This window comes from Desmospora activa DSM 45169 (assembly GCF_003046315.1).
Lineage (GTDB): Bacteria > Bacillota > Bacilli > Thermoactinomycetales > DSM-45169 > Desmospora > Desmospora activa.
Genome location: NZ_PZZP01000001.1, coordinates 403,700 through 865,072, shown reverse-complemented (window position 1 = coordinate 865,072; position 461,373 = coordinate 403,700). Strand labels below are relative to the sequence as shown.

The following is a 461,373-nucleotide window of genomic DNA, read 5'->3' as shown; positions in this document are numbered from 1 at the left end:
GTAGTGGCACTCCATTGATCCTACAGCTGGTGGAAAAATCGGGATTGGAACTGGAAGAATGGCTTTCACGTCTGTTTGCCACTCTCTTACCACCGCTTTTACATTATTTGTACCAGTATGGGGTCGTCTTTTCTCCCCATGGACAAAACACGATATTGGTATTGAAAGATTTCGCTCCTCATCGTCTGGCCGTCAAAGATTTTGTCGACGATGTCAATGTCAGCGATCAACCCTTGCCGGAGCTAGCTGATTTATCGCCCGATTTAAAAGCGGTGCTGCGGAGCGAACCGCCGGAAGGTTTGTGCCAATTTATCTTTACCGGGCTATTTGTCTGCCATTTCCGCTATCTGTCCGATTTATTGGAAACACATACCCACTATCCGGAAACCGCCTTCTGGTCTCAGGTTCGGGCAACCATCCTTCACTATCAACAGCGCTTTCCACAACTACAGGAACGCTTTACCTTGTTTGATCTCTTACGGCCACAGTTTACGAAACTCTGCTTAAATCGTAACCGCATGCTGGATTACGGATACGCCGATGACAGCGACCGACCCCATGCCTCGGAATATGGAAAAGTAACCAACCCGTTGGCCGAACCGGCGGGAGTCAAATTCTAGCGTAACCGATTTTTACAAAACGAAAGGTGGCGGTCGGACGCTAAAACGAAAATAGTACAGTCCCACCGTCCAACGATGGGAAGTATTCCAAGCAGTCCCCTCTAAGCACCAGTATCTCTATTTGCTATTGCCCGTATTGGTTGATGCGGGCTTTTTTCACAACCCCTGATCACCTGCTTAAAGGAGTTACTCAGATGGATCGCTCCATTCAACCGCCACTGTCGCCACCCTTGTGGTCCCGTACGTTCTCGTTAATCTGCCTAACCAATTTTCTCCTCTTTGCCAACTTTCAGCTCCTCCTCTCTCCCTTGCCTCTGTTTGCCCACGAGAAATCCGTGGAACCTTTTCCACGGATTTAACTTGAAATCATAGATGTTGCGGATAAAGATCGTACATATTTACCTCATAGTTGAGTTGCTTCAAGTAATTGAAAAGCTGAGCCCGATGGTGAAAAAGATGGGTAACGGTTTCCATCAGCCAGCTCGCTTGTGTCATGCCTTTATCCAGATAAAACGGCTTCGTTTCTTTGCTTAAAAATTGATCATCCGATAGCGCAGTCATATATGCTTTAAAAGCATGGTATCCCTCGTTCATCGCCGTCACCATTTGATCCGGTGATTCTAGCTCATATTTCCGCTCGATTTCAGCAACTTCTTCTTGGCTTTTTTCTTGCATAATAGTTAGGTCGGTCTCGGGAATGGATATCAGGTGCCACACCAATTCTTTTACACTGCGCATATTGTCAGTGGGACGGTAATCCCAATCCTCCGCTTTCACTTTTTGCAGCAGATTGCCCGTCGACTGAATACCAACTTTCATTTCGTGCAGAAGCACGTTGCGCAATGTGTTTACAGCATCCATATGCTTCATCCTTTCTTGTTTGGGTCATATTCAATGTAACATTGAACCATGACAGATTCTGTCATGGTTCAAGAAATAAACGATACGATTCGATCGGTATCATTGATTAGCGATACAAACGTGCCATCGCTGATATTTTTCGTCTAATATGCAGAATCGCTTCAGAAGGTTCCTTTATAGTCGCGTCTGTGCCGAAGCCCCATAATAAATCGGCAAAATAAGTGATTTCCGTTTTCGGAATTTGCGTATTGATCCATCCCGTTCCATCATCGCGTATTCGGATCATCCGCCTTAAGTCCAGATCCGATTTTGCACGGCGGACCCCTTCCAGCGTCAAATCCACTTTGAAAAGAACCGGATTTATCACATCCCGCTCCGACCATTTGATCCAATCACGAATGGAACGATAGGGTAAATCCCGTTTCTTTTCTGATGACACCCGTTTTGCAAATTGAATACGGTCGGCTCGAAACAGGCGAAAGGATTCCCGTTTTAAACAATAGGCTGGGCAGTACCAAAAGCCGTTATAGCTGTACAGACCGATCGGTTGGATCGTTCTCTCGGAAATCCCCTCAGAACCGTCATAATGAATCAGGGTCGCCCCTTGCTCAATGGCCGTCTCCAAAATCACATTTAAATAATCGGATGATTGAACACGACTCGGGTTCCAGAAAACAACGCGTTCTTTCATCCTGTCAATACGCTTTTGGATATCTTCCGGCAAGTGCTGGTAAAACTTTTTTAAAGCCATGTCCGTTTCCGCTTGAAAAGGCAACGCACCAAAAAATTGCAGCGAATGGTAAGCCAAAAACATGGCAACCGCTTCTGACTCCTTAAAAAAGATGGGCGGCAACATGCGGTCATGTAACAAATAGTAACCGCCGTTGGCGCCCACCTCCGAATATAAAGGCACCCCTAGTGCACTCAGTTCGTCTAAATCACGAAGAATCGTCCGGTAAGAGACACCAAATTCTTGCGCTAACTCTCGCGCAGTAAACTTTTGTTTGGCGTTAATCGTCATCATCAGCTCAAACAAGCGTTGCGTCTTTGCCATACGAACACTCCGACTTCTTTTTTTGCTATTATAGCATTTTCTTTCCATACATCGAAAATCGTCCCTATGTACAAAGGGTCCGGGATATAGGTATCCCGGACCCTACTTCATTCACGCAAATCCCAGCCACTTTTTCATCTTGGCCATGATCTTCTTTTCTTTATCCAATACCAAGAGTGGAACCACTTCTCCCTGAATACGGCGGGTAATATTGCGATAAGCCTTGGCTGCTAAGCTCTTGTTATGTAAAACAATCGGCTCTCCCCGATTGCCGCTGCGAATGATTTCTTCATCATCAGGTACAACGCCGAGAAGATCGATCGATAGCACCGATACCACTTCATCGACGTCCATCATCCCGCCTTCTTTTACCATTTGGGTGCGCAGACGGTTGATAAGCAGCTTGGGACTGCCCACTTTCTCCTTCTCCAACAGCCCAATTACTCGGTCTGCATCGCGGATAGCCGCATTCTCCGGCGTTGTCACCACAATGGCGCGGTCCGCACCAGACACCGCATTTTTAAATCCCATCTCAATCCCGGCAGGACAATCGATAATCACATAATCGAAGGTTTCCTTGAGTTCCGCTGTTAACCAACGCAGCTGTCGTGCGTCCAAAGCGGTTTTATCTTTGGTCTGGGCAGCAGGCAGTAAATACAATTCTTCACAACGTTTATCCTTGATCAGGGCTTGTTTCACCCCGCACTTTTTTTCCACCACATCAATGAGATCGTATACGATCCGGTTCTCCAGACCCATCAAAACATCCAGATTTCGCAGTCCGATATCGGTGTCCACCAGACACACTTTTTTACCGGCCAAGGCCAACCCGGTTCCAATGTTGGCCGATGTCGTTGATTTGCCGACACCGCCCTTGCCGGAAGTGATTACAATGGATTCCCCCACTCTCTGCCCTCCTCCCCCAGGGTCGATCCTTAACCGCTTCGATTCATGAATCGACTCTCTTTCCATTCCAGATCAGGGCGAATCCGATTAAGATGATGCATGCGGTCGACGGCGATTTGACCGTTGAGCAAATAAGCGAAGTTCATCCCCTCAGTCTCTCCCTCATCCCATTCATCCGGCGGTCGGGAGACCACATTGGCGATCCGTAGTTGGGTCGGCTTCAGGACGGAAGCAGCAATAATCGCCTGCTCATCCCCCTCTCCGCCGGCATGGGCCAATCCCCGGAGGGAACCGAGCACATAGATGCTTCCCGTTGAGCGAACACACCCTCCCGGATTAATATCTCCCAACAGTAGTAAATCGCCTCGATGCTCCAGCACTTGCCCGGAACGCACCGTTCCTGTCAGCAGTTGGATTCCTTGGTTCTCTTCAATAAGGTAAGGCTTACCATCCACAGTTTCAATCGAAGAGATGATCAGATTTTTGCGGATCGCAAACAGCTGTCGGATCTCCCTTTCCTCATCTCGAGTGATTTGGCGGCTGCCCAACTTAATGTGTACATGTGTATCCGGCCCATCCCAGATTCTAGCGGAATTCTCCAATTTATATTTTAATTCGCTTAATATCTCGGAAAAGGGACGTGATTCATTCAACAGGAAAAGAAGCCCGTTTTTCGTTCCTTTGATGGTTACTCTCGGCTTCATCACTTTCCCCATGGTTCCTCACCCCGTCTCAAATATGATTTCAACACCAACCCGCCAATTCCTTCCCCACGACGGACGGCCCGTGCATTCAATCAAACAGCACGGATCGGGGGTGATAGCGATGATAAATCCATTGGATGCTCTTATAAATGGGAAAAGCGACTACCATATTTAACAACGCTGACGGCAGGATGTGATAAAGAAAGGCTTCTTCCCATCCGATCCGTGTAAGGTCGAATAAACGGAACCAGGCGTAACTGATCAATAAGTGAAACAACTGGCCCACTCCTGTAGCCAACAAGGCTACAGTCGGACCGGACAGAAATTGCCGCGAAGTTTGACCGATAAGATAGCCGACTGCTGCCGTACTAAAGGCATAGATGCCAATCGCTTGACCATAGACCAAATCTTGAAGCAAACCAAAGCTAAAACCATACACAAGCCCTTCCCGTCGACCGCGATACAATGAAAGGATAATAATACCGCTTACGACCAGCTGCGGAATCCAAACAAGTTGACTTCCCCACGCTTGCGGCACCAACATCTGAAAAACAGTTCCTTCCAACAAAAAAAGAAAGGAGAGGAGACCGATGAGGAACCAAATTACCATCATTCAATCCCCTCCATCTTCTGTTTGCTGCTCATCTGACGTTTTTTGGTGTTCCCACAGTTGGATTTTTTGGGGATCCCGAACCACCATCACAAAATCGAGTTGTTCAAAGCGAGCCGCAGGTTTAATGGATACCATTTGGTCTACCCCAAAATCACCGGCGGAGACTTGATCCACCGTACCCACCAACAATCCGCCGGAATAAATATCAGACATCTCCGATGTTATCACCAGTTGTCCCTTCTCCAGCTTTTTTTGCGAAGAGATCTTTTTCATGAGCAATCGCTGTTTCTTTGCATCATATCCTTCGATTAAGCCAAAGGCCGCTTCATCTCCCGTTTGGATATGTGCGGCGATTCCAGGACCGCTGTCCGAATCGGTCAACAGCTCAACATCAGCCATATGTTTGGTGACCACCTGGACCCGTCCAATCAACCCTTCATGGGTAATAACCGGCATATCTTTCTCCACTCCGTCGGCGGTCCCCCGGTTGATCACCACTCGGTTGTTCCAACGGTTGGGACTGCGGGAAACCACTTTAGCTGTGATCAAATCCACATCGGTGTCATCGATATAATCGGCAACTTCCTTTAGCTCTTTATTCTCCTGTTGTAGGTGTTCTATTTCCGCCTGTAGTTGCAGTTCACTTTCGCTCGGCTGATCTTGTGCTTCGGAAGCTTGATTCCACCAATCGCTCATGGCAAAAGTAGGTTTGCTGATCAACCCCTGGAGCCAAGCGACCGATGTTTTGACCACTGCTTCCGGCCATGTTACCTGATCACGCTCGCCACGGGTAATTCCAGCTGCAACGGTCAGCAAAATCACGGCCAATAAAAATAGAAATAGGCGCCGGTTGGCAAACAATCGGAAAAACATAGGCGCTCACCTTCTCACAGCCGTCGTCCGGAAGGTTTGGACGAGCCCATGCCAGAGGTAAACAGATGGATGTTTTCCAAAGCTTGTCCCGTTCCGATCGCCACACAGTCCAGCGCGTTTTCCGCTACCACCACCGGCATTTGCGTCTCCTCAGATAAACACTGATCCAGGTTGCGCAGCAACGCCCCGCCCCCAGTTAAGACAATCCCCCGATCCATGATATCAGCGGCCAATTCAGGAGGCGTTTGTTCCAATGTAAGCTTGACCGAATCGATAATAGCGCTTACCGTATCCGATAATGCTTCAGCAATCTCTTTTGAGGTGATCTGGATGGTTTTAGGCAGTCCGGAGATTAGATCGCGTCCGCGAATATCACGGGTGATCTCTTCGTTATCCGACATGGCCGACCCAACCTCCAACTTCAGGTTTTCCGCCGTCCGCTCTCCGATCATCAAGTTATACTGGCGCTTAATATATTTGATAATGGCGACATCCATTTCATCTCCGGCCACACGCAACGATTTAGCAGTAACGATCCCACCCAGTGAGATGACGGCCACTTCCGTCGTCCCGCCACCGATATCCACCACCATACTGCCCGTCGGTTCCCACACCGGTAAACCGGCACCGATCGCGGCCGCAAACGGCTCTTCAATCGTGTGCGCTTCTTTTGCTCCCGCTTGACGGGTCGCTTCTTCCACCGCCCGCTTCTCTACAGCCGTTACGCCGTATGGAACACAAACCATCACATTGGGGCGGCGTGGAATATACACCCGTTGCGTCTGTGCTTTCTTAATAAAATATTCCAACATCGTCGCCGTCGTATTGTAATCGGCGATCACTCCATCCTTCATCGGTCGACGAGCCACGATATTGCTTGGTGTCCGACCAATCATCCTTTTCGCTTCTTCGCCGACCGCCATGATATCTTGACTGCTGGTCTCCAGGGCGACGACGGAAGGCTCCCGGACTACGATGCCGTGACCTTTGAGATATACCAGAGTGTTGGCGGTACCCAAATCGATACCCATATCCCGGGTAAATCCTCCAAAACGTTGGAAAATGGTCTGTGTTTCCCCATCGCTGCTCCCTTTGCTTCCAAACCAAAGTCGCATCTCCCGCTCAGCCCTTCTGCTTATAAAGTAGTGATCCAGTGCCCCTTCGTTGAGGAGCACAAGTCATTCGTATTTAAACAGGCAACATCCCTTTTTCTTTCATACTATAAAATCGGTTGTCTCCGATAATGATATGATCCAATAGTTCAATTCCCAATAACTGACCCGCTTCATACAGGCGTTCTGTCACATGAACGTCTTCGCGGCTAGGTGTGGGATCGCCGCTGGGATGGTTGTGAATACAGATGACACCAGCGGAGCTTTTTTTGATCGCCTCCCGAAATACTTCCCTGGGGTGGACGACCGATGCATTTAAGGTACCGACATAGATACACTTTTTATCAATCACCACATTTTTGGTGTTTAAAAACAGACAAACAAAATGTTCCTGGGAAAGATACCGCATTTCATCCATACAAGCTTCCGCAGCATCCCGCGGCGATCGAATCGCAACCCGTTCTCCAGGCACGGCGCGAAAAACTCTTCGTCCCAGTTCAATACCCGCCAACAGTTGAACCGCTTTGGCCGGTCCTATCCCTCGAATTTGCGTCAATTCGCGTAAATCCGCCTGTGCCAATCCTTTTAGTCCATCCATTTGGGATAAGATCCGACTGGCCAGATGGAGCGCAGACTCAGCAGAAGTGCCTGTCCGCAACAAAATCGCCACCAATTCCGCATTGGCTAAAGACGGGGGCCCTACTTGCAGCATACGCTCCCGCGGTCGTTCCTCTTCCGGCACATCGCGGATCAACAAAGATTCTCGTTCCAATTCCACTGCCTCCTTATGTTATTCCGGTTCATAAGGAGGCTCTCGTTGATCACACTGTGGGGTCAGACCTTACGCTCCGGAGAAAATGACCGGGTCATCATCGGGTAATCCAGCTGTTTGAGCATGTCGTACAATAACGGAAGAGATAAACCTACCACATTGGTGTAGCAACCGTCGATCCAATCCACCCAGATGGAGCCGATGCCCTGAAGGCCGTATGCCCCAGCTTTATCCAATGGTTCCCGGGTGGAGACATACCAACGGATTTCGTCGGTGGTCATATTGCGCACCATCACTTCGGTCACCCGATGGTCGATCAGTCGACGTGAAACTTTTCCCCCATCCATCTCCACCAGAGCGATACCCGTATAAACTTGATGCGCCCGCCCCTGTAAGCGTTCCAACATACGGCAGGCATCTTCTTCATCGACCGGTTTTCCCAAAATCTTTCCCTCTAATGAGACGACGGTATCTGATCCAATCACCACGGCTTGATGCCGGGTATGAGCCACCGCCAACGCTTTTTTGGCAGCAAGGATCTCCACCAATTCCCCTGGGGAGGGATTACCGGGTACATCTTCCGTCACCCAACTGGGATGGACGGAAAAAGGAACGCCCAAGGAACGAAGGAGTTCCCTTCGTCGCGGAGACCCGGAAGCGAGTACCAATTCCGGCTGCATGGGGGCCCCGACCTCCTATCCGTTTGCACATTGAAAAAGAGAAATCTTTCCTTAAACTCATTCACAGTCGGGAAGATCATTCATTCATGATCGGTAATTAGTGTAAAAAACAGACCCTGTGAGAAGTTCAGCGAACTCCACGGGGCCACCGTCCACCTTGCCGGACTATGGGGGGTGGACATCGCTCGATATATCTCAAGTTTAGCAAAATCGACATGCCGGAACAAGAAACAATCCAGGTTTCTATCGGACAGCAGCCACAAATTTTTCGTAAGCAAGGGCATATCGAATTAATCCTTCCTGAATTTGCCATAACATGGACTCTTCCGGGCTGTTTACATTGGCCTGCCCACTCTGTACGACCTGATCCAGAGACTGCATCATTTGGATAAACGGATCACGCGCTTTTTGCGGAAGATCGTTCTCCATTCCTTTTGCCAGCGATGAAACCTTTTTTGAGGATTGTTCCACGTCTTTCCACACCGGTTGTAATGAACGCTCACCGCCGGCGAGACCTTGACTGGTCCGCTTTGCCACCAAGGCATAGATCCGATGGCCTTCCTTCACCACGGGGGCAATACTCTCTTCCATCACTTCCTTATTTTTTTCAGACAATGACAGTGTCGTCTCTTTCACCTGATGCTCTTTCAGGATGACGGTCTGCCCATTTTCCTTATAAAAAGAAGCCAGCGCTGCAGCGTCGTCTTTTTCCGTTCCGATTCCCAGCAACAATCGATGGGGGGAATCGGCGGACATGACTGCAGCCCAGCCTTCACTTCGCAGTTGGTGCACGGCCTGTTCGCCTCCTGCTTTTTCCTGATACGTCCCGCCTTGCACCATGATCCCCGACAGTGCAGGAAGCTTAAGGGTAGCGGTTTTTTGTTCCTCTTTTTCCGCTGTCTTCTGTTGGGATGGTTCCGCTTCATTGGGTGTAGTGGGGAGGTGAGAGTCGATACTGCGGGTAGAAATATCCGATTCGCTCGAAAAAAACAGAGAGAGTACCAGAAAACCCATCAATGTCCCCAACAACACCGCCCCTACAATAGACAGGATCACCGATCGCACCGTTTTTTTATCGGGTAATCCTTTATACGAATAAGGTTTTCCCCACTCCACACTCTCTTCCCTTTCCATTCCCCACACCCATGGAGCATCAGATTCATCGGGTGGATTCTTATCTTCTAAGGTAGTCGGAACCGCCAGCTTGTCCGCGTCTAGCTTCTTTTTGGCGCCTGTCACTTCTTCACCCTTCACTTCTCTTGACACCGTATCCGCTTGTTGATCCCCGATCTGCACGGTAGGAGAGCGTCCCCCCTGATGAAAGCGAATCGTAATCCGTTTCTTCTCCATATGATCGTCTCCTTCTCTCAATTCATCCATAGTTCATCTATATGGGTTGCTAGTTTGATATAGAACTGAAAGTCAGAGCGATCGCATGGAGAAAAGATCCTTTTTCATCATCTTCCCAATAGTGAGAGATACCAACTCGCCAACACTTCCCCTGACCAAAAAGCGATAAAAAAGCCAAGGGCTAAATGTGGGCCGAAGGGAATCGGCGTTTTTCCCGTCACCTGTCGCCTCCCCCATAGCCACAATGCCGTCAAGCCGCCACTGACAATCGCCAAGGCCAAACCGACACCCAATCCGGGCCACCCTAAGGCAAAACCGGCAGCACCTGCCATTTTTACATCTCCACCACCCATGCCCCCACCACTTAACAAAGAAATCAGTCCCAACAGAATGAATCCGGCGATGGCAGCCATCAACAACGACAGCAATTCCTCACCGCGAATCCCTTGTACACACAAAAAAACAACAGCCCCAACCCCATTTAAGCGATCAGGGATCACCCCTCTCATCCAATCGGTCCACACCACCAGTAACAAAAAGAAGAGAAAGGTGAGTCCCAATAACCACTCCCCCGGCTCTGTCGCCCACCAAACCATCGCAACCGCCCCTGAGGAGACACCGATTTTCCCCACCATTTCCCCCTGGCGACGTTCCTGCGAGGTGAGCACCGATTCCCGCAAAAACCACCCTCCAACCAACGGCAACCAGCGCCCCATCCACCATCCAGCTACAGCCGTCGCCACCGTGATCCCCATCCACAAAAACCATTCACCTCCATCTATCCCTTCAACTACCATTATACTGATTTTGGAGAGTGGATGGATCAGACTTATGATCCGTATTTTTTTTCATATCGACCCAGCACCGCCAAGGGCCAGACATAACGATAACTGTGATAATGAAAATAAACGTGCCCCGCCAAACCAGCTCCAGTGGGATAAGTGGTATGCTCCCCCTTTTCTTCCACCATTTCTACCAAACGTTGAACCCCAGCGCGAATGGGGGCGATGGGTCGGTCATGGTAGGCGATCAATGCGTCCAACGCCCATGCTGTTTGCGATGGCGTGCTCCATTGTAGTGGAATATATCTTCCTTCCTGATCGCTGCGACAAGATTCTCCCCATCCTCCATCCGATTGTTGCACCGTTATCAACCACTTGACTCCCTTGGATACCGCCGGATGGGTGACAGGGCAACCGACAGCGGCCATTCCGGTTAATGCGGCCCAAGTTCCGTAGAGATAGGTAATTCCCCAACGGCCAAACCAACACCCCTCCGGCCGCTGTTCCCGCTCCAAAAACCGAATCGCTTGCTCAACCGCTGGCTGCCCCACTCTCCATCCGCGAAACCGACCAAAAAAAGCGAGGGTCCGCCCGGTTAGATCAGGAGTGGAGGGATCGGTTGCCCCCGGTTGCAGATCTGACGGCAACAATAGGCGCGGCCAACGTTTATCCGTATTCTTTTCAAATGCAGGCCAACCACCATCCCGGTTTTGCATACTGGCCAACCAGCGTGCTCCCCGTTCCCATGGTCCTTTACTCGTGGGGTCCACAGTAAGACTGGCAGCCAACACGCGCAAGCTGGCGGAAGTATCGTCAACATCAGGGTTGATCGTATTGATATCGGAAAAGCCCCATCCCCCTGCGGGAATGCCCGGATTTTTTATCGCCCAGTCACCCAAGCGCTGCTGTTGCCGCGACAACAGATATTTTCGCCCGCGAGTCATCGCCGCATCGTCCGGAGACAGACCCGCTTCGCCCATCGCATCCATCAGTAGAGCCGTATCCCATACTACCGATGTCGTCTCTTGCATATGAATCCCCTCAGGGACCGTAATGGCAAACGGCCGCAATCCCCGTATCGCCTGAACGATCCAGGGGTGGGAAGGAGACAAACCCAACCCCAACCAGGCAAACACCATCAAAACGGTACCAGTTAAAAAACTGTACAAGGTTCCGTCCACTTCGGTACGGTTTCGCATAAAGGTAACTGCCTTGGCCAATGCCAACCGATTCCCCGCGCTGCCAGAAAGCTCCGGCGGCAGGGCTTTATAAATTTGTCGCCGCAATGTTTGTACCTGTTCCGTAGCGGTTGTCGGCTCCCCCCACCCGCTCAACTCATGCAGTCCTCGGGGAAGGCGACGAACCACGCGCAGATGAGAAGTAACCATGATCGGGGCCAAGTGACAACGGGCAAAGCCGACCAGATCAAAGAAATTGATGGGAAACCACCACGGCAGCAACATAAATTTTAAAGGTAGCCGTGGGATGTGACGCCAATCCAACAACCCCACCAAACTTAACATCACCTTGGTCAGTGAACCTGCTTTTCCGATCCCTCCCTGGGAACGGACAATTTCCCGCGCCCGCTGCACCAACGGCCCCTGCGGTGACTCCTCTCCAGTCGCCATCAGCGCTACCGCCGCTTCCACCGTGGCAGTAAGATTGGGTAACGGCTCATCGACGTATACGCGCCACCCTCCATCTCCATCGATATGGGAGCGAATTCGCTCCACCAGTCCCGCGCGCAGCCTTTCCTCCCGCCAACCCAACACTTCCATCAATAGCAAGGTATACGAATCCGTCATCGGTGCAGTCGTCTCAAAGGGAAACACCCAACCTCCGTCCTGACGCTGTTTGGGTAGTACCTCATCCAACAACCGTTCCCGTGCCGCCTGCACAGCGCCCATCCCCCACTGATCCATGGCCTTCCCTCCTCATCAACACCATATGGGCGGACACTCGCAAGCAGAAGCAAAAAATAGCCACCCGCCAACCTGGACAGTGGCCCTCACCTGGGCTAAGATGACAAGGACGGCACGAAAACCGGAACGGAAGCGAGGGAATGTTTTTGCTGAAGGTGCAAGATTTGACGGGTGGTTATGCCCCCCACCAACCTGTGATCTTTGATATCGACTTCACTGTGAAGCCCGGCGAGATGGTCGGACTGATCGGTTTAAACGGTGCAGGCAAAAGCACCACCATTAAACATATTCTCGGATATCTGCGCCCCCACTCGGGCGCTATCACCTTCCAGGGCAAGAGCATGGCAGAGAACCCGATGGGTTTTCGGCGAGAAATCGCATATATCGCGGAAACACCTTATCTCTATCCTGAACTTACTTTGGAGGAACATCTGGAGCTAACGGCAATGGCCTACCACTTGGATTCCGAATGGCGCCAACGCATGGAGGCGCTGTTGGAAGAGTTTCAGATGGCCAAGCGACGCCAGTGGTATCCCAGCACCTTCTCCAAAGGGATGCGGCAAAAAGTAATGATCCTGTGTGCTCTCCTGGTACGCCCTTCCCTCTTGATCGTGGATGAACCCTTTGTGGGACTGGACCCCTTGGCGATTCATTCGCTGTTGGAACAATTGACAACTCTAAAGCGGGAAGGAACGGCTATCCTTTTGTCTACCCATGTGTTGGCGACAGCAGAAAAACACGCACAACGATTTGTATTGCTAAAGGAGGGGCGGATCGCCCTCAACGGCACTCTGGAGGCGATGCGAACACAAGCCGGGCTTCCCCATGCCAGCTTGGACGAGTTATTTGTGCACACGGTCAAAGGGGAACGCGCATGAAGGATTTCAATCAACTGTTTCAACATCGCCGCAAAGCGGCCTATCAAAAAGGGAGCCGCTACGCCATCGCCATTGCACGCACACTTAACCTTTTTCCGGCGCTGTTCGCCATTCTGCTTCTCGTTTTATACCGCAAACTGCTGCAAGAATGGCTTCCCCCCGACTTTCCGGTAGCATGGGTGTTAGCAGCCATTTTGACCGCGGTGCTGTCCTTTATCCGCTTTCGCACCTATTTTCAGCCAGCTGATCCATTCTTCCTGGCTCCAGATCCCTCCACTGTCAGTCGGTATATGCAGCGGGCATTTACCTACAATGCAATCATCCAGTGTCTGATTGTGCTGGCATGGATGATCGTGTTATCACCCCTGTTTATTCAACGATTGGGAGATGGAGTCGCCTGGGTGATGGCAGTCGTCGTGTTGCTCACATTTAAAGTGTTTAACCTGTGGCTGCGTTTCCATGAATTGCTTGCAGAACGGCCCCATTGGACCGATTCTGTAATCCGGTGGGGAACCAATGCTTTCATCACTATCTGGCTGTTCCATGGCCAATTTTTTGGTCTCCCGTTGCTGGTCACCCTTGTGTGGATCGGACTTCTAATCGCCTATCAGCGACGGCGTCAACCGCCGCGGGGCTACTTTTCATGGCAGCGACTGGTAGCGGAGGAGTCGGCCACTGTTGCCCGCTATTATCGTCTCGCCAGCCAATTTATCGATGTTCCGCAGGTGGGAAATGAGGTCCGGATCCGCCGGGGATGGCAGTGGCTCAACCGCTTTCCTGCCCGACGCCGGGAAAATACCTACTTCTATCTCTATCAGCGAACCTTTCTACGCTACCGCGAACCATTTGGTGTCACGCTCCGACTCACCATTATGACTGGAATCGCCTTGGTGTTGACGGAATCGCTCCCCCTGTTGGCAGTCTGCCTTTATTTCCTGGGGTTGTGGATGACAGCTGTTCAACTCCCCTGGATCCGGCGTATTCACCGCTTCCAGCCCTGGTTTCGGTTATATCCCTTGCCTGAACAGCAAAAAACCGGGGACTTATCCCGGCTGGTGTGGGGGATTCTCTTAGTGGAGAGTACCGTGACACTGCTGCTGCCCGCAGCAACTTGGACCGATCCCTTCCCCCTGTTACTACTGCTGCTAGTCGGCGGTTGGATCTTCGCCACCGTCTTCGCCTTGTGGCGCATCCCCCGCCAAAACCGAAGGCGCAAAGTGGTTCCCACCTCACGCTAAGGTGCCATCCGTTAATTTCTCTCTCAACGATAAAAACCAGCTTCTCCCCAATGGAGAACTGGTTTTTATCGATTAAAGCGATGGAACTGCTGTTAGTGATTGATGGAGTGAAGTTCGGCCATTTAAATGACATAAAAATTCAGGACGAGATTTCCCGAATATCCTTTACCATTTGATCGATATCCGGATCCATCCCATCATATCGTTCATATACCTTCCCCTCGGGGTTGACAAGAAAGAAGGAAACCGGATGATTGATTTGAAGCGGTTTGTCCTCTTCATCTTGCACCCGTTTGATATCCCCTTTAAAGCCTTCCCGGGCGAAAGATTCAATCGTCTCCTGATCATAACCGCTTAAAAAACGCCAGTTGTCAAGGCTGAGATCATAGTTCCCGGCAAATTTTTTCAGCATCTCCGGCTGATCATGCTCAGGATCAACACTAAAGGAGATAATCTCCACATCTACTCCCTGTTCCTTCAGTTCCTGCTGCACGTTGGTCATATTAGCCGTCATCGGTGGGCAGACATCAGGGCACCGGGTAAAAATAAAGTCCGCTAGCCATACCTTCCCTTTTAGGTCTTCCAGCGTAACTTCTGTTCCATTCTGATCCACCGCCGCAAATGGCGGCACTTCCCAATTGAGCGGCTCTGCTTGTTCCGTTTGCTGTTCGTCCTGTGGCTGTCCCTGCTCGTTTGTGCCCGTGCAAGCGGCCATAAAAACAGTCAAAATCAACAGAAGCACCACTACTTCTATCCGTCTGTCCATCCATTTAACCATGTTTGTCATCCCCAAATAAGGAATTCGAAATCACCTTCGTCTCTCAGTGTAAACCAACCACCCCTCCGATGAAACGTCTACACAGAGGCTGTCACAAAAGGTTGCGGTTTTAACTTGTTCCATCAAAAAAAGCCGTTCCCCGGACAATACCGGGTGAACGGCTTTTTTTGAGCGATCATACCGCTTTTGCACGTTTAGGAGCTTTTTTCTCCTTTTTTAAGGAGACGAAGAGGGAAACTCCCATGCCGATTAATACAAAGGTGAAGGGAAAAGCAGCGATAATAGCAGCTGTCTGTAAACCAGACAAACCACCGGAAATCAGTAGAACTGCCGCTGCCGCAGACTGAATGAAGCCCCAGGTCAGCTTAACGGAATTGGGCGGATTAAGACTGCCGTTGGTAGTCTGCATCCCCAATACAAAAGTGGCGGAATCTGCCGATGTGATGAAGAATGTGCTGATCAAGAGAATCGCCAATAGGGAAAGGATCGTTCCCAGCGGCAAGGTTTCAAACAAGCTGAACAACGCTACTTCTGTTCCCAGGTTGCCCATGGTTTCAACAAGACCGGCATTGTCAAACATATCTGCGTGCAATCCGGCCCCACCCATAGCGGAAAACCAGATTGCGCTAAACAGTGTGGGTACCGCCAATACACCGAGAATAAATTCCCGGATGGTACGACCACGGGAAACCCGTGCAATAAACGTTCCCACAAACGGCGACCAGGAGATCCACCACGCCCAATAAAAGATGGTCCAGTCCTGAGTCCAAGCAGCTCGTTGGGTGTTTTCAAAAGGAGTGATCTGCAAGCTCATCTGTACCAGTTGCTGCAAATACCCTCCCAGTGTTGTGGTAAAAAGGTTAGCCATAAATAAGGTAGGACCCGTAATGATCAAAAATAGCAACAGCGCGACAGCCAAAACAATGTTTATGTTGCTGAGATACATAATGCCTTTATTTAAGCCCGACCATGCAGAGATCATGAACAATACCGTCACGATCGCGATAATCACCAACTGCGTGGATACCGTGTTTTCAATCGGAGCAAACAGGAAAGAGGCACCTGCAGCAATTTGGGCTGCGCCGAGGCCAAGGGAGGTTGCCACTCCAAACACCGTAGCAAATACGGCCAGGACATCGATCGTCTTTCCAATCGGACCGTTTACCCGTTCGCCTAGAAGGGGGTAAAAAGTAGAACTGATCAATCCGGGGGCATCCTTACGGAACTTAAAATATGCCAAAGCCAACGCGATTAATGTATAAATAGCCCAAGGATGGAATCCCCAATGGAATAAGGTATAGCGCAGTGAATTGACCGCATCCTGCTGTGTCCCCCCTTCACCAGTGGGAGGGCTGGCAAAATGACTCAACGGCTCCGCCACTCCCCAAAACACCAGACCGATTCCCATACCAGCACTAAACAACATGGCAAACCAGGTGATAAAAGGATACTCCGGCTCCTCATCGTCCTTACCCAATTTAATGTTCCCAAAACGAGTAAACACCAGAGTGACGATAAAAACCAATATACCCGTAGCTGCCAACAAGTAAAACCAGCCGAATTTGGTTTGTAAGAAGCCTTGAACAGCGCTTGCACTCTTCTCCAACTGATCCGGCATCAACGCTCCCCAAATCAAAAACAACAACGCAATGATGACTGAGCTTCCAAATACGCTTTTTGATACTTTCACAAAAACCCACCTTTATTAGAAATTGATATACAACGTTTTTTAATTCCCTGTTCATGATAAACCAAACATCCCACAACAATTTCGTATGATTAGGATGGATGGAGAAAACTTCCTTTATACTGTAAGTCTTAAAAAAAGGGGAGAGCCCATCTGGTGGATGGGCTATTCCCATTAAGTTAAGTTGGCTTTCTTCCTGCGCTTCTGCAAAGCAGGCACCAGATTATGTGCCACTCGCCAGATATCCCCGGCCCCCATCGTAATCACCAGATCACCAGGACGAGCCTGCTCCAACAGCCACTCCTCCACCTCCTCCTTCGTATCGCGGAATTGGGCATAGGGGTTGCTGTTTTGTCTCACCATTTCCACCAACCGTTCCGAAGAAACCCCATCAATCGGAGGCTCCCCCGGTGGGGAATAAATACTGCTGATAACCAGTTGATCCGCTTCAGCAAAAGCGTGGCTAAATTCCTCCATCAACAGATGAGTACGGGAATACCGCTGTGGTTGGAAGACAGCCAAAATGCGCCGATTCATCGCTTTTAGGCCGTTTAAGGTAGCGCGGATCTCAGTGGGGTGATGGGCGTAATCATCCACCACTAAAATATCATCCTCTTCCCCGATCACTTGAAAACGTCGCTTCGCTCCACGAAAGCGCACCATTCCTTCCGCAATCGCGGAAAAGGGCATACCCGCTTCTAAACAGACAGCCGTCGTCGCCAAAGCGTTTGCTACGTTGTGACGTCCGGGTACATGGATCGTCATCTCCCCCAGCTCTTTTCCATAGGCATGTACGGTAAACGTAAGTGTATTTAGATGTTGCCGAATATCCGTCGCCGTCACATCAGCAGGACAGTCCAATGCATATGTGACCACGCGAGCATTGCAATCACTGGCAATTTCCCGTACATAAGCATCGTCCCAGCCCAAAACCGCCACGCCGTCCGTTTTCACCTGATGAAGAAATTGACGGTAAGCTTGTTTTAAATTCTCAAAATCCCCTTCATAATTTTCCAAGTGATCCGGCTCAATATTGGTGACAACAGCGATATGAGGGAAATATTCCAGGAAGGTGCCATCGCTCTCATCCGCCTCAGCCACAACCCAGTCGCTGGACCCCGCTTTCGCATTACTGCCTAAGCTGACCACTTCTCCGCCGATGATATAAGACGGATCAACCGCTCCTTCTTCCATTGTCTGAGCGATCATGGATGAAGTGGTGGTTTTCCCGTGGGCACCGGCAACAGCTACCCCTTTTTTATCATTCAACAGCAACGCTAACATCTGGGAACGGTGGTATACCGGAATTCCTTGTTCCCGTGCCGCTTTCCGCTCCACATTATGTTCAGGAATGCTGGAGGAGTACACCACACGATCAGCGTGATTCACAAGGGCACCATCATGCCCCAGATAAATCTCTGCCCCTTTTTCCACTAACGCCTCTGTCAGTTTGTTGGAGGAGACATCTGATCCCGTCACACGGTACCCCATCTCCAACAACACCCGCGCGATGGCACTCATGCCGTATCCACCAATTCCAATAAAATGAATATGTTCGTTCTTCTGAATCAATCCGTTCACCTGCTTTCAAAAACAATAAAATGGCTGCTATCGGGTCTTGCCTTTAAGTAAATAACCGTCGCACTTCCGACACCAAGAATAGACTGCCGGTTACCAAAATCAGATCACCTTTTCCCGCCTTCACTTGCAGCGTCTCCAATGCCTGATCGGGATAAGGTACCTGTGTGGGTACAATGTCTGGACGCACCTGTTCCACCAGCCTACCCAACCGGTTGCCGGACATGGCGCGGGGATGATCCACCTGTGTGACGGTCACGGTATCCGCCAGGGAAAGAAGCGGATAAAGAATACCGGTGGCGTCTTTATCCTCCAACACGGCGACCAACAGATGGAGTCGTTCATATGTATATGGAGCGAGGGCTTGTGCCAACGCTGTTGCCGCTCCCGGATTGTGCGCGCAATCCAGTAATACCCGTGGATGGTGGCTCACTGTTTCTAAGCGACCGGGCCAGTTTGTCGCCGCCAACCCTTCCCGGATATCGGTATCGGTCATCACCGACGCATAATATTGGCGCAACAACTCCAGTGTCATCAAGGCGGTTGCCCCGTTTTGTACCTGATGTTTTCCACAGAGCGGCGTCATCAACCCCTTCAGCTCCCGAAACGGACCTGTAAAATCAAATGTTTCACCGCTGTCCCGACTCCCCCTTGGGATTCCATGGAAATCTTGTCCCGCCAAGTAAAGACGGCTTTGCTTTTCTGTGGCCGTATCGATGATCACTCGACGTGCTTCAACCTCATCAACGGCAGTCACAACCGGTGTACCCGCCTTGATAATGCCCGCCTTTTCCGCAGCAATCTGGCCAATCGTCTCTCCCAAAAATTCCTGGTGATCTTTTGCCACTGTCGTAATCACCGATACCAATGGATGCACTACATTCGTGGAATCATAACGGCCTCCCATTCCTGTCTCCAATACGACAAACCAAGGAACGGCCTCTTTGGCAAAATAATGGATCGCCACCAAGGTCCAAAACTCAAACGGTGTCGGACGACCCACCCCCGCCTCTTCCATCTCGTCGATCAACGGAACAAGCGTGTTGGCCCAGTGTACAAACGATGCTTCCGCTATCGGCTCCCCGTCCATCTGAATCCGTTCGCTCCAATGATGAAGGTATGGGGAAATAAACATCCCGGTCGGATAGCCGGCCCGCTGTAATACCGAAGCGATCATCGCCGCTGTGGAGCCTTTGCCGTTGGTGCCAGCCACATGAATCACTTTTAACCGACGTTCCGGATGACCCGTTCGTTCCAATATCCATTCCATACGGGATAAACCCGGATGGATTCCGGGAGAGCAGCCCGTTTCCATCCATTGCAGCACGTCTGCTGCCGTTTTAAACAACGTTGCGTCAGCCATCTTGTTCGTTCCTTTCTTTTAACCATCAAGCAAACGCCTCTTTTATCATAACAAAAAAAGAGGGAACAGACAGGAATCCCTGTCTGCTTCCATCATTCACTTTTTTGAAGCTCCGCCAGTCGTGCCGCTACTTTTTCCCGTTTTTCCCGATATTCTTCTCCTTTTTTCCGCTCTTCTTCTACGATATGGGCGGGTGCTTTCTCGACGAATTTAGCATTGGCCAGTTTTCCTTCCACCCGTTTCACTTCTTTGTCCCACTTGTTCCATTCCGCTTTCAGCCTGGTAATCGTCTGTTCGACATCGATCAAGCCTTCCAAAGGCAGAAACAGTTCCGCTCCGGTTACAACAGCGGACATGGCCCGAGCCGGCCGTTTGAGATCGGGGGAAGCTTCCATCCGCCCGACACCGCTAAGACGATGAATGGCCGCTTCGTTGCGACGGAAAATGGCGAGAATCGCTTCCTCCCCTTTTACCAGTAAGTCCACTTCCTTTTTCGGCGGGACCTCCATTTCTGCGCGGATATTGCGAATTAGACGGATCGCTTCGATGAGAAGCTCCATCTCCTTTACGGCTTCCGGCGCTTCATAGGCGGCATCCGGTTGTGGCCAGGCGGCAACGGTGATACTTTCTCCTTTAGTGGGGAGATGTTGCCAAATCTCCTCCGTGATAAAAGGCATAAAGGGATGCAACAGCCGCAGGGATTGATCCAACACATACACCAGCACTGCCCGAGTAACCCGCTTTGCCTCCGCATCATCACCATAGAGAGGAAGTTTTGCCCATTCGATGTACCAATCACATAAATCATCCCAGATAAAACGGTATAACGTTTGACCCGCTTCACCCAAATCGTAACGATTGAGATGACGGGTCACTTCAGCCGCTGTTTGGTTGAGTCGATGCAAAATCCAGCGATCCGCCGTGGAAAACGGTCCCTTTAACGCCAATTCCTCCGCCTTAACACCCTCCAGATGCATCAGGGCAAAGCGGGAAGCGTTCCAAATCTTATTGGCAAAGTTACGGGCCGTCTCCACCCGCTCCCAGCGGAAACGTTGGTCGTTGCCTGCTGTAAAGCCTGTCATCAGCATAAAGCGCATGGCATCGGTTCCATATTTATCGATCACTTCCATCGGATCGACGCCGTTACCCAGGGATTTGGACATTTTCCGCCCCTCGGCATCCCGTACCAACCCGGTGATCAATACATCTTGATACGGCTTCTCATCGATAAACTCCAAGGCGGTAAAAATCATACGAGCCACCCAGAAATAAATGATATCGTAGCCGGTGACCAACACATCCGTCGGGTAATACCGCTTCAGATCCGCTGTATCATCCGGCCAGCCCAAGGTGGAAAAAGGCCATAGGGCAGAGCTAAACCAGGTATCCAGCACATCTTCGTCCTGGGCAAGACGGCTGCTTCCACATTGTGAACATGTGGTGGGATCGTGGCGATCGACAGTGACGGCGCCACAGTCGTCGCAATACCAAGCGGGAATGCGATGTCCCCACCACAGCTGTCGCGAAATACACCAATCGCGAATGTTTTCGATCCAGTGCAGATACGTTTTTTCAAATCGATCCGGGACAAAGCGGACCCCTTCTCCGGAACGGGTATCCGTAATTGCCCGCTCCGCCAATGGCTTCATCTTGACAAACCATTGCGTCGACAGATACGGTTCTACCACGGCACCGGTACGCTCGCTGTGGCCGACGGAGTGAACGTGGGTCTCCACCTCAACCAAGGTACCTGCTTCCTGCAGATCTTTTACGATCCGTTTGCGACACTCAAATCGATCCAATCCTTGATAGGGACCTGCTTGTTCATTCATGGTCCCCGTTTCATCCATCACCAGGATCTGCGGCAGCTGATGACGCTCCCCAATCTCAAAGTCGTTGGGATCGTGCGCCGGCGTAATCTTAACGGCTCCACTGCCAAACTCCGGATCCACATGTTCATCCGCCACAATCGGAATCTCCCGTCCTATGATGGGTAACACCACTTTTTTACCCACCAGGTGACGATAACGTTCATCTTGCGGATGAACCGCCACGGCCGTATCCCCCAACATCGTCTCCGGCCGGGTGGTCGCCACACGAATATGGCCGCTTCCGTCTTTAAGGGGATACTCCATATGATAAAGTTTGCCATCTACTTCTTTGTAGATCACTTCAATATCGGAGAGAGCGGTGCGCGCTTGTGGATCCCAGTTGATAATATACTTGCCGCGGTAAATCAAGCCTTTCTCATACAGGCGTACAAACACTTCCCGCACCGCCTGGGATAGCCCCTCATCCAGGGTAAACCGCTCCCGGGAATAGTCAACCGATACACCGATATTCCGCCATTGCTGATGAATAACGGAAGCGTAGTGCTCTTTCCACTCCCACACTTGTTGCAAAAACTTCTCCCGCCCCAGCTCATGCCGGTTCAACCCTTCTTCGCGCAAACGGGCTTCCACCTTGGATTGGGTGGCGATACCGGCATGATCCATTCCCGGCAGCCACAAGGCATCATAACCCGCCATCCGTTTCCAGCGGATCAGTACATCTTGCAGGGTGTTGTTTAAGGCGTGGCCCATATGCAGATTGCCGGTTACATTGGGCGGCGGAATGACAATCGTATACGGTTTTTTCTGCGGATCCTTCCCTGCTTGAAAAAAGCCACCCTCTAACCAATAACTGTACCATTTCTTCTCCGCCTCCTGCGGATTGTACGCAGAAGGCATCTTTGTCGGTTCCGTTGCCATGGACATCCTCCTTCAGCAAATAAAAAAAGCCCTCGTCCGAAAAGGACGGAAGACTCCGCGGTACCACCTTTATTCATCATGGGGCCGTATATAAGCCCGCCGATGCACTCAATCCCGTAACGACGGGCCCGGTCCGCCCTACTCCCGTTTCAGGCGGACAGCTCCAGGGTGACCTTCAACGAAACCGCCGGAAGACCTTGCAGCCGAGGGCCTTCTCTCTACAACAAGCGGGTATTCGTCTACTCTCCCTGTCATCGCTCTTTTGCACAAATCAATTTTGCTTTCTATTGTACCCCGCTGCGCCGTTGACGTCAAATATCCCAGCAAAAAAGGAGCGAACACGAATGCCCACTCCCTCCAATCCATGTATAAGTTCAGGTATCCTACATGCCAAAGGCTTTGCGAACGCTATCCCACATCAATTGCGGATCAGCCAAAAAAGCCAGTAATAAGACCGTACTCAGCAAAAGGAAGCTGAGGATCAATATCATCAATAAACCACGATACATACTTCGGACAGTCGATTTTACCACAGTCAAAAACCATCCCCCCATCTGGCGTTCTCCATCTGTCTCATGACTATTGTGCGATTTTTGTCGCCTCTTGTCCACCCCTTTTCCTCCTTTACCACTCGCCTAAGGACGAAATAGGCTGAAAGACCGAATCAATGGCAAGAAGAACCAAGCAATGGTATCGAGCATATAATTTGGTTAAAGGAAACATTTTTTGCATCGGGAAATTAGAGGTGGGGAACATGGATTTGATTGTTGCGCTGTGCTGGTCCGCTCTCTTGTTTGCTCCTGTCAAAATCATGGGAATGTGGCTTAAACAGCGGCAATAATGGTAACACAAAAAACGTCCCTTCCTCGATAGAGGTGGGACGTTCTCTCCGATTGAGAATAACCGCTTTCGTTTTAATGGGAATGACTTTTAGCCGCTCGCACTCCGGCCAACGCTTTTGTCTTCTTTTTTGTAACCGCTTTTTTTGTCCAGTTTTTTCGCACCCAATCTTGGAACAGCTGTAGCCGATCCACTTCTTCCTCCAATGACCGGACCAATGTCCCTTCGTCATTGCGCCAGCCGCGATAATACTGCTCAATCAAGCGCAACGGCCGTTCGGGAAAGGATAGGTGCAAGGATAAAAGGCGTTTTTCCTTTCCATTGAGAGGAAATTCGTCTTCGTATTCCGCCAACAGTGCAAAGGGATCCATCACCTCATCCCCATCCATGGGGATAAAACGGCGCAAAAAGTTGGCCACATCCACAACGGGACTATCCACTCCCGCATGATCCCAATCAATCCAGCGCCATTCTTTGTCATCCACAACCAGATTGCGGGGATGGACCTGACCGTGCGCCCAGGTGTAACGGGGAGCTTCACCGTTCTCTGCTTGAATGTATTTTTCCATCCCTTGTACGGAAAACGACAACGCTTTATTGACAAAGGGAAGATGGGTTAAAAATGCTTTATCAAAGGGCGATGGAAATTCCCGCTCCCTAGCGACAGATGCCCATTCTTCCAACCGCTCCGTAAAAGATCGCCGCCGTTTGACCTCCGCTAAGCTTAAACGGCGTCGTTCTTCCTTTTTACCGGCAGCCAACGGCAAGGAGAGACGATGAAACTGTGCTAAGCTGCGAATCACATCGGCTGCCGGCACCTCGTCTCCCTTTTTCGCCGCTTCACCATACCATGTTTGCGCAATCCAATAGCCGACATCCGTCTCCACCCCTGGCTCCCCGTCCATCGTTTTTATAAAAGGAAGCAGGTAAAGATAATTTTTCGCGGATACCTCTTGTAAGATCCTTTGGATTCGTTTCATCTCTTCATTGCGCAATGATGTCTTCTTCAGTGCAAATATGTCGTCCCCATCATGTACCTTGATCACGCCCCGTACCATCCCCACCTGGCGGGGAGACCAACCGAACCGCCGCATCACTTCTTGTATAACAGGTCCGTCGCGCTGGGCATCTAATTTCACCGTTCCATCCCCTTCCTGAAAAATGGACTACCGCCACGTCTAAAACGCGGCGGTTTTTTATCATTTGGACGGAATATAAACAACTTGGCCTTCTTCCAACACTTCGGACTCTAAGCGATTAAGGTGGACAATCTTGCTGGCCGGGATCTTATATCGATCCGACAGGGAATCGATGGAATCATTTTTGTGGACGATCACCATACGCAGCTTGACAAAACGGTCTTGTTCTTCGTTTAGTATCCATTGGGCCCATTCAAGATTGGAATTCTTATTCTTCTCCTCCTCTTGTGCGTCCTCGGTGCCGTAATCATCCGTGTAATCATCCGATTCAGCGGAAGGCTCCTCCTGCTGCGGTGTATGATCCTCCGTCTCTTCAAACATCCGCTCAATTCCAAAGCGAGTTCGCTCGTCGATTTCCAATTGCTGTAGGTCAAACTCACCAACTTGAGGCATCCGCAACGGTCGAGGAAAGGGAAGAACCTCCTGCCGATCCTGTTTCGGTTGGAAGGGATGAAAGTGGACAGGAGGAGCGTCTGCATCCCCTTCTTCCTCCCCGATCTTTTCCACCTGCCCGTCAGCTTCTTCCGGAGCTGGCTCCACTTTCTTCTCTTCTTGCGTTTCGGTGTCATCCTGTTCATGAAAAGATTCCGGTTCAGCCGGAACATCTTCTTCTTGATTGCTCAGTTCTGCCTCTTCCGGTGATTCTTCTTCAAGTCGGGCCACATGAACAAACTCATACTCATCCTGCTCTCCCTTGTAGTCCCCGATGGAGTCTTGATCCCATTGGATTTCTCCCTCCGAGGGAACGGTAAATGTGGCTACCTGTGAGGGAACCGTTTCAAGCGGTTCCTCCTCCACTTTCTCCTCTGTCTCCTGAATAAATCCGTCGATGGTCAACAACGCCTCAATCTGCAATTCAAAGGGCGACAACACTTTGTAGTCAAACGATTCAATTTCAGAAGCGATATTTTCTAAATCGACCCGCTCCGTGGGAAGGGTAATCTCCACCGGAATCACATAAGCAATCTCTGCCGGTTGGGTGTCTCTTTGCTCCTCTTGTGGCTCCTCACTTCCATTCGGGTGAGTGTCAAACTCTTGTTCAGGCTGATACGTACCGTTGAGACGAAGGTAACCCTGGATTTTCAGATGAGTTTCTTGATCTTCGATTTCGACATCCGGGTAGAGGTCCAGTTCCAGGAGGGTGCCGATCCCCGGTTGTTGGGGATGGAGCCGAACCTTTTCCGATATGTCGAAGCGGAGCTGGTTAACCTTGCTCCCCGCCAAAACAATCCCCCCTCAGGACAAGATTGACGAAGAAACCGATGAACTTCCTCCTGGCCCCGCCTCCCACCCGGGAAGGGAGACGGGTGGACGAAAGCCACAGGTTTACGACTGTACTGTAACTATATGCGGGCGCTGGACGGATATACCCTGTCCGGTGAAGGGGGTTATAAATCCTGTAGTAACAGAGAACCGATGGTTGGGTAGACGAGAGAAGGTGCCTACAAAAAAGCCCGTCCTTCAAGGACGGGTCGCTTTTTTATGATGCTATCCTCACAGTTGGGCCAAGGCGTGGCGATTCGCTTCCAAAGTGCGCTCAATATCATCTTCGCTATGAGCGGTGGAGACAAACATTCCTTCAAATTGGGACGGGGGCAAGGAGATCCCTTGATCGAGCATATGGCGGAAATAAGCAGCAAAACGGCGTTGATCCGACTGCTTTGCCTGCTCATAGCTGCTCACTTTCTCTCCGGTGAAAAAGAGGCAGACCATGGAACCTACCCGGTTGATATGGTAGGGAATTCCCGCTGCTTCCGCATTCTCCCGTAAGCCTTGTTCCAGTCGAGAGGCCCGCACCTCCAGGAGTTCATACTTAGCTTGATCCATTTGTGTCAGCGTCATCACACCCGCCGCCATCGCCAATGGATTTCCCGACAACGTTCCCGCCTGATAGACAGGGCCGGAAGGAGCTACCAACTCCATAATCTCCCGTCGGCCGCCATAGGCGCCCACAGGCAACCCGCCACCGATCACTTTCCCCATCGTCGTCAAGTCCGGTTGGATCTGGTATAAACCTTGGGCCGAATAGTAGCCCACCCGGAAGCCAGTCATCACTTCATCAAAGATGAGAAGTGATCCATAGTGTTCCGTCAGACGTCGCAATCCCTCCAGAAAATCGGGAACAGGCGGAACGACACCCATATTGCCTGCTACCGGCTCCACAATCACCGCCGCGATATCGTGACCAAACTTTTGAAAAGCAACGCGAGCACTATCCAGATCATTATAAGGGACAGTCAAGGTATGTTGGCCAGTGTTTTCCGGAACACCAGGACTGTCCGGTAGGCCCAACGTCGCCACACCGGAGCCTGCTTTAATCAACAGACTATCAGAATGTCCATGGTAACAACCTTCAAATTTAAGGATTTTATTCCGTTTGGTATATGCCCGTGCCAACCGCAGCGCACTCATGGTTGCCTCGGTACCGGAATTCACCATGCGCACCACTTCCACCGCAGGCATACGCTCCGTCACCAACAAAGCCAATTCCGTTTCCAGCTGTGTTGGTGCTCCAAAGCTGGTTCCCTTGACGGCGGTTTCCCGCACGGCCTCCACTACGTCGGGATGTGCGTGACCCAAAATCAACGGACCCCAGGAACAAACATAGTCGATATATTCGTTGCCATCCACATCATAAACGCGGGAGCCGTTTCCCCTTTCGATGTAGAGCGGGGTCATCTCCACACTCTTAAATGCGCGCACCGGGCTATTTACCCCACCTGGAATCACTTGTTTCGCTTCGGCAAACAGGCTGGCGGATCGATCATGGTTCCGTGCCACCAAATCTTCCTCCTTCTCAAGCGAATGTAATATCTTCCTTGTAATGTTAGAGAGCTTCTACTCCCTCCAACATCCCGCGACCATTCATGCGGGCTTTTGACCGTGGACCCACTGCCACCACTTGAATCAGGACCTCGCCCCTCAATACTTTTCCTCCCGGTGTCTCCATCGTTAGGATCAATTCAGGACTTCCGTAGTAAAAACAGTCATCTAAGCGATCCGCCGACTCCGCATTCAACCCTTCCACCATCACATACCAACTTTTTAGGTTATACGGGCCCGGCATATCCAAAATCAGTTCCGCCTCTTCAAATTCAATCGTAAACCGCTGCTGCTCAGACTCAGCCAACATCCCTTTCAGTGTATAGTTCTCGGACACCTGGGTTCCTCCCCGATTCCTTGATCCTGCGATTGATACCCACCTTTCGCATCACAATGACGCTACTTCTTTTATTCTACTCGTTTAACCAGCGAACCGCATCCTTAGCGTGATAGGTGAGGATCAGATCAGCTCCAGCGCGTTTCATCCCAGTCAGCAGCTCTAGTACCACGCCTTTTTCGTCGACCCAACCTTTTTCCGCCGCCGCTTTCACCATGGCGTATTCGCCGCTCACATTGTACGCCGCCAGAGGAACATCAAACCGTTCTTTCAATCGCTGCAAAATATCCAAATAAGCCATGCCCGGTTTCACCATTAACATATCCGCCCCCTCATCCAGATCGGAAGCTGCTTCCAACAACGCCTCCCGTCCATTGGCGGGGTCCATCTGATAAGTGCGCCGATCCCCAAATTGCGGCGATGAATGGGCAGCATCGCGAAACGGCCCGTAAAAGGCGGAAGCGTATTTCACCGCATAGGACAAAATGGGGGTATTTTCTTTACCGGCTTCATCCAAAGCTGTACGGATAGTGGTAACAAATCCGTCCATCATATTGGAAGGTGCGATCATATCCGCCCCCGCTTCCGCTTGAGAGACCGCGGTTCGGGCCAGAATAGCAAGGGATTCATCATTGTGAATCTCTCCCCGTTCCACCACTCCGCAATGACCATGATCGGTATATTGACACAAACAGGTATCCGCCATTACATACAAGGAAGGGTGCCTTTCTTTCACTTGACGGATGGCGCGCTGCACAATCCCGTCCTCGGCGTAAGCGGCACTGCCGCAGGCATCCTTGACTTCCGGAACGCCGAATAAAATAATAGAGGAGATCCCCAGCGCTACTACTTGATCCACCTCTTCCTGCAACCGATCCAGCGAAAAGTGAAAGACACCCGGCATGGAAGGGACTTCCTGGCGAATTCCACTTCCTTCAACCACAAAAATGGGATAAATAAAATCCTGAGGTGCGAGATGGTGTTCCCGTACCATGCGACGGATCGCTTCATTCTGGCGCAGTCGGCGATGGCGAGCAAAGGACTTCATCGTGATTCCTCCTTTGTTTTTTTGGGCAGACGAGTAATCGCCTCAATCAGACCGTCGATTGTATACGGTTCCGCGATCACATCAACTTTTAGGTCCATCTTCCTTGCTGTTTCAGCGGTGATGGGACCGATACAGGCGATATGGGTTTGGTGAATGTATTGGTTTAAATCGATGGTTTCGCCCTGTAGTGCCTGGATAAATGCGCGCACGGTAGAGGAGCTGGTAAAGGTGATCACATCGATTGGCCCTTCCTCCAGCACACGCACAAAATCACCGGCCACCCGTTTACTTGGCCGGGTATCATACGCCGGGGCATCGATCACGTCACACCCCAGCTCTCGTAACTTCTGCGCCAGCAATGGCCGGGCGATGTTGGCACGAGGCAGTAGGATTTGATCTCCCGGTTTCACTTGAGAGCGCAACACTTCTATCAGTGCTTCCGCCCGATACTCCTGCGGAAGGTAGTCCACCGGTACTCCTTTTTCCTCCACTGCTGCAGCCGTTTTTGGACCGACTGCCGCCACGCGCACATGCTCCATCTGCCGGGTATCCACTTGCAACTCCGACAACCGTCGCCAAAAAGCATGGACGCCATTGACGCTGGTAAATACCACCCAGTCAATTTGTTTCAAACGGTTTATAGCGGTATCCAGGATTTCCGGATGGGTGGGAGGCTGGATCTCAATCACGGGAAACTCTACGGCCTCCCCGCCCAATACTCCGATTTTATCGGAGAGGGTAGCCGCCTGCTCTTGTGCGCGTGTAACAAGGATACGGCACCCTTTCAGCGGTAGTCCTTGCTGAGTAGAATCTCCGCTCATGGCTGAATCCCTTTTCGTATCTCCTGCAACAGCGTTTCCGCCCCTTCCGCCTGTAAACGACGGGCCAACGCTCCCCCCACTTGGACTGGATCATTCCCACTTTCTTCCCCGCTTATCACCGGGGCTCCCGAAGGATGGGCCACCATCCCACGCAAGCGAATACCTTCCTCAGTGGTAACAGCATATCCGGCAATCGGCAGATGGCAGCCGCCGTCAAAGGCATGGAGAAACGACCGCTCCGCTGTCACCGTTCGTTCCGTCTCGGCATCATGGATGGTCTCCAACCATTGTAACACCTCATGATCATCCGCCCTGCATTGCACTGCCAACGCCCCTTGTCCCACTGCAGGCAACATCGTTTCCGCTTCCAGGATCTCTGTCACTTTTTCTTCCCATCCCATACGCAGGATGCCAGCGTACGCCAACACAATCGCGGCAAACTGTCCCTCCATCAACTTGCGATAACGGGTGTTCAGGTTTCCCCGCACCGGCTCCACGACCAGATCGGGGCGCTCAGCCAATATCTGCGATTGTCGGCGCAGGCTGCTAGTCCCCACCTTCGCCCCTGTCGGCAATTGTTCCAGGCGGAGCCCTTCACGCGACAGCAGACAATCCCGTGGATCTTCCCGCAGGGTGACCGCTCCCATCACTAGCCCAGTGGGCATTTCACCCGGCATATCTTTCATGCTGTGTACAGCCAGATCGATTCGTTTATCCATCAACGCTTGTTCGATCTCTTTGACGAACAGCCCTTTTCCTCCCACTTTGGATAGGGTGACATGCAGAATCTGATCCCCTTTGGTCACGATTCGCTCCTGCTTCATCTCCCAATCCTGCGGCAAACGCTTTCGCAATCGGTCCATCACCCACTCTGTCTGGGTGACTGCCAACTCACTCCTTCTCGTTCCTACCACGATCGTACGCATCGCTTTTCCTCCTCTGAAAGAAAAGCCGCTTGTAACTCCAGACAAACGGCTAGAATTGCTATCGGCTCATCTCGGTCCCCTCTACAACCAGCGGTGAAAGGAAAGGCCGGTGTTCGACAAGAGATAGTTTACGACAATGGTCAAAAAAGCAAAGGTATTCCACCAAGCGAGTCTGCTCCCGCTCCAACACTTTCGCAGCCGCTGGTACAGTGAGGTGGAGTACGCCCCTAACACCAATAGCGACCCAGCCACTTTGAGATCCAGTAGATGGGACATTTCCATGGTCTCCCGAGCCCACACCATTCCCAAAATGAGCGCCATCATCAACAGCGGCACACCCGCCATATTGGAACGATGAGAAAAAAGCTGCAACCTCCCCAAACTGGGCAGACGGCGCAACGTCTGGTTCCAGCGTTTCTGTTTCAGCAACCGATTTCCCACCAAATACAGAACGGCAAACACGGTCGACAGCGAAAAAAAGGCGTAGGCTAAAAAGGCAAGGGTGACATGGATATATACCAACTCCGACAACAGCACCTCTGCCACTGGTGATTGGGCTTCTGGTGAAGCAAAAAAATGAATCGCTAAAATCGCAAATCCAACCAGATTAGCGGCAAACACAAAAAAATGAATACGGGCAACCCAATCAATAATCAAAGTGGCCGTCACCAACGCCCACGAATAAAAAAGAAGAGAATCCATCCCTGTCAAGAGAGGGAACTGCTCAAACGCTTTCCATGCCAAAAACGCCGTTTGACAAAACCAAACGGCCACCAGAAACGCAAGCGCCAACCGGCGATTTCGTCGGTTGGGCTGCAACAGATCACTAAAGGCGAACAGCAGGCTGAGCGCATAGATGTAAATAATCAAATCATAGTACCAATGCTGGGCAAACACATCGGTCTCCCCCTTGCATTATGAACGGACGGATACCTGATTGGCGAAAAGGGGTTGCTGAAAAGCATTCTCCGAGTTTTCCGCCTTGATCACCTGTTCCCGTTCCAATTCCTGTTTCCGCCGTTCCTCCAGCTGTTCTTCCAGCGCAAACAGATGGACAAACAGTTCCAATGCCTCATCTCGCTCAGAAGTAGCTGCCAATTCTTTGATCCGAACCAGTGGATCCCGCAAGAGTTGATTGACGATGCTTTTGGTATGTTTGTTCAACACCCGCTTTTCCCGCTCGGTCAAGTCAGGCAACTTTCGTTCGATGCTTTTCATCGTTTCTCCTTGGATCAGTAACGCTTTCTCTCGCAATGCAGTAATCACCGGAACAACACCCAAGGTGTGAATCCATTCCTGAAATAGACCGCATTCCTCTGCGATCATCGCTTTCGCTTTTTCCGCCTCCTGCTGGCGTAGCTGCATGTTGGTGCTTACTATCTCCTGCAGATCATCGATATCAAAGAGAAAAACATTATCCATGCCATGGATGTCGGGGTCAATATCCCTAGGTACAGCGATATCGATCAAAAACAGCGGCAGTGACCGTTTACCCACCGCCTCCTCCATCGTTTTGCGCTCGATGATGGCGGAAGGCGCTCCGGTGGAACTAACCACGATATCCGCTTCCCGAATCGATTCCACCAAGCGGGAGAAAGGGCGTGCTTCGCCGTAAAAGCGTTTTGCCACTTCTTCCGCTTTTTCCAGGGTTCGGTTTAGCACGATCACCTTTTTCGCTCCGGCATCATACAAATGCTTCGCCGTCAATTCGCCGGTCTCACCAGCACCCAGCAGTAAAACCGTCTTATCTGTGAAGGTGCTGAACATCTTTTTTCCCAGTTCCACCGCCGCATAGCTGACGGAAACCGCATTTTGACCGATCTCGGTCTCCGCTTGCACCCGTTTGCCTAAGGTGACCGCCTGCTTAAACAGCTGGTTAAACAACGTGCCCGTTACTCCCGTTTCCTGCGCGGCGAGAAAGGCTTGTTTCACCTGCCCCAGAATCTGCGTTTCCCCCAGTACCATCGAATCCAATCCACAGGCGACCGTAAAGAGGTGCTGGATGGCATCTTCGCCTTCCTTAATATACAGGTGGGGTTCAAACTGGTCCCGTGTCAGCCCGAATTCACCTTCTAAAAAGGCCTTGGTATAATAGCGGCCCGTATGCAACTGATCGCTGACGACATAACACTCCAACCGGTTGCATGTACTGACGATCACACACTCCATGATGCCCTTCTGCTGTTGTAACCGCTGGAGAGCATCCGGCAAGCGTTCGGTCGACACAACCATCCGTTCCCGTAATTCCACTGGAGCTGTTTTATGATTAAAACCTAGTGTGATGATGTGCATAGTTCCATCCACTCCGATCCTGCTCGGCATCCCCAAATTTTGTTACATCGGTTGCTCGGCTTCATCTGTGAAACGAGCATCCCCATCGTTTCATTCCGATCCTTTCATGCTTCATGTCCCATTATATCATAGGGGATTTAAATATGAAAAAAGGAGGCTGTGAACAGTTTTTGAAGTGAAGGCATAGGATAGATCAGCCCAAAAAGGTAAGGGGAGAGAACCCTGATGTCCAATCCTCGTTTTGGCGGATGGCTGTTGGTTCTAGCAAGCCTTGTTTTATTGCTGGTCGCTTGCGGAAATCCCTCCGCCGACTCCGATTTTACCACCCTTCGCGTAGTAGAAGTAACCCACTCCTTGTTTTATGCTCCCCAATATGTGGCGATCCAACAAGGTTTTTTTGAAGAGGAAGGGATTCACCTGGAGCTGACTGACGGTGCAGGCGGTGATAAAACCATGGCCATGCTCTTAGCGGGTGAAGCGGATTTCGTCTTAGTCGGAGCGGAGACGGGCATTTATGTGACAGCGCGGGGGGCACAGGACGGAGTAGTCGGATTTGCACAATTGACGCAGACAGACGGTACATTTTTGGTATCTCGTCAACCGCTGGATTCCTTTAATTGGAACGACTTAAAAGGAAAAACACTGTTGGGGCAACGCAAAGGTGGAATGCCGCAAATGGTGAGCGAATATGTACAGCGGCAAAACGGCCTCAATCCCAGACAAGACCTTACCCTAATTCAAAATGTAGACTTCAACAACCTCGGCAGCGCCTTTGCAGCGGGGACCGGTGACTTTGTGCAACTGTTTGAGCCGGTTGCTTCCAAAATGGAGCAGGAAGGAAAAGGATATGTCGTCGCCTCCTTTGGCGAGGAAAGCGGTCGACTGCCTTATACCATATATCTGTCCAAACAGCGGACCATCGAAAAAGATCCCCAACTGGCGGAAGGATTTGTGCGGGCTTTATACCGAGGACAGCAGTGGGTGGATAGCCACACCCCTGAAGAGATCGCCGATCAAGTGCAGCCCTTCTTTCCCGACACCGACCGTACCGTCATTATCCAAGTGCTAAAGCGATATCAGCAGCAAGGAGCATGGGCGACAGATCCCATCATCGATAAAGAGGAATATGAACATTTGCTGGATGTAATGGAGGAGGGGGGCGAACTTCCCGCCCGCGTTCCCTTCGATGATGTGATTGATACCGATATCGCGGAAAAAGCGGTCAATTCCAAACCTTAAAGCGCCCATTTGTTTTGCTTGGAAGGAGGCATTCCATGAACCCCCCCGCCGTCCGGTTAATCGATGTCACAAAACATTATTGGAGCAAAGAAGAGGAGACGATCGCTTTATCACCGCTCTCTTTCTATGTAAGTCCCGGTGAATTTGTCAGCCTCGTCGGCGCCAGCGGCTGCGGAAAAAGCACCGTACTCTCCCTTGTGGCAGGACTACTGCAACCAACTGCAGGAGAGGTACAAATCTTTGGGCAGCGGGTGAGTCACCCTTCACCCCGTGTCGGCTATATGTTGCAACGGGATTGTCTCCTCGATTGGCGCACGGTAAAAAAGAACATTACACTTGGGTTGGAACTATCCGGTCGGTTTAATCACCATACGGAAAATCACGCTCGCTATCTCTTAACCGAATTGGGATTGGGTCACACTCTTCATCAGTATCCCGCTCAGTTGTCGGGAGGGATGCGGCAGCGCGTCGCACTGGTACGTACGCTTGCTCTTCAGCCTGATATTTTACTGTTGGATGAACCTTTTTCCGCCCTCGATATCCAAAACAAACTCCACCTGGAGGAGTTGTTGGTGCAAGCGTTAAAAGGCCGTGGCATGACCACCCTCTTGGTTACCCATGACCTGGAGGAAGCACTTGCCTTGTCCGATCGCATCCTGGTCTTAACCGGAAGCCCGGGAAGATTGAAGCGAACAGTGGAAATCCCAGAAGCCATCCGAAAGTTGGATCCCCTTCGCGCCCGTGATCATACTGCGTTCCGCCCACTCTTCAACGACTTGTGGAAGGAGTTGGAGAAATCGTGAAGACCCATCCTCATCGTTGGCTTTCCCGTGGCGCACAGTCAGACGCCCATGCCGCTTACTTAAAAAAGATCCGCAGCCAAGAGATCGCCGTCACCGTCACCCGCCTCGCCATTCTGCTCGCATTTGTGGTCGGTTGGGAATGGGGGGCCAACGCTGGGTGGCTGGATCCTTTTCTCTTTAGCAGCCCCAGTCGCATCAGTGAAACCTTTATCCAGATGACGATACAGGCGGGACTGTTGACCGATATCGGCATCACCCTATCGGAAACGGTGCTCGGTTTTATTCTGGGCACAGCAGCGGGTACCGCCTTAGCTACCCTGATCTGGTACTCCCCTTTTTTGTCGCGGGTGTTGGACCCCTATCTCGTCGTATTAAACAGCATGCCTAAAGTGGCACTGGGACCGCTGTTCATCGTTACCATCGGCTCCGGATTTGGCTCCATTTTGGCGATGGCCGTCGCCATCACCATTATTATTACCACACTGGTGATGTACTCCAGCTTTCAAAGTGTAGGATCGGAATATCGGCAATTGGCCCGTTCCTTTGGTGCCACCCGTCGGCAAATATTTACCCGCATTATCTTTCCGGCGTCCATTCCCGACTTGATCGCAGCCCTTAAAGTAAATGTCGGTCTGGCATGGGTGGGCGTGATTGTAGGAGAGTTTTTAGTAGCAAAAGCGGGGTTGGGATACCTTATCATCTATGGCTTCCAAGTTTTTAACCTCACACTGGTGATGATGAGCCTGGTGGTTGTCGCCCTGACTGCCACCGCTATGTATAAAGCCGTTTCCCACTTGGAGAAACGGCTCCTGCGACACCGGCAGCTGGATTGATGATTAATCCAATAAGACCAGTTCGTGTTGAATGGCGTAAATGATCGCCTGGGAACGGCTTTTTACCCGCAATTTCTTCAAAATGTTACTGACGTGGATCTTGACGGTTTTATCGCTGATAAAGAGTTGCTCTGCAATCTCTTTGTTGGAGAGACCCTTTACCATCAATTGTAATACATCCAACTCCCGCGGTGTCAGTGTATCGTCGCCTGAGCCGCGGTCCGTTTTTTTCTCACCGCTGATATTATCCAGTAGCTTTCGTGCCATCACCGGGTGCAGAATCGATTCTCCCTTGGCCGCCGACCGGATCGCCTCAATCACGTCCGATGATGGAGCGTCTTTTAACAAGTATCCGGTTGCTCCAGCCCGAATCGATTCATATAAATATTCATCCCGATCAAACATCGTCAATACCAGAACCGCCACTTTCTGGTTGTTGGCCCGAATCCGGCGAATCGCTTCCACACCACTCATTCCAGGCATGTTAATATCCATCAGGATCACCTGTGGATCTAGCTCTTCCAACATCTCCAAAGCTTGCGCCCCGCTGTTCGCCTGCCCAACAACCTCCATATCCTGCTCTAAGCTGATGATATTGGACAACCCATCACGCAACACCGCGTGATCATCCACCAAAAGTACTTGAATGGGCATGAACAGCAGCCTCCTCCTCTTCTCCAATCGGGATGGTTAACACCACACTCGTCCCTTTCCCTTCTTCACTGTCAAAATGAAGAGCCGCTCCCAGCTGTTGCGCTCGCTCGTTCATTCCGACAATACCATATCGTTTTTGCGCTTCCGCTTTATACACCGCTTTCGCCAAAGAAAAGCCAACACCGTTATCTTCCACCGTCAATCGCACTTCCTCATCTCCGTAAATAAGCGTCACGCACACCTTATTGGCTTGGGCGTGTTTAGCGGCATTACTGAGTGCCTCATGACACACCATATAAATCGCTTCTTCCAACTCGGGTTCTAGTGGCATCTGTTTTCCACGATGTTCAAAAATGCCCCGCACATCCGTCTCATGCTCAAATGCTTCCACCCGCCGGGTCAAAGCGGGAATCAAGCCGATCTGTGCAGCGGGCGAAGGCCGAAGAGCCGTAATCGAATAGCGCACTTCTTTTAAACCGTGTCGCAACTTTTCTTCGCTTTCCTCCAACCATGCTTTCACTTGCTCCGGCTGAGTATCAAATGCTTTAAGGGAGGATTCCACCTTCATCAAAACACCGGCAAACGATTGCGCGATTCCATCATGGATCTCTCTGGCGAGGCGGTTGCGCTCCTCGGCAACCACACGCCGCTCCCGCTCATCGATGAGTCGGGCGTTTTTGATGGCGACAACCGTCTGGCTGGCCAGTACCTGCAAAAAATGAAGATCCACTTCCTCAAAACCGTTTTCCTCATTTTTGCCCAAGGTGATCACACCCAGCACTTCTCCATCCATCTCCAACGGAACGGCCAACATGGATCGAACCTCTTCATTGTCTTCTAAGTCCGTATGGCAACGAGGATCTGTCTGGGCATAATGGACCAAGGCCGGAAGACCGTGAGAAGCGACCCAACCGTTTAAGCCGCGGTTTAAGGGGTGGGACTGCCGCTTTAACGGCTCAGGCACATCCCCGGCAGTGACAACCGGGTACAGACGGCCATCCCGGAGCAGATAGCCGATTCCATAGTGATAATGAATCACCGTTGACAAGGGATGCAGGGTTTGTCGCAACACCTTTTTTAGGTTGAGATCTTTATTGATATGAGTCGTCAATAAAAATAGCAGCTTTAATTTCCGCTCTTTGCGGATCAAACGAGCGATTACATGGGATAAAACAGCAAATGCCGCCAAAGGTGCAAAGAAAAAGAGGAAGGCCCATGGATCGGTATCCCGTCCCTGGTGCAACATGGCATAGTAGGCAAGGCAATAAAACAGCGAGAGCAGCGCCGCTCCCAACTCCAAGCGCCAATTGTTGCGCCACATCAAGGCTTTGCGCGGACGTGGACGTAAATATTCAATCCCGTCACGGATGCCTTTCCCCACTCCTTCATACAGCAGCACAACCACTATCAGGGTAAGCGCAGGCCACGCCACTCCCCCGGAAGCCATCCAATCGTCGCCCAATCTCTCCAGAAAGAGCTGGACAGCAAACAATCCCAAAATAATATACCCGGTTCGAAACGCCGCCCGAATCAATGAATGTTTCATCACCCAAGTGACGGACAGCACGATCACCGTATAAAGAATACCGGCAACGCCAGTTGAATACATCGTACTGATCGCAAACAAAAAAGGAAAATGCACCGTCACCCGACCTTCGTGGCCGGGCAATGGAAAAAACTCTGTAATCAAGAGTAGTGCCGTCAACGTCAACAGGTGAAAAACACTCCAATGCGAATCGCCCTGGTTTAGAAACGAAACCACGGCCCAGGACCAGGCGGCGAGTACCACCAACCAACGCGACACCCGTTCCAATCCAAACTTCCGTTTCATCACCAACCCGCCATTCTTTTACATGGTTATCATTGATGCAAAGCCGGAAAATCTTTATGTATGAAATGGCCTCCCATCAACATTTTCGCTATTTCCCCTTAAACCTCCTCTTTTAGCCACCATTGATAGAATCGAAGCACTTTATTCACCCCCTTGCATGGATTATACACTGAAGCAAGAATGTTCGTTATGATTGAAGTGGGGAAATTTAACCTACACATTCGCTCTATTAATTTTACCATGATCGAACGCCTGATTGTTTTTTATCCTAGGGCCTTTCTTCATTTTTTTAATCCATTCTCCTGGTTTCGCACCGGATTGGACGCATACGGTTGGTCTGATATGGATCGCCACAAAATAAATATGGTTACAAACGATTGGTATCGAAGGGGTTGGGGTTATGGCTACGATTAAAAATGAAGCGCAAATTGAAGCGATGGCTCAAGCCGGAAAATTGTTGGCCGCTTGCCATCGCGAAATCACGAAACGCATCGCTCCAGGCGTTTCAACACTGGAAATCGATTCGTTTGTAGAGACATACTTGAAACGTTATGATGCTACCCCTGAACAGAAAGGGTATATGGGATACCCTTTTGCTACGTGTGCCTCCGTCAATAATGTCATCTGTCATGGGTTTCCGACAGAGACCCCGTTGGCGGAAGGAGATATCGTCACTATCGACATGGTTGTCAACTTAGACGGTTGGTTGGCGGATTCAGCCTGGACTTATGCTGTGGGAACCCTTTCCCCCAAAGCGCAAAATTTGATCAAAACCACTCGCGCTGCACTAGACGTCGGTATTCAACAGGCAATACCGGGAAATCGAGTCGGCCATATCTCCCACGCCATTCAGACACTGGCGGAGAGAGAGGGTTTTTCTGTTGTTCGCCAATTTATTGGCCACGGCATCGGTCAACGGATGCATGAAGAGCCTCCTGTTCCCCATTTTGGTTCACGGTCGAGCGGTGAGGTGTTAAAAGCCGGAATGGTACTAACGATTGAACCAATGTTAACCACCGGTTCCTGGAAGGCCGTGATCGATGCAGACGGCTGGACAGCCCGCACCGTTGACGGCAGTCTGGCAGCCCAGTATGAACATACAATCGCCATCACCGAAAAGGGCCCTCGCATCCTAACCGATCAAGGAGAATAAGCAGAAAAAAAGCCCGGGATACGGGCTCTTACAAACAGTTACTCCTCTTCAAACTGTGTCTGGGTTTTCTTTTTATCCCGATAACGCTCCAGTGCCAGATTGATCAGTCGTTCTACCAATTGTGCATAGGAGAGACCGGAATGCTTCCACAGGTTGGCGTACATGCTATAAGGCGTAAAACCGGGCATGGTGTTGATTTCATTGATCAACACTTGTCCGTCGCTATTTTTGACAAAGAAGTCGACCCGGGCCAACCCGGTACAATCGATCGATCGATAGACCCGTAGAGCCAGCTGACGAATCGTTTCCGCTTTCTCCGGCGAAAGTTCTGCCGGGATGCGCATCACCGATTTGCCGTCCACATACTTGGCGCGATAATCATAAAAATCATTGGAAGAGATGATTTCTCCCGGAACTGACACTTCCGGCTCATCATTGCCTAGTACTGCCACTTCCACTTCACGGGCATCGATAAATTCTTCCACGATCACTTTTCGATCATACTTTGCCGCCAACAGAAGGGCCTTTTTCAATTCGTCTTCGTTACTCGCCTTGGAAATCCCGACACTGGAACCGAGGTTGGCCGGTTTGATAAAGGTAGGGTAACCGAAGTGGCGCTCAATTTCCGCAACCACCCCCGCTAAATCCTTCTCTAAGCGCTGACGCAGAAAAAAAGTGAAATCCCCTTGGGGTAATCCTTCCTGTGCAAACACTTTTTTCATCATCACTTTATCCATGCCGACGGCGGAAGCCATCACGCCCGCACCGACATAAGGAATATCGGCCATTTCCAGCAATCCCTGTACGGTGCCGTCTTCCCCATATGTGCCGTGCAGCACGGGAAATACCACATCCACCTCGTCAAAACGGAGGGCAGGCAAATTTTTAGCAGTTGCTTCCGGCAGGGAACGCTCCGTTGGGATATTCTCTTTTAAGGATTGCAACCGCTTTGGCTCCACCTTTCCCTCCAAGGCGGGCAACGCGTTTTCCCCCGCTTGCCAACGGCCATCCTGGTTAATTAAGACCGGAACCACTTCAAACCGTTCCGGAGTCATCGCCTCAATCACAGAAGTAGCCGATTGCAGTGAGACATCGTGTTCTCCGGATTTTCCGCCGAAGAGCACGGCCACACGTATTTTTTCGTCCATCCTCCCCCAACCTTTCTCACGGAATCAACTGTGGTATGTACCCTATTCCAACCGGATCGGAACGGTTCGTCGTCTTACACAGTTTTTCTTTTTCTGACGCAATCACCGATGGCACTCCAGACCTCTTCTTTTCCTTGCCCTGTCTGGGCGGAGAAAAGAATGAGAGAATCCTCCGGCAGCAGAGACAAACCTTCTTTCACCTGTTTACGGTGTTTGGGCCAATGTCCTTTGGAGATTTTATCCGCTTTGGTGGCGACGACAATGACAGGGATGTTGTGGTGCTTCAGCCACTTGTACATCTCTTGGTCATCACGGGTGGGCGGATGGCGCAGATCGATCAATTGTATCACACCGACTAATTGGCGCCGTTGTGTCAAATAGGTTTCCACCATCCGTCCCCACGCCGCTTTTACTGCTTTGGAAACACGAGCAAAACCATAGCCGGGCATATCGGCAAAATGTAGTTGTTCATTGATACGATAAAAATTGATGGTTTGTGTCTTACCCGGCTTGGAACTGGTTCGGGCTAAGTTTTTTCGGTTGATTAAGCGGTTGATTAAGGAGGATTTACCCACATTGGAACGCCCGGCCAGAGCGATCTCCGGCAGGGCGTCATCAGGGTATTGTTCCGGGCGAACAGCGCTAATTACAATTTCAGCTTGGGTTACTTTCATCGGAATCCCTCACCAATGCTAACTTCAATACCTCATCCATATGACTGACCGGGGTAATTTTAAGGGATTCCTTTACACTGGCAGGAATCTCCTCGATATCTTTTTGATTCTCCTCCGGAATCAAAATATGCGTCAATCCGGCACGATGGGCGCTTAACGCTTTTTCCTTCAGTCCACCAATCGGAAGCACACGACCGCGGAGTGTCACTTCACCCGTCATACCGACTTGTCGGGAAACGGGGATTTCCGTTAGGGCCGATACCATCGCTGTCGCCATGGTGATCCCGGCGGAGGGTCCATCTTTGGGGATCGCCCCTTCCGGCACATGGATATGGATATCGTTTTTTTCATGAAAATCCGGATCGATATTAAAACTATTTGTTCGGGAACGGATATAGCTGAAAGCGGCTTGAGCCGACTCTTTCATTACATCTCCCAGTTTTCCTGTGAGAGTAAGCTTTCCTTTCCCCGGCAGCACCGACACTTCAACCGTCAAGGTATCCCCGCCCGCAGCCGTCCATGCCAGTCCGGTAGCAGCCCCCACTTGATCCGTCTCCTCCGCCTTGCCGTAGCGAAATTTCTCCGGCCCCAGAAATTGTGGCAGATTATTGGCGGTAACCACTACTTTTTTCTTTTCATTGGAGACCAATTGTTTTGCCGCTTTACGCGAGAGATTCCCCACCGCCCGCTCCAGATTACGAACGCCTGCTTCCCGCGTATAATGACGTATCACTTTCTGGATGGCATCAGTATTGATCTGTAATTTTTCCTTGCTCAACCCATGTTCTTTCATTTGTTTGGGAATCAGATATTCCTTGGCGATTTTCTCTTTTTCAATCTCGGTATAGCCGGAGATATTAATCAGTTCCATCCGATCCAACAACGGACGCGGAATTTGATGAGCCGCATTGGCCGTGGTAATAAACATCACTTTGCTCAAATCATAGGGTAGCTCAATATAGTGATCGCTAAAAGTAGCATTCTGCTCCGGGTCCAACACTTCCAGCAAAGCGGAAGCGGGATCGCCCCGGAAATCCATCGCCATCTTATCGATTTCATCCATCAGAAATACCGGGTTGGACATTCCAGCCGTCTTGATTCCCTGAATAATACGGCCGGGCATCGCACCGACATAGGTGCGGCGATGACCGCGAATCTCCGCTTCATCACGCACACCACCTAAGGATACGCGTACAAATTTGCGTCCCAAAGCACGAGCGATCGACCTTCCCATCGACGTTTTCCCTACTCCAGGCGGCCCTACTAAACAGAGTATGGGCCCTTTAAGCTTGTTTACCATTTTTTGAACGGCTAGATATTCCAATACCCGTTCTTTCGTCTTTTCTAGGCCGTAATGGTCTTCATCCAAGATGGCTTCAGCGGCAGCCAGATCCAGCACATCCTCAGTCTCTTTATTCCATGGCAAATCCAGCAACCATTCTACATAAGTACGGATCACACCACCCTCGGCGGAAGAGGTTGGCACTTTCTCCAGCCGCTGTAGCTCTTTTTCCACTTTCTCCTTAACCGTATCGGGCGCAGACAACTCCTCTAACTTTTTGCGGAGTTCTTCCACTTCCCCCATCCGGCCTTCTTTTTCACCCAGCTCCCGTTGGATCGCCTTCATCTGTTCACGCAGATAATACTCTTTCTGCGTTTTTTCCATCTGTTTTTTTACCCGCTGCGAGATCTTTCGTTCCAGCTCCAACACTTCCCGTTCATCGTTTAGGATGGATAGAAGTGTCTCTAGGCGTTCGCGGATATCGATGGTTTCCAAAATTCGCTGCTTGTCTTCGATCTTCAACGGTAGATGAGAAGCGATCACATCCGCTAATCGACCAGGTTCATCAATATCGGAAACCGCCGACAAGGTTTCTGGGGAAACCTTTTTCGACAGGCGCAAGTATTGCTCAAAATGATCCAAAACTGAGCGCATCAACGCCTCCACGTTGACATCGTCTACATCTTCCTGCAATATTTCGCTAACGCGCACTTGATAAAAGGAATCCGTCTCCCGAAATTCCAACAGACGTGCCCGGTGTAAGCCTTCCACCAACACCCGGATCGTACCGTTGGGCAACTTCAGCATTTGTCTGACGCGGGCAATCGTGCCCATCTGATAAATATCCTCTGGTGTCGGATCCTCCACCTGGACCTCATGCTGCGTTGCAAGGAGAATTAAATCATCATCTACCATTGCTTGCTCCAACGCTTTAACGGAGCGATCGCGACCGACGTCCAAGTGCAACACCATATTGGGATACACCAGCAAGCCGCGAAGTGGCAGCAACGGCAGCATGCGCTCCTCCTCTTTAACGGCCATGTATGCACCTCCGATGCCGTGTCCAGTCTGTAATTACATAGATTAAGCTTTGTACGATTTTATCTTATTCAACCTCTTTTGTCCATGACAGCCTATCCACCATAGAACGGGCGGCTGGAACGACCTTGTCTATGCTTATCCCACAGGGGCACCTGTAGCCGTCAACACCCCTGTTGCCGGAAGGGAAGCCTCCTCTACGCTTTCTTTTTCCCAACAGGCCAATTGTAACACTTCTTCCACCGTGTTTACGGGAATCACTTGTATTCCTTCCCAGTTTTTAAACAAGGCTTGCATATTTTCAGCCGGGATTAAAACACGATTGGCACCCGCTTGCTTGGCCGCCTCCACCTTGGCAACAATACCACCCACCGGCTTTACTTTGCCATGGATCGACATTTCCCCGGTCATCGCCAGTTTATGATCGACCGGAATGCCTTTGATGGCCGAATAGATCGCCGTCGCCATCGTTACACCCGCCGAAGGGCCGTCAAGGGGGACTCCTCCAGGGAAATTTACATGTAGGTGATACCTATAGGGATCGATATCCGTTCGCCGTAGAACCGTCAACACATTTTCAACTGAGCTACGGGCCATACTTTTGCGGCGTAGGGTACGCTGACGCCCTCCCAACTCCTCTTCGTCCACCATCCCAGTCAGGCGAATGCTCCCTTCTACTCCGGCGGGCGTCGGCAGAGCAGTTACTTCGATTTCCAAAAGTGTTCCCATATTGGGGCCGAACACGGCCAATCCATTAACCAGACCCGGCTGTGAACGATCAGGAATTTTTTTGTCTGGACGAGGCGTCAACTGACTGCTGTGTACTACCCATTCTACATCGACCGCTTTAATTTCATCCCGTTCTTCTGTCAAAGCGATCCCCCCTGCTGTTTGCACGATATTGACCGCTTCCCGCCCATTGGTCGCATATTTTTGGATGACCTGAATCGCCGCCTCCTCCATTGCAAACTGCATTCGATCACTCGCCTGTCGGGCGATGCGAGCGATTTCCCCTGCTAACAAGGGGCGGAAAAAAATCTCCATACAGCGTGAGCGAATCGCTGGCGGAATCTCCTCCGGTGTACGGGTGGTCGCGCCGACGAGACGAAAATCCGCCGGTAACCCATTCTGGAAAATGTCGTGAATATGGCTGGGGGTATTGGTATCTTCCGAACTGTAGTACGCACTTTCAAAAAAGACTTTGCGATCTTCCAACACTTTTAGCAGCTTGTTCATCTGAATCGGATGGAGTTCCCCGATTTCATCGATAAATAACATACCGCCGTGGGCTTTGGTAACCGCACCCGGTTTCGGTTGCGGAATACCCGCCATCCCCATGGCTCCCGCTCCTTGATAGATGGGATCGTGCACCGACCCGATCAGCGGATCGGCAATCCCCCGTTCATCAAAGCGGGCAGTGGTGGCATCCAACTCCACAAACTTAGACTGCGGATTAAAAGGAGATTGTGGGTTTTTCTTCGCCTCCTCCAACACTACCCGTGCCGCTGCCGTTTTTCCCACTCCCGGTGGGCCGTAGATAAGGATATGTTGCGGGTTGGGGCCACATAATGCCGCTTTGAGTGCGCGCAACCCTTCGGTCTGACCGACGATTTCAGCAAAAGTGGTGGGGCGCGTCTTTTCCGATAAGGGTTCTGTCAGGGAAATGCTGCGCAGCTTGCGCAATTTGTCCATTTCCTTGCGCGACTCCCGATCCACCGCCGTTCGATTGGACTGTTGATTTTTTAGCAGGTTCCAGAAATAGAGGCCGATAACGATCGAAAAGAAAACTTGAAGCATCATAATTAAAACTGTCCAGTTCATCTGCGATTCCTCCCCATCTGCCCTTTGGCCGGATCTATGGATGTTGGCTTTAGTATGACCGTCGCCACAGAGGGGTAATCGCGTAATGTTGGAACACCATTATATGGCTGTATCATGGGGAGGGGGATTTTTGAGTCTGCGTACTCTTGCTGCTTGCATAGAAGTTAGAACTGTCCGCTTCAGCTGCCGAGGGAGGAGCGGGCAAAATTCGCTGTCGCTCAAACAGGTTGCCCGCTTTTTTCCCCACCCTCGACGGCTTCCGCTGGGTGACACAGCAAAGGTACTTCGCTTTTTAAACCCCTTTATCAATCAGATAAACAACCTTGTTACAACGCTTATCCCGCTAAAAAGACGCTGCAAAGCGCTTGCAGCGTCTGGCTGATCAAGAGGATTATTTGCTGATCAAGATGTAGCCCCTAAGGTTTGATTCGTTTCTTCCGCTGCGGAAGACAAAGGTGGTGCTTCCTTCTCTTCTGCTCCTTCTTCCACATAGCGATCAAAGGTGGCAGTCGTCATCCGCAGTTGAACCGGAAGCTCTTCTCCCACTTCCGGCAGTGCGGCCCCTGCAGGAAAGAAAAGGACGCTTGTCTGCATATGAGGCGGCTCGGCAAACCAGGTTCGTTTTCCTTGGAAGGTAAAGGGGCTCAAATGGCGATTTAGGATATGCAACAGCCAAAAGGCGGTCAATTTTAACATATCCTTTAATCCGCGAACGCTGACCGGAGCTTCCAGACCTACTCCATTAGCGGAACCGCCTGCTACATAGACGAGACTTCCGTTTTTTCGGGCTTTGCGTTGCTTATAACCAAAACGCTCCCCCCGTGAAATCGGTTGGATATCCAAGACGGTGGCGCGTACATCCACAAAGGATTTATCCTTTAACCATAAATCCGTTCCCAACCGCATCACCCAGTCAACCTGAGGATACTTTTCCCGCAGCCGCAAGTATTGAGCGGATGACAGATGGCTGACAAAAAAGGATCGCTTTTCCTCTGTAGGGATGTGTTTAAGCCAACTTTCCAACTGGGTCTCTTTGGCGGCAGCGCTCATCCCATCCTTGGGAAAATGGATGGCATATCCCTCGATACGAATGGAAAGGCCCGCCTCCTGCCCGATCGTTTCCAGCTGCTCAAGCGTGTCCGCCTCTTGCAACGGAAAACCATATCGCTTCATCGTTGATTGTAACTTGATCACCACACGCACTTCCGGGTGATGATCCCGCCAGATGTTGGGTTTGGTATCAATCAATCGCTGAAATGATTGCACTAAATGATCCAAATGGCGGCGACTACCGATCGTATAAATCCGTTCCGATCGCAGATCATCTGCTTCTAATTCCGTCAACACCGGAGTGAGAATAAGCACCTGATCAAAGCTTCCTTCTCCCTCCAATTGGCGTGCTTCTTCCACCGTTCCCACCGCAATGGAGCGTTTACCTGCACGCTGGGCAGCGCCGACTAAAAACTCGTTGCCAAACCCGTATCCGTTCCCTTTGATCACCGGTATAAATCGTGGAAAACGACTCTCCGTTTCCGCCAAATGGCGCAGCCAGTCATTACGGTTTAAATATAACGTGAGACTCATTGGTACACCCCTCAGCGCTTCTTCATATACATGTCAAATGCCCAGTGCAATAGCGGTTGCAGAGGATAGTCCCATTCACCGATCAATTCACAGGCTTCACCACCGAAGCCCAATTTAAACCGCAACAAACCATAAAGATGATCCGATTCATCCAGTGTGTCACTAATTCCACGGAAGTCGTACGTATGGGCACCCATCGCGTGGGCATCTTGGATCATCTTCCATTGGATCGCATGGTTCGGCATCTTTTCCCGCTTTTCATTGCCGCTGGCTCCATATAAATACCATGTATGACCATTGGTGTGGATAAAGATAGTAGAAGCCAACAGTTGCCCCTCGTGTCGGGCCATATACAGGCGAAAGCGGTTAGGATCTTCTTTTGAGAGAGCTTGGTACATCCGATGGAAATAAGGGTATCCACGAACGGAAAAGCGATCCCGCTCCGCCGTCACTTTTAACAGCTCGTAAAATTCCTTCAATTCCTCTTCTGTACCAACCGTTACCTCTACCCCTTGCTTTTCCGATTTACGTACATTACGGCGCCAGTTGGTGTGAAAACCGGCAAAAATCTCATCCAACGAGCGGTCTGTTAAAGGCAGGCGAAATACATATTGCGGCTGGATAGCGGAGAAGCCTCCTTCTCCCTCTTTTCCTTTCCAACCCATGTCTTTTAATTCCTGCAACACGTATTCGGTATGGCCGTCCACTTCATCCGGACCAAGATCCTTTAATCGCTTCCCCTTCAGCTCGTGCTCCCGAATCTCCTTTAGATATTGACGGATTGTAGGGGTTTTCCATTTTGCCCGCACCACCGGCGGTTCCATCTTTACGGAAAAAGCGTTCCGCTCCCGCAAATACTCAAACAAGGGTTCAAACCATTCTTTTAAGTTTTTGCTTTTCCAGTCAATTACCGGGCCACGGGGTATGTATGCCAAATATTTATTGATACCTGGCAACTTCCGGTATAGAACCAATGCACAACCGACTAGTTTGCCTTCATCATTAAACCAACCGAGACAATCATTTTCCCATTCCGACTTCACTTTTGCCCATGAGGGATACTGCATGAAGTTGCCCAAGGGCTGCTTTTCAATAAAAGATAAGTAGTCCTGATGTGAAACTGCTTTGACGTACATCATGCAAACCACAACTCCAGTTCCTGATTTCTTCTGGGGTGCGAAATCAATAAAAAAACCCTTTCTGGGTTATGATCGTTCCCATAGTATTCTAACATAAAACCGAAAGCCTGCGTAGAAAATGGGAGCGATAATAAAGGAAAACCGCGCCCCAATGGACGCGGTCAATTTATTCTTACGCACTTTCCTCTTTCTTGTTGACTCTGCGGCCTTCTCGTGTGGTTAAGCGGGGAGCCACCTTATTTTCCACTGTGGCCTTGGTTACCACACACTTGGTCACATCGTCCCGGGACGGAAGGTCGTACATTACATCGAGCATAATTGACTCAATAATCGCTCGCAATCCCCGTGCCCCGGTGTTCCGTTTAATCGCTTCATCCGCGATCGCTTTAAGCGCATCCTCTTCAAAGATGAGCTCCACATTATCGATCTCCAACAACTTCTGATACTGTTTGACCAGTGCGTTCTTCGGTTCGGTCAAAATCCGTACCAACGCTTCCTGATCCAACGGTTCCAATGTAGAGATGATGGGCAAACGACCCACGAACTCCGGAATTAAACCAAAGCGAAGGAGATCTTCCGGGAGTACCATTTTTAGATATTCACCCTGTTTCAGATCAGCGGTGTTGCTGTCGGAGCTAAAGCCGATCACTTTTTTGCCGATGCGTCGTTTAATGATGGGCTCTAATCCATCAAAGGCACCGCCGCACACAAACAGGATATTGCTGGTATCGATTTGGATAAATTCCTGATGGGGGTGCTTGCGTCCACCTTGGGGCGGAACACTGGCAACCGTTCCTTCCAGGATTTTTAAGAGCGCCTGTTGAACCCCTTCACCGGATACATCACGGGTGATGGAAGGGTTCTCCGATTTGCGCGCCACCTTATCGATTTCATCAATGTAGATAATACCCCGCTCTGCCTTCTCTACATCATAATCCGCAGCCTGAATCAGCTTTAAGAGGATGTTTTCCACATCTTCTCCCACATAGCCAGCTTCAGTGAGTGATGTAGCGTCAGCGATGGCAAAAGGCACGTTTAAAATTCTAGCCATGGTCTGTGCCAGCAGCGTTTTCCCGCTCCCCGTGGGACCGATCATAATGATGTTGGATTTTTGCAACTCCACATCATCCGATTTTTGGGAGGAGTTAATCCGCTTGTAATGGTTATATACCGCCACTGCAAGCGATTTTTTAGCAAAATCCTGTCCAATCACATATTGGTCAAGGATTTCGTTGATCTCTTGGGGTTTCGGGAGATTGGCCAGATCGATATCCTCTTCGCCGCCCAGCTCTTCTTCCACGATTTCGTTGCACAGCTCAATACACTCATCGCAGATATAAACCCCGGGACCGGCCACCAGCTTGCGCACTTGATCCTGAGATTTTCCGCAGAAAGAGCACTTGAGCTGTCCTTTTTCCTCGTTAAACTTGAACATGCGTATCACCCCTCTCAAAGGTCTTAACGGGTGATCACCTGATCCACCAAACCGTACTCTTTGGCTTCCTGTGCACCCATGAAATAATCGCGATCCGTATCGCGTTCGATTTTTTTCAGAGGCTGACCCGTTCGTTCCGCCAAAATGTGGTTGATCCGTTTTCGCGTATGGAGGATCCAGTCAGCGTGAATCTGAATATCAGCGGCCTGGCCGCGCACCCCGCCCAAGGGTTGGTGAATCATCACTTCGCAGTTTGGAAGTGCGAACCGTTTCCCCTTGGTGCCAGCCGCAAGCAGGAATGCACCCATACTCGCAGCCAATCCCACACAAATGGTGGACACATCTGCTTTTATGTACTGGATGGTGTCATAAATCGCCATCCCCGCCGTAATCGAACCGCCAGGGGAGTTTATGTACAGGTGAACATCTTTGCCGGGATCATCCGCAGCCAAAAACAACAGCTGGGCGACGACAACATTGGACACCTCATCATTGATCGGACTGCCGATAAAAATAATACGGTCTTTAAGCAAGCGGGAGTAGAGGTCATATGCCCGTTCGCCCCGGTTGGTCTGCTCGACGACCATCGGCACCAAATTCATGGCTTTCCCTCCTTTCCTCCTCTGTATTTTTAAAAACAAGGCACGCGTGAAAACGTGCCTCGTTTTTCCGTCCTATTCTCATTATGCCGCATTTTTACTGTTGGATACAAGTAGGTCGACCGTTTTTCGGATCTTCAAATCTTCTTTGACCGATCCCAAACCACCCTGGGCTGTCAGCAGTCGCTTCACTTCTTCCAACTCGCGGTTCATCTGTTCCGCCAGTTTTTTCAATTCGGCTTCTACTTCCTCGTCGTTCACCTGAATTGACTCCTGCTCGGCGATCGCTTCCAGTACGAGGTTGGCCCGCACTTTCTTCTCTGCATCTTCCTTAAACTGTTCCCGAATGGCAGCGATATCCTGGCCGGTGAATTGAGCATATTGCTCCAGGTTGATTCCCTGCATCGACAGTTGCTGTTCAAAGTGACGCAGCATATGATCGATCTCATGCTCAACCATGACGGGAGGCACTTCGATCTCCGCATTTTGAGCCGCTTGTTCCACCAGGGTATTACGCTTATGATTTTCTTCTTCTTGCTGCTTTTGCTCTTTCAGTTTATTCTCGATATCCGCCTTCAATTCATCCAAGGTATCAAACTCGCTGACATCCTGCGCAAATTCATCGTCTAATTCCGGAAGCTGCATCCGCTTGATCTCGTGCAGCTTTACCTTGAAGACGGCTTCTTTGCCCGCCAGCTCTTCAGCGTGGTACTCTTCGGGGAACGTCACCTTGATCTCTTTTTCTTCCCCTTGTTTCATCCCGACCAACTGTTCCTCAAAGCCGGGGATAAATTGACCCGAGCCCACTTCCAGATTGTACTGTTCCGCTTTGCCGCCTTCAAAGGGCTCTCCGTCGACAAAACCTTCAAAATCGATAATGGCGCGGTCTTTCTCTTCCACTTCACCGTCTTCTACAACGATGAGCTCTCCTTGCCGTTCCTGCATCTGTTTCAGCTCAACATCCACATCTTCCGGCTTCACGGAGAAATCCTCTTCCGGGATTTCCAACCCTTTGTATTCCCCTAACGCCACTTCGGGCTTAACGGTTACAGTCGCTTTAAAGATAAACGGTTTCCCTTTTTCCAGTTGATCGATATCGATCTCCGGCTGATCCACGGGTTCGATTTTGGTCTCTTCGACGGCGGATTGATACGCTTTCGGCAGTAGAATATCCAGTGCATCCTGGTATAAAGCTTCCACACCAAAGCGTTTTTCAAAAATCGAACGCGGCACTTTACCCTTGCGGAAACCAGGGATATTCACTTTTGTGACCACTTTGCGGAATGCTTGGCCCAAAGCTTCCTCCAGCTGTCCCTCATCCACTTCAACCGTCAGAACTCCGCGGTTTTTTTCTGTTTTTTCCCAACTTGCCTTCATCGATCAGTTCCCTCCTGACACCGTACATTCAGCTTAAAAACTCTTTTATTCCGTACGATTACAACCACTTCATTATAACATATGAAAGCCGCTTTGCAAGGGAACGGCCTGGAAACAAAAAGAAAAGCCCAGTATATTCCGGGCGTTAAAAAAACACAAAACTCCGTCCCTGATTCGCTGGCATCCCAGGAGGGATTCGAACCCCCGACCGACGGCTTAGAAGGCCGTTGCTCTATCCAGCTGAGCTACTGGGACTCAGTGGGAGTGATGCGTAATACTCATTATATCATGATGGCAGATGTGGTCAAGGGTTCGATGGATTAATCTTCAACTTCAACACTTCTAAACCTGATGGCAAGAAACCTCCGCCATTTAACGTTAGTGTAAGCGGGGGAGGTTCATTGCAGCATATTCATCCGTGTCATTTCTGTGCCGGCTTCAGTGAAAACGTTCCACCTCGCTCTGTGACGACTTCGCCAGAAGGAGTAAAATAACGGATCGAAACACGACTCTCATCCACATCCTCCAACACCGTATAGGTGGGAACGGCAAATCCGCGCGGTTGGGTGATGCTGCCAGGGTTGATCAGCAGAATGTTCCCAGATTGCTCACACAGCGGATAATGAGAATGGCCAAAACAGGCGATCGTTGCCCCCACCTTCTCCGCTCGATAGCGAAGAGACAGCAGGGATGAATTCACATGATGGCGATGGCCGTGTACCACAAAAAAACGCCACGCTCCACCGTCCCATTGTTGTTCTTCCGGAACCGGCTCCCAATCGCAGTTGCCGCGAACCACTGTCAGGGAAACGGCAGGCAAGCGACTCTGATCCGTACAAAAATCACCGCAATGAATGACATGATCCGCCTCCTCCCGCTTGACGATCCGGTTGAGAAGGGCTTCTTCCCCGTGGGAATCGCTGACGATCAGGATGCGCAAGGTGTTCACTCCTTTATTGATGGAACCGATACCGTTCATTTAAATATGCGATCAATTGTTTAACCGCCTTCGCCCGATGGCTGATACGGTTTTTTTCCTCCGGAACCAGCTCCGCCATCGTTTTTGCGTAATCCGGCAGTTGAAACAAGGGATCATAACCAAAGCCATTGTCTCCCTTCGGTACTTGCCCAATTAAACCGGTACACTCTCCGCGCACGGTATCAGTCGGTTTTCCCGGTACCGCCAATGCCAGCACACAGACAAACGACGCTTGCCTCTCGCCAGCGGGCACATCGGCCAACGCTGCGAGCAGTTTGGCGTTGTTCTCTGCATCTGTCGCTCTTTCACCGGCATAACGGGCGGAATGTACACCGGGCGCTCCATTGAGGGCAGCCACCGTCAGACCGGAATCGTCCGCCGCCACCGGTCGTTGCAAATGGTTGGCGATCGTTTCCGCTTTTTTGGCTGCATTTCCGGCAAAGGTGTCCCTGTCCTCCACAATTTCTGGTAACCCGGTAAAAGCAGACAACCCCACCACCCGGATGCCCAGTATGGGTTCGATCATCGCGTTTAGTTCCGTCACTTTATGTTCGTTGCCGGTGGCAAAGACTAACTCATTCCACCGCCAAGTTTCCTTTTTTGTTGACTCCATGCTCCTGTCCTCCGATCAAAGCAGCCGCTTCCCCTAACAACTCCCGTTGTTTCTCCACCAGTTGAATCGTTCCTTCCTTGGCTAGGGCCAACAACTGTGTCAACTCATCAGCAGAGAAGGGCGATTCTTCCCCGGTACCCTGTACTTCTACATATTTACCGGTGCCGGTCATCACCACGTTCATATCCACCTGTGCTTTGGAATCCTCTTGATAACACAGATCGAGACAAGGGACGCCATCTACGATGCCTACACTGGTAGCGGCCAAAAAATCGGTAATCGGCAGGCGAGAAAGGGACTTATTCTGTACCAATCCCCACAACGCTTGAACCGCGGCCACATAAGCCCCTGTAATCGAGGCGGTTCGTGTCCCCCCGTCAGCCTGTATCACATCGCAATCCAGCCATAGCGTGCGTTCGCCTAACCGTTCCAGTGAAATGACAGAGCGTAAGGATCGGCCGATAAGCCGTTGGATCTCCATCGTGCGTCCGCCCACTTTTCCTTTGCTGGATTCTCGAATGGTCCGGGTTTGGGTAGCACGAGGCAACATAGAATACTCAGCGGTGACCCATCCTTTTCCCGACCCGCGCAAAAACGGTGGCACCCGTTCCTCCACCGAAGCGGTACAGATCACTTTAGTCTCACCGATACACATATAGACGGACCCTTCCGCATGTTTAATGAAGTTGGGGATCATCTCCACTTCCCTGAGTTCGTTCGCTTTTCGTCCGTCCACTCTCAACGGCGATCCCTCCAAGCCAATGGTTTTCTCATTATAACACAGCCTTCCCGGTAAACGAAGCAACCAGCCAAAAAAGAAAAAGAGGTCGATTTCACCTCTTTCGATCCTTTATTCCATTATTGAGCCAGAGGAGTATCCCAGCCGATACTCACTGATATATAACCTACTGTTGAAACAAGCACTTTATCACAGTCCGCTCGGATTGATGCGATCAGGTCGTGTTACCGGCTTGTCAAAGCCCTCAGCGTCAACATCAGATTCTCCCTCTACCGTAATTTTCACTTTTTTAGCGGCAGTATTTTCAGTTAGGGAGAGAATAATCGTTTGCAGAGCATCCTTAGAAGCTTCCTGTTCATCGCTGTATTGCAGCAGTTCTTTGCCAAAGTCAGCAACTGCCGTATCCCCTTCTACCTTTACACTGTTTACTCGGGTAGTTTCCGCCAATGCCGTCACCAGTTCTGAACCGTGCTGAGGCCCTTTCACCAACTCTTGCAACGCCGCTTCCGCCGTGTTACCCTTCCGCTTGATCATACGGGTAACCGGAACATAATAAACATCGTTATTCTCGGTCTGACCCAGAAAATACAGAGTAACGGGCATACTGGAGCTGGCGTCCACTCCTTGGGATAGCTCCAAATTGATACCACCGTTGCGGGTTAAACCCACTGCCGGATTTTTCCCTTTTGGCATCGCTTGCAACGGGCGGCCATCCACGCGGATATCAACACGTTGAACCGAGTCAAAACCGGTCAAGCTCCAGGTAACCGCACTTAAAATCTTCTCTTCCAAGGCGGCATCATAAGACAAAAATTCCTTGGAAAAATCAATGGTGGCCGTTCCTTTGCGGATATCCAGCCCATTAATCTTCGTTCCTTCCGGTAAGATACCACTAAAGCCTTTGGGAAGCATGGACGAAGCTGGACCATCTTTCACCATATACTGAAGGGCTTCCTTTGCAATGCCTTCCACCTTGGGAATATTGAGAGAATAAGGAACCACATACCCTGTATCGGTGAGAAAATAGAGTTCCATCTCCCCTTCTTCTTTGGCAGCCGACTCCTCTTCTTTCGATTTCGACTTCTGCTCTTTTTCCTCATCGCCGGATGATTGCGGCGGCGGATCGATTGGGGCTGATTCTTTTTCCGGGCCAAACAGGCAAGCCGTCAGTACCAATGGCACCAACGCCAAAACCAAGGCCCCACGCAACAAGGATTTCCGCATATTCTTCCCTCCTGGGACAAAGTCTAGTACATGTATACGAGCCCCTGGGAAAAATATCACCTTGTTTTGCAGCGAGTGATAAAATCTCATAGAAAAACCCCGCGAAAGCGGGGGTTGATTAATGACAGAGTGGGCCCGGGTCCCGATTTCCATCTTCCTTTTATCAGTGGTTTGTCAACGAATCAGGGAAGCGGGCAGGGATGGCGTCTTCTCCTGCTCCACCTGGACCGATCGACCCAGCCAGTCCTCAGCGATCATTTGGAATGAGGCCGGTTCACCGCTGGTAAAGAAGTAAGAATCATGCTGATTGTTTTCCACTAACAACCGTTTATGATACAGGATCGTACTTAGTTCGCGAGCCGTCTCCTCGGCAGAACTGATGAGCGTAACCTCTTCTCCCATTTCACGGGCAATTAGAGGCGCAATCAAAGGATAATGCGTACAGCCGAGAATCAGGGTGTCCAGCCCTTGTCCCTTCAATGGCGCCAATGCGTGACGCACAATCTCCCGGGACAATTCGGTATCTCCACCTCCGCTCTCCACCAGAGGAACCAAGGTGGGACACGCATGGCTAACTACCGTCAGGGTAGGGTCAATCTGCTTTAATGCTCTTTCATAAGCACCGCTCTGCACGGTTCCCTGTGTGCCGATCACACCGATCCGTCCACCTTGGGACACCTTGATCGCGGCACGGGCACCGGGTGTGATTACTCCCAGCACAGGAATCGCAAACTGCTCTCGAATCTCCTGCAGCGCGACAGCGGTAGCGGTATTGCAGGCGATAACCAGTGCTTTTAACGGATAGCGGGATAAAAAATGGACAATTTCTGTGGTGAACATTCGAACTTCACGAGGGGGTCGCGGTCCATACGGGCAACGCATTGTATCCCCAAAATAGACGACGCCCTCTTTCGGCAACTGTCGGAACATTTCCTTGACGACGGTTAATCCTCCGACGCCAGAGTCCAGGATGCCGATCACTCCTTGCGTTTCACCCTGTTGATCCATCGTTGTCAACATCCTCCAGTCTCATCCTAGCTGCATCTCTATCACATCTTATGAAAAGTTCAGCCTGCCCGTTTCCCTTTTTAGGACGGGCTATCTCCCATCTATAACGACCATTTTAACAGAGTAAGAAACGTTGCGAAACTGAGTAAAGGAAAAACTCCCCGCGAAACAACAGGGAGTCACTTTTTCATTTCCTCATGGAGAAGAGAGAGATGTTTTCCCATCTCTTTTACCTCTTCCTCCGAAAAATGGGATAAAACTTCCGACAAATAAGCTTGTCTCGCTTTCATCACATCTCGAATAATGGAAGATCCTCGCTCCAACAGATGAATCCGAACCACTCGACGATCCCGTTCATCGCGCACCCGTTCCACTAAATCATTTTTTTCCATGCGATCAACTAAATCCGTCATTGTGCTGCACGCCAGAAACATCTTTTGGCTCAATTCCCCGATCGTCATATCCCCTTCATCATTTAACCACAGCAACGCCGTAAACTGCGGCGGAGTGATCGGAAACTCATTGAGGATGTCCCGCCCTTTTCGTTTCACGATTACACTGATCTCTCGGACCAAGCGCTCAATTTCCGCTACCGTTTCCTCCGATAAATTTGAGTTGGTTTCCATTCATTTAAACTCCTTCATTCTCTACTGTGTGGTCAAATTCATGATTGCCCACAGTTTCATCATTCAATCTCATTTCCACAGGAACAAAAGGTTCAGAAAAATAAATCATAGCAAGTTTCCTGTTATCATCGTACCGAAAGGAGAAAGCGGTGACAAGTCTGTCACCAAAATATCAAAAAAAGCACCTGGTATTTAAGCTATTATCCAAAAAAACTCATTTCAACCAATGGGCAAACATCGACAAAATCCCTGCCGCTATCAAGGGTCCTACCGGCACACCACGAAAAAAAGCGACACCGACGATGGTTCCGATCAGTAATCCCGTTACAATCGTCGGTTGATTCGTTAATATCCCGGCCCCTCTTCCCCCCAGATAAGCGACAAATATGCCGACAACAATAGCAGCCAGCCCGGATACGCTTTTTATGGTATCAACCAGGTTGGTCCACGGAATTTTCCCCAAGGCGATCGGAGCAAGGACACCCATCGTTAAAATGGCCACTCCGATTTTCAATCCATACTGTTGGGTCCATTCCAACAGCTGATCACTCGGCCACAAACGGAGGAGTAACAACCCCAGACCCGCAATCCATACCGTCGCATTTTTAGAGAGGGCACCCAACGCCACAACTACAATCAACATCAGATATACATCCATTTCATCCATCACTCTTTCCGTATACATGCAAGTACAGATCAATGCAAGAATAATACCATTCTAATATATGATTAGGATTTCATCACCCATCACCACTCATGCGGCATAGAGAAGCCCTTATCCCACCCGCTTTATCACTTTAATATCGTTTTGCCTTCTTCCCTGAAAAGCATTTATAATTTAAAAAATGCTAAGAGCCTGACGCAAAGAAAGGAATGGAAACGTAAGTTATGATCAAACTTCAACAAATTACCTATCATCGGCAAAACCGAAGGATTTTGGATTCGATCGATTGGGAAGTGCATCAAGGAGAACACTGGGCGCTCATCGGTCCCAACGGGGCTGGAAAAACGACATTATTAAATATTCTCAACGGGTATATATGGCCGTCCTCCGGTACTGTTGAGGTACTCGGTAAAACCTTTGGACAGACGGACCTGAGGCAATTGCGAAAATCGATCGGATGGGTCAGCTCCTCCTTAGCGGAGCAGTATGGGCGAAATCACGGCCGCTTAACCGCAAGCCAAGTTGTATTGAGTGGAAAGCACGCCTCGATCGGCCTTTATGATTCCCCATCGTCGGAAGACACACAACAGGCAGAACAACTGTTAGAAACCTTCGGTTGCCAATCCCTCGCTCACGCCCACTTTCACACCTTATCCCAAGGGGAAAAGCAACGTGTCATTCTGGCACGGGCCTGGATAGCCCATCCAAAGCTTTTGATTTTGGACGAGCCCTGTTCTGGCCTAGATTTTCCTGCACGAGAGCATCTACTCCATGCCATCGGCACCTTTGGCAACCAGGCGAATGGTCCGACAATCCTCTATGTCTCCCACCATGTAGAGGAAATCTTGCCGTTTATTTCGCACGCTCTATTGTTACAACAGGGTCAAATACTGGCAAGCGGGCCAAAACAACAGATTTTAACCAGTCACAACCTCAGTCAACTGTTTCAGATGAAAGTGGAGACCGAATGGCAACAAGGCAGACCATGGATCCGTCCTGCTTAAAGTTAGGCGCCATTGCCTATACGAGATCATTCCATCCCTTTTACAAAAGAAAGCGATTCCTTTTTGACTGGAATCGCTTTGTTAATTGGTTAAAAGAAATCCGGAAAATAAGCCGTTCTCACCGGAACGAGCCGTTCCCACTGTCGGATCTGCTCTTCATCGCCTGTCAAGCGACCGATTTCATATAAGGTGGAGGGACGTCGGTCACCGAGCAACATCGCCGACAGTGTTTGAATATCGCATTGGACCGCGGCAGGGGTATGGCGACGGGACTGTTCCAACACTCTGACATCCACCTGTCCCGTTTGATCCAATCGCAGCTCAAAGGTACCGTGATTCCAGGTTGCAATGGTATCTTTTACATGCAATACAAGTGGTTCCATTTTCCCCTCTACCTGAAACGGAAACTGCTCTAAAAACGCTTGTACATCGACGATCCTCCCCATAAAGTAAGGGATCACTTCCTGTTCAATCCGTGGATCCGGTAGTAAAAAAGGTAAATGGTCATCAGGAGGAGCGATGACGGTCACCTGATCGATCATGGAATCGTGGTTGGCGATCAATTGCCATAACCCGCGTCTACCTCCCTCATCCAGGTAAACCATCTCATTGATTTGCATTACTCTTTTCTTGACGCTGTAGATCATATACCCCCGTGGATTTCCTGCTTGATCAAAGTAAACCGCAATCGTTGACCCTTTCTTCTGGAGCGGCGATCGGTGCAACCACCAATCATCGCTTCTTTTGAGCGGGCCGTTGTATTGCGGGGCATATTCCTCGTAAATTTGTTTCAATAGGGGGAGATCGTCGCTCGTTCTGCGCTCGACCCTTCCCGAGACCAGATCAAAACGGGGTAGCTGCTCCCGTTTTAACGTGTACTTTTTTTGATCAATTAGATGTTCCCAACCGTATTTGCGATAGTATGAAAAAGAAAAAGGGTACAAAAATGAGACCGACTGGCCCGCTTCCTTCATCCCCTTTAAACCGTGGGTGAGTAACTGTTTAACCATACCTTGGCGCCGGTGTTCCGGCCATGTAGCGACACTGGCTACTCCACCCATGGCAAAAGTACGACCATGAATATAGACTTCCAGCGGCCATATCTTCATTTTGGCCGCCAAGCGGCCATCCTGAAAATACCCCCATGTCAGTTCGGCATCTTCCCGCTTTTTTTGCTCCTCTAATTCTTCTTCAACCAAATTGTATTGAAAAGCAAATTGTGACAAGGAAAAGATTTCATCGATGTCTGCTGATGTTAGCCGTCGAATCATTCGGACATCCTCCTGCCTTTTTCCTATAATATAAACCCATTATAGCGATCAGACCCCCATCAGTAATAGGCCTACCACCAAATTCATTCAAATAGTCAACCACCTGTATCAGCTAGATTTACAACATCATATGATATGGCGAGCAACTGGAAAGAGGTGAATAGAATGAGTGGATGTTATGGCGGTGGCTATGGCTTCGGACTGCGTCGGCTTCTAATTTTCCTGTTGGTGATTGCTACAATCTTTGCCTTGGTTAGTTTTGGTTGGTCTTGATCCCTAAAAGCACCCTGATGATTTAAGGGTGCTTTTCTTCTCACAAGCATTAAATAGAACAATTGGAAACACCCTCTCAACGTACAGTTGGAGAGGGTGTTTTGCGTGAGATTTCATCGGTTCGATCCGGGCAACTTAAAACCCAGGCAAAGGAACCCCATACCGTCCGGTAGCAGGGTTCATCAGGGATCGGCTTAGATTTTGATGGGTCAATCAGTGTCGCCGTTCAAATTAGAATAAGATAGCCCTAGATGGTAAGCTTGATTTAGCAACTCTTCCCGATGTTCTTGTTTTTCGGCTAACGTCTCATATAATATTTCCACCTTCGAATTTTCAATTCCCGCATAATTGGCAAATCCTACGTTAAGGTTGCGCCGCATCATTTTGTCGTATTCTCTTTTCTCAAAATGCTCCAATGAAGCTGCTGCAAGGCCTAGCCACAATATTTGTTTATGATGAAGTTGGTTTGAACCGTAGGCAAAACCATAGTTCCAAACGCGGTCCAGGTATCCCTTTAGCATCGCTGGCATACTGTACCACCAAATTGGAAAAATGTAAGCCAACCCCTCATGCCGTTTCATTCGTTCAATTTCCGTCTCTACCTCGGGAGAATAACGTTTATTTTCATTAGACCAATCAGGCTCATCTTCTTCCCAAAGAACAGGGTTAAAACCGCTACGATGCAGATCTAAAATCTCGGTTTCATGTCCGGCGTCTTTAAGGCCTTGTTCAAAACGATGGGCGATTGCAAACGTAAAAGAATTGGTTCGTGGATGGGATACTACGGTTAATATCTTCATTTTTTACACCTCGACTCTTTATTTACCATTCTCTTCACTAGAAGAAATCTGAACGCCGAACTGTTTAAAACGTGTGATCGCTGCATCTACCACCAAGTTGGATCTCATTTGCTTTCCTCCACTTTGTTTTTTATTAGCAAATGACTTAATGAGATTATGTATCATATAATCGGATTAGAAAAGTACGCACTTTTTTGTTATATTGATACCAAAAAGTATGATAGGAACTAAAAAGTGCTTTAGATACAAATGAGAAACAAACGATATATAGGAGGAACTTCTCACCATGAAGCCAGATTCGACTCGTCGTTATATTATCCCAGCGGAAGCAACATTGAATGTCATCGGCGGCAAGTGGAAGACACTGATTCTATGCCATTTATACTATGGGCCTAAAAGAACGAGCGAACTTAAAAAACTAACGCCGGAAATCACACAAAAAATGTTAACTCAGCAGCTTAGAGAATTGGAGAAGGATCGAGTGATTACAAGAACGGTTTTCAACCAGGTACCGCCAAAAGTGGTCTATGAATTGAGTGAATTAGGAGAGTCGCTCAAACCGGTAATCGATGAAATGTGCGAATGGGGGGAACGATATATCAAAGGGACGTTATAAAAACGCTAATATTTCGGGGGATGCTGCAATAATCGGTCTTCATCAATTACTGTACCCAAGCAAAGGAACCCTACACCGTCCGGTGGCAGGGTTCATCAGGGGTGGGCCTAGATTTTGAGATCGCCTAATCGAACGAGTTCCACGACCGCTTGAGACCGTCCCTTTACGTTCAGCTTTTGCATCACGTTCCTCATGTGTACCTATTACAAACATTAATAAACAGATGTGATACCTATAAAAGGCTATACAGAAGCGACAAGTTGTTCAGAGGAATCTTTCGTCTACCAAAAATAACGCTCCTGTCGTGGGAGCGTTATTCTTATCTGTAGATATCTCCACGGTTCCCACTGGTGAGAATAATGACTTGTTTCTGGTCGTGATTTAATGAAAACAAGGCTCTGTATGTACCAATACGCAGCCGAAAGGTTAGTTGCTCTCCTTTAAGCTTTTTAACATCGCCCGCAGGCGGGATCTTTCTAAGGCCCTCCAAAGCTTCAAGAATACCCTCTCGAACAGGCCTTGGTATCTTTTTGTTCTCTAGTGCTTAGTCCATTCCTTCCCGATTAAGAAAACGGCCAAAACCAGGGATAGTAGGCCTATCAACTCAAATTCATTCATATGCAAGTAACTTTCCTCTTTGTGAGAGTATATCATTCAAACAAATAAACAATATGGTATATTTAAATGGCTTAATAACGTGAAAAGGAGGAATTTTATTGCCTGTTTGGAAATGTGTATCTTTCGCTGAAAATCCGAGTTTATATGATCGTCTTGATGAAATTGCAGATGGCACTACTTTTCCGCTTTTTTTAATTGAGGGAGACCAAACCAATGCATTGTATTGGACAGAAGAGAAATTATTTACGGTATTTGCCTCTTATCAATTTGTCCTCTTTCACGATGAACAAATAGTAGCATCAGGAAATGCCGTCCCGATTTTTTGGGATGGTACCAAAGAAGGATTGCCAGATGGGTTTGACGGTGCGCTAAGACGAGCTTTTAAAGCAGATAAAATACCAAATACATTATGTGCGGTCTCTGTAATTGTCGCCCCTTCCTTCCGGGGGAAGGGAATCAGTTCAATCGTCCTGGAACATATGCGCGAAAATGCAATCAAACATGGGCATGACAAACTGATCGTCCCTGTTCGTCCGACTAAAAAACATCTATATCCGCTAATCTCAATGGAAGACTACATCAAGTGGACCCAACCGGACGGCTCCCCGTTTGATCCTTGGATTCGAACACATTGGCGGTTAGGGGCTAAAATCTTACAGGTTGCTCCTGCCTCAATGGTTGCACAAGGACCGTTGAAACAGTGGGAGGATTGGACTGATTTAAAATTTCCTCAGTCGGGCAATTATACATTGCCAGGAGCACTACAACCGATTCAAGTTGAGATAGAAAAAGACGTTGTCACTTACGAAGATCCTAACGTATGGATGCAGCATCATCTGAGGGGGAACCAATAAAATGGGGAAATTTGAATCCAGTAACATGCTTTTTAATGATTACGCAAGGGAACCTGTACCGTTGGCGGACAGGAAAAGTTGGCTTCCCTTGGCGCTTGTTTGGATAGCTGTGGGTGTTGATCTGTCCGCAGTTGTATTAGGCGCCTCACTGATTGCCGGACTATCGCTGCAAAATAGCATCATTGTCATTTCCGCCGGATCTTTAATCGTTGCGCTTATCGGATTGATCTGTTCCTATGTCGGCTCAAAAAGCGGATTGTCAACCGCGATGATCAATCGATTTACATTTGGCGAAAAAGGATCTTACCTCGTTATGATTGTGACTAGTATCGCCATGTTTGGCTGGTTTGGTGTAACTGCCGGATTCTTTGGAGAATCAGCGCAATACACCATCCAAAGTGTAACAGGCTTAGACATCAGCCCAAAAATTTTAGCTCTAATTGGCGGTTTATTGATGACATTAACCGCTGCGATCGGATACAAGGCAGTTGAAAAGTTGAGTATGTTTGCAGTTCCCCTTATGTTAGGAATGCTACTCTCCATGTTTTTCAAAATGTATTCTGATTCGGAAAACACAAGTGCTTTGCTTAACACTCCTCCGGAAGGTGAACTGATCAGTTTAGGGACTGCAATTTCGTTGGTTGTAGGGGCTTTTATTGTTGGTTGTGTAAATTCTCCTGATATAGCGCGTTGGGCGAAAAGTTCCAAACATGCCATGCTCTCTGGTTTTTTTGGCTTTTTAATTGGTAATAGCCTGATGATGTTTGTGGCGGCATTTCTCTCGAAACTAACGGGAACAGAAGATGTCATTCAGATTATGCTGTCCATTGGCTGGGGCGGTTTAGCGGTGATTATTCTCATCTTAGCCCAGTGGACGACCAATGATAACAACATGTATTCATTGGGCTTAAACCTTTCTGTTATGTTTAAATGGGCGCCAAAACCTGTATTAACTACAATTGCCGGGGTGTTTGGTACTGCTTTTGCTGTGATGGGTGTATATGAAAACTTCATTGATTTTCTGATCATCCTTAGTCCATTCGCTTCACCAATTGCAGGAATATATGTGATAGAGTATTTCTTTTTGAATCGGAATCGCTTTAACATGGCGTTTCTGACGCATCAAAAAGTAAAATCTTTCTACTGGCATGCTCTGATTGTATGGGGGATTGCAACAACGATTGCTTTTTCAACAACACCCACCATGGATGGAGGATGGGGATTGTTTACGATTACTCATATCCCTACATTGGACGGGATATTATCCGCTGCTATTCTCCATCTCATTGTCGGAAAGTGGATTGTAGGTCGTAATAAACCCTCGGTAAGCGCAGCAGCCTGAACAACATCCTTGCAGACATAAAAAAACCGGTTGGGAGTTAACCCTACCCGGTTTTTTTGTGTTTTTTCACTTTCGATAGTTCCCCTCTTATCACTACTTAGATGATGTATTATTCAAAAGGATCTACCCAAGTTTTTTTCTGTAAATGGTAATACTCTGAGGTATACGTTTGGCCACCAGCTTCCTCCCAACAAATTTCAAACCACTCTTGACACTCCCCATGCCTGAAGGCAGGGGATTCTTGGGAGCTCCCGTCTACTGACAGGATCATATCCAAGCTTAAACGGTCTGCCCGACCGCAAGTACTCGAAGTCCTTCTTGCAAGATGTTTTTGGATGCATTGATGTCTCGGTCATGGTGAGATCCGCATGTAGGGCATGTCCATGCCCGAAGGTTGAGGTTCTTTACATTCTTGTTTCGGTAGCCACAGGAAGAGCAAAGCTGACTGGAAGGGAACTGTTTCCCCACTTTCACCACGTTTCTTCCATGCCAGGCTGCCTTGTAGGTCAGCATAGCGACAAACTCCGACCATGAGGCATCCGTGATCGATTTGGCTAACTTGTGGTTTTTCACCATATGCTTCACTTGAAGGTCTTCGATACAGATCGTTTGGTTTTCACGAATCAGCTTCGAAGACAGCTTATGTAAGAAGTCATGGCGAGCATTCACGATCTTTTCGTGAAGGCGAGCCACTTTTATCCGTGCTCGGTGCCAATTGGAACCCCCTTTGATTCGTCGGCTCATGATCCGTTGTGCTTTCGCTAACTTCTTTTCATACCGCCGGAAAAATCGAGACGGTTTTACCTTCGTTCCATCAGTCAAGATCGCAAAGTCTTTCAACCCTAAGTCTACGCCTACGGCTTTCTCTTTCGCTACGGGTACATACGGGCACTGATGGATCTCGCACAGCACAGATACAAAGTACTTCCCAGTGGGATTGCGCCGGATGGTAGCGGAAAGAATACGGCCTTCTACTTCACGAGATTTAGCAAACTTCACCCAACCTAACTTGGGAATCTTCATCCGATTGGCAACGATTTCGATGGTAGGTTTCCCCTTTTTCGGATGGTTGCACTGACTCGTGTAAGACTGGACACGATTTCGTTTACTTTTGAATCGAGGACGATCATTCTGTTTTCTGAAGAAGCGAGAGAAAGAATCCGCAAGGTGTTTCAGCGCATTCTGGAGTGAAGTAGAATCCACTTCACGCAGCCAATCACGTTCTTTTTTTAGCTGGGTCAGTTGAGTAGAGCAACTCGCATAGGTAAGACCTTTTCCTGTGCTTTCATAGGATTCATTCCATTTCGCCAGAAAGTGATTAAACGTGAAACGACTACAACCAATCGATTTATTAATGAGAATCGCTTGTTCCTTCGTCGGATACAAACGAAACTGAAACGCCTTGTGCATTTGTTTTTCACCTCCCTTGTTGGGTCTCAATATACTGCTTGACCACTTCCAATGTGACCGTTCCCACGGTTGCAACAAAATAGGCGTTTGTCCAAAGCGAGGGGATTCGTGATTTCAAATGCGGAAATTCCTGTCTAAGGACTCGCGATGTGTACCCTTTGAGATGCTTAACTGCCTTGTGTATGCCAAATTGAGGGTCACATTGGATGAGTAAATGCACATGATCGGGCATGATTTCCATACTGGAAATCGTAACTTCCAGCTCTCTTGCTTTTTCTACGAACAGCTCTTTCAGCCGATCACTTACAGGCGAAACCAGCACTTTTCGTCGATACTTGGGACAAAAAACAACATGATACTTGCAGTCGTACACGACATTTCGATTACTTTGAACGGCTCTCAAATTCATCACCTATTGCCAATTTTACAACGAATATTATATAGATTCAATATATCTAATTAAACAGGTGCAAAAAAAGAGAGCAAAAAGAGGGTCAGGCTTGCGAGAGGGGTAAAAAAACACCCCTCCCTCGCCTGACGCTCGCTCTCATCCCCATAGCTAAAGCTAGGGTTTTCTCGCTCGCAAAGATATAAAGAAGTTCTTCGGCTTTCCTCCAGCCCTCTCCGCTTTTGGCTTCAGGATCATCTTTGCCGCAAAAAATAATCTTCTCAAAGTAGTCAAGATTACTACCAATTAACTTGCCGTATGCATTCTCGAATACTTGAGATGCAGTCATCTTTTCCATCGGAAACACCTGTATTGAATAAGTGTTCGCAGTAGGCCCATAATGGACTTCAAAGTCAATCTGGTCAGTATCTGAATGAAAGGGATATGAAAAGAGAGCGATCAGCTTTTCAATTGTTTGCTGGGTTTGACTTTGGTAGTACCGTTTTATTTTAACGGTGTCAACTGTTGCATCCACAGTAACCTCACCTTTCGTTCGTTTTGTTACTAATTCTGAATAAACCGTATCAATTTTTCTAACTCATCTCGCCGATTCTTGGCGTTTTCTCTTCCTCGTTCATTCCCCTTCTGAAGATATTCCTTCTCATATTGCTCCAGTTTTGCGATTCGCTCCATAATTTCTTCAACGATCTCTTTTGTATCACGCATTTGCACATCCCCCTTATTCAAATCTTTAGTTGGTTAATTGTGTCTAAAATATATTTAAAAGCGTATTTTCCCCAAATTGATACCGTGATCCCTACTAATTATTTCTGGTCGTATTCAACAATCACAATATTTCAATATACCCTACTATTCCATGCACAAGTAGGGGGAGATCTAGGTTTAAAGCGGGCAAAGTGAGAATCGATATGGAGACAAGCAAAGGAACCCTACACCGTCCGGTGGCAGGGTTCATCAGGGGTGGGCCTAGATTTTGAGATCGCCTAATCGAACGAGTTCCACGACCGCTTGAGACCGTCCCTTTACGTTCAGCTTTTGCATCACGTTTGAGATATGATTGCGGACGGTTTTCTCGCTGATAAAGAGTTGCTGGGCGATTTCCTTGGTCGTCTTGTCCTGAACCAACAGCTCGAATACTTCCCTTTCCCTGTTTGTCAGCAAGGGCTTTCCTTTGTGATTGCTGTTCAAATGTGTCACCCCTCCTTGCTCGGGCTCTTAGAACACGAGGGTAAGGGACTCAGTCAAGGTATTGTATGAACGGGCATCTACCAGAGTGCTGACCCCTTGCAAAAATAGGCTGTCACGGCTTTGCGGTCGGTTTGGTGAAAGCACTACATCCTATGCGGGCGGTATGGTATGCGTTCTGGGCGGTTTTGCGATCCTGCCCCTTTGCAACGGCTTTTTTATTGTTATATTCCCGTTTCACTTAAAGCTTGCGGTTTCACACGCCCTACGATGTGTATCAACTCAACCAGCGCAGATCGGAAGTTAATACCCCCGGAATCCGTATGACAAACATCAATGCCGCCACCTGGACGGTGACGGCATGTATATTAGCGAAGGTATCATGAAATGTTCACTGTCCATGTTGTTGTTCTGATCTCCCATTTCCATATGGTTGAGCAGGTTATTTTAGTACAGCGGTCCCTAGAATAGAGAAATCTAGTCGATCAAGGCCCGAAAATCTGATTAAACAGAGTTTACAATTGGCTTATTCAAGTGAAGTTTCCTTTGTATTTTGGTTGTGATTGTAACGATGGATCGCAAATAAGAGGCCGTCAGGACTCAACATACCCGTATATTTTCCTGCAATCGGATGATCCTGAATATCGATGACCACACGGACACCTAGGTTTTGCGCTTTTGCAATTATTTCCTCAACGTCTTTAACTGTAAAATGGACCATCCATTGCGTGTTCATTCCTTCCCACTGAGAAGACATCCTCGTGATTCCACCCACAGCCTGCCCCCTGCAATGGAATAAGATGTATGGTTCTCTTACTTCCTGTTCCCAACCCAAGAGCTCGGTATAAAACTCCGCGGACGCCATCGGATCTGTTGTCAAGAGTTCAAACCATCCAGGGGCTCCAATTTGCCCCTGATCTGTATTCACTCCGAGAAATGAACGTGCTTCCCATAAAGATAACACCCCACCCAAAGGGTCCTCAATCGTTGCCATTCGACCAGACCCCGGCACATCAAATGGTTCCAGGATGATTTTGCCGCCCAAGCCAGAAACTCTTGCTGCCGTCATATCAACACTTTCAACGGCAACATAGAAACTAATATGGGGTAAAGTCCCAGGGGGGAAAACGGGAGACTTCAGATTGGTTAAACCTCCGACTTCATGTTTCCCAATCTGAATTTTTGTATAAACCCTTTCGGCTATGACCTCACTTTGGAAGTCCCACCCTAACAGTTTGTGAAAAAATCGCTTTGTCACTTCGATATCAGAAGTTTTCACATCAAGCCAACAAAATTGCCCCAATTCGCGATAAAGAATCATCATTTCCTCCCTAGATAATTCAATCAATTCATTAATTGACCTTTAAAAGATTAACGCATATTCGTTGTATGAGCAAATTTCCCACCCTAAATCTGATGCCAATCGGGTGAACTGTGATTGCGTCGATCTTCTGCCATGTTAACAGCCCATCAGTTGTGCTACATCCCTGTATCCCTTGAAGCTTCAGGCTCCACCCTTCCTACGATAATATCGGTCACTGCACGCTCCTCTGCCGATTGCGTCACCATGAAAGAACCGCTTACACAGATGAGCACGTTTAACAACAGCCCCAAGATCCCTCCATGAACCCCATACACCGTCTCATAACCGGTAAAAGTAAGCATCCCGGCCAACAAGGCTCCCGCCAACATCCCCCAAAATACAGGCCCTGCGGCAAGTCGCCTCCAATAGAGTCCCAACAGAAAGGCAGGAGCTACTTGGATCAGAATTTCAAATTTAAGTACAAAGATCTCATATAAAGTGGCAGGTGGATACCAGGCGATCATAAGTAGTACCGCTACCGCGATCATGCCCCATACCTTTCCCACCAAAATCTTTTTTCGATCCGAGGCGTCAGGACGGATAAAGCGGGCATAGATGTCCTTGGAGACCATGGAGGACAAACTGAGCAAAACCGAGTCAGCGGTGGAAATAATCGCAGCGATAATCCCCCCAAACAGAAGAACCATCATCCAATAATAAAAAGGGTGAATCCCCGCCACTTCATTTACCAACAACCCCACCAACTGCTCGCTACCCGCCTTGTCCAATCCGGGAAAGAGCGGGATGGCCAAAATTCCGATCAGAAAGACCAGACCTGTCGTGATCAGCGGCATCCACGCCATCCGCGCAAAAGATAATTTTAGTGAGCGTTCACTTTCCGCCGCATAGATTCGCTGAATGGCATGAGGATAAACGGCTGCACCGAAGCCGACGAGCAACAGCATACTAAACCAGTTAATCGATGTCTCCAGCGGTGGAACCGCCACTTTTTCCGGTTGCTGCTCCATGATCTGTTGAGTGGCTGTGGTAATGTTTCCACCCACGAGCACCAACGCCCCTGTCAGTAAAACGAAAATGCCTACCATCAACGCAATTCCCTGCATCACATCGGTGTAGGCTACCGCCCGCATCCCTCCGAGCCATTCATACAGCAGCATCACCACGATAAAGGCAACCACAGCCCATTGGTAGGGAATCGTTCCGCCAGTAAGACCCGATACTCCTTGACCGATGGCAACCAACTGTTCCAACAAGTAGTTGCACAGCGCCCATAACATCAGAATAATGCTTAAGATCGTCACCCGATTCGAACGAAAGCGATCAGCAATCCAATCCGCCGGTGTCAAAAACTTGCGACGACGAGATAAGGTATACAGCCGTGGGGCAAAGAGGAGATAAACCCCGATAATAATAGTCATAAATGTGATCGATTGTAACCACGAAAAGCCTGTCCGATAAGCAGCCGGTATATACCCGATCACATTGTTGCCGCTGTATTGAGTGGCAAACAGCGTAAAAAACAAAGCGACCAAACCTAACTTTTTTCCCGCTAAAAAGTATTCGGATAAACTTTCATGAAGCTTCGCCCTACCTCGACCAGCTAACCAACCGGTAAGCAACATGATCATCGCATAAACGGATAGAATGATAATTCCGTCAATTCCACCAAAAGCAAGTCTTTCCATTTCAGACCTCCTCCTTCTGTTCTTCCTCTTCTAATTTCCACTGTGTCAGACAGATCCAACTAAGATATGCGCTCAACAAGACCGTAAACGTTAACGATACCCACACCCATAACGGAAATCCCCCAATCACCACCCCAATGGTGCCGACAGGAAAGTAAAAGGGTACACTCCCCAAGAGAATCACCAGCATCACAAACCAGATCCATTTTTTGCGAATCGGTTCCTTCATCGTTCAGGCTCCCTTCCTTGTAAATGAATCGGGATCATTTTAACCCTTGATATTGACGTTCCAACCTTAACTTCAACGGGTTACCCGCTTCTTCCTCAGCCCGGCCGACCTATTCCACTCCCTTCCGCGTTGTAACGATACCAACACCTCTGGACAAAAAGCGCGAATCCAGGGAGGGGCGTCTGCTCTCACCGTAAACACCCCACACGCTTGCCGCATGTCTAACTTCTGCACACCCCATTCATGCTCACTCAACTGAACTCGCGGGTAACCCACATCGTGAAATACCCACACCGTATCACCATACTGAAGGCACTCCTGAATACAGCGATAACGGGGATAATTCGCAGAGGAACGGAGTAGATGGACAGGCTCAAACCCGAGAAGTTCTTCCAACTGACGGGCATCCCGCTGTCGAGAAGGTGATTGGCGCCATTGTTTTTCTGAGGGGGACAAAACCGGTGCTTGTTTGACGAGATGTACCAAGGGGATACCGTGAAAAAACATGGAATTCTCCTCCTTCATCCAGCTTTTTTAAACAGCTTACCCGCCCCTGTTGTTTCCATCCACCCTTTCTTAAAACATTTTTTCAATTGGTATACACATCCATGAAAAACACAAAATAGAAATGGATTTCCATCTCTTCGGTTGGAGGTGAATGACATGCCACGAAACAGAAACCGTCTGATCGCTCCCCAAGCCCGTGCCGCACTGGATCAGATGAAAGCGGAGATTTCGCAGGAGTTTGGTGTTCAATTGGGACCTGATACCACTTCCCGCGCCAACGGCTCTGTCGGTGGTGAAATCACGAAACGCTTGGTTGCCATGGCAGAACAACAAATGATCGGTCACTGGGAACCCCAGCGGTAACATTTTAACCCTAATCGCTAGATGCTCCTCCCCACCGGGACGGAGCGTCTCTCTTTTTCTTCAGGCCGAGTTGGGAATGAGTCAAGCCGTTACACACATAGAGTGGAAGCACAAGCGAAGGCTTCACCATCCCGCTAATGGATTGTGGCAGCCGTCAAGGGAGGGAGTTCCGACGAAAACACCGCTATCCCGACCAGCTACACGTTCACGAGTGCAAAAAGTTCCGATTCACCTTGCAACCTTGGAACAGTTGTGGCCTCCTTTGCACTCCGAGATTTTGGCATGGAAGGAATTAGAGCAAGATGAATGGTATCCCCAGCTATCCTCTCTTCAGATTTCCACCCTCGTAACGGAAGCCATCCGCTTTGGTCAAAAAGCAGCCCAATCCCTTCGTTATAAAGGCACACTTGAACCCTGGATAAACCGGATTATCCGCTCCAACGTTAAAATTCAATTGCTACGAAGGCGTACCGATGATTCTGACTCATGGGTGCGGGCACAGTACCGACACAAACCGCCGGTGATTGAAATCCATCACTCTTCCCTGGATCAATTGGATCAGTTTTTTCGACGTTCCGGCTTTCAGATCTCCCAAGACGATCTGATCGCCCTCCACCTTTTGCATGAATGGTTTCATCACCTGGAATCGACACAATTGGGTCGGACAGACGATGCGCTTCCCAAAGCCGTCAAAAAAAAGTGGGGACCTTTCTATCGCAAGAGCCGTATCACGCGTTTACGGGAGATTGCCGCCCACGCCTTCACCCAGGAAGTGATGGGATTGCCCTGGTCTCCCCTGTGGTTGGATCACTTGTTGTTGTTGACGGGGAAGGGGTGGGGACCCGACCGTATCCGCACCACTTTTCACCACTGGAAAACGGGCTGGGAAGAGCTTACGTCTACCGCCAAAGCTTCCCAGGATGAGGATGAAACACCGTCATAACATCCCTTGAACCAACATCCCCCTAGTGTTGACTAGGGGGATGTACACTTGATGACAAAGTCTTATCACTCCTAGAAAGTAGACACTTTCCGATGCGCAACAACCTCGACACCGACAGTCCGCGTGTGTTCACAGGCTTCAATCGCCTTGCGGTCACAAATGATTCCTATATTGCCTTGGTTGGGGCCGGAAGGTAGCACAGACAGCCAACATATGCAGGAGGAACAGCTAGTGACCCAGCGCCGCACTTCTACGTTAAAAACCGAATCCCGTCACGGTCAACTCACCTATCACCGCCGACTCGTTTCTCGCTCCTCGTTTGCTTCCTCTTCTTCCCCGACAAACTGCTCGATAAAATATTGGGGGTTTAACTTCTCACCGGTGGCCGTTTCAATTAGCTTTGTCCAGGGCTGCCGATTGCCGGGACGGAAAATCCGTTCCGTTAAAAAGTTCCCCGCCTTTGCATTATTCACCAACGGATGGGCATGGTCAGGAAATTCTTGTTGCAATCGATGCAAAATCTGAGAGGCCATCAATTCACCCAGCAAATAGTTTTGATAATAAACCGGTGCTGTGCCAAGATGGATCTTCGCCGCCCAATCCGGCGCCTTTCGCGATTCCGGACGAGGGATAAATTGAAACTGTTCAACAAACTCCCACCAACGGGTATCCAGATCCTGCTCCGGATCTCGGTACAGTTCCCGTTCAAAATAGATCATCACCAAGCACCAACGCACAAACACCAACATATCGAGACGGCTCTGCTGAGCCAGCGCTGCCGCTACTTGCTCCAGCTCTTCCTCCGGCACACCCACCGCCTGTTTTAGCCACTCCGGCTCCTTTACCAGTCGCCCCATCAGCATAGCAATCGCCTCAGTGGTAGAAGTGTGAGCAGGACGTCGTAACAGATAGGGAAGCTGGGGATCGTGTTCTTGATCGTAAACGCCATGTCCCAGTTCGTGTAGAAGTGTCCCCATCCAATACGCATCCGGGCGCAAATTACACAGAATACGCGTATCCCCTTCCCGGTCGATATCGATGCAAAAAGCGTGCTGCGACTTCCCCTCACGCTCATAGAGATCGCTGCGCTCCAAAATGGCGGTAATCGCCAATCCCATCTCGGTAAATGTTTTCTCCGCCAACTCCTCCAGCTTCCGCCCTTCAAAAAAAGGGTCCAGCTTCACATCATAGACTGGTGGCGCCTCCTGAAAAAAGGGATCGCTATAATGCCAGGGCCTTAATCCCTCTGGACGAACGTTATCATAGGGTTCAGCCACTTTTTTATCCATTTCCTTTTTTAATTCGGAAAACGGACCATCGGTACGCTTCTTTAGATCCTCCAACAGCGAGAATAAAAACGTTTCGTCAATCTCATTCAGCGTCAACGACATCGCATAAAAATCACGATAACCTAAGTGTTGGGCTGCCCGATTCCGCAAGCGGGCCAACTGGCGCACCTTATCCGCCACCACCGTCCCAATCTGCTTGCTGGCTTTCCAGGCATCTTTCCGCTTATAGGTGTCTCGCTCCGAGCGCAAGATTTCCTTCAATTCATTTTCCGACAGCTTCTGGCCGCGATACTCGGCGCGGAAGTTAACAAAATCGCTCTCGATTTCCGTTTCCAATCGGGCCCACTCTTCCACCTCCGCTTCTTCCATCTGATAGGCTTCCGCTTCATTGCGCAACAGCTCCAACTGCCGCCGCAGCAGCGGATCCGCTTCCGTTTCTGTTTGCAGCTCCTTTAAGCGGGCATAATGCTCATGATCGGCAAACCATGCCATCCATTCCTGCAACAATCGGGCGTAACGCTCTTCCTCTTCTTTTTTTCCCGTGGTAGCCGCCGCCCAATAAGCCTCACCCATCGCTCGCTCCAACGACTGGATGTCGGGAATATGCTCATCCAAAAATGTTTGTTCCTTTGTCATCCCGTGTTCCTCCTGTTCAACCCGACTTTTCTGAAAAGACTCTCCTTCAACATACCCCAATCCCTCCCCTGACACAATCCCTTAAACGCATGTTCATCACACAGATGGAGAGCATAAAAACAGGAGGTGTCTCCCATGGAAAACCCCTACTTGTGTCCCAGTTGCGGAACCAACCGTAGTCGTTTTAATCTGATTGAACAGGTGGTTCAGCCGGTGAAAAAAGATCCCGAAACCGGCGATATCCTGGAAAATGTGCAACCGACCGATCCTTTTCAAGCGGCATACCACGGCGAACGCTACCGCGTACAATGCGGAGTCTGCGGTGTGATTGAAGCGGAAGAGCGTTTTATTAAAACGGCACAAGCACAAGCGCACGGCCCCTATCATGAAAGCGGAAACAACTGATCATTCCTTCTAAAGCGCCTGTCATTGAGATCACGTGATCTCACAGGCGCTTTTGCTCGTTTTTTCAACCTGAGGATCATCCGCCAATACGTTATAATGGAGGAGAAACAATGGGGAAACCCCTGTGCAAAGGAGTATGAGGGATGCAGGAATTAAAAAATAGTTTACTTACCTTGATCACCGATACGTCGACCAATCTTCCTCCGGATGTGCGTGCCGCTATCCGGAAAGCGACAGCAAAAGAAAACGCGGGCACTCGATCGGCTCTCGCCCTTTCCACCATCAATGACAATATCCGCATGGCGGAGGAAAACGTTTCTCCCATCTGTCAGGATACGGGCATGCCCACCTTTATCATCCATGTTCCAGTGGGCGTCAACCAGATGACCATCTCTCAAGCAATCCGGGAAGCAATCGTGGAGGCGACCCAAACCGGGAAACTACGCCCCAACGCGGTCGATTCGCTCACAGGAGAAAACAGCGGTGACAACCTGGGCGAAGGGGTACCCGTCATTCATTATGAACAATGGAATCGGGACGATATTGATGTTCGCTTGATTTTAAAAGGGGGCGGCTGTGAAAACAAAAACATCCAATACAGCCTGCCCTGCGAGTTGGAAGGACTGGGCCGGGCCGGACGCGACCTGGATGGCATCCGCAAATGTATCTTGCACAGTGTCTACCAAGCTCAGGGGCAGGGATGTAGTGCCGGCTTTATCGGCGTCGGTATCGGCGGCGACCGGACCACCGGATATGAACTGGCCAAAAAACAATTATTCCGGCAGGCAAACGATACCAATCCCAACCCGGAACTGGCCCAACTGGAAGCGTATATCCTGGATAAGGCGAATGAGCTTTCCATCGGAACGATGGGCTTCGGCGGCAATACAACCTTGCTCGGGTGTAAAATCGGAACGATGCACCGTATCCCCGCCAGCTTCTTTGTCTCTGTCGCCTATAACTGCTGGGCCTTTCGCCGCCAAGGGGTAACCCTCGATCCCAAGACAGGAGCGATTACCTCCTGGCTGTATAAAGATAAACCACAACGGGTGGAAGTAAAAGAGCCGGAAACAGGAACACAGGAACAAGCACCCGCTACTCGTGAAGTGAGGCTAACCCCTCCCATCAGCGAAGAAGCGATTCGAGATTTAAAAGTGGGAGATGTCGTCATCCTCGACGGTCTGATCCACACCGGTCGCGATGCACTACACAAATACCTGATGGATCACGATGCCCCGGTTGACTTACAGGGAGGCGTCATCTATCACTGTGGCCCCGTGATGTTAAAAGATGAAAACGGCAATTGGACGGTAAAAGCCGCCGGCCCCACCACCAGTATTCGCGAGGAGCCCTACCAGGCGGACATTATCGGCAAATTCGGCATCCGCGCGGTCATCGGCAAAGGTGGAATGGGCGCACGCACCTTGGCTGGACTACAGGAACACGGTGCCGTCTATCTTAATGCCATCGGTGGTGCGGCCCAGTACTACGCGGATTGCATCACAGCGGTCAACGGTGTTGACTTGCTCCAATTTGGTGTTCCAGAAGCGATGTGGCATTTAACCGTCAAAAACTTTGCCGCCATCGTCACCATGGACGCCCACGGCAATAGTTTACACCGTGATGTGGAGATGACCGCACTGGAAAAGCTGTCCCAGTTCAAAGAGCCGGTTTTTAAATAAAAGGACTATGGACTATCCTTTGTCCCGCATCTTCAGGAGGAGGCGGAAGGTTTCGCCTCCTCCTTTTTGTCTATTTGTAAGAATATGATTCACAGCCAACAGATTTCACGATAGAATGAGGATTGTGAAAGACCGGAATGAGGTGAAAGAGTGTCATGGAGGAGCAACCAAAAGGATCAGAGAAGCAAGAAAAAACACCGGAAGAGCTGCAAAAAGAACTAGCGGAACAAAAACAGACACAAGGGGAAGAACCGCCACAGACGCCGCAAGAACCAGAGGAAGAAATAAAGATCCCCGATCAGAAACGAAAAAACAGAAAATGGTGGTGGATCGGTGGTGCTGTCGCTATTCTGTGTATAGCGGTTGGGGGCACCATTTTTGCCCTTGATGCCATGTCCGGATCAACTCCACAACGCGTAATGCAACAATACTTCAATCATTGGGAAAAAGAGCAATATGATCAGATGTATGCGCTCACCAGTGAAGAAACAAAACAATCGGTCGACAAAAAATCATTTATTAAACGACACGAGGATTTCGCCAAAACACTGAAGCAAGAATCCGCTTCGTTCACCATGAAGACTCCCGCCGATGAGAAGGCGGAAACCATCGATTTTAGTGGCATCTATAAAACCAAGGATATCGGTGAGATCTCGTTTGAAAACAAGGGTACTTTGGTTTCCGATGAAGAGGGATGGCGCTTACAATGGTCCCCTTCCTTGATCCACCCCGATTTGGAGGAAGGTGGACAGGTAAAGGTGATCCAAACGCCTCCAGGCCGGCGGGGTGAAATCAAGGACCGCAAGGGTGACCCTTTGGCCGCCAATCGAGAGCGTGTAGCTATCGGGTATATCCCCAGTCAGGTCAAAGACCGTGATCAAACGATACAAGCGCTTAACGACGCTTTTGCTCTTGATCCGGAAAAGCTGACGAAAGAAATGGTCGAAGCCGAAAAAGAGGATCCCTTTCAGTTTGTCACTGTAAAAACAGTAGAAGGCACTGAATTGAAGCAGGTGAAAGAATGGGAGCAACTGCCTGGCATTTCCGTGCGGGACAACTCGCTTCGCCATTATCCACAAAAGGATTTAACCGCTCATGTGACGGGTTACATCCGACCGATCACCGATGAACAACTGGAAAAACGGAAAAAAGACGGCTATGAAAAAGGGGATTGGATTGGGCAATCAGGACTGGAGCTTTATTTGGAAGAGCGGTTGCGGGGAGAGCCCGGCTGGCGCACGGTAATCGTCGATGCTGACTCCAAAGAGAAAACCGTTTTCAGCCAAAAAGAGAGTACAGATGGAGAGGATATTCAAGTCACCATCGATTTAAGCACCCAGCGACAGTTGTACCGCGGCATTCAGCAGGATAAAGGCGGTGGTGTGGCACTGGATCCGGCGACCGGGGAAGTATTGGCCATGGTGAGCGCCCCTTCCTACGATCCTAATAAGTTTATTCAAGGGATGTCCCAAGCGGAGTGGCAATATTTGAGCGGCCCTGACCAGCCTTTGGCCAATCGCGCAAAAATCCCCTACTCCCCTGGCTCAACCATGAAGTCCATCACTTCTGCCATCGCATTGGAAACCGGAGCCATCACCCCTGACACCAGCTATAATACCGATGAAGGTAAGTGGCAAAAAAATACCACCTGGGGCGGATATTTTGTCACACGGGTGGATAACCCTGGCGGTGGAGTCGACTTAGCAAAGGGAATGGCTTGGTCCGACAATATCTACTTTGCCCGGGTCGGCTTGGAAATCGGAGAACAGCGGATGATCGAGTTTCTAAAGAAATTTGGGTTTGATGAGGAAATGGATATTCCGCTGGGCGTCTCTCCCTCGCAATACTCCAACGATAAAAAGCTGGAAAACGAAATCCTGTTGGCAGATACTGCATATGGACAAGGGCAGCTATTGATCAGCCCCCTCCATCTGGCGACGATGTATACCACCTTCGCCAATGAAGGCAGTATGGTTAAACCGCAAATCATCATGGAAGACGGCAAAGTGACACCCGAGATGTGGAAGGAAAATATCGTCTCAGTAGAGACCGCCAATAAGGTAAAAGACTTATTGGAAGGCGTCGTTACACAAGAGAAGGGCTCTGCCCGCGACTTAAGGACCGACGGGGTATGGTTAGGAGCTAAAACGGGAACCGCAGAACTAAAAGCCAGCAAAGACGATGAAAACCAACGCCAACTCGGTTGGCTCGCCTGGATGGCCGGTAAAGAATCGCCCGATAAACAACCGGATATCGTCGTCGCCATGATGGTAGACGAGGTTCAAGATCGAGGTGGCAGCCATTATATATTCCCGGCTGTGAAACAGATGTTAAAAGAGCGGTATTAAACAACAAGACGCCTAATCGACACCGTTACTGCATCATAACCGTTGCACACAAAAGCCCCGGCATTGACACCGGGGCTTTAAACGTTGTAAAACTAAAGGCAACTCCCAATTAGTCACTTATAGCGTAGCAGTTGTCCATCGGAGCTGGCTTCGCCACTAAACATTCAGCCGTTACAGTTGATCGATTTCTTCTAAAAATAGCGCCATCTCTTCATTGACTTCTTGTGGATTATCCAAATTGGTAGCATGGTGAGCATGGCTAATTATTTTTAGCCTTGAATCAGGGATGTTCTCGGCCATATATTTTTGTTGCCTTCTGATCATGGTGTCGTGTTCCCCTTGTAGGAGGAGTGTTGGACACTTTACTTTTTCCAAATCATCCTTACTTTCCATACGTGTTACCGCATCCCAAAGTCGAATCCAATTGTTATGCGGGATAGATTGAAACGCTTCCTCTATATAGATTTTATTCTCTTTATTGTATGTGGACAACACTTTCGCTTGGATTTTACCCGCCAGTTTCATCGGCATCAATCGGTTTGACCATCGATTAACGGGAACAAAGATCTTTTCATACCAGTTAAATGCGTTCGTAAAAGGGGTACCGATCAAAACCAACCCATCAACCCGTTGCGGGTATCGCACTGCTGTTTGCAACGAAATATGACCACCCATCGATAACCCGCATAAAACCGCTCGTTCAATCTTAAGGGTATCCAACAGGTGAATTAAGTCGCGGCTGAAATCCTCTGGATCCACTTTTCCACTCGGCAGGTTCGAACCACCGTGTCCACGAACATCCCAAACAATCGTCTGATAATATGGAGAGAAATATTCCACTTGCCGCTGCCATTGTTTATGATTCCAGGAAGCACCGTGGGTAAAGACGATCGGCCTTCCGGAACCTTGCACTTCATAATATAGTGTAACCTCATCCCGCTGGTATTCCGGCATTGTCCAACACCACCTCTCAGAGCTTCGACAAGGAATTTGGTTTTTCAAACGCTTTCCCGTGCAAACGCTCATCATGTCCAGACCGAAATAACCCCTTATTCCTCGGCAAGCCGTACAGATGCAAACACAACCTCAAAACAATCGTCAATCCATTCATCCGGTGTTCGCTCGCTCTGCTTTAACCACAACATAAGAGACCCCCCGATCGCCGCCTGCAATACACGACTGACTAACGCCGTATCACACGCTTTTATCTCCTGTCCCCGGATAGCGCTTTGGAGTAATTGCTGCACCCCGTCATCAATTACTTGCAAACGAAGGCATGACCGTTGCAGCAGATCCGGATCGGATACGCCCTCAATATAAAGGGAAGTAATATTGGCCAAACTTACAGGGTCGCCTACAGTTTTCATCGATTGCAAAAATACATTTTTCAAAGCCTCCAGAGAAGACCCTGATGTCGATTGCGCTTCGGCAAAGGTTTGTTTCGTCATCTCAATCACATGATCGCTATAAGCGAGAAGAAGGCCCTTTTTCGATCCGAATCGCTTAGACAGAGCAGCAGGAGAGAGTTCGATCTCTTGGGCAATATGAGCAAGCGTTAGGTTTGCATACCCTTTCTTACTCAAGGCTTGATAAACCCCTTTAAAAATCCGTTCATCCGAAAATTGACGCGGTTTGCTCATATCAACCTCCATAAGTAAATGGTTGTTCACTTACTTATGAATATAATAGAAGACCCCTACAAAAAGCAAGCAGTGTTTGCCATCATGTGCAAACACCGCTTGCTTGATTCTCTCTTTTAATTTCATTCTTTAGCCGCTTACCGCTGAAGCCATTTTCGGAACAGATGCTTGGTACCTTCGCGGTTCATACGGGCAATGGCGGTGGTTAGCGGAACGCCTTTGGGGCACGCTTGTACGCAGTTTTGCGAGTTGCCGCATTCCTGCAGTCCACCGTCTTCATAAAGAGCATCGACGCGCTCATGTTTATTCATCTCGCCGGTGGGATGAGAGTTAAACAGATCCACCTGACCCACAGCAAAAGGTCCAAAGAAATTGGAACGATCGTTTACATTGGGGCAGGCTTGTAAGCACACACCACAAGTCATGCACTTGGACAGCTCATACCGCCACTGCCGGTCCACTTCCGGCATACGGGGACCCGCGCCTAGATCGTGAGTGCCATCAATAGGAATCCAGGCTTTCAACCGCTTCAACGTATCAAACATGCGGCTGCGGTCCACCACCATATCCCGCAATACCGGGAAGGTGTTCATCGGTTGAATATAGATCGGTTGCTCCAGATCATCGATTAGGGTGGAACAAGCTTGGCGCGGGGTACCGTTGATCACCATCGAACAGGCGCCACATACTTCTTCCAAACAGTTGGCTTCCCAGGATACCGGGGAGATTTTTTCTCCCTTGCAGTTGACCGGGTTACGCTGAATCTCCATCAAAGAGGAGTTTACCGTCATATTGGGACGATACTCCAGCTCAAATTCTTCCGTGTAAGGCTCGGAATCCGGTGAATCCTGCCGAGTGATGATAAAGCGCACCGTTTTTTTGTCCGTTTGCGCTTCTGTTTCTGGTCGGGTTTGGGTCGCGGTTTCACTCATGATTTCTCCGCCCCCTTCTGCTCAGCTTGTTTCGCCACATCATAGCGGCGCGGACGCGGTTTGATCAGAGAGGTATCCACCTCATCATAAGAGAGATCCGGTCCGTCAGGCGTATGTTTGGCAATGGTGGTTTTGAGAAACTCCTCATCGTTGCGCTCGGGGAAGTCCGGTTTATAGTGGGCACCACGGCTTTCATTCCGGTTGAGCGCTCCTAAGGTGATCACCCGCGCCAACTCCAGCATGTTCCACAACTGCCGTACAAAGGACGCGGATTGGTTACTGTAGCGGGCGGTGTCCCCTACATTGATCCGTTGATAGCGTTCCATCAGTTCCTGGATCTTTTCATCCGTTTTTTGCAGGCGGTCGTTGTAACGAACCACGGTTACATTGTCCGTCATCCATTCACCCAACTCTTTATGCAGCAGATACGGATTTTCATCCCCATCCATTTTGAGGATGTTTTCATATTGTTCCTCTTCTTTGCCACGATGACTCTCAAACAAGCTGGAAGAAAGATCAGCGGCGGATTTATCCAATCCACGGATATATTCGAGGGCGTTGGGACCCGCTACCATCCCACCGTAGATGCAGGACAAGAGGGAGTTAGCACCGAGACGGTTGGCGCCATGGTACTGATATTCCACTTCACCGGCGGCAAACAGGCCGGGAATATTGCTCATCTGGTTAAAGTCCACCCATAAACCACCCATGGAGTAGTGGACTGCCGGGAAGATCTTCATCGGCACCTTGCGTGGGTCTTCGCCCATAAATTTCTCATAGATCTCAATGATGCCGCCCAGCTTAATATCCAGTTCCTTGGGATCTTTATGGGATAAGTCCAAGTAAACCATATTCTCTCCGTTGATCCCCAGTTTATCATCCACACATACCTTAAAGATGGCACGGGTGGCAATATCCCGAGGTACCAAGTTTCCATAGGCCGGATACATTTCCTCCAGGAAGTACCAGGGTTTGCCGTCTTTATAAGTCCAGACGCGTCCTCCTTCACCCCGAGCGGATTCCGACATCAAGCGCAGTTTATCGTCTCCGGGGATGGCAGTCGGATGCACCTGGATAAACTCACCGTTGGCGTAATGCGCTCCTTGCTGGTAGGCGGCGCTGGCGGCTGTTCCGGTGTTGATCATGGAATTGGTCGATTTGCCGAAGATGATTCCCGGTCCACCGGTGGCCAAAATAACGGCATCCGCCGGGAAGGATTGAATTTCCATGCTGCGACGATCCTGGGCTACAATCCCACGACAGCGGCCTTCTTCATCCAAGATGAGGGATGTAAATTCCCATTGCTCATACTTAGTAACATTGCCCGCTGCTTCCCACCGGCGTACTTGCTCATCCAAGGCGTACAGCAGCTGTTGTCCGGTGGTTGCCCCGGCAAAGGCGGTGCGATGGTGCTTTGTTCCGCCAAAGCGTCGGAAATCCAATAACCCCTCCGGTGTCCGGTTAAAGGGAACCCCCATCCGGTCCATCAGGTAGATAATCCCCGGTGCCGCTTCAGTCATCGCTTTTACCGGCGGCTGGTTGGCGAGGAAGTCTCCGCCGTAAACGGTATCATCAAAGTGTTCCCAGGGAGAATCCCCTTCCCCTTTGGTATTGACGGCACCGTTGATACCACCTTGGGCGCAAACGGAATGGGAACGACGGACAGGAACGATGGAAAAGAGATCGACGTCAGCTCCCGCCTCGGCCACTTTGATTGCGGCCATCAAGCCCGCGAGGCCGCCGCCCACGATTACAACTTTTTCTTTCATATCGGCAGTGCCCCTTTCTTAGCGTTGAGCCAACTCATTGGTAAACGAAGGATCAGCAAAGGATAAAATCGCAGCCACTCCCAAATAGGTAACGATCACAAACACCCCGGCCCATACATAGGAAGAGATGCGTTGGGAACGCGGCCCGACAGTAACTCCCCAAGTGACGAGGAAAGACCACATGCCGTTGCTAAAATGGAAGACAGCGGCCACCACACCGATCACATACAAAACCACATTAACATTACTGGCCAAAATATCGGCGGTGTGCACGGTTAAATCTTGTGCCGACATATCGGCCAATGCCACTTGCACACGCGTCTGCCAAACGTGTAAGGTAACAAAAATAAGCGTAATGACACCGGTTACACGTTGCAACATAAACATGATGTTACGAAACGTACTGTAGCTCTTTAGATTATTTTGAGCCGTAAACGCGATGTACAAACCGTAAACACCATGATACAGCAACGGCAAGAAGATAAAGAAAATCTCCAACAACGGCAAAAATGGAATGCTCCATAGCCACTCCACTTTCTCCTGATACACATCAGCACCTTGGGTCGCATAGTGGTTCGTCCATAGGTGCTCAAGCAAAAAAAAGCCAACCGGGATTACACCCAGTAAAGAGTGAAGCCGCCGGTTGAAAAAACTACGGTGCTTACTCATCACTTGCCCCCCATTTACCCCTAATAAAATCGATGAAATCCTTAAATACGTAAAACTTCTTTGCTCATAGCATTACCGGCAGAGCGCCGGTAACCAACAAAAACTATTCAATAGGCAAGAAGTTTTAACGCATTTGCCACATTTATTGTACTCCCAAGCTTCCTAGAGCGTCAAGGTAAGGGATTCTCACATATTGGAAAGGTATACCTCTACACAAGATAAAATGGGCTTTTATTCATTTTGATATCCACCAAATCGTCACATTTTTAAACGGTGGGTACCGTATCCGAGAGAAAAGCCTGAATGGGAGGAGCCAATTTATCAAACTGGACCAAAAAAGCATCATGGCCGTAATCCGAAGGAAAGGTAAACAGGTAGCTCTCCTTTCCCTCCGCAATCAGCCAACGGTGCAATTCTCGCTGTTGATACGCCGGAAACAGTTGGTCATCTTCGATTCCAATTACCAAGACCGCCGCTTGCACCCGAGCTAAAGCCCGTCGGGCTCCTTCCCGTCCCCGTCCGATATCATGGGTATCCATTGCCTTCAACAATGTCAGATAACTATTAGCGTCAAAGCGGTCCACCAGCTTATTTCCTTGATAGCGAAGATAACTCTCCACTTGAAACAGGCTCTCCTGGTTCAATAACGGTCCACTTCGCTGCAAATTTCGACCGAAACGGTGCTCAAACAACCGCGGAGTGCGATAAGTGACCATCCCCACCATCCGCGCAACCGCCAACCCCCGGATCGGTCCTGAGTCCGGATAGTAATCTCCTCCTGCAAAAGCAGGATCTGACCGAATGGCCTGACGGGCAATCTCGTTAAAGGCGATTGCCATAGCATTTAGCGATGGTGCTGTCGCAATCGGAATCAGCCGCCGCGACATTTCGGGATATAGTATCCCCCACTCCAACACCATCATGCCTCCCATTGATCCGCCAACAATCGCCTGCAAGTGATCCACCTTCATTTGTGCTAAAACTTGTCGTTGTAACCGCACCATATCCCGAATCGTCACCAATGGAAAGGAAGATCCATAGGGACGACCGCTCTGTGGACAGATAGAGGCGGGACCGGTCGTGCCGTTGCATCCCCCCAACACATTCATCGTAATCATGGCGAAGCGGTCGGTATCGAGCGGTTTTCCCCTTCCCACCAGTTCATCCCACCAACCTGGATCCCTTTCATCCCCGACAGCATGAGCATCTCCTGTCAAGGCGTGACAAATTAGAATCACATTATCCTGTCCCGGCTTCCAAGCTCCTGCGATTTCTACCGCCACTTCCACTGCCGTCAACTCTTTTCCGCACTCCAGCAAAAACCGATCAACGCGCACCTGTCGCCGTTCCACGCCCTTTTCCGCTGTTTTCATTTACAATCCTCCTCGACCATTCCGCGCGCTGAGTATTATCAAGCAAAAAGCCCGGCACCTTCCCAAATGGAAGAGGCCGGGCTGCGCATACACACATGTCCCGCCCCTCTTCCCATCTTCCTGGACATATGTCCAGCAGGAGTTGGCACCTTTCCCTGATAGGGTGGTTGCCGCAGTGTCATCGGGCCAGTCCCTCAACCGCTCTGGATAAGAAGAAGGTTTATGATTTTCCTTATGATAAGATGGTTTTAACTTTACTGTCAAGCCGTATTACCCACGTGCCCGAATTTGTACCTGGGGTGTTTGACTCACAGGTGTGGCCTGAGGGTGTTCCAACCAACACGCTACCTGATGATCTTCCGAAACAGAGTACACCTCCGGCATTTCATCATGGCAAATATGCATCGCATGTGGACAACGATCGGCAAAAGGGCAACCCAGGGGAGGATCAAACAGATCCGGCGGTGAACCGGGAATCGGGGTCAACTCCTCCTCCCGTTTCCAATCTAGCCGCGGCATAGAGGCCATCAACCCCCAAGTGTAGGGGTGACGGGAGTGATGAAAGATCTCTTCCACTCTGCCGGACTCCACCACTTTTCCGCCGTACATCACCGCCACCTGTTGCGCCATTTCCGCTACAACCCCTAGATCATGGGTGATCAAAATGATGGCAGTCTCCGTTTTCTCCTGAAGCTCCTTCATCAGCTCTAGAATCTGCGCTTGGATCGTTACATCGAGGGCAGTCGTCGGTTCATCGGCGATTAAAACCTTTGGATTGCAGGAGAGGGCGATGGCGATCATCGCCCGCTGCCTCATCCCCCCGCTAAATTCGTGCGGAAATTGATTCACCCGCTTCTCCGGCGTAGGAATGCCTACCAGTCGCAGCATTTCCACCGCTTTTTGCCGTGCATCTTCCCGGGTGAGCTGTTGATGCCACATCAGCCCCTCCATTATTTGCTTCCCTACTGTCATGGTCGGGTTTAACGAGGTCATCGGGTCCTGAAATACCATTCCGATCTCCGAGCCACGAATCCGAAACATCTCCCACTCCGACACCCGTGCGAGATCACGCCCGGCAAAGAGAATCTCACCTTCCTCCATCTGCCCAGGGGGAGAGGGAATCAAGCGGAGAATCGCTTGTGCGGTCACACTTTTTCCACTGCCCGACTCTCCTACGATGGCCAATGCTTCTCCTTTGCCTACTTTTAGATTGACTCCACGAACGGCGTGCACAGGACCGGCATGGGTATGAAAGGTGACCTTTAAATTTTTAATCTCCAATATAGATTCCATCGCCTACCACTCCTTCGGGCAAAGCCCCTTCTAATGCGTTGTCCTTTAGGGCTACCTCTCCTTCGGGCAAAGCCCCTTCTAATACGTAGTCCTTTAGGGCTACCTCTCCTTTGGGTAAATGCCCTATTTCCCTATTTTCGCATTTTGGGGTCCAACGCATCGCGCAAACCGTCTCCCAGGGCGTTAAAAGCCAGCAGCGTCAAGCTAAGCATAAAGGCCGGGAAAAAGAGACGCCACCATTCATCGGACAAAATCACCACCAAGGCATCGTTGATCATGGTGCCCCAGCTGGCGATCGGCGCTTGCACCCCTAGACCTAAGAAGCTGAGAAATGCTTCCGCAAAGATGGCGCTGGGAACCGTAAAGGTGAGCATGACAATGATCGGTCCCATCGCATTTGGGATCAAATGCTTTTGCATCAGCCTGCGAGTATCGGCCCCTAGGGTGCGGGCAGCTAATACAAATTCCTGTTGTTTTAACTGCAACACCTGCCCTCTGACAAGACGGGCCATATTGAGCCAACCGGTGGCGGTTAAGGCGATGATGATCGTCAACAAGCCGGGCTCCAACACCACCAGCAGCAGGATCACCACCAGTAAGTAAGGCAATCCCCACAATACATCCACAATCCGCATCATAATCTCATCCACCCGACCGCCCTTGTATCCTGCGATTCCGCCATAAAGAACACCAATGACCAAATCGATAAGTGCGGCAACCACGCCGATCGTCAGGGAAATACGGGCGCCGTACCAAGTGCGGACAAACAGATCCCGCCCCAGTTCATCAGTACCAAACCAGTTTTCCTGAGAGGGGGATTCGTTTTTGTGGTCCAATCGATTGCCATAATACGTATGGTCGCTGATCAGCGGTCCCAGAATCGCCAACAGAAATAAGGCTAGAATCGTATAAAGCCCGATCATCGCCAGCCAATTTTGACGAAGCCTGCGCCAGGCATCTTGCCAGTAGTGGGCGCTAGGACGCTTGATCACCTCCGCCTGTTGCGTCTTTGGTGCTCGTTCAAAACGATGTGCCGGGATCGACATGATTAGGCCACCTCCTTAGAACCCAGTTTGATTCTGGGATCTACCAGGCCATAAGCCAAGTCGACCAAAAAGTTCATCAGTACCAAAAAGGCGGAGTAAAAAATCGTCGTACCCATAATCATCGGGTAATCTCGATTGGAAATACTTTCGACAAAATAGGCGCCAATGCCGGGAATGGAAAAGATCTGCTCAATGATAAAGCTGCCGGTTAAAATGGTAGCGGTCATAGGACCGAGGATGGTCAACACTGGAATGATGGCATTGCGCAATGTGTGACGAGTGATTACCCGCCACGGAGGTAGACCTTTGGAGCGGGCCGTTCGTATGTAATCTTGACTGATCACATCCAACATACTGGAACGCATCAGCCTTGTAACCAGAGCTAACGGACTAAAAGCGAGGGCCATCGCCGGCAAGATGGTCTGGTCAAACTCCCCCCAACCTGCCAGGGGTAAAAGATCCCACTCCAGTCCCAAGAATTTTTGCATAATCGGGGCAAGGACGAAGTTGGGAATGGAAATTCCCAATACGGCCAACACCATCAACGTGTAATCTGGAAGCCGGTTTTGCCGTAAAGCCGCCACAGTCCCCATCACAATCCCAGCAAAAGTAGCTAGAATCAACGCCTGAGCACCCAATTGAGCCGAGGCCGGAAAACCATCCGCCAATAGATCGTTGACGGAGCGACCCAGATTATTGATGGACATCCCAAGGTCCAGTTTAGCCAGATTACCCATATAGATCAGATACTGGACAGGTTTGGGTTGGTCTAACCCGTATTGCGCCTGTAAATTGGCCAACGTTTGCTCCGGCAGATTTCGATCGGATGTAAAGGGGTCCCCAGGAATCGCATGCATCAACCAAAAGGTAAGTGTAGAGATCAACCATAAAGAGAGAAGCATCAACAGTATTCGTTTTCCGATATAACGCCACATTTTTACGGGACACCTCCTGACGGCAAGCGCGCATGATTGATCTGTCGATACGGACTTTTCGGACATCAATGATGACTGATAATCAATCATATGACGCCCTAACATATTTATTTTCTATTTAGTAAGGTTGCTTTCCTGCTCTTGTCCCCAACATTGACCACTTCCCATGCGTAAACACAGAGGATTTCTTGGGAATTTCAAGTAACCCGGAGAAGTTGACCAAGCGAACCCCGTGAGCCCCATGGTTCAAAAAGAGTTAGTTGCCATGTCTCAGGCTGGAATGACTGCAAAGAATATAAAAAAGCTCCTGTTTTCAAACAGGAGCCGTAAAGCTTTTTTAGGAGGGTACCGCGGTTAAGGCTTCTTCCACGTCGAGACCAAATGCACGATGCAGTTCTTTTACCGCCCGGGTTGCTTGCTCTTTGGCGATCACACAGGAAATTTTAATTTCTGATGTGGATACCATTTTAATATGGATATTGGCTTCCGAAAGGGAAGTAAACATTTTTGCGGCAACACCGGGATTGGTCACCATACCGGCACCAACGGTGGATACCTTGGCCAGACCGGTTTCCGACAATACCTCAAGGTAGCGCAATTCATCTTTTAAACCCTCGATCACTTCTTTTGCCGACTCCCATTCATTCTCATGGACACTAAAAGCGACATCGATCCGCTCCCGCGCATGCTCGCTGGTTACAATCATATCGACGTTGATATGAGCGTCAGCCAAACGGCTAAACAGTGTGGTCAGTGTTTTGCTGGAGTTGGGCAATCCCAACACTTTTACTCGCGCTACTTGTAAATCATGGGCCACCCCGCGTACATTCCATACTTCTTCCATCTGTGCTGCCTCCTTCACCCAGGTTCCTTCTTCATCGACAAAGCTGGAACGGACCACCAACGGTACCCCGTGGGTCATAGCACACTCCACCGAGCGTGGATGTAATACGCCTGCTCCCAAATTGGCCAACTCCAACATCTCTTCAAAGGAGATTTCTTGCAACTTACGCGCTTGTGGCGCCAAACGCGGGTCTGCGGTAAATACCCCGGTCACGTCGGTAAAAATCTCACATCGGTCTGCTTGTAATGCCGCCGCTAATGCCACCGCAGTGGTATCGGAGCCACCGCGCCCCAATGTGGTAATATGTCCATCCGGGGAAATTCCCTGGAATCCTGCTACTACTACCACTTCTCCCTGATCCAGGCATGCTCGCACCCGCTCCGTATCAATCGATTCGATCCGCGCTTTTCCATATACGTCATCAGTGTGGATGCCCGCTTGCCAACCAGTCATCGGATGAGCCTTAATCCCCCGTTGCTGTAACGCCATGCTTAACAGCGCGATGGTGACTTGCTCTCCGGTGGTCAACAACACATCCATCTCCCGCTGCGACGGGCGGTCTGTGATCGCTTTGGCCAGACCCACCAATTCATCCGTGGTCTTTCCCATGGCGGACACCGTCACAACGACTTGATTTCCCTCGCGGATGGTACGGTTGATGCGTTCCGCCACCTTTTGAATCCGCTCCACACTTCCGACGGAAGTTCCTCCAAATTTTTGCACGACCAATCCCATGGTTTGCGCGATCTCCTCTCTTTTCTTCGGGCTTTATTGGTGAGGCTCTTCAAAAATAGAAAAGCGACAACGGGAAGTCCCAGCTGTCGCCCTACCTAACGGTTTGACCAGCCCCACTGGTTCCCTTGTGAGTTAGTGCTCCACGAAAGTTCGTGACAGTTCCGTCCCTGTTCGGTAACGGGCCCAGCTCTCTTCCAGCGGGGGAAGTTCGCTTCGGCGACAATCCCTTTCCCGTTTCTTCTGTGGCTCCCGCGCCTCGGAAACGGTACTGATGACCATCGCGCCTCTACTTCACATGTATGTCGTGAGGTACTATTCGTTTTTAGCGCCCAAAAGGAGCGTTGTTGTCTTCTTCTGAACGCGTTTAAACTTATAAGCATGCTAACACACCCCCCGTAATGGCACAATCCTGCAAATGCCGTTTCTCATCGGGAAATGAATGGAAATTGCGCTTCTCAACTAATCAGCTGGTGGATATGATTGATTGCCGGTAATCGCTGAAGGATCCTGTATACAGCATGGCGGATTGGTGACGCTTCAGCCCTTGAACTTGAAGTGAACGGAGGATCCGGTATAATGAGGATAGTAAAGTGGACACTAACTCACAACCATTCCCCTCACACAACAGTGGGGGTTAGGAGTGATATTTATGGGTCTCGGCAGTATCGGACTCCCGGGTTTTCTCTTAATTCTTCTGGTTGCGCTGCTCCTGTTCGGCCCCAGCAAGTTGCCGGAGTTGGGTCGAGCCGCCGGCCGCACGTTAAAGGAATTTAAAGATTCCGTGGCTGGTATCAACGACGACGATAAACAGAACAAACCGGAAGCCACCAAACAGGACGTTAGTGCTGTTCAAGGCGAGGCACCCACGGCTGCGGATGCAAAAAAATAACCCCTCCGCCTCAACCCTGGCTGATATGATCCCCTTCAAGTGAACAGTAAAAGGTAAACCCCTTCCTGTATACTTGGAGGGGATTTTACTTTGTGGTTGAAAACATAACACCAGAAAGCAAGGTGTAGGACTCTTCTATCCCCATGATTGAAGGAAGATCGCTATTATCCCCAAGGTTGAAACTAGGGGTTGTCAGTCGTAACTTTCCTCCCGCTTATCAGTCCTGAAACGCTTGGCGTAATGTTTCTGCCCATTCCGCCGGCGAATCGAAATAAGACAGGTGGTGACCGGGAAAAATCACAAATTCAGCATCTAATTGTTTTGCTAAGATCAGTGCCGTTTGAGCGTAAAACCTCTCTTTTTCTAGCGACAACTCGCCCGCCGCCATAATCACCTTTACTCCGTTCCTTTTTAGTTTTTCGATATTGGGTTCGTAATTGATAGCGGGCAGCATTTCGTTTTGGATGAGGGTTTCTGTATTCTCTGCGTTTCGTTCTTGAAAATCTTGTGGGATATGCGTAAATGCACTTGCAGGAACCCCAACTGAAAAAGCAAATTGCAGGTTGGCCCATTCAACACCGAGTCGATTGGCTGTCTGATATATATCGGAAAAGAGAGTTAACCATTTATCCCGATCAGGCAGCACTTTGACGGTCGGGGGCTCATGAACAACAACCGCTTGAATCGTTTCCGGAAATTTCTCTGCCATTTCCAGCGCAAAGATGGCACCACCACTGTTACCGAAAACATATGCCGAATCATGATTGGTTGCGCGCAGAACAGCCACTGCATCACGAGCCTGTTGACTAACCTCGAAATTCTGAGGATCGTGTCGGGTACTACGGGAGTTACCTCTTCTGTCGTACGTAATCACTTGGTATTCATCCGCGAGAATATCGGCAACGTAGGTATAAAATCCAGCATCGCCTCCTCCTCCGGGGATCATAAGGAGCGGTGGACCTTCTCCCCTCACTTCGTAATACAGATTGTCCCCTTCGGTCTCCACATAGCCACTTTTTACTTCCACATGATCGATACGATTCTCTTCTGACTCCCCGTTTGAAATTGTCGTTACTACTGCTAATGTTAGAAAAGCAGCTATACTTCCACTAAATAAAGCAAGGCTGACGGAAATTCTGATGATGCGGTTTATCCAATTGCCTTGAACAGAAAAATCTTGCTTACTCATTATTCGTTGCCGCCGGCTATAACGGAACCATAATGCAATCAATAAGACGAGTAGCAAAGCACATGGAATCAGGTAATCTGTTATGGTGATAGATCCATAGGGAAATAGGAAAAAACAAAGATTGATGGTCGTTGCATATACACCCAATTGATAGGGGAGGACAAACGATCGAGCCGTCGTCAATCGACGTATTTCCGTATTCATCTCGTCATTTGTTGTATCGACCGCTTCAAGGATCCGTTTTGTTTTTGGCAAGGATAAAAAGCAAACACTTGCCAATGGCAGGATCAGCAGAATGAAATTGAACCATTGTTTATCCTTCTCAAATAAGTACCCGAAACCCAGAGCACCCTCAATCACAATTAATACCGTTAATAATCCAACAAGATACGTATAAACGTTTATCATTCGGATATTTTTCTTTACCTGGTCCCAACCTGATACAAATCCTAGATGTCCGGATAGCCAGCCAAGCATGATCCAGATAAACAAGTAAAGCACCATCAATGGTGTTTCTAACCCGTACAATATCCCCATAATGCCGATCTCCTTTCCTTACTCTATAAAAAAGTATTTTAATGTTTGCGCGATTTTAGCCGGAGCTTTTTCGTCTGGAGCATTGTGATCAAGTCCTGCCAAAGATAGAATTACATTTTGTTTGTTTGGTAAGATTAAACTTAATTCATGTGCAGCCGTACGTAAAAATCGGGGACTTTTAGAGCCCGCCATCACCATCGTCGGTATGGATATTTGCTCGTATGTTTGGATAGTAGGTTTTAATCGCAGTCCTGCACGCAATTCTTCCGGTAGTGTTCGCAATAGTTTAATATTTTCTTCCCACTCAGGCCCTTTAGCCATTGACCGAAATAGATTTTTCAATACAGGCTGTGGCAATTTGCCGATTACCCCACCCATCTGCAGACCTTTGAGCAAGGTGGTACTTGCCGAAATATAATCATTTTGATTCAATTCTTGCTCAAATCGGGGTATCCAATCACTCGGAAAATAACCGATCAAACTTGGCTCGTAAACCGCTAGTTTTTTTATTGGTTCCTGTAAAGTCACATGTAACGAAATAAGTCCGCCATAGCTGTGTCCGAACAGATAAGAAACCTGATGTTTTTGCAGAATGGCTATGACATCCTCACACTCTTTCTGGACACTGTATCCACTGCCCTTGGGGCCACTATTGTTTCGGCCGCGACGATCCATGATATAAACCGTGTAATCATCCGAAAGAGAATCACCTAGTCTTATATAGTGCTGTGAAGCCCTAAATCCGCCGTGAACAATAAGCAAGCCGGGCCCTTCTCCCATGACATGATAACTAATTACTGTTCCGTCCAATGATTGGACGGATTCTTTTTTGATCTTTTGATTTGCTTGATACATGAATGACCTCCCATTCTACATTCAACTAGATATAATTTTCCATGCCTAAACTTTTAAGCTCTTTCGCTATTTGTGCATAAATCTTATTTAAAATATTCACCAGCTGATCTTTTTCTTCTTCGCTTAATTGGCTGAAGAAAACGCTATCCCTCTCAATTCTTTCACTATGGAATTTTTCATGTTCCAAATAAATCTCCCGCCCGCTATCAGTTAATTTGTAATAAATTTCTTTTTTATTCCCCGGCTTCTGATATTTTTCAATAGCTCCATCTTCAATTAATTTTTTTGTTGTTTTGCTGATCGCACCTCTTGTTACGCGAAGAGCTTTTGCAAGCTTTGTCACATTGGGATCGTCATGTTTTTCGATGAAATCAATACAATGAACTTCCAGAAATGTGTTTTCCGTCATAAATTTAAATTTTTTCTTTTCAATGTCTTTAATGATGTGGTGTCTTTCTGCCACTCGATTAAAAATGAAACTCAGTTCTTCTTCTTTTGACATAACACGCCTCCTATTATTGTTGTAATGGAAACAAAATAAATGATACGTTATTTTTGTTTCCTTGTCAACAATATCGTTTTTAGTTAATTAAAATTCAAGATAAACTAGCAACCAACCCAGGCTAGGACAGATAAAAAAGCTGCTGACTTTTGTCAGCAACCCAATTGATGATTTAAGCGGGTCTGGGTCCCTATTTCCGCCCTCGCGCCTCTTGCAATATCATCCCCGCTACCACAAATCCTCTTTTTTTACTCGCCCCTCATAACGATCCCACTCCAAAGCCTGTTCATAATCTTGCGGTCGGTTCATATTAAAAAGAGCTCGCTCCGACTGAACTGCCGGCGGAAAGTCCGTTTCTTCCAGCACAGTGACGGCGACCGCAGCCAGTAGCGCCCCCATCGACCGTTGACCGGATTTGACCAGTCGTTCCGCCACCGGCAGACAGCGGCGATGATAACAGCCAAACAGCGGATGGCGTCGCCCTAATCGCTGCGGAATGCTAATATCGACGCTGGTGTCTACCGCCCTTTGCTGCAAGGCGGTGGCCAACTCAAGGGAAGCGAAGGGCATATCACACGCCACCACCAGATTCCAGTCATGGGCGGATGCCTGTAATCCGCTGCATACCCCGGCCAAAGGGCCCGCTCCCGGCCAGCGATCTGTTACGGTCGGCCAGCCCCATGACGCAAAACGTACGATGTTATTGGAAACGATCAGCGGTTCCCATTCCCCCGAAGCACAAAGGCGACGAATAATGCGACAGGCGAGAGGCTCCCCGCCGAAATCCAGCATCGCCTTATCCGTACCCATTCGCCGGGAAGCCCCTCCCGCCAACAGGATCAATGTACCCTTAAACCCTATCCGAAGTCCGCTCATGAGGAGGGTTTCGACTCCTGGTTACGCAGATGTTCCTGAATCTCTCGTGCCAGCTTATCACCGATTCCGGCCTGGCGAAACTCTTCTACCCTCGCCTCCCTCATTCGCTGTAGGGAGCCAAAATGTTGATACAATATCTGCTTTCGCTTTTTGCCCACACCTGGAATCTCGTCCAAAACGGAATGGATCATCGATTTTCCACGGGTTTGGCGATGAAACGTAATCGCAAAACGATGCACTTCCTCCTGAATACGCTGCAAGAGATAAAACTGGCTGCTTCCCCGTTTTAGATCCACCTCAGAGGGCGGATCACCCAGCAACAGTTTGGCAGTTTTATGTTTTTCATCTTTGACAAGGCCAGCAACAGGCACATAGATCCCCAATTCATTTTCCAACACATCCAGCGCTGCGGCCATCTGCCCCTTCCCTCCGTCCACAATCACCAACTCTGGCAGGGGGAGATCTTCCTTTAACACGCGCATATAACGGCGACGGATCACTTCCCGCATCGTGCCGTAGTCATCGGGACCGGTTACAGAGCGGATTTTATATTTGCGGTACTCTTTTTTATCGGGGACACCGTCGGTAAAGACCACCATCGCCGAAACCGGGTCGGCGCCTTGGATATTGGAATTATCAAAGGCCTCAATCCGCTTGGGATATCCGATCCCCAGCGCCTCACCCAATTTACGCGTAGCCTCCACCGTGCGATCCTGGTCCCGCTCCATCAACTCAAACCGCTCTTTTAATGCGATTTCCGCATTTTGTGTCGCCATATCAACTAGCCGCTTTTTCATACCGCGTTGAGGAACATGGACACGCACCCCTTCCAGCCACTGGTCTACCCATTCCGCATCCACTGCCGCCGGTAGGTGAATCTCTCGGGGAAGCGTCGGTTTCTCATGATAAAACTGAGTGACAAAAGAAAGAAAATCCTCTTCCGCCTCACCATAATGATGAAAAATGGAAACATCCCGTTCAATCAACTTCCCTTGTCGCACAAAGAACACCTGGACACACATCATCCCTTTGTCGGCCACATACCCGAAGACATCCCGGTCAACATGGTCGTTTATCGTAATCTGCTGTTTTACCATCACCGTATCAATATGTTGAATAAGATCGCGCAACTCTTTTGCTCGTTCAAAATCGAGAGTCTCCGCCGCCTGTTCCATTTTGCGGCGCAGATCCTTCTGCACTTCTTTATGACCCCCGTTTAAAAAACGAACAATATGGCTGGTCATCTCTTCATATTGAGTAGGATCCACGTCAAATTCGCAGGGCGCCACACATTGCCCCAGATGGTAGTAGAGACAAACCCGCTTAGGCAGGGTACGGCATTTGCGCAAGGGATACAACTTGTCCAGCAGTTTTTTGGTCTGCTGAGCCGCCTGTACATTGGGATAAGGACCAAAATAACGGGAGCCGTCCTTTTTCACCCGCCGTGTCACTTCCAGACGGGGATGTTCTTCTTTTGTCAGCCGAATATAGGGATATGACTTGTCATCCTTCATCAACACGTTGTAATGAGGACGATGTCGCTTAATGAGATTGGCTTCCAGAATCAATGCTTCAATCGGAGTATCCGTCACGATATATTCAAAATCGGTGATCTGGGATACCAGCAATTGCGTTTTTCCATCATGGCTGCCGGTAAAATAGGAACGAACGCGGGATTTCAAGCTTTTGGCTTTGCCCACGTATAAAATTTTTCCATCGCTGTCCTTCATTAAGTAGCAGCCGGGCTGATCCGGAAGAAGTGAAAGTTTTTCTTTTATGGCACGCTTCATCATCGGTCCCTCCCTCTTCCTAATATTATCACAGGAACAGGCGTTTCTTCTCTTTTGCTTCTTATTCATTCTTTTGGCGGGTTGTCCTGTCATTCATGAAGGGCTAACATAGATTTATCACACCACTTGGATGGAGGAATCACCCATGGTGGAGTCTTTTCGTTTAATCAATCATCACGGCATGAAACTATGGATAAGCGCTCTGTTCGGCGGTATCACCGTCACTGTCCTACTTCTGATCCCACATTTACTGTTGGGACTGTTACTCCGCTCCGAAATGTCGCACCTGATCGCACTAGGTCAGTCCTGGCTGGATGCTCCCGGCGCTTGGCGGGAAGTAGGCGCCCAACTGCTACAAGCGGTGCAAAAGAGTAACACCATCTTGATTGGCTATGGAGTGTTGTTGTCCTTGTTTACCCTTTTCTCCGCTTTATTTTACGCCTCCGGGTTGATGGGAGTGGTTCGGCAAGCCGCAGTGGAACAGCGGGTGTCCCTGGGACATTTTTTTGCCTGCGGCTTTCGCTATCTCCTACGGACATTGGTTTTGGTATTGATACAAGCCGCCATCTTTATTCTGTTCACAGCTCTATGGTGGTTTTTATGGCCGCTACTACCGACCGATTGGTATTGGCAAGTTTCATTTTTTATCGTCAGCACAGGATTGCTCCTGTTTCTGGCAGCGGCTTCCTGTCACATGTGGGTCGTAATGGTTACCGAAGAGATGGGAGCGATTCGCTCCTTCGGCTATGGCTTTACTGCTGTCTTTCGCCGCTTTGGCTCCACCTTCGTCTCCCTTTTCGGCGCATCCTTTGCCGGTATATTGGGAACGGTGATCGTCATCTTTTTTACCGTTTTTCCATGGCTGATCTTGCAGTTGTTGAATGACAGTACCATTGCCACGATTGTAGGAGTGTTGTTTGGTGGATTGCTGCTGCTGATATTAGGCCCTTTTCCCTCTATCTGCGCACTGGCCGTACTATTTCAACGTTACCTGACTCACATCCAGAACGATTTGTTTCCTGAGGATCGGATTAAGCCGATGTTTTTGCAAGCAGGATCCGGCAACGCAGAAAGCGCCGCAGCCCGAGAATCGATCGCTTCAGGGGGAGCTCCGTCTAAAGAATTATGATTACTCTATTTATACTAATCCTGTATAAATTTTGATCAGACATACTCCCCTGACGAAAAAAATCGTTTATCATAGGGATTAGGGATGATTTTCGACCGTTTTAAGGAGGATTGCAATCTTGGGTACATATTTTAAACTCCTGCGGCGACACGGTCTAAAAATGTGGGCTGGCAATTTGTTAGGTCTGCTAGCCACTTCCACCATCGTCGGTGTGATCGGAGTGATCATTCTCGCCATCCTGATCGGTATCGTCGGAACCAGTATTACTGGTACTTTGGGCGATGCTTTCTCAGGGGGAGACACGAACAACATTGGTAATGCCTTCGCCAGCATAGGTGTGGGAATTCTTATTGTGTTGTTAATCGGGACGCTGATTTTCGTCATCCTCAGCACTTTCATCTACAGCTTTTGCTATGCCGGCAGTTACGCCATGGTTAACGAAATCGTTTTAGATGGGATCGCCTCGATTAGAACATATTTCGGCTCTGGCTTCCGTTATTTCGGACGTATGTTTTTACATTTATTTCTGTTGGGGCTGGTTCTGTTTCCCTTTTCCATCCCTGCCATCGTGTTTGAAGTTTTGGCCAACATCGCCTTGTTCAACGGCAATGAGACGGGTCGGCTCCTTTGGGGAATCGCCGCTTTGGTGGGCTGGATCTTCTTGTTTATCGTCAACTTAGGCGCCATACATGGCCCTGTCATTTTGACGGCGGAGAACAAGGGCGCTTGGGAGTCGCTTAAACTTTCCTACCGCTTAACTTTTAAATCATTCGGTAAAGTCTTTCTCACAGTCTTATGTATCATTGCCGCCACCATCACTTATATGATTTTTAGCATCCCGATGACGGTGACCAGCATGTTTGCTGAAAATAATATCGGATTGCTTCTGCTGACCATCTTGTTGATGGGTTTGTTTTACCTATTTCTCCCCTTCTACCAGATGGCGGTACAGTTGATCATTTCGCTGCGTTACAAACAACATTTGCGTAAATTTGTCGTACCGGAAGAGGAATTGCAAACAGATGGATCCCCATACGGTGGCAGCTTTGACAGCCCATCTTCCCCACAATCGGATGTTCCTCAATCCGCAACCGAGTCAGCAGCAGGGGCTGCAGCTGAATATGAGCAAAGCGACACCAATGAGAAGGAAGCGCCTAAAAACAAGTATCCCCAGTTCCCGACGGATCCTCACTTTTAGTGATCAGTAAAACCCAAGCTGTCGGATTGGTTTCCGGCAGCTTTTTATCAGTCATAATAAACCAGTCTCTACCTGCAAGGAGGTATACTGTTGGAAAGCACAATGACCTTACTGCGCCAACATGGACTTAAAATGTTTGGCACTAATTTGCTTGGTATGTTTATTGCGACAATGGCTGCAAATGTCCTCAGCTTTTTAGCCTACATCGTTTTCATGGTTTTCTATTTAGCTGGGGCGGTCTCTATCGGTCTCATTTCACATTTAACAAGCTCAGAAATGTGGACAATTGTAGGTATGATCATTTTTATGATTATTCTTGTTCTGTTTTATCTAGTGATTTATATCGTAGCCTTCCTTCCCCAGGGCTTTACAGTCGCCGGCAGTTATTCGATGGTGACAGAAGTGGTATGGCAGAATCGTTTTCGCTTCAACACTTACTTTAAGCACGGCTTTTCAAAATTAAAAGCGGTTATCATTCAGCTGTTTTTGATCGGTCTGCTCTTTATCCCCTTCTTGTTTTTACCGATCCTCTCGCTGATTTTATCAAGTGTAGGAGCGGGATTTGCATTTGTAGAAGGAGGGACGTTTGATCCCAATTATATCGGAGCTGGAATGATCATTTTCTTCATTCTCTCCTGGATTCCGTCTGTATTCTTTTTCTTGTCTGTTTTGTATGCTCCAATCATATTGATCGCGGAGGATCGCGGCCCCTGGCAATCGATCAAAGATTCTGTCCGCTTAACCTTTCGCCGTTTTGGTAGAGTATTGAGCACGGCACTTGTCGGATGGTTGTACGGTTTGCTTCCACTACTGCCTTATTTTTTACTCATTCCGATTGTAATTCTGTTTCAGGACATTGATGCAGTGGTTACAATTGGTGCTATTATCATGATTCTTTACGCATTCTTGATGTTCATCCTGTATGCATTTACTCCACTCATCTTCCAGGTGACGGCGGTACGTTGGTACAAAACCTATCTGAGAAAGAGTGTAGTAGACGATGACAATGATCCCGGTCCGTGGGGGGATGACGGCGTCTATGGCTTTGACACCTTTGACCATTATCATAGCTATTCACAACCGGCACCTTCTACGGCAACCGACACCGAATCCAAGCAACCGTCGTCATACCCGCCCTTTCCAGAGGAGAACCGATAAAAGCTAGAAAGGGTTGATCCAAATACCGACTACGTGGGAATTGTTAAAGAAACATGGTCTCAAGATGTATGGGACTAATTTGTTGGGCAATTTATTAAGCTCTGCCGTTTTATCGATTATTGGTGTGATTGCTTATAGCCTCTTCGGCATTTCGTTTGTTGCCGGTATGGTTTTCTCGGTTTCAGGCTTTGACATCCTTACCATAGCCAGTTACATGACTATGGCTGTAATAATACCTGCCTCTGCGTTCTATTTTGCTACCATCAGTTATTCTCTAGTGGTCTCCGGTAGTTATGCGATGGTGTCGGAAGTCGTTTGGCGCAATATGTTTAAATTTAGCACCTACTTCCGACATGGGTTTCGCTTATTGCGAAAGACGATTCAGCAACTCACCCTGTTGTGCCTGTTCTATGTCCCGGTTACCCTGCTGCTGTTCATTTTTTTTCCATACCACATTGAAACTGGAGTCAACAATCAAATACTGCTGTATGGAAGTTTAAGTCTTGTCAGTCTCCTCGTCTTTTTGGTTACGTTGGCTTTGCTTTACGCTCCTGTCATATTGATCACCGAGGAGCGGGGACCATGGCAATCGATTAAAGATTCCTTTCACCTGTTTACCAAACGATTCGGTACCGTTCTCCGTTCCGCAGCGTGGTTGCTGGCTTTCTTCTTTCTCTACCCCATCGCTCTGCTCCCAGGTGGAGTGTTGATGATAATGGGAGAAGAAAACGAAATACTTACCATCATCGGGATGCTCGTTTTTATCGTTACTGTGTTGGTAATCACCCTTTTGCTGCCTTTTCTCCAAATCGCCTTCCAAGTGAGTATCGTGCGTTGGTATAAGCTGCAACTGCGTTCATTTATCGTCGACAATGACGCCGATCCGGGGCCATGGGGAGAGCAAAACACCTATGGATTGATGGACCCGGAATCATTGAAACAGACTCCGACGCAAGGATCATGATGAACCAAGCAAAAAGGCGCAAAGGAATTTTCCTTTGCGCCTTTTTATATAGAAGGATTTTTAAGTCTACGTGCTCTTACTGTTTACAGAGAAGGAAGAGCTGTCCGCTCCAGCCACCGAGGTTGGGAGCGGGTAAAACTCGCCGTCGCTCAAACATGTTGCAGTGCGAGACTAGGGAACGAAGTGACCGTAGCGAGACTTGTGCTTGTAAAGCACCGCTTTTTCCCACCTTTGGCAGCTTCCACTGAGTGGCACAGCAAAGGCACTTCGCTTTCAAAAATTCCTTCCATTATTCGGATAATCAAAGATGTTAAAAGTGGGGGTTGATCCACTCCAACAATTGCTCCTTCGGCTGAAAGCCGTGGAGTTTGTCAACCATTTCCCCGTCTTTGAAAACCATTAGCGTCGGGATGCTCATCACGCCAAAACGACCGGCGGTATTTGGGTTATCATCCACATTGATCTTGGCGATTTTCAGCTTGTCGCCCACTTCCTGATCCAGTTTTTCCAGCTCAGGGGCGATCATTCTGCAGGGGCCGCACCATGGTGCCCAAAAATCCACCAAGACGGTACCGGATTCGATTTCATTATTGAAGCTTTGATCCGTAACTTCTTGAATGGCCATAATCAAACAATCCTCCCTCAATTCACATACTGCCAGTATACCACTGAAGCAGCGAAAAATCCAAGTGCTTCGGATAACGAAACACCTGGATTTTTATATACCCCCCAGTGGTACGGTTAAAACCAAAAAATCCACTTTATTTGTTGGGTCGTCAAAAGCGACTGATGGCAACAGAATTGGTTAATTCTCAACAAGAACTTCCTTCAATTCCGCTGTCAACATTGGTACCACTTCAAACAAATCACCGACGATGCCGTAGTCGGCCACACTAAAAATACTGGCTTCTGGATCTTTGTTGATGGCGACGATCACTTTGGAGTTAGACATTCCGGCCAAATGTTGAATGGCACCGGAAATCCCGCAGGCAATATAGAGATCAGGAGTTACCACTTTTCCTGTCTGTCCGATCTGCAAGGCATAATCGCAGTATTCGGCATCACAAGCACCGCGGGAAGCCCCTACAGCAGCGCCCAGTACTTCCGCCAACTCATACAGCGGCTGAAAACCTTCGGCACTCTTTACGCCTCGTCCACCAGCAACCACGATCCTTGCTTCAGACAAGTCAACCCCATCGGCTGTTTTTCGCACCAACTCCTTGATCAGGGTGCGCAGGGAGTCATCCGCAATTGTGACGTCTAACTCCTCCACCACCGCCGAACGGCTTGTATCCGCTTCCAAAGCAGCGATGTTGTTGGGGCGCAAAGTTGCAAACACTTCTCCCTCCCGCACCGCTTTTTTGACAAATGCTTTGCCAGCATAGATCGGACGGGTAAACACAATTTTGCCGTCAACCCGGTCGACCGCGGTACAATCGGACACCAGACCCAACTGAAGACGGGCGGCGATACGTGGGCTCACATCGCGACCAACAGCGGTATGACCCGTAAAGATCACGTCTGGATCCGTCTTTTCGATAACCTGTAAAAACGCTTGCAGATAAGCATCCGTCGTATATTGATCCAGCTTAGGATTCGTGACCGTCACTACGCGATCAGCACCATAATGGGACAACTTTTCCACCAGATCCTTCGCATTGCTTCCGAGCACGGCTACGGTTACCACACCGTCCTCCATCACCTGAGAAGCGGCAGCCAAACATTCCAACGTGACATGGCGCAACTCACCATCACGTACATCGGCCAACACTAAACCGTTTTTGCTCATTTGGTCCTCTCCCCCTCTTTCTCTTAGATCACTTTTGCTTCGTTGCGCAGCAGGTGAACCAGTTCCTTTACCTGTTCCTTCTGCTCACCTTGCAATATTTTTCCGGCTTCTTTTTCCGGGGGCAAGAAAACTTCCAGTGTTTCTGTCTTCGCTTCCAGTTCATCCTCATCCAAATCGAGATCATCGAGATCCAAACGCTGCAACGGCTTTTTCTTCGCCTGCATAATCCCCTTTAAGGAGGCGTAACGGGGATCGTTTAACCCTTGTTGTGCCGTCACCAAAACTGGCAATTTCGCTTCCAGGTATTCCACATCCCCCTCCACATCCTTCTCTACCTCCACTTTGTCACCGTCGACAGTTAGTTTCGTGATGGTGGATATATGGGGGATGCTCAACAATTCCGCCAGCCGTGGTCCCACTTGGGCCGAGCCGTCATCAACAGCCATATAGCCGCCCAGGATTATATCGTAGTCCAGATCCGCCACTACCGCCGCCAATACTTTGGCGATGGTATACTCATCTGGCGCGTCCAGCTCTTCATCATCCACGATCATACCCTTGTCGGCACCCATCGCCAAAGCAGTACGCAACGCTTGCTCCGCCCGTTCAGGCCCCACTGTAATCACCGTTACTTCGCCGCCGTGGGCTTCGCGCAGACGGATCGCTTCTTCCACCGCATATTCATCATAGGGGTTGATAATAAATTCTACCCCATCTTCACTGATTTGCCCGTCTTCGACCACAATTCTCTCTTCCGTGTCAAAGGTTTGTTTCATGATCACCAAGATCTTCATGGGTATTGTCGACAGGAGAGTAGACATTTACAGAAGAGGGATATCAACGGCGCACGGGTCGCCTTATCGAGACACTTGGAGCAACCCTCTTTCCTCCTGTCGTGCCTCCTTTCTAAAAGGGAATACAAATGGATTTGTGCAATCAGTCAAAGGAGTGGAGCTCAACGCCCGATCCCACGTAAAAACAAGCGAGCGATGGGTTCCACTTGGTCAGTCAGGCTATATTTGCAATCCTTCATAATCCAGGTGGTCACCGTCTCATCAATCGTTCCAAAAATCATATGACGGGCGGTACGGGGGTCAAACTCATCGTGAAACACACCTTGTGCGATTCCCCGTTGAATCACCTGGTCGATCACATTTAAATATTTTTTCAAAATCAAACCAATCTGTTTACGCACCTCTGGATTGGATTGACGCAGCTCGATCTGGGTCACAATCGCCAGTTGACGATTGCCTTCCAGATATTCAAAATGGAGCCGAATCAGCTCCCGCAGTTGATCCACTGCAGAGGTACCATCGGCCAATGTCGTCTCCACATCCGTGATAAAAGCGCCCATCTTCTCATTAAACAATGAGATGAGTACATCGTCCTTGTTTTCAAAATAAAGATAGATCGTGCCGTCCGCCACCTTGGCTTCCCGCGCAATTTTTGAGACTTGGGCTTGATGATATCCATATTCGGCGATCACCCGGATCGCGGCGTCAATAATCGCTTCATACTTTTCTCCGGTACGTTTAGCCATGGTAGTCGGTTCCTTTCCCTTCGATCGTTTATGAATGGTCATTCATTCAACAATTAGTGTATGGCAACATTCCTTTCCTGTCAATGGGGCTCAAAAACCAGCTTCTTCGCCTCACACACGATCGCTGCGATCGTTGCTGGCAAAAACGTGAAGAATCGTTCTCCTCCCATCAACCCTCCTGTGAGGACTTATTCTTCTCTTCATCCTGCAATACGCGCTTTAACACTTTTCCCACCGTCGTTTTCGGCAATTCCTCCCGCAATTCATATAAGCGCGGGATTTTATAATTGGCCAACTTTTCCCGACAATATTGATCCAACTCTTCTTTCGTCAGCTCCTTTCCTTTTTTGGGTACCACAAACGCTTTAACCGTTTCGCCGCGATAAGGGTCCGGCACTCCAATCACCGCCGCTTCCTGCACCGAAGGGTGATCATAGAGAACTTCCTCCACCTCCCGGGGATAAATGTTAAACCCACCGGCGATAATGAGATCTTTCTGTCGATCCATGATGTAAAAATAGCCTTCATCATCCATCGTGCCGATATCACCAGAACGGAACCAACCGTCACGCATGGATTTACTCGTCTCTTCTTCCCGCCTCCAGTAGCCTTTCATCACCTGCGGCCCCTTGATCTCCAGCTCCCCAACACCGCCGGGTTCCAACTCCTCCCTCGTTTCCGGATCCACTACCCGACAATCGGTATCCGGCCAAGGCAGCCCAATACTTCCATTTTTCCGTTTTTCCCAGATGGGATTGACATGGGTAACCGGCGAAGTTTCTGTCAAGCCATACCCTTCCACCAAACGGCCACCGCTCAATTTTTCAAATCGCTCCTGCACTACCAGCGGTAACGGAGCCGATCCACTAAGGCATGCTTTGATGGAGGAGAGATCATATTTCCCGATATCTGAGTGATTGATTAAGGCCACATACATCGTGGGAGCACCAGGGAACAGCGTTGGGCGCTCCTTGGCGATTGTTTTTAAAGTATCTTCCACGTTAAAACGGGGCAGCAATATCATGGTAGCGGCAAGATAAACGGCATAATTCATCACGGTCGTCATTCCATACACATGAAAGAAGGGAACAATGCCCAACACTTTTTCTTCTCCCTTTTTTCCCTTATGCATCCAGGCTTCGCACTGGACAACGTTCACCACAATATTGCGATGCGTCAGCATGGCTCCTTTGGCCAAGCCAGTCGTTCCGCCGGTATATTGCAGCAAAGCAACCTCTTCCATCGATTCCACCCGACACTCCATTGGAGTTGGAAGCGCTTTCTTGTTTAAGTCTGAAAAAGCGTATACCTCATCGCTGCCATATGGAACATCGAGTTGAATTCCATCTTTTTTTAGTTTGAAGGGATAAAGCCAGTTCTTCGGAAAAGGAAGGTAATCTTTGATACTGGTAACAATCACCCGTTTTAACGATGTGCGCGGCCGAACATTGGCCACTCGCTTATAAACCAAGTCCAGACAAATGATCGTCTCCGCCTCCGCATCGACCAGTTGATGCTCCAGTTCCTGTTCCTTATACATGGGATTCGTCTGCACGACGATTCCGCCCAAAAAAAGCACCGCATAATACGCCACCACTGCTTGAGGCGAATTGGCCAACATAATGGCAACGCGTTCGCCTTTTTGTACCCCAAGGGTATCCAAGGCATTAGCCATGCGATAAACATCCTCCAACAGCTGCCGGTAGGAAAGGCGCTTACCCATAAAAAAGGCCGCTTCCCGCTCAGGAAACTCTCGCGCCGCTTGCTCCAGAAAAAAAGGGAGCGGATGATTGGGATAATCCAACTGACGGGGAGTTGGCTCCGGATAGTGTTGAAACCAGGGCTTTTCCTTTACAACCATCAAAAACCCTCCTTGTCCATGAATGATTAGTCATTCATTTTTTGTGCAAATTACCATTTGTACAAGGAAAACGGGGATGTTGCTCCATTACCATAACTGACTGGTTCTGTTTTATTTTATCGAATTTCCTTACTCAATAAAACCACCCTTACTCAATTTCTTAAACAACCTAGCCTTTGCGATCGGGATCCCCTGGTGAAAGCACGCGGGGACGCTTGGTTTTAACCGGCATCGGCGATCGTACCAACACATCCAACAAAGCCTTGGCATTAAAAGGGATTAACGGCCACAGATAAGGCGTGTGCAGGGAGCGGGTGGTCGCCAGCAGAATAAACCAGCCCACAACGCCGATTACCAACCCCCATTCTTTCAGCCCTGCCGTCAACAACAAAAAAGCGATTCGGGTCAAATTATTGGCCAAACCCATCTCATAGCTGGGGGTGGCATAAGTGCCGATGACAGCAATTGCCAAGAACAGAATCACTTCTGATGTAAACAGCCCCACATTGACCGCCATCTCCCCCAAGAGGATCGCCGAAATCAGGCCCAGCGCGGTCGCCAGCGGGTTGGGAGTGTGAATGGAAGCCATCCGCAATATTTCAACTCCCAGCTCCCCGATCAACAACTGTAACAACAGCGGAATCTTTGCCGGTTCATCAGGCCTCATAAAGTGCAATCCTTGCGGAAACAGCTCCGGTTGCACCGCCAAGAGATACCACAAAGGCAGCAAAAAGAGCGAGGTTAAGATAGCAGCAAACCGCACCCATCGCAGGAAGACTCCCACCACCGGTTTTTGCCGATATTCCTCCGCATGTTGCACATGATGAAAAAAAGTGGTGGGGGTAATGATGACACTGGGAGAAGTGTCCACATAGATCAAGACATGCCCCTCCAACAAATGAACCGCAGCCACATCCGGCCTTTCGGTATAGCGCACCATCGGATATGGATTCCAGTAACGCCCAAACACAAATTCCTCCAAGCTTTTTTCAGCCATCGGCAAGCCATCCGTTTTTACTTTTTGGATCGATGTACGCACAGTTTCTACCAGATCGGCATCAGCCACATCTTCCAGATAAGAAATACACACATCCGTCTTGGAGCGCTTACCGACAGAGAGATACTCCATGCGCAGCGAAGGGTCGCGCAACCGCCTACGGGTTAAGGATGTATTAAAGACCAGCGTCTCCACAAAGCCGTCACGGGAACCACGCACCACCCTTTCCATATCCGGCTCCTCCGGATTGCGAGCCGGATAGGTGCGGGCATCGATGAGGATCGCTTCCGTTGCCCCATCCAGCAATAATGCGATCGGACCAGATAATATAGCCGTCACTACTTCGTCTAAGCTTTCCGTTGTTTCCACTTCAAGGTACCCGACATGGGTTTTCACCAAGTGATCAAGCGGGCTGGGCAGCAAATCTTCCCGCTTGAGCTGTGCCAAATGCTCCATTACTCGATTTAAAATCTCATCTTTGGCAAACCCGTCGACAAAGTACAAGGCAAACCGTTTACCGGCGTAGATCAGATCCCGTTTTACCACATCAAAACTTTTCTCCACGCCTAACACTTCATCCAATACCGCTGTGTTTACCCTCAAGCTTTTATTCACTTTCATCCTTTTCCATTGTTCGGTCTCTGAAGCTTTCATACTAATCATCCGTTCTCGACTGACATCTCCCCCTCATTATGTCCAGAATAAATCCCTTTCAACAGTGATCGGGACAACGGATTCGGTTACAATAGGAACGATGCCATTAGAGAGACCAAAGGAGTCGAAAACGGACATGGACGCGGATGTAATCATCGTCGGTGGCGGACCGGCGGGCCTGATGGCCGGAGTAGGTGCAGGGTTGCACGAGGCACGGGTCTTATTATTAGATAAGGGTAACAAACTGGGGCGAAAACTGGCTATCTCCGGTGGCGGTCGCTGCAATGTGACCAATAATCGGGAAGCGGCGGAAGTGATTAAACATATCCCAGGCAATGGCCGCTTTTTATATAGTCCTTTTTCCACTTTTAACAACCGAGATATTATCCGCTTTTTTGAGGATTTAGGCGTACCACTTAAAGAAGAAGATGAAGGACGAATGTTTCCCGTCTCCAATCGGGCACAGGAAGTGGTAGATACACTTCTGCATCATCTGCGTCAGCTAGGTGTTGAGATGCAAACCGGTAAACCGGTAGAAAACCTCTTGTTTGATGGCGAGCGCGTAGTAGGGGTGAGACTGGCAGACGGAAAACGATTGCATGCAGCCGCCGTCATTGTGGCTGTCGGCGGAAAATCGGTCCCGCAAACCGGTTCTACCGGAGACGGTTACAATTGGGCGGAAGCAGCCGGCCATACGATTACGGAGCTGTTTCCCACTGAAGTTCCGCTCACCTCGGCGGAACCCTGGATTCAAGATCGAACTTTACAGGGCGTTTCCTTGCGCGATGTGAAACTAACCGTCGTCGATCCCAAAGGGAAAAAGTTGGTGGAGCATACCGGCGATATGTTGTTTACCCATTTTGGCCTTTCCGGACCGATCGCCTTGCGTTGTAGCCAATTTGTCGTCAAAACCTTAAAACGCTTTGCGACCTCCGCCGTTTCTTTGCAGTTGGACCTCTCCCCTGACACTTCAGCGGATACTCTACAACAACAACTGCGACAACGTTGGGAATCATCCCCACACAAAAGCTTAAAAAACAGTTTAAAACCCCTTATGCCGGAACGAATGATATCACTGACGATCCAACGAGCAGGCCTCAACCCAGATCTGACCCTCTCCCAGCTGTCCAAAGAGAAGTGGAGCTCTCTCCTTTCGATGTTAAAAAGCTTCCCCATTCGGGTCGACGGCACATTGCCCTTAGAAAAAGCATTTGTTACCGGTGGCGGTGTGCATCTGAAAGAGCTTACCCCCCGAACGATGGAATCGAAAAAGAAGGCGGGTCTCTACTTCGCCGGTGAAATTTTAGACATTCATGGCTACACTGGGGGATACAACATCACCGCCGCATTTAGCACCGGATTTACCGCCGGCAAGCATGCAGCACAACAGGTACAGGGTGTCCAAACATGAGATTGTGGACACCCTGATACGTTTTTTTTCACAATAACAGCAATCCACACGCAATAATGATACCGCTTACAAAAAGCGTCACAATACAAAATCCCATAATATCTCTGGCCCGCAGACCGGCAATCGCCAAAGCTGGCAAGGCCCAAAACGGCTGAATCATATTGGTCCAGGCATCTCCCCACGCAACCGCCATCGCCGTTTTAGCAGCATCCACCCCCAATTCGAGACCGGCGGGTAACATCACCGGTGCCTGCACCGCCCATTGCCCGCCACCGGAGGGAACAAAGAAATTGACGATTCCCGCACTGATAAAAGCGAACAAGGGATAGGTAAATGCATTGGAGATGCTGACAAACCACAACGACATCTGCTCCGCCAACCCGGAAGAGACCATCATTCCCATAATACCTGCATAAAGCGGAAATTGGATAATAATGCCTCCCGCATTTTTAACCGCTTCCCGCACACTGTTTAAGAAATGGCGCGGCGTCTGGTGAAACAGTATGCCCAAGGATAAAAAGAGTAAATTGACCAGATTTAAATTGAGTTCAAAGCGGTTTTCGATCAACGTCGTCACAATAAACCACATCCCCAACCCGCCGATGGCAAGGGAGATGAGGCGGCTATTCTCCAGGCGATCCGCCGGAGTTTGTCCCGTTTCCGATTCCTCTTTTGCGACAGCTGACTCATCTTGTAACAGCTTGGCATCGATCCGATAGGGATGATCGTAGGTATTCATCATCAACCGATTTAACAATGGCAGTACAATGAGAAGTGAAATCGAGATAAAAAGATTAAATCCGGAGAAAATTGTTTCGCTCGTTGGGACAATACCGATCTGCTCGGCCGCAAAGTGACCCTCTGTCGCAATCGTCAGCGGGACAGATCCGGCTAATCCGCCGTGCCACAATAAAAAACCGCTGTATGCACTGGCGATCAGCAGACGATAATCCACATCCGCCACTACCCGGGCGATCTGTCGTGCAAAAAGTGCCCCGATCACCAGGCCAAACCCCCAATTGATCCAACTGGCAACCGCAGACACCACTGTTACCAATAGAATCGCTTGCGGCGGGGTACGTGCTAAGCGAGCCATCGCGGCAAGCCCTGTTTGAAAGGCGCGACTGCTGGCCAATACATAACCCGTCACCAAAACCAACACCATCTGCATCGCAAACTCCAACAACCCCCAAAACCCTTCTCCCCAATGGCGCATCATCTGAACGGGACCACTGTCCGTCAACACTATGCCCATCCCGTAAACCACCAGTGTCAACAGCGTCGCAAACAGAAACGGATCGGGGAGATAACGTTGTACCAACCGATCAAAAAACCGGGTCATTCCCTTTAACATCGGCTTTCCTCCCTAGATTGGATTGTTTTTATGATACTTTACAAATGGGAATCTTACAAATTCGAAGATAAGGAATCAATGACAGCAAAACGCCTTATCAATCCCTTCAACCGAAATGTGGAAAATAAACAACAGGAGTTGGATCAGTAGTCTCCCATGGTGTGGTAGGATACAATAAAACGAGCGCCAAAGACAGGAGGCTGAGGAATGAAGCAATTGCCTCAGGATTATCAACAGCAGATGAAGGAAGGATTGGGTGCTGAATACCCCGCTTTCCTAAAAACATATGAAGACACTCCTCATCGTGGACTCCGAATCAATACACAAAAAATAACGCGGGAGGAAGCGTTGCACATTTTTCCATTTTCCTTGGAACCGATCCCATGGTGCCCTACCGGCTTCTTTTACCAACACGAATCCGATCGACCGGGAAAACATGTTTATCATGCTGCCGGTTTGTACTATATCCAAGATCCTAGCGCGATGGCACCGGTAGAAGCGCTGAAACCACAACCGGGTGAGACAGTTTTAGACTTATGTGCAGCCCCTGGCGGCAAAACCACACAAATCGCCGCCAAGATGAAAGGCGAGGGATTATTAATCGCCAATGAGATTATGGCTCCCCGTCGCAAAGCATTGGTGGAAAATTTGGAGCGGTGCGGAGTATCCCATGCCATCGTTCTAGGGGAACGTCCTGAGCGATTAGCCACCCGTTTTGCCGGTTTTTTTGATCGCATCTTGATTGACGCCCCTTGTTCAGGAGAAGGAATGTTTCGTAAGGATCCAGAAACAGCGGAACGCTGGAGCATAAAAGCGACTGAACAATGTGCCGTCCTGCAAGCGGAAATTTTAGAGGCGGCTGCTCTTATGTTAAAGCCGGGTGGCGTCTTGGTCTACTCCACCTGCACCTTTAACCCCTCTGAAAATGAGCGAGTCATCGGTCGCTTCATGCAAAATCACCCCGATTTTTCCCTGGAAACGATTCCAGGCCATCAACATTTTCAACCCGGTCGACCGGATTGGGCCGGAAGTGATCCGGCACTGGAACGTGCAGCCCGTCTATGGCCCCATCATCTGCGGGGAGAGGGCCATTTTGTTGCCCGCCTACAAAAAGCAGTAGGGCCGGAAGGTAGAAGACAGCGACCGGGAAAGTTTCCGCCTGTGCATAAAGACGCAGTCCAACTGTTTGAGACATTTATGCGGGAAAACTTGAAGCAGCCCACCATACAGGGGCCGTTCACCCTGTTCGGAGATCATCTATACCAAACCCGCGACGATCTGCCCCCTTTAAAAGGGATTGTGGTCGAACGGGCCGGGCTTCATCTGGGACAAATGAAACGAAGCCATTTTCTCCCTTCTCACGCCTGGGCGATGACCTTAAACCCCGTTGACGTCAAACGGGTTCTCTCATTTGCTCCGGATGATCCTGTTCTACACCGCTATCTGATGGGAGAAGCGATCCCTTCCTCTTCTGAAAAAGGATGGACCCTGATCACCGTGGATCGTTTTCCCCTGGGCTGGGGAAAGGTATCCAACGGGCTATTAAAAAATCATCTGCCCCGCTGGATGCGGTGGGATGCCCATTTTCTCGACGGGTGAAAGCATCCAGCATTCGTCCGTTCATTTTCTAGGTGAGGGAAGGCCGAGGTGTACAACAACCTTTCTCATTGACAAACAGCAAGGCATGTAGGTTTGAATGTTGGAGCCGAGGGGTTTTAAAAAATACAGCGAATCAGCCAAGCTTGAGCCAGCATATATCATTGAAAAAAACACCGCTCAGGAGACGCAAACCGTGACCCCTTCTTTCAGAAGTATCCACAAGCCTCGATTTGCGCTATATCCCCCACTGTTTATGGGATTGGTTCATCCGGAATGGCTCTGTTTGTACCAATGGCTGAGTGAAATGCGGGGAGAACAACTTCGACAGAAGCAATCACAGCCTCCTTCCACTATGGTAAAATCACCGATACACATTCGCTTCCATCCCAGAAGAGAATTACCTTATCATTAAAAATGAAAAAACCTCTAATTAGAGCGTAAAAACGCTCTTTTTTTCATGGGTGAAACGCTTTTTATCTAAAAAATAACGCCCCTTCTTTATATTAATCTGAATTACCCCTTTTTAAATTATATTATTTTAATAAATTAATAATAGATAAAAACAATAATCATTCCTTTTAATTATCTGTAAAAGCTTTTATATTCCATTTTTTATATCTATGTTCTCAATCTATCCAATCAACCCCGCTCTTTACCCTTCAGTAATATTATAAAAATTTATTTTTTGTTGCAGGAATATGATTCTTTTGGTCGAATTTTTTTTCATTCCAATATATTCAGAGGTGATTGGGTTGAAACGTTGGTTATCGCTATTTGCCGCGTTCCTCTTGGCTGTCACGTTGGTCATACCTTCTGTGGCCGTTGCGCAGGAGCCACAAGCAGAGCAGGATTATGTGCCAGATGAGCTGATTGTTAAATTTAAACCGGGAACTGCCGGTGCAGTCAAAAGTGCTCTGCACCAACAGGAAGACGCTGAAGTAGAATCGCGCAATCAGGCCGTCGGCTTTGAAGTGGTTAAGCTGGAAAAAGGTCAATCCATCGAAAAGGCGATCAAAGCTTATGAGAAAAACCCCAATGTGGAGTATGTCGAGCCCAACTATATCGTAAAAGCGGCTTGGACTCCCAATGATCCGGCTTTCTCCTCTCAACAGTGGGGGCCGCAAAGAATTCAAGCCCCTCAAGCTTGGGATGTCACCCGTAGCAGCAGCAGCATCCGTATTGCTGTCGTTGACACCGGTGTGCAGTACAATCATCCTGATTTAAGCGGGAAAGTGGTGCGAGGTTACAACTATGTTGAACGCAACTGGGATCCCTATGATGGCAATGGTCATGGAACCCATGTAGCCGGAATCGCTGCTGCAGCCACCAATAACGGCGTTGGCATAGCAGGTATGGCCCCTAACGCTCAAATTTATGCAGTACGGGTTTTAAACAACGCCGGCAGCGGTACCTTGGCTGACGTTGCCAGCGGCATCACCCACTCTGCCGACAACGGTTCCCATGTGATCAACTTAAGCTTAGGCTCCTCCGCTGGTTCCTCATCGTTGGAGAGTGCCGTCAACTACGCATGGAGCCGCGGTTCCGTCGTTGTTGTCGCTGCTGGTAACGCTGGAAACACAGCACCGCAGTATCCCGCATACTATTCGAATGCGCTCTCTGTAGCATCAACCACTTCTTCCGACGCCAAATCCTCCTTCTCCACTTATGGGTCTTGGGTTGATGTGGCCGCTCCCGGCTCCAGCATCTATTCCACCTATCCCACCAACTCCTACGCAAGCCTGAACGGCACCTCCATGGCCGCTCCTCATGTGGCGGGAGTAGCTGCCTTGTTGGCCGCTCAGGGTCGTAGCAACAGCCAAATTCGCGCCGCCATCCAAAACTCTGCCGATTCGATTTCCGGTACCGGCTCTTACTGGCGCTACGGGCGAGTAAACGCTTATCGTGCCGTTACCTATTGATCCGCTTCTCATACCAAGGGCACCGCATGTAATGATGCGGTGCCCTTTCATCATGCTTGCAGCTTATTCGGTTTCCGTTTCTACTTCCTCGATCAGGATACGAGTGCCGTCTACCTCTACCACCCGTACCCGCGTCTCTTTTTTAATCCACATTCCCCGAGTAATGGCACTATAACGAAGACCATCCAATTCAATCGTTCCCGAAGGGCGAAAATCGGTCAATGTGATCGCTTCTTTGCCGATGAGATCCCGGTACTTGGTATTGGTGGAGCTATAACCGGTTTCACTGGTAAAAGCGCTTTTTAACACAATCCGATCCCACATATCCCTGCGCGGCAGGACCTTCAAAGAGAGAAAGCCAAACCCGATACCGATAAACCACATCAAACCGACAACGGTTCCTGTCACCCAATCACCAGTAGGGACAACCAAACCAATCAACATTAAAATTAATCCGATTCCGGCGATGGTTCCATCCTGTATCAACTTCCCATCCAGCAACAGCAGTAATAACCCTACTACCAACAGCCCGATTGACCACATATTCCAGGATGTATTTTGGGCATAAGCATACAACCCCAGCAATAAGATCCCAGATAAACCCGCTAAGCCCCTCGCTTTTACCAAGAATTCCGACACCAACAACATCCCCGCCAAAAAAACGATCAATCCGGCACCAAAGGGTGCTTGCAAAAATTCCATACTTGCTTCCTCCATTCCGTTCATTTCCGTAGTGGGAATATCCCTGACCCCCAAGTTATCTGTTTAGACGGCATTGAAGGAAAACCATATCACGCCGACAATAAAGAATAAAAGAGCGATGGAACCGAGAATCACAGCCAACCGTACCAGCATTCGCATCCCTCCACATTCGATTACTTCAATTCGACCACGGTTACTCCCAATCCTCCTTCACCCTGCCCACCGGCACGGAACGCTTTTACACGGACATGACGATGCAAATATTGTTGTACACCGTTGCGAAGGGCGCCCGTTCCTTTTCCGTGGATCAAGGTAACCTGCTCATAGCCCGCAAGTAAAGCATCATCCAAGTATTTATCAATCTCCGCCAACGCTTCTTCCACCATTTTACCGCGTAAGTCGAGCTCATGGCGAACAGGTGCGGAGGAACGGTGATAAGAGGCACTTCCTTTGGTCGTTTCCTCCTGTTTCGGTGTTGAGCGCCACTCCAGGTTGCGACGGTCTACCCTCATCTTCATCGCTCCCACTTGCACCTGAAAATGATGCTCGCCCTGTTGCTCGATCACTTTCCCCTTTTGTCCCAATGTACGTACAAACACCTCATCTCCAACCGCAATCGCTCGATCCTGGTCCGCTTCCGTCTCATCAGTGGTATGGCGCCATTCAGCCTCTGGTGCCGCCTCTTCCAAACGCTTGCGCGCTTCGATCAGTTGGTGTTCCTTGATACTTCCCCTCTGTTGCCGCGCCCAGCCGCGCAGCTCCTGTAACACATCTTCCGCCTCCCGTTTCGCCCGGGTGACGATAGATTGAGCGTCCCTGCGTGCAGCTGTCCGCAGCTTTTCTTTTTCCTCTTCCCAGATACGTCGTTGTTCTTTTAACTCAGACAATAACCCTTCCGCTTCCTGACGCAGCGATTCTGCCTGTTGCCGCTCCTCAGACGCCGTCCGGGTATCGGTTGCCAGTGAACCGATCATCTCCTCCAGCTGGTTTTCATCCTGACCGATCTGAGCCCGCGCTTCTTGAACCACCTCATCTGACAACCCCAGCCGACGGGCGATATCAAAAGCGTTGCTTCGTCCCGGGATACCTACCAACAACCGGTAGGTGGGACTTAATGTTTCCACGTCAAACTCCACACTGGCATTAACGACTCCTTCACGGGCATGGGCAAACAGTTTCAATTCGGTGTAATGAGTGGTGGCCACCATACGGCAATCCTTTTTTAAAATATGATCCAGAATCGCGATGGCTAAGGCTGCCCCTTCAGTCGGATCGGTTCCGGCACCCAATTCATCCAACAACACCAAACAGGATTGATCGACCTGCTCTAAAATGCGAATGATGTTGGTCATATGGGAAGAGAAGGTGCTTAAACTCTGCTCGATGCTCTGCTCATCCCCGATATCGGCGAACACATTCCGGAAAACCGTTATTTGGCTTTCTTCCTCCACCGGGATGGGGATACCCGCTTGTGCCATCAGCGACAGCAAGCCGATCGTTTTTAGGGTGACGGTTTTCCCCCCGGTATTGGGACCGGTAATGATGATCGCATTTGTTTCCCCACCGAGCTCAACATCGATGGGAACGACATCCTCCGCGGGAATCAACGGATGTCGCGCTTGTTTGAAACGAAGGTTTCCATCCGCGGCGATGGAGGGACAGACGCCTTTTAAGCGTTTACCCAGACGTGCTTTGGCTAAAATTACATCAACCTGGGTCAGCAAACCGAGATTATGTTCCAGCGCATGGGTTTCTCCCTGCACCAACAGCGTCAGCTCACCCAAAATGCGTTCCACTTCCCGCTCCTCATCCAATTCCAATTCCCGTATGCGGTTATTTTGGGTTACTACCGTCTCCGGTTCAATAAACAGCGTTTGGCCGGATGCCGACTGGTCATGGACGATACCGCCGAAGGCACTGCGATATTCCTGTTTGACCGGTACCACATAGCGGTCGTTTCGCTGGGTGATAATCGCCTCCTGCAGCATCTTTTGAAAATGAGAGGAACGCAAAATTTGTTCCAAGGAACTGCGAATCCCCGTTTGCAATTGGCGGATACTGCGACGAATACCCGCCAACGCTGGGCTGGCCTCGTCGGTTACCTGCCCTTCCGGATCGATGGCGGAATGAATCGAGCGCACCAACGATGAGAAATCCTCCAAACCCGCCGCCATTTCCCGCAAAATGGGAAGAGGGGTTTCCTGCTCGTCGATCTGATTTAGTACGTGCTTCACCTGCTTTTCACAAGCGGCCGTACTTGCCACCTGCAACAATTCAAAGGGTGAAAGCACTCCGCCGATCTCCGCACGGCGCAAGGCGGAACGGATATCCTTCAACCCTTCCAAGGACAGATCCCCCTGTAACCGGAGCACATCCATTCCTTCTTTTGTACAAGCCAACCGCTGGCGAACTTCATCCACATGGGAGGACGGGAGCAAACGTGACAGTTCTTGTCTGGATACTTCCGAGGAGGATAACGCCTCCAGTTGTCCAATGATGCGATCATATTCTAATGTACGTAACGTGTGTAAATCCAACACGAACACTCCCCTTGAACAGTACAAATAAACCAGAACGCTTGAATCCTCCGTTATTATAACAAAAAACCGGCTGTAAGAAGCCGGTTCTAGAATGGATCGCAATCGAATCTTTATCGTGTAAAGACATGTTTACCGATTTGTTTGATTTGGGGACGGCCCCAGATCCAGTCGGAGGTGGCAGTTACCGGGTTAAAATAGTACGTCGCCCCGTCACTGGGATCCCATCCGTTTAATGCATCGTATACCGCTTTCCGGGCCTGCTGGTTGGGTTGCATATTGATCTGTCCGTCCGCTACCGCTTCAAAGGCCAACGGCTCATAGATGATGGCGGAGGGGCTGTTGGGAAACTTTTCACTCTGCAACCGATTCAAGATGACAGCGGCCACCGCCACCTGCCCCACATACGTTTCCCCTCGTGCCTCCGCGTGGACAGCCTGGGAAATGATTTGGATGTCTTGTTGCGACAGACCTGCGTTGGAGCGCGGAACCTGTTTCATCGGTTTTGCCTGAGTAATCGCCGGCGCTGGGGCTTTCGCCCGTTGTTGAGGAGCAGCCATGTGGCGGGTGGCTCGCCACAGTTTTAGTTTTGTCCGTGCACCCGCCAATCCGTCCACTTTCAATCCAAACCGGTATTGAAAATCGCGAACGGCTCGATCCGTCTGCTTGTCAAAAGAACCGTTGATCTTACCGGCGTAATAACCGATAAACCGCAATCGACGCTGTAGTTCCCATACATATCCACCCTTATCGCCTTGGTGGTAAATTCGGTTACTAACCCCCGGAGCCCATGTTTTGGAGGCATCCCAAATTACTTTTTTGGTACGGGTTCCTACCTTGCCGTCGACATTTAGGCCAAATTGGAGCTGAAACCGCCGCACCGCGCGGTGCGTTTTGTACCCAAACGTCCCGTCGATATCTCCTTTGTAAAAACCAAGGTACTTCAGGCGCCCCTGCAATTCCGATACCATTCCACCCGTGGACCCTCTTTGGAGGACGGCCGGTGCAGCAGCAGTCGCCTTTTCCGCCACCATCTCCGCTTGTACCGCATCAACGGGGGGAATATTCGCTGCCAAACTTGCCGACAACACAGTCACTGAACAAAATAACAGCAGAAGTCGCTTGTTCATGCCCATTCAACCTTTCTTTTCTTTCCAGGTTGGAAGTCTTCTGCCGTTAGTATCCCTGCAATTCTATCCTCTATTCATTTTGGCGTGTTCTAACCTCCCCATTTTTGTGCTAAGCGCTCTTGTAACTGTTCCAAGGAATACGTATTAATCACATCATCTGCCTCTAACCAACCCCGGCGAGCAATGGCGAGCCCCATCCCTATATGGGACAACGTCTCAGGGGAGTGGGCATCTGTATTGATGGAAAAAGTAAGACCAAATTCCTCCTTTCCCCGTTTAAGATATTGTTCGTTCAGATCAAGGCGGAACGGGTTTGCATTTAGTTCCAATATTGTCCCAGTCTCTTTGGCCGTTTGAAAGACCTCATCCAGATCGAGGGCATACGGCTCCCGTCGGTTGATCAAACGACCGGTCGGATGGGCGATAATATGAACATAGGGATTTTCCATCGCACCGATAATGCGACGAGTTAAACGCGCTTTCTCTTGCTGAAAGCCGCTGTGAATTGAGGCAATCACCACATCCAACTCTTGTAAGACATCGTCCGGGTAGTCTAAGCGCCCATCCGGCAAGATATCCATTTCTACCCCTGCCAATACGGTAATACCTGCTATCTTTTCATTGACACGATCGATCTCTTCCCGTTGTCGCTTTAAATCATCCGCCGTCAACCCGCCCGCCACCTTTAAAAACTGTGAATGATCCGTAATGGCGATATAGGAATAACCCCGTTTTTTAGCGGCAACCGCCATCTCTTCAACGGTGGCGATCCCATCGCTCCAGCGGGTATGCAGATGAAGATCGCCGCGATACTCGTTTCGCTGCAACAACCGCGGCAACCGTTCCGCTGGCACATCCATTTCGCCCCGATCCTCCCGTATCTCCGGCTCCATATAGGGGAGTCCCAGCTTAACAAACATCTCTTGCTCATCCTGAAAAGTAAAATCTCGGTCTGTTGCGGGTTCATGGATGCCATACTCACTCACCTTCCAACCCAACTCTTTCGCCCGTTGACGAATGCGGACATTGTGCTCTTTGGAACCGGTAAAATGATGAAGAGCAGATACAAATTGCTGCGGACGGACCAAACGGATATCCACCGGGATTACTAGTTCCATCTCGATAAGGATGCTTACCTTGGTTTCACCATGGTTGACGACTTTGGTAACTTCCGGGATGGCTGTAATCGCTTCCGCCACTTGCCGGGGCTGCTCCGTCGCCACCACAAAATCGAGATCTTTTACCGTCTCTTTTCTCCGCCGCAAACTTCCTGCTGGCTCAACCCGCTTTACATGCGGGATTTTCTCAATTCTCTCCTGCAATCGTTCCGCCAAGGGTAATGCCTGTACCAGCAAGATGCGTTGTGGCCGTTTATTTCGCTGGCGAATCCCTTCCGCCAGATTGCGCTCCTTTTTTTCACCAAACCCAGACAAATGGCGAACACGCCCGGCTTCTACCGCCTGCTGCAACTCATCCACACCGGTAATGCCCAATTCCCGGTACAATACATGAATCGACTTGGGCCCTAGCCCGGGAATAGTTAAAAGCTCCGGCAAACCCGATGGTAATTGGCTTTTTATCTTCTCCAATTGTTCTGATCGGCCTGTCGTCATAATCTCACGAATAACCGCAGCCGTTCCCTTTCCAATACCGGGTAATTCCTCCGGCCCCTTCAATGAATCAAGGGGTGTACGGCTATTTTCCACCGCCCGGGCCGCCCGCCGATAGGCGTTTACTTTAAAAGGATTTTCACCTTTGAGTTCCATCATATCCGCCAATTGCTTCAGTACGACGGCAACATGGACACTGATCATCGACATTCGCTCCTCATGTACTCTTCTTCATCAGGATACCCCGGCAAAGGAAAAAGCCCCCATAAGGGGGGCGACAGCATGATGACAAAGTGAGCCTGGGTCCCGATTTCCGTCTTCACGCCGCTTTCCCTTTCAACGATGAGGTCAACGGGCGCGACACCGGAAATCGTCCCCCTTTTTCTTTTATGATGGTTTGTTAATACAGAGACGGGCAGGATCATTTAGCGTTATCCGTTTCTCCCTTTTGCAACTGCCAATCTGGGGTTAGCTCCAGCATTCCCTGGCTGAGACCAGAGCCCGCTACAACCTCCTGTCCCGATTTCCACGGTAGGAGAGCCAATAGATTGACGGTGACCAAAATGATCAGAAACGCCTTTAGAAAGCCGAGGGCGGCGCCTCCCACTCCATTGACTTGAGCCAACACCGGAATTTTGACCAGTTGTGCCAACGCCGCCGATAAAAAGCGGAGCAAGATGCGCACAATCACAAAGATGAGGAAAAACGCCAACAGGGTGTACAACGCTTGTTCAATCGGCAATAACCCCAACAATCCTTCGCTGAAAGAATCCGGCAACGGGATGATGCCCGCCAAGGATTCTGCCAACGCGCCGCTAAATTTCCACGCCAGATATAGCGCGACAATCACGCCCAACAGTGAGAAAGCCTCTTTGATCAAACCTTTACGATAACCTTGAATCAACGCTCCAACCAACAACAGTACAATAATGAAATCCATCCAATTCATGAGTATCCATCCTTATACTTATGGTTGTTCATCTTCGATGAGATGCAGGATCTCCTCATGTTCTTGTTTTATTTTCATATAGGCATCCGTCATATTGACAGCCGAAAGCACCGCCAGTTTGGTCGTATCCAAACGAGAATTGGTTTGGGCAATGTTGCGCATGCTCTCATCCACTTGCCGGGCGATATCCCGTACATAGGCAGGGCTGGCTTTACCGACGATATTGTAGATTTGACCGTAAATTTCAACCGACTGTCTGTTTTTACTCATTATTTGTGCCTCCCTAACGCCACAGGGGCCGGTTCCCCTCTAACATTCGCTACCGGTTTCCCACCATCCTCCTAACTACGAAGAACAGCACCAAAATGGATTTCCAGATAGCGAACAATGCCATGATGCACCTCGTTCACCTCTTCATCGGTCAAAGTTTGCTCTTCAGAACGATAGTGCAAAGAATATGCCACGCTCTTTTTTCCTTCCCCGATTTTCTCACCGGTAAACACATCAAACAACTGGATACGCTCCAACCATTTTCCGCCGGATTTATGGATAGCAGCGGTAAGCTCGCGGGCGGGTATCTCTTTATCCACCACCAGAGCGAGATCGCGGGTGGTTGCAGGATATTTGGGCAGCGGAGAGAAGCGCACGTTACGGTTGATTGCCGCTTCTAGCAATGGCCCCAATTCCAATTCAAACACATAGGTTTCAGCCAAGTCATGTTGTTCGGCAATGCGAGGATGAAGTTGCCCCACCACGCCAATTTCCTTTTCACCCAACTGGAGGATAGCTGTGCGACCGGGGTGATATCCCGCTAACTCCGCGGCTCGGTATTGCACCCCATCGACACCAAGCCGCTGCAACAAGCCTTCCACTAAGCCTTTTGTCGCAAAAAAGTCCCAGGGCTCAGCCGATCCAGCCCAATGGGGAAGGGTTTTAGCACCCGTTACCAATCCGGCTACCATCCAGCGCTCTTCCGGCAGTTTGGTCAGTTTTTTCTCCTCGGTGAGAAAGACACGACTCAGCTCAAACAGCGCTACCCGTTCCTCTCCCCGGTGAACATTGTATTCCGCCGTTTCCACCAGTTGCGGCAGCAACGTGGTGCGAAGCCATTTGCGCTCATCACTCATCGGCAGATGCAGGCGGATAGGCCGGGCGTCTTCGGTGCGGTTCTCCAATTCCTGTAGACGCTGGCGGGAAGTTAAGCTGTAATTGATCACTTCAAACAGCCCCGTGTGGCGCAACGTCTGACGAACGACGCGGCGTAAGCGTTGTTCCGGCGTCAACGCTCCCGGCGATTGTTGCCCCCAAGGCAGCGTTTTGGGGATACGGTCATATCCGTATAAACGGGCCACTTCTTCAATTAAATCTACTTCAATGGAGATATCGGAGCGGCGAGAGGGTACCTCCACCTGGTAAGTTCCCTCTTCCTCTTTCACTGGAAAATCGAGGCGTCGGAAAATATCCACAACCGCCGCTTTCTCGATCTTCACCCCAAGCATGCCATTTAAGCGTTGATGTCGTAAAGAAATGACCACATCATCGATATCCGCCAGCTGTTCCACAGTGATAGGGGAAACCGGGCGCGCACCGGCCAGCTCAATCAACAATTGTACCGCCCGCTTAAGGGCTGTGCGGATTCCCGTAGGATCGACTCCCTTTTCAAAACGGGTGCTGGCTTCGGACCGAAGTCCCAGCTTCCGCGCCGTCCGCCGCACAGAAGTAGGGGAAAACCAAGCAGACTCCAGCAGGATACGGGTGGTACCCTCTCCCACTTCTGAGTTTTCTCCGCCCATCACCCCGGCAATGCCGATCGGCTTGTCACCATCGGTGATCAGCAGCGTCTCATCGTCACAGGCACGGGTGATACCGTCCAAGGTGGTGATCGTCTCACCGGTACGAGCCCGTCGCACCACAACCTCATCCCCGCTTAAGCGATCATAATCAAAAGCGTGTAGGGGTTGCCCCCACTCTAGCATCACATAGTTGGTTATATCGACGACATTGTTGATGGGACGGATTCCTGCCGCCAAAAGACGATTTTGTAGCCATTGCGGCGAAGGGCCGATCTGAATGCCTGCCAATACCTGTGCTCCATATAAGCCGCAATCTTCCTCGGTCTCCAATACAATCTCTACATCAACTTCTGTCCTTGCCTGCGCCTCCGGTACTTCCGGCAAGGTAAGCTTCCGATCCAATACCGCCGCCACTTCATAGGCGACACCAATCATGCTGAGGCAATCGGAACGGTTAGGCGTCAAATCCAGTTCCAACACATGGTCGTCCAGATCCAATATAGTATCCACTGACTGACCGATACCCGCCTCTTCCGGCAGCACCAAGATGCCGTCCTGTTGCCATTTGGGCAACAGCTTTGCCGGCAGCCCCAATTCTTGGGCTGAGCAGATCATCCCTTGGGAGGCTATGCCACGCAGCTTCGATTTTTTGATTTTAATCCCACCAGGCAACGTAGCCTTATGCAGCGCAACTGGTACTTTTTGTCCGGCTGTCACATTGGCAGCTCCACATACAATCGTCAGCTTCTCCTCTTTACCGACGTCAACCTGACAAACCCGCAATTTATCGGCGTCCGGATGGGGCTCCACACTTTCCACCAGACCGACAGCCACTTTGGATAACCCATCGTTCCGCGCTTCTACGATATCCACCTCAATACCGCCCCGGGTCAGCGCTTCCGCCAACTCTTGCGGCGTCACCCCGTCTAGATCCACATATTGTTGCAACCATTGATATGATACCCGCATCACGAGATCCCCCTTTGCTTAAAGCGTTTGAAATTGGCGTAAAAACTTAAGGTCGTTGGTGTAAAATTGCCGGATATCGTCAATCCCGTATTTTAGTAGAGCGATCCGTTCCGGACCCATTCCAAACGCAAACCCGGTATATCGTTCCGAATCGTATCCGGCTCCCTTCAATACACGCGGGTGTACCATTCCCGCCCCCAAAATTTCAATCCAGCCCGTCTGTTTACACATGCGGCACCCGCTACCGCCGCATTGGACACAGGAGATGTCCATCTCCACACTGGGTTCGGTAAAGGGGAAGTAGCTGGGGCGCAGGCGTGTATCCAACGTCATGTCAAATAACTTTTGGGCAAACTCCTGCAAAATGCCGTGTAACTCACTCATGGCAATCCCTCTGTCCACCACCAAACCTTCCACTTGTGTAAACTGATGGGAGTGGGTGGCGTCGTCGTTGTCACGGCGGTACACTTTACCGGGGCAGATCACCTTGACCGGCACTTGCCCCTCCCGCTCCTCCATCGTCCTTACCTGGACGGGGGATGTGTGAGTACGCAAAAGAATCTCCGGCGTGATATAGAAGGAATCCTGCATATCCCGGGCCGGATGATCCTTGGGGATATTTAACGCTTCAAAGTTGTAGGAATCCAGTTCCACTTCCGGTCCTTCCGCCACTGTAAAACCCATACCGATAAAAATATCCTCTATCTCTTCGATCACGGCACTCAAAGGGTGGATTCCCCCCTGCGGACGCGAAACCGCCGGTAGAGTCACATCTACCGCCTCTGTTTTTAAGCGGGCTTCCAACAACGACTCACTCAATTCCCGCTCTTTTGTTTCCATCCATTGCTCCAATTGAGAGCGAACTTCATTGGCCAAGCTTCCCACCACCGGACGCTCCTCCGGGCTGAGATCTTTCATCCCCCGCAAAACAGCAGTTAACTCCCCTTTTTTGCCTAGATATTTTACCCGCAGCTGTTTTAGCTCTTCTGGACTCCCCGCTGCCGCAATTAGGGATTGTGCTTCCTTCTTCAATGCTTCCAGGCGTACATGCATCCCGTCATTCCTCCTTCATCTCGTAAAAAACAAAAAATCCCGCGTCCGAGGGACGAGAGATTCGTGGTACCACCCTTGTTGAACACCCAACGGACCAATATCCGCAGGTATCCCGCTTTCACGAATAGTAACGGTTTTCCACCGGGATCTCCTTACAGCCTTTCCACCGAAGGGTTCAGGAGTCAGCTCCAGAGCGAACTTCCCACAATCGGTTCCTCGGGTACGCTTCCAGTCGCGACGTTCCCTCCCTGTCAGGCCGTAGTTGCGGTACTTTTCTCCTTCATAGCATTGGATCGAAAAAGTTTGCATCTAGTATAAATGAAATTGTCATCCGTTGCAACGGTTGTCTCAACCGTTTCCGTCTTGTTTCTGCCGTACCCATTCATACAGCAAAATCCCTGCGGTGACGGCTACATTGAGAGAATCCACTTTTCCCGGCATCGGAATCCGCACCCGTTCATCGGTGAGGGACTGCAGCTCAGGATGAATCCCATGCCCTTCATTGCCTAAAAGTAAAGCCGTTCGCTCCGGAATCGAAAACTCAAAATGATCCCGCTCTCCTTTGGGGTCCGCACTGACGATGAGAAAGCCCATCTTCTTCAAATCGGGAATCACATCAACCAAATCCCCTTGGTGAAGGTGAGCTCGAAATAGGGAGCCCATGGCTGAGCGTACCACTTTAGGATTAAATGGATCGACTGTTCCGTTTCCCAACCAAATATCACGGATTCCCGCCGCTTCCGCCGTTCGCAGAATCGCTCCCAGGTTGCCGGGATCTTGAATCGTATCCAATAGCAACACTTGTGCCCGCTCAGGAGGATGATAGGGAGCCGTATGCCGGGGAATGGAAACCTCAGCGGCGATCCCTTGTGGAGACTGGGTATCCACTAGCCCGGTAAATACGGACGGATACAAACAGTACACCGGTAGTTCCCGTAGCTCAGGAAACTGTTCCAATACCGCTGTACCCTCCTCCGAGACAAGGATCGAGCGGATATCCAGGTCAGCATCCAACGCCTCTCGTAGAAGCTTCTCTCCCTCGATCATCATGCTGCGGTATTCATCCCGCCCTTTACGCGTCCCCAACTTGCGCCACCGCTTCACTTTTTCGTTGCGGGCTGAGCTGATCGTTCGAATCTCCATGGCTTACGCTTTTTCCTCCAGCTTTTTAAGATCGTTATTGTGACCAATAACGACCAAGATGTCGCCTTTGTGAATCACATCATCTGCCAAGGGGGCGATATTGATGCGCCGCCCGCTCTTAATGGCCATGACGTTGCACCCGAACTGTGCGCGAATATCTAGCTTTTCCAATGTTTTTTCGGCAAAAAATTCTCCGGCGCTGATTTCGATGATGCTGTAATCATCAGCCAGTTCGATATAGTCGAGGATATTGGGTGAAATCAGGTTATGAACCACCCGTACCCCCATATCGCGCTCCGGATATACCACTTTATGGGCACCAATCTTATACAGTACTTTTCCATGGAGATCGTTGCGAGCCTTTACCACCACTTTTTTTACGCCCAATTCCTGCAGAATCAGCGTCGTCATAATACTAGATTGAATATCTTCCCCAATGGAGACAACTACGACGTCAAAATTGCGTATTCCCAGCGCCTTGAGCGCGTTTTCATCGGTGGAATCTGCTTCCACTGCATGGGTGACGATCTGGGCAAAATCTTGAACCCGTTGTGGATCGTTGTCGATCGCCATCACCTCGTACCCCATATCATGCAACGTTTTGGCGACACTACCGCCAAACCGACCCAGACCGATGACTGCGAATTGTTTATTCATGCCATCCTCCTTGCTCCGACACATATCGTGGTGCGCTTATTATACCACAAATTTTCTCCTTCACGGATAAGGCGTCCATTTGCGGTCACAATACGAAAGAAAGGAGGGATTTCACATGAATTTTCCGATCCGAGGTGCCGTTATTCACAACATCCAAGATATGAGTCCGGAAGAGCTTCAAAATATGGTGAATGACTCAATCGAACGTGGAGAAGAAAAATTGCTGCCGGGATTGGGGGTCCTATTTGAAGTGATCTGGGAAAACTGCGATCAGACAAAGAGAGACGACCTAATCGGCACCTTGCACGACAATATGCCGCGTGAACAGGCCCAAGCTCCCCTCTCTCCTTCTTAAGGGATATGTGATCAGCAGCAGGAGGCGATGCCCATCTGGAGGCATGGCCTTTTTTGTGGAGAAAAAAAGAAAAAACCCCAAGAGGGGGATGGATGGTACCCTGATCGATTTTATTTTTTGCCTTGCCGCTTCGGGATAGTCACAATCAACCTACCGCCGGGTTTGATATCCGTCTGTAGCCGCGATTCATCCACCGGCATCGGCAACCATTGTGTCATGGAAAAAGTGGTTTCCTGGTGGGCAACAGCAGGTGTTTTTTCCATAAATACGCCGGATATCAACAAAACATTTCCTTCTACCCTTACATCGACGGTATGGCGCCGACTCCACCCTGGCACCACCACTTCCACAACCAAAAATTCTCCTTCGTCACGCATCGTTTTTTGCAAGGAGGGAATCGGAAATTCCGCCCTTAACTCCTCCAGCTCCTGAATTAATTCATTCCAACCTTCTTGCATTGCTTGTTCAAACCACGGTTTTAACCATCCCATCCTGTCTCCCCCTTTCCCACAAAAAGGTGCATCTTCCAAGCGGAAGATGCACCTTAGCGGTCAATAATACGGACCGTAAAAACCTCCACCGCCCCAGAATAGGAAGAAGCCGAAGAAAATGAGCAGGATGATCACGATAATCGCCGCAATGGCGATCCACCACCAACCGCCTCCGAAGCCGCCAAAATATCCGCTGGCGTTTTTCGTTTTCATTGTGAAACCTCCTTGGACACGATTCACTCCTTTTCACTCTATGTAGTGACAACGGAAGCGGTGTGGACAGCAGCCCGTATAACGCCAGAATCATGGCGTAAGTAGATTGACAGGTTCTCGCTTCTTTCGATAGGATGTAGATAACTAACCGAAACGGGAGCTCGGAAGACCGGGCTGAGAGGGTGGCTGACCTGCCTCCGACCGTCAACCTGATCTGGGTAATGCCAGCGGAGGGAGGAAGATCAATTGCGACCGAAAAAGGATCGCACCGCCGTTGGTATGCCCGGCGGTGTTTTTTGTTTTGAAGCAGAGGAGGAAAAGGATATGTCTATCCCGCGAGCGCTAACCATCGCCGGTTCCGACAGTGGCGGAGGCGCCGGTATTCAAGCGGATTTAAAAACATTTCAGGAACGACATGTATATGGAATGAGCGCCATTACCGCCATCACCGCTCAAAACACCCAGGGTGTGACCGGGATATACGAGTGTTCAGAAGAAGCGGTCACTCGGCAAATGGAAGCCGTGGCGACCGATATCGGCATCGACGCGGCCAAAACAGGCATGATCGCCAGCACCTCCATCATGGAAGCCGTCGCCGCTCAGGTGAAAAAGCACCGTATCCACCCCCTGGTCATCGACCCTGTCATGGTGGCCAAGAGCGGATCATCCCTGTTGGAAGAAGCGGCTCGCCATGCATTGAAACGGATTTTACTCCCGTTATCCCACCTGATCACTCCCAATTTACCCGAAGCTGAAATCTTGGTGGGAGAATCCTTGGATACGGACGAAAAAAGAAAAGATGCCGCCCGCCGCTTGACGGATATGGGAGCGGATGCCGTTATCATCAAAGGGGGACATCTACAAGGAAACCAAGCTGACGATCTCTTGTACGACGGCGGAAATTTTCACGTATTTACCGCCCCCCGCTTACACACTCGCCACACCCATGGAACCGGCTGCACGTTTTCCGCAGCCATCACCGCCGAGCTGGCTAAAGGACACTCCTTGCTGGAAGCGGTTAGAGTGGCCAAAGCGTATATCACGGAAGCGATCCGTCACCCGTTGAATATCGGACAGGGTCACGGTCCTACCAATCACTTTGCCTACCGCCACCTGACTGTGACTGAAAGTCACCACTGACGGGTATGGAACCCGCCACCAAGGCATAGGATGCAAATGCGGGGTTGGCAGCGGGAAGATCCAAGAGACCGGTATTTCCCTTACCAATCACCGGATTGCGATCCAGATCAGATGGGAGGTTTCACCATTGCCCTTTTCCCCATCCCAACTACGGCTCTATATGATTATGGGAAGTCAAGACTGTAACGGCCGTGACCCCGTTTGGGTATTAAAAGAAGCCATCGCCGGCGGAATCACCCTGTTTCAATTTCGCGAAAAGGGATCCACCCTCACCATGTCGGAAACCGTTTTTTTAGGAAAACGATTAAAAGAAATCTGTCAGCGCTCCTCCATCCCGTTTATCGTAAACGATCGCGTTGATTTAGCGATGGTTTTGGGTGCTGATGGAATCCATGTAGGCCAAGAGGATCTGCCAGCCGTTCAGGTTCGCCGTTTGATGGGAACAGAGGCGATTGTAGGCGTCTCCTGTGAAAATGAGAGCGAAGCTGATAAAGCCATCCAGGCAGGTGCTGATTATATCGGGGTGGGAGCCCTTTTCTCCACCCGATCAAAGGCAGACGCCGGTGATCCAATCGGTCCCGAAACGATTAGCCACATCCGCCGCTCCAATGAACAGGGGTTGCCAATCGTCGGCATCGGCGGTATCAATGCAGCCAATGCCGGCAGTGTCATCGCCGCCGGGGCTGCGGGCATCGCCGTCATTTCCGCCATCACAGCGGCAGAGTCTCCACGGCGATCGGCGATGAAGTTGCGTCAGGTGATAGAAGAGCAAAATCATACGATTGTATAACAAGCGATATCGAGTAGGAGAGGGCGGCTAGCCCGTCCTCTCACACCACCGTACGTACCGATCGGTATACGGCGGTTTATCTCGATTGACACAAAACAACAAGCCAGCCGGATTCCGGTTTGTTTTCCACGGTAGAAGGAAAACCCCAGAAAGGATCGCCGCCAGGGGCGGTCTATTGCGCTTTTCTCCCGGTTAACCTAAAGTTTTTGCTTCCGTTCCAGAAAGCGGTTGATGCATGCTTTCACTCGCACTCCGGCGCGGAAGCTTTTTCTCGTAGATTTGGAAGTCATCGACGTAGCGAACAAAGCGCAAGTCTCTTCGTTCCGGTTCTTTGTCCAGATCATCCGGGAGAATGTTGACTAATAGGAAGCTTAAGAGCCCCGGGTAAGGACACGCTCTTTCCCCCTCTATCCACCCGCCTCATTTACGCTCCCTGCCCTTTGGCAGCATGGACTTTGTCTTGTATGGCAGACTCATCAACTGCTGCCTTCGTCGCTCGGGATTTTCACCCTAGAGAGCGTGCCCATGACGGGCACACCACAATAAAAAAGCGCCGCCTAATGGCGGGGCCTTTTTGTTCAACTCCTTAAAAAGGTGAACGTTAAAGCTACGGCTACAAGGATGACTGTTATCACAATAGCCTTAATTACGATGTCACTAGAAAAGTCAATTAGTTTATCGAAAGAATCCTTCTTGCCTTTTTCTTCATTCTTGTTTTTTTCTTCATTATCGTCCATAAAAACATCCCCTTTTTTTATTTACAATTCCCTCTATCTATTATATCATTTTAGTTTCTTGTAATTCAGTCCTATGGAGGGGAATATATGAAAAAAATTCTTGCTGTTGTTACCGTTCTTGTTATGGGAATCACTATCATACCATCAGTTCCGGCCTATGCTGAAGGGGAACCTCAAACTTTTGAACAAGCAGTGGCTAAATCAAACGAAATCTTACGATCCCAAGGGAAGGAACCTCTTTCGAAGGAGGATTATTTAGGAAATATTAATAAAGCACTGGAAAAAGCTTTAGAAAAAGATGAAGCGCAGAGGTCTGAGTATCAGGCACAGGGATCTGAATATAAAGTAACTGTTCCTGTCAACGGAAATTCCAATCTCTTCGGAAAAGTAACAATTGAAAGTGAAGAAGTTCTTGAAGCGTTAGGAACCAAGTCTTGGAAGAAAACAATATCCTTTGATGAGTGGGTAGGTGTTCGTTGGGATTTGGTGAACTCTGGAACGTTCACATATGGGAAGAAAAGTTCAAATTCTTCTCTAGTAGTTATCAAGGGTGCTACATATAATGTTGACGCCAAAGCTCTTCCTCCGTATTCCGCTTCGGATACCTCAAGGCTTGATAAACTTTCTGGGGCTGTGTGGGAAGTAAAAGGAAAAGGGAAATATTCGCAGAGCTATGGTAACGTCGGCGCGACATATCATGGGTATCTTGACGTTCGACTTCATGCAACAGGGAACGTCTCGGTGCAAAGAGCAAAATTTGATTTTTAAAAGAAGCCACAACTATTAAACTGCTTAAGCCCGGTAATCTACCGGGCTCAAGTGATTGAACCGGCTTTGGAAACGATCATGGTTGTAGAAATGCATGTATTGATTAACGGCGGCACGAGGCGTAAATCATTCCGCTTACTGATTTGGTAGTCAACTACTTCATTGTTGAACAGATCATAAATAACGGATAAATACATCGATTGATAGCCCCGTCTCCTTCTAAATACATCTTCACCGCTTTTTCCTTTAGCTCTCTTGGATACATATTACGAATTTTTCTCATAGTAAAATCCCCTCCAAGTAAACAGTAAGCGACTTTCTTACTGTTTACCTAAAGAGGATAATATCATCACGGAGTGGCTTTCTTATTACTTGAGAGATATGCAGCCGCATGTTGCTTAGGAACCCAGTAGGACTTACCGATCCCTTTGATCGAGTTTGGAAGGTAAATCCTTCTATATTCGAGCGCTTCTAGAGTCTGACAGTAAGAATCCCGCCTCTTCAGGTGAGAGAGGTTCATCTATCAACGATTGAGCAACACAAAAAACTCTTTCATAAAGCCAGGCAGATCTGGCCAGGCATGGCCTGATACTAGGTTGCCCTCGACATGAAGCGGTTCCGAGATATAGGCAGCGCCATAGCTTTCCACTTCCGGTCGGCAGGCGGTAAAAGCAGTCAATTCTCTACCTTTGACCACATCTGGTACGACGGCGAAAACTAGCGCTGCATGACAGATCGCACCGACAGGCTTGTTTTCTTGGAAGAAATGGCGAATCAGCTCAGGGGCTTTTTCATGGAGACGAATATGCTCAGGTGCACGTCCACCAGGGATAATCAAGCCATCAAATTCAGCGGGATTCACTTCATCAAAGGAAGAATGGGCATCCAAACCGTACGCCCATTTCTCGGTAAAAGTTTCCATCGCCGGCTCAAAATCGTGCACAACGGTTTGTAGCTTTTTCTTTGAGGGAGCCGCAATCACCGCTTCATGCCCTTCTTCGAGCAAGCGATAGTAAGGGTAAAACACTTCCAAGGCTTCCACGGCATCTCCGGTCATAATTAATACTTTTGCCATTGAACAGCCCTCCATCCGATTTTATCTCATTGGCTTCCAGTCGAACTATTTCCGGTTTTTGAAACGGTTAAACCCCTTATTGGTAAGATCAATCCCTCTGGTTGCCAGATTCTGTTCTCCCACGCGATCGTTGCCATTTTTCTATACCCGCGGGCAAGATCAATCAATCCTTTGAATTCACCGTGTTCCCTCCACGATGAGTCAACCTCACGCAAACAGCGCAGGCGATCACGGTCACCGTCGCCCCCAGGAGAAAAGGAGCCGTTGCGCCTAGCGTCAGCCACAGCATCCCACCTACCAGCGGCATCAACACAGCAAAGGCGTGAGCAATGGTGCTTCCCATCGCTAATGTCGCAGCCCATTCGTCCTGTTGAACCCATTTGGATACATAGGTGGATAGCGCGATTTCATCCAAGGCGGTCAATAAGTGATCCATCACAAAAATGAGCGCCAATACCCAAGCTTCACGAACCCAACCATATCCGAGAAACAAGACCGTCACCACTGCATAGTTAACGGCCAACGCCTTCGCTTCACCTACTCGGTCGATCCAGGCACCAACCCATGGACGAAGGATTACGGCCAGGAGACCATGACCCGCCAACAACAGTGCCAACTCTCGTTCTGTCCATCCTATGTCTCGTAACAACAGAAACACGGCAAAGGTGAGGGTCACCATTTCCCGTAATGCGGACAACAAGGCTAAGCCATAATAGGATCGATACCGCCACCGAAATAATAAACCTCTCCTCAGCAAACCCTCATCATCCTGTTTTTGCTGCAACGGAATCACAAAAATCGCCCCACCCACAGACCAGCAACCGGCGATCACCAGTTGAACCTTTAGTGGGAGGGTTCCACTGAGGAGTGCAACCGCCCCCAACCCCAACAATCCCGCCGCTGCACTGCCGCTGGCCATCTGGCCCAAGCGGCGGGCTCGTACAGTGGGTTTGGCCCATGCCATCGTCAATGTATCCCGCACCACCGCCCCCACATGAACACCGGTGCTGGTAAGAAGGGTGATCCCCAACAGCCCCAAAAACGGAAGCGACCAAGCATGCAACCACAGCCCCACTGCCGTCAAAAGAAGGCTGCACACCCACAGCCAACGCATCGATAACCGCGACAACAGCGCCAACAGGATCACTAAGCATAATCCTGGCCATTCCCGCACACTGTCCAACCATCCATACGCCAATGGTGACAGCTGAAAATGGTCAATAGCATATTTACCGATGACACCCTGATACATTGCCAAACCGAAGGACCAACAAAAGCTGGACCACCAAATCAGGCGAAACAGACGCCTTTCCTTTTGCTCGTCGCCCAAAACCACTCATCCCTTCCGATAATGGTATACACGATATCGAAAAGGAGAGGGGGGCCACGAGCAGTTCCTCTCGTGGCTCAATACGCTCATATCGGATGCAAGAGCGTTCACTCGCTTTCATTTTTTATTTTTATCGTATCACAAAAAAGGAGGATTAGTCCGCGTAGCGAATCGTCAATTCGGAAAGCAGATGCCTGATCGCCGAACGTAATTCCTTCGGTTGCTGTACCGTCGCTTCCTTCCCGAGACCGACAAAGAATGAAGCAAAAAACGGGATGTCCTTCTTTGCAATATCTCCTTCAAGCCATCCGGTACCATCACTGCGAACATGAAGCCGCGGAACCGGCCAAGGTTCGACCTCGCATCTTTCCACACCTTCTTCGGTCAGTTCAGCAAATACGTATACGCAATCTTCTTTAGGGCGAAATAACTCCTTGTTACCCAGATGAACCTGGCGCAAATCGAGCGGCTTGGAAGCAGACGGATCGACTGAATGAATCCGATCGCAACGGAACAAGCGAAAACACTTGTGGAGAAAACAATAGGCTGGGCAGTACCACAATCCATTCCGGGTGTAAATCCCGATCGGTTGGACTTCTCGCTTCATTCGTTGCCGCCGCGATTCATAATCGATGAGCAGCACGTTTTGTCGGACGGCCGCATCAAGCAAAACGGACAGGTGAGGAGACTGCGTTTTCCGGACCGGTGTTACAAAGTCCACCCGGTCTCGCATCTGATCAATACGATCGCGCACATCTTCCGGTACAAAATTGTAAAACTTATTCAATGCCGTCGAAGTTTCCGTTTCAAACGGAAGAGAAGAATAATGTCGCAAGGCCTGCACAGCGAAAAACACTGCTACAGCCTCCTGCTCCGTAAAGGCGATCGGGGGCAAGAGCCGTTCTTTCAAAATCCGGTATCCGCCATGGGGGCCGACTTCCGAATACAGGGGAACGCCAAGCTCGCTCAATTCCTGCAAGTCGCGAAGAATCGTTCTGGGAGAAACGCCAAATTCGCGGGCAAGTTCTTTCACCGTAAATTGGCGTTTGCGATTAACCGCGACAATCAATTCCATGAGTCGTTTCGTTTTAGACATCCGTACCGCTCCTAGCACCAGAAAAAGCTTATTCTAACTATGACAATAGTTGTCACTATCATCGGATACAATGAAATACAAGTCCAGCACAAAACAATAATGACACGTAAGGAGTTGAAGGAAAATGGCTTTACAATTCACCCCTTTTATTATGCTCAATGGCAATGCGAACGAAGCAATTCGATTTTACGAGCAGGCGCTCGGCGCGCAAGTCGTGTTTAAGCAGACGTTTGGAGACGCTCCAGAGGAAGAGAGTAATCCGCCAATGACAGAAGAAGCAAAAAAAAGAATCGCTCATTCCGTGCTAGTTGTTGGCGAAGCTGAACTGTTTGTCAGTGATTCGTCTCCTGACCAGCCGCTGGAGCGCGGAGATCAAGTCAACATTTGTATAACCGTAGAGGACAAGACAAAAGCGGAGCAAATTTATGAAGCATTACGACCAAATGGCAAAGTTCTTTTGCCGCTACAGCCCATCTATTTCAGTCCTGCATATGGAATGGTAACGGACCAGTTTGGAGTTACGTTTCAAATATTCACGAAAAGAAGTTAATTCTCGGCAATGTGGAAAATAGACAGGCTCAGAAGTTGTGAACACCCATAGCTACGGCAGAACCCGAGATTCCTAGTTCGAGGAATGGTCCTAAACCCCCAAAAAAAGAAGAAGGGGAGCTCCCCCTCCTAAGATTAATGACAAATTGGGGCGAGGCCCCTTCTATTTTTATCACTAGATTCAACTAAAACCATCACCTGTTTATCGTGTGCCCATCGAAGCTGTGGAATCTGCCTGATGTAGGATCGCTTCCACAATTCGATCCCCCATCTCTTTTGAGGAGAGGGCTGATTCTCCCGCTGCCGCCACATCTGCAGTACGTGCTCCCGACGCTAACACGCTCTCTACCGCCCTTTCAATGATTGTGGCTACTTCCTCATTTTCAAAGGAATGTCGGAACATCATCGCAACCGACAGAATCGTAGCAACCGGATTGGCCAACCCTTGGCCGGCAATATCTGGTGCTGAGCCGTGAACCGGTTCATATAAGCCAAACGTTCCTTCACCCAAGCTGGCTGAAGGCAACATGCCGATGGACCCAGTCAGGATCGCTGCCTCATCGCTTAAAATATCGCCAAATAAGTTCTCGGTCACAATCACATCAAAGTCAGCCGGGCGGCGCACCATCTGCATCGCACAGTTGTCCACCAACATATGCTCCACTTCAATATCCGGATACTCTTTGGCGATACGTTCCACCACACTGCGCCACAGGCGGGAGCTTTCCAGAACATTGGCCTTATCGACAGAGGTAACATGCTTCTTTCTGCCTTGGGCCAGCTGGAAGGCGCGATGAACGATCCGTTCGATTTCATGCTCATGATAGACGAGAGTATCGGTCGCTTTTAGCCCGGTGTCCGTCTGCTCCGTCGATTTGTCTCCGAAGTAGAGCCCACCGGTTAACTCCCGCACCACCAACAAGTCTACTCCTTTCAACACTTCTGCTTTTAAGCTGGAACTGCCCTCTAACCCTGGATATAAAATAGCCGGACGCAGGTTGGCGTATAACCCCAGCTCTTTGCGCAATCCGAGCAAAGCGTTTTCCGGGCGCAGATGCGCAGGATTCCGATCCCAGCGCGGGCCTCCCACCGCTCCCAAAAGCACGGCATCCGCCTTGCGACATTGTTTTAGCGTATCCTCCGGCAGGGGCTGCTGCAGCTCGTCGATCGCACAGCCTCCCACCAGGTTGAAGGAAAAGTGAAAGTTGTAGTTAAAGCGGTCACCCACCGCTTTTATCACTTTCACCCCTTCATCCACGATTTCCGGCCCGATGCCATCTCCGGGCAGAACCGCGATATGTTTGTCAGTGGCCATCGTTGCGCCTCCTCGTCATCGATTAGGAAGTGTGTACGGCTTCCGCTTTTGGTTGTTTTGCTGCCCGTTGTAGGATACGGTTCACCGCGTGGATATAGGCGCGGGCGCTCGCTTCCAACACATCCGTACTGACGCCCCTACCTTGTACTTCTGTCCCGTTTCGCTTCAATTTTACATATACTTCTCCCAGAGAATCCTTGCCATGGGTGACAGAGACGATTTTATAATCCGTCAACTCCATCGGCTCTCCAGTCGCCCGATCGATCGCATGGAAAATAGCATCGACGGATCCGCTGCCACACGCCGCTTCCTCCACCATACGGTTATGACGGTGATCCATCAGGCGTAGCGAGGCGGTCGGTAGTGAATGATTGCCGTAAGAAAGCTGAATCGCATCAAATTCAAAGATCTCTTCTCCATCTCCTAGCCGTTCTTCCACCAACGATACTAGATCATCGTCTTCAATCGTCTTTTTGCGGTCGGTCATTTCCTTGAAGCGAACAAATAATTGATTTAACTGCTGATCATCAAAGGAGTAGCCAAGGGCGGTCAGTTTATCGCGAAAAGCGTGACGCCCCGAATGTTTCCCCAGAATCAACTGGGTTCCGTCCTGGCCGATACTCTCCGGCTTCATAATTTCATAGGTAGCGCTGTTTTTCAGCATACCGTCTTGATGGATGCCCGACTCATGGGCAAAGGCGTTGGCTCCTACCACCGCTTTATTGCCTGGAACCAACATCCCTGTCATTTTGCTAACGAGACGGCTGGTACGGGTAATCTCTTTTAGATTGATCCCAGTTTCCACTCCGTAACACTCATTACGGGTGGATAAGGCTACCGCTACCTCTTCTAAAGCCGTGTTGCCCGCCCGTTCGCCGATACCGTTGATCGTTCCTTCCACCTGATCGGCACCAGCCTCAATGGCGGCAAGGGAGTTGGCCACCGCCAAACCTAAATCATCGTGACAATGAGCGGATAGCCGTACTTTTTCAATGCCTTTTACATTTTCCTTTAAATGGCGAAAGATATTTCCGTACTCCTGGGGTGTCATATAGCCGACAGTGTCGGGAATATTGAGGACATCTGCGCCGGCGGCGATCACCCGCTCCCCCACTCGGCACAAGAAATCCAACTCGGTCCGTCCGCCGTCCTCTGTTGAAAACTCCACAACCGGGAAGTACTGTTTCGCCAATCGCACGGCTGCTTCCGCCCGCTCCAATACTTCCTCTTGACTCATATTTAGCTTATAGCGACGGTGGATCGGCGATGTCGCCAAAAAGATATGAATCCCTGGTGCCTCTGCACTCTTCAAAGCTGTCCACGCTTTTTCGATATCGCCCGAAACCGCTCGTGCCAAGCTGACGACGGTGGCGTTTTTGACGCGCTCCCCCACCTGTCGCACCGCTTCCTGATCTCCCTGGGAGGACGCTGCAAAACCGGCCTCGATCACATGAATACCGAGCTTCTCCAGCTGAAGGGCGATCGTCACCTTTTCCTCCGCACTCAGATTTACTCCCGGGGACTGCTCACCGTCCCGCAAGGTGGTATCAAAAAATTGAACCCTTCGCATGATTGCACCCTCCCTTATCAAATTTATTCAGGATTGAACCGCGGTTGGATCCGTCACTTTATTCTTCTCGTCCTTATCGATCCACGCCATCGTTTGGCGCAGTTTCTTACCGACTGTCTCCAATGAATGGGTCGCTTCTTCTTCACGGATACGGTTAAACTCTTTGCGTCCCGCTTCATTTTCCGCGATCCAGCGCTTGGCGAAGGTGCCGTCCTGGATATCTGCCAGCACTTCTTGCATCGCCTTGCGGGAAGCTTCTCCCACCACGCGTTTGCCGCTGACATAATCGCCGTACTCCGCTGTATCACTGATGGAGTAACGCATACCGGCCAATCCTTCTTCATACATCAAGTCAACGATCAGTTTTAATTCGTGTAGACACTCAAAGTAAGCCACTTCCGGTTGATAACCGGCATCCGTCAAAGTCTCAAACCCTTGTTTGACCAACTGGCTCACCCCACCGCATAAAACAGCTTGCTCACCGAAGAGGTCGGTTTCCGTCTCTTCCTTAAACGTAGTCTCAATCACACCGGCACGGGTGCCGCCAATTCCCCAAGCATACGCCAATCCCAGTTGTTTCGCTTGCCCGGAAGCATCCTGGTGAACGGCGATTAGAGCGGGAACGCCAAACCCTTCTACAAATACCCGTCGCACCAAATGACCTGGCCCCTTTGGCGCAATCAAGACCACATCCACATCTGCTGGCGGCTCAATTTGACCGAAGTGGATGTTGAAACCGTGGGAGAAAAAGAGGGCCGATCCCGGTTTTAGATTGGGTGCCACCTGTGCTTGATAAACCCGTGCCTGCACCTCATCCGGCATCAACAGCTGCACCACATCAGCACGTTTCACCGCTTCATCCACGGTCAATACTTCAAATCCGTCCTGTTTCGCTTGCTCCCAGGAACGGCCGGGACGAAGTCCAATCACCACTTGAATGCCGCTGTCTCGCAAGTTTTGAGCCTGGGCATGCCCCTGACTGCCGTACCCGATCACCGCTACTGTTTTTCCGTTTAATACTTCCTGATTAGTCTCTTTTTCATAGTATACTTGTGCCATGTTTCCATTCCTCCCTGATCATGTTGAATACAATTTTCTAACCTTTTTACGTCAGAAGTCTCCCACTTCTAAAGTGGAGAGGTAAATAGCGCCTTGCTCGATATCTTTGGGGATGCTTTGAGCAAACTTTCTTTCCTTCGATACTCGCTTATGATGTTGTCGCCGCTGCTTTGTTTACACTGCGCGGCAAGGCTGTCACACCAGTACGTGCCATCTCTTTGATACCGTAGGGGCGCAACAGCTCCAACAGCGCATCCAGCTTCGCCCGTTCACCGGTGGCCTGCACCATCATGCTGTTGGGACCCACATCCACCACCGCCGCCCGGAAGGGCTCCACAATCCCTTTGATCTCCATCCGAGTCGCAGGGGCGGCTCCCACCTTCACCAGCAACAGTTCTCGCTCGACGGAGGCGTATTCGCTCAGATCCTGCACCTTGATTACATCCACCAATTTGTGCAGCTGTTTCTGGATCTGCTCCATCGTGCGTTCGTCCCCTTGGGTCACAATGACCATCCGCGAGAGACCCTCTTCCTCTGACTCTCCCACACTGATGCTTTCAATATTAAAATTCCGGCGCCCCAAAAGGTTGGCCACCCGGGCCAACACCCGGGGCTGATCGTTGACGAGCACCGAAATCACGTGTCTCATTCCGCCTCATCTCCCATAATCATTTCATCCAAACCGGTACCGGGGGCCACCATCGGGTAGACGTTTTCTTCCGGCGTCACCCAAAAATCAATCACCGCCGGTCCCGGATGATCCAACGCTTCTCTCCAAGCATCACTTGCCTCCTGTTTCGTTTTTGCCCGCCACGCCTTGACACCGTACGCTTCCGACAGGCGGACAAAGTCGGGACTGCCCGACAGATCCACTTCACTGTAACGCTCCTGGTAGAATACTTCCTGCCATTGGCGCACCATGCCTAAACAATGGTTATTGATAATGGCCACTTTTACCGGTATATTGGCCATGGCTGCAACTGCCAATTCCTGATTGGTCATCTGGAAACCGCCGTCACCGGTTACACTGATCACCACTTCATCTGGACAAGCGACCTGAGCGCCTAATGCGGCAGGAAAGCCGAAACCCATCGTTCCCAGACCGCCGGAGGTGATAAAAGAGCGGGGACGGGCGAAGGGAAAATATTGCGCAACCCACATCTGGTGCTGCCCCACATCCGTCGTCACAACCGCCTTGCCTTTGGTCGTCTCATGCAGATGACGAATCACCCATTGTGGTTTTAACGTATCTTCCGCATCTTTGAAACTGTATGGCTTCTCCTGTTTCCACTTTTCCAGTTGCTTGATCCATGCCTCTGAAGAACTGCGGCGTAAGCCGGGTATGGCTGTGGCCAACACCTTTTTCACATCGCCAACCAGCGGGATATAAGCATCCAGATTTTTGCCGATCTCCGCCGGATCAATATCGATGTGGACGATTTTGGCGCCGGTGGCGAATTTATCGAGCCTTCCCATGGTGACACGGTCATCGAAGCGGGCCCCCACCCCGATCAAAAGATCAGTCTCCAACAGCGCGTGGTTGGCAGCGTATGTCCCGTGCATTCCCGGCATTCCCAACCATAAAGGATGCTGTCCCGGAAAGCCGCCCAGACCCATCAGCGTCGTTGTAACTGGGATTCCCGCTTTTTCCGCAAAGGCGATCAGCTCTTCTTCCGCTCCGGATGTCACCACCCCGCCACCAGCTAGGATGACCGGCTGCGACGCCTCGGCGATCGCTTGATGCAATCGCTGCACTTGCAACGGATGCGGGTCGGCATGGGGTTGATAACCCCGGATGGAGACAGAATCGGGATAAGAGTAAGTCGCTTTGGCATTACTCACATCCTTGGGAATATCGATCAAGACCGGGCCGGGACGACCGGTTGTGGCAATGTGGAACGCTTCCTTGATCACCCGCGGGAGGTCACGCACATCGGTCACCAAGTAACTATGCTTGGTAATCGGCATGGTAATCCCGGTAATATCCGCCTCTTGAAAGGCGTCGGTACCGATCAGGTGCTGTGCCACATTGCCGGTGATACATACCAGAGGGATCGAATCCATCTGCGCGTTAGCGATTCCTGTCACCAAATTGGTAGCACCGGGTCCTGAGGTGGCGATTACGACCCCCGCCTTGCCGGTTGCCCGGGCATAGCCGTCAGCAGCGTGAATCGCTCCCTGCTCATGGCGGGCCAACAAATGTTTTAAACGGCTACTGTACAACGAGTCATAGATTGGAAGCACCGCACCCCCCGGGTAACCAAATGCCACCTCAACCCCCTCTTCGATCAGACAGCGCAGCAAAATTTCTGAACCTGTGTATTCTTTTGCCTCTTTGCCTTGATCCACACCCTGTTCCACTGTCGCCATCGGTTGCGACACCATGACACACCCTCCTCATAAAAAGTTAAAAACCCTCCACCCCCAACGAAAATAAGGCCCATTTCCGGGTCTAATCACGTTGATTGGGGCGAAGGATTCGCGGTACCACCCAATATTCACCATCGGTCTCGCGACCGATAGCCTTGGTGAGTACGGTTATGGATACACCGTACTCCGTCCTTTAACGGGGACTCCGATCGCATTCTAGTCAGGAAGTTCCTTTTCGACGCGCGGCTCCGAGGTGAGAAGATCTTCACTCCGCGGCTCTGGTCTCAGCACTCCAGTGCTCTCTGTTACACGGGGATGTGAAATCTTATGGCCTCTTCCAAGCCTTTAACCTTCGTTTTTCCTTTTTTTGAAAATATCGGCTATTGTATTTGAAACAAAGCCTCTGGGCATGCCACACCTCATTTCCGCAGAAGAAGGCAGGACCTGCCGCAGAGGCTTTTATCCTCACGGTGTACATCCCTGTTGGGATGTTGGTGCCACTTGGTCGCAGACCCTGTAAAGGCGGAACCCTAGACACCCTCCTAGCACATTTGATTCTGTTTTACGGGAAATCGTTGAATTATTTAGATGCTATTATAGGCAGGTCATAGCTGCTTTGTCAACCGGTTTTTTATCCAGTTTTTTTAAGTATTTATTAATCTGTTACCGCTCCGCGGGAGGCGGAAGAAACCAGGCGCGCATATTTATTTAAAACTCCGCGCTCAACAGGAAGAGGACGCTCTTTCCATGCCCGTTTGCGCGCTTCCCACTCTTCTTCCGACACATCCACATGCAAGAGGCGCTCTTTACTATCAATGGTGATGGAATCCCCATCCTGTAATAGCGCGATCGGCCCTCCCACTTGCGCTTCCGGTGCGACATGACCGATAACGAATCCATGGGAACCGCCAGAAAAGCGACCGTCGGTGATGAGGGCCACCTTTTCTCCTAAGCCTTTGCCGACCAGGATTCCCGTGATGGAGAGCATCTCCGGCATACCGGGTCCGCCTTTGGGCCCTTCATAGCGAATAACGACCACATCACCTGCTTGCACTTGATCAGACAGGATCGCTTCCGTCGCATCATCCTCGCTGTCAAACACTTTAGCCGGCCCGGTTAATTGCGTTACCTTGAGACCGGAGATTTTGGCCACCGCGCCTTCTGGAGCTAGGTTTCCCTTCAGCACCACCAAGGGGCCAGTTTGGCGGAAGGGTTGCTCCAGGGGACGAATCACTTGTTGCCCCTCCTTCAAAGGAGCTGCATCGGCTAAGTTTTCAGCCAGCGTTTTCCCCGTCACCGTCAAGCAATCACCGTGTAACAACCCCGCTTGCAGCAATTCTTTCATCACCGCTGGCACACCGCCCGCTTCATACAAATCCTGCATCACATAGCGACCGCTGGGCTTTAGATCGGCAATGTGCGGCACCCGCTTCCGAATGCGCTCAAAATCCTCCATGGTAAGATCCACATCGATGGCATGGGCCATCGCCAATAAATGCAGAATCGCATTGGTGGACCCACCTAACGCCATCACAACGGTAATGGCGTTTTCAAATGCTTTTCTTGTCATAATATCTTTGGGATAAATGCCCTTCTCCAGCAATTGCACCACCGCTTGTCCCGCTTTGCGACAATCATTCCGCTTTTCAGCGGTCTCCGCCGGATGCGAAGAACTACCCGGCAAGCTCATCCCCATCGCTTCAATCGCAGAAGCCATCGTATTGGCGGTGTACATGCCACCACAGGAACCCGCCCCCGGACAAGCGTGGCACTCAATCTGATGAAGGTGATCCCGGTCGATTCCACCTTTGTTATACTGCCCGACTCCTTCAAAGGCGGAAACGATATCAATATCCTGTCCATCCAACTTACCCGGACGAATCGTGCCCCCATAAACAAAGACCGCCGGCACCTCGGTACGACCGATGGCGATCATACAGCCCGGCATATTTTTATCACACCCGCCAATGGCGACATAAGCGTCCAGTCGTTCCGCCCCAACCACCGTTTCAATGGAATCGGCGATCACTTCCCGGCTGGGGAGAGAATAGCGCATCCCCTCATGTCCCATCGAGATGCCATCAGAAACGGTGATGGTGTTAAAGATCAACGGTGCGCCTCCGGCTTCTTTTGCTCCCGCTTTCGCTTCTTCCGCCAATTCTCGGATATGCATATTACAAGGCGTCACTTCACTCCAGGTGCTGGCCACCCCAACCATCGGCTTTTGAAAATCTTCATCCTTTAGCCCGACAGCTCGCAACATCGCCCGATTAGGGGCACGGTTGCTTCCTTCGCTGATCACCTTGCTGCGAATGCGTAAATCTTTTTGCACATCGCGATCTGACATGATATATCCCCCTCTATCCTCTGATGCGTTATTCGTATCAGTTTGAACCAGGAGAGGAAAAATTGCAAGCATTTTGTCGGTCAGAATCGTCACTTAGAATCCTTTTCCATCATCTTGACGAATTCCATTTCCCTGTTTAATATGAGTAGCAATATCCGAACTGATTATCCGCGTGATGGACACGCAAATCCTTCTTCTAATACGCCAATTGTCGAAAAGTTGAAACAAATACTTGCTCAAAATAGTGCAAAGGAGAAACATGCTGTGTATACGTGGAACCGAATTAGCCGTTTTGCGGAAAAAACCTTTGCCCTGTGGGTAGTGCTCGCAGCGGCAATCGCATATTGGTTTCCCGAATCGTTTACAGGAATCGGAAACTGGATTACCCTGCTATTGGGAATCGTGATGTTTGGCATGGGAATGACCTTATCTTGGAAAGACTTTCACCTGATCGCCAAACAGCCGAAATCCGTCGCAGTCGGCGTTATCGCCCAGTTTTTGATCATGCCTTTGGCCGCTTTTGCCGTTGCCACCGTTTTACAATTACCGCCTGAATTGGCAGTTGGATTAGTGTTGGTGGGAGCTTGTCCCGGTGGTACCGCCTCCAATGTGATGGTTTATCTATCCAAAGGGAACGTTCCCCTTTCCGTTACGATGACCAGTGTCTCCACTCTGCTGGCACCTTTGCTCACTCCGTTTTTATTATGGATATTAGCCGGCTCGTGGTTGCCGGTACAACCGGGGGCAATGCTGCTCTCCATTTTACAGGTTATCATCCTGCCGATTGTACTCGGCATCGTCGTCCGCCGTTTCCTGCCCAACACAGTGGAAAAAGCAACCGGCGTCTTGCCATTGGTATCCGTAACCACCATCGTTTTGATCGTCACCGGAGTCGTCGCTCTCAATGCAGACAATCTATCCGCTACCGCCGGAGTTGTCCTTATCGCCGTCATTCTGCATAATCTCTTTGGACTCGGCCTCGGTTACGGTTCCGCCCGTATTCTAAAATTGAATGAAGCACAATCCCGCGCCGTCTCATTGGAAGTAGGGATGCAAAACTCCGGTTTGGGTGTCGCCCTTGCGTTGCTTATTTTGAACCCGTCGCTGCACTGCCCGGCGCCCTCTTCAGTGTCTGGCACAACATCTCTGGTCCTCTCTTGGCCACATGGTGGTCACGGCGTAACCCCACCAACGGATCAACCACGCCGCCGGAAGAGAAATCCGTTCCCGTATGATGCCGACATGTTCAAGCAAAAATAATTACGATTGAACAAAACAGTCATGATGATCATGGCTGTTTTTTTATCATTCTTTAACCACAATCGGTTGACATCCTTCATTTTTCTCATGTACAATTCGAATGTTGAAAAGTTAACTATATGAAATAATCATATGACATAAAGGAGGAGCTTTTTTGTCGGAGCGACAACAGTTGATCGATGAGTTGGAACAAGCCTTCCGGCAAGTGTTCCGCCAGTGGAAAAAAGAAATCCATGATGTGATGGGTAAAGGAGTAAACAGGGGCCAATTTGTTATCCTACGTCACCTCTATACCCATGGCCCACAAAGAGCATCGGCCCTATCGACGGAATTTGATGTCTCCAACAGTCACATCACCCAACTGTCGGATCAGCTGGTCAAAAAAGAATGGATTGAGCGTCGCCGCTCACAGGAGGACAAACGAGTGGTGGAAATGATGATCACCGCTACGGGAATTGAAGCGGTCGAAGCGATAGAGAAGAAGCGCCTTGAATACTTCCGGCACAAATTTGATTCATTTACCACTGAGGAAATAAACGCTTTGCTTCATCTGATTCGAAAAGCGGATGGAGATCCGCAAACGGAAAGAGGGAAAACGCGTGGAACATCTTGAAACAAGACAAAAAATAACCATTATGATCGCCGTGATGGCATCTCTATTGTTTGCCGCCCTCAACCAGACGATCGTCGGCACCGTTATGCCCCGAATCGTTAGCGACTTAGGCGGTATCCAATATTTTAACTGGGTATTTACCATTTTTATGTTGACAGCCAGCGTCACCACGGTATTAGTCGGAAAGCTGTCCGATATCTATGGACGGAAGATCTTTATTCTGACCGGACTCGCTTTGTTTATGATTGGAAGCTTTTTATGCGGAACCGCTCAAACCATGATTCAATTAATCATCTGGCGCGGCTTGCAAGGTTTTGGCGGCGGAATGGTGATGGCCACCGCTTTCACCGCTGTTGGCGATCTTTTCTCTCCCCGGGAGCGCGGTCGTTGGCAAGGATTGATGGGTGCGGTCTTCGGCTTAGCCAGTGTATTGGGACCCACCTTAGGCGGCTACATTGTGGATCACTTCGATTGGCACTGGGTCTTCTGGATCTTTCTTCCCGTAGGGTTAATCGCCTTTTACTTGATTCTGCGCCTGTTTCCACAAACCCCTCGCGGGGAGAAAAATCGGATCGATTACACCGGTTCCATATTTTTGGTGCTAACCATTGTCCCGCTTCTGCTGGCTTTCACCTGGGCGGGAGACCGTTATACGTGGACCTCCTGGCAAATCTTAAGCATGATCGCCGTCTCCGCTTTCAGCTTAGCTGCATTCATATGGGTGGAAAAACATGCGGAAAACCCTGTAATGCCTTTGCATCTCTTTAAAAACAGTATCTTCACCTTGTCCAATGTTATCAATTTTCTCATCGGTGTCGCCATGTTTGGAGCAACCATGTATGCTCCCTTCTATATTCAAGGAGTCAAGGGGATCTCAGCCGCTGAATCTGGCGTCATTATGATGGCAATGACATTGGGGATGGTATTGGCCAGCTCGATCGTTGGCAGCCTGGTTACCAAGACAGGTAAGTACAAAAAATTGGCCTTGGGCGGACTTTTAGTGATGGGAGCGGGGATGGTTCTTCTGTCCATGTTAACCATCGAAACTTCGATTCTCCTGACCACAATCTACCTGATCATCGTCGGATTAGGGTTGGGTACCGCCTTTCCCATCTTTAACTTAACCGTACAAAATGCAGTCTCTCATCGTTATCTCGGTGTTTCTACTTCTGCCATCCAATTATTCCGGCAAATGGGCGGCACGATCGGCGTATCGATTATGGGGACCATTATGATCTCGCGGATGGATGCAAAAATAGCCGCAACCCCCGCACCTCCTGAACTGGCTAATAATCCGGCAGCACAAACATTAGCCAACATCAATCCACAGGTGCTGTTATCCCCTGATCAGCTGGCAGCCATCCGCAGCCAGTTGCCGGCAGGGATGGAGGCCGTGTTTGATCAAGTATTATTGATGCTGCGTGAAGCGATGAACGCCGGTATATCCAGCGTGTTCATTGTGGGGGGTGCTGTCATTACCCTCGCTTTCCTCTGCACATTCTTTCTGCGGGAAATTCCACTGCGCACCAGCAACGAGGAACCACCTCAAGAGGATACCGGCAATGAAAACCAAACAAGCGACGACGAACAAGCTTCCCATAGGCCTACAGAAAAAGCGGGAGCTCATCATTAAAAAGAAAGAGATCCGCATACCTTGGCGGATCTCTTTCTAATCCAAAACCACCTCACACTGGAGGTGGTTTTTGCTGTATTATGCATTCATTTTTTGTTTAGCCAATTGAGCCAGTTCAGCGAAGGCCTTTTCATCGTTGATAGCCAGATCGGCCAACATTTTACGGTTGATGTCGACCCCTGCTTGCTTTAGTCCAAACATCAATTTACTATAGGACAATCCGTTCATGCGGGCAGCCGCATTAATACGGGTAATCCACAGCTTACGAAAGTCCCGTTTTTTCTGGCGACGATCGCGATAAGCGTACATCAGTGATTTCATCACTTGCTGTTTCGCCGTTTTAAACAATGTATGCTTGGAACCAAAGTATCCACGGGCCAGCTTTAATACTTTTTTGCGACGACGACGAGTAACAATCCCGCCTTTGACTCGAGCCATGATTTCACTCCTCCAAACAAGCACTTCACATTTTTATGGGTTAAGTTCTTTATTTGCAATAAACGATCGGCTCATCGAGACAAGCCGTTATATCCGCTGTATTCGAAGATCATTTGTAAGGGATCAATCGCTCTGTACGCTTGACGTCCCCTTTTGCCATGGTGGTGCTTTTGCGCAGCTTCCGTTTGGCTGATTTCGGTTTATGCTCCAGCATATGGTTCATAAAGGCGTGGTTGCGCTTAATTTTACCTGTGCCGGTTTTGCTGAAACGCTTAGCAGCGGCACGGCGCGTTTTCATTTTCGGCATGAGATTTCCTCCTCCGTCACTGCTGTTTCGGTGATAAGATCATAATCATATGGCGCCCTTCCAACTTGGGCTGCCGTTCTACATCCCCGATGTCTTTCACTTCTTCCGCCATCCGGACCAAAATCTTACGACCTAAGTCCTGGTGGGTAATCTCCCGACCACGAAAACGAATCGAAAGTTTCACTTTGTCCCCGTTGTTCAGGAATTTTTTCACGTTACGAAGCTTAGTGTTAACATCGTGTTCTTCGATCGACGGGCTGAAACGGATCTCTTTGATTTGAATCGTTTTCTGCTTCTTGCGGGCTTCTTTTTCCCGCTTGCTCTGTTCATAGCGATACTTGCCGTAGTCCATAATGCGGCAAACCGGCGGCTTGGCCTGGGGTGCCACGTTGACCAGGTCCAGATCGGCTTCCTGGGCGAGACTGAGCGCTTCGCGAAGAGGTTTGATTCCGAGCTGGTTTCCCTCCGAATCGATCAGGCGGACTTCCCGTGCACGAATCGACCCGTTGACCAGATGTTGTTCCCTGCTAATAACCTGCCACCTCCGAAATTTTTGTAAAAAACAGGAAAGGTGTAGGCAGACGCCCACACCTTGAAAATCCTCATCCGGAATCAAGACCTGTCAACAGCCCGTGCGTCGATCAGGTGAGAAGCGGGCGCTTCTGCTTTCCTACTCAAAGAAGTGTATCACGCTACCCGAACCTTGTCAAGAAAAGGAGGGGGTGTGCTCTTCAAATAGGGCCCGGGTTTCGATTTCCCTCTTCGGGATTAGTCACTTCATCTCTTTTGGTCAATCGTCTCCCGTATTTGCCCAATCAACTGATCCAACTGGATCATCCCTTGATCCCCTTTGCCGCGTTCGCGCAGGGCGACTCCGCCTTGTGCCTGTTCCTTTTCACCGATGACCAGCATATAGGGAATCTTTTGCAGTTGGGCCTCCCGAATTTTGTAACCAATCTTTTCACTACGTCCATCCAACTCAGCCCGAATGCCGTTGGCCTGTAGGCGACCCACCACTTCTTGGCCGTAATCGTGGAACGTATCGGTAATGGTAAGCACCCGCGCCTGGGTTGGCATCAACCAGACAGGCAGTGCCCCTTTGTAATACTCCAACAAAAAGGCGACAAACCGCTCCATCGTGCCGACGATGCCGCGATGGATCACAACCGGGCGATGGGGCTGGCCGTCTTCCCCGATATATTCCAGCTCAAACTGGTTGGGCAGATGGAAGTCCAATTGGACGGTTGATAAGGTTTCATCTTTGCCAAGAGCCGTCTGTACCTGAACATCTAGCTTCGGGCCGTAAAATGCCGCTTCTCCTTCCGCTTCCACATAATCCAGCCCCATATCGTCCAGAGCCTCTTTTAGCATCTGTTGACTCATTTCCCACATCTCATCGTTTTGCACATATTTCTTTTTGTCCTTAGGATCGCGGTAGGAAAGGCGATACCAAAAGTCCTTGATGCCAAAGTCGTGATAGACGTCCTGGATCAGTTGCACCACACGGATAAATTCCGATTTGATCTGATCGGGGCGACAGAAAATATGGGCATCGTTTAAGGTCATCGCCCGCACCCGCTGCAACCCGGACAGCGCACCGGACATTTCATATCGATGCATCATCCCTAATTCGGCAATGCGAATCGGCAAGTTACGATAGCTCTTCAAATCATTTTTATAGATCATCATATGATGGGGGCAGTTCATGGGGCGAAGAACGAGCTCTTCGTTGTCCATTTTCATCAAAGGATACATATCTTCGTGATAATGATCCCAATGGCCGGAGGTTTTATACAGTTCCACACTTGCCAAATGGGGCGTATAGACATGATGATAACCGAGCCGCTCCTCTTTATCGACGATATAGCGTTCAATGATGCGTCGGATGGTGGCACCGTTGGGGAGCCACAGCGGTAAGCCTTGCCCCACTTCCTTCGATAGGGCGAAAATCCCCAACTCTTTCCCCAACTTGCGATGATCCCGTTCTTTTGCCTCTTCCAGACGTTTGAGATGCTCTTCCAACTGCGACTGTTTCGGCCAAATCGTGCCGTAAATTCGCTGCAGCATCGGATTATCCGAGTCCCCACGCCAATAAGCGCCAGCAACGCTCAACAGTTTAAAAGCTTTTAGCTTACCCGTGGAAGGGACATGGGGACCACGGCACAGATCGGAAAACTCCCCCTGCTCATAGATGGTAATCTCCTCATTTGGCGGTAGCTCGCGAATCAGTTCCAGTTTATAGGGATCGCCCACCTCTTCGTAAATGCGAAGCGCCTCTTCACGGGAAACCACCTTACGCCGTATGGAATGATCCTCTTTGACGATCTTTTTCATCTCATCTTCGATCTTAGACAAATCTTCATGAGTTAAGCGATGAGGCAGATCCATATCATAATAAAATCCATTTTCAATCACCGGGCCAATCCCCAACTTCACATCGGCAAACAATCGCTTCACGGCTTGTGCCATCAGGTGAGCGGCACTGTGTCGGTAAACTTCCAACCCTGCTTCGTCATCCAAGGTAAGAATGCGCACCTCTTCTCCATCGGCAACGGTGGTGGATAGATCAACGGTTTTGCCGTTCACCATACCGGCCACCGCTTTTTTGGCCAATCCTTTGCTGATGGAGGTAGCGACATCCAACACATTGACAGAACGGTCAAACTCCCGCTGGGAGCCATCAGGCAACTTAACGACTACACCCATGAATGATTCACTCCTTTTAGACAAAATAAAAAACACCCAATCCCAAGGGACGAGTGTTTGGACACGTGGTTCCACCCTTTTTTGATCCGGCCTTTCACCGAAAGGCGAATCCTCTTAACAAATAACGGTGTTCAAACCGGCGGCCGATACTGCCAATAATGGGTTCCCGGCAGCAGCTTAGAGGGGGTCATCCAACCGGCAGAGGGTGAGGGGGTTTACAGCCGGTGACCCCCATTCTCTAGCACCGTGATCGGAGGATGGTATCCTCATCAATGCTGATATTGGCGAAAATTTGTCTTTCATTATACGCGCCTCATTCGATGGAGTCAAGCTTTTCCATGCGCGAAATCCGACAGATCGGACAACCTTGGCATACCTGAATCCGGTTTTCAAAAATTTGAATCAAGGTGCGAATAATCGTCTCTTCCGTATTGACGGTATGTAAAAGAATACGATCCGGGGCCACTGTTAACAGTGAGCTGACAATCATATCTTCCTGGGACAGCGACTGGTCCATCAGCTCCTGCACAACGCCGTCCGTCTCTTTTAATGAAAGTGGGTTTCCTTCTCCATCCAGCAGATGAAAACGGCGCTTACCATGATGAAAAACCTGAACCAAGGGAATCTTGGGCTTTTGTACGGATACAAAATATCGGAGCAAATTGATAAACTCTTGATATTCCTGGTCCAATAAATATTCATCGATCGCATGCTCTACCAGCTTTACTAACAGATGACGATAGCGTTTCATGCGGAAGCGAAAAAATCCATCTACCGCCAGTGTGCGATGACGCTGCAAATAGCGACTAACATGACGGGAAACCTTTTCTCGGCGATCGTATTGACCGGACTCCACCTCAACATCTTCCGCCAATATATGCTGAGCATAAGCTTCAATCGCTTCCGTTTCAGCGGGATGATGATAGCGAAAATCTTTGCAGATAATGTGTCGGATTAAAGCCGGTTCATCCATCATCATAAAATAATCGGCTATTGCATTGCTCAGACTGCGCCGGACGTTGCCTTCCTTTTGTTTTCCCGGCCGCTGGTAAAAAAGATGAAACACCGTTCGATCCCCTTGTCCCGCTTCCTCCAGGTGAAGCCGAGTTCCTCCTTCCTCCAGGTGGTGTAACGTTTGCACCAAAAGCTCGCGCATGCGGGTCGCATAGTTCGAGCCGCTGTGACCCGGCACTGAAATATGATAAGCAACCATACCCGTTTCTTCTCCTTTGTCCACCTATTTACCCCTAGTTTATGATTGGGAGTTTCAATCCATGATCGAGTGCGACAGGATTAGTGTAAGGAGAAGAAAACAATTTATGCACTTTAAAGCGATCCAAAAAACGCGGACAAATTCGCCCGCGTTTTTCCCATAAGGTCAACCCATACCAAAAAAGCTCTTTACCGCATCGATTCGTTCCGTTGTCGTGGTCATAAACAACTCAAAGGAAATATCCTGAAACAACAGCACCAACAATAAAAAGCATCCAGAATACATGGAGATTAGACCCGTCTTCTTATCCGTCTCATCGCCGGCACGAACGTAAATTCCCAGCGAACGGAGGCCGATATTTTTTTTATACGGCCAAAACAAGGGAATTCCTCGATATGTACACGCATCACCCGCCAGATGAGAAATATATCCCAACACCATCGCCCATGTATACAATGGGTTAGCCAGATAAGTGATCCAAGTGACAAAAGCTAAGGATATTAACGAATGAGTAAAATTTCGATGCGGCACAAATGCAACCGCCATCGCAAAAATGCCCGATAAGATAATCCATGATTCCAAGTCCCTAAACAAGGACAACAATACCACCACCGCACCACCTAAAGCCAAAGCAAAGGATCGAAACTTTCGATCGATCACCTTAAACAGGAGATTATTCAAGATACTCCCTTCCTCATCGATATCAGGGAGCAATGCCCCTAGAGAAGAGACCAACATAATCCCACTCACCGTCGCCACATCATCACTGGTACCGGTGACTGCCACCGCTACCGCTCCTGCCGCCACACCCAGACATAAATGGGTGTTGCCCATCATCTGACATTCCTCCTTTTACCACGTTTGACAACATACGTTTGGTTTTTCACGGAAGAAAAAACACCGATCCCCAGATCGGCGCCTTTCCATCAGGCGGAATTCCACGGCAATCAAACCGTTTATTCTGTTCATTCCGCATACTACCTTTATACTATCACAATCTTCAACCACATGGGATATTTGATTTGAAAATTGGGTTCAGTCGGATGCGGTCAACACTAATTTGACAAAAAGAGGTTTTCCAGCATAGGCGGTTACACAAAAATCCCCCTCATCCTATTTAGCGAATGAGGGGGATTTTATAAGATTCATCTGGTACCGAGGGTCGGACTTGAACCGACACGGTGGGAACCCACCCCGGGATTTTAAGTCCCGTGCGTCTGCCTATTCCGCCACCCCGGCATATTATGAGCTGGAGCGGAAGACGGGATTCGAACCCGCGACCCCCGCCTTGGCAAGGCGGTGCTCTACCACTGAGCCACTTCCGCTTACTGATGGTGGTTCGGGACGGAATCGAACCGCCGACACGAGGATTTTCAGTCCTCTGCTCTACCGACTGAGCTACCGAACCACAACCTGTTTTACTGGCGACAAAGGAAATTATAGCATGAACCACCTCCATGTGCAAGATAAAAATCAAAAAAAGATTGGCAAACAGTCTTGTCAAGCGGGCACTAGCGACGATTGGGGCCCTTTACCTGATAAGCATCCACAAAGGGAAGAATCCGTTCCATAATCCGTTTTGCCTTCGTTCGTTCCGTTCCTCCTTTATCCGAATGAGCCAAGTGTATTTCCAACTCCTCCAGATCTAAATTGGATGTGATCACCGTAGGTAGCTTTTCGGCCATCCGATATTGCAGAATCGCACCGATCACTTCATCCCGTGTCCACGGTGTTAAGTTTTCTGCACCGAAATCATCTAAGATTAATACCGTAGCGGTCTTTAATGTTTCCAGTTTATCCTGAACCAACCCATCACGAATGGAATCTTTGATCTCGCGAACAAATTCCGGTACATACACCATTAGTGAATCCACATGGTATTGAACCAATTCATGGGCCATCGCCGCCGCTATGCGACTTTTGCCGACACCAAAAGGTCCGTACAGATACAAGCCGCGCTCCGGTTTTCCATCACCGAATTGGTTGCAAAAGTTAATCGCCGCTTCAATTGCTGTCGCTCGCGCTTCGTCAAAGTCCATAGTTACAAAAGTCGCATCCAAGATATCTGCAGGAATATGGTGGCTTTTAATCAATTGCTGAACCTTTTTTCTCTCATCTTCGGCAATTTTATGGTGACAGGGAACCATACGTAGATCAAGTAAATGGTTTTGGATTTGTAACGCTGGCTGGTGTCCCTTCACCAGATTGGGACACCGTTGCAAACCGGGACATGTCTCACAATGATCCCGCTCCTGCGCGTATTGGCGCAATGATAGCCATGAACGACGAGCCAGGTCGGGGTCCAACTCCGGATGTTTTTCTCGAAACGAACGAATCTGGCGGTGATTCCAGAGTCGATCCCATTCCCGTTCCGGTCGTTGTTGGAAAGACCATTTTTCTTTTAGTGGATCGACCACTCGCTTGATACGATCCATCACGAACTCCCCTTTTCCTTTATACGACGACTTAGATTTTGATGCATCTGGTTTAGCTTTTCACGCAGCCGCGCTTCCGTCTCTGGATTGATCTGGGATGGTGTAGGGCTCGTCCCTCCCTCTTGCTCCAGTGCTTCTGCCACCGACTTCGGCAACCGATCCTCCCGCTCCCGCCGCTGTGGGTTTGAACGAGTAGACTGGTTTCGTCTCGTTCCACTTTGGTTCTTTCGCTTCTTCCATTCCCAGTTCCATTCCTTGCGCGCCATTTCGCGGGCTTCTTCCACCGTGCGAATATTTTTACGAGCCCAATGGCCCGCGATTTTTTCCACCAGAGGGCGAGGCAGTTTGAAATCATGGGAATAAAGGACATACTCCAGCAACACATTGACCACACCGTACGGCAGTTCATACTGCTGGGTTAAATCCTCCACCAGTTCCAAGTCGGCACGGGGAACCTGCTTTCCCTTCTGAAACGCGGTCAACAGTTCAACCGGCGAGATCTCCGCTAAAACGCGGAAGTGTTTCTCTTCATCGGACTGTTCCCCTTTTGCTTGATCCGGAACTTCTGGGGATGGAATCGCCTGCTTTTGTACTGACAGGGGAGAGACGGTGGAACGATCCAGTTGTTGTCGCTCCACCACGACCGGGTGACGCCCATGACGCATCCGGTACTGGCTCCGCACAAACGAACGAAAGCGATTCACATGAATGTGGCCGTTTTGGGTGACATAAGGGTTTTGTAAAGCCTTGATCAAATCCCAATCATCCAGTTGATACAAGAAGCGAATTTCACGGATTTGACCCTCCACTTCCTCTGTCCACGCCCCCGCCGCCAGATACGGTTCTAGGCGGGCTTTTACCATCGCCAAATCCTCTTCTTCCCGCTCAAATGCAGGCGGCTTTCCTTCGTCTAACAGTGTATCGCTCTCTGTTCCACTCCAGCCGATCGTCTCTTCCATCTCACTGGCAGAAGCGATTTCCGTCGGCGAAAGAGAACCGAAGACTTGTTGAAAAGTTTTCGTCAGCTCATGCCCATTCTCCTCTTCTGCTGACGAGCTTCGTACCAATTGCTGGTATAAACGACGGAAGCGCTCCTTCCCCACCCGATTAAACAGCGTGATGCTGAGTACATCACTTTGGAAAAAGCGTAACGGCGACAAGGGCGGAACCAACTCATACGTGTACAGCCGCCGCTCCGACTCTTCGGACCGGTATGTATTCCACAATCCCACACCTTCCAAGCGGAAACGGGCGGACAATAACTCACCCATGGGCCATTGAAGCCCCTTCATGAGATCCAGGTGGGTTTGCGCTGAAGTGGTTCCCGCCTGATGAAGGGGCAGTTGGTATGCCAATGTGTTATAAAGGCTGATCGCTTTGGGACCAACCACAGGTTGGTACAGTTGAATCAAGGCGATCATATCCGCGGGTTGTATCGGGCGAAAACTACGACCAATCCAGCGATCATGCGGTGTGCACTCGTTCCAAGGTACGGTGCTCATGGGCAAGCCTCCCGATCCGTTCTCCTGTGATGGGTCTTCTATTGTAACAGGAGAACCGAACGTGGACAAACTTGATTTTGACCCGGTTTCGCCACCCATACTCCTCTCTCTCCTCCCCAGCTCATCCTTCATCCATTAACGGGATCGGTTCAATAAATCTTCCAACTCCCTTACAAATACATTAATATCTTTAAATTGCCGATATACCGACGCAAATCGAACATACGCCACTTCATCCACTTCTACCAGGCGCTCCATAATCATCTCTCCGATTTCACGGGTGGGGACTTCGGACTCATTTCGTTCACGCAAGTTTCGCTGAACCTCATCCACCAATTTTTCCAATCGTTCCATCGGAACTGGCCTTTTTTCACAGGCCCGGATCAAGCCTCGCAGCAGTTTGTCACGGTTAAATTCTTCGCGGCTGCCGTCCTTTTTTATGACGATAAGAGGTTTTTCCTCCACCATCTCAAAAGTGGTAAACCGGCGTTCACAACCCTCGCATTGCCGTCGTCGACGGATCGATTTTCCTTCATGAGCCGGACGGGAATCCAGCACCCGACTGCTGCCCATGGAGTAACAAAAAGGACACCGCATGGTTGATAAACCCTCCCGAATCTTTCCACAAGGGACACCCGTATGATGAGCTCTTTCTCTTTCTTCAGCCCCTGAAATCCGGATGATACTTGTTCGATTATGATAAATATATCATACCCGACCGTATTGTACGCTAGGCTGTTTGGATTAATCCCCTTGACGTCCGGGAGCGATCCCGAGAAACACTGGTGATTGGGATCGGTAACAGACCAACAGATTCAGCATAAAAAAAATCCCCAAAGGGGATATCGAGTAAAGCTCCATTCATCTCTCCACTTTAGAAGTGGGAGATTTCTGAGACAAAAAAGTTAAACCACCACTTCTTTACGCCAATGCTCCGTCGCCAATAAAGGTTCCCCCACTCGCTTCACCAAGTCGACGACACGACAGGAGTATCCCCACTCGTTATCGTACCAGGCCAACACTTTCACTTGACGATTTCCGTTTACCATGGTGGAAGGGGCGTCGACAATGGCGGAATGGGAGTTGCCGTTGAAGTCGGTGGAAACGAGAGGAGCATCACACACCTGTAGAACTCCCTTTAAATCCGTTTTAGCTGCGTGCTTGAGCGCTTCGTTTACCTCCGTTACGGTAACTTCACGTTTTAGATCCGCCACCAGATCTACCACCGAAACATTGGGGGTCGGCACCCGTAAGGAGATGCCGTTTAGCTTGCCCTCCAACTCCGGCAATACTTTGCCGATCGCCGCAGCTGCTCCCGTTTTTGTGGGGATGATCGATTGACCGCAAGCACGGGCACGACGTAAATCCTTATGGGGATTGTCCAAGTTTTTCTGATCGTTGGTGTATGCATGGACCGTTGTCATCAATCCTTGTTCAATTCCGAAACGCTCCTGTAACACCTTTACCACTGGTGCCAGACAATTGGTTGTGCAGCTGGCATTGGAGACGATATGATGCCGGGTGGGATCATAGATACTCTCATTGACACCGATCACGATCATGGCATCCTCATCTTTTCCCGGCGCCGTGATCACCACTTTTTTTGCACCCGCCTGCAAATGGAGACCCGCTTGCTCTCTGGTGCGAAATTTGCCCGTCGCTTCCACTACGACATCAATATTGTAATCGGCCCAAGGCAGTCGGGCGGGATCCCGTTCAGAAACCAATTGGATCGCATGGCCGTTTACCAGCAACTGATTTCCTTCTCCTGTGATCTCATCCTCCACCGTGCCGTGAATGGTATCATATTTGGCCAAATGGGCCAGTGTTTCTGCCGGATAACTGGCATTGACAGCCACAATCTCGATCGACGGATCGTGAATCGCTTTACGAAAAACCATCCGGCCAATACGTCCAAAACCATTAATCGCCATTCGAAGCGGCATAATCGCTCCCCTTCCTCTCTATGATACATACCAGTTCCCTCTATCATTATAAACAGTATGACACATATTGCAATGGAGGGAAACGGAAATGTGCACATTTGTTCATAAAAAAAAGACCGAGTGATCGGCCTTTTACTGTGGCGAGGTAAATGAGTTACGTTTATTGGTCAGGTGGGAATACAATTTGCTGTAGCGCTCATGAAAAAAAGTAACCCGTTGGATATAATGACGTGTTTCTCCAAAAGGGATCTGGTTGATGTTTTGTTTAGTTCCGTCCCAGCGCTCCTCTTCCAACCATTTTCTCACATTGCCCGGACCGGCGTTGTAGGCGGCGATGGCGGCGATCTCGTTCCCTTCAAACTCACGGATCAGCCCAGAGATATACCAACTACCCATATGGATGTTGATGGCGGGATCATGGACGGACTCCTTAAACGCAGGCGAAAATTGCCCCCGCTTCACCACCCAGTCGACGGTATTGGGTGTCAACTGCATTAAACCCTGGGCACCGGCGTGAGATTCCACCTCCGGGTTAAATTTACTCTCCACCCGAATGATCGCCATCACTAAAAAAGGGTCTGCTCCCGTTGCATCAGAGCTGTATAAAATCTGTTCTTCGTAATCCAACGGGTACATCCATTTATTGAATAACGGTGTCGCCACCATCAAAAAAATCAACAGCAAGATTATAGCGAGCATCAATTTCCGCATGGAAGGGAGGGCGTCTATGGCCGGACGGATCCATTTTTCGAGACGAGTATTTGCCATAGCGCATCCACCTGTCTTTCTGTTTCCGCCAACGTACCCGAATTATCGATCAGTGCGTCGGCGAACGGTTTTTTTTCCTCTATGGGCATCTGAGCTGCTATCCGGGAGCAGGCTTCTTCGATGCTGATTCCATCTCGTTGGGTCAAACGCATTTTTTGCTCTTCAACCGGTATGTATACCACAATCACAACTTCCACCAGATTCGTCATCTTCTCTTCGATAAGCAGGGGCACGTCCCATACAATGATACGGTGAAAACCATCCGCCTGTAAGTGGTTTGTCTCCGCTTCCATCCGGCGAATGATCAAAGGATGGAGCAGCCGGTTCAAATCGAGGCGCGCCTTTTTATCTGCAAAAACGAGCCGCCCCAACGCCTGACGATCCAAGCTGCCGTCCGACCGGAAGACGGCTGCACCAAAGCGCTCGCGAATCTGGGAGCTCCCTTCTGTACCCGGCTCCACCACTTGTCGCGCCACCCGATCCGCATCGACGATGGCGGCTCCCCGTTCTTTTAGCATACGAGAAACGGTACTTTTACCTGTGGCGATCCCTCCGGTCAACCCTACAATCACCGCTGGCACTCCCTCCGACTGGTTATCCTACAAAAAGAGGCGACTAACGCCGATCCCCATCAACAAAATACCAGGTAAATAGGCGGCTGTCCGCGCCCACTGCAATTGATAAAGACGGAAGCCCGCTCGCATCCCCGCAATCAGAAACAATGAATTAACCACCGCAATCATCACCGCTGTCAGCCATGGAGAAAAGCCGAGTAATGCCGCTCCAAATCCCGCTCCAAAGGCATCCAGGGATAAAGCCAACCCCAACATGACCGCCTCCACTGGGCTAATGGTGCCGGAGCGATCCATATCCGCCGCCGTCGGGGTTTTTAAGATTTGTACCACATAGCCCAATGTACGAAATTCCAGCGTAAACACACGCTGATTCGCTTTTTCACCCATGCTCGCTTCGATCGGATCTTTTTTATCCGTTTCTGTTTTTTTGCGGGAAGCATTCCACAAAGCGAACAGACCGATGCCAATCATAATGCCGGCCCCCATCCCATCCGATACTTCTGGTGAGAGCCAACGAGACAACCATTGCCCGGCCATCATGGAGAGGACGATCATACACCCAGAACAGAGGGCGATAATGACAATGGAAAGAATGGGAATCCGAATTTGGCGCAATCCATAGGTGATACCTGCTCCAAAGCTATCCAAACTGAGGGCGACAGCCAATAATAAAAGCGAAAACCCGGTCCACATCGGTGTCCACTCCTTCCAGACGGAAAAACAGATATCCCATTCTATGAAGGAACGGAAGCGGATGTGTGATCTTCCCTCAGCGTTGGCAAAGGGAACAGAAGTGTGTCCCCCTTCCCGCCACTACTGTTTTCTGAATCGGCTCTCCACAACGGTGACAAGCTTCCCCCTTGCGGCCATACACTTGAATCTGAAGTTGAAACATCCCCATCTCACCGTTGCCGTTTACATAGGAACGGACAGAGGAGCCCCCGGCTTCCACCGCCTTTTGCAAAGTAGAACGGATTGCGGCATAAAGCTGTTTCGTCTCCTCTTCCGTCAAATCTTGCACCGATCGCTCCGGATGAATCCCCGCCGCAAACAGCGCTTCATCCACATAAATATTACCCAGTCCGCTCACCACCGCCTGATTTAAGAGCACTGCTTTCACAGCGGCTTTGCGCTTCGCCAACCGCTCCCGCAAAACCTCCACGGTAAACTCATCGGACAAGGGTTCTGGGCCCAGTTTGTTCAACGGTGGACGTTTTAAATCTTCTCCCCGCCGGTATAAGTGCATGGTACCAAATTGGCGTACATCGTTATAACGCAGCTCGGTGCCATCCATAAACCGAAACCGCACATGGGTATGTTTGGCAATCGATTCATCCTTCGAAGTTACGGAATAACGCCCTTCCATCCGCAAATGGGAGACCAGCACCCACGGATCGAGAAAGATGCGCAAAAACTTTCCGCGACGCCCAACCCCCGTCACGGTTCGACCCCTCAATAGCTCCCGGAACAGCGCCGGGTCTGGAGGTTCCTGTATAATTCGCGGTAAATCGACGGTTACTTCTTCGATCGTTTTCCCCACAATCAAAACTTCCAACGTTTGTTTAACGGTTTCTACCTCTGGCAACTCTGGCATGCCGCTCTCCCTTTCGCCTATTTCCTATTTTGCTTCGTACCAAGTCTTACCTGCGCTGACATCCACCTTCAGCGGAACGGACAATTCCACCGCCCCTTCCATCACTTGCACTACCCGCTCTGACAATACATCGACCTCTGTCTGCGGCGCTTCAAAGATTAGCTCATCGTGAACCTGAAGCAACAGGCGAGAGTTTAGCCCCTCTACCTGCAACACCCGTTGCATCTCCACCATCGCCTGTTTGATGATGTCTGCCGCCGATCCCTGAATCGGGGTATTCATCGCCGTCCGTTCGGCAAAGCTGCGTAGATTGTAGTTACGGGAGTTAATATCCGGCAGATAGCGGCGCCGGTGCAACATCGTTGTCACATAACCTTCGGTTTTGGCTTGACGGATAACATCATCCATATATTGCTTCACACCGGGATAACTTGCAAAATATCGCTCAATAAAAGCCGCCGCCTCTTTGCGGGTAATATTGAGGCTTTGGGATAATCCGTAATCGCTGATACCGTACACAATCCCAAAGTTGACCGCCTTGGCGTGACGCCGCATCAGGGAAGTCACCCCCTCAGCATCCACTCCAAATACATCCATCGCCGTCTTGGTGTGCACATCCATCCCTTTGGCGAATGCTTCCATCAAGCCTTCATCTTGTGATAGATGGGCCAGTACGCGCAATTCAATCTGGGAGTAGTCAGCGGAAACGATCACCCACTCCGGTTCCGCAGGAACGAACACCTGGCGGATGCGCCGCCCTTCTTCCAAGCGGATGGGGATGTTTTGCAGGTTGGGATCGGTGCTGGAAAGCCGACCGGTAGCAGTGGTCGCCTGTTGAAAGCGGGTGTGGATTTTGTCCTCCGCCGCCGTCATCTCCTTCAGCAGTCCCTCTACATAGGTGGAGATCAGCTTTCCTACTTGGCGATAGTGCAAAATCTGCTCCACAACCTCATGTTGCGGCGCCAACCGCTCCAATACATCGGCACTGGTGGAGTAGCCGGTCTTGGTCTTTTTTAAGACGGGCAAACCCAGCTTATCAAACAAAATCTCACCCAGTTGTTTGGGAGAATTAATGTTAAACTCCGTCCCTGCCAATTGGTAAATGGTTGTGGTCAGCTCGTTTAACCGTTCCTGTAGCTCATCGCCTAACGCGCGTAATTGCCGTTTATCCACCTTGACACCGATCCATTCCATCTCCGTCAACACATGCGTCACCGGCATCTCCAAGTCGTAAAAGAGCGCATCCAGCTGATAGGTGCGCAGTTCATCATCCAGCACCGGCTTTAATGAAGTCAGCGCATGAACCTTGTTCGCCAAGTGGGCAGCCAGCTCTTCTCCTTCTAGTTGCTTCCGTTTGGCTCCTTTGCCATAAACGGCATCATCCTCGGGCAGCGATCCATCCAGCTTCCGTTCCACGATATCGCTCAGCTCATGGCCCGATTCCGAGGCATTGATCACATAGGAAGCCAACAGCACATCAAAATCGTACCCCGCCGATGCTAAGCCGTGACGACGGAGAGCGATCTGGGTTCCCTTGATATCATAGGCGATCTTTTTCTTGTTTTCATCCGCCAACCAGTCCGTTAACGCTTTCCATTCCTTCGCCGTTTCCAAAGGTACATACAGCTGCTCCTCTCCGTCGGAAAGGGCGATCCCCAGTACATCAGCCCGATGATAATTGGGAGCGGTCTTTTCTACAAACAGCGCCAGTTCATCTGCTTCCAACAAGGACTCCCATTGATGAGCGTTATCGTTGGTTACCTGACGATACGGGACATCCTTCGTTTTTTTCGCTTCTTGTTGCGGCTCATCCGTCTGTATCCGGTCCAACAAGGTCTTAAACTCCAGCCGTTTAAAAACTGGAGCTACCCGGTTTCGCTCAATGTCGCGATAGGCCAGATCCTGCAAGGAAAAATCCAATGGCACCTCGCAATAAATCGTAGCCAGTTCTTTGCTTAAACGCGCCTGTTCCTGGTGCTCCTCCACCCGTTCTTTTAACTTCTTTCCCGGTAGATCGGCAATATGATCCAATACTCCCTCAACCGTTTCAAACTGATGTAGCAGTTTGAGCGCCGTTTTTTCCCCAACACCGGGAATACCGGGAATGTTATCGGAGTTGTCACCCATCAGTCCCTTTAGATCGACGATTTGTTCCGGTTGCAAACCGTATTTATCCCGAATCGCCTGCTTATCGTACCGTTCCGCATCGGTCACCCCTTTACGGGTCATCAGAATGCTGATCCGATCCGTCACCAACTGCAACAAGTCCTTATCTCCGGTGACGATCCTTACCGCCATCCCGTCGGCATCCCCCTGTTTCGCCAGTGTGCCAATAATATCATCCGCCTCATAACGATCCAATTCAAAGTGGCGCACCCCAAAAGCATCCAGCACCTCTTTGATCAAGGGCAACTGTTCCGACAGTTCCCCCGGCGTTTTATCCCGTGTCCCTTTATATTCTTGATAGGTATCATGGCGAAAGGTCGTCCTGCCCGCATCAAATGCCACCAGCACATGACTCGGCTTCTCCTCTTCCAACACTTTCATCAACATCATAGTAAAGCCGTAAGCGGCGTTGGTATAAGTTCCGCTGGAGTTGGTCAACAGCGGCAACGCATAAAAAGCGCGAAAGGCGATACTGTTTCCATCAATCAACACCAATTTGTCCATGGGGGCCTCCATCTTCGATATTTCCGTTTCCGATCCCTTAAATAAATTTTTCTCTATCGCTTGATTTCATTGTATCATGAGGCATCTCAGTTCATGAAGTCATCTTTTTTCGTAGGACTGCTACCCCAAACTGCAAAAGGGGAAGAACCAACCCAAACGTCAGCGCGTATAACGGCCATGTTTGAATCGTAAACGCTTTAAAATGAACCGCGTTGGGACTTACCACCAAAGCCAACACAAATAAGATCAGCGCCAATGGATACACCAATGGACGATAGGTTTGTAGGCGAAAGGTTTGAGCCATTCCGAGCACAGAGGCATAAAAACAGACCGCCATTTTCACAAAGATCGTCAAAAACCATAAAATCCCGAGAATAGCCTCAATCCGCTGTACAAAATCGCCTACATTAATCGTTTTGGCCATCGTAAAAGTGGGATAGGGTTGGAGGGATGATAGTTCGTTCCCTAGAGTCAAAACAGTCGCTTCCGTCAATACCAACAACAGCACCCCACCCCAAAACGCCCCGATTATAAAGGCCCGTTTGGCTCTTTCCGGCCTTTTCACATAGGGAAGCACCATCAAAAAGACCACCAATTCCATATAGGGAATCGACAACTGCACATATGCTCCCTGAAAGATCGGCCTCCATCCGTCCGCCAAGATGGGAAGCATCCGATCCCATTGCAGCTCTGGGATAATCAGGACTAGCAGAATGATAAACAGTGTGAGCACGATGGGGAAAAAAATCTCCGCCGCACGGGCGAGCGGCTCCAATCCCATCTGGATGCCCATAACCACCACCAGCAAAAAAAGGAGATGAATCACGCTGATCGGGGTTTCCGGCAGCAACTGGGTTACCATAAAATCTCCGATATCGCGCAACACGAGCGCAGCCAACAAAAAAGAAAAGGTGAAAAAGAGCAATGAGATACCCTTTCCCAACCATTTGCCAAAGATTCGTTCATTCAATTCAGCCGGGGTCATACCGGGATACTGCGCACCCAATCGCTCATACAGGAGAACCACCAACACCCCTATTGCGATCGCTACTAACGTGGCGATCCAGGCATCTTGTTTCGCCACTGCCGCCACCGCTGGCGGTGATAGCAGCACAGAGCTTCCGGCAGTAAACAGAAACACCAGCACTGCCAATTGGCGCGATCCGATCTTACCCTGATCAATCAATCCAAAAACCCCTTCATCCCATGACTTTCGCGGTCCAATCGATGATCGGTCGATACACTGCTGTCAGCCAATCCGCCGGATTGGGCAAGGTCCAACCGAGATACCACATCACGTTTAACGAGGTGCCCACCAGCATAAAAATGGCAAACACCCACCGCTCTTTTTGCATAGAAGGAGGCAAGTGGCGCCACTCCATCATCCACAAAACAGCTGCCACCACCAATACACCGATAATCGACCACACATTTCATCTACTCCTTCAATTCGCGCTCCAATGTATTGCCCAATGAACCCAACTGGCGAATCTCCACATCGATATCCACCTTGATCGGCATTTGACTGAAGACTCGATCCCATTGTTTCTCCCAGCGCCTCCACTGTTGAGGATGGGATCGTTGCAGTGCAACCCCAAACCCGAAAATGTCCGAATGATATTGGTGTTGCAACCGTTCCAAGGATTGGTTTACTTTTTTCGCAATAGCTTGTTCCGTCTGTCTTACCAGATCGTCGATCACGCTTGGATCGTTTAAGTCAATTGGACATTCCACTTCCGCCACATTTGCCTCTACCTCAACAGCGATACGTCCCCTGGGACGCCTTCTCACCATGTCCCCTTCAATCGTGGACTTAGTACGAACAACCTCCATTCCTACTTTTCCGCCCTGTTCTCCACAAGGAACATCTACCAATGTACTGTTAACCTCTCCCTTGGCAAAGTTAAATCCCTCGCTTTCCCTTTGGTTCAACCAGCCTTTTAATTTTCCGTCCCAAAATACGGCGATACCGTCAATCCTCAGAAATGTGGACAAGGTGCTTTTATTCAAAGTATCGGTATTTTCTCCTTCATCGGGATTTCCAATCACTTCAATCCCTGGCAAGTGCGTTTGAATCCCGGGGTGAACCAGATCGGAAGCCAATTGATATAGTTTCACTTTACTTGTTTCCGCCCACTGCTGCGACGATATCTCCATTGATCGCGTCAATTTAATCGCCGGAATCTCTTCCAGGGGCGTCAATATCTTGACTAACGATAAAGCCGTCGTTCCCTTAGCCACCGCCAAATACAGATCCGGTCGGACATTGTGATCGCGCACCAATACATCCAACGGTCGCGTGATTCCTTCTTTCGCCAAATCTTCCCCAATGATAACCACCTGCACATAAGGCAGATACAGTTTGCGTGGAAACTTTTGCGTCAGCTTGCGAAAGGCTTCAAAAAGAGTCTCTCCATTCTCTATATAAGTAATAACCGGACTCTGATTTGTCCCGCCACCTTCAGGTAAAAATACTTTTCCCGGGTTGATCACTTGCGCGGAGACAATGTATTCGTCCCCAATTTTATCTACCCCTAACATGCCGGCAATTGAAAGCTGGTTCATCTCACGGCGATTCCAGCAGCCGGTAAGGGTACTAAACCCGATCACAACAATCAAACAAACGATTCCAATCCGTTTCCATTTCATCCCTTATTCACCTCCTTCTGCTTGGGGGGAAGGGGGCGGTGTGTTCTCCCGTCTGCGGTTCTTGGGAGCAAGCAAGCGCGGTCGCGTAATCATGTTCCAGAGAGGCACCCGGAAAAAGCTGTCTTTTTGGTCCGACCAATCGAAAGGAGCGAACGGGCTCATATATGGAACACCAAAGGAGCGTAAGCTACACAGATGAAGAACGAGGGCAATCAGGCCTATTGTAATCCCGTATAGACCGAAGGACGCGGCCGCAGCCATAAACAAATATCGCAATATCCGTACCGAGATTGCGATATTGTACGCAGGCGCGATAAAGCTAGAGATGGCAGTAACCGACACGACAATCGTCATCGCAGCAGATGCCAACCCCGCCTGTACACCGGTCAATCCGATCACCACCGTGCCGACGATTGAAACTGCCTGACCAATGGCTCGCGGCATGCGAATACCCGCCTCCCGCAAAATTTCAAACAACGACTCCATCAAAAGCGCTTCTACAAATGCCGGAAACGGAACCCCTTCCCGTTGTGCCGCTAAGGTATACAGCAACGTCGTTGGCAACAGTTCTTGATGAAACGTGGTAATCGCGATATAGAGAGAGGGCAACAGTAAATTGATGGACATTGCCAAAAAACGTAACAGCCGGAGCAATGTAGCAATATCCGCCCGTTGATAATAATCTTCCACCGACTGAAAAAACTCCACAAACAGAGACGGAACCAAGAGCACAAACGGCGTTCCATTCACCAGAATCGCCACCCGTCCTTCCAATAAACTACCCGCCACAATATCGGGACGCTCGGTATTGTACACCGTGGGAAAGGGGGTAAACGTTTCATCCTGGATCAATTCTTCGATGTATCCACTCTCCAAAATGCTGTCAATATCGATACGGTCCAGCCGCCTTCGCACTTCTTCCACTATTTTGTCGTTCACAATGCCTTGAATGTACATGATGCCGATCTCGGTTTTGGTCACTCTCCCGATGGATCGCGTTTCCAGGCGCAGATGGGTATCGCGGACCCGCCTCCGAATCAGAGCGGTGTTGGTACGCAGGTTTTCTGAAAACCCCTCCCGTGGCCCCCGCACCACTGATTGTGAAGAGGGCTCCGTCACTCCCCGCTCTCCTCCCCCGCGGGTATCAACGGCATAGCCCTGTTCTTCCCCGTCGATCAGTATCACTGTATCGCCTGACAACAGTGCCTGCGACAGACTAGGAAAATCGCGCACCTTATCGACTCCCACAACATAAATGGAAGCATCGATCAATCGATCAGGATCTCCTTTTACCAACCCCTCTATATCAGCAGAGGAGGTGCTTAAGGATTGTAACGGTTCCAATAGATTGTTGTTTACGACCTTGGTATCAACCAACCCTTCGATGTACATCACACCCAAGGTCAATCCGTCTCGCCCCACCTTGATCTCCCGTAGATTTAGATCCGAGCTGTCGCCCAGCATCTCCTTCACCTTCTGCACGTTTATTTGCAGATCGGGGAGCAAAGAGTCTTTTTGCTTACTGTCCGTGCGCTTTCGTAAACGATTACGTAATGACATGGGATCCCATCCTACTTAAGCCATTCTGACCTCATACTCCATCATTGTGGGGTTATTTTTTCCAAATTACTTACAACCATTCTTGCCATATAAAAAGACGCCAGTATCAGGCGTCAACATCACGAATGATTCATGTTATAAAAACCGCATCATTGACACATTGCTAAATCCGCCTATTTTAAAAAACAAGACCGCCGTTTGCTTGGCAGCCTCGTCTTAGGTGTCTTTTATAAATGTGTGGAAGATTAATCAACGTCGGGATGATTTAGTGTCAAAGGCGTCACGCAGTCCATCCCCAATGAAGTTGATGGACAACACCGTCAACACGATCAGAAAGCCTGGCGGCATCCATACCCAAGGTTCATTTTGCAGGATACGGAAGTTACGGGCGGCATTCAGCATATTGCCCCAGGTGGGAGTCGGTTCCGGCACACCGAAACCAAGGAAGCTGAGGGCTGCCTCAATTGTAATCATCGATCCCATCAACAGGGTCGCATTTACAATAATCGGGGCAACGGTATTGGGCAGCATATGGCGAAAGATGATACGGGAATCTTTCGCTCCAATGGAGCGTGCGCTCAACACATATTCTTGTTCTCGTAAGGAGAGAAATTCTGCACGCACCAAGCGTGCTGTCGTCGGCCATACGGTCAAGCACAGGACCAGTATTAATATCCCTGCACCCGATTGCGGCAAGATGGCCACCACAAATAAAATCAACAACAAACTGGGCAAAGCCAGCACCACATCCGAAATGCGCATTACTACCGCATCGATCCAACGTCCGTAATATCCAGCCAAGGCACCGACCACTGCTCCAATGCAAACCGTTCCCACCATGGTGGCAAAGCCGATTAATAAAGAGATCCGCCCGCCATACAGCAATCGTGAAAACAGATCACGACCACTGTCATCTGTTCCCAGCCAATGATCAGCGCTAGGCTCCGCTCTTGTATTGTACAAGTCGGTGGCATAGGGATCATGGTTGGCGATCAACGGTGCAAATACACTTGTCAGGGTAATAATGGTGAGAATGATGATTCCCGCAATCGCCATTTTATTACGGATAAAGCGGCGGAAGGCCAATTGCAGTGGAGATTTACCCTTTTTCTTTTCTGGAGTCTGGTTTAATTGCGGTTCAATTATATCTGATTGCACAGCAGGTTGTGACATCGTTGATCACCTCTCAATCGTAACGGATTCGCGGATCCACGATCGCGTAAAGGATATCGGCGAGCAGATTTCCAAGCAGAACAAACGTGGCCAAAATCATCGTCACACCCATCATGATGGGATAATCACGGTTAATGATCGAATCAACCAGTAACTGCCCCAATCCCGGATAAGTGAAAATCGTTTCCGTGATAACCGCTCCACTCACAATAAAGCCCACGTCTAAACCAAACAAAGTTACCAACGGCAACAACGCATTCCGCAACACATGTTTGCGCAAGACGATTTTGGCGGGTACTCCTTTGGCATAGGCTGTTCGGACATAATCTTGGATTTTAGCCTGTAAGACACTGGAGCGGATATAACGGGTATACGAGGCTATACTGATGATCGCCAGTGTCACCGCAGGCAAAATCGTGTGATAAACACGATCAAAGAACGCCTCCAACCCCTGGTAACCCGCTCCCGCTGTCACTGTTCCACTATATGGAAACCAGCCCAGACTAAAAGAGAAGAAATAAATGAGTAATAATCCTGCAAAAAAACTAGGCATTGATATCCCAATAAAAGCCAAACCTGTCAAAGTGTAATCCGACTTGCTGTATGGGTATTGGGCTGAGAAAATGCCTAAGGGAACGGCTATGGCATAAGTGAGGAGTAAGGAGAAGACCGCCAGGAAGAGGGTATTGCCGATTCGATCGGTGATCATTTCATTTACTGGCAGTCGGTGACGAAAAGAGATACCCATCTCACCCTGAATAAAGTTGCCGGCCCAAGCAATATATTGTTCCACTGGATGTTTGTCCAAACCGAAGCGTGCACGGAGCTCCTCATAATACTCCGCATCCTGATTGGGATCTAACTGTCCAGTAAAAGCATCACCGGGAGCAATCTGAACCAACGCAAACAACAGCATCGAGATCACGATCAGCATGGGGATAAAGATGAGTGTACGTCGCAAAATGTACTGATACATTGAAAGAGCCCCCTTTCCCGCATTTAGATTAAAACTACAATCAGCGCATCTGAATACCCGTCGCTACAAAAGAAACGGGCGTGCAGCCGTGATTCCACTGCTGGCACGCCCGTCTTTCCTTACTGCGATCCGTTTCATTTACTGCTGGTTTTCTGGAATCCACCATTCATGAGCATCTTCACTTTCAAGAGCGCCACTATAGCCAAATTTGACGCCTTGTACCCGTTGGTTCCAGGCTTCGATCCAGTTCTGAGCATACAAGAAAACAAAGGGAGCGTCTTCGCTTACTACTTCAGTCCATTCTTGATAGATCTGTGCCCGTTTGTCTTGATCCAAAGCATCTTTGGAATAGACGCCCTTTTTGATCAACTCGTCACTTTCTTTGTTTTTCCAACGGGCGTAGTTCCATTTATCGGTACTCAGCCAGATGCCGGAGGGATCCGGATCGGGAGTCAGGCTCCAACCAGCTAGGGCTACTTCATATTTCCCTTTTTCGATATTGTCAAAATGAACACTTGCCTCAGTGGGTCGATTCAGCTTCATGTTGACACCGATCTTCTTCAGATCTTCCACAATGATCGGGGCAGACTTCTCCCTGATTGGGTTTCCAGTGGGGTAGGACAAAGTGAGTTGCAGTTTCTTCCCGTCGGGATTTTCCACAAACCCGTCTCCGTCTTTATCCTCATAACCGGCATCTTTCAAAATCTTTTTCGCCTCATCCGGATCGTAAGAGTAAGCATCGTCTAAGTCTTTGTTATAAGCCCAGCTCCGTTGCGGTATATGTTGGTTCAGCACTGAGCCGTGACCCTTAAGCAATCCATCTACAAGCGCTTGACGGTTAATACCGTATGTGATCGCTTGACGGAGCGCTTTATCTTGTACGCTTTTCTTATCCAGATTAAAGGCCATATATTGATAACCGAAATCCTGGTCCTCTTCCACTACCAGGTCTTCGTTTTTCTTCAGGGCGTCAAATTCAGTCGGTGCGATTTGGCCCAAAGCGTCAATCTCTCCATTTTCCAAGGCGCCGACAGCCACTTCCTGCTCTACTACCTTCCAAATCACTTTGTCCAGGTAAGGTTCACCCCGATAGTAATCATCAAATCGATCTAATACGACATACTCGTTGGGCTTGATTTCGGTGATTTTAAACGGCCCTGAACCAACCGGCTCTTTCTTGGTAGCAGCAGCGTTTTTTATCTGTTCATCACTCATGCCTTTAAAGATATGTTCTGGTATCGGGTAGGACCACAGGTTGGCCAAGGCGTTGGCAGCCCGTTCTTTAAAGGTGACTTTTACCGTCTGTTCATCCACTTTTTCCACGCCGGAGATGCTTTTCGCCTTGCCCTCGTGCTTCTCCTCGGCACCCTCGATCTGCTCCACCGTATAGAAACGAGAACCGGAGTAGTCTTTCGCCGCAATCGTCTCCCAAGCAAAGATCAGATCGTCGGTGGTGATGGGTTCACCATCATGCCATTTGATATCATCCTGCAAGGTGATCGTCAATTCTTTGCCGTCTTCGGAGAGTTCCCACTCTTTCGCCAGCAACGGTTTTTCCAGTTCCAAGTCGTCATTGTATGCCCACAAGGCGTCAAAAGCCTTGCTGATCACATTGAAATCATATTGATCTTCATAATAAACCGGGTTAAATACACCGGTCGGCGCACTAAACATCGACAGTGTCACCGAACCGCCCTTTACCGGATCACCAACATCCCCGCCATCGGCGGATTTATCCCCACCGCCGCAGGCGGCCAAGAAAACCGATAGCACCATAACCAAAGATAGTGCAAGCAAAAGCGATTTCTTCTTCATTCTTCGTTTAACCCCCTTGTTGAGTTGAGAAGTAATGATGATTCCATCTCGATCGTTCCTGGCGGGCGCCACCCCCTTCACAAAATCTCACCCTTTACCCTGCCGCTTGTTGTGATCCTTCCTCATCAAAGAGGTGACAGGCGACATAATGGCCATCTTGTAGATGGATCAGCTCCGGTCGTTCCACCTTGCAACGATCAAAGGCTTTGGGACAGCGCGGATGAAAGGCGCAACCCATCGGCGGATTGGCTGGGCTGGGAACATCCCCGGTGAGAACGATTCGCTCCCGCTTCAGTCTGGGATTGGGAATCGGCACCGCTGACAACAACGCTTGGGTATAGGGATGAGCCGGTTTATCGTAAAGTGCCTTTTTTGGGGCGATTTCCGCCATCCGGCCCAGATACATGACGCCGATACGGTCAGCGATATGTTTGACGACGCTTAAATCATGGGAGATAAAGATATAAGTTAAGGAAAATTCCTCTTGCAAGTCTTCCATCAGATTAAGTACCTGGGACTGGATTGACACATCCAACGCAGACACCGGTTCATCGGCAATAATCAGCTTCGGCTTCAACGACAGGGAGCGGGCAATGCCGATCCGTTGCCGTTGTCCCCCGGAAAATTCATGGGGGTAGCGTTGGACAAACCCGGCATTAAGACCGACGGTATCCATTAACTCCTGTACTCTTTTTTTGCGCTCACTTTTGTCGTATAAGCCATGGATCGCCATCGGCTCTTCCAACAGTTGTCCCACAGTCATCGTCGGGTTTAGGGAAGCAAAAGGATCCTGAAACACCATCTGCATATCCCGACGAGCGACCCGCAGTTCCCGGCGGGACAAACCCGCGATATCTTTTCCTTCAAATAAGACTTTTCCGGCAGTCGGTTCCAGCAGGCGGAGTAGTGTACGACCGGTGGTTGATTTGCCACAGCCGGATTCACCGACAATAGCAAAGGTTTCCCCTTTTCCGACGCTAAAACTAACTTGATCCACCGCCTTCACATCTCCCACCTTGCGCTTTAGCAATCCGCCACGGATGGGGAAATGTTTCGACAACTGCTGCACTTCTAACAATGCTTCACTCATCCTTCATCCCCCCTTCCCCCTCTTCATACAGGAAGCATCGTACCCGTCGCTGCGAACCCGCCTCATAGAGCGCCGGTTCCTCTTGGTAACATTTCTCCCACGCTTTTGGGCAACGAGGGGCAAATTTGCATCCCTGCGGCAGCTCATCAGGGGCAGGGACATTCCCTTTGATGGAAAAAAGGCGTTCTTTTTCCTCATCCAAGCTGGGAACGGACTGAATCAGCCCTGTGGTATATGGGTGTGCGGGATTATCGAACAAATCGGTCACTTCCGCCTCTTCCACCACTTTACCGGCATACATCACGACTACGCGTTCCGCCATCTCGGCCACCACGCCCAAATCATGGGTGATCAACAGGATGGAGGTTTGCAGCTTCTCCTTAACATCGCGCATCAGATCCAAAATCTGCGCCTGGATCGTCACATCGAGTGCCGTTGTCGGCTCATCGGCGATCAGCAGCTTTGGGTTGCAAGCGATGGCGATAGCAATCATCGCCCGTTGGCGCATGCCGCCGGACAATTGATGCGGGTATTCATCCACAATGTCCTCTGCACGGGGGAAGCCCACCAATTTCAACATTTGAACCGCTTGTGTCCGCGCTTCGCTCTTGTTCAGCTTTTGGTGAAGGATCAACCCCTCCATAATCTGATCCCCAATGGTGAGAACCGGATTGAGGGAAGTCATCGGTTCTTGGAAAATCATCGAGACATCGTTTCCCCGAATCTTCGATAACTCCTGATCGTTCTTTTTGGTCAGATCCTCCTCTTCCAGCAGGATCTCACCCTCCACGATCCGTCCTGTTCCAGGGACAAGCCCCATGATTGAGAGCGACGTCATACTCTTGCCACAACCGGATTCCCCCACTAGTGCGAGGGTTTCTCCTTTTTTAATCTTCAGGTCGATTCCATTGACAGCGGGCACTTGCCCATCATCGGTAAAAAAGTACGTTTTAAGATTGCGAATTTCCAGTAGATCTGCGGATCCTGTCAACTTGTGCACCTCATCTTTCCCCTTGAGAATTGTTGCGATGCAGTGCGTAATCCCCTACGGATGTATTATATCAGAAAAATGACCTAATTAAATAGTTCTTACAAAAGGGAAAACGTAAAACCTTGTCGATTCTCGTGTAATTTCCTATTTATATCCATTTCATATCATATGAAATGGACCATCTCACCTATTTACCCGTTCCCTAAAAAGCGAGAAATTCTAATGGTTTTGTACAATTAATCAACAAAACCTTCGCTGTATATTTTATTCTATTCGCTTAATAAGGATCATAATCCTTTGGTTTATTTTGGTATTTTGTAAGAAAGGCTGACATACCTCTATAACCAAAAAGGGCTGATTCAGCCCTCTACTCTCCCTCAACCGTTAGACTAGGATTTTTAATGAATTACCAGTGCATCCGGCACACCGGACAACAGAATGCCAAAGATCAGCACCATACCGGCATACGCGAGCAAGGTCCAGGTAACGATCTTGGTTTTACCGCCATGAATCGTACTTTGCCGCATCTCTAACATTAGAAATAGGAAAAATAAGATACCAAACACAAAAACAGTCCCTACCTGGTATAAAAGCACCCGATAACCCGGTGCCACCATTACGCCCATCATCGCTCCCATACCACCACCCATCCAACCGGCGACAATTCCCTCAATCACACCGCGCACCCCGCTACGCCAACCGATCCACACCCCCGCAACCATACCGGCAAAAATACCCCATCCCGCCGCTTCAAACAAGGGCAGATGGGCCAATACAGAGGAAATCACCCCCACATGAGTGCCGACGACAGTGCCTAAGGCCATCGAACAAATAGCACCGTCTCGCGTTGAGACATGGCTAATGGTCGTCGCCATCGCCAATACGGGCAAACAGAGGACGATTAACATGGCAATACTGATCCAAATCCACCAATCATACATCCAATCCCCCCTCCGCTCTTCAAACCACCCTGGTTGTTATCCATTATATGAGCGGGCACCCAGGGTAGTACAAGCGAAATCGTCCAGTACCATAGCTACACCTATGAGGTTAACTCCACTTCTCTGCTGCACTCTACAAAAAACCCCTCTCTCCGGGCAAGGAGAAAAGGGGCTATACCCTGCTATATTTACTTTTCATCCCCGTATCTGCCCGCTTCCGTGGATGCGATATTGATACGAAGTCATTTCCTTTAAACCCATTGGCCCACGGGCATGCAGCTTTTGTGTGCTGATGCCGATCTCAGCGCCGAAACCGAACTGGCCACCGTCGGTAAAACGGGTGGAAGCGTTGTGATAGACGGCAGCGGCGTCCACTCCGATGAAAAAGGTACGGGCCGCCTCCTCGTCTTGGGTGATGATCGCCTCGGAATGGCGAGTGCCGTGGTTTTCGATATGATCCAAGGCCTCGGCGAGGGAGTTGACCACTTTTACCGCCAGTACTAAATCAAGGTATTCCGTATCCCAATCATCCGCCGTTGCCGCCTTCGCCTGTGGTACCAATGCTCGAGCCACATCGCAACCGCGGATTTCTACTCCACATTTGCTTAATGCCTCACACAATTCCGCAAGATGGCTCTCTGCCCATTTTCGGTGCACTAGCACCGTTTCCGCCGCATTGCAGACGGCGGGACGATCCGTTTTGGCATTAATCACAATCTCTCGCGCCATATCCACATCCGCCGCCTGATCCACATAGAGATGGCAGTTTCCTACCCCGGTCTCCAACACCGGCACCGTCGATTCCTGTACAACGCGCTGAATCAGACCCGCGCCTCCCCGGGGGATGATGACATCGATTAGACCGTTGGCAGTCATCAGTTCCTGTACCGCCTCTCGCTCCCGCTCCTCCACCAACTGCACCGCAGTGGGAGGGAGTGCCGTATTAGTCAAGGCTTGTTGGATGACCCCAGTTAATGCTCGGTTGGAGTGAAAAGCGGAAGAGCTGCCGCGCAACACGATCGCATTGCCCGTTTTTAAGGCGAGACCGGCGGCATCTACGGTCACATTGGGGCGAGCTTCATAAATCATCCCAATTACGCCTAAGGGAACCCGTACCTTTTCAATCTGGAGGCCGTTTTCCAACTCTCGCATCTCCAGCACCTCTCCAATTGGGTCCGGCAGTTGACAGAGCTGGTGCAGCCCTTCCGCCATCTCCGCCAACCGCTTCTCCGTCAAGGTAAGTCGATCCGTCAACGCAGCAGATATACCCACCGTTTCACCAGCGGCTAAATCCTTTTCATTCTCCCGTAAGATTTCCCCTGTATGTCTTATCATAGCATCTGCGATCGCCTCGAGGGCTGCGTTTTTCTCTTTTTCCTCCAGCCTTGCCAGCTGACGCACACTGGAACGGGCCAATCCCGCCTTTTTTCTCACATCGGATTGTTCCATCTTCCTTCTCCTCTCTCTTAACAAATCTCTGTTCCGACTGCACTCACCCAGTCATCGCGGTGGATCACTTCTGCAGGAGCATCCGGGTTGAGCTTCAGTACATCCGTCGACTGCCATCCCATTACCTGAGTGATCAGAGTCGCCGGATAACGAATGCGTCCCTTCCCAATCGAAACTCCCATGGAATCGATCACCTCCACGATCTCTCCTTCGGCAAACGTCCCTTCCACCGCGGTCACACCACAGGGGAGCAGGCTCCCTCCTTCCTGTAACAAAGCGCGAGCAGCCCCATTGTCTACGTGTAGTCTGCCTGTAGATGCGGAGTGGACGGCAATCCATTGTTCCTTGCGGCTCACATGGCGAGCAGCCGCCTCGATATAGGTACCGCTGCCTTCCTGTTGCACAGCGTTTCGCATCCAGCTGGGATCATCCTTAGCCGTGCCGATATAAACGCGCACCCCGGTCTTTGCCGCCAACCGCGCAGCCGTCAATTTGGAGTGCATGCCGCCGCTGCCAAAGGTGCTCTTGCTTCCGTCAACCTGTTGCAATAAGGTATCATCCACCTCTGTCAGACGGCGTATCGGCTGTGCCTGGCGGTTTTTATGCGGATTATCGGTGTAAAGCCCATCAGTATTGGTCACGAGCAGCAGCCACTCTGCCTGCAACAATCCCGCCACCAGCGCAGCCAATGTATCATTATCTCCCCACCGGATTTCATCCACGGCGACGGAGTCGTTTTCATTGATAATCGGGACGACCTCTTTTCCCAAGAGGTAGTTAATAGTAGCGAGAGCATTTAAGTACCGCACCCGGTCGGCAAAATCGCTCCGCGTCAGCAACACCTGCGCACACCCTTTCCCCTTAGCCGCAAACCGTTCCCGATAGCGTTGCACAAGCGCTCCCTGCCCCACCGCTGCCGCCGCCTGCTTTCCGGCGAGGGTGCGCGGACGGGAGGAAAGGCCCAGTTCATGAAAACCGGCGGCAATCGCCCCTGATGAAACCAACACCACCTGATACCCCGTTTCCATTAAACCAAGCACACCGTCTACTTGGCGGGCCAATTTTTCTTCCTCCAACCTCCCCCGGTCATCCGTCAAAGATGACGTTCCCACTTTTACTACTACTGTCTGGCGATCCATTTTGTTCTCCCCCGTCAACGTAAGTTGAAATTGTATCAGTGGATTTTTTATTCATGATTCTCAATGATTCTCATTACAGGGCGGTCAGGAGTGATCTCCGACCTCGCTCCTGTACGTTCTAGCAGTCTCGCTCCGGTCGCTTATACGTCCGGATATCGTATGGGGTTCTACTAATCAGGAATCTACGTAAATAAAAAAACCTCCCTCGTCCTAAGGACGAAAGAGGGTTCTTCCGCGGTACCACCTTTGATTGGCACGTTCATGTGCCCACTCCATTCAGCCATACTGGCTGCCTTCCCAGGATAACGGCGGGAATGCCGTACCGTTTTGATCAACGGCCGCATCGGGAGGTGGGTTCAGCTGGACAATCCCGGCAAAACCTTTCAGCCGGTGGGTTTTGCTCTCTGGGCGGTAAGTCCTACCTACTGGTCTCCGTCAAAGCGTTTCCGTTCCGTTCGGTTGTGATTGTGTATGATTATGCACCGGAAACAAGCCCGTTGTCAACCGCCTTATGAAAAAATACCTTTAGCTTCACTTAATACAAATGAGCTGGGGCCTGCTTTCCATTGTCAGAGCAGCCTTATTCTCAGTTTAAATCTTCTCGCTGACCCGTCTCAATATAAACAATGCTTTCGGCAATATTGGTGGCATGATCGGCAATCCGCTCCAGGTAGCGGGCGACAAAGCAAAGCCGTAGCGATGCTTCGGTAAACTGCTGTTCCTGAATCATGCCCTCCATCAATCCTTTGACGATGGATTCATACAACTGATCGACTTGATCATCCATTTCCGCCATCGATTTAGCCAGTAACACATTGCCGTCGATATAACTGTTGATCCCATCATGCACCATTTTTTGTGTAATGGCTGCCATGCGCGGAATATCTTCCAACTCTTTATCAAACGTACGATCCGCTTGTTGGAGTAACAGCGTCGTCTCCGCAATGTTGCAAGCCAAATCCGCCATCCGCTCCATATCGGAAGAAATTTTTAGAGCGGCGATCAACTTGCGCAGATCTTTGGCAACCGGTTGTTGAGTGGCGATCAAAGTGGAGACTGTTTCATCGATGCGGTTTTCCAGTTCATCTACTTTTTGATCGTTTTCCAGCACACTCTTGGCCATGGTGACATCCGCTTGCACCAGCGATTTTACCGCTTTGTCAATGGCTACTTCCAGTTTTTCTCCCATTTCCAGGAGAACAGTTTTTACCTCTTTCAGGGATTGGTCAAATTGTCGTACCAATGTAAACACTCCTCTCAAAAAAGAGACAACCGCGGTTGGCAACCACTTGCAGTGTTGCTCATGCTGGTCGTCTTCCATCGTTAATGTCAAGCCGTCAACCAAAACGGCCGGTGATATAATCCTCTGTTTTTTTATTGCTGGGATTTGTAAAAATGCGATTGGTCTCGTCATATTCGATGATTTCACCGTTTAAGAAAAAGGCTGTCCGGGAGGAAACACGTGCCGCTTGTTGCATATTGTGGGTGACAATGATAATCGTATACTCTTCCTTTAGCTTAATGATCAGTTCTTCCAGTTTTTCTGTGGAAATCGGATCCAAGGCTGAAGCCGGCTCGTCCATCAAAATGATATCCGGTTCAACCGCCAGCACCCTGGCCAACACCAATCGCTGCTGCTGCCCCCCGGAGAGACCCATCGCATTCTGCTTCAACCGATCTTTTACCTCATCCCATAGATTGGCTTGCCGCAAGGTTACTTCCACAATTTCATCCAACTTCTTCTTATCCGTTAATCCATGGATTTTGGGACCGTAAACGATATTGTCATAAATGGAAAAGGGAAACGGGTTGGGCTGTTGAAACACCATCCCCACTTTTTTACGTAATTCCACTAAGTCTTGGTCGGTGTTATAAACATCACGGCCGTCGATGCAGATCTCTCCGGTAGTGCGAACACCATCGATCATATCGTTCATACGGTTGATACTGCGCAAAAACGTGGATTTCCCGCAGCCGGATGGTCCGATCAATGCGGTGACATCCTTTTCCGGCAGTTCCAGCTCCGTATCGATCAGCGCTTGATGATCCCCATAAAACAGGTTAAAGTCCTTTACCTCAATTTTGGAAGCCATAACGACAGTTCCCCTTTATTTAACCAAAACGGCCGGTCAAGTAGTCTTCGGTCTGCTTTTGCGAAGGATTGGTAAACAAGCGACCGGTCACATCAAATTCGATGCATTCACCCATCAGGAAAAAGGCAGTCCGATCCGATATCCGCGCCGCCTGCTGCATGTTGTGCGTCACAATGGCGATGGTGTATTCCTGCTTCAATTCTTGGATCAGCTCTTCAATCTTGGCGGTGGAAATCGGATCCAAAGCGGAGGTCGGCTCATCCAAAAGCAGAATTTGCGGTCCCATCGCAATGGTACGCGCAATACACAATCGCTGTTGTTGCCCTCCGGATAGATCCAAGGCCGATTTGTGCAACCGATCCTTTACTTCATCCCATAGGCCAACCCGCCGCAAGCTACGTTCCACAATTTCATCCAGGTCCTTTTTAGCGGCTCCATACACACGCGGACCGTAGGCGATGTTGTTGTAGATCGATTTATGAAACGGATTCGGTTTCTGAAACACCATACCGATATTGCGACGAACGTTGACTGCGCTGATTTTGGCGTCGTTGATATCCACCCCGTCAATTAGGATCTTACCGGTAACACGGGCGGCGGCAATCGTGTCGTTCATGCGGTTTAAGCTACGGAGAAACGTCGATTTCCCACAGCCGGAGGGACCGATAAAGGCGGTAACCGTTCTTTCTTTTAAATAGAGATTCACATTTTTTACCGCTGCTTTCTCCCCGTAGTAAACACTGAGATCCTCCGTTTCCAAGGCTGTCTTGCGCGTAAGAAGCTCTTCTTGAGCAGCCGCCTCCTCGTTCCAGGTGGGGTGAATAGCCAGTTCCACAGCAGTCATCGACATCAGGAGTTCCCCCTTTTTCAACTTGAGGTCATCTTGCGGTGAATATAACGTCCCAATCCACGAGCGAGTAAATTAAACAGCAATACCGCGATCACCAATACAGCAGATGCTCCCGCTGACACTTCCACCGCATCGGGAATCAACCCTTCGGAGTTGATTTTCCAGATATGAACCGCCAATGTTGAGGCTGGGCGGAAAGGATTGAGCGGTGAAGCGGGAGAAGAGGGATCCCAATCGGAAAAATTGAGCGCCGGAGAGCTCATCCCCGCTGTAAACATGATGGCCGCCGCTTCCCCAAACACCCGGCCGGATGCGAGGATGGTTCCGGTCACAATCCCTGGCAGCGCAACCGGTAGCATCACTTTGGTGATCGTTTGCCAGTGGGTTATACCCAACGCTAGACTGGCATCTTTTTGTTCCCGTGGAACGGATTCAATCGCTTGTTCCACCACCCGCACCATCAAGGGTAAATTAAAGACAGCCAAGGCAAGTGCACCTGCAGCCAACGAGAAGCCCCAGCCGGTGTACTGGACAAAGACCAGCAAACCGAACAAGCCAACCACAATCGACGGTAACGATGATAAAACCTCAATGCTGAGTCGAATAAAGCTGGTCACTTTATTGGGCTTGGCGTATTCCGCCATGTAGATACCGCCGCCCAACCCCAACGGGATGGTGATCAGCATGGTCAATACCAACAGATAAAAGGAATTAAATAACTGCGGGCCGATTCCCCCACCTTCCCTTACAGCCGAAGGGGGAGTGGTGAGAAAGTTCCAATCGATCACCATCAATCCTCGTACCAAAATAAATCCAAGCAAGCCCGTCAACAAACCGACAATCAAAAGGGCAATCATATAAAACAGAACAGTGGCAATCCGATCCGCTACCTTGGCATTCATCAATATTCTCTCCTTCGCGTCATCAAGCGAATCAACAGGATGAAAAAGAGGGTCATGAGCAGCAGAATGAAGGCCATCGACCATAGCGCATTGTTATAAGTGGACCCTTGGACCGTGTTACCCATGTTAAGTGTGATCACGCTGGTCAATGTGCTAATAGGCTCCAACAAGCTCCCCGGTACCATACCGGAGTTCCCGATCACCATCTGTACCGCCAGCGCTTCCCCGAAGGCACGGGCCATCCCCAGCACCACACCGGTCATCAACCCCGGCAGCGAAGTCCGCACCAGAATGCGCGAAATCGTCTGCCAACGGGTGGCTCCCAAGGCATATGAAGCTTCCCGGATTTTTTTAGGAATCGCTTGGATCGTATCGACGGCGATGCTGGTAATTGTCGGAAGAATCATCACCGATAAAACGATCACACCTGCCAGCAAGCTAAATCCCTGTCCTCCCAAATGATTGCGGATAAAGGGGACCAAGACCGTTAAACCGATAAATCCATAAACGACAGAGGGAATCCCCACCAATAATTCCGTCACCGGTTGTAATACTTTGCGCCCCCATGCTGGGGCGATTTCCGTCATAAAGATGGCTGCCCCGACTCCCAGTGGAGCACTGATAAGAGCGGCCAAAATCGTTACCAAAAATGAACCGACGATAAAAGCAAGTGCACCATAGAAAGGGCCGCCTTGATCCGGAGACACATTTGGGCCCCAATTGGTAGAAAAAAAGTTGGAGAGGCTGACACCGTCGACAAAGAAAGTGGATAACCCTTTACTGGCGATAAAATAGAGCAAGGAAGCTAAAGTGATGATCAGCATCGATGCACTTACCAGCGTTAGCGTTCGACCCATGACCTCGATTCGCTTTTGCTTTTTAGCCGGCTTGGCCAAAATTTCACCCAAAGAGTTCTGCACATCATTTTGCATGGATAAGGCCCGTTCCTTTCTACAAAGCAAGGAGGGGATAGACATGGATCGCTGTCTTCCCCTTACTTGCTGAATTTATAGTTGTAATGATGCCTTATTTTTTCTCGCTTACTTTCCCTTCGGGATCCCGTTCCACTTCCATCTTGTTCACCGGGATATAGCCCAGTTCAGGGATCAAGGATTCTTGAATCTCATCGCTCAAGATATAATCGATGAACGCTTGTTCCAGTTCCTTGCTTTGACTATCTTTGTTGGTATACATGTGCTGGTAAGCCCACACATACCACTCACCGCTGTATACATTCTCATCAGTGGGCTCCACACCGTCCAGTTTCAACGGAGTCACTTTGTCATTAAAGTAGGAGAAAGCCAAGTAGCCGATAGCACCAGGGGTTTCGCCCACAATTTTTTGCACGGTACCGGAAGAGTCTTCTTCGATGCCGCCTTTACCGCGGAACTCTTCATTGTTATCGAGTGCAAACTTAGCAAAGGTGGCACGGGTACCGGAACTTTCTGGGCGGTTGACCAACACGATTTCTTGATCCTTACCGCCAACCTCTTTCCAGTTCTTCACTTCACCGGTAAAGATATCGATCAGCTGTTCCTGGGTCAGTTCATCCACACCCACTTCCGGATGAACAACCGGGCCCATACCAACCACAAATACTTGATGGTCTTCCACTTTTTCTGAATCGATGCCGTCTTTTTCTTCCGCGAACACATCGGAGTTTCCGATGTTAGCAGAGCCGTCCATCGCTGCACTCAGACCCGCCCCGCTTCCACCACCTTGAACGGTGATGTTTACACCAGAATTTTCTTCCATAAACTTGGCAGCAGCTTCTTCAACCAACGGTTGCATCGCACTGGAACCAACCGCGATCAAGTTTCCGCTCAACCCGCCGCCTTCACTTTGGTCTCCGCCGTTACCACCGTTGGAGCACCCCACGATCAATGCCAACGATAAGCCGATGGCACCTGCTACCTTCAGACCTTTTCGCCACATGTTCAGATCCCCCTAGAGAATTAACAGTATGGTTTCTCGTTATTATTGCTTAATCCTAAAACGACTATATCGGTAGACTATTGTTCTAAAATAAACGGATTGTAAAGATTTTGTTAAGGCAGGAAGTTGATTCGCTCCAACAAAAAAGACCCCTAAGTGGGGGGCAGAGGCTGCTGACAACTTATCGCGGAACGTCGGGGTGGTTTTCAATGTACAACATATATGTGCGTATGATAAATTCAACAAACCTCTTTTTTCTGCCAAAAGGGAAAGAAGGTTGCTCTAAGCATCCCCCACAAAGGGGATGCCGAGCAATACTCACTTTCATCTACCCCATTAAAAAGGGAGGATTCCTGCTCGCATTCCTAAAGGGGAAAGGTTAACGTAAAGGTGGTTCCTTTGCCTACCTGGCTATCGACTTGGATTTCTCCGTGGTGGGATTCGACCAAATGCTTGACGATCGCCAATCCCAAACCGGTTCCCCCGGATTCACGGGAGCGGGCTTTATCCACGCGGTAGAATCGTTCAAAGATACGGGGAAGATCTTCCTCTGGAATACCAATGCCGGTGTCCACCACCTGCAGCCACCAGCGATCCTCTTTCCGTCCCGCAGACAATACGATTGAACCCCCTGCGGGAGTATACGACATGGCATTTGCCAACAGGTTGATGACGATCTGGGAAAAACGATCTTTATCCACTTCAACGGTAAAATCTTCCTCCAACTCAAGACGGAAAAGCAGCTCTTTTTTCTTCATTTCTTCTTCTACGGTTTGCGCCAACGGTTGAATCAATGATTTTACCCGGATCGGTTCCAATTGAATCGGCATTTTACGTGACTCGATTTTGGAAAGATCCAACAGATCACTGATTAAACGCTCCAGCCGCAGACTTTCCCGATGAATGATTTCCAGAAATTCGCGCTGCATTTCGGGGTCTTCTGCCGCGCCGTCCAACAATGTTTCCGCAAAACCGCGTAAGGAAGTAACCGGTGTTTTCAGTTCATGGGAAACGTTGGCCACAAATTCCGTTCGCATCTTCTCTAAACGGCGGATAGGAGTAATATCGTGCAGTACCGCCACTACGCCCATCCCGTCTTTTTCTCCCCATATCGGGGTTAAATTCACCTCGATAATCCGCTCCTGCGGAAAATACAAATGCAATTCATCCCGTACCCGTTCCCCAGAGGCAATCGCTTGTTCAATCAGAACATTGAGATCGTGAAACACAGCTCGATCCAAGGGTTTATGCAGCAATTGTGAAGTTTTGACATCAAAAAAGCGATAAATTGCCTGATTGGCCAAGGTCACCTTTTGCTCGGAGTCCACCATCAGCAAGCCGCTCTCCATCGTTTCAATCACACTGGTAAGGCGGCGCTCGCTTTTACGGATCGTTTCCAGCTGATAGCGTAAACCCGCCGCCATGCGATTGATGGCCGCTGCCAGCCGTCCAATCTCATCCCGTTTGCGAACGGGAATGCGACGATGAAATTTGTTACGTGCGATATCCACCGCCACTTGTGTAATCTCTTCCAGTGGCTTGGTAATGCGGGAGGCGATTTGTGAACTGACAATCGCCGCCGCTAGGTATGCAATCAACAACCCCACCGTCAGCGATACCCAGACATGTGTGAGCGAACGGTTAACAATATCCAGATCCAATGCAATTCGGACCACTCCCTGCACTCTCCCGCCTTTTTCCACCGGGAGGTAGACGAGTAGACGATCTTCTGTGGTTACCCGATTATACCCATCTTCCGTTTGGTTGCGAAGCGTACGAGCGACTTCCGGAACCTGGGACAGATTCCCCCACTCCACCGGCGGGCGCTCAGAATCCCCCACCACCGTCCCGTCAGCTCCAATCAGCATCACTTGCGCGTCTAAGGCTTGACTATACTTCTCCGCCTGTTGTTGAAACACTTCCGGTTCTGTAGCGATCGCCTGCCAGTCGAGTGTATCCGCCAGTAGTTGCCCTTCTTTGGCCAGGCGATCCGTCAACGAACCCAAATAAGAAGCTTTTAACAATAAAGCTACAAAAATGCCGGTACCCAAAACCGACAATCCAATCAGAACGATAAAGATCAAAGTTAAGCGGTTGCGGAGGGACTTCATCCCTTTTTCGGTCCTTCAAACTTATAACCGATGCCGCGCACCGTTTTAATATAGGCCGGGTTGCGGGAGTCTTCTTCCACTTTTTCACGCAAGTGGCTGACATGAACATCCACGATCCGTGTATCCCCGATGTAATCATAATCCCAGACCGCATTTAGCAATTGGTCTCTGGATAACACCCGTCCCCGATGCTCAGCCAGATAGATCAATAATTCAAATTCCTTCGGTGTCAGATCGACCGATTGGCCATCGCGCAACACTTCATACCCTTCTTTATCGATCACCAGGTTCCCGATTTCCATTGCCGCTTGCTTTTCCGGAGCTGCCTGTTCCCTGGAAACATCCACCCGACGAAAAATCGCCTTGACTCGGGCCACCAGTTCCCGCGGGCTAAAGGGCTTCGTCATATAATCGTCCGCTCCCAGCTCCAAACCCAGCACTTTGTCAAACTCCTCCGTCTTAGCTGTCAACATCAAAATCGGCAGGTGATGGTTCTCTCGCCGGACCTGTTTGCAAACTTCTAAGCCATCCACTTTTGGCAACATCAAATCCAGCACCAACAGATCCGGCTGCATCTCTTTCACCATCCGGAGAGCCGTTTCCCCATCGGAAGCCACCCCTACTTTATATCCTTCTTTTTCTAAATTAAACTGAACCAACTTCACAATCGAAGGCTCATCATCCACGACTAGGACACGCTTTTCCATCTAACCACCCTCCACTTCAGCAGTTCTCAACCGGTTGTATATCAACAGACCTGCTATGCGTTATCCTCCCTCAGCAGCAGACTCTCAATCCACATCCATGTTAACGATATGCCATCAATCCGTAAAGTCCCTGACAATCCCTCCTCCATACAAAAAAAGCTCACTCCAATGAGCGAGTCTCTGTTTAGGTGGGTTAAAAATTTTTATAGGTATCACGAAATAAGTCATTCATCACAGGAGGGCCGATCACATCCAGCTCCCCTTCCATCACCCTACGTCCCTCTTCATCTTCCCCTGCAATCGCCAGGGTGAGTAGACGACTCTCATCATCCTTGCCCATCACTTCCATCTGCAATCGAATCTTCGCTCCATCGTGCGCTGTTTGTGGAAAGGTGATCCGCTGTCCGATCACTCGGCTTCCCGGACCGGGCAATCGTTCTGATACACGGCTATACACCCACCCCAACAGCAGCCCCGGCGGCACAATCACCTGCCCGTAGGGTGTTTGCTCTGCATATCCGGATTGTGAATACAACGGGTTGGTATCTTCCGTTACCCCCAGATACAAAAACACATCCCGCCCGTCCACCTGCCGAATCGATTCATCCGTTTCACCCAGGTTGACATCTTTCCACTCCACTTGCGCTTTTCGCTTTTTTCCGGAAAACATAATAAGCCTCCTTTTGTATGCGCTTTCATTTTAAACGTGTATTGATTAAAATTTCAAGCAGTGAGGTGGCTTCTTTATCGATGCAGGTTGAACCAGTCAGAAGAGGTGGGATTGAACTTCCATATCAGATAAAGAGGGAGCCGCCTTCTCCGATGTAAAAAGGGCCCGGCTTGCGGGCCCAGATGTAACCAACACACTTAAGGGTCAGAAGGTAGCGAAGTTATGGGAGGCATTAAGCGACTCCGGCTAACCTGGAAGCATTGCGACTGTGGATTGGGATCACCACCTCGACACTCCCTCAAGCGTTTGCCAACAGCAAGTTGAAAACCGCCCCCTGCTCAGCCTAGATGTCCCATCGGGTATCTTTGATTGTATTTTGGGAGGGATGGACTTCCGAATGAGCGACTCTGCCACGCATGGATCAAAGGCGGAAATCCACTCCCGACCGCCTGAACAACCTTTGTTGATAGGACACTCGATCTCCCGTTAACCCAGTACCTTCATTACACTACGTACCGAATCGGCAGAACGGTCGAGAGCTGCTTTTTCCTCTTCTGTCAGATCCAGCTCAATGATTTGTTCCAAGCCGTTTCCACCCAAGACAACAGGAACACCGAGATACATATCCTTGTATCCGTATTCGCCTTCCAAATAAGCGATGGCCGGCAATACGCGGCGTTTGTCTTTTAAGATCGCTTCTGCCATTTGCACCAGAGAAGCGGCGGGGGCGTAGTAAGCACTACCGTTACCTAACAAGCCCACAATCTCGCCGCCCCCTTTACGGGTGCGCTCTACGATGGCGTCCAAGCGCTCTTGGGGCAACCACTTCTCCAATGGAATCCCACCGGCATAAGAGTAACGGACCAGCGGCACCATATCGTCACCATGTCCCCCCAACACAAAACCGGTTACATCTTCGACGGACAGGTTCAGCTCTTGCGCCACAAATGTGCGGAAACGGGCGGTATCCAGCACTCCGGATTGACCGATCACGCGGTTTTTGGGGAAACCGGAGGTACGGAACACTTCATATGTCATCGCATCCACCGGATTGGTCAATACTAGAATTGTACAGTTCGGGGAGTATTTCACCACTTGCTCAGTAACCGAACGCATCACCTTGGCATTGGTGCTCACCAAGTCATCCCGGCTCATTCCCGGCTTACGAGCAATCCCCGCAGTGATGATCACCAAGTCAGATTCAGCGGTATCCTTATAATCGACGGTCCCGGTAACCTGAGCATCAAACCCCTCTACCGGACCCGCTTGCGCCATATCCAACGCTTTTCCCTTGGTCGGGCCTTCCGCTTGCGGGATATCGACCAGCACGATATCTCCCAACTCTTTTTGTGCCAGCATCAATGCAGTGGTGGCACCGGTAAAGCCGCTGCCGATAATGGAAATTTTCTTTCTGCGAATCGACATGATGTGCGTCCTCCTCAACGATTGTTGAAATGATGAGTAAAACTTAATCAGTGGGGGGCTGTTGTTCCCCCACTGATTGTTTTGTGAACTGCTCACAGGTAAGTGGTAGAGCTTCTCGATTCATCGAGTCTCCAACGAGTCCTCTCCACGAGCTTAATTTCCCGTAGTTTCCTACGGTACATGTGGAAGGTAGTATGCAGAGGGGGTTAGCGCGATAAATTTTCGATCAGTTTTGTAGCAAACTCGGAGCACTTTAATTCTGTTGCCCCTTCCATCAACCGGGCGAAATCGTAGGTAACGTGTTTTTGCTCGATCGTTTTATCCATCGCACCATAAATGAGATCCGCTGCTTCTTGCCAGCCCAAATGTTCCAGCATCAGCACACCGGATAAAATCACAGACCCCGGATTTACCTTATCTAATCCCGCATATTTGGGTGCGGTGCCATGAGTCGCTTCAAAGATGGCATGCCCAGTTTCAAAGTTAATGTTGGCACCCGGTGCAATCCCGATCCCACCTACCTGTGCAGCCAAAGCGTCGGAAACATAATCGCCGTTCAGGTTAAGAGTAGCGATTACATCATACTCGGCCGGTCGGGTTAAAATCTGTTGTAAGAATGCATCAGCGATCGAGTCCTTGACGATAACCTTGCCGGCGGCTTCCGCTTCCGCCTGTGCTCGGTTGGCAGCCTCCAGCCCGTCTTTCTCTTTGATCTCGTCATATTGCACCCAGGTAAACACTTTATCGCCAAATTCACGGGCAGCCAATTCATAGCCCCAATTTTTAAAGGAACCTTCCGTGAATTTCATAATGTTTCCTTTATGCACCAATGTGACGCTTTTGCGACCATGATCCAAAGCGTACTGGATCGCAGACCGGACCAACCGCTCCGTTCCTTCACGAGAAACAGGCTTGATACCGATACCAGAAGTTTCAGGGAAGCGGATCTTTTTCACACCCATATCCTCACGCAGGAAACGGATTACTTTTTGCGCTTCCTCCGATTCTGCCTCCCACTCGATACCTGCATAGATATCTTCAGAGTTTTCGCGGAAAATCACCATATCGACATCTTCCGGCCGCTTCACTGGGGAGGGGACTCCGTTGAAATAACGGACCGGCCGCACACATACAAACAAATCCAACTCTTGCCGCAGAGCGACGTTTAGGGAGCGAATGCCTCCACCCACCGGGGTGGTCAACGGCCCTTTGATCGCAACGTAATATTCCTCAATCGTTTTCAGGGTTTCTTGAGGCAACCATTCACCGTGCTGATTGTACGCTTTTTCGCCAGCATAGATCTCAAACCACTCGATCTTTTTGGTGGAGCCGTATGCTTTTTCCACTGCAGCATCAAGCACACGACGGGCAGCCGCCCAAATATCGGGACCCGTTCCATCCCCTTCGATAAACGGGATGATCGGATTGTTAGGAACCTGAAGCTCACCATTTTGAAGGGTAATTTTTTCTCCACGTTGCGGTGCTTCCAACGGCGCCATAATAACACTCCTTTTTTAGTTGCGAATTGGAATGGGCATGGTATCGCAGATTTAGCGTTGATCGATAGGCACGTAGGAAACGTCGACCGGTCCAACATAATCGGCCCGCGGCCGGATTAGACGGTTGTCACTGTACTGCTCCAACACATGGGCAGTCCATCCAGACACACGACTGATTGCAAAAATAGGCGTAAACAAATTGCGGGGGATACCCAAGTAATGGTAGGTGGAAGCGGAGTAGAAGTCCACATTGGGTTTTAATCCCTTTTCATGTTGAATGAGGTCGTCAATTTGAACCGACATCTCAAACCATTTCGCATCTCCGGTCTGTTCAGCCAACTGACGGGACATTTCGCGCAAATGCTTTGCCCGCGGATCGCCGTCTTTGTAAACACGATGGCCAAAGCCCATGATTTTTTCTTTGTTTTCCAACTTCCGGTTAATAACCGCTTCCACTTTGTCGATGCTGCCGATTTCCTCCAGCATCGCCATCACGCCTTCATTGGCACCACCGTGCAAGGGCCCTTTCAATGTACCAATCGCCGTAGTAATGGCAGAATACAAGTCCGATAAGGTAGCCGTCGTTACCCGGGCGGCGAAGGTAGAGGCATTTAGCTCATGATCGGCATGTAAAATCAGAGCTTTGTCGATCGCCTTCACCGCAACCGCATCCGGTTCCTGCCCATGGAGCATATAGACAAAGTTTTCCGCAAAGCCTCGATGCTCCTGTGGCGCTACCGGCTCTTCCCCTTTGCCGATGCGAAACAGAGCCGCTACAATCGTCGGCATTTTGGCCGTCAGGCTAATCGCTTTATCAAGATTTAATTCTTCACTGATTTCATCTGCGCGTCCATCGTACAAACCCAGGGTGGAAACGGCGGTGCGAAGGGCAGACATGGGATGAGCATTTTGTGGATATGCTTTTAACTGCTCCACTACGCCCTCAGGCAACGCAGCTTCGGATGCCAACCGCTGTTTTAACACATCCAATTCGTCCTGTTTGGGTAGCCGTCCATTCCAAAGAAGGAAGGATACTTCTTCGAAGTTTGAGTTTTCGGCTAAATCATCGATATCGATGCCGCGGTAAGTAAGTACACCATTCACAATGGAACTGATCTTTGAGTCAAGAGCAACGACACCCTCCAATCCTTTGGCAACCGTCATATAATCGCTCCTTTTCTATATGGTGCTTGGGCACTACATCAGGCCGGACAGTCGGGAAAATGAAAAAACGTTTTCCATATAATCATGAATGCAAAGCGCTTACTTTTCTTCATACTTCAAAAAAGTGACTACGCGTTGCAAAACTTTTTGTAAAAGAACCGTTCATTCCTTATGAGCGTCCACGATTCCATTACGAAAGCCTTTCGTGCCCCGTATCGCCCTCTTCAGTTTACCACAAAAAAACGCATGATTCACCCGATCTGTTGCAGACCTTGGAACCGCTTTTCGAAATCGGCATTAAAAATTCCCTTTATTTGCTTTTTATATACATTTTACAGGAAATCATAGGGGGTATTTAGCGTCGGGAAACCCATACAATCGTCCCGTTTTGCATCATACGGGTTAGGTTTTTCTTGATGAACACCTTTATCATCCCACGGGTATAGGGTATTAACAGGAAAAATCCAACTATATCTGTGAAAAAACCGGGAGTTAGTAGTAACAGCCCCCCACACAAAATGCAGATGCCGTCCAGAATCGCTTCACCGGGCAGTTCATTATTTCGCAGCTGGATCTGTGCCAATCGCAAGGTTTGCAGTCCCTGCCATTTAGCCAGATAACCGCCGACGACACCCGTGGCGATCACCAACAATACCGTGGGCCATGGGCCGATCCATCCCCCTACAGTGATCAACCCCCAAATTTCCAGCGCCGGAACAATAATCAGCAAAAGAATCATGATCCGAAACGCCATGTCCCTCACTCTCCTTTTTCACTGCTGCGGGCAAACCTGCGTAAACATCTCGCTATATCGGGCTGCTTACGCTCAAAATCAAAGGGCTTCATGTTGCCATCAACCCATAGGTGAATGGTTTTTCCGTGTGACAACCGCTGTTTGTCACCCACCCGCACCACTTCATATGCAAACGTCAATTTGGGTCCCCGGATTTCATCCACCTGTGTGCGAATCCCGACTTCATCGCCAAATCTGGCAGAGGCCACATATCGACAACGAAGATCGACCACGGGTAGGAGCATCCCCTTTTTCTCCAGCTCTCCATAGGATAACCCCAGGCGATCAATCAATCCAATTCGCCCCACCTCAAACCAGACCGCATACTGGCTGTGATGAACGACACCCATCTGGTCGGTTTCCTGATATCGCACCTGGAATCGCTCTTCATGAAAAGGTTCATTCATCGGCACTCTGGTTGCCTCCACAATTGAAATTAATTTTCATTATAGCAGAGAAGGGGAGGATGGACGAATTTCTTCAGCGATCGCCCCGAATTTTACATATTTCCGGTAACCATCACACATACTGTGAATAGCCAAACCTCCTACTTATGGATATTATAGAAACAAAAGATACGGATCCTGTACGGTAAGAAGGAATGAGGTGAAGCAAACATGAAGCTGTCAAAGCGAAAAAAACGACGTAGACGGCTCCGTTGGTGGATATTTCCGAAACTCGGTATCATCTAGCGTTTAAACAGGCGCTGACAGGGTATCTCCCATCAGCGCCTCTTTATTGTGAGCGTTATAATACATTGGCTCTACCAGAATAGATATGGCCTCTCTCCGCATCGACGGTTACTTCAATGCCGTCTTGAAATAACCGAACCGCATCTTGCACTCCAACTACAACGGGAATCCCAAGGCTGAGGCCCACCACTGCCGCATGGGAGGTCAGTCCTCCCTCTTCCACAATCACTGCGGCCGCTCGCTCAAAGGAGTCCATCATATCCTTATCTGTGCTACGGGTGACCAAGATGGCGCCATCCGTCATTTTATCGCGTAATTCTTGCGGGCTGGTGCCAACCACCACTTTCCCCGTCAACACTTTTTTACCTACCCCTTGGCCCTTGGCCAGCACATCCCCAATCACATGAACCTTCATCAGGTTGGTCGTCCCCGATTGAGCCACAGGGACGCCACCAGTAATGACGACAGAATCTCCATGCCGTACATATCCGGATTCCAGTGAAGCCGTAATGGCGGATTTCAGCATTTCATCAGTGGAGGTAACCAAGTTACCCAACAAGGGGTAAACCCCCCAAATTAAACACAATTTACGCAAAACGGATTCATGGACCGTTACCGCCACAATCGGAGCCTGGGGACGATATTTGGAAACCATCCGGGCGGTGCGTCCACTTTCGGTTGATGTGATGATGGCCGATGATTTCAGCGTCCAGGCTGTATGAACAACCGCTTGGCTGATGGAATCGGGGATGCTGACATCCGTTTCTTCGATCCGTTCTCGAAACAGGTCTCGATATTTTAGAGAACTTTCCGTGCGGGAGGCAATCCGATCCATCGTTTGCACCGCTTCCAGCGGATACCGGCCACTCGCCGTTTCACCCGATAACATGATCGCATCGGTGCCATCGATGATGGCGTTGGCTACATCGCTCGCTTCAGCCCTGGTGGGACGAGGATTGCGTTGCATGGAGTCCAACATTTGTGTCGCTGTGATCACCGGTTTACCCAGGCGATTGCATAAGCGAATCATTTCCTTTTGAACGATCGGCACCTCTTCGGCGGGAATCTCCACCCCTAAGTCACCTCGAGCAACCATCAGCCCGTCGGATACCGACAAGATCGATTCCAGGTTTTCCACACCTTCACGGTTTTCAATTTTGGAGATAATAGCGATATCGGCTCCGTATTCCTCCAGAATTTGACGAATCTCCAGCACATCTTCCGGCTTTCGCACAAAGGATGCCGCGATAAAATCGACTCCCTGTTCAATACCAAAACGAATGTCAGCGGCATCCTTCTCCGTAATTCCCGGAAGGTTGACAGAAACGCCGGGAACGTTAACCCCTTTCCGACTCTTCAAGGGACCTCCGTTCATGATGTGGCAATGGATTTCCGTTCCCGCCACTTCTTTTACTTTGAGACTGATCAACCCGTCATCAATCAAAATAATGGAACCGGGTGCAACATCATGGACCAATCCAGAATAGGAAACGGAAACTCTGGTGCTATCACCTTGAATGATCTCTGTGGTCAATGTAAAGTCAGCACCGGTTTCCAACTCCAACTGATCAACACTCAATTCCCCTGTACGGATTTCCGGTCCACGGGTATCCAGCAACAGTGCCACGCGCGTACCCAGCTCTTTTTCCACTTGGCGAATGCGATTAATTCTTTGTAAATGCTCGTTATGGTCCCCATGGGAAAAATTGAGCCGAGCCACATTCATTCCCACTTGGATGAGACTTTTGAGTGTATCCAGATCTTCGCTCGCCGGACCGATCGTACATACGATTTTTGTTTTGCGCATCGATGTCCTTCCTTTCAGATCGCCAAAATTTCGGCCAAATGGTATATGGACATATCCGGTTGATGTTTCATCGCAAACGCTTCTTCAAAAGGCAACCCTGTAATTTGGTTGGCTTGGATCGCCACCATATAATCGCTTTTTCCCTGTAGCAGAAGATCCACCGCTTCCGCACCCATCCGACTTGCCAAAACCCGATCATGGGCGGTAGGGGAACCGCCGCGCTGAATATGGCCCAGCACGGTTACACGGGTTTCAGACCCCGTTTTCTCTTTGATCTGACGGCCGATTTCTACCGCGGAACCGACGCCTTCAGCCACAATGATAATACTGTGTTTTTTCCCGCGCTTGCTCCCCCTGGACAAGCGTTCCACAATCTGATCCAACTGATAGGGCGCCTCTGGGATTAGAATCGATTCAGCCCCATCGGCTAAGCCGGCCCAAATCGCGATATCGCCGGCATCCCTCCCCATCACCTCCACGATATAGGTGCGCTCATGGGAGGTAGCGGTGTCCCTGATCTTGTCAATGCAGTCGATTACGGTATTGACGGCGGTATCAAAGCCGATGGTAAAATCGGTGCCGGGAATATCATTGTCGATGGTGCCGGGAACACCCACAGTGGGGAATCCGCGTTCCGTCAGCTTCTGCGCCCCGCGAAAGCTGCCGTCGCCGCCGATGACGACTAATCCGTCAATCCCTTTTTGCTTCAGATTGGCTACCGCTTGCTCCTGACCTTGTGCTGTTTTAAATTCTTCACTGCGGGCACTGTGTAGTATCGTCCCACCACGGTGAATAATATCCCCCACCGATCCCAGACTCATCTCGATCATATCGCCCTGGATCAGCCCGGTATACCCTCTACGCACGCCCCATACCTCTAAACCATGGTGATGACCTTTGCGGACAACAGCGCGAATGGCGGCGTTCATCCCTGGTGAGTCGCCTCCACTGGTTAAAACCGCAATACGTTTCATCTACTTTCACCTCTCCTATACGGATCAATCAATTCTCTCTTTTTCAAGCAAGAGCAGTCATCATTACCAGGGTGATCGGGAGATAAAGTGCCTTCGATCTCTTGTCACGCAAAGGATCTCATTCACCCGACACTCTCTGCCCTTGTCTTTCCACCCTCCGGGACGATTTTCGTCCATGCGGGACAAAAAGAGAGCCGTGGTTGAAAAATTCAACCCACGGTGGAGTAAACCCCGATCTTCTCAAATTTTTTATGCCGATCCAACACCAACGCATCCCCATCCATTCCAGTGAGGGAGTCCAGGGTAGCGAGAATATTTTTCTTAATCGCCTGTGCCTGGGCAGCGGGGTCCTTATGGGCGCCACCTTTAGGTTCCGGAATGACCGTGTCGATCACGCCGAGTGCGTGCAAGTCTTGGGCCGTAATTTTTAACGCCTCCGCCGCTTCTTGCGCTTTGGCTGCATCCCGCCACAAAATGGCCGCCGCCCCTTCCGGGGAGATCACGGAGTAATACGCGTGCTCCAACATCAACAAACGGTTGCCCACGCTGATGGCCAACGCACCACCACTTCCGCCTTCACCGGTCACCACGCAGACGATGGGCACACGAAAGCCTGCCATTTCGCGTAGATTGCGGGCGATAGCTTCACTTTGCCCCCGCTCTTCCGCTTCAACCCCAGGGTGAGCGCCTTGGGTGTCTACAAAACAGATGATCGGCCGTCCAAACTTATCCGCTTGTTGCATCAGGCGGAGTGCCTTCCGATACCCTTCGGGATGAGGAAGACCGAAGTTGTGGGCGACTTTGTCTTTTGTATCTTTGCCCCGCTCATGTCCGATCACAGTCACTGGACGACCGTCCAGCTTGGCGATCCCCCCGATGATGGCAGGATCATCGCCATACAGGCGATCCCCGTGTAGCTCCATAAAATCCGTAAACAGAGAGCGGATATAATCCGATGTAGTGGGTCGTGAAGCATGGCGGGCAATCTGTACCTTTTGCCAAGTGGTCAGATTACCGTAGATTTCTTCCTCCATCCGTCGCGCTTTTTCCTGTAGTTTCTCAATTTCGAGGGAGAGATCGATCGACTTCTCTTTACTGAATTGCTCCAATTCGGCGATCTTGTCCCGCAGGTCCACCAACGGACGCTCAAAAGACAATTGTCCGTTATTCATTGTTCTCCCCCCCATCCGTATGCAAGTCCAAAATTTGTATCAAGGTATCCCGCATGCGGGAGCGATGCACCACTTGGTCCAGCTGACCGTGTTTCAATAAAAACTCTGCCGTCTGAAAATCATCGGGCAGTTTTTGGCGTACGGTCTGCTCAATCACCCGTCGTCCGGCAAATCCGATCAGCGCTTCCGGTTCAGCGATGTTTAAATCACCCAGGGAAGAAAAGCTGGCGGAAACACCCCCAGTGGTAGGATTGGTCAAAATGGAAACAAACAGCAGTCGTTCCCGGTGCAACCGTTCCAGGGCCGCACTGGTTTTAGCCATCTGCATCAAAGAGAGGACCCCTTCTTGCATGCGGGCTCCACCGGAAGCGGAAAATAAAATAAAAGGATATCGTTTGGTCGCAGCGCGATCGGCGGCACGCGCAATTTTTTCACCGACGACAGAGCCCATGCTGCCCATACGAAAATGGGAATCCATCACACCGATGATTGCAGGGTAGCCACCGATGGTACACTCCCCAGTAACCACTGCTTCATTTTGCCCCGTTTTCTCCCGATCCTTCTTCAACTTCTCCAGATAATGAGGGAAATGGAGTGGATCTTCCGACACCAGTTCGGCATCAAACTCAAAGAAGCGCCCCTCATCTACCGTGATCCCAATCCGTTCACGGGCGGACAGCGCATGGTGATAATCGCAGTTTTTGCAAACCTTCCAGTTCTTCTCCAGTTCCTTTGTGACACTGATCGCACCACAACGGGGACACTTTTGCATAATCCCTTCCGGGATGTCCCGTTTAGCTTGCTCAGAAGGGATGGTCGCATATTTTTTTTGCTTTCGAAATATACCCTTGAACACGAAAAAAACACCTCATCCCGGCCGAATCATAATGGTCTTGGCAAATCTGTTCGCTCTATTTTACTCCAACACGTACCGTCGCAAAAGTGGTTTGGATTGCTATTATTACCGATCTACCATCGCTAGTCATCATAGCATAGTGGGAATCGTGTCCGCAACGCAGGCGTCTGATCAACGCCATGGGTTGATTGGGACCCGCACAATTCTCGTCTCAGTCATAAGGAGTTGGCAGGCCAGCAGCGGCTAAATGTTGTTCCATTCGATCTGCCGCTTCTTGTGGACAGCGTCGCTTGACCGCATCCAAAATCCCGCGGTGCTCTTCCAGCGCTTTTTGGGGGCGACTTGGTTGCGACAGAGACGATTGACGTACCGTTTTTCCATATTGGATCAGCGGATACCAGATACGGGTCAATAAATAATTATGGGCGGACTGGATCAATTGGTGATGAAACGCATAATCTTCCTCAATCGGAATCTGCCCTTGGTAGACGCTTTTCTCCATCGCGTTCCAACATTCCTCCAAGGCGGCAATCTCCGCTTCTGTCGCCACTAGCGCTGCTTTTTTAGCAGCCACAGTTTCCAGGATGACACGTGTCTCCAATAAATTGTCCTTGGCGCGATCGTCCTGCAAGATATAAAAGGAGAGTATATCAACCAAGCGATGGAATTGATGCGGTTGCAAAAACGTACCCTGCCCCCGCTTGGTGGTGATAATCCCCAGCAGTTCCAATGCACGTAGCGCCTCTCGTACCGTGGACCGCCCTGCATTTAAGCGGGAGACCAGCTCCCGTTCCGATGGGATGCGGTCTCCCGGTTTTAAGCCATCTTGTTCAATCACTTCATTGATTCGGATCAAGATTGATTGAAATTTTGAGCTTGTCCCATCAAACACTGGTCATGACACCTCTTCCCCTGAGGAACAGGGATCATCCATCTCCTCGTGTAAGGTTGAGCGTTTTTTCATAAATGGCTTCCGGGTCCACTTGAATGCGGGCCTCACCCGTCTCCATCGCCGCAAGTGCTACTTTTGCTGCCACTTTCGGAGCAACCAACGGGTTAAAAGGAGCCGGAATCACATAATCAGGGGAGAGTTCCTGCTCATCGATCAGTTCAGCGATAGCGTAAGCGGCGGCCACCTTCATCTCCTCATTGATCGCTTTTGCCCGCACATCGAGAGCCCCACGAAAGATACCAGGGAAAGCCAATACATTGTTCACTTGGTTAGGGTAGTCGGAACGACCTGTTCCCACCACTTTAGCCCCAGCGGCAAGCGCATCTTCCGGTAAGATTTCAGGATCGGGATTCGCCATAGCAAAAATGATGGGGTCGCGGTTCATGGAGCGTACCATTTCCTGTGTGACCGCTCCTGCCACCGATACACCGATAAATACATCGGATCCCGCCATCGCATCGGCCAGACTGCCCTTGATTCCACTTTTGTTGGTAACACGGGCGATCTCTTCTTTGATGGCGTTCATCCCCACGGGACGCCCTTCATAGATGGTACCTTTACTGTCACACATGATGACGTCCTTTACACCCAAAGACAACAGCAGCTTAATGATGGCGATCCCCGCCGCTCCAGCACCATTGGCCACTACCCTGATTTCATCCATCTTTTTATCGACCACTCGCAGGGCATTGATCAATCCCGCCAGAGTAACAATCGCCGTCCCATGCTGATCGTCGTGAAAAACCGGAATATCCAGCTCCTTTTTTAACCGTTCCTCAATGAGAAAACATTTTGGCGCTGCGATATCTTCCAAGTTGACCCCACCAAAAGTGGGTGCCAGCAGCTTGACGGTTTCCACAATTCGGTCAACCTCAGATGAATCGACACAAAGAGGAAACGCATCTACTCCTGCAAAAGCTTTAAAAAGGACTGCCTTCCCTTCCATTACCGGCATCGCAGCATGAGGACCGATGTTGCCCAATCCCAGCACCGCTGTCCCATCGGAGACAACCGCCACCAAGTTTCCTTTCATCGTGTACTCATAAACTTTGGCTGGATCCGTATGGATCTCTTTACATGGCTCCGCCACACCCGGTGAATAAGCCAAACTCAAATCCTTTGCATTGCTGACAGCCACTTTGGATTGAACGCTCAATTTTCCTTGTTGTTCCCGGTGCAGCTCTAAAGATTCGTTACGCAGAGAAGACAACCTTTTCACTCCTTTGTATTTTGCGGCAAAAGTGGTCAGACCACTCAATCAATTTTTATTATATCAGATGCGTTTGACACAAAAAAGAGAACAGCAATGTGGAGAAATCCTTTGTTGAGTGGCACAGCAAAGGCGTTTTCGCTCTCAAATATCCCTTTCATCATTTCGATAATCATCGGACCTGAAAGAGTAGCGATTTTTTTGAGACTCCGAGCGATATACGAAGGTCTGTCACCGCCGTGAAGCCCGTCGCTTGCGCCGTTCCTGGTATAATCGTTCCAATCGTTCCGTCCATGTATCGTCAAATTGCTCCTTCCAACCGTCTCGGATCTGTTGGGCCAAGCGGGGGCTGGCTCCACCGGTTGATACCGCCAACGTCAGCCGACCTCTGCGCAGAAGTGCAGGAAAGTGACAATTGCCCAACTCTGGCTGATCTACCACATTGACCAGCAGTCGTTTGCCGGCAGCTGAAGCCACTTGGGCGTTTACGGCAGCATCATCGGTGGCGGCTACCACCATCCACGCCTCTTCTAATACATCAACAGAAAAAGGTTGACGTCTCCACACTGCGTCTCCTGCCTCTACCAGCTGCAATAGCTCAGGCTGAAGTGTCGGGGAAACGATCGTAACCTGAGCTTTCGCTTCTAGCAATGTCTCCACCTTACGGAGGGCGACACGTCCACCCCCAACTACGACCGCAGGTTTTCCTTGTAAATCAACCATGAGTGGACAGAAAGGTGTCATCGTATTCGCTCCTTTTTGGCAGCCCCCTTTTTTCCCATCGACAAAAGGACTAAACTGGAAAGGAATGTTGAGCGGAAGCTTCGGCTGAAGCAAAAGGAGGAAATTCCGGCGATGAACGTACCGCCTAAAAACCGAATACACCGCGACGCCATCCATGTATGGCGAACACATCAACTGATTACCGCCGCTTTAATCCTAGCGCTTGCGGGAGGGGGAACAGGCCTCATTTTTGCTTTCGATTGGCCCCGTTGGATTTTAATAACTTTGTGGGGGGCGGTCTTGCTCTACATCATTCCAGCCGTATGGGTTTATCCGATGTTACGTTGGCGCTACTATCACTATGAAGTAAACGAAAAGGAAATCCATATTCAATCCGGCTTTTTCTTTATCCGCCGTACTTATATTCCGATGGTGCGCATCCAACATGTCAACACCACACAAGGGCCGTTGTTACGTCGACGCGGGTTGTCGGAGTTGGAGATCAACACCGCTGGCGGGGCCTCCTTTACCATCCCCGCCTTACAGACGGAAGAGGCGGATCAATTGCGAAACCGCATCGGCGGCTTAGTGCGGGTGGCCCAAGATGAATAGTCCGCAACGGCTCCACCCGATCACTGTTCTGTTTGCAATTAGCGCCAACCTAAAGAATATGGTTATTCCGCTGCTGGTTTATGCCGGTATCAACCTCGTTAACCGCGGCGGCGGGCAAGCATTGATTTGGATCGCCGTCGGTACTGGACTCGTCGTTCTCTTTATTATCACCCAGGCTGTGTTAAGCTGGTACCGTCAAGTTTATTTTGTGGAAAACGATGAGTTTCGGATGGAGCGGGGAGCCTGGTTAAAGAAAAAGATCTATATTCCGCTTAAACGGATTCAGTCTGTCGATAATGTGGAGACGATCTGGCACCGTTTATTCGGTGTGGTACAAGTACGAATCGAAACCGCCAGCGGCAAGGAAGAACCGGAGGCCGTTTTAGAGGCGGTTACTCGCTCTGCTGCCGATCAGCTCAAATACGCCTTGATGCATCAAAAGGCTGTAGGCGGAGCAGAGTCAAAAACTCCGGCGCATTTAAACGGCGAAACAGACAGGGAAAAGCCACTCCTGCATACACAGCGTCTCAGTCACAGCTCACTGTTGCTCGCCGGACTTACCTCGGGCCGGTTAGGGGTTGTGCTGGCATTGCTGGGACCGATTCTTTCCTTTGCCGATGATGTTTTTCGCATTGACGAAGGCATGATCCGGGGCGCTTACCTTTGGGCCACCGGCATCTTATCGATCGGCTGGCTACTCTTTACCGTCCTGCTGTTCTCCTGGCTTATTTCCATCATCAGCACTTTTGTCCAAGATTATCGCTTTACCATCAGCCGTGACCACAGCCACCTCATCATTCAAAAGGGATTGTTGGAACGTCGCCGCACCCTGATCCCCCTTCGCCGTATTCAGGCTGTTCACCTGGTGGAAAATCTTGCGCGACAACCCTTGGGCTATGCCACCCTTCACATTGAGAGCGCCGGATACGGCACTGAGGAGGATCAAAAGTTGGTCGCCTTCCCCCTGTTAAAACGCTCCCAGGCGGCAATATTCCTGGAGCGGTTTTTACCTGAATTTACAGAGGCGGCACAGGCCCCGATTCAACCCCTACCGCGACGGGTATGGAAGCGGATGGTGCTTTATTTCCTACCACTTCCCCTATTACTCGCTGCCGCATTAACTTGGTTCTTTCCCCATGGGGGCAGTTGGGGGTGGCTTTTGCTCCCCTTGGTTTTTCTGTATCATCACTGGCGCTATCACGACGCCGGTTGGATGCTAAAGGAGCGGGTGGTAGGGTTTCGTAGCCGCAGGCTCAACCGTGTTACAACCTGGCTCCCTGGCCGGGCCATGCAAAGCCGAACGCTTCGCTATACCCCGCTGAGCCGCCGGGTCAACCTGGCTTCCTTCCGCACCGTCCTCGCTTCAGGCAACCGTTATGACAGCCATTGGCTAGAAAAGAAAGACGTGATCCGTCTGATCCACCAGATGGACCCGGAACGAAAAAGGGACGAGAAGCTTAATGAAGATAGCCCCTTCCAGGAGCTTCAATAAACGGAGGGACTTCGGCTGCTATACCGAAGTCCCTTTTTTACACTTCCGCCGTTGAAAGCACAGGGACGGCGGGGAGTGTTTTATACCAATCAATCTCCTCATGTAGCCGTACCACCTCGCCAATGACGATCATGGCGGGATTGGAGATGCGATTCTTTTGAGCCATTGACGCCAATTCTCCCAGTGTACCGATTACCGTCCGCTGGTTTTGAGTCGTTCCCCACTCAATGATGGCAGCGGGGGTAGCGGCGGCTTTACCGTGGGTGAGAAGCTGCTTTTGAATATAAGGTAAATTGCCGACACCCATATAGATGGCGAGGGTATCGACGCCATGGGCCAGGTGTTTCCATCGCTCTTCTTCCTGCCCCTTTTTCCGGTGGCCTGTCACCAAGGCAAAGCTGGAGGCGTACTCGCGATGGGTAACGGGAATTCCGGCATAGGCGGGTGCAGCCAAGCCAGCAGTCACTCCCGGCACTACTTCAAATGGAATCCCATGCTGCATCAATGCTTGTGCCTCTTCTCCTCCCCGCCCGAATACAAAGGGATCGCCCCCCTTTAGGCGGGTGACGATTCGTCCCTCCGTGGCATATTTGACCAACAGATGCTGAATCGTCTCCTGTTTCATCGTATGGCGATCCGGTAACTTGCCGCAATAAATCCGGTCTGCATCGGCACGAGCATAATCCAACAAATCCGGATGGACCAGGCGATCATACAGAATGACATCCGCTTCTCGGATCGCCCGTAACCCTTTCAAGGTTAGCAATTCCGGATCGCCCGGCCCCGCTCCCACCAAATAAACTCTTCCCATCCCCCATACACCTCCCGTTGAACAACTTCTTTATGAAAAAACAGCCTCTCCTTCTAACACAAACCCTGTCCCTTGCCCCAGACGTTTTTTCTCATGCAGAATGATATCGATGCCCGTCGGCATTTTTAAAAAATGTTTTTCCAACTCATCTTCCACCAATTGAAATGCATGCTCATCATCCCTAGCAGCGATAATGACGGGGATTGCGCCATCTGCCAAATCAACTTGAAACCGGTACAGATACAATCAGACCTCCTCCTTCCCGTTTATGAGGCTGCGGAGGGTAATACATCCGCCAGGATTCCGTCCAATACTTGTTGCAAGGAGTCTTTACCCACACGGTGATAAAAGTGATGGAAGTTCTCCTGCGGCTGTTTCGCTTCTTTAAAATGAAGCAGGAATTCGCGCAGTACCGGTGCCAGATAGCCCGCTTCAATCTTTCCCTTTAGCTTTTCATTGAAGTGGCCGCCGTCTTGTAGCGTACCACCGACATAGATTTCAAAAGCATCCACCAACCCTTTTTGCTCGCGGGATTTCATCTTGATCCCCTGTAAGCCGATATCGGCAATTTGCCGCTGTCCACAGGAGTTGGGACAACCCACCATATGAAGGCGGACGGGAACGTCGACGGAAACCTCTTCATCCAGATACTCTGCGATCACACGCATTCTCTCTTTGGTCTCCACCAAGGCCAAGTTACAATATTCAATCCCGGTACAGGAGACGGAGTAGCCGATAAAATGGGGCGGTTCCACCCGAATACGATCAAACAGCGTTTCCTGCAACATCGTCTCCACTTTTTCATCTGGTACATTGGGAATGATCAAGTTTTGCGAGTTACAGGTTCGAATCTCGCCATTCCCATATTCCTTGGAAATACGAGCCAGCTCCAACACCTCCTCCGCCTGTAGCCGTCCTACCGGTACATTGAGGCCCACATAGGATAAGCCCGGTTGTTTTTGCGGATGGACACCATAGAAATAGCCGGCGTTCCAATTCTCCAACTTATCTTCACCGCGAGAGGGAAGAGGACCGGTCAATTCCACCAATTTTTCCTTGAAGGTATCAACGCCCCAGTCCGCCACCAGAAACTTAAGTCGGGCCCGGGTGCGCTTCGCTCGATAGCCGTAATCTCTAAACAAGGTGGTAACGGCGATGGCTACTTCCTTCACCCGCTCCGGCAACACAAACACATCCAATTGCTGAGCCAAATAAGGACGGGAGGAGAGCCCACCTCCAACCTTCAAATGGAAGCCGACTGTCTCTTTGCCGTCAATCTCCTTTACGGCAGGGGTAAAGGCAACACAGTTGATTTCAGCGTGAGCGGCGTTATGAATATTACTGCTGATCGACATCTTATATTTGCGCGGTAGGTTGGAGAAATCCTCGTTGCTTTGGAAAAATTGATACACATCCTGCACGATTGATTGTGTATCCAACAATTCATGAGGATCGATTCCCGCCAAGGGATTTCCCATGATCGTACGGGTAATATCCCCACATGCCCCTACAGACGAAAGACCCACCCGTTCCAAGCGGTCGTAGATATCGGGGATGTCCTCAATCTGCAGCCAGTGGAACTGCACCGCCTGTCGGGTAGTGATGTCAAAAATACCACGGCCGTAGTCGCGGGCAATGTTGGCCAGCGCAATTACCTGCTCGTGGCGGAGAACCCCGGAGGGAACGTTCACCCGCATCATAAAGTAGCCATCTTCCTTCGGCTTTTGCAGATAAAGGCCCGCCCATTTAAAGTAGGACCAGTGCTCCTTGGGAATGGATGCAAATCCCTCCTTTGCATAACGGGGAATCAATTTTAAAATCTCCAGCCCATCCATCTCCAGTTTCTGTTTTTCCGTCTCATTCAGCTTTTCTTCTTGTGCCCAATGTTTCACATAAGCCATTGATGCCCACTCCTTTCATCTTATGAGGAAGGGATTTTAAGTCTGCGTGCTCTTGCTGTTTGCAAAGAGGGGAGACCTCCCCACCAGTCACCAATCCCTTCCATAAAATCAAACGATTCACTTCATCGGATAAGTTCTTGCTCACACAGATAGCGGATCACCCGTTCCGCCGCTTCCTCCACCTCACAGCGATCGGTCTGAATCGTCAATGCCGGTGCCAACGGTGCTTCATACGGAGCATCCACACCGGTAAACCCCGTGATCTCCCCGCGCCGCACCTTGGCGTACAACCCTTTGGGATCCCGTTGTTCACAGGTATCCAGAGGGCAATCGATAAAGATCTCGATAAATTCATCCGGATCCAGCAATGCCCGCACCCGCTCCCGGTCTTCGCGATAAGGGGAGATAAAAGCAGTTAGAGCAAACTGGCCACTGTCCACAAATAATTTGGCCACCTCACCGATGCGACGGATATTTTCCCGCCGATCTTCCGGTGAAAATCCCAACCCCTGATTAAGTCCATGGCGGATATTGTCGCCATCCAGGACATAGGCCTGTACCTCTCGATCCAGCAGTCGGCGTTGCACCGCATTGGCCACCGTCGATTTACCAGACCCTGATAAGCCGGTAAACCAGAGGACGGCGCTGCCATGACCGTTTCGCCGACGGCGTTCTTCTTTGTTGACTGATAATTGGTGCCAAGTGATATTGGAACTCATGGTCAATTCCTCCGTTACCCCGTAGTGACCGGTTCTTTTTTACTCAATCCGCGAATCAGAACATCCGCCACTTCCGGACGGGTAAAGGTAGCCGGTGGACGCTCCCCTTTGCGCAGCATCTCCCTCACTTTGGTTCCGGAGAGGAACACATGATGTTCTTGCGGGCAGGGGCAGGTTTTCGCCGTCGCCATATTGCCGCACCGTTCACAATAAAAGCTGTGTTCAAAGAATAGCGGTGTAATCCCCAGTTCTCCCGGCTCAAAGTGGGAAAAGATATGTTGAGCGTCATAGGTGCCGTAATAATCGCCTACACCGGCATGGTCACGACCGACGATAAAGTGGGTGCAGCCGAAATTTTTACGTACCAAGGCGTGAAAAATCGCTTCCCGTGGACCGGCATAGCGCATCGCCGCCGGAAATACCGCCAAAAAAACGCGATCGGCGGGATAGTATCCATCCAGCAGCACATGGTAGCTTTCCATGCGTACATCGGCGGGGACATCATCCGCCTTGGTTTCGCCCACCAGCGGATTGAGAAAAAGTCCATCGACGGTTTCCAGCGCTGTCTTTTGGATATATTCATGGGCGCGATGAACCGGGTTCCGCGTCTGAAAACCAACAATCGTCTTCCAACCCCGTTTCTGGAAAGCTTCCCGTGTCTGAGCGGGATCAAGATGATAATCGGCAAACCGAGGTTGCGTTCGATTCAGCAATTGAATCGGTCCGCCCACATAACCCTCCCCCCGTTTCCACAAGCGCTCCACACCGGGATGGGCTCGGTCCCCAGTACGATAAACTGCTTCCGCTTCCACCTCTTTATCGGGGACATAAATCTCCTCAACTTGCAAAACACCGTAAACCACACCGCCATGGACCAGCTTTACCGCTTCACCGATGGTCAACTCCTCCGCTTTTTCCTGGGAAACAGGCAATGTGATCGGCAAACTCCAGGGTAACCCCGAAGATAAACGCATCCCTTCCACCACGGAGCGATAATCTTTCTCCCCCATAAATCCCGTCAGCGGACTATAACCACCGATCCCGATCAGCTCCAAGTCGCTGAGGGCGACCGCGTCCAATTCAACTTCTTTCCACCGTTCCTCCACCGGATAATCCGGATTAAAACGGTTAATCAACTCTCCACCATGAGGCACGCTGATACTCATCCGACTTCCTTCCTCTCTCTATCAAATTCCTCCACCATGCTCATGAACTGATTGTTTATCCTGGCGGACGGAGCGCAACAGGCTAACCGAACCCACTGTGGCTAAAAAAACGCTGCTGACCGCCACGACAGACCAACCGTCTCCATGGATCAAGGCTTGCACCAACCCATATGCAATCGCCAACGAAAAGACCGGCGACACCACCCACACTTGCGCCATCTGAACAATCACCCCTTTTTGCCACAGGGAAAGTCCTTTTTGCGCCGTTCCAATGCCGATAATGGCTGAAGTGGTTACCTGGGTAAGCGGTACGGGAATCCCCCACAGGGAAGCGGTAATCACCAAAGCGGCGCCGGTTCCTGAGATGGCGCTCCCCTCCAGCAACGAAAAGCGGGTAATGCGCTTACCGTTGGTTTCTAACACTTTTCCTCCCAAGAGAAGCGCACCTAAGGCGACAAACAATCCTCCGATCCAGATGCCTTGATCGACGGAAAGGAGCTGTGCCCCCACCAAGGGTCCGATGGCGTTAGCAACGTTGTTCATCCCGGCAGAGAAAGCCTCCAAGAAGCCGGTAACTACCACCAACAAGGTCAACCATCGTTTCCAGCTCGCTCCCAACAGTGCAGGGTAAGCCCGCTCCAATCGTTGGATTCCCTTTCCAGCGACAAAGGCGAGGATAAACGCGGTCACCGGCGTTAGGAGCCAAAAAGCGACAATCACCGTCAAACTGGATAGATACAATGCCTGAAAGGCAATACCCACACCCACGACTGCCCCCACCGTCACTTCACTGGTAGACAGCGGAATTCCGATGAGATTGGCAATAAACAGGGAGAGGCAAGCGGAAGCTAATATAATGACAGCCACTTCCACCGACAACAGATTGGAAGGAACAATCCCTTCCCCCACTGTTTTTACCACTTCGCCGCCGCCGATGGTCGCACCGAGAATCACGCCCACCCCACAGAGCAACAGAGCCACCCGGCGCCGTGAAACAGCACCAGAACCATAGGCTACCCCCATGGACGCCGCAGCTCCGCTAGCACCGATATTCATAGCGAAAAAACAAGCGACTGCAATCGCAACTACAAATGACATGAACGTCTCCTCACCTTAGGAGTGCAATCCGCACTCGGTCTTCTCCTTGCCGGTCCACCGTCCGGAACGGAGATCTTCTCCGTCTTTTACCGCTTTTGTGCACGGCACGCAGCCAATACTGGGATATCCTTGATCATGAAGGGGATTGTAAGGCAGATCCCGCTCGCGGATAAAGGCCCAGACCTCATCCCACGTCCAGTGGATCAACGGACATACTTTGATCGATTGAAAACGTTTATCGTGATTGAGAAACGCCGTAAAGCGTCGGGTGGGAGACTGCTCACGACGCAATCCCGATATCCAAGCAGGCACACCCTTTAGCGCCCGTTCCAGCGGAATCACTTTGCGCATGCGACAACATTGATCCGCCTCTCGCTTCCACAGCGCATCACCGTATTGCTTCGCTTGTTCCTCCACCGTCAGATCCGGTTTCACCCGCTCTACCACCAAGCGAGGATAACGTTCCTCCACCCGCTGGATCAGATCATATGTCTCAGGAAAATGTAGGCCGGTATCCAAAAATACCAAACGGGCATCCGGCTTTACTTCTGAGATTAACTCGATCAGGACGGCACTCTCCGCTCCAAAGCTACAAGCGTATACCAAATCGTCTCCATACGTTTGCACCGCCCAGGAAAGGACCGCTTTCGCTCCCCGATCATCCTGATTAATGGAGAACGACGGCTTTTTACCTTCATCCCAATTGTCGTAGGTTAATCTGGATTCCATCCTTCTCCCTCCTTTCAAGCATCAAAAAAGACGGTCGGCCCCTATTGATGGTACCGACCGCCTCCAGTTTGTCTGGTCAGCGATTTGTTTTTTCAGCGAATGCGAACCTTTTCGTTTTTCTCCAACTGAATCACCTTACCGTCCTGAACAACCAATGTGATCGATCCATACTTCATCGTCTCCAACATCTTTTCAATATGGTTGGAAACCACTTTAAAATCGACGCTATCTTTTTCTCCCACCCCAATCCCCTCCCTGTGAAAATAATGAAAAAAATAGCCTCGTCCATTTTGGAGAGACTGGGGGGTATACAAGATCGACCCGCATCTTATCTTCCAAAATGGAAACCATTTTGTCGGAATTAGCACCTTGCTTCAAATCGCAGGTTGCCGGGTTTCATCGGGCCGAATCCCTCCACCCCTCTGGATAAGATTTAGTTCCATATTATTGAGTTCACGCAAAGAAGTCAAGGTTTTTCTATCGGATTAATTGTTGATCCTGATTCTCCCTTTTTTTGTTGTGGAAAATCCCGATTAGACGCCCGCTTTCGCAATAATAAGACCCAACGATCCCACCAGGGCAATCGCAACCATTCTCCCACCTTAACCTTCAAAATTCTTGTCACCTTCATTCTCTATTTTTCCTGTTTGATGTTCCTCATCCTCCTGCTGAAAAAACAAATACTCAACTGAGACTCCATAAAATTGCGCCAACTTCAGCTTAATATCATCCCGCGGTACACGACGGCCGTTTTCATACATCTGCAGTGCACTGACGCTGATGTGTAATTTGCTTGCCACTTCGGTTCGGGGCCTTACTCCACGTAAACATACCAACTTTTTCGCCATTATATCCCTCATACGCACCACCCAACACATGAAGTGCTACTAATTATTATAAATTACAATAAGTGTATTTGAAACACTTGAGGTACAAATTCTGTCTACTTCACACGATATGTGTTAAAATGGATGAGAGATGAAAGGGGGCACTTCACCATGTCTTTGGGAAAACGTCTGCGCACCTTGCGTATACGCCGGAACATGCGCCAGGAAGATGTCGCCAACCACCTGGAAATTAGTAAGAGTGCCGTCGGGATGTATGAGCGGGACGACAGGGAACCTTCCTTGGAGACATTGCGAAAATTGGCCGATCTATATGGAGTAACCACCGATTTTCTCCTCGGTCGCACGCTCTTTTCCTCCGATCCAAGGGAAGAAGGCCATTTTGAATCTAATTTGCGTGAGTTTTTGCAACAAGAAACATTACATTGGGATCATGTTCCCCTCACTAGCAAAGATGTATCCACCTTTCGCAATGTTGTTGAGTGGGGGATTCAGGAGAGAAAAACCTTGTACCGGGTTTCCCGGCCGCGGAAAAACAGCGAAGACCTTCATGGGAAAAAAGATTAATATCCATTCACACACAAAACAAGCAATCCAACTCTGTGGTTGAATCGCTTGTTTTCCTTTTTATCAACTCTCATGTATGCGATTGATCAGAAACACCCTTCTCGCTATTTTCCCCTTCATGCAGCGCAATATCCGCTCGATATCGTTCCATATCCGGATTTTCATGGGCAATGCGTGCCGATGCCGCTGCAGCGACACCGGCCACCAAATCGTCCAGAAAGACGTGGATGTGGCCATCCTTGTGATTGAGACGGCTAATGACGCCGAATTTGGTTTTATCCAGATATCCAAAGCTGGTTAAACCGATGGTTCCATAGATGTTGACAACGCTTAACGCCATAATCTCATCCAAGCCGTACAAGGGTTCATCCACTTCCATCATCCGCTGCAGTGGTGAAGGCAGCTGTTTCCCTTCCGCCAAGGTGTCCAGGGCAACACCAGTAATGATGGCATGCTGTACTTCTCGCTTTTGCAAGACATGCTCTACACTTTCCAAGCAGTGGGCTTTCTTTAACTCATCATTATACGGTCGTTGCAGTGTATAGACGATATCGGCGATCTCATCCAGTGAAACCCCTCGTTTTTGCAGCAAGTCTAGCACATGGCGGTAAAACATGAGCCCACCTTCTTCAATCAGAATTCTTCACGTATCATGCAATGCTTTATCGTATGTGTCGCGTGATCAGCGGGTGCGACCGCCAGTCTCTTTGATACGAAAGGTTGCGTTCCCCAGTATATCCTCTACCTTCTGCTTCAATTCTTCCGACGGACGCACCCCGTATTTCTCCACGGGAAGCTCTAAAAGCTGTCGGTTGTTTTCATAGAAAAGGCGAACCGGGGTCGTCCCTTTGTATTTTTGCAACAAACGCTTTAACTGGTCTAAAACAGCAGTGGATTCCCGTTCAGGGTCCACTTTGATATAGACAGCCCAGGAACGAGCCCGTTGTGGAGAGGATTGCGTCTTAACTTGGACTTCCCCCCGTGCGAAACGCTCTAAATCTTCCACGGTATCCGCCAATATTTTAACTCCTTCTTCGTGTTGATTGACTTTGCCCGATACTTTTAACGGCCGGTCAATTTGAAGCAGGGAACGATATTGGCTAAACACCCGTGGAAATACCACCACTTCTGCTTGTGAACTGTAGTCTTCCACCGTCGCAAACGCCATCGCATCCCCTTTTTTTGTGGTAATCGGCTTCACATCCGCTACCACACCACAAACCGCCACCCGCTCACCATCACGCACTTCCTTTAACTTCCCCAACGGATGGGTGGCGTGGCCTTTTACCGCTTCGCTGTATTCATCCAAGGGATGGCCGGAGAGATATAACCCCAGCAGTTCCCGCTCCATCTCTAATTTTTCCCGCACTTGAAACGGTTTTACTCGATCATAGTTAAAGCGTGTTCCCACTTGCTCCGTCTCATCAGCAAACAGACGCAGTTGATCGGTGGATTGACGCCGTTGGAAGCCACCTCCTGCTTCAATCGCCTCATCCAACATCGCCAGCTGCTTGGCGCGATGCTCTTTCAGACCATCCATTGCCCCGCATTGAATCAGGGACTCAATCACACGCCGGTTGCATACGCGCAGATCGACCCGACGGCAAAAATCGAAGAGATCACGAAAGGGTCCCTGTTTTCGCCTTTCCTCCACAATCGATGAAATGGCGTGTGTGCCTACGTTTTTAACCGCTGCCAGACCGACGCGAATTTTACCGTCCTGGACGGAGAAGCTCCGTTCACTGCTGTTGATGTCAGGTAGATCAACCGTAATGCCCAACCGGCGGCCGTCTTCAATATACTCCGCCATCTTAGTGTGGCTGCCCATCACCGTCGTCAACAACGCAGCCAAAAAGTACAGGGGATAGTTGGCTTTGAGATACGCCGTCTGGTAAGCCAAAACGGCATAAGCGGCGGAGTGACTGCGGTTAAAGCCGTAATTGGCGAAGCGAACGATCAAATCATACACGGCCCGACCTGTCGCTTCATCATAACCTTGAGCCAAACTACCTTTCACAAACGCCTCCCGCTGTTTATCAAGGAGATCGCGCTGTTTTTTGGAGACCGCCCGTCGTAGCAAATCGGCTTGTCCCAACGAGAAACCGGCCATGCGAGCTGCGATCTGCATGATCTGTTCCTGGTAGACGATGATGCCGTAAGTATCCCGCAGAATCGGTTCCAGATCGGGATGGGGATATTGGATCGACTCCTGTCCATGTTTAGCGCGAATAAAACGGGGGATCTGTTCCATCGGACCGGGACGATACAGTGCCAACACCGCAATCACATCCTCAAAAGTGTTGGGTCGCAGTTCCCGCAGCACTTTACGCATTCCCGCCGATTCCATCTGAAAGACACCCGCTGTCTCCCCTTTGGACAATAAGTGGTAAGTAGCGAGATCATCCATCTCCATTTGCTGAAAATCGATCTTTACGCCTTCCCGCTGGCGTATATCGTCCAAGGTTCGTTCAATCACGGTTAAATTGCGCAACCCAAGGAAATCCGCCTTTAACAACCCGATCGCTTCTAACGCATCCATCGGATACTGGGTGAGAGAGATCCCATCAGCCCCCTGTTCCAGCGGCACATGATCAGTCAAATCCCCTGGGGCGATCACCACCCCGGCGGCGTGTGTCGATGCGTGGCGGGGAAACCCCTCCACTTTCCGCACCGTTTCCATCATCCGTTCCACTCGCGGATGTTCACGGATCCACTGATCCAAATCTGATCCCGGTTTCCACACTTGCTCCAGAGTGACTCCCGGCCCAGCCGGAATCCGTTTGGCCGTTTGATCCACGTCTCCATAGGGAAGTCCCATTACCCGACCAACATCACGCACAGCTGCCCGCGGCGCCATTGTACCAAAAGTGATAATCTGGGCGACGCGCTGGTCTCCATATTTGCGGGTAACGTATTCAATCACTTCATCCCGTCGTTCATAATTAAAATCGATATCGATATCCGGCATATTGATCCGCTCGGGGTTGAGAAAACGTTCAAACAACAGCCCATAGCGGATGGGGTCCACATCGGTAATCAATAATACATAAGCGACTAAGCTGCCGGCGGCAGATCCCCTGCCCGGTCCCACCGCAATGCCCTGTTGTCGTGCAAACCGGATAAAGTCCCACACAATCAAAAAATAATCCTCAAACCCCATCTGACCGATCACCGCCAGTTCGTGATCCAGTCGTTGCATCACTTCCGACGAAAGGTTTCTATATCGCTGTTTGGCCCCTTCCAGGCACCGCTCTCGCAAATAGGAGGCGGCATCAGTGTTTCCCGGAACAGGAAAGCGTGGCAGCAGACGCTGTCCCAGCGGAATCTCCACCTGACACCGATCCGCGATCCGACGGGTATTGGCCACCGCTTCCGGTACATGGGCAAACAAGCGCTTCATTTCATCCGCTGTCTTCAGATAAAAATCTTGGCTGGGAAAGCGTAACCGATCCTCTTCCTCCAAGCGCCGGTTTGTGCCAATACACAAAAGGCAATCATGCATCTCATAGTCGTCTTGATCGATATAGTGAAGATCATTGGTCGCTACCAACGGAATCTTTAGCTCTTGCGACAGTTGGATCAACTGTCGATTTACCTTTTGCTGTTCGGGCAGTCCGTGGTCTTGCAATTCTAGAAAAAAGCGGTCCGAACCGAAGATTTCGCGATATTCCTGGGCCAAATGGCGAGCCTTGGTTGTGTTTTCTTCCAAAATCGCCTGGGAAATTTCCCCTGCCAGGCAAGCGCTGGTGGCGATAATGCCCTGTGCATGCTCTCGCAAGATTTCTTTATCCACACGCGGTTTATGATGAAATCCTTCCAAGTGAGCGCGGGAAACCAGCTTCATCAAGTTTTGGTACCCTTGATTCGTCTCCGCCAACAGCAATAGGTGATAGATTCGCTGTTCCTTACGGGAAGGGCGCTCCTCCCGGCTCCCCGCTGTGAGATACACCTCACATCCGATGATGGGTTTGATTCCCGCTTTACGGCAAGCGCGATAAAACGGAATCACACCGTACATCGCACCATGATCCGTGATGGCCAAAGCGTCAAAACCACTCGCCTTCGCCCGGTCAACCAGATCCTGAATACGGGATGCTCCATCCAACAGGCTGTATTCCGTATGCACATGCAAATGAATAAAAGGTGTCTGTGTCATGACCAAGCCCGTTCCCATCGAAGCTCGGGCAATTCCCCCTTTCCGCTCGGTGTTGTTCTCTTCATTATACCGCAAGGAAAAAAATCGAAACGGAAGAAAAAACTAGTCCCCTGTTACAAAGATTGTTCTTCCATCATTGTAGAGCGATCGCGAATGGATTTCCGCCTTGCTTCATGCACTCACCAACACAAGTCTGCCCTACAACGTGCTAAATGACAGCCCGTCTACATACAGATGAGAAAAGGAGTATGAGTGAGAAAGGCGGGGGCTCCATGAATGAATTTTGGTCAACCACCATCCTCAACTACTTTATCGCTTTAGGCGTAGTGCTAGGTGGTACCCTGCTAGGGGGGATTGGAGCGTTTTTTGGCAATGAACCGCCGATGTACGCAATGATGAAGTTGTCGGAGCAATTGAAAATATGGGCCTTAGTCGCTGCTCTCGGCGGTACCTTCGATACGATTAAATCGTTTGAAGTGCATCTCCTCGGCGGTCATTTGCATCAAGTATTGCAGCAGTTGGTCTTTATTGTAAGCGCGTTTTTTGGTGCTCATGTGGGAACCATCCTGATCCGGTGGCTGATCCAGGGGGATTGGTAAGATGGAACATCCCTCCAGGCGAGTCCGTCACCTACGATTGTGGATTATTTTTAGCCTCGGTATTTTAGTAGGTGCCGTCATCATGACTCTTTTTTACGGAAAGAAGCTGGATAGTCTCTATTTGGAACGGGATGCGCTCTATTATGCCAATAACCAGAAAAACAAAGAAATCCTGCTCTTACGGGAGGATATCGATAAACAGGCAAAGCGACACGCCCGCCAAAATGAGGATTCCGATCGCATCGAAAAAGTGGCGGTAGAGGTGGAGAGCGAAGAAGCGTTCGGCCAAGAAGCGATAAAAGAAAAGGTAGAGGAGATCTTGCAACCTTTTGTCGGGAAGTCGATTCACTGGGTTAGCAACAATCCAGATGTGTTGGATACCATGTTAAAAGAACGATCCATCCAGGGAAAAAATAAAACAAAGCTGGAGATTCAACTCAAATACTTGGCTTTCCTTGATACACAGTTAAAAGTGTGGGTTCAAGCCCGTGAAGTTTCCGACAAAGATGTGTCCATGGCTGATGATTAATCGCTTTTTTCCCTTTTTTAGTGTATGCTAAGAGCAAGAAAGGGGGGGAAGCTGATGATTATCAGCCGTAGACAATTGGCAAAAGCAAAGGTAGAAAAGCTGAAGAACGGTTTTTCCGCCTATGCGGAAACACAAGAAGTCGCTCAGTTGGTTCAGAAGGAATTGGATGCAATCGGTATTCCGGTATATGTGGACCATACTTCGATCGGGTACTGGTTCATTCCGGAAAACCCGGGAGAATTCCCAGATGCGACGTGCCCCCCGGAATCCTTTGATTCTCCCAGGTAAAATGACTTGCGCCTCTTTGCCACCGGCAAAAAGGCGCCTCTTTCATAATTGAAGTCGTCGCTGGAAGGAGATCGTAATGGAGTACCTTCTTATCATATTAATTGGTGTCATCCTATTTGCTGCGATCCGCACGTTTTCCAACAGCATGGCATCCCGTCGCAGTGAAGGGGTAGATCGAGCCAAGCACCGAGCGCAGATGAACATCAACATGGGAGTCTTGTTTATCGCTATTGCTGTTCTACAGGGGATTTCCGTGAACGGATCGGGGATCAGTCTCTTTCTCCTTCTTCTAATTGGGGCAATCGGACTCTACAATTTCATCCATGGGGTACGGACTTGGCAATCCATCCAAAAAAACGGTTAATTTCTTCAAAATAAAAGATCGTAGTGTTTCACAGTATCAACTCAATAAAGCCCTGGCTTTCCGTTTTGGGAAAACCAAGGCTTTTAAATATTCGATCGTATTCTTCTCGTTTTTTCTTAGATTGGAATCAATCCCGCCTTGGTTCGGCGGTTCTTCAGGAACGCGGAGGTATATGGGGAAACCTGGCGTTTATCGCTCAATCAACTGAGCCGTTATCAAGCCTTTCGCCACCATCTGCCCACCGAGAAAGACTTCCGCCTCCACCTTTCCCACCTTGCGCCCCAGATCGATCACTCGGGGAACGACGACAATTTCCCGCTCCAGCTGAACCGGTTTCAACATATACAGATTAAAATGATCCGCCACCATATCGCCTCGATGTTGCCGTCGTAATCGCCGGAAAGCTACTTCTGTCATAAGGGAGGTCAACACCCCGGTGCTCAGATTTCCCAACGGATCTGTCATTTGTGGGGTAACGACCCCTTTATAGGCGAGCTCTCCATTTTTGTCCCGTACTTCTTCAAAACCGCGGAACACCAAATCGTTGATCGTCTCCCCCACCTGGGGCTGCTTCTGCATATACTGCAACGATTTGATCACATCCTGGCGGCTAATCACGCCCAACAGGTGATGATGCTGGTTGACAACAGGCAACAGTTCAATGCTCTCCCACACCATCTCATGGGCAGCAGCGGCCAGTGACGTTTTGGGATTGACGGTAATGGGATGACGAGTCATCACTTTTTCGATCAAAACATCGGAATCATGGCCGACGACATCTTTAGCCGTTACAATCCCATGCAATTTGCCGGAATCATCGACAACCGGATATCGGCTATGGCTAGTCTCTCGAACGGAAGCATGAAAATCGGACACCCGGTCGGCCAGCTTGAGGTAGATCGGATGATGATCCGGTAACAGCATATCCTCTACCAACAGAATCTCCTTTTTTATCAAACGATCATAAATGGCGCGGTTAATCATAGCAGCCACCGTAAACGTATCATAGGAACAGGAGATAACAGGTAACTCCATGCGATCGGCTACATTTTTCACTTCATCGGTGGCATGAAACCCTCCTGTGATTAAGACCGCCGCCCCTCGCTCTAAGGAGATGCGATGAGCCTGATCCCGATTTCCCACAATTAAGAGACTGTTTGGCTCTACATACTTAATCATATCTTCTAGTTTCATCGCCCCGATGACAAAGCGGTTCAATGTTTTGTGCAACCCCGCTAATCCTCCGAGAACATGCCCATCTACGATATTGACCACTTCGGCATAGGTGAGGCGCTCAATCTCCGAGCGCTGTTTTTTTTCGATCCGGACTGTACCCACCCGCTCTACTGTCGAAACCAATCCCTGGTTTTGCGCATCCTTGATCGCTCGATAAGCGGTACCTTCACTAACACCGATATCTCTTGCAATCTGGCGTACGGAGATTTTGTGACCGATATCCAATTCTTCTATATATTGAAGAATGCGCTCATGTTTGGTGGGCACCTTGACTCACTTCTTTCCACAAAAATTAAACCGTTTTCTTCCACATTATACACGATATCAGCGAGAGCCCAAAAGAAAAAGGAAGGTTTCCCTTCCAAGGATGCTAACAAAGTGGGTCGGCGATGATGAATTGTCCACTCCCGAGTCCCGCTATATGTAGCTAGAGTCACTCGCCGGATAAAGTGGAAACTCTATCTGTGGGCGTTTGCCATAGCTGGGTCGTTAAACTTATCGGACTTCGTACGGTGCCCTCTTGTTTTTTTACCCATCTTTCTTCAAACCATCTTCCCGCACCCATTCCCCCATGTTATCGGCTTTCTCCCACCGCTTTAGCACAGCGTCTACCGTTGTCATTCGCTCTGCTACCGTTCCCCACAATGGGATATAGGGAATGCGGCGCTCCTTCAACTCGGCGATGATCCGCTTTTGTATAACCCTTCGTTTCCCGGGGCCGGAACGGTCCCAGGTATCTGCATAGGGAATGTCATCGGCACAAACAAACACCAAATCATACCGGGCAGCCACCTGGTTTGCCAGTTCGTCCAATTCAGGTAAGACATAACCGTGATAATCCAACGAAAACTGAGCCGTAGTCAAGGCATTGGTATCGGTGAAGAGATAACGATTGGCTTCAAGCAGACACGCCTCCTCCCGTTGAAGATGCCCACGGGCAATAGCGAGAAGCTGTTCCGGTGCCAACCGCCGGTTCACTTGGTGCCGTTCCCAGTATTCCCGTCCGTATTCCGGCATCCACACCGTTTTGTATCGGGAAGCCAGTGCCTGTGCCAACGTCGTCTTACCGGTAGAGGGAGCTCCAAGGAAAACCACGTTGGTTACCAAATCTCGATATACCAGGGGGGATAGATAGGACCGCCAGCGAAACGGATCATGCCGAATTTGTGTAGCGGAGATGGGTACCTGTTGCCTTGGTGGATCCACCAAGCGATTGACCGCCCCCAATGCCTGACTCATATGCTCCCCGTAAAATTCGCTGGAGTAAAAATGGGTGATGGTCTCGCCGTTTAGTAAATGTAAAATATATTCCTCATGCATACGGCGTATGGCGGGCGTATCTCCGATGATTTGCGGCCCATCCCACGCCTCCAACACTTTCGCAGCGGGGTACAGCTCCCGCAGCCACCGGGCACGAACATGTAAAGGCACCCGAGTCTCCGCGGCGTCATAAATAAGGATGATCAGTTCATCCATTTCCGCCAATGCAGTTTCAATCATATATTGGTGTCCTTTGTGAAGGGGGGCAAACTTCCCCAAGGTTAATCCGCGTTTCACCCTTCCCCCACCGCTTTCTCCTCTTTATTTACCGGTGGCTCCCCTTCACGGGCCCCTTTGCTCCAACGTATCCAGCCATAGACGCTGTTCACCAGATAAGCAGACCACATCACCACCATCGTTCCTGCATCGGGGCTGCCGTCAATCAAACGTAAGCTCCACATGGTAATGGCTACCCCGTTAATGACGATCCACAGCGCCCATTGTTCACGAAAGCGCAAAACCATCAGGATCATGGCAATAACGGAGAGCACATTGGTCACGGCATCGAGATACGGCGTATGTTGCCCCGGTAAAGTGGATAACCACCAACCGTATGCGATTACCGCTATGCCGCACCCGACAAATAAGAGCAGCATACCTTGCCACGATAAGCGACGCATCTTCACTGCTGTTTGCGTCATGCGATTTCGCCAAAGCAACCACCCGACGATCTGCATCGGAAAAAAGAAGAAGGCATTCAGCATCATCTCGCCATACAGTCCACCGACATAGCTGATCCAGGCATAGCCAAGGGTATTGTAGACCCCAAAACCATAGGTCCAGATACTTCCTTTCGCTGCCAGAACAACACAAACCACACCGGTGAAAAAAACAGTCAAGCCGAATAACGAATCCTGCCACCATATAGACAAAGCAACGGAAATCAATGAAAAGGATAACAGCCAAATGAGTTCAAACGGTCGCCAACGATGTAGACGCATCGATGTCTTCGCCTCCCAGCGATGAAAAGATGAAAAACAATCTTTTTTATTTCGACATCCACTACCGGCAGTCCTATTGTAAGAAAAAACGTTCCGTAAACCGGAACGCACCTTATCCTTTGAAATTTCTACCAACCTCGCAACCGTACACCCCGCCGCCTTTGTTGCGTTTTCAACCACTGGCGGCGACGATCCGCCTCGGCACGCCGCTGTTTCTCCCGATCGACTTGTAACACCATGCGCCAGTTGGCGGCAATGACGAGATAGGCGAATACCAGCCACGAGATGGCAAACCAATTCCCCAGCGTCGATTCTCCCCCTACCGGTAGACGCGGTACCGCCACAATCAACATCAGGATCGTAAACATCAGGGACAAGCCATATTTTCGATTTAGCATAAGATCCCCCCTGTTAGAAAAAACGGTTTTTAAGTCTCCGTTCTTTTGTAGTCGGCAAAGGATTTCACTTTATTTCTGATGTTGTAAGGCCTGTCTTTCTCGCCTATTTCATCCTACGGAGCAAGAGGGAGAAACATGCAAAAAAAGAGCCGGTGGGTTTCACCGGCTCAAAAATAGGGGGTTTTCATCCTAGTTTTAGGATAGTAGTCAGACATTACAAAGAGATTACACCCGATTTACAGTTTGTTATCGACCTATTTACAATGTGGCCGATTCTCCCGGTTCCAACACACGACTGGGGATGCCTCTGCTTTTTAACTTTTCTACAAAAGCATACGGGTCCTGCTCAATTATGGGGAAGGTGTTGTAATGCATCGGAATCACCTCTTTGGCACCTAGCCATTCCGCCGCCAATGCCGCATCATCGGGCCCCATCGTAAAGTTGTCTCCAATCGGCAATAGGGCCAGATCCACTTGTTGTTGCAAACCGATCAGCTTCATATCGGAAAAGAGAGCCGTATCCCCAGCGTGATAGATTGTTTTCTCTCCGATTGTCAGCAGGATTCCCGCCGGCATACCCATATAAATGATCTGCTTCTCAGTGGTGACATATCCGGAACCGTGCAGGGCCGGGGTCAATTTTACCCGCCCAAAATCAAAAGAATAGCTGCCGCCGATATGCATCGGATGGACCTTTACTCCTTGCCACTCCAGCCAATCGGCCAGCTCGCTAGGAGCGATCACCAAGGCATCGTTCTTTTGGGCGATCTCAACAGTGTCACCCACATGATCGTTATGTCCGTGTGTCACCAGAACAACATCCGCCTCAATCGCCTGTGGTTCAACCTGGGCGAGGGGATTGCCCGTTAAAAAGGGGTCAAAAATAAATTTGTGTCCCTGATGATGGATTTCAAAGCAACTCTGTCCGTGAAAGCGAATCTGCATGTTAGACCCTCCTCGAAAAATCGTACCCGACCCCGATGCGATTGTTACATCCGGGAACGGGAGGACGGCATGGGCGGAGAAATCGCTCTTGCCAAAATCTGCTGGATCTGTGCCGTCAAACGGGCCATCCCTTTTTCCGCCTCCAAGAACCGGCGGAAGGATGATTCTCGTTCCAATCGATTCTTTAACGTCTGCCAACGCTGCATCAACTGTGCTGAAGGCTCTTCTCCTCGCCACCGGCACGTCTCTACCTGGAGACGCATCTCTTGATAGCGGAGGAGATCATCGGCCAACCGGGTTTCTGCTGCCAGCTCTCGCCAGGCTCGTTCCCAAACTTGCACTTCCTCTGAAGAACGAAGAGCATCGGCCAATTCCCGCGCTTTGGTCATCGGATCCATCCTTGTTCCTCCTTGTCCATCCCATTGGATTTATACCACATAAGCAAAAAAGAAACCTTCTCTTTTTTGCAGATAAGGGGTAAATCTTTGGGCCTGCATTAAAGAACGGTCGATTGCCCCTTTTATTCACCGGGTCATACATGCCCACATACCATACATTAGTCACTCCACGCGGAAGGGGATCGACATGGGGTTTGCTCGCATCGTGGTCCAAATCGTATCCGAACGCGTTTTTCCGCCAGGATCCAATCTCATTCTTAGCCAAGGTACCGCCAATCGTTTACGCCTGCCCCAACACCCGGTGTGGATCACCTTCGGTTCCGCCACCGACACCGCATTTATACGCTCCACTCCCAACCAGACGCCCTTGGTTCGAATCAGTTCCCGTCTGGCTGGGCAACTAAAACTATCGCAGCAACAAACCCTGAATGCTTATTACGATCCTTCATCGCGGCGACTCCAATTGGGTCCTCTCCTGGGTGTCTTGATGAATCGCAATGTCGAAGGAAGCGAAAATCAGCTGTTTGGACTGATGGGTGAATTTTTACAGGAATGTGCTTTGGCCGCGATGCAAAAAGGGATGGCTTTTACCGTTTTTCCGGCCGAACAGGTGCAACTAACCGAACAGCGGGTGAGAGGTTGGGTCTTCCGCAATCAATCATGGGAGTTGGTCACCTCCCCATTGCCCGATGTTATCTACAATCGCATCACCTCCCGGCGCATTGAACGCCAACCCCAAGTCCAGCAAGTGTTAAGGTCGCTTCGTCAATCGCAACGGGTCCACTTTTTTAACGAAACCTTTCTCGACAAACAACAAGTTTTCGATATGTTGTCCAAAGACCCCGTCGCCCGCTCGCTGTTGCCAGAATCGGTTCCCTTCCAATCCACCCGGTTGAAACCGATGCTGGAACAATATCGGTTTCTCTATCTAAAACCGGTAAACGGTAGCCTGGGGCAAGGAATTATTCGCCTTAGCTTGATCAATGGAAAATGGGTATGCCAACAGGCGGAAGCGACTGGAACCGTCACCCGTGTGTTTCGATATCCTAAAGAGGCGATTCGCCAACTTCAACGGAAGGTAGTGGGCTCCCGTTATATGATCCAGCGCGGGTTAAATCTCGTTACCCACGATGGAAGACCCGTCGATTTTCGGGTTTTAGTACAAAAAAACGGTCAGGGCACATGGTCGGTCACCTCCACCGTCGCACGGGTAGCCAATGATCACCATATCGTCTCCAACTTGGCGCGGGGGGGAACTTTGCGCAAAGCAGGGGAAGTACTGGCCGATATCCCGCTCGCCAACAAGCCTGATCTAAAGCAAATCCGGGAGCGCGCCTTAGAAGTGGCTCAATCGTTTGAACGGGAAGCAATGGGGCATTTTGCGGAGTTGGGTATTGATCTGGTATTGGATCAAAAAGGGAAACTGTGGTTGCTGGAGCTCAATTCTAAACCCTCCAAAACCGGTGATACCATTAATGTTCCCACCGCCGGGGCGACACGCCCCTCGGTCTCCCGTCTGCTGGACTACACCCTTTATCTAACGGGTTGGGCTCCACTGTTATTAAAACCGATAACCAAGCGCCCCCTATCCAAGCGAACCAGGAGGAAAAGACGATGAAGCTCCCGGAACGAAACACATTGGGCGTTATCACCTGTAAATCCAAGGGGATGCCCCCGTTCCTTGAAACCACATACTTTCAACAATTAAGCCATGAAGGCTTACGTATGGGGCTCCCCGTGATCGTCTTTTCCCCCATGGACGTAGATTGGAAACAGCGCAAAGTATCGGCTTGGCACTGGCAGCCCAAACGGCGCGCTTGGACCGCGGGTACTCACCCATTACCATCCTTAATCTACGATCGTTGCTATTATACCAACAGTCGCCATTACACCCGCTATAAACCCTACGTGGAGCGGTTAGCGCAGGATCCCGATGTCCATTTACTCGGCCGACCTCTCGGGGGAAAATGGAGTACTTATCAGCTATTGGAGCCGAACCCTTCTATCCGCCCCCATCTTCCACCGACATCCAAACTGGTCTCTTCGCGGGATTTGGAACAAGCCTTAGACCACTACGGTTCCATCCTGATTAAACCAAATGGCGGCAGTCACGGCCGGGGGGTGATTGCGCTTGTACCCTTTGACCACGGTTACAACATACGTGGTCGAACCCTTCGCAATCAACCGCTTCATTTTTCTCTGCCGACACGGACAAAGATCATTTCTTGGGTACAGGAGATCACCGCCAACACCCGCTATATCATCCAACCTTATCTTTCCCTAGTCACAGCGGATGACCGCCCCTTTGACATCCGCATTCTCGTGCAAAAAAACGGATCCGGCATGTGGGAGACTACCGGCTCTGCCGTACGAACCGGAAAACTCCACTCGCTCACCTCCAACCTGCATGGTGGAGGAAAAGCGGAACGAACCCTTTCTTTTCTGCAACAACATTTTTCCGAAAACACCACCACCCGGATTACCCACACCATTGAATCGCTCTCCACAATGGTCCCTCGTCAGATCGAGCGAGAACACGGTCGACTGGTAGAACTGGGGCTGGATATTGGAGTGGATCGCAGCAATCGTGTTTGGTTACTTGAAGTCAATTCAAAACCGGGTCGATCCGTCTTTTTGTTAACCGGAGAAAAGGAACAACGTCGACAATCCGTTTTACTGCCCGTGCAATACGCCCGATCATTTTTCTTCGGGCCTACAGGAGGGTCTGTATGAATTCCGACATTTGCCGAATCTCTCCGCTGACCACCAAAGCCCCCGCCCAGGCCATTCTCCTGTCCAAATCGTTGATGAAACAGTGGGGATGCCTTTCGGGCCAATCCATCAAAATCAAAGTAGGAAACAAAACGTGTATTGCCCGGGTTGCCGGCTTAAAAAGAAGTCATGCGCAAATCTACCTTCCCCGTTCCGTCTACACTCATCTGTCTCTTCCATATTTCGGATCGATTCGGGCTACTTACATTCAAAAAGAATTGCGCATCGGTCCGGTCATCGCCATCCTGACCACCGGATTTACCGGATCACCCACCGCCCCTTTCGGCCTTCGATCCGCGCTGTTTCGTAACTTTTTGACGGCTGCGCAGGAAGATAAGCCTATTTTTTACGTCTTTACCCCGGAGATGGTGGACTGGAACAACCAAGTAACAAGCGGCTGGTTTTACCAACCAAATGCAAACGGATCCTACCAATGGATTCGCCGCACTGTTCCCCTTCCTGATGTGGTGTATGAGCGCATCCCCAATCGCAAATCGGAATCTCTCCCAAGGGTACTGGAATGCAGGGAACGGCTTCGTAGCCATATCCGATGCCAGATTTTTAACCAAGGCTTCTTCAACAAATGGACCGTCCATGAAAAGCTGCATAACCATGAATTAGCAGCTGAACATATTCCAGAAACGTATCATTCCCCTTCCGTTTCCGTCATTCGCGAAATGCTGGAACGGCATCAGATGGTTTATCTCAAACCCAACGGCGGAAGCTTAGGACTGGGCATCTTCCGCATCACCCGCCACCCCAACAAAGGCTATTTTTGCCGCTTTCGCGAAGGGGACAATAATATTCTGCGTCGCTTCTTCTCGCTTGAGGCACTGCTACGGCATGCCTTCGGCCCACAATTGAACCGCTTACCCCGCTATCTCGTTCAACAGGGAATCCGTTTGGTTAAGTACAATGGGCGCTCCGTCGATTTCCGCGTGCATATGCATAAGGACAAACAGGGGAAATGGCAGGTTGTAGGAATGGGCGCCAAAGTGGCGGGTTTAGGGAGCGTAACCACTCATGGCCGCACAGGTGGCTCTCTCTTGACGGCGGAAGAATTGTTGAGCGACTCGTTCCCTGGCAAAGAGAAAGGAATGATGGAACACATCCAAAATGTCTCCATCCAAATCGCCCGCGCCTTGGAAGGTGAGGTAAACGGGCATCTAGGTGAATTGGGACTTGATATCGGGGTGGACCGTTACCGCAAGGTTTGGTTGTTTGAAGTAAATTCCAAGCCAGGGCGCTCCATCTTTCTACATCCTTCCCTTCGCAGCGCGGGCCGACAATCCGCCCGTTATATCACGGAATACAGCATGAAACTGGCACAATTCGTTTAGCGAAAGGAGAGTCTTCATGTCTGAAGGGAAAGCGGGTTGGCTGGCAATCCGATCAGATGGAAGAGGAGGTGCGTTTATCCCTCATCCCCGATGGTGGAAAGGAAAAACGCCGTCCAAATTGCCTGTTTTCTGGAAAAATCAGCCCCTGCGCGTTCTACCGATACAAACCTCCCTACCGGAAAAAGGATCTCCATACCATCTTCCTACACGCTTACTTCAATCAGCCTCCGGTTTTTTTCGAGCTGGCCCCTTTATCGCCATTCTCACTTCCGCCGGTGGCAAAGGTTTTCGTGGCAACAGCTACAATTTCCGGGATATTATCCAAACCGGACGCCGGTTAGGGGTAACCGTATATGTTCTAACACCAGAAGGTATCCAAGGAAATCAGTCGCAAGTAAACGGTTTTTTGTTGGACAGCCGCTCCGGTTCAACCCAATGGGTACGTGCCACTCTCCCTCTCCCGGATATCGTCTACAATCGAATTCCCAGCAGAACCAAGGAACAGCTACCGGCAGAACAAAAAGCCATCCACTTTTTTAACGAGCACCCCGATATCCATTTGTTTAATCCTGGATTTTTCAATAAATGGACACTGTACACCTATTTACAGCAATCCGATAATCTTAAAAACATGCTGCCCGCCACCCAAACTTTGGAAAGCCCAACCGAATTTTATCAGCTGACAACCCGTTATGACACGCTGATATTAAAGCCGATCAACGGAAAAGCGGGCAAAGACATGATCCGTATTCAACGGCGAGGAGCAAAATTTGTTGTTACACACCAACGTAAAAATCCCCCCGTCACCTACGTCTGTGAAAATTGGAATGATGTATTAAAACGGACCAATCGCCTAACATACTCACAAAAATACGTCATTCAACAAGGAATCACTTTGGCCCGCTATCAGGGGAGGCCTTTTGATCTCCGCCTGTTGGCGCAAAAAAATGTTAAAGGCGAGTGGGGATGCACCGGTATTGGAATCCGAGTGGCAGGGGGGCGCGCTATCAGTACCCATGTCCCCATGGGGGGCTCTATCGCCGATGTTGATGTGGTACTAAACGAGGTGTTTAAAGAACGAGCCACTGAACTAAAAGAGAAGGTTGAACGGACAGGAATCGTGATTGCACGCCATATCGAATCGGAAGAAGGAAAAAACTTAGGTGAGATGTCGATGGATTTGGGATTGGATGAGAAGGGGCAGCTTTGGTTTTTTGAAGCTAACGCTAAGCCAATGAAGTTTGACGAACCGGAGATCCGGCGCCGTTCCTTGGAAAATTTGATTTATTACGCCTTACATCTCAGCGGCCACAATCAGCCGAAGCAGATGGGAGGGTAAACGATGCGGATCCTCACTCTTACACCACAGCTGCTCGCCCAACATCGTGAACGGCTGGTCCACTTTTCATTCCGTTATGGGGATAAACGTATCACACACAAAGCGCTGCGATGGTTACAGCGGTTGCCGACGGATCAATCATTCCCGGAAGGCACCTGGATGGCCGTCGCGCTGGATGAAGAGCGGTTGGCTGGATTTATCCTCTTTGGACAATTTGGTCTAAAAGAGGCGATTGTTATTGTTCACCCCGACCATCGTAAAAAAAGTGTGGGTGAACAATTATTAACCCTCGCCCTTGATCGCTTAGACCGGGTGTATACACGAGTTGCCTGTGACAATATACCCAGTCTAAAACTCTGTTTTAGCAAAGGGCTAATCGCCTTTCGCTTAATTACTGGCCCTACCGGTAAACCGACATTTATTCTAGGGGGAGGAAACTGGTCCCAGGAGGAATATGATCGATATTCCAATAAAATGATGATTAGCCGATCTTCGCACTGATGACCGGCTGAAGTATCGATCTTTGAGCCGATTCCAACGGGGAAATCGGCTTTTTAAGCGCCCAGATTTTACTCTACCCGTTTCCGCATTCATCCCTGATGAATATACCTATGTAGAGAAACAGTTGGAATGGAAAGGGATGAATGAGATGAGCCGCAAAAAGAGACCTTCCCGTCGTCCATCCCGTCCGAACACCCTCGATGACGAATGGGTGCTTGAGGAAATTATACAGCGGGAATGGAAGAAAAATGAGGAGCAGTCGTTATTACAACCGCAACCTAAAAATGATAACGCTGCTCAGATACGGGATAAAGAGACTCCGGCAAGTAAACCGGAAGCAAGCAAACCGCCGGTAAACCGAACGGCCACTGAACAGCAGCAACCGGAGCAATCGAGCCAGGAAACCTCACAAGAATCAAAGCAGCCGTTGCGTACCGGCCTGCAACGGAAAAAGGAAATCCGACACGCTTCCAATGATGAAAATGCATTTGTGTACACCCACGATTTGGTCGACGGTTCCGTCACCCATGAAAAACTGGGGAAACGTTCAATCGACGGCAGTAAGATTCGAGTGCAATCGATTGAAACCGATCATCTAAAAGATTTATCCATCACCAGTTCCAAATTGGCTTCCCAAGCAGTCCAATCCTCTAAGATTGCCCCCCGCTCCATCAAGGAGCAACATCTGGAAGCAAACATCATTGGATCCGATCAAATCAAACGGGAAGCGATCCAGTCAGAGCATATCCAGGAAAACATCGTGGCGGGCAACCGATTGCGTGATGACAGCATCGATGGAACAAAAATCCGCTCCTCCGCCATCCACTCCCATCATATCGCACATGGCCATGTCCATGGCGAACATTTGACAGAGGGAGCGATTCGCTCGGACAATATCGAAAGTGGAGCGATCACAACGGTCCATTTGGCCAATCAGGCAGTTAATCAAGCCAAGTTGGCTTATCAGGCCGTCTCCACCGAAAACTTAGCGGCCCGCTCCGTCACCAATGAAAAGTTGGCACCTAAATCCGTCACATCCAAAGAGCTTGCACCCGGCAGCGTTCAACACCAGCATATTCAGCCACAATCGATTCAAAGTTCCCATTTAGCCAATGATTCCATTAAGTCTTCAACCATCGCTGAAGGGGCAGTCGGGGCTAAGCAGCTCCAAGCGGAGACGATCGACTCCTCCCATTTAAAGGATCAGGTAATTAAAAGAAGACACCTCTCCTCCTCCAGTGTGGGAGAAGATCAACTGGCAGCCAATTCAGTCGCAAGTACACACTTACAAGAAAATACGGTTCACAGTCATCATCTCGCCCCTGGAACCATCCATGAAGAGCACTTACAAGAAGGATCCGTTACTACTTCCAAGTTGGCTCCCGCCTCTGTTCGTTCGGAACAAATCGCTCCCATGGGGGTTGAGGAAGAGCATTTAGCCAACCAATCGGTACGGGAACGTCATATCTCCGATCGAACCATCTCGGCTCGCCACCTGCAAGAAGGGGCGGTTCGGGGGATTCATTTGGCGGAAGAAACGGTTCGCGCCAATCATTTGAAGGATCGTTCCATTACAACATCCAAATTATGCCCGGAATCAATCTCAACCGATAAACTGACCAATTTCGCCATCACCAGCGAAAAAATATCCAACGGGGCAGTTACTTCCGATAAATTGTCTCCACGAAGTGTTTTCGGTCATCACCTGGAAGATCGATCCGTAGAATCACGCCACCTGAGTCCAGGGCACATCAACCGGGAGCACTTGGCCCCATCCAGTGTCGATGGGGAAAGTTTATCCACCGGTTCTGTAACCGATATCCATCTATCTGACTCTGCCGTTCAATCCCGCCACCTGGGAAAAGGAGTCGTAGAAGGTAGTCATATCGGCGAGGATACCGTACAATCCCGGCACATCGGCAATGGTGTGATTGAAAGCTATCACATCGATGATGACGCCATTCAATCCCGGCATCTCAACGAAAGCATTATCAGAGGAGAGCACATCGACCACGCTTCCATCCAATCCCGACACCTCGACGACAGCATCGTGGAAGGAAATCACCTCAGTCATTCCGCGATTCGCTCCCGTCATCTCAGTGAAAATTCCATAGCAGAAGAACATATCAGCGACGGTTCGATTCGATCGCGGCACCTCAACGCGGAAATCATCAAAGGGTATCACATCGATGATACCGCCGTTCAATCTCGTCATTTAGGTGACGGGGTCGTAGAAGGCATTCATATTGGAGACGCTGCCATTCAACCCCACCATTTGGACGATGATGTGGTGGAAGGAAACCACATCGGTGATGAATCGATTCAACCCCGACACCTCGCAGAAGGAGCGGTAAAAGCGGATCACATCGATGATGTCTCCGTCCAATCCCGGCACTTAGGCAACAGCGCTGTAAAAGGATATCATGTCGATGATGACGCCATTCAATCACGCCATCTGGGTGAAGGAATCGTAGAAGGCAGCCATATCGCAGATGATGTTATTCAGCCCCGTCATTTGGGCGACGAAACCGTAGAAGGAAACCACATCGGCGACGCTGCCATTCAATCCCGACACCTCGCAGACGGAGCAGTAAAAGGGGATCACATCAATGATATGTCCATTAAATCCCGCCACTTAAGCGATAACGTTGTAAAAGGAAACCACCTGAATGACACCGCCGTTCATTCCCGTCATCTGGGTGAAGGCATTGTAAAAGGTAACCATATCAGCGATGAAGCCATTAAACCACGCCATTTGAGCGAAGGCACCGTCGAAGGCAGCCACATCGGTGATGCTGCCATTCAATCACGCCATCTAAACGAAGGCATTGTGGGAGCGGAGTACATCGGTGACACCGCCGTTCAATCCCACCACTTAAGCGAAGGCGCTGTAGAAGACAGCCATATCGGCGATGCCGTCATTCAATCCCGCCATCTGAGTAGGGGGATTGTAAGAGCAGAATACATCGGCGATAACGCCGTTCACTCCCAGCACTTGAGTAAAAGCGCAGTAGAGAGCAATCACATCGGCAATGATGTGATTCAATCCCGCCATCTGAGCAAAGCATCGGTAGACGGAGACCACATCGGGGATGCTTCCATTCAATCTCGACACTTAGATGAAAGCATTGTTGAAGGGGATCATCTCAGTGACGCTTCCATTCAATCCCGTCACCTGAGCGAAGGAGTGGTAAGAGAACAACACATCGACGATCACTCCATTCAATCCCGCCATCTAGAAGAAGATGTTGTTGAAGGCAGCCACATCAGTGATGACGCTATTCAATCCCGCCACTTGCGCGATGGGGTTGTCGAAGGCAGCCATATCAGCGACGACGCCGTTCACTCCCGCCATCTGAGTGAAGGGACGGTGGGAGGAAAGCACATCGATAACGCTGCCATTCAATCTCACCACCTGGACAAAGGTGCAGTAGAAGGAAAACACATCGGTAAGGCCGCCGTTCAATCCCGACACTTAGGCAAAGGAGCCGTGGAAGGAAAACACCTGGATAATAGCACGATCCAATCACGCCATTTAAGCGACGGGATGATAAAAGAGAACCATATTGACAACGCAGCTGTGCACTCTCATCATCTGAGTACAGGGGCGGTAGGAGAGGACCATATCGACAATGCTGCCGTTCGCTCTCATCATCTGAGTGCAGGGGCGATAGGAGAAGACCATATCGACAATACGGCCGTTCACTCCCGCCATTTAGGTGAAGGGGCAGTGGAAGCGGCGCATATCGGCAACACCGCCGTTCAATCACGCCATTTGAGCGAGGGCAGTGTGGCAAGCAACCATATCTCTGATGACACGATTCAATCCCGGCACTTAAGCGAGGGCATTGTGGATAGCAGTCACATCGGCGAAGATGTCATTCAATCCCGCCACTTGAGTGAAGACATTATCGAGAGCAACCACATCGGCGACGATGCTATTCAATCCCGACACTTGAGCGAAAGCAGTGTCGAAAGTGGCCACATCCACGATGCCACCATTCAATCACGCCATTTAAATGAAGGTATAATCGAAAGCAGCCACATCGGTATCGATACCATTCACTCCCGACACTTGAGTGAAAGTAGTGTCGAAAGTAATCACATCAATGATGCCACCATTCAATCACGCCATTTAAATGAGAGTATAATCGAAAGCAATCACATCGGTATCGATACCATTCAATCCCGACACTTGAGTGAAAGTAGTGTCGAAAGTAATCACATCAATGATGCCACCATTCAATCACGCCATCTAAATGAGAGTATAATCGAAAGCAACCACATCAATATCGATACCATTCAATCCCGACACTTGAGTGAAAGTAGTGTCGACAGCAATCACATCAATGATGACGCCATTCAATCGCGCCATCTGGATAAAGGCACCATCGAAGCAGAACATATTCAACCTTACTCCATCACGTCGGAACACTTGGCTGATGGAACGGTAGAAATGGAAAAACTGGCGTTTGATTGGAAGAAATTCCTACCACAAAGCGGCTCGCTTTCCTTTAGCATCGCTCCCGGAGCAGAACAATTGGAATTAAAGGTCCCCTTAAATTCCCCATTTATCTCTCCCGGCTATACTGCGGTCGCACTAACCGATCAGCCCGGGTGTGCAGTCAATTTGGTCAATCAGGAAGAGAATGCCTTCACATTGCGTTTAACACTGAGTACTCTTTGCAGCAAAAACCTACAAGGCAATCTATTCTGGATTGCAGTCGGTTCCGAGCAGCCGCTTTACCAGGGGACCACTCCTGTTGAAGAGGCAGAGGAAAACACCCTTGCCGCAGCAGCATATCCCATACCTTCGATCCAAGAGATAAAAGATGCAGAAGAGTCTCCCGCCCTGATCGCCTCGCTAGAGGAAAACGATGAACCGGCCATCACGGAAGAAGAGCAACTCAATTTCGCTGAAGCTTTCCAGCCCTATCATGCAGCAGAAGAAGCAGAATACAAACCTGAAACAGAGGAGTCTATCGATCAAGTTGAGCCCGAGCAAAACGACCAACACACGATTGACGACCAGTCTGAGCAGGACGACGATTTACTCACCGACGATGTAAAAGCCGAACAAGATGACGATCCATCCGCCGATGACGCAAAAGCCGAACAAGATGACGATCCATCTGCCGATGACGCTGAATCCGAACAAGATGACGATCCATCTGCCGATGACGCAAAAACCGAGCAAGATGACGATCCATCTGCCGATGACGCAAAAACCGAGCAAGATGACGATCCATCCGCCGATAATGCAAAAACCGAGCAAGATGACGATCCATCCGCCGATAATGCAAAAACCGAGCAAGATGACGACCCATCCACCGTTGACGCGAAATCCAAGCAGGACGATGATCAATATTCCGACGATGCGAAAGCCGCACAAAGCAATGACCCATATTCCGACAACGCGAAATCAGCTCAAACCGAGAACCAATACACTGCCGATGCAAAGTCCGAGCAGAACGACGATCATTATATCGATGGTCCGAACGATAATCTGGAACAACCGTAAACCATAAACCCTCGACATTCGTGTGAGATGTCGAGGGTTTTTTATTGACGGACAAGTCTATACCCTTTCGCCGTAAATCGATTTATCAAATTATTTCATACCAGCACTCGTTTTTTCGATCACCTGATACCCGTCCACCACCGTTGTCAATTCCCCTGTACCAGGATCGATAATTAAGCCATGAACTGGTACTCCAGGTAACATCAACGGATGTTCACGAATGATCCGCACGCTGTTCTCAACACTCTCCTCCACTGAAGCAAACCCTTGCAACCACTTTTTCAAATGGATGCCGGACCGCTCCAATGTCGTAATCGTATCATCTGAGATCCCACACTGCCGCATTTTGGCCAGTGTCTCCTCCGGCTGGATGCTTCCCATCCCACACCCATAATGTCCAACAACACAAACCTCCCGGGCGTTTAGCTCATAGAGAGCAACCAACACACTACGCATCACGCTGCCAAAGGGATGGCTTACGATGGCACCTGCATTTTTGATGATTTTGGTGTCCCCGTTCTTTAGATTCATCGCCCGTGGAAGCAACTCCGTCAAACGAGTATCCATACAAGTAACGACAACCATCTTCTTATCTGGAAATTTAGTGGTTTGATATGGAAGATACTCCTTATTGGTAACAAAGGAACGGTTATGGGCTAAGATTTGATCCAGTATCCGCATCGTAATCCCTCCTTTACTTGATGCTATTTTAATCGAAATCAATGCCCAGGCAAAGCAACAAAAATATCCGGTGGCCAATTATGACTATCTTGATCCACCCCTTATCTAATTCACAGATTTAAACTTTGTAGTTTGTACCCACATTAAACAAAAGAAAAAAACTTGTAATCAATAGAAGAGATATGAAATGATTGCTTAAAGACATAGAAAGCGGAACAATCCAGGGGATTAGCTACAAATACTGCCGTTTGCTCCAACGAACAGACGGCTATGCATACTGAGAGGAGGGACGACAGGAGAAAAGAGAGCCGCCCTAAGCACTCCCACCAGAGGGGCCGGGCGACGCCGCCCATTCCTCCCCACGGCTAAAGCCGGGGATCTCCTGTCAGTATTTGGATGAATTTTACTATAGAAGAAGCGATTGAGGTTCTGGAACGTACACCACAAACATTGGAGTATTTTTTAACGGGTTTATCGGATGGATGGTTGCAATGCAACGAAGGCGAGGGAACCTGGAACGTCTCTGAAGTGATTGATCACCTGATTGAGGGAGAGAAAAATAACTGGATACCACGATTAGAAATGATCCTTCATGAAGGTGAAAGCAAACCCTTTCCCCCATTTGATCGTTATTCTCACTTAAATGAGAAACCTAAAAAATCGATTGAACAAAAATTACTTGAATTTAATACGATGAGAACACAAAATATAATCAAACTCAAAGCTCTTGTTGAATCTGACTCACATCTTGAATTGACGGGTTCACATCCTGCATTTGGGATAGTGAAAGTAAGAGAATTGCTTTCGACATGGGTTGTTCATGACCTAACGCATATTGCTCAAATCGTACGAGTAATGGCCAAGAGATACCAAGCGGACGTTGGACCATGGATTGAGTATTTAGGGATATTGAAAAAAGAATAGAGGAATAGAAGGATCAAGCCCCCGTGAAATTTCACTAAGTGGGGTTTAATCTTTTTTATCTTCCATCGAGAGGCTATGGAGGAGGATCGACATGTAACAGAGAATTTATTAGCAAAAGAGATAGAATGCGGTAATCGCATTTAAGGGGGATACTATGAATGCCGAAGTATTAGACCGGCTCTTCAAAAAATTCCCTTGGTTCCCTTATGTATTTGCGTGCATGGCCATTTTGGGATTTGGCTGGTGGTTACTTACCCAGCCAGTTTGGGAAAATCTTACCCCCTCTGTCCTGATCATTGGGAGCATCTTAACGCTGTTCGTGATAGGATTATGTTGGTGGGGTTATAGAAAAACCTCTAAATCCATTAATCAAATCAACGATTTCTCACAATCCGAGAAGGAAAATTTAAGAAGTGCTGAAGCCCTTGATATTATGAGTACGATTGGCAGCACCACCGCAAAACTTTTATACGAATCCTACTCATCTTATAAATTTGGACATGCTATCAACCACATCTGTTGGCTTATCCGAGTCTTTATGACCAATCCCAAGTCGACCGATCCTAGAGTCGTTATATTTATACCAAATGGCGCAGAAACCAAACTAAATCCTTGCGGTTGGGCTGGTCATTCTACCGATCTGCTTCAATACAATCCAAAAATCACCGAGAAAAACTCAGCAGGATTTACCTACATAACCGGTGAAGACAACTATGAACCCGATGTTACAGCGCGAGGCGCCCGCTTTGAATCCAATCCCGAGTCTGAAAATCATTTTTACTCTCTATTAACCACACCCATCCGCTGTGGAAAAGAAGTAATAGGCGTTATCAGTATCACCGGAAACGAAAGGCACTCATATGATGAATCCGAATATATCCCCTATATGAAAGCATTTGCCAATGCTCTTTCATCTTTGGTATATTATCATTTGAAAAGTCAGGAGGGAAAAAGAGATGGGCCAAGTGAAGAAGCAGTCTCCTCGACAACAGGAAAAACTGTATGAGCGCTATGAGAAAGGTAAAATATCACCTCAAGAATTTTTAGACAAAGCAACGGACGGCCTTTTTAAAGAAAAACGCCGGGCTATATCAGCTAGACATGAAAAACATTTTGGAAAAAAGATACTATAAAAAAGCCGGGTAGGGATGATCTCAACCCGGCTTTGCTTTGTATTCATATTAAGATAACGTGCCTAATCACTTTCCTGTAGCAACCTCTTCTTCGTCAGCCATTCCCCACTATTTAACCCTCCGGCTCACCATTGTCTCGAATTTTCTACACTCCCTAACCAAGTTGTAAGCATAATCTTGCTATTACGCTAAATCCGTCCCTGATCACCGCTTAGCGCCAAAAGAAAAAGGCCTTTTTTCGGCCGTTTGTTACAGAAAATGACGCGTACATTTTTTACCGTTGTAGGTAAACAGAACTTCACGCTGCTCCACAACTGTCTCAATATGGACCGGACGTCCCCATAAGGCGTTAACATGGGGCAGTGTCTTCTCGATATATTTAATATCCAACTCTAATCCCTCAAAACGATGCTTTAGGTACAACTCACCATTTTGACGATAATCTCCATCCTCCACCATGATCACCGGATGTCCTCCGTTGATGCGGCTGGCGATCAGGCTTTCGCGCACTTCTTCCCACCGTTTGTCGGAGATGGTCCACTCATGACCTTCACGTTGAAACACATACAGATCAAGGTCTTCCACCAATTTTTTAGTGAGATAATTGCGAATAAACGAGGTATCCATCTCCATCTCACGCACTTCATATATCTTTTCTCTCCCTTTGCCCGGTTTCCATCCCAGCTCCCGCTCTTTTGCGGTAGGGTTATCATAACGACGTTCAATATCTTCAAAAATCTTCAGCCCTAAATAATAAGGATTGATTGAGGTTGTGGAAGGTTGGATCACAGAAGCGTTCAACTTGGCAAATTCCAATGTTTCCGCATCCGTCAAATCAAGCTCCCGCATAATCCGAATATGCCAGTAAGAGGCCCATCCTTCGTTCATGATCTTGGTCTCCATCTGCGGCCAGAAATAAAGCATCTCTTCCCGCAAAACCGTCAAAATATCTTGTTGCCAGCTCTCCAACTCCCGACAGTGATTCAGGATAAACAACAACAGATCCTTCTCTGGATGTTCAGGAAAGCGTTTATTCCGCTCTGTCTTTTGTTCCCCCTCTTCTAAGCCATCCAACTTCCACAAATCCTCGTATGGTGTTACCTTGCGACGGGGTTGTTGTTTTTTCTGTTTTTCCTCTTTTTCCGTCAACCGGGGTTTGGGAAGCAAGCTGGGATCCACATGCTCTTGCACAGCTAATACATGATCCAGAAACTCTTCCACTTTTTCTCTGCCGTGCTCCAATTCATATTGACGAATTCGTTCCGCGCTTGCCGCCATACTTTCCACCATATCTTTAGAGGTGTTGGAGAAACGAGCATTATTCTTAAAAAAATCGCAATGCGCCAATACATGGGCAACAATCAACTTATTTTGGATTAAGCTGTTTCCTTTAAGCAAAAAAGCATAGCAAGGATTGGAGTTAATCACCAGCTCATAAATTCGGCTCAAATTTAAATCGTATTGCATTTTCATTCGATGGAAGGTTTTGCCGAAACTCCAATGAGAAAAGCGGGTCGGCATGCCGTAAGCACCAAAAGTGTAAATGATATCGGCGGGGCAGATTTCATATCGCATCGGGTAAAAGTCGAGACCGAAGCCTGAGGCCACTTCTGTTATCTCCACAATCGCACGTTCCAACGCTTTTCGCTCATCGGCCATTTCACATCTCCCCTTCACCCTGACCCTTTCTTTCTAACATACGCGATACCCCTTTGCAGGTTGTTAGGAATGTTGTCCTTTTCTGTGTAACGAATCGATAAAAAAGAAAAGCCCGGATTGACACCAGGCTTGATCGCTGAGAAAGAAAAACAATTTTTATACGGTACTCAGGGGAAAATGATGGATAACTCCCTTATAATTGTGGTTGAAGCTCTTTCCTTTCCACTTGGGGCTTCTCCTGCGTTTCGCTTAGTCGCCAGACCGCACCCTGCTCCCGTATCACAATACGGTCGGATTCCGGACCGGCGGCTTGCATCAACCGTTGGATTGGCTCTTCAATCGGTTCTTGCGACAATACAAATGTGTTCCAATGAATTGGTGCCACTTCACGGGCTCCCGCTTCTTGAGCCATCTGCCACGCTTGTTCCGGCGTACAGTGGGAACCTTGAAAGGAATCGGGGGAATACGCCCCGATGGGCACCAGAATTAAATCCACCGGTCCCCATTTCCGCAACTGGTGGAAAGAGGTGTAGGCAGTATCTCCGGAAAAGGCGATACGATGATTCTCCTTTTCAATCATATACCCGCTGAATCCGTAATCAACATTCCACGGATAACGATTTCCCCAATGTCGAACGGGAAAAGGAGTGATCATCACTCCACTGTCAAGCTTTATTGGTTCCCCTTCGCCGGCCTCCATCACCGCTCTAAACGGCATTGACCGCAATAACCGCCCTGTTCCTACAGGAGTGATCACTTGGGTTTTCTCTCCGGCCAACGCCCGCAAAGAAGGAAGGTCCATATGATCCATGTGGGCATGAGAGAGCAAGATTAGATCAATCTCTCCAATTTCCTTTATATCCAATGCCGGTGGTGTATAACGTTTAGGCCCGAGTGTCCATCTCCTAAAAATTTGAATGCCGACTCGCTCACTAAATACCGGGTCGGTCAGGATCCGGACTCCTTTGACGTTGAGGTAGACAGTGGAGTGTCCCAGCCACGTCACCGTAATCGCATCGTCTTGAAACCCTTCCACTTGTGGTCGCTGCCCTACTTCACGCCATACTGGGCGAGGCAGCTTGCGGCGATAAGATCCGATGATCCAACTGATGCAAGCAACTACGACTGCCACGATTAACCACAGCATTCTCTTTTCCTCCTGATTAACACCAGATAAAAAAATAAGTGGATTCCATTCTCTCCTTCATTAAAGCAATATCTACTTGTTCCCGCAATGACGCTTAAAAAAATAACAAATGAACTTTATATTGTTAATCACAGATTAACGTCCTCAAAATGATAATCTTATTATGGAAAGCTGGAAATGGAGGGGGTTTGTATGACTCAACCCGCGATTCAATCATTTGATCAACGGTTCGCCCGCTACAGCCGTAAATATTTGCTGCAGCGACATTTTCATTTTATCGGACAAATGGGAACGGTTTATAGCCATAGCGGGCGTTCCACGTTATATATCATGAATCACAGCTCATGGTGGGATGGCCTTGTGGCTTATTTTGCCATTCAGCAGGAAGACAGTGGTGTCCATTATCTAATGATCAACCATGAGCAGATGAGTAACTTGCTTCCACCCCAAGAGAAGGATTCATCACAAACCTTATCCACTACCCTACAATCCGCCATCCAACTCCTTCATCAAGGTGAGCGGGTATGGCTGTTTCCCCAAGGAGAAATCCAGCACCTGGATCAACGTCCGTTATCCTTTCAAACCGATGTGGGGCATCTCTTGCAAAAGTGCCCCCATACACAAGTAAAACCGGTCACGGTTCAGTATCTGATGGGAACGAAGATGAAACCGGAAGCCACCCTTTGGTTTGGAGAACCTTTTTCCTTGGACTGGTCCACGTTATCCCTGGAAGAGATCACACGTTATCTGCAAGTTCGCCTGGAAAAACAATTGGATGATCACAAAGCTCGTCTTCTCTCACATCCGGTAGGATCCTGTTCCGATTTTGTCCCTTTGTTGAAAAACGAAGGGTCCAGAAAAAAGTGGTTCCGTTTCCCTTTCTAGACTTACCCTTTATTGGTATAATGGGAAATTGCATGGTGATCCTCCTCTCCATGTGGGTTTTTGACAAACTGCCTTCCCTCCTCAATCACACTTCTTTGGGCGGTATTGTCAAAAGTGCATGCGAAAAAGCTGGAAAGAAAGGATGCCCTTATGCCGGATCACAATAAAACAACGAACCAACGAAAATCGGAGCACATCGACATCGTCCTAAACCGTGACGTGGAGGGGCGAAACATCACCACAGGGTTGGAGGAATACCACTTTCGTCATCAAGCCCTACCGGAACTTGATTTTGCCGCTATCAATCTGTCCACTTTTTTTCTGGGATACGCGTTAAAAACGCCGTTTCTCATCAGTTCCATGACAGGTGGCACCAAAGAAGCCCACAACATTAACCGCAATCTGGCACAAGCGGCCCAAGACCGTGGCTGGGTGTTGGGATTGGGATCGGTTCGCACCGCTTTGGAATACCCGGAATTGGCCCACACATTCGATGTACGTAGCGATGCACCCGACATCCCCATCCTGGCCAACTTAGGTGCTGTTCAACTCAATTATGGTTTTGGGACGGAAGAGTGTCGACGCATCGTGGAAATTACCGGAGCTGACGCCCTCATCCTACATTTGAACAGTATGCAGGAGGTATTTCAACCGGAGGGAAATACCCGCTTTGACCAGCTGCTAGCTAAAATTGAACAAGTGTGCGCTGAACTGGAAGTGCCGGTTGGGATCAAAGAAGTCGGTTTTGGTATCGATGGTGAGACCGCTCGCCGACTGTGGAACGTCGGGGCCTCTTTTGTCGATGTGGCCGGTGCTGGCGGGACTTCCTGGATTCAGGTGGAAAAATATCGCTCCCCGGATCCGCTTGTGCACCACGCTGCTGAAGCTTTCCGGGATTGGGGGCTTCCTACCGCCATGTGTATCCGGGAAGTGCGTACCGCCTCCCCCGACACTTCCCTCATCGCCAGTGGAGGGCTTCACAACGGTGTCGAAGGTGCCAAATGCCTCGCCTTGGGAGCCGATCTGGTCGGTTATGGCCGCTCTCTGCTTCATGCTGCCACCCAACCCACGCCGGAAGCCATCAGCCAACAACTGGAACGAATCGAATGGGAGTGCAGAACAGCGATGTTTGGTATTGGCGTTGCAGATATAGAGTCCCTAAGGGGAACCGACCGGTTAATCCATATAAAAGAATGATGGTTTAGGAAGATAAGTAAAATGCCCGCATTCCACCGATCGGTGAGTGCGGGCATGATTGCTATCATTTCGCGATTCATCAGTGAAAACTTCTACTCCCAACCCCTTCGTGACCAACTCCACCAACCGGCACCATAAGTAAACAAGCCGGGCAAAACCACCCACATCAAAATCTCCATCCACGCTCCTTCACCCAAAATCCGTAGTGTTTCCCCGGCAGGCAATACCGTAATTCACCCCGTCACCCCCCCACCGCTCCCGACATCTCTTGTTCCCGCTTGGCTTTAGCCGCTAAGATACGCGAGATTAGGATCAATTGCAGCAATCCCGTGATTAACAACAACAGCGCAAGCCCCCCAAACAGCGCTTGCCCTCCGTACTGCACCAACACCATACTGCCCAACACAGGCGCTGTCATTTTACCCAGGCTGAGACTGATATCAAATAAGGAGAAATAACGGGCACGAACATGGGGCTCCGCCATCAGCGATACGATTTGCTTTAAGCGCGGGAATAATAGCATATCGGTCAAAGCCCAGCATAGTTCCGCCAACAGTAATACCCAAAATACAGGAGCAAAACCATAGATCAGCCCATACCCGACCACGAGCATGTAACTGAAGAAAACAACATGGGTGGAGCGCCACCGCTTACTCCACAAGGTGACCGGCATTTGAAGGACGGTAGTCAAAATTCCAGGTACGGTACGCAAGATTGCATACACCAGCAGATAATCGACAAAGTGGTTCTGCAAATAGAGCGGCTGAGTGGAGTTCATCTGCATTTCGACGATATACACGGGGACGGTTAATAAAATTAGCAGATACAAAGGCAAATGAGAACCGATACCCAACAATACTTTCGATTTAGTGGCTGACGTCGATTCAGTATCCTTTTGCGGCAGTGTCTCCGGAATCTTAAGATAAACCATTACGACTGTAAACAGCGCAACCGCTGCCTCCGCTCCAAAAATAAGGGCAGGGTTAAACTGATAAGCGGCGATTCCCAACAGCGGCCCCAGCATCGCACCGATATTGATGGCAACATTGTCGAGGGAATACGCTTCCGTTCGTTGCTCTTCCGGAACAACATCGGCAATCTGTGCACTTGTCGCAGGAAGAAACAGGTTAAAACTTAAACCATTCAGCGTCAGTAATACATAAAAGTGCCACACCTCGGTGGCGGCGATCATGCCGATCAACACCCCAAACTGCATCAGAGGGGCAGCGAGAAGGACGGGCCGCCGACCGAAACGATCCGATACATTACCAGCCCACAGTTTAAAAAAGAGCGCAACGAAGGAAGGAAAGCTAATCGCACCCGCCGCAGCTACTGGAGAGGTTCCCAATTGTTCCGTCATATAGATTACCAGATAGGGATACAGCATAAATCCGGTAATACAGCGGCTCATTGTTAACCAAAAGTGAACCCAAACAATGGGATGATATCGCTTTTTCACTTTTGCAAGCGTATCCTGAATCCGTTTCGTTATCCTCACCGAAGTTCTTGCCTCTCCTTCGTTTTTATTTTCTATTAAACCAATCGCCGTCCACAGTCATACGATCGACTCTCACCCAAAGGCTGAAATCAAGACCAAAAGACGGGATTTCGTCGATTTTTGGCGGAACACGTGTGGGATAGGTTGCCGTATTTCTGTGTTTTTCAAGTGTTGTAATCTAAAAAATTATACTATATTCTAACTTTTCTCTCAAGAAAAAAACCTCAGGTCTCCACCTGAGGTTTGTACCGAATCCTCATTTTTCGATTGTGGCCCATTTAAGAGAAAGCTCAGGACCGATGGGATGGCGAAACAGATTTTTGACATGTGGTTTTTGAATAAATGCTTGAGATTCATAGTAGAGCGGGGCCACACCGGCTTCTTCCGTTACCACTTTTTCCGCCTCGATTAAATCCGTTTCCCGCCACGCAGAATCAGGATTTCCTTTGGCCTTCTGTAAGGTTAAGTCAAACTGCTGATTGCTCCAACGGCCAAAATTGACGGGATTATCCGTGGTGCCGATCTCAAGAAAAGACATGGGATCATCGTATAGACCGATCCAGCGCACAATCGACATCTGAAATTGACCCGCCGCATCTCTATCCATTTTTTGTGCCACCGGTTGGGGACTGATCTGTACCTTCGCCCCTAGATGTTGCTTCCACTCCTGTTGTAGAAAGAGGGCCAGGTTACGCCGGTCATCATCTGTGACACTGATCACGATATCCGGTAATTTTTTAATCTTTTCCTCTTTTAATCCTTTTTTCAATAACTTCTTGGCTTCATCAGGGGCAAATTTTATTTTATCCTCCGCTTGATCCCGAAAAGACTCCCCTTTATGATCATGGATGACCGGAGGTACCATACCGACGGCGGGACGAGAACCGTTTTTTAATACCTCTTGTACCATTCGTTCTCGATCAATCGCCAGATGAAACGCTTTACGGATGTTTTTATTATCAAAGGGAGCTTCCTCGCTGTTAAACATAATCATCAGCAACGCTCCCCGTTGATGGGTTACCAATTCCGGGCTGCTCTTAAAGGCTGCAAAGGTAACAGCATTGAGAGGGACCACGTCCACATCATCAGAGGTGTACATTCCCAGTGCTTCTGTTGCATCTTTTACCACCTGAATCTGAACTTCCCCCAACTGAACCACCTGCTCATCCCAATAATGATCGTTTTTTTTCAAGGTAAGGGATTGTTCGTGCTGCCATTCTGTAAGGGTAAAGGGGCCGTTATACACCATCTGATCCGCTTCTGAACCAAACTTCCCTTTGGATTGTTCAACCTGATCCTGTCGCACAGGTAAAAAGGGGCTTGTTGCGATCATTTGCAAAAAGTGAGGCGTCTCCTCCACCAGGGTTACTTTCAATGTCCTTTCATCTAGCGCTGTCACCCCTACTTCCTCCGCTTCCACTTGTCCCTGCATATAAGCGGTGGCGTTTTCGAGTGAAAAGAGGTTAAAGGCAACAGGAGAGCCGGTCTCTGGATGTAAGATCCGTTTCCATGCGTATTCAAAATCTTGCGCCCGCACCGGCTGGCCGTCACTCCACTGGGCATCTTCCCGGATACGAAAAGTGTAGACCCGCCCATTGTCGCTGACCTCAGGCATTTTTTCCGCAATTGCCGGCTCCGGTTCATTGTCTTTATTCAGCCGCATCAACCCTTCCATCACATTATTCAGCAGGTTATAAGAGTTCCCATCCAAGGCAAAAGCACTGTCCAATGTAGGCGGATCCGCATCTACCGTAAGTTGAAGTACACCGCTGTTACCGCCGACATTAGAACTGCAACCGGATAAACTCCCGATCCCCGCCAACAACAATACCATTGCCCATAAGCCGATCTGTTTCATCTCCATCACACCCTCCTTACCCATCCAGCCGAAAAGATTATATCTGCCGCACATTAAGCGGAAAATCTCTGACCACACCCTGCGGGTCGTCGATAGTCTCTATGAAATTTCTGTTATCTTTTGCGATGAAATTGAACGATCGATCTCCCAAATACAATGTAGCATTGAAAAAATCAGCCGTCTATGCAAACAGCTGATTTTTCCAGTCTTTTGTCAGTTTTTGTAGGGAGACTCACCCAATATCTCATCCACCGTTACAAAGCGATACCCTGCTCGGTGCAGATCCCGGATAATACCAGGAAGCGCCCGTACCGTCGCCTCCCGATCACCACCGGCAGAATGAAGTAGCACAATGCTGTCCGGCTTCACTCCACCGGTTACGGAGAAACGAATCTCTTGCGCCGTCTTCTCCCGTTTCCAATCCATGGGGTCTACATCCCACATCACAATTTCCCAGCCGCCATTTTTCACGATCTCCTCTTTTCCACGAATTGCGCCGTAGGGGGGACGCATCAGCAACATCTCCTTGCCGATCGCTTGTTCCACGGCGCGATTGGTGGCGGTTAGTTCCTTTTTGATCTTTTTTTCATTCATTTGAGTCAGGATGGGATGGCTCCACGAGTGATTGGCCACCACATGTCCCTCCTCATCCATTCGCTTGACGATACCTGGATAACCCCGAACCATATGGCCCACAACAAAAAAAGTGGCCGGTACACCTTCTCTCCTCAAAATATCTAAAATCTCCACCGTATATCGGCCATCCGGGCCATCGTCAAACGTTAGCGCCACCCGTTTATACAGCGGCGATACCGATTCGGCATCGACTGCTTCCCGCGAAACTTTTTCCCACTGCTGGGATGCGATCTGAGCCGACAACGGCAGATCTTCATCATCCACCACCGGCGCTTCATCACTGCTTTCTCCATTTTCTTGCCCTTGCACCAACGCATTGAAGGTTAACGGAAAAATCGCCAAACATCCCAACACCAAAATCAAAAACCATCCCCATGTCCAACCCGAAGGAAAAGCTCCGTTCATTCCATCCTCCCCATGATGTCTCTAGTTGTAAAAAACGGATCCGCTATCGTTCCGTTATTATGTATCCAATCCGGTATGGAACGTTCGACAGATTCCGTCAAATTTCATTATAAAGGATGGAATGGCGGGGAAAACATGATTTTTTCTTTAAGATTGACCCGTTTACACGTCTACTTTCAATCCATGTGCCCGCGCAAATAGGATTGCCTGAAACATATCGATCCGTACGTCCGCTAGATTCAAATGGACGAGATCCGTCCCTTCCAACTCCGCTCCACGCAGGTCCGCCCCCTTTAGTTGAGCGCCGTTTAGCAAAGCATGCGTCAAGTTGGCGTTTCGCAAATCGGCATCGCGCAGATCGCATTGATACAGGTCGGCATCTTGAAAGGACACCTCCTGTAGATCGCACCCTTTAAACGAGTGATGGCGCAGCAGGGTATAAGACCAATCGCCACCGGAAAGGGCGATTCCCGTCAGGTTGGCCTCTTCAAAGGTGGAACCGGTCATTTTACAATCCACCCATCGTGTCACATACAAATTGGCAAAGGAAAAACGACAGTTGAGAAAGGCCGACCCCCTGTGCTGAGAACCGTTTAACTTGGCATAGCGGAAATCACAACGATCAAAGACGCATCTTTGGGTAACCGTTTCACGCCAATCCGCCCCCTGAAAACGGCAACCGATAAAACGACAGCCAACAAACTCCCGATTGGCCCAATCCGTTTCCTCGAAGCTTTCCTCTACCCACTCACGTTCGATTTCTGGTGTCACCCTCTCACTCCTTTATTGATCATTGTTAACCTTTATAGCATGGGGATCATCGGGATATTTTTTTTCAAAATCCTGAGCACGATCATAAAAGAATTGGCGCACCTCATTACCAAACGCCTCATTAATATAAAAAAGTTGCTCTCCGGTCAGCCGCCAGCGATTTCGAGCAATTTCCAGCCAAGACTAATTTTTAGGCCAGGTCCAGCTCCATTGATACTCTTTTCGTGTCTTCTGCAGAGAGCACCCTGCCATCCCGTCGAATCGCCACTTGCCGAGGCGCTTCCGAACGTAAAAACAGATACACCCAATCGCCTTGGTATCGAAACCGTTGCGGTAAAGACGTGCTTCAACCCGTTCTAGGAAATTGATTGCGTATGGTTCGCTCCACCTCATACGGCAACACACTTCGCCCCAGAAAATTCCACTCTTCCATCGGGCCACCCCTTTGCGACTTGTCTGATTCATATTTTCACAAACAGCAAGAGGGGAGCACGAGAGACCCCTCATTTTTCTTGCTTTCTGTCAACTCCTTCTATCGATTGGATATCTACAGCGATGTATGATAGGGTTTTTAGTATACATGTTAGGAAAAATGACGTATTAAAAGAGGTGTTGAGAAAATTTGAAGTGGTTAGAACTGATTGTATCCACTGGTAACGATATTTTATGGACCTATGTATTGATTGCGTCCCTGTTGGGGTTGGGCCTATACTTTACCATTCGCTCCGGCTTCGTCCAGTTTCGGATGCTAAAAGAAATGATTCGCATGCTGGGGGAAGGAGTAAAATCAACTCCTGGCCGCAAAGGGATCTCATCCTTTCAAGCCTTTTGCATTAGCACCGCATCGCGAGTAGGAACTGGCAATCTTGCCGGTGTTGCTCTCGCTATTGCCACCGGTGGTCCCGGCGCCGTTTTCTGGATGTGGTTAATCGCCTTGATCGGAGCCGCCTCCGCATTTGTGGAAAGCACCTTAGCCCAAATTTATAAGGTGCGCGACGGTAGCACCTTTCGCGGCGGTCCGTCCTATTACATGGAAAAGGCCTTGGGAGCGCGCTGGATGGGCTTGCTCTTTTCCGTCTTGCTGATCTTGTGTTTTGGATTTATCTTTAACTCCGTTCAGGCCAACACGATCACCCTCGCTTTTCAAAATGCCTTTGGAATCGATCGTCTCTGGATCGGACTCATCATCGCGGCATTGATGGCGATTATCATCTTTGGTGGAGTGAAGCGGATTGCACAGGTAGCCCAAGCGATCGTACCCGCCATGGCCATTGTTTATATCCTGGTCGCGCTGTACATCATCGCCACTCACTTTCAAATGATTCCTGCGGTATTCCTCTTAATCTTTAAAAGTGCATTCGGTTTAGAAGCCGCTGTTGGCGGTGGGCTGGGTGCCGCCCTGATGGAAGGGATTCGGCGTGGTCTATTCTCCAATGAAGCAGGAATGGGAAGCGCCCCCAACGCTGCCGCCACCGCCAATGTCAGTCATCCGGTCAAACAGGGCCTGATTCAGGCTTTGGGTGTTTTTACGGACACCTTACTGATTTGCAGCGCTACAGCTTTTATCGTTCTGTTCGCAGGCGATTGGGATTCCGGCTTAAAGGGGATTGAGTTAACCCAAGCTTCTCTTGCCAACGCCATCGGCTCGTGGGCACCCGGTTTTGTAGCGATCATGATTTTTCTGTTTGCATTCAGCTCGTTGTTGGGCAACTACTACTACGGAGAGACCAACATCGAATTTATGCGGGCAAACCCCCTTTGGCTCCGCCTCTACCAAGTTATCTTTTTCGCCTTTCTGTTGTTTGGAGCAACGCAAGATCTAGAGATTGTATGGGAAATGGGCGATCTATTTATGGCCTTGATGACCTTGCCCAACCTGATCGCCATCGCCCTTTTGGGCAAAATTGCATTCGCTGCTCTCCAGGACTATACCCGTCAACGCAAAGAAGGAAAAGACCCAGTCTTCACCAAAAACAGCATCTCCGGTTTAAAAAACGTGGAATGCTGGGAGGAAGAGACAGAAATAAAATCGCAAACACAATAACGACGCAAAAAAGCCTACAGTTGTTCAAATGATGAACGGCTGTAGGCTTTTCAGACTCTCGATGAAAATGACCAAGCTAAGAGACCGTGTACCTTCCGTTCTTCTCATCACAGTGTACCGCCTTGTGCTTCTCTCCAAGAGAGCGGTAATCTCAGAAGTTGGGTACAAGGGAGGATGCACAGCATCCCATTATATTTCCTTGTTCGTTCGCCACTCCCGTGCCAAAATCCCCATCTGAATGACATCGTGGTACACATGATTGTAAAATAACGCCTCCCGCTTGATTCCCTCCCGTTGAAAACCTAATTTTTCATACACTTGGATTGCACGCGCATTGAAGGTATATACCTCCAGATGAATTCGATGGAGATTGAGAATGCCAAAGCCATGATCCAGCATCAATCCCAGCGCCTCTGTACCGTATCCACGCCCGTAAATTTGCTCATCGACAAGTTCAACGCGGATGTTGGCACTCCGATGGTACCAGTCGATATCGTTAAGTTCGACATCCCCCAGCAGAGTATCATCCTCCTGGGAGACAATCACCAAAAACCGACGATCCGGATCCCGCACAACCTTTTCCAACCACTCCGTCACAAACTGCCGCGAAAAAACCCGGTTTTGTCCGGTAAGGCGACGCCCTTCCCTGTTGTGCAGACTTCGATAAACCGTTTCCGCATCTTGCTGTTCAGGCGGTCGCAGGTAGACTCGCTTCCCTTCCAGCAACTTAATCGGATTCCCACTCATGTACATTACTCCTCATCTTTTCCACTACTGCTTCACGACATCCTTCGATTCGACTTGCTCCAGCCATCTAGTAAATTCTGATTCGCCCGACCAGGTTATCGATAGATATTTCTTGGCTCGCGTCATGGCGATATAGAGAAGAGAAACTTCCCGCTCGATGTTCTCTTCCTTCGGGAACGGAAGCCGATCTGTATTGACGACAAAAACGGCTTTATAATCCAATCCTTTGCTGCTGTCGATCGTACTAACCGTCACTTGATTTTCTCGCGGTGAAAAAGCGCGTTTGGATTGAGCGTTTTCCGTCATCCAATAAAACGGAATCCCCTCCCGGGCCAATCCTCGCCGGATCGTATTCATCGTATCCAGTCCCGCATAGCTCTTTACCCGGTACAAGAGCAACATCTCTGACCATGCCACATTCCGTTGTCGATGCAACACTTTCATCTGTTTTGCCACATAAGCCATCTCTTCTTCCATATTGGCAAATCGTTGCAGAAAAGGTTGCGGCCCGCTTCGTAAGGAGCTTTGCGGTTCAATCACTTCCATCTCTTCATCTGACGTCGCATTTTCCATGGAAGCGTGTTGACGGTAAAAATCCCAAGCCAAACGGACGATGGGAGCCGTATTGCGGTAGTTGATCGTCAGCACACGGGAACGGCCGCGGAAATCAAGGCCGATATCCTTACGCAAACTGCGCCGGCGAGAGTAAATCGTTTGCGCCCGATCTTCCACGATTAAAAGTGACTGGGTATCCGGGTTGAGCAGTCGGGTTACCAATCCCAGCCACTCCGGTGTAAAATCCTGTCCTTCATCGATTAAGATCGCATCATATAGAGGAAAGGAGCGTTTACCCGCCTCCCACTCCTGCAATGTGGTTGGAATCTCTTCCTCTGATTTTATCTTTAAATCACGATTTAACCAATCATGAAAATGGCGCACTGTAATGTTATGTTTTTGTTGAACGGTTTGGATCTCCTCCCCCTCCGCCACAAAATCGAACAAACTCTCCGATTGGTTTAACTTTTGTTCCACCATATCAGCAATAAAGCGGGAAAGAGAGATGTTATAACAGAGCACGAGAATGTTCCAATCCGGGTTTTCCTTGGCTAAGAGTGCCGCCCGGCTTGCCAGAATCAACGTTTTTCCACTGCCGGCCACTCCCCGGATCAGACGGTGTTTATCCCCGATCTGCTTGGCCAAATTCTCCTGATGCAAATCCATCGTTTGTAGATCATCGAGAGAAAGGAGTACATATTCCTGATATTGTACCTTTTTACTTTTACCGCTGATTCGTACTTCCGGAAACAAGTGAAACCGAATCCGCTGAATGTCTAAGGGCGTAAGGGGTTCCTCCAAGGTGAAGGATACCGTAAACATTCGTGCAAGTTTCTGTTTCAACAAAATCTCCGAAAACGTCTCCCTTTCGGGATCGATCTCCTCCCGCGTCAGCGCCAGCTTAGGATCAATCACGGTCAACAATTCTCGTCTAGCCAAATCAGCCTTGGTCAACCGAGTAAAGACAACGCCATACCCATAGGGAAACTTTAGCTTAAACCGATGTTTCCCTTCCGTCCGTACCAAATCGCGATCCTTTTTCAACTTGTCAGCCATGCGAAACGCATAGTCGCGAGCTTGCTTCAAAGGGGAGACAACGGCCGTCTCTTCCCCGGAACCGTTGCGAATCGTCCATTGATCCGGATTGATCGCCACTAACGTGTTCGGGGTGTAATCCTTCACTTCCAATACAAGCAATCCCAGATCGGGACCGATTATGACAAAATCCGGCCGCCACCCTTGGATATCCGGCTCATAATAAACCACATACTCTTCCGGCAGATATCGTTTTAACGTACGAAACAACAGCGCCTCTCCGGCGGTTGCCTTGCGAGGAATCGTTTCTGGGATTGTGACAGCCATGCTGTAGTATTCCTCCTTAATCCGTAGGATGATAAAATTATTCCAACCAGCAAATAATACTTCTACACCAAACATGAAAAATCCTTATTCGGTAAAAAAAGAGCCCCATGCGTTGGTCAGTCGCACGTGGCTCTCTTTCGCTAACATTATCGACGGAGGCGAATCCAAGCAGGGACGTATTCCTCTTTTTCCTGTTTTTGCTCCTGCACTTCCTGCTGTTCCTCCAGAAACCGCTGCACATCGGCTTCTAAGCGCTTCCGCTGCAATTCGCTGATCCCTTCCCCGTTTGAGTATCGCCCTTCCTCCAACATTCGGTCGATGGAATCGGTCAGATTAAATCCTCTGCGCACATAAGTCGCTACTCGCTCAATCGCTTCATTCCGATCTATCCATCGAAATTGACTCAATTTGCATTCCCCCACTGGTTAAAAATAATCAGTTCAATATTCAATTATAAAGGTTTATGCAAAAATCCTCCCCCGGAAAAAGACCGAATTACATGATTCAACCGACCTAAGATTTTCGGACTCAATCTAGGTCCATTCGACTGTAAACAAATGTTTAGTCCTATATTTTAATAGACGGTGGGGAAAGATTTTTATTTCAGCATCTGTTTACACGAAGTAAGATCCGATCCGTTTTTTTGGATAAATTATCATTAAAAGCGAAACCAAAGAAAGCGCTCACAACGGCCCCTAAGCCTTTTCTCACAAAGATATAAAAACACACGCAATGTATTATTCCATTTATCGTTATTTTAGTATAAAATAATGATAAATCTTCGAGATTGGTAGAAAGGTGGATGCAGATGCTAACGATGGAGATTCACGAACTGGGTGAAGTGATTCGCAAAGCTCGTAAGGAACGGGGCCTACGCCTGGAAGACTTGGCGGATGACAACATCTCCCCTGCCACCATCAGCAACATTGAACGCGGCGTTCCCCATGTCAGCCAAGATAAAGCGATGTACCTCTTAAAAAAGCTTGACCTCAGTTTAGAGAAAATTCCGGAGTTAATGATTCAGGAACGAACCAACCTGGAGGAGTTAAAGCGGAAGTTTCGAGCGGTGGAGTCCCTGCTGATGTCAGATCAAATCAATGAAGCATTAAAGTTGCTAAACACCATTGAACTGGAGGAAAAACACATACTGTCCTCATTGCACCATTATTTACTGGGGCGGTGTTTCATTGAAAAAGAAAAATGGAATCGGGCCGAACGTAGTTTCCATCGCGCGATTCAATTGGCTGCTGCATCCGGAAATCAATCGTCCAATATTGAAGCTGTTTCTTTTCACGCTTTAGGTTATGTATGTTATCGCGTAAACAACATTGACAAAGCATTACAATATACGGATAGCGCTATCTCTGCATATGCTGAAAACGGGGAACGCTCCTATATCATTTGGTCAACACTGCGAAATAAAGCCATCTACTTGGAGCGATTGGGCCGATTGACCGAGAGTATGAATATTGTACAGGAAGTTTGGGATTCCCTGTCCAAAATTGATGATGTTGAAGTTAGATTAACATTTTATTGGTTGCGCTCTGATATTTCACGACGTATGGGAATGTTGGACGAAGCGATTAAGTATGCGTATGAAGGAGAAGAGCTAGCCACTCTTAATAAAGTTTATTACTCTTCCTTCGTTTTGTGGATGGTAATTGGAAACTCTCATTTGAAAAGAAATGAACTGGATCAAGCAGAATTTTGTTTCAACCATTCTTTAAGTCTCATAAGTAAACTGGATAACGTCAACAAAAACTCCTTGACGAACCTTTATTCACGACTAAGTGTTTTGTATATGAAAAAAGATAATGTCGAAAAGTCTTTCTATTATATTGATCAAGCGATTCAAAATGCCAAAAAACATAACGACGCTCCTCGGCTTATAAAAGCATTGATTATTAAAGGAACCCTCTTGAAATCTACCGGAGAAAGAGAAGACGCTATTAAGGAGTTTGAAGTGGCATTAGACCTTTCCAGAAAATACAACTACAAAAAGAATGAACATCTCGCTTTGTATCATCTAGCAAATTGCTGGGATGGAGTGAATGAGAAGGAGTTTTTAAAATACTCGCGAAGTATGTATCTGGTCCAACAAAATCTCCGTTTGAACGAGGAGGAAATTTTAGATGAAACAGCAATCTAAATTGGTTGCTTTTGCAGCCGTAATTGCCTTGCTTTTCTCCGGTCTATGGGTCATATCTACTTCGGATGTACAAGCAGCCAATGGCTACTACCCTGTAGGTGAAAACCCAGGACCAGGGGGAGAAAACCCTAGACCAGGAGAAGAAAACCCTCGTCCCTTCTAAGGATTCTAAAACCACTTCAAACCCGAGCCCGCTTCAAGCGACAGCTCGGGTTCTTTTTTACTTCATCCCCTAACTACCGATAATAGTACGGTATCGGAAGTTAATATTTACTTCAGGGATGGCTTAGAATCAACTCCATCTCACCCTTCATTCGAAATGATTCCACGGCATGGGGGATGAGAAAATGATCCCCCTTTTTTACTGGGGCTACTACTCCATCGTCGGCATCATAATACCCTTCCCCTTTGATGACACTAGCAAGCAAATAATCGGCATCAATACGATAAGTGAACATTCCATTTATAGCGGAATGGTAGACGGTAAAATAGGAAGTCGTTACAAGACGCCGCAATTTTCCTGCGGAATGTTGCTCAATCGTTTTTTCCTCCTGGTCGGGGGAGTGATGCGGGATCAGCGAGACAGTCAATGCTTGATCGAGATGGAGCTCTCTTTTTTCACCGTTTTTATCGATCCGATCAAAATCATACATGCGATAAGTCGTATCTGAACTCTGTTGGATCTCAAGGATGACCGCCCCTTTTCCAATCGCATGAATCGTTCCACTGGGAACGTAAAAAAAATCACCTTGTCTTATCGGGACTTTTCGAAGTAATCGATCCCATTGACTTTTTTTGACACATTCTACAAACGCCTCTTTCGTCTGCGCAGTATGGCCTAAAATTAACTCTGCTCCTTCTTCCGCTTCAATCACATACCAACACTCCGACTTTCCATAAGCCTCATCTTTTTCTAACTGCTGTGCTTGTTCATCATCGGGATGTACTTGGACTGATAGATCCTCCTGCGCATCCAAGATTTTTACCAGCAGCGGGAATTCTTGCTCCTTCGGATGGCCAAATAAATGCCTCTCATTTCGCCATAAGTCTATCAGTGTGCGCCCCTTAAATGGGCCAGTGCGTATATTACTGACACCATTGACATGGGCTGAGATCGCCCAACATTCCCCTGTGTGTTCAAAAGGAAGTCGATATCCAAAAGCTTCTAATTTACAACCTCCCCAGATCCGCTCCTTAAAAATGGGTTCAAAAAATAAAGGCGCTTTTTCCATCCTTCTCTCCCCCTATCGATTCGACATTGGAGATTCCCATCGAGAGAGGTTGCACGGAATCACCATCCCTTTTTCAACGCTTCATGATGTTTATATTTGAAGGATTGATACACATCTTCCGCGAGAAGGAGACTTCCGGTAATCCCCGCATCATCTCCGAGCGAAGGAGGGCTAATATACGAATCAAGATCAAATGAATCAATATCGACGTATCCAGCCATTCGTTGGCTCACCTCTTTCCGTATCAGCGGAAATAAGTGCGCTTGCTTCATCACTCCTCCACCGATGATAATTCGTTTTGGCATCAGGATGAGGATGTACTGGGCAATCGCCTCTGCCAAATAATGCGCTTCCATTTTCCAAACCTCTTGTCGGGAAGAAAGGGAGGCTGCCGGCGCTTGAAAACGCGCCTCAATCGCAGTTCCAGAAGCAAGCCCTTCCAAGCAATCGCTGTGATAGGGGCAGTTTCCCTGAAATGTATCCGATCCATGTCGTTTTACAGAAATATGCCCCATCTCAGGATGAGAAAAGCCTGCCAATAGTTTGCCGTTGATGATCGCTCCTGCACCGATTCCCGTTCCTACGGTGATATAGAGACAGCTATCGACTCCTTGTGCGGCTCCTTTCCTCGTCTCACCAATCACAGCCGCATTTACATCGGTGGTAAGTGCAATTGGAACCTGTAACCCTTTTTTCAACGTTTCAAATATAGGATATCTCACCCACGGAATTTTGGGTGTATGTAGGATTTTTCCATAATCGTGATGAGTTTCTCTCAGCTCAATCGGTCCAAAACAGCCAACACCAAGAGCGGCGATCGCGTGTGCTTTAAAAAATTGCAGGATCTGAGGCACTGTCTCTTCCGGTGTCGTTGTCGCAAAAGAGCTGCGTTCGACTATTCGCCCATTGCCGTCTCCAATGGCACAAACCATTTTTGTACCACCGGCTTCCAATCCGCCTACTCGTTGTTTATTCATTCGGTGCATTTTCCTTCCCATCTGAATTTTCTTGTAATTACTCCTTGAAATATCGTACTTAAGGACAAAGACACTGTCAATCGTATGCGACAAAAATGGTTCTATTTGGTTCCCTCGATCTTGGAGAGATCTTTAACTTCTGCGCCAATCCCCCTCTTTTTGCATGTATAATATTCAAAAGGATATAAAAAGGGGGGATTCAAACTGCACGATATGTCGTTGTATGAGTTGTTGGGAGATGAAGCAATTTCAGCAGTAGTCAACGAGTTTTACGATCGGATGATCCAGGACCCCAGAGTCAACCACCATTTTATAAACACGGATACTGATAAACTTCGTATGCACCAGATGTATTTTTTGGTAACGTATGCGATGGGGGGGCCACAAGTTTACAACGGTCGTAAATTAAGCCTGGCGCACAAAGGGCTGAATATTACCGACCAAGAATATGAGATCACGATTCGCCATCTGACCGGAGCCTTAAGAAAATTTGATGTCCCACTGGAGATCCGCGCAAAGATGGAAGCATTTATGCGGGGAGTTAAGCCCCATGTTGTCTATAAATAAAATTTACTTATATTCGCAAATTCCCGATGATCAATCAAGTTTTCAGCAAAACAGCCACTCCATCTATGAGTGGCTGTTTTGCTGAAAAACCCTTTCAACCCTGTCCCGTCACCTTCCGCACCAACTCTTTCACTGCAAACCGACTCAGTTTTGTTTCACCTGCTTCGATTGCGCGTAAGGTCCCATGGGCGAGGGTAAGCGGGATCTTGCAAAAGTCGAGCACCGGTTTTGATTGAATACGGTTGGTATATTCATCCGCCATCGCTAGATTACGACGGGCATAGGCAAACATATCCTCCGCCTCCCAGCCATTAGGGTAATAATCCACCTTGCCACGAGCAAGATCCTCGTCCCGGTTGCGGATGATATTGACCGCCTGCAATCCCCGGCCGTAACCGACGGCCAGCTCTTCATCCGCATCGGTGCCGTCATACCACTTCCATAAATCGTTCAATAACAGCCCGACCAACCCGGCCACATAAAACGTGTAATCGTCCAAATCCTCCTCCGTCTGAACGTTCCACCCTTTTAACGCCCAACCGGCCATCCCTTCCGCCATTGTTGCCGTTCTGCTGTATACAGCCACTTGGACGGATTCCGGCGCGAGTCTACTCCACTCGCCCATCCGCAGTGTTACTTCCGGCAACAGGGATTGGTATGGCTTCATCGGTGCAAGTAACGCATCCTCCTGAAATGGTTGTTGCAAAACTTCACTGATCGAACGCAACAGACTCGCTTTCGCTTCAGCCGGAAGTTCTGGATGATCTTCGATCTCATCAATCGCCCGCATGCAGAGATAGGCAGACGCCACGGCTTCTTTTAAACCGGACGGCAAGCGGCTGATGGGAATAAAGAAGGTCCGGCTGGTAGCACGGAGGATGTCCATTGCATCCTGATTCCGCTTCGTTGATTTACTCATCCTGGGCTTAGCCTCCAATTGATCTTTTTTCCATTTTACCCTACACCGAGGGTGATGCCAAAATTCAAGGCAATCGAAACTTCTTTCCCTCTTAATCAAGAGATTTTCGTAAACCAATATACCACATCAATCAACCCATAAAAAACAGCAGCCCCTATCAGGACCGCTGTTTTTTATCATTAAGCAAAAATGAAGATCAATACACTGACAGCCAGACAGTAGACCGAAAAAATCACCAAGTTGCCTTGTTTCATCACGTGCATAAACCATTTCAAGGCAAAATAAGAAGCGACCAAAGCGGCGATAAATGCAACCAAGTAGGGGAGAAACATATCCGGATCACTCATGATCTGCATAATCGCTTCGCCTTCTAGAATCATCCCGCCTAGGCTTACCGGGATGTAGAGTAAAAACGAATAACGAAGGGCCGTTTCCCGTTGTAGCCCGATCAGCATCGCAACCACAATCGTTGCACCGGATCGGCTAATTCCGGGAATCAAGGCGCAAGCTTGTCCTAAACCGATCAACAATGCATCTTTGACACTTAGTTCCCCATCATTTTTCCGACCACGAAGGTTGCGGATCACCCATAAGGCGATTGCGGTCACAAAGAGGGAGATACCGATCATTTTTACACCGGTCAACTCTTCCTCGATGACGTCATTAAAGAGTAATCCCAGTACTGCCGCCGGAACTGAACCCAAGATGATAAACAGAATAAAACGGAAATCCGCTTTTTGTTCAGGGTTGCGGTCTTTTAGATACGAGATGCTGTTCGCCCCGAGACGGGCCAAGTCTTTGCGGTAAATGATCAACACAGATAGAAGGGAAGCAAAGTTGACCAACACTGCAAATCCTAAACTGCTATTCCCTTCAATCCCCAGTCCAAAAAAGTGATAAAAAATTAAGAGATGACCACTGGAAGAGACCGGAATCGGTTCCGTCACACCTTGTATTAGACCCAGCACCAGAAATTTCAATATTTCCAACCATTGTTCCAATGATCTTGTCATCCTTCCTCTGTTGTTTCGCATTCTTTACTGCATCATTATTTTCACCATATTGGATGCCGGGAGAAAGGACAATAGGTATTCCGATCTAAAAACGGATCAATCTCTTGACCCATACTCATAAAAAAACAGACAAAACGCTTTTTGAATACGCTCAAAGTTGTTTAAGCGGTAAAATTCATTGGGGGCGTGTGTCCGGTCCCCTTGTGATCCCCCAAGCGTTACAGACTCAGCCGCTAAGATCCGCTTAAAAACACTTTTCACAGGTACTGTGCTTCCTTCCCAGCGCCGCTTTACCGGGTTTCCCGATACCTCTTCCAATACCCGCTCAAGCGCAAACAAGCCCGGATGGTCATCTGGAAGGCGATAAGGATCGGCACCTGGTCCCATTTCCACGGTTACCTTCACATGTTTAGGGGCATGTTGTTCGATGTGCAGCTGCAAATGGTGACAGATCTGCTCCGGTTTTTGATCCGGTACCAGTCTACAAGTAATTTTCGCATATGCTTCACAGGGGATGACTGTCTTAGTACCCTCCCCTTGGTATCCGCCCCAAACCCCGTTTACATCTAATGTCGGCCTAGCCGTCACTCGTTCCTGTGGGGTGTATTCCGGTTCACCAAAAAAATCTTCAATTCCTGTATTGGTTTTAAATTCGTCCAAATGGAGGGGGAATGCAGCAATTTTCTCCCGTTCCGCGGACGTTAACGGACGAACCTCATCATAAAAACCATCGACAAGAATCCGTCCCTCTGCGTCCCTCATCGAATCCAATATTTGCGTTAAAGCATGAATCGCATTGGGTGCCAGGCCGCCACCAAACCCCGAATGCATATCCGTATCGGCGCTCTTCACCTTGAGCTGTAAGCTAGCCATCCCGCGCCTTGCGGTTGTTACCACCGGCTCTTCTTCCGAGCCGACACCCCCATCGGCAATCACGACTAAATCGCACGCTAGTTGTTGACGATGTTTTGCAATAAACGCCTCCAACGATGGACTGCCGGTCTCCTCTTCTCCTTCAAATAAAAACTTCACATTAACCGGAAGAGTTCCCGTCGTTGCCAGTAATGCCTCACAGGCGATAATGGGAAGCAAGATGTTTCCCTTCATATCGGAAGCGCCCCTAGCATATACCCGTCCATTTTTAATACGAGGTTCAAATGGAGGCGAGCTCCACTCTTCAAGCGGATCGGCGGGCTGCACATCATAGTGACCGTAGATCAACAGCGTCGGCTTATCCTCTGCCTTCATCCACTCCCCGTATACGACGGGATGACCATCGGTTTCCATAACCTGCGCATCTGCAATACCCGCTTGACGCATCCGGTTGGCAACCCATACCGCCGCTCGACGTACCTCTTCTTGATAAGCCGGATCGGTTGAAACGCTTGGGATACGAAGGAGTTCTACGAGCTCCGCCAAATAACGATCTTGATTCTCACGTAAATACTCTTTCCATCTGTCTGACAAGATGCAATCCCTCCTAAACATTTGCCCAAGTTAGTCTGAATCGGCAGTTAACTTCATTCCGATTGATTTTTTTGTTACTAGTTGTTATCGTTGTACCACTCGTTCCAACAAACGGATCATATAGGCATCCAAACGCTCTCGGATCAATTTGTCCGTCAGAAGAGTTAACCGAATCAACCATCCACTTTACGACACGATCCGGCAATGTGTGTTCTAGGGTGTTTGTCATAGGCACCTCCCATTCTATTATCGATGAAACAATGAAACGCTGTCCAATGGTTCATTGTTAATTTTAGCCCCTACTCTAGTCCTTCACCCGGCTTCGCTCTACTTTGGCACACCTGCCCTCTGGGGTCCCGGTGGCGTCTGCCTGAGTAACGATGTAAGCGACATAGAAATACATACACCTCTTCATTCTCTTCTAATCGAAAAGACGATCCCTTCGCTACAATTCGGACGGGATCGTCTTTAACTCTTATGTCAACGGAGCCGGATTAAATAGGCAGAGATCGTTGTGCAACCCCCAATATTCGACCCATGTTTTTTTTCTGCCGCTTGCAACATCCAAGATAAGATGGAAAATTTCCCACCCGATCTCTTCAATGGTGGCATCACCCGTTGCAATGCGACCAGCGTTGACATCGATTAGATCATGCCATTGCTCTGTCAATGCGGTTCGGGTTGACACTTTGATCACCGGTGCCATCGCCAATCCGTACGGCGTCCCTCTTCCAGTCGTAAACACATGCATATTCATACCGGCAGCCAATTGTAAGGTTCCACATACAAAATCACTCGCCGGTGTCGCCGCAAAAATCAAACCTCGTTTTGTCGCCTTTTCTCCAGGGGATAACACCTGGACAATTGGACTGTTGCCGGATTTCACAATCGAACCAAGCGACTTTTCCACCACATTGGACAATCCGCCTTTTTTATTGCCCGGTGACGGGTTTGCACTTCGGTCCACCTCGCCCCGTTGTAAGTAATCGTCATACCACTTCATCTCACGAATCAAGGCACGACCCACTTCTTCGTCTACCGTGCGTGGCGTTAATAAATGGACAGCATCCCGCACTTCGGTCACTTCTGAAAATAAAACCGTCGCCCCCGCTCGTACCAGCAGATCCGCCGCATAACCAACCGCCGGATTGGCCGTAACGCCGGAAAATGCATCGCTTCCCCCGCATTGCAGACCAACCACTAATCCGGATAAGGGACAAGGCTCCCGTCGCCGCCGATTTAATTTGCTCAATCGCTCCTCAGCCATATTCATAATGGATTGAATCATCGGCATAAAACCCGGCTGTTCCTGCAACGAAACGATGCTTGCTGGATCCCCGTCCGGTACCAATCGTTGCGGAAGCAGTTTTTCACAACCCAAACCTACGACCATGGCCTCCCCGCCAAAGTTGGGATGAGCGGCCAAGTGTTGGATCGTGCGGATCGGTATGACGGCTTCCGGCGCATGGATAGCGACACCACAACCATAGTTATGGTTAAAAGCTACGACATCGTCTACATTGGGATATTTGGGGAGCAGTTCTTCCTTGATTCGCTTAACCGCAAAATCGAGCACACCCACCACACATTGGACACTGGTGGTAATTCCCAGGATATTTTTTGTTCCAACACTTCCATCTTCGTTTCGATACCCTGCAAAAGTATAGCCTTCAAGAGGAGGAAGGGGCTTTGGAACACGATTTGCAAGCGGCAATTCATCCAAACGAGGAGAGGTCGGTAACTTGATTACTGCTTCTTTCACCCATTTTCCTTTTTCGATTGGGCTTTCCGCATATCCGATTACTTCGTTATAACGGATAATGGGATCACCTCGATCCAAGTCCGTCAAAGCCACCTTATGGCCTTGGGGAATCGATTCTTTTAACTTTAGGCCGCATGGAAAGAGGGTTCCTTCAGGCAATCCTCCCGCATTGACAATAACCCCGACATTGTCGTTGGTATGCACCTTAATGTAAAGGGGGGTATCTCTTTGTTTTTCCGGCAACGTTATCACTTCCTTTCAATTAAAAATCTTAACGAACCAGACAAGGACGCTTGGGATCAAACTTCCAATTTGGGATGATATACTGCATCGCTTTGGCGTCATCGCGCGTGTGAAGATCCATTTGCAGATAGAGTTGATGCGCTTTTTCAAGCTGAGCCCTATCCACTTCCACTCCAAGGCCCGGTTTGTCAGGAACCGTTACCGCTCCGTCAATAATCCGTAAGGGTTCTTTCGTCAATCGCTGCCCATCCTGCCAAATCCAGTGGGTATCTATCGCCGTAATCTCCCCTGGCGCTGCAGCCGCTACATGGGTAAACATCGCCAAGGAAATGTCAAAGTGATTATTGGAATGAGACCCCCATGTCAGTCCCCATTCATGACACATCTGTGCAACTCGGATAGAGCCCTGCATCGTCCAAAAATGCGGATCGGCCAGCGGGATATCGACGGCGTGCAACTGGATGGCATGCCCCATTTGGCGCCAATCCGTGGCAATCATGTTGGTCGCCGTGGGGATACCCGTTGCTCGCCGGAATTCCGCCATCACTTCGCGTCCGGAATAGCCGTTTTCAGCACCGCACGGATCTTCGGCATAAGCGAGGACAAACTGCATATTTCGGCACAGGCTGATCGCTTCTTGCAATGACCAGGCCCCGTTGGGATCAAGCGTAATCCGAGCATCGGGAAATTGCTCGGCGAGGGCTGTTACCGCCTCCATCTCTTCTTCTCCACGAAGAACGCCACCTTTTAGCTTAAAGTCCTGAAATCCATACCGATCATACGCCGCTTCCGCCAGACGGACAATCGCTTCAGGGGTCAAAGCTTTTTCATGTCGCAAGCGAAGCCAATCATCCTTCGCATTGGAATCTTTTACATAGGGAAGGTCCGTTTGACTGCGATCCCCGATATAAAACAGATAACCCAACATTTTAACATCATCACGCTGCTGCCCCTCTCCCAGTAAAGCCGCCACAGGTACATGGAGAAACTGGCCCAAAAGATCGAGCAAAGCTGCTTCCAACGCAGTAACGGCATGGATCGTAACGCGCAAATCAAAGGTTTGCACCCCGCGCCCGTGTGCATCACGATCCGCAAAAGTGGTTCGCACCCGATTTAAAATATTGCGATAGCGACCGATCGATTGTCCGATTACCAAGGGGTGGGCTTCCTCCAGGATCTTTCGTATCTTTTCACCTCCGGGTACCTCCCCAACTCCTGTATTGCCGGAGTTATCGGTAAGAATCACAATATTGCGCGTAAAAAACGGGGCATGGGCTCCGCTGAGATTGAGCAGCATACTGTCGCGGCCAGCCACGGGAATCACTTGCATATTGGTGATGACAGGTGTGCCGGTATGATTCATATTCATCATCCCTCCACTTGCATCATGGTTCAACTATTTTTGGTCAATCCGGTTTGGTTACCCGCCAATTCCTGTGGTAGCTCTATTCTTTCCACCTTGTTTACGATAAACAGATAGGATAGTGCTCCGATAATGAGCATCACCGCAATAAACATAAGCGCTCCGGCAAAGGATTGCGTCTGGCTCAAAATAAAACCGACCACAATCGGTGTAACAATACCGGCTAGGTTGCCGAAGGTATTAAAGATTCCGCCACTCAGCCCGATAATCTCTTTCGGTGACATATCGCCGACAAGGGTCCAAGTAAGCCCAGCCATTCCCTTAGCAAAAAACGCAACCGACATAATGATGATAATCAGCCCCGCTGAAGAAGTATAGTTTGCAAAGATGATGGAGCTGGAAAGAATAAAACCGATGATGATTGGTGTTTTACGGGCTACGGCTAATGACTTGCCCTGTTTTAGCAACCAATCCGATAAATATCCCCCGATCAACCCACCCACAAATGCCCCCATATAGGGCAACGACGCCATAAAACCCGCTTTGAGGATCGTCATATTCTTTTCTTCTACCAGATAAGTGGGAAACCATGTCAAGAAGAACCAAACGATTGTATTCATTGAAAACTGCGCAATATAGATCCCGATCATTTGTCGGTTGGTTAATAGGAGACGAACGTGAGACCATTTGATTTTATGCTTTTTATCCCCGACATCCGCCAGACCCCCGCCTTGTTGGATATAATCGATTTCCGCTTGGTTGGTACGAGGGTGGCTTTTAGGATCGCGGATCAGTTTAAACCAAAAGAACGACATAATAATCCCAGCCAAGCCGGCGGAGTAGAAGACCGCTTGCCAGCCAAAGGTTTGCAGCACCCACGCCAATATAGGAGTAAACAATGCTAAGCCGAAGTACTGCGAGGAATTATAGAACGCTACCGCACGCCCCCGTTCATGTTGGGGAAACCACATGGTTGTGATGCGGCTATTTCCGGGAAAGGAAGGGGCTTCGGCAAGTCCAACAATAAATCTCATCAGAAAAAGGGAGACAAAACCGACTGCAAACCCTTGAAAAAAGGTGAACAACGACCATACAAACAACCCGATACCATAAACTATTCGCGCCTCAAACCGATCCAGCAACCATCCGCTGGGAATTTGTAGAAAGGTGTAGGCCCAATTAAAAGCGGAAAAAGCAAATCCCAACTTTACCGCATCGAGATATAGATCGTCTTGCATAGCAGGAGCCGCAATACCAAGAGCGGTCCGATCGATATAGTTGATGGCGGTCGTTACAAACAATACCGCTAAAATCAGATAGCGCACATTGGTTTTTTGTAACGGCGCGTGAACCGCCTCATGTTTGCTCGCCATTCCTTTTCCCCTCCTCGGTATTTGTCTTTATCTCTCAAATTCAACCAATGCGGCCAAAAGTGCTTTAATATATCCAATCGAATAGACATACCCGATGTTGTGATAGCTCCATTGAATGCATGTATGGGGCCAACTCGCATTTGGCTCGGGAGTAACCCCTTCCAAGATGGGAACGTGGTCTGGATTTAAACAACCGCTGAAGCCCACCTTGCGCAGCTCCAGTAAGATTTTAAACATGTTCATATCACCGTCATCCAAGAGCGCTTCTTCAAAAGCGCCGGCGGTTGGTAGGCTTCCGCGAACATTGCGAAAATGGACAAGAAATAACTTTCCTTTTCTCCCGTAATGATTAATCTCGTCTAATACCAGTGCACTTCCGCCCTCTTCGGCTCTTGTACCGACACAGTACACATAACCGACATTTTTACTGGGGAAGGTGTCGATGATCCGGTGAAAGCCTAACCCGCCAAAGGGGGTATCTGGATGGGGGACATCGGAAGGGTGCATACCCAATAATACACCCGCCTCTTCAGCCATCGGCACCAAACGTTGATATGCTTCACAAAATCGTTGCCAATACTGTTCATGCTCCTCCTGCGTTCGCTTCGGCCCCACTTCGGTGACAAAGCCGAGGCTTTCACCGCGGGCAATCGCGCCCCCTCGATGGATGGCACGATATTTTTTGGTCAAATGGGGAAAGGTATCCCCTTCAAACCGTTGTCTGGCAATGGGAATCCCCGCCTCGCCAAACACTTTCATTGCCTGGACCGCATTCTCCAGCTCTTGCTCACTTCCCGGTTCATTTTGCATAAACTTCGTCGTTAAATCCGGTAGCGTGACGCGGTTGATATCAAGGCCGAAAGAACGGAGTCTACGCTTTAATCGCAACAACTCATCCAAATCGGGATAACCTTGCTCTTTTACACCTGGAAAGGCAGATCCCTTTCCAAAATCGATGCAATCGACGCCCAATTGGCTTAGCTGCCTTAAATCACCGTCCGTCAAGTCAACCGTATACGAGGTAATCGATACTCTCATCATGCTCGATCCCTCCCTCTCTCTTCCCAATAGCGAGACTCTCGTGCCCAAAGTGGGAATATCTCATTTGGTAAACGCTTTCATCAAAGCGATTAAAGTGGGATACCTCCGTTTACACCCCCGCACTGAAGGTATCCCCGCCTGTGAACCACACCCACTCACCTTGGGATTTTCACCCTTTAACAAAGACGGTTTTTGTCGCTGTAAAAAACTCAATCGCAGCCTTTCCTTGCTCACGGGAATGGGAGCTGGACTGTTTCATCCCACCGAATGGGGCTTGCAATTCCACCCCTGCCGTTTCGGCATTCACCCGCACAAGACCCGCATCCATCTGTTCGATGAAAGATAGCATATAGCCGATATTCGTCGTAAAGATCGAGGCACTTAATCCAAACTCGGCATCATTGGCCACTTCTAGTGCTTCTTTAAGTGAATTTACTTTCATCAGCGCCAGCACAGGGCCAAAAATTTCCTCACGGGCAATCGTCATCTCCTGGGTCACATACTCAAACACCGTAGGCTTTACAAAATATCCTTTTTCACAGCCTTCCTCGGTGTAGCGGCCACCACCGGCCAGGAGCGTCGCTCCTTCTTCTTTGCCCAATTCAATATAGCGCAGCACTGTCTTAAACTGACTTTCGCTGGCACAAGGGCCCATCCATACGTTTTCGTGTAAGCCGTTTCCAACCGTAATTTCGTTTATTTTTTCCAGTAACTTTTCTTTAAAGGCATCATAAACTCCACTCTGAATGATTACACGGCTGGTAGCGGTACATTTTTGACCGGTGGAACGTAAGCCGCCACTGATCGTCTCTCTCACCGCCAAATCGAGATCCGCATCATCCAGCACAATGACAGGGTTTTTTCCACCCATTTCAAGCTGATATTTCGCTCCCCGTGCCAATGCCGTCTGTCCGATTCGCTTTCCAACTTCATTGGAACCCGTAAATGTAATTCCGTTCACATCCGGGTGCTCAACAATCCCCTGCCCGACAACGGAGCCTGATCCGGTTACCATATTGAAAACTCCCGCCGGAAGGTGTGCCTCTGCAAAACATTCCATCACTTTGGCACAGGTAACCGCCGCTTCACTCGCTGGCTTAATCACCACAGTATTGCCGTAGATCAACGCCGGCGCCATTTTCCATATGGGAATGGCCACCGGGAAATTCCAAGGTGTAATCACTCCCACCACACCCAGTGGAACGCGAGTGGTAAACATTAACGCTTCCGAGTCAGTAGAAGGGATCACGTCCCCTACCTTATGCATCCCCTCAGTCGCATAATAACGAAGGAGAGCGATACCACGAGCAGTCTCCCCTTTGGCCTCCGGCAAGGTTTTTCCCATTTCCTGCGTCATCGTTTCTGCAATTTCAGCTAGGTGTGATTCCATAATAGTAGCCACTTGGTACAAGAATTGACCACGTGCGGGGCCAGATAGACTTCTCCAGTTCACCTGCGCTTTTTTGGCTGCACGTACCGCTTGCTCTACATCCGCTTGTGTGGAGTGTTGAACCGTTCCTACCACCGCTTGATTGGCAGGATTGATACTGGATACCGTTTCCCTGCTAGAAGAGGCGATCCAGTTTCCATCGATGAAATTTTTAAACGAGTCCATAACGTCCCCTCCCCATTCCTATTCAGTCAACGCTTCCTCTTTCGGAAAGTTTTCCAATGCATGTTGAATAATCGTCTCCAATTCCGCATAATGTTCGGGTTCCACAACGGTAAGCGGTGGGCGAACCGTTTTGCCCACCGGCAATCCCACAATCTCCATTCCCGCTTTGATCAAGGCGACCGCATATCCGTTTCGTTGTTTGCGAATGCGGTTAATCGGTAAAATCACTTCTCGATAAAGTTGCGAGAGCCGTTTTTGATCGCCGTTTAAAAGTGCCTGATAAAATAATCGCGAGATATGAGGAAGATAATTGGACATTGCGGATGAATAGGAACGATACCCCAACGCATGGTAAACCGGCATGGTAATTTCGGCAAAGGGCATGCCGTTAAACCATTCCAAGCGGTCGCCGATCGTCTGTGTCAGTTCGATATTTCGTTCTACATTGCCATAACCGTCTTTAAACCCGATGATTTGGGGAATTTCTGCTAAATTCATTACGGTCTCTACTTGAAAAACGGCATTGTCCCGTTGGTAAATGATTGCGTCTAAATCCGTATTTGTAGCAATCATTTTAAAGTAATGGTAGAGCCCCTCCTGTTCACCCTGAACCAAATACGGGGGAAGAATCAGATAACCATCCACTCCTACTTGTGCAGAGATGGTTCCCAACTCCAACGCATGCGAGATATTGCCTCCCACCCCCGAATAAACGGGAACTCTACCATCGGCAACCGATACTGCCGTTTCCAGCATTTCCTTATATTCATGGGTACTTACCGCGTGAAATTCACTTGAACCACAGGCAATGAAGATCGACTGCAACCCTTCTTCGATTAAAAACGTAATCGTTCTCTCGAGTGCATCCATATCCAACTTTCCCTCCGCAGTAAACGGAGCGACCGGAAAACCGTGGATACCATGAGGAAACACTCGCTTTTCAGTTGTCATCAGGCTCTCTCCTCACCTTGTTTTTTCCGACAGATAGGGCTTTCTAGGTGCATAAGGACTGTATCAGCCTCTTGAAGCAAAAGCCTTCGACCCCTCCTTCTGTAAGCGATTTCTTAAATCATATTGTAAGACAAATAGGATGATAAGACAATATAATTTTTGATTAAGTTTGAATTTCGTTGCAAAAATAAAAAGCCCTCTGATCGTTCTCAGACAGGCTTATTAGTGGACATCGATTACTCAGGGGAATGGGTTTTTAAGATTTTTTCCCGCACATAACGAAGATGACGATACATTTGGCTAAACGCTTCATGCGGATCCCGTTTGGCCAGTGCCTCGTAAATCGCCGAATGGTACTCCACGGTGAGATCGCGCTCACGGTACGTGATCAAACTATCAGTTTTGCTATGGGCAATCAGCAGGGCGTCAATCATTCCTTCTACTACAGGATTATCTGCACTGTAAGCAATGATGCGATGAAATTCTTTATCCCATTCTCCATAATTGTTGTCCTTGCTTTCCGCGATGCGGTCGATCGTCTCTTTTAATTTGGCGAGCTCTTCATCCGTTATTTTTTCGGCAGCTGTTGTTACCAGTCCCAATTCCAAAATCATTCTCGCCTCGATGATGGCCGGTAAATTATCCATTGACAAGGCCAGCATAACAGAAAATGGCTTGCTCCCAATTTTATTGTTAAAAAAGGTGCCTTCCCTTGTCTTACGGGTAATGACTCCCATGGTTTCCAAGGAGCTCATCGCTTCACGTAAAACCGGTCTGCTCACCTCAAGTTGTTCCATCAATTCCATTTCAGAAGGGAGCTTATCTCCAGGCTTCAATTGACCATTGATCAATAATTGAAGGATATGTTCAATAACTTGTTTGGATAATGTATTTCGTTTGACCGACTGAATGGATGGCCTCCCCTTTTCCCCTTCCATTAAACCCCTCTTCTCCAAAATGATTTGCCAATAATATTGTAAGACAAATTTTATGAAATAACAATCAAAAGTCATGAACATATGCGGTTGACTTTCCCTGTTCCTGTCACTAATGCAGCAGTGTAGGAAAGGATAAAAAGTTGGCCGATCACCCATTTTCCCCCGTTCCCCATAACAAAAACCCCTGGATTGAGTTCAGGGGTTTTATTTTTTAATCACAAGGATCCAGACCTAAACTACGTCGGTTGGCTACCATTTCCTTTCACCCATATCCCCTTTACCAATCACTCAAACATAGCAATCAGCTCCCGGGTGTATGGATGACGATCTGGAGCGAAGAGGTCTTCTTTATCAAACTGATCCACAATCATCCCTTGGCGCATCACCATGATTGAGGTACTCATGGAATAAACCGCCGCCAAATCGTGTGAAATAAAAAGATACGAAACCCCCAATTGCTCTCGCAATCCATCCAGCAAGCGGAGCACCGATTCTTGCGACAAAACATCCAGGCTGGCCGTCGGTTCATCTAAGATAATTACTGCCGGTTCAATACTGATAGCCCGAGCGATGGTCACACGTTGCTTTTGCCCGCCGCTCAGCTCATGGGGATAGCGGTTGCCTAAGTCTGCCGGCAGCTCGACCGCTTCCAACAATTGTGCGACAAACTTCCGGCTATTGGTTGCATGAAAGTGTTTAAATTCAACCTGATTCCTATAATGCAGATAGGGGTCTAAAAGTGAATCTTTGATTTTCAGCTTTGGATTTAACGCAGCAGTGGGATTTTGAAAGACCGCTTGAATGTGTCGACGGTATGGTTTTAGCTGTCGCTCGCTTTTGTAATGAAGAGGAGTCCCTTTAAACAGTATCCGTCCCTGATCGATGGCGTCAATCTGTAAAAGGCAGCGGGCAAGTGTACTCTTGCCGCAACCGCTCTCTCCTACCAGGCCGAGACACGCCCTCTCCTGCAAGGAAAAACTGACGTCTTGAAGCACCGAGATGTCCTTATCAACGGTTTTATAGATATTTTCCGCCTCCAACAGGGTCATGGCAACACCCCCTCAGGGGTTAGCGCATCCCGTTGAACCAAGGTTGGCATTGAGCGAATCAGCGTCCGTGTATAGGGATGGCTCGGATTACCCAGGATCTTTTTTGCCGCTCCGCTTTCTACGATGGCCCCTTCATTCATGACGGCGATCTGGTCGGCGTACTTCTTCACATGGCGCAAATCATGGGTGATAAACAAAATTGCACATCCGGTTTCATCCTGTAGTCGGGATAACAGTTGTAAAATCTGAAATGAAGAGACACTGTCCAAAGCGGTGGTCGGCTCATCCGCCACCAGAATATCCGGCTTCAACAGCAGGGCGATGGCAATCGATACCCGCTGAAGCTGGCCACCGCTCAGTTGAAAGGGGTATCGATTGTACAGTTGTTCTGACAGGCCAACGGAACGAAGGGCTTCCTCCGCCTGTTGTTTCCGGGCTGCTCTTGAGAGATTGAGATGGGTCCGCTGATACTCCTCAAAATGACGCCCAATCGTCAGAAACGGCGTAAACGAGCCCTGATAATCCTGAAAAATATACGAGAGACGTTTTCCACGGAGCTGGCGTATGGCGGTTTCGGAGAGGGTTACTATATTTTTGTCACGGTAACGAACATCCCCAGTGGCGTACAGATTTGGCGGCAAAAGCTGTCCAATGGCCGCAGCGGTTACGCTTTTGCCGCTACCGCTCTGTCCCACAAGCGCAAACCATTCTCCCTGGTGAATATCAAAGGAGATCGAATCGACGATCCGCTTCTCTTTTCCCCAGACGGACAATTGCCTGACGGCTAAAATGCTCACGGTTGTATCTCCTTTTTCACATCAAATCGATCACGTAAGGAATCTCCGATTATATTTGAGATAAAAACAACCATCACAATCGCCAATCCCGGATACACCAACAAGGACGGATTGGCACGAAAATAGGGGCGAGCGTCATTAAGCATCGCTCCCCACTCCGGTACAGGCGGCTGTGCCCCCAACCCAATATAGGAGAGGGAAGAGATCAGCAAAATAATCTTCCCGAGATCAAGGCTGGCAAGGACCAACACATTCCCGATGATATGGGGAAACAAATGCTTCCTCATAATCCCGCCGGAACCGAGACCGTTAATTTTAGCGATAGTGATGTAGTCTTTTTGACACTCGTTGATCACGGTGCTACGTACGAGCCTGGCATAGCCGACCCATTTTACCGCCACAATCGCCAGCAACAGATTGCCGATGCCTGGCCCTAAGAGACCACTCAGCACAATGGCCACAATCGTATCGGGAAACGCTAAAAACGTATCGCCGATGCGCATAAATGTACGATCGATCAAGCCCCCTTTATACCCGGCAAACACCCCAAAGGGAACACCGATAACAACGGCGAGCACCAGCGCCAGAAAACTGTAACCCACCGTTAGTTGCCCGCCGAGCAACAGCCGTGTCAACACATCCCGCCCCAGATGATCCGTACCCAATGGGTGTTCCCAGCTCATGGGTTCCATTTTGGCAGCCATATCGACCAGTGTGGGATCATGCTTCAGTATAAGGAAGGTGTAAATCACAACTGCCAGCAGAAAAGCAAGCACCGTAAGTAAAGCTGCCTTTTTCCAGTGTTTCTTGCTTGGCTGCCGTTTTTTTGCTAAGACGAGCTCCATCAGCTTCCCTTCCTTTCCTTCAGCCGCAACTCCGGATTTAAATAGCGATAGGATAAATCGACCCCGCTATTAACGACAAAAATAATCACCGCCATCACAAAGATATAGCCTTGAATCATCGGGTAATCACGTTGTCGGATGGCGTCCACCACCAACTTACCGATACCTGGATAGGCGAAAATCACCTCGATCACCACAACCCCGCCAATCAAGCTACCGAGGCTAACACCAAAAACGGTGATCACCGGCGGAAGGCTGTGGCGAAAAGCGTGGGCAAAAAAGATTCGTCCCTCTGATAATCCCCTTGATCGGGCCGCCCGTATAAATTCCTGACTCAAGGAATCAAGCAAACTGGAACGCAGCAACCGCACATAGACACTAGATATAGCCAGTCCCAGTGTCAACGACGGCAGTATAGCGGAAAAAAGCCCCTCCCTGCCCATGGGCGGAAGGAGATTCCAACGCACCGCAAACCAATCGATCAAGATGAGCCCCAACCAAAAGCTAGGCACGGCTGCACCAAATAAGGACACGCCTCGACTCACCTGGTCAATCCAACGGTTTCGGTATAACGCAGCCAAAGAGCCGAGGGGAATCGCCACACACAGCATGACCAACAACGATCCAATCGTTAACTCAATGGTTGCCGGAAGGCTGGCTAAAATCGTATCCAGCACCGGTTGGTTGGTTATATAGGAACGTCCAAAATCCAGTTGCACAAACTGAATTAGCCAATGCCCATATTGCACCAGCAACGAATCATTAAACCCCAGTTCCTCCCGCAGCTCCTCGATTTGTTGGGTGGTCACCGAGACATCATCCACTCGCAGAATCGATAACACTGGATCTCCTGGAGCAAGTCGCATAAAAAGAAAACTGACAAAGGTCACAACCAGGAGAAAAAGAGCAACCTCCAGAAATCGCCTTCCAATAATACGAAGCATTTAGTTCACATCCAACTCATTCGTCAACATATAGTACTCACTGCGGGTCGTCACCCAGTTTTTCACTTTATCCGCGTTATAGGCCACCAAGGTATGGGGATATAACACAAATGAATTAAGCACTTTTTGATCCACATATTGAGCGATTTCTTCCGACAGCAATGCTCGCTCCTTCGGATCGACGGTTACATTTAACTCGTCCAAGAGAGCGGTCAATTTATCATCATCGGCACCGCTAAAGTTTAAGGCTCCGTCCGGATGGTATGTTGCGTTTAGATAATAACCTGCATCCCCGCGCGGCGCCGTCAAATTACTATACGTAGTTAAATCCCAGTCTCGATTGGCGGCCATATACTCCTCTGGAATTTCAATCTGACGAATCTCCACTTGGATGCCCAGTTTTTTCGCATCCGATTGAAACACTTGCGCAATCAGCGGCAAATCCGCACGGGAACCATAGGTAAGCAAGGTAAAACGAAGCGGCTTCCCGTCTTTTTGCATCACCCCGTTCTTTTCCGTGTATCCCGCCTTCTTCAGATAGGTTCGTGCCGCTTCCGGTCCGCGCTCTTTCTTCGAATAGTCCGGTGCAAAGGAGAATGAAGGCATAAATGGCCCTTCTGCCACTTCCGCATGTCCGTGTAAAATCGTATCCACAATCGATTGCCGATCCAATAAAGCGTCTACCGCCTTACGCACATTGACATCTTGCAACGCTTTTCGTTGGAGGTTCATTGTCAACTGGTGTACACGAAAAGTAGAGGTGGACTCTACCGTGATCCCCTCCAGCTCCTCCAGATGGGGAACGCTCTCCACCTCCGGTCGAAAGACAATATCGGCGCTACCGGATTCCAACGCAAGAGAGCGGGCATTAGCATCTTCATTAAAGGAAAATTGTGCAGATTTCAGCTTTGCTGGACCATCCCAATAATCGTCATAACGTTTCAGCTTTACCACACTGCCTGGTGTAAAAGACGTAACCGCAAAAGGCCCCGTCCCAATCGGCCGATTGACAAAATCCGTCTCCGTTACATCGATAATCGAAGTATAGGGACTAACCAATTCAGACGGAAATTCCGGAAAATACCCTTTTGTTTTGATATGTAGCGTATTTCCATCCACTTCGATCGACTCAATCCGCAGTGCATTTTTGATGGCGACATTATCATTCATCGCCCGCTCCAGTGATGCTTTTACCGCTTTTCCATCCATCGGCTTTCCGTTATGAAAGGTAACCCCATCCCGCAGCTGAATCGTCCACTCTTTCCCGTCCTCACTGTCCCAGCTTTCCGCCAGCCACGGCTCAATTTCCAACTTTTCATCATTCAAACGAACCAAAGTTTCCGTAACCCCGGCACGTAACGGTACATAGCTGGAATCCACATTGGGATCGAGTGAATGGGTCGCAAAATTAAAAAGGAGGTTTACCTCTTTCTCTCCCCCTCGTTCGTCACCAGAGCCAACAGAGCAAGCGGTTAAAACAACAATCGATAGAAGTAGAACCAACCCTAATTTGTATTCTCTTTTCATCCTCTTCCCCCACCATGACAGATGTCGTTGAGGGTAATGATAGCATATGAATTTATCGTTGTAAATCAATATCATTACGATTTGTTGAAAGTTGAAAGACAACTGTTCGATTGAGATGAAATGTATTTATCCCAAATAAAAGCATATTTAAGGTGCAAACACGCTTACCACATCGCTTGTGCATAACAATTAGATCGAAATTACTCTCAATAATATGGCCAAAAAAAGACGATTCGCGTACCCACGTTGGGATGCGTATCGTCTTTTTATTAAGTGAAATGATGCCTACCACTTGGTGTGCCTTCAATTGTATGTTACTGCAAGAGCGGAGCCAGAAGAACGACTGCAATAAGAAAATCGAAGACAGCACAAAACTCCGCATACCCTCGCAGGACCATCATTCCAGTCCGATGGTGGACAAGATCCCAGACTGAGTGGCCGAGATAACCGGCTGCCAATAGGATCAATCCGATTTCTCGATCGACGTACAAGGCTACCAATGCGATCGTAGCAAAAAGGAGAAAGGCGATCGTTTGGATCAAGATTGTACGGACGCCGCGAAGGTGGCCGCGAATGGCGCCTGAAATCGGATATACCAGTGCAGCGATAACAAGAATCATCGACATCGGGTCCGCGGAAGCTGGCAGTCCTGTAGCAGCGATGGCCAGCGCCACCAAAGAGGGCCATCGTTTTTTTATCAACTGAACGATAACATTCCATTTCTGTCTCCGTTTTCTTTTCTTTGTGACATCTTCTCCGTTGGCTATTTCCATCGAAATTCCTCCCTTTCTCGGTTGCATATCAAAAGTATCACGATGCAATTCCCTTTTCGTCTATCTGAGGTTGATTTTTGCGCAATGCCTCTATCGATCGATAGATGATTAAGGCGGATCGACTTGATATAATGATGAAAACCAACCAATTGAAGGAATAAAATGATGAAAAAATCCATCTTTCACTCGCGCGGTTTCGATGGTGTCCATCTCACCTTTATCATTCTCTTGTTTGTTTTGTTTCTTCCTGACAATCCGTTTCAAGATATCCCCGTTCTCCTTATTCACTTCAGCTTTATGGTCGGTTACCTTTTCATCATAGTAAGGCACCAATCATGGTGGAATCAGAAGCGATATATTTTTGTCGTTTGCACCCTTGCCATCGTGGTGGGTATCATTCGCTTGATATTCCCGGACTACCCGGATCATCGCATTTTCTGGCCGCTGTTATATCTACTGGGTATAGCAGAGCCTAAGTGGAGCCACACAACCAATCCCCTCGCGGTAATCACGGTGATGCTCATTTTTGTCATGATGATGATCGACCAGCTTTCTGTAGGTGCGCTGTTTGCCGCTGTCTTGATGTATTTCGCCGTTAGAAACCAAAGCTTGCTTCGTCTTGCCCATCAAACGAATCAAAAACAGCTTGCGCAATTAAATGCAGCCTATTCGGAATTGCAACAAACCTCGATCCAGGCGATGGGCTATGCAGCGTTGACGGAACGGACCAGACTGGCACGTGAAATTCACGATGGGCTTGGACATCAGATGACCTCACTCATTGTGCAACTACAAGCCTTGAAGCTGATGATTCCAAACGATCCAGTCACCGCTACAAACAATGTCGATGAACTGCTGAAAGTCGCTCGCACAGGCATGGAGGAAGTACGGCTTGCTGTAAGAGAATGGTCAGAAGATGAAAAAGGCCTTGGCCCGATTGCGCTGAAAGGTCTGGTATCCCAGGTAAAGGCCAATTCACGCTTACAAATGAAATACAAAGAAATCGGCCCCCTCAGTGAGTGGCCGGTAGAACGGAGTGTTATCCTTTATCGAGTCTTGCAAGAGGCGCTAACCAATATCCTTAAACATGCAGATGCGAACCAGGTTCACATTTATTTGGAAGAGAAAAATAAACATGTGAAGTTGATCATCAGCGATGACGGACATTTCAGTAGTGAAAAGACGTTAACGATTGGATTTGGTTTAGGCGGAATGATGGAACGATGCAAAGCAGTCGGCGGAAGCATTCAATTTACGCCAAATTCGCCACATGGCTTAAAGATAGAAGCCGTTATTCCACTTGAATCCTAGCGGTTAGAGAAGGGGAGCTTCTATGCAAACCGAGAAGAAAATTCGAATCGTGCTTGCAGATGATCAGCCTTTTATTCGAAATGGATTGCGTTACATTTTGGACATCCAATCTGATATGCAAGTAGTGGGCGAAGCTGCGACCGGCCAGGAAGCGATTGACGTAACTTTGCAAACCGTCCCCGATATGGTTTTAATGGATATCCGCATGCCAGACGGTACTGGGATCATGGCAACAAAATCGATCGTGGAATCGTTACCCAAAACAAAAGTGATCCTCCTAACCACTTTTGATGTGGAAAAATATGTATTCGATGGAATTCGTGCAGGGGCTGTCGGTTATTTATTGAAGGACACCGATACCGAGGAAATGCTGACGGGCTTACGTTCGATTTACCGCGGGGCGACGCTATTCAACAGCACCACCGCCAACCGCGCCCTCCAACAAATATTGAACCCCGATGTGAACCTGTCTGATCAAACTGAAAAAGTACGTCTCCTCGACACATTGACAGCGCGTGAAACCGAAGTGTTACAGTTGTTGGCTTACGGTAAACGGAATCATGAGATTGCGCAGATTTTATGCATTACCGAAGGTACAACCAAAACACACATCCACCGTATCATTCAAAAATTAGGGGCCAAGGACCGCACACAAGCAGTCGTCATGGGAATTCGGATGAAGCTTGTGAAATAAAGAAGTTGGTATTGGTTGTCAAACATAGGAGGAAATCGATAACCATTACTATCCTTTGTCTTTCACGTTAGGAATAACCCCGCTTTTAAGACGGGGTTTTCTCAATGGTACGGTTATTAACTCAAATCCCTCACACTTCCGCGCGAAACGTTTTCCCCATCGGCAATCCCAGACCGAAGTAATGTCGGAAATTGTAGATCAACGGTTTCCATTTGGTTGGATCAATATACCCCTCGGATGTAAGAATCTCCTTACTGGCGTGAACGCAAATACTCTCCGTCTCCACAATAACAATTTCCCCGCTATAAGATGGAACCCGGATCGCCTTAACCCGGGCTTCGATCTGAAGAGGGCATTCCCAAATCCGCTCAGGACGAACCACTGCTGAACGTTGAGGGGTAAAGCCTGCCTCGGAAAACTTCGCTTTACAATAGCGGAAACCCATGCGCTGTTTCATTTCCGGAACCGGATGTTTCCCTGTCAACGGGGCGAGCTTCTCCACCTGCTCCCACAAATGCTGAGCCGGCAGATTGATCACACATTCCGGATTTCGGTTCAAATTTTCAAATGCTTTGCCACCGATCCCCAGTCCTAATATGATATAAGGGCCCAAAGCCCAGGAAGAGGAGAGAGGGCTAATATTGGTGGAACCGTCTTCATTCAAGGTGCTAAGAAGCAATACCGGAGTCCCATAGTAGAGAATTTTTGGTTTAATCTGCATATGATCGCTCAACGAAATCACTCCTGTAAATTATTCCATCCCCAATATAAAGCAGGGAAAACTCGATAGGTATCGAAATATGGATTACAAAAAAGATTGGAGAGCGAACATGATCCATGCAAAACTTCCTGAGATCGCCCGCTTGTTCAGCGATCCCTCACGCGTTTCCATGCTAACCGTTCTGCTGGACGGACGCTTTCACACCGCCGGAGAGTTGGCATACCAGGCAGGCATCACACCACAGACCGCTTCTTTTCATCTTCAGAAGCTACAATCCTGGGACCTGTTGGAGTGTGACCACCAGGGGCGCCATCGTTACTACCGTCTCACTTCCAATGAGTTGGCCCAGTGGATGGAATCCTTTTTGGGGGCAACACCTTCACCTGAAATTCGCTCGCTCCGTCAATCCACCCAGTTAAAAAAGCTGAAAAAAGCGAGAACTTGCTATGATCACTTGGCGGGAGAGTGCGGGGTAAAGTTGTTGGAAGGATTATTGGATCAAAAATGGTTGACAGAGGCAGAAGAAAAAAAGCTGGTTCTGACTGAAACGGGAAAGATAAAGTTGATAGCGTCCGGGATTGATGTAAATAAAGCATTAAAAAAGCGACGATCCTTTGCTCACCAATGTTTGGATTGGAGTGAACGTCGCTATCATCTAGCCGGAGCGCTGGGTAGTGAAATTCTCCACTTTCTTCTCAGAAAGAAATGGTTAATCCAGTCGGACGCTTCACGGGCACTCCGTCTATCAGATGATGGAAAGGAATCGATCACCTATTGGTTGGGAGTCCGATGGGAATAGGAATCGATTGGTAAACCACAAAATCCCCCGCCTCTCCGAGGAGAGGCGGGGGATTTATACTTGCCTGTATCAACTTTGGGTCACAATGCGTTCCTTTAATGCTATTGACTCCTTTCCTCTTTTTGACCATTACCCGGTTGATATTTAAATTACTAAATAAAAGTAAAATCCACGTAAAACAAACACCACCGTAAGGAAAAATCGATCGGCTACTATAAGAAAAATCGCCTCCTCAAAAACGAGAAGGCGTTCAATTCCTCAACTACATCCCATGGTCCCTACTAGAGTTCGAAATATCAACTGCTTTTAGTTGCTATAGCCCAACTTATTATGCGACATCATCCCTAACAGGTGATTCGGTAAAGATATTGTTGGAAGGAACCAACCACAATTATATGTATTGATTAGTCATTTGGAGCAGAGGTATTAATCTTTAGCTATTTTAGCATCCATTTCATTCCTAATTAATAAATACATAGCAAAAGTGACCGTTAAACCGAGTTTATCGCAGTACTTTTTGAAAAAATCAAACTCCGCACGGGTTAGATTCGTTTCAACCTTTACAAATCCATCATAATCATTCGCAATATCTTTAAGGGAAATTCGATCGGTTAATTCTGCTCGCAGTTTTTCCTTCTCTTTTTCGCTTTTATCTTTAACCTCCAAATGAAGATTAAGTTTTTTCGCGCTTTCCTCAATTTTCTCTTCAATAAAGCCATTATGTATCCTGGTTTGCATTTTGTTAGTAGAATCCCCCTGCCAATATCGTTGTTTATAGTTAGGTTTTATTTTTTGCTTTATTTTTTGCACCTGGTCATATAGCGTTGTAATTTTTTGGTCAGTGATATTAAACTCACCTCGATCCTTTAAATATTCGATCCATTTTATAAACTCTTCCCCAGTGTTTTTTCCTCTACCAAAATCTCTGTGATACCTTTTATGACACTTTACACACAAAGCTACCCCATTCAGTGTATCTTTTTTAATCTCCGGAAATGAATGGCGTGCATATAAATGGTGAGCCTGTAAACTCCAGTTTTTTTCTCCACATACGATACAACTCCGGTTAAAATTTTCTTTAACCTTCTCAGCCCAACCCATCTGTAACCCTCTTCATATACAATTTGGGACAGAAATCAGATTACCATACTGCCATTCTTTTTATTACTAGTAATTTATACCAGATTAGCCTATCTTCTTTTGGATATGAAAGTGGGTGTTGAATCATAAAATAAGAAATCCCCGGCCCTCCTTCCGAAGCAGCGAGTGATTCCCTCATCTTCCTTCTTGCCGAAGTGCTTCAAAACCTGCGCTTTCCCGAATTACATCAAGCTTCCGGAATACTTATCGATTAACAGCAGGTAGATAGCCTGAAAGGACAGCGCCTCCTCCCGGGTGGTTGTCTGCAGTAAGCTCTCCTCCATGCTGGCGAATGATACGCCGTGAGATGGTAAGCCCCAATCCGGCGCCTCCTGTCGCACGATTTCTCGATTGCTCCCCCCGGTAAAGAGGCTCAAAGATCCGTTGGAGATCTTCCAGCGCAAAGCCCGGCCCTGAATCATGGATCGTGAACGTTATTCGGTCTCCCTCTCGGCGATATTGAATGAAAATTTTCCCATATGCAGATGTATACCGCACAGCATTATCCAGCAAATTACTTATCGCTCGCTCCAATAAGTGTGAATCGGCATGAATCATACAGTTATCCGATGCGTGATCGGTAACGATCGCGATCGGTTTCTGTTGCGCCTGCGGCTCTATGCTATCGATCGATTTCTGAACAATGTTATGAAAGTCAGCCGTTTTCTCACTTCGTTCGGCTTCCTGGTACTCGATTTTCGTAAAGGTGAAAAGCTCCTCAACCAACCGGTCCAATTGTGCCGTTTTTTCCTTACAAACGGACACATATTTCGTCATTTGATCCGGTGTTTGCGCAATGCCTTGTTCCAGCCCATCCAAATAACCACGCAAGGCAAATAACGGCGTCCGCAAGTCATGAGCGACGGCAGCGATAACGTATCTTCGTTCCTCCTCTAGCTCCGTCTGTCTCATATGCGAGCGTTGAAGTCCATTCACCATAACTTCAAAGCTATCATGAACCTCGACGATTTCTCTGATCGTCGCGTGGGGAAGCTGTACATCCCAATCGCCTGCAGCAATTTGACGAGACGCCCGACTCAACCGCTCAAGGGGAAGGAGAAGGAGCCTTTGCATTTGCATGCCTATAATAAAGAAAGCGAGCAGAAGACCTGCGAACGCCGCAAACATGGGTATCGTATGCGGCCGACCCGCACGAATATCCAACGACTGGGTCGTTATGAGATGAGCCACCACAAAAAACACCCATGGCAGTAGCAGAAGGAGCACCAAGCCAAATAAGAAATGCGTACGAATACGAAGCTTTCTCATGTTATACGCCCCTCAAAGCGATACCCTACACCCCATACGTTGATCAAATATTGCGGCTGATCCGGATCGCACTCAATCTTCTCGCGAAGACGGCTCAGATGAACGCGAATCGTATGCTTATCGCCGATGCCATCCCAAAATTTTGTGAGCAATTGGTCATAGGTAAAAACATATCTGGGGTGTTCCGCAAATAACCGCAGCAACTCATACTCCTTTGGCGTGAGCGAGACATTTTTATTATCAACGAACACTTCACGAGTGGATAAATTGAGCTTGATGTGGCCAAAGTCCAAAACTTTGGCCGTGCTTGCTTGCTGCGTGCCAGTACGTCGTAAAACCGCCTTCACACGGGCAACGATCTCGCCAGGTGAAGCGGTTTTGACGATATAGTCATCACCGCCAAGAGTCAGTCCGCGGATCTTGTCTACATCATCGCTGCGAGCACTCAAGAACAGGATCGGAACGTTGCTTTCCTTCCGTATCCGCCGGCAGAACTCAAATCCGTTTTGCCCCGGCATCATGATGTCAAGAACAATACAATGAATGGCACTCTGTTGAAACAAGGCCCATGTTTCAGTAGTATCACAAGCGGTGACAACTTGAAAATGATCGTTCTCCAAAAAATCCCTCAACAATTCAACGATACGTTGGTCATCGTCTACAACCAGTATCGTATTTATCACACTCATCAATATCCCTCCATCAAATCCAAGTATATCATTTCTTTAAACCACCCCATGTTTTGAGATGCTTTCTTGATTGTTTTGTGATCTTTTTACGACCCGATTTGAGATATTCCGTTGTTATGATTCGATTGCAACACGGACGGCAAAGATCGTGAGGAAAGTCACGACCCACGCAGAAAGAAATGAAGGAGGGCTTCAAATAGGCTTAAAAAACAACTGACTGATGACGGTTCAAAGCGGAATCTCACAGGCTGAAAACCTTCTAACTAAATAAGATACGGAGGATGAATATATGCTAAAAGTTCAAATTGTGCTGTTTGATGGCTTCGACCTGTTGGATGCTATTGCCCCTTACGAAGTTTTTTGCGCCGCTACAATGTATGCTGATAACGCGTTAAGCGTAGAATTCGTCACCGCGGAAGGGCCGAGATCCGTAACTAGTAGCATCAATGGGTTAAAAATTGAAGCGAACGGCAGATTGAACCCCGAACGGGCGGGCATTATTCTCGTGCCTGGCGCGTCCGGTAAAGTCGAAGGAGATGGCCCCGATTCGGTCCCGGCTATTCTGGGTCGAGCCATGAATACAGATTTAACGGGTTTGATTGGGCAGGCACTTGAGCAAAAAAACACCATAGTCGCCACGGTATGCGGCGGTTCTCTGGTGCTGGCTATGGGAGGATTGCTGGAAGGCAGACCAGCGGTCACAAACCGTCTGGGCATGGAGTTACTAGGAGCAACGGGGGCCATTCCCGTTCCAGCACGTGTCGTGGATGACGGTAACCTGGTTACCGGCGGCGGCGTCACTTCCGGGCTCGATGTCGCTCTGTACCTGGTGGAACGTGAGCTTGGACCACGTATCGCACATGCGGTAGAGCAGCTATTCGAATTTGAACAGAGGGGGACGGTTTGGCGAGCAACAGGAATGGCGCCTAACAGTCAGACATGGAGTGGTAACGAACCAATCACAACAAACACGTCAGCGTCGAATGACAGCACCGTGAATAGCAAAATTACACAGGCTTCTCTCTTCGACGGGGATTGGGATACAACCATCGCTACACCAGTCGGGAAACTACAGGTCAAGCTCTCGATCTCGACAAGAGACGGGTTGATCCAAGGTACGGCAACACAAGGAGATGAAACGGTCGAATTGATAAACCCCAAGCTTCAGAACAACAAGCTTACCTGGGCCCTTCCAATCACGAAACCCATGCGCTTAAATTTGAAATTCGAAGTGGTAGCCGACGGCGATCACATGACCGGAATCGCCAAAGCTGGTTTACTGCCGGGATCACAATTAACAGGAAAACGCGTTTCCTAGGGCCTTCTATTTTCCGTTAGCAAAGGGGAGGCATGGTATGGCTGGCGGAGAGCTTTTGTGCTTTTTGCAACGAAACGAAGACAGCCATTCCGAACCAGGGCTTCGTTGTACGGATTTATTAGACACGCCCCAACTCGGAAGGGTGTATGGATCATAACGATGGATAGCCTCGGGGGTTTTGGATCAGATGGGAAAATGGAAAATATTACACAATCTTTTAGCCTGTGTCAGCATTCTATTAATCCTTTACGCCTTGATAAAAAATTATGTGATCGATCCTGGTGCCGTAGAATTTTTAAGCCATAAAACCGGACTGAAGCGTGAGCTTAATCTCCCAGTCTGGTTGAAAGTAATGTATGTCCATGTGGCATTTTCCTGTATTGCCATGGCCTCGGGGCTACTCAACTTTTCGACTCGCATTTTTAAAAAAAGCCGTAAGTTTCATCGTATAAACGGTTACGTTTATATCGTGTCTGTCCTTCTTGTGGTGTTGACTTCCGGCTATATGGCACCCTACGCCACCGGAGGAAAAATCAGCAGTATCGGGTTCAATCTGATCAATATGATATGGCCGCTTATCACCATAACAGCGCTCATCCAAATCAAAAAGAACCGAATCATCCGGCACCGGAACTGGATGATCCGCAGTTACGCCTTTTGTTTTACGAATATGGTGATTCACCTTATCACCACCCTGTTTCATCAGGGATTCGGTCTTATGTACGCTACCAGCTATACCATTGGCGTTTACGGCTCCATTGTGTTGCTGCTGATTATTCCTGACATCATCATCAGAACGATCGGTCAATCCAGAGAGGTTGCCAATTCTGCATAAATGAAAGTTGCCCGTCACCTCTGCATGATTGATGTAGTGTACGGGGACTTTTATACTTTAAGTTACGCGAAAGGAACGGGTACAAAAATATTTTTTAGCTTACTCCTATCGTTTGTTTTAGTTCTAAGTCTAATTGTCCCGACAGCCAGTGCGAAAATAAAAGAGACTAAAGATGCATCCAAGGCCAAAAGGTTGCATGTCCAAATTGTATTATTCGATGGTTTCGATCTGCTGGATGTAACAGCACCATATGAAGTATTCGCTGCCGCGGGAATGTACTCCGGAGAGAAAGTTACAGTGGAATTGGTATCCGCAGAAGGGAAGCGTTCTGTCCCGAGCGGCTTGAATGGGCCCTCCCTCGAAGCGCAAACCGCATTAGACCCAAATCGTTCGGGAATTATTTTGGTGCCTGGAGCGGCGGGTAAGCCGACGGGAAATACGGAAGATACCATCCCGAATATATTAAGACAACCCAATGAAACTGACTTGCCGGATTTGATGAAACAAGCTTTTGACAATAAGGAAGTCACTGTGGCTACCGTATGTGGAGGTTCTTTACTGCTGGCGATGCAAGGTTTGTTGAAAGATAGACATGCCGTTACCCATCATATCGGTATGGATGCGTTAGAAGCTGCCGGCGCCATTCCGGTTCAGGCAAGAGTCGTTGAGGATGGTCCACGCCTTGTGAGCGGAGGAGGTGTTACTTCGGGACTTGACGTGGCCTTGTATTTGGTTGAGCGTGAGTTAGGGCCCCAAATCGCGAATGCTGTAGAAACGTTATTCGAGTACGAGCGAAGAGGTACCGTGTGGAAAGCGAAAGGCATAGCACCGATCGACTTTACGACGAGTCAGTAAGGTCCTAGAAGAAAAGGAGTTGCTATTTTCGAGTAATACCGCGGAAGGAATCAAGGCAATCGAAGGTATGCCCTTCGCTTCCCAATAGGAAGTTAGAAGGGCGCTTTTTCCATAAACAGGAATTGCAATGAAGATGAATCCGAATAAACTTATCAATAGTTATCACCTTTCGCATCATCGCCAAAATATCGTCATTCGTTTCGCTTCCAGGCATCCATATTCAGTTCATTGTTTATGGCCGCAGCGGCAAATGCGCCCATAGAGGCTGCAGTAATGGCCTGATGCAGTCGTGATGCCACATCCCCAGCGCTATAGACGCCCGGAACGTTCGTTTTTCCAAAGTCATCGACGGCAACCGTTCCCGCTTCTGAAACGTGACATCCGACGGCACGCGGTAAGTCCGATCCCGTAACCAGCTCTGGTTTAAAAAAGATCCCCGTACACGGTATGGTCGTCCCGTCCTCAAGAACGACTTGTCGTACGATCCCGTCATCTGAGTCGATAGACCGGATCGGCGCTTCGAATACAGGGACACGATGCCGGCGGAGCTCCTCGCGTTGCTCGTCCGTCAGTTCATCGGGGCCGTTCGTACAAATGGTAAAACGGCTTGTCCATCCGGATATAAGTGGAGCGAAATGCATAACGTCAGCCCCCTTACTAATGATGACAAGAGGCTTATCCCTTAATTCCCAGCCATCACAATACGGGCATATAAAGGCGCTTTTCCCATAAACCTCTGCCAATCCTGGGATGTCCAACGTCCGATCCTTCATTCCGACGGCAAACAGCAGCTTTTTACTGGCAAAGGCTTTTCCTTGTGCAGTCGTAATTTGAAAATGTCCGTCTGTTCCCGCTATCGAGACGGCCGTGTCCTCCACGAAAGAGACCGAGGGATAGGCGCTGCTCTCTTCCTTTGCAATTCGCCGAAATTCACTAGGACTTGTTCCATCGCGGGTAAGAAACCCATGAGTCTCGCGAGTCACAGCGTTGCGTGGCCGGCCTTCATCGATCACCGTCACATTTTTCCTCGCCCGCCCCAACACAAGGGCAGCGTTCAACCCTGCCGGGCCTCCGCCAATAATAGCCACATCGAGAAGTTGATGTTCCATGTCTTAAGCACCTCCACAGATCTCCAATATCCATAATCAACATGTATGAAAATGCATCACTTATTGATTACAGCATGGTTTTAGTCCTTTGAAGCAACACCTACTGGTTACCAGCAAGAAGCGTGTGTGCGCAACCTGGACATAATGTGAATCGTGAATCGCAAGTTTATACATCCGTGAGACGCCGTTTAGCACGGTTCGTTTTGTTTTCTCTTTTTAAAAGCTGGGTTAGGACCCCTCTTTTACATCCATTACGGCAAAATTGATGAATCTTTTGACCGAGTTTAGATCGTGACATCATGGACGGGTGTACATGTGCTGATCCTGCAATCGAATCAGCACCTTGCCAAAACGACCGCCCTGCCGGATATCCACCTTGTCCGACGGATAAGTCCGTTCCAAATACTCCGCCACGACTTTCCGGTTCCGCTGATCAGCAGGCAGATCAAAATTTTTCAGCCAATCCATCACTTCCATCAGAGCCGTTTCTCTGGATACCTGTTTGGTTTTCATTTCCCTAGTTACTAGCGACTCATAGGAATAGCCTTTCAGATACAATAAATGGAGCAAATATGCCATCTCCAGATATTCGGTTTTTAGAGGCTGATCTGTAACCAGAGGCCAAATCTCATCCACCAGACTGTGCTCCCTGGAGCCGGCAGATAGACTGATATAGCAAAACTGTCGTGCGCAGCTCAGCACCCTCTCCACACTTTCCCAATCGACAATAACCGGGCACATGGAGACAAATACGAAATCAAAAGCTTTCCTCCATCCCTTTGCTTGAAGATCAATCTCTTCGAACGGCTCAACCACAACCTCAACCTTCCCGTTTGTTATGCCTATACTATTTTCTTTTAACAGCTCGGCCATAGGAGGATTAGGCTCCACGGCGGTAACATTGGCCCCACGCTTTGCAAACGGCACCGTAAATCCGCCCGAGGCCGCTCCAATGTCTAAAATAGAAGTATCTTCATATGTAACACCCTGTCCTTCCAACCAATTCATAATCCATTTTGTTCTTTGCCTGCCTTCTTCGTTAAACGCCTGCTCATTGAATGACTTTGCCCGATGGTCAAAAACGTGCACGGGGTCAATTCCGGCTTTTTTCATCTTGTTCACTGCTGTATGCGGATCTTCCTTCCAAGCTTTTTCCCAAACGGTGTCATTAAAAAATTCGTTGGTCATGATGCGTCTCCCCTTTTATTCATGGTTTGCAAATAAATAATATCTGCTTTTAGGTCGGTTCCATATTGATGCCGATGACTACTTTACTTCCATTCGCTGTGGTAAAAATCAAACGGAGATTATTTTTAATAGACTTTAAAGATACTGCATATCCCTAATACCTTCAAAAAAATAGCCACACTTCACAAAACAACCGTTATTTTCTTGGCTAGTTCCGACAGTTTTTGTTTTCTCAAATAATCCTCCATTTCTTCTTCTGCCGATACCATCACCTTCTGAATCAAACAGTCGGGGCCATGGTTCAAGTCACAATCGAACAAAGAGGCTGTACCTTCAATGGCATGAATAATATCAAGGAACGAAATTTCTTCCCAATCCCGCTTTAGCCGATATCCGCCATGGGCACCTGAAGCGGATTCAATCATTCCCGCCTTAGCTAGTTTGGTTAATATCTTGGATAAATACGTAGGCGAAACCGCTTGCCGCTCTGCCAACTGCTGAACACCGAAAAACTTATTTGGGGTGGCTGCTGCAAGAAAGAGCATGGTGTGAAGAGCATAGTTCGTCGCTTTTGAATACTTCATCGCGCAGTGTTCACCTCAATTAAAGACCTTCTCTATCCAGAATAACTTTTATATTTAGGTAGCGTCAATTTATTTTTGCTCTTACAGATAAAAGGACAGAGCCCCCCCAAGCTTCGTGATGTAGTTAACTTCCCAAATGCTTCATATTTCCAGAAAGTATATTCCGACTTTAAAAAACAATTGAAATCAGCAACGGGTAGGTGAGAGTTTAACGCATTGGACACTTGCCGGATCAAGCTATACATTAAGATTATCTATCTCATATCAGGGAATCATTTTCCCAAGTATAGACACTAACTCGCTTCAACAACCGACAATCATTCTTCTCAAAGACATGTAACATCGGTCGATTGTTTCTATCGGTGGCCCCGATATAAGTGCTTGCACCAAAGTTTCTTTTTAGTAGTGACAGTGATTGTAGATGGATGACAGCACTTTTTCCTTTTCCTCTCTCTTCGGGGACCAAACCAAAAAAGAAAAGTCTCCCCTCATCAAATGTATGCGGTTCAATATGCGGCATGGTGATTCCGATCGCCGTTCCGTTTTCAAACACACCTAGCAAACTGTTTGTATAGTTGCTTCCCAGTTCCCCTTTCATCTGCTCCAACCACTCGGATACCGACACTGAGGCATACGGGGACTGACTCATCGTTCGTGCACATATTTCCCGAAAGGAAGACTCCGGCATGCGTTTCATCATAAATGGAGTGGTGACATCGCTCAGATCAGAAAGGTCTTTGTGTACCATGACACGCCTCTTGTTTCGCGAAAACCCTTCATGCTCGAATTGGGTCACGTAGTCACTAAAATGAGGCCCCTTTTCATCCAGGACAAATAAAATGCGCTCAGCCCCACTACCATACACACTTTTGGCTTGATGAATCATATCGCCAACGTCTTGACAAGATATCACCTGGGATTGCGACTTTTCTTCCAAAATAACCGAGCGACCACCATCTAATATCCGAAAATAACGCTCCATCTTTTTCCACCCAATCATTATCAATGTTTGTTAGGTTTCTTATTCTTATTTTACTGCAATCCTTCCCCATTCCCTTCTAATTTGCTTCCTTTCAAACCAATCCCCCACCCCTCCATTCGGAGAAGTGGGGGATTCCATCCTGGTGGGAGCGAACAAGCCCTGTCTTTGCACCCCGAAAATACTTCAGGCGGAACTCAAAGAGCGTGTCCGGACCGCGCTGGATGCTTTGGATCTGAGACGTCGTGGCTTTTGCGGGATTGGATGTTGTATGATTCTCCGTTTGGATATGCAAAAACCCCAAATCCCGTATTTGTGGGGATTCTGGGTTTTGCATTGATCCAGTTCTCATTGTCCTTTATTTACCTACCCCCATCTCTTTTTCTCTTTTAGGGCTATATAAGTCTGAATAGAGAAAACACCTTAAAGATGACACCCAGGTAGACACCATAAACCAAAATCCACCTCAAGATTTTTATCTTCTTGAACGGGATTTTCGTATAAATACTTATTAGGTGAACCTTTAATATTTTTTTTAATAAAAGAATTTGCCCTCCCCAAGATGCTCCTGCATAGCAAATAGAAAAAAATGAGTTATAACCCTGAAAAAAGAAAAGAACAACCGAAAAACTAGAAAATAGCAAAGGAATCCAGTAAACGGCCTTACAAAAACCCTGTACATGCTCATCCGCTTTTACAGGAAGAACAAGTAATTCGTTTTGTTTTATCCCATCTTGAAACATTAATACCAACAAAAATATCAACACCAATGACGACAAAAGTATACCGAACCATACAGGCAGATGAAGGCATAAAAATACCTGTATAGCCAGAGTATTTGTAATAATATAAACCAAGGAGGATGGTTTTTCCAAAAATCGTATTTTCCAGTAATGTTTTATAACGATATTCAGACAGTATGGAAGAGGCAGAACAGACTGTTTCTTTTTATGAGAAACTAGAAAAGACGGCTGTTGAAATCCCACTCCCGTAATCAGTTTGACAATAAAAGGATTCCATACCTTCTCATCGCCATAGGAAATCACTTTTCCCCATTCAATATCATTGATCATAGAACGAGAATATAAACCCGCCCATATGACGATAAAAGAACCGATACATATAAAAAACACCATCCACTTTGGCGAAACAATATGAGTCAAGGATATTCCAAAGGCAACCACTAGCAACAGTCCAATACATAATAAATACATCAATCGGACAAAAAAGGACCGTTGGAAAACCAACCATTGATAAACCCCTGTGCCTCCATCCACCAACACAATAATCCCTAAAAGCCAAAAACCCTCTAACCAAGACACCATACCTAGGAAATATACCAAGGATATCATCAAGCTCCACAGGCAAAAACGAATGATGTGCTGATATCCAAAAAGCATACGTAACACTTTTTCCATACTGACAGGAAGAAAACGCAGTAAAAATTCAGCAGAGGTCACTTTGATTCGCGGGCTAATCAACGCCTGAAATAAAACGATTCCCCACCATATAAGGACAACCATAAGCAAAATAGACGGTGTATACAAAGAAAAACCGGAATACGTATCGATTTTTTCCCGTAATATGATTAAGCTAAAGATTATTAGGGGAATCAGATACAACAAGCTGACCCAGTCAAAAAGGATTAAACATACCCGCTTATATATGTGAAGAATCCGACTCAAGCGACTCATGAAGATGTATCGAACCACCCAAGCTGTTTTTCTACTCATGAGTCATTCTTCTTTCTATACTTTTTAATTGGCCAATTGCCCCTGTTTCCTTCACTGCTCCATTTACTAAAAGTACGTATCGATCACATAACTCTCTAATACGATCCAGCAGGTGTGACGTTAACAGGATACTCAATCCCCTTTTTTTTCGCTGAAACAATTCATCTTGAAGGGCTTGTGTTGCATGGATATCCAATCCGATAAAAGGTTCATCGACCAGGAGTAAAGGCGTATCGACTAATAAATTGCTAATCACGTTTACCTTCTGACGCATGCCTTTTGATAGATTGTGCGGAAATTCATCCAGCTTATCCTTCAAATCAAAGATGCGGGCATAATAATCCACTTTATTTTGATAATCGTTTTCAGCTACTCCATAGCTGGTTGAATACAGTAAAAAATGTTGCCGTATCGTTAATTCCGGGAATACCATCGGTTCTTCCGGTATATATGTCAATTGTTGTTTAAATTTCATGATTTCTTTGTCTTGGTCAAAACCATTCAAGCAGATCCTTCCCGTTGTTTTTTTGTACAATCCCATGATCGACTTCATGGTAATCGACTTACCAGCTCCGTTATGACCAATTAAGGCACAAATTTCCCCCGGTTTTAATAAAAACGATACATCTCTAATGATTGGCTTACCATCTAACCCAACACAAAGGAATTCGACATCCAGTAAATTATTCCCCAATATATTCCTCCGGCCTTTCTTGTAAATTCATCCGTATAGAGATGTAAGTTGGCTCTTCCAATCAACACCCAATTCGTCCTCATACCATCTAGCATAAGAATAACACATAAAAAATTTTTCTACGGGTGTAATACCCAACTGCACAAAACTTTGGTAAAGAAAGTTCAGAATCAACCGTTTCACTTGAAAAGACAGGGTTTGTGTTTCTTGATTATAACGAGGAAGTGATAATAAAAACTGGTGAAAATACCCTGGAATATTAGCGGAGCCCGTTTTCCAACCGTGTTCCCCTACAATCTTCATAAATAAATCCCCATCAGGCATTTTCAGCTCTTTCTGCTCGAATAACTGATGGGCATTCACTAACAACTCATCAAATATATAGCACCATTGTGATACCCATCTATTCTCCTCGATTCCTTTCATTATTTTTGTCATTTCATATTTGTTTAGTTGGTATTGCTCCTCCATCTGGTTTCTTATAACATCGTTCTTATCAAAACGATACAAAAATGCTTCTGCATGAGAACGATAACTTAATTGATGGCGATCAGGATCACCCAATACCTTAGTAGCTGAATACATCATGGAAATCGCTTTTGTAAAACGGTTAATATCATTATTCAACATATTCCACATGGCTTCTCCCGTACCCAGATAATACTTGATTAATAATTGAGTTCCTTTCTCTCCCCATATATCTGTTCTAAATCGAGGGATGGATATTTCTAATGTTAAATCCTCCCTAATTTCAATTATTTCCTCCTTATCCAATTCAAATAGTTTGAGATGTTGGGATCGATGCAACCAGGATGTTTCATCAAATTCCGAATCCACTTTGTATTTAGTTAGGCATTTCGACAATTCTTGTATAAGATTTTCTAACGATTGATCTTCCTGCTTCATACACCATTCCAAATGGGGACCATATTTCCATCCTCTTCGAAGAAAACTTCGTACATGAACCGATTGGTTTAATGGAATTAATTTTTCTCTAATGAAATTATCATGCGATGAATAATCATACATATAGATTTTAATTGACTGCAATTTCATTGTTTTCCCTCCTCACTGAATCTAAAGCATGACTTAATTGAAAAGCGATCTCAGCCTCTGTCATCGGAGATATACCTAATCGGTTAGAATGCATATGAATCCAAGACCAATAGGTTTGACCAACAGCGGTTTCTTTCGGGTGCCAATCTTCGATTGATTGGATCTTTATATTGTTGTATATAAAATCCCCTTGATCATAGTGATTCTTAATCTCTTTGGAAAAAAGAAGATACTGTTTATAAAAAGATGGATGGTCATTCATCCAACTATTTTTTAAAAAACTGCGATATACCGACTCATTTTCCTTGTAGAAGTTACTAAATTTAAATAAGACAGCATCAATTTGATTGGGCAGATATGCCGTAATAGTACCGATACAATAGGAACGCAAAAAATCAATTTGCTTTTGAAGAGACAATTTCATACTGCGAACCATATATATAATGGATTGCAGACCAAATTTATAGCGATCCTTATAGCTTTTAATATTTCTTCGCTGCAATATCTCTAAAATGTACATTGAAGAATAAGTAAACTGCTCTTCACTTAGCGCCATTACCTTTGGACCGTTATATCGCCGAAGCTCTGGAATATAATCGATCTGATGAATGGAGTGGTTGGCAAACCACTCCATGTATTTCGTTTCTTTATCCAAAAGCATTTGATAACGGTGGTAAAATTCTATTTTATTCAAAGTAACCTCACTTGGATTTTTATAAAAAAAATGATTTACTACATGGTAAAATGTTTTTTCTTCTTCATCTGACAGTTCTTTTATACGTAAGCGCAAATGTGGTCCACCCTTCCAATAGCGAATAAAAAAGAAATACCGTTTCCTTATCACTTTATCCAGAAAGTGTTCTTTTAAAAAACACAAAAGCTCATCCATCTTATCTTCATCATGGTAAAAAACGTGATAACTTTTCCAACCCAATTTAGTTGCCCTCCTTCTTTCTATATATTTCGATCAAAAGTTCACACATATGACCCTCTCCATTAACCTGCAATGGAAGATCTTCATTTGGAAGTGCTTCTTCAAGAATAAATCCCTCATGCATGACCTGAATCTGATTAAACAAGACCTGAACCATATGAAAACTCCTTGAATCAATATATTGAGGTTTTCTCATACCATCCTGATATTTTTCCGAAACATGCTGAAAGCGTGGATTGGATTGTAAATAAAACTTGTCTGGCAAGTTGTTATGTTCTATCCAATCTCGAAATTGTATAAACTTATTTAACTTGTCTCCTAATCCTTTTTCAAATTCATTCATAAAAGCCTCTTTATCAACCCACCATTGTTGTCTTTGCAACACTATATTTCCCAAACGAATTCGTGGTAATTTCATCACAGGACCTTTTTCAAGAAAATCGTATAAGTAATCGTGAAACACTAAACGGGGATTAAATATTTGCGTTAGATATATCAAAAATCGAAACATAGGTGGAACTAAACCTAAATTAAGTGTTTTTAGGTATAATAAACATACCTTTTTCCCTTTCTTTTTTGAAAAGAAATATAGCTGATCTTTTTTTGAGTCATATCTGAGACTTAATTCCTCCAAATGAATTTGTTTCTCCAATACTTTATTGCAATTTGTTCCTGAATAAACATATTCATATTCTGTTATTTCTGGATGAACGTTGGCATTAAATCCAAAAACACCACTTATTTCAGCATAAATTACGTCTTTGTCTAGTTCTTTAATTATCCGTCGGACTTCATTAGAATAAGAAAATTGACTGACCTTTGATAGTTGTTGCATAAACCGATTAATAAAGCGCCCATAACCGTCAGAAATCCTGTTTACAACAAAACTATTTGAAGAAGGTTGTATAAAGTAAGACCAGGATTGTGGCTGAAATTGGATTAATGTATCGGATAGTTCATGATGGATTTCACGTAATATCGAGGGATCAATCTCAATATCATCTTGAAGGTGGTCTGCTATCCACTCCATTAACTTATTTCTTAATGAAATCCATGTTTTGTAGTCATCAATTCTGCCAAGATATTCCTTCCTTAAGTTACTGTTTCTCGTCACCTTCTCAACAACATTTTGAAAGGAATATAAGTCGTCACATACCCCATCCTTACCATACATCTCAATAAATATTTCCCTAATCAACAGTTTAAAAGGAATTTGAGAGTCAAACAATACAAGCATCGACTCCAGGTCGCTAATATTTTCAGAAAATTCCTCGAAATTAGTTTTGGGTAGCCACACAGGTTGATTTAAATAGCAGTTTTCGTAAAAGAAAGACTCTGAGTTAGGTGTCATACCGCCGTTTATTTCAAGATGATCAACGAGTGATTCCCACTCCTGTTTTAACTCCTGTAAAGTAGTCACGATATCACTTTTTTGAATAAGTTCGCGCATCTTTTTTACTCTTCTAATAACGTAGTTTATGTCAATGAAGTACTTCTTTTGTGTTTGTGACAATGCATCAATTATCTGACTTAAAAAGTCTGAGTTCTTTTCGTTGAATGGGGAGTGTACATTCAATATTTGAAGTTTAATAAGCTTATTCAAATACTGATGTATTTTTTCTCTCTCTTCCATTGACCCATTTTCAATTGTCAGTCGAGAAAATTCCTCTATAGACATGAGATCTTTTTCCATAAAGCTTTGAAAAACCTTAGCCAATGATGGTTGTATAGGGAGAGATACCTTTTTTTCTTTTTGAACAATGAACTTCCATTGGTGAATTTGCTGATCTATCATAACATAATGCATATAATTATTTTTCACTGTTAGAAATGGATTGATTTTTAAGGGAACATAATATTTTAATCTATCGACCAAAATGCTCCACAAATATTCGGAAACTGAATGATTAAATTCCTTTGTGAAATACCAAGATAAAGAAGTTATTTTGAATTCATCTCTCCATTGTCCTTCCCCTACTAATGTTAATGAACTAAAAGGGCTTGTTTTGGCAATCATCCTGGTTAAAAGCATGGTTACTGTTCTTTCTATCTTTCTCATTTTTTTATTTTGTTGATCAACAGGTATGGATTTATATTTCTCCCATTTATCAATCAGATCGGTGTTTGTTAGTGCGATTGCTCTCATTAATTCCGGTATTCCAGCTAACTCCTGTAATGTTCTTCTTTTTTCTTCCCACTCCCACTCGAAGGTTTGTTTTAATATTTGATCCAGTCGGTCTATTTCATTCAATTGTTTATTCCATTTTTTCAAAATAGCAGTATAAACGTCCGCATCCTCTTCCGTCTGTTCCACCTTTTTAATTAACCCTATCTTCCGCTTCCATTTAAGTAATCTTTTTTTTCTTTTCGGATCTTTTTCTTTTTTGATTTCCTGATACAGTTCAGAACAAATAGAGTTGCTAAGGTGTATCATACGGGAATAAAGGGCTTTTCTTTCCTGATAAACATAAAGGGTGTTTTTTAGGACTAACCGATCTAAAGTATTTATAGGAACTGGCGATAATCTTACAACAGGTCTCGAAAACAGTTGATTCATTATTCATTTCTCCCATCTTACAAAAATGGATGAACTTTAAGCGAATTATCCCCAACTCTGTAATCATATGAATTTTGGATTAGTACTTTCACTACATAAAGTGGAATATCCAATACTTCAAAAATTGAAGGGGTCAAATCAACCACTATTACATCACCTGGTAACTGTTGCAACAAATTTTCCCATGTGATCAATGAACTTTTAAAGAAATGGGAGGGTGAAATCATGGGAATCGATGAAAGAAAAGAGAAATCTTCAATCGCTTCACGATAATACAATACATGATCTTCCATTGTTGAAACCTTTACTTCTTTCTTTTGCAACACCTTATATCGCTGGTGTTGTCGTTGATCTAATTCTCTAAAATTTATATATCCAGTAAATAACTCAATTAAAGCACCTAAGACAGCTTCCTCTAAGCTTTTACCGGAACCAATCGAATTTAACACATATTTTCCCCAAGTTAAATGAACCCATACAGTTATAAAAACTCCCCTTCCTGTAAGAAGAATTAATAGTTTAGCTTTTTGATTACTTGTAAAAAAATCGATAAAGTAACTAATTTCTTTACTATGTATAAAGTAATCTAATGGCAGTCGTACGAGGTTATCTTTATTAAGCCAAGCTCTTAAAGCATTATTCCTTTCCATATATTCCATTAATGCGAAAATAATAGCTTCTTTTATTGTTCCACCTATTGCTGTTCCGTTTGAAGTAGCCCTATAAAAGCGCTGTTCATTCGACTTGTTTTTGCTTTCTAAATACACAAACTGAACTGGAACATAAACCTTTCCCTGACGAAGTGAATAACCTTCCATCCATTGATATTTCTGATTTTCATAAAAAGGCTTTGATAGAGGAATAGCAAAAAATTGATCCGGATGAATGGCCTTATCAATCTGTTTCCAAGAGGATTTAATAAATGCATCTTCATTACTAAAAGCGCTGTATAAGGAAATTCTTTCTAACGACTCCAATAATGCTATTATTTCTGATTGTCGTCTATCAAAGCTCCTTCCAATACCGAAGTTTACTTTTCCTTCACCCGTAATCTTTATCCTTGTTACAAACACTTGATCTATCTTATAGACTTCCTTTTTTGAAAAAGGACTGAGCGAATTAATTGGAATAAACTCTAAAATATCTTTTAATATATTAAGATTCCATTCTCTCTCTAATGATTGGTAACCCTTAAAAATTAACGGTTCCTCTTTTTTTTCTCTAATTACATAATAGGACGCACAGTTTCTACATTGATAGTGAGGAAAGGCAGATCTTTCCCTCCATCCATTACTACTTAACATCCAAATTTTATATAATCCATTAAACCTAATTTTATTTTGAACAGCATCAAATATTTTTTGAATTATACTCCAGTCAAAGACATCATTGAAACAATATGAACTATGATATTCGAGGAAACATAAGGGGCAACCGATTTGCCCTCTATGATAATAACCCAATTTGATACTATCATCCTCATATTCTAATATATAAAATGGACCAGATTTCATAGCTTTTATAACTAAGCTAATCCACGAATGTACCCCTTCATCCCCTCTTATAAGCACTCGTTTCTCTTTAAATTTGATGAGCCAATTTTGGAAGGGAGTATAAATCCAATTATCAGATTTCAATTGTAAACTATTTTGGGAATAAAAGTAAATTTCCTCGTCTCTACTCATATACTTCAACCCTTCCAGCAAAATTGTTCCTGGCCCCTTTTCTGCTCTTAGCTTCAGATTATCTTATGGTTAAGCAGAGCAAGTAAACCAGAAATAAGGAGGAACAGGCAACGTTGATCCTACTGACGCCGCACCTTCAGTATTACCTGTGGTTCCAGGAATAGCAATTGCTTGAATCTCTTCAATCGAGAGATCTTTTTCCATTTTTTCAAGTTCAGTTACATCCAATTGAAATTTCAATATTATCACCTTTTTCCTATTTTTTGAGGAGCCAGGAATCATTTAGTATACTATCAAATGATTGAAATATTGTAAACAGGTAAATTCAATTTATTTTCTATAATGTGATTTTAATGGTTACTTCCATAAATCAATAACCTCTATGATCTGTGTAGAACACGGGGGCACTTAGGAGGAGATATGTAACCTATCCCACAAGACCCTAGACACATGCTAATTGTAGAAAAAAAGGAATAGCTCAGGGGCCGACCATTGTATCGCTGACGGGTAGTCTTCTTAAAAGGAAGATGATGTTCCGCTCTTCTCCTTTCCAAGCGTAAAAAATAGTTGGAACAATAGAATCTATTTCTGAAGTCGATTAACATACCATAAAATAAGTGCAAGTAGACAAAAAGACCGATAAAGCTCAGAATGACGCTTCATAACGGACAATCAAGCGGTGATAATTATCCATCCAAGCAAAGCATCCTTCCACTTTCCAACGATGATGATAACTGGTACTAAGCTTGATCGGTCGTCCACGCTTAGGTGAGCAGCGCTTTCGGCGCTCAAAAGTAGAGGTACAGATTTTGAATCGATCCCGGTCCCATCTCCCGTCCACCGTTGCAATCATCGCCAACAGGTGGTTGGTGAGCCGTATTTTCGGTGCATGTCAGTATAGGGGCGGTCTGTTTTAAGGACATGGAGGACGCCATTGATTGTTTTTCTGGGATCTACTGAAGGTCTACCCATGTTCGTTTTTTTCTTTGGCACTGTGCTTTATACTCGCTAGCTACTTTTGAAATACTGCTGCCTTCGCCGTTCGAGACTTTCACCCTAGAGAACGTGTCCATGCCGGGCACACAACCAATCCCCCACCCCTCCATTCGGAGAAGTGGGGGATTGGTCATACTGCCTCACCTTCCTTCTTCCCAAAAAAATGCTTCAACGCCTCATACACTTGCCCTTTCTCCCGGATCACATAATGCATAAATTTGGGATCGTAGATGTGTTTGTAGGCGCTCATGAGGGTGGAGTGGCGATTATACTGATTTACCTCACCGTAACCAAATATATTGGACCGTTTCATCAGTTCCATCACCAGCTTGATACAGCGGTCGTTGTCGGAGGTGAGGTTATCGCCGTCGGAGAAGTGAAAGGGATAAATATTGTAGCGGTGTGGTGGATAGCGGGCGTCGATCACTTCCAGGGCTTTGCGGTAAGCGGAGGAGCAGATGGTGCCGCCTGATTCCCCTTTGCTGAAGAAATGGTCTTCGGACACTTCCTTGGCCTCGGTATGGTGGGCGATAAAAACGATTTCCACTTTATCGTACTGTGTACGTAAAAAGCGCGTCATCCAAAAGAAAAAACTGCGGGCGATGTATTTCTCAAAAATGCCCATGGAACCGGAAGTATCCATCATGGCGATCACAACGGCGTTGGAATGGGGAACAACGATCTCTTCCCAGGTCTTAAAGCGCAAGTCTTCATCGGATATGGGGGCAAAGCTTTTGTGACCTTTTTGCGCGTTTCGCTTCAACGCGTTGAGGAGGGTTCGTTTTTTATCGATATTGCCCATTAAGCCTTTTTTACGCACATCATTGAAACGGATATCCTGAGTCTCTAACTCATGCAGCTCTTTCTCCTGCAACCGTGGCAGCTCCATCTCGGAAAAGAGCATATGCTCCAGCTCTTCCACCGAGATCTCCGCTTCATAGTAATCGTGGCCGGGGTCTTCCCCCGCTCCTTGCCCTTGACCCGGTTTTCCTTTTACCGGTTCCCGTCCGATTACATCCCCGACCTTGCTTTTTCCGTCTCCTTGACCCACATGCTTCCCCTTATTGTAATTAAAGCGAAATTTATACTCCTCCATCGAGCGAATAGGGATTTTGACCATTTTCTTGCCGTCGGAGAGGATAATGCTCTCCTCTGAGATGAGATCGGACAGATTTTTTTTGATCGCTTCCTTTACCTTCTCCTGGTGACGCATTTGGTCTTGATGACCTTTACGGTGCAGCGACCAGTCCTCTTCCGAGACAATAAAGCTGGTATCCGACATTCCGGGGCACCTCCCATCTCTCCCGATCTCCCACTAGCGGTTCAAGAGGCTCCCCACATAGCGCAGCAGTTCGTTGGCACTGGCGGTGGTGTAGCTGTATTTCTCCACCAGTGTGGCAATCACTTCATTAATTTTTTTCAATTGGGTTTCATCCGGTGTTTTGGTGGATGTGGTAATTTTAACCACATCTTTTAGATCGGCGAACAACTTTTTCTGGATCGCTTCCCGTAAGCGATCATGACTGTTGTAATCAAATTTTTTCCCTTTGCGGGCATATGCGGAGATGCGGATGAGAATTTCTTCGCGGAATGCTTTTTTGGCGTTTTCCGAGATGCCGATCTGTTCCTCGATCGAGCGCATCAGCTTTTCATCCGGTTCCAACTCTTCTCCTGTCAGGGGATCGCGGATCTTTTGCCAGTTGCAGTAGGCTTCTACATTGTCGAGATAGTTATCGAGCAAGGTTTTGGCCGATTCTTCATAGGAATAGACAAACGCCTTTTGCACTTCTTTTTTGGCTAGTTCATCGTACTCTTTGCGAGCAATAGAAATAAAATTCAGATAACGTTCATGTTCATCTTTTGTAATCGATGGATGTTGATCCAAACCGTCTTTGATGGCGCGTAAAATATCGAGGGCATTGATATAATCGGCCTCCGAGCGAATCAGGGCACTGGAGATACGGTTGATTACATAACGGGGATCGATACCGGACATCCCCTCATCGAGATGCTCGTTTCTAAGCTCCTCCACATCGGTCTCCTTATACCCTTCCACCGCTTTACCGTCATAGAGGCGCATTTTTTTGACCAGATCCACCCCTTGCTTTTTTGACTCCTTCAACCGTGTCAAAATGCTGAAAGTGGCCGCTGACCGCAATGCGTGGGGGGCGATGTGGATATGGCCCAAATCGCTTTCGCGAATCAATTTCTCATAGATTTTTTCCTCTTCGGATACTTGCAGATTGTACGGTACAGGCATCACGATAATGCGGGACTGGAGCGCTTCGTTCTTTTTATTGGCGATAAAGGATTTGTATTCCGATTCGTTGGTATGAGCCACAATCAGCTCATCGGCACTAATGAGCGCAAACCGGCCCGCTTTAAAATTCCCTTCTTGTGTCAGGGAAAGAAGATTCCATAAAAATTTCTCATCACACTTCAACATTTCCTGAAATTCCATTAAACCGCGGTTGGCTTTATTCAATTCCCCGTCAAAGCGATAGGCGCGAGGGTCCGATTCTGAACCATATTCGGTGATGGTAGCAAAATCAATGCTTCCGGTAAGATCGGCAATATCCTGGGACTTGGGATCCGATGGGCTAAAGGTACCGATACCCACACGATCATCTTCTGACAGCAGTACCCGCTCCACCCGAACATCCTCAATGCGGTTGCCATATTCCTCTTTGAGGCGAATGCGACAGGAAGGACATAAGTTTCCTTCAATTCTCACTCCAAAATCTTGCTCCACCTCCGATCGGATCGAATGTGGAATCAGATGGAGGGGCTCTTCCTGCATCGGACAACCTTTGATGGCGTAGACCGCCCCGGCATCCGTGCGGGAATACTGCTCCAACCCATCCTTTAACATGGTCACGATGGTGGATTTTCCACCGGAGACCGGTCCCATTAACAACAAGATCCGTTTTCTCACATCTAAGCGACGAGCCGCCGAATGAAAATATTCTTCCACCAATCGTTCAATCGCTCGATCCAAACCGAATAACTCCCGGCTAAAAAACAAATACCGCTTACTCCCGTTCTCCGCGGTTTCCACACCGGCATCGGCAATCATATGATAAACCCTGGAATGAGCGGTTTGTGCCAATTCCGGACGCTCCCGAACCATTTCCAGATACTCTGCGAAGGTTCCCTCCCATGACAGCTTCTCTTCGCGCTCCCGCTGCTCGGCAATGCGTTTCAGGATGTCCATGGAAACCCTCCTCTCAGCTCCATAAACCATTGTTCCTCGTTCGTTGTTTGTACTCCATCGTATTCACCTTTGATTTCCGACATGTGCCCTTTTGCTGGAATCAAATTAGTCGAAGACTGAAATTGAAACGAAATAGGATGGTTCATACGATTGTTTTATCGTATGCGGGTAAAAGGACAATGTTGCGGGTAGGAGCTGGATCTTCTACGATGGCGACCAAAACAAGAAAAATCCGATAGGGGATAGGGACAGGGATTTTCCTGGGGCAGATTTTCTGCTATTCTCAAGGGTATAGTGGGAGCTAGTCTGTTCCAGGATAACAGCAAATCGATCAACAAGGGAGCAAGATGAGATGTCTGATTCATCATCGGAAATCGCGGCATTACACAACCAGGGGCGCCTTTTGATCTCCTGTCCGGACCGGCCCGGTATTGTAAAGGGTGTATCCCAGTTTTTGTTTGAACAGGGAGCCAACATCGTTCGCTCCGACCAACATACCACCGACCCCGAAGGTGGCCATTTTTTTATGCGTATTGAGTTTGAGCGAAAGGATTTGGATCAACAATTTACAGCGCTGAAGGAATCCTTCCGGCAAACGGCGGAAACCCTTGATATGGTTTGGCAGATGAGTCGTTCCAGTCATAAAAAGCGGCTGGCGATCTTTGTTTCCAAAGAAGATCACTGTCTCAATGATCTGTTGTGGCGTTGGCGCGTAGGGGAGCTAAACGCCGAGATCGCGATGGTGGTCAGCAACCATCTGGATCTAAAACCATGGGTCACTCCTATGGGGATTCCCTTTTATCATGTGCCATGTACCCGTGAAACCCGCCTAGAAGCGGAAAAGACGCATCTAAAGCTGTTGGCGGAAGGGGAGGTGGATACCGTCATCCTGGCCCGCTATATGCAGATTATCCCTTCAACCATGGTGGAACGCTACCAAAACCGCATCATCAATATCCACCACTCGTTCCTGCCTGCCTTTGTCGGTGCCAATCCCTACAAACAAGCATATGAACGTGGGGTTAAGATCATCGGTGCCACCGCCCATTATGTCACGGAAGAGTTGGATCAAGGACCGATCATTGAACAAAACGTGGAGCGTGTTGACCACCGTTGCCACGTGGATGATCTGCGACGGATCGGTCGCGACGTGGAACGACTGGTGCTGGCCCGGGCGGTGCAATGGCATCTCAATGATGAGGTATTGGTGCATGGAAATAAGACGGTGGTGTTTCGGTAAGTGTATACCAGTATCACCGGATGTAAAAAACCCGCTTCCTTTGTATAAGGGGCGGGTTTGTTTTGTTGATCGTTCAGGCGCGCTTGGTACGGAGCCCAATCAATCCCTTACCCCTTCTGATCAAAAAAGAGGTGCTTCACCCGGATCTCCTCCTCCAACCGTGCCACACCAAAGGAAAAGCGGGGACTGCGGCGACGATCCGTCGGGGAGCCGGGATTAAAGACGAGGGTGGAACCATGCCGTTTATGATAAGGGATATGACTGTGCCCAAAAATAAGGAGATCGACCGGTTCATCCGCAAAGGCATCCAACGCTCGCTTTCGTGTCGTTCCCCTGTGGCCGTGTCCATGTACAATTCCGACCCAATGGTCGCCGATACGCACCCTTGTCCGTTCATGCCAATGCCGCCGCACTTCCGGAGGATCACAGTTGCCATAGACACCGTAAACCGGTGCATATTGCTTTAGTTCACGGGTTACGGACTCATCCACCCAATCCCCGGCATGCAAAATGGCTGCGGTAGGCTTTTCCAAGGCACGAAGCAATGTTGGCGGCAGCTGTTTGGCCCGCTTGGGGATATGGGTGTCGGAGATAATGATCACACGCATAAAACCTTCCCCCTCCTCTCGCACTAGTAAACGACATACCCCATTAAACGATAACGGAGAACAATTTCCGATCAGCCCGATTAACAGCGGATGGCCAGAGCTACGCCTTTTTTTGCCCTTCACCCTTTACCGTGAGAGCAGCCGTTTCACCACTTCGCTGCAATCCCAAAATCGCACACAGCGAAAAGCCGAAGGTATTGACAAAGCCGTGTACAAAAATCATGAGGGGAATATCGAGAATAACATAATCGCCAATATGGCCGTAACCGTAAAAAAACGACGCCCCCATCGAAAACAGAAGAGAGATGGCGGAAAGTGTGAACAACGCTTGAGCCGGTCGATTCGGCAAATGAGGAACATATACAAATAGAAGGAGTAAGGCATAAAGGAGCAAAGGGAGGACAAATTCAACGACAGCAATAAACTCCAACAACGGATATACATTGCCAAAGGTGATACCAACCGCCACAAATCCCGGTCCCAAAATGATCGCAACCGTCATCACTAGCCACAACCGCTTTAACCCAGGCCGGAGCGCCAGTAGTTTTTTGCCGACGATACCCATTGTAATCGGTGTGAGGAAGGCGGCATAGTGAAAATGGATAGAGGTAAGCAACACGATAATATCACTAAAGTGCAACACCGGCATCCCGGTACGGTGAAGCACCAGCCAGCCGCCACCGACCACGATATACATCAAACCGATCTGGATCAGGAGTTCCGATCCCTTCAATGATCGTTTTTGTTGGAGAAAGCGAGTAAAACCGTACAAGGCGATCAACATCGTGACGAGTAACCACGGCACTGCCCATAACGTAGCGGTCACACCCGGGGATAGGAAAAACGAAATCCCAGCGGCAACCGCGGCAAAAGGTTGGAAAGTGACCGCCCAGCGGTAAAAACGATTGCTTCTATCCGCAACCAAGGACAGGGTCAACGGCACCAACACCAGATAAGCGAACAGAAGCAGAATCATCACGTACTGCAAACTGTCAAGGTTGGTTGTCAACGCCTTTATCACCACAAAAACGGTCCAAATAATCGCACCGATCCCGGCGCTTTTGCGCTCATTGACCATATCTCTTTCTTCACCTCACTGTATTTTGTATAAATATGAATTGTTACAATAAGAAAAAAGGAGGGGTTGATGATGAATATCGTCATCGCGGGAGGAACGGGATTTATCGGAAAAGCGATCGTCAACACTTTCGCTAAAGAAGGAAACCACGTATATGTTCTGACACGGCAGAAACATGCGGATATGGAAAATATCACATTTATTCCATGGTTGTCCGCCGCTTCTCATCCCGAAAATAAACTGAGACATCGCTCCATCGATGCTATGATCAATTTAGCCGGAGACCCGATCAATCAGGGCCGTTGGACAAAACGAAAAAAAGAAGCGATCCTGCAAAGCCGCATCCGCGCCACACAGGAAATGATTCGTATTGTCGGCCATGTGGAGCAAAAGCCAAAGGCGTTTATCAATGCTTCCGCGATCGGCTATTACGGTTATGCTAATGAGCAAACATTTACCGAAACGTCGCCTTCCCTCGGAAACAGTTTTCCAAGCCGTGTCTGCCAGCGATGGGAAGAAGAAGCAAAAAAGATGGAGGCCTTCCATATTCGTACGATTATCGCCCGTATCGGTGTGGTAATGGGTAACAACGGCGGAGCGCTGGCGAAAATGATCCTACCCTATCGCTTTTTTGTCGGAGGAACGGTGGGTACGGGCCGGCAGTGGATTTCCTGGATACATATGGAGGACTTGATTGGATTGATTCGTCTGATCATCGAGAATGAGGAAATCAACGGACCGATCAATTTAACCGCTCCTCACCCCGTTACCATGAGAGAATTGGGTCAGGCGATTGGGACGACCCTCAACCGTCCCCACTGGTTCCCCGTACCGGAATGGTTGATGAAGCTCGTCTTTGGCGAAATGAGCGGCTTTTTACTAAAGGGGCAAAAAGTACTGCCGGAAAAGGCACTACAACATCAGTATCCATTTCGCTTTTCCCGGATTGAAGCAGCGTTGTCTAATTTAAAAACCCCTCCCTCACCATAGAGAAGCGTTTCTTCTTCTCACGCCTCCCATTGTATCGAAGGATGATAATCCCTAGCAATATCTCCCTCTTTTCGTACAAGAGACAGTCGCCTTAATAGTCACATTAGTCTATTGACGCTCTCTCCCAGAAAATCTAAGATAGAGTCGTCTTTGGAAAATATTTTTCTTTTAGTGCTAGAGAAGAAAGAGGGGGAGACTCTTGAAAGCATTTTTACAAGGCAAGATGGTAGCGATTCTCGCCATGGCTCTCATTTTGGTGTTAGCGGGCTGCGGCGGAGATAAAGAGGCTACCGGTGATAAAGGAAAATCCGAAACGCCGGAAGAGAGTGGCACAACGGATAGTACCGCCAGCATCTCCGATGAAGAACTAGTCGATAGTATCTCGCTCTATAATGAGTCTGCCAAGAGCAAAGAAGAGATTCAACAAGAGCATACTTCTGCGGTCACCATTGTTGTAAAACGGTCCGAGCAACAAAAAACGCCGACAAAAACGGATCTGGACAACCAACAGTATCGTGATTTTGTCATCGGTGCTGCAACCGATCTAGAAGGGTTAAGCGAAGCGGAACGGAAAGCAGTCGGGGACTACGCTAAAGATGTAGCCGATTATGACAATAAAGAGAAGAATAAACAGATTGAAGAACTGCGGGATAAAGCAACAAAAGAAGGTTTAACTCCCGGAGAAAAAGCGGAATTGATCAACCTGTTGCCGGCAAAAGATTCAGTTCCCCTGAAACAAGATAAAGTTGACCCGGAACATAACGGGGACACCGGTGTCGATAAGAATAAAGCTCCTGGTAGCAACTCCCCCGATCAAGATAAAGCAACTGAGGAAGAAAGCGGGGAAAGCAGTCATCCCCCCGCCGCTGAAAACGGTACTGACAACCCAGATCAACAATCTCCGAGCGATGAAGGTTCCGCCAACGATGGTCAGGAAGAGCCAGCCTCTGAAGGGGAAAATAACGAACAAGAGCAACAAGAACCGCCTGCCAACGGTGAAGAAGAAGCCGAGGAGCAACAGCCTCCTGCCCCTGAAGAAGAAAACAAAGACGAAGAGGGTAACGGAGAAAACGGCACTGATCAAGATGGCAGCGAAGAACAGCCTCCTGTTGAGGAAGAAAAACCCGCTGATGACGGCATGAAAGAAGCCAACGGTTACGACCGTGCAAAAGCCCGGGATTACGCGTACCAATGGTGGAACAGTCGGAACAACGAACAATACGGTTTTTATAGCCGTGAAAGGGATTGCGTTGATTGCTGGTATGACTGCACCAACTTCACTTCCCAGGCAATGGTCGCGGGTGGGCTGGTACAATGGAAGAGTGACCCCTGGTGGTATTACAGTGACACCAAACCGTCCTATGCTTGGGGGCTGGCTAACAGCCAGTATAAACATCTCCAACAACGGGCAGAGCCTGCAAACAGCCTCTCCGAGCTAAAAGTGGGGGACATCGTTCACGCCGATATCAACGGTGACGGTCATATCAACCATAGCGCCATCATCACCAAAATCGAACTCGGCCAAATCTATGTGACCCAACACACCACCGACCGTAAAGACGCACCTCTGAGCACGTGGTTCTGGAACGGTTACAACGTTTTTGGTTGGAAGATGGGCACAGCCGACAATACTTCGCGATAAACAATCACCCCTCCTGAACATTGGGAGGGGTGTTACTATGTGGTATAGGATGACCACCCACAGGCCGAACCATTTTCTCACTTAAAGATAATTGTAAACCCGTCTAACTCCACTTCCGCCTCTTTTAACACATTGACAATCGGATCGACTGCATTCCCCATCGCATCACGGCTGTCGAAAAAATCCTCCCAGATCAGGGTTACAGGCAGCTGTATCCAACCTGTCAACATATCCCACAACGCATCTAGATTACCGCCGTAATAAGCGGGAAATCCAAAAGACTCTCTAATTTCTTTATGAAAATCGTCGCGATTTTTAATTCTTTTCCCGGCAAGATATACTTCCTTCACCGACCAAACTCCCTTATCTCATTCGTTGAAATGTATTGTAGTGGTCTTCCGTTTTATAGATTAAGCCATCATTGGAATAGACGATTCGATCCGCCCCGCGGTATCCCCCGGTATAATTAATATCGCACTCGCGCCAAACCCTACCTTCTCGAGAAGGCAGTTTCCCTTCTCGATTTTGAAAGATATCCCCGCCAATGCTTTTACCGGGTGCCACATCATGCAGATTTCCCTTTTGCGGATCCCAACCGAGTGCATATGCTTCCGACTTGGTAATAAAATTGGACGGAAGGGTTCCATGTTGTGCAATATATTGAGCCACTTCCTCAAAACCGGTAAGCGCTTGTGTTTCAGCGGTATCCGTAGCATTCGCCGTTAAGCCCCCACCGAAGGAACACCCCACCACTAGCAACAACGCCAACATAAACACGCCGATCCTGCTCAAAGCTTGCATATTTTCTCTCCTCCCATATAGGTAATGACGGTTACGCCTTAAGAATTACCCACAACCAGCTTATCGTAAAAATGAAACATTTGCACGATTTGTTTTGTATCGATTTTATTAATTCAAGAAAAAAAGGCCACCCTTAACCGGGTAGGCCCAGTCTCATTCTTTAACGGAAAACAGTTGCCAACATCCCTTGCGCAGATTACACAATAACTATTCCAACCCCGGAAATCCGTTTTGTCGCAATGCTTCATACAGTACGACCATCACCGTATTGCCCAGGTTGTGGGATCGAACCACTTGACGCATTGGAATGCGGATAGTCGTATCGGCATAAGCCTCCAAAATCTGTGGTGGCAAACCGCGACTCTCCTTGCCAAATACAAAAATATCCCCATCCTGATATTCAAAAGCCGTATACGATCGCTTTGCCTTTGTCGTCGTACAAAAAAAACGACTGTCGGGAAATTGAGCGGCAAAGTCGGAAAATGAATCATGATAGCGAACATCGACCAAGTGCCAATAGTCCATCCCGGACCGCTTTAAATACTTGTCCTCCGTTGAGAATCCCAGAGGTTTTACAAGGTGCAACACCGATCCGGTCACAGCACAGGTGCGGGCGATATTGCCTGTATTATTGGGTATTTCCGGCTCAACCAAACAAATGTGAAATGGCATCTGTACGATTCCTTTCTCCACGAGCTTTTCATCATACCTTTCTATTGTAGCCAAAAAAGCAACCACAACACCAGAACCCACGTGAACACAAAAACCGGATCTCTCGATCCGGCTGATAACTGTTTTTCCAATTTAGCGAGCTTTTTCTCATCATCCCGGGATATGATAATAACGGTACTGGCACCGGGGTGTCCACGCATAAGAATCACGGTAATCCCAGTAACGACGACGAGCATTCACGGTATGGGCGTTAACCAAGGGCATACCCATGGGATCAAAAGCGGTAACGATCGTATTGTGTTGCCAATGACCATTTCCATCAAAATCATAACAGATAATATCTCCCAACTGCAGCTCTTGCGGTGAGCTAACTCGCGCCGCTCGCGTCGTTCCTCCACGATCTAAGTAATTTTTTAGGGAATTGGCTACCGCCCAGCTATAACTCCAATTTTCCCGACTGCCCCGATACCACCACCCGCGATCGCGTCGTGGGGAGAATTCCATCGCAACCCCACCGGCATGGATACATTGGGAGATAAAATTGGTACAGTCATCCTCAAATTTTTGGTAACGGGGGTTGGCCCCGTTCCACCATGTTTCCGCATATTGAACCGCCCGCATACGATTGTAGCTAGATGTATTTGCATCACCCTCCGACGGCGGATGATAATAGGACCAACCCCGTGATGCCTCTTCAAATTGATAAGGCATCACCGTACAATCGACGATCGACCAGCCGTCTTGCCCTTCTCTCAACTGAATGCGGTAACTACTGAGCTCCTCTTGTTCATGCAGATCACCCTGAATTTCATAGAGATAGCGTTGATGGACGGCGACATTCATCTCCATTTTGTCGTCTTCCTCTTGCTCTTCCCGCAATACACGAAAGCGCGTCTCTCCCTTGAGAGGTTTTAACTCCCTCATACGCTGCTGCTCACGCAGGCGCACCCACCGCTGCCGCTCCTCTTCCACCCATTCTGCGTCACCGTCCGATACCCAAGCAAAGAGGCGATCTGGCTCCCCTTCCACCCACAATTGATTCTGACCGCGAAACCAGATTGCAACAGGCTGTCTCCAACCGCGTTTCTCCATTAGGCACCGACCCCTTTGAACATCTCATCATTAAGATATGAGCGATCCATGTTCAGGTATGCCCCTCGTTTCACTCCTTGCGCCCATTTCCGGCACAGCTTCAACAGGGGGACAGACGGTCAGCACCCTGGAGAAGAACTCCCCTATAACTAGGACATCCACGGGACTTTTTTTACGAGAGGGAAAAACTCCAGTTTCAACCGTGAGATTAAAAACAAACGTTGGACAAGGGAGCCCTTTACAGGCTCAACGGTTTCTGTGAAATTTAGGGTTAGTCATGAGAAGAGGTCAAGCCTGTACCAACTATTTTTTTAATAAACCCTGGTAAATACTACCGGGGTGTAGCAACCGCAGACTGAAAATCTTCCCGCAGCTGAATAATGGACGTTTGACGCAGGTATTCACGCTCTTGCGCATTCATCCAATTGTAAACCTGGTTGTGCAGCGGCGAATACAAACGCTGGGTGACAATGGTGTGCCCTTTGGCGATCGTCTCTTTCAGCCCCCGCATCTGTTTCCAAAACTGATAGTAGGGAAGTTTGATTTTCACCATCGCTCCTGCTGCACCTTCCACCACATACCCTTCCTCTTCGATCCCCATATGGCTGGTAACCTCCCGGTACCAACGGTAAAAGTCCAGCCATGAATCAAAGGTATGGTAGTGTTTTTTAACAGTGACACCGAAGGATTGGGAAATCGCCACCAATTCTTCATACGGCTTCTTAGAAAATGTGATATCGCGATCGATCACATCCAACAGCACCAGCTGATCCCGGTCATACCGGATGATATGGGGATCTTTTTGCGGCAGGATCACTTCAAATACCCAGGAGGTGTTCTCATCCCGCAGCGATTGGGTGATGACCTTCGCCTGCTCCTCTGTAAACGCCTGGTAAAACAACTCCCGAAACCAATGGCTAAACGTATTATCAATCATCGATTTAGAGGAAAAAACGAGCTGCTCTGACGCTTGATCATAACCGAGGATGCCGAGATAACCGTTTGGCTTCTCATATAGATCAATCGGAAAACACAAATGATCGGCCAAATACCCCAGCTTTGTCTCCGGTCGTTCCTCGATGTTGAAAAATTTATTGTAGGAACGACTCACAATCTCCTCGGTATGGGTATTGATAAACAATCCACGCGCCCGGACATTGATATCATCCCATTTTCCCTTGTGGAATGCTTGGGTGGTAAAGTTGAAAGACGAAAGATTATCTCCTAGCTTCTTTTCGCGGATGTACGGATGGTTGCGCATATATTCCAATAATGTCTTCACTGACAGCTGCTCTTCTTTCACCTTTTGCGGAACCAATGCCGGTTGATGATAATGGGAATTACGGATCTCATGGGTTTCAAACCCTTCCGGCGACAAGGTGACGATACGCAAGTGGCCGCCGTGTTCCACTTGTCCCTCCAAATTGTAGGACCGTTCCGCCGCTTCCACCGGCAGACGGTAAATATTACGATGACCGTGGATTTGATAGTGATGTCCTGCGGCCCGCTCCGCCCACTCATGATCAATATCTTCCTCATATTCACCAAAGCCTTTGATTAACTGCTGTGTGGAGACAAACGATAAATAGCGAGGAATAGCCGACAACCCTCCATGGGTGACCAGTACGGTTTTGCCGTGATAGGTGTAGTATGCTAGTTGCCGGAACTTCCGGTAGAGCTGACGCACCTCTTTTTTGTCCAGACCGGCCTGCTCCAACTGCGGCGCAGTATGATCACGGAACAGATGAGAGCGTACTTCTTCCTCATTCGCCCACTTAAAAAAATGAATCTCGTGGTTTCCTTCAAGCAGGATGACATTCTTTTTCTGATAGTGTTGCAAAAAGAATTGTAATACCTCGCCATTTTGCAATCCCCGATCCAACAAATCCCCGACAAAGAGATACAGCTCATCCTCGTTAAAGCCATCGCCCAGATACTCCTGCAATGCATCATAACAGCCATGAATATCCCCGATGTGGTGGATCTTCTTCCATTCGCTGAAATCAAGGGGCTGCGACAGCTCCCCCACTACATCCCAAAATTGTTCCGGCTTAATCACCGTCGTCCATCCCTGGGGTTGTTGTCCCTTTAGTCGCTCATACGCATTAAGGATCGCTTCCTCAGGAACGTGCTTATAGGAATCCCGCGCTTGATTGCGGGCCAATGCCGTCTCCTGCGGCACATCGGTAAAATCGATGATATAACAACGATAACGATAACGCTGGCACAGTTTTTTATAAGGGGATATCGCCGACGAACGAACGTGTGTAGCATCGATGATGGTTAAATCGCCCCGCTCCATGCGAAGTTCCAGCAATTGAAACAGATGCCCCCACACATGTTTATCATTGGCTTGGCTGATCCGTGGCTCCCCATGTAAATCATAGACCGGATTCTGGTACATCATGCGAATCGCATCCGGGGAGAGTGTATACTGTGAAAGCCCCTCCCGTTCAATCCAGTGGGATTTCCCCGCTCCCATCGGCCCGCGTAACAAAAATAAAACTCTCATTATTGCTCATCCTTGCTGTATTTTAAGTTTTTAGTCGACATTTCCAACCATCATCAAAAACGATATGAAAACAGTCTGCTACACCAAAAGCATCAGCGGTGGCGGCACCCGCAGCCGCTCGTACTGCAGTTGGTACAGTATCAACAAGACTAATCCCTACATGGATTACTCGGATTACAACACCGCTCACTTCTATTCCCATCGCAGCTAAGGAGCCGAGAGTATTTTTCACTCCAATCATGGCCTCCTCCGTCTCTTTTGGGTCAAGTTCCGGCTGCGCGGAGGAGGAATCAGAAGGGTCTACTGCCCAAATAACCCGCGGATCATCATCAGCGTCAGTCGCCTCCATTTCCACACGCACCTGAGCAAAAACCCCTACCTTATTATGAAATCGGGCCAGTCTGTATTCCCCGGTAGCGGGTGTATCTTCCATATCGATCTCCTCCCTTCACCGGTAGACATTCTTGAACGTCATTCTACCATTTTTTATTAGAAAAAACTACAAATAAATGATAGAAAAACCACCGGATTCACCGGTGGAAAAGTCACTTTTACTTGTTAAGTGGTGGGTGAGATCATTACCCAATCATTCTCAACTGGAAGACCGATTCTTATTAAAAATATCAAAGGCTACGGCAAACAGGAGCACCAATCCTTTGATCCCTTGTTGCCAATCAACCCCCAGTCCGACGATCGACATGCCGTTGTTCATGACACCCATGACGAGTCCACCAACGACAGCACCGATGACGGTACCGATTCCGCCATAAGCGGAAGCACCGCCGATAAAGGCCGCCGCAATCGCATCCAGTTCAAACAGGTTACCCGCTTTCGGTGTGGCGGCATTGAGGCGGGCGGCAAAGATCATCCCCGAAAGAGCGGCCAAAACACCCATATTGACAAACACCCAGAAGGTGACTCGTTTTGTTTTGACACCGGAAAGAGCGGCTGCCTTTTGGTTCCCACCGACAGCATAGATATGGCGACCGAAGATGGTTTTCTTCATCACAAAGGTGTAACCGATAATCAGCACCAATAAGATCATTAAGACATTGGGAATGCCTTTATAAGTGGCCAAAATATACGTAAACCAATTGATTGCGGCAACAATCCCCACCAGCTTAGCGATAAAAAAGCCGATCGGTAACACATCGAAGCTGTATTTCAGTTGTTGATTTCGCCCTCTGATTTCCTTATAGACCAGGAGCAGCGACAACACCATCCCGATAAAGAGAGAGAAAAGATGAAGGTTTTCTCCACCGAAAACATCAGGAATAAATCCGGAACTGATCTGTTTAAATTCTTGTGGAAACGGGGCAATCGATTGGCCTTGCAATACAATCATGGTCAACCCGCGAAACAGCAGCATCCCGGCCAGGGTAACGATAAAGGCGGGTATTTTGACATAAGCCACCCAAAATCCCTGCCATGCCCCGATCAACGCTCCCAATAACAGACACAGGATCACTGCAGGAAGGGGATGAATACTCAACTCCACCATCAAGATCGCGGAAACGGCTCCGACGAAGGCGGCAACCGATCCTACCGATAAATCGATATGGCCTGTAATAATCACCAATACCATTCCGATTGCCAATACGAGGATGTAACTGTTTTGCAAAATCAGATTGGTGATGTTTAACGGCTTTAGCAGTGTTCCGGCAGTTAGGATTTGAAAGAGAAGGATAATCAACAGTAAGGCAATGGTCATTCCGGACTGCCTCAAGTTATTTTGTATCAGCTGTCTCACGACCTGCATCGTTTTGCCTCCTACTGACTGTCATGTATTTCATCAAGGTTTCTTGAGTCGCTTCCTCCCGGTTTACTTCACCGGTGATCTTCCCTGCGCTCATCACATAAATCCGATCGCAGATCCTTAAGATTTCAGGTAGCTCCGATGAGATCAATAATATCCCTTTTCCCTTAGCGGCGAGCTGATTGATAATCGCGTATATTTCGTATTTGGCACCGATATCGATGCCTCGGGTCGGTTCATCCATGATCAAAATTTCCGGCTCTGTCAACATCCACTTGCTCAACACTACCTTCTGCTGGTTGCCGCCGCTTAAATTTTCCGCCCGCTGCAAAATACTGGCGGCTTTAATATTTAATTTCTTGCGGTATTCCCCTGCTGTTCGGATTTCTTCGTGTTGATCGATGATCGCTCGCTTGGATAGTTGTTGTAGACTAGGCAGTGTAATATTGGTCTTAATATCATCGTTTAAGATCAACCCATAGGTCTTGCGATCTTCCGTTACATAAGCGACGCCTTGCTGAATAGCTTGACTGACGTTTTTTAACTCCACTTCTTTGCCGTCGATTTCGATTTTCCCGCTAATCTTCTGGCCGTAGGATTGTCCGAAGATGCTCATCGCAAGCTCCGTTCTCCCGGCCCCCATCAACCCGGCGATGCCTACAATTTCCCCCCGTCTGATGTGCAGGTTGACGTTGTCCACCATTTTCCTGTCTCGCTGCAACGGGTGATAAACAGTCCAGTTCTTCACTTCAAAAATCGTCTTCCCGATATCGGCTTCTCTCTTTGTATCTTGGTTGGACAAACTTCTTCCTACCATCCCTTTAATGATGCGATCTTCGGTGATCACTTCTTTTTCCCGCTCAAGGGTTTCAATCGTTTGCCCATCCCGTAAAATCGTAATGGAGTCCGCTACTTTCAATATTTCATTCAGTTTGTGCGAAATGATGATCGAAGTCATCCCCTGCTTTTTAAATTGGAGCAGTAATTGTAATAAATTTTCGCTGTCACTCTCATTTAAAGCCGCCGTCGGTTCATCCAAGATTAATAGTTTCACTTCCTTGGCCAAAGCCTTTGCAATTTCAACCAATTGCTGTTTCCCGACACCGATGTGTTTGATCAAGGTGTTCGGTGATTCCTTCAAACCTACCTTTTGCAGCAATGCCTTCGTCTTTGTCGTTGTCTGATTCCAGTCGATAATGCCTTTTTTCGCTTGTTCATTTCCCAGAAAAATATTTTCGGCAATCGTCAGCTCTGGAATCAACGCCAACTCCTGATGAATAATGACGATCCCTAAGCCTTCACTCTGCTTAATATTCTTAAATTGACAGACCTTCCCTTGAAACAGAATCTCCCCTGTATAGGAACCATCGGGATACACTCCACTCAGCACTTTCATCAAAGTCGACTTTCCTGCACCGTTCTCCCCGCATAAGGCGTGAATTTCTCCTTCTTTCACCTTGAAGTTTACATTTTCAAGGGCTTTTACCCCTGGAAATTCTTTTGTGATTTTTCTCATTTCCAACAGATGATCAGCCATCGATCTGACCCCCCCTTCAAGAGGGCGTATTCCGGAGCGTATTGATTCCAAACTTTCAATCTCCTAAACACACCCCAGATACGCTCGAATACACCAATGTAAACTCTCTACAATTCATCTGTGACATACCCAGTTTGGATACCGAACGGTTAGCACAAAGATTCGTATGAATGGCAGACGTTAAGGTTGGCGTTAATCCTCTTCAGCCTCAATCGGATGAATCACACGAAATCGATTTATTGAAGTTTCTCTTTTTTATAGTATCCGCCCTCTACCAACACTTCCTCATAGTTGGAACGATCGACAGAGACCGGTTCGATCAGATAGGAAGGGACCACTTTGACGCCATTATCATAGGTTTTGGTATCATTCACTTCCGGTTCTTCTCCTTTTATGATGGCATCGGCGATGGCAACAGTCTTTTTGGCCAGTTCTCGTGTATCTTTAAACACCGTCTGTGTCTGTTCTTCGGCGATAATCGATTTAATTGAAGCCAACTCCGCATCCTGTCCAGTAATCACCGGCATATCCTCTTCGCTGTAACCTACCCCTTTTAACGATGAGATCACCCCGATACTAATACCGTCGTAAGGGGACAAAACCGCATCCACTTTTTCCGATGTATAGTGTGTGCTCAAACGGTCATCCATCCGCTTTTGGGCCGTTTCTCCGTCCCAGCGCAGGGTGGCGATTTGGTTGAAGTTAGTCTGCTTGCTCCGTACCACTAACTTTCCTTCATCGATGTAGGGTTGTAAGACCGACATGGCACCGTTAAAAAAGAAATGAGCGTTATTATCATCAGGGGAGCCGGCAAACAGCTCGATGTTAAATGGGCCTTTTTCCTTTTTCAAATCCAATTGCTGCTCAATATATTCTCCCTGTAAGACCCCGACCTGAAAGTTATCAAAGGTCGTATAGTAGGAAACATGATCACTGTTCATTATCAAGCGATCATAAGCGATCACTTCAATCCCCTGATCGTGTGCCGTCTGCAGGACATCGGTGAGAGCCTCCCCATCAATCGCCGCGATGACAAGAATATCGACTCCTTTTGTAATCATGTTTTCAATCTGTGAAACCTGATTCTCAACCACATCCTCAGCATATTGTAAATCGGTGCGATACCCCAAGTCCTCAAACTCCTTCACCATGTTTTCCCCATCTTTCACCCAACGTTCCGATGATTTGGTCGGCATGGCAATGCCGATATAGCCGTTATCATCCCCGCCAGCTGCCCCACAGGCGACTGTAAAAACCATAAGCGCCAACACCAATATCATTGAACCTACCTTTTTCATCGATAACCCCTCACTTTTTTGTGGTTTTATATTTAATCCAGATTGTGGATAGAAAGCGCTTTCTAATTGTAGTGCTTTAGAGAACCGGATTATTAGCGCAACATCCCCTTCCCTTTAGTGAGATGATGGCGCGTTTTAGGTACGTACAATGGGACCTTTTAGTTCAATTGTACGTACCTCTAAAAGAGGTGTCAATGTATATTCTGAATAATATGTACCACGTGCTGTCAATTTGTCTCTGCCTAGAAAAAAAGAGCCCTCTTGTATGGTCGGTTAACGACCAAAATCTACAAGAGGTGCCCTTACGTGTGACTGGCAACATATCCGCCGACCCTTCGCACACCTCAATATATTACCTTAACGAAAAAACGAAATATTGGTGATATTAAAGTAAAAAAACTTCCGGTTTCACATATGTAGTCCCCATTAAGTTGATAAATATAGCGACCTTTCCCAAGACTCGTTAGACTGGATTTCAATATCCTATGAATCATCGTTTACACTTTTTTGTTCAACTATCGGCTCAATTTCCCTCAAAGTAGTTGATTGAGTTCGTAGGCTATTTTTAATCCGGTGTAGCGGTCGCGTAGATGGTGGGCCTCACGTAGAGAGCGCTGTACCAGGTCAGTTGAGATACCGATCTCCTGGGGGGTTGTGGGTCCTCCGACCGCACGTAGTAACGCAGCAAGTTCAGAGGGGAGGGGAAGCGTCTGCAACAATTTCTGCACCCTTGGCCAGTGTGCTTGCAGGCGGTTCTTCCGTTGGTCGCTTATCTCTGCGTCACCTAGGGCAGCCGCGATGTCGATTTCTGATAAACGATGATACAAATCGGCGATTAGGATGGTGGCTACACCCACTTTTGCTCCGTGAAGAATTTGAGGCTTATTCTTGCGTAACAGCTCCATCTCCCAGTAGTGTGACAAATGATGTTCTGCTCCTGACGCCGGTCGGGAATGACCTACTTGCATCATCGCTTCACCTGACTGGATCAACGCTTCCATCAATACCTTAAGACCTGCCTCAGTTTGATGGGCGATCGGCTCCAGGTTGGCAACACAACTTTCAAGGGCACGACAGGTTTTGGCCGCTGCATCCTTATCGTAGGGTTCATCCGCAAGTAGATGGGAGAGACGCCAGTCGATCAGCGAGGTATACTTCCCCACCATATCGCCCACTCCCGCGGCAACCATTAACCGGGGCGCGTTTTGCAGCACGTCTACATCCGCAATGATGGCAAGGGGTGCGCAAGTTTGAATCGTCTTTTTAACCCCACCTAGGATGATCGGGGCTCCCTTTGAAGCAAACCCGTCTACAGATGCCGCTGTTGGAACGGAGAGAAAAGGAATCTTCATCCGATCGGCGGTAAAGCGGGTAATGTCATGAATCGTGCCGGCACCGACGGCAATGAGAATGTCGGCCTCTTTTGGCACTCCCAATAAGGTGCGGACCAGGGTGGGTTCATCGGCGATAACATCACCGTGCCGGTTGGACCCTATTAAGTAGCGATCGTTTGTGATACCAGCCTGATCAAGCTGGGCGATTACCTTCCGCCCCGCCGCTCGATCCGTATTTTCATCCATGATTACAAAAGGGCGTCGATATCCATGATCGGGTAAAAAAGGAGCCAGTTTTGCCAGCGCTCCATTCTCGATGGTGACGACGATTGGATTGACTGTCTTGTCGACCGTTTGATACGGTTCATGGGATTGCATGGCTTTCCCTCCAGATGATGAGGTTAACGTGGGTCATTCCCACCATTTATATGTACGTACAAATATCAACTCGATTCAATTGTATGTACATATAAAAAGGCTGTCAATAACTATTCTGAATAGTTATCCGTATCATTCATCATCTGACTTCGCGTTGCAGGTCTAATGCGGTAGCACCTCAAGTTGGTACGTAAAAAACCACCCACTCAGGGATGGCTTTCCAATCAATCACCGTTGATAAACAATCTTTCCATCGATTATCGTCGTTTCCACCTTGCTGCGGTAGTCGAAAGGAACACCGCTCCAAATGACAACATCAGCATCTTTACCGATTTCCAGCGAACCAACCCGATCTTCCAGCTGTAAATGCTCCGCCGCACGTAAGGTGATCCCTTTCCAGGCCAGTTCTTCATCCAAGCCGTTTGCCACGGCATAGACGGTAGCAGTGATCAAGGTTTCAATGGGGACGACAGGATGATCGGTGTTGACACTCCACACAGCTGAAGCCGTGGGATTCTTGAGTCGTTAGCGTCCGCAGTCCGTTTCCGTTTTAGACAACGCTCAAGTTCAGGGGTGTATCATCACCCCGTCCCATGCAGTTAGAAATGTACCCGCATAGGCGGCGTACCTGTTACCAGTACGCTAGGCTGCTAAACCCGAAATAGCCTTCGTTATATTAATGGCGCCGTTGAGATCGGCATGGCAAGTGTGTTCACACTCTTTACATCGAAACTTAAGACCATTTCGATTGGCTTTGGCTTGATGTCCGTCTTTGCAAGTTTGGCTGGTATACTCCGGACTCACTAACTCAAATCGAATACCCACCACCTCAGCCTTGTACTTGATGAATTCTTTGAGCTGGTAGAATGACCATGAATGCAAATTTCGGCCTTGATCGGTTCTTTTTGACTTGGCTGTATTGCGAATGTTGGTCAAATCTTCCATGCGAATCACTCCAACTAATGAGGATCTTCCAGCAAACAAAAAAAGGAGAATCACGAAGGGGACGCGAATAATTGTTCTGGTAGAAAAACAGTCCCCATTTCTACTTGATAAAATATAGGAGTGAGGTGACCTCTCATGTTTGATCTCGTCAATCCAAAATTGCCTGAACGTTTATCGGTTCCGTTTGCTCTCATCGAAAACGCATACACACGGTTAACCAGATTGGTTCACGATATGAGCCAGGAGGAAATTGATTATCTAGGTCCGGCCGGAAACGTAAATAGTACCGCTACCTTGATTCAACACCTTGCCTTTACCGACTTGGAATATTTGCACTGTATCAAAGGGGAGGCGATTCCAGAAGCGTTAATGGCGGAATACGGTCCGGATCGTACCGAAGATGAGCGCTTACCGGTGGTAAAGGGACAGCAGGTGGATCAGCTTTTAGCTTCTTACCGTCGGGTGATTGATCTGATTGAGGATTATCTACAGACGTGTACCGATGAAGACGCAACTGCCACTGTAACGGTACCCTGGTGGCCGGAGTCCGCAAGTGTACGCTATGTCCTTTGGCATATGGCCGGTCACTCCATGTTTCACCAGGGGCAGATCCGGCGCTTGCGAGAGTGGTACGCACAGGAGCATCGTTCATAACGGAATGAAAAATGTTCTAGAAGAAAAATTTCAACGGTAGCAGATATAGCAAAGGCACAGCGCTTGAAAGCTGTGCCCAGATTAATGCCAAAGAAAGCCCGGTACCGATTTCCGCTTTCCTTTATCACGAATTTGTTCGTTGCCTTAGCCACCCCATCGGGGTTGGCTTTACTTTGTTGGTAAGTGTAATTACAGTAAGTCGCCTATCTTTCATCCCACGATTTTAATCGTGGGATGAAAGACAGCTTGCTCTGAAGCAGAAATGAATTGAGGTGTTAACTACCCAAGAATCCCACGGCTTTAACCGTGTGAAGTGGTCAATGTCTGTTTCTCCCCTCTTGTCACCTGCCGTTGCCATTTCCTTGATACGCCATCGTCGTCATTAAGGCCATCTCCGCTTGTGTCGTATCCATCCGCGAATACTGCACGACGATCGGAATGTCAGACTGAACCAGAATCGAATAGGGGACACCTGCTGGAATCCCGTGCCCCTCTTCACTTTTTAGTTGATCCATCCGCACATGACGGGTACGCGCAGCCGGACAGGTTACACAAAACCCCGTCAACGGCTCCCTCTCTTCAAAAAACAAGGTGAGCTCCACGTTGGCATCCCGCTCTCCCGTATTGAGGAGACAGACCGCTTCATGACTGGGAAACCGGCCGGAACTATACGTTGGAAAATAGGCATCTGGAATCAACCAAACCTTCTCCCCGTATGCCTCCACATTTTCTCCCCCTTTTGATAGAGATGACTACCTCGCAGCCAACACCTGCTCCCCCATGGCGACACACATCGATTATTTCCGGGTAACCGCTTTCCAAAAACGCCTGTATCGGACGTCTCTTTATCAAATTATTTCCTCACTCCATTGGCGACAGAACGAACAAATCGATTGGAAGGGTAGCCCGCTCTTTCGTCATTCCCGCTCTCCTGTAATCGATTACCACGCATACGCTTGTGGGGCGGGACCACCGGGACCGGGAAAGATTTCATCCAGTTTTTGCAAAACCTCTTCATCCAGCTTCATCTCGACGACACGCAAGCAAGCCTCCAATTGCTCCACTGTGCGCGGGCCAATGATCGGCGCTGTCAAGGCCGGGTGCTGTAATACCCAGGCGAGCGCAACGTTGGCTTCCGTCTCCCCCAGCTCTTTGCACAATTGTGAATAAGCTTCCAGCTGAGCGCGATGTTGTTCCACCCGATTCTGCAGACGGGCGCTTCTGGAACCCTGGGGTGCAGACAAGATATGGCCACTAAGGAGGCCACCGTCAAGCGGGCTCCAGGCAATCACACCGATCCCCTGATCCTGTGCCGCCGGCAGCATCTCTAGTTCCGGCAAGCGACAGAGCAAGCTGTATTTATGCTGCTCCGAGACCAAACCGAGAAGATTACGCTCTTTTGCCGCCGCTTGTGCTTTTACCAGATCCCAGCCAGCAAAGTTGCTGGAACCGACGTAACCGACTTTCCCTTGCAACACAAGAGCATGGAATACTTCCCACAATTCGTCCCAAGATGCATGGCGATCCACATGGTGCATCTGGTACAGCTCAATATGATCCGTCTGCAAGCGTTGGAGAGACCCTTCCAAATGGCGACGAATTTTATACGCCGATAAACCGCCCTCATCATTGGGACCGTCTAAGGGATCGTCCATTTTTCCATACACTTTTGTCGCCAGCACTACTTTCTCCCGCCGCCCTCCTCCTTGGGCAAACCAGCGTCCAATGATCGCTTCCGTCAACCCTCTCGGCTCCCAACCGTAAACATTGGCTGTATCAAAAAAATTGATTCCCGCATCTAACGCAGTATCCATGATGCGAAAAGCTTCTTTTTCGTCGGTCACATTACCAAAGTTCATCGTGCCCAAACACAGCTTACTTACCTTTAAACCCGTACGTCCCAAGTAAGTGTATTGCATCAGAAGATGCCTCCTTTGATGATTTCCAAATTTATAATGGATGGGATATTTGCAAGCGAAGTGCCTTTGCTGTGCTCCTCAGCGGAAACCGCCGAAGGGTGGGAACAAGCGGTGCTTTACAAGCACAAGTCTCGCTATGGTTACTCCGTTCCCAAGTCTGCACTGCAATGAGCGACAGCGAGTTTTGCCCGCTCCCAACCCCGGCGGATGAAGCGGACCGCCTCTCTCCTTGCAAACAGCAAGAGCACGCAGACTCAAAAATCCCTCCCCCAAATCCAATAGCCAGTTGATTATCCCTCTAATAACGAGCGGATATATTCAGCGTTTTGCTTTAAAACTTGTCGGCTCGGCCGCCCTTCGCTAAAATCCTCCATGCTGAGATAGCCGTTATATCCGACCGCTTTTAAATCATCCAGTACCCGTTTCCAGTCTACGATACCGTCCATCAGGGGAGACCAAGAAACACTCCAGGTCAGCGTCCCGTCCTTCCGACGGCTGTCCGATTTCCAAGCGGCGTTTTTTACATGAACATGAGCCAGATAGGGTCCCAGCAGTTCCAGGCCCATCCGGTAATGCTCATACCCCTCATGTACCATATTCCCCGGATCAAAAATAACACCGATATACACTGGATCAAAGCGGCTCACCAACCGGTAGGCCAATCCGGCACTGGGAGCGATCGTTTGGTGATGCGTCTCCACCAGCCCTTTCACTCCATACTTTTGGGCCAACTTTTCAACGGTGCCAAGGTAGGCGAGGGCATGCTCAAATTGATCGTGATAATTCGTGCCGTCATCGTATGATGGGACGCCGACCCGGATCTGCGATGCTCCCAGCATGGCCGCCACCTGCATCACACGTTCGGTTTTCTTCTCTTCCCCGGTCGTCAGATATGGGATCACTCCTATCGTGGATAAACCGTGTCGCCGGATTAGTCGGCGCAATCCTTCGATTTCTTCATCCGTGGCAGCAGGATCGATGGAACAGTGATGATTTCGCCAGAAAGAGGGCTTCTCCCTCTTATATTCCGCAGGCGTCTCCTTCCACCGCCATTCCACTCCTTCATAACCATATTCCGTTAAAGCAGATACCAGCTCTTCCGGTGTCAAATCCGGCGTCATCACACTATAAACGGATAACTTCATCCCATTCCTCCTAGACGCTTGATTCCCGTTGATTACCCCTACAGGTAACCTCGACCTTCCCTTTCATTGAGTGGTTGGGTCGGTTATCCTTTCCACTTCAATGTGTGGCAAGTCGCTCCACCACCGGAAAACCGGCCTCCCTCACAAGAAACCTCTTCTAAGGGCTTATCCTTTTAACCCGGTAATACTAATGCCTTCGACAATATATTTTTGGAAGATGAAAAAGACGACGACAACCGGCAGTAGCGAAACGACAGACATGGCAAACATCGCTCCCCAGTTGGAGGCGGATTGGGAGTCTAAAAACATTTTCAGGGCCATCGATACCGTGTACAGCTCCGGTTTATTCAAATAGATCAAGGGATTGATCAAATCTTCCCAGCGCCAGTAGAACGAAAAGATGGCGGAGGTAGCCAAAGCCGGTGCGAGCAAGGGCAGGATCACCTTAAAAAAGATGCTGTATTTGCTGCAACCGTCGATTTTAGCGGCTTCATCCAGCTCTGCCGGGATGGTGCGGATAAACTGCATCATCAGAAAGATAAAAAAGGGCATCCCGAACAGCTGTGGAACGATGATCGGTTTAAAGGAATTTAACCAACCCAGTTTTGAAAACAAGATATACTGGGGGATAATCACCACATCGTGGGGCAACATCATTGTCAACATCATACAGGTGAACCAAAATCGCTTTCCATAAAAATTGATACGGGCAAATCCATACGCGATCAAAGCAGAAGAAAACACCGCCCCAATGGTGGACAGAACAACAATAACGAAAGAGTTCTTGATAAAGGTGCCGAACGAATGGCCACCGATTCCCGCCCATCCGATCACATAATTGGTCCATACCCATGGATCAGGAATGAGTGAATGGGCAGTTGTAAAAATGCTGGAACTTTCCTTAAATGAGCTCATCAAAAACCAGACCAGCGGATAGAGCATCAACATGGCAAGACCCGCTACAAATAGGTGATAGATCAGCGTTTTCGGCTTAAAGCGGATGCGCCGGATAATCGGGGGTTCACTGATGACCGGCTTTGGGGATATACGAAGCGGCCGCATGTCAATCATTCCTCCTTTGACTCATAATGAACCCAGTACGATGAGGTTTTAAACAAAAGCAAGGTCAACAACGCGATCACCGCCAGCATCACCCATGCCATCGCCGAGGCGTAGCCCATATGGAAGAACGAAAAGGCTTGTTGAAACAAATACAAGGAATAGAGCAACGTTCCGTCCAGCGGCCCACCGGTACCATTGGAGATAATGTAAGCAGGGGTAAAGGTCATAAAAGCACCGATCGTTTGCATCACAAGGTTAAACAGAATAATCGGACTTAAGAGCGGCAGCGTAATTTTAAAGAAGCGATGTCCTGCGTGGGCGCCATCTACACTAGCCGCTTCATAGTATGTTTTGGGGATATTTTTTAATCCCGCCAAAAAGATAAGCATCGGTGAACCAAACTGCCAAGCGGACAAAAATATCAACGTCCATAACGCAGAAATCGGGTCTTGATACCAATAAATCGGTTGCTCCACCCCGAGAAAAAAGAGCAACGCGTTGATCGCTCCGTCATTACCAAAAAGGTTGCGCCACATAATGGCGACAGCTACGCTCCCTCCGATAATCGAGGGCAGATAAAAAAGAGTGCGATAGATTCCGATCCCCTGTAAATCTCGATTGAGCAACATGGCGATAAACAGAGCCACACCCAGCCGCAGCGGTACTCCCGCCAGGACATAGTAGAAAGTAACCTTGACTGAATTCCAATATTTCTCGTCTTCAAAAAACATTTCTTTATAATTGTCGAGACCGATCCATTGCGGCGAAGAAAAGAGGTCATAATCGGTAAAGGACAAATAAAACGAGGCCAGGATGGGGATCAGCGTAAAACATAAAAAACCGATGATAAACGGAGCGATAAAGGTATACCCTGCAACATTATCGTATTTGGTGCGCAGTTTCATTTGATCAACCCCTTCACCCATAACGGCTGACATCAAGGAAAATCTGATCGCTGATCTCTGGGACCAGCGACCAGATTCATCCCTTATTTGTTCCTGGCCAAAATTTTATTCGCCTGTTCCCGGAATGTCTTTGCCCCTTGTTCCGGTGTGACCTTTTGATAGAGAACCTGTTCGGAAACATCCGTAAGCGCCTGCATCACTTCATTGGCCCCCACTGGATCCCGCGGACTGATCGGGCTGCTCCGCTCCTCCGCCGCTATCACATACTCAAACACTTTCGCTTCTTCCGGAGGGAGAACCGCTTGTACCTCTTCCGCCACTTTGAAAGAAACCGGTACACCCCTCTCTCCTTTGATCCACTCTTTGTTCGTCTCTACATCATTGACAAAGAAGTCGATAAACTTGGCCGCCTCTTCCTTATGTTCCGAATTGTTGGCGATGGAGAAAAACATGCTGGGTTTTAGGAACAAGCCTTTCTCCTGTCCGGGGCCGGGGGGAAAATGCAATTCCAACGAATGATCTGCCACCTGTGAGAAAGCGACATACTGGTTAGACCAGTTCCATGTTATCGGGGCGGTTCCTTTAACGATAAAATCATCTTCCAGCCCTTTTACTTGCGACTGCACATCGGGAGAAGGGAAGGCTTTGGCTTTTACCAGCCGCAATTGCATCTTAAAATAATCCGCCAGCAACGAATCATCGCTGTACCCCAGGGAGCTGCCGTCCTCGCTGTACATATGCTCCCCTTTTGTCCGCAGGTAATAGGGGAAGAATACATCCGGGGGATTCATCCCATTTGTACCGTAGATATCCATCTCCTTCTTCACCTGCAGTGCCATCTTCTCAAAATCATCCCAGGTCCAATCATCCTCCGGCGGATTGAGACCCGCTTCTTTCAACCGATTATCGTCGGTGATGACGGATAAGACATTGTTGCCGAGATTAAATCCAAACAACTGATCATCGATCTTGCCGCCTTCAAGGGATTCGTCGTTAATCGCACTAACATCGATGGTCCCGTCTTCCATATAGGGTGTGAGATCGACCAGTTGGTTCTTTTCAGCGTATTCCGATAAATAAGAGGTATCCATTTGGATGATATCCGGCAACTGTTGGGCTGCCGCCATCGGGGGCAGCTTTTTCCAGTAATCATCCCAGTTGGCATATTCCGCTTCGATTTTGACATGGGGGTTGGCCTTTTCGTACATCTCAATCACTTTCATCGTATAATCATGGCGTGGCTGCCCTCCCCACCACGCAATCCGGAGCGTGATTTGATCGGAGTCCCCAGAAGCGCTGCAACCGGTGAAAGTCGTGGCTGTCAGCAACAGGGACAACAACAAAAGTGTAATCTTTTTCATTTTTTCACCCTCCCTTTCACCGTTTTGATATGAGGCTTTGGAGGCTTTTCCATCCCGGCCCCTAGATAAAAACTGGTGTGGGGCGGTTGATTATAAGCCACATTCTGCCATGCAACCCCTAACCGATAGACCGGATCATGCATCAGGGTATAGATCCGATGATCCGTCAGGGCTGTGGTAGTGTAAATCCGCAGTTCGCTGCTGTCTTCCGATCGCCAGATGACCTCCTCCCGCCAATCTCCCAAAATATCCGCTTGCAAGGACGGATTTCCTTTGGTGTGGTTGTTGGAGTACGTTCCTTCAGCCACAAGCAGATCGACAGTGCGCTCATTTTCGTAATCCCACTTGGCAATCTTGCCGACGCCGACTTCCTTCTCCGCATCCCAGTCATGATCCAGCAGTTCACGCAACAAATCCCCATCCCACCAGATGGCAAAATTGGCCGGCGGAATCTTGGTCGAGATTTTCTCCCCTTTGGCGGTATACAAGCCACCGGTCGGACTGTTCCAAGCACCGTCCACCGCCCATGACTCCGCTCCCGGATAGCGTGGATCAATATCAGCTGACAATCCTCTGCCCACATCATAATCGGTAGGAACGCCCCAAAGCAGCTCCCCTGTCGCCGCATCACGAAACTCGATTCCCGCTGGATTGGGTGTCGATTCATGCACGCTAAACACTTCCAAACCAGGCCGAGTCGGATCTAAATCACCGAGGTGCATGGCATCCCCATGTCCCAGTCCAGTGGTATATAGCCCCGTTCCATCGTGATTGACCGCCATCGCGCCATAAATGATCTCATCTTTGCCGTCACCATCGACATCGGCGATGCTCAATTGATGATTTCCCTGGCCTGCATAACCCTCGTTGCCGGGATTATCACTATCAAAAATCCACCGCTTTTTCAATTGACCGTTGCGGTAATCGTAGGCGGCCAGCATCGTCTTTTCATAGTAGCCACGGGCCATGATCAGACTCGGCCTTTTTCCGTCCAAATAAGCGATTCCCGCCAGAAAACGGTCGCCGCGATTTCCGTAGCAATCGCCCCAATCACAAATGTTCCCTCTAGCCGGTTCAAAATCTTCCGTCACCAGTGCTTTGCCGGTCTCTCCGTCAAAAACTGTGAGATATTCCGGCCCTGTCAAGATTCGCCCTTCTTCATTGCGATAATCCGCGTCAGGATCACCGATCACCTTCCCGGTGCCGTCGGTGGTGCCGTCCGCTGTTTTTAAAGCGACTTCCGCTTTGCCGTCGCCGTCCAAATCATAAACCATAAACTGGGTGTAATGGGCACCGGCACGGATATTTTTGCCCAAACCGATGCGCCATAAATGTGTACCGTCCAACTGGTAAGCGTCCAAAAAGACTTCACCTGTAACCCCGGAATGGGAGTTATCCTTAGCGTTGGACGGATCCCATTTGAGGATGATTTCATATTTTCCATCGCCGTTAAGATCACCGACACTGGCATCATTGGCACTGTATGTATAGGTGGATCCGTCGGAATTCTTACCGTCTGCCGGTTTTTGTAGGGGTAAAGAGTAATAATCTTTCCCCCATACACTTACCGTCTCCGTTTTCTCCCGTTCCTTGCCATCGATAATCGCACGGATGGTATAGGTGGAATCGAGGCCCCCCTCTCGGTCCAGATAGTTGGTGCTGAACGTAATCGGTGAAGCATTCACTTTCTTTCCATCACGATAAAGGTTAAAAGCGACCGATTCCTCATCGGTCCCCAATAAGCGCCAACTGATAAAGACACCCTCATCCACTTTTACCGCCACAGGGGCACGATCCAGATATTCCATCTGTCGTGGAGGAGGTGGTTGGGTTTCCTTTTTTGCTGTAACCAGCTGTGGACCCCAGCATGATGCGACCAGAACAGAACCAAGCAGAAACAACGTTGATCGTTTCAGCCACCACTTGACACTTTTCAACATTGCTTCACTCTCCTTTTCAAATAGGGAGATGTGTACAGAGACAAAACCAACTCAGTGGCACACAATTATGAAACCCCTTACATTTCATTGGTCTTTTTTTCTCTCCTTCTATCGTAATAGCGGATAGTTATTTCGTCTTATTAAATTTGGAATTAGCTCTCAATATCGGAATTAGCTTTCTACCGAAACCTCTTCACCTTTTTGGCTCCAGGCAAGACCTGCTTCCGATGGTAGGCACCCTCGCTCAAAACAATCAAGCAAGGCATCCGCTAGCCCTTCCACCCAGATAAGTCGGGAGTCTTCCCGGAGTAACCTTTCCGAAAAAGAGGCAACTTCAGGCACGGATTGCTGCATAGCGTGGATCGATTGAACATGGGGAAACGACGCTTCCGGGCCGCAAAGAATCTGGTCACTTCCGGCTTTGACTGCCTGTAGGCAGACCCTCAGTTTCGCAAGATGGTCCCCTTCCGGATCGGGATACACTTTTTTCGATCCATCGTCAAAGTGAGCAACAATATCCTCGCCCTTGTTGTAGGTAATGACCGCTTTTTCAAACTCAAACAGAAAACGAGGTCCCATCTCCTCTCGAACCGCATGTGAGGCAAAAAACAGGACCTCTGTCTCTTCGTCTGTTTTCAACTTGACCGCACAGGTATCAAAGGTCTCAATATCGTTGGCCCGATACAATTCAGCCGTCACAGTTGTAACTTCAGCGCTTCGATCTTGTTCCGCCCCCAACACATAAAGCATGTTGTGCAAAAAGTGAGAAGTGGCATTATTGGCGACACTATCCCAAATTGGTGTACCATCGCCACTAACTTTCTTCCCAGCCCAGGAGGTTCGTTGAAAGTAATCTTGCGTGCGCGGCCAAAGGACGACCGTTTTAAGCCTTTTGGCTTTACCGAACAGCCCTGCCATCACATCTTTTTTCAAGGTCTGGATCGAGGACGTAAACGACCAGTTAAAGCCGATGGCCACAAACTTGCCCGTGCGATTGCGGGTCTCGATAATTCTCTTTGCATCCGGCTGCGTGGAACTTAGCGGTTTTTCGCACAACACATGGCTGCCATGGGATAAAGCCTCGCAAATCTGTTGTGCATGGAGGTGGATTGGGGTGGAGAGAATCGCCAAATCGGCACTTTTCTGTTGATAAAACGCTTCCATCGATGAGTAGATCGGGATGCGGTGTTGTATTAGCTGGGGATAATGTTCGCTTCGCGTTGGATCGATATCTACCACACCCCGAATATGAGCATGTAGCGATTGCTCAAACAATGTTTTTAAGTATAAGTTGCCGTACCCACCAATCCCGACTAATAGAAAAGAAACGGGTTTCATCCTGATTTCTCCTTCTATTTTTTTGCAAGCGATAACCTCTTCGTTCCACTATTAAAAACAAAGTGAACGGTTGATAGGAACATTCGATTAGATAAGAATAGAAACGAATCTTTCTTTTAACCATCTCACATGATTGCTCGGGCCTCAGGTGAGCGGAGATGACTTAAAAATCCCTACCTTTTGACGCCTCTAATCGTGGGAAGCGGTCACATGAATCGCCTGCTTTTGTGCAAGCAAACAAAGCTCAGCTGCTTTAAAGGCATGGGCCTGAGTCATCGCTTTCTCGGTACCGTGTAAACAATCTTGGATCAATTGACCGAAATAGGGAATTACTACCTTTCCTTTTAGTGCTAAATGCTTTTCCCCTTCGTGATTAACGAGATAAAGGTGCTCTCCCTCTCGATCCCGAGCGAGATCGATATTTTTGCGCAACTCGATAGAGCCCTCCGTTCCCAGGATAAAAATCCGTCCGTCCCCCCATGTCCCTAAACCCTCGGGCGAAAACCAATCGACGCGAAAATAGCCTGTCGCGCCGTTATCGGCGATCAGAGTTGCATCGCCAAAATCCTCCAGCTCCGGATACTGCGAATGGGCGTAATTGGCCACCTTGCTGTGCACCACTTGCGCATCCGCTGCACCGGTGTAATGGAGAAATTGCTCAATCTGATGACTGCCGATATCACATAAGATTCCGCCATATGACTTCCGCTCAAAAAACCAGGGTGGCCGCGTTTCCGCTCGCAACCGATGCGGCCCGGTACCCATCACTTGGATCACACGGCCGATCGCCCCCTCCTGAATCAAAAAACCGGCATAGATCGCACTTTCCACATTTAATCGTTCACTATAGTAAATCGCCCATTTGTATCCCGTTTCCTCCGTTTTGCGTCGGGCTTTTTCCAGCTGTTCCAGTGTAGTAAAAGGCGTTTTGGCGGTAAAGTAATGTTTGCCGGCGTTTAGCACGCGAATACCCAGCTCACAGCGTTCAGACGGAATCGCCGCCCCAGCGACGAGTTGAATCGCATCATCGGCGAAAATCATTTCCGCTGACGTGGCACTTTGCGCTTGCGGAAACACCTGCAAAAAACGATCCACTTTACTTGCATCGGGGTCATACACTGCTTTTAACTCCGCTCCCGCTTCAATCAGCCCCCGACACATCCCGTAGATATGACCGTGTTCCAACCCGATCGCCGCAAAGGAAAACGATCCAGGTTCCACTTTGGGGACGTTACCTTTGATTTGGATGTCATCCATCGGTTTGATTCTCTCCTTCTACACATGCTCGATATAACGCTCCTTCATCACGCGCAGGGTTTCATCGCCGGGTTGATCCCAGATCGCCTGATTGATAATCTCCACCTCGATCGGTCCCGTATAGCCAGCGGCTTCCACCGCTTGCCGAATCCGGCGGATTTCGATAACGCCATCCCCTATCATCGCGCGTCCCTTAAATAGATCCGGCAGAGGATGCGCCCAGTCAGACACGTGAAATCCTAAGATTTTGTTCCCAGCACGAGTAATTTGCTGATATAGATCCGGGTCCCACCACACATGATACACATCGACGATCACCCCTACCTGTGGGGATTGAATTGTATCAAGGATGGTATTTGCCTGTTTCAGTGTCACAATCACCGAACGATCCGCAGCAAACATCGGATGAAGCGGCTCAATCCCCAGTTTAATCCCGTAGTCTTTGGCATATGGAACCAACTTCTCAATTCCCTCCGCCACCCATTGACGGGCACTGTCCAGATCACGGTCAGGGGCCGCACCACAGACCAGCACCAATACATCGGTGCCCAACTCCGCCGCTTCCTCGATCGCCCGTCGATTGTCATCCAGCCGGGATTGCCGTTCTGAATCGGTCGCTGCTGGAAACATGCCGCCACGACACAAACTGGAGACCCGTAAACCTGTATCACGAATGATCTTTTTACTCTGATTTAAGCCGATCTCCTGCAATTTATGGCGCCAGATCGAAATCCATGGGATCTCTGCCCGTACACATCCTTCCGCCGCATCAGGCAAACTCCAATTTTCCGTTGTAATCTGGTTTAAACTGATTCTTTTGCTGGAGGGATTCTCCTTTGTCAATCGCGCTTCCTCCTATCGAATCCCGACTTGAGCTAAAACAAGACGCATCCGTTCCACTGCAAGCTCCGGCTGGAGTAAAACCCCTGCCTGATCGGCCAACTCAAACATTTTCGCCAGATGAATCACCGAGCGATGCCCTTCCGCTCCCCCAATCATGCGAAAGTGCGATTGGTGTCCATTGAGATAAGCGAGAAAGACGATTCCTGTTTTATAGGCATAGGTCGGCTGTTGAAAGATATGGCGGGACAGGGGAACTGTTTTTTCCATGACGGCATCATAGCGATTGAGATTCCCTTCATCCAGTGCTTCCAGTGCCGTCGCCGCCGCCGGTGCAATCCCATCAAAGATGCCGAGTAAGGCATGACTGTATCCGTGTTCATCACCGCGAATCAAGGAAGGATAATGAAAATCATCCCCGGTATACATCCGCACATGTTCCGGAAGCAGGCGGCGCATCCGAATCTCCGCGTCCGCATCAAGCAAGGAGATTTTAATGCCGTCCACTTTTTGCGGGTTTTCATGGATCACCCGTAAACATACTTTCATCGCCTCATCCGGATTTTCATGCCCCCAATATCCCTTTAGTTTGGGATCGAACATCTCGCCAAGCCAATGTAAAATCACCGGTCTGGAAACGCGACGGAGCAGGTTTCCATATACCTGTTCATAATCTTCCGGCCCTTTGGCACAGGCGGCCAACGCCCGGCTCGCCATCAGAATGATCTGCCCTCCTGCCGCTTCCACCCATTCACACTGTTCTTCATACGCCCGCTCCACATCGGCCAAGGTCACCGCAGCAGAAGGTTCCAGCTGATCCGTACCGACACCACAGGCGATCCGGCCGCCCACTGCATGCGCTTCCTTAACAGAGCGACGGATCAGCTCCCGCGCCTGTTCCCAATGAAGGCCCATTCCACGCTGGGCTGTATCCATCGCCTCTGCAACGGCCAATCCCAACGACCACAAATAATGGCGATATTGTAATGTCGCCTCCCAGTCGATGTGGGGATTGGTAACCGGGTCGGCGTCGGTAAAGGGGTCACAAACGACATGAGCCGCTGCAAAGGCCGTCCGTTTATGAAAGGATTTCTTTTGTGGGAGCGTTACAGGGGTATCACCCTTTAACCGATAGGGATAAAGGGAACCTCCTTGACGCGGCAACTTTAACGTATAAGCCATCCGATTTTCCCTCCTAAACGGTGAGATCCGGTACATCGATCCAGCGCTTTTCCCGCCAGGATTGCAGTCCTAATTCGGACAGTTGCGTACCCTTGGCGCCCTCCAGCAAATCCCACGGGAAGGGATCATTGCGAAAGACATGTTTTAAGAACATTTCCCACTGGATTTTAAAAGCGTTATCAAACACAGCGTTATTCGGCACAACTTGCCAATCATCCTGAAAATCAAAGGGATTTTCGATATCCGGATTCCATACCGGCTTCGGGGTATTGACCCGATGCTGCACTTTACAGTCACGTAAACCTGCCACCGCACTTCCTTCCACACCGTCCACCTGAATCGTCAAAAGGTCATCCCGGTTTACCCGCACCGCCCAGGATGAGTTGGCCTGGACAATGATCCCGTCCTCTAACAGCAATGTCGCATAAGCCGCATCATCAGCGGTACAGCCATACGGTTTCCCGTTTTCATCCATGCGTTGCGGAATATGGGTCACCCCGAGGCAAGAGACGGAGCGAACCGGACCGAAGAGATTATCCAGGATATAGCGCCAATGAGGAAACATATCAACAATGATACCGCCGCCGTCTTCTTTACGGTAGTTCCAAGAAGGCCGTTGCCCCACTTGCCAATCCCCTTCAAAAACCCAATAACCAAACTCCAGCCGGACCGACAGGATTTTACCGAAGAAACCGGCATCAAGTAAGCGCTTCAACTTTAATAGGCCGGGAAGAAACAGCTTATCCTGGACAACGCCGTTTTTCACCCCTGACGATTTTGCTAGACGCGCTAACTCCAACGACTCGCTTAAACTGGTCGCCGTCGGTTTTTCACAGTAGATATGCTTACCGGCATGGATCGCTTGTCGCACACCATCCGCGCGACGATTGGTCGTTTGCGCATCAAAATAAATCGGATAATCGGAATCAGCCAAATACTTCTCCAGGTTGGTACTCCAATGGGGAAGATCGTACTTCTCCGCCAAAGCCTTTAGCTTATTCTCATTCCGACCAACCAGCACGGGGTCCGGCATCAGCACCTCTCCATCTCCCAGCTGAACACCGCCCTGTTCCCGAATAGCGACGATGGAGCGGATCAGATGCTGGTTGGTCCCCATCCGGCCCGTGACGCCATTCATAATAATCCCTAATCGATGTACAGACATATCCAATCACCCTTCTGCTTCATAAGGTAACCCCATCATAGTCAATGGAAGAGACGCCGTCTTATTAGATCAGGAATGATCATCTCAATATCGGAACAAAAGCGGTAAAACGGGTCAATTGTTCAATCAATTACAGTGAGAGGAGGGAAATGAAATGAGGAGGCGTAGCTTGTACAGTATAGTGTTCGTTTTTTTCGCATTTGGAGAATGAGATGATACAACCAAATCACCTCGCTTTCAAATCTCCCTATGAGAAGTACGGTACATATGGGGCGGCATGCCCACATGCTTTTTAAACAAGCGATAAAAGGTAGAAACCGACTCAAACCCGACTTCAAAGCAGATGGAGACAACATCTTTATCGGTTTCGATCAGCATCTTCTTTGTCCGATCCAATCGGACTTCCGTTAAATATTGCATCGGTGTCTTCTTGTTGTGTTCTTTAAAAATACGATGGATATAGCGCGTGCTCATCCCCATTTTGTTGGCGATATCGGTGGCGCTCTTAATTTCAAAGTAATGGGTTTCAATATAATTGCGTAACCATTCCACCCGTAAGGCATTGGTATCCTTGATATGAGCGGTTTGTTGCGACCGTACAAGTACAAATAAAATCTCAGCCAAAAAAATCCGCATCGCCAAAAACTGTAGCGAATCTTCGCGTGATTGTTCATATAGCATCTTTCGCAACAACTGCCTTAACTCGCTGCTCTCAAACAGGTTTACCGGGATGACACGGGAGTGCTGAAAAACTCTAGAGACCAATTGCTCTCGTTCGGATGATGCTAGTGCCCTTTCATTAAATTCAAGCACCAATACCGTCATCTTTGAGTCGGCACGAATCGAATGGTTGGTAAAGGGAGCAATCACCACCATCGTATCCTGGGATAAGGAATATTGGTCTTGTACAATCGTACAACTGCCCTTCCCTTCTAATACATATAGGATTTGATGGGTTTGGTGGTAATGGTTTTTAACACTGTTTCCTTCCTTATGTTTATTTTCATATAGTCGAATCGCTTGTGTATGTGTTTGATTCATCTTCGCCATAAAATCACCCCTTCAAAGTAGTTCGGTTTACAGGGAATCTTTCCTGTAGCTACTTGAAGGGGTGAGTATATTACGGTAAACCTCAATCCATCACTTCTCTGTCTATGATTCGGCTGCCCCAAATTGCAACCCCTTCCTTCGATAGCGCGCTAACTGTCATGACCTCACGTTCACTCACCGGATCCCATTGGCGCAGGAACACACCATGGTAGACGGCTTGATCGACCGTCAGCTTAACCGTGTAGGGGCCGGTTTTTTTCCATTTTCCATTAACTTCGCCGGATATGGTGCCGTTCGATTCCAGCCGAATGCTTTTCGATTCCTTGATATCGGTGGAGATATCTTTGCCATGGTTGATCAGTTGATAATCGCCGATCACATCTGCTGGCGACACTTCTGCAACCGTTTCCCCGCTATACCGATAGGGGGCGACCACCGGCCATCCCTGTTCATTGATAAACATAGGATGGACCCGGACCTCATGTTCCTCCCCTCTTTCAGGAAAGCGCGTATGGAAAATCAAAAAATATTGGTCCGTGTCTGGATCATAGTAGGTAGAATTGTGCCCTGGAGAAACATAGCCGGTAGCGGGACCATCGTTTCCTTGGAAACGGAAGTTGCCCATCAGTTTAACGCCGTAAGGTTCAATCGAACGATCGTCAAAAAGGGGTTGATCCGGATCCGCCTTCACATCGATCATATTGTTTCCTTCTGCATCATAGTAGGGGCCGTCCGGGTTTTTGGAACGGGCGACACGGATGTTGTAACCGCCGTTGGCATCCAGGCCACCAAAAGATAGAAACAAGTAATAATAGTCGGTGTCCGGACTGTACTGAATATAGGGCCCTTCGATTCTGCTGTGATTTCCGCCGGTCAATTTTTTGCCGTATCCTTGCCCAGGAAGGGGCTTACCTGTCTCCGGGTCCATTTTCAAGATAAAAATACCACCGGAATAGGAGCCATAAACCATCCAAAAGTTCCCTTCCTTATCAAAGAAAGCATCAGGGTCGACTACATTGGGGTGAATTCTTGCATCGTAAATGGTCCCGTCCTCACTGGGTTCCCCCCACATCCCCGATTTTAAAATAATACCCTGATCCCGATACGGCCCTTCGATATCGTCGGCGACCGCAACCCCGAGCGCGGACCTTGGGGAATCTCCGCGACAAGCGTTGTAATAGAGATAGAAGCGGCCGTCTTCCAATTGAATCACATCCGGCGCCCACAACGTATCCGTCTCTGCCCAGTCAAAGGTTTCTTTTAATTCTTCTTTGACGTTTGGAATCAATTTATTTTTGTCATCAACCCCAGAAGCGATCGTTTCCCAACGCATCCAGTCATCCGTCTTGGCCGCCGCAAGATGAGAACCAAATACATAAAACGTATCATTGACCCGGATAACGGAAGGGTCATGAACCGAAGCTTCTTGAAACACAGGGGGCCGAAAAGGCGATTGATCCTTTTGTTCATTCACCGCTGCTCCCTGTTTCTCGCTGTGGGCCGATAGTGATTGCGGAAAGAGGAAAGCGGTGATCAACAAAACGATGATCAACTTTCGCCATAAACGGTTACCCATCTACATTTCCTCCCTTTTTATTTTTGTACTCGATTTACGCCTATCGTTCTCTTATCACCGGGGCGAATTGTCCATCCCTGCTCCAATGCATTCCAGCACCAGTAGCCATGAACTATCGCTCTCGTCTTCCCCCAGATAAGTTAAAGACTCATCTGTAGGGCGTTTTTATTGCTCATAACCTCTTTCTCCAAGCACGAAAATACTAACTACTTGTCGCCAACCACTTATTAAACTGCGGCAGCCACTCCGCCTGTGCCGCAAACATCTCACCAACCAGCGAATCTACCTCATCCAATGAACAGACCGCACTGGTTAAGGGATCCATCTTGATCGCTTGGTAGATGAGATCCTTATCGCGATGAATGTGGCCCCACACCGCCAGCTCCTGCATATTGACATTGGTCCGGATCAATGCTGCCAATTGCGGTGGCAGACTTCCAACATGACAGGGCTGAACCCCTGACTGATCAACCAGGCAAGGAACCTCCACACAACAGCCTTCCGGCAGGTTGGTAATCAATCCGGTATTTCTCACATTTCCGTTGATTCTTTTCAATTGATTTGTCTCGATCCCATGAATAATCTGTGCTCCATATTCACGGGAGCGGCGAATCTCGATCATTTCTTCCCGTGACAGCATATCGGTTATATCGGTTTCGTAATGTTCCGCTTCGTGGTAGCAATGGCGCAGATAACCACCACTCCGGCCAAAATCAAACCAAGCGCTTTTGCGGTCGGTAAAGGATGAAACCAACTTTTCCAATGACGCTTTGTTTTTGCGAAAATAAGGATAATACTCCGACGCATGGCCACTAGACTCCGTTACAAAATACTGAAAGTGGCGCAGCAGATCGAACCGGACCGGATCCTGACCGTAAATCCGTTGATCCTTCATCTTTTCAAACAGCAGTGGATAAGCATCCTCGCCCTTCCATTCAAATTTCAAAAACCAAGCAACATGGTTGATTCCCGCCACCCAATAGGAGATTTCTTCATCAGGCGCACCAATGTATCCAGCTAGCTCCTCAGCCGTACCTTGCACACTGTGACAGAGACCGACGGTTTTCAGCGGTGACAGCTCGCTTAACGCCCAACCGATCATCGCCATCGGATTGGTATACTGTAAGATCAACGCATCGGGGCTCAATTCTTCCAATTCCCTTGCAATCTCCTCGATGACTGCCAGATGGCGCAGGCCGCGAAAAACGCCCCCTGGCCCCATCGTATCTCCAACACATTGTTCCACACCGTATCGCTGTGGAATTTCGATGTCCTGTTTATATGCCTCCAACCCGCCTACCTGAATGGTAATAATCACATAATCGGCATCTCGCAACGCTTCCCTACGGTCGGTCGTCGCTTGGATCGAGAGGTTGGACTTTCTCTCCTCCACCATCCGTTTCGCCAACGCTTCCACCATGCCTAAACGCTTGGCATCGATATCCATCAAACAGACACGGCTTCCAGCCAACTCCGGATAGGTGAGAAGATCTCCTAAAAGATTACGGGTAAACACCGCACTACCTGCACCGATAAAGGTGATTTTCGGCATTGTTTTCCCCACTTTCTTATATTGGTATTTGATGGTTTACTAGCGCCGCATCACTTGACCCTATAACAGGGTCGTCGTTCCCTACACTCACCAAAAGCTTCGTGCAGTCACTTCGGTCCCTGATCAAACAATGTGTGACGAGTATCGCCCGGTATATCACTGTTTCACTCCGCCAAGCGTCATCCCCGAGATAAAGAAGCGTTGGAAGAAGAGAAACAGGATAATAATCGGCAAGATCGTGAGCACCGATCCGGAGATTAAGATGTTGTAGTTGTTTCCATACGGGGTTAACAGTCCGTACAAGCCGATTGGAAGCGTATACATTTCCTCGCTGCGCAGAACGATTAAAGGCCACATAAAGTTGTTCCAGGCGCCTAAAGCGGTCAAAATCCCCATCGCCCCAAAGGCGGGAGCCATCAGCGGGGCCATGATTCGGAAGAAAATCCCAAATTCAGAGCAGCCGTCGATGCGAGCGGCGTCCAACAATTCCCGCGGCAGCCCCAAGGCGTATTGGCGAAAGAAGAACACCACAAAGGGAGCGACCGCCGCGGGAAGAATCACGCCCCAGTAGGTGTCGATCAGACCGAGAGCGATCGTCTGCTCAAACAGGGGCAGCAACAAAATCTCCCCCGGAACCATCAACATCACCAAGATCAGCGTGAGGATCACGTTTTTCCCTCGAAATTGGTAAATGGCTAAGGCATAACCCACCATCGAGGAGAAAAACAGCGTAATAAGGGTGGCCAACGCGGTAACCAGCACACTGTTCTTGTACCACGTGAGATACTTTTGCGCGGCATCGCTGAAGAGATAGCGATAGTTATCCCAACTCAACAATTCCGGCTGCAGCTTTAGGTTCAACCCAAAGCGCAACAGCTCGGTAACCGGTTTAAAAGAAGCTAAGAGCAAAGCGTAAAAGGGAAAGAGAGCTAGGAAGGTAAACACGGCCAACAACAAGAGTGAGCCGATTTGAAATAACCGCTTCCCACCTTTGGACTGTCGATCGTCCATGTCAATCCTCCTCCTTTTTAAATAAGCCGAAAAACTTCCACTGAATAAGATTAAAGACGAGTGTAATGAACAGTATGACGAGACCGATCGCCGCCCCAAAGCCAAGGTCGAAATAGTCAAACCCTTGCTGATAGAGATAGACCGATAGCGTCAGACCGATATCTGCGGGGGAAGAAGCTCCCCAAAAGATGTAACTCTCCTCAAACATGCGAATGCCACCGATGATACTGATGGTTACTACAAACACCGTCACCGGTTTTAACAGCGGAAGGGTAATACGCCTAAATTGCGTCCAAGGCCCGGCACCATCGATGGCGGCAGCTTCATACAAATCCTTGGAGATGCTTTGTAAAGCGGCCAAAAAATAGAGGATATTGATTCCAATCCATTTCCACGATGCCAGTGCCACCATTAAAAACATGGCTGTATATGCGTTATTGGTCCATTGTAGGGGAGAAAAACCGAGTTGGATCAAGAGTGAGTTCATCAATGCGCTATCTTGCTGGCCGAACATCAGGCGGAAAATCACCCCGGCGATTACGGTTGAGGTGAGAGCGGGAATAAACAGGGCCGATTTAAAGAAGTTGCGGGCGAAGGTAAGTTTTGAATTGAGGATGACCGCCAGCACCAATGGAATCGGAATTAAGATGATCAATGTCAATAGGGTGTAGATGGTGGTATTGTAGAGTGCACGGTAAAAGTGATCGTTCAATAAGCGGGAGTAATTTTCCAGACCGATGAAGGTTCGCTCCCCCGGGAGAATCTCTTGGAAGCTCATGATGACGGAATTGGTGATTGGGTATAGGAAAAAGAGTAGAAACGAAAGAACAAAGGGAGCGATAAATAGGTACGGAGCGGTTTTCTGAGAGAAAAGTAGATTTCCGATTTTCCATCTTTCGGGATTCACCGTTTTGTTGGGAGCCGGTTCAAGCGTGTTTTTCATGGGGATTCAGACAGGAGATTTTGCCAGATTCATTGGCGTTGTAGAATGTCGATGTTGCTCTCCTTATGGAGTCCTGACACAACACAACGATCTTTTCTCCTGCCGTACCTCCTTTCTAAAAAGGAATAGCAAAACACCCTTATCGATTGAGACTCCTCATCTCCTCTGCTGCCTTGTTTAAGGCTTCCTCCGGCGCCTGGCTGTTTCGTCTTAACACGTTAAACTGGAGCTGGGAGTTGACGGCTGTATAGATCCGCGGCGATAATGATCCAAAGTGGGGGGAGCGGATATCATCCTTGATACTGATGAGGGTATCGTAGAGATCGTTTCCAAAATACTCGGTATACTTGTTTTCCTGTTGAAACGCCGGTTCATTCCACACTTCCGACCGCGGCGGATCAAAGCCGAGTTGTTTCCAGATCTCGATATTGGCTTCCTTGGACAGCTTGGCAAAGCTTAAGAAATCCTTGGCCAGTTCAGGGTTTTTTGCTTGATTGGTTACAACCGTACCCGTGCCACCCATCCCGACTGACTTGGCGTCCCCTTCTTTCATGATGGGCATCGGACGCACGATCATCTTCCCCTTTAAATCCGGCATAAAGTCGGTAAACCGCCCCATATACCACAGCGGCATCTGAATCGCAGCCGCTCCTCCCTGATTCATAAATCCGTAGTATTCCTCCGCATGATGCTGGCCACCAGGGGTGGGTACAGCGATCTCATGTTTATAGATCAAGTCGTGCATAAACTGCAGGGTTTGTAGATTAACCGGACCATCAAGGGTCACTTCTCCATTTTCATCGAGAAAATCGGATCCCTGTTGGATCACCAACGGTTGAAACAACATAAAATCAGACGTGTCCACCGTAATCATCGGCTTACCTGTGTCCTGCTTCACCTGTTTGCCCGCTTCGACAAAATCATCCCAGGTCTTGATGTCGTCGGGGTTCACCTGGGCTTGATCCAAGATCTCCTTGTTGTAATACATCACAGTGGCACCCACATGAAAAGGAGCCCCGTAATAGGTTCCATCCTTGCTGTAAATATCAAAGCGCGACTCCACAAAGTGCTCCTTCACCGGTTCGACGATATCGTTTAAGGGAATCAGTTGCGGTTCTCCCCGCAAGAAGTTGGGGAAGGAGTTCACCTCAATATCCGCGATATCGGGAGCAGCGACACCGGTGTAGAGGGAGAGTTGCAGTTTATTGGATAAATCAGGAACCGTCTCTACCTGAAGTACAATCGGTCGATCCGGATACATTTGATTCCAACGCTCCGCCATTTCGTTGTAATACTCTGCATGCTGCTCAACAAATGTCCAAAGTGTAAGATGGTTATCGCCGTCAGCCCCGCCGGAATCGGGGCCGGTAAAAGAGACGGCGATCACTAACGCAATTATCGCCACCAAAGCGATCCATTTTGCCATCTCGATGCAAACCTCCTTCTGTATAAGGGTAAAAGTCGAAGGTCTTCATCACTCCACACTTGACAGCTCCAATCACACGATTCATGAAAGCGCTACCAAAACTTATGTTTCGTTTCGATTGTGTCAAATCTCTAAGGAAAAAGCCCCCACTGAAGGGCTTTAGTGAAGATGTTGAGACAGCGTCAACTCATCCTTATATTTACTTCACTTTTTTATCGCAAACGGTAGTGAAGATCATTCCATTTTAGTTGATTGCGAAAGGAGGGAAGAGACGTATGTTTATCGATGACGACCGCTTCAATACCGACCATCTCCGCCCAATCCAACAGCTGCTCCGTTGTAACGACATAAGAGAAAACCGTATGATGCGCGCCCCCGGCATAAATCCACGCTTCCGCCGACTCAGACAGTGACGGTTGCGGTTTCCACAGTACCCGTGCCACCGGTAAATGGGGCATCGCCTGCTCAGGTTTGAGCGCATCCACTTCATTGATCACTAGTCGGAAACGGCCGCCTAGCTCGACCAGGGAGGCGTTGATCGCCGGTCCGGAGCGGCCGTTGAAAATGAGTCGCGCCGGATCTCCTTTTCCGCCGATGGAGAGGGGATGGACGGCTACTCGTGGCCGATCCGCTGCAATCGTGGGACACACCTCCAACATATGGGCCCCCAGAATCATTTCATTGCCGGGTTCTAGGTGATAGGTATAATCCTCCATAAAGGAAGTTCCTTCATTGGCGGCAATCGTCTTCATCATGCGCACCAGCGCTGCCGTCCGCCAATCTCCTTCTCCGCCAAAACCATACCCTTCGCCCATCAGACGCTGGACGGCCAACCCCGGCAACTGCTTCATTCCATGAAGGTCTTCAAACGTCGTGGTAAAAGCGTGAAACCCTCCCTCCTGCAAAAACGCTTTTAAACCCAACTCAATACGCGCCTGCTCCAATATCGAATCCCGAATCGGTCCGTCTTCATGCGCTTCCGCCGGCAGATCATACAGTTCTTGATACTCCGCAAACAATTCCTTGACCACCGCATCCGTAATATCGTTGATGCGCGCCACCAAATCACCGACTCCAAAACCGTTGACCGACCAGCCGAATCGAATCTGGGCCTCCACTTTATCCCCTTCGGTAACGGCGACATGGCGCATATTATCACCAAAGCGGGCCACCTTGAGCTGCTTTCCCGCACAAACCGTGACAGCGGTACGCATCCAGCCCCCGATTCGCTTCTTTACTGCTTCATCTTCCCAATGACCGACCACCACTTTACGAGCCAAGCCCAGCCTTGTTCCCATAAACCCATATTCTCGGTCGCCGTGGGCTGATTGGTGAAGATTCATAAAATCCATGTCAATCCGATCCCAGGGAATATCACGATAAAATTGGGTATGCAGGTGAAGCAGTGGCTTCCGAAGTTCGGACAGTCCTGCGATCCACATTTTTGCTGGGGAAAAGGTGTGCATCCATGTAATCAAACCAGCACAATTTTCATCTGCATTGGCTTCGATACAAAGGTTGACGATCTCTTCCGGTGTTGTCAGCACCTGTTTAAAGACGATGGGAAAGGGAATCGCATCTGCATGAAGCAATCCTGCTGTGATCTGGCGCGAATGTTGCTCTACTTTTGCCAGCGCCTCTTCTCCATAGAGGTGTTGACTTCCGGTAACAAACCAAAATTCATAAGATTTCGTAAGCATGCTGGCTGGCCCTCCATTGTTCTTTTAGCGTTTTTAGCCGCTTCATCACATCATTTGAACCACGGCCAAAATAGTCGTGAAGTGTGCTGTATTCCTGGTATAGCTGTTCATATACGGCGACATGTTCCGCTATCGGCCGAATCGGTTCTGAACGCACACGGGCCATCTTTTCCGCCGCTTCCACAATCGTCGCAAACCCGCCTGCTGCCGATCCCGCCGCCACCGCGCCAAACATAGCTGCACCCAGAGCAGGAGTATGGGTGGAGTCGGCGATTTTAATTTCCAAGTTGGTCACATCGGCATAGATCTGCATCAACAGCTGATTTTTTTGCGGCAGACCCCCACAAGCGTACAATTCATCGATTTCCACCCCCTTCTCCCGAAAAGCCTCAATAATTTTGCGGGTGCCAAAAGCTGTACTCTCCAGCAAGGCACGATACACTTCCTCCGTTCGTGTCTGGAGCGTATATCCCAGCATCAACCCCGTCAGATCGGCATCTACCAGGATGGAGCGGTTTCCGTTCCACCAGTCTAGCGCAAGCAGTCCCGTCTCCCCCGGTTTCAGCTTTTGCGCTTCTTTTTCCAGCCACGTATGAACATCCAGACCCTCTTGATCCACCGCTTCTTTCACATCGGTCGGAACCGCTTTCGCCACATGCCAAGCAAAGATGTCCCCCACTGCGGATTGTCCCGCTTCATATCCCAAATAACCAGGGATGATTCCGTCTTCCACCACCCCGCACATGCCTTCCACCCATTTCTCTTCTGTCCCCAGCAGCATATGGCAGATGGACGTCCCCATCACCATCACCATTTTGCCCGGTGTGACCACACCGACGGCAGGAACAGCAGCATGGGCGTCAACATTGCCGACGGCAACAGCCATTCCCGCCTGTAAACCCGTCATCGCCGCCATCTCTTCCGTTAAGCTCCCTGCTTTGGTGCCGAGGGGAACCACGTTCCCACGCAATTTGGTCTCCGTCAGGTGCTCCAGGCGGGGATCTAATGCTTTAAAAAAGGCCTTGCTGGGATATCCTTCGTGCTTATGCCAAATCGATTTGTATCCGGCTGTACAGCTGTTTCGCACCATCTTTCCCGTCAGCTTAAATATCACCCAATCCGTCGCTTCCACAAACCGATCCGTCTGGTGATAGGTGTCCTCATCTTCATTCAAAATCTGCCATATCTTTGCTATCATCCATTCAGAGGAGAGTTTGCCACCATATCGCGGTAAAAAAGGTTCCCCTCGCTTTTCCGCGATTTCATTCAAAAGGTTAGCTTCCGCTTGTGCGGCGTGATGTTTCCACAGCTTCACCCAGCTGTGAGGACGATCACGCAATTCCGCCTTCATACAGAGCGGCTCCCCCTGCTCATCCACCGGCAGCATCGTACAGGCGGTAAAGTCGATCCCAAGGCCGATCACATCCTGTGGATTGATGCCGGATACCTTCATCACCTCCGGGACGGAACGTTTTAAGACTTCAAGATAATCACCCGGATGTTGAAGCGCCCAATCCGCTTCAAGCGCCACCCCCGACCCCGGCAATTGGCGATCGATCACCTGATGGGGGTAGGGTGTCACATGTTCCGCGATCTCCCTGCCGTTCGCTAGATCAACCAGCACCGCCCGACCCGACTCCGTTCCATAATCGATGCCGATGGCATATTTTTGCGCCATTTTCCATCCCCCCTTTTCATACTTGGCCGTAATACGCTTTCTTTCCGTGTTTTCGCAGAAAATGCCGATCCAACAGTGTCTGATCCATCGGTGTAAGCCCCGAATTTAATACATAAGAGCGGTAAGCCATTTTCGCCACTTCCTCTAGGACAACGGCATGATGAACGGCATCATCGGGATCTTTTCCCCAACAGAAGGGAGCGTGGGAATGTACCAACACGCCTGGGATTTGATTGGGGTCCCGTTCTTGGAAGGTCTCCACAATGACACGACCGGTTTCCCATTCATACGCCCCATTAATCTCCGTTGCCGTCATTTTGCGGGTACAGGGTACCTCTCCATAAAAATAATCACCATGTGTCGTTCCCAGAGCCGGAATCCCTCTACCCGCTTGCGCCCAGCTCGTCGCCCAAGATGAATGCGTATGAACGATCCCACCGATATCGGGAAAATTTCGATACAACTCCAGATGTGTCGGTGTATCGGATGACGGTTTTAACCGCCCCTCGACGATCGCTCCCTCCAGATTGAGAACAACCAAATCATCGATCGTTAATTGGGGATATGGCACACCGCTGGGCTTAATTACAACCAACCCTTGATCCCGGTCGATTCCGCTTACATTTCCCCATGTAAACGTCACCAGTCCATACTGGGGCAAAGCGAGATTCGCTTGTAGTACTGCTTGTTTTAACGATTGCAACACAGTGATCATCCCTTTCTCAGTCTGATCACATTCCAGGATGCCTGCGGCAAGCTTGCGTGTACGATCCCTTCCGTTAGCTCCGCAGTTCCGTCAGCATGCGGTTTTACCCGTTCTTCATCCGCCGTATTGACCGCCTTCAAGTCATCGTGTTCCAGCACGAGATGTTCAACAACACGGTAATTTTCAAAATTTCTTACATCACATTCCAGCAATAACGGCTCTTCCAGGTGACGGTTTACTGCAAACACCGTTAACTCTTCCTGCGCTTCATTGTAGACCGCCGTCGCTTCCAGATACGGCACATCGGTAAATTCGGCGCAATCGTATTTCGGCGAAGCGATAATGGGTTGTAGCGATACGCCTCTTCCATATAGGGACGCGTGCAGATACGGATAAAAGATCGTCTGCTTCCATGCTCTTCCCCCGTTTTCCGTCATAATTGGGGCAATCACATTGACGAGCTGCGCCATACAAGCGATCTTGACACGATCTGCATGCTTTAGCAGCGTAATCAGCATCGACCCGACCAGCAAAGCATCTTCAAAATTATACACATCCTCCAACTGCGGGGGAGCGACAGACCAAGGTTCAAGCTGTTGATCCGCTTCATTGGAGTGGTACCAGACATTCCACTCATCAAAACTGAGGTAAAGGGTTTTCTTGCTCCGTTTTTTGGCTTTGACAAAGTCGCAGGTGGCGATGACGGTGCGAATAAACTGATCCATATCCAGCGATTTCGCCAGATAACTGGGCGTATCGTCGCTACGGTTTCCATAGTATTGATGCAAGGAAATGTAATCCACCGCATCATAGGTATGTTCTAGCGACGTCGCCTCCCACTGCGGAAAAGTGGGCATGGAAGAGTTGGAACTTCCGCAGGAGACGAGCTCAATCGTAGGGTCCACCCACTTCATCACTTTGGCGGCCTCAACCGCCAAGCGCCCATATTCTTCTGCCGTCTGGTGGCCGATTTGCCATGGTCCGTCCATCTCATTACCCAGACACCAGGTTTTAATACGATGGGGCTGTTGATATCCGTGGGCAATCCGCAGATCACTCCAATAGCTTCCCTGGGGATGATTGCAATACTCAACCAGATTGCGGGCGTCATCAATCCCGCGCGTCCCCAGATTGACGGCCATCATCACTTCACTGTTCACTGCTCGGGCCCAATCGACAAACTCATTGGTTCCCACCTGGTTCGTCTCAATCGTTCGCCACGCTAATTCTAACCGACGCGATCGCTGTTCCCGTGGCCCGACACCATCTTCCCAGTTGTAGCCCGAAACAAAGTTTCCTCCCGGATAGCGTACAATCGGCACATTTAATTGTTTAACCAGCTCCATGACATCGGTTCTGAAACCGCTTTCATTCGCATGCGGATGATTTGGCTCATATATCCCTCCATACACGGCCCGGCCCAAATGCTCAATAAAGGAACCATAAATTCGTCGATCAATCTCCCCGATGCGATGATCTTTATCCACGACCATCTTTGCTGTAGTTGAAGTCATTGTTCCCCTCCACTGTTTTCGGGTTTTTAATGTACGTACAATTTGCACCTACATCTAGATTGTACGTACATATAGAGGTAGTGTCAACCTATTTTGAATAATCGGCCGCGGCCAATCCCTTCCATTATCCGCTTATGTTTTATAATATAGATAACATATTGGGTTTAAGGATCATCCAAAATAAAGGTTGGTCGTACAAACCAAACAACCTTCACAGTCAAAGGTGGGGAAACATGAATACAAATAAACCAAAATACCTGCAACTAAAAAACGAAATTAAAGGTTGGATACAATCGGGAAAGTTTCAACCCGGTGGAAAAATTCCTTCTGAGCTGGAACTGGCCGACCAATTCAATTTCAGCCGACAAACGGTTCGACTGGCCATCTCAGAGCTGGTCCATGAAAAATGGCTTTATCGGGTACAAGGGAAAGGAACCTTTTTATCCCATACTCCACCCGGACAAGGAGACCCGGATACACAAAGCCATATCATCGGGGTCATTACCACCTATATTTCCGATTATATCTTTCCCTCCATCATTCGGGGAATTGAATCCCATTTAGGACCAAAAGGGTACTCCATTCTGTTGTTAAATACGAATAACGATGTGGAAAAAGAAGCGGCTGCCTTAAAAACCGTCATGGAAAAACAGGTGGATGGACTGATCATTGAACCGACCAAAAGCGCCTTTCCCAATCCAAACCTGGAGCTATACTTTTCTCTTCTTGAAAAACAGATCCCGCTGGTGATGCTGCACAGTTCCTACTTAGAGCTAAACGTTCGCTCCATTCGCTCCAATGATAGCAAAGGTGGCTTTCTTGCCGCTAAACACCTGATCGAACAGGGTCATCGTGGGATCGGCGGGATCTTTAAGTCGGATGATCTACAGGGAAAATACCGCTTCAAAGGGTTTCTGGAAGCGATCCAAGCCAATGGGATTCCCTTTCGCTCGGAACTGGTGCAATTTTTTACGACGGAACAACGAAATGAAGCTGCCGCTCACTATGTCCAATCCATCTTAAAAAAATCGTCCATCCATCTCCCGAGCGGAATCGTCTGTTACAATGATGAGATCGCTTTTGATCTGGTACGTGAACTGAAACAGGCCGGTATACGGGTTCCCGAGGATTTATCCGTCGTCAGCTTCGATGACTCCCAATTGGCGGAAGCGGGAGAAGTGAAACTAACGACGGTTAAACACCCCAAATTTTATATGGGCGTCAAAGCGGCGGAATGCATTTTGCAAGCCATCCAGCAACTCCGCACCGGGAAAAAGGAGATCTTGGACGATACTGTGTTTGAGCCGGAACTGATCCTGCGCTCATCCACTCAACCCTATGAAAACACTAAAGAGAAGAAGCAATTCCAAACACGGTAAAGAAAAAGGCTCCTGTAATTATACAGAAGCCTTTTTCAGTGGGTGACAAACCGTTCACCATTGAAATGGGAACTTGTAAGTTTATTCAACTCCGAGATTCTCCAGTCATGCGACGCCTTTCTACTCTGATTTAAATCGATCTACCAACAAGCGGCTTAACCCCGCGTTTTGATTGACAAACACCTACCCACTCAGCCGGTAGTCTCTTTTACTCCCTGTTGCAGTAGATACATCTTATGATACAACCCATTTAGCGCCAACAATTCTTGATGGGTACCCCTTTCTACGATTTCACCGCGATGGAGCACAAGGATGAGATCCGCATCTTGAATAGTGGAAAGGCGGTGAGCGATGGCAATGGTGGTGCGGCCATGGCGCATCCGTTGCAGCGCTTCCTGAATTTTCTCCTCTGTTTCCGTATCGACGCTGGCAGTCGCTTCGTCCAGGATCAACACTTTGGGTCGCTGGGCCATCGTACGGGCGAAGGAAAGCAACTGACGTTGCCCGCTGGAGAAAGTGGCCCCCCGCTCGCCGATCAGTTCATCATAACCATGAGGTAGCTTTTCGATAAAGGAGTCCGCCTGGACAAAACGAGCCGCTTCCTTCACATCTTCATCCGAGACAGCCGGGTTATGCAGCCGGATATTTTCTTTCACATCCCCAACAAACAAAAAGGGATCCTGCAACACCAATCCTAGCTTGGAACGTAGCTCGCCCTCGCTAAAGGCGGACAGCGGATAGCCGTCGATGGTGATTGCCCCCTGTTGCGCTTCATAAAAGCGCATCAACAGATTGGTGATCGACGTTTTGCCGCTGCCGGTATGTCCCACCAAGGCGACGGTTTGACCCGGCTCTGCGGCAAAGGAGATGTTTTTAAGCACATCGGTGTGTCCATCATAGGAGAACGTCACCTGGTCAAACACAATCCGCCCCTCTGTAATCGAGGGATTTGATTCTCCGTCTCCTTTCTTCGTCGGAGCCAGCTCCTGTTCATCCAGCAGTTCAAACACCCTGCCTGCGGATACAACCGCCTGCTGCAAAAAAGTGAGTTGCTGCATCATCTGGTTGACGGGTTCAAACATACGCGCCAACAGATTGATAAAGGCGTATAACACCCCGATCTGCATGGCGCTCTCCCCCAGGTTAAAACCAAAGAAACTGAGCACGATCATAAGCGCCAACAGATACAAAAGATCCACCGCCGGCCGCAGCAGCAAACCGTTTAATTTGGTGCTTTTCATATTGGCTTGATAATGCTCATGGTTCGTTTGTTCAAATTGCCGCAGCAACCGCGCCTGCTGGCGAAAAGCCTGGATCACGTTCATCCCTTGGATCGATTCGCTTAACTTGGCATTGAGATCGCTCAGCTTTTGCCGGACCGTGCGAAAAACGGGATAGCTAAGCTTTTGATACAACACCATCAAACCCACCACAAACGGCAATAAAAACAGGCAAAAGAAAGCTAAGCGCGCATCCAAGATAAACAGGACGACAAAGATACCGGTGATCATGACCGTATTTTGCACAAAGGTGGATAAGACACTGACAAACAGATCCTTGATTGCTTCCGTATCGTTGGTAATCCGGGAAATCAAGGCACCGCCGGGCCGCTTATCAAAAAACGACAATCCCAGGTGCTGCACCTTGCCAAATACATCCATGCGCAGTTCCTGTATCACCCAATGGGCGATGCGCTGAAAGGAAAACAGCTGAAAGTACATCAATATTGCAGAGGCAACGTGTAATAGCAGATAGGTAACCCCTAAGGTAAAGAGCGCTTGCTGGTCAAAAATGCCTGGTGTCAAATAATCATCGATAAACACCTTAATTAGCAAGGGACCGGCTACCTCAGCCGCGGTAGCGGCCAGGAGCAGCGTCATTGCCACCGCCAGCGCTTTACGATGTGGGTTGAGATACTGGAGTAACCGGCGTATCACCATCAACCGCACCTCCTCCCTTTTGAATCATGGACTCCAACTGCTGTTGGCGGTATGTCCATGCATACCAGCCGTCTTGCAGCAGCAGCTCCTGATGGGTTCCCCGTTCCGCGATCCATCCCTCTTCCAGCACCACAATCTGATCTGCGTGTTCAATTGCACTCAGACGGTGAGCGGCAATTAACGTCGTCTTCTCCTGTCGGGTTTGGCGCAATGCCGCCAAAATCGCTTCCTCCGTCTTGGCATCCACCGCCGACAGTGAATCGTCCAGGATCAGGATTTCGGGAGTGAGCAACAGTGCCCGTGCAATCGAAATCCGTTGCTTCTGCCCCCCTGAAAGAGTTACTCCCCGTTCGCCGACAACGGTATCATAGCCGTGTTCAAACTGAAGAATATCCTCATGAATTCCGGCTAAGCGAGCAGCCTCCTCAATTTCCTCGTCACTGGCATCCGCTTGGCCAAAGGCGATATTTTCGCGGATGGTGGCGGAAAAAAGAAAATGATCCTGTGGAACATAACCGATGGCGGAACGCAAAGCATCCAATGTCATTTCCCGCACCGGTACGCCCCCGATACAGATCTCCCCCGCCGTGCAGTCAAATTCCCGCAGCAGTAGCTTAAACAAAGTAGTTTTTCCGCTTCCCGTCTTCCCGACGATCCCTAGTGTTTCCCCTGGTTGGACCGAGATGCGGATATCCCGTAACGCAGGCTCCTTCGCCCCGTCATAGCCGAAATGATCCACCGCAAAGGCGACTTCACCGGAAGCGCGGGCGGTTAGGGCCGCAGGACGATCTTGGATTTCCGACTCCACTTGTAACAGCGAATGAATGCGATCATAGGATGCACGGCCCCGCTGCATAATGTTGAACAAAAAGCCAAAAGCCAACATCGGCCAGATCAGCTGACCCAAATAGATGGTAAACTGGGTCAACTGTCCAATCGTCATCGTCCCTTCCATTACAAACCAGCCACCAAAAGCGACGGCCAAAAAGAAGGAGAGACCGATTACCAGGGAGATGGTCGGATCGAACAAAGCATCTACCCGCGCCACGGCGATATTTTTCTCTACGACGTGCCGCGACAGTTTTTGAAAGGAACGCTTTTCGTTTTCTTCTTGTCCAAATGCTTTGACTACCCGCATCCCGGAGATATTTTCCTGAACTTTATCGTTCATATCGGAAAACGCTGCTTGTGCCCGGTGAAAGCGTTGGTGCAGCATTGTTCCAAATTTGCTTACCGCCAAGGCGATCAAGGGCATGGGGATCAATGCGATTAGGGTCAGCTCCCAACTGATAAACAGAGCCATGGTAGCCACTACCAAACCCCCTAATACAAGGGAGTCCACCAAAGTGAGTACCCCTTCTCCCGCTGTCACCTGGACCGCCTGGATATCATTGGTTGCATGGGCCATTAAATCCCCTGTGCGACGCCGCTGAAAAAAAGAGGGCGACATCTTGCTAAAATGGGAAAAGAGGCGACGGCGCAATAGTTGCCCCAGACGAAAAGCGGCACCAAACAGCAAAATGCGCCACACATAGCGCAAGACATACATCGCCACTCCCGCCAAGGCGATCAGCCCCAGCCACATCCCCAGCTCAGAGCCGGTCAGCGTTCCCGCCTCCAGTCCATCCACCACCACCCGTACCACATATGGCGGAAAAATTTCGAGGAACGCCACCACCAGCAAGATGAGGACACCCCATGCGTAACTTCGTTTCTCTTGTTTAAAAAACCACCATAAATCACGAAAAATACTCATCGGTTTTCACCACTCCAACCAATCGAATTGCGCAAGACTGACAACCGAAAACGGAATCGCCCCCTCGAAAGCATTCTTTTTGATTATATCACCGTTACCGAGAAAAATGGCATATTCCCACACAAAAAACGAACAGCTATTCGCTGTCCGCTTCCTTAATAAAAAAGAAAAAGTGCTTATGCACGGGCTTGGGATGGAAGGGAGCCTTCCAATGTCAACAGGGTTTCCTTGATATCGAGACCGGCGCCATAGCCGACCAACGAACCATTGGATCCCACAACCCGATGACACGGCACGATAATCGGAACCGGATTCTTATTGTTGGCGCCTCCGACAGCGCGAACGGCTTTGGCCGCTCCCATTCCTTGAGCTACTTCTTTGTAGGAGCGAAGTTCTCCATAGGGAATCGTCCACAGCTGTGCCCATACCAGCTTTTGAAAGGAAGTGCCATACAAGTCTAGTTCCACATCAAAGGAGCGCCGCCGTCCCACAAAATACTCTCGCAACTGCTGTGTCACCGCTGTTAACGCCTCATCGTTTCTTTCCAAATGCACGTTTCCCAGCCATTCCTTGGACCAACGTTCCAGATGCAGCCAACGTTCATCTCCCTTGGCAAAATCCAGCCTACACACGCCGTTTTTGGTGGCAGCGATTCGGATTCCACCCACTGGGCTATCCATTTCCGTCCATACGATTGTGCGCGATTCTGGAACCATCAGCCTAGAGCCTCCCTATCCCTGCTCGTTCTCTTGCTTCTCATGGGTGATTCGGTTTTTTAGAGCGCGCTTGATTTCCTTTTGAACCTCTGAATCTTGCTCCCTTTGCTCTGCTTCCATGAGCGCCTTCTCCGCTTCTGACCCTCCGATGCGCCCCAGGGCCCACGCCGCCGTTCCTCGGATCACCGGCCGTGGATCATCCTGCAACAGCTTGATGAGATCCGGCACTGCGCTCTTGTCCCGAAACCTCCCCAAAGCGATGATCGCATTACGCTGAATCGGCTTTTTGCCGCGCCATGAACCGGCCATGGTTCCAAAGCGTTGCTGAAACTGACGATTGCTGATGGTGAGCAGCGGTTTCAACAACGGCTTCACCTTTTCCGGATCAGGGCGAAACGCTTCCTGGTGCGTAAAGTTCTTTCCTCTGTTGAACGGACATACCGCCTGGCAAGTTTCATAACCGTAAAGATACCCACCCAATAAATCGCGATACTCGTCGGCTAAAAAGCCTTTGGTCTGTGTCTGGTAAGCCAAGCACGCTTGGGAGTTGAGCTGTCCCGGCCCTACCAAGGCACCGGTGGGACAAGCATCAATACAGACGGTACAATCACCGCACCCCTCCGTCACCGGCTGATCCGGAGGAAGGGCGATATCCACCAACATCTCTCCCAGATAAACCCACGAACCAAATTGAGTGGTGATGAGCGATGTGTTTTTTCCGATAAAACCGATCCCTGCCCGTTCGGCAACGGCCCGGTCCGATAAGGCTCCGGTGTCCACCATGATCTCGGTGGTTACATCAGGAACCAACTCCCGCAAATGGCGTTCCAGCCCTTCCAGTTTACGCCGAAGCACATGATGATAATCCTCTCCCCAGGACGCCCGGCAAAAGAATCCCCGGTACGCCCCAGGTCGATTGGCCGGCGGGTCATCCATTCGTGTGGGGTAAGCGAGGGCGATGGCGATGATGGTGCGAGCATTCGGCAGGCTAAGCCGCGGATCGGTTCGTTTATCCAGGTCCGGCTCTTCAAAGCCCGATTCAAAGCCGCTCTTCCGATGCTGAATCAGTCGCTCTTTTAACTCGAGAAAGGGATCGGCGGAAGCAAAACCGATCTTGTCGATCCCTAGCCGTTCCGTTTCTTGTATCAAAGATTGCTTGATCTGTTCCGGTGTCACCATCATCACCCCCGTTCGTGTTCTTGTTCCGATTATACCACGAATGGGGCAGTCTCACTCAAGCAACCGGATTTATACAACGGTTTAGCAGCTTCAAGAAAGCAAAGGCTATCACTATTGTATCGAATGAGTAGCATTTGCATGATGATCTTTTCTTCTTTTTGGAAATCAATTTTTAGGAATGGCGCCGCGGGCCAATTCATCGCAACGATTGTTCAGTTCGACATCGCTGTGCCCTTTTACCTTAATAAACTCCACTTCATGGCGGCGTACCTGTTCCAATAATTGTTTCCAGAGATCCTGGTTTTCCACCGGCTCTTTACGGCTGTTTTTCCATCCGTTTTTCTCCCAGTTGACATACCAGCGCTGTTTAAAGCAATTCACCATATAGGCGCTGTCTGTATGCAACTTTACCCGACAAGACTGCTTCAGGCGGCGCATCGACTCGATGGCAGCGGTCAACTCCATCCGGTTATTGGTGGTTTGCCGCTCACTACCGGTCAGCTCTTTGCGATGTTCGCCATACAGGAGGACCGCACCCCAGCCTCCAGGCCCCGGGTTGCCGGAACAAGCACCGTCGGTATAGATGATCACTTCTTTCATCGCGTTTCCTCCCTAACGCACACTTAAAGTGCGCAATCGGTTAATCGCCCCAGCCAACTCCAGCTTGCGCGGCAAGGCGAGGTCACCAGGATGTTGGCCATGGAAGGGGGAGATGACATCCAAACCTGTTTCCTCGATTTCGCGATACAGTTCGTCAATCAGGGCTTTTAGTTCCTTTTCACCATTGGCCCGTTTGCCGATCAGACGCATCATCTCCGCGACAGCACGGGTTTGACTGGTGTCCACCAATTGCTCCAATCCCACCAGCTCAACGGAAGTGGTGCCGAACAAAATGGTATGCAACCCTTTGGCGTCCACCTTTTCCTTGCGCCCTTTTTGCGGATCAAAGCCTTGTCTGGACAACCGTCTCGGAGTGGCTTTTCCAAATTGGCTACCGCCCTCACGGGTGCGGCTTTGCACCTGGGAACGGGCGATTTCTTTCGCCGCAGCAGTCACATCCACCGGCCGATATTCATCCATCATCATGACGGTATCGGCGACATCAAAATAATCGCCTGACCCGCCCAGAACAAGCACACTGGAGGTATGGTTTTCCGCATAGAGCTGACACACCTTATCGATAAAGGGGGTGATCGGCTCTTTTCCTTTTGCCACCAATTTTTGCATTCGGCCGTCCCGAATCATAAAGTTGGTAGCACTGGTATCTTCATCGATCAGGAGACAGGAGCTCTCCATCTCCAAAGCCTCCATAATATTGGCCGCTTGTGAAGTGCTGCCGCTGGCATCCTCCGTGGAAAAGCGCTCCGTATCCCGACCAAAAGGTAAATTGTTGATAAAAGGGGAGATATTCACCTTTTCCACCCGGCGTCCGTCTTCTGATCGTACTTTGATGGCGCTGGGGTCAGTAATCACATACTCACGACCGTCACCGGCCACATGATCGTAAACGCCCCGTTCCAACGCCGTCAGCAAGGTACTCTTTCCGTGATAGCCGCCGCCGACGATCAACGTGATGCCATCGCGGATCACCATCCCACGGATCGGCTCCCCATGAGGAACCTCCACCGCCACTTCCATCGAGGCCGGTGACTCAAATCGGATCACATTCCCTTTGGTCAAGGGCTTGTCACTGATTCCGCTCTCCCGCGGCAACACGGCACCGTTGGCGACAAAAGCGATCCACCCCTTGTCCTGCAAACAACGTCGAATCGCCTGCTGGTTATCCACCAGCTTCATCCGCTCCTCCACCGCATTCGGCTGAAGCGCTTCCCGGGGTAATGCCGCACGCGCCAGGCGGGGCAGCTGTCGACACAACATCTCCTCCGCCTTTCGGCCCAAGACACGCCGCCCCTGGGCCGGAAGCCCCAAAGTGATGCGCACCTCTACAAACCGTTCATTCACCACGACTGCCGTCCGCTCCAAAATCTCCTGTCCCGGACGATCCACACTGATGAGTCCGCTTTTTCCCGTCCCCTTCACTTCAAAGGAATAGCGCTGCGTCTCAGTTGCCCACCGGCGCGCGATCCAATCCTCCAGGGCGATGCGACGATGTTTTTGTCGATACCACTCCTCCGGATAACCGGCATCCTTCATCGCCATCCGTACCCGCAGCCGAGAGGGAGCTGCAAAGGGATCTCCCTGAACATAATCGATCATTAATCGATAATCGGGGAAGGTGTATTCACCCTGAATATCCTTGTACGCTTTATAACCTTTGCCGTCGATTCGTGACAAGATTTGCTGCAAACGCTGCAACACTCCTCCTCCTTTCGGTTGACAGTCAATCCGTTATGGTATGCAATACCTATTCAAGCAAATTTCGTTCGCACCCCACCATGGGGATAGGAACATTTCCGTTGGGCGCATCCCTAAACGTAGGAGAAACGTACCTGATTTAAAATCGGTTCAATCACATATGTACAAATCATCCTTTATCCACTGCTTTCCGCCAATACTTCCCGATAGGCGTCCCGAATCGCTTGAAAATCGGCCCAGGCATCCCGTTTGCCGCTAGGATTGCGCAACAGATAGGCCGGATGGAAGGTGGGCATCATCCGTACTCCCTTACGCTCGATCCATTGCCCTCGCACACGAGTAATCCGCGCTTCCGGATCGATCAGGGCACGAGTCGGCGCTGATCCCAACGTCACTATCAGACGGGGGCGAATCACCTTGTACTGCTCCCGCAATAGGGCGATACAGGTATCCATCTCCTCTTCCGTCGGTGTGCGATTCCCGGGTGGGCGGCATTTCACAATATTGGTGATAAAAATATCTTCCCGCGAAATTTCCGCCGCCGCTAACATCTTGTTTAACAATTGACCCGCCTTTCCCACAAAAGGACGCCCCTGTCGATCCTCATCCGCTCCCGGTCCTTCCCCTACAAATAGGAGGGGGGAGTGGGGATTTCCTTCCCCAAACACAATCCGGTTTCGCCCCTTATAGAGGGGACAACGGGTACAATCGGCATAACGATGGTATATGGATTGCAGGTCCATCGGTTCCCTCTCCCTTTTCATCCAATCCGATCCCGATGGATCGCCAACCCTATTATCGCATATCAAAGGATACCCTTGCAGGGGGGAAGCATGTTCAGTTGGAATCGAGCAAGTTCACACCTCAACCGCTCTTTCCCAAAGGAGGATTTAGTGAAAAGGGTTAGTAGATTTACACACCACAGACGGTGAAAGCGACTCATCGTTCATCACTCCAAACGTGAAAGCAGCGTCACCGTTGAGACCTCTGATCGAAATGCTCTTTTATCGGGTTTCGCGCTTCCCATACCGCTTCTCTTTTGTCTCGATACGTAGTATAATATGAGGATATCGCTTGTTTTTGGATCTTCCTTTTGCCGTTCACAAAAGTTAATGGCTCCTTAAACAGCGATTAACACCCCTTTGTTATATTAAGTGGGGTTATCTTGACAAAGGAGTGAATCCATTTGTCGTTAAACTACACCATGTTCGTTTCCGATATTGACGGAACGTTGGTTACCAAAACCAAAGAGATTCCCCGCGCCAACCAAGAGAGCATCTCCGCCTTTCGCCAACAAGGCGGTTATTTTACACTGGCAACCGGTCGCAGCTTCCGGGAAGCCAAACGTTTTATCGAGGAGTTAAAAGTAAATCTACCTGTTATTTTGTGCAACGGTGGGGTCATCTATGATCCGGCTACTGAGGAGTTGACACCTGTCGCTTCCATGAATCGTGAATTGTTGACCTATCTGTTGGATCAGCTGACCACCTTTGAACATGAAGTGGATATCTTTCTCTACTCCCTGACCCGTGTTTACGCCACTAGTGTCACCCCATCCTTAAAAGCCGAGCTGGATAAATACGATGATGAGTTTCCCTTGCAATTGATCCCTACCTATGATGATCTTCCCGATACCCCCATCACAAAAGTAGTGGCGGTAGCACCTCCCACTACCATGCCCAAGCTTCACACCTGGGCCGACAGCCTTATCTATCCACTGGAATATTTTCAGTCCTCGGATCAATTTTTCGAAATCCTGCCCCAAGGGATCACCAAAGGGAATGCGATGGAAATCGTCGCCCAACGTTACGGTTTATCCGTCGACCAATGTGCGGCGATCGGTGATCATATGAACGATCTTTCCATGGTGCGTAAGGCCGGTATTTCCGCTGCCGTCGCCAACGCCCACCCCCAATTGATCCAAGCCGCCCACCATGTCGTTCCCAGCAACGAAGAAGCTGGCGTCTCCTTTTTCCTCGATCATTATGTGATGCAACCGGAAAAAGCAGCACAAGAGCGATAATGAAGCAACACCGGGGATAATCGCAACTACAAAATACTCTCTCATGATCGATAGCAAAAAGGTTCCTTCCACAGTGGGAGGAACCTTTTTCGGTTTATAGTTGAATCAATACGATCAGTCATCATCGATCTCAATTTCAATTCCATCTTCGCCAATCTCGATCTCAAAACCGCCAATTTCAATTTCCAATTTTCCATCTTCGATTTCCACTTCAATCCCTTTGTTTGGATCCATCCTGCTACCTCCTTGTCAGCATAATTTGATTATACCAACAAAAGAGCTGCAAACGGTCCTAAATTTTTAAAGAAACAAAAACGAGAAGAACATGATTGGGATTGACACAAAAAAATCCCTTCTGTACGGGGGAGCTTTTTCCTTGAATCTCCCCTAGGGTGAGATTTTATACTGAGGTAGAATGCCAAGGGGGGATCGCCATGTATAGCATTGGGAATGAAATGGATCGCCTGTCTGTCGTTCTTACTGTAGACCATTCGCTTCCGCACCTTACTCTCAGCCAAGCAACAATGGGGATACGGAGTCGTTTCATTATGCGGCATCAGCTTCATTCCTTATTTGGCTTATTGGAACTTGTTGTTCTCTCCGTTCTAAACCATCAAGCCGTTGTCCAGTTTACGGACAACGGCTACCACGGATGATTACTCCATCTCCGGCAATACGGTTTTGGCGATTTTCCCATCCAATTCTTCGTAATCATAGTAACGGATGGTCTCATATAACGCTTTTCGCGTCTGCATATCAGACAGCGCATCCTTTTGCGTCCCTTTTTCCATAATCGCGGTAAATACCCGCTCATAAGCTTTAGCGGCCACCCGCAGGGAAGTAACCGGGTAAATCACCATGCGAAAGCCCCAAGCTGCAAACTGTTCCGCCGTATAATAGGGCGTTCGTCCAAACTCGGTCATATTAGCCAAGAGCGGAGCCTCTACCGCTGTACCTACCCGTCGAAATTCCTCCTCATCCTGCAACGCTTCCGGGAAAATGGCGTCAGCACCTGCCGCCCGATATTGTTGGCAGCGTTTAATCGCCGCATCCAGCCCTTCTACCCCTTTGGCATCCGTTCGCGCAACCACCACCAAGGAGGGGGCAACCTCTTTGATCGCCTTGATTTTTTGTACCATCTCTTCCACCGGAATCAACTGCTTTCCGTTTAGGTGGCCACATTTTTTCGGCAGTTGCTGATCTTCGATCTGAACTGCGGCCACTTTGGCCTCCACCATCTCCCGTGCGGTCCGGGCAACGTTTAATACCCCGCCAAAGCCGGTATCGATATCGACCAATACCGGCAACCCTGTTGCCCGCACCAGATCCCGGGCCCGGGCCGCCATCTCTTCGGAGTAGATAACGCCCAGATCAGGCAAACCGCGACTGGCGCTATACGCTCCTCCGGATAGGTAGAGGGCTTCAAACCCGACCTGTTTCGCGATTAGCGCCGCCATGCCGTCATGAGCGCCCGGAATTTTTAAAATGGAATCGGATTGAATATGCCGGCGAAACTGTTCCGCCAACACCGCTTGATCCCGTTCTTCTTCCACCAACCATGACATCGGGTCTCCCCCCTACGATTAGAGCATATTTGATAAATATTAACCCTGGTTGCTTAGGTCAGGCTTGAGCAACCCATTTACAGCATAATCGAACGCACGAGCGGTCTTCATCCCGTTGGTAGTAGGTTAATCCTTGAAAACGTTATGCGATGGAGTGCCAGCGGCGAACAATCTCTCCCCTTAGGAAAACCATAAGAGGGAGCGAAAGGGAACTAGAACTGGTAACAGGTGATCCGTCCATTTAAAGTACAAACATTTTCATAAAGTCGTGAACAGCCGTCTTCTCCAACTGTTTTTGCGCGAACGATTGATCCATAATCTGCTGCAGTTGATGCTGTGGAAAATGGGTCGCCAGGTTGTGCCGATATTTTTCAAGCAGACGAGGGATCGCTTCTGCACGTCGGCGGCGATGGCCGATCGGATAAAAGCATTCTTTTTGCTCCGTTGCGCTGCCGTCTTTAAAGACCACCTGGATCGCATTGGGGATGGCCCGTTTGTCGGGATCGAGATAATTCTTGCTATACTGTGAATTTTCTTTTACCACCATTTTTTGGCGCAAGGCATCGATACGGGGATCGCTAGCAACATCGTCTTCATAATGTTCCGCGGTCAATTCACCAAACAATAGACTGATCGCCACAATATACTGCAAACAATGATCGCGGTCCGCCGGATTAGTCAAAGGCCCTTTTTTGTCGATAATACGGATCGCCGCTTCATGGGTGGTAATCTCCACCCGCTCAATCGCATCCAGTCGCTCCTTTACCGTCGGATGTAATTGCATCGCACATTCCGCCGCTGTCTGTGCGTGAAACTCCGCCGGATATGCCACTTTTAACAATACGTTTTCCATTACATACGAGCCGAGAGGTTGAGCCAATCGCACCGGCTGCCCTTGTAACAGGACATCGTGAAAACCCCAGGTTTTCGCCGAAAGGGCTGTGGGATACCCCATCTCTCCCTTAATCGCCATCAAAGCCAACCGCACCGCCCGGCTGGTGGCATCCCCCGCCGCCCAGGATTTGCGCGATCCTGTATTGGGAGCGTGACGATAAGTACGCAAACTGACACTGTCGATCCATGCTTGGGACAAAGCGTTGAGCACCTGTTGACGATCGCCTCCCAACATCGCTGTCACAACCGCTGTCGACGCCACCTTAACAAACAAAACATGATCCAGCCCAACCCGGTTCAAACTGTTTTCCAACGCCAATATCCCCTGGATCTCATGCGCTTTGATCATCGCCGTTAACACATCTCGGATCGTTAACGGCTTTTTTCCTTCCGCCACATTTCTGCGGCTCACATAATCCGCCACAGCCAAAATGCCCCCCAGATTGTCCGAGGGATGTCCCCACTCTTGTGCCAGCCAAGTATCGTTGTAATCGAGCCAACGGATGATACAGCCGATATTAAACGCCCCTTGGACCGGATCCAGCTCAAATGGTGTTCCCGGGACCCGCACGCCGTTGGGAACCACTGCGCCTGGAACAATCGGACCCAGATGCTTGACGCATTCCGGATAGCGCAGGGCCAACACCCCGCAGCCGATTGAATCCAACAAAACATGATATGCCGTCTCATACGCTTCCGGGCTATCGATCTCCCCCGCCACCACATAGTCTGCAATCGCTACAAGAATCGGATCAAATTCCTTAGCTTGTGTCTGACTCATCGATACGACCGAACCCGCCATTTCCCCAACCTCCTGTCGGTTATTCACCAAACCTACATGCAAAAGTGCGACAGCGCGCCATGTTTAAACAAAAAGAATAGGTTCTTTCACCCGCTGATTCAACCGAACCCTGTACACGGAACATTGCCCTACTGGGGGTAGCAATAGAGCTTTGGCTTGCTCACCCACCCCCCAATCAACGGATTACATCCAATCGATTACTCAAATTGTATAATTGTATACAATTTTCGTCAATATAAAAGAAAATATCGCCTGACTATTGTGCTCCTATAAATGGGAAATTGTTCAGTGGCAAAGCCACCTTTGAAGGAATCACTCCCTTTCACCTTGGCTGAAGATAACCCCGCAATGTCTCCTCCACTGATTCCAAACTACGGCGGATATGAGCACGCATCGCCATCTCCGCCGCCTGAGCGTCACGCTTTTGCACGGCATCAAAAATGGCTCGATGTTCTTGAACCGGTAGCTGATGCGGATAATCGGGATTTAAATAGCCGCCCAAGCGACGGTAGCGCTCAATCCGGCTGTTTAATTGTTCCAAAAAACGGATTGCGGTTTGATTTTGGGCCACCGTATACAAAAGTTGATGAAATTCACTTCCAGATTGGATCAGCTTCTGGCTGTGCCCTTTTTGTGCCGCTCTTTCCATCAGCGACAATTTCTCTTCCAATTCCTCGATTTGTTCCGCCGTTATGTGTTGAGCCGCCTCTTTCGCCACCAATCCTTCCAACACTTCCCGCACTTTAAACACTTCCTCCGCCTCATCCACGGTAATAGCGGCGACGGTGATTCTGCCGTTGCTATGCCGAAAAATGAGCCCCTCCAGTTCCAGCCGGTGTAGCGCTTGGCGCAACGGTGTTCGACTGATAGCTAAATCAGAGGTCAACATCTCTTCATTGAGGGGTTGATTCGGTTGATAATCCCATTCGATAATCTTCCGTTTTATGGCGTGATAGGCTACATCACCGGCCGATTGCCGCTTAGAGTGCATGACTTTACTCCTTTCCCTTGGGATGATGGTTTTTGATTGATCCATATCCATTTTATAATAACGACTACCGCCCTTGATAGAACAACAAGAAGAAGCCCACGTTTGGCCGGGGCTTCCCTATCTTATATCCAGCCTTTCTCTTCCGCTTTTATGATCGCTTGCTGCCTTGAGTTGGCCTCCATTTTTTGTATAGCGGCAGAAAGATAATTGCGAATGGTGCCAGTGGTCAAAAAGAGAACTTGAGCGATTTGCCTTGTACTCTTTCCTTGCTTGACCAAACGGAGCACTTCCCGCTCCCGCTCAGTCAGGGGGTTTTCCTCGTGCTGGAACAGAGCAACAGCCAACTCAGGGCTGATCACTTTCTCCCCCTTCATCACTTTGCGAATCGCATCTACCAAGGTGTCAATCGGTTCATCCTTCAACAAATAGCCGTCCACTTGCATCTCAGTTGCTTTTTGCAAGTAGCCCGGTCGGGCAAAGGTGGTTACAATCATGATCTTACATGGCCATTGGCGGTGTCGGATCTGTGCGGCTACCTGCAGGCCGGTCATCATGGGAATCTCAATATCTAAGAGGCATATATCCGGTTGATGGTGTTCAATCATATCAAGAGCATCTTTGCCATTGGCCACTTGCGCCACTACCTCAATATCCTCTTCCAGTTGCAGCAACGACGTCAGCGCACCCCGCAGCATCTGCTGATCTTCGGCGATTACAATGCGGATCATGGCCCCTTCTCATCCTTCCCGTGATTGGCCGGAATACTTAAAGTGACGACAAAGCCGCCATCGACAGACGCTCCCACCACAGCAGATCCACCAACTAAATGCATCCGCTCTCGCATCGATTCGATTCCATGTCCCAGTTTTTCTTTATTCGTTAACCCAACACCGTCATCCACCACTTTAACTACATACTGACCGTCACTCTTCCAGCCCAGCTGAACGGTACAGGTCTGTGCTTGACTGTGCTTCATTACATTGGTGAACGCTTCCCGCATCGAAAGCGCCAACATCGTTTCCTTCACCTGGGATAAATTCGGTTGCGGGCCTGATTCTTTTATAATTACATCTACTTTAGCTGTTTGGAAAAGGATTTGCCCCTGTTTAATCTCCTCCGCCACCGACACATGCTTCATCGATGTAACCACTTCCCGTACTTGCTTTAACGCAAAGCGAGATGTTTCCATCACTTCTTTCATTTCCTGTTTTGCCTGCTTCGATTCTTTATCCATCAACCGCATCGCCAGCTCGCTTTTCATTTTGATCATCGTCAAGGTTTGTCCCAGTGTATCGTGCAAATCGCGTGCAATGCGATTCCGTTCCTCTTCTTGGGCATAGCGTTCAATTTTTTTGTTGGCTTCATCCAACGCATCACCCAATGAACGCGATCGTTGAATGATATAAAGAATCATGGGGGTAAGCAGTTGCAAAATAAGCAGTAACAGGTAATAAGACTCCCCAAACCCTGTCCATTCCCCTTCTCGTCCGTAATACACTGTTGCATGCATGACCAAAATGGCCAGCATGCTAACTCCGATTAAACGCTTGGAACGGACTAATCCCAGTTGAGCTGCTTGTATAAAAGCATAAAAAGTGAGAAAGGGATGATAGAAAAGCCCTAAAACCGCCAGCACCCCACAACCTGTATAGATAGAGATTACAATTCGCCAATCCTGATACCACAAGCCTACATAATATGCCCCGAAATAGATACCATATAAGAGGAAACTTCCGATGAACCCAAAGGAATGGTACACGAGAAACACTTGATAAGCCAATGAAACAAACGCAATCACATCAACGAACAAATATTTATCGATTTGATCTCGAGGATACAGTTTTTGCAGCATTCATCCTGCCTCCAGTCGGCCATGCAGCAAGATATCGACGAAAGGTTTCCATCGGCCCCGAGCGAAACAGTTGCAACCAAAGCCAGGCGAAACCAAGTTGAAACAAGCTGATGCCAAACCATATCGCCACCGTTGTCACCGCATCCACCTGTCCGCCTAATCCCAAACCCCATCCGTAAAAGAGAATCGAAGAAACCACATTTTGCAACACATAGCAACTGAGGGCCATTTTTCCGACTTTCTCAACCGAAGACCACAGCCAAAAACGAGGGGTTTTTTCAACCAACATCGCAATCAAGCCCATATATCCGACAGCTAAAAACGGTGAAAATAAATAACGAACCAGCAAATCAAACGCGCCTCCTGGTACAAACAGGAGCAAGTTTAGCGGAATCCCGATAAAAAGACCAATTCGCAGCATTTTGCGGCGCATGTGTTTGCCGTGATCATCGGAAGAAAAGGCACCGGACCGCATCAGTCGAACACCTAAAAGAAACAAAAATATATTCATCGGAATCACAAAGATCACTTCAAGGCGAAGTACCCAAAAATCAGTCAGGCGATATTGCAGTTGCTCCAGCCAAGTCCCGTTTTGATAAAGGGTAACCACCTGCGTCATATCGCCCATAGACACCTGTCCACCGACAAGATTGGAATACAAGATAACGCCGAGAAGCAATAATATGCCTAAAAGATGAAACCCGCCAAAAACCCACATCGCCGATTTGATCGCCCGGTCGCCAAATTTGACGATTAGGGAGACGATCATGGCTGTCACCGCATAACTCATCAAAATATCGTATTCCATCACCAGCGTAAAATGGATCAGACCTTCCGCCAATAAAATCAAGGAAATCCAGAGGTAGATGCCGGGCCAGGCATTTCCTTTGCGCAACGCTTGCCGATACTTTAATTCCAGCCCAACACCGAAGAGAATCGTCAACATCCCAAGGAATTTACCATTGACCAAGAACAGGGTAAACACCCGTACAAACTCATCAAAGGAAGTCCACCACGGCGCACGATCAAAGCCAAAAGTGTACGATAAGTCTCCCAGATTAGCAAACAGCCATATATTCGTCCCCAGTGTACCTAAAATTGCAAATCCGCGCCACATATCGAGTAGCTGGATCCGTTTGTTTGAATGCGTCATCGATTCTCCCCATTTCTCAATATCATTTTCTAGACAGATTGTATCGTGGAAACGGGGGAACGCATATTCACAGGGGTCAGCAGATACAAATGACACTTATCATCTCTGTTGACAAACCTAAAATCCCCAACAGAAAAACGGACCCCGCAAGGTCCGTTTTTTATCATGGTCGGGACGACAGGATTTGAACCTGCGACCCCCTGCTCCCAAAGCAGGTGCTCTACCAAGCTGAGCCACGTCCCGGTTATTGGTGCGGTGAATCCTGCGAACCAAAATACTGAACTTCTTTCAAGCACTTCAGCTGAATCAAACACCGCAACGATAATTATACTTGATATCTCCACTACTTTGCAAGAAAAAAATAAAGGAAATCTGATTTACCACAGAAATTCATAAAAATTGCCGACGGGATTAGAATGACGATTACAAGTCCCATGGAAAAAGAGATCCAATCCCAGATTGATCAGATTGAGCATACTACTCCCGGAAAAGAGCAATGGCATCAAACGGCCCAACTCGCCTCCTACCTTACCCAAAAACACCTGGATCTATACACCCTCAATGTACCCGCTGAATATCAAGGACTACATCAGAAGATGCATCACCAGCTGGCTTCCATTACACAAACAACGTTAAAGGCGGAATCCTTCTACTTGGAAGGAAAGCTGGATCAAGCCGAAGCCCAGTTACAATCGCTCCTGGATCAATATCACGATGTAGAACAAACCACCCATACCATCTTAACAAAATAAATCTCGAAAAAGGGAGCCTTCCTACCAGGCTCCCTTTTGAAGTGCATCCGGATTTCTTTTCTGTTGGACCTCCACTTTAACTGCAGCAATCGCTCTTGCTAACATTCGTCTTTCTATCCGGCCCCAAAAGAAAACACCGGGAATCACATTGCCCAACCAACGATCGTAATGTAAGTCATAGGAGTCCCCGTTTATCATAATTAAATTGGCACGATGCCCCATCCTTCCACTCCCCTGGCGCAATCCTTCTCGTGAGCGAAATACATTTTCTCTTTGCCCCGTCGTTGCCGCTATACAAAATCCAATCGATGCGCCTCTGTGAGATCTGGAAGCTCCAGCTTATTTCTTAGTCTCTGGATAACGGCTTCCGGCACCGATTCTTCTCTCTTGCGATTCTGTTTTAAAATCACAGGCAGGGGTGTATCCACAAATACGATGCGGATACAGGCGTTGTAGGCGGCAAAAAGGTCGATCAATCCATTCCGTGTCATCCGCGTAATATTGGTCGCATTCCAGACGAAGGAGCGCTGTTCCCGCAAAAGTGCACGCGCTTCTTCTTTAGCCGCATGCACCACCTCCCCTTGTGGCCCTTTGGGACTGATGTTGCGCTCGTTCCGTATCTGATCCAAAGAAATAACCGGCCAAGTCGGCAAATGACGACGGATCCATGTATCTTTGCCTGCCCCTGGCAGTCCCATCATCAGCACCACTTCAAAAGTGGACTCATCGTAAGCGGTATAAGCGGGATCACGTTGCAGACCGCGAAAATAGCGAAAACGGCTGTGATCACTGCCAAAAGGATACGGTTTGGTATAACAGCCCAACTCCTGACAAAACTCCCGGAAGAGATCAACCCGCTGCAATAATTCCTCCTGATCATCACAGGTCCGTCCTCGTACATCCGCCTCCGCCAACAACGCCACCCAATCCAAGCGTACACTTTGGCTGGCAGCATAAAGGAGCCGCTCCGGCTCCGGTCGCTCCAAAAACCACAGCGGCAATCCATGGTAACGCACCAATGCTGCAATTTGGCGACGAAGGGAAGTCGGCGCAACGATACTTGCTTCCTTCCCATCACAAAGATGAAGATATGCCATGGTCGCACCGATACGAGCATGACCGCGGGAGCTGATGGAACCGTCTACCTCTGTGCGCGTACATATCGGTTTGGCTACATCATGCAGCAAGGCAGCGGCAAACAGGATCGACCGTTCCGTCGGTGTCAACTCGCGCCAGTCCTGTAAACCCACCATCGCTTTTGCCACCATTTCCGTATGGATGAGAACATCGCCCTCAGCATGATAAATCGGATCTTGTGCCACACCCGCCAATGCCTGTACCCATTCATATCGCGCAACAATCCGCTCCCAGTCGATTTCCCAAGCCAGTGGCTGTGGGCAATGGGGAAAGGTCCATTCATTCAAAATAACGACACCCCCTTTTGCAGCCGATTGGGCAATAACGGCCGCTCCATCCAATGGCTGTTGGAGTCGAGAATGGTTTGTAAAAAACCGTTACGAACATACTTATAACGTCCTTTTACCACCCCATTCTCTTCCAACTTGATATACAGCCCTTCCATCTTTCTGCTCATATCCGTCTCCCGCACCACTCGCTCTGGGTCCATTCCTTGGGCAGCCGCCGCAGCACGCAATTGTTGTACATGATCTGCTGCAATAAAGTGGGAATCACCGATCCAGGCTTGCAACTGACGCAGAGATCGGAAGCTACCTTCAATCAGCACTTTAACCGACACAATAAAAGGAGCTGCTGTCAGCATATCCCGTCGACGCTCAGTGGACAAAAATTGATCCTGTTCTTTGTCATAGATATCAAACTCCAGGAAGTAATGGGGCAAATCCGTATAAAAAACGGTATGTTTGGCGTAAAGCCACTCACCGTACATGACATAGCGCTTTCCCAACAACGCCCACAGTTCCCCCGCATATCGATGGGCCCAACTCTTCAAAAGATGAAACTGTGCTTCGCGCGCACCACCCATTAAAAAATGCCCTCTGCTTTGCAGATAGAGCTGTCCTTTTTCATCAAAACTAATCCCGCTGTTGGCCCCGTCCATCTTCTCCTCCACCACGAGTCGTTTTCCCGCCAACTCATGAAAGGAGACTGTATTTAAATCCTCGTCCCCCGCTTGCAATCCGGAACCGGAGATATGGGGTGTACGTGGATATTTATATATTCGTTCCATTTGTTGCACCTCTCAAGATTTTTCAACGATGTTTACGTTCGAGGGTTCCCCTTCGTCAGCACTTCGCTTTTAGCAAAAAAATCGGTTCTATGAAGTGTAAAAGGTGGAAGATTACATTTGAGACCCATCCAATCGCTATCCAATATCGGAAAATGTAGAAATTTATTATATCATGAATAGATAAAAAAACCGACTCTGCCGCAGCAAAGTCGGTTCAGTTTGTATCCAATTAGAAGCTAAAGCGGCGATATACCAGCAGACCTACCCCTGCTACCATCATTAACGCGCCCAAGGCGAAGTTGGTAACCATCGGTGCTGCAGTGTTCGGCATTTTTCCACCTTTTGCATTTTTAATGACCCGTTCTTTTCCTTCAGGAGTGGTTGGTTTCGGCACATCCTTTGTCGGAGGAGCGATTGCCCCTTCCTCATCCTCCAGGTAGAAGCCATCCAATCCAATACCCCACTGACATTCCTTTCCGTCAATGGTGCCGGAGAAGACAACTAAGATGAGGTAATCGCCTTCTTTGGCCAACTTGCTCTTCGGAATGGAGAAGGTTACGGTTTTTTCGGTAGCAATTTTGGTTTCCACCACATCCGGCTCTTCTGCATCCCACAAACCAGCCATGAACTCCCATGCGCCGTCTACATTGTTGCCCGGCAATGTTGCAGTAACTTTGATGGAGTCTCCGGCATCTTTTTGATCGATGGTGATCTCATGGAAATCTTCCGGATCTAAGTTTTCCAGATCAGTGCATTCCGTTACAGGAGATTCCTCAGGCTCTTCTTCTTTCGGTTCTTCATTCGATGGTTCTTCTCCATCGTTACCGTTTTCATCACCCGGTTCATCGACACCCTCTACGGTTGCACACACTTTGTCCTTTTTTAAGACAGTGTTGGATGTCGCACCATCCAACTTGCCGGTATAGTGCACCTTAAAGCAGTATTCCCCGGGTGCAAGATCGTTCCAGGTACCGGAGAAGCTTAATTCCTCAGATTGTGGTTGAGTTGCCGGCTTACCTGCATTGTTTTTTCCAAAGGGGACGATTTTCCACTCCCCTGATGTAGCTGTTTCCGCATTTTCAATGGTGGCTGTAACCGAAATACTATTCCCTTCTACCTCGGTTGTTACATCCAGCGCATAGGAATCCCCTTCAGTCGCATACGCGGACAATGGAGCCATAAAGAGCGCTAAGATTGCAAGTAATGCCACTCTTCTCAACAAGGTTGCCATATTCAGTTTTCCCCCTTTTCATGTGGCATCTTCTGATGCCCTATTCAATTATTCGTAAGTAGGATTTCTTTTTGATGTCCCATTTTGTCCTTTTTGTGAAAATACGCCAAAAGGATTAGTTGAGATAAAACTTTGGCATTGACTTCCCTTTTTCCGCTCACTTTTTAAGCACAAAAAAGACGGGTACTTATCGATCGGTGATCGGTGATCGATGAATCCCCGTTCAAACAATGGTGAACCCTACATTTCAAAATATCGTTTTAACAGCTCATTAAATCTTTCGCTCTCGATTTTCTCTTTTGTAACGAGTCCATTATCCCATTGTGTAAATGAAGTGTTTGTCAATGTTATATTTCCGCGGTTGGTCAGTTTGGTAATCAAAGGACTTTTATTAAATGGAGAGTCTGGGTGTTCAGTGATGATTCGTTGGATATCATTAAACTCCGATACATCTGAGATGGGCTTTTTGGAATCAAAAGCATATCCTATTTTCCAATCCGTATCTTTATGTTTCAATTTCAACTCCAAAATGTAGTCCCCGTGTTCACTTTTTTCTTTCTTGACCCGAAATTCTCCATTATCAGAGGCTACAACCTCCCTGGTTAAAGGAACAGGCTTTAATGGCAGATTCCCTCCAAAACCGGTATCGATTAGATACTTTTGCTCTTTATGCGTAATGAGGATGGCAACATGGGTTCTTCCGATTGTCAGATATTCTTGTAACTCATTTTTATATACAACCCCACGCACAAGGACGGCGTCAAAACCGTTTTCGATCAAGAAGAAATAGAAAATCGAATTTAGTTCATAACATAAACCGCCTTCTTTTTTGACCAGGATCTTTTCAACTAAGTTTTGCTTGGAGATATCCTTGCTTTTCTCTCCGATAATACATAAATTCTCAAAAGGGATGTTTTGGGCCGTTTTCGCAAGAACGTTGTCCAAGTTTTCAAATGAAAGATGTTCTTTTTCGGGAAAGCCGATTCGTTTGCGAAATAAAAGATTTAGCTCGCTCATGGATAATCCCCCTAATTTCGGTAATCTCGCGACAAGCATTCCCTAACCGTCAGAAACCATTCCAGACGATCGTTTGCTCAACCGGGAAGCGAACAGACGGACGAGCAGGTTTAGCCGCTTTGGCAATGGCGATCAGCACTACCGGAATATACTGTGATGGAACATTAAACGCTTCAACGAATTTATTGACATCGTATCCGCCCATCGGGCACGAATCGAGTCCTTTCGCCTTCACCTTATCAGGCTTTCCCCAAGCGATTCGCCCCCCAAACCCCCGTTATAATCAGTACCGAACCGATGATATGATACATTGAAACTTCTTCCCCAAGGAACATCGCCCCCGCCGCAATGGAGACGACAGTCGAAAGGTTAGTGAATACACTCATTTTTGAAGCTTCTATTTTTGATAAAGCATAATTTGCCGTCAAAGCAGTGACAAGGGAGGACATCACTCCAAGGTAGAGGATTGACACGATAAAACTACCACTTGCAAGGGGTGCGATGAAGGTGTCAAGTGTTCCAGTGATTACATGATCGGTAAGTGATATCGCAAAAAAAGTGATAAAGCCGATCCCCAACATTAAATAAGTGATTTCCATTGGGCTGTAAACTCGCAAAAGCGAACGGGCCAAAACGCTGTATCCGGCAAAAGCCAAGCACGAGAAGAACAACAGAAAAATACCCGTCACGTTCGATAGATCGATACTACTTCCCTTCATGATAAAGATGAACACAACTCCAAATACCGAAAGAAAGATCGACAGCTTTTGTAGACGGGTTGTCACTTCTTTTAAAAAGACAGCGGCGAGTATCATCGTCAGAACTGGTGTGAAAGCGTATAAAATACCTCCCTCAGCAGAGGTGGCGTATTTTAACCCAAACGCTTGCAACGTAAAGAATCCAAGCGGGTACATCGTTGCCAGCAGCAACGCTAGATAAAAAGGTTTACCGCGGTAATCCAGATTGATTCGACTAAACCCAACCAGAATTGACATCACTGCAAAGGAAACAGCAAAACGATAGGTCAGCGTATCAATCGGGGAGGAATACGCAAGCGCGATTTTGGTAAACAAAAACGAAAAGCCGATGATGACCGCATTCAACAATGCTGACAAATAGGCGAGTTTCAGTCCTGTCTGGCTTATTTTCATTCCCTCCTCTCTAAACACTTGAAAACATGGTATATCGATATGCGAAATCAAACAATCTCCATTTAACAGAAGTGTACCGATACAGTGTTGCTGAAGCTGGATCTCTACTAAAAAACCTAGTGTGGTAATTGATCTTTTTTGAATCCAAAAGCGCCACCGATAAATAATTGAGCGCATCTATGGCATTTTTGTTTTTGACTTAATCTTAAAGTGGACTTTTTTCAAGAAATAATACTACGTTAAGCCTTTGAGAACGTGGCCTATGCCGGGCACAGGAAAAAACGCAAGTCCCAAGGGACTTACGCTGGTTTGTTGGTTTGTGAACCGGTTTTAGCACTCTAAGCCGAAGTTGTGCGACAAAAGAGCCATACGGAAGGAGTCACTTACAATGGTCAATACCCTATCGGGACCAAAAGGTTATGCGCTCCATACGTATCAAGAAAAGAAGAAATCACTTTATACTACTGGATATAAAGATTGAGGCATCTTGATTCATAAAAATACGATTACCAAAATAAAATGTCTTAATTTTAATTGATTTAAATCCAACGTCGGATAATCTTTTTTTCAGTTCTTCATGCGAAAAACCGTTATGAACTTTCGGATGATTTATTTTGTCGTTTTTGTCAAAATCAATAATAATTAGCTTACCACCATCATTTAAGATTTTGAACAATTCTTGTAGAATTTTTTTAGTATCCGGAATATGAAGAAGGACTAGTGACATTAAAACTATGTCTGCCTTACGTTTAGGAGTTTCTTGAGTAAAATCTGAATAAAGTACTTTTGAGTTGGTAATTCCTTTGTGCGAAATTTTAGCTTTCGCAACCTCCAACATTTGTTTTGATGAATCTACTAACAAAATAGAATCTACTAAATCCGATAATTCCAAACCAATTAGACCAGTACCACTCCCATAGTCTATTAATGATCTTGATTTACTATTTCGTAATTCTGGCCTTACTTCCTTAACTATAACTTTTGCTAATTCAATTCTTTCTTCTGTATCATATTTTTTTGCAATTTGTTCAAAAACGTTATTTTCCATATTCCACTCCCCATTTATTAAAAATTAAAGTTAGCAAAAATAAAAAACTTAGGGCACGCTCCCTCTTAAACCCTTTCGTATAGACCCCTGTGGGCGCGGAAAATCAACATAAACAATCTCGTAGGGGTCTCAACGCATATCCATAAACCTAATAAAAATAAACTTTCCCCAAAACGAGAAATTGAGCATCTTGTGCAATTCTTCTTTTTTGGGTGATTCAATTTCTTAACTTAATGATATGGTCAAACCCCAAGGAAGGAGAATATGTATCTAAAATAACACTGGTGGAAATGGAGCAACAATCAAGATTACAGTAAGTAGGTGTTGGCCCACCTGCTTTTCTCTTTTTTTAAACAAACCATATCATAAACACTTTACAATGGAAAGAAGCCATTACTCTGCTCACTTCCCTTATCCCCTCCTCCTGTCTCGCGCGGATCGTACGTATACGTATAAATATCCCCACACACGATTTTTCAACGTAAAAAAGACGGGGACTCAGCGCATATATAGCGTCTGAATCCCCATCCTAATAACTCTTTTGGTACCGAAGGTGGGACTCGAACCCACACTCCCGAAGGAACACGATTTTGAGTCGTGCGCGTCTGCCAATTCCGCCACTTCGGCTCAATGATTGTGGTGTTGTTGAAAGTCATCTTGTCGCGTCGACAATCATTATTTTATAACGCACACAGATGAAAGTCAACTGTTTGTTTAGGAAAAAAATAAGGTGTGATGAAACTGCGATCGCAATCGGTGTCTCAACTTCTCTATACGGTTATATCCACTTGTTTATTATGGTTTTCTATCCATTTGGTTATGAGTCTGATTGTTCACCCAATCTTATCAGCCTACTCTTCATTTTGGGTGTGGATCAAAACCTATTTCCCTATGAATGGCGCACCAATTTGTCCACTTCCTTATATGTTGTAAGGAAAGATTATCGATTGCGAAAGGAGTTGTTTTACCCTTGTCTCAACAAAAACCCGATCCAAAGCAGATGGAGCAGATTTCCCGTCAGCTTGAAGATCAACTCCGGAAACAGGTATATGAGGCGATCAATGATTTTTTAAACGAAGATCCACTTCCCAATAATGCTCCCACACAAGCCGCCCAATCGGGATCTACCCAGCCCAAACAAGGGCAAGCCGAGCAAATGGGAAATATGTTTCAAAGCCTCGCCAATTTCATTACGGACGCCGTTCGTTTTAGTACGAACACAATGGATCAACAAAAAAGAAAACTTCTTCGACAAGCGCAGCAACAAATGCAAGCACAGATGAATCAAAACCCCGCCAACCCCGGTGCTTCCAACACCCCCTCCTCCAACGGTGACCCTTCCAAACCATCACGATAAGAGGAGGGAAATATAGACCTTCAATCAGAGGAAAACGGCGATCTTCACAATCGCTCTATGCCAATAGGAAACCTGATCGGAATGAGACCATCAATCTAACTGTTATTTATAATCTCAGCGGGTTGATCAATATCGTCATTCAAATATCGATTCAATTTGCAGCAAACGCCACCCACATGGTAAACAGTAACGCAAACACAACGAATCAATAAGGGACCGCTTCTGCGAGTCCCTGCCTTTATACTAGTAATCAAGCAAAAAAGGGGCATAGACAGCGAACCAAAGTTACTCACAACTTCCCTCCAAATGCTATACATTATAGCAAAGCGAAAGCTTAGATTCATAAAAGGAGGTGAAGTTCATGGCCCAAAGGAAAATACAAGAACTGGCAAATCAGGTTCGCCAGTCTATTCAAGTTAACCCTGGAACCTTGATCCAAAACGTGTTAACCAATGTTGCTGGCTTGGTGACCGGTGTAGGAACCTTAGTTGCACAATTGTTCCAAGATCTAAACCCGCCGCCACCCTCCAATGGCCCCACACCTTCCTCTAATGATCAGCAATCCGGTCAGCAACGATAACGATTCCCTATCTAACTATATTTTTTAAAAGGAGTGTTACACATGAACTGCTGGTGCATCAAAAAGAAAAAAAGAAGAAAAAAAGCGCATGTCCGTTTGAAAAAAGAAAAATTCAAAGCAGCAGCCAACACGATTAACAAAGCAAAAGTCCGTAACACCGCCGGTTTGATCAACGTTATCGTCCAAGTACCGATCCAAATCGGTTCCGACAGCAACAACATGGTCGGCAGCGACGACAACGCCGTCAGCCAAGGTGTCTAACCTTCGCTTTCGCTTTCAAGCTCAAGCCAGTGTCCAACCTTCGGGTCGACACTGGCTCTTTTTTTGTATAAGAAATCCGATGAATTGGTATTCTACATAAAAACAATGGGATCGGAGGGAAGTTCGATGGATCACAGCCGTAACCGCTATTATGTTTCTATCCACTCCGGGGAGACCATGGGCGAGGTTTTGCAGCAACCGGATGATTCTTCTTTTCAATTTGAGATCGAAGCGACTCAGGAAGAATTGCAGCAATTAAACAATTTGATCGGCAATAACTCGGTAGAGGATATGGAGACGTTTTGGGACTCACATATCCCTTTCCTCGCTTATAACCAAAACCGTGAAAACGACGGTTATGACCGAACTTTGCAACAGGTATATCAGTTGGTGTATCAATTGGGAACACCACAGACAAGAAAGCAGTTGGAAGCAATGGGTATTTGGCCAGGTGGAAGTGCCTGTCGGGAATAATCATCCTGATTGTTTCTCTTTTTTTAGCGGATTGCACGACGGTCGATCACCCGGACCGCTTTTCCCTCTGCGCGGGGTAGGGAATGGGGCGGTTTTAATGCTACTTCTATAGTAATGCCGAGCCTCTCCTTTAACAGCGATTTCACCCGTTGATAAAGCTGGTGTACACCCTCCCGCTCGTAATCGAGAACTTTACCCTGTTGTTCCCACCAGCCAGTTGTCACCTCTACTTCTAAGGTGATTCGATTGATCGCCTCCTTTTGTGAAAGCACCACTTGATAATGGGGGGCTAATTGCTCCACGCGGATGATCACATTTTCCAACTCCGATGGAAACAGATTGACACCACGAACGATAAGCATATCGTCCACCCGCCCTTTGACACGGGACATGCGGGCATGGGAACGGCCACACCGACACCGTTCCTGGGTGAGGGACGCGATGTCCCCTGTACGATAGCGCAATATCGGAAATGCTTCTTTCGTCAGGGACGTAAAAACCAATTCTCCGGTTTCTCCATCCGGCAGGGGTTCTGCTGAATCGGGATCAATCACTTCCACCACAAAATGATCTTCCGCGATATGAAGTCCGTCTTTTGCTTCGCGACATTCAATCGACACTCCTGGTCCAATCACCTCCGACAGTCCATAGATATCCAAGGCATCCATTCCCCACATCTCTTCTAAGGCTGTCCGCATCGCTTCCGACCACGGCTCCGCGCCAAAAATTCCATACAAGAGCGAAGTTTGTCTCGGATCGATCCCCAATTCTTTCATCGTTTCCCCCAGGCTAAGCATAAAAGAAGGGGTAGCGGCAACCCCTTGCGGCTGAAAATCCTGAATCAACAGGACATGACGTTTGCGTTGACCGACAGAGGCAGGAATAACCGTCATGTCGAGGCGATGAGCGCCCTGATGTAATCCCAACCCACCGGTAAACAAACCGTATCCATATGCATTGTGCAACCGATCCCCCGGCTTTCCTCCAGCAGTAACAATCGCACGTGCACACACTTCCGCCCAGCGCTGTAGATCGTCTTTTGTGTACCCCACTACTGTTGGCTTTCCGCTCGTTCCAGAGGAAGCATGAATCCGGGCCACCTTATTCGGTTTAACGGCAAATAAGCCAAAGGGATACGCTTCCCTTAGATCCGTCTTATGTGTAAAGGGTAACCGGCGCACATCATCTACACACCGGATTTGATTCGGCTTCACCCCTGCTCGATCCAGCCGCTGTCGATAAAATGGAACAGAGGAATATACCCGCTCCAGGGTTGTTTGCAACCGCTCCACCTGTAGTTCTTCCAACCGACGACGCTCCAGAATTTCCAGCTCCGGTTGAAACAAATCGACCCCTCCCATTGGGTTTTCATCTACTTTTATTCCAGTGCAAATGGATTTTATGCTTTAGTGGGGATGAACATGATATCGTAGTTCTGATAAACCCATGCCAAGGAGGCCTTTTTTTCATGAAATTAACAATAAAAACCCCATGCCTTCAGGCTTGTGGAATCCACACAAAACCCCTGGAATTCTCCAGGGGTTTTGTGTGGTAACACTTAATAGCGAGCGGTGACCATCTTTTTGCGGGTGTAGAAATCGACTCCGTCGCGGCCATTGGCATGAAGGTCACCATAAAAGGAGTCTTTCCAGCCGGAGAAAGGGAAGAAGGCCATGGGGGCAGGAACGCCTAAGTTGACGCCCAACATGCCGGCATCGGCTTCCTCCCGAAACTGGCGCACCGCTTTGGCGCTATCGGTATAGATGCACATGCCATTGGCAAAGCGGGAACGGTTGGCGATGGCGATCGCTTCTGTCAGATCGGTAGCCCGTACCACCGACAACACCGGGGCGAAAATTTCCTCTTCCCAGATTTTCATGCCGGGCGTAACATCGTCAAAGATAGTGGGACCGATAAACCACCCTTCTTCAGGCAAATCGTCTTGGCGGCCGTCTCGTACCAGCCGGGCGCCTTCTTTTTTTCCGGTCTCAATATAACCGAGGGTACGGGCTTTGTGGGTATCACGGATGACCGGCCCGAGAAAAACGTCTTCTTCCAAGCCGTTACCGATTTTAATTCTATCTGCCGCTGTAACCAATCGCTCCACCAACGCATCGGCAATATCACCGACAGCTACCACTACCGAGCAAGCCATACACCGCTCTCCCGCCGACCCGAAGGCAGCGGCGGTAATGCCTTTGATAGCTGTATCCAGATCCGCATCAGGCATCACAATGGAGTGGTTTTTAGCTCCAGCTAAGGCTTGCACCCGTTTGCCCTGGGCAGCGGCATTTTTATAGACGTATTCTGCCACCGGTTGGGAACCGACAAAAGAAACCGCGCGAATCTGTGGATGCTCCAGGATGCCGTTAACCACATCATGGGCACCGTGAACCACATTGAACACACCGTCAGGCAAGCCCGCCTCGCTAAAAAGCTCCGCCAAGCGATTGGCGGAAAGGGGCGCCCGCTCCGACGGTTTCAGTACAAAGGTGTTTCCACAAGCGATTGCCAGCGGGAACATCCAACAAGGCACCATCATCGGAAAATTAAACGGGGTAATCCCGCCCACCACTCCAATCGGATAACGATACATCCCCGATTCAATCCCGTTGGCGATATCCGGCAGCTGTGTGCCCATCATCAGGGTGGGAGCACCGGCGGCAAACTCTACACATTCGATTCCCCGTTGTACCTCACCCAAAGCTTCCTTGATACTTTTGCCGTTTTCCAACGTGATCAGCCGTGCTAACTCTTCGCGATGTTCCAACAACAATTGCTGATAGCGAAACAGAATCCGGGCCCGTATCGGCACCGGTGTCTTGCTCCAGGTGCGAAAAGTGTCAGCGGCAACCGCCACCGCCTCAGCCACCTCTTCCTTGGAGGACAGGGGTACTGCGGCGAGGGACTTACCGCTAGCTGGATTAGGAACATCCATCCGTTGATTGGAGGCGGCGTCCACCCACTCTCCCCCTATGTAATTTTTTAAGGTTTTTACTTGAATCGGTGCCGTCATTTTCCTCACTCTCCCTTCAACACTTATAATCGCTGTTTTATACCTGTTGCGGAGTTTCGTCCATCCATTCTTTTACTTCCTCCAGCGTCGGCATCGCTTCGGAACAGCTGTGACGGCTAACCACAATCGCGCCGGCGGCGGCGGCAAACCTCACCCGCTTTTGTGCTGACCATCCCTGTAACAATCCATAGGTATAGGCCGCTCCAAATCCGTCCCCGGCACCGAGGGTATTTAGCACCTCAACCGCCACCGGCGGAACATAAAACTCCTCTTCGTTTCCATAATATAAGACGCCGTTTCCGCCCCGTTTGGCTACCACTTCCGTTACACCGAGGGAAAACAGTGTACGGGCCGCATCCGCCGGTTTATCGGACTGTCCGGCAAAAACTAATTCCGCTTCATTGGCCAACACCACATCGGCCAGCCGCAACGCCGCTCGATAAATCACCCGCGCTTCTTCGTCATCCTGCCAAAACATCGGCCGCCAATCCAAATCGAGGATATTGACTCCACCGGAATCCCGATTCGCCTCCAATGCTGCCAATGTAGCTTCCCGACCCGGAGATTGGGATAAAACCGTACAGGAAACGGTAAGTGCCTTGGCTGTCCGCAACACCTCAAAATCGATATCTTCCAGGGAGACATGGGCATCGGCACAAGGCTTTCGGTAAAACAAGACATCGGAATCTGCCGGGGGAAAGAGGGCGGCAAACGCTAATCCGGTGGGATAGTTGGGATCAGTATTCACCATGCTTGTATCCACCCCCTCTTCCGCCAGCTTCTCGGAAAGAAAGGCGCCAAATTGATCATTCCCCACCCGGCTGATCAAGCCCGCTTTTGCGCCTAGACGGGCAAGCCCCACCGCGGTATTCCCCGCTGAGCCTCCCAGATATTTATGAAAGGACTCCACTTTCCGCAACGGGGTATGAAGCTCGTGGGCATATAAGTCGACAATTACGCGCCCTAAACTGTACACTTCCGCTCCACTCATTGCACAACCTCCTTTGCCGCTACACCGTGAACCGCTTCCACCAAGCGGGCGGCCACGGCTTCCGGTTGTTCGCCGTCTTCCGGAAAAAGGACGCCTCGACCGATCATCAATCCTCGTACATGGGACCCCGCATCCATACACCGCCGCACATCCTCCACCAAAGTACCGGTTTTGCCCGGTTTTGCGCCACCCAACAACACAATCGGACAAGTGGTGGCGGCGGCAAGCCGATCAAACTCCGCCGTCATCGGCAATTTAAGCCAACGGTTTTCCGTTGTATACCCTAAGCCGGTCGCCACTCCGATCAGGCGTACCATCTCATCGGGATTGCGTGGAAACGATCCGGTGTAACAGCTCCGCTCGATCTGCCATTGCCCATAAGTCACCACCGGCACTCGTTTCCCGGCGAGCAGGGTGATCCGCCGCTAAAATCACCAGCTTCTCCCGCTGCCATCCCTTGCGACGGCGGCGATGAACGGCCAACTCCCGCGGTCGTCCTGGATGATGTAGTCGCTGTTCCAGAATGATCGATGTGCAATCTGCTGCTTGAAATAATCCGTCCATTGTGTTCGTTTCTCCTTTCACCCTATTTCACCGTCACTTTCCTTTCCATCACCCATGCGTGATCGGGATCATTATGAAACTTCCACGTGCGCACCGGTCCTGCCATCACATTTAAGTAGTAGAGTTCATACCCTGGTGGGGCTGAGACGGGATGATACCCTTTCGGAACCAAGACTGCCTCTCCGTTTTTCACAATTAATGTTTCATCAAGGGAACGATCATCGGTATACACCCGTTGCACGGCAAAACCGTGGCCGGGGTTGATTTTATGGTAATAGGTCTCTTCCAGATACGATTCATCCGGCAGTTGATCGCGGTCATGCTTGTGTGGAGGATAGCTGGACCAGTTCCCTTCAGGGGTAAACACTTCCACCACCAACAAGCTATCCGCCGGTTTTTGTTCCGGTAGGATATTGTGAATCTGCCGCTCAATGTTCCCTGCCCCCCTTGTTTCAACACCCACCTCTTCCGGCGGGATGAGACGAGCAGCGGTTGTCCCTCTTCCCGGCGCCAGACAGACAGCTACTTCCACATCGGTCACCGCTTCTATACGATAACAATCATCCGAGGGAATATAGACGGAATAAGGAGGAATCTTTTCAAATACATCCATACGTTGACCGATGTTTTGCCACTGCTCATTTGTGCTGGAAACATGGGCTTTGCCGCTTAACAACACCAAGCAAACTTCCTGATCGTCGGTGTGTTGTTGCCAGGTTTGCCCTTGTTGTAACGTATACACTTCAAATCCGACATACTGCCACCCGGCGGATTCCGGCGTGATCCGCAAGACATTTCCCGATTGATCCGGTTTGCCACTAGCTACGATCAGGTCGCTCATTATGATAAACCCCTTTCTTATCTGAGATTGCCTTTGATCGAGAGAATCGTCTCATCAATATACGCTTTCGCCATTTGTGCATATTGATAGGGATGGGCTTTAGCCGGGTCCTGTTCCGCCTCCACAATCGTCCAACCGTGATAGTCTTGATCTACTAGCTCTTGAAAGATGGGAGCAAAGTCGATACAGCCTTCCGGATCACCGGGAACGGTAAACAGCCCTTTTAACACTGCCGTCCGGAAATCGATATTTTTTCTTCTCACAGTCTCCAAAATTCCCCTACGCACATCTTTTAAATGAACATAGCAGATGCGATCCCGATAGTTGCGCAACAACGCCAGTGGATCGTATCCTCCATATAAGGCATGACCCGTATCGTACAACAGATGCACCAAATCAGGATCCGTCGACGCCATTAAACGATCAATCTCAGCCGCTGTCTCTACGACGGTGCCGGCGTGAAAATGATAGACCAGCTGTAACCCGTTTTCCTCACAAATGGCTGCCGCTCGATGCAGCCCCTCTACCAGTGTCTCCCATTGGTGATCCGTTAATTTCTGCACCTCCTTATCCTCCGGGGAGCGACGCGGATCCCAATGCATCGACCCCCCCGTCTCACAGGTAATCACATACTCACAGCCCATCTCTTTTAAAAAGGAGACCCATTGCCGAAACGAGGTTAACTCTTCTTCCTGCCGATCGGCATCGGAAAACAACACACCCACAAATTTGCTGGCAAGCTGCACGCCGTGCTTCTCCAAGCGCCTCTTTAGCGAAGGGGGATCTTGCGAGAAAATCCGTCCCATTTCCGTGGAAATATATCCAAGGGACGCGATTTCGGACAAAACTTGATCCGCTGTATAGCGATCATCACCAAGACCGGGAATATCATCGTTTACCCAACTAATAGGAGCAATACCCAACCGAAACTGCTCCCGCTGAACTTGTTGTAACGCCATACTGATCACCTCTGCAAACGAGTCATTTGAGATACCTGATAAAAGCGGGGTACCGGAATTCCCCACTGCAGCACTTTACCAACAGCTCTAGTACTTTCTCGCTTTCTTTAAGTTGCTCTCATTGCGACGATAGGCGGCCTCTACTTCGGGATTGTTGGAAACTCCGGCAATCCCGACATGCCACCAGGATTCATAGCTATCGGTCATCGTCTTAGGCAAAACCTTGATATCGATTAAGATGGAGACGGTTTGCTGTTTAGCGTCTGCAATCGCCGCCTGCAATTCTTCTACCGTTTTGACGCGATAAGTTTTCACGCCGTAACCGGCAGCACTGAGGGCAAAATCGATCGGGATCAGATTGCCGTCCATGCGCCCGCTTTCCGGATTGCGATAACGGAATTCCGTACCAAAGCTGCCCATGCCGTTTCCCATCTGCAAATTGTTGATACAGCCAAAAGCGGCGTTATCAAACAACAACAGATTGATTTTTTTGCCTTCCTGCAGGCTAGTAATCAACTCCGAATGTAACATCAGGTAGCTTCCATCCCCCACCATGGCATAAACTTCTCGATCTGGCTCTGCTATTTTAACCCCAAGGGCACCGGCGATCTCATATCCCATACAGGAGTAACCGTATTCCATATGGTAGGTGTGGGGCTGGCGCGATTCCCACATCCGTTGCAAATCTCCCGGAAGACTGCCTGCTGCTCCTACCACGACAGCATCATCATCGATCGCTTCGTTGATGCAGCCGATCACTTCCGTCTGGGTCAAACGCGACTGAAAGGTATCCACAAACTCCGGCAGCACTTCATCCAGCTGCCCGGCGACTTCAGGGGTAAAGTTTTGCGCTTGGTATCGCACTTGACGTAGCCGCTGAAGTTCCGTTTGCCACGCCTCCTTCGCCCGTTCAATCTCATCAGTGTAACCAGAACGATATGCGATTTTCTCTAGCTCTTGCTGTAACGCTTCCAGAGCCAATCTGGCATCGGCCACAACCTTAACCGCATCCAGCTTACTGGCGTGATAATCGGAGATATTGATCGTCAAAAAATCGAGATCAGGATGTTGAAACAGCTGTTTTGAAGCGGTGGTAAAGTCGGTATAGCGGGTGCCGACACCAATCACCACATCCGCTTCTTTCGCGATCCGGTTAGCCGCCAGGTTTCCGGTTACACCAATGCCGCCGAGATTGTATCGATGGCTGCTCGCAATCGCACTTTTACCGGCCTGGGTTTCTGCAAAGGGGATGTGGAAAGTTTCAGCGAAACGCTTTAACGCGTTGGCCGCTTCCGCATAACGAGCCCCACCGCCGCAGATGATCAGTGGCTTTTTCTTCTGTTTGAGCAGCTCCACCGCATCGTTTAAATCAGCAACTGTCGGAACACGCCGTTCAATCCGATGCACCCGTCTTTTGAAAAAATAGCAGGGAAAATCGTACACCTCTACCTGCACATCCTGAGGCAGTGCAATCGTGACCGCTCCTGTATCGGCGGGGTTGGTGAGGACGCGCATCGCTTGAATCATCGCCGTCATCAGTTGTTCCGGGCGATTGATCCGATCCCAATACTTGCTGACCGCGCGAAAGGCGTCATTGGTGGTAATGCTTAAGTTATGGGTGTGCTCCACCTGCTGTAGAACCGGGTCCGGTTGCCGGGTGGCAAACGTATCGCCGGGAAGCAATAAAACCGGAATGTTGTTGGCCGTAGCCGTCGCCGCCGCTGTTACCATATTGGCCGCCCCTGGACCGACCGAGGAGGTGCAAGCCATCACTTGTCTGCGGTGCTTTTGCTTGGCGAAAGCGATAGCGGCATGGGCCATTCCCTGCTCATTGCGCCCTTGGTAGACTTTTAGTTCACCTGCCTCTTCTTCCAAAGCTTGACCTAGCCCTAATACATTGCCATGGCCAAAAATGGTGAAGATGCCTTTGATCAATCGCTCTTGTTTCCCATCCAATTCGATAAACTGCTGCTTTAAAAAGCGAACCAGTGCCTGTGCCGTTGTCAACCGAATCGTTTCCATGTTGCTCATTCCCACCTTTTTATCGGGGTTAAGCGCTTAACTTCATCGCAAAAATCAATCACACCCGCTGAAATACCCTGCCTACCACCTCTTCCGTTGTCACTTTTGCTGTTTGAATCGCCGCTTCAATCTCCCACTCCCAATACTCCGGTCGAAACACCTCAATCGACGCCATCTCCCGATAACCGATCTCCTTCAATGTCTGTAGGATCGATTCCAGTGAAATCACCCCTTCTCCCGGCCACAACCGATGATGATCCCGTAATGAACCGACGGGCAGATCTTCACAGTCATCGATATGAAACACCATAATTTTATTCGGGTCCGCCTGCGCCAAGTCTTGAAGATTGGAGTTCATGGCGTAAAAGTGAAAACAATCCAGCACAAGGCCCACATCGTCTCGATTTACCTCGGTCACAATTTCATACGCCTGTGCAAAGGTATTGATGGAACAGTTGGGATAGCCGCAAAACTCCAACGCCAATTTAGCCCCATAGGGTTGTGCCCGCTCCGCCAGCCGATGCAGTACCCCGACTGTCTCCTCTTTGATCGCGCGATAAGAATAATCACCAATATCAAAAGTAGGAACGACCACAATCGTTTGACAATCGATAATTTCACCGCATTCACACAGGAACTTTAAATCTTCTTCAATTTGGCGAAAACCGGCTGGATCACGAAAATTGATAAACTCCAACGCATTAAAGGCAAAGGGTTTAATCCGATGGGTTTGAAAAAAGGTGCGAAGATCATCGATTGTATTTTTGGTCAAATACCGTTTCAATTGATCCAATCGAATTTCAATCCGATCGTATCCGTATTTGTCGCACAGCTCCAGATCCTTCTCCAGCGTGGAATATTTCATCGTAGTCGCTTGGTTAAAGGCGATCTTCATCTTCTCCCCTCCTTTTTACGATTTTTTGTTTTTACGGGAATCGATCAACACGGCGGCCACAATAATTCCTCCTTTTAAGATTTGCTGCCAGTAGGAGGATACGTTCATTAGATCCAACCCATTATTCAACACGCCGATAATTAACGCCCCCACCATGGTGCCGGGAATGGTGCCGATGCCGCCGGTTAAGCTGGTGCCGCCAATCACAGCGGCGGCGATGGCATCTAATTCATACATCACCCCCATACTGGGCTGACCCACACTGATGCGGGCTGTCAGCATCAGCGCGGCAATCGCGGTCAAAAAACCGGCATAGGTATATACATAGATGAGGTGTCGGTCCACATTGATCCCGGAAATGCGAGCGGCCTGTTCATTGCCACCGATGGCGTAAGTGTATTTGCCGAATTTGGTACTGCTCAGCAACAAATGCGAAAATATCCCTACAGCCACAAACACAATGATCGGAAACGGAATCCCCAGAATATCGCCAGCTCCAATAAAGAGAAACGAATCCGACAAGTCGCCGATTGGTTTTCCATCGCTGTAGAGTAAGGCCAACCCTCTCGCTGCCGTCATCATGCCGAGGGTGGCGATAAAAGGAGGAATCATCCCTTTAGCAGTAATGGTGCCGTTAACCCAACCGGCACAGGCGCCAACGGCCAGCCCGATTACCAGTGGGACAAACAACGGATAATCACCAGGGTGGGCAAAGCTGGCAGCCACCACCGAGACGAGAGCGATCACAGAACCGGAGGACAGGTCGATTCCCTTGGTAATGATAACCATGGTGACACCCATAGCCACAATTCCGATAAACGAGACTTGGCGCACAATATTGATAAGGTTATAAACATTGAGAAAGGCGGGTGTCAGAAAAGACATCAGAATCACCATGGCGATAAAAATGAGAAAGATACCATAGCGGCTAAAGATTTGCGACGCCTTCTCCTTCCACCTCGAATCATTCTGAAGAAGGGTAGAATGATTGGTAGACTCTTGGGTTTTCATGCTCAATCCTCCTTATAGGGGAATCAGGCATACGCCACTTCCAAGATTTTTTCTTGTGTCGCTTCTTCCCGGCTTAACTCACCCTTTTGCTCTCCTTCGTGCATGACGATAATGCGATCGCTCATGCCTAAAATCTCCGGCATCTCAGAAGAGATCATAATGATCGCTTTTCCTGCTTGGGCCAACTTGGACATCAGCTTGTGTATTTCCGCTTTTGCCCCTACATCGACTCCGCGGGTCGGTTCATCCAGGATGAGTAGATCCGGTTCATTGAGTAACCATCGGGCCAATAAGACTTTCTGTTGGTTTCCGCCACTTAAATGCATCATCAATTGATTCAGATGAGGGGTACGTATATTTAATTGTTTCACTTGTTCCTCACATTTCTTTTTGACGAAGCGATTGTTTACATAGCCCACATTTAAAAACTGATCCATACCGGAAATAATCATATTATCCTTAACGGACAGGGGCAGGAAAGCACCGGTCAACTTGCGGTCTTCCGTCAGCAGCCCGATCTTATGTTGAATCGCATCGGCGGGGGAGTGGATGTTGACTTTTTTCCCTTGGAGCTCGATTTCACCTGAAGTGGGGGGATCGATGCCAAAAATACTCTCCATCACTTCCGTTCGCCCCGCTCCCATCAAGCCGGCCACTCCCAAAATTTCTCCTTTTCGCACTTCAAAGCTGACATCGTGAAATTTCCCCTGCCGCGACAGGTTGCGGACGGCTAATACCACCTCTTTTATCTCCGCTTGCTCTTTATGGAAAACTTGCTTAATCTCCCTTCCCACCATCATCTGAATCAACTGATTGGCGTCTATTTGATGAACCGATTCGGTTCCGATATATCGACCATCTCGCAACACCGTAATCTCATCGCAAATCTTAAAAATCTCGTCCATCTTGTGGGAGATGTATATGATGGAAACCCCTTTTTGCTTGAGAGAGCGGATCATATCAAAAAGGTGCTTCACCTCTTTCTCCGTGATGGCGGAAGTGGGCTCGTCCATGATGATTAGATCCGCCTGACAGGATACCGCCCTTGCAATCTCCACCATTTGCATATTGGCAATACTTAATTTTTTCATCTTGACGGTTGGATCGATGTTCATGTTTAAGCTTTTAAACAACTTAGCCGTATCTTTGATAATTTTCTTTTGATTGACCCATCCGCTTTTTCCATAGACGGGCTCCCGGCCTAAAAAGATATTTTCAGCAACGGTCATCTCCAGCACCGGGCTCAATTCCTGGTGAATCATCGATATGCCGTGGGCGAGCGCATCTTTGGGGTTGGATATGTTTAGTTCTTTCCCCTGGAAAACAATCGTTCCGCTAAAGGAGGAATAGATGCCAAAAAGGATCTTCATCAAAGTCGATTTCCCCGCTCCATTTTCCCCTATCAATCCGTGAACCGTTCCTTTTTGAACCGTGAGCTGTATATTGTCCAACGCTTTTACACCGGGAAATTCCTTTGTGATATTTTTCATTTCCAAAATCGGTTCCGCCTCCACCATCATCACCTCCACGAAATGATAGAGTAAACGCTTCAGACAAAACATGACCCTGATCGGTTATTGGTTATATTCCTCCCACTTCTGCACATACTCTTCCACGTTTTCTTTGGTGATCAGCTCATAGGGAACCCATACCATTTTGTCCTCCAGTTTTTCACCCTGTGCCAGTTTAACCGCTGTCTCAATCGCTCCCTCTCCTTGTCCCACCGGATCTTGGAATACGGAAACTTCTAGTTCTCCGGATTGAATATATTCAAGCGCATCCGGGGTGCCGTCAATGCCGGCTACAATGGTATCATCCAGCTTTCCAGCAGCTTTGAGCGCACTGATCGCCCCGATGGCCATCTCATCGTTATTGGCGACAACGGCGTCGATTTTGGTCCCCGATTGAATCCAATTTTCCATCAAGCGGATTCCTTCCGCTCGTTGATATTTGGCCGTTCCTTCGCGTACTACTTTCATCTCCGGATTCTTTTTAACGACCTCTTGATTTCCTTCCGTTCTTTTTATTTGTGACTCATGCCCCAACTCACCAGTCATAATAGCGACATTTCCCTTACCCTCCAGCAATTTCTCTACTTCTTCCATTTGCTTGATTCCGCCCTCAATCGATTCCGATCCGACATAGGCATCCAATTTAGCCAAAACATCCTCATCCGGCATACGATTGACAACAACAACCGGGATATTGGCTTGTTTAGCCGCGTTGACCATCGGTTCCACCGCGCTTGTATCCACCGGGGTGATCACGATGGCGTCCACACCTTGAACGATAAACTTTTCTACTTGTTCCAACTGCTTGCTGGAGTCGTTTTTGGCGTCCACCATGGATACTTCAACATCGTCATGCTCTTTATCATATTGATTGATCGCATCGTATAGATAGGAGAGCCACTTATCGTCAAAGACGGGCATCGCCGCTCCGATCACGATTCCATCGCCGTTGCTTCCTGCACCGATTTGGCCGCATCCCGACAACAAACCTACCGACACCAATACTAAAACGATAGACCAATGAAACGCTTTTTTTGTTCTCATCTTTTATCCCTCCAGATTGATTGAGGTTGAGCCGGTTATTCATGGGATGAACGTAAAACAGGGTTCATCTTTTACTGAAAGGAGGAAACGTGAACCCAACTTCGCGTTTGCACCGATTCTTCCACCGCTGCCAACACTGCCTGATTTTTAACCCCGTCTTCAAAATTGGGCTGGGGATTGTATCCGGCGGCAATGCCGTCCATCATCTGCGACACGAGGTTGATAAAGGTATGTTCATAACCGATAATGTGACCCGCCGGCCAATAGACCCCCGCATAAGGATGTTCTTCTTCGGTGCAGTTAATGGTACGAAAACCTTGCAATCCCGGCTCATCCTCATGCAGATATACCTGTAGATTGTTTAAATTCTCCATGTCCCAACGGAGAGACCCTTTTTCACCGTTAATCTCAAACCGATTTCCTGCCCGATTCCCTCTGCTGAAGCGCGAGGATTCAAAGGTGCCCAACGCCCCATTATGAAAACGGGCCAAAAAGAGGGTTGCATCGTCCACCGTCACCTCTCCCCACTGATCACTGACGGCTCGCCCTTTTAAGTTATCGGTCATGGTGCCCAGAGGTCGTTTCTTGATAAAGGTTTCCATCATCCCTGTCACTTCTTGAAACTCACCGACCAAAAAGCGCGCCAGATCGATCAGATGAGCCCCCAAGTCGCCCAGTGTTCCTCCACCCGAAATCTTTTTTTGCAGGCGCCAGGTGAGTGGGAAATCGGGATCCATCAACCAATCTTGCAGAAAAGTGGCACGAATATGATAAATACGGCCCAATCGACCTTCATCGATTAACTTCTTCGCCCATTGCACCGCTGGAGAAAAACGATAATTGTAGCAGATCATGTGAGTGACACCGGCTTTGTTTACCGCCTCCAACATTTGTTCTGCTTGTGGCAGGGACAGAGCCAACGGCTTTTCGCAGAGTACATGTTTACCCGCTTCTGCCGCAGCGATAGCAATCTCGGCATGGGTATCGTTGGGAGTAACAATATCGATCAAATCGATATCATCCCGCTCAAGCAACCGATGCCAATCGGTTTCATAAGAGGCCCATCCCATTTTATCCGCCGCCGCTCTTACCTCTGCTTCATTCCGTCCCGCAATCCCCTGTAATTGTGGAATCATCTCCGTATCAAAATAAAAGGGGTAATCGCGATAAGCATGAGAATGGGCTCTCCCCATCAAACGATAACCAACCATCCCCACCCGGATCGGTTTCTTTGCTTTCATGTTTTCACCGACCTTCCCCAGGAAAATAAAGCGCTTTCAATTCATGAAGAATCAAACTTTTTGCCCCAAATCGATCGTATTTCCCGTTTTGGCGCTTTCCATAATCGCCTCCAACAATTGAATCGAGCGAAAACCGTCCTCCGCCGTCACTGGTGGTTTGGATCCATTGACAATGGCATCGATAAAGAGGCGATCTTCCTCTACATATCCCCACTTATCCTCAATCGATCGCTGATAAAAATCATGGATTTGTGCCGCTTGATTTAGACCGAGGGAAACCATTACCTTTTCCAATTCCTGTGTCGAAACGGTGCTATATTTTCCGTAAACCTCTAAGCTTTCAAAGGGAAAACTCCACCCGGCATGGGCATAGGTGACAAAGGTGGCAACCATCCCAGATGCAAATGTCAACAAAATCGCAAAGGTATCCAACTCCGATTCCGAAATGTTTTGTCTGGCCTCACAACGAACAGTTTCAACGTCACCAAATAGATAGCGGCTTAGATCGATGAGGTGAAAAGGAGTCTCATAAAGGAAGCCGCCTGTAACCTGGGGATTGGCAGTCCAAGCGGGATGTAACAACTCACCCCGGTTCATCTTGATATTGGCCAAGAAGGGCGTCAGTTCTCCGGCATCGATCAATTCCTTGATACGTTTATAAACGGAAGCATAGCGGCGGTTCATCCCCAAGTTGTATATCGCCTTTGAAGTGGCAGCCACCGCTTTGATTTGTTCCGCTTCCGCCAATGAAGTAGCCATCGGTTTCTCTGAAAACACATGGATATCGTTTTGTAGACACATTAACACCGGTTCCACGTGCAAGGTATTGGGTGTGGTCACATAGACCGCATCAACACCAAGATCAAATAAAGCCTCGATGTTTCCCACCGCTGTGGCGTCTCCCACCTCCTGAGCCAAAGCAGCAGCTCTCTCTTCCACAATATCGGCAATGCCAATGATCTTCACTCGTTCATCTTGTTTGAGGATGGAGGTGTGCACCTTGGCAATCCCGCCCGCTCCCAAGATTCCGATTTTGACTTCTGCCATTTTTCTCCCTTCTTTCTTGATCAAGATGGATTCTTAACCGCATCGCCCGGACAAAAAGTAGTGGTCGATTGGCGAATGATCAATTGTGGCATCATCATGATGCGCTGTTTTGCTTTCCCTTTTCCTTCGATCTCTTCCATGAGCAGATCGACCACTTGTGCGCACATTTCTTGGATCGGCTGTTCCACCGTGGTCAAAGGAGGGTCACTACTCATAGACAACAGCGTATTATCAAAGCCAACGATGGAAAGATCACCGGGAATTTGAAACCCTTGCTCGCGCGCGGCCAAAATGACGCCAATCGCCAACAGATCGTTACAGGCGAAGATCGCGGTAGGCGGATTGGAGCGATCCAGCAATTCTGCCGCCGCCCGTTTGCCGTCTTCTGAACTGGAACCGGCAATGACGATCCATTCGTTCTGAATTTTGACTCCTTTGTCCTGCATCGCCTGCTTATAACCGCGAATCCGTTCCTGACTACTGCTCGCTTCTTCAGCGATGACTGCAATTTGGCGATGGCCCAAGGAGAGCAGATGAGAGGCAACCTCATACCCACCACTAAAATCGTCCACTTTCACACTGTTGATCGATAGAGATGGATACGACTCCGCCAGTAGCACAACCGGGATATGCCCCTTCAGCAATTCCATAATCAAATCTACATTTTTAAAACCGCCGGCTAAAATAAAGCCATCCACACTCTTTTGTCGCAATAGCGAAATATAACGGGCTTCTTTCGTCCGATCAAAATCGGTACTACAGATCACCACATTAAAGCCGCGTTCATGGGCACGGTCTTCCACCCGTCGTGCCATTTCCGCAACAAAAGGATTGGCCAGATCCGGCAACAAAAATCCAATCGTCGCCGTCCCCTTGCCCGTTAAGGCGGATGCCAGGATGCTGGGCCGGTAATTTAGCTCCTGCATAACGGCTAACACTTTTGCTTTTGTTTTTTGTCCGACTGGAAGATGATTGATCACCTTAGAAACGGTAGCGATAGAGACGCCCGCTTTTTCTGCTACGTCATAGATCGTCGGTTTCATCGATTCAACGCCTTCTTTCTACTATGTATCCTATAGCGACTCACAATCGCTCTTTACAGCCGCTTCCACTCATATGAATGAATCATCTGAATGTTAGGCGCTTTTCCCAAACATAGCAATAATCCTCCAATCAATCAACGGAATCATGCTCGGCAAAATGTAAAGCGCTTACTTTTTGACGGTAGAAACAGCTCCCAATTGCACCGTTGTTCCCGTCTGATACGATTGAGTAGCGGCTACGGCTATTTCCAACGCTTTTTTGCCGTCGATCGCATCAACCTGCGGCTTTTGCTTATTTTTTAGGGATTGAATAAAGGAGACCATCTCCAACAAATACGCATCCAAAAACTGTGATGGAAAATCAGGCAGGATATCATGGGTACACCCCTTTTTTGTTAACACTTTGATGTCGTGGTGTTGGAGCGAACCGATTTGAATCGCACCCTCTGTACCGATAATCTCTGCGCGGATATCGTATCCATAGGTTGCATTGCGGCTGGCTTCAATATCAGCAGCAGCACCGGAGTCAAATGTTAGATACGTCAGTGCCTGATCCACATCGTTAAATTGGGCCACAACTTCGTTTTTGACCACACTTCCCAGGGCTGTCACCGCTGTCACTTCCGCGCCTAAAAAGAAACGGGCCGTATCGTAGTCATGAATGGAAAAATCCAAATAGAGTCCACCGCTATTTTTAATGAAATCAGGGGGCGGTGTATTTCCATCACGGGTAATCCCTTTATAATAAAGGGGCTCTCCAATGTCTCCAGCCTCAATTCTCCTTTTGGCTTCCACATAAGAAGGGTCAAACCTTCTCATAAAACCAACCTGACAAAAAACCTGATGGTGTTGAATCGCGGCAAGCACCTCATCGGCGTCCTTTACCGTCTGGGTTATCGGTTTCTCCGTAAAAATATGTTTGCCACTGGCAGCCGCTTGTTTGATCAACTCGGCGTGTGTCGTCGTCGGCGTAACGATAGCCACCGCATCAATCTCGGGATCAGCAAACACTTCATCCGGACTTTGGTACCATTTTGCTACGTCTAACTCTCGTGCAACCTGCTCCGCTCTTCCCGGAAACGAATCCACCACCGCCACCAACTCCGCCTCTCTTACCCGTTGAGACAAGTTTTCCGCATGCCAATATCCCAACCGGCCCAAACCAAGAACAGCACAACGGATTTTTTTCGGCATCGAGAACAACCTTTCATGTTTACTTTTGCTGTAGTAAGCGCTTTCTCTTTTGGGGTGATAAAGCAATTCTTATGGAGGATGATCTCTTGCCTCGATGCTTATGATATGGAAAGAAGAAAAAGTTAAGCGCTTTACTTTCTGTATTATAAGACATCTACACACTTATGGCAATAGTGGAGTGAATTCAGTAAAATGAATTGGAATTACTTAGAGGGTGCGATTCTACTTTCATATTTTCATGATGAAATACTTGGCTTTCCATACTGGGATTTGATTGATCAATGTTGGATTTATTTTCATCAGATGTGAATGAAGTCCATATGGACCCGCAGTCTGAGCGCTGTTTTCCTGATATGCCCGTATTACTGAGAATGACGCAAGTACGATCAAATTATCTTTTATTCCAGCTGGAGTCCAAGAAATGGCTGTTGCCGATGGATGAATTTAAAACGGCTATTTACCGAGGGTCGACATCTTTTTTCACTAACCTGATCCATTGCTTTGGAACCCAACATACGCAATTTCCGCAGTGGGATGCTGAGCTGAAAAGGGTAAAGCAACAAACGAAGATTTATGGGATTCCATACTCTACCTTTGAACAAGGAGAATGATCTATGGCCCTTGATATCCTTTTGTATCAACAAGGGAATTTGACCCACTGCGACTACATCTCTCAATCATTGCATGATGCGCTCTTTCGACACAATAATTATTGGCGAAGTTATATGACTCTTAGAAAGTTACAGGATTACTATCTAACCGATTTGAGACTAAACCACCAGCAGATCAATCAATTGGCGTCTGAGCTGGAACAGATGAAAATCTTTGTAGATAAACATGCCTCTAAACAAATCGATCGGATGAAAAATGTGTTAAATGAAAAAACGTATGATGAGGCGTGGATTATTGGAGATTGATAAAAAGGAGAAAAGCAACATGGATTCTGCCTTAAAAGTAAAAGGTGAGAACGATAGTTTTCTCTATTGGCTTCATGAATGGGATGAGTTCCATATCGATAAAAAATACCTGAATAGCCTCATTATCATCATCAATCAGAGTGCCGGAAAGCCGTTTACGTATGAACAGTTAATGAACCACATCGATAATCTTCAATATGTTGTCCATCAGTATCTTGACGGAATGAGTCGGACAGAGACGTTAAAACTATTGACTACTCTGGCAATCTAATATAGACTTTATAAGAGTATATTCTTTTACTATCCCAAAGCAAATAAACCGTTATGTGTAACGGTCTTTAAGGAGGAGGTGTTATTTGAATGAGGTTTGAGTATAGAAAAAACCAACATAATATTGAATTGGTTATTGAGATCTCAATCTTTAACCATTTTTTCTTCTAAGTTAGCAAATTATACACATATATTTTAAGTGGGTTCGCGTCCCACTATCTCCTTTTCAATTCTATTGACTTTACAATACAAAGTCAATACCATATAGAGAATTCATTTCTCCTTCTCCGCCATGTTCAGCAGCAACGAAGCCATTAACGGAGGCAACGACACACCTTCTGGCAAGTTCTGACGAATAAATTGGGTCCTTCTGCTAATTGCGCGCTTGTACCGCTCGTAATCCTTTTTGCAGCGCGTCTGTAGGTATTTCTCTCGTGCCTGCTCGACTTGTTTACGTAACTCCCCGCCCCTGGCTCCTAATTCTCGGAGTTCTTTCGCTTCCTCGGCGGAAAGTTCTTCGTTATTTTCGTTCATCTGCGCCGTCCCCTATATGAATAATAGTCTCCGCTACCTGATCCTCGCTTGACCATTTCGACCACATTTCCCCTACGTCAATGCTGACGCGATACTGCTCTTCTGCCAAAACGTTAACTTCAATCTTCTCTTTCGCCATCTCTACCTTCCTCCTTCTCAAAAAAGTTGTCCGGATCTTTTCGGTATTTCCAGTCAACGATCGCATCACGTGTTCCTTCGTAAATTAAAAAAGAAAAATGACGACAGCCGGTAACAAAATAAGCGTCCATACCCAATCTCTCGTAGTAAAACACCCCTTTCACATAAAAAGACACCCCTTACGGGTGTCAGTAACATATAGAGATATCATGATTCGGATTTTTCAGAGTCCCATACTTCCACAAAATCGTATCCTTCCAACGAGCTTGATGTTACCCTTTCTTTAAACTCATCTGATACAAAGACTCTAGAAAAAACTCTATCGTCCAGATAGACTTTAAAAATATGTTGACCAATCAACTTTTCCGGGAGAAAGGAGTACTTTTTAAAACTAACCCGAAGACCAGAAGACAATTCTTTTACAACAGCATTATCATAATTGATAGCATCTATTGCATTTAACACATGAATTGCAAAATACTTATGCTGGGGATGACTCAAAGGTAATACTTCGACTTGACCTTCAATTAAATCATGGATAATATTCAATGCCTTTTCGGAGACAACAGGAACATGAATATCCCCCCAGAACTTCGGAAAGTCATTTTTTACTCCCTCCTCTATAGTGAATACTTTTACCTCTCCCCATTCGTTTAATATTGGCCTAATTCCACGTAGCGGACTAATATAGGTATCGGAATCGGCATCAAAATTAACAAGCTGGAGATCTTCAAAATCCTGGTTCAAATCACTTTTGAGCTGCCATACTTTCAAAACAAATCCCCCTTTAAATCCAGTTAGTTTAATTGCAAGGTTCCATTTAACAGCTCTTTTCTAATTTGATTTAGTTCTGCAACTATATCCTCACGTGTACCACCAGCATCTTTTACCTCTTGCAATCGTTCAACCACATTTTCGCGACCATAAAATGTCACTCAGATTCTGTACTTGCGCCCCGTCGCGTTAATGAACAGCACACCTAACGCAAACCCCAGCGGCAAACATATAACCGCTCCAATCACCACGCCGATTAGTGCGGGATCGCCTCGGGTTAAAGTTAATAGGATTATTAATGGTAACAATAGAAACAGCACCCATGCCCAGTCTTTCATGGTTATCACTCCTTTCGCGTATGAAAAAAGCACCCGGTTGGGCGCTTTTGTGCATTGTTGTTTATAGACATTCCCAATTAAGATTGGGATTCCGTTTTCCATTCGTTTCATAAAAGTATTTTACCGCTTGCAACACGTCATCAATACATACACATAAATTCGCTGGTATTTCGTCAGGTGTTTGGACTGTGATTGTAAAATACTCCTCATTTGATTCTTCTGGGTTAGTTAAACTACAATTATCTTCTCCTAACACATAGCTAACGGTATACCTTCGTTTTCCCTTAATCAAATTACCTCCACCGCAAGTAATAAGCTCTCCTTCTTCCATCTCAAGAGCCATTGCATTATACTTCTTTCCGTCCATAAGCCGGATAAACTGTTCAATTTTTTCCCATGTTGGATTTTCTCCATTAAATTCACCCTCTGCAAATAGAAACATCCAAGACATTTATCAACACCTCGATTCAACTATTTCTTCTTACTGGGTTTAGTCCATTTTCCAGAAAAGGGATTATATACTGCGTCAGTATCTGGATTTCTAACATATTGAACATGATGCATTTTACCATCTTGTAAGTAATGTAAATCTAAATGATCTACTTTTGCAGATCTCATAAGAGTGGCAATCCCTGGTTTACACATTACACATGGTATTTTATCAACATAAAGAACTGCATTACCACCTTTTGTACCAGTATTTTTCCTTACTTGATATGCCTTATTAAAAGCGACCCCTTCAGCATGCCCTGGAACTTCGGCCGATGTACCTAATTCCTTTCTCACCTTATCGTAGTGGGCTTTATCGGTATAATTACTAGTCTTCCCTTTAGTAACCCATTTCCCATTTTTACCCCAATACTCATGGCCATCTATTCTTAGTACTGATGTAGTATATGGGTCATCGTCTCCGATTCTTGCAGGTAAACCCATGTCTTTTCTAACATTATCAAATTGCGAAGGGGTTACGGGTGGTTTTTTTACACCTGCCACGACATTCGGATCGGCGTTTTTAGATGCTTGATTTGCAACCTGGTTTGACTTCGGTGTTATACCAAAAGTAGGTATCGAATTTTTCGCAGCGTTAAGTCCAACAACAGACCCAAAAGCAAATAGGCCCGCAGCGGCTGCATTCTTCCAGTTCAGCTTTTCCCCGCGAAGAAAGTTATCGGCTAAACTTTCAGAGGAACTTCCGATCGAGGCACCGACCCACTGAGCAGCCCTTTGGCCGATATATCGCAAGCCAGCACGAGCAACCCCACCGGCAACTCCTCCGCCAATTAAGCCCGTAAGCCCGCCAATAAACATGGCATCGGCAACTTCATCCGCTGAACCTCCCGAAAAAGCCGTAATAGCACCGCTTATTCCACCACCACTAAGTACTCCAATTCCTAACAATGTCGTAGGTGGGAAGAACAGCATTCCGACACCTGCCGCCATGGTTAGGGTGGCTCCTGGATTGTCCACTCCCCATTTAATTAAATCAAATCCGGTTAGTTCAGAAATGAGTGCAGTCGTAATTCCCGCACCACTCATATAATTCAACATCCGAATTGAATACCGGAGCCAATTTCCTTCGATAATATCTCCCCTAAATTCCCGATAAACGGCAGATTGGCTCAAAAACTCATCGGCGGCCAGTATCTTTTCGCGTCCACCCTCATGATCTAACCAATACTGATATCGATCCTTCGCGTTATCGATCGAATCGGAAGCATACTCTTGTAGCCCGTTCCATGCGTCAGCGATCGGTTCCGTTACTCCATCCCACGCATCAGAAGCGAATTCTTTTCCTTTTTGCAAAAGTCCTGACCAACCGCCTTTATCCTCATCAGGCGGTTCCTGTTCTGGTGAATCAGAAGGGCCACCACTGCCGGATGCTTCACTTACTTGGGTTCCCTCTCCTCCTCTGCTCCCACCGCGATTACACGATGGCTCCTCATTTAGGCAGGCGATATGGTTTTCAATAACCGCTACCATTGGCTTTTTTATTGCTTCGCTATAGAGGGCACTGAGCAAAGCGCTTGCCAATATCGCTCCAGCACTCATGACAATTACATATTCAATGGTAGAACTGCCCTTACGACTGAAAAGAGTATTGCAAAACCGCTTAAAAACATTCAAAGGTCACCATTCCCCCTTTATGCAGGAATTAACATAATTTTATCTAAAGTGGAGGAAGGTTAGGAATAGTTCGTAGGTAGTATTCGTTGTTATTTTCGGTATCCGAAAATAATACTTCAGATACCTGTTATAAATCAATGTTGAATATCTCCTGAAATATAGGGTTTATGGCCCATCTTCCTAATATCCCATCTTCCGCCTTGAAAGCAGGAGTTAAAAAATCAAAAAGACCGGTTTCCCGGTCATCGTGAATAATGCTATTCAACATACAACACTGAGAGCTTTACCTGTGATTATTGAGGAAAGTTCCCCTAATAATATTAGGTGGCATGTACATGACAAATACTCATTATAGTACTATTCCACTCATTCTTATATTTTTTTTACCATCATTTGGTTCATCAAACCCTAAAATTGTATCTTTTTCAATTTCCATCTTCGCGTACCTTTTTCCTTTTAACCATGCGAGCTGTCCGTGGCCTTCTATCGTGATACAAACCAAACCGGTTATCTTCTTTTAAGAAAGCTTACTTCATTCGGACACCTCACCAACTCATTCGTTGTAACGCAACATTGCTGCCAAAAAGTTTTCCTCAGACTCCTCATTCCAGATGGCGACGGCGGGAAACTGACTGAGATCTACATCGGTTGGGATGTTAAAATCCTGATTCCCTTCCCCCTGGCTCCCTTGTTTAATCGATCCCAGATCAACCCGGGTCGCATGTTTGACCGACTCATTGTCGGAAACATCGCGCTGATTGACTAGCACCATTCGGAGGTCGGATTCCTCCACCGCTTTGAAATTCGTTAAACGTAAGAGACGGCTTCCATCCTGGCGCTCATAGATACTGACTTGCCCTTCGCCAGACCGGGCCACGCCTTGAAGATCCCCCTGGGCCAGCAAGCGCCAACCCTCCTCGTCTTCATCGGCATTGACAGCCGCATTCTGTTGAATGAAAACCGCAACTGCCAGCGCTGCTACAACAATGATTGCAATCATCTTCCACCATTTCTTATTCAACCGTTTCTCCTCCTCCAATGATTTTATTAATTTGACACCATGCGTGCTTCTTCCTCTTTCCACATCAAACAACCCGACGTTGTCGTCGGGTCAAGTGGATGAAAATGATGCGGGAGAGAAGCTCTCTGCCCAAAAATTCGTATACATCATTGTCGCCTATCCAGATAAACATCGAGGCAGCCACACGAAGGGCATTCCCTAAGTCCAGTACGGGAATACGGTATTTACGCTTCCACTTTCTCAAAAAACTGCGGCAGATGTTCACGATGGGCTTCCAGCATTTCATCCAGCAATTGTTTGGCGACTCGATCCGATGGCACCAGTGGATTAATCGTCATCGCCACTAAAGCGGTTTGATAATCGCCGGTAACCGCCGCTTCAGCCGCAACCCGTTCAAAGGATTTGATCTGTTGGACCAATCCGTTGACTGCAACCGGAAGCTCCCCAACGGTAATCGGCTTGGGGCCATCTTTGGTAATGACACAGTTCACTTCTACCGCCGAATCTTCAGGAATACCTTTGATGGCGCCGTTGTTGCGGGTGTTGACAGGTTGGATATCCCCTCTGTCATTGTAGATGGAATCGATCAAGCTACAGGCGGCATCGCTGTAATAGGCACCGCCCCGTTTTTCCAGTTGCGGCGGTTTTACATTGAGATCGGGGTCCTTATACAGTTCAAACAGATCCGACTCTAACTGTTGCACCACTTGCGCTCGTGTCCCCGCCGTTTTAGCCGCTTCCTTCTCTTCTTGCAACATGCGCTCCGTCTGATAATAGTAGCGATGATAGGGACAGGGAAGGATGTTTAGCCCTTTGATAAAATCGGGTTCCCATCCGAGATCGACGATATTTCTCATCGAGACGCCGGATTGTTCCCCGCTTAAATAATCATCAACCAGCTTTTCCGTGATATTGTCGCCATCGAGATAAACATTGAGCCCAAACACCATATGGTTGAGTCCGGCAAAATCGATGTGAATACGATCGGCCTCTACTCCGAGCATTTTGGCGATTCCCATTCGCATGCCGATGGGAACATTGCATAAACCAACCACTTTATTTAAGCGGCTGTAGCGGAGAATCGCTTCCGTCACCATACCGGCGGGGTTGGTAAAATTGATCAACCAGGCGTCTGGACACAACTCTGCCATATCCTTGGCGATATTGAGAATCACGGGAATGGTACGTAGCCCTTTGAGCAGTCCACCCGGTCCGTTGGTTTCCTGACCGATCACATCGTACTTCAAGGGAATCCCTTCATCTTTGGCCCGGGCGTCCAGCAAACCGACGCGAAATTGAGTGGTGACAAAATCGGCATCCTGTAAAGCCGCGCGTCGATCGATGCTTAAATGGATGTCCAGAGGAATGCCCGCTTTTTCCACCATGCGTTTGGCCAAAGCACCGACGATGTTTAACTTTTCTTCTCCAGCAGGGATATCGACCAGCCATAACTCCCGCACCGGCAATTGGGCGTGACGTTTAATCAACCCTTCCACTAGCTCAGGGGTGTAGCTGGAGCCTCCGCCAATCGTCACCATTTTGATCCCGTTCATGCTTTGATCCCTCCATCTACCATGATTCGTTCATATAGATCCACCATCTCCGAAGCCAAATCCTTAACCGTAAGCGCATTCATCAGATGATCTTGGGCGTGAACCATCAACAAGGTGACCGTTGTCTGTTCCCCACCTGCTTCTTGTTGAATCAGATTGGCATGTAGTTGATGGGCTTTGTGCAGTTCCTCCCCCGCTTGCCTCAACTTCTCGCGGGCAGCACTCATATGGCCCGTCTTTGCTTCCGCGATCGCCTCCATGGCAAAACTTTTGCCGTTGCCCCCATGGAGGATCAACTGAAACATAATCCCTTCCATCGCATCCATTGAGCACTCTCCTTCATACACGCACATCAGCACTTTTCGGGCTTATGCTACATGTTGTGTTGATTGGTCCGATTGATTTTCCTCTTGTAATTTTTGCTTATCCCAGATCTTAAAGAATGGATAATAGATCGCGAAAGCGATTACAAAGTTGACCAGTTGTAGGACCATGCCCGATATCTTTCCTGTGGCGAGATAGCCGCTGACAAATAAAGGCGTTGTCCAGGGAACCGCCACGCCGCTCGGCTTAGCCGCTAATCCCGTCGACATGGCAAGATAAGAGACCGCCACTACCGCAGTTGGCGCCAGGATAAACGGGATAATCAAGAGCGGGTTCATCACAATCGGCATCCCAAAGATAACCGGCTCATTAATATTAAACACACCAGGGCCAATCGCAAGACGACCGATATTTTTCAACTGTTTACTCTTGGCCCGTAATACCATCGCAATGACTAAGGCGAGTGTCGTACCCGACCCGCCGATATGAACCCAGAGATCGATAAACTGAGCGGTGACGATATTGGGAAGCTCGGCATTAGGATCAGCTTGAAAAATCCGCCGGTTCTGATCCATCAGGGATAGCCAGATCGGCCCCATCACACCGCCGACAATCGCCGCACCATGCAACCCCGTCGACCATAGCAATTGGATCAGCAACACCGCAATCAACGCCCCTGCCAAACTCCCTCCCAACAGGCTTAAAGGCTGGTGCAACAGCGTCGATACAATTTGGTGATAGCTTTCAAAAGGCGTAATCTCCAGCAGCAAGCGAACCAGCCAAACAACACAGACAACCGCAAAGCCAGGAATCAAGGCGATAAAGGATTTAGCCACTGCCGGTGGAACTCCCTCCGGCAAGCGAATCACAATATTTTTTTCAATGATCTTGCGGTAGATTTCCGTGGAAAGAATGGCCAAAATCAAGGCGACAAACAACCCTTCGCTCCCGACCCACTGAATCGGAATCCCGCCACCGACCATTATCGTTTCATTCGTTCCCTCCGGAGTAAACGTCACCTCGTAAGGGGTAGCCAACAGAAATGCAGCCAATGAAATCGCACCTGCGGACAAGGGTTCCACGTGATATTTTTCCGCCAAACGGTACGCCACACCAAAGCTGACGATCAAGGCCATAATGTCAAAGGTGGCACCCACTGGGTACATCAATTTTTCCAACCACTGTTCACCAAACAAACCGGACATAAAATCGTTATAGCCTGGAATCGGAAGATTGCCGAGAATGAGAAACAACGACCCGATAATGATCATGGGCATCGCCAGGATAATGCCGTCACGGATCGATTGCAGATGTTTTTGTTCTGCCACCCTGCCAGCCACCGGCATCAAATACTTTTCTAACGCCTGAATAAAGCGGTTCACCTTGGATTGGCCCCCTCCCCGATTAATCGCAAGGCAAACTCCAGCACACCCTGACCGTTAATACGCCCATAATCCGCTGGGTTGATCACATCAACGGGAATCCCTCTTTTTTCCCCCTCCTTTTTAAATTGGGGTAGCTTGTAGCGGACCTGTGGCCCCAACAACAACACATCGATCTCATCCAAGTGTTTCTGAGCCTGATCGGCAGATACCGCTTGGATGGTGACATTCACTCCTTTGCTGTCAGCCGCTTCCTTCATTTTGGAAACCAACAGACTAGTAGACATGCCGGCGGCACAAACCAACAAAATATTCATAGTGAATCCCTCCTTTGTTTTCTCCCCCCTTTTAATAAGCAAAGATCATGCCATTGATCGACTGTTCGGAATAATGATTGTTTTGCCGACTAGTGTGTTGCGATCACGATTGTGTGTCCCTACTGTGTTGCTTGTTTTACCAAAAAACATCTAAAGCAGTGTTTCCGTTTGTTGAAAAAAATTAATAATGTAACACACTTCATCATCCTTGATTGTTATCCCGTAGGTTTGCTCCAATGGATGCAACGATAACTTGATTACTTGGTATAACTGCGGATAAGCGCGAATCAGTCGCTCCTTCTCCTGATATGCCGTAGCAGGCTGACCTGACATCAATCGGTCTACCATACAGCTGATGTGAAGGACCACACCCATCAATTCGTAACTGTTGATCTCCCTCTCTAACTGTCGTTCGATGTTGGCGATACTGTGGCGCACATCAGCAACCAGTTGTTCCGCCTTTATGTTGATAAGATGGTTTTGTAACGCTTCCCCCATCTTGATATAGGTCTCCTCCGTATCGATCATCTCCTGGATGCGATAAATGGCTTGCAGGCTGAGCACATCCTCAATGTGAAATTGCGGGATATCCGCAGCGATCGTAAAATGACTGATTACACATAGGAGGCGATAGTTCCTTTTCAACTGTGCCAACACAGCATCTACTTCTTTGGAATCGCCGATATCGATTGGAACGATGTGAACCATTTCCTCCTTAAATCGCAGATAGTTTTCTAGCACCTTTTTTATCGCCAGCGCGCTTCCTTTTCCCGTCAAACAGGCGGTCAGGATCGCCAATGGACGCGTATGCTCCTGCTCATCCCGGTTGACCGTATCGGTTGAATACAGTGGCGCCAGATGAGTGACATCTTCATAAATTTGATCCAATGTATACCCCAACATCGCCTTTCGCGTCGCTTCCAGGACATGAGGGGTACTGGCCGCTGCAATTCCTTTAACGGGTATTTCCATTTCTTTCTCCAGCATTTCGGCAAAGGTGAGCAGAGAACCCATATCGACTAACAACAGCAACCCATTATGGGGACCTGTATTTTGTGCAAACCGTTTCACCCGCTCATACACTTTCATCGGCTCCAGTTGTAGCGGCATATCAATCGCTTTGGCATGATTGGTTCCCAAAAGTTGATTGGTTACATCAGCCATGGCTGTAGCACAACCGGAACCATGCATCAACACCATCACCGCAACTTGATCATGATCATCGGGCAAGCGATCGTCCAATACCAGAAACATCGTCAGATAGCCTGCTTCATCGATCGGCAGATCCAGTTGCCATTTTTCCTCAATCATTTTCATGCAATCCCATGCCACGCTAAATTCCTGCTTATAGGTGGTCCGTATTTTGTTTAACTGGGGATTGACGATCTTTTTTCCGCTTTTTACGCGATTGATCAAGGTATGAAGGTGAAGGGCCATTCCCAGAACGACTTTGCGTGGAAAAGCCTTTTCCAACTGCGTCTCGGCGGTTTGAATGATTTGCTCCGCGAGATCGATCCGTTCCGGATCGATGATTTTACCCAAGTCATCGGAATCAATGCGCCGATGTACTCCTTGAATATACTGGGTAAAGTAATTGTCAATATCGATCTCCATCAACAGTTCCAACTCGTCATCGGCGATTCCCCGTACCTTCAATTCGTTGTATTTTTTTTCGATATTTTCATAGATATTGTTGTGATCGATTTCTTCCGGCTCAAACAAAAGGGTCTCTCGATCAGGATGGAAAATGTAATAACGGTGAATCAGGGTATCGGGCTTTCTTTTGGCGATAAAGAGACCTTCTTTACTCTCTCTGGCAAGGTCGGAACTATTAATCTGGATTTTCTCTTTTTTCATGGTGACATAATCGGCATACGCCCGGGCGCAGAGCAGCTGAATATCGGTTTTTAGCTGGCCGATATTGTGAGGACATGGATAATGCAACAGCGCCCGCAGGGTGTTGGATGAGATATAGATCGCTTTTCCCAACCGGATCGCCTCTTCTTTAAAGAAACGGAAAACGAGATGATGCCGATCTTGACAAGAGCGTTCCCGCAGTGGCGGCAGATGGATGGTCATTGGAATGCGCCGGCGAAAGGTTTGCAACAAGCTGGATTCCGGATTTTCGGTGGTGGCGCATAGAATCATTACATCAGCCCGCTGCTCTGTCTCCGTCTCGCCTAAACGTCGAAATAACCCTTGATCGATAAAGGTAAACAACATCTCCTGCCCTTCGGCAGGGAGGCGGTGAATTTCATCCAACAGTAAGATGCCCTGATCTGCTTGATGGAGTAGTCCTTTTTGTTCCATCGCACCGGTATAAGCCCCTTTTTTCACCCCAAACAATTGCCCCAACAGCAATTGCGGATTATGAGCGTAATCGGCACAGTTAAAAGTTACAAAGGGCGCTCCTTCTTCCAATATTCCCGTTTCTACGCCGTATGTATGAAGGAGCTTGGCAAACATCGATTTGCCTGTGCCAGTTTCCCCAATCAGCAGTACGTGCATTCCGCGGGGAGGGTAAAGAATCGCCGCTTTTCCCTGTTCAATCGCTGTCACCAAGCTTTGGTTTTCCTGTGCAAATTGATCCAAGATCGTCTTTGCGTCCGTTTGTTTTTCATTTTGATCCTTTACCGAAAAAAGAACGGGTCTGCCGCTGCTTTTTTGGATCTTACCCGCTTTCCACAGTTGATTTAAATCACGGCTGACATTGGTCCGATCCAGCTGCAACCTTTTCGCCAATTCTACGGCACTTACCCCTTTTTCAGCAGTAAGCGCTTTCAATTCTTCGTAGATGAGATCGATTCTTTTCATGGTTGAAACCTCTCTATCTTTTTTTGGATCACTGGATAGGGTGTTTGACAAGGGCTATTTACTTTCCTCTTTCCTTAAGCCATTTACTATTCACCAAGCCCAGAAAATCACACCTTGGGAACACTGGTTTAACGAAAAAAGCCACCCGGTTGGACCAGGGGCTGTTTTCCGTGGAAAAGAATTTTCTTTTTCCGATGGTTAGCGGGTTTCGTTACCATTCCCGTATTGTCGGGACATTTCAACTGGCCGACTTTGTCCCGACATCCACCATCGCACGTTCTTTTTCCAATTTTCTTAAAGCCTCTTCTGGTGTGATCCCTTGTCGTGGGGTGATCAAACTGACGAAGATTCCAGCGGCAAAGGCCCCCACCAGGGAGGGAATAATCGGGTTACCCCAAAATTGCAACAAAGAATCATTCACCAGGATGGCAAAGGAAGTGAGAGACCCGCCGAACAGACTGGCGATCGCTCCCTGCCAGGTAGCTCTAGCCCAAAACTTACCCAACAAGGCGGCCACTAACAACCCACTCATCACAGTTGAGATAAATTGAGAAATGTAATCGATGATGCTGGTTGCGCCGACACTAAATATGAAAGCGCACAAGACAGTGGCAAATAACGCAACCCGGGAATAAAAAACCATATTGTCTTGGGAAGGCAGTTTGCCCGTAAAGAGCTGGTAGACATCCCGCAGAAGAATGGTAACCGCCGTGATAGCATCCGAGTCCCCTGAAGACATGGTAGCGCTCAACCCCGCTCCCAAAATGAGGGCTCCAATCCAGAAAGGGAAGATTTCGGTGGCCAGATAGGGGAAGGCGTAGGCACTGTCAAGGCCTGGATTTAATAAGTGGGCTGACATCCCTACGATAGCGGGGAAGAACGAGAAAATGAAAAACAGGATGCCGGAATAGAAAAATCCTTTTTTAACAACATTGGTATTGGCGCTTGAATAGATCCGATGTCGATAAGACGGGGTGGCTAACACTCCGACCGCGATCACCAGCGCCAGGGAGAGAGCAGGGATGACTCCCATCTGTCCCACACCCAGAAAGGAGGTCATCCCCTCGGGCAACTTTTGCGCGAATGCACTGATCCCGCCTATCTTTCCCAAAGTTAAGACCGTAAGAACTACGAATCCGACAAACAAAATGGTTCCCTGGATCACATCAGTGTAGACAACGGCCAGATAGCCGCCGATCAGGGTGTAAATCGCAAATCCAAAAGAGATAATCACTTTTGCCCAGAACAGCTCAATGCCGGTAATCCACGCCAGGTACAAACTTCCACCCAAAATATGTGCTCCCAACCATCCGATAGAGGCGACAAAAAGCAGAATGGAGGTAAATCCTTTCACCCACTTGTTGGCTCCGTAGTAGAAACTGAGCTCTTCCGAGAATGTCATAAAGTTGTATTTGCGCACATCGGCAAACAATCCAATCATCAGGAACATCCCGATGCTGCCGCCAATCCCGTACAGGGCACCGGCCCAACCGTTTTCAAATCCAAACTTAACCGCACCCATACTGGATCCGGTTCCGACCAGGGTAGCAAACGTCGTTCCCAACAGCAGGGGGATGTTCAATCCCCGCCCGCCCAGGAGAAAATCCTCACCGGTATGCACCCGTTTGGAAACCCAGATGCCCACAAAAATCATCAACACAACAAATCCAATAAAAACGATCAAATAATGGTGTGCGTTAGCCATGTTTTCACTCCTTTCGGCATTAACATTTCCAACGTTCCGAAAAAACGAAAAAGGGGAAAGGGAGATTGCATCAACCCTATTAATCCCAGCTGTCGAACTCCACGATCATTTCGATTTCAACAGGGGTGTCAAAAGGAAGTTCATTCATCCCCACGGCAGACCGAGCGTGCCTCCCTTTGTCGCCAAACACTTGCTCCAACAAGTCAGATGCCCCGTTGATCACATAAGGTTGATCAACGAAACCATCAGCACTGTTTACAAAGCCCAAGACCTTGATGATGCGGGTGACCCGGTCCAAGTCATCCAGATACGCTTTGAGAACGGCGATACAATTGATTATGGTTTGACGGGCAGCCTCCTGCCCTTGCTCAATCGTCAGATCTTTCCCCAGCTTTCCCCTATGAATCAACGTCCCGTCTTTTCTGCAATCCTGCCCGGACAAAAACAGGAGATTTCCCGTTTGGGTGATCGGTACGTAGGAGAAGCGGGGTTTTGATACTGGGGGCAGTTGGATATCCAATTCCTTCAGTCGATCTTCAATGGTCGTCATGTCGGTTTCCCTCCAAAAATTCTTTTTAGGCAGGGTCGTTTATGGCGAACAGCGCATGGCTAGCCTTGATCCATTCACCTTCCCGCCTGCGGGAGTGAATGCCGAATTCCATAGTGGTTTTCCCGTTAACAATCACGTGGGAGATTCCTTCTGGATATTGTTTTGGATGTCTATAGGTCGCACAGTCGTTAATCTTTTGTGGATCGAAAACGACGATGTCCGCAATGTAACCGGGTGCCAACAGACCCCTTTTGCCCAATTGGAAGCGTCGGGCTGGAAAGGAAGTCATTTTCTTCACCGCCCCTTCCAGTGTAAGGATCTTCTCCTCCCTCACGTATTTTGAAAAAATCCGGGGAAATGTACCATATAGACGCGGATGCGGTTTCCCGCTTTGACAGTGAAGGCTGTCGGACGCGATCAGGGAGCGTTCGTACCGGATCACTTCTCTGACATCTTTTTCATCCATATGGAAGAAAACGATAGAGACTTGTCCCTTCTCTTCCAGCAGCAGATCCATCATGCAGTCGATGGGGTCTTTGCCTATGGCGTCGCTGATGTCGGCCAGAGTTTTCCCTGCCAAGTGTTGATTGGCTTTCGTATGGAGAGATGACAGGATCACACGATCCCAGCCGGTGGAGAGAACCAAGTTATCCCATTCTTTCATTTCACGACTCAATTCTTCCCGGATCCGCTTCCTTACGCTCGACTCCTTCATCCGTTCCAATGCGGCCTCAATCCCCCCTTCCAGCACCCACGGCGGAAGCAGAGTGGTCAGCATCGTAGAGCCGGCGTCATAAGGATAGACATCGCAAGTAACATCCATCCCCCCAGCCCGTGCGTCTTCAATCAGACTCATCGCATCCATCACCTGACCCCAGTTTCGCTTGCCGGCCGCTTTCAGATGACTGATGTGAAGGGGAACACCGCTTTTTTTGGCAATCCAGATCACTTCCTTCAGGGAGGGAAGCAGATTGTTTCCTTCTCCCCGGATATGGGTGGAAAACAACCCATCGTACTTCGGCAGGACCGAACACAACTCTGCCAATTCTTCCTTGGATGTATAGCTTCCGGGAGCATAGAGCAATCCGATGGACAGGCCGATTGCACCCGCTTTCAACCCTTCTTCGAGGAGCTCTTTCATTTGCCCAATCTCTTTTGAGGTGGCGGGCCGATTGGCAAATCCCATCAATGCAATGCGCAGGGCACCGTGGGCGACATAGGTAGCCAGGTTGCCGGAAGGTCGGTAGCCGTTGACGTAATCCATGTATTGTGCAACGGTTTTCCACGGCCAATCCCAGGCGGTTTTCCCTAAAACCGGTTCTACATAACTTCGCAGCAAATCCCCATGTTGGGTGGATAACGGCGCCGGTGCCAGTCCGCAGTTGCCGATCACTTCCGTGGTCACCCCTTGTTGGAGTTTGATTTCACTATGGGGGTGATCGAGAATCATCAGATCCGAATGGCAATGGCCGTCGATAAATCCAGGGGAAATCACCTGACCGTAGGCATCGATCATTTGCTGAGCTTCTTGTTCCACCCGGCCGATATGGACAATCTTTCCCTCCTGCACCCCGATATCTCCCATAAACCAAGGATTCCCTGTCCCATCGACGATGCGCCCGTTTTTGATAACCAGGTCCAGCATCGGTAACCCTCCTTAGGTCAGATGTCCTCTGGCACTCACTTCCCATTCCACGTTTTCACCGGAGCCGCTCTCCAGGGTAACCCGGTTGTGCAGATTGACCGTACTGCAAATGTGCTTCGGAATGATCCGGATGCGGTCCCCCACTTGAAAAGGATGATCCTTTGTCACCTTCAACATGCCGTGTTCCTCCGTCATCCGCTCGAAAACAATGTCCGGATGACCCACTACGTGGCCAAAACCCGTCAAGTGAAGCGGGGGAGTGTTCGGCTGAATATCGGTAGCAAAAGTTTTGCTCCCCCCGTCGATTACAATCCGATCCTCCGTCGGACGGCTGACGACGGTGACCAGGACGGAAGCGGCACAATCATCAAGGGAGCAGACACCCAACTCTGCCTGCATGCGATCATAAAAAACATAAGTGCCCGGTCTTACTTCGGTTACACCTTTCACCCGTGCAGCATAAGCGGCGGTAGGGGTCGAACCGACACTCACATCCTGGAGGGGAATCCCCCGTTCGCGGATGCGATTCGCCAGGGTAACCGCCATTTCTCCTTCCTCTAACCCCGCACTCTCCAGATCGCGGGTAGGCTCTTCCCGCAGTAGCGCACCGCGGAAAGTATAAATACCCGTCAATTGGAGCGAAGGGAAAGAGTGAATCGCTTCAGCCAAATCGACAGCCTTTTCATAAGGGACACCCGTTCTTTTTAAACCGGTATCCACTTCCAGTCTGACATTTAGCGTTCTTTTAGCAGCTTTTGCCAGCTCCGCTAAGCGACTCGCCCCTTGCCTGCTATCTACTCCTACGGTTAGGCGAGTAGTTTGATTCAGTTTCAAAACCCGTTCAATTTTGGCATCACCGATGACCGGGTAAGCGATAAAGATATCCTGGATTCCGTGCCGGGCCATCACCTCCGCTTCAGACACTTTTGCCGTGGTGATGCCGACAGCACCCCCATCCAGCTGTTTTTTGGCGATTGACGGGATTTTATGGGTTTTGATATGAGGGCGGAGCTTAACCCCGCATTTGTGCACAATTCCGGCCATATCACGGATGTTTCTCTCCATTTTTTTCAGATCGATCATAAGACAAGGGGTTTCCAACATGAGGGATCCTCCCGTGATTAATTTCAAATCATCACTAGTGCCCGTTGCTCAGGTGGTCGGGAATGGATTTCCGCCTTCGCTCCATGCACTCACCAGCACAAGTCTCGCCTTGGTCGCTTTGCTCCCGGATCTCGTTTTGCGTAGCCAGAGTCGCACAGAAGGGAAATCCATCCCTCCCTAAATACAGTCAAAGATACCGGATGGGGTACTAGCGGATCAGTCTAACCCTTTTCTGGCTTCTTCCAGCAGGTTGTATAGGGTGTATTTGGATATTCCAAAAAATTTACAAATCTTGTCACCGGCCTTTTTGACCAGGAACGCTCCTTTTTTGTCGAGAAAACCAATCGCCCTCCGTTTGTCTTCCTTTGTCATCATGGAGACAGGCTTGCCGATTTCCTGTTGGGATTCTTGCAACAGAAAATCGAGAAGCTCGTTTACGTCGGAGACAAACGCTTCCTTGACTTCCTGCTCAAAGAGGTCCCTTGTAAAATAACGGATTGCGTTTTCGGCAGCGAGAAACTCAGACAGGTCGAAATTGATGCAGAGAGCCCCGATCACCTGACCTTCATCGTTTTTGAGGTAGATCGTGGTAGAACGTAACATCTTCCCGTCCTTGGTCTGGGTGACATAATTGTACCGGTCTCCGTCTGTGACGGTGCCCCGGAGAACTTCCAGACCAAGGTTGCTTCCGGGATCACCCACTTTTCGCCCAGTGACGCGTCCGTTTTCAATAGCGACAATCGTACTCTCATATCCCTTGGTTAAATCGTGCAGAACCACCTCACAACGGTCTCCAAATTGAGCGGCAAGCGCCTTAAGCAACGACTTTAAAAAAGGCAGTTCGCTTTGAATGCTGTCCATGACGTTGGCAGTCTCTCCTCAGTTACAAAAAGTTTTTCAGGAATAAAAACTATTTTTTTGATCGCGTTCATTGTAGAATAAATGAAATTGTATGTCAATATGGACAATTCGCGAATAAAGCAAAAACATCAAGCCCACCTGTTTTACAGGCGATCGCTTGATGTTGTCGACAACATTATCCATGGGACTTTCAATATTTTTGAACCGACTCTCACCAGTCCCATCTCTCCGCAATCATTTTGCGATCAGATCCTCCCAAGACTCCGTTAGGTAATTAGCAAAAGGCACTACACCGGAAACTGGCCTATCGCCTTTTGCCAATAACCTCCTCCACCCAGCGGCTGACATCGGGATGCGGGAGGTAGGTCTCCCCGCGATAGCGACAAGGGAGGCCGTTTAATTCTGCGGGTACCACTTTTTCCGTAAAATAGCCCGGGCTTAGAAAAACCGGGGCCACCAAGCAGGTTCGGTGACGGCTTAACCGTTCCGCCTTCTCCCTGACATCCCCTAACCGCAGCATGGCATAATCCGCTTCTGCGAAGGAAAAGCGCTGATTTAAACGGGTCGTTAAAGCGGCCAATCCTTCCTCCCACACCTGCCGGAAGCCTGGTTTCTCGCTGCCGTGAGCGACTAGCAACAACGCTTCCTTCTCCGGTTGTGTCGACAATGCCGCTATGCGCTCCGCTAAAATCGACTCTACCAACTTATGATCATCCATCGCTGTGGTCCATGTGATCGGCACCTGTGGGTTGATCCGTTCCAGTTCCGTCTCGATATGGGATTTCTCAATTACACCGAGGGCATACTGAATTTCTTCTAAATGAGTGCTACCTGAGGAGACAAACAGGGGAACGGCCAAAATCCGTTGGACTCCTTTCCGCTCCAGCTGTCGCACCCCATCGGCGATGCTTCGTCCTTCCACCAATTCCAAATAACCGACGGTAAGCGGATGAGGGCTGTTTACGGCCGCAGCGGCTTCCTCTACCAACTGAACCCAACGTTGACTCCTGGAACCATGGGCAATAACCAGTACACCTGTTTCAGCGGAATGCATTCTGGATCACACCTTGCTTTTAGGAATGCGAGCGAGAATCTTCCCCATTTCAATAGGGGAATAAACACACAAATAACATTCAACATCTACCGTAGGGACTACGGAAAGTTACGCTCGTGGAAAGGACTCACTGGAGACTCGATGAATCGAGAAGCTCTACCACTTTAGTGGTGAGCAGTTCACCATGATCGTCAGCAGCAGGGCCTTGTTTAATAAGGAAAACCCCTTATTACATAAACAGAGGCGCCCCCGGCCCCAAAGGTAAGCCGAGAAAATACCATATGATAAGCAGTACAATCCAAAAGAGGAGAAACAGAAGCGAATAGGGCAACATCAACGAAACAACAGTCCCGATCCCGCTTTTGCGATCATATTTTTGGGCAAAAGCCACAATCAGCGCAAAAAACGGCATCAGCGGCGCAATAATATTGGTTGTGGAGTCCCCGATTCGATAGGCTACCTGCGTCAACTCCGGCGAGTAGCCCAACTGCATAAACATCGGGATAAAAATTGGCGCCATAATGGCCCATTTAGCCGAATCGGCAGCAATAAACAAGTTTATCACAGCGGTTAGCAAGATAAAGGTCACCATTAACGGAATACCGACAAAACCGCTCGCTTGTAAAAACTCCGCTCCCTTGACGGACAACAATGTACCAAGATGGGTATGGTTGAAAAAGGCGACAAATTGCGCCGAAATGAAGATGAGCAGAATAAATCCGGCCATGGAAGCCAACGAATCCGACATCATCCCAGCGGCATCTTTATCGTTTTTAATCACCCCGGTTAAGGCGCCGTATACCAAACCGGGAATTAAAAATACAACCATCATAAACACAATGATGCTCTGAATAAAGGGGGAATTGACCACACTGCCGCCTTCCCCTCGCAAAACCCCATCAGACGGAATAATCGACAGGGCAATGATCAAAACGACTACCAACAGACTGAGATTGGCCCAGCGGAAAGCCCGTTTTTCTCGTTGAGAGATACGCTCGATGTCAGCCGAAATCGGTTCCCGATAGGGCCCTAGCCGCGGTTCAACAATTTTATCGGTCACCCATGTCCCTATGAACACAAGGATAAAGGTTGAAACGATCATAAAATACCAGTTGGCTGTGGGATCCACCACTACATTCGCATTTAAAATCCGCGCCGCCTCTGTCGATATTCCGGCTAGGATCGGATCATTGGTTCCAATGAGTAGGTTGGCAGAATAGCCGCCGGATACACCAGCAAAAGCAGCAGCCATACCCGCCAAAGGATGGCGCTTAAATCCTAAAAAAATAATGGCTCCCAGGGGAACCAGCACAACATAACCCACGGATGCTGCGATATTGGACATGATACCCATCAGGACGACCGTAGGGGTCACCAGCCGTTTGGGCGCTTTAATTACAATCCGTTTTAACAGCATCGCCAGGTACCCGCTGCGTTCCGCCACCCCCACTCCAATCATGGCCACCAGAACCGGTCCCAGCGCGACAAAGGTGGTAAAGTTCTCCACGATGCTGGTCACCATATAGCGGATACCGTCGGGGACGAGTAAACTTTCCACTGATACGGTTTGTGTTTCCGTCTTCATCGTTTCGGGATTAATTCCTTCAAATTGGACCGTTACTCCCATCAACGCGAACAAATGCGATAACAGAATAACCAGCAGTGTTAAAAGGGCAAATATGGTTACCGGATGGGGAAGCCGATTGCCCACTCTTTCCACTGCGGATAGCCCCCGCAATAAAAGCCCTTTATCCTTCTGTTGTTTGTCCAAAGTCGCCACTTCCTGACAGGTAATTTTGGTTTCGATACAACTAGCGAAATCATTATATCAACGAAGGCCCCACAAGCACTTCCTTTAATGGATGAGGGGGTTAGCTTGTATTGGTAGAATTAGCTCAACATTAGTATACCCACTTCAGTAAGGAAATGCGAACGAGAATTCTCCCCATTTCAATAGGGCAGATGAAAGTGGATGTCGGACGAAGGGGGGCTAACCTCCTCGTCCGACTCCCCTCTATAATTCCAATACAATATCGGAAAACTATGTTTTTGTCAATTTGACAGTTTTCCTCGAAAAAAAAGGCGTCAACACCTGTGAACCATCTAGGTGTTGACGCCTTTTTTCCGAGTACTTCAACAAAGGTTGTTCGGGCAATCGAGAGTGGATTTCCGCCTTCGCTCCATGCACTCACCAGTACAAGTCTCGCCTTGGTCGCTTCGCGTGGCCAGAGTCGCACAGAAGGAAATCCATCCCTCCCTAAATACAATCAAAGATACCGGATGGGGCACTAGATTATCCTTCATTTAATATCGCTTCCCGTTGGTCTTGCTTATCCCCATCCCCTTCAAACCAAGCCAAGCACTCCCTTAGCTTTACCACTTCTCCTACTACGATGATCGCAGGAGCCGTAAATCCCCGCTGGCGCACCTTTTTTTCGATATCCTCCAGATTCCCTACCAAGGTTTCTTGCCGCTCCTTCCATGTCCCCCACCGGATCAATGCGACAGGGGTTTTGGGGGAACGACCGTGTGCCAGCAACGATTGGCAGATAGCAGGTAGCTTTTTGATCCCCATGTAGAAAACCAGTGTGTCGATACCGGCCAAGCGGCTCCAATCAGGCTCCTCTTCATCGCTGCCATGGCGACAATGTCCGGTTACAAAAACGACGGAGGAGGCAATACCGCGATGAGTGAGAGGAATACCGGCATATAGTGGAGCGGCGGAACCGGCTGTTACACCAGGCACGATTTCAAAGGGAATATTGTACTGAACACAGGTAGCCGCCTCTTCCCCTACACGGGCAAAAATACCGGGATCACCGCCTTTTAGACGTACCACCTGTTTTCCCGCTAACGCCTCTTCCACCAATATCTGGTTAATTTTTTCCTGAGAAAGAAAGTGATGGCCACATCGCTTTCCACAGTAGATCAGAGTGGCGGAAGGTGGGGCATACGCCAATAGATCAGGATGAACCAAACGGTCATATACAACGACATCCGCTTGTTGGATCAGCTGCATTCCTCGCACCGTAATCAAGGACGGATCCCCCGGTCCCGCTCCCACTAGATACACTTTTCCGCTACTCATCGCCATCACCTCCTATTTGATCATTGTTGATAGTGGAGGGATTTTTGAGTCTACGTGCTCTTGCTGTTTGCAAAGAAGGAAAAAGTTGTCCGCTCCAGCCGCCAAGTACGGGAGTGGACAAAACTCGCTGTCGCTCAAACACATAGCAGTGCGAGACTTGGGAACGAAGTGACCATAGCGAGACTTGTGCTGTAAAGCGACGCTTTTCTCCGTCCTCGGTGGCTTCCGCTAAGTGACACAGCAAAGGCACTTCGCTTCAAAAATCCCTTCCATCATACATACAGCGGTTCTCGATTCTCCCCTTACCCAGTCGCCTTCATCCCATCCAGGTGAATCCGGATGCGGTCGCCTTCCACTTCAACGGGATAGGTTTGTACACAGCCAAAGTCCGGCTCTTGCACTTTTCCGTCAGTGAGGTCGATCTTCCATTCATGGAGGGGGCAATAAACCATTTGGCCGCTAACCACCCCTTCGGAAAGGGGACCGCCGCGATGGGGACAACGATTCTCCACCGCTCGGAAGGAGCCGTCGCTTAAACGGAAGACGGCCAGCTCCAATTCACCGATACGAACTACTTTGCCGCCCCTTTCCGGAATTTCGCTCACTGTACCGATAAATAAAGCGTTCATTCGGCTCTCTCCTTTCATGATTGGACCGAAACTTGCTTTTCTTCGTACCAAACCTGGCGCACATCAGAACTTTCCGCATCGGCTTTCCAGGGGTCCTCTCGGCGTTGTAGCGTTTTATCCAACCGTTCCAACAGGTGGCGGCGGTTGTTTTCATCATCAACAACAGCTTGTTTGATCGGTTCAACGCCAATCCGTTCCACCCAATGAGAAGTTCGCTCGCCATAATTGGCCGTCTCTCGATAAAACTGGAGGTAGGCACCAGTAATGTCCAACACTTCCTGTTGAGACTCCACCTTGCACAAAAAGTCCGCCGACCGTAGGTGAGTACCGCCGTTTCCGCCGATATACAGTTCCCATCCACCTTCCACTCCGACAACTCCCAAATCCTTAATACCGGATTCTGCACAGTTGCGTGGACAGGCGGATACCGCCATTTTTACCTTGTGTGGAGTGTACAGGTTTTCGTATTTCTTTTCGATATCGATTCCCATCTGAATCGAGTCCTGAGTGCCAAACCGGCAAAAATCCGCTCCCACACACGTTTTGACGGTTCGAACCGCTTTGGCGTAAGCATGGCCGGAAGGCATCCCCAATTCATCCCAAATCTTGGGCAGATCGTCTTTTTTCACTCCCAATAAATCGAGTCGTTGTCCCCCGGTCACTTTTACCATCCGCACTTGGTATTTTTCCGCCACTTCCGCAATCCGGCGTAGCTCCGCTGGGGAGGTAACCCCACCGTACATTCGGGGCACCACCGAGTAGGTGCCGTCGTTTTGAATGTTGGCATGGCGCTGCTCGTTCACAATGCGGGACTCTCGCTCATCTTCATATTTCTCCGGCCAGATCAATCCTAAATAATAGTTGAGAGCGGGGCGGCAGCTGGGACATCCTTCCGGTTGTTCCCATCCGAGCACATTCATCACTTCTTTAACCATGGTAAGACCTTTTTCACGGATTGCTTCCACCACTTCATCCCGGGATAATGTCGTACAAGAACACATCGGCGTTTTCTGCTGTTCCGCCGGATCGTATGCGTCTCCTTGCTCCAATTGTAGGATCTGTCCGACCAACGGTTTACACCCCCCACATGAGGCACCCGCTTTGGTCCACTTCGTCACCTCGGACAAGGAGGTTAACCCTTTTTCGCGGATTGCTTCCACGATCTCCCCTTTGCAAACCCCGTTACAATCGCATACCTGCTCGCTGTCTGCCATCGCTTGCACCGATGCCCCCGGTGCTGCGGCGGTGGAAGGCGTACCCGCCAACTCTCCATGGATCGTTTCCGTCATTTCTTCTTGATTGCGAATCCAGCGTAAGAGTGCCGGACCACTGGAAACATCTCCAAACAGGACACCACCCACAATCCGATTCTCCCGCAGCAGCACTTTTTTATAAATCCCACGCCATTCGTCCTGAACCTTAATCGATTGCAGTTCCGGTTCATCCCGGAAAACACCGGCGGAAAACACATCGACGCCGGATACTTTTAGCTGAGTGGAGACAACCGAGCCGGTATAGGGATCGGTCTCTACTTCGCATAGGCGCTTCGCCAATACCGCTCCCTGCTCCCGATGGGGGGCAACCAGACCGTAGACCGTACCGCGATGCTCGGCACATTCACCGACGGCATAAACATGGGGGAGGCTGGTAGCCATAAAATCATCCACCACGATACCGCGATTAATCTGTAGCCCGCTCGCTTTCGCCAGTTGCATGCGCGGCTTAATGCCGACAGCCATCACCACCAGGTCCACTTCCAGACTGGAACCGTCTTTAAAGCGTAAACCGGAAGCCCGCGACCGGCCCACAATCCGTTCCGTCTGTTTTTCCATCCAAAAACGCATCCCCTGTTTTTCCAGCTCCCGTTTCAACATACGGGATGCCGGCGGATCCAACTGCCGTTCCATCAAGTGGTCAAAAATATGGACGACATCCACTTCCATCCCCAGATTTAACAGCCCCCTGGCCGCTTCTAACCCCAGCAAACCGCCGCCGATCACTGCCGCCTTCCGATATTTCTTGGAAGCGTCAATCATCGCTTCACAATCCTCCATATCGCGGAAGGCGATCACCCCTTCCTTATCCGCTCCCGGCAACGGCAACATAAAGGCTTCAGAACCCGTCGCCAGAATCAGCTCATCATAGGAAGCGGATAAACCGCTGTCGGTATACACCTTGCGCTCATCCGGATCGATGCCAGTTACCTCATGACCGGCATGCAACTGGATATTGTTTTGTTTATACCAATCCCAATCGTTTAACACAATCTCCTTCATATCGGTATCTCCCGCCAACACTGACGACAGCAGAATTCGGTTGTAATTGGGATGGGGCTCCTTACCGAAAATCGTGATCTCATAGGCATCCGGTGCCAACTTTAAGATATGTTCCACCACATGCACCCCGGCCATGCCGTTACCGACCAACACCAACTTTTTGCGCTTTGCCATCAATATCGCTCCTTTCTTTTCCTTCAGTCGGAAGTGTTGCGATAACTGGTTCCAGTCGAACCGCACAGGTTTTAAATGCAGGCATACGGCTTTCCGGATCCAACTCCGGTAACGTCAAGCGATTGATACCATTTTCCCCGCCCCAATGCATCGGGGCAAATACGATATCCTCCCGGATTTTGGTGGTAATCTCCACCTTCATCTCAATCGATCCTCGTCGCGAATGGACCTGCACCTGTTGACCATCTTCCACATTCCACCGTTTCGCTGTCTCCGGATGGATCGATAACAGCGGTTCCGGCGCTTTTTTTAGCAATGCCGGTGTTCTTCGGGTTTGCACTCCCGTCAGGTAGTGAGCCATGTAACGGCCTGTCGTTAAAGTAAGGGGATAGGTATCACAGACGGGCTCAGGCGGCTCCAGATGCGGGACCGGGATCAATTTTGCACGTCCGTCAGGATGCCAAAAACGGTGATCTTCAAACAACCGCGCCGTTCCTGGGCTGTTTTCATCGGAACAGGGCCAGAACACGCCACCCTCCCGCTCGATTCGCTCATAGGAGATACCGGAATAGTCGGCGATCCCCCCTCGACTCGCTTGTCGCAACTCCGTAAAAATCTCCTGGGCCGAGGAGAAGGAAAAATACTCTCCTTTCCCCAATACCTGGGCCATCTGCGCGAGGATTTGCCAATCCAGCTTCGCTTCACCGGGAAGAGATCGCACCGCCTGACGCCGTATCACCCGCCCCTCCAGATTGGTCATCGTCCCTTCGTCCTCCAAATAGGCGGAGCCGGGTAAAACCAAATCTGCACGTTCAGCGGTTTCAGACAAAAACAAATCGATCGCCACCAAAAAATCCAACCGATCCAACGCTTCCTCCACCATTGTGGCATTGGGATTGGATACCACCGGATTGGAGGAGAGGATCACCATCCCCCGGATCTCCCGCTCCCATACCCGTTGGAACATCTCATAAGCGGAAACCCCCGCCTGTGGCAGCTCGTGTTCCTCGATCCCCCACACCTGAGCGATCTCGCGTCGATGTTGTGGATTGTTGATCAGCCGATAGCCGGGAAGCTGATCCGCTTTCTGCCCGTGTTCCCGCCCCCCTTGACCATTGCCCTGTCCAGTCACCGCGCCGTAGCCCGATCCACAACGGCCGATTTTTCCTGTCACCAGCACTAGATTGAGGAAGTTGCGCACATTTTTTACCCCGTGGGCGTGCTGCTCTACCCCTCTGGCGGTAAACACCATACCTGTAGCTGCCTGCCCATAGGACCGAGCGGCCGCAACGATCGTATCCCGGGGGATTCCCGTTATCCCTGCTACTTCATCCGTTGATACCGACTCAATCCATGTTTTTAACTGCGGCCAACCGGTGGTATGTTGCTTGAGAAACGGTTCATTCACATACCCTTCTTCCAGAATCACCTTCAACATCCCGTTAACCAGGGCGGCATCGGTACCCGGACGAATACGGAGATGGATATCCGCCAGTTTGGTTGTAGCCGTCTCCCGGGGGTCGATGGCGATCAGTGTCGCACCGTTTCCTTTGGCCTTGCGAAAATAAGGCATCATCGTCGGTTGGCATTCGGCGATATTGGCTCCAGCTAAAATGATGCAGTCGGCAGCGGGAATATCCGACAGCGGGTTGGTCAGCCCCCGGTCCACTCCCAATGCTTGATTAGCCGCGGTCGCCGCAGAAGACATACAGAAACGGCCATTGTAATCGATATAGCGGGTCTGCAAGGCTACTCGGGCGAATTTGCCCAACAGATATGCCTCTTCATTGGTGAGGGAACCACCCCCGTATACCCCGACGGCGTCTTTACCGTAACGTTCCTGTGTTTCTTTGACGCGACGCTGAAACCATTCCAGCGCTTCTTCCCAGGAAATCATCACCCATCGCCCGTTTTGGCGCAGCAGCGGTTGTGTCAGTCGCTCATGGTCCAAGGTGTGAACATGGGCTTCCACTCCTTTGACACACATGCGCCCTTGTACGACGGGATCGTCCTTGTTCGGGGCCGCTTTCCAACGAGTGGTATACGGCGTTTTCTCCTCCACCAATCGCATGGTGCATTGCATGCTGCAATAGGGACACTGGGTGGGGTAGATTCGCTCTTTCGTATGTTTTTGTTCCTGATCACGGAAGTGTCCCAAGAAATCGCTCATCGTCTCACCCCGCTACTTGTTCCTTGACCGCCATTTGCCGCTTCCACTCCCGCCCAATCATCCACATCACCACAAACGCAACCGCCACCAGGCAGGTAATGACGAGAAAACCAGAGGCAAAAGTACCCGTCGCTTGCTTTAACGCCCCCAGCAGTGACGGAAGAAAAAAACCACCCAGACCACCAGCCGCTCCCACGATACCGGTCATTAAGCCAATTTCTTTGCTAAATCGTTGCGGAACCAATTGAAACACTGCTCCATTGCCCATTCCCAGGGCACCCATCACCAAAAACAGCAGGATCAGTTGTAACCCGAAGGGCAACAACAGCGAAACCGCTCCAAAGAGGACCGCAATAATCAAAAACAATACTTGCAACATCCTCACACCGCCAACGCGGTCGGCAATCCAGCCACCGACGGGTCGCAACGCGCTTCCCGCCAATACGCACAAAGTGACAAAGTCACCTGCCTGCACTGGTGCCAATCCGTATTGGCCGTTGAAAAATTGCGGCAAAAAACTGGTTAACCCTACAAAGCCGCCAAAGGTGATGCTGTAGAAGAAACAGAACAACCACGCATCTTTCATCTTTAGAACCCCCAGATAATCGGACCATTGTTTGGGAGCGCTCTGCTCCGGGGGTTCTTTTGCCATCCACCAGTGTACCAACAACACCACGCCCATCGGAATCATCGCAATACCGAACACCGCATGCCAACTGCCGAAAAACTCCGCTAAACGCGGGGCAAACAGCGTCGCCAACAGGGTACCGCTGTTCCCCGCCCCGGCGATTCCCATCGCCAATCCTTGATACTGCGGCGGATACCAGCGGCTGGCTAAAGGCAGCGAAGCGGCAAAGCTAGCTCCTGCGATCCCCAATAAGAATCCATAAGCATAAACTTCCGGCAAAGTCGTACCCGATACCCACAACAAAAATAAGGGTACCATCGTAAGCATCATGCCCATGATGCCGGTCTTTTTGGCGCCGATCCGGTCGGTCAATATCCCAAGGAAAATCCGGAATACCGATCCCCCCAAAATGGGAATCGCCACCATCAGCCCCTTTTGCGCTTCCGTTAAACCCAGATCGGCGGAAACATAGACCGATAAGGCCCCTAACATTACCCAGATCATAAAGCTGATATCAAAATAGAGAAAAGAAGAAAGCAAACTTGGCCAGTGCCCTACTTTTAAAAATTTGCGCAAATGAGCCATCAATCTTCCTCCTGATTAGGGATGGATTTAATGAAAAAGGGCCCGCCAATCCCATCGATTGACAAGGCCCCGTTGCCTTTTTATATCGGAGCGAAGGCAATGACGACCTGTGAGTCGACACTGCTTCGCTTTTTTATTATCCTTACACCCCATTGTGTATGGATACAGGTTCCCGGTCACATCCCTTGTGACAGTTATTAGTGTAATATAAACCAAATTTGATGTCAACAAAAATAACATATGAGGTTATACTATGTTCCGGTGATTTCGTCTGTCATTTTTATTTACACAGAAACCGCAATCATGTATGATAAGTGAAAAATTCCGAGCCTTTTTCCGATCGGATATAAAACAATTGTACCGTCTCCCATCATAGATGATCCGACATGAACGCCAGAGAAAGGGGAGAAAAAAGGCGCTCTTCCCCGTAAAAAAAACATCGGGGTTAACGCTAGTGATTATGAAGTCTATCCTGTTGGTTTCAGATAAGCAAAACGTCGACAAACGACCTTCCCCATCACCGGCACCGGATGGTGCGAAGCCTCTGGCGGACACCGATGCCATTTTGCCCTTGTACCAACGTATCCACCGTGCGGGATACCAAGTAAAAACGACGACTCCTGCATGCGTAAAAAAAGATCTCAACGGCATGGATGCCATTGTATGGATAGTACCATTTAACCGTTTAATGGATTGTCAAAAACAAGTGTCCGTCAGAAGAAAAATTCCACAACTGTGGCATTGTGACGGCAGCGCTCCAGATAAGCGTGGAATGGAGCCGCTGGAACATCTGGATGGAATCTTGTACGATAAAATGGATGAAAACCAACTGCGATGGGCGTTACAATATAGTATCCTGCACCACCAGCATCGAGACGGGTACCATCATTTAAAACGGAAGCTGGAGGAACGCAAATGGATCGATCAAGCCAAATGGATTCTGCTTGACGCCAAACAGCTGTCTGAAGGAGAAGCCTATCAAATGATCCGCAAACAAGCGATGGATGAACGTAAATCCATGGTTGCGATCTCCCGTGAAATTATTAAGGTTCATCGTCTATTGCACCGCACCCGCCCAAGAGGTGATTTATGATGTTTAACCTGATCAAAGAAGTGGGCCGAGGAAAAAAAGGCGCCAAGAATTTATCTTACGAGCAAGCCCGTACGGGTGCAGAGCAAATCATATCCGGTCGAGCTACGCCTGCACAGATCGGTGCGTTTCTCGTGGCGGAACGGATCAAAATGGAATCGGCGGATGAGATCCTCTCCTTTGTCGATGCGTTGCGCGAGCGGATCATCCGCCATCCCATCCCTAACAGTCTCGACTGTGCCGGACCCTATGACGGCCGCCGCAAATCGTTTTTAGCCACGTTGCCTGTCGCCTTTGTTTTAGCTGCCGACGGGCTGCCCGTCACCTTACATGGCTGCCGCACCCTTCCACCTAAGTTTGGATCAACCGCTCTGGATCTCTTCCATTCACTCAAATTGTATCCGGATCGATGTTCTCCGGAAGCGTTGCAAACCGCGGCGGATCAGACCAGATTTCTATTTGTTCCCGCAGAGCGTTGGTGCCCTCCCCTCGCTGATCTGCGCCATCTGCGAGAGGAGATTGGCATCCGCACGTTATTCAATACAGCGGAAAAGTTGCTGCGCTACTCCGATGCCCCGCTACAAACCGTCGGTGTCTTTCACCAGACCGCTGTTGAAAAAATGCAGGTACTGCTTACCCGAATCGGTGTCAGACGGGGGTTAATCGTACAGGGAGTAGACGGCTCGGAAGATCTTCCCGTCAATCGACGTGCCCGCATCACAGTGGTGCAGGGCGACAACAGCCAATCCATGGTTCTCGATCCTGCCGACTACGGATTTAATGATGGGGAGTTACCGGTGCTGGAGTGGACCATTGAGAAACAGGCGACACATCTATTAGAAGTACTGGAAGGGCAAAAATCTTCCACTCACCGTAATATGGTGATTTGGAATAGCGGAATTCGCCTATGGTTTGCCGAGAGGGTGGGTACCATCGAGGAAGGAATGGAACGGGCCACTCAACTGCTGGACGACGGTCTCGCCCTGGAACGATTTCAGCGCTGGAGCAAACAAATTGAAGCAGCAGCATCCCAATCCGTTGACACCTCCTCCCCTCCTCCTGAGCGCGCTTAATCCCCTATTCCAAAAGTAGCTTTTGCTATTATGATCGAACGCGTCAGGAGTGGATGTCCATCTTCACTCCATGCGTGGCAGAGTCGTTCATTTGGAAATCCATCCCTTCCTAAAAGTTCCCGAATCGACCAAGACATGAACACCAAATGAGCCGACGTCGATGCAATCCTATGTTACAATAGTACAGTCCAATCGAAGGGAGGAAACAAATGATGGCTATCAAAGGACGCATAGAAATGGAAAACGGAGAAACGATCGAGCTAGAGTTTTTTCCCGAAGCCGCTCCCGGAACGGTTGCCAATTTCTGCAAATTGGCCGACGAAGGTTTTTACGACGGTTTAACCTTTCATCGGGTGATTCCAGGGTTTGTCAGCCAGGGAGGTTGTCCTATCGGCAACGGTACCGGTGGGGCAGGATACACCATCCCTTGCGAAACGGCAGACAATCCACACAAGCATGAACCCGGTGTATTATCGATGGCGCATGCTGGTAAAGATACGGGTTCTAGTCAATTCTTTATCGTACATGAAGCCCAACCCCATCTGGACGGGGTTCATACCGTGTTCGGCCGGGTAACATCAGGACTGGAAACCGCCAAAAACATGAAGAACGGGGATCGTATGACCTCGGTTAAAGTTTGGGAAGATTGACATCTCCCCATACCAAACACATAGGAGATTCTTGGGTAAACCCCATCCTCATAGGGGGATACCAATCGAGACTCGGTCGGTCGGCTAAGCCGGCCTTCTTTTTTTAACGGCTCGTTTCGAATGAACAGGGTCCTACATATGAATTTCATTTTACCTTTCTGTTATTCATTCGTTTTCCTTCATTATTCTTAATCATCCGTATTATGCTACAATAATGAGAGAACATTTGCGGAACGATCACGTTTGATCGCCGTTTTGAAAACGCTTTCCACCACAACCTCGGCACTCCTTTTAAATAAACACTTTCCTAACTTTATCACTAATCTCCGCAAATCACTCTTTGCTGGCAGGCAAGATGGGAGGAACGTTTCATGGAAAAGCAGTTGCGACGCAGGTGGAATCCAAAAAGTTGGGCTAGTGTGGTCCCAACCGGCCTGGGTCAGGTGAAACCGCATCACTTTCGGGATATGATGCGCGTCGCCTGGGATAACCGGGATCAATTGGGATACGCGTGGCGCATTCTGAACGACGGATGTTGCGACGGTTGTGCATTGGGAACGACAGGGATGAAGGATTGGACGATGGGGGGCACCCATTTATGCATGGTACGGTTAAATCTTCTCCGTATGAACACCATGCCGGCGTTAGATGTGTCCGCCCTGTCCGATGTTACCGACTTACAGCAGAAAAGTAGCAAGGAACTACGGGAAATGGGGCGCTTACCTTATCCGATGATGCGGAGAAAAGGGGAGAAAGGATTCTCCCGTATATCTTGGGAGGAGGCGCTGTCGCTGGCAGCGGAACGAATCCGCCATACCGACCCACAGCATCTCGCCTTTTATCTTACCTCCCGCGGCCTTGGCAATGAAGCGTACTTCACCGCCAACAAAGCGGCTCGCTTTCTCGGAACCAACCATATTGACAACGCCGCCCGAATTTGCCATGCCCCCAGCACCATCGCCCTGCAACGATCGATCGGCTTTGGAGCGACCACCATCTCCTACACCGACTGGATCGGCACCGATCTCTTGATTCTAGTAGGGTCCAATCTGGCCAATAATCAGCCGGTCGCCACCAAGTATATCTACTATGCCAAAAAAGCGGGTACACGGGTGGTAGTGGTCAACCCCTACCAAGAAGAGGGGCTGGATCGTTATTGGGTACCTTCCGTTGCGGAAAGCGCTGTTTTTGGCACCAAATTGACGGACGACTTCTTCCCAATCGGTACTGGAGGGGATGCCGCTTTTTTCAATGGGGTATTAAAACATCTGCTGGAGACAAATAAGGCGGATGATGATTTTATTCGGCAACACACCATCGGGTTTGAATCTGTACGACAACATCTGCTCTCCCTCAGTTGGGAGCAGCTGGAGCAATCAGCAGGAACGTCCCGGGAGGAGATGCGCCGCTTCGGCGACCTGTACGCCGATGCCAATTCCTCGATTACCGTGTGGAGTATGGGTGTGACCCAGCATCGACACGGCACCGACAATGTGCAGGCCATCACCAATCTGGCGCTGGCATTGGGACGGATCGGAAAACCGAAATCCGGCCTCAATCCGATTCGGGGCCACTCCGGCGTACAAGGCGGTGCTGAAATGGGAGCGGTCCCCACTCATTACGGAATGGGACGACCGGTCAATCCCGATACCGCTCAGGAAATTGAAAAAGATTGGGGATTCCCGTTACCCCCAAAGCCGGGCTGGAAAGCGACCGCCATGATTCAAGCCGCACACAACGGCAAGATCGATGTCATGTTTTTCATCGGTGGAAATTTCCTTGAAACCCTTCCCGATCCCTCCTATGTAGAGACGGCTCTTACCCGCATCCCTGTCCGCATTCACCAGGATATTGTCGTTAGCCCGCAGATGTTGGTGGAGCCGGAAGATGAAGACGGAATCGTAATTCTCCTGCCGGCGGCAACCCGTTATGAAACACCTGGTGGCATCACGGAAACATCGACGGAACGGCGTGTGATCTACAGCCCGGAAATCCCTGGACCCCGTATCGGTGAAGCCCGACCGGAGTGGCAAATCCCAGTGGAACTCGCCAAAAAGGTAAAACCGGAATCCGCCCATTTGCTCCATTATGACGGCCCCCACCAGATCCGAGCAGATATCGCCCGCATCGTTCCCCTCTACGACGGCATCCAACAGTTGCGGGAAAAGGGAGACAGCTTTCAATGGGGCGGTCCGCGTCTATGCGATGATTACCGCTTTAACACCCCTGACGGCCATGCCCGCTTCTTTCCCGCCAACCTACCGCAGGAAGCGCTTCCCCCTGGTCGTTATCACGTCAGTACCCGCCGCGGAAAGCAGTTTAACAGCATTGTGTGGGGAAATCACGATAATCTGACCGGATCGGATCGGGACGACGTGTTTATCTCCCCCCATGATGCGAGCGCCCTTGGGATCGAGGAAGGAGATCCGCTGTTGCTCCGTTCGGACACAGGCGAATTTCGGGGACGAGCCAAAATCACCCGTATTCAGCCCGGCAACCTACAAGTACATTGGCCAGAAGGCAACCCCTTGATCCCCTATGGCCATTTTGACAGTGAAAGCGGCGAACCAGATTACAATGCCATCGTCAGCATTGTGCCGCTAAACAAAACAACTGATTCATCGCTGGATCATTTTCCCGCCGCAGCCACCAAGGAGAACTAAACCGATCATCCGTTGGCTGAAATTAACAAATTCGAAGGGGGGGCAATCCTGGTAGATCCGGTGACGACGATTGTGCAGTGATCGCAACACGGCAATTACTATATCTGGATATCAATCGAACACTCCGACTGGTAATAATCTCTTCACAACTTTGTACTCGTCTCTGAAAGAATGAAAGATCGATGACGCCTTTTTATATTCAGCAAGATCATAAAATCGATGTAGCACCCCTTTTGCAGATACTCCCCTCCCTTTAATCGTAAATACTCATCCGTGCCACCGGATTCTGACCAGGGAATCGCGTGGAACAAGTAAAAAAGACTGATCGCTGGCGTATTGTTGCAGCGGCGATTGTGATGCAACTCGCCCTGGGGGCGGTTTATGGATGGAGCGTCTTTGTTAATCCTCTGATGAACCAATACGGCTGGACGCGATCGGAGGTTTCCCTCGCCTTCACCCTGGCCATATTCTTTCTCGGTTTGGGCACGATTGTGGGCGGATTGCTGCAAGATCGCAAAGGTCCACGGTTGGTCGCCACCATTGCCGGTATCTTTTACGGACTCAGTTATCTCTTGACCGCTGTGGCTGACTCTTTACCATTGCTGTATCTCTCCTATGGAGTGATCGGGGGAGTGGCGATGGGGATGGGTTATATCGTGCCCGTCGCTGTGCTGGTCAAATGGTTTCCCGATAAGCGCGGCCTCATCACCGGCTTGGCGGTATTCGGTTACGGCGCAGGAGCGTTGCTAATGAGCCCAGTGGCCGCCCGCCTCATCGAGATTTGGGGTCTAACACAAACATTCACCTTGCTGGGTGTAGCCTACCTGGTAATGGTGACCGGCGCTGCCCAGTTCTATCGCAATCCACCCACCGGATGGTCTCCTCCGGGGTGGCAACCCTCCCACCAGGAGCAATCTACCCGGGCCAATCGTGACTTTACGGTAAAGGAAGCGCTAAAAACACGCCAATTTTGGATGATGTTCGCCATGCTGTTTTTAAACGTCTCTGCCGGGATTATGATCATCTCCCAAGCATCGCCGATGGGGCAGGAGATTATCGGATTGGACCCGGTGCAATCCGCCGCTGTTGTGGTTGGAACCATCTCTCTCTTTAACGCCGTTGGACGTATTTTCTGGGCTGCTATCTCTGATTGGATCGGTCGACGTCAGGTTTTTGTCACCATGTTCCTAATACAAGCGCCACTCTTTTTCCTCTTGCCCCATCTCAACGGCATCCTTTTGTTTGTAACCGCTACTGCAATGATCGCTCTCTGTTACGGTGGTGGCTTTGGCACCATGCCCTCGTTTTGCGCCGATACCTTCGGTACCAAAAACGTCGGCGGCATCTACGGATGGATGCTTCTCGCCTGGGGCCTCGCCGCCATCCCCAGCCCATTGATGATCGCCCGCATCCGCGAGCTAACTGAAACCTACACCCCCGCCTTATATACGATTGCCCTTGTGCTGGTAGCTGCTTCTCTCCTTCCACTGTTGATCCGGCCACCTGTTAAAGAAAAACAGATCCCTCCGTCTATCTCCGCTAAGGGCTGAAATAATAAAGCGAACCTCCTTTGATGTGAGGTTCGCTTCCTCATGGGGGTAATTTTCCTTCATGCGCAGTGAAAGGGGTTCTTTTTACATTCGTAGAATATAGTTAAATCAATATGTAAGTGAGGGAAACCAAATCGTGAAGCCTAATCTAACGGAATCATACGAATCATATCAATCCACCCGCTATGCTTCATTAAAATTACGCATGTATGCCTTCCTGTTAGACTATCTCATCATAGTCGCCTACGGCATTTTGTTAGGACTGGTATCTTCTTTATTACAGCCGGTTTTGACTCCCCTATTTACGACTTCCCCGTTATCCGCTGAAATCACCGGCTTTTTCCTTATTACCCTGCCGGTTACACTTTACTTTGCCATATGTGAAAGCTCAAATTGGCAAGGGACTTGGGGAAAAAGAAAAATGGGAATTCAGGTGACTGATCAAAATGGAGATCGTCCGCGACTAGGAAGATCGCTTTTACGGTCGGTAGTTAAATTCACCCCCTGGGAAATGGCGCATTTTGTAATTTGGCGATTGGCCCTTCCCCCCGAATACTTCGTTCATCCATCCTCTTACCCCCTTCCCTTTCTCTACACTGTCATGAGCTTCGTTTATATTGCCGTGTCCCTATATATGCTAACCCCTCTCCTTAGCAGAAGCAAAAGATCAATCTATGACTGGATTGCCGGAACTGCTGTTGTTGTAAAGTAGGCCAAGATTCAAAAAAGCGAACCTCACAACGAGGTTCACTTTTGTTTATAAAACACAAGCAATCGACTCTACACGCTTACGATATACAAGATCTCAATCAACGACTTCATCACTGGCTGAAAGAGCGTCAACAATTTCTTGCATAAGAGCGACACCCTTTAATTCCTCTTCTTTAGCCCGAGTGAGCAGGGTAATCGCCTGTGCTCGCTGTGTCGATTCATTCGGATTGCCGCCTGCTGGAAAAGGAAACAGCTGGTTAAGGGCTTGTAATGATTCATAAACCTGTGCATAGCAAACTGCCGCTCGAGCCGTTAACTGCACTATCCTGCTATCCCCAATACTTTTCGGGCAAGCGCTTCTTTCTAACAAAAAGTGTGTAGCAAACCGCCTTGCATCCGCTGCCACTGCTACATTGTATGAGTTACCAAAGGGATCAACGGTACCTGATTCAAACGCCTCAATCCATGTATCATAAGCGGCCACTCCCTGGACAAACCCACGCAAAGCCGGTTCTTTTCCATATGCATGTTCCACAGCCATCGTCAATGCTTGCAAAAAAGCATGTTTCTTGTCGACCGGCTTCCACTTTCCAAGAGCGAAAACGGCCAGTTCCTTTATCTCTCCCATACCGAGCTGGTCATAAGGTAGTTTTCCATCATTTTTGAAGTCAACCGCCGCAAACGTTTGCGCTTCATCGTCGTAACCGTAAATTAACCCAAACTCAGGAACAAACAAATCCCACGTAACCACCGGTATCCCTCGATCGATCGAATCATGAATCAAATCAACCGCTTCCGTCAGTTTTTCAGGTGAAGTCTGTGCTTGTGCACCGACATCGCTTACTTCAAAGCCAAGGTGGGCAAGGCCCCGCGACACAACCGGATTCCATTTATACGCCGTCGGACCTGCTACATCGACATCTCCTTTATGAATGTTCAACCGAAAGGCATGCCCCGTATATCCCATCACATCTGATAATGATACGTCCTGACCCGTATAACCGATGGCCGTTGTAATTGCGGCCGCAATCGATGTCCAACTTGCCGACAATTTTGGAGTCGATAACACTTTTTGTCCCATTAACCCTTTCCCCTTTCGAATGTGGATATGGCGTTGCAAAAAAATACGGATGCGTTCACGCTGTACTTTTTGTTTTGCACGGTGTAAAGAGGTGTACACATTTCCCGTTGTCGTTGATAACAAGTCAGCAATCTCCTGTGGTGTCAGTTGCTCAAAAAAATAAGCTTCAAAAATGCTCCTTTCCCGGCGGCTTAAACAAGACAGCAATTGACGAATTGTCTCTAAAATATCTTTTTGCACGAGTATTTCATGTGGGTTGTACCTTGAACCTTCCTCTTGCCCGCGCGATCGCGTTAAATAGTCTAAAATGCTGTCAATGTCTTCGTAATTAACCTCTGATTCGTGCATAACCGGTTTTAAACTGGAAAACGGCTGCTCCTTCCGGTAAGGCCCACCGCGCCGCACTTTGCCCAATGCTTCATTTTGGACAATACGGCGTAACCACGGTAGAAACCGGTTTGACTCAAGCAATGTTCCAAAACGCAAAAAAGCACGTATAAATGCATCCTGGACGATATCCTCTGCCATGTGCGGGTCATGTGTGATCGATTGAGCCCAACCGTGCGCTTTTGCCCGGTGCCGCCGAACCAGTTCCGCAAAAGCGTCTGAATCCCCTTCCCGTGCCCTCTCCACTAAGTCATGATCGCGGAAAGGTTCCATCCCCCCTCCCTTATGGTTCATCACGTTTCTCGTCTCCTTTCCTATCACCTGTCATCTGACTAGCCTTCCACTTATATAGATGCCCCCGCAGGATATTATCTTACAGTTTCCCAGATAGAAAAAAATAAAGCGAACCTCCTCGACGAGGTTCGCTTCTCGTTTCCCCTGTTTTCCCTGCTTAATCCCGCTTTAGCTCAATTAAAAACGTCTTGATCTCATACGGTTTAACGGAGAAGTCAATGGCTGTCCCCTGTTGTCGCTCACCGATTGGTCGTTCCATTAGATCGCATTCCTGCCAGGAGACAAGGCGGTAATCGCTGGTAATAGTAACTTCGTCATGGGAACCACCATACTCATGCACCCGTAAAATCAGTTGATTGGAGTCTTCCGCCGTTTTAACGGCATCCACCATCAGTTGGGGAGAAGAGATGCGGAAAAGGGAGCGTTCGCCACCTTCCACCCTCCCCTTACGTACCGTCGGTGGGCTGTTTAGTGCCCAGGCTGCCTGTACCGTCCCACCCTCAAACCAATCTCCTGCATGAGGATAAAGGGCATACGTAAATGAATGCACTCCCCGGTCCGCCTCCGGATCGGGAAAAGTAGCCGACTTTAACAATGTCAAGCGCATCACATGCCCCTTGATATCGTAGCCGTATTTGCAATCGTTCAGCAGGCTGACTCCATATCCCCGCTCCGATAGATCGGCCCACTGGTGTCCCACCGTTTCAAAACGGGCATAGTCCCAACTTGTATTCCAGTGCGTTGGCCGTTTCACATTGCCAAACTGGACATCGTACGTTGCCTCTGTCGCCCGAATTCCGACGGGAAAAGCCACTTTCAGAAGCTGCCGCCGCTGTTGCCAATCGACATCGGTTTGACAATCAATCCGGCGGCTGTTCGCATATAGGATAACATCCTGGCTGATGCTGGAATCCTCATATTTCCAGCGGAAACGGATCACCACCCGCAGCGGCCCAGTTTCTACTGTTTCAATGGATTGTAGCTCAACCACTTCCTTCATCTTCTGTTGGTAAAATAGATCGATATCCCATGCATCATAATGGAGCGGCTTATCTTCAAATATTTGCAAAACATTGCCCCGCTCTCCCTCCGCCAATACTTCCCGGCGTTGTTCCCGGTCATAGAGTCGGATCCACTGCCCCCGTTCATCCCATTCCAATTCATACAGTGGGGTGAGAACGCTGTTTTCTTTTACCGTAAAGGGACTGATTTGAACGGTATTTTCAGCTGTCGCCTGCTTTTGCATCGATTTAAAGCCCATAGACGGCAAGTCTGTCACTTCCACCAACCAACCGCCATCCGAGCGTTGTGCGGTTAACAGGGAACCGTCTGAATCCGTAAAATTGACGGTATCCTCCTCTCCCTCCACCCAGACATAACCGGCCCCAGTCCAAGGAGCGGAATGGAAGACGGTATAATGATCAGCCCCTTTCTCTAGCAACGAGCTTGCTGCCTCATTCCAGACACCGTGACCAATCGCCTCAGCCTCCGAATATTCCTCCCGTGAATCCTGATACACTTCCGGGATCGATGACCCAGGGATAATATCGTGAAACTGGTTGCGGAGAATGATTTTCCACCCTTCTGTCAAGGAATCCTGCCCCTGGCGGATCCTACCCAGGTGGGATAATCCAGCAATAGCATTGAGCCATTCCGCTTCCCGATACAGGAGTTCCATCCGCCGATTCATCTTTTTATTGTAAGCTTGACTGGTATATGTGCCACGATGGTATTCCAGATAAAGTTCCCCGTCCCAGGTATGAACATAGCGGTCAGTGGCATTGATCCGATCATGCAATCGTGCAAAAAACTCCCCTGCGGTCCCTGTCGTCACCTGGGGCAAACCCGGCATACGATCCACCCGCCGCCGTTTCTCCAGCATCTCCCGATTTACCCCGCCGCCACCATCGCCGTATCCATAAGAGAGCAGCAATTCTTGGTTGATCTCTTTATCCCGATACGCTTCCCAGGAGGCGGTTATCGACGCTGGCGTAATCACACCGTTGTAGGTATAAAACCAGGAACTACCATCGGTACGTTCCGTCGTCGTAATAAAGTGCGTCAAGATCTCAGTACCATCCATACCCTTCCACCAAAACGTATCGTGTGGCATCCGGTTAAACTGGTTCCAGCTGATTTTGGTCGTCATAAAGGTATCAATACCCGATTTCTTTAAAATCTGAGGCAAGGCCCAGCTGTAGCCGAATACATCAGGCAGCCATAGATAGCGGCATTCCTTCCCGAATTCTTCCCGGATAAAACGGGTGCCGAGGAGCAACTGCCGCACCAGCGATTCCCCCGAAGGAATATTACAATCCGCCTCCAGCCACATACCCCCTTCCACTTCCCATTTTCCTTCTTTTACCCGCTCTTTGATCTGCTCATAAATGGTGGGGTAGTCCTTTTTGAGATAATCGTACAGTTGTGGCTGGGTCTGTAAAAAGAAATATTCGGGATACCGTTCCATCAGCCGCAACACCGTTGAGAAAGAACGGGCCGCTTTCTCCCGCGTATGTTTTAACCGCCATAGCCATGCGACATCGATATGAGTGTGTCCAATACAACGAATCGTCACCCCATGCTGTTTTTCCAGTGTTTGTAGCTCCTGTTCCAACCCCTCACCTGCTGCATATATGGATCGATAAAAGGATTCGCTCCTTGGTTGGGACCAATCGATCCATGCAAATGTCCGATCCAAGGCGGACAACAGTTGCGCCCGTTCAGCGGCATGTTGCGGCAATACTTCCACCGTTTCCAGCGCGACGAGAGCATCGTAATAAAAGCGGTCCACCCGCTCGTCCAACCAAGCCAGCTCAGCCCGCTTTATCTGATGCTCCTGCTCCCGCTGTACCCCTCCTCCTTCCAGGCCCGACCACAGCCGAAACGCCAACGATAAAGTGGAACCGGAGGCTTCGGAAGGTATAAACACCTCCTGATGGTTGGAATCCACCCCCTGAAAAGGGTTACCGTTGAGAAAGAGCAGCGATTCAAACCCCGAATTATGTCCTCCTCCAGTTTTACCAAAGTCAAATAAGCCCACCACGGTCTTCTCTTTCCATTCCACCGGTACAGAGACATCCGCCTGTATCCACAGATAGAGATCCCTGCCCTGCCATCGCTCACCCCGTTGAAGAGTGGACCACTCTCCATCTTCCGGCGGAAAAGCCCCCACTTTTCCATCTACATCCATCCGACTTTTAAAGGAGGAAATGGGAATTCCATCGCGGTAACGATAAGGGGACAATTCATCAATGCGGGCTCGCAATTTTCTCTCTGTGAAAAACATCGCTCCATCCTCTCCTTTTCACACTGGCTTTTATCCCGTTCAACCCTTGATCCCGGTAAACGTGATCCCTTGGATAAACGTTTTTTGCAACAGAAAGAACAACACAATGATCGGCATCGTCATCATCGTCGCCACCGCCATCATCAACCCCCATTCCGACCCCTTCTCACTCTGAAATTGCTGTAAGCCGAGGGACATCGTATAGGAATCCGGCTCGGTCAAATAGAGCAGTGGCCCGATAAAATCCGTCCATCCAGCCATAAATTGGAACAGCCCCACAGCCAATACCGCCGGTTTGGCTAAGGGCAACATAATCTGCCAATAGATGCGAAACTCCCCCGCACCATCCATACGAGCGGAATCAATCAATTCGTTCGGCAATCCCAGAAAAAACTGACGCAGCAAAAAGATAAAAAAGGGAACTCCAAAGAAGGCGGGCACAATCAAGGGCAAATTGGTACCAACCCACCCCATTTTTTCAAACAAGATAAACAACGGAATCATCGTCACCTGACCGGGGATCATCATCACCGCAATCGTGATAAAAAAGAGCGTATCCCGCCCCCTCCATTTCAATTTAGCAAAGCTGTAAGCGACCAGCGGACAGGAGAGAACAACCCCTAGCGTGCCTAAAACCGTGATCACAACAGTGTTTTTTAAGTAGGTAAAAAACGGGATATACTCCATCGCATCAAGATAGTTGCGCCAATGGATCGGATTGGGAATCCATTGCGGTGGCCAAGTAAAAATCTGGGTCGTCGGTTTAAGTGAAGTCGATACCAACCACAGAAAAGGGAGGAGGAACAGAATGGAGGCGACGATCAATACCGTATGCGCCACAATGGAACGAGTCAGCTTCGGCTTCATCACTTTCCCTCCTCAGTTTCCCTGGTAATGAACCCAACGTTTTGATGTGACAAAGATCAGCGTTGTCAAAGCCATAATTACCACAAACAGAATCCAAGCCATAGCGGATGCATAACCCATCTTAAAAAATTTGAAACCGTTGTCATAAATGTGCATCACATAGAAAACAAGCGAATTACCCGGTGTCCCCTGCCCTTTGGTCATTGTGTAGGGAAGGGTAAACTGCTGAAATGCTCCAATCACACCCATCACCAGGTTAAAGAAAATAACCGGTGTCAACAACGGCAACGTGATATGGCCAATCTTTTGCACGCTGTTGGCCCCATCCACCTCAGCGGCATCATAGTAATCCTGGGAGATGTCATGCAATCCTGCGAGATAAATGACGACCGCTTGCCCGATTCCCCACAGGGACATCAAGATCAAGGAGGGTTTTGACCATGTTTCACTGCCTAACCACGCCGGACCGTCCATACCGACAGCTGCCAGCATGCCGTTGACCAAGCCGAACTGTGGGTTAAGGAGCCACACCCAGAGCACCGCCATCGCCACATGGGGGACGAGAGTCGGTAGAAAGAAGATGGTACGGTAGATCGCCATTCCTTTCACTTTCATGTTGAGAAACAACGCTAACGAAACACCGCAAAAAATACTGAGCGGGACAAAAAAAACGGTAAAGTACACCGTATTGTAAATGGCGGTCCAAAACAGGCTATCATTCATTAAGTCACGATAGTTTTGTAGTCCGACAAACTCTCCGGGGTTGATGATGCTGTATGAGGTGAAGCTGAAGTAGATTGAGGAGAGTAACGGAAAAGCGAAAAACAGCAACATTCCGATCACCCAGGGAGACGCAAACAACCAACCGTAAACATGAGAGGTTCGCCATTTTGTTTTTTTGATTGAAACACGGGAATCGACCGGTTTTGTTATCACTTTTTCCGATTTCATCGGTGTACCCTCCTCTACTGCTCCAACTCCTTATTTACCTTATTGGATACCTTTTGCATTAATTGTCGGGGATCTCCTTTTCCTCTCACCGCTAAATCGCGCGCTTTGTTCAACTCATTCCACAACAGTGTTCCTTCCGAAATTACCGGGCGATGGTTGGAGGAGGGCAGAAGATCAACAAATTGTTTCATGATGGGATCTTCCTCATACAACTCCTGATTGATCGAGTCAATCGCCGATAGGTTGTAGGTGTTTTTGCTGTAGTTTTTTTGCCCTTCTTCTCCCGCGACAAATTTCATAAACTCCCATGCCGCCTCTTGATTTTTCGCTCCCTTCGGCATAATCAGACTCCAACCACCGGACCAGGTGGTAAAGTCGTTGCCGGTAGGTGTTGGAATCGGAGCAACATCGTAATTGAGATCTGGTTTATATTTGTTGATGACGGATATCTTGGCATTCACATCCACAATCATGCTGATCTGTCCTGTGAGGAAAGGATCCGATGCTGCCGAACCGGTTGAATCGGTGAAAGCGGTTACATCTTCGATATTATATTTTTTGGCGTAATCTCGCATCCACTCCAGCGATTGCACCACTTCCGACTCAATGGTCACTTTCTCTTTATCTTTATCATAAAAATCGCCGCCAAAGCTCCACCCCCACGTATAGGTCCAACCTTGTCCCAACCAAGGGATAAAGCCGATACGTTCAAACCGTTTCCCTTTTTTAATCGTCAGTTTTTCCGCTGCTGCTTCCAGTTCTGCGATCGTTTTTGGTGGACTGTCAATCCCCGCTTCTCGAAAGTGATCCTTGTTGTAAAAAAGCATACGGGCATCGGTCCCCATCGGCAAGGCGTACAGTTTTCCTTTGTATGACGCCTCTTCCACAGCAAAGGGATAGTAACCTTCCAGATCGAGGTCGGACTCTTCCACCATCGCCGTCAAATCAGTTAACGACCCCTGGTTGGCCCACGAACCCACTTCAAATCGATCAAAAAAGGCCACATCAGGTGGGTTTCCGCCAGCAATCGCCGCCAGCAACTTCTCGTTTCGCCCTTCTCCCTGTTGTGCAATATATACCACATTCACCTTGAAATCCGGATGTTTCTCCTCAAATTGAGCCGCCAATTGTTCAAATGTTTCTTTACCCGTATCCGTCATCCCATGCCACAATGTGATCGTATTGGCCGAATCCCCCTGTCCCGTTGCACACCCCGCCATCACAGTCCCCACCAACACCAGCACCGCCATCAGGGAACAGATCATTTGAACACGGTTCAACAGACTCACTCCTTTTTGATAGCAATGGAAATCACCAACACCCACGCCCGATTCTCACAGGTTGATAAGCCACTAACTCACAACCTCACCCAAAGAGATCAACGTATCCTTAACGTAAACATGCCTTCCATCACCGAAGCGGCGGCACCGACAAGGGATGATCGTCCTTTAAGTTCACCGGTGCAGATATTGAGCCGATCACGAAATACGGATACCACCCGTTTTTGGGCGATTTGTGCCGCAATTTCGACCATCTGTGGGTAAACCTCAGGAACTTTCCCGCCGATCAACAATTTTTGCGGATGAAAAGCGTTAATCACACCGGCTACACCGATTCCCAAAACCCGGGAAGCTTCATCAGCTACCGATCGAGCCAATGGCTCCCTTTTTGAAAGCGCTTCCATAAAATGTGGAAAAGTAACCTCCCCCTGATGAAAAAAAGAAGACTGTTCCCCTTGTCTCAGTTTGGCGCGTACCTCTCTCACCATGGCGATCCCGGAAGCCATCGCTTCTAGACAGCCATCGTTGCCGCAGTTGCACTTGGGGCCATTCCTATCCACCGTGATATGTCCAATTTCACCGGCACCAAATTCCTGCCCGTGATAAAGAGATCCATCAATGATCACCCCTGCCCCCAACCCCTCTCCGACAAGGACATAGATAAGGTTCTCCGCCTTTCGCCCTGCTCCAAACCACTTCTCTCCCATAGCCGCCAAATTGGCATCTTTCTCAACCTTGACGGGCAGCCCCAAAGCCGCCTCTAAACGTTCTTTCAGCGGCACCTCTTTCCACCGCGGCAGGTTGGGAGGGTAAAAGATCTGACCGGTAGTGGGAAACACAGGGCCTGGTGATGAAACGCCCATTCCTAAAATTTTCTGCTCATCGATACCGGCTTCCGCCATCATCTGACGTACGCCTGTGACAATGATCTCGATATAAGAATCCGGTTCCCCGTCAACAGGTGCAGACGTATGGATCTTGGCGCATTCCCGGGTGGCCAAATCCATGATCGCCATCTGAATATCTTCAACGGAAAAATCAACCGCCACCACATAACAAGCCTCTTCATTCATTTCAAAGAGAACCGGCTTTCTCCCCCCCGTCGATTCTCCCTCTCCTTTGCTTACAATCATCCCTGCGCTTTCTAAATCCTTGACAATATTGGCGACTGCCGCAAATGTAAGACCCGTCTTTGCTGCAACTTCCATCTTGGCAATCGGTCCAAACCGCCGAATCACATCCAATACCCGTGTACGATTCACTTTTTTCAAAAGATGGTGGTCACCAGGAATCAGGGCTATCCCCCCTCATTTTAAATAATGTTTAAGAAGGTCTTTGAATGAAGTGTAGCCCTTTTCTGTTTATTAGTCAATCGCTAATATTCGGAATGTTGATTGAATATATCATAGGCAAAGAAAAATACTATAAAAAATATCTAGGAAGCGCCATCCCATCATCCTACATGCAATAATCCCCCCTTCGTAAAAGGGGGGATTTTGATATTTGGAAGTTTAAGCTGTCTCGCTCGCTAGTGTTGATTCAAAACGAGGAACAATCCATTTACCCACGATATAATGGAGACCGGCGGCGGACAGCAAACCATCGACACTCGGGATTGTACTAAGCGTTAACAGCCCCCATCCTCCGTCAATGGTTGGTGTAGTCGCAAAAGCGATAGTGGTAGCGATCCCCCATACGAGCAGGGCATGCCAATAGAAAGGTTTGATGTTCTGATTAGCCAAGAACGCCATATTGAATCGATTGGTGTTTAGAAAGAAGTACTCGGTTAAGTATATACCCGCAATCGGTGCCGCAAATGGGCTAAGTAGGAGTAAAAAGTCAATGAAGTTTTCGTACACACCCATCACAGCAAATGCGGTTCCCAACAAGCCTGCAATAATGGTCAGCATCGGTTTTGGTACCCACTTGAATAAGACAGAAAGATTTAAACCTAATGTATACATATGGTTATCATTGGTAGTCCACTGAGACAAAATTAGAATGGTAACTGCTAATGCTCCCCAACCGATTGACAACATGATCTGAATCACATCTTCAGTTCCTGTGAGCTTTGAGAGAAACGCCGCTACAAACATCATTAGGCTATTTCCAATCAAAAAACCAAAAAAGCCGGAGAGCATGGCATGTTTTGGACTCTTCGCCCAACGGGCCACATCAGGTGAGTGGGAACAGGCAACGATAAAAGCCCCTACCACAAGAGAGATTGCTGTCCCAAAACCGATAAGTTCTCCTTCTGGAGGAGTATTGAGTAAAGCGCTTGTATTTTCCCTATCGGCAAATAATTTAAGAAACATCGATAACAACATTCCTAACATGAGTGGAACAGCTAACATACTCAATTTTTCAACCGCTTTATATCCGATTGCAGCTGTTGTCGTCATCAGTAGACCGCCAATCAGGGCCAGAATCTTCGGACTGATATCGAGACCCGTCACACTATAAATTGTATATTGGGCCGATTCGCCAAAGAAACCAGCCGTCACACCAAACCAACCAAAGTATGCGACACTAATTACCATAATGACGAGATAAGAGCCTTTCTCACCAAACGTAAATCGGTTGATCATCGCGGTAGATAATCCCGTTTTTGATCCCACGTAGGAACAGACTAATCCGATTAAAGCGAGGATAAAAGACCCGACAGAAACGACAATGATCGTGTTTTGCAGCGTTAATCCGGAAATAAGGGCCGCGCCTAACACCACTGCGGAAAGATCTACTCCCATCGCAATCCAAACAAGTGCCAGTGGAAGCCAACCCTTTCTCTCTGACAACGGAACAGGTTCTCTTGAATAATCATTTGCCAATGCATAGTTTGATTGGAATGTATCTTTCATCGTTCCCCTCCTTATGGATTGATTTCAAATGGAATGGCGCATCCATACATTTGGGTCTTTGTATAAGATGATATCCTCTTCCACTCGCGCTTGAACCGGTTGCAGGGCCCCCGGCAATATATAGCTGCCTGACTGGAGAAATTTAAGACCGGTCCATTCTTCCCATTGTTTTACTGACGCTTTTGCAACCATCGAGGCGGAAGCAACTTGTAAGATCCGAGCTCCCAACCGCCAATGAGCTCGAATCCAAGGATCGAATGGGGAACCATCCGGTTGGACCCACTTGATGTAATCTTCCATCGGGATCAGGGGATATAAATGTTTCTTATTGGGACGAACCGGAACGATGAGCCGATCATGTCCATGTCTGATTGCATTTTCACGCATATACTGCAAAACTATTGAACTAACTCCCTTCCCCCGAAATGAAGGGGCAACCACCACAGAGATGGCGCATAAGGTGTTTGGCTTTCTATCCTCTTCAAAAGCCCGCCTTAATGCACCGTCATACCCATCCGGTAACCCTTCCTTGGTACCATCCCAAAATATTGGAACGGCATTTCCTGTTGCCGCTATTTGTTCACCTTGAAAGAGGACAAATTGATAAGAGGCAAATACAGTAAATAATTCCTCTTTCGTCCAATATAACGTATTCGTCTGATCACCTTGGATCAAGTATTGTGGAAACGAATGATCATTAACCTCTTCTAGTCGATTATAGAGCCCGGGATCTTCTGCAAAAGAGACAGACCTCCATTTTTCCAACATGAATCCTTCCTTTCCACAAAGATCGATGGACAATTGAAATATAACATGTTACCTAAATATTGAATAGATGTTTGTTAATTTTTCGAAAGGATTCAATTGTTTTTTCTCGACAATAATTGAGCAACTTGTTAAAAGACTAATCTGATTTACCAATAAAAAAGAACCTGCCTCAATAGAAACAGGTGCTTCATTATCAAAATACCCAATCGATTAGCGATGTTGTTGAAATACTCCTTCTCGAGATCTCTACTAAAAGCTACGAGACGGGTAAAGCAAAGTAGTCATCTTGTGATAAGAAGCGAAAACCGCATCTTTCGTATAAGCGTAGGGCGTGACGATTTTCTGCAACCACTTCTAAAGAAAACGTTTCTACTTGATCTTGAAATCGTTGTAGCGCTGCAGAAAGAATGGCCGTACCCAATCCTTGTCCTTGGAACTCTGGATCAACACAAAAACCATAGATATACCCATTTTGTTGAGAGAGTCTGATGTTGATTTTACTGATGATCTTCCCATCTCTTTTTAAGACCAAATGAACACGATTCGGTTTCGTAAAGTCACCCTTTACCATTTCCATGCATCGGGCGAGATCCATATGAAAACACTTCGCATCCAGTTGGGCCAGTTCTGCTGTATCTCTCAAACATGCTTCTTCTAACTGTATCTGCTTCATGTTAGGAAGCTTCCAGTGATTGGCCGACATTTTCATCTGAAACTCCGCATGAGCAAATTCCGTTTTCATACACTTAGCTACTTGTTGGCCTGAGTGGGATTGGTGATCCACAATAAAAAGAAATTGTGGAATCCCTCTTTTCCTTAACTCAAGCCCAGCTCGGGTGAGTAGCTTTTTCAAAATACCCTGTCTGCGATAGTCGGGATGGACAATCGCACTCACTTCCGCTTCACTGCTATTGAAAACGTAGAGTGCGAGGTATCCCACCAGTTTTTTATCTACATAGCAAAGAAAGTCGTTTGTATCCACCCCAGAACGTCGCTTAATCATATCCCAGTTTATTTTGATATTGATTTGTTCAAAACGGCTGCATTCCTGATGTAACTGTTGGATCGCGGTATATTGCTCTTCGGTTAGTTGAGAAAGGTTGAATAGTTGATGGCTCATGGTTTCCCCTTTGTGGTCGGTCCTTTTTTACATCTTCAATACACCAGATCGATAAACGCCTCTTTACTGATATCACCAAAATACTTCTTCACATCTACATCTGCCAAGGCTTGTGTAATCGCCTCACGGGAATAGCGCGTCCCCTGCAAGCATTCCTGGATCTCCTTCACATCTTTGACGCCGAAGAAATCGCCAAAAATCACACACTCACGGATAACGCCCTTTTCCACTTGCATCCGTACATCGATGGAACCGATGGGAAAGCGCTTGGCGTGTTCCACATTAAACTTAGGAGAGCGGCCAAAGTTCCAATCCCAGTTGCGATAGCGCTCCTGTGAAATCTGCTCGATCGCTTTCCAGTCCGCTTCCGTCAGCTTATATTCAGGTATTTCGTCGCTTCCATCAAAGATATAGCGCAGGAGTAATTGTTTAAATTGATCGATGGACCTCTTTTCGTCCATAAACTGACTAATATTGGCGACACGGCTGCGCACAGATTTGGTGCTTTTGGACTGGAATTTTTCCTTTTTCACCTTTAACGCATCTGCCACATGCTCCAGATTGACGTCAAACATTAAAGTGCCGTGGCTAAACATGCGCCCTTTGGTTGAAAACTGGGCGTTGCCGGAGATCTTTTTCTCCCCCACTTGGATATCGTTGCGCCCTGTTAGCTCTGCCTTCACTCCCAAACGATGAAGAGCCTGAATCACCGGTTCCGTGAACTTGCGGAAGTTAAGAAAACTCTCCCCATCGTCCCTGGTAATAAAACTAAAGTTGAGGTTGCCGGTATCATGATAAACCGCACCGCCGCCGGATAAGCGCCGCACCACATGGATTCCCCGCTCGCGGCAGTAATCCACATGGATTTCCTCCACCGTGTTTTGGTTGCGGCCGATGATGATGGAAGGTTCGTTAATATAAAACAACAGATAAGTGTTGTTGATGTCCAGGTGCTTGAGCGCATACTCCTCAATCGCCAGGTTGATACGGGGATCAAGGATGTTTTGATTGTCGATAAACAGCAAAGGCGTACTCCTCCTTGTCGTTAACCTGCTATTTTATTGTATAGAAATCAATCGACTTGGGCAATTTTCGCTGCCATGACGGAAATGATCAAGACTAAAGAAAGGGAAGGGGCACTACAGAGGAAATGTCTTAAATTGTAAACTATTTTCGTACACTCCATAATTGATCCCCTGTTCGCCGGTGTGGTAATGTTAATTAACCAAGTATTCTGGTGGGTATAATCAACTCATAACGGAGGCGCGTCCCATGTCGAAGAATCGGTTTGTACCCAGTCTATCCCTTTTCCTTCTCTTATCTTTACTTCTAGCCGCTTGCGGAGGAAATACACCGACAGAAAACGAGTCCAAAGGCGGAAATAATGAATTGGCTGCTGAACAAGTGTTGCACTTGGCCGCCGATCAAGAGCCCCCACAGTTGGATAGTGCCAAAAGCGCCGACGGTGTATCTTTTACCGTGCTGGTAAACACGATGGAAGGGCTCATGTCCATAAACAAAAACAATCAGCCGACTCCAGCTGTAGCCAAGGAAGAGCCCGATATCAGCAAAGATGGTCTCACATATACATTCCATTTGCGCCACCATTCGCAGTGGAGCGACGGTTCACCTGTAACAGCCAACGATTTTGAATATGCGTGGAAGCGTGCACTTAATCCTAAAACCGCTTCCCCCTACGCCTTTGTCTTCTACGACATAAAAAACGCCGAAGCTTACAACACCGGCAAAGCCTCAGCGGATGATGTTGGAGTTACAGCGTTGGACGATCACACACTGAAAGTAAAACTGAACCAACCAACCCCCACCTTTCCTGCCAAAGTGGCGGTTCCCTCCTTTTTCCCGCAAAAGCAGGCGTTTGTAGAGAAAAAAGGGAACAAATACGCGCAAGAAGATGATGCTTTGCTCTATAATGGTCCTTTTAAACTAACCAATTGGAAACACAACACCAGCTGGGAATACGTTAAAAACGAAAAATACTGGGACGCGGACAACGTCAAATTGGAAAAAGTGACTTGGAATGTGGTAAAAGACACCGCCACGGGAGCCAACCTTTACAACGCCGGCAAGCTGGATGTCACGCTGCTCGACGGTGATTTTGCCTCTCAGTATCGGGAGCGAGCGGATTCTCAAACTGTTATCGGATCCTCGACCGCTTATCTTGTCCTTAACCAACAAAACAAATTTCTTCACAACAAAAAAATTCGTACAGCCATCGCCACCGCCATCGATCGGAAGGCGTTTACAGAAATCGTTCTAAAAAACGGATCACAAGCTGCTTATGGATATGTACCACCCGGTATTACTGGAGATGAAAAGCAAACCTATCGCGAACGGGTCGGTACCTTCACATCCTCCACTAATCCGGCAAAAGCAAAAAAACTCCTACAGGAAGGATTGGATGAACTCGGGTTGGAAAAAGCCCCCACCCTCGATTACCTTACGGATGATACGGAATTAAACCGACGTACCTCTGAATTTGTTCAGGAACAACTACGAACCAACTTAGGTCTGACGATCAACATTAAGCAACAGCCACTAAAATCCTATCTGGACCAAATCCAACAGAACAACTTCGATCTCGCCTATGCCACCTGGGGAGCCGCGTATAATGACCCGCTCTATTTCCTGGATGTATGGTTGACCGACGGTCCTTACAACTATCCAAAATGGAGCAATCAAGAATATGATCAGCTGCTTCAAGCCGCTCGTTCTGCCAACAATATCGACACACGCTTAAACAAGATGAAGGAAGCGGAAGAGATTCTGATTGAAGAATCTCCCCTCGTACCGCTATATTATCGCTCCTATTCCTACCTGTGGCGAGAAAACGTAAAAGGTCTGATCCGCCCTCCTTCTGGGCCGATGTTTTTGGTCAAAGAGGCTTATATTGTGCAATAAAACCTGCCCCCGTTGACACTGTCAACGGGGGCAGACTTTATTGATATTAGAAGCAAAAACGGTCAAGGCAATCTCCGTCGTCTTTTAAGTTCATTCCAATAACTTGGAAATGATATCGCGAACCGGTTCAATCCATTCTCTCAGGAGAGAACCGGCGGCAAGAAAACCTTGTGCTTCTTTCAGTTCTTTGTTAATCTTGCGCAATAAACCAGGTTTCGCTTCTTTTTTTCGTATCGGCTCTTCCATCGTGTTTAAAAACTCAAGTAGCTCCTCTTTCTCTTCTTTTGGCAACTCATGACTTTCGGCTATTGGTTTTTTTAATTCAATCAAACATTGATACAAACGATCCCAGTCATCTTGTTTCCCTTTATGTACATGTTGGGTTACGTTTTGAGTGCCGATGCCGGTATTGAATGAGATCTGTCCGGTATTCTTGTAAACTTGGAAGTGATTTTCCTTCATATGAATCCCTCCATCATTTGTTAAGTGTCTGTGTAGCTGTTACTGAACCTTCTCCCTGGGAAAAAATAATTTGCCCATCATTGCTTTGAATCTGTATAATTTGTTGAATAACAGTCCGCTCATAGCGGTTACCGTCAAAGGATGTTCTTATCCGTTCTGCAACACGGCCCAGCAATTTTGATTGACCTGATCGGATCACTACTTCGTTTTCCTCTTTATAAATAAAAGATCTAAGTAAATGGGAAGGAGCCCCTTTTACAAGCCCAAACTCCTCCATATTTCCAAAAACTAAAAAGCTATCTTTTGCCCGTGAAACAGCCACATTCAACATATTGGGATTACGGTCGTAAAAAGGAATTCTGTTCTTAGCCCCTACAACTGGTGAAAATAGAATAATATCTTTCTCCGCACCCTGCAATGCATGTACCGTGCCAACGGTTATATCTTTAAAGCCCAATTCCCGCAAAAATCGTTGGATCAGGACGGTCTGATAGCGGAATGGTGTAACAATGCCAACAGACTCCTCAACCTTTTTCTTCCCTGAGATGTTAATAATCTCTTCTGCATGATCCTGAATCCAAAGCGCTATGCTTTCAGCCTCTTCCAAGTTAAATTTCCCTAAACCTTTGGCTTCTTTCACCTTACTTTCAATGTGAGCATAGCCCATATGAGGAATAAAACTGTACTTCTGTCTTGAATTGCGTTTTGGAGTAAGACCCCCCTCATAAGCGAGTAGATTACAATATCCAATAATCTCCGGCACACAACGACGATGTTCATCGAGAAACATGCCACCGAAGGGGGCAACTTTCATATAACTGCTTCTGCGTTGTGCGATTTTCATCGCACTCCCCGCCGTCGTCGTCACTCCTTTTTCTTCAATTGATTCGATATTCTTCCAATCACCGATGACGCGACTACCGAAAAGATTGCCTTGGTCAACACCACGGGTTATCGACGTGATTGGCTCAATCTGCATAATATCCCCTACCACCAGGCTTTTCTTGGCGAAGGCAAAAGCCGGTGCCGCCAACCCCGGAGGAGCTTGTCCAACTTCATCGATGATAAGGACATCGATAAAGTTGGACAGATACACTCGTTCAGTTCCCGATCCGCTTACTCTTGGGTCAAAACCGCAAAACCAATCCGGCAACTTATAGAACGTGGATACAAAACAAGGAGTTAATTTGGCATAACGCCGCCACTTCTTCATCGTTTTTTGGCTCGATTTGCTCTCGTTATATCTTTGTTGAATCTGATGCTCTATCTCCAGCAGCCATTTTCCTTCCCAATAATGAGTGGCCAACATAAACGCAGTGTAACGAAGCGTGGTATCCATTCCTGCGATGATATCCTCTTCTTCAACACCGTATTGACTACGCCATTTTTGTATTTGATTTTTGGTGGCTTTGATCTCTTCTTGTAGTTGTGTTGCCTCTTCCGAATTGGTAAATGCTTCCTGTTTGATACCTTCCATTTTGTTTAATTTTTCATCAATTGCAGCTGTCACTTCATTCTCTGTACAAGACACCACTTCTATCCATTCCGAGTGATCCAACACAAAACTTTCATTTCGCCGTATCCTCCGTGCCTTTATCCCTGGTAAAAATGCAAACCAGTTCCACCAAAACGGCTCCTGATTACAATATTCGTTCCATTTTTTCTTTAACTCAACATATGGTTTTCGTCTACTCTCCGCCGCTTCAACTTTTTGCTCCCATTCACGTTGGTACTGAATCAATCCCTCAACCGAACCGGAAAAGTCGTCTTTTAATCTTTTTTGCTGATCCCGATGCTTAACCGCCAATTGAGCTCCTTCGTCGATTGCTCTTTGTACCTGAACCAAATCCTGGTGCAACTGTTTAACCGCTTGCTGGATATTATCTACTGAGTGTCCGGCATAATTTGAATATTGATGGAGAAAATGGGACTCCAACTCCGTGTGACGTCCGGTTTTCTCCATTTCCTTCATAAAGTTCTCGCCATTTTGGCTAACGATGTGATAAGGATGCTTTTTTTTATTCAGCTCTTCCATCTTCGTATTGGAAGGGAGATATAAGCCAAAACTCTTTAAATCAGGAAGCCATCTTTCGCGAAGAGGTTCTTCTCTCCCTTCTTCAATGGCGCCATCATCGTCTTTGGCAAAGCTGTCGATGATGTTTGTAATTGCCTTATTATTTGCTGAGGTAGCCACAATTACTGGAGGATCTTCATCCCCATTTATCGCCGCTTTTACCCAAAGTGTTGCGACAACATTTTGCAAAAGTGTCGTCTTTCCCGTTCCCGGCGGTCCATTAACCGCTAACATCTCCCCTTCATTTAATGCGAGAAAATGCTGCAATGACTCCCTCTGACCTCGTGATAGTGGATAGGCTTTATTCATTTGACCCAAGTGTTGATTGGAGTAAGTAGTAGAATCCAATAAGGGCCGCTTTTCGTTTTCATCCAAAGATAGATAATTCTTTAGCAGCGGCGGCAGGGAAGAAGAAGTGATTAACTCCTCGTAAAAATGAATAAGCTTGTTTTTGGTTCCCCCTAGCTTAACCGCCATCCAGACCTCTTTACTCGCTCGATATGAATCAACCGAAAAATCATCCCATTGACTCCCGTTTACAGTCATGAATAGCTCTTTTGCGTACCGAATCGCCTGTTTCCAATTCCCATCGACGGTGTATGGGTTTTGCGCTATAAATTCGTCCAATTTTTCTAAGCTACCCAGAGCTAAATTATCTTTGATCGTAGGTTCCAGATGCTTACGAGGAATATAAGGGAGTTGATGAGAAATCGGTAATAATTTCGCTTCTTCCAACTGAGCCGGTAGAAAGATCGGGGTGAATATTTCATCCGGATCATCCGCACGTTCGAGAAAGACGGGACAGATATGAAACTCCACTTCTTCATCCAAATCCTTTATCATTTCCCTGATCATCGAAAGACTTTCCGGTGAGAGTTCCCCTCGATAAAATTCATGTGCGGGAATATGGATTCCGTCTTTCCGTTGAAACTCAAGCTGCTCTTGATCCAGAAGACTGCGATGAAAGTATCGCAACAGATTCGTCTCTGTACCCATTGTCGTCTCCCTTCTATAACAGTTACAAAAATATCCTCTACTGATTTCGACATCTTTTTAATAAAACCCTTGAATATTCGATGAATTTTTCATTATACCAAACATAATTCCCCTGATTGAAAGCCCAACCCTTTCATGTGTGGGATGAAAGTCAGCAGGCTTGGTATCTCCTTGGGGAAGCTTATAGCTACAATTTCTTAGCATAATAGGTAAAACCAGCAGATTGAATAACAGGACTTGAACTAGTGTACTGGTAACAGATACACCGGACATGTGGGTACATGCAACTCGTGTTGTAGAGCGGCATGGGACGGGATGATAGACCAGTCCCAATATTAGGAGTTGCACGAAGCAGAATGACTAAGTCCGCTAACTACCCAAAACTCCCATGGCTTAGCCGTGGGAGTCTCAAATGGTGATCTATCTATACACTTTTCAACTCTGTCATAATAAAATAACCCTCCTTTATAATGTGCCCACTCCAATAAACATTCCAGCAAACGGAAATCGATTGATTTCCAAGTACTCTTTTAACCCACTCATACCAAAGGACCCAGAGTGAGCCACCCGCTTTCACTTTCCCCCTTCAAACGTAAGCGCGCCCACGATCTTCCCTTCCAACACTGCCACCAAAAAGAGTTCCACAGAGTCAAAGTCAGCGATCATCTACCGTTCGTCTTCGATACTTATTCTCCTCGCGCCCATGCGGCGATCGCTTGGATATCCTCCGGCTTTGTCCGACAGCAGCCGCCGATGATACGTGCGCCGCACTCATACCAATGTCGGGCACTCCGGCCAAATCCTTCGCTGGAGGATGGGCCGGTCCAACTCTTCGTCACGGGATCGTACTGCTCACCGGAATTGGGATAGACGATAATCGGCTTGGATGTGTGGCGTTTGATCTCGGTTATCAGAGAAGAGAGATACCGTGGCGGTGTACAGTTGATTCCGACTGCGGATACTTGTTCAAATCGATCCAGCCAAGCGGCACAGGTGGAAATCGATTCCCCATCGCTGATATGTTGCTCATCTTTAGCACTAAAGGTGATCCAGGCATACGCTCCGGGAAACTCCTGTAATAAACGGACAAGCGCACGAGCTTCCTGCAAACAGGGAATCGTTTCACAGGCGAGGATATCCGCCCCCGCTTCGATCAACGCTTTCATCCGGGGACGGTGAAAATCGATCAACGCCTCCTCGCTCACACCATAATCCCCTCGGTATTCCGAGCCGTCCGCGAGATAGGCGCCATAGGGCCCGATTGATGCCGCCACCAAGGGCCTTGGCCGCTTTGAATGATCCGCCTTCGCCCAAAATTGATCCCGCGCCTGTACAGCCAGCTCAACGGATAACCGGATCAGCGTAATAGCTTCAGCCTCACTGAGACCCCGCTTCGTCATTCCTTCTATCGTAGCCTGGTAACTGGCGGTAATGGCACAGTCCGCACCCGCTTCAAAATAATCCAGATGGACGAGCTTAATCAAATCGGGGTTTTCCAGCAAAATTTTTGCCGACCAGAGTTGGTCGTTTAAATCACAGCCATGGCGTTCCAGTTCCGTCGCCATGGCACCATCTAGGATGATGACGGGATCGGTTTGTAACATCACTTCAATCGGATTCATCGGGGGCCTCCGTCTCTGATAATTTCTTTTGTTCATTTTAGCCACAAACAATCGTTAAGGCAATTTTACTCTCTTGCTGACACAACGGAGTCAAATTCGATTACTATGAACATAGATCATCAAGCCATCGATTTTACTTGGAATAGCAGGAAAAACGATTTATCATTTCTACTTTCCGGCTGTTTATCTGAGCTTGATCATCAGAGGAGGTTACAGCATGAACATCGTCAATAACATCAAAAAAGATGACCAAGCTTTTTGGCAAACTTGTCGAATAGCCATCAGCGGATCAGCAGAAGAGTTAAGGCAGCAATTATCGGAAGAACCACACCACCTGCATCAAAAAACTATCGGAATAAAAGAGGGATTATTTCAAGTCAGTTTATTACACTTAGTCGGATCAGCGGAAAATGCCCATCTATTGGCGGAGTTAGGATTGACAATCGATGAAACCGACGAACAAGGAAATACTCCCCTACATTTTGCCGCTTTAGCCGGTAGAAAAGAAGTAGTTACAGCCCTTCTCTCCCTTGGCGCCGCCCACCTCGAAAATCGTTGGGGACAAAAACCGTTGCAATTGGCCATCACGCCGGAGATTGCTCATCTTTTAAGGGAAGAGAATGCCCCGCTCCCCCTTGACCCTTCCCTTCAAAGCCTATCAATCGTTGAAGCGGCCAAACAGGGAAAAATTGATGTGATTCGTTATCTCCTTCAAACAGGAGTCGATCCCAATCTCTTAAACCACCCGGATTATATGCTCGATTACCATGAGAATACTCCCCTTCGTCAGGCTGTCTACGTCGGCTATGTAGAAATCGTTCGTTTGTTATTGGAACACGGGGCCAATCCCAATGTTCACCCCAACCTGTATAGAGATGTCTACAATGTTGGAACTGCCCGTTTGCTTCATTCTTATGGTACCCAGGTTACCCCGGAAGGATTGGATGAAGCGGTTTGGGAAGCCGCTATCAATGTTGGTAACAGTGAGCTGGTGCAGGAGTACATCTCCTACGGCGCTCCTCTAACCAAAGAATACATCCTCCATGATACGATCAAAAGACCGGAGCAAACCAATGACCACCACCTAAAGATCGCAGAGATGTTAGTCAAAAAGAATCCCAAACAACTTCACCACTTCAAAGGAAACGAAACCCCTTTACAGAAAGCGATCGACATTGGCAATCAAGCGATGGTAGACTGCCTGATTCAGCTGGGAGCGGACATCAATCTAAAAAATGAAGACGGTCTTACCCCGCTACATATTGCGGTATTAAACAATAATGCAATTTTGTTGGAGTTTTTATTGAACCATGGTGCCGACCCGAAACAAGAAGACCAGTTTGGCTTAACTCCCTACCAATACGCCGTAATGAAATTGCGAACCAAGTTGTATCACGTTTTCCAACGTTATGGGGAGCAAAATATCACCGCTATTCAGCCACCGTTGACTGTTGATCAAGCAAAGCAAACCCTCGCAGATCAACAGGATGATTTGATCAACCTGTATCATACCGATGATTTAGAGAGCTGGGTGTTTTTCCGGTTTAAGTTAAAAGATTTTGTGGCGTTCGCAAAACGATTCGGCTTTTCTACTATCTTTCAAACTCGATATTTTTTAGATGAAGCGGAGACGAAATATATCACATTTGATGAACAGGGGATGTTGGAAAAAGACCTGAGTTTTGCACAGGAATTTTCGATCGAACATACCTTGGCTTTTCATCCCGCCCAACCCCAGTGGATTCTTTCGATGATCCATGCATGGGATGCAGATACCGATTATGATTGGACTCAACTTCACATTCGCTGTTCCGCTGAAATGGGAGAAGAAATCGTTACTTTCTACCGCCAGTACTGGAATCAACAGCATGAAACATACGATTACTACAGCGCCACCGGCGGTGATATATTTATCTCTTTTCCCAATAAAACGGCATCAAAAGAACTGAATTCGTTGATCCAATACATCAATCAATGTCAGCTGCGAGGGCTGGAGCAAATATGGGCATCCGATTTTTTTAAGCAAAAGAATCGGTAAATCTCCCCCTTTTCCGTCACACGAGGAGTAAACCCTCACCAATCTGTTTAGTCGATGCAAGCGGGAATCCCCATCCAAAAGAAGCCCACATTGATGCTATCAATGGGGCTCTCTTTTATTACAGTAAGTTGCCGTCTTTCATCTCCCCATCCCGCTCGGACCATTGCAGTCCGAGTGTTGTTTCATTTCTATACATGATCCAATTGACACTCCTTTCAACCGTTTTAGATACGTAGATGCCAGGTCCCAAAGACTTTGCCCGATTCAGATTGAGCAAGAATATTTTACCGTTTTTTCATAAAAGGTTTTTCAACGATTTAGTCGAAAAAGATAGACTCCGGAAAAACATTTTCCTTGGAAATTTCTTGTGGGTGGAGGATGGCTGATGATCAAACGATGGACCTTGTTTTTGCTGGCGGTCGTCATGGCGGTGGTACCCAGTGTCGCCTGGGCCTATCATGATGGGCCGGAAAAAGAGAAAAGCCTTTTTAACAGCGAGCACTACGATTTTGTCAAATATTCCGAAGTAGAAGGCATGCTAAAAGAGTTACAGCGGAAGAGCAACCGAGTTTCGGTGGAGGAGTCTGGATTGTCCGCTGGCGGACATCCGATGTATGTGGTCACCATCTCGGAAGCCGGTGCTAAAGCGAAGTTTGGACAGTATCAACAATTGCGCCGTCAGATGTTTAACCGCTCCGTGACGGCTCAACAATTGACGGGAAAAGATTCCGACTTTAAAGTGCCCGTCCTGATCAACGGTTCCATCCATGGCACGGAGTTTGTCGGCACTGATGCTGTCCTCCGTCTGATGGACCGATTTGCCACTCAGAATGATACTGAGACGAAAACGATTTTGGAAAACCATGTCCTCATTTTCAATGTTGTCGCCAACCCTGACGGACGCTGGTCTGCAACGCGTTTTAACTCCGCCGGTATCGATCTCAACCGTGATTTTATCACGTCATCCCAACCGGAAACGCGGCAGATGGTGGAACTGATCACCCGTTGGAATCCGATGGTGCTACTCGATTTGCACGGCTATGTGCGCTCCGGGGGTGCGTCGAAGCCGGGGTTGATTGAACCTTGCACCCCACCTCACAACCCCAACTATGAATACGATCTTTTCTCCAAGTGGGCAATGGACCAGGCAGAAGCGATGGAAGCAGAGCTGGTATCCAACCGTGACGCCTACGAATCCGACTTGTATCGCAATATGAAGGGTACGTATATCCCACAACGGGACGATAGTGATGGCTGGGACGATTATCCGCCCATCTTTACGCCAATGTACGCAATGTACCATGGCTCCTTTGCGTATACCCTGGAAGCGCCCACCAACGATTGGGACGGTGTGCGCTGGCAAGAAGATGCGGTGATGGGTGCGCTTAAATTTGCCGCCGACAACAAAGATGAAATGATCCGCGACCAGTTGGAGGTGTTTCGACGCGGCATCCAGTTTGATCATCCCTATCACCAGGACGAATTTTTCCCAAAAGCGTATATCCTCCCAGTGGATCGCGACCAGCCGACTCCTACGCTGAAGGCGGTCAATCATTTGTTGGACAACGATATCTCCGTGGAGCAAGCCAAAACTCCCTTTGAAGCGAAGGGCAAACAATATCCCGCTGGCACTTACATCGTCAAAATGAATCAAGCGAAAGCGGGATTGGCCAACACGATGTTGTGGGATGGGGAGGACATTACAGACATCACCCCTTCCATGTACGATATCTCCGCCTGGAGCTTACCGGAATTGTGGGGCTTTGAAGCTGATCCAACCGACGAAGAGGTAACAGTAACATCCACCCCGGTGAAAAAGACAAAAGCGACAGGCCAATTGTCCGGAAAAGGTCCCTATCATATTCCGAACCAAACCGTGGAAGCGGTCCATCTGGTCAATTCGTTAATCCAACAAGGCATCACCGTCAAACGGGATCAAGCGGGTGACTTTTATGTTGAAAGCCATTCTTCCACGCTGCAACAAGCGGTTCGGGACTCAGGCTTAACCATCCGTAGCGGCAACATCCCGCAGGGTGCCCAACCGGTGAAAAACCTGAACGTGGCGATCCTAAAAGATGGCGGTATGAACAAAGGACAATCCCATGCCGGCACCCGTATTGCCTTGGAACGCCTCGGTTTTCAGGTGACGGAGCTGCATCCGCAGGAAGTGGCGAAAAAAGGGCTCACCTCCTATGATGTGTTTGTCTACAGCGGCACATCCCAATTGATCTCCTCCAACTTGAGTGAAGCGAATAAGGAGTTTGGTCTGAAGGATGAGTCCCAGGTGCAAACGTTTAAAAAGCACGTAACCCAATTTGTTGAAAAGGGCGGCAAATATATCGCTGTCGGCTCCTCCGCCTCCCAAGCGACCCGTACCCTCGGCTTGACGAAGGTGGAAGTTCACGCTGGCGGCAGCAACAGCAACGGTATTGTGAAGGTGGATTACCGTGATTCGCCCTTAACCGCAGGCTATAAGGAGAAGGATCTCGGGTTTGTCTACCGGCCCGCCTGGTACACATCCACCGATCACGCAACCGTCGCTGCCGCTTATCACGATTCCACGGACTTTTTCCACTCCGGTCATTGGAAAAACCGCGAAGCGGCACAAGGAGAAGCCGTCATTGTGCAGGAGAAGGATGCGGATGTAACCCTAATCGGCATGGAGCCGGGATTCCGCGGACATACGGATTATTTGTACCGACTGTTGTCCAACGTTGTTTTTGATTAAATTGAGCAGGACCTTTGCGGGTCCTGCTCCTCTTTTGATGCCCCTTGATGGCGATCCCTTCTACCCTGTGATATAATGCTGTTCTGGAAGGATCATTTTTCGGATTGCTGATTCTCCCGGCTTGTCTTACGCCGGGTGCTTTTTTGTGGCATCATTATTGTGTGAAGGAGGCCAGGGGCACAGCTGTGCCCGGTCATATGAACCCTCAAAACATCCGTAACATCGCCATCATCGCTCACGTCGACCATGGAAAAACCACCCTTGTCGACGCGATGCTGAAGCAAGCCCGCATTTTTCGGGAAAATCAAGCGGTCGCCGAGCGCGTGATGGACTCCAATGATTTGGAGCGGGAACGAGGCATCACCATCCTCTCCAAAAACACTTCGATCTCGTATCAAGGGGTGAAGATCAACATCGTCGACACGCCCGGCCACGCCGACTTCGGCGGCGAAGTGGAACGGGTGATGAACATGGTGGACGGCGTTCTGTTGTTGGTGGACTCCGTGGAAGGCCCCATGCCGCAAACCAAGTTTGTGCTGCGGCAAGCGCTGGAGCGGGGACATCAGGCGATCGTCGTCGTCAATAAAATCGATCGGCCCAACGCTCGCCCCGATTATGTGATCAACACCACTTTTGATCTGTTTGTCGATCTAGGGGCGACAGAAGAGCAAGCCGACTTCCCCGTTATCTACACGAACGCCCTCACCGGTCACTCCGGAGTGGAACCCGATGCCCTCACCGATAGCCTGGAACCGCTCTTTCAGGAGATTTTGCGCCATCTGCCCGCACCCACCGTTGATCCTGACGGCCCGACACAGTTGCAGGCGACACTGATGGGTTACGACGATTACAAAGGCAAAATTGTCATCGGTCGTCTCAACAGCGGCACCATCCGCAAAAATCAGTCGGTGCTGCATATCACCGGTGAATCGGAGCGTCCCTTGAAAGTATCCCAGGTATTTACCCATCAAGGGCTGAACCGAATTGAAGTGGAAGAAGCACAAGCGGGAGATATAATCGCTCTGACGGGCCTTGGGGATATTGGCATTGGAGACACCATCACCGATCCGGAAAATCCACGCCCTCTTCCCCCGATCAAGGTGGAAGAGCCAACGCTGCGTATCACTTTCGGTATCAACACCAGCCCTTTCGCTGGTAGGGAAGGGACGTTCGTTACCTCGCGCAAACTGCGGGAGCGGCTCTATATTGAATCGGAACGGGATGTCGCCCTGCGCGTGTCCGACACCGATTCCGCTGACACGTTTCTGGTGGCGGGACGCGGTGAATTACACCTGGGCATCTTGATTGAAAACATGCGCCGGGAAGGATACGAGTTTGAGGTAAGCAAGCCGGAAGTCATTCTAAAGGAAATCGACGGGAAACGGCATGAACCGGTAGAAGTGGTGGAAATCGAAGTATCGGCAGAATACCAAGGAGCAGTCGTGGAACTTTTAGGCCAACGCAAGGGGCAAATGGTCGATATGCAGCTGATGGATGACGGCTCCATTCACTATACCTATCGCGTTCCCACCCGTGGCTTAATCGGATTCCGGCAGCAGTTTCTTACCGCCACACGGGGAGAAGGGTTGCTCAACACCTTATTTGGCGGCTATGAACCCTATGCCGGTGAAATCCAAACCCGTGATCACGGTTCCCTCGTCGCCTGGGAACCCGGCACCGCCACCTCCTACGGCCTCCACGCCGCCCAGGAACGGGGCACGCTCTTTATCGGTGCCAATACGGAGGTTTACGAAGGAATGGTGGTCGGCCAACACATCCGCGAGGGAGACTTGGATGTCAACGTCTGCAAAAAGAAACAGCTGACCAACTTCCGTGCCGCCGGTTCCGACGATGCGCTGCGCCTGGAACCACCCAAAAATCTGTCCCTGGACGATGCCTTGGAATACCTAGCTGAAGATGAGCTCTTGGAAGTTACCCCTGTCGACTTCCGCATCCGCAAGCGCATCCTGCCTAAAAATCAACGCCGCCGTTACCAAAAACAAGGCGGACGACTAGAATAAACAACGCCCCCTCTTCCACTGGAAAAGGGGGCGTTTCGTTTTATATCAAATTCCATTCCGGTGTGGGGTGATTGTCGACTTGGCTCGGTATTGTTCACAATAAAACAGAGGCGATAACTATCCAAGCGACCCATGCAAGTCCCTATGGGAAATCCACCGTTATCAGTCGTGGAAATCTCAACCGATTATCCATCCGCCAACAGCGGCAACCAACACCACCAGCCAGGGCGGCAATTTCCATATCATCAACAGACCGAAGGCGAGTAATGCTAAACAGAAATCCAGCGGAGAAACGATCGCCTTGATAAAGATTGGATCAAACAGGGCCGCCAGCAAAATGCCAACAACAGCAGCGTTAATTCCGGCAAAAGCGGCTTGAAACGCCGGACGGCGACGAATCGCATCCCAAAAGGGAAGAACACCGATCACCAGCAGAAAGGATGGCAAAAAAATGGCCAGTATCGCAACCACAGCACCACCCCACCCGGCCGTCATCATCCCCAGATAGGCGGCAAAAGTAAACAATGGACCGGGGACGGCTTGAGCGGCTCCATAACCGGCCAAAAAGGTCGGGGCATCCATCCAACCCGCTGGAACAACTACCGCCTGCAACAACGGCAGCACCACATGTCCCCCGCCAAAGACCAATGATCCCGCCCGGTAAAAGCCATCGATCAAGGGGAGCCACAAACCACCCCCCTGCGCTAATAAGGGCAACAACAGCAACAAACCAAAAAACAATCCCCAACAAAGGAGGGCCGCCCGTCGTCCCAACCCCACCGACAGCGAAAGCGTATCCGGAGGTGCTACTCGCGGCAATAACCACCATCCCAATAGACCAGCCATCACGATAATCCCCACCTGTACCCCAGCCACAGGAAAAGAGAGCGCCGCGATTGCCGCCAACAGCACCATCGTTTTGCGGATGCGATCAGGCGCTAATGTTTTGGCCATCCCCCACACCGCTTGTGCCACCACTGCCACAGCTACGATCATCAACCCTTTGAGCCAACCGGAGGTTTCCATATTCCCCGCCGGCACCGCATAGGCAAACAACACCAACGCCAACACTGACGGCAGGGTAAAACCAACCCATGAAGCGATCGCCCCCGGCAGACCCGCCCGCAACAGGCCGATGGCGATCCCTACCTGACTGCTGGCGGGACCGGGCAAAAATTGACACAACGCCACCAGATCAGCGTAGGTTTTCTCATCCAACCACTTGCGCCGGTTGACATACTCCTCGCGAAAATATCCCAGGTGGGCGATCGGGCCGCCAAAAGAAGTAAGTCCCAACCGCGTCGCCACGCGCAACACTTCCCATACCGAACCAGCTTGTTCCTGTGTTGCTGCCAACATCCCGCCCTCCTCTTCGGATCACCGCATATCCATTAAATTTCATGGTAACGACCTCATTTAACACCATACCATTATCCTGTTTCAACTTTGTAGACCCTTCTATTTAGCAACTAGCTACTTCATCTTATAAATACTGAAATTTATTCAAATCAAAAAGGGACTGAACATAGTCGCATTTGTCTCCTTCCCTGTATAGCAGAAAAAATAAAAAAGAGAGCCTTTTCCTCTTATCCGAGGAGAAGGCTCTCTTTTTTATTGTCGTTGAGGCATTTCCGATGGGATGAAGGAATGCACAACCTCAATTTTGTTGTAATGACGACACTTTTACCAACTGTTTCCCAATGTTTTCCCCCCGGAAAAGGCCGAGAAAAGCATCAGGGGCATTTTCCAGCCCTTCCACCATATTTTCGCGGTAGCGGAGTTTGCCTTGGGAGACCCACTGCCCTAGCTGTGCCAACCCCTCCTGAAAGCGATCGCTGTAGTCACTGACGATAAAACCCTTCATCAAAACCCGGTTTACCAGCAGAGCCGGTTGCACTCGGGGACCGATATCCGATTTTTCCAAGTTGTACAGCGCAATTTGGCCGCACAAGGGTATACGGGCAAACGGATTGATCAGGCTGATCACCGCATCGGACACTTCACCGCCTACATTGTCAAAGTAGATATCGATACCGTCGGGGCAAGCTTGTTTTAATTCTTCTTTCCAAGTTTCCGCTTTGTAGTCGATCACAGCGTCAAAGCCGAGCTCTTCGGTTAGATAACGGCATTTCTCCTCTGAACCAGCGATGCCTACCACACGACATCCTTGGATTTTGGCGATTTGACCGACAACCGATCCGACGGCGCCGGCAGCGCCGGATACCACCACGGTTTCTCCCGTTTTTGGGGAACCGATATCCATCAAACCAAAATATGCCGTCAACCCCGGCATTCCCAATACACCGAGAGCGGTGGAGGGGGGCGCCAGCTCCGGATTGATCAGGGTTAACTCGTCGGCCCGGGCCACAGAGTAATCCTGCCACCCCAACATTCCCAGCACCACATCTCCCGACTGGAAGCGATCAGCACGGGAGGTTACCACTTGGCCTACGATTCCTCCCGTCAAAACCTCACTTAAGGGAAATGGCGGAATATATGACTTTCCATCATTCATCCGCCCCCGCATATAGGGATCGACGGATAGATAAACCGTACGGATAAGCACTTCCCCATCTTTCAGTTCCGGTACAGCCATTTCTTCCAACCGAAAGGTGTGTTGATTCGGCATCCCTTTCGGCCTTTCAGCCAGTAAAATACGGCGATTGATCTCTGTCACCGCAATTCCTCCTACCTCAGTGAGTTCCGCTTTCCCTAATCGATTCCCGACTCAACATCGAACCAAACATGAGATAGGTTATCAGAGATTACCGAAGAATCCCCTGCCTTTAGGCATGGGGAGTAATCACTCTTCTTTTATCATTCTGTAATCAGCGACACGATACCCCAGTGATGCATACAGTTTAACTGCAGCCAGGTTATTGCTGGTTACAAACACTTGTCGCGATGTAATGCCCTGCTGAAGAAACCAACGCTCTCCATCCTCCAGCATCGCCCGCCCAACCACATCCCCGATAGGCCGGTTCCAAAAAGATCTCGTTAATATAGCCGGAACGATGATGCCGATGCGGATCCTGACGAATATCCATATGTTGCCCTACACGCTTCGCCAACTCCTCCGCCCAACAACGACCCACTTCATTTTCCACTAAAATTCGATCCCAATAATGTTCACGCATCAATTCAAGGTGAAACCGAACAACCGTCTCTTCATCTTTGTATGGGTGGTAAGGTCTAATTTTCCAATCCATGTTTTTTCCTTTCACTAATTTATAAAATATAAGCAGGATCTCCTTCTCCCCTCGTGGTAATTTTCTGGTAAGGTATAGTGAGGGCATGAGCGAAACATCGAATCGCAGGGGCAGAAGAACTTACTCCATTGATGAACATCCGATCAAGTCACCTTTAAGACAGTGATTCCCCACACCTGGATGACAGAGGCGTTCATAATCGGTGTAAGGATACTTTTCTTTTCGCTTCCTCCTGTCCGTTTCCCTTTTGAGAATCATTGACAATAACAGTAAGGAGATACGACCATGGACCAGACGGACTACCCCGAAAAAACTTGTACCATTGAGCGATTGATCACCCGCCAGGACGATATCGAACGAGTGCTTACAGGCAAAAAAAGAGCCCAACGGCGAAACGGCGTATACGCTTATCCTGGAGAAACGATGATTCTCGGGAACCACCGATTCATCATTACAGCCGTATACCGTCAGACCGTGGGTGAAATGAATGATCAGGACGCCAGAAGGGAAGGGCAAGCCGACAAAGAGACATACCTCGCTCATATCAGGAATATTCATCCCGGCATTCCCTTGTCTCCAAAAATGGCGATGTGGGTGCATGAATTTGAGCAAGATCCCGTTTAATCCGGCCTTAGGAAAAAACCGTCTCTCTATCCACAACAATTCGGTTCCACCACAACCCCCCGAACAGGAATGCCGCCGGAAGCAGCAGGGCAAATAACAGCCAATCAAAATGTCCGTTCCACCACGTCATCCCCACCCCCATAATCAGACCGATGAACACAGTCAATAGGGGATAGATTCCAGGTGTATCCCGATGAATCCAGCGAAGAATGACGGAATAGATGGGAACACCAAACCCAAAAAAAAGAATAGCTGCAAGCAAAAGCGTTTCCGACGATAGATATAGGATCAGCAACAACCACAACGTTCCATCGATTTGTTCGATCATTGAGGAGATATACAAAGCACAGATGAACCACTGTGCCGCCACGCCTCCGCCAAAGGACAACAAAGAGATGCTGATTACCGGCCTGATCATGAGGCATAACCCTCTTTCGTCCAACTCAATCTCCTCTCTATTTTACCCTGTTTTGGAAGAAATGAGTAGGAACTTTTACGTGATGCTAAACAACAGCACCCCAAAATCGCAACGGGCAGGGGATTGACGAGTATCACCCAGCATCCTCTTCTTCATATTCTACTATATCCTGCAAGCTGATGTTCGCACACATAAGTGCCGGATCAGCTCCTGATCCACCTCAAATCCGATGCCGGGTTCTGTCGGTACCGAAATGAATCCCGCGTCGATTGACACCTCCGGATCAATAATATCCCGCTCCCAATAGCGACTAGAGGCGGAAATGTCCCCAGGCAGAGTAACATGCGGCAGCGAGGCGAGAGCGATATTGTGCGCCCGTGCAATCCCCGATTCCAACATCCCTCCCACCCATAACGGGATTCCATGCTGTTGGCACAAATGGTGGATTTGGCGCGCTTCGGTGAGACCACCAACCCGGCCCGGCTTTACATTAACCACCCGGCAACTTCCCAGTTCCAAGGCACGGCGCACATCTTCCCGGCTCAATATACTTTCATCCAGACAAATCGGTGTGGTCATTTCCCGTTGCAACCGCGCATGATCCACCAAATCATCTGCAGCCAAGGGTTGCTCGATCATCATCAGATCAAAGTCATCCAACGCCTTCAAACGATCAATATCTGCCAAGGTATAGGCGGAGTTTGCATCCGCCAGCAACGGCAGCTGGGGAAATCGCTCGCGGATGGCGGCAATGATCGCTACATCCGCTCCCGGTCCGATCTTTACCTTCACACGCCGATACCCATCCTCCACGCGCTCCTGGATCTCAGCCAACATGGCATCGAGGGAAGACTTGGCACCTACGGCCACCCCCGCCGCAATCTTCTTCCGCTCACCTCCCAGGGCATCTGCCAAGGAAAGGCCGGATTCTTTGGCGTAGGCATCCCACACTGCTCCTTCCAAGGCTGCTTTAGCCATGCGGTTGCCGCGAACAGAGACAAACCTTTTTGCCACTTCATCCGGATGAGTCAAAGGCTCTCCACCTAGACGGGGGATCAAAAAATCCTCCATCATATGCCAGGCGGTTTGTACTGTCTCTTCGGTATACCACGGGGAGTCAAAGGCGACACACTCTCCCCACCCCGTCGCTCCCTTCGCCGTTACCAGCTCTACCAGAATGAGATCCCGTTCCGTTACCG

Annotated in this window: 415 protein-coding genes, 6 tRNA genes, 5 pseudogenes, 3 riboswitches and 3 other annotated features (2 of these 432 only partly in view); of the genes and pseudogenes, 88 read left to right on the top strand and 338 right to left on the bottom strand. The window is 48.8% G+C overall.

What is annotated here, in order from left to right:
- Both C8J48_RS04180 and C8J48_RS18635 read left to right on the top strand, forming a co-directional pair.
- Positions 1-620 carry the final stretch of an IucA/IucC family protein gene (locus tag C8J48_RS04180; RefSeq protein ID WP_107725095.1) on the top strand. It extends 1,183 nt beyond the left edge of the window, so the window shows 620 of its 1,803 coding nt (coding positions 1,184-1,803); the start codon falls outside the window, past its left edge; the stop codon is at positions 618-620.
- 194 nt (positions 621-814) lie between these two features.
- Positions 815-979, top strand: a complete 165-nt coding sequence (locus tag C8J48_RS18635) for a hypothetical protein (protein ID WP_170105144.1) — start codon at positions 815-817, stop codon at positions 977-979.
- A 7-nt stretch (positions 980-986) separates the two neighbouring features.
- Here C8J48_RS18635 and C8J48_RS04175 read toward each other — a convergent pair whose 3' ends face one another.
- The 12 genes from C8J48_RS04175 to C8J48_RS04120 all read right to left on the bottom strand — a co-directional run bounded on the left by C8J48_RS04175 (position 987) and on the right by C8J48_RS04120 (position 12,249).
- Complete coding sequence (locus tag C8J48_RS04175) at positions 987-1,481, bottom strand: DinB family protein (protein WP_107725094.1); 495 nt, start codon at positions 1,479-1,481, stop codon at positions 987-989.
- Positions 1,482-1,587: 106 nt separating this feature from the next.
- On the bottom strand, positions 1,588-2,535 hold the full coding sequence (locus C8J48_RS04170; protein WP_107725093.1) for a helix-turn-helix transcriptional regulator: 948 nt from the start codon (positions 2,533-2,535) through the stop codon (positions 1,588-1,590).
- A 111-nt stretch (positions 2,536-2,646) separates the two neighbouring features.
- Positions 2,647-3,441 carry a septum site-determining protein MinD gene (gene minD, locus C8J48_RS04165; RefSeq protein WP_107725092.1) on the bottom strand — a complete coding sequence of 265 codons (795 nt, stop codon included), beginning with the start codon at positions 3,439-3,441 and terminating at the stop codon, positions 2,647-2,649.
- A 29-nt stretch (positions 3,442-3,470) separates the two neighbouring features.
- Positions 3,471-4,157, bottom strand: coding sequence for a septum site-determining protein MinC (gene minC, locus C8J48_RS04160; RefSeq protein ID WP_107725091.1), 687 nt, complete (start codon positions 4,155-4,157; stop codon positions 3,471-3,473).
- Between the two features lie 76 nt (positions 4,158-4,233).
- Positions 4,234-4,758, bottom strand: coding sequence for a rod shape-determining protein MreD (gene mreD / locus C8J48_RS04155; protein ID WP_107725090.1), 525 nt, complete (start codon positions 4,756-4,758; stop codon positions 4,234-4,236).
- Positions 4,759-5,631 (bottom strand): rod shape-determining protein MreC, encoded by an 873-nt coding sequence (gene mreC, locus C8J48_RS04150; RefSeq protein WP_107725089.1) that lies wholly within the window; start codon positions 5,629-5,631, stop codon positions 4,759-4,761.
- A gap of 14 nt (positions 5,632-5,645) precedes the next feature.
- Entirely contained in the window at positions 5,646-6,746 is a 1,101-nt protein-coding gene (locus C8J48_RS04145) for a rod shape-determining protein (protein WP_107725088.1), read from the bottom strand.
- Between the two features lie 73 nt (positions 6,747-6,819).
- On the bottom strand, positions 6,820-7,515 hold the full coding sequence (gene radC / locus C8J48_RS04140; protein ID WP_281261186.1) for a RadC family protein: 696 nt from the start codon (positions 7,513-7,515) through the stop codon (positions 6,820-6,822).
- A gap of 62 nt (positions 7,516-7,577) precedes the next feature.
- Positions 7,578-8,195 carry a Maf family protein gene (locus C8J48_RS04135; RefSeq protein ID WP_107725087.1) on the bottom strand — a complete coding sequence of 206 codons (618 nt, stop codon included), beginning with the start codon at positions 8,193-8,195 and terminating at the stop codon, positions 7,578-7,580.
- A gap of 243 nt (positions 8,196-8,438) precedes the next feature.
- Positions 8,439-9,545 (bottom strand): hypothetical protein, encoded by a 1,107-nt coding sequence (locus tag C8J48_RS04130; protein ID WP_107725086.1) that lies wholly within the window; start codon positions 9,543-9,545, stop codon positions 8,439-8,441.
- A gap of 107 nt (positions 9,546-9,652) precedes the next feature.
- Entirely contained in the window at positions 9,653-10,300 is a 648-nt protein-coding gene (locus tag C8J48_RS04125; RefSeq protein ID WP_245891176.1) for a prepilin peptidase, read from the bottom strand.
- Positions 10,301-10,374: 74 nt separating this feature from the next.
- Complete coding sequence (locus C8J48_RS04120; protein ID WP_107725084.1) at positions 10,375-12,249, bottom strand: terpene cyclase/mutase family protein; 1,875 nt, start codon at positions 12,247-12,249, stop codon at positions 10,375-10,377.
- A 140-nt stretch (positions 12,250-12,389) separates the two neighbouring features.
- Here C8J48_RS04120 and C8J48_RS04115 point away from each other — a divergent pair, with 140 nt between their 5' ends.
- Both C8J48_RS04115 and C8J48_RS04110 read left to right on the top strand, forming a co-directional pair.
- A complete protein-coding gene (locus C8J48_RS04115; RefSeq protein WP_107725083.1) occupies positions 12,390-13,127 on the top strand; it encodes an ABC transporter ATP-binding protein in 738 nt (245 codons plus the stop codon).
- Positions 13,124-14,365, top strand: a complete 1,242-nt coding sequence (locus C8J48_RS04110) for an ABC transporter permease (protein WP_107725082.1) — start codon at positions 13,124-13,126, stop codon at positions 14,363-14,365. Before C8J48_RS04115 ends, C8J48_RS04110 begins: the two co-directional genes overlap by 4 nt.
- A gap of 139 nt (positions 14,366-14,504) precedes the next feature.
- On the opposite strand, the gene C8J48_RS04105 is transcribed toward C8J48_RS04110, so the two are convergent.
- From C8J48_RS04105 to hemA, 15 genes are all read right to left on the bottom strand, one after another.
- Positions 14,505-15,143, bottom strand: a complete 639-nt coding sequence (locus tag C8J48_RS04105) for an SCO family protein (protein ID WP_170105140.1) — start codon at positions 15,141-15,143, stop codon at positions 14,505-14,507.
- Between the two features lie 175 nt (positions 15,144-15,318).
- The gene (locus tag C8J48_RS04100) at positions 15,319-16,833 is read right to left on the bottom strand and encodes a glycine betaine uptake BCCT transporter (protein WP_107725080.1); all 1,515 of its coding nucleotides are present in this window, start codon (positions 16,831-16,833) and stop codon (positions 15,319-15,321) included.
- A 171-nt stretch (positions 16,834-17,004) separates the two neighbouring features.
- The gene (gene murC, locus C8J48_RS04095) at positions 17,005-18,399 is read right to left on the bottom strand and encodes a UDP-N-acetylmuramate--L-alanine ligase (RefSeq protein WP_107727575.1); all 1,395 of its coding nucleotides are present in this window, start codon (positions 18,397-18,399) and stop codon (positions 17,005-17,007) included.
- A gap of 55 nt (positions 18,400-18,454) precedes the next feature.
- A complete protein-coding gene (locus tag C8J48_RS04090) occupies positions 18,455-19,771 on the bottom strand; it encodes a bifunctional folylpolyglutamate synthase/dihydrofolate synthase (RefSeq protein ID WP_107725079.1) in 1,317 nt (438 codons plus the stop codon).
- 92 nt (positions 19,772-19,863) lie between these two features.
- The gene (locus tag C8J48_RS04085; protein WP_107725078.1) at positions 19,864-22,521 is read right to left on the bottom strand and encodes a valine--tRNA ligase; all 2,658 of its coding nucleotides are present in this window, start codon (positions 22,519-22,521) and stop codon (positions 19,864-19,866) included.
- Between the two features lie 38 nt (positions 22,522-22,559).
- Positions 22,560-22,785 (bottom strand) — a binding site (T-box leader).
- 119 nt (positions 22,786-22,904) lie between these two features.
- A complete protein-coding gene (locus C8J48_RS04080) occupies positions 22,905-23,132 on the bottom strand; it encodes a hypothetical protein (protein WP_107725077.1) in 228 nt (75 codons plus the stop codon).
- A 303-nt stretch (positions 23,133-23,435) separates the two neighbouring features.
- Positions 23,436-24,500, bottom strand: a complete 1,065-nt coding sequence (locus tag C8J48_RS04075; protein WP_107725076.1) for a phosphotransferase — start codon at positions 24,498-24,500, stop codon at positions 23,436-23,438.
- Positions 24,501-24,560: 60 nt separating this feature from the next.
- The gene (locus C8J48_RS04070) at positions 24,561-25,784 is read right to left on the bottom strand and encodes a LysM peptidoglycan-binding domain-containing protein (RefSeq protein ID WP_107725075.1); all 1,224 of its coding nucleotides are present in this window, start codon (positions 25,782-25,784) and stop codon (positions 24,561-24,563) included.
- Between the two features lie 270 nt (positions 25,785-26,054).
- Positions 26,055-27,341, bottom strand: a complete 1,287-nt coding sequence (gene hemL / locus C8J48_RS04065) for a glutamate-1-semialdehyde 2,1-aminomutase (protein ID WP_107725074.1) — start codon at positions 27,339-27,341, stop codon at positions 26,055-26,057.
- Positions 27,342-27,387: 46 nt separating this feature from the next.
- Positions 27,388-27,720: a hypothetical protein gene (locus tag C8J48_RS04060; protein WP_107725073.1), complete on the bottom strand. Its 333-nt coding sequence runs from the start codon at positions 27,718-27,720 to the stop codon at positions 27,388-27,390.
- Between the two features lie 76 nt (positions 27,721-27,796).
- The gene (hemB, locus tag C8J48_RS04055) at positions 27,797-28,768 is read right to left on the bottom strand and encodes a porphobilinogen synthase (RefSeq protein ID WP_107725072.1); all 972 of its coding nucleotides are present in this window, start codon (positions 28,766-28,768) and stop codon (positions 27,797-27,799) included.
- Positions 28,765-29,589, bottom strand: a complete 825-nt coding sequence (locus C8J48_RS04050; RefSeq protein ID WP_107725071.1) for a uroporphyrinogen-III synthase — start codon at positions 29,587-29,589, stop codon at positions 28,765-28,767. The genes hemB and C8J48_RS04050 overlap by 4 nt, the downstream gene beginning before the upstream one ends.
- A complete protein-coding gene (gene hemC / locus C8J48_RS04045; protein ID WP_107725070.1) occupies positions 29,586-30,515 on the bottom strand; it encodes a hydroxymethylbilane synthase in 930 nt (309 codons plus the stop codon). Before hemC ends, C8J48_RS04050 begins: the two co-directional genes overlap by 4 nt.
- An 81-nt stretch (positions 30,516-30,596) precedes the next feature.
- Positions 30,597-31,412, bottom strand: coding sequence for a cytochrome C assembly family protein (locus C8J48_RS04040; RefSeq protein WP_107725069.1), 816 nt, complete (start codon positions 31,410-31,412; stop codon positions 30,597-30,599).
- Positions 31,413-31,430: 18 nt separating this feature from the next.
- Positions 31,431-32,807: a glutamyl-tRNA reductase gene (gene hemA / locus C8J48_RS04035; RefSeq protein WP_107725068.1), complete on the bottom strand. Its 1,377-nt coding sequence runs from the start codon at positions 32,805-32,807 to the stop codon at positions 31,431-31,433.
- A 225-nt stretch (positions 32,808-33,032) separates the two neighbouring features.
- Between hemA and C8J48_RS04030 the strand changes: the two genes are divergently transcribed.
- The 3 genes from C8J48_RS04030 to C8J48_RS04020 are packed head-to-tail and all read left to right on the top strand — an operon-like array spanning position 33,033 to position 35,682.
- The gene (locus C8J48_RS04030) at positions 33,033-34,046 is read left to right on the top strand and encodes an ABC transporter substrate-binding protein (protein ID WP_107725067.1); all 1,014 of its coding nucleotides are present in this window, start codon (positions 33,033-33,035) and stop codon (positions 34,044-34,046) included.
- A 35-nt stretch (positions 34,047-34,081) separates the two neighbouring features.
- Positions 34,082-34,849 carry an ABC transporter ATP-binding protein gene (locus C8J48_RS04025; protein ID WP_107725066.1) on the top strand — a complete coding sequence of 256 codons (768 nt, stop codon included), beginning with the start codon at positions 34,082-34,084 and terminating at the stop codon, positions 34,847-34,849.
- Positions 34,846-35,682 (top strand): ABC transporter permease, encoded by an 837-nt coding sequence (locus C8J48_RS04020; protein ID WP_107725065.1) that lies wholly within the window; start codon positions 34,846-34,848, stop codon positions 35,680-35,682. Before C8J48_RS04025 ends, C8J48_RS04020 begins: the two co-directional genes overlap by 4 nt.
- A gap of 3 nt (positions 35,683-35,685) precedes the next feature.
- On the opposite strand, the gene C8J48_RS04015 is transcribed toward C8J48_RS04020, so the two are convergent.
- Positions 35,686-36,336 carry a response regulator gene (locus tag C8J48_RS04015; protein ID WP_107725064.1) on the bottom strand — a complete coding sequence of 217 codons (651 nt, stop codon included), beginning with the start codon at positions 36,334-36,336 and terminating at the stop codon, positions 35,686-35,688.
- Positions 36,308-38,167 (bottom strand): GAF domain-containing sensor histidine kinase, encoded by a 1,860-nt coding sequence (locus tag C8J48_RS04010; protein WP_107725063.1) that lies wholly within the window; start codon positions 38,165-38,167, stop codon positions 36,308-36,310. Before C8J48_RS04010 ends, C8J48_RS04015 begins: the two co-directional genes overlap by 29 nt.
- 400 nt (positions 38,168-38,567) lie before the next feature.
- Here C8J48_RS04010 and map point away from each other — a divergent pair, with 400 nt between their 5' ends.
- Entirely contained in the window at positions 38,568-39,320 is a 753-nt protein-coding gene (gene map / locus C8J48_RS04000) for a type I methionyl aminopeptidase (RefSeq protein WP_107725061.1), read from the top strand.
- A 38-nt stretch (positions 39,321-39,358) separates the two neighbouring features.
- On the opposite strand, the gene C8J48_RS03995 is transcribed toward map, so the two are convergent.
- From C8J48_RS03995 to C8J48_RS03915, 17 genes are all read right to left on the bottom strand, one after another.
- Positions 39,359-40,468, bottom strand: coding sequence for a D-alanine--D-alanine ligase (locus tag C8J48_RS03995; RefSeq protein ID WP_107725060.1), 1,110 nt, complete (start codon positions 40,466-40,468; stop codon positions 39,359-39,361).
- A 74-nt stretch (positions 40,469-40,542) separates the two neighbouring features.
- Positions 40,543-41,142: a ribosome biogenesis GTP-binding protein YihA/YsxC gene (gene yihA, locus C8J48_RS03990; RefSeq protein WP_107725059.1), complete on the bottom strand. Its 600-nt coding sequence runs from the start codon at positions 41,140-41,142 to the stop codon at positions 40,543-40,545.
- Positions 41,123-43,465: an endopeptidase La gene (lon, locus tag C8J48_RS03985; protein ID WP_107725058.1), complete on the bottom strand. Its 2,343-nt coding sequence runs from the start codon at positions 43,463-43,465 to the stop codon at positions 41,123-41,125. Before lon ends, yihA begins: the two co-directional genes overlap by 20 nt.
- Positions 43,466-43,600: 135 nt before the next feature.
- Positions 43,601-45,283 (bottom strand): ATP-dependent protease LonB, encoded by a 1,683-nt coding sequence (gene lonB, locus C8J48_RS03980; protein WP_107725057.1) that lies wholly within the window; start codon positions 45,281-45,283, stop codon positions 43,601-43,603.
- A 402-nt stretch (positions 45,284-45,685) separates the two neighbouring features.
- Complete coding sequence (locus tag C8J48_RS03975) at positions 45,686-46,867, bottom strand: alanine racemase (protein WP_107725056.1); 1,182 nt, start codon at positions 46,865-46,867, stop codon at positions 45,686-45,688.
- An 11-nt stretch (positions 46,868-46,878) separates the two neighbouring features.
- A complete protein-coding gene (locus tag C8J48_RS03970) occupies positions 46,879-48,006 on the bottom strand; it encodes a lipid II:glycine glycyltransferase FemX (RefSeq protein WP_170105138.1) in 1,128 nt (375 codons plus the stop codon).
- A 172-nt stretch (positions 48,007-48,178) separates the two neighbouring features.
- Positions 48,179-49,441 carry an ATP-dependent protease ATP-binding subunit ClpX gene (gene clpX, locus C8J48_RS03965; protein ID WP_107725055.1) on the bottom strand — a complete coding sequence of 421 codons (1,263 nt, stop codon included), beginning with the start codon at positions 49,439-49,441 and terminating at the stop codon, positions 48,179-48,181.
- A 23-nt stretch (positions 49,442-49,464) separates the two neighbouring features.
- Positions 49,465-50,043, bottom strand: a complete 579-nt coding sequence (gene clpP, locus C8J48_RS03960; RefSeq protein WP_107725054.1) for an ATP-dependent Clp endopeptidase proteolytic subunit ClpP — start codon at positions 50,041-50,043, stop codon at positions 49,465-49,467.
- An 81-nt stretch (positions 50,044-50,124) separates the two neighbouring features.
- Positions 50,125-51,417, bottom strand: coding sequence for a trigger factor (gene tig / locus C8J48_RS03955; protein WP_107725053.1), 1,293 nt, complete (start codon positions 51,415-51,417; stop codon positions 50,125-50,127).
- 178 nt (positions 51,418-51,595) lie between these two features.
- Positions 51,596-51,672, bottom strand: a tRNA-Arg gene (locus C8J48_RS03950).
- A 166-nt stretch (positions 51,673-51,838) separates the two neighbouring features.
- Entirely contained in the window at positions 51,839-52,357 is a 519-nt protein-coding gene (locus C8J48_RS03945; protein WP_170105136.1) for a metallophosphoesterase family protein, read from the bottom strand.
- A gap of 13 nt (positions 52,358-52,370) precedes the next feature.
- A complete protein-coding gene (locus C8J48_RS03940) occupies positions 52,371-53,009 on the bottom strand; it encodes an XTP/dITP diphosphatase (protein ID WP_107725051.1) in 639 nt (212 codons plus the stop codon).
- Positions 52,972-53,751 (bottom strand): ribonuclease PH, encoded by a 780-nt coding sequence (rph, locus tag C8J48_RS03935; protein WP_107725050.1) that lies wholly within the window; start codon positions 53,749-53,751, stop codon positions 52,972-52,974. The genes C8J48_RS03940 and rph overlap by 38 nt, the downstream gene beginning before the upstream one ends.
- Before the next feature lie 186 nt (positions 53,752-53,937).
- Complete coding sequence (locus C8J48_RS03930) at positions 53,938-54,972, bottom strand: GerMN domain-containing protein (protein ID WP_170105134.1); 1,035 nt, start codon at positions 54,970-54,972, stop codon at positions 53,938-53,940.
- A 174-nt stretch (positions 54,973-55,146) separates the two neighbouring features.
- Positions 55,147-55,992, bottom strand: coding sequence for a glutamate racemase (gene racE, locus C8J48_RS03925; RefSeq protein WP_245891056.1), 846 nt, complete (start codon positions 55,990-55,992; stop codon positions 55,147-55,149).
- Between the two features lie 167 nt (positions 55,993-56,159).
- Positions 56,160-56,606 carry a MarR family winged helix-turn-helix transcriptional regulator gene (locus C8J48_RS03920; RefSeq protein WP_107725048.1) on the bottom strand — a complete coding sequence of 149 codons (447 nt, stop codon included), beginning with the start codon at positions 56,604-56,606 and terminating at the stop codon, positions 56,160-56,162.
- A 214-nt stretch (positions 56,607-56,820) separates the two neighbouring features.
- Positions 56,821-57,249 (bottom strand): DUF441 domain-containing protein, encoded by a 429-nt coding sequence (locus C8J48_RS03915; RefSeq protein ID WP_245891055.1) that lies wholly within the window; start codon positions 57,247-57,249, stop codon positions 56,821-56,823.
- Between the two features lie 245 nt (positions 57,250-57,494).
- Between C8J48_RS03915 and C8J48_RS03910 the strand changes: the two genes are divergently transcribed.
- Entirely contained in the window at positions 57,495-58,274 is a 780-nt protein-coding gene (locus C8J48_RS03910) for an ABC transporter ATP-binding protein (RefSeq protein WP_170105132.1), read from the top strand.
- Positions 58,275-58,363: 89 nt separating this feature from the next.
- Here C8J48_RS03910 and C8J48_RS03905 read toward each other — a convergent pair whose 3' ends face one another.
- Together C8J48_RS03905 and C8J48_RS03900 are read right to left on the bottom strand one after the other, a co-directional pair.
- Positions 58,364-59,545, bottom strand: coding sequence for a GNAT family N-acetyltransferase (locus C8J48_RS03905; RefSeq protein ID WP_107725046.1), 1,182 nt, complete (start codon positions 59,543-59,545; stop codon positions 58,364-58,366).
- 482 nt (positions 59,546-60,027) lie between these two features.
- Entirely contained in the window at positions 60,028-60,618 is a 591-nt protein-coding gene (locus tag C8J48_RS03900; protein WP_107725045.1) for an NAD(P)H oxidoreductase, read from the bottom strand.
- Positions 60,619-60,904: 286 nt separating this feature from the next.
- Here C8J48_RS03900 and C8J48_RS03895 point away from each other — a divergent pair, with 286 nt between their 5' ends.
- The gene (locus tag C8J48_RS03895) at positions 60,905-61,234 is read left to right on the top strand and encodes a winged helix-turn-helix transcriptional regulator (RefSeq protein ID WP_107725044.1); all 330 of its coding nucleotides are present in this window, start codon (positions 60,905-60,907) and stop codon (positions 61,232-61,234) included.
- Between the two features lie 107 nt (positions 61,235-61,341).
- Here the strand turns inward: C8J48_RS03895 and C8J48_RS19030 are convergent.
- Positions 61,342-61,431 (bottom strand): annotated as a pseudogene (locus tag C8J48_RS19030) (helix-turn-helix domain-containing protein); the annotation flags it as partial.
- A 519-nt stretch (positions 61,432-61,950) separates the two neighbouring features.
- Between C8J48_RS19030 and C8J48_RS03880 the strand changes: the two are divergent.
- A complete protein-coding gene (locus C8J48_RS03880; RefSeq protein WP_170105130.1) occupies positions 61,951-62,706 on the top strand; it encodes a GNAT family N-acetyltransferase in 756 nt (251 codons plus the stop codon).
- A gap of 1 nt (position 62,707) precedes the next feature.
- Positions 62,708-64,048 carry a cytosine permease gene (locus tag C8J48_RS03875; RefSeq protein ID WP_107725041.1) on the top strand — a complete coding sequence of 447 codons (1,341 nt, stop codon included), beginning with the start codon at positions 62,708-62,710 and terminating at the stop codon, positions 64,046-64,048.
- 279 nt (positions 64,049-64,327) lie between these two features.
- Here the strand turns inward: C8J48_RS03875 and tnpB are convergent, their stop codons facing one another.
- The 9 genes from tnpB to C8J48_RS03835 all read right to left on the bottom strand — a co-directional run bounded on the left by tnpB (position 64,328) and on the right by C8J48_RS03835 (position 70,797).
- Positions 64,328-65,458, bottom strand: a complete 1,131-nt coding sequence (gene tnpB / locus C8J48_RS03870; RefSeq protein ID WP_107725040.1) for an IS200/IS605 family element RNA-guided endonuclease TnpB — start codon at positions 65,456-65,458, stop codon at positions 64,328-64,330.
- 7 nt (positions 65,459-65,465) lie between these two features.
- Positions 65,466-65,867: an IS200/IS605 family transposase gene (gene tnpA, locus C8J48_RS03865; protein WP_107725039.1), complete on the bottom strand. Its 402-nt coding sequence runs from the start codon at positions 65,865-65,867 to the stop codon at positions 65,466-65,468.
- A gap of 85 nt (positions 65,868-65,952) precedes the next feature.
- Positions 65,953-66,381, bottom strand: a complete 429-nt coding sequence (locus C8J48_RS03860; protein ID WP_107725038.1) for a hypothetical protein — start codon at positions 66,379-66,381, stop codon at positions 65,953-65,955.
- 29 nt (positions 66,382-66,410) lie between these two features.
- Positions 66,411-66,572 carry a hypothetical protein gene (locus C8J48_RS18630; protein ID WP_170105128.1) on the bottom strand — a complete coding sequence of 54 codons (162 nt, stop codon included), beginning with the start codon at positions 66,570-66,572 and terminating at the stop codon, positions 66,411-66,413.
- Positions 66,573-66,833: 261 nt separating this feature from the next.
- A complete protein-coding gene (locus tag C8J48_RS03855; protein ID WP_107725037.1) occupies positions 66,834-67,055 on the bottom strand; it encodes a helix-turn-helix domain-containing protein in 222 nt (73 codons plus the stop codon).
- Positions 67,056-67,578: 523 nt separating this feature from the next.
- Positions 67,579-68,373, bottom strand: a complete 795-nt coding sequence (locus C8J48_RS03850) for a VOC family protein (protein WP_170105126.1) — start codon at positions 68,371-68,373, stop codon at positions 67,579-67,581.
- Between the two features lie 158 nt (positions 68,374-68,531).
- Positions 68,532-70,061 carry a sodium:solute symporter family protein gene (locus C8J48_RS03845; protein ID WP_107725035.1) on the bottom strand — a complete coding sequence of 510 codons (1,530 nt, stop codon included), beginning with the start codon at positions 70,059-70,061 and terminating at the stop codon, positions 68,532-68,534.
- 1 nt (position 70,062) lies between these two features.
- A complete protein-coding gene (locus tag C8J48_RS03840) occupies positions 70,063-70,290 on the bottom strand; it encodes a hypothetical protein (protein WP_107725034.1) in 228 nt (75 codons plus the stop codon).
- Between the two features lie 72 nt (positions 70,291-70,362).
- Positions 70,363-70,797 (bottom strand): hypothetical protein, encoded by a 435-nt coding sequence (locus C8J48_RS03835; RefSeq protein WP_107725033.1) that lies wholly within the window; start codon positions 70,795-70,797, stop codon positions 70,363-70,365.
- A 156-nt stretch (positions 70,798-70,953) separates the two neighbouring features.
- Here C8J48_RS03835 and C8J48_RS03830 point away from each other — a divergent pair, with 156 nt between their 5' ends.
- Both C8J48_RS03830 and C8J48_RS03825 read left to right on the top strand, forming a co-directional pair.
- Positions 70,954-71,160 (top strand): alpha/beta-type small acid-soluble spore protein, encoded by a 207-nt coding sequence (locus tag C8J48_RS03830; protein WP_107725032.1) that lies wholly within the window; start codon positions 70,954-70,956, stop codon positions 71,158-71,160.
- A gap of 76 nt (positions 71,161-71,236) precedes the next feature.
- Positions 71,237-72,103 carry a hypothetical protein gene (locus C8J48_RS03825; RefSeq protein WP_146160439.1) on the top strand — a complete coding sequence of 289 codons (867 nt, stop codon included), beginning with the start codon at positions 71,237-71,239 and terminating at the stop codon, positions 72,101-72,103.
- A 290-nt stretch (positions 72,104-72,393) separates the two neighbouring features.
- Here the strand turns inward: C8J48_RS03825 and C8J48_RS03820 are convergent, their stop codons facing one another.
- A complete protein-coding gene (locus C8J48_RS03820) occupies positions 72,394-74,028 on the bottom strand; it encodes a M2 family metallopeptidase (RefSeq protein ID WP_107725030.1) in 1,635 nt (544 codons plus the stop codon).
- A gap of 135 nt (positions 74,029-74,163) precedes the next feature.
- Between C8J48_RS03820 and C8J48_RS03815 the strand changes: the two genes are divergently transcribed.
- The 3 genes from C8J48_RS03815 (at position 74,164) to C8J48_RS03805 (ending at position 78,463) form a co-directional block, all read left to right on the top strand.
- A complete protein-coding gene (locus tag C8J48_RS03815; RefSeq protein ID WP_107725029.1) occupies positions 74,164-74,433 on the top strand; it encodes a DNA alkylation repair protein in 270 nt (89 codons plus the stop codon).
- Between the two features lie 143 nt (positions 74,434-74,576).
- Positions 74,577-76,115 (top strand): fumarate hydratase, encoded by a 1,539-nt coding sequence (locus tag C8J48_RS03810; RefSeq protein WP_107725028.1) that lies wholly within the window; start codon positions 74,577-74,579, stop codon positions 76,113-76,115.
- 155 nt (positions 76,116-76,270) lie between these two features.
- A complete protein-coding gene (locus tag C8J48_RS03805; RefSeq protein ID WP_107725027.1) occupies positions 76,271-78,463 on the top strand; it encodes a penicillin-binding transpeptidase domain-containing protein in 2,193 nt (730 codons plus the stop codon).
- A 171-nt stretch (positions 78,464-78,634) separates the two neighbouring features.
- Here C8J48_RS03805 and C8J48_RS03800 read toward each other — a convergent pair whose 3' ends face one another.
- The 10 genes from C8J48_RS03800 to C8J48_RS03750 all read right to left on the bottom strand — a co-directional run bounded on the left by C8J48_RS03800 (position 78,635) and on the right by C8J48_RS03750 (position 89,699).
- Positions 78,635-79,417 (bottom strand): alpha/beta fold hydrolase, encoded by a 783-nt coding sequence (locus tag C8J48_RS03800; RefSeq protein ID WP_107725026.1) that lies wholly within the window; start codon positions 79,415-79,417, stop codon positions 78,635-78,637.
- Between the two features lie 95 nt (positions 79,418-79,512).
- The gene (locus C8J48_RS03795; protein WP_107725025.1) at positions 79,513-80,103 is read right to left on the bottom strand and encodes a TetR/AcrR family transcriptional regulator; all 591 of its coding nucleotides are present in this window, start codon (positions 80,101-80,103) and stop codon (positions 79,513-79,515) included.
- Positions 80,104-80,240: 137 nt separating this feature from the next.
- Complete coding sequence (gene sdhB, locus C8J48_RS03790) at positions 80,241-81,035, bottom strand: succinate dehydrogenase iron-sulfur subunit (RefSeq protein WP_107725024.1); 795 nt, start codon at positions 81,033-81,035, stop codon at positions 80,241-80,243.
- Complete coding sequence (gene sdhA, locus C8J48_RS03785) at positions 81,032-82,804, bottom strand: succinate dehydrogenase flavoprotein subunit (protein ID WP_107725023.1); 1,773 nt, start codon at positions 82,802-82,804, stop codon at positions 81,032-81,034. Before sdhA ends, sdhB begins: the two co-directional genes overlap by 4 nt.
- An 18-nt stretch (positions 82,805-82,822) precedes the next feature.
- A complete protein-coding gene (locus tag C8J48_RS03780; protein WP_107725022.1) occupies positions 82,823-83,473 on the bottom strand; it encodes a succinate dehydrogenase cytochrome b558 subunit in 651 nt (216 codons plus the stop codon).
- A gap of 266 nt (positions 83,474-83,739) precedes the next feature.
- Positions 83,740-84,846 (bottom strand): homoserine O-acetyltransferase MetX, encoded by a 1,107-nt coding sequence (gene metX / locus C8J48_RS03775; RefSeq protein ID WP_107725021.1) that lies wholly within the window; start codon positions 84,844-84,846, stop codon positions 83,740-83,742.
- Positions 84,847-84,955: 109 nt separating this feature from the next.
- Positions 84,956-85,060, bottom strand: a riboswitch (SAM riboswitch).
- A gap of 56 nt (positions 85,061-85,116) precedes the next feature.
- On the bottom strand, positions 85,117-86,139 hold the full coding sequence (locus tag C8J48_RS03770; protein ID WP_107725020.1) for an ABC transporter ATP-binding protein: 1,023 nt from the start codon (positions 86,137-86,139) through the stop codon (positions 85,117-85,119).
- Positions 86,140-86,270: 131 nt separating this feature from the next.
- A complete protein-coding gene (locus C8J48_RS03760) occupies positions 86,271-87,185 on the bottom strand; it encodes an ABC transporter permease (RefSeq protein WP_107725018.1) in 915 nt (304 codons plus the stop codon).
- A 2-nt stretch (positions 87,186-87,187) separates the two neighbouring features.
- Positions 87,188-88,120: an ABC transporter permease gene (locus C8J48_RS03755; protein ID WP_107725017.1), complete on the bottom strand. Its 933-nt coding sequence runs from the start codon at positions 88,118-88,120 to the stop codon at positions 87,188-87,190.
- A gap of 337 nt (positions 88,121-88,457) precedes the next feature.
- Complete coding sequence (locus tag C8J48_RS03750; RefSeq protein WP_107725016.1) at positions 88,458-89,699, bottom strand: aspartate kinase; 1,242 nt, start codon at positions 89,697-89,699, stop codon at positions 88,458-88,460.
- Positions 89,700-89,824: 125 nt separating this feature from the next.
- Positions 89,825-89,996: riboswitch (Lysine riboswitch) on the bottom strand.
- Between the two features lie 352 nt (positions 89,997-90,348).
- Between C8J48_RS03750 and tatA the strand changes: the two genes are divergently transcribed.
- Positions 90,349-90,588: a twin-arginine translocase TatA/TatE family subunit gene (gene tatA / locus C8J48_RS03745; protein ID WP_107725015.1), complete on the top strand. Its 240-nt coding sequence runs from the start codon at positions 90,349-90,351 to the stop codon at positions 90,586-90,588.
- 217 nt (positions 90,589-90,805) lie between these two features.
- On the opposite strand, the gene C8J48_RS03740 is transcribed toward tatA, so the two are convergent.
- From C8J48_RS03740 to uvrC, 5 genes are all read right to left on the bottom strand, one after another.
- Positions 90,806-92,314, bottom strand: coding sequence for an alpha/beta fold hydrolase (locus C8J48_RS03740; RefSeq protein ID WP_107725014.1), 1,509 nt, complete (start codon positions 92,312-92,314; stop codon positions 90,806-90,808).
- A gap of 18 nt (positions 92,315-92,332) precedes the next feature.
- Positions 92,333-93,169, bottom strand: a complete 837-nt coding sequence (locus C8J48_RS03735) for an alpha/beta fold hydrolase (protein WP_107725013.1) — start codon at positions 93,167-93,169, stop codon at positions 92,333-92,335.
- A gap of 25 nt (positions 93,170-93,194) precedes the next feature.
- The gene (locus C8J48_RS03730; protein ID WP_107725012.1) at positions 93,195-93,671 is read right to left on the bottom strand and encodes a MarR family winged helix-turn-helix transcriptional regulator; all 477 of its coding nucleotides are present in this window, start codon (positions 93,669-93,671) and stop codon (positions 93,195-93,197) included.
- A gap of 228 nt (positions 93,672-93,899) precedes the next feature.
- Positions 93,900-94,547, bottom strand: coding sequence for a molybdenum cofactor guanylyltransferase (gene mobA / locus C8J48_RS03725; protein WP_107725011.1), 648 nt, complete (start codon positions 94,545-94,547; stop codon positions 93,900-93,902).
- Positions 94,544-96,337: an excinuclease ABC subunit UvrC gene (uvrC, locus tag C8J48_RS03720; RefSeq protein WP_107725010.1), complete on the bottom strand. Its 1,794-nt coding sequence runs from the start codon at positions 96,335-96,337 to the stop codon at positions 94,544-94,546. The genes mobA and uvrC overlap by 4 nt, the downstream gene beginning before the upstream one ends.
- Before the next feature lie 145 nt (positions 96,338-96,482).
- On the opposite strand from uvrC, the gene C8J48_RS03715 reads away from it, so the two are divergent.
- The 4 genes from C8J48_RS03715 to C8J48_RS03700 all read left to right on the top strand — a co-directional run bounded on the left by C8J48_RS03715 (position 96,483) and on the right by C8J48_RS03700 (position 100,786).
- Entirely contained in the window at positions 96,483-97,466 is a 984-nt protein-coding gene (locus C8J48_RS03715; protein WP_107725009.1) for a hypothetical protein, read from the top strand.
- Between the two features lie 118 nt (positions 97,467-97,584).
- Positions 97,585-98,664: a hypothetical protein gene (locus C8J48_RS03710; protein WP_107725008.1), complete on the top strand. Its 1,080-nt coding sequence runs from the start codon at positions 97,585-97,587 to the stop codon at positions 98,662-98,664.
- 90 nt (positions 98,665-98,754) lie between these two features.
- Entirely contained in the window at positions 98,755-99,822 is a 1,068-nt protein-coding gene (locus C8J48_RS03705) for a hypothetical protein (RefSeq protein ID WP_107725007.1), read from the top strand.
- Between the two features lie 82 nt (positions 99,823-99,904).
- A complete protein-coding gene (locus C8J48_RS03700; protein ID WP_146160438.1) occupies positions 99,905-100,786 on the top strand; it encodes a hypothetical protein in 882 nt (293 codons plus the stop codon).
- Positions 100,787-101,096: 310 nt separating this feature from the next.
- Here C8J48_RS03700 and trxA read toward each other — a convergent pair whose 3' ends face one another.
- The 6 genes from trxA to C8J48_RS03670 form a co-directional block, all read right to left on the bottom strand.
- Positions 101,097-101,411: a thioredoxin gene (trxA, locus tag C8J48_RS03695; RefSeq protein ID WP_107725005.1), complete on the bottom strand. Its 315-nt coding sequence runs from the start codon at positions 101,409-101,411 to the stop codon at positions 101,097-101,099.
- Between the two features lie 180 nt (positions 101,412-101,591).
- Positions 101,592-102,575: an electron transfer flavoprotein subunit alpha/FixB family protein gene (locus C8J48_RS03690; protein ID WP_107725004.1), complete on the bottom strand. Its 984-nt coding sequence runs from the start codon at positions 102,573-102,575 to the stop codon at positions 101,592-101,594.
- 23 nt (positions 102,576-102,598) lie between these two features.
- Positions 102,599-103,369, bottom strand: coding sequence for an electron transfer flavoprotein subunit beta/FixA family protein (locus C8J48_RS03685; RefSeq protein WP_107727572.1), 771 nt, complete (start codon positions 103,367-103,369; stop codon positions 102,599-102,601).
- 161 nt (positions 103,370-103,530) lie between these two features.
- Positions 103,531-104,115 (bottom strand): fatty acid metabolism transcriptional regulator FadR, encoded by a 585-nt coding sequence (locus tag C8J48_RS03680; RefSeq protein ID WP_107727571.1) that lies wholly within the window; start codon positions 104,113-104,115, stop codon positions 103,531-103,533.
- A gap of 169 nt (positions 104,116-104,284) precedes the next feature.
- Positions 104,285-105,976, bottom strand: a complete 1,692-nt coding sequence (locus C8J48_RS03675) for a long-chain-fatty-acid--CoA ligase (RefSeq protein ID WP_107725003.1) — start codon at positions 105,974-105,976, stop codon at positions 104,285-104,287.
- Between the two features lie 169 nt (positions 105,977-106,145).
- The gene (locus C8J48_RS03670) at positions 106,146-107,627 is read right to left on the bottom strand and encodes a spore germination protein (RefSeq protein ID WP_107725002.1); all 1,482 of its coding nucleotides are present in this window, start codon (positions 107,625-107,627) and stop codon (positions 106,146-106,148) included.
- Positions 107,628-107,763: 136 nt separating this feature from the next.
- On the opposite strand from C8J48_RS03670, the gene C8J48_RS03665 reads away from it, so the two are divergent.
- Positions 107,764-109,038, top strand: a complete 1,275-nt coding sequence (locus C8J48_RS03665; protein ID WP_107725001.1) for a BaiN/RdsA family NAD(P)/FAD-dependent oxidoreductase — start codon at positions 107,764-107,766, stop codon at positions 109,036-109,038.
- 28 nt (positions 109,039-109,066) lie between these two features.
- On the opposite strand, the gene C8J48_RS03660 is transcribed toward C8J48_RS03665, so the two are convergent.
- A complete protein-coding gene (locus C8J48_RS03660; protein ID WP_245891054.1) occupies positions 109,067-110,392 on the bottom strand; it encodes a short-chain fatty acid transporter in 1,326 nt (441 codons plus the stop codon).
- Between the two features lie 207 nt (positions 110,393-110,599).
- Between C8J48_RS03660 and C8J48_RS03655 the strand changes: the two genes are divergently transcribed.
- Both C8J48_RS03655 and C8J48_RS03650 read left to right on the top strand, forming a co-directional pair.
- Positions 110,600-111,991: an RsmF rRNA methyltransferase first C-terminal domain-containing protein gene (locus C8J48_RS03655; protein ID WP_107725000.1), complete on the top strand. Its 1,392-nt coding sequence runs from the start codon at positions 110,600-110,602 to the stop codon at positions 111,989-111,991.
- A gap of 752 nt (positions 111,992-112,743) precedes the next feature.
- On the top strand, positions 112,744-113,910 hold the full coding sequence (locus C8J48_RS03650; RefSeq protein ID WP_425430442.1) for a S8 family peptidase: 1,167 nt from the start codon (positions 112,744-112,746) through the stop codon (positions 113,908-113,910).
- Between the two features lie 63 nt (positions 113,911-113,973).
- On the opposite strand, the gene C8J48_RS03645 is transcribed toward C8J48_RS03650, so the two are convergent.
- From C8J48_RS03645 to C8J48_RS03595, 11 genes and pseudogenes are all read right to left on the bottom strand, one after another.
- A complete protein-coding gene (locus tag C8J48_RS03645) occupies positions 113,974-114,612 on the bottom strand; it encodes an NfeD family protein (RefSeq protein ID WP_170105124.1) in 639 nt (212 codons plus the stop codon).
- 173 nt (positions 114,613-114,785) lie between these two features.
- Positions 114,786-117,149, bottom strand: a complete 2,364-nt coding sequence (locus tag C8J48_RS03640; RefSeq protein ID WP_107727569.1) for an endonuclease MutS2 — start codon at positions 117,147-117,149, stop codon at positions 114,786-114,788.
- A 113-nt stretch (positions 117,150-117,262) separates the two neighbouring features.
- Positions 117,263-117,961 carry a spore cortex-lytic enzyme gene (gene sleB / locus C8J48_RS03635; RefSeq protein WP_425430469.1) on the bottom strand — a complete coding sequence of 233 codons (699 nt, stop codon included), beginning with the start codon at positions 117,959-117,961 and terminating at the stop codon, positions 117,263-117,265.
- A gap of 12 nt (positions 117,962-117,973) precedes the next feature.
- A pseudogene (locus C8J48_RS19320) lies at positions 117,974-118,120 on the bottom strand (peptidoglycan-binding domain-containing protein); the annotation flags it as partial.
- Positions 118,121-118,368: 248 nt separating this feature from the next.
- Positions 118,369-120,093 (bottom strand): DNA polymerase/3'-5' exonuclease PolX, encoded by a 1,725-nt coding sequence (gene polX / locus C8J48_RS03630; RefSeq protein WP_245891052.1) that lies wholly within the window; start codon positions 120,091-120,093, stop codon positions 118,369-118,371.
- A gap of 217 nt (positions 120,094-120,310) precedes the next feature.
- A complete protein-coding gene (locus C8J48_RS03620; RefSeq protein ID WP_107724994.1) occupies positions 120,311-120,838 on the bottom strand; it encodes a CvpA family protein in 528 nt (175 codons plus the stop codon).
- A gap of 18 nt (positions 120,839-120,856) precedes the next feature.
- On the bottom strand, positions 120,857-121,108 hold the full coding sequence (gene zapA / locus C8J48_RS03615) for a cell division protein ZapA (protein WP_107724993.1): 252 nt from the start codon (positions 121,106-121,108) through the stop codon (positions 120,857-120,859).
- A 71-nt stretch (positions 121,109-121,179) separates the two neighbouring features.
- Positions 121,180-123,600 (bottom strand): phenylalanine--tRNA ligase subunit beta, encoded by a 2,421-nt coding sequence (gene pheT, locus C8J48_RS03610; protein WP_107724992.1) that lies wholly within the window; start codon positions 123,598-123,600, stop codon positions 121,180-121,182.
- A gap of 18 nt (positions 123,601-123,618) precedes the next feature.
- Positions 123,619-124,653, bottom strand: a complete 1,035-nt coding sequence (gene pheS, locus C8J48_RS03605) for a phenylalanine--tRNA ligase subunit alpha (protein WP_107724991.1) — start codon at positions 124,651-124,653, stop codon at positions 123,619-123,621.
- Between the two features lie 45 nt (positions 124,654-124,698).
- Positions 124,699-124,946: a binding site (T-box leader), on the bottom strand.
- 55 nt (positions 124,947-125,001) lie between these two features.
- The gene (locus C8J48_RS03600) at positions 125,002-125,796 is read right to left on the bottom strand and encodes a TrmH family RNA methyltransferase (RefSeq protein WP_107724990.1); all 795 of its coding nucleotides are present in this window, start codon (positions 125,794-125,796) and stop codon (positions 125,002-125,004) included.
- Positions 125,797-125,799: 3 nt separating this feature from the next.
- The gene (locus C8J48_RS03595; protein ID WP_107724989.1) at positions 125,800-126,453 is read right to left on the bottom strand and encodes a potassium channel family protein; all 654 of its coding nucleotides are present in this window, start codon (positions 126,451-126,453) and stop codon (positions 125,800-125,802) included.
- 115 nt (positions 126,454-126,568) lie between these two features.
- Here C8J48_RS03595 and sspI point away from each other — a divergent pair, with 115 nt between their 5' ends.
- Entirely contained in the window at positions 126,569-126,808 is a 240-nt protein-coding gene (gene sspI / locus C8J48_RS03590) for a small acid-soluble spore protein SspI (protein WP_107724988.1), read from the top strand.
- Positions 126,809-126,918: 110 nt separating this feature from the next.
- On the opposite strand, the gene C8J48_RS03585 is transcribed toward sspI, so the two are convergent.
- Both C8J48_RS03585 and C8J48_RS18625 read right to left on the bottom strand, forming a co-directional pair.
- Entirely contained in the window at positions 126,919-127,299 is a 381-nt protein-coding gene (locus C8J48_RS03585) for an Hsp20 family protein (protein ID WP_107724987.1), read from the bottom strand.
- 60 nt (positions 127,300-127,359) lie between these two features.
- On the bottom strand, positions 127,360-127,512 hold the full coding sequence (locus C8J48_RS18625; RefSeq protein ID WP_170105122.1) for a hypothetical protein: 153 nt from the start codon (positions 127,510-127,512) through the stop codon (positions 127,360-127,362).
- Between the two features lie 324 nt (positions 127,513-127,836).
- Between C8J48_RS18625 and thiD the strand changes: the two genes are divergently transcribed.
- The gene (thiD, locus tag C8J48_RS03580) at positions 127,837-128,652 is read left to right on the top strand and encodes a bifunctional hydroxymethylpyrimidine kinase/phosphomethylpyrimidine kinase (RefSeq protein ID WP_107727568.1); all 816 of its coding nucleotides are present in this window, start codon (positions 127,837-127,839) and stop codon (positions 128,650-128,652) included.
- A gap of 127 nt (positions 128,653-128,779) precedes the next feature.
- A complete protein-coding gene (thiE, locus tag C8J48_RS03575; RefSeq protein ID WP_281261185.1) occupies positions 128,780-129,442 on the top strand; it encodes a thiamine phosphate synthase in 663 nt (220 codons plus the stop codon).
- A 578-nt stretch (positions 129,443-130,020) separates the two neighbouring features.
- On the opposite strand, the gene C8J48_RS18620 is transcribed toward thiE, so the two are convergent.
- Positions 130,021-130,179, bottom strand: coding sequence for a hypothetical protein (locus C8J48_RS18620; RefSeq protein WP_170105120.1), 159 nt, complete (start codon positions 130,177-130,179; stop codon positions 130,021-130,023).
- An 87-nt stretch (positions 130,180-130,266) separates the two neighbouring features.
- On the opposite strand from C8J48_RS18620, the gene C8J48_RS03565 reads away from it, so the two are divergent.
- The gene (locus C8J48_RS03565) at positions 130,267-130,947 is read left to right on the top strand and encodes a hypothetical protein (protein WP_107724986.1); all 681 of its coding nucleotides are present in this window, start codon (positions 130,267-130,269) and stop codon (positions 130,945-130,947) included.
- A 24-nt stretch (positions 130,948-130,971) separates the two neighbouring features.
- On the opposite strand, the pseudogene C8J48_RS03560 reads toward C8J48_RS03565, so the two are convergent.
- From C8J48_RS03560 to C8J48_RS03545, 4 genes and pseudogenes are all read right to left on the bottom strand, one after another.
- A pseudogene (locus C8J48_RS03560) lies at positions 130,972-131,055 on the bottom strand (IS3 family transposase); the annotation flags it as partial.
- Positions 131,056-131,470: 415 nt separating this feature from the next.
- Entirely contained in the window at positions 131,471-132,022 is a 552-nt protein-coding gene (locus tag C8J48_RS03555; protein WP_107724985.1) for a DJ-1/PfpI family protein, read from the bottom strand.
- Between the two features lie 163 nt (positions 132,023-132,185).
- A complete protein-coding gene (locus C8J48_RS03550) occupies positions 132,186-133,352 on the bottom strand; it encodes an MFS transporter (RefSeq protein ID WP_107724984.1) in 1,167 nt (388 codons plus the stop codon).
- 154 nt (positions 133,353-133,506) lie between these two features.
- Positions 133,507-134,448 carry a helix-turn-helix transcriptional regulator gene (locus C8J48_RS03545; RefSeq protein WP_107724983.1) on the bottom strand — a complete coding sequence of 314 codons (942 nt, stop codon included), beginning with the start codon at positions 134,446-134,448 and terminating at the stop codon, positions 133,507-133,509.
- A 124-nt stretch (positions 134,449-134,572) separates the two neighbouring features.
- On the opposite strand from C8J48_RS03545, the gene C8J48_RS03540 reads away from it, so the two are divergent.
- A complete protein-coding gene (locus tag C8J48_RS03540; RefSeq protein WP_107724982.1) occupies positions 134,573-134,998 on the top strand; it encodes a VOC family protein in 426 nt (141 codons plus the stop codon).
- A 201-nt stretch (positions 134,999-135,199) separates the two neighbouring features.
- On the opposite strand, the gene leuB is transcribed toward C8J48_RS03540, so the two are convergent.
- From leuB to ilvD, 6 genes are all read right to left on the bottom strand, one after another.
- A complete protein-coding gene (gene leuB / locus C8J48_RS03535) occupies positions 135,200-136,312 on the bottom strand; it encodes a 3-isopropylmalate dehydrogenase (protein ID WP_107724981.1) in 1,113 nt (370 codons plus the stop codon).
- Between the two features lie 22 nt (positions 136,313-136,334).
- The gene (locus C8J48_RS03530) at positions 136,335-137,882 is read right to left on the bottom strand and encodes a 2-isopropylmalate synthase (RefSeq protein ID WP_107724980.1); all 1,548 of its coding nucleotides are present in this window, start codon (positions 137,880-137,882) and stop codon (positions 136,335-136,337) included.
- Positions 137,883-137,909: 27 nt separating this feature from the next.
- Positions 137,910-138,941, bottom strand: a complete 1,032-nt coding sequence (gene ilvC / locus C8J48_RS03525; RefSeq protein WP_107724979.1) for a ketol-acid reductoisomerase — start codon at positions 138,939-138,941, stop codon at positions 137,910-137,912.
- Positions 138,942-139,089: 148 nt separating this feature from the next.
- Positions 139,090-139,590 (bottom strand): acetolactate synthase small subunit, encoded by a 501-nt coding sequence (gene ilvN / locus C8J48_RS03520; protein ID WP_107724978.1) that lies wholly within the window; start codon positions 139,588-139,590, stop codon positions 139,090-139,092.
- Positions 139,587-141,311 (bottom strand): biosynthetic-type acetolactate synthase large subunit, encoded by a 1,725-nt coding sequence (ilvB, locus tag C8J48_RS03515; RefSeq protein WP_425430468.1) that lies wholly within the window; start codon positions 141,309-141,311, stop codon positions 139,587-139,589. Before ilvB ends, ilvN begins: the two co-directional genes overlap by 4 nt.
- 655 nt (positions 141,312-141,966) lie before the next feature.
- Positions 141,967-143,658, bottom strand: coding sequence for a dihydroxy-acid dehydratase (gene ilvD, locus C8J48_RS03510; RefSeq protein WP_107724977.1), 1,692 nt, complete (start codon positions 143,656-143,658; stop codon positions 141,967-141,969).
- 264 nt (positions 143,659-143,922) lie between these two features.
- Here ilvD and C8J48_RS03505 point away from each other — a divergent pair.
- The 3 genes and pseudogenes from C8J48_RS03505 to C8J48_RS03495 all read left to right on the top strand — a co-directional run bounded on the left by C8J48_RS03505 (position 143,923) and on the right by C8J48_RS03495 (position 147,164).
- A pseudogene (locus tag C8J48_RS03505) lies at positions 143,923-144,893 on the top strand (bile acid:sodium symporter family protein).
- Positions 144,894-145,072: 179 nt separating this feature from the next.
- Entirely contained in the window at positions 145,073-145,531 is a 459-nt protein-coding gene (locus tag C8J48_RS03500; RefSeq protein WP_107724976.1) for a MarR family winged helix-turn-helix transcriptional regulator, read from the top strand.
- Positions 145,518-147,164, top strand: a complete 1,647-nt coding sequence (locus C8J48_RS03495) for an MDR family MFS transporter (RefSeq protein WP_170105118.1) — start codon at positions 145,518-145,520, stop codon at positions 147,162-147,164. The genes C8J48_RS03500 and C8J48_RS03495 overlap by 14 nt, the downstream gene beginning before the upstream one ends.
- A 78-nt stretch (positions 147,165-147,242) precedes the next feature.
- Here the strand turns inward: C8J48_RS03495 and rplT are convergent, their stop codons facing one another.
- The 30 genes from rplT to proB form a co-directional block, all read right to left on the bottom strand.
- Positions 147,243-147,602 (bottom strand): 50S ribosomal protein L20, encoded by a 360-nt coding sequence (gene rplT / locus C8J48_RS03490; protein ID WP_107724974.1) that lies wholly within the window; start codon positions 147,600-147,602, stop codon positions 147,243-147,245.
- A gap of 109 nt (positions 147,603-147,711) precedes the next feature.
- Complete coding sequence (gene rpmI / locus C8J48_RS03485; RefSeq protein WP_107724973.1) at positions 147,712-147,909, bottom strand: 50S ribosomal protein L35; 198 nt, start codon at positions 147,907-147,909, stop codon at positions 147,712-147,714.
- Between the two features lie 16 nt (positions 147,910-147,925).
- Complete coding sequence (gene infC, locus C8J48_RS03480; RefSeq protein ID WP_107727564.1) at positions 147,926-148,423, bottom strand: translation initiation factor IF-3; 498 nt, start codon at positions 148,421-148,423, stop codon at positions 147,926-147,928.
- Positions 148,424-148,468: 45 nt separating this feature from the next.
- Positions 148,469-148,583, bottom strand: a sequence feature (ribosomal protein L20 leader region).
- Positions 148,584-148,686: 103 nt separating this feature from the next.
- A complete protein-coding gene (thrS, locus tag C8J48_RS03475) occupies positions 148,687-150,615 on the bottom strand; it encodes a threonine--tRNA ligase (RefSeq protein ID WP_107724972.1) in 1,929 nt (642 codons plus the stop codon).
- Between the two features lie 313 nt (positions 150,616-150,928).
- Positions 150,929-151,852, bottom strand: a complete 924-nt coding sequence (gene ytxC, locus C8J48_RS03470) for a putative sporulation protein YtxC (RefSeq protein ID WP_107724971.1) — start codon at positions 151,850-151,852, stop codon at positions 150,929-150,931.
- A 141-nt stretch (positions 151,853-151,993) separates the two neighbouring features.
- A complete protein-coding gene (locus tag C8J48_RS03465; RefSeq protein WP_107724970.1) occupies positions 151,994-152,665 on the bottom strand; it encodes a metal-dependent hydrolase in 672 nt (223 codons plus the stop codon).
- 313 nt (positions 152,666-152,978) lie between these two features.
- A tRNA-Leu gene (locus C8J48_RS03460) sits at positions 152,979-153,067 on the bottom strand.
- An 11-nt stretch (positions 153,068-153,078) separates the two neighbouring features.
- Positions 153,079-153,153, bottom strand: a tRNA-Gly gene (locus C8J48_RS03455).
- A 7-nt stretch (positions 153,154-153,160) separates the two neighbouring features.
- Positions 153,161-153,236, bottom strand: a tRNA-Phe gene (locus C8J48_RS03450).
- A 103-nt stretch (positions 153,237-153,339) separates the two neighbouring features.
- Positions 153,340-154,263 (bottom strand): primosomal protein DnaI, encoded by a 924-nt coding sequence (dnaI, locus tag C8J48_RS03445; protein WP_107724969.1) that lies wholly within the window; start codon positions 154,261-154,263, stop codon positions 153,340-153,342.
- Positions 154,263-155,765 (bottom strand): replication initiation and membrane attachment family protein, encoded by a 1,503-nt coding sequence (locus tag C8J48_RS03440; protein WP_170105114.1) that lies wholly within the window; start codon positions 155,763-155,765, stop codon positions 154,263-154,265. The genes dnaI and C8J48_RS03440 overlap by 1 nt, the downstream gene beginning before the upstream one ends.
- A gap of 135 nt (positions 155,766-155,900) precedes the next feature.
- Positions 155,901-156,362, bottom strand: a complete 462-nt coding sequence (nrdR, locus tag C8J48_RS03435) for a transcriptional regulator NrdR (RefSeq protein ID WP_107724967.1) — start codon at positions 156,360-156,362, stop codon at positions 155,901-155,903.
- A gap of 308 nt (positions 156,363-156,670) precedes the next feature.
- Positions 156,671-157,711: a glyceraldehyde-3-phosphate dehydrogenase gene (locus C8J48_RS03430; protein ID WP_107724966.1), complete on the bottom strand. Its 1,041-nt coding sequence runs from the start codon at positions 157,709-157,711 to the stop codon at positions 156,671-156,673.
- 132 nt (positions 157,712-157,843) lie between these two features.
- Entirely contained in the window at positions 157,844-158,479 is a 636-nt protein-coding gene (locus C8J48_RS03425; RefSeq protein ID WP_107724965.1) for a lytic transglycosylase domain-containing protein, read from the bottom strand.
- Entirely contained in the window at positions 158,437-159,051 is a 615-nt protein-coding gene (gene coaE, locus C8J48_RS03420) for a dephospho-CoA kinase (protein ID WP_107724964.1), read from the bottom strand. The genes C8J48_RS03425 and coaE overlap by 43 nt, the downstream gene beginning before the upstream one ends.
- A gap of 27 nt (positions 159,052-159,078) precedes the next feature.
- The gene (ytaF, locus tag C8J48_RS03415; RefSeq protein ID WP_107724963.1) at positions 159,079-159,747 is read right to left on the bottom strand and encodes a sporulation membrane protein YtaF; all 669 of its coding nucleotides are present in this window, start codon (positions 159,745-159,747) and stop codon (positions 159,079-159,081) included.
- 76 nt (positions 159,748-159,823) lie between these two features.
- Complete coding sequence (mutM, locus tag C8J48_RS03410; protein WP_107724962.1) at positions 159,824-160,648, bottom strand: DNA-formamidopyrimidine glycosylase; 825 nt, start codon at positions 160,646-160,648, stop codon at positions 159,824-159,826.
- A gap of 24 nt (positions 160,649-160,672) precedes the next feature.
- On the bottom strand, positions 160,673-163,318 hold the full coding sequence (gene polA, locus C8J48_RS03405; protein WP_107724961.1) for a DNA polymerase I: 2,646 nt from the start codon (positions 163,316-163,318) through the stop codon (positions 160,673-160,675).
- 91 nt (positions 163,319-163,409) lie between these two features.
- Complete coding sequence (locus tag C8J48_RS03400) at positions 163,410-164,504, bottom strand: GerAB/ArcD/ProY family transporter (protein ID WP_170105112.1); 1,095 nt, start codon at positions 164,502-164,504, stop codon at positions 163,410-163,412.
- Between the two features lie 13 nt (positions 164,505-164,517).
- Positions 164,518-164,748 carry a hypothetical protein gene (locus C8J48_RS03395; protein WP_107724959.1) on the bottom strand — a complete coding sequence of 77 codons (231 nt, stop codon included), beginning with the start codon at positions 164,746-164,748 and terminating at the stop codon, positions 164,518-164,520.
- A 7-nt stretch (positions 164,749-164,755) separates the two neighbouring features.
- Entirely contained in the window at positions 164,756-165,967 is a 1,212-nt protein-coding gene (locus C8J48_RS03390; protein WP_107724958.1) for a Ger(x)C family spore germination protein, read from the bottom strand.
- 3 nt (positions 165,968-165,970) lie between these two features.
- Complete coding sequence (locus C8J48_RS03385) at positions 165,971-167,527, bottom strand: spore germination protein (protein WP_107724957.1); 1,557 nt, start codon at positions 167,525-167,527, stop codon at positions 165,971-165,973.
- Between the two features lie 249 nt (positions 167,528-167,776).
- Positions 167,777-168,700, bottom strand: coding sequence for an oligopeptide ABC transporter permease (opp4C, locus tag C8J48_RS03380; protein WP_107724956.1), 924 nt, complete (start codon positions 168,698-168,700; stop codon positions 167,777-167,779).
- 13 nt (positions 168,701-168,713) lie between these two features.
- The gene (locus tag C8J48_RS03375; protein WP_107724955.1) at positions 168,714-169,676 is read right to left on the bottom strand and encodes an ABC transporter permease; all 963 of its coding nucleotides are present in this window, start codon (positions 169,674-169,676) and stop codon (positions 168,714-168,716) included.
- 138 nt (positions 169,677-169,814) lie between these two features.
- Positions 169,815-171,491 (bottom strand): peptide-binding protein, encoded by a 1,677-nt coding sequence (locus tag C8J48_RS03370; RefSeq protein ID WP_107724954.1) that lies wholly within the window; start codon positions 171,489-171,491, stop codon positions 169,815-169,817.
- A gap of 94 nt (positions 171,492-171,585) precedes the next feature.
- The gene (locus C8J48_RS03365) at positions 171,586-172,581 is read right to left on the bottom strand and encodes an ABC transporter ATP-binding protein (RefSeq protein ID WP_107724953.1); all 996 of its coding nucleotides are present in this window, start codon (positions 172,579-172,581) and stop codon (positions 171,586-171,588) included.
- Entirely contained in the window at positions 172,574-173,581 is a 1,008-nt protein-coding gene (locus C8J48_RS03360; protein WP_281261184.1) for an ABC transporter ATP-binding protein, read from the bottom strand. The genes C8J48_RS03365 and C8J48_RS03360 overlap by 8 nt, the downstream gene beginning before the upstream one ends.
- Before the next feature lie 389 nt (positions 173,582-173,970).
- Entirely contained in the window at positions 173,971-174,513 is a 543-nt protein-coding gene (locus C8J48_RS03355) for a hypothetical protein (protein WP_107724952.1), read from the bottom strand.
- Positions 174,514-174,708: 195 nt separating this feature from the next.
- On the bottom strand, positions 174,709-175,962 hold the full coding sequence (locus tag C8J48_RS03350) for a glutamate-5-semialdehyde dehydrogenase (protein ID WP_107724951.1): 1,254 nt from the start codon (positions 175,960-175,962) through the stop codon (positions 174,709-174,711).
- A 17-nt stretch (positions 175,963-175,979) separates the two neighbouring features.
- Positions 175,980-177,101, bottom strand: a complete 1,122-nt coding sequence (gene proB, locus C8J48_RS03345; RefSeq protein ID WP_107724950.1) for a glutamate 5-kinase — start codon at positions 177,099-177,101, stop codon at positions 175,980-175,982.
- A gap of 314 nt (positions 177,102-177,415) precedes the next feature.
- On the opposite strand from proB, the gene C8J48_RS03340 reads away from it, so the two are divergent.
- Positions 177,416-177,616 (top strand): hypothetical protein, encoded by a 201-nt coding sequence (locus C8J48_RS03340; RefSeq protein WP_107724949.1) that lies wholly within the window; start codon positions 177,416-177,418, stop codon positions 177,614-177,616.
- Positions 177,617-177,687: 71 nt separating this feature from the next.
- Here C8J48_RS03340 and phoU read toward each other — a convergent pair whose 3' ends face one another.
- The 21 genes from phoU to C8J48_RS03230 all read right to left on the bottom strand — a co-directional run bounded on the left by phoU (position 177,688) and on the right by C8J48_RS03230 (position 199,657).
- Positions 177,688-178,353, bottom strand: coding sequence for a phosphate signaling complex protein PhoU (gene phoU, locus C8J48_RS03335; protein ID WP_245891175.1), 666 nt, complete (start codon positions 178,351-178,353; stop codon positions 177,688-177,690).
- 85 nt (positions 178,354-178,438) lie between these two features.
- Positions 178,439-179,194, bottom strand: a complete 756-nt coding sequence (gene pstB / locus C8J48_RS03330; protein ID WP_107724947.1) for a phosphate ABC transporter ATP-binding protein PstB — start codon at positions 179,192-179,194, stop codon at positions 178,439-178,441.
- Between the two features lie 19 nt (positions 179,195-179,213).
- Positions 179,214-180,038, bottom strand: coding sequence for a phosphate ABC transporter ATP-binding protein PstB (gene pstB, locus C8J48_RS03325; RefSeq protein WP_107727562.1), 825 nt, complete (start codon positions 180,036-180,038; stop codon positions 179,214-179,216).
- Between the two features lie 23 nt (positions 180,039-180,061).
- A complete protein-coding gene (pstA, locus tag C8J48_RS03320; RefSeq protein WP_107724946.1) occupies positions 180,062-180,946 on the bottom strand; it encodes a phosphate ABC transporter permease PstA in 885 nt (294 codons plus the stop codon).
- Complete coding sequence (gene pstC, locus C8J48_RS03315) at positions 180,946-181,878, bottom strand: phosphate ABC transporter permease subunit PstC (RefSeq protein ID WP_107727561.1); 933 nt, start codon at positions 181,876-181,878, stop codon at positions 180,946-180,948. Before pstC ends, pstA begins: the two co-directional genes overlap by 1 nt.
- Before the next feature lie 94 nt (positions 181,879-181,972).
- Positions 181,973-182,881, bottom strand: a complete 909-nt coding sequence (locus tag C8J48_RS03310) for a phosphate ABC transporter substrate-binding protein PstS family protein (protein WP_107724945.1) — start codon at positions 182,879-182,881, stop codon at positions 181,973-181,975.
- Between the two features lie 365 nt (positions 182,882-183,246).
- A complete protein-coding gene (gene pnpS, locus C8J48_RS03305) occupies positions 183,247-184,992 on the bottom strand; it encodes a two-component system histidine kinase PnpS (protein ID WP_107724944.1) in 1,746 nt (581 codons plus the stop codon).
- Entirely contained in the window at positions 184,989-185,699 is a 711-nt protein-coding gene (locus C8J48_RS03300; RefSeq protein ID WP_107724943.1) for a response regulator transcription factor, read from the bottom strand. Before C8J48_RS03300 ends, pnpS begins: the two co-directional genes overlap by 4 nt.
- 193 nt (positions 185,700-185,892) lie before the next feature.
- Positions 185,893-186,369, bottom strand: coding sequence for a hotdog family protein (locus C8J48_RS03295; RefSeq protein WP_107724942.1), 477 nt, complete (start codon positions 186,367-186,369; stop codon positions 185,893-185,895).
- 486 nt (positions 186,370-186,855) lie between these two features.
- Positions 186,856-187,794, bottom strand: coding sequence for a malate dehydrogenase (gene mdh / locus C8J48_RS03290; protein ID WP_107724941.1), 939 nt, complete (start codon positions 187,792-187,794; stop codon positions 186,856-186,858).
- A gap of 206 nt (positions 187,795-188,000) precedes the next feature.
- A complete protein-coding gene (icd, locus tag C8J48_RS03285; protein WP_107724940.1) occupies positions 188,001-189,293 on the bottom strand; it encodes an NADP-dependent isocitrate dehydrogenase in 1,293 nt (430 codons plus the stop codon).
- A gap of 51 nt (positions 189,294-189,344) precedes the next feature.
- Entirely contained in the window at positions 189,345-190,457 is a 1,113-nt protein-coding gene (locus C8J48_RS03280; protein ID WP_107724939.1) for a citrate synthase, read from the bottom strand.
- A 355-nt stretch (positions 190,458-190,812) separates the two neighbouring features.
- Positions 190,813-191,211 carry an FxsA family protein gene (locus C8J48_RS03275; protein WP_107724938.1) on the bottom strand — a complete coding sequence of 133 codons (399 nt, stop codon included), beginning with the start codon at positions 191,209-191,211 and terminating at the stop codon, positions 190,813-190,815.
- Positions 191,212-191,216: 5 nt separating this feature from the next.
- Positions 191,217-191,657, bottom strand: a complete 441-nt coding sequence (locus C8J48_RS03270; protein ID WP_107727560.1) for an acyl-CoA thioesterase — start codon at positions 191,655-191,657, stop codon at positions 191,217-191,219.
- 340 nt (positions 191,658-191,997) lie between these two features.
- Positions 191,998-193,749 carry a pyruvate kinase gene (gene pyk / locus C8J48_RS03265; RefSeq protein ID WP_107724937.1) on the bottom strand — a complete coding sequence of 584 codons (1,752 nt, stop codon included), beginning with the start codon at positions 193,747-193,749 and terminating at the stop codon, positions 191,998-192,000.
- Between the two features lie 14 nt (positions 193,750-193,763).
- Positions 193,764-194,723, bottom strand: a complete 960-nt coding sequence (gene pfkA, locus C8J48_RS03260; RefSeq protein WP_107724936.1) for a 6-phosphofructokinase — start codon at positions 194,721-194,723, stop codon at positions 193,764-193,766.
- 209 nt (positions 194,724-194,932) lie between these two features.
- Complete coding sequence (locus C8J48_RS03255) at positions 194,933-195,895, bottom strand: acetyl-CoA carboxylase carboxyltransferase subunit alpha (RefSeq protein WP_107724935.1); 963 nt, start codon at positions 195,893-195,895, stop codon at positions 194,933-194,935.
- Positions 195,888-196,751 carry an acetyl-CoA carboxylase, carboxyltransferase subunit beta gene (gene accD, locus C8J48_RS03250; protein ID WP_107724934.1) on the bottom strand — a complete coding sequence of 288 codons (864 nt, stop codon included), beginning with the start codon at positions 196,749-196,751 and terminating at the stop codon, positions 195,888-195,890. Before accD ends, C8J48_RS03255 begins: the two co-directional genes overlap by 8 nt.
- A gap of 211 nt (positions 196,752-196,962) precedes the next feature.
- Entirely contained in the window at positions 196,963-197,643 is a 681-nt protein-coding gene (locus C8J48_RS03245) for a FadR/GntR family transcriptional regulator (protein WP_107724933.1), read from the bottom strand.
- A 34-nt stretch (positions 197,644-197,677) separates the two neighbouring features.
- A complete protein-coding gene (gene ystJ, locus C8J48_RS03240; RefSeq protein WP_107724932.1) occupies positions 197,678-198,913 on the bottom strand; it encodes an NADP-dependent malic enzyme in 1,236 nt (411 codons plus the stop codon).
- Between the two features lie 231 nt (positions 198,914-199,144).
- Positions 199,145-199,657, bottom strand: a complete 513-nt coding sequence (locus C8J48_RS03230; RefSeq protein WP_170105108.1) for a precorrin-2 dehydrogenase/sirohydrochlorin ferrochelatase family protein — start codon at positions 199,655-199,657, stop codon at positions 199,145-199,147.
- A 111-nt stretch (positions 199,658-199,768) separates the two neighbouring features.
- Here C8J48_RS03230 and C8J48_RS03225 point away from each other — a divergent pair, with 111 nt between their 5' ends.
- Entirely contained in the window at positions 199,769-200,248 is a 480-nt protein-coding gene (locus C8J48_RS03225; protein ID WP_107724930.1) for a PH domain-containing protein, read from the top strand.
- Complete coding sequence (locus C8J48_RS03220) at positions 200,241-201,740, top strand: PH domain-containing protein (RefSeq protein WP_107724929.1); 1,500 nt, start codon at positions 200,241-200,243, stop codon at positions 201,738-201,740. The genes C8J48_RS03225 and C8J48_RS03220 overlap by 8 nt, the downstream gene beginning before the upstream one ends.
- Before the next feature lie 37 nt (positions 201,741-201,777).
- Here C8J48_RS03220 and cobA (C8J48_RS03215) read toward each other — a convergent pair whose 3' ends face one another.
- The 9 genes from cobA (C8J48_RS03215) to C8J48_RS03175 form a co-directional block, all read right to left on the bottom strand.
- Entirely contained in the window at positions 201,778-202,551 is a 774-nt protein-coding gene (cobA, locus tag C8J48_RS03215) for a uroporphyrinogen-III C-methyltransferase (protein ID WP_107724928.1), read from the bottom strand.
- Positions 202,552-202,581: 30 nt separating this feature from the next.
- Positions 202,582-202,797, bottom strand: coding sequence for a DUF3906 family protein (locus tag C8J48_RS03210; protein ID WP_107724927.1), 216 nt, complete (start codon positions 202,795-202,797; stop codon positions 202,582-202,584).
- 20 nt (positions 202,798-202,817) lie between these two features.
- Positions 202,818-204,452, bottom strand: a complete 1,635-nt coding sequence (locus C8J48_RS03205) for a nitrite/sulfite reductase (RefSeq protein ID WP_107724926.1) — start codon at positions 204,450-204,452, stop codon at positions 202,818-202,820.
- Positions 204,453-204,574: 122 nt separating this feature from the next.
- On the bottom strand, positions 204,575-205,171 hold the full coding sequence (cysC, locus tag C8J48_RS03200) for an adenylyl-sulfate kinase (RefSeq protein ID WP_107724925.1): 597 nt from the start codon (positions 205,169-205,171) through the stop codon (positions 204,575-204,577).
- A gap of 14 nt (positions 205,172-205,185) precedes the next feature.
- Positions 205,186-206,337 (bottom strand): sulfate adenylyltransferase, encoded by a 1,152-nt coding sequence (gene sat, locus C8J48_RS03195; RefSeq protein WP_107724924.1) that lies wholly within the window; start codon positions 206,335-206,337, stop codon positions 205,186-205,188.
- A gap of 21 nt (positions 206,338-206,358) precedes the next feature.
- Positions 206,359-207,435: a sulfate permease gene (locus tag C8J48_RS03190; protein ID WP_107724923.1), complete on the bottom strand. Its 1,077-nt coding sequence runs from the start codon at positions 207,433-207,435 to the stop codon at positions 206,359-206,361.
- Between the two features lie 15 nt (positions 207,436-207,450).
- A complete protein-coding gene (locus tag C8J48_RS03185) occupies positions 207,451-208,164 on the bottom strand; it encodes a phosphoadenylyl-sulfate reductase (RefSeq protein WP_107724922.1) in 714 nt (237 codons plus the stop codon).
- Positions 208,165-208,256: 92 nt separating this feature from the next.
- On the bottom strand, positions 208,257-208,412 hold the full coding sequence (locus C8J48_RS19175; protein ID WP_425430467.1) for a YezD family protein: 156 nt from the start codon (positions 208,410-208,412) through the stop codon (positions 208,257-208,259).
- A 77-nt stretch (positions 208,413-208,489) separates the two neighbouring features.
- Positions 208,490-208,597, bottom strand: a riboswitch (SAM riboswitch).
- Positions 208,598-208,766: 169 nt separating this feature from the next.
- Positions 208,767-209,024, bottom strand: a complete 258-nt coding sequence (locus C8J48_RS03175) for a helix-turn-helix transcriptional regulator (protein ID WP_170105106.1) — start codon at positions 209,022-209,024, stop codon at positions 208,767-208,769.
- Between the two features lie 138 nt (positions 209,025-209,162).
- On the opposite strand from C8J48_RS03175, the gene C8J48_RS03170 reads away from it, so the two are divergent.
- The gene (locus C8J48_RS03170) at positions 209,163-209,576 is read left to right on the top strand and encodes a helix-turn-helix domain-containing protein (RefSeq protein WP_170105104.1); all 414 of its coding nucleotides are present in this window, start codon (positions 209,163-209,165) and stop codon (positions 209,574-209,576) included.
- Positions 209,577-209,646: 70 nt separating this feature from the next.
- On the opposite strand, the gene C8J48_RS03165 is transcribed toward C8J48_RS03170, so the two are convergent.
- Together C8J48_RS03165 and C8J48_RS03160 are read right to left on the bottom strand one after the other, a co-directional pair.
- A complete protein-coding gene (locus tag C8J48_RS03165; protein WP_107724919.1) occupies positions 209,647-210,192 on the bottom strand; it encodes a phosphatidylglycerophosphatase A family protein in 546 nt (181 codons plus the stop codon).
- 66 nt (positions 210,193-210,258) lie between these two features.
- Positions 210,259-213,732, bottom strand: coding sequence for a DNA polymerase III subunit alpha (locus C8J48_RS03160; RefSeq protein ID WP_107727557.1), 3,474 nt, complete (start codon positions 213,730-213,732; stop codon positions 210,259-210,261).
- Between the two features lie 272 nt (positions 213,733-214,004).
- Here C8J48_RS03160 and C8J48_RS03155 point away from each other — a divergent pair, with 272 nt between their 5' ends.
- The 4 genes from C8J48_RS03155 to C8J48_RS03140 all read left to right on the top strand — a co-directional run bounded on the left by C8J48_RS03155 (position 214,005) and on the right by C8J48_RS03140 (position 215,512).
- Positions 214,005-214,331 carry a YtrH family sporulation protein gene (locus C8J48_RS03155; RefSeq protein ID WP_107724918.1) on the top strand — a complete coding sequence of 109 codons (327 nt, stop codon included), beginning with the start codon at positions 214,005-214,007 and terminating at the stop codon, positions 214,329-214,331.
- Position 214,332: 1 nt separating this feature from the next.
- Entirely contained in the window at positions 214,333-214,860 is a 528-nt protein-coding gene (locus C8J48_RS03150) for a sporulation membrane protein YtrI (protein WP_107724917.1), read from the top strand.
- 54 nt (positions 214,861-214,914) lie between these two features.
- On the top strand, positions 214,915-215,148 hold the full coding sequence (locus C8J48_RS03145) for a YtzJ family protein (protein WP_107724916.1): 234 nt from the start codon (positions 214,915-214,917) through the stop codon (positions 215,146-215,148).
- A 76-nt stretch (positions 215,149-215,224) separates the two neighbouring features.
- Positions 215,225-215,512 carry a YtpI family protein gene (locus C8J48_RS03140; protein WP_107724915.1) on the top strand — a complete coding sequence of 96 codons (288 nt, stop codon included), beginning with the start codon at positions 215,225-215,227 and terminating at the stop codon, positions 215,510-215,512.
- Positions 215,513-215,701: 189 nt separating this feature from the next.
- On the opposite strand, the gene C8J48_RS03135 is transcribed toward C8J48_RS03140, so the two are convergent.
- The 6 genes from C8J48_RS03135 to C8J48_RS03110 all read right to left on the bottom strand — a co-directional run bounded on the left by C8J48_RS03135 (position 215,702) and on the right by C8J48_RS03110 (position 220,750).
- Positions 215,702-217,015: a DRTGG domain-containing protein gene (locus C8J48_RS03135; RefSeq protein WP_107724914.1), complete on the bottom strand. Its 1,314-nt coding sequence runs from the start codon at positions 217,013-217,015 to the stop codon at positions 215,702-215,704.
- 261 nt (positions 217,016-217,276) lie between these two features.
- On the bottom strand, positions 217,277-218,305 hold the full coding sequence (locus tag C8J48_RS03130; RefSeq protein ID WP_281261182.1) for an AAA family ATPase: 1,029 nt from the start codon (positions 218,303-218,305) through the stop codon (positions 217,277-217,279).
- A complete protein-coding gene (gene pnuC, locus C8J48_RS03125) occupies positions 218,302-219,009 on the bottom strand; it encodes a nicotinamide riboside transporter PnuC (protein WP_107724913.1) in 708 nt (235 codons plus the stop codon). The genes C8J48_RS03130 and pnuC overlap by 4 nt, the downstream gene beginning before the upstream one ends.
- A gap of 128 nt (positions 219,010-219,137) precedes the next feature.
- On the bottom strand, positions 219,138-219,407 hold the full coding sequence (locus C8J48_RS03120) for a hypothetical protein (protein WP_107724912.1): 270 nt from the start codon (positions 219,405-219,407) through the stop codon (positions 219,138-219,140).
- A gap of 258 nt (positions 219,408-219,665) precedes the next feature.
- Entirely contained in the window at positions 219,666-220,352 is a 687-nt protein-coding gene (locus tag C8J48_RS03115) for a metal-dependent hydrolase (RefSeq protein WP_107724911.1), read from the bottom strand.
- Positions 220,353-220,396: 44 nt separating this feature from the next.
- Positions 220,397-220,750, bottom strand: coding sequence for a YlbF/YmcA family competence regulator (locus C8J48_RS03110; RefSeq protein WP_107724910.1), 354 nt, complete (start codon positions 220,748-220,750; stop codon positions 220,397-220,399).
- Between the two features lie 187 nt (positions 220,751-220,937).
- Between C8J48_RS03110 and C8J48_RS03105 the strand changes: the two genes are divergently transcribed.
- Genes C8J48_RS03105 through C8J48_RS03080 form a run of 6 tightly spaced genes read left to right on the top strand, consistent with a single transcriptional unit; the run spans position 220,938 to position 232,223 of the window.
- The gene (locus C8J48_RS03105) at positions 220,938-222,368 is read left to right on the top strand and encodes a YheC/YheD family endospore coat-associated protein (protein WP_107724909.1); all 1,431 of its coding nucleotides are present in this window, start codon (positions 220,938-220,940) and stop codon (positions 222,366-222,368) included.
- Positions 222,365-223,483, top strand: a complete 1,119-nt coding sequence (locus tag C8J48_RS03100; RefSeq protein WP_107724908.1) for a YheC/YheD family endospore coat-associated protein — start codon at positions 222,365-222,367, stop codon at positions 223,481-223,483. The genes C8J48_RS03105 and C8J48_RS03100 overlap by 4 nt, the downstream gene beginning before the upstream one ends.
- Complete coding sequence (locus C8J48_RS03095; RefSeq protein WP_107724907.1) at positions 223,480-224,862, top strand: YheC/YheD family endospore coat-associated protein; 1,383 nt, start codon at positions 223,480-223,482, stop codon at positions 224,860-224,862. Before C8J48_RS03100 ends, C8J48_RS03095 begins: the two co-directional genes overlap by 4 nt.
- A 16-nt stretch (positions 224,863-224,878) precedes the next feature.
- Positions 224,879-226,201, top strand: coding sequence for a YheC/YheD family endospore coat-associated protein (locus tag C8J48_RS03090; RefSeq protein ID WP_107724906.1), 1,323 nt, complete (start codon positions 224,879-224,881; stop codon positions 226,199-226,201).
- Positions 226,202-226,204: 3 nt separating this feature from the next.
- Entirely contained in the window at positions 226,205-226,702 is a 498-nt protein-coding gene (locus C8J48_RS03085) for a GNAT family N-acetyltransferase (RefSeq protein ID WP_107724905.1), read from the top strand.
- A 22-nt stretch (positions 226,703-226,724) separates the two neighbouring features.
- Positions 226,725-232,223: a WIAG-tail domain gene (locus tag C8J48_RS03080; protein ID WP_107724904.1), complete on the top strand. Its 5,499-nt coding sequence runs from the start codon at positions 226,725-226,727 to the stop codon at positions 232,221-232,223.
- Between the two features lie 90 nt (positions 232,224-232,313).
- On the opposite strand, the gene C8J48_RS03075 is transcribed toward C8J48_RS03080, so the two are convergent.
- Positions 232,314-232,904 carry a beta-class carbonic anhydrase gene (locus tag C8J48_RS03075; RefSeq protein ID WP_107724903.1) on the bottom strand — a complete coding sequence of 197 codons (591 nt, stop codon included), beginning with the start codon at positions 232,902-232,904 and terminating at the stop codon, positions 232,314-232,316.
- 396 nt (positions 232,905-233,300) lie between these two features.
- Between C8J48_RS03075 and C8J48_RS03070 the strand changes: the two genes are divergently transcribed.
- The 3 genes from C8J48_RS03070 (at position 233,301) to C8J48_RS18615 (ending at position 234,961) form a co-directional block, all read left to right on the top strand.
- Positions 233,301-233,828: a DinB family protein gene (locus C8J48_RS03070; RefSeq protein ID WP_107724902.1), complete on the top strand. Its 528-nt coding sequence runs from the start codon at positions 233,301-233,303 to the stop codon at positions 233,826-233,828.
- A gap of 154 nt (positions 233,829-233,982) precedes the next feature.
- Positions 233,983-234,834 carry a GAF domain-containing protein gene (locus C8J48_RS03065; protein WP_107724901.1) on the top strand — a complete coding sequence of 284 codons (852 nt, stop codon included), beginning with the start codon at positions 233,983-233,985 and terminating at the stop codon, positions 234,832-234,834.
- Positions 234,785-234,961, top strand: a complete 177-nt coding sequence (locus C8J48_RS18615; protein WP_170105102.1) for a hypothetical protein — start codon at positions 234,785-234,787, stop codon at positions 234,959-234,961. Before C8J48_RS03065 ends, C8J48_RS18615 begins: the two co-directional genes overlap by 50 nt.
- Before the next feature lie 249 nt (positions 234,962-235,210).
- On the opposite strand, the gene C8J48_RS03060 is transcribed toward C8J48_RS18615, so the two are convergent.
- Positions 235,211-236,620, bottom strand: coding sequence for a SpoVR family protein (locus tag C8J48_RS03060; RefSeq protein ID WP_107724900.1), 1,410 nt, complete (start codon positions 236,618-236,620; stop codon positions 235,211-235,213).
- Positions 236,621-236,813: 193 nt separating this feature from the next.
- Positions 236,814-237,767 carry an MBL fold metallo-hydrolase gene (locus tag C8J48_RS03055; RefSeq protein WP_107724899.1) on the bottom strand — a complete coding sequence of 318 codons (954 nt, stop codon included), beginning with the start codon at positions 237,765-237,767 and terminating at the stop codon, positions 236,814-236,816.
- 192 nt (positions 237,768-237,959) lie between these two features.
- Here C8J48_RS03055 and C8J48_RS03050 point away from each other — a divergent pair, with 192 nt between their 5' ends.
- Complete coding sequence (locus tag C8J48_RS03050; RefSeq protein ID WP_170105100.1) at positions 237,960-238,652, top strand: lysophospholipid acyltransferase family protein; 693 nt, start codon at positions 237,960-237,962, stop codon at positions 238,650-238,652.
- A 150-nt stretch (positions 238,653-238,802) separates the two neighbouring features.
- Positions 238,803-239,849, top strand: a complete 1,047-nt coding sequence (fni, locus tag C8J48_RS03045) for a type 2 isopentenyl-diphosphate Delta-isomerase (RefSeq protein ID WP_107724897.1) — start codon at positions 238,803-238,805, stop codon at positions 239,847-239,849.
- Between the two features lie 241 nt (positions 239,850-240,090).
- On the opposite strand, the gene C8J48_RS03040 is transcribed toward fni, so the two are convergent.
- The 4 genes from C8J48_RS03040 to C8J48_RS03025 form a co-directional block, all read right to left on the bottom strand.
- Positions 240,091-241,347 carry an MFS transporter gene (locus C8J48_RS03040; protein WP_107724896.1) on the bottom strand — a complete coding sequence of 419 codons (1,257 nt, stop codon included), beginning with the start codon at positions 241,345-241,347 and terminating at the stop codon, positions 240,091-240,093.
- A gap of 256 nt (positions 241,348-241,603) precedes the next feature.
- Positions 241,604-243,211: a peptide ABC transporter substrate-binding protein gene (locus C8J48_RS03035; RefSeq protein WP_170105098.1), complete on the bottom strand. Its 1,608-nt coding sequence runs from the start codon at positions 243,209-243,211 to the stop codon at positions 241,604-241,606.
- 207 nt (positions 243,212-243,418) lie between these two features.
- The gene (locus C8J48_RS03030; RefSeq protein WP_107724894.1) at positions 243,419-244,246 is read right to left on the bottom strand and encodes a polysaccharide deacetylase family protein; all 828 of its coding nucleotides are present in this window, start codon (positions 244,244-244,246) and stop codon (positions 243,419-243,421) included.
- A gap of 162 nt (positions 244,247-244,408) precedes the next feature.
- Positions 244,409-245,017 (bottom strand): pentapeptide repeat-containing protein, encoded by a 609-nt coding sequence (locus C8J48_RS03025; RefSeq protein WP_107724893.1) that lies wholly within the window; start codon positions 245,015-245,017, stop codon positions 244,409-244,411.
- A gap of 622 nt (positions 245,018-245,639) precedes the next feature.
- Here C8J48_RS03025 and C8J48_RS03015 point away from each other — a divergent pair.
- Complete coding sequence (locus C8J48_RS03015) at positions 245,640-247,061, top strand: alanine/glycine:cation symporter family protein (RefSeq protein WP_107724891.1); 1,422 nt, start codon at positions 245,640-245,642, stop codon at positions 247,059-247,061.
- A 189-nt stretch (positions 247,062-247,250) separates the two neighbouring features.
- Here C8J48_RS03015 and C8J48_RS03010 read toward each other — a convergent pair whose 3' ends face one another.
- The 3 genes from C8J48_RS03010 to C8J48_RS03000 form a co-directional block, all read right to left on the bottom strand.
- Positions 247,251-247,808, bottom strand: coding sequence for a GNAT family N-acetyltransferase (locus C8J48_RS03010; RefSeq protein ID WP_245891051.1), 558 nt, complete (start codon positions 247,806-247,808; stop codon positions 247,251-247,253).
- A gap of 24 nt (positions 247,809-247,832) precedes the next feature.
- Complete coding sequence (locus C8J48_RS03005) at positions 247,833-249,725, bottom strand: 3'-5' exonuclease (protein WP_107724889.1); 1,893 nt, start codon at positions 249,723-249,725, stop codon at positions 247,833-247,835.
- 146 nt (positions 249,726-249,871) lie between these two features.
- On the bottom strand, positions 249,872-250,132 hold the full coding sequence (locus tag C8J48_RS03000) for a hypothetical protein (RefSeq protein WP_107724888.1): 261 nt from the start codon (positions 250,130-250,132) through the stop codon (positions 249,872-249,874).
- A gap of 434 nt (positions 250,133-250,566) precedes the next feature.
- Between C8J48_RS03000 and C8J48_RS02995 the strand changes: the two genes are divergently transcribed.
- Together C8J48_RS02995 and C8J48_RS02990 are read left to right on the top strand one after the other, a co-directional pair.
- Positions 250,567-251,874: a helix-turn-helix domain-containing protein gene (locus C8J48_RS02995; RefSeq protein WP_170105096.1), complete on the top strand. Its 1,308-nt coding sequence runs from the start codon at positions 250,567-250,569 to the stop codon at positions 251,872-251,874.
- Positions 251,858-252,037, top strand: coding sequence for a hypothetical protein (locus C8J48_RS02990; RefSeq protein ID WP_107724886.1), 180 nt, complete (start codon positions 251,858-251,860; stop codon positions 252,035-252,037). Before C8J48_RS02995 ends, C8J48_RS02990 begins: the two co-directional genes overlap by 17 nt.
- A gap of 112 nt (positions 252,038-252,149) precedes the next feature.
- On the opposite strand, the gene manA is transcribed toward C8J48_RS02990, so the two are convergent.
- Together manA and C8J48_RS02980 are read right to left on the bottom strand one after the other, a co-directional pair.
- Entirely contained in the window at positions 252,150-253,106 is a 957-nt protein-coding gene (manA, locus tag C8J48_RS02985; protein WP_107724885.1) for a mannose-6-phosphate isomerase, class I, read from the bottom strand.
- Positions 253,107-253,165: 59 nt separating this feature from the next.
- A complete protein-coding gene (locus C8J48_RS02980) occupies positions 253,166-254,083 on the bottom strand; it encodes an ROK family protein (protein ID WP_107724884.1) in 918 nt (305 codons plus the stop codon).
- 213 nt (positions 254,084-254,296) lie between these two features.
- Between C8J48_RS02980 and C8J48_RS02975 the strand changes: the two genes are divergently transcribed.
- On the top strand, positions 254,297-254,650 hold the full coding sequence (locus C8J48_RS02975; RefSeq protein ID WP_107724883.1) for a group I truncated hemoglobin: 354 nt from the start codon (positions 254,297-254,299) through the stop codon (positions 254,648-254,650).
- A gap of 94 nt (positions 254,651-254,744) precedes the next feature.
- Here the strand turns inward: C8J48_RS02975 and C8J48_RS02970 are convergent, their stop codons facing one another.
- The 16 genes from C8J48_RS02970 to C8J48_RS02895 form a co-directional block, all read right to left on the bottom strand.
- Positions 254,745-255,569, bottom strand: a complete 825-nt coding sequence (locus tag C8J48_RS02970) for a squalene/phytoene synthase family protein (RefSeq protein WP_107724882.1) — start codon at positions 255,567-255,569, stop codon at positions 254,745-254,747.
- A gap of 179 nt (positions 255,570-255,748) precedes the next feature.
- Entirely contained in the window at positions 255,749-256,570 is an 822-nt protein-coding gene (locus C8J48_RS02965; RefSeq protein WP_107724881.1) for an undecaprenyl-diphosphate phosphatase, read from the bottom strand.
- A gap of 108 nt (positions 256,571-256,678) precedes the next feature.
- A complete protein-coding gene (locus C8J48_RS02960) occupies positions 256,679-258,049 on the bottom strand; it encodes a dipeptidase (protein WP_211316584.1) in 1,371 nt (456 codons plus the stop codon).
- 475 nt (positions 258,050-258,524) lie between these two features.
- Positions 258,525-260,060, bottom strand: coding sequence for a galactarate dehydratase (gene garD, locus C8J48_RS02955; RefSeq protein ID WP_425430466.1), 1,536 nt, complete (start codon positions 260,058-260,060; stop codon positions 258,525-258,527).
- Between the two features lie 22 nt (positions 260,061-260,082).
- A complete protein-coding gene (gudD, locus tag C8J48_RS02950; RefSeq protein WP_107724878.1) occupies positions 260,083-261,423 on the bottom strand; it encodes a glucarate dehydratase in 1,341 nt (446 codons plus the stop codon).
- 23 nt (positions 261,424-261,446) lie between these two features.
- On the bottom strand, positions 261,447-262,790 hold the full coding sequence (locus C8J48_RS02945; RefSeq protein WP_107724877.1) for an MFS transporter: 1,344 nt from the start codon (positions 262,788-262,790) through the stop codon (positions 261,447-261,449).
- A 27-nt stretch (positions 262,791-262,817) separates the two neighbouring features.
- A complete protein-coding gene (locus C8J48_RS02940) occupies positions 262,818-263,831 on the bottom strand; it encodes a mannonate dehydratase (RefSeq protein WP_107724876.1) in 1,014 nt (337 codons plus the stop codon).
- Positions 263,832-264,000: 169 nt separating this feature from the next.
- Complete coding sequence (gucD, locus tag C8J48_RS02935) at positions 264,001-265,446, bottom strand: alpha-ketoglutaric semialdehyde dehydrogenase GucD (RefSeq protein ID WP_107724875.1); 1,446 nt, start codon at positions 265,444-265,446, stop codon at positions 264,001-264,003.
- 18 nt (positions 265,447-265,464) lie between these two features.
- Entirely contained in the window at positions 265,465-266,397 is a 933-nt protein-coding gene (kdgD, locus tag C8J48_RS02930) for a 5-dehydro-4-deoxyglucarate dehydratase (RefSeq protein WP_107724874.1), read from the bottom strand.
- Positions 266,398-266,633: 236 nt separating this feature from the next.
- A complete protein-coding gene (locus C8J48_RS02925) occupies positions 266,634-267,335 on the bottom strand; it encodes a FadR/GntR family transcriptional regulator (RefSeq protein WP_107724873.1) in 702 nt (233 codons plus the stop codon).
- Between the two features lie 284 nt (positions 267,336-267,619).
- Positions 267,620-268,384, bottom strand: coding sequence for an ABC transporter ATP-binding protein (locus C8J48_RS02920; RefSeq protein ID WP_107724872.1), 765 nt, complete (start codon positions 268,382-268,384; stop codon positions 267,620-267,622).
- Positions 268,381-269,181, bottom strand: a complete 801-nt coding sequence (locus tag C8J48_RS02915; RefSeq protein WP_342748215.1) for an ABC transporter ATP-binding protein — start codon at positions 269,179-269,181, stop codon at positions 268,381-268,383. The genes C8J48_RS02920 and C8J48_RS02915 overlap by 4 nt, the downstream gene beginning before the upstream one ends.
- The gene (gene nikC, locus C8J48_RS02910) at positions 269,178-270,026 is read right to left on the bottom strand and encodes a nickel transporter permease (protein ID WP_107724871.1); all 849 of its coding nucleotides are present in this window, start codon (positions 270,024-270,026) and stop codon (positions 269,178-269,180) included. The genes C8J48_RS02915 and nikC overlap by 4 nt, the downstream gene beginning before the upstream one ends.
- Positions 270,026-270,970, bottom strand: coding sequence for a nickel ABC transporter permease (gene nikB, locus C8J48_RS02905; RefSeq protein WP_107724870.1), 945 nt, complete (start codon positions 270,968-270,970; stop codon positions 270,026-270,028). Before nikB ends, nikC begins: the two co-directional genes overlap by 1 nt.
- Positions 270,971-272,497 carry a nickel ABC transporter substrate-binding protein gene (nikA, locus tag C8J48_RS02900; protein ID WP_107724869.1) on the bottom strand — a complete coding sequence of 509 codons (1,527 nt, stop codon included), beginning with the start codon at positions 272,495-272,497 and terminating at the stop codon, positions 270,971-270,973.
- Positions 272,498-272,811: 314 nt separating this feature from the next.
- On the bottom strand, positions 272,812-273,270 hold the full coding sequence (locus tag C8J48_RS02895) for a hypothetical protein (protein WP_107724868.1): 459 nt from the start codon (positions 273,268-273,270) through the stop codon (positions 272,812-272,814).
- Between the two features lie 165 nt (positions 273,271-273,435).
- Between C8J48_RS02895 and C8J48_RS02890 the strand changes: the two genes are divergently transcribed.
- Positions 273,436-274,581 carry a sensor histidine kinase gene (locus C8J48_RS02890; RefSeq protein ID WP_170105094.1) on the top strand — a complete coding sequence of 382 codons (1,146 nt, stop codon included), beginning with the start codon at positions 273,436-273,438 and terminating at the stop codon, positions 274,579-274,581.
- A gap of 22 nt (positions 274,582-274,603) precedes the next feature.
- On the top strand, positions 274,604-275,275 hold the full coding sequence (locus tag C8J48_RS02885) for a response regulator transcription factor (RefSeq protein ID WP_107724866.1): 672 nt from the start codon (positions 274,604-274,606) through the stop codon (positions 275,273-275,275).
- Between the two features lie 130 nt (positions 275,276-275,405).
- Here C8J48_RS02885 and C8J48_RS02880 read toward each other — a convergent pair whose 3' ends face one another.
- Positions 275,406-275,996 (bottom strand): flavin reductase family protein, encoded by a 591-nt coding sequence (locus C8J48_RS02880; protein WP_107727555.1) that lies wholly within the window; start codon positions 275,994-275,996, stop codon positions 275,406-275,408.
- A gap of 109 nt (positions 275,997-276,105) precedes the next feature.
- Here C8J48_RS02880 and C8J48_RS02875 point away from each other — a divergent pair, with 109 nt between their 5' ends.
- Positions 276,106-276,795, top strand: a complete 690-nt coding sequence (locus tag C8J48_RS02875) for an ArsR/SmtB family transcription factor (RefSeq protein ID WP_107724865.1) — start codon at positions 276,106-276,108, stop codon at positions 276,793-276,795.
- Between the two features lie 426 nt (positions 276,796-277,221).
- Here C8J48_RS02875 and C8J48_RS02870 read toward each other — a convergent pair whose 3' ends face one another.
- The 3 genes from C8J48_RS02870 to C8J48_RS02860 form a co-directional block, all read right to left on the bottom strand.
- Positions 277,222-277,896, bottom strand: a complete 675-nt coding sequence (locus C8J48_RS02870) for an HNH endonuclease (protein WP_107724864.1) — start codon at positions 277,894-277,896, stop codon at positions 277,222-277,224.
- 243 nt (positions 277,897-278,139) lie between these two features.
- Positions 278,140-279,204, bottom strand: a complete 1,065-nt coding sequence (locus tag C8J48_RS02865; protein WP_107724863.1) for a sensor histidine kinase — start codon at positions 279,202-279,204, stop codon at positions 278,140-278,142.
- Entirely contained in the window at positions 279,201-279,893 is a 693-nt protein-coding gene (locus C8J48_RS02860; protein ID WP_107724862.1) for a response regulator transcription factor, read from the bottom strand. Before C8J48_RS02860 ends, C8J48_RS02865 begins: the two co-directional genes overlap by 4 nt.
- A gap of 289 nt (positions 279,894-280,182) precedes the next feature.
- Between C8J48_RS02860 and C8J48_RS02855 the strand changes: the two genes are divergently transcribed.
- From C8J48_RS02855 to C8J48_RS02845, 3 genes are all read left to right on the top strand, one after another.
- A complete protein-coding gene (locus C8J48_RS02855) occupies positions 280,183-281,211 on the top strand; it encodes a DJ-1/PfpI family protein (protein ID WP_107724861.1) in 1,029 nt (342 codons plus the stop codon).
- A gap of 187 nt (positions 281,212-281,398) precedes the next feature.
- Positions 281,399-282,046 (top strand): DUF2306 domain-containing protein, encoded by a 648-nt coding sequence (locus C8J48_RS02850; protein WP_107724860.1) that lies wholly within the window; start codon positions 281,399-281,401, stop codon positions 282,044-282,046.
- The gene (locus tag C8J48_RS02845; RefSeq protein ID WP_245891050.1) at positions 282,047-282,901 is read left to right on the top strand and encodes a DJ-1/PfpI family protein; all 855 of its coding nucleotides are present in this window, start codon (positions 282,047-282,049) and stop codon (positions 282,899-282,901) included.
- Positions 282,902-283,092: 191 nt separating this feature from the next.
- Here the strand turns inward: C8J48_RS02845 and C8J48_RS02840 are convergent, their stop codons facing one another.
- The 14 genes from C8J48_RS02840 to C8J48_RS02775 all read right to left on the bottom strand — a co-directional run bounded on the left by C8J48_RS02840 (position 283,093) and on the right by C8J48_RS02775 (position 299,630).
- Positions 283,093-284,010: an NAD(P)/FAD-dependent oxidoreductase gene (locus C8J48_RS02840; protein ID WP_107724859.1), complete on the bottom strand. Its 918-nt coding sequence runs from the start codon at positions 284,008-284,010 to the stop codon at positions 283,093-283,095.
- A 297-nt stretch (positions 284,011-284,307) separates the two neighbouring features.
- Entirely contained in the window at positions 284,308-285,198 is an 891-nt protein-coding gene (locus tag C8J48_RS02835) for a class I SAM-dependent methyltransferase (RefSeq protein WP_107724858.1), read from the bottom strand.
- A 182-nt stretch (positions 285,199-285,380) separates the two neighbouring features.
- Positions 285,381-285,782: an Rrf2 family transcriptional regulator gene (locus C8J48_RS02830; RefSeq protein WP_107724857.1), complete on the bottom strand. Its 402-nt coding sequence runs from the start codon at positions 285,780-285,782 to the stop codon at positions 285,381-285,383.
- Positions 285,783-286,041: 259 nt separating this feature from the next.
- Complete coding sequence (locus C8J48_RS02825) at positions 286,042-286,764, bottom strand: GNAT family protein (RefSeq protein WP_107724856.1); 723 nt, start codon at positions 286,762-286,764, stop codon at positions 286,042-286,044.
- Between the two features lie 392 nt (positions 286,765-287,156).
- A complete protein-coding gene (locus C8J48_RS02815; protein ID WP_107724854.1) occupies positions 287,157-288,494 on the bottom strand; it encodes a hypothetical protein in 1,338 nt (445 codons plus the stop codon).
- The gene (locus tag C8J48_RS02810; RefSeq protein WP_170105092.1) at positions 288,487-289,188 is read right to left on the bottom strand and encodes an ABC transporter ATP-binding protein; all 702 of its coding nucleotides are present in this window, start codon (positions 289,186-289,188) and stop codon (positions 288,487-288,489) included. Before C8J48_RS02810 ends, C8J48_RS02815 begins: the two co-directional genes overlap by 8 nt.
- Before the next feature lie 27 nt (positions 289,189-289,215).
- A complete protein-coding gene (locus C8J48_RS02805; protein ID WP_107724852.1) occupies positions 289,216-290,244 on the bottom strand; it encodes a lantibiotic dehydratase C-terminal domain-containing protein in 1,029 nt (342 codons plus the stop codon).
- Positions 290,225-291,178, bottom strand: coding sequence for a lantibiotic dehydratase C-terminal domain-containing protein (locus tag C8J48_RS02800; RefSeq protein ID WP_107724851.1), 954 nt, complete (start codon positions 291,176-291,178; stop codon positions 290,225-290,227). Before C8J48_RS02800 ends, C8J48_RS02805 begins: the two co-directional genes overlap by 20 nt.
- 1 nt (position 291,179) lies before the next feature.
- Entirely contained in the window at positions 291,180-293,735 is a 2,556-nt protein-coding gene (locus C8J48_RS02795) for a lantibiotic dehydratase (RefSeq protein WP_107724850.1), read from the bottom strand.
- A 17-nt stretch (positions 293,736-293,752) separates the two neighbouring features.
- A complete protein-coding gene (locus C8J48_RS02790) occupies positions 293,753-295,420 on the bottom strand; it encodes a YcaO-like family protein (protein WP_146160437.1) in 1,668 nt (555 codons plus the stop codon).
- A gap of 69 nt (positions 295,421-295,489) precedes the next feature.
- Positions 295,490-295,660, bottom strand: a complete 171-nt coding sequence (locus tag C8J48_RS18610; protein ID WP_170105090.1) for a hypothetical protein — start codon at positions 295,658-295,660, stop codon at positions 295,490-295,492.
- A gap of 609 nt (positions 295,661-296,269) precedes the next feature.
- On the bottom strand, positions 296,270-296,413 hold the full coding sequence (locus C8J48_RS19315; protein WP_425430441.1) for a transposase: 144 nt from the start codon (positions 296,411-296,413) through the stop codon (positions 296,270-296,272).
- 133 nt (positions 296,414-296,546) lie between these two features.
- Positions 296,547-297,698: a sporulation protein YhbH gene (gene yhbH, locus C8J48_RS02780; protein ID WP_107724847.1), complete on the bottom strand. Its 1,152-nt coding sequence runs from the start codon at positions 297,696-297,698 to the stop codon at positions 296,547-296,549.
- Positions 297,699-297,731: 33 nt separating this feature from the next.
- Entirely contained in the window at positions 297,732-299,630 is a 1,899-nt protein-coding gene (locus C8J48_RS02775) for a PrkA family serine protein kinase (protein ID WP_107724846.1), read from the bottom strand.
- Positions 299,631-299,982: 352 nt separating this feature from the next.
- Between C8J48_RS02775 and purU the strand changes: the two genes are divergently transcribed.
- A complete protein-coding gene (purU, locus tag C8J48_RS02770; protein ID WP_107724845.1) occupies positions 299,983-300,870 on the top strand; it encodes a formyltetrahydrofolate deformylase in 888 nt (295 codons plus the stop codon).
- A gap of 107 nt (positions 300,871-300,977) precedes the next feature.
- Here purU and C8J48_RS02765 read toward each other — a convergent pair whose 3' ends face one another.
- Together C8J48_RS02765 and C8J48_RS02760 are read right to left on the bottom strand one after the other, a co-directional pair.
- The gene (locus C8J48_RS02765) at positions 300,978-301,478 is read right to left on the bottom strand and encodes a metallophosphoesterase family protein (protein ID WP_107724844.1); all 501 of its coding nucleotides are present in this window, start codon (positions 301,476-301,478) and stop codon (positions 300,978-300,980) included.
- 100 nt (positions 301,479-301,578) lie between these two features.
- On the bottom strand, positions 301,579-302,556 hold the full coding sequence (locus C8J48_RS02760; protein WP_107724843.1) for a YndJ family protein: 978 nt from the start codon (positions 302,554-302,556) through the stop codon (positions 301,579-301,581).
- Positions 302,557-302,628: 72 nt separating this feature from the next.
- Between C8J48_RS02760 and C8J48_RS02755 the strand changes: the two genes are divergently transcribed.
- Both C8J48_RS02755 and C8J48_RS02750 read left to right on the top strand, forming a co-directional pair.
- Positions 302,629-303,546, top strand: a complete 918-nt coding sequence (locus C8J48_RS02755; protein ID WP_107724842.1) for a TIGR01777 family oxidoreductase — start codon at positions 302,629-302,631, stop codon at positions 303,544-303,546.
- Between the two features lie 199 nt (positions 303,547-303,745).
- On the top strand, positions 303,746-305,188 hold the full coding sequence (locus C8J48_RS02750) for an amidase domain-containing protein (RefSeq protein ID WP_107724841.1): 1,443 nt from the start codon (positions 303,746-303,748) through the stop codon (positions 305,186-305,188).
- Between the two features lie 77 nt (positions 305,189-305,265).
- Here the strand turns inward: C8J48_RS02750 and C8J48_RS02745 are convergent, their stop codons facing one another.
- The 12 genes and pseudogenes from C8J48_RS02745 to C8J48_RS02690 form a co-directional block, all read right to left on the bottom strand.
- Entirely contained in the window at positions 305,266-305,538 is a 273-nt protein-coding gene (locus tag C8J48_RS02745; RefSeq protein WP_107724840.1) for a barstar family protein, read from the bottom strand.
- Positions 305,539-305,551: 13 nt separating this feature from the next.
- The gene (locus C8J48_RS02740) at positions 305,552-305,989 is read right to left on the bottom strand and encodes a ribonuclease domain-containing protein (RefSeq protein ID WP_107724839.1); all 438 of its coding nucleotides are present in this window, start codon (positions 305,987-305,989) and stop codon (positions 305,552-305,554) included.
- Between the two features lie 207 nt (positions 305,990-306,196).
- Positions 306,197-306,661 carry a tRNA (cytidine(34)-2'-O)-methyltransferase gene (locus C8J48_RS02735; RefSeq protein WP_107724838.1) on the bottom strand — a complete coding sequence of 155 codons (465 nt, stop codon included), beginning with the start codon at positions 306,659-306,661 and terminating at the stop codon, positions 306,197-306,199.
- Positions 306,662-306,811: 150 nt separating this feature from the next.
- Positions 306,812-307,753 (bottom strand): amidase domain-containing protein, encoded by a 942-nt coding sequence (locus tag C8J48_RS02730; protein ID WP_107724837.1) that lies wholly within the window; start codon positions 307,751-307,753, stop codon positions 306,812-306,814.
- Positions 307,754-308,084: 331 nt separating this feature from the next.
- A complete protein-coding gene (locus tag C8J48_RS02725) occupies positions 308,085-310,265 on the bottom strand; it encodes an RNA ligase (protein ID WP_107724836.1) in 2,181 nt (726 codons plus the stop codon).
- Positions 310,266-310,287: 22 nt separating this feature from the next.
- Entirely contained in the window at positions 310,288-310,698 is a 411-nt protein-coding gene (locus tag C8J48_RS02720) for a hypothetical protein (protein ID WP_107724835.1), read from the bottom strand.
- A 159-nt stretch (positions 310,699-310,857) separates the two neighbouring features.
- Positions 310,858-312,024, bottom strand: coding sequence for a multiple monosaccharide ABC transporter permease (mmsB, locus tag C8J48_RS02715; protein WP_107724834.1), 1,167 nt, complete (start codon positions 312,022-312,024; stop codon positions 310,858-310,860).
- Positions 311,993-313,558 carry a multiple monosaccharide ABC transporter ATP-binding protein gene (mmsA, locus tag C8J48_RS02710; protein WP_107724833.1) on the bottom strand — a complete coding sequence of 522 codons (1,566 nt, stop codon included), beginning with the start codon at positions 313,556-313,558 and terminating at the stop codon, positions 311,993-311,995. Before mmsA ends, mmsB begins: the two co-directional genes overlap by 32 nt.
- A gap of 236 nt (positions 313,559-313,794) precedes the next feature.
- Positions 313,795-314,856, bottom strand: coding sequence for a multiple monosaccharide ABC transporter substrate-binding protein (gene chvE, locus C8J48_RS02705; RefSeq protein WP_107724832.1), 1,062 nt, complete (start codon positions 314,854-314,856; stop codon positions 313,795-313,797).
- Positions 314,857-315,389: 533 nt separating this feature from the next.
- Positions 315,390-316,568, bottom strand: a complete 1,179-nt coding sequence (locus tag C8J48_RS02700) for a sn-glycerol-1-phosphate dehydrogenase (protein WP_107724831.1) — start codon at positions 316,566-316,568, stop codon at positions 315,390-315,392.
- 228 nt (positions 316,569-316,796) lie between these two features.
- Positions 316,797-317,066 carry an amidohydrolase family protein gene (locus tag C8J48_RS02695; protein WP_107724830.1) on the bottom strand — a complete coding sequence of 90 codons (270 nt, stop codon included), beginning with the start codon at positions 317,064-317,066 and terminating at the stop codon, positions 316,797-316,799.
- 144 nt (positions 317,067-317,210) lie between these two features.
- Positions 317,211-317,528: pseudogene (locus C8J48_RS02690) on the bottom strand (RNA-guided endonuclease TnpB family protein); the annotation flags it as partial.
- A gap of 120 nt (positions 317,529-317,648) precedes the next feature.
- Here C8J48_RS02690 and C8J48_RS02685 point away from each other — a divergent pair.
- The gene (locus C8J48_RS02685) at positions 317,649-318,167 is read left to right on the top strand and encodes a DinB family protein (RefSeq protein ID WP_107724828.1); all 519 of its coding nucleotides are present in this window, start codon (positions 317,649-317,651) and stop codon (positions 318,165-318,167) included.
- A gap of 341 nt (positions 318,168-318,508) precedes the next feature.
- On the opposite strand, the gene C8J48_RS02680 is transcribed toward C8J48_RS02685, so the two are convergent.
- The 22 genes from C8J48_RS02680 to arfA all read right to left on the bottom strand — a co-directional run bounded on the left by C8J48_RS02680 (position 318,509) and on the right by arfA (position 345,437).
- A complete protein-coding gene (locus C8J48_RS02680) occupies positions 318,509-318,892 on the bottom strand; it encodes a sensory rhodopsin transducer (protein WP_107724827.1) in 384 nt (127 codons plus the stop codon).
- Positions 318,893-319,108: 216 nt separating this feature from the next.
- The gene (locus C8J48_RS02675) at positions 319,109-320,086 is read right to left on the bottom strand and encodes an aldo/keto reductase (protein WP_107724826.1); all 978 of its coding nucleotides are present in this window, start codon (positions 320,084-320,086) and stop codon (positions 319,109-319,111) included.
- Between the two features lie 290 nt (positions 320,087-320,376).
- The gene (locus C8J48_RS02670) at positions 320,377-321,231 is read right to left on the bottom strand and encodes a sugar phosphate isomerase/epimerase family protein (protein ID WP_107724825.1); all 855 of its coding nucleotides are present in this window, start codon (positions 321,229-321,231) and stop codon (positions 320,377-320,379) included.
- Between the two features lie 165 nt (positions 321,232-321,396).
- A complete protein-coding gene (locus C8J48_RS02665; protein WP_245891170.1) occupies positions 321,397-322,179 on the bottom strand; it encodes a carbohydrate ABC transporter permease in 783 nt (260 codons plus the stop codon).
- 119 nt (positions 322,180-322,298) lie between these two features.
- Positions 322,299-323,231: a carbohydrate ABC transporter permease gene (locus tag C8J48_RS02660; protein ID WP_425430440.1), complete on the bottom strand. Its 933-nt coding sequence runs from the start codon at positions 323,229-323,231 to the stop codon at positions 322,299-322,301.
- A gap of 50 nt (positions 323,232-323,281) precedes the next feature.
- Positions 323,282-324,559: an ABC transporter substrate-binding protein gene (locus tag C8J48_RS02655; RefSeq protein WP_107724822.1), complete on the bottom strand. Its 1,278-nt coding sequence runs from the start codon at positions 324,557-324,559 to the stop codon at positions 323,282-323,284.
- On the bottom strand, positions 324,556-326,367 hold the full coding sequence (locus C8J48_RS02650) for a rhamnogalacturonan lyase (RefSeq protein ID WP_107727553.1): 1,812 nt from the start codon (positions 326,365-326,367) through the stop codon (positions 324,556-324,558). Before C8J48_RS02650 ends, C8J48_RS02655 begins: the two co-directional genes overlap by 4 nt.
- 303 nt (positions 326,368-326,670) lie before the next feature.
- Positions 326,671-327,837 carry a Gfo/Idh/MocA family protein gene (locus C8J48_RS02645; protein ID WP_107724821.1) on the bottom strand — a complete coding sequence of 389 codons (1,167 nt, stop codon included), beginning with the start codon at positions 327,835-327,837 and terminating at the stop codon, positions 326,671-326,673.
- Between the two features lie 189 nt (positions 327,838-328,026).
- Positions 328,027-329,094 (bottom strand): Gfo/Idh/MocA family protein, encoded by a 1,068-nt coding sequence (locus tag C8J48_RS02640; RefSeq protein WP_107724820.1) that lies wholly within the window; start codon positions 329,092-329,094, stop codon positions 328,027-328,029.
- Between the two features lie 18 nt (positions 329,095-329,112).
- On the bottom strand, positions 329,113-329,937 hold the full coding sequence (locus tag C8J48_RS02635) for a sugar phosphate isomerase/epimerase family protein (RefSeq protein ID WP_245891049.1): 825 nt from the start codon (positions 329,935-329,937) through the stop codon (positions 329,113-329,115).
- Between the two features lie 12 nt (positions 329,938-329,949).
- Positions 329,950-331,116: a dihydrodipicolinate synthase family protein gene (locus C8J48_RS02630; RefSeq protein WP_107724819.1), complete on the bottom strand. Its 1,167-nt coding sequence runs from the start codon at positions 331,114-331,116 to the stop codon at positions 329,950-329,952.
- Positions 331,117-331,129: 13 nt separating this feature from the next.
- Positions 331,130-332,281 carry a Gfo/Idh/MocA family protein gene (locus C8J48_RS02625; RefSeq protein WP_107724818.1) on the bottom strand — a complete coding sequence of 384 codons (1,152 nt, stop codon included), beginning with the start codon at positions 332,279-332,281 and terminating at the stop codon, positions 331,130-331,132.
- A 237-nt stretch (positions 332,282-332,518) separates the two neighbouring features.
- Positions 332,519-333,331, bottom strand: a complete 813-nt coding sequence (locus tag C8J48_RS02620) for an AraC family transcriptional regulator (RefSeq protein WP_245891048.1) — start codon at positions 333,329-333,331, stop codon at positions 332,519-332,521.
- Positions 333,332-333,413: 82 nt separating this feature from the next.
- Complete coding sequence (abnB, locus tag C8J48_RS02615; protein ID WP_107724817.1) at positions 333,414-334,907, bottom strand: arabinan endo-1,5-alpha-L-arabinosidase AbnB; 1,494 nt, start codon at positions 334,905-334,907, stop codon at positions 333,414-333,416.
- A 202-nt stretch (positions 334,908-335,109) separates the two neighbouring features.
- Positions 335,110-336,459: an alpha-glucosidase/alpha-galactosidase gene (gene melA / locus C8J48_RS02610; protein WP_107724816.1), complete on the bottom strand. Its 1,350-nt coding sequence runs from the start codon at positions 336,457-336,459 to the stop codon at positions 335,110-335,112.
- Positions 336,460-336,615: 156 nt separating this feature from the next.
- Complete coding sequence (locus C8J48_RS02605) at positions 336,616-337,470, bottom strand: carbohydrate ABC transporter permease (protein ID WP_107724815.1); 855 nt, start codon at positions 337,468-337,470, stop codon at positions 336,616-336,618.
- A 1-nt stretch (position 337,471) separates the two neighbouring features.
- Positions 337,472-338,413, bottom strand: coding sequence for a carbohydrate ABC transporter permease (locus tag C8J48_RS02600; RefSeq protein WP_107724814.1), 942 nt, complete (start codon positions 338,411-338,413; stop codon positions 337,472-337,474).
- Positions 338,414-338,552: 139 nt separating this feature from the next.
- Positions 338,553-339,839, bottom strand: a complete 1,287-nt coding sequence (locus tag C8J48_RS02595) for an ABC transporter substrate-binding protein (protein ID WP_107724813.1) — start codon at positions 339,837-339,839, stop codon at positions 338,553-338,555.
- A 212-nt stretch (positions 339,840-340,051) separates the two neighbouring features.
- Positions 340,052-341,539 (bottom strand): L-arabinose isomerase, encoded by a 1,488-nt coding sequence (gene araA / locus C8J48_RS02590; RefSeq protein ID WP_107724812.1) that lies wholly within the window; start codon positions 341,537-341,539, stop codon positions 340,052-340,054.
- Positions 341,520-343,217 (bottom strand): ribulokinase, encoded by a 1,698-nt coding sequence (locus tag C8J48_RS02585; RefSeq protein ID WP_107724811.1) that lies wholly within the window; start codon positions 343,215-343,217, stop codon positions 341,520-341,522. Before C8J48_RS02585 ends, araA begins: the two co-directional genes overlap by 20 nt.
- Positions 343,218-343,233: 16 nt before the next feature.
- A complete protein-coding gene (araD, locus tag C8J48_RS02580) occupies positions 343,234-343,923 on the bottom strand; it encodes an L-ribulose-5-phosphate 4-epimerase (RefSeq protein WP_107724810.1) in 690 nt (229 codons plus the stop codon).
- A gap of 5 nt (positions 343,924-343,928) precedes the next feature.
- Positions 343,929-345,437 (bottom strand): arabinosylfuranosidase ArfA, encoded by a 1,509-nt coding sequence (gene arfA, locus C8J48_RS02575; protein WP_107724809.1) that lies wholly within the window; start codon positions 345,435-345,437, stop codon positions 343,929-343,931.
- Between the two features lie 233 nt (positions 345,438-345,670).
- Between arfA and C8J48_RS02570 the strand changes: the two genes are divergently transcribed.
- Positions 345,671-346,816: a GntR family transcriptional regulator gene (locus C8J48_RS02570; protein WP_170105088.1), complete on the top strand. Its 1,146-nt coding sequence runs from the start codon at positions 345,671-345,673 to the stop codon at positions 346,814-346,816.
- Positions 346,817-347,007: 191 nt separating this feature from the next.
- Here the strand turns inward: C8J48_RS02570 and C8J48_RS02565 are convergent, their stop codons facing one another.
- The 7 genes from C8J48_RS02565 to C8J48_RS02535 form a co-directional block, all read right to left on the bottom strand.
- Entirely contained in the window at positions 347,008-348,756 is a 1,749-nt protein-coding gene (locus tag C8J48_RS02565) for an ABC transporter ATP-binding protein (RefSeq protein ID WP_107724807.1), read from the bottom strand.
- Entirely contained in the window at positions 348,713-350,512 is a 1,800-nt protein-coding gene (locus C8J48_RS02560) for an ABC transporter transmembrane domain-containing protein (protein ID WP_107724806.1), read from the bottom strand. Before C8J48_RS02560 ends, C8J48_RS02565 begins: the two co-directional genes overlap by 44 nt.
- Positions 350,513-350,688: 176 nt before the next feature.
- On the bottom strand, positions 350,689-351,228 hold the full coding sequence (locus tag C8J48_RS02555; RefSeq protein WP_107724805.1) for a methylated-DNA--[protein]-cysteine S-methyltransferase: 540 nt from the start codon (positions 351,226-351,228) through the stop codon (positions 350,689-350,691).
- 15 nt (positions 351,229-351,243) lie between these two features.
- Positions 351,244-352,404 (bottom strand): tRNA epoxyqueuosine(34) reductase QueG, encoded by a 1,161-nt coding sequence (gene queG / locus C8J48_RS02550; RefSeq protein WP_425430439.1) that lies wholly within the window; start codon positions 352,402-352,404, stop codon positions 351,244-351,246.
- 168 nt (positions 352,405-352,572) lie between these two features.
- Positions 352,573-353,007, bottom strand: a complete 435-nt coding sequence (rnhA, locus tag C8J48_RS02545) for a ribonuclease HI (RefSeq protein ID WP_107724803.1) — start codon at positions 353,005-353,007, stop codon at positions 352,573-352,575.
- A 12-nt stretch (positions 353,008-353,019) separates the two neighbouring features.
- Positions 353,020-354,726, bottom strand: coding sequence for an ABC-ATPase domain-containing protein (locus tag C8J48_RS02540; RefSeq protein WP_342748208.1), 1,707 nt, complete (start codon positions 354,724-354,726; stop codon positions 353,020-353,022).
- 173 nt (positions 354,727-354,899) lie between these two features.
- On the bottom strand, positions 354,900-355,466 hold the full coding sequence (locus C8J48_RS02535) for a uracil-DNA glycosylase (RefSeq protein WP_107724801.1): 567 nt from the start codon (positions 355,464-355,466) through the stop codon (positions 354,900-354,902).
- Between the two features lie 443 nt (positions 355,467-355,909).
- On the opposite strand from C8J48_RS02535, the gene C8J48_RS02530 reads away from it, so the two are divergent.
- Together C8J48_RS02530 and C8J48_RS02525 are read left to right on the top strand one after the other, a co-directional pair.
- Positions 355,910-356,746 carry an HAD family hydrolase gene (locus C8J48_RS02530; RefSeq protein ID WP_107724800.1) on the top strand — a complete coding sequence of 279 codons (837 nt, stop codon included), beginning with the start codon at positions 355,910-355,912 and terminating at the stop codon, positions 356,744-356,746.
- Between the two features lie 434 nt (positions 356,747-357,180).
- The gene (locus tag C8J48_RS02525) at positions 357,181-357,402 is read left to right on the top strand and encodes a hypothetical protein (RefSeq protein ID WP_107724799.1); all 222 of its coding nucleotides are present in this window, start codon (positions 357,181-357,183) and stop codon (positions 357,400-357,402) included.
- Here the strand turns inward: C8J48_RS02525 and prpB are convergent, their stop codons facing one another.
- The 7 genes from prpB to C8J48_RS02490 form a co-directional block, all read right to left on the bottom strand.
- Positions 357,403-358,311: a methylisocitrate lyase gene (gene prpB, locus C8J48_RS02520; RefSeq protein ID WP_107724798.1), complete on the bottom strand. Its 909-nt coding sequence runs from the start codon at positions 358,309-358,311 to the stop codon at positions 357,403-357,405.
- Positions 358,312-358,552: 241 nt separating this feature from the next.
- Entirely contained in the window at positions 358,553-360,007 is a 1,455-nt protein-coding gene (locus C8J48_RS02515) for a bifunctional 2-methylcitrate dehydratase/aconitate hydratase (RefSeq protein ID WP_281261181.1), read from the bottom strand.
- Positions 360,008-360,329: 322 nt separating this feature from the next.
- Positions 360,330-360,998, bottom strand: a complete 669-nt coding sequence (locus C8J48_RS02510) for a GntR family transcriptional regulator (protein WP_107724797.1) — start codon at positions 360,996-360,998, stop codon at positions 360,330-360,332.
- Between the two features lie 122 nt (positions 360,999-361,120).
- The gene (locus C8J48_RS02505; RefSeq protein WP_107724796.1) at positions 361,121-361,726 is read right to left on the bottom strand and encodes a response regulator transcription factor; all 606 of its coding nucleotides are present in this window, start codon (positions 361,724-361,726) and stop codon (positions 361,121-361,123) included.
- A complete protein-coding gene (locus tag C8J48_RS02500) occupies positions 361,723-362,850 on the bottom strand; it encodes a sensor histidine kinase (RefSeq protein ID WP_107724795.1) in 1,128 nt (375 codons plus the stop codon). Before C8J48_RS02500 ends, C8J48_RS02505 begins: the two co-directional genes overlap by 4 nt.
- Positions 362,813-364,003 carry a DUF418 domain-containing protein gene (locus tag C8J48_RS02495; RefSeq protein ID WP_107724794.1) on the bottom strand — a complete coding sequence of 397 codons (1,191 nt, stop codon included), beginning with the start codon at positions 364,001-364,003 and terminating at the stop codon, positions 362,813-362,815. Before C8J48_RS02495 ends, C8J48_RS02500 begins: the two co-directional genes overlap by 38 nt.
- A 166-nt stretch (positions 364,004-364,169) precedes the next feature.
- A tRNA-Pro gene (locus tag C8J48_RS02490) sits at positions 364,170-364,246 on the bottom strand.
- A 173-nt stretch (positions 364,247-364,419) separates the two neighbouring features.
- Between C8J48_RS02490 and C8J48_RS02485 the strand changes: the two genes are divergently transcribed.
- Positions 364,420-364,755, top strand: a complete 336-nt coding sequence (locus C8J48_RS02485; RefSeq protein ID WP_107724793.1) for a hypothetical protein — start codon at positions 364,420-364,422, stop codon at positions 364,753-364,755.
- Positions 364,756-364,776: 21 nt separating this feature from the next.
- Here the strand turns inward: C8J48_RS02485 and C8J48_RS02480 are convergent, their stop codons facing one another.
- From C8J48_RS02480 to C8J48_RS02440, 9 genes are all read right to left on the bottom strand, one after another.
- Positions 364,777-364,977 (bottom strand): hypothetical protein, encoded by a 201-nt coding sequence (locus C8J48_RS02480; RefSeq protein ID WP_107724792.1) that lies wholly within the window; start codon positions 364,975-364,977, stop codon positions 364,777-364,779.
- A gap of 68 nt (positions 364,978-365,045) precedes the next feature.
- A complete protein-coding gene (locus C8J48_RS02475; protein WP_211316580.1) occupies positions 365,046-366,179 on the bottom strand; it encodes an AAA family ATPase in 1,134 nt (377 codons plus the stop codon).
- Positions 366,176-366,961: an RNA ligase family protein gene (locus C8J48_RS02470; protein WP_107724791.1), complete on the bottom strand. Its 786-nt coding sequence runs from the start codon at positions 366,959-366,961 to the stop codon at positions 366,176-366,178. The genes C8J48_RS02475 and C8J48_RS02470 overlap by 4 nt, the downstream gene beginning before the upstream one ends.
- Positions 366,962-367,190: 229 nt before the next feature.
- The gene (locus tag C8J48_RS02465) at positions 367,191-368,192 is read right to left on the bottom strand and encodes a hypothetical protein (RefSeq protein ID WP_107724790.1); all 1,002 of its coding nucleotides are present in this window, start codon (positions 368,190-368,192) and stop codon (positions 367,191-367,193) included.
- Positions 368,193-368,432: 240 nt separating this feature from the next.
- On the bottom strand, positions 368,433-369,209 hold the full coding sequence (locus tag C8J48_RS02460) for an arylamine N-acetyltransferase family protein (RefSeq protein WP_107724789.1): 777 nt from the start codon (positions 369,207-369,209) through the stop codon (positions 368,433-368,435).
- Between the two features lie 49 nt (positions 369,210-369,258).
- Entirely contained in the window at positions 369,259-369,444 is a 186-nt protein-coding gene (locus C8J48_RS02455) for a nitroreductase family protein (RefSeq protein WP_245891047.1), read from the bottom strand.
- Between the two features lie 4 nt (positions 369,445-369,448).
- Positions 369,449-370,360 carry a DMT family transporter gene (locus C8J48_RS02450; RefSeq protein WP_107724788.1) on the bottom strand — a complete coding sequence of 304 codons (912 nt, stop codon included), beginning with the start codon at positions 370,358-370,360 and terminating at the stop codon, positions 369,449-369,451.
- 451 nt (positions 370,361-370,811) lie between these two features.
- A complete protein-coding gene (locus C8J48_RS02445) occupies positions 370,812-371,408 on the bottom strand; it encodes a class I SAM-dependent DNA methyltransferase (protein ID WP_107724787.1) in 597 nt (198 codons plus the stop codon).
- A 542-nt stretch (positions 371,409-371,950) separates the two neighbouring features.
- Positions 371,951-372,035: transfer RNA gene (locus tag C8J48_RS02440), tRNA-Leu, on the bottom strand.
- A 343-nt stretch (positions 372,036-372,378) separates the two neighbouring features.
- Here C8J48_RS02440 and C8J48_RS02435 point away from each other — a divergent pair.
- The 4 genes from C8J48_RS02435 to C8J48_RS02420 all read left to right on the top strand — a co-directional run bounded on the left by C8J48_RS02435 (position 372,379) and on the right by C8J48_RS02420 (position 374,080).
- The gene (locus tag C8J48_RS02435; RefSeq protein ID WP_107724786.1) at positions 372,379-372,765 is read left to right on the top strand and encodes a hypothetical protein; all 387 of its coding nucleotides are present in this window, start codon (positions 372,379-372,381) and stop codon (positions 372,763-372,765) included.
- Between the two features lie 361 nt (positions 372,766-373,126).
- Entirely contained in the window at positions 373,127-373,345 is a 219-nt protein-coding gene (locus C8J48_RS02430; RefSeq protein ID WP_107724785.1) for a hypothetical protein, read from the top strand.
- A 42-nt stretch (positions 373,346-373,387) separates the two neighbouring features.
- On the top strand, positions 373,388-373,606 hold the full coding sequence (locus C8J48_RS02425; protein WP_107724784.1) for a hypothetical protein: 219 nt from the start codon (positions 373,388-373,390) through the stop codon (positions 373,604-373,606).
- Between the two features lie 126 nt (positions 373,607-373,732).
- Positions 373,733-374,080 (top strand): hypothetical protein, encoded by a 348-nt coding sequence (locus C8J48_RS02420; RefSeq protein WP_107724783.1) that lies wholly within the window; start codon positions 373,733-373,735, stop codon positions 374,078-374,080.
- Between the two features lie 23 nt (positions 374,081-374,103).
- Here the strand turns inward: C8J48_RS02420 and C8J48_RS02415 are convergent, their stop codons facing one another.
- The 16 genes from C8J48_RS02415 to iolG form a co-directional block, all read right to left on the bottom strand.
- On the bottom strand, positions 374,104-375,426 hold the full coding sequence (locus C8J48_RS02415; protein WP_245891046.1) for a phenylacetate--CoA ligase family protein: 1,323 nt from the start codon (positions 375,424-375,426) through the stop codon (positions 374,104-374,106).
- Positions 375,427-375,638: 212 nt separating this feature from the next.
- Positions 375,639-377,096 carry a CoA-acylating methylmalonate-semialdehyde dehydrogenase gene (locus C8J48_RS02410; protein WP_107724781.1) on the bottom strand — a complete coding sequence of 486 codons (1,458 nt, stop codon included), beginning with the start codon at positions 377,094-377,096 and terminating at the stop codon, positions 375,639-375,641.
- Positions 377,097-377,133: 37 nt separating this feature from the next.
- The gene (iolC, locus tag C8J48_RS02405; RefSeq protein WP_107724780.1) at positions 377,134-378,087 is read right to left on the bottom strand and encodes a 5-dehydro-2-deoxygluconokinase; all 954 of its coding nucleotides are present in this window, start codon (positions 378,085-378,087) and stop codon (positions 377,134-377,136) included.
- Positions 378,084-378,473 carry a Cgl0159 family (beta/alpha)8-fold protein gene (locus C8J48_RS02400; RefSeq protein ID WP_146160436.1) on the bottom strand — a complete coding sequence of 130 codons (390 nt, stop codon included), beginning with the start codon at positions 378,471-378,473 and terminating at the stop codon, positions 378,084-378,086. The genes iolC and C8J48_RS02400 overlap by 4 nt, the downstream gene beginning before the upstream one ends.
- Positions 378,406-378,651 (bottom strand): Cgl0159 family (beta/alpha)8-fold protein, encoded by a 246-nt coding sequence (locus C8J48_RS02395; RefSeq protein ID WP_107724778.1) that lies wholly within the window; start codon positions 378,649-378,651, stop codon positions 378,406-378,408. The genes C8J48_RS02400 and C8J48_RS02395 overlap by 68 nt, the downstream gene beginning before the upstream one ends.
- A 22-nt stretch (positions 378,652-378,673) precedes the next feature.
- Positions 378,674-379,492: a 5-deoxy-glucuronate isomerase gene (gene iolB, locus C8J48_RS02390; RefSeq protein ID WP_107724777.1), complete on the bottom strand. Its 819-nt coding sequence runs from the start codon at positions 379,490-379,492 to the stop codon at positions 378,674-378,676.
- 17 nt (positions 379,493-379,509) lie between these two features.
- A complete protein-coding gene (iolE, locus tag C8J48_RS02385) occupies positions 379,510-380,451 on the bottom strand; it encodes a myo-inosose-2 dehydratase (RefSeq protein WP_107724776.1) in 942 nt (313 codons plus the stop codon).
- Between the two features lie 87 nt (positions 380,452-380,538).
- Entirely contained in the window at positions 380,539-382,473 is a 1,935-nt protein-coding gene (gene iolD / locus C8J48_RS02380; RefSeq protein ID WP_107724775.1) for a 3D-(3,5/4)-trihydroxycyclohexane-1,2-dione acylhydrolase (decyclizing), read from the bottom strand.
- 58 nt (positions 382,474-382,531) lie between these two features.
- Complete coding sequence (locus C8J48_RS02375) at positions 382,532-383,368, bottom strand: sugar phosphate isomerase/epimerase family protein (RefSeq protein ID WP_107724774.1); 837 nt, start codon at positions 383,366-383,368, stop codon at positions 382,532-382,534.
- A 15-nt stretch (positions 383,369-383,383) separates the two neighbouring features.
- Entirely contained in the window at positions 383,384-384,379 is a 996-nt protein-coding gene (locus C8J48_RS02370; protein ID WP_107724773.1) for an ABC transporter permease, read from the bottom strand.
- 23 nt (positions 384,380-384,402) lie between these two features.
- Positions 384,403-385,896, bottom strand: a complete 1,494-nt coding sequence (locus C8J48_RS02365) for a sugar ABC transporter ATP-binding protein (RefSeq protein ID WP_245891045.1) — start codon at positions 385,894-385,896, stop codon at positions 384,403-384,405.
- 57 nt (positions 385,897-385,953) lie between these two features.
- A complete protein-coding gene (locus C8J48_RS02360) occupies positions 385,954-386,934 on the bottom strand; it encodes a sugar ABC transporter substrate-binding protein (protein WP_107724772.1) in 981 nt (326 codons plus the stop codon).
- A gap of 71 nt (positions 386,935-387,005) precedes the next feature.
- Complete coding sequence (locus C8J48_RS02355; protein ID WP_107724771.1) at positions 387,006-388,175, bottom strand: Gfo/Idh/MocA family protein; 1,170 nt, start codon at positions 388,173-388,175, stop codon at positions 387,006-387,008.
- A 51-nt stretch (positions 388,176-388,226) separates the two neighbouring features.
- Positions 388,227-389,222 (bottom strand): Gfo/Idh/MocA family protein, encoded by a 996-nt coding sequence (locus tag C8J48_RS02350; RefSeq protein ID WP_107724770.1) that lies wholly within the window; start codon positions 389,220-389,222, stop codon positions 388,227-388,229.
- Between the two features lie 20 nt (positions 389,223-389,242).
- Positions 389,243-390,265, bottom strand: a complete 1,023-nt coding sequence (locus tag C8J48_RS02345; RefSeq protein WP_107724769.1) for a LacI family DNA-binding transcriptional regulator — start codon at positions 390,263-390,265, stop codon at positions 389,243-389,245.
- A gap of 168 nt (positions 390,266-390,433) precedes the next feature.
- Entirely contained in the window at positions 390,434-391,459 is a 1,026-nt protein-coding gene (iolG, locus tag C8J48_RS02340) for an inositol 2-dehydrogenase (protein ID WP_107724768.1), read from the bottom strand.
- A gap of 281 nt (positions 391,460-391,740) precedes the next feature.
- Here iolG and C8J48_RS02335 point away from each other — a divergent pair, with 281 nt between their 5' ends.
- The 3 genes from C8J48_RS02335 to C8J48_RS02325 are packed head-to-tail and all read left to right on the top strand — an operon-like array spanning position 391,741 to position 392,647.
- A complete protein-coding gene (locus tag C8J48_RS02335; protein WP_107724767.1) occupies positions 391,741-392,070 on the top strand; it encodes a hypothetical protein in 330 nt (109 codons plus the stop codon).
- A 3-nt stretch (positions 392,071-392,073) separates the two neighbouring features.
- Complete coding sequence (locus C8J48_RS02330) at positions 392,074-392,376, top strand: hypothetical protein (RefSeq protein ID WP_107724766.1); 303 nt, start codon at positions 392,074-392,076, stop codon at positions 392,374-392,376.
- Positions 392,377-392,395: 19 nt separating this feature from the next.
- Positions 392,396-392,647, top strand: a complete 252-nt coding sequence (locus tag C8J48_RS02325; RefSeq protein ID WP_107724765.1) for a hypothetical protein — start codon at positions 392,396-392,398, stop codon at positions 392,645-392,647.
- A gap of 272 nt (positions 392,648-392,919) precedes the next feature.
- On the opposite strand, the gene C8J48_RS02320 is transcribed toward C8J48_RS02325, so the two are convergent.
- From C8J48_RS02320 to C8J48_RS02200, 25 genes are all read right to left on the bottom strand, one after another.
- Positions 392,920-393,180, bottom strand: coding sequence for a hypothetical protein (locus tag C8J48_RS02320; protein WP_107724764.1), 261 nt, complete (start codon positions 393,178-393,180; stop codon positions 392,920-392,922).
- Positions 393,167-393,319, bottom strand: coding sequence for a hypothetical protein (locus C8J48_RS18605; RefSeq protein ID WP_170105086.1), 153 nt, complete (start codon positions 393,317-393,319; stop codon positions 393,167-393,169). The genes C8J48_RS02320 and C8J48_RS18605 overlap by 14 nt, the downstream gene beginning before the upstream one ends.
- Positions 393,300-393,482: a hypothetical protein gene (locus C8J48_RS02315; protein ID WP_107724763.1), complete on the bottom strand. Its 183-nt coding sequence runs from the start codon at positions 393,480-393,482 to the stop codon at positions 393,300-393,302. The genes C8J48_RS18605 and C8J48_RS02315 overlap by 20 nt, the downstream gene beginning before the upstream one ends.
- Positions 393,483-393,525: 43 nt before the next feature.
- Positions 393,526-394,092: an imm11 family protein gene (locus tag C8J48_RS02310; RefSeq protein ID WP_107724762.1), complete on the bottom strand. Its 567-nt coding sequence runs from the start codon at positions 394,090-394,092 to the stop codon at positions 393,526-393,528.
- A gap of 161 nt (positions 394,093-394,253) precedes the next feature.
- The gene (locus C8J48_RS18600) at positions 394,254-394,430 is read right to left on the bottom strand and encodes a hypothetical protein (RefSeq protein ID WP_170105084.1); all 177 of its coding nucleotides are present in this window, start codon (positions 394,428-394,430) and stop codon (positions 394,254-394,256) included.
- A 61-nt stretch (positions 394,431-394,491) separates the two neighbouring features.
- On the bottom strand, positions 394,492-394,881 hold the full coding sequence (locus C8J48_RS02305) for an Imm1 family immunity protein (RefSeq protein ID WP_107724761.1): 390 nt from the start codon (positions 394,879-394,881) through the stop codon (positions 394,492-394,494).
- Between the two features lie 20 nt (positions 394,882-394,901).
- Positions 394,902-396,554: a deaminase gene (locus C8J48_RS02300; protein WP_107724760.1), complete on the bottom strand. Its 1,653-nt coding sequence runs from the start codon at positions 396,552-396,554 to the stop codon at positions 394,902-394,904.
- Positions 396,555-397,107: 553 nt separating this feature from the next.
- On the bottom strand, positions 397,108-397,575 hold the full coding sequence (locus C8J48_RS02295) for a DM13 domain-containing protein (protein WP_107724759.1): 468 nt from the start codon (positions 397,573-397,575) through the stop codon (positions 397,108-397,110).
- Positions 397,576-397,799: 224 nt separating this feature from the next.
- A complete protein-coding gene (locus C8J48_RS02290) occupies positions 397,800-399,128 on the bottom strand; it encodes a 6-phospho-beta-glucosidase (protein WP_107724758.1) in 1,329 nt (442 codons plus the stop codon).
- Positions 399,125-399,454: a PTS lactose/cellobiose transporter subunit IIA gene (locus C8J48_RS02285; protein ID WP_107724757.1), complete on the bottom strand. Its 330-nt coding sequence runs from the start codon at positions 399,452-399,454 to the stop codon at positions 399,125-399,127. Before C8J48_RS02285 ends, C8J48_RS02290 begins: the two co-directional genes overlap by 4 nt.
- A 42-nt stretch (positions 399,455-399,496) precedes the next feature.
- Positions 399,497-400,834 carry a PTS cellobiose transporter subunit IIC gene (gene celB / locus C8J48_RS02280; RefSeq protein ID WP_107724756.1) on the bottom strand — a complete coding sequence of 446 codons (1,338 nt, stop codon included), beginning with the start codon at positions 400,832-400,834 and terminating at the stop codon, positions 399,497-399,499.
- Entirely contained in the window at positions 400,831-401,151 is a 321-nt protein-coding gene (locus C8J48_RS02275) for a PTS sugar transporter subunit IIB (RefSeq protein ID WP_107724755.1), read from the bottom strand. Before C8J48_RS02275 ends, celB begins: the two co-directional genes overlap by 4 nt.
- Before the next feature lie 150 nt (positions 401,152-401,301).
- The gene (locus C8J48_RS02270; protein ID WP_107724754.1) at positions 401,302-403,965 is read right to left on the bottom strand and encodes a sigma-54-dependent transcriptional regulator; all 2,664 of its coding nucleotides are present in this window, start codon (positions 403,963-403,965) and stop codon (positions 401,302-401,304) included.
- Between the two features lie 238 nt (positions 403,966-404,203).
- A complete protein-coding gene (locus C8J48_RS02265; RefSeq protein WP_107724753.1) occupies positions 404,204-405,670 on the bottom strand; it encodes a sodium:solute symporter family protein in 1,467 nt (488 codons plus the stop codon).
- A gap of 79 nt (positions 405,671-405,749) precedes the next feature.
- Positions 405,750-406,220 carry a RidA family protein gene (locus C8J48_RS02260; protein WP_107724752.1) on the bottom strand — a complete coding sequence of 157 codons (471 nt, stop codon included), beginning with the start codon at positions 406,218-406,220 and terminating at the stop codon, positions 405,750-405,752.
- Between the two features lie 25 nt (positions 406,221-406,245).
- Positions 406,246-407,865, bottom strand: coding sequence for an N-acyl-D-amino-acid deacylase family protein (locus C8J48_RS02255; protein ID WP_107724751.1), 1,620 nt, complete (start codon positions 407,863-407,865; stop codon positions 406,246-406,248).
- Between the two features lie 12 nt (positions 407,866-407,877).
- Positions 407,878-408,969: an alanine racemase gene (locus C8J48_RS02250; RefSeq protein ID WP_107724750.1), complete on the bottom strand. Its 1,092-nt coding sequence runs from the start codon at positions 408,967-408,969 to the stop codon at positions 407,878-407,880.
- Between the two features lie 216 nt (positions 408,970-409,185).
- Positions 409,186-409,830: a helix-turn-helix transcriptional regulator gene (locus tag C8J48_RS02240; protein ID WP_107724748.1), complete on the bottom strand. Its 645-nt coding sequence runs from the start codon at positions 409,828-409,830 to the stop codon at positions 409,186-409,188.
- Positions 409,831-410,134: 304 nt separating this feature from the next.
- Complete coding sequence (locus tag C8J48_RS02230; RefSeq protein WP_107724746.1) at positions 410,135-410,884, bottom strand: sirohydrochlorin chelatase; 750 nt, start codon at positions 410,882-410,884, stop codon at positions 410,135-410,137.
- Positions 410,885-411,113: 229 nt separating this feature from the next.
- Complete coding sequence (locus tag C8J48_RS02225) at positions 411,114-412,664, bottom strand: AbgT family transporter (protein ID WP_425430438.1); 1,551 nt, start codon at positions 412,662-412,664, stop codon at positions 411,114-411,116.
- Positions 412,665-413,177: 513 nt separating this feature from the next.
- Positions 413,178-413,972 carry a uroporphyrinogen-III C-methyltransferase gene (gene cobA / locus C8J48_RS02220; RefSeq protein WP_107724744.1) on the bottom strand — a complete coding sequence of 265 codons (795 nt, stop codon included), beginning with the start codon at positions 413,970-413,972 and terminating at the stop codon, positions 413,178-413,180.
- Positions 413,973-414,274: 302 nt separating this feature from the next.
- Positions 414,275-414,601 carry a nitrite reductase small subunit NirD gene (gene nirD / locus C8J48_RS02215; protein ID WP_211316579.1) on the bottom strand — a complete coding sequence of 109 codons (327 nt, stop codon included), beginning with the start codon at positions 414,599-414,601 and terminating at the stop codon, positions 414,275-414,277.
- A gap of 14 nt (positions 414,602-414,615) precedes the next feature.
- On the bottom strand, positions 414,616-417,051 hold the full coding sequence (gene nirB, locus C8J48_RS02210; protein WP_107724742.1) for a nitrite reductase large subunit NirB: 2,436 nt from the start codon (positions 417,049-417,051) through the stop codon (positions 414,616-414,618).
- A complete protein-coding gene (gene nasC / locus C8J48_RS02205; RefSeq protein WP_107724741.1) occupies positions 417,017-419,221 on the bottom strand; it encodes an assimilatory nitrate reductase catalytic subunit NasC in 2,205 nt (734 codons plus the stop codon). The genes nirB and nasC overlap by 35 nt, the downstream gene beginning before the upstream one ends.
- Positions 419,222-419,225: 4 nt before the next feature.
- Positions 419,226-420,434: an MFS transporter gene (locus C8J48_RS02200; protein ID WP_107724740.1), complete on the bottom strand. Its 1,209-nt coding sequence runs from the start codon at positions 420,432-420,434 to the stop codon at positions 419,226-419,228.
- Between the two features lie 460 nt (positions 420,435-420,894).
- Between C8J48_RS02200 and C8J48_RS02195 the strand changes: the two genes are divergently transcribed.
- The 6 genes from C8J48_RS02195 (at position 420,895) to C8J48_RS02170 (ending at position 428,172) form a co-directional block, all read left to right on the top strand.
- A complete protein-coding gene (locus C8J48_RS02195; RefSeq protein WP_245891168.1) occupies positions 420,895-421,527 on the top strand; it encodes an ANTAR domain-containing response regulator in 633 nt (210 codons plus the stop codon).
- The gene (locus C8J48_RS02190) at positions 421,527-422,597 is read left to right on the top strand and encodes an anthranilate phosphoribosyltransferase (protein WP_170105079.1); all 1,071 of its coding nucleotides are present in this window, start codon (positions 421,527-421,529) and stop codon (positions 422,595-422,597) included. The genes C8J48_RS02195 and C8J48_RS02190 overlap by 1 nt, the downstream gene beginning before the upstream one ends.
- A gap of 212 nt (positions 422,598-422,809) precedes the next feature.
- Positions 422,810-423,247: a peptidylprolyl isomerase gene (locus C8J48_RS02185; RefSeq protein ID WP_107727547.1), complete on the top strand. Its 438-nt coding sequence runs from the start codon at positions 422,810-422,812 to the stop codon at positions 423,245-423,247.
- 371 nt (positions 423,248-423,618) lie between these two features.
- Positions 423,619-425,910, top strand: coding sequence for an FdhF/YdeP family oxidoreductase (locus tag C8J48_RS02180; RefSeq protein WP_107724737.1), 2,292 nt, complete (start codon positions 423,619-423,621; stop codon positions 425,908-425,910).
- A gap of 302 nt (positions 425,911-426,212) precedes the next feature.
- The gene (locus C8J48_RS02175) at positions 426,213-427,460 is read left to right on the top strand and encodes an L-lactate MFS transporter (RefSeq protein WP_211316578.1); all 1,248 of its coding nucleotides are present in this window, start codon (positions 426,213-426,215) and stop codon (positions 427,458-427,460) included.
- A 136-nt stretch (positions 427,461-427,596) separates the two neighbouring features.
- Positions 427,597-428,172: an RDD family protein gene (locus C8J48_RS02170; protein ID WP_245891044.1), complete on the top strand. Its 576-nt coding sequence runs from the start codon at positions 427,597-427,599 to the stop codon at positions 428,170-428,172.
- A 93-nt stretch (positions 428,173-428,265) separates the two neighbouring features.
- Here the strand turns inward: C8J48_RS02170 and C8J48_RS02165 are convergent, their stop codons facing one another.
- The 10 genes from C8J48_RS02165 to lplA all read right to left on the bottom strand — a co-directional run bounded on the left by C8J48_RS02165 (position 428,266) and on the right by lplA (position 442,088).
- A complete protein-coding gene (locus C8J48_RS02165; RefSeq protein ID WP_107724736.1) occupies positions 428,266-429,933 on the bottom strand; it encodes an RNA polymerase sigma factor in 1,668 nt (555 codons plus the stop codon).
- 157 nt (positions 429,934-430,090) lie between these two features.
- Positions 430,091-433,219 (bottom strand): alpha-mannosidase, encoded by a 3,129-nt coding sequence (locus C8J48_RS02160; RefSeq protein ID WP_107724735.1) that lies wholly within the window; start codon positions 433,217-433,219, stop codon positions 430,091-430,093.
- Positions 433,220-433,258: 39 nt separating this feature from the next.
- On the bottom strand, positions 433,259-434,086 hold the full coding sequence (locus tag C8J48_RS02155) for a carbohydrate ABC transporter permease (RefSeq protein WP_107724734.1): 828 nt from the start codon (positions 434,084-434,086) through the stop codon (positions 433,259-433,261).
- Positions 434,087-434,098: 12 nt separating this feature from the next.
- Entirely contained in the window at positions 434,099-435,037 is a 939-nt protein-coding gene (locus C8J48_RS02150; RefSeq protein ID WP_107724733.1) for a carbohydrate ABC transporter permease, read from the bottom strand.
- A 14-nt stretch (positions 435,038-435,051) separates the two neighbouring features.
- The gene (locus C8J48_RS02145; RefSeq protein WP_425430465.1) at positions 435,052-436,326 is read right to left on the bottom strand and encodes an ABC transporter substrate-binding protein; all 1,275 of its coding nucleotides are present in this window, start codon (positions 436,324-436,326) and stop codon (positions 435,052-435,054) included.
- Positions 436,327-436,415: 89 nt separating this feature from the next.
- The gene (locus tag C8J48_RS02140; protein WP_245891167.1) at positions 436,416-437,579 is read right to left on the bottom strand and encodes an ROK family transcriptional regulator; all 1,164 of its coding nucleotides are present in this window, start codon (positions 437,577-437,579) and stop codon (positions 436,416-436,418) included.
- A gap of 249 nt (positions 437,580-437,828) precedes the next feature.
- On the bottom strand, positions 437,829-439,175 hold the full coding sequence (locus C8J48_RS02135) for a cytosine permease (protein WP_107724731.1): 1,347 nt from the start codon (positions 439,173-439,175) through the stop codon (positions 437,829-437,831).
- Between the two features lie 24 nt (positions 439,176-439,199).
- On the bottom strand, positions 439,200-439,940 hold the full coding sequence (locus C8J48_RS02130) for a GNAT family N-acetyltransferase (RefSeq protein ID WP_170105077.1): 741 nt from the start codon (positions 439,938-439,940) through the stop codon (positions 439,200-439,202).
- A 259-nt stretch (positions 439,941-440,199) separates the two neighbouring features.
- Positions 440,200-441,063: a GNAT family N-acetyltransferase gene (locus C8J48_RS02125; protein WP_107724729.1), complete on the bottom strand. Its 864-nt coding sequence runs from the start codon at positions 441,061-441,063 to the stop codon at positions 440,200-440,202.
- Between the two features lie 35 nt (positions 441,064-441,098).
- Positions 441,099-442,088, bottom strand: a complete 990-nt coding sequence (gene lplA, locus C8J48_RS02120; protein ID WP_107724728.1) for a lipoate--protein ligase — start codon at positions 442,086-442,088, stop codon at positions 441,099-441,101.
- 247 nt (positions 442,089-442,335) lie between these two features.
- Here lplA and C8J48_RS02115 point away from each other — a divergent pair, with 247 nt between their 5' ends.
- Positions 442,336-443,982: a peptide ABC transporter substrate-binding protein gene (locus tag C8J48_RS02115; RefSeq protein ID WP_107724727.1), complete on the top strand. Its 1,647-nt coding sequence runs from the start codon at positions 442,336-442,338 to the stop codon at positions 443,980-443,982.
- 90 nt (positions 443,983-444,072) lie between these two features.
- Here C8J48_RS02115 and C8J48_RS02110 read toward each other — a convergent pair whose 3' ends face one another.
- The 3 genes from C8J48_RS02110 to mmuM form a co-directional block, all read right to left on the bottom strand.
- Positions 444,073-444,444: a hypothetical protein gene (locus tag C8J48_RS02110; RefSeq protein ID WP_107724726.1), complete on the bottom strand. Its 372-nt coding sequence runs from the start codon at positions 444,442-444,444 to the stop codon at positions 444,073-444,075.
- A gap of 13 nt (positions 444,445-444,457) precedes the next feature.
- Positions 444,458-447,349, bottom strand: a complete 2,892-nt coding sequence (locus tag C8J48_RS02105) for an AAA domain-containing protein (protein ID WP_170105075.1) — start codon at positions 447,347-447,349, stop codon at positions 444,458-444,460.
- An 851-nt stretch (positions 447,350-448,200) separates the two neighbouring features.
- On the bottom strand, positions 448,201-449,136 hold the full coding sequence (gene mmuM, locus C8J48_RS02100) for a homocysteine S-methyltransferase (RefSeq protein ID WP_107724724.1): 936 nt from the start codon (positions 449,134-449,136) through the stop codon (positions 448,201-448,203).
- A 217-nt stretch (positions 449,137-449,353) separates the two neighbouring features.
- Here mmuM and C8J48_RS02095 point away from each other — a divergent pair, with 217 nt between their 5' ends.
- From C8J48_RS02095 to typA, 3 genes are all read left to right on the top strand, one after another.
- Positions 449,354-451,174, top strand: a complete 1,821-nt coding sequence (locus C8J48_RS02095; RefSeq protein WP_107724723.1) for an ankyrin repeat domain-containing protein — start codon at positions 449,354-449,356, stop codon at positions 451,172-451,174.
- 385 nt (positions 451,175-451,559) lie between these two features.
- Positions 451,560-453,902: a M14 family zinc carboxypeptidase gene (locus C8J48_RS02090; protein ID WP_107724722.1), complete on the top strand. Its 2,343-nt coding sequence runs from the start codon at positions 451,560-451,562 to the stop codon at positions 453,900-453,902.
- 197 nt (positions 453,903-454,099) lie between these two features.
- Entirely contained in the window at positions 454,100-455,923 is a 1,824-nt protein-coding gene (gene typA / locus C8J48_RS02085; RefSeq protein WP_107724721.1) for a translational GTPase TypA, read from the top strand.
- 177 nt (positions 455,924-456,100) lie between these two features.
- Here typA and chrA read toward each other — a convergent pair whose 3' ends face one another.
- From chrA to C8J48_RS19015, 4 genes are all read right to left on the bottom strand, one after another.
- Positions 456,101-457,279 (bottom strand): chromate efflux transporter, encoded by a 1,179-nt coding sequence (chrA, locus tag C8J48_RS02080; RefSeq protein WP_245891042.1) that lies wholly within the window; start codon positions 457,277-457,279, stop codon positions 456,101-456,103.
- A gap of 301 nt (positions 457,280-457,580) precedes the next feature.
- Positions 457,581-458,591 (bottom strand): NADP-dependent oxidoreductase, encoded by a 1,011-nt coding sequence (locus C8J48_RS02075; protein WP_107727543.1) that lies wholly within the window; start codon positions 458,589-458,591, stop codon positions 457,581-457,583.
- A gap of 135 nt (positions 458,592-458,726) precedes the next feature.
- Complete coding sequence (locus tag C8J48_RS19310; RefSeq protein WP_425430464.1) at positions 458,727-458,834, bottom strand: hypothetical protein; 108 nt, start codon at positions 458,832-458,834, stop codon at positions 458,727-458,729.
- Positions 458,800-459,132: a hypothetical protein gene (locus C8J48_RS19015; RefSeq protein ID WP_245891041.1), complete on the bottom strand. Its 333-nt coding sequence runs from the start codon at positions 459,130-459,132 to the stop codon at positions 458,800-458,802. The genes C8J48_RS19310 and C8J48_RS19015 overlap by 35 nt, the downstream gene beginning before the upstream one ends.
- Positions 459,133-459,417: 285 nt before the next feature.
- On the opposite strand from C8J48_RS19015, the gene C8J48_RS02065 reads away from it, so the two are divergent.
- A complete protein-coding gene (locus C8J48_RS02065; RefSeq protein WP_107724718.1) occupies positions 459,418-459,756 on the top strand; it encodes an ASCH domain-containing protein in 339 nt (112 codons plus the stop codon).
- A 7-nt stretch (positions 459,757-459,763) separates the two neighbouring features.
- Here the strand turns inward: C8J48_RS02065 and C8J48_RS02060 are convergent, their stop codons facing one another.
- Entirely contained in the window at positions 459,764-460,174 is a 411-nt protein-coding gene (locus C8J48_RS02060) for a hypothetical protein (protein ID WP_107724717.1), read from the bottom strand.
- A 162-nt stretch (positions 460,175-460,336) separates the two neighbouring features.
- Positions 460,337-461,373 carry the 3' portion of an o-succinylbenzoate synthase gene (menC, locus tag C8J48_RS02055; RefSeq protein ID WP_107724716.1) on the bottom strand. The gene runs 73 nt beyond the window's last position, so the window shows 1,037 of its 1,110 coding nt (coding positions 74-1,110); the start codon falls outside the window, past its right edge; its stop codon occupies positions 460,337-460,339.

Excerpts from the sequence above, each read along its gene's own strand:
- C8J48_RS18635 (WP_170105144.1), top strand. The coding sequence starts at position 815 with ATGGATCGCTCCATTCAACCGCCACTGTCGCCACCCTTGTGGTCCCGT.
- C8J48_RS04175 (WP_107725094.1), bottom strand. The coding sequence starts at position 1,481 with ATGGATGCTGTAAACACATTGCGCAACGTGCTTCTGCACGAAATGAAA.
- C8J48_RS04170 (WP_107725093.1), bottom strand. The coding sequence starts at position 2,535 with ATGGCAAAGACGCAACGCTTGTTTGAGCTGATGATGACGATTAACGCC.
- minC (WP_107725091.1), bottom strand. The coding sequence starts at position 4,157 with ATGGGGAAAGTGATGAAGCCGAGAGTAACCATCAAAGGAACGAAAAAC.
- mreD (WP_107725090.1), bottom strand. The coding sequence starts at position 4,758 with ATGATGGTAATTTGGTTCCTCATCGGTCTCCTCTCCTTTCTTTTTTTG.
- mreC (WP_107725089.1), bottom strand. The coding sequence starts at position 5,631 with ATGTTTTTCCGATTGTTTGCCAACCGGCGCCTATTTCTATTTTTATTG.
- C8J48_RS04145 (WP_107725088.1), bottom strand. The coding sequence starts at position 6,746 with ATGCGACTTTGGTTTGGAAGCAAAGGGAGCAGCGATGGGGAAACACAG.
- C8J48_RS04135 (WP_107725087.1), bottom strand. The coding sequence starts at position 8,195 with ATGCAGCCGGAATTGGTACTCGCTTCCGGGTCTCCGCGACGAAGGGAA.
- C8J48_RS04130 (WP_107725086.1), bottom strand. The coding sequence starts at position 9,545 with ATGGAGAAGAAACGGATTACGATTCGCTTTCATCAGGGGGGACGCTCT.
- C8J48_RS04125 (WP_245891176.1), bottom strand. The coding sequence starts at position 10,300 with ATGGGGATCACGGTGGCGACGGCTGTAGCTGGATGGTGGATGGGGCGC.
- C8J48_RS04120 (WP_107725084.1), bottom strand. The coding sequence starts at position 12,249 with ATGGATCAGTGGGGGATGGGCGCTGTGCAGGCGGCACGGGAACGGTTG.
- C8J48_RS04115 (WP_107725083.1), top strand. The coding sequence starts at position 12,390 with ATGTTTTTGCTGAAGGTGCAAGATTTGACGGGTGGTTATGCCCCCCAC.
- C8J48_RS04110 (WP_107725082.1), top strand. The coding sequence starts at position 13,124 with ATGAAGGATTTCAATCAACTGTTTCAACATCGCCGCAAAGCGGCCTAT.
- C8J48_RS04105 (WP_170105140.1), bottom strand. The coding sequence starts at position 15,143 with ATGGTTAAATGGATGGACAGACGGATAGAAGTAGTGGTGCTTCTGTTG.
- C8J48_RS04090 (WP_107725079.1), bottom strand. The coding sequence starts at position 19,771 with ATGGCTGACGCAACGTTGTTTAAAACGGCAGCAGACGTGCTGCAATGG.
- C8J48_RS04085 (WP_107725078.1), bottom strand. The coding sequence starts at position 22,521 with ATGGCAACGGAACCGACAAAGATGCCTTCTGCGTACAATCCGCAGGAG.
- hemB (WP_107725072.1), bottom strand. The coding sequence starts at position 28,768 with ATGAAGTCCTTTGCTCGCCATCGCCGACTGCGCCAGAATGAAGCGATC.
- C8J48_RS04050 (WP_107725071.1), bottom strand. The coding sequence starts at position 29,589 with ATGAGCGGAGATTCTACTCAGCAAGGACTACCGCTGAAAGGGTGCCGT.
- hemC (WP_107725070.1), bottom strand. The coding sequence starts at position 30,515 with ATGCGTACGATCGTGGTAGGAACGAGAAGGAGTGAGTTGGCAGTCACC.
- hemA (WP_107725068.1), bottom strand. The coding sequence starts at position 32,807 with ATGCACATCATCACACTAGGTTTTAATCATAAAACAGCTCCAGTGGAA.
- C8J48_RS04030 (WP_107725067.1), top strand. The coding sequence starts at position 33,033 with ATGTCCAATCCTCGTTTTGGCGGATGGCTGTTGGTTCTAGCAAGCCTT.
- C8J48_RS04025 (WP_107725066.1), top strand. The coding sequence starts at position 34,082 with ATGAACCCCCCCGCCGTCCGGTTAATCGATGTCACAAAACATTATTGG.
- C8J48_RS04015 (WP_107725064.1), bottom strand. The coding sequence starts at position 36,336 with ATGCCCATTCAAGTACTTTTGGTGGATGATCACGCGGTGTTGCGTGAT.
- C8J48_RS04010 (WP_107725063.1), bottom strand. The coding sequence starts at position 38,167 with ATGAAACGGAAGTTTGGATTGGAACGGGTGTCGCGTTGGTTGGTGGTA.
- map (WP_107725061.1), top strand. The coding sequence starts at position 38,568 with ATGGCTACGATTAAAAATGAAGCGCAAATTGAAGCGATGGCTCAAGCC.
- C8J48_RS03995 (WP_107725060.1), bottom strand. The coding sequence starts at position 40,468 with ATGGACGAAAAAATACGTGTGGCCGTGCTCTTCGGCGGAAAATCCGGA.
- yihA (WP_107725059.1), bottom strand. The coding sequence starts at position 41,142 with ATGAAAGTAACCCAAGCTGAAATTGTAATTAGCGCTGTTCGCCCGGAA.
- lon (WP_107725058.1), bottom strand. The coding sequence starts at position 43,465 with ATGGCCGTTAAAGAGGAGGAGCGCATGCTGCCGTTGCTGCCACTTCGC.
- lonB (WP_107725057.1), bottom strand. The coding sequence starts at position 45,283 with ATGAACTGGACAGTTTTAATTATGATGCTTCAAGTTTTCTTTTCGATC.
- C8J48_RS03975 (WP_107725056.1), bottom strand. The coding sequence starts at position 46,867 with ATGAGTCTCACGTTATATTTAAACCGTAATGACTGGCTGCGCCATTTG.
- C8J48_RS03970 (WP_170105138.1), bottom strand. The coding sequence starts at position 48,006 with ATGATGTACGTCAAAGCAGTTTCACATCAGGACTACTTATCTTTTATT.
- clpX (WP_107725055.1), bottom strand. The coding sequence starts at position 49,441 with ATGTTCAAGTTTAACGAGGAAAAAGGACAGCTCAAGTGCTCTTTCTGC.
- clpP (WP_107725054.1), bottom strand. The coding sequence starts at position 50,043 with ATGAATTTGGTGCCGATGGTCGTCGAGCAGACCAACCGGGGCGAACGG.
- tig (WP_107725053.1), bottom strand. The coding sequence starts at position 51,417 with ATGAAGGCAAGTTGGGAAAAAACAGAAAAAAACCGCGGAGTTCTGACG.
- C8J48_RS03940 (WP_107725051.1), bottom strand. The coding sequence starts at position 53,009 with ATGGAGTCAACAAAAAAGGAAACTTGGCGGTGGAATGAGTTAGTCTTT.
- C8J48_RS03930 (WP_170105134.1), bottom strand. The coding sequence starts at position 54,972 with ATGCGGAAATCCTTGTTGCGTGGGGCCTTGGTTTTGGCGTTGGTGCCA.
- racE (WP_245891056.1), bottom strand. The coding sequence starts at position 55,992 with ATGTTGACAACGATGGATCAACAGGGTGAAACGCAAGGAGTGATCGGC.
- C8J48_RS03920 (WP_107725048.1), bottom strand. The coding sequence starts at position 56,606 with ATGGAAACCAACTCAAATTTATCGGAGGAAACGGTAGCGGAAATTGAG.
- C8J48_RS03915 (WP_245891055.1), bottom strand. The coding sequence starts at position 57,249 with ATGTTGATTGTAGTTGTGGCGTTGGGTGCCCTCTCTAAAAATGCGACG.
- C8J48_RS03910 (WP_170105132.1), top strand. The coding sequence starts at position 57,495 with ATGATCAAACTTCAACAAATTACCTATCATCGGCAAAACCGAAGGATT.
- C8J48_RS03905 (WP_107725046.1), bottom strand. The coding sequence starts at position 59,545 with ATGATTCGACGGCTAACATCAGCAGACATCGATGAAATCTTTTCCTTG.
- C8J48_RS03900 (WP_107725045.1), bottom strand. The coding sequence starts at position 60,618 with ATGAAGATATTAACCGTAGTATCCCATCCACGAACCAATTCTTTTACG.
- C8J48_RS03895 (WP_107725044.1), top strand. The coding sequence starts at position 60,905 with ATGAAGCCAGATTCGACTCGTCGTTATATTATCCCAGCGGAAGCAACA.
- C8J48_RS03875 (WP_107725041.1), top strand. The coding sequence starts at position 62,708 with ATGGGGAAATTTGAATCCAGTAACATGCTTTTTAATGATTACGCAAGG.
- tnpB (WP_107725040.1), bottom strand. The coding sequence starts at position 65,458 with ATGCACAAGGCGTTTCAGTTTCGTTTGTATCCGACGAAGGAACAAGCG.
- tnpA (WP_107725039.1), bottom strand. The coding sequence starts at position 65,867 with ATGAATTTGAGAGCCGTTCAAAGTAATCGAAATGTCGTGTACGACTGC.
- C8J48_RS18630 (WP_170105128.1), bottom strand. The coding sequence starts at position 66,572 with ATGCGTGATACAAAAGAGATCGTTGAAGAAATTATGGAGCGAATCGCA.
- C8J48_RS03850 (WP_170105126.1), bottom strand. The coding sequence starts at position 68,373 with ATGATTCTTTATCGCGAATTGGGGCAATTTTGTTGGCTTGATGTGAAA.
- C8J48_RS03845 (WP_107725035.1), bottom strand. The coding sequence starts at position 70,061 with ATGGAAAGACTTGCTTTTGGTGGAATTGACGGAATTATCATTCTATCC.
- C8J48_RS03840 (WP_107725034.1), bottom strand. The coding sequence starts at position 70,290 with ATGAAGGAACCGATTCGCAAAAAATGGATCTGGTTTGTGATGCTGGTG.
- C8J48_RS03835 (WP_107725033.1), bottom strand. The coding sequence starts at position 70,797 with ATGTTTTTTCACGGTATCCCCTTGGTACATCTCGTCAAACAAGCACCG.
- C8J48_RS03830 (WP_107725032.1), top strand. The coding sequence starts at position 70,954 with ATGCCACGAAACAGAAACCGTCTGATCGCTCCCCAAGCCCGTGCCGCA.
- C8J48_RS03825 (WP_146160439.1), top strand. The coding sequence starts at position 71,237 with ATGAGTCAAGCCGTTACACACATAGAGTGGAAGCACAAGCGAAGGCTT.
- C8J48_RS03820 (WP_107725030.1), bottom strand. The coding sequence starts at position 74,028 with ATGACAAAGGAACAAACATTTTTGGATGAGCATATTCCCGACATCCAG.
- C8J48_RS03815 (WP_107725029.1), top strand. The coding sequence starts at position 74,164 with ATGGAAAACCCCTACTTGTGTCCCAGTTGCGGAACCAACCGTAGTCGT.
- C8J48_RS03810 (WP_107725028.1), top strand. The coding sequence starts at position 74,577 with ATGCAGGAATTAAAAAATAGTTTACTTACCTTGATCACCGATACGTCG.
- C8J48_RS03805 (WP_107725027.1), top strand. The coding sequence starts at position 76,271 with ATGGAGGAGCAACCAAAAGGATCAGAGAAGCAAGAAAAAACACCGGAA.
- C8J48_RS03800 (WP_107725026.1), bottom strand. The coding sequence starts at position 79,417 with ATGCCGGAATACCAGCGGGATGAGGTTACACTATATTATGAAGTGCAA.
- C8J48_RS03795 (WP_107725025.1), bottom strand. The coding sequence starts at position 80,103 with ATGAGCAAACCGCGTCAATTTTCGGATGAACGGATTTTTAAAGGGGTT.
- sdhB (WP_107725024.1), bottom strand. The coding sequence starts at position 81,035 with ATGAGTGAAACCGCGACCCAAACCCGACCAGAAACAGAAGCGCAAACG.
- sdhA (WP_107725023.1), bottom strand. The coding sequence starts at position 82,804 with ATGAAAGAAAAAGTTGTAATCGTGGGCGGCGGCCTCGCGGGCTTGATG.
- C8J48_RS03780 (WP_107725022.1), bottom strand. The coding sequence starts at position 83,473 with ATGAGTAAGCACCGTAGTTTTTTCAACCGGCGGCTTCACTCTTTACTG.
- metX (WP_107725021.1), bottom strand. The coding sequence starts at position 84,846 with ATGAAAACAGCGGAAAAGGGCGTGGAACGGCGACAGGTGCGCGTTGAT.
- C8J48_RS03770 (WP_107725020.1), bottom strand. The coding sequence starts at position 86,139 with ATGGAATCTATATTGGAGATTAAAAATTTAAAGGTCACCTTTCATACC.
- C8J48_RS03760 (WP_107725018.1), bottom strand. The coding sequence starts at position 87,185 with ATGTCGATCCCGGCACATCGTTTTGAACGAGCACCAAAGACGCAACAG.
- C8J48_RS03755 (WP_107725017.1), bottom strand. The coding sequence starts at position 88,120 with ATGTGGCGTTATATCGGAAAACGAATACTGTTGATGCTTCTCTCTTTA.
- C8J48_RS03750 (WP_107725016.1), bottom strand. The coding sequence starts at position 89,699 with ATGGGATTGGTCGTGCAAAAATTTGGAGGAACTTCCGTCGGAAGTGTG.
- tatA (WP_107725015.1), top strand. The coding sequence starts at position 90,349 with ATGGGTCTCGGCAGTATCGGACTCCCGGGTTTTCTCTTAATTCTTCTG.
- C8J48_RS03740 (WP_107725014.1), bottom strand. The coding sequence starts at position 92,314 with ATGGGGATATTGTACGGGTTAGAAACACCATTGATGGTGCTTTACTTG.
- C8J48_RS03735 (WP_107725013.1), bottom strand. The coding sequence starts at position 93,169 with ATGTATCAAGCAAATCAAAAGATCAAAAAAGAATCCGTCCAATCATTG.
- C8J48_RS03730 (WP_107725012.1), bottom strand. The coding sequence starts at position 93,671 with ATGTCAAAAGAAGAAGAACTGAGTTTCATTTTTAATCGAGTGGCAGAA.
- mobA (WP_107725011.1), bottom strand. The coding sequence starts at position 94,547 with ATGAGCGGACTTCGGATAGGGTTTAAGGGTACATTGATCCTGTTGGCG.
- uvrC (WP_107725010.1), bottom strand. The coding sequence starts at position 96,337 with ATGAAGCGTGCCATAAAAGAAAAACTTTCACTTCTTCCGGATCAGCCC.
- C8J48_RS03715 (WP_107725009.1), top strand. The coding sequence starts at position 96,483 with ATGGTGGAGTCTTTTCGTTTAATCAATCATCACGGCATGAAACTATGG.
- trxA (WP_107725005.1), bottom strand. The coding sequence starts at position 101,411 with ATGGCCATTCAAGAAGTTACGGATCAAAGCTTCAATAATGAAATCGAA.
- C8J48_RS03690 (WP_107725004.1), bottom strand. The coding sequence starts at position 102,575 with ATGAGCAAAAACGGTTTAGTGTTGGCCGATGTACGTGATGGTGAGTTG.
- C8J48_RS03685 (WP_107727572.1), bottom strand. The coding sequence starts at position 103,369 with ATGAAGATCTTGGTGATCATGAAACAAACCTTTGACACGGAAGAGAGA.
- C8J48_RS03680 (WP_107727571.1), bottom strand. The coding sequence starts at position 104,115 with ATGGCTAAACGTACCGGAGAAAAGTATGAAGCGATTATTGACGCCGCG.
- C8J48_RS03675 (WP_107725003.1), bottom strand. The coding sequence starts at position 105,976 with ATGGTTGTAAAGGAAAAGCCCTGGTTTCAACACTATCCGGAGCCAACT.
- C8J48_RS03670 (WP_107725002.1), bottom strand. The coding sequence starts at position 107,627 with ATGAAAGCTTCAGAGACCGAACAATGGAAAAGGATGAAAGTGAATAAA.
- C8J48_RS03665 (WP_107725001.1), top strand. The coding sequence starts at position 107,764 with ATGGACGCGGATGTAATCATCGTCGGTGGCGGACCGGCGGGCCTGATG.
- C8J48_RS03660 (WP_245891054.1), bottom strand. The coding sequence starts at position 110,392 with ATGTTAAAGGGAATGACCCGGTTTTTTGATCGGTTGGTACAACGTTAT.
- C8J48_RS03655 (WP_107725000.1), top strand. The coding sequence starts at position 110,600 with ATGAAGCAATTGCCTCAGGATTATCAACAGCAGATGAAGGAAGGATTG.
- C8J48_RS03645 (WP_170105124.1), bottom strand. The coding sequence starts at position 114,612 with ATGGAATTTTTGCAAGCACCCTTTGGTGCCGGATTGATCGTTTTTTTG.
- polX (WP_245891052.1), bottom strand. The coding sequence starts at position 120,093 with ATGATCAGTGTCCATGTTGCCGTCGTACTGAAGCAATTGGCGGATATG.
- C8J48_RS03620 (WP_107724994.1), bottom strand. The coding sequence starts at position 120,838 with ATGAATTGGATGGATTTCATTATTGTACTGTTGTTGGTTGGAGCGTTG.
- zapA (WP_107724993.1), bottom strand. The coding sequence starts at position 121,108 with ATGAGTAAAAACAGACAGTCGGTTGAAATTTACGGTCAAATCTACAAT.
- pheT (WP_107724992.1), bottom strand. The coding sequence starts at position 123,600 with ATGCGGGTATCATATCAATGGTTGCAACAATATGTGGATCTAGACGGG.
- pheS (WP_107724991.1), bottom strand. The coding sequence starts at position 124,653 with ATGCATGTACGCCTGGAAGCATTGAAGAAGGAAGCACAATCCCTAATT.
- C8J48_RS03600 (WP_107724990.1), bottom strand. The coding sequence starts at position 125,796 with ATGGAGATTCGAACGATCAGCTCAGCCCGCAACGAAAAAGTGAAGCGG.
- C8J48_RS03595 (WP_107724989.1), bottom strand. The coding sequence starts at position 126,453 with ATGAATAAACAATTCGCAGTCATCGGTCTGGGTCGGTTTGGCGGTAGT.
- sspI (WP_107724988.1), top strand. The coding sequence starts at position 126,569 with ATGAATTTTCCGATCCGAGGTGCCGTTATTCACAACATCCAAGATATG.
- C8J48_RS03585 (WP_107724987.1), bottom strand. The coding sequence starts at position 127,299 with ATGGGATGGTTAAAACCGTGGTTTGAACAAGCAATGCAAGAAGGTTGG.
- C8J48_RS18625 (WP_170105122.1), bottom strand. The coding sequence starts at position 127,512 with ATGAAAACGAAAAACGCCAGCGGATATTTTGGCGGCTTCGGAGGCGGT.
- thiD (WP_107727568.1), top strand. The coding sequence starts at position 127,837 with ATGTCTATCCCGCGAGCGCTAACCATCGCCGGTTCCGACAGTGGCGGA.
- C8J48_RS18620 (WP_170105120.1), bottom strand. The coding sequence starts at position 130,179 with ATGGACGATAATGAAGAAAAAAACAAGAATGAAGAAAAAGGCAAGAAG.
- C8J48_RS03565 (WP_107724986.1), top strand. The coding sequence starts at position 130,267 with ATGAAAAAAATTCTTGCTGTTGTTACCGTTCTTGTTATGGGAATCACT.
- C8J48_RS03555 (WP_107724985.1), bottom strand. The coding sequence starts at position 132,022 with ATGGCAAAAGTATTAATTATGACCGGAGATGCCGTGGAAGCCTTGGAA.
- C8J48_RS03545 (WP_107724983.1), bottom strand. The coding sequence starts at position 134,448 with ATGTCTAAAACGAAACGACTCATGGAATTGATTGTCGCGGTTAATCGC.
- C8J48_RS03540 (WP_107724982.1), top strand. The coding sequence starts at position 134,573 with ATGGCTTTACAATTCACCCCTTTTATTATGCTCAATGGCAATGCGAAC.
- leuB (WP_107724981.1), bottom strand. The coding sequence starts at position 136,312 with ATGGCCACTGACAAACATATCGCGGTTCTGCCCGGAGATGGCATCGGG.
- C8J48_RS03530 (WP_107724980.1), bottom strand. The coding sequence starts at position 137,882 with ATGCGAAGGGTTCAATTTTTTGATACCACCTTGCGGGACGGTGAGCAG.
- ilvC (WP_107724979.1), bottom strand. The coding sequence starts at position 138,941 with ATGGCACAAGTATACTATGAAAAAGAGACTAATCAGGAAGTATTAAAC.
- ilvN (WP_107724978.1), bottom strand. The coding sequence starts at position 139,590 with ATGAGACACGTGATTTCGGTGCTCGTCAACGATCAGCCCCGGGTGTTG.
- ilvB (WP_425430468.1), bottom strand. The coding sequence starts at position 141,311 with ATGGCGACAGTGGAACAGGGTGTGGATCAAGGCAAAGAGGCAAAAGAA.
- ilvD (WP_107724977.1), bottom strand. The coding sequence starts at position 143,658 with ATGTCAGATCGCGATGTGCAAAAAGATTTACGCATTCGCAGCAAGGTG.
- rplT (WP_107724974.1), bottom strand. The coding sequence starts at position 147,602 with ATGGCTCGAGTCAAAGGCGGGATTGTTACTCGTCGTCGTCGCAAAAAA.
- rpmI (WP_107724973.1), bottom strand. The coding sequence starts at position 147,909 with ATGCCGAAAATGAAAACGCGCCGTGCCGCTGCTAAGCGTTTCAGCAAA.
- thrS (WP_107724972.1), bottom strand. The coding sequence starts at position 150,615 with ATGGGTGTAGTCGTTAAGTTGCCTGATGGCTCCCAGCGGGAGTTTGAC.
- C8J48_RS03465 (WP_107724970.1), bottom strand. The coding sequence starts at position 152,665 with ATGATGGGCAACACCCATTTATGTCTGGGTGTGGCGGCAGGAGCGGTA.
- dnaI (WP_107724969.1), bottom strand. The coding sequence starts at position 154,263 with ATGGATCGTATCAAGCGAGTGGTCGATCCACTAAAAGAAAAATGGTCT.
- C8J48_RS03440 (WP_170105114.1), bottom strand. The coding sequence starts at position 155,765 with ATGAGCACCGTACCTTGGAACGAGTGCACACCGCATGATCGCTGGATT.
- nrdR (WP_107724967.1), bottom strand. The coding sequence starts at position 156,362 with ATGCGGTGTCCTTTTTGTTACTCCATGGGCAGCAGTCGGGTGCTGGAT.
- C8J48_RS03430 (WP_107724966.1), bottom strand. The coding sequence starts at position 157,711 with ATGCCGCTTCGAATGGCGATTAATGGTTTTGGACGTATTGGCCGGATG.
- C8J48_RS03425 (WP_107724965.1), bottom strand. The coding sequence starts at position 158,479 with ATGGCAAATACTCGTCTCGAAAAATGGATCCGTCCGGCCATAGACGCC.
- ytaF (WP_107724963.1), bottom strand. The coding sequence starts at position 159,747 with ATGTGGACCGGGTTTTCGCTTTTATTATTGGCTGTCGCCCTCAGTTTG.
- mutM (WP_107724962.1), bottom strand. The coding sequence starts at position 160,648 with ATGCCAGAGTTGCCAGAGGTAGAAACCGTTAAACAAACGTTGGAAGTT.
- polA (WP_107724961.1), bottom strand. The coding sequence starts at position 163,318 with ATGGACAAATTGGTGTTGATTGATGGAAACAGTATCGCCTTTCGCGCT.
- C8J48_RS03390 (WP_107724958.1), bottom strand. The coding sequence starts at position 165,967 with ATGAAATGGAAACGGATTGGAATCGTTTGTTTGATTGTTGTGATCGGG.
- C8J48_RS03385 (WP_107724957.1), bottom strand. The coding sequence starts at position 167,527 with ATGTCATTACGTAATCGTTTACGAAAGCGCACGGACAGTAAGCAAAAA.
- opp4C (WP_107724956.1), bottom strand. The coding sequence starts at position 168,700 with ATGTCACAACCTGCTGTGCAATCAGATATAATTGAACCGCAATTAAAC.
- C8J48_RS03375 (WP_107724955.1), bottom strand. The coding sequence starts at position 169,676 with ATGTATCAGTACATTTTGCGACGTACACTCATCTTTATCCCCATGCTG.
- C8J48_RS03370 (WP_107724954.1), bottom strand. The coding sequence starts at position 171,491 with ATGAAGAAGAAATCGCTTTTGCTTGCACTATCTTTGGTTATGGTGCTA.
- C8J48_RS03365 (WP_107724953.1), bottom strand. The coding sequence starts at position 172,581 with ATGAGTGAAGCATTGTTAGAAGTGCAGCAGTTGTCGAAACATTTCCCC.
- C8J48_RS03355 (WP_107724952.1), bottom strand. The coding sequence starts at position 174,513 with ATGTATGATTGGTGGATTTGGATCAGTATTGCCATGTTAATCGTCCTC.
- C8J48_RS03350 (WP_107724951.1), bottom strand. The coding sequence starts at position 175,962 with ATGGAACAATCCGATGTGAGAAAAAAGGCGGGATTGGCCCGTTCCAGT.
- proB (WP_107724950.1), bottom strand. The coding sequence starts at position 177,101 with ATGGATCGCCAGACAGTAGTAGTAAAAGTGGGAACGTCATCTTTGACG.
- C8J48_RS03340 (WP_107724949.1), top strand. The coding sequence starts at position 177,416 with ATGCCGTACCGTTTTGATCAACGGCCGCATCGGGAGGTGGGTTCAGCT.
- pstB (WP_107724947.1), bottom strand. The coding sequence starts at position 179,194 with ATGGCTTCCAAAATTGAGGTAAAGGACTTTAACCTGTTTTATGGGGAT.
- pstB (WP_107727562.1), bottom strand. The coding sequence starts at position 180,038 with ATGACTGCTGTGGAACTGGCTATTCACCCCACCTGGAACGAGGAGGCG.
- pstA (WP_107724946.1), bottom strand. The coding sequence starts at position 180,946 with ATGAATGCCAAGGTAGCGGATCGGATTGCCACTGTTCTGTTTTATATG.
- pstC (WP_107727561.1), bottom strand. The coding sequence starts at position 181,878 with ATGCAAAATGATGTGCAGAACTCTTTGGGTGAAATTTTGGCCAAGCCG.
- C8J48_RS03310 (WP_107724945.1), bottom strand. The coding sequence starts at position 182,881 with ATGTGGCGAAAAGGTCTGAAGGTAGCAGGTGCCATCGGCTTATCGTTG.
- pnpS (WP_107724944.1), bottom strand. The coding sequence starts at position 184,992 with ATGAAGTCCCTCCGCAACCGCTTAACTTTGATCTTTATCGTTCTGATT.
- C8J48_RS03300 (WP_107724943.1), bottom strand. The coding sequence starts at position 185,699 with ATGGAAAAGCGTGTCCTAGTCGTGGATGATGAGCCTTCGATTGTGAAG.
- C8J48_RS03295 (WP_107724942.1), bottom strand. The coding sequence starts at position 186,369 with ATGTTTTCCGGAAAAAAGCGAAAAGCGCAAGTGGAGTGGAAAGATGTC.
- mdh (WP_107724941.1), bottom strand. The coding sequence starts at position 187,794 with ATGTCGATTCGCAGAAAGAAAATTTCCATTATCGGCAGCGGCTTTACC.
- icd (WP_107724940.1), bottom strand. The coding sequence starts at position 189,293 with ATGGCGCCGTTGGAAGCACCGCAACGTGGAGAAAAAATTACCCTTCAA.
- C8J48_RS03280 (WP_107724939.1), bottom strand. The coding sequence starts at position 190,457 with ATGACGGTTGCCAAAGGATTGGAGGGTGTCGTTGCTCTTGACTCAAAG.
- C8J48_RS03275 (WP_107724938.1), bottom strand. The coding sequence starts at position 191,211 with ATGGCGTTTCGGATCATGATTCTTTTGCTGATTATTGTTCCGGCGCTG.
- C8J48_RS03270 (WP_107727560.1), bottom strand. The coding sequence starts at position 191,657 with ATGAATGAACCTTTTCATGAAGAGCGATTCCAGGTGCGATATCAGGAA.
- pyk (WP_107724937.1), bottom strand. The coding sequence starts at position 193,749 with ATGCGCAAAACAAAAATCGTATGTACGATCGGTCCGGCGAGCGAAGAT.
- pfkA (WP_107724936.1), bottom strand. The coding sequence starts at position 194,723 with ATGAAACGTATTGCGGTTTTAACCAGTGGAGGCGACTCACCAGGGATG.
- C8J48_RS03255 (WP_107724935.1), bottom strand. The coding sequence starts at position 195,895 with ATGAATAACGGACAATTGTCTTTTGAGCGTCCGTTGGTGGACCTGCGG.
- C8J48_RS03230 (WP_170105108.1), bottom strand. The coding sequence starts at position 199,657 with ATGACACCTTTCTGTCCACTCATGGTTGATTTACAAGGAAAACCTGCG.
- C8J48_RS03225 (WP_107724930.1), top strand. The coding sequence starts at position 199,769 with ATGAACGTACCGCCTAAAAACCGAATACACCGCGACGCCATCCATGTA.
- C8J48_RS03220 (WP_107724929.1), top strand. The coding sequence starts at position 200,241 with ATGAATAGTCCGCAACGGCTCCACCCGATCACTGTTCTGTTTGCAATT.
- cobA (WP_107724928.1), bottom strand. The coding sequence starts at position 202,551 with ATGGGAAGAGTTTATTTGGTGGGAGCGGGGCCGGGCGATCCGGAATTG.
- C8J48_RS03205 (WP_107724926.1), bottom strand. The coding sequence starts at position 204,452 with ATGGCTTATGTGAAACATTGGGCACAAGAAGAAAAGCTGAATGAGACG.
- cysC (WP_107724925.1), bottom strand. The coding sequence starts at position 205,171 with ATGAGTTCCAATATCACTTGGCACCAATTATCAGTCAACAAAGAAGAA.
- sat (WP_107724924.1), bottom strand. The coding sequence starts at position 206,337 with ATGAGTATCAGCGTGCCTCATGGTGGAGAGTTGATTAACCGTTTTAAT.
- C8J48_RS03190 (WP_107724923.1), bottom strand. The coding sequence starts at position 207,435 with ATGTCATTTGTAGTTGCGATTGCAGTCGCTTGTTTTTTCGCTATGAAT.
- C8J48_RS03185 (WP_107724922.1), bottom strand. The coding sequence starts at position 208,164 with ATGGAATCCAGATTAACCTACGACAATTGGGATGAAGGTAAAAAGCCG.
- C8J48_RS03175 (WP_170105106.1), bottom strand. The coding sequence starts at position 209,024 with ATGAGGGATATAATGGCGAAAAAGTTGGTATGTTTACGTGGAGTAAGG.
- C8J48_RS03170 (WP_170105104.1), top strand. The coding sequence starts at position 209,163 with ATGTCTTTGGGAAAACGTCTGCGCACCTTGCGTATACGCCGGAACATG.
- C8J48_RS03165 (WP_107724919.1), bottom strand. The coding sequence starts at position 210,192 with ATGTTTTACCGCCATGTGCTAGACTTGCTGCAAAAACGAGGGGTTTCA.
- C8J48_RS03160 (WP_107727557.1), bottom strand. The coding sequence starts at position 213,732 with ATGACACAGACACCTTTTATTCATTTGCATGTGCATACGGAATACAGC.
- C8J48_RS03155 (WP_107724918.1), top strand. The coding sequence starts at position 214,005 with ATGAATGAATTTTGGTCAACCACCATCCTCAACTACTTTATCGCTTTA.
- C8J48_RS03150 (WP_107724917.1), top strand. The coding sequence starts at position 214,333 with ATGGAACATCCCTCCAGGCGAGTCCGTCACCTACGATTGTGGATTATT.
- C8J48_RS03145 (WP_107724916.1), top strand. The coding sequence starts at position 214,915 with ATGATTATCAGCCGTAGACAATTGGCAAAAGCAAAGGTAGAAAAGCTG.
- C8J48_RS03140 (WP_107724915.1), top strand. The coding sequence starts at position 215,225 with ATGGAGTACCTTCTTATCATATTAATTGGTGTCATCCTATTTGCTGCG.
- pnuC (WP_107724913.1), bottom strand. The coding sequence starts at position 219,009 with ATGCGTCTACATCGTTGGCGACCGTTTGAACTCATTTGGCTGTTATCC.
- C8J48_RS03120 (WP_107724912.1), bottom strand. The coding sequence starts at position 219,407 with ATGCTAAATCGAAAATATGGCTTGTCCCTGATGTTTACGATCCTGATG.
- C8J48_RS03115 (WP_107724911.1), bottom strand. The coding sequence starts at position 220,352 with ATGCAGATTCGCTTTCACGGACAGAGTTGCTTTGAAATCCATCATCAG.
- C8J48_RS03110 (WP_107724910.1), bottom strand. The coding sequence starts at position 220,750 with ATGGATCCGATGACCAAAGCGCGGGAATTGGCCGATGCTCTTCGTTCT.
- C8J48_RS03105 (WP_107724909.1), top strand. The coding sequence starts at position 220,938 with ATGGGGTTTGCTCGCATCGTGGTCCAAATCGTATCCGAACGCGTTTTT.
- C8J48_RS03100 (WP_107724908.1), top strand. The coding sequence starts at position 222,365 with ATGAAGCTCCCGGAACGAAACACATTGGGCGTTATCACCTGTAAATCC.
- C8J48_RS03095 (WP_107724907.1), top strand. The coding sequence starts at position 223,480 with ATGAATTCCGACATTTGCCGAATCTCTCCGCTGACCACCAAAGCCCCC.
- C8J48_RS03090 (WP_107724906.1), top strand. The coding sequence starts at position 224,879 with ATGTCTGAAGGGAAAGCGGGTTGGCTGGCAATCCGATCAGATGGAAGA.
- C8J48_RS03085 (WP_107724905.1), top strand. The coding sequence starts at position 226,205 with ATGCGGATCCTCACTCTTACACCACAGCTGCTCGCCCAACATCGTGAA.
- C8J48_RS03075 (WP_107724903.1), bottom strand. The coding sequence starts at position 232,904 with ATGCGGATACTGGATCAAATCTTAGCCCATAACCGTTCCTTTGTTACC.
- C8J48_RS03070 (WP_107724902.1), top strand. The coding sequence starts at position 233,301 with ATGAATTTTACTATAGAAGAAGCGATTGAGGTTCTGGAACGTACACCA.
- C8J48_RS03065 (WP_107724901.1), top strand. The coding sequence starts at position 233,983 with ATGAATGCCGAAGTATTAGACCGGCTCTTCAAAAAATTCCCTTGGTTC.
- C8J48_RS18615 (WP_170105102.1), top strand. The coding sequence starts at position 234,785 with ATGGGCCAAGTGAAGAAGCAGTCTCCTCGACAACAGGAAAAACTGTAT.
- C8J48_RS03060 (WP_107724900.1), bottom strand. The coding sequence starts at position 236,620 with ATGGCCGATGAGCGAAAAGCGTTGGAACGTGCGATTGTGGAGATAACA.
- C8J48_RS03055 (WP_107724899.1), bottom strand. The coding sequence starts at position 237,767 with ATGCTGTGGTTAATCGTGGCAGTCGTAGTTGCTTGCATCAGTTGGATC.
- C8J48_RS03050 (WP_170105100.1), top strand. The coding sequence starts at position 237,960 with ATGACTCAACCCGCGATTCAATCATTTGATCAACGGTTCGCCCGCTAC.
- fni (WP_107724897.1), top strand. The coding sequence starts at position 238,803 with ATGCCGGATCACAATAAAACAACGAACCAACGAAAATCGGAGCACATC.
- C8J48_RS03035 (WP_170105098.1), bottom strand. The coding sequence starts at position 243,211 with ATGGAGATGAAACAGATCGGCTTATGGGCAATGGTATTGTTGTTGGCG.
- C8J48_RS03030 (WP_107724894.1), bottom strand. The coding sequence starts at position 244,246 with ATGAACGGAGCTTTTCCTTCGGGTTGGACATGGGGATGGTTTTTGATT.
- C8J48_RS03010 (WP_245891051.1), bottom strand. The coding sequence starts at position 247,808 with ATGAGTGGGAATCCGATTAAGTTGCTGGAAGGGAAGCGAGTCTACCTG.
- C8J48_RS03005 (WP_107724889.1), bottom strand. The coding sequence starts at position 249,725 with ATGGCTGTCACAATCCCAGAAACGATTCCTCGCAAGGCAACCGCCGGA.
- C8J48_RS02990 (WP_107724886.1), top strand. The coding sequence starts at position 251,858 with ATGAAACAGCAATCTAAATTGGTTGCTTTTGCAGCCGTAATTGCCTTG.
- manA (WP_107724885.1), bottom strand. The coding sequence starts at position 253,106 with ATGGAAAAAGCGCCTTTATTTTTTGAACCCATTTTTAAGGAGCGGATC.
- C8J48_RS02980 (WP_107724884.1), bottom strand. The coding sequence starts at position 254,083 with ATGAATAAACAACGAGTAGGCGGATTGGAAGCCGGTGGTACAAAAATG.
- C8J48_RS02975 (WP_107724883.1), top strand. The coding sequence starts at position 254,297 with ATGTCGTTGTATGAGTTGTTGGGAGATGAAGCAATTTCAGCAGTAGTC.
- C8J48_RS02970 (WP_107724882.1), bottom strand. The coding sequence starts at position 255,569 with ATGAGTAAATCAACGAAGCGGAATCAGGATGCAATGGACATCCTCCGT.
- gudD (WP_107724878.1), bottom strand. The coding sequence starts at position 261,423 with ATGAATATGAATCATACCGGCACACCTGTCATCACCAATATGCAAGTG.
- C8J48_RS02945 (WP_107724877.1), bottom strand. The coding sequence starts at position 262,790 with ATGGCGAGCAAACATGAGGCGGTTCACGCGCCGTTACAAAAAACCAAT.
- C8J48_RS02940 (WP_107724876.1), bottom strand. The coding sequence starts at position 263,831 with ATGATGAGAGTATCGATTACCTCGTATACGGTTGACTTGACGGACGGT.
- gucD (WP_107724875.1), bottom strand. The coding sequence starts at position 265,446 with ATGGACTCGTTTAAAAATTTCATCGATGGAAACTGGATCGCCTCTTCT.
- kdgD (WP_107724874.1), bottom strand. The coding sequence starts at position 266,397 with ATGACAACTGAAAAGCGAGTGTTTCCTCATGGTATCCACGGTTTTCCG.
- C8J48_RS02925 (WP_107724873.1), bottom strand. The coding sequence starts at position 267,335 with ATGGAAGGGGAAAAGGGGAGGCCATCCATTCAGTCGGTCAAACGAAAT.
- C8J48_RS02920 (WP_107724872.1), bottom strand. The coding sequence starts at position 268,384 with ATGACCCTGTTGGAGGCGGAAAATATCTATAAAACCGTTGATAAGGAC.
- nikC (WP_107724871.1), bottom strand. The coding sequence starts at position 270,026 with ATGGAGCTCGTCTTAGCAAAAAAACGGCAGCCAAGCAAGAAACACTGG.
- nikB (WP_107724870.1), bottom strand. The coding sequence starts at position 270,970 with ATGCTTCGTATTATTGGAAGGCGATTTCTGGAGGTTGCTCTTTTTCTC.
- nikA (WP_107724869.1), bottom strand. The coding sequence starts at position 272,497 with ATGAAAAGAGAATACAAATTAGGGTTGGTTCTACTTCTATCGATTGTT.
- C8J48_RS02895 (WP_107724868.1), bottom strand. The coding sequence starts at position 273,270 with ATGGAAATAGCCAACGGAGAAGATGTCACAAAGAAAAGAAAACGGAGA.
- C8J48_RS02890 (WP_170105094.1), top strand. The coding sequence starts at position 273,436 with ATGAAAAAATCCATCTTTCACTCGCGCGGTTTCGATGGTGTCCATCTC.
- C8J48_RS02885 (WP_107724866.1), top strand. The coding sequence starts at position 274,604 with ATGCAAACCGAGAAGAAAATTCGAATCGTGCTTGCAGATGATCAGCCT.
- C8J48_RS02880 (WP_107727555.1), bottom strand. The coding sequence starts at position 275,996 with ATGCAGATTAAACCAAAAATTCTCTACTATGGGACTCCGGTATTGCTT.
- C8J48_RS02875 (WP_107724865.1), top strand. The coding sequence starts at position 276,106 with ATGATCCATGCAAAACTTCCTGAGATCGCCCGCTTGTTCAGCGATCCC.
- C8J48_RS02870 (WP_107724864.1), bottom strand. The coding sequence starts at position 277,896 with ATGGGTTGGGCTGAGAAGGTTAAAGAAAATTTTAACCGGAGTTGTATC.
- C8J48_RS02865 (WP_107724863.1), bottom strand. The coding sequence starts at position 279,204 with ATGAGAAAGCTTCGTATTCGTACGCATTTCTTATTTGGCTTGGTGCTC.
- C8J48_RS02860 (WP_107724862.1), bottom strand. The coding sequence starts at position 279,893 with ATGAGTGTGATAAATACGATACTGGTTGTAGACGATGACCAACGTATC.
- C8J48_RS02855 (WP_107724861.1), top strand. The coding sequence starts at position 280,183 with ATGCTAAAAGTTCAAATTGTGCTGTTTGATGGCTTCGACCTGTTGGAT.
- C8J48_RS02850 (WP_107724860.1), top strand. The coding sequence starts at position 281,399 with ATGGGAAAATGGAAAATATTACACAATCTTTTAGCCTGTGTCAGCATT.
- C8J48_RS02845 (WP_245891050.1), top strand. The coding sequence starts at position 282,047 with ATGAAAGTTGCCCGTCACCTCTGCATGATTGATGTAGTGTACGGGGAC.
- C8J48_RS02840 (WP_107724859.1), bottom strand. The coding sequence starts at position 284,010 with ATGGAACATCAACTTCTCGATGTGGCTATTATTGGCGGAGGCCCGGCA.
- C8J48_RS02835 (WP_107724858.1), bottom strand. The coding sequence starts at position 285,198 with ATGACCAACGAATTTTTTAATGACACCGTTTGGGAAAAAGCTTGGAAG.
- C8J48_RS02830 (WP_107724857.1), bottom strand. The coding sequence starts at position 285,782 with ATGAAGTATTCAAAAGCGACGAACTATGCTCTTCACACCATGCTCTTT.
- C8J48_RS02825 (WP_107724856.1), bottom strand. The coding sequence starts at position 286,764 with ATGGAGCGTTATTTTCGGATATTAGATGGTGGTCGCTCGGTTATTTTG.
- C8J48_RS02815 (WP_107724854.1), bottom strand. The coding sequence starts at position 288,494 with ATGAGTAGAAAAACAGCTTGGGTGGTTCGATACATCTTCATGAGTCGC.
- C8J48_RS02805 (WP_107724852.1), bottom strand. The coding sequence starts at position 290,244 with ATGAAATTGCAGTCAATTAAAATCTATATGTATGATTATTCATCGCAT.
- C8J48_RS02795 (WP_107724850.1), bottom strand. The coding sequence starts at position 293,735 with ATGAATCAACTGTTTTCGAGACCTGTTGTAAGATTATCGCCAGTTCCT.
- C8J48_RS02790 (WP_146160437.1), bottom strand. The coding sequence starts at position 295,420 with ATGAGTAGAGACGAGGAAATTTACTTTTATTCCCAAAATAGTTTACAA.
- yhbH (WP_107724847.1), bottom strand. The coding sequence starts at position 297,698 with ATGTCGGATACCAGCTTTATTGTCTCGGAAGAGGACTGGTCGCTGCAC.
- C8J48_RS02775 (WP_107724846.1), bottom strand. The coding sequence starts at position 299,630 with ATGGACATCCTGAAACGCATTGCCGAGCAGCGGGAGCGCGAAGAGAAG.
- purU (WP_107724845.1), top strand. The coding sequence starts at position 299,983 with ATGTCTGATTCATCATCGGAAATCGCGGCATTACACAACCAGGGGCGC.
- C8J48_RS02765 (WP_107724844.1), bottom strand. The coding sequence starts at position 301,478 with ATGCGTGTGATCATTATCTCCGACACCCATATCCCCAAGCGGGCCAAA.
- C8J48_RS02760 (WP_107724843.1), bottom strand. The coding sequence starts at position 302,556 with ATGGTCAATGAGCGCAAAAGCGCCGGGATCGGTGCGATTATTTGGACC.
- C8J48_RS02755 (WP_107724842.1), top strand. The coding sequence starts at position 302,629 with ATGAATATCGTCATCGCGGGAGGAACGGGATTTATCGGAAAAGCGATC.
- C8J48_RS02740 (WP_107724839.1), bottom strand. The coding sequence starts at position 305,989 with ATGCAAGCTTTGAGCAGGATCGGCGTGTTTATGTTGGCGTTGTTGCTA.
- C8J48_RS02735 (WP_107724838.1), bottom strand. The coding sequence starts at position 306,661 with ATGCCATTTCACATTTGTTTGGTTGAGCCGGAAATACCCAATAATACA.
- C8J48_RS02730 (WP_107724837.1), bottom strand. The coding sequence starts at position 307,753 with ATGGAGAAACGCGGTTGGAGACAGCCTGTTGCAATCTGGTTTCGCGGT.
- C8J48_RS02725 (WP_107724836.1), bottom strand. The coding sequence starts at position 310,265 with ATGAGAGTTTTATTTTTGTTACGCGGGCCGATGGGAGCGGGGAAATCC.
- C8J48_RS02720 (WP_107724835.1), bottom strand. The coding sequence starts at position 310,698 with ATGGAAGATACACCCGCTACCGGGGAATACAGACTGGCCCGATTTCAT.
- mmsB (WP_107724834.1), bottom strand. The coding sequence starts at position 312,024 with ATGCAGGTCGTGAGACAGCTGATACAAAATAACTTGAGGCAGTCCGGA.
- mmsA (WP_107724833.1), bottom strand. The coding sequence starts at position 313,558 with ATGGCTGATCATCTGTTGGAAATGAGAAAAATCACAAAAGAATTTCCA.
- chvE (WP_107724832.1), bottom strand. The coding sequence starts at position 314,856 with ATGAAAAAGGTAGGTTCAATGATATTGGTGTTGGCGCTTATGGTTTTT.
- C8J48_RS02700 (WP_107724831.1), bottom strand. The coding sequence starts at position 316,568 with ATGCAATCCCATGAACCGTATCAAACGGTCGACAAGACAGTCAATCCA.
- C8J48_RS02685 (WP_107724828.1), top strand. The coding sequence starts at position 317,649 with ATGTTTGATCTCGTCAATCCAAAATTGCCTGAACGTTTATCGGTTCCG.
- C8J48_RS02675 (WP_107724826.1), bottom strand. The coding sequence starts at position 320,086 with ATGCAATACACTTACTTGGGACGTACGGGTTTAAAGGTAAGTAAGCTG.
- C8J48_RS02670 (WP_107724825.1), bottom strand. The coding sequence starts at position 321,231 with ATGAAGTTATCCGTTTATAGTGTGATGACGCCGGATTTGACACCGGAA.
- C8J48_RS02665 (WP_245891170.1), bottom strand. The coding sequence starts at position 322,179 with ATGTTGATGCTCTATCCGCTGGTCTGGTTTTTGATGAGCTCATTTAAG.
- C8J48_RS02660 (WP_425430440.1), bottom strand. The coding sequence starts at position 323,231 with ATGTCAGCCGTTATGGGTGAAGGGGTTGATCAAATGAAACTGCGCACC.
- C8J48_RS02655 (WP_107724822.1), bottom strand. The coding sequence starts at position 324,559 with ATGAAAAAGATTACACTTTTGTTGTTGTCCCTGTTGCTGACAGCCACG.
- C8J48_RS02650 (WP_107727553.1), bottom strand. The coding sequence starts at position 326,367 with ATGGAATATCTGGATCGTGCCCCTGTGGCGGTAAAAGTGGATGAGGGT.
- C8J48_RS02645 (WP_107724821.1), bottom strand. The coding sequence starts at position 327,837 with ATGAAACCCGTTTCTTTTCTATTAGTCGGGATTGGTGGGTACGGCAAC.
- C8J48_RS02640 (WP_107724820.1), bottom strand. The coding sequence starts at position 329,094 with ATGGATGACATCCAAATCAAAGGTAACGTCCCCAAAGTGGAACCTGGA.
- C8J48_RS02630 (WP_107724819.1), bottom strand. The coding sequence starts at position 331,116 with ATGGCTTATACGTTAAAGTTGCCGCGTCAAGGAGGTTCCCTTTATCCC.
- C8J48_RS02625 (WP_107724818.1), bottom strand. The coding sequence starts at position 332,281 with ATGTCTGTACATCGATTAGGGATTATTATGAATGGCGTCACGGGCCGG.
- C8J48_RS02620 (WP_245891048.1), bottom strand. The coding sequence starts at position 333,331 with ATGGCGAAGATGAATCAAACACATACACAAGCGATTCGACTATATGAA.
- abnB (WP_107724817.1), bottom strand. The coding sequence starts at position 334,907 with ATGGGTAACCGTTTATGGCGAAAGTTGATCATCGTTTTGTTGATCACC.
- melA (WP_107724816.1), bottom strand. The coding sequence starts at position 336,459 with ATGCCGAAAATCACCTTTATCGGTGCAGGTAGTGCGGTGTTTACCCGT.
- C8J48_RS02605 (WP_107724815.1), bottom strand. The coding sequence starts at position 337,470 with ATGGACGATCGACAGTCCAAAGGTGGGAAGCGGTTATTTCAAATCGGC.
- C8J48_RS02600 (WP_107724814.1), bottom strand. The coding sequence starts at position 338,413 with ATGAAAAACACGCTTGAACCGGCTCCCAACAAAACGGTGAATCCCGAA.
- C8J48_RS02595 (WP_107724813.1), bottom strand. The coding sequence starts at position 339,839 with ATGGCAAAATGGATCGCTTTGGTGGCGATAATTGCGTTAGTGATCGCC.
- araA (WP_107724812.1), bottom strand. The coding sequence starts at position 341,539 with ATGCTTACGAAATCTTATGAATTTTGGTTTGTTACCGGAAGTCAACAC.
- C8J48_RS02585 (WP_107724811.1), bottom strand. The coding sequence starts at position 343,217 with ATGGCGCAAAAATATGCCATCGGCATCGATTATGGAACGGAGTCGGGT.
- arfA (WP_107724809.1), bottom strand. The coding sequence starts at position 345,437 with ATGACTTCAACTACAGCAAAGATGGTCGTGGATAAAGATCATCGCATC.
- C8J48_RS02570 (WP_170105088.1), top strand. The coding sequence starts at position 345,671 with ATGAATACAAATAAACCAAAATACCTGCAACTAAAAAACGAAATTAAA.
- C8J48_RS02565 (WP_107724807.1), bottom strand. The coding sequence starts at position 348,756 with ATGGTGATACGCCGGTTACTCCAGTATCTCAACCCACATCGTAAAGCG.
- C8J48_RS02560 (WP_107724806.1), bottom strand. The coding sequence starts at position 350,512 with ATGAGTATTTTTCGTGATTTATGGTGGTTTTTTAAACAAGAGAAACGA.
- C8J48_RS02555 (WP_107724805.1), bottom strand. The coding sequence starts at position 351,228 with ATGGTTCCAGAATCGCGCACAATCGTATGGACGGAAATGGATAGCCCA.
- rnhA (WP_107724803.1), bottom strand. The coding sequence starts at position 353,007 with ATGAAAGAAGTGATCATCTATACCGACGGTGCTTGTTCCGGCAACCCG.
- C8J48_RS02535 (WP_107724801.1), bottom strand. The coding sequence starts at position 355,466 with ATGGACCTGCAATCCATATACCATCGTTATGCCGATTGTACCCGTTGT.
- C8J48_RS02525 (WP_107724799.1), top strand. The coding sequence starts at position 357,181 with ATGTATAGCATTGGGAATGAAATGGATCGCCTGTCTGTCGTTCTTACT.
- prpB (WP_107724798.1), bottom strand. The coding sequence starts at position 358,311 with ATGTCATGGTTGGTGGAAGAAGAACGGGATCAAGCGGTGTTGGCGGAA.
- C8J48_RS02515 (WP_281261181.1), bottom strand. The coding sequence starts at position 360,007 with ATGGCGGGTTCGGTCGTATCGATGAGTCAGACACAAGCTAAGGAATTT.
- C8J48_RS02510 (WP_107724797.1), bottom strand. The coding sequence starts at position 360,998 with ATGCACTCTAAGCGGCAATCGGCCGGTGATGTAGCCTATCACGCCATA.
- C8J48_RS02505 (WP_107724796.1), bottom strand. The coding sequence starts at position 361,726 with ATGATCCGCATTGTAATCGCCGAAGATCAGCAGATGCTGCGGGGTGCG.
- C8J48_RS02500 (WP_107724795.1), bottom strand. The coding sequence starts at position 362,850 with ATGCTGCAAAAACTGTATCCTCGAGATCAAATCGATAAATATTTGTTC.
- C8J48_RS02495 (WP_107724794.1), bottom strand. The coding sequence starts at position 364,003 with ATGACGCATTCAAACAAACGGATCCAGCTACTCGATATGTGGCGCGGA.
- C8J48_RS02485 (WP_107724793.1), top strand. The coding sequence starts at position 364,420 with ATGACGATTACAAGTCCCATGGAAAAAGAGATCCAATCCCAGATTGAT.
- C8J48_RS02480 (WP_107724792.1), bottom strand. The coding sequence starts at position 364,977 with ATGGGGCATCGTGCCAATTTAATTATGATAAACGGGGACTCCTATGAC.
- C8J48_RS02470 (WP_107724791.1), bottom strand. The coding sequence starts at position 366,961 with ATGGAACGAATATATAAATATCCACGTACACCCCATATCTCCGGTTCC.
- C8J48_RS02465 (WP_107724790.1), bottom strand. The coding sequence starts at position 368,192 with ATGGCAACCTTGTTGAGAAGAGTGGCATTACTTGCAATCTTAGCGCTC.
- C8J48_RS02460 (WP_107724789.1), bottom strand. The coding sequence starts at position 369,209 with ATGAGCGAGCTAAATCTTTTATTTCGCAAACGAATCGGCTTTCCCGAA.
- C8J48_RS02450 (WP_107724788.1), bottom strand. The coding sequence starts at position 370,360 with ATGAAAATAAGCCAGACAGGACTGAAACTCGCCTATTTGTCAGCATTG.
- C8J48_RS02445 (WP_107724787.1), bottom strand. The coding sequence starts at position 371,408 with ATGGAAAATAACGTTTTTGAACAAATTGCAAAAAAATATGATACAGAA.
- C8J48_RS02430 (WP_107724785.1), top strand. The coding sequence starts at position 373,127 with ATGGCCCAAAGGAAAATACAAGAACTGGCAAATCAGGTTCGCCAGTCT.
- C8J48_RS02425 (WP_107724784.1), top strand. The coding sequence starts at position 373,388 with ATGAACTGCTGGTGCATCAAAAAGAAAAAAAGAAGAAAAAAAGCGCAT.
- C8J48_RS02420 (WP_107724783.1), top strand. The coding sequence starts at position 373,733 with ATGGATCACAGCCGTAACCGCTATTATGTTTCTATCCACTCCGGGGAG.
- C8J48_RS02410 (WP_107724781.1), bottom strand. The coding sequence starts at position 377,096 with ATGACGGCACCGATTCAAGTAAAAACCTTAAAAAATTACATAGGGGGA.
- iolC (WP_107724780.1), bottom strand. The coding sequence starts at position 378,087 with ATGAGTGGAGCGGAAGTGTACAGTTTAGGGCGCGTAATTGTCGACTTA.
- C8J48_RS02395 (WP_107724778.1), bottom strand. The coding sequence starts at position 378,651 with ATGGACGGATTATTTCAAGCAGCAGATTGCACATCGATCATTCTGGAA.
- iolB (WP_107724777.1), bottom strand. The coding sequence starts at position 379,492 with ATGAGCGACCTGATCGTAGCTAGTGGCAAACCGGATCAATCGGGAAAT.
- iolE (WP_107724776.1), bottom strand. The coding sequence starts at position 380,451 with ATGGCGTTACAACAAGTTCAGCGGGAGCAGTTTCGGTTGGGTATTGCT.
- iolD (WP_107724775.1), bottom strand. The coding sequence starts at position 382,473 with ATGGAAACGATTCGGTTGACAACGGCACAGGCACTGGTTCGCTTTTTA.
- C8J48_RS02375 (WP_107724774.1), bottom strand. The coding sequence starts at position 383,368 with ATGAAGATCGCCTTTAACCAAGCGACTACGATGAAATATTCCACGCTG.
- C8J48_RS02370 (WP_107724773.1), bottom strand. The coding sequence starts at position 384,379 with ATGAAAACCCAAGAGTCTACCAATCATTCTACCCTTCTTCAGAATGAT.
- C8J48_RS02365 (WP_245891045.1), bottom strand. The coding sequence starts at position 385,896 with ATGGTGGAGGCGGAACCGATTTTGGAAATGAAAAATATCACAAAGGAA.
- C8J48_RS02360 (WP_107724772.1), bottom strand. The coding sequence starts at position 386,934 with ATGAGAACAAAAAAAGCGTTTCATTGGTCTATCGTTTTAGTATTGGTG.
- C8J48_RS02355 (WP_107724771.1), bottom strand. The coding sequence starts at position 388,175 with ATGAAAGCAAAGAAACCGATCCGGGTGGGGATGGTTGGTTATCGTTTG.
- C8J48_RS02350 (WP_107724770.1), bottom strand. The coding sequence starts at position 389,222 with ATGGCAGAAGTCAAAATCGGAATCTTGGGAGCGGGCGGGATTGCCAAG.
- C8J48_RS02345 (WP_107724769.1), bottom strand. The coding sequence starts at position 390,265 with ATGAAACCGACGATCTATGACGTAGCAGAAAAAGCGGGCGTCTCTATC.
- iolG (WP_107724768.1), bottom strand. The coding sequence starts at position 391,459 with ATGCCGAAAAAAATCCGTTGTGCTGTTCTTGGTTTGGGCCGGTTGGGA.
- C8J48_RS02335 (WP_107724767.1), top strand. The coding sequence starts at position 391,741 with ATGTTGGATTTATTTTCATCAGATGTGAATGAAGTCCATATGGACCCG.
- C8J48_RS02330 (WP_107724766.1), top strand. The coding sequence starts at position 392,074 with ATGGCCCTTGATATCCTTTTGTATCAACAAGGGAATTTGACCCACTGC.
- C8J48_RS02325 (WP_107724765.1), top strand. The coding sequence starts at position 392,396 with ATGGATTCTGCCTTAAAAGTAAAAGGTGAGAACGATAGTTTTCTCTAT.
- C8J48_RS02320 (WP_107724764.1), bottom strand. The coding sequence starts at position 393,180 with ATGAACGAAAATAACGAAGAACTTTCCGCCGAGGAAGCGAAAGAACTC.
- C8J48_RS18605 (WP_170105086.1), bottom strand. The coding sequence starts at position 393,319 with ATGGCGAAAGAGAAGATTGAAGTTAACGTTTTGGCAGAAGAGCAGTAT.
- C8J48_RS18600 (WP_170105084.1), bottom strand. The coding sequence starts at position 394,430 with ATGAAAGACTGGGCATGGGTGCTGTTTCTATTGTTACCATTAATAATC.
- C8J48_RS02305 (WP_107724761.1), bottom strand. The coding sequence starts at position 394,881 with ATGTCTTGGATGTTTCTATTTGCAGAGGGTGAATTTAATGGAGAAAAT.
- C8J48_RS02290 (WP_107724758.1), bottom strand. The coding sequence starts at position 399,128 with ATGAACGGGATCAAAATGGTGACGATTGGCGGAGGCTCCAGCTACACC.
- C8J48_RS02285 (WP_107724757.1), bottom strand. The coding sequence starts at position 399,454 with ATGGATGCGATGGAAGGGATTATGTTTCAGTTGATCCTCCATGGGGGC.
- C8J48_RS02275 (WP_107724755.1), bottom strand. The coding sequence starts at position 401,151 with ATGAATATTTTGTTGGTTTGTGCCGCCGGCATGTCTACTAGTCTGTTG.
- C8J48_RS02270 (WP_107724754.1), bottom strand. The coding sequence starts at position 403,965 with ATGAAAAGAATCGATCTCATCTACGAAGAATTGAAAGCGCTTACTGCT.
- C8J48_RS02265 (WP_107724753.1), bottom strand. The coding sequence starts at position 405,670 with ATGGCTAACGCACACCATTATTTGATCGTTTTTATTGGATTTGTTGTG.
- C8J48_RS02260 (WP_107724752.1), bottom strand. The coding sequence starts at position 406,220 with ATGACGACCATTGAAGATCGACTGAAGGAATTGGATATCCAACTGCCC.
- C8J48_RS02255 (WP_107724751.1), bottom strand. The coding sequence starts at position 407,865 with ATGCTGGACCTGGTTATCAAAAACGGGCGCATCGTCGATGGGACAGGG.
- C8J48_RS02250 (WP_107724750.1), bottom strand. The coding sequence starts at position 408,969 with ATGTTGGAAACCCCTTGTCTTATGATCGATCTGAAAAAAATGGAGAGA.
- C8J48_RS02240 (WP_107724748.1), bottom strand. The coding sequence starts at position 409,830 with ATGGACAGCATTCAAAGCGAACTGCCTTTTTTAAAGTCGTTGCTTAAG.
- C8J48_RS02230 (WP_107724746.1), bottom strand. The coding sequence starts at position 410,884 with ATGCATTCCGCTGAAACAGGTGTACTGGTTATTGCCCATGGTTCCAGG.
- cobA (WP_107724744.1), bottom strand. The coding sequence starts at position 413,972 with ATGAGTAGCGGAAAAGTGTATCTAGTGGGAGCGGGACCGGGGGATCCG.
- nirD (WP_211316579.1), bottom strand. The coding sequence starts at position 414,601 with ATGAACGCTTTATTTATCGGTACAGTGAGCGAAATTCCGGAAAGGGGC.
- nirB (WP_107724742.1), bottom strand. The coding sequence starts at position 417,051 with ATGGCAAAGCGCAAAAAGTTGGTGTTGGTCGGTAACGGCATGGCCGGG.
- nasC (WP_107724741.1), bottom strand. The coding sequence starts at position 419,221 with ATGAGCGATTTCTTGGGACACTTCCGTGATCAGGAACAAAAACATACG.
- C8J48_RS02200 (WP_107724740.1), bottom strand. The coding sequence starts at position 420,434 with ATGGCTCATTTGCGCAAATTTTTAAAAGTAGGGCACTGGCCAAGTTTG.
- C8J48_RS02195 (WP_245891168.1), top strand. The coding sequence starts at position 420,895 with ATGAAGTCTATCCTGTTGGTTTCAGATAAGCAAAACGTCGACAAACGA.
- C8J48_RS02190 (WP_170105079.1), top strand. The coding sequence starts at position 421,527 with ATGTTTAACCTGATCAAAGAAGTGGGCCGAGGAAAAAAAGGCGCCAAG.
- C8J48_RS02185 (WP_107727547.1), top strand. The coding sequence starts at position 422,810 with ATGGCTATCAAAGGACGCATAGAAATGGAAAACGGAGAAACGATCGAG.
- C8J48_RS02180 (WP_107724737.1), top strand. The coding sequence starts at position 423,619 with ATGGAAAAGCAGTTGCGACGCAGGTGGAATCCAAAAAGTTGGGCTAGT.
- C8J48_RS02165 (WP_107724736.1), bottom strand. The coding sequence starts at position 429,933 with ATGAACCATAAGGGAGGGGGGATGGAACCTTTCCGCGATCATGACTTA.
- C8J48_RS02160 (WP_107724735.1), bottom strand. The coding sequence starts at position 433,219 with ATGTTTTTCACAGAGAGAAAATTGCGAGCCCGCATTGATGAATTGTCC.
- C8J48_RS02155 (WP_107724734.1), bottom strand. The coding sequence starts at position 434,086 with ATGAAGCCGAAGCTGACTCGTTCCATTGTGGCGCATACGGTATTGATC.
- C8J48_RS02150 (WP_107724733.1), bottom strand. The coding sequence starts at position 435,037 with ATGAAATCGGAAAAAGTGATAACAAAACCGGTCGATTCCCGTGTTTCA.
- C8J48_RS02135 (WP_107724731.1), bottom strand. The coding sequence starts at position 439,175 with ATGAAAGATACATTCCAATCAAACTATGCATTGGCAAATGATTATTCA.
- C8J48_RS02125 (WP_107724729.1), bottom strand. The coding sequence starts at position 441,063 with ATGAGCCATCAACTATTCAACCTTTCTCAACTAACCGAAGAGCAATAT.
- C8J48_RS02115 (WP_107724727.1), top strand. The coding sequence starts at position 442,336 with ATGTCGAAGAATCGGTTTGTACCCAGTCTATCCCTTTTCCTTCTCTTA.
- C8J48_RS02110 (WP_107724726.1), bottom strand. The coding sequence starts at position 444,444 with ATGAAGGAAAATCACTTCCAAGTTTACAAGAATACCGGACAGATCTCA.
- mmuM (WP_107724724.1), bottom strand. The coding sequence starts at position 449,136 with ATGAATCCGATTGAAGTGATGTTACAAACCGATCCCGTCATCATCCTA.
- C8J48_RS02095 (WP_107724723.1), top strand. The coding sequence starts at position 449,354 with ATGAACATCGTCAATAACATCAAAAAAGATGACCAAGCTTTTTGGCAA.
- C8J48_RS02090 (WP_107724722.1), top strand. The coding sequence starts at position 451,560 with ATGATCAAACGATGGACCTTGTTTTTGCTGGCGGTCGTCATGGCGGTG.
- typA (WP_107724721.1), top strand. The coding sequence starts at position 454,100 with ATGAACCCTCAAAACATCCGTAACATCGCCATCATCGCTCACGTCGAC.
- C8J48_RS19015 (WP_245891041.1), bottom strand. The coding sequence starts at position 459,132 with ATGGATTGGAAAATTAGACCTTACCACCCATACAAAGATGAAGAGACG.
- C8J48_RS02065 (WP_107724718.1), top strand. The coding sequence starts at position 459,418 with ATGGACCAGACGGACTACCCCGAAAAAACTTGTACCATTGAGCGATTG.
- C8J48_RS02060 (WP_107724717.1), bottom strand. The coding sequence starts at position 460,174 with ATGATCAGGCCGGTAATCAGCATCTCTTTGTTGTCCTTTGGCGGAGGC.